The sequence below is a fragment of the Synechococcus sp. A15-127 genome (assembly GCF_014280215.1).
Lineage (GTDB): Bacteria > Cyanobacteriota > Cyanobacteriia > PCC-6307 > Cyanobiaceae > Parasynechococcus.
Window position 1 is genome coordinate 437,724 of sequence record NZ_CP047948.1, and the last position, 448,908, is coordinate 886,631.

Sequence of the window (448,908 nt, forward strand, 5' to 3'; positions counted from 1 at the left end):
TCGATATTTTTGTCCAGATATGTTACAAGCGAATCAAGGCATCGATGGTCCTCGATCTCAATCAGTGCTCTGAGAGTCGCCTCGTGCAGTTGAACATCCTCTGTCTCCAGTGTTTTGATGAGTTCTGGCGTGCAGATGGAGTCCTTGATCATTCCAAGCGATCGTGCCGCCTGGCGTCTCAATGGGTAGCCCCCTGCAGCTGTTCTATCTCGTTCGTCGTTCAGGCATTCCATCAATTTCGGTACGGCTTCCACCGATCTGTGCTTTCCCAGCCACCAAGCGGCCTGGTAGCGCACGCTCGCGTCTTCATGGTCGAGAGCATTGAGAGCAGATTTTGGAGAATTGATCGGAATCAAGGGTTGGGATCGCTTCAGAACCTGACTTGTATTGGAGTCTAAAAGTGTGCTCGCAGCAGTGCAGGGCTTTATTTCATGACTCAATGATGACTAATATGCAGTCCAAGAGGAATGGCTTAATCCCAATCTGCGCTCCAGGATGCTGATTTTTTAAATTGATATTCCCCTGCAATGGATCCCCAGCACCGCTCATTCGTCTTAGGATCATAGCCGCGATCTAATGTTGATAATGCGTCACCCTGCAGATGGAAGGAACTGACTAATATTGTATCCCTGCCGTCTCTGTGAACAATGCAGCGGCAGCCTTCTTCTAGTTCTCCGTGGTATCCATCGTCCCTTTCTGTTACCTGGTAGTGGCATTGCTCAAGGCAGATTAAGTCACTTTCGTTAATCTCTTGCCTCCGGGTGCGGTTAAATGTAGCCGCTGCAAAGCGGTGTGGGTCTCGAAATGTATGATTCCAAAGTTTGATAATTCCTGATTCGAGCTTTTCTGCCTTGATGACCCTGAGTCGGTAGGGATTTTTTGGGTCAATTGCATAGCTTTGATCTATCAATATTGAGCCAGGTTGAAGATGTTCGATTGGGCGATAGCGAATGAAGATATGGGCAAAAAATGGTGGATTATCGAGTGCTTGCTGCTGATTGCTGAACTCGCCGCAGAGCTGATCGAGAAAATGTTTAAGAGAAGGTTGCATGACATTCATTTGACTGACATAAAAAAAGTCCCCTCAAGGGGGACTTGATTGGTTGCGTCAAGCTTGATTGATCAAGTCAGAGCATTGATTGCATAATCGATATAGCTGTTGGCCTCAGTGGCTGCGTCGCCGGACAGGCCGTGGTTCGCTTTGATGTGCTTCAGAGCTTCAACATACCAGGATGGGGAGAGCTCGAAGGTGCGATTGATTTCGGCAAGGCCGGCAATCAGGTAGTCGTCCATGGGGCCGGTACCGCCTGCGACGAGGCAGTAGGTGACCATGCGCAGATAGTACCCGACGTCGCGGGAGCACTTGGCTTTGCCTTCGGATGTGGAGGCGTAGTTCGACCCATCCATCTGGGTGGTGAAGGGGAACTTGGTGTAGACGGCCTGAGCAGCGCCGTTCACCAGAGAATCAGCTTTCGACGTCAGTGCCTTGGCAGCTTCGAGGCTGGCCTTGGCGCGGGTGAAGCGACCGGAAGCGGCCTGAACTTCGGTGTTGCTCAGGAAGCGTCCCTGGGAATCGGCAGCTGCGACAGCTTCGGTGAGGGGGGTTTTCATGATGAAAAGAAGAAGCGGTTAGACGAAAAGGGCTGATGCCTGGATCAGGCCACAGATGCGGCTGCGCGGTCGAAGTAGGTGCCGATCTCGCTGCTCAGAGAGGCGCAGTCACCGGAGGTGATGCCGTTACTGTCGTTGACGATGGACAGAGCGGAGTCCTTCATCAGGTTCACGCCGGCTGCGACGGAAGCACCGGGAGTGCCGAGGGCGAGGTAGGTCTCACGCAGACCGTTCAGGCAGCGGTCTTCCATCACGGAAGCGTCACCGGTGAAGACGGAATAGGTGACATAGCGAAGGATGATCTCCATGTCGCGCAGGCAGGCAGCCATGCGACGGGAGGTATAAGCGTTGCCGCCTGGTGCGATCAGTGCAGGCTGCTGAGCGAACAGCTGGCGGGCTGCATCGGCAACGATTGTGGAGGCGTTGCTGGAGATGCGGTTGACGGCATCCAGACGCTTGTTGCTGTCAGAGACGACGGCGGCGAGAGCGTCAATCTCGCTGGTACTGATGAACTGTCCCCGGGCGTCGGCCTGGGCGACAACCTTGGTGAAGGCGTCGAACATTTGGAACTCCTCTTGGCAGCGTCTAAATGGGTGTCACAGACACCGGAGGGACATCGTAAGGAAAGTCCCGTCGGGGTCGGTGCGATTCTCGCCAAGTGCTCGGAGAGCTTACGAAGCCTGTTCATAATGCTTAACCCCTGTCGCCGGAAGGGATGTCTGATGGGTGTCCTTCGGCGATTCCTTCAGAGATCGAACAGAACTGTATGGATGTAGTTCTCAGTCCAGTCACTGCCGTGAAAGCGAGTCAGCATGCCGCGTGCGGGATCCTTTTCGGCGCGGTAATCCGTGTAACGGCGTTGTCCGGCGAGCAGATCATCCCGTCGTGCATCGGAAACAGGTTCGGCTTCAGCTGCAAGTTCGAGATACAACCTCAGATAGTCGTTGAAGGCAGGACGAACCACGGTCTCGATCAAATGTTCTCCCTCTTCTCCGAGAGGCAGCCGGGTCCAGAGAAAGCCTGGTGAGAAAAAAGGCTGCGCCTCCTCCGGGATCGGTCCCCCATCCGGGAGCTTCTCCCGCCAACGCTCGAAAATCGGCAACAGCCGATTCCAGACCGGACGGGTGTGCTGTTCATCTGATTTGTCTGCCGGCTGCAGGTCAAGTGCGAGCAAATGACCGGAAGGCAGGGTCACCAGATCACCTCCGAAAAACGGCAGGTCGAAGCGGGAGAGGGGATTGATTACGAAGTTGAGCACTGATGCTGCCGCCCCGGCATTCACACAAGCGGCTCGCACCTGCCGGAACTTCTCGGTTCGGCAAGCCCATGTGGCCGTGGTGACGGTCACCGGCTTGGATCGTGACCCGGTGATGTCCTGTTTCTGAAGAAATTCCTCGGCGATCGGATAGGGCTGGATGTTCAGTGGATGAAGGGCATTCACTGCATCATCGAGAAAGGGCTGCCAGGTCCAGCCAGGCAGGACGACTGGATCGGTGCTCGATGGGCGTTCGGGTGTCATCAGCGAGCGGAGGCGGGGAAGAGAAACTCGTGCAGGAAGCGATCCGACCAGTCCTTGCCGAAGTGACTGGTGAACAGTCCATGGGCTGGATCCCGGTCGGCGCTGTAGACGTCGTAATTCTCCTGAAGTTTCTGCACGTCTTCCGGTGATATTGAGGACGAGGCTGTGGAGGCTTCATCGTGCAGGTCCCAGTAGGCCTTCAGAAAGGAGCTGAAGGCGGGAGGCAAGGATGTTTCAGCCTGTTCGGAACCACCACGGCAGAACAGCAGCCAGGACGAAAAATATTGATTCGGATCAAAGGATCGCATCGTCTCTTCACTATTTAGATCAGGGAAGCGGGCACTCAGATCCTTCAGGCCATCAAAGTGACGGTCAAGGTAATCTTTGTCTTGGACCAGTGGCTGGAAGTCAAGAACTGCCACAAGCTTCTGACGAGCACCAAACCAGAGCAAATCAATTCCCATCAGGGGATGATCTAAGCTGTAATCGGGGTAGGCAACAGAGTTGAGAACTTGGAGACTTTCACCGGCGTCAAGTCGAGTGACGCGCCAGCGGCGAAAACCTGGAACCTTCCAGAGCCAACTTTGAATGGTACTGGTGCGCTTTTGAGATTGATTGCGTTCCAGGCCTGCCGGTATTTCAACGGATATTCCGCCGCGGGCTTTGATCGCAGTTTGTAATTCTTCAAGAAACGGATCAAACATGACAGTCAGGCTCCGTGGGATGAAGTATTGCTGGCCATCTGCTTGGCATGCTCAGCGATAGCCGTGATGTCAGCGTCAGTGGGACAGCGGAATTCAGTGCAGTAGGTGGTCATTGCGACACCATCCAAGCACTGAACTGAGCTCACCCTCATGCGGATCTGATCAGTGACGAACCAGCATCGTTCGATACCGATATTGGTGTCATATCGCGTGGTGATCGTCAGTACACCATCCTCGGCGAAGCTGTAGGTGCTTAGAACGGCTTGCTTTTCCACGTATCCCACATCTCTGAGGAGGAATCCCTTGCGATCGTTCCCATTGTCGGGTATGTCGATGACCACGGCAGCGTAGTCATCGTTCCTGACCCCTTTTTTGATATTGCTTTCCCACCAAAAGCGTGCTCCCCCTGTGCTGTTTGTTGTATTGATATTGAGAGCTTCGCAGATTCTGCTGACAGCAGGGTCGTCTGCCTTGAAAGGTTCGATCACAAGATTTGAATCTGCTGCTTCGTCATCTTGGTGATCCAGATGATGCACAGCGCGTCGATTCAACCAGGTTCCACGGCTTGACTCGAAGAAGTCCACCATAGTCATTGGGGGAGAGGATATTGGCGACATCATGATTAACGTGTAGAACTAAATAGGTCAGACGAGGTGCAAGGTCTTGAGTCTGGGAGTCAGGCTTGTGCCTGCTGGGCATTTCTTTGCGCTACAAGCTGAGACATGACTTCGTCGAGTCGTTGTAGCTCTGGATGCTCAGCAATTGTTGCGTCGATTTTTTTCTGGGACAGTCGAAGTTTCTTCCCGAGCCCGACCACGTCTTGAAAAAGTCTCTCTCGGTAGGCAGACAGTTCATCAATAGACTCCTGTAATTCCTCAAGACTTGGCAGATCAGAAGCGGATTGGTCCATAAAGCACTGGTCGATCATTTTTGGATTTTAAGCCTTCTAACTCCCAGTCCTGGCCTTGGCTGAGTTCCTCGACGCTTCGGAGGGGACCTGTCCGTTCGTGGAGCTCTCAAAGCTGCCTGTCAGGAAGGGGGGAATCGCTGCTTTACGCCCCAAGGTGACAAACCCTTGCGTGATCGCGACGGTTTTGGAAGCTTGCCTGGGACTGGGGTTTAGCTTGGCGATGCGCTTCTCCCTCCTTTGGGCTCTCAGGTCCTCGTGACTTGTTCCCCAGGCGGTTTCCGAAGCACCGCATCTCCAAAACTGTCTGGCCCCCAATGCTCGACGCATTTTCCCGCACAGTCGTCAGCGCTGACGCTAAAACTGCACCCGTGGGTGGTAGCGAGCTCGCTAGCCTCCGCTCATACGTGCGTGACGGCAACAAGCGTCTGGACGCTGTCAACGCCATCACCTCCAATGCTTACTGCATCGTCTCTGATGCAGTCACCGGCATGATCTGCGAAAACACTGGCCTCATCCAGGCCGGTGGCAATTGCTATCCCACCCGTCGCATGGCTGCCTGCCTTCGTGACGGCGAGATCGTGCTTCGCTACATCAGCTACGCACTCTTGGCTGGCGACGCTTCCGTTTTGGATGACCGTTGCCTCAATGGTCTGAAAGAGACTTACATCGCCCTGGGTGTTCCCACTCAGTCTGCTGCTCGTGCTGTGGCGATCATGAAGTCTGCAGCTACGGCTCTGATCGGTCAGACCAACTCGCCTGCAAGCGGTGGCGCCAAGTACCGCAAGATGGAAACCACCCAGGGTGACTGCTCTGCACTGGTGTCTGAAGCTGGCTCTTACTTTGATCGCGTGATCGGCGCAATCAGCTGATCGGCGACTGACTACGTCTTCTTCTTTCCTCCTCAGCACCCTTACCTAAGGATCTCAAATGAAATCCGTCGTCACGACTGTAGTGACCGCAGCTGATGCAGCCGGTCGCTTCCCTTCTCAAAACGACCTCGAGGCTGTTCAGGGCAACATTCAGCGTGCAGCTGCACGTCTGGAGGCCGCTGAAAAGCTGGCCGCTGGCCTGGACAACGTCACCCGTGAAGCCGGCGATGCCTGCTTCAATAAGTACGCCTACCTCAAGCAGCCTGGCGAAGCTGGTGACACCCAAGTGAAGATCGACAAGTGCTACCGCGATCTCGGTCACTACCTCCGACTGATCAACTACTGCCTCATCGTTGGCGGCACCGGCCCCCTCGATGAGTGGGGTATCGCCGGAGCAAGAGAGGTTTATCGCACTCTTGGGCTTCCAACCAACGCGTACATCGAAGCTCTCACCTACACTCGCGATCGTGCCTGCGCACCTCGCGACATGAGCGCTCAGGCTCTGAATGAATTCAAGAGCTACCTTGATTACACCATCAACGCTCTGTCCTGACTCAGTACCGGACATGATCTATTGGGGGGCATCTGCCCCCCTTTTTTGATGACTGTAATGTGTTGAGGTTTTGATCACGCTCGAGCTATGGCTCCATTAAGGTTGATAAGAAGGAGTTCTTTTCATGACTACATTCATTCTCTCGCATAATTTGCAGGTTCATTCTCAGGAAGTGCCAGCTTTCCTGCTTGAAGAGTTGGCAGCGGGAATTCAATCCAACGCCGCAACAATTACCTCTGCAAATGTGATCGATCACCCTCATTGGATTTTGTCTTTGACATCAGATTCATCGCCCAGCGATATGGCGAAGGATTTGGTTGTTGCTTGGAAAAAACTGAGATCTCAGCTTGGGCACGACTCAAACCATACAGTGTTGGCACTTGGCGGGCGTAAAGACTCCGAGGCAACTCCAGGAGCTCCATTGCAACAAGGTTTCTGGGGTGTGGATGTGGTCGAGACGCAGGATGAAAAGACTTTTCTTCAAGCTATCAACTGGGATGTCTTGAAGGCCAGCCGCCCTGCCGATGGTGTCTTTGAGATTTCTTCAAACTCCTGATCAAAATGCATTACGCCAATTTCAGTGCTTGTTGCGCTCTCTCTCCAAAGATTCAATCAGAACAATCCAACCGGATCTGATGATTCAGCCCAGATTTGATCTGGGCTGTGACTCCTTAATCATGATCTGCAGAAACTTCAAATTTGAGTGGTTGAATTGATGTCCAACCGATTTGGTGATTTATCATGAGTACTTTGGCTTTCATTCTCTGCGAATTGCTTTAGACGCCTGAAGCATCAGATTGTTCCTGTATTAATATTTGCAAGGCATATATTCGCTTAGGTTAAATATGAAGACCTAGGTTCAATACTATGCTTCGATAGATGGGCCGAGTAAATGGCTGGAAAGTTTCTCAATCAGTTTATAGGTACTTGTGTGTATTGTATGTACTGGAGCTGAACTCAAGGTGCCAGTACTAGCTTTTCGGGCTTTGATCAACACAGCATTGGGCGTCGGTCGGCATGTAGGATCAATTTAAGATTCTTCTCCTAGGATGTCAGGTCTATTTGACAATATTCATCTTGGTCTGGGTCAAGATGACGCTATTGAGATTTTGGAAAAGGATGCTCAAGATCTTGATAGCGGTAGTGACTATTATATGGCTGTTTCCCACTTGATTAACTTCCCTAGCCCTGCAGCGAACGACGCTTTGCTGAGCTTTCTTTGCAAGACATCAACTGAATCGTCTGTTCGTTTGGCACAACGAAAGGCTGTCGAAGTTCTTGCAAGATTGGGAGTTGATTCAGCCCAGTCGAAGATTGCCAGTTTTCTTGATAGTTCTGATATCTATATGGTCGAAAATGCTGCTTGGGCCCTGGCACGGTTGAACTGTCAGGATCAGTCTGTGCATCAGCGCTTGATTCAGTTGTTGGATGATCCCAATCAAAATCAAAGAGTTATTATTCAGAGTCTGTCTCAGCTCAGTGTCATCACGGCACTATCGAGAATCGCTTCATTGAAGGATCATGAACGGTCTTCTGTAAGAGGTGCGGCAATTGCGGCCACGATTAACTTGTCAGGAGATCGAACACGTCTTGGTGAGCTAAGTGATCATCTGTTTGATTCTAATCAGATGGATCGTCAGTCGGCAGTCCAGGATGTCATCGATGCTGGTGGGATTGAACTCTTACCTTCGTTACTCAAGGCACCCGTTTCACCAGCATTTCGGCTTAGAGCTGTGCGTGCTCTTGTAGAAAACTCGTTGGCAAAACAGCCAAAAAGTGAGGCTCTGTCAGCTGTTGACCAGGTTCTTCGGGATGATCCTAGGTCGATCACGGTGCTCCATCACTATGGTGATCCCCTCCCAACGAAGCTTTTAGTTGAAGGTCTCTTTCATCCTGATTTCAGTCGCTGTTATTTGGCGATGCAAGCCTTATTGGATCGCGATTCAGAAGATGTTTGGCACCATGTGTTGGCAAACTGGCAGGAGAAAGCTCACAACGACTATGGTGCACACTATTTCATGATGCATCTATTTGGTTTGATTAGAGACTGGAATGCTGAGGCACTTGCGTCAATTCATGACATTTTATTTGATGCTTTTCGAGATAGGCGACCGCAATTCAAAAAGTCTCCATCAGCTGCATTATTATCTTATGCCCGCTTATATCCTCATCAATGTGAGCATATTCTGAAGTCTGCCTTGTCGCATAACGGACATCCATTTTGGGATGTCCGTTATGCCGCTTTAATTGTGATTAAATCAACCTTTTTTAATGAGTCTTTTTCTCGATATCTTGGCCAAGTGCAGGATCTTGCTCATTCAGACCCTGAGATGTTGGTTCGTTGGAAAGCGCAATCGCTGCTGGAGAATGCACCCATGAGCTGACGACAAATGCTGTGCCTCCTGTATGAGAACCGATGCTAAAATCTAATATAAAAATTGATCGAGAATCGCAGTGAGCGACAACCAGCCAGTGCCTGCCATCAATTCTTTGTTTGAGGATCTGATGCACCCCAATCCCAGAATTCAGGAAGAAGCCTGTTTAATTCTTGCTGAACATTATCACGAAGAAGCAATGCCGAAATTATTGGATTTATTCTCTCACCATGACCCGAAGGTGTATAGAGCCGCTGTTAAAGGCATTGGTTTTTTTGGGAGTTCTGCCTTCAATCCTTTGATTGAACTTTATGGAACAACTGAGAATCAAACTGCAAGGCGTTGTTGCCCGAAGGCATTCGTGCAATTATTCAAGAACTTTCCTGATCAGCCTTTTCCTGATTCAGTGATGGAGATGCTGGAACAAGGGATTGATGATACAGATATGGTGGTCGTACAAGGTGCTTTGATGTGTCTCGGTCAGATTGGTAAGCAAGAATTTAAGTCTGAAGAGGCAATCAGACTTCTGGCAAGGTCTCTCAGCAGTGAAAATGTGGCTTTGATCTTTAGTGCATCTCAGGCTCTTGCCGATATCCCGAATCCTATGGCTGAAGATGCTTTACAGACACTTCAAGAAAACAACGATGATCCATTGATTCAGGAAGCAGCTCAGTCCGCATTGGCACGTCTTCAGAACCTATTAAATTCTAGGAGTTAATATCTTTTGCTTTATCCAGTTACTGTTTTTACTCCCTTATAATAGCCTCCAGCACGAAAATCAAAACGTTCTACTTTGTCCTCTTTGGCACATGTTGTCTGTGAATAATGTAGGAGTGTGCTAAATCCTTCGGGTACCATTTTTGGGCATAGTCTTCCCACATCATTGGCAAATGGGCAGAAATATACACCTGCCCATCGATTCAGGAAGCGACCCTTTATTTCATCTGAAAAGATAAATCCATGTTGATCTGCGAGTTTGAGGATTTCCTCGGGCTCAGCTTCTTGGAAAAGAGCTCGAAATGGTAAATCTTCTTCTAGAACTTTAAGAAAGCGTATGAATTCAGCACGTGACATGGAAAACCATTGGAATATCTGCATTTTATCAGCATGCATCCGCTTCTTGCCAGAATTACTCAAAACGCTTCTGTTTATGTTACAAGAGAGAGATTGGGTCGTTTGGGGCATCTTTTGGAAGCTTCAGTGCCCTTGTTGGCATTGGCTTTTGCGCCTGTCTTCTCACAAATCCCTACTTAGTATGTTGATGGCAACGTTGAATACTGCTTGAACTGTGTCATCTTCCTCTGTTGACTTTGCTGTTTCTATGCTTTCGACTGAATTGTATGCTTCTAATTTCATCAGTGCCATCGCAGCATTCTTTCGTACCTGATTGTCTTCGTCGATCAACTTTTTGCACAGCATATGTTCAACATCTTCTGCATCGCATGATTTTCCAATCAGTGTAACTGCTTCTGCTCTGACCTCCGGTGAGATGTCATCTAGTGCTTTGAATACTCTGATTTGCGCCCGAGGATCATCACTCTTTTGTATTTGATCTCCTAATGCTGAAATTGCAGCAACTCGAACTTCAGCCACGTTTGAATCTGCAGCCTCTAGCAATGCCTCGGGTGCTTTGGCACCGATGAAACTTAGCGCCAGGTTGATCAAGCCAACCTGAAATGGTGTGCAGTCTGGATTTTTCAGGATTCCTAGTAAGGAATCCATGGCGTCCGGTCCAATGGTTGCCATCGCTCCAGCAGAGGAGCCGAGTACCACTGGATCATCGTCTTCTAAAAAGGCTTCAAGCAGATAAGGTAAAGCGTCTTTGTTGCCGATTAAATTGAGCGTTTTAGCTGATGCTCTTCTGACAATGACATTTTGGTGTTGTCGAAGTGCTTTGCAAAGAATTGGTAGAGCTTCGTCTCCTACAGCGCTAAGACTCTTTGCAAAGGTCAGTCGTAGGGCGCCTCTCGCATCTCCGAGCCCGGCGACCATGCGCTCGAGTGACTCTGTATCTGATTGAGGGATTTCACCTTCACCTAACTGTGTGCTGAGCTCATCAGCAAGCTGCAGTGCTTCTTCTTCCGTGAGTTGGCTTCCGCTGATCGATGAGACATCGGTGAAATCCTGGAGCACTGCAAGCACTGTTGTCATCCTCCAATCAATCTAATCGACGATGTTCACCTGTTGTAAACGGGGGGCTTGCGTTCGAATCCTTACCCTTACGGACCGATTGATTTCAAGAAAAAAGCTCCCTTTCGATGAAAGGGAGCTGATTCGAACCAAAGATGGCTCAAGCTTGTTTCTGTTTGGAAACGTCAGCTCAGAAGTGGATTCCGAAAGGACGGAAGGCAACGTAGCCGGTCTGTTTCGGGGGCTGGTGTCCGGAATACTGCTGCTGCGGCAGTCTGGCAGCAGGTTTTGCGACCGCTTGGTAAGTGAAGGTGACAGGCCTCGATGCCTTGGCGGCTGCGGTAGCCAGAGGGTTCAAGGTTCTGCTGCGGCTGCCCTGCGCGTTATCACTTACGGCAACTTTAGTGCTGGCCAGCTCTCTCATCATGTTGAACGATGATGTCATCATCCCTGCATAAGAATCAGCTGTACGCCAGTTAGGGACGATGTCAGAGCCGAAGACTTCAGCATACTCAGCACAATCTGTCAGGCTGTCTATCAAAGCATCAAAGCCTTCTTCAGCTTGGAGTTTGATGCTTTTCTGAATTTCAGCTTGGTTTAGAGGAGCGCGGCCTAGCAGGTGCTTAAAGTTCAGTTCAATGCCACGCTGTGGAGCAACAGAATGGAAATAGTTCTGCTTGTAGAAGGGGGATTTGGCGAGTCCATTGACGAAGTCACGAACTGTGATTTCGCCATTCATCAGGCGAACTTCCAGTGATGTGCAGCGTTCGTTTTCGGTCGGAGGCAGATTCCCGTAAACCTGTCTGTAGGCAGCAATGATTGTGCGCTCCAGTGCTGCTGAATCGTTTGGATGGTACTCATCAAAGACTGAACCAAACGGACATTCGCTGTGCAGTCTTGGCCCAATACCAAGCCCCATCGTTGAGCAGGTGTTGCGCTTAAATTCAGCGATGGATCCAGCAACAGTGCGATGGACCGTGTTTTTGCCAGCTTTGCTGGCCATGGAATAGGAGGCAGGCTTGGTGCGGTTGGCTGCAGCCATGCCTTCCGGACTTGTTTGCGTACTTAGCATGATGAGAAATAGGGTTGAGTTTGATGATTTTATGCTCTCTCAAACATGCTGGCCAGATCATGAATTGAATTGGCTCTAGAAAGCGTGTTGGAGAGGGAGGTACAGTGACGCGTAATCAAAAAACGGTTGTTTCATGATTGATCACTGAATGTGAGCATTCAGCTCGTCAAGAAATGCAGTCACCAACGCATTAGGGCGGTTTATTGATATGGCTCTCAAGATTCAGCCAGTGATCGACCTCTTGTTATTTGACAGTAAATCAATTGGTTGGTTCTCGAATAATGATGGGTAAAAAAAAGGGGGAGGGCATTTGCCCACCCCCTCCATCAGATCGAGTACATCACTCAGCTTGAACTGAGAATCAGCCCAGGGAGTTGATGACGTAGTCGAGAAGCTGGTTGTAAGCGGTCAGAGCCTGAGCGCTCATGTCGCGAGGAGCACAACCGCGGGAGCGGATGTGTGAGAAACCAGCAACGTAGGTTCCAGCATCGATGCTGAGTGCTTTGTACACTTCCTTCTGACCGTTGATGGCCAGCTCATCGAGGGGGCCGGTACCGCCGGTGACCAGGCAGTAGTTGATCAGACGCAGGTAGTGAACGAAGTCACGCTTGCACTTCTCTTTGCCTTCAGTGGCGCACTTACGGGGCTGACGGCCTGTAGCTCCATTGGGGTACTGGCTGTAAACAGCGTCAACAGCTTCCTGAGCAACCTGATCGTAGTTGCCGGCCAGCTTTTCAGCAGCCTCGAGGCGAGCAGCAGCGCGTTGGATGGAGCCCTGGACGGACTCCATGTCGGATGCTGAGGGGAAACGGGAAGCGCTGTCGGCTGAGCCGACGACGGTGGTGATGACGGATTTCATGATTGAAAAGAGGGTTGTTCGAGATGTACAGAAATGAAATCTCTGGGTCAGCTGATAGCGCTGATCACCATGTCGAAGTAGCTGGCAGCTTCACCGGCCAGGTTGGTGCAGTCACCAGAAGTCAGAGCCATTTTCTTGGCCTGGCTGTTGGTGTTGGTGATCAGAGCACCTGCAGCAGCCTTCATGATGGCCACGGCGCGGGCAGCGGATCCGGTAGGAACGCCCAGGGCAGCGTAGGTTTCACGCAGGCCGTTCAGGCAGCGGTCCTGCAGAACTGAAGCGTCACCAGCCAGAAGGGCGTAGGAGACGTAACGGAGAACGATCTCACCATCGCGCAGGCAGGCAGCCATCTTGCGGTTGGTGTAGACGCCACCGTTGGGGGCGGTCAGACCAGTGTTCTCGCAGCAGATGCCGGCGACGGCGTCGGATACGATGCAGCTGGCGTTGGAAGAAATCGCGTTAACAGCGTCAAGGCGCTTGTTGCCATCAGCGATGAAGGACTTCAGGGAAGCGAGTTCGCCTCCACCGATGAAGGAGCCGCTGGAATCGGCCGAGACAGCAGCCCGGGAAAATGCGTCGAGCATGAGGTTGGGGAATACGTTGTTGGAGGAGATGCATTCCGCATCGAGATGGACATTAACCCTGCTCAACTGACAGATTTCCATGAGGAGCACGTCAGGACACACAAATTGACAAAAGGAAAATCAGCAACGCCCAACTTCAGTGGGCGTGGTTTTCAGTGAAGAATCTCCCTTTAATCATGACAACTGTTTAAGCACCTGTCGGCAGGTCCACTTCAGTGGTAGCCAATGAGCGGACACTGCAAGCTCCTCCAGGATTGGTCTCTGATCCGATAGTCCCAAGCTCAGGCATCCCCAGGCAGCCGCGATCCTGGATTTTGTGTACTGCGGAATCGTTTCGGCTAAGGCAAGGCGGATCAGCTCACTGCGTTCGTCAAGTTTCTCCAAGCTGACGACTGCTGTCAGGTAGTAGTGGGTGACGTAGTCACTCCATAACTTTTGTTTGATCTCATCAATCAAAACTATTTTTTCAGGCATACTCATGGCCATTAGGCTTGCAGCGCCGCCGTATTGACGGGCCTCGTCGCGGTGTTGAAGATTGTTTTCTATTTCAATGGCATCAACAGAGCAGATCCATTCCTGTCGGAGTTTTAGTTTTCGGGGGTCGTCTTGTAGAAGTTTCGTCAACAATGCTTGGTACTCGTCAGGTACATGGCATTTTTTCTCTGGGTCAACCAGTTGAAAAGCACTTCTGGCTCGTAGAGACATCGATACAGGTGCGGTCACGAGGACCTCAAGCCTGGTGACGTCACCAGCATCACCAAGATCAATCACAGCGGATCGGCGTCTCCCAGCTATGGGATCAATCAGCTGCGAGACGAGAGTATCCAGTCCGGAAGTCTGGCGGTGCACCTTGGCCAGATACGCTCTAGCTGCACCGGAGACCAGAGGGTTGGAGTCGTCCGCTAGGGGGCGGATTTTCGCTTCTGCACTGGCCACTTCCAGTCGACAGAAGGCCTGGACCACAGCCCTTTTCTGGATATCTTCTCCTTCGAGTGCCTTCAGCAGATTCTTGTGGTCGGTGTCTGTCAGCGGTGCGCCGATCCTGGTGATGGCATCGACGGCGTTGATCACGGCAGCTTCGTCAGTGCAGGACAACGCCTGAAACAGAGATGGCAAGGCTTTGGGGCTTTTTCTTCTGCCAAGCGCTTCGATCGCTTTTCGTCGGGTGATGCGATTAAACAGATGCTCTGGACTTAACTCCGAAGCCTTGATCAGGATGTCAAGTGACTCTTCGGAATCGCTAGCTCCCAGTCTTGTTGCAGCCATGTATTTGTCTACCGGACGATCCAACGTGTCTGGATCGGCAAGAATCACGGCTAAGGCGCGCTCCTCGGTCAAGCCCTCAACCAGATTGTCGAACCGCTCTGCCATGTTGTAAGTGCGAACAAGGAAATCGTTGGATCCTGATCATGACGATCTGATGAGCAGGCTCACCAGAATATTCGGGTTGGTTCTGAAGGATCTACGGTTGAAACTATGAAAAAATTTGCATTTTATTCTAGCATCATCCTGGTTTGGATGAATAGTTGCACCAGTTGCGGCAAGGCACGAGGCTTGGCTAATCGGCCCAGCTCAAATCCTGCATTTTTGTAACGAAGTGCAGTTGGTTCGCTGTTATACTCGTCCGTATTGGTCAAGCGCTTATGCCTGTTTCTCCTGAGCGTGAACAAGCCCTCCTGGAATTTGTCGAATCTGTCCAAGGTCGTTCGGATGTACAGACTGAGCTGAATAAGATCACAGAACTGGATCAGTTAAAAGAGATTGTTCATCAGATTGAGCCAAGTTTGAACGGATCTGCATTGATCCCTTATGAGCAGGCGACTAGTCCACCAAAGATAATTATTGATTCTGGCATCCTTGAGCAAAAGATTCCGTGGCGGTTGCTGAGGTGCCCTGGTGGCCCATTAGTGCTTCAAATGATTTGCGACAAGGTCAACTTTGCACTCTGGATCGAAAGTTGTTGAGCATGGCATCATCATCACTGTTGATTGATGAATTCATCCAGTCTGTTGTTTATGATCATGCGATTGCTACAGGATTGAAGTCGTGTGTGTCGGATCAACAGATTGTTGACTATGCGGCGTCCCAAGGATTTTTGTTCCCATTGAGCGAATGGGAGCAATATGTGTCATCAGATGCGGCCTCTCTGAGTGATTTTGAACTGGAAAAGATTCGAGCTGTGCCTGTTGAGCATTGGTCATGGGCGTTTAGAAAAACTTTGCAATGGCGTGCCATGTTGATGGATGGTGCTTGAGCCAGGGAATCCGTCTAAGATGGATAAGACGCTTCCCAGTCTGGGCCTCACATGACCGATTCGGCCTCTAACGCAAAGAAGGATTCAACTCTAGAATCATTTATTGCATTGGTTCGCCAAGATCCCGAACTGCAAGCTGAAATTAAAGCTGCTTTAAATCAGGATCAAGTCATTTCAATTGCTGCCTCTAGAGGTTATGAATTTGACTCCTTAACTATTTTAAGAAAATGGAGTAAGCATACGAATTTTTCTAAAGATACCTGGATGGGATGGTTTGAAGAATGAATTTCCTTCAATTCAAGAATTTATTTCTGAATATCTTGTAGCTTTACTTCCTTTTTTGGCCCAATACGTGACTAAGTTCTCGCCACCAGGTCGAGGAACACTCGCGGTAGCTTGTAAAATCTTAAATGAGCGCCTGGGACCCATGGGCCAATTGCCAATCGCTTTAACGGTTCTAATCTTGCCGCCGATGGCTTGAATACATAAATCAAATTTGTCTAGCTGAGTCTGATCTACAGTTTCAAAGATAAAATCACTCCCAACACATATCAAATGATGTGATCGTATCCAGGCCTTCATTTGTTTTTCGTGGTCTAGCATTCTTCAGGGCTTTGCTTGAAGCCATTCATTGGTAATTTCATCGGCAAAGCTTGAGGTTCTTTTGAAGCGCAGTAAGCCATGTTCAGATCCCCAGACTTGTTCGTTGGTTTCTGGATCAAATCCACGATCGCGACTAATCCAGTTGGTCTGATTGAACTCAACTTCACTGACTAAATACGTTAATTTTCCGTCCCGCGGAACCAGGCAATTTTTGCCTGGCTCAACATTGCCGATGTAGTGTCCAGGCTCTTTGGTCTGAAATTGCATTGCGCAGCCGCATCGTTTTTCAAACGAATCAATGCGGAGAGCATCTAGGAGTTCAGGATTTCGTCCGGCTCCAGCAACTCGGCGAGAATCGGCAAAGCCATAATTTTCCATCACGAACAGATCGTGAACCATGGTTAAACGATGAATTCCTTGCCGATATGGATCCCAGGGAGCATAGTCATAACATTGCTCGGAATAAAAGCCTGGACCTTGAAAGATATGCCATGGCAATGGTCGGAAATAAATGTTGATGCGTGCAAAATCTTTCGGGTTGTTCTGTGATTGATCGAAGTTGTCGTAAGAGCCCGCAAGGGTCTTTGCAAATTCGGTGAGGGCCAAATGATCACTCATACATTTATTCCTATGCTGATATTCTTCTGACTTCGGAGGCGAATGATGTCTGTAGGATTCCTGAGCCGCCAGATGTCTTTAGGACGGAAGATCTGCAGCGCACATTTTCAGAAGCAAACCAGATCCTTTCTTCTGCAATTGATTGCTCGTAATGCGTTGTGAGTAGAAACGTTCCGTCATCTAGGAAGTGATACGTGGATTCGGCAGGTTCTGACTCTGCGTATCCCACGCTCCTAATCAATGTTCCGGAGGAATCGTCTTTTTGTAATGGGATGATTAGGCATGAGCCTGAGGAGACTTGTGATGGATCGTCCGGCTCCCAGTCACTTTCGGCAGACCACTGCATTTTGAAGGGAGCAACAACATTGGAGTTGTTTGCGTGAGCTACATTTGAGCTTTCAAGGAGTCCCTGAATGTCTCTGTGGTTTTTATTGATTGATTCAATATTGATTTCGCTAAGGACGTCTTCAAATTGTTGAAAAGCGAGAGAATGTCCAGATCGCATTGAGCGCCATTGCCCCAGGCTTTGAGCAACAAATCGCTCAATTGTCATTCTGTCTAATGGTTGGATCGATAGTGCGATCATCCAGTGGCGGACGGTTGATTTGCATCATGTTAACCATGGAGTCGATCATCATCGACATGGCCATTGGTGTTGAAGCTACTGATTGCTGAAAATCAGTGGTCTGAGTCGGTTGTTCGCTCGATGTTGGGCGAAGAATTGGCATGAGGAAAACCGTTTTCAGATGTGAAATTGTTGAATGTGTCAGCGAGGGGGCATTTGGATGCCCCCTCGCCCATCATGACTGATTCGCTTGCTTAGACCGCGGAATCGGTGGGAAGGATTAAGCCTTCGCAATAGAAATGATCTTTCCCCCTTGGGCGAGAATGGTTCGTATGGTGGCCGACATGGAAGTTTGGCTAACCACCGATTTTTGGACAGCGCGTCGGTTGGCACCAATTTGACGGCTTGACGTCCAATTGATGGTCAAGGAGCTTGCGTTGCCAACACTCTTGCGTTCAAGAATGGTTGGTGAGTTGTCTGAGCAGAGGCTCTTCAGCAATTTGGAGTCACGTCGGGCGTTGTCATAACCTGAGTAGCCGGCATCCAATGCACTAGCTCTGGTGTAGTTCAGGGTGCGGCCTCCAATCATGCTTTGTGAGGCGCGATTGTAAGGAACCTGATCGACACCGAAAGCAGAGAGATACTCTTCGCTGTAGGTGTAGCTGGCAATCTCGACCTCAAATCCTTCGTCTTGAAGCAGGCGCACGTGACTCATCAGTTCAGCCTGATCATGAGGTGGTCGACCCAGAAGATGCTTGAAGTTTAGTTCAACGAATTTGTAAGGGCCGTTTGGCTCTAAAAACAGCCTCTTGTATGTTTCCGATTGGGCGAGAGCTGTGACAAATCCCTGGACAGTAAGATCGCCATTCATGAACAGTGCCTCCAGTGAGGTGTTCACATCGAGTTCCATCAGGTGTCTATTTCCAAAGACCTGACGGTACGCCTGGAGAATGACCTCAGCGGCATGACTGCTATCAACATTGGCTTGTGAGGCAAGAGTCGTGGGCTCAGTCATGGTGCTGGGGTTGAGTTGAAAATCTGTGGGAGCCGGAAGATTACCTGGCTCCCAATGTGGGACTTGATCTGCTCTTACATCACCTCGGTGATGGACACGATTTTGCCACCACGTGCATGGATGTACTTCATCTGGCTGGACATGTCTTTGCCGGAAACGAGATAAGTGCTGCCAGCAGTGCGCTGGCGAGAACGAGCCGTCTGGTTAGCGACGACAATCCGGAATCGCTTCTTGGTTGGATCAGGAGCACCGGATTGGGTCCCGGTGCGGTTGATCCGTGTTGTTGTCGCGCTCCAGCCAGCTGGAACAAGGCCCGTGGCCACGGAGGTGACGAGAGAGGAGCTACTTAAAACTGTGTCACTTGCTGCGTAACCTTCCGCAAGGCTGAGATGCCGATTGAAGGCCACCTGTGAGCGGCCGTTCTCAGTGAGGATCCTCGCGTAAGGAACTGTGTCCTCACCAAAGATGCTTTGGTACTCAACGCTGTCGACGTAGCTACAGATTTCAGCTTCATATCCACCTTCGGCGAGGATTCTGGTGTGTTCGCTGATTTCTGCTTGGGATTGGGGAGCTCTGCCCAGGAAATGCTTGAAGTTCAGCTCGATAAAGCGATAAGGAGCGTTGGTTTCGAAGAAGCGGCGCTTGTATTCAGCTGAAAGACCCACAGCCCTCACGAATTCTCGGGTGCTCAGATAGCCATCAATGAATTTGCTTTCCGCGGAGAGGGCCCGTTCGAACTCCATCAGATGAGGATTCCCCATCACCTGTTTGTATGCGGAGCGGATCAGCGCATTGAGTTGATCAGGGCTGTCTCCTGGGCAACGCTGGAATGTCTCCTGTTCACGCTGGCCAAGACCAAAGGTGACGTAAGCGTCGCCGCGCAGTGGAGCGGTGTCCCTCCCGCTTGTAATTCCAGGATCCTTGCTGCTGAAACGTCCTGTGGTGAAGCTTGCGGATGGACGAACCCCGACTGCCTGACTGGGGACACTGATGCGGGGAGCGATGCCGCTGGCCAGGCTGCGGGTCAGCGCCGGGCTTCCTCCACGGGCACTGTCACTGCCGGCGAAACTCCTCTGGAGAGCAGCCAGCATCGGGAAAGCAGCCGTCGAAAGGTCGGCCGGAGAACTCCAGGACCGGGCATAAGGAACCACATCGCTGCCGAACACCTCAAGGAATTCAGCGGAGTCGACGATGCTGTCGATGAGGGCGTCCTGTCCGTGTTCCGCCTGCAGAGTGATCATGGCGGAAACTTCAGCCTGACTTTCCGGAGCGCGGCCTAGCAGATGTTTAACGTTCAGTTCGACGCCCCGCTGCGGAGCAACACTGTTGAAAAAACGGCTCTTGTAGAAGCTGGACTTGGCCAGGCCGCGGACGAAATCGCGCACAGTTAAACGCCCGTCCCTGAGTTGAGCCTCCAGTTCTTTGCACCGCTCGAAATCCATCACGTGGGCATTACCGAAGACCTGTCGGTACGACGCTGCAATGACCGCATCGAGAGAGCCATCGTCCTCAGGGCTGTAGCACTCACTGGTGACGCGATGGGGGCAGTCCGCATGGCTACGGGGACCAACCCCGATGGCCATCTGATCGCATGACTGCTTCAGGAACTCCCCGATTGTCAGGGCAGGCTTCTGACGACCACGGCCTTTGCGTTGGAAGCTGACGGGAGAGTCCCACTTCGTCGTGGCACCGAAGCCGAGTGAGGGTTGATTGCTGGCCATTGTTCAGGTGAGGGTGAGGAGAGTGTCGGGGAAGTCGCGAGTAGTGATGGTGGGCTTCAGGTCACCGGCGTGATGCTGGCGATCTTCCCTCCTTCGCGGTGGATGCGTTTGAACTGCTCGGAGAGCTTGTCGAACGGCACGTAGAAGACTCGGTTGCCACGGGCGTAGCGGGAGATCCGACGCACGTTGTTGGCGCTGTATCCGGTGACCTCTACTCGGTAGGTGAGGCCCTGATCGCTGGCTCCAGCGCCAAGGCGAGTTGGAGCATCCTGCAGATTCCGGGCCGGACGGAAGCTCCATCCAGAGGCCTCTCTCGAGGAAGGGGGGACGACAGCGATGGGGCGATTTTGGTAGGCCGAGCCACCGAGCTTGCTGCTGATGCCTGCCAGGTCTCCTTTCAGACTGCTGCTGCTGTTGCCGCGAAGGAGCTGGAAGCTCCAGGTGAATTCCTGCAAGGTTCCGCAGCTCTCGGTCTTCCAGCCCCGCTGGAACGGAACCGTCCACTCACCGAAGGCATTTTGGTATTCGTCGCTGTCGAGGAAGCTGTCGATGTCCGAGTCGTATCCGGTGCTGTCAAGACGTTCGGAATGGCAACGCATCTCCTCGAAGTCGACCGGTGCACGGCCCAGCAGATGGCGGAAGGCAAGCTCGATGTAGCGATACCGCGCGCAGCTTTCAAAGAAGCGGCTGCGATACAGGTCGCTCTTGGCGATGCGACGAACCAGTTCACGGACGCTGATTTCTCCGAGTTTGAACTGGGATTCCGCGACGACTTGGCGCTCGCTGTCCATCACATAGGCATTGCCGAGCACCTGCTTGTAGACAGCCCGGATGATCTCTTCCTTCCTGGCGTCGTCATCGCAGGGGACCAGCTCAATTGGCGCCTCACTTTCATCAGAGAAGCGTTCGACCCCGAGCAGCGAGGCAGGACCGAAGGGCATGGATGTTCACGCGTTTTCGCCATGCAATCGTCCGTCAGAAGCGCTCAAGCGGAGCGGGTTCTTTATAAACCTCAATCAGTTGTGTTCAAATGTTGCGTGCCATGACGATATCGGCCGTCTGCCCAGGGCCGGACGCGTTTTCTTTCAAGGTCAAGATTGATTTCTGAGCGATTCCAGACTTGCTCTTGTGGTGGAACGGGTGATGGGGTTCCAGCAATCAAGTTCGTGCAACGGTCGGCTCAGGAGGGCGTCGAGCTGGGCTTCAAGGCCGCTGCAGGATGAGAAATCGGTCCCTCGGATGGATTCGATCGTGTCGAGAGCGGCTCCCTCGAGGTCAGCTCCGCGCAGATCAGCCATGTCCAGTTCACTATTGCCGAACCTGGTCCCTCGGCACATGGCGCCCCGCAAGGTTGCAGAGCGAAGGTCTGATCCTGCCAAGGAGACTCCGTCCAGCAGGGCTCCGCTCAGGTCTGCCCCGCTTAGGTAAGCACCCATCAGCACGCTGCCGCGCAGATCCATGCCGCGCAGATCTGTGCTGTTGAGATAAACGCCATTGAGCTTTGCGCCAGGCCCAACGGCTCCACTGCTGCGCAGATCAAAGTCCTCTGGCACTGACGTTGAACTGTCGTAGCGCGCTAAGCGGAGGTCCGCTTCGTCGAGTCGGCAGCGACTGAGATCAGTGCCTCTCAGGTCGCAGCGACAGAGTTGTGCCCCCCGGAGATCGAGTTCGCCCAGATTCAGACCGCTCCAGTTGGCTCCGCGAGCATCCATCGGCGTGGCACCGGAATGCTCGGGCAAGCGGTCTTCCGGAGCCGTCCAATCACGCAGATTGAGAGATCCGGATCTGGGTAGCGGCATCTCAGGTGCGCAACATCTCAAAGGCGATCGTAAGGATCACCCGGCCGACTTCGAAACCGCCGATGGCTGCGAGACCGAGCCAGAGCTTCAAAGCCCAGGCAGGAGGTTGGCCGTTGCTCCATGTTGACGAGATCATCGACGCATTGAGCTGAGCGCTGGACGTCGAGCAGCCTCTTTTGGCCAGGGCGTCACGCCAGTCCGAGCCGTAGCGCGGAAAGCGTTGATAGATCGGCATCTCTCCGATGGGCTGTCCGGGGATGACACGATTCCGCTGCCGGGGCAGCAGGTCATAACCAAAGGCTTGCAGATACTCGTCACTGTCAAGAAGGCCGTCCACAAAATCTGTGAAACCTTTCTCTGCGATGAGGATCGACCAAGCCATGCGCTCTCCCTCCCCATAGACGGGGCGTCCAAGAACGCGGCCTACCACCTGGTCGACCATGCGGTAGTTCGTACTGCATTGAAAGTACCCCTGCTGAAAACGCTCGGACAGCAGAAGGCCTCGAATGAAGTCGCGCATCGTGATGTTGCCACTGCGCAGCTGTGATTCCAGGGATGGATCGCGATCGGATTGCATCGCATGAAAGAAGATCTGCCTGTAGGCCTGCTCAATGAGCTCGTCGAGATCGCTTCTGATGTCTGCATCTCCGCTTCCAACGGATCCGGTCAGCGGCGGGCGAGTGGTGTCTCCATCGCCGTCCAGATTGGTGACCCGGCTGTTCTGGGTGCTGAGGGGGTAGGCGCGGAGGTCGATCACCATTCGCGGTTAGGTAGAAATACTTGGCAATATCCTCCTTTGAATGGCATTTGATCGGGCAGCGGCTTATCAGCTCTTAACTGCACTTTCATTGAGGTTTCTCATCAGATGATGGAAGCAGGCTGAGATTTGCTGCTGCTGATCAGGGTTGTGCGTCTCCTTCCGTGTCAGATGGTGCAGTTCCTCCAGCGCAATGGTCATGGCGTGGATAGGTACCCCCTTGAGGGCGTACAGCTTTCTGAGTGCCGCCATGCCTTCTGGGTCTGTAAACGCGCTTCGGCCTGAAGCGATGGAATAGATCAGAACCCGGAGGAAATGCCAGCAGTCTCTCCAGCAGGCTTCCGCGCGTTCTTCAGGATGCAAAGCCCCGCCGGGGGCCGTCAGTTGGGGTTGCTGCATCAGTAGATGTTGGCGTGCCTCTGTGACCAGTAGCTCCGCTCTGTCCTGAAGAGTCCTCGGAAGACGAGGGTCAACGCCAGAGAGTGTGCAGATTTGCAGGATCTCTTCGTCGTGGAGGCCTCGCCGCTGCTGATCGGCGGAAGCAAGACAGCGCCGAACTTCTGCCGGAAGCTCAGGGTCTTGCGCGAGACCCAGCACCCGCGCCTGTCGGATCAGTCGCTGCAATGTCGCATCGGGCGTTTGTTCATCCATAGGGCATTGCGGCGACCGGTGTCGCGGTCAGCCAGCCGTGGCGCTCGAGGTAGAACGCCCAGGTGATTCGTCCGCCAAGCCCTGGGCAATGTTGCTGGGCAGCAAGAACCAAATGGTGATCGACCGCGAGTTTTTCAAGCAGGCCGCCAGCCTCATCTGCCCCCTGCACCTGTGCGGCTCGTATGGCTGCACCGACCACCCAGGTCAATCGGGTGGCCTCGAGGTCAACCTCCCCCTTCTCACACGCCAGCAGCAGGTTGCAGGGTGTGCTGATGGTGACAAGGGTGTCCTGCCAGAGGCGGATGTCGTCACGTTTGAGATCGATCCGCAGTCGTCCGATGCCCCCATGGATCTCCAGTTCTCCTTCGGTCGACCGTTCAAGTAGGGGAAGCAGATCCGGATCCGAAAGGAGGTCCATCTGCTGACCGACAGTTCAACCATGTAAGCAGGGCTCAGTCGTCGAGACTGGCCATTAATAAGGTCTCCAGCTTCGTCTCCGTATCCTTTCTGAACTCAGCTGTGTTGAGTCGACCGAGGATCCAAATGGCAATGAGGACCACGCCTGCTTCGATCACGAAAACGAAGGCGAACGCGGGCAAGGGTTGATCAGCCCCACTGACCAGGCGACCAAGGTCAAGCAGCCCGCCTCCAATGACCTTGCCCAAGGCACGTGACATCGCCTGGGCCAGTCCCCAAACACCAACGAAAGTGCCGGCCAGCTGGGGCAGGGTGAGGTCCAGCATGAGTGATAAAGCGCTGTTGGTTCCGATCCCGGCAGAAAGACCGAAGAGAACCATCACAACGAGGAGGGTTCCAGTGTTTGCGATCAAGCCCGCTGCCACCAGCAGCAGAAGGGAGGCCAGAATCATCCAGCAGCCGGTGCGAGCGGATCGAAGCTTGCCGAAGGTCGGTGTGAACCAGAGACCTGCGATCAGCAACCCCGCGAGTGTCCCAGTCCCCCAGAAGGCATTCAGAAGCGTCGTTTTTGAGATCGGCATCCCGAAGACCTCGGCACCGTAGCTTTCGAGAATCGGATCTTGGAGAAAGAGGCCGAGGGTGAAGCAGAGCAGAAAGCCGAAGAAGATCAAAATCTGACGGCTCGAGCGGATCAGAGCCCATGACTGGCGCAGGGTGACGCCCTGTTTGCTTGCTTGGTTACCCGCTTCCATGCGTCTGGCCGGTTCGATGCCGATTGTTGCCAGCAGCACGATCGCGCCGATGATCAAGGCAACCCTGTTCATGAACGTCTGAAGAGCAGCCTTGAGAACCTCCGGGTCGCTGATGCCGTCGAGAGAGCGAGTGGTGATCGAGATCGCAATGGCTCCCGCGATGATCCCGATGGTGAGCATGCACCAGATGATTCCGACCGCGCGGGGGCGTTCCGACTCGTCCGTCAGATCGATCACCAGTGCCAGATAAGGAGTGGAGGCCGCTGAGATCGCCAGCCCGTAGAGGGCGAACAGACCGCAGAGACAGAGCGTCCATCCAGTGATGGCCATGGCTGCGCCGTTTTGAAGTGCGGAAGCGGTGGCGAAGATCACTGGGATCGAAAGGGTGGCCAGTCCACAGAAGCCGGCAGTTCCCATCCAGATGTATGGAGTGCGGTGGCGTCCCCTGAGCGGCCACCGATCGGACACCTGTCCGAACATCACCCTGGCGGGCGCCATCAGCTGTTCGAAGGCCAGTGCACCACCCACCAGCAGCGCCGGGAAGGCGAGCTCGGAGATCATTATTCGGTTCAACATCCCGGCAAATATCACGGCCAGACACCCGAGGCAGCCCTGAAACAGGCTCAAACGGGCCAGCTGAAGCGGACGCAAGCTGCACCCCTGATGAGTTCTTGGCCCAATCCTGCCTCCTGACGTTCCGGTCTGTGGACAGCTTCTGCAGCATCGATACCATCGGCGAAATATCCGACGAGGTGCGTTTCGGTGGCCCTTTCTTTCCAGCGGTCCGAGTTCGAGCAGCAGCTCTGTGCGCAGTTGCACAGCCTCAGTGAAGTGGCTGAAGCACTGGCAGACCGAGTGCTGGAGCTCGAAGCTCGCCTGACCGCTGTTGAGGGGCAGCAGGTTTCTTCGGAGGTTCGTGATCTGATTCCAGATCAAACCGCTGAATTGCTCTCGGCCAGTGAGGCCAAAGTGACGGAGTTGCGCAGTCGGCTGGCCCCGGCAGAGATCCTCTCGATTGCTCAGGTCCCGCAGGATTCGTTAGAGGAGCAGGAACAGGTCGAAGTTGATGACCAAGAATGTGATCCCTCTCCGGGCGAGAGCGACGAAACCACATACGTCGATGATCCGCAGATCGACCTGCTTTCTGCCTGATTAGCTCAGGTCGAGAAGACGAATCCTGAATGCTGCCACCTGACGAGCCATATCAGGCGAACTGATCACGAACGGATGATCGGCCATGGCCTCAAAAACAGCTTCCAGCCTTTGTTCCGCAGCCTCGTCATCCGTACTCCTCTGCGCCACAGACTTCCAGGTTCGATCGAACACCATCGCGAAACTGTCAGCGTTGTCAAAAACGCGATCAGTCGAGGAATCCGGCGTAATGGAGGACACGACAGATTCGGCATCGGTTGATGCCAGGACCCAGATTTGAACTGGGGACACGGCGATTTTCAGTCGCCTGCTCTACCAACTGAGCTATCCCGGCGCGTCGCCTGCGCGACAAAGTCATCTTAGATCACCGCCCGTGGCAGACGGTGTCCTTGATTCCGATGCAGCGGGGTGCGGGCCAGACAGATCACTCCCTTGACGAGCAAACCATTCTCCTGCAGTGCGTTTTGAGCTGCCAGTGCCGTCCCTCCAGTGGTCAGGATGTCGTCCACAAGCCAGAGAGTGTGTTCTGCAGAAGGCTGGCGGATCAGTCGGAAGCTCGCGCCTGGGTTGCTCAGACGTCTGAGTCGGTTCAACCTGTGCTGGCTTGTTCCGGCGAAACGGCGTTCCAGAAGATTGGCTGAGGCCACGCCTAGACCATCCACCAAGCGCTCTGGGAGAGGGTTCTGGCGCCGTTTTTTCCAGCTCGGGATCGGCACCAAGAGATCGCACGGCTGAAAGGTCAGCGTCAGTTTCAGCAATGCGATCAGGGACTTCAGGCGTTGGTTGTCAGGGGTCTCGCGCAGCCGGAGCAGAAGCGAGCGCAGACCTCCCTCGTAATGACCGAGCGCTCTCCAGGGCAGCGGGGTGTCACCCTGCAGGCCTCCCTTGGGAAGCCGGAGTTGCGTCTGACAGGAGTCGCATGGGATAGGCCCTCTGGAGTCGGAGACCGATCTTCGGCAGAGGGTGCAGTAGGGCTGTACAAGAAGACGTCGTGCCGAGAGAACCAGTGACTTCAGAACAGTCGGGAGGAATGCTGATCTGAGTGTTCCCCGATCTTGTTCAGTCTTCTGTCCGGGGCATGGCACGAAGCATCGCCACCAGGGTGCGATGGGCGTCCTCGCTGTCGCTGAGCGCGTGGTCGAACGGAATGTGGAGATCGCTCCCATCCACGTTGAGCAGCATCCCACTGGCCTGAACCTCGAGCATGCTGGCCTCAGAGGGAGAGTCGATGCCGCCGTAATGACGGGCATAGGCCAGAACAGCCTCGGCATGGTCGTCGTTCATGTGAGCGCAGATGCGTGCACTCACCTCAGGAGTGAGGGGGTCGGCCGACATGGTTCTTGCAATGGGGTGCAGGGGGGGGCTTTGAACGGTGTGGACGACCGCTCAGTGCAAACGCTGCCAGACCAAGGTTGCCAGATTCCATCCGCTGTAGCCCACATAGCCCGCTAAGGCGATGAAAAGCAGAACGGACAGCACTTCTTGCGGTTTGGTGGGCATGCGTTGAACTGAGCTCCTGGTTGAAGCGGGGGCATGGACGGGTGGGCCTGGAGCAGCTGTTGCTCAGACCCAGCTTTTCGAGTTCTTCGGGTTGAACATTCTCTTGAAGGCTCCTGAGGTGGGATCCTGAACTGCCTTGGAGTACACGAAGCCAGAAACATCGAAACCTTTTTTGGTGCTGATGTTGCGGGCATTGTTCAATGCCACGACCAGCTGACTACGCCTTTCAGTGATGGTGTCGGAGGCGGCGTTGCCTTGTGTGACTTGACTGTGATTGACAAACGTGGAGCAGTGGAATCCAGCTTCTGAGGTCCAGGCTCTTGAGTAGGGGACCGTATCTGTTCCAAAAACTTCCAGGTATTCACCGGAATGGGTGATTTTGTCGACCAAAGCGTCGTAACCCTGTTCGGCAATCAGGCTGATACAGGCACTCACCTCTGCCTGGCTAATGGGTGGACGTCCGAGCAGGTGCTTGAGATTCAGCTCGATTCCCCGAATCGGTGACGTTCTGAAAAAATAGCTCTGCTTGTAAAGATCAGATTTCGCAAGGCCTGCCACAAAATCACGAACTGAGATATCGCCATTGCGCAATCGAGACTCGAGCTCAACGCTGCGCTGGCTTTCGGTAGGCCCGAGATTGCCATAAACCTGTTTATAGGCAGATGAGATAGCGGTTTCGAGAGCTTCTGATCCAGTTGACGCGTACTGATCAGCCATCACCGCAAAGGGGCATTCCTGGTGATGGCGGGCGCCGATGCCGCTGCCGAGAGCTGCGCACTGGTTCTCTTTGTATTCCAGATTGGTGGAGGCAGCCTTGCCGGGCTGAGGCAACAGACGCCCCTGCTTGCTTTCTTGCCGGTAGCGATTGGTCACGCTGCCCTTGCGCTCCTTCGAGCCATTTGAGGCCGTGTACGAGATACGGCTCAGGCTGGTGAAATCACGCGTCGGTTTGATGACGACCATGAGTGATTCAAAAGGAGGATTCGTGCCGCCGACAATAGTGTGATTGCGTCAACGTCTTCATCAGGCTGAAAGGCTTGCAACAAAATTTTTGCCAGCAATCTGTCAGCTGGTTTCGAGCTCCCATTGCATTTTTGATCAGCGATACCGCTGCTGTGCAAGTTTTCTTAATGCTCCGACGCACCTTTTTGGGACACGGCTTGCAGCGCCAGCCTCGCGACTCCGGCAGCTGGAGGAGTCGAGCAGCTCACCACGGGAAGGCCAATCCGGCGTTCCCTGATGCGACGCCACTGGGGGTTGCGGGCACCGCCTCCAAGGCTCACCACCCGAGTCGGTGGATCCGCCCCGAGTTCTGTCAAGCGAGCCCAACCCTTCGCTTCAATCTCCGCCAACCCCTCCAGAAGCCCATGCAGGTAGAGCGCATCGCTGACCGGTCGTGGCTCCATCACCGGCTGTAGATCGGGGTCGTCCACGGGAAATCTCTCCCCCCGCCCTGGCAACGGCCGCAGCGTCAGGCCGCTGTCGCGCTCAGGGTCGATCTGGCGGCTCAGCTCTGCCAGCAGATCGTCGCTGAAGAAGCGACGCAGCACTCCACCGCCGGCATTGGAGGCGCCGCCGCACAACCATTGGCCTCCCACCCGATGCACGGTCACCCCTGCTCCTCGGATGGGAGCAGCCATGAAGCGTTTCATCACCAGGGTGGTGCCCAGCACAGTGATGCCGTCATCGGGGCCAGGATCGGCAGCCAGCACGGCTGCGTTCGAGTCCGTCGTGCCAGCTACCACCTGCAGCCCATGGGGCAGGCCCAGTTCATCGGCCCGACCGGCATCGATGATGCCGAGAACGGCTCCGCTGGCTCGAACCTCAGGGAGTGCTTGTGCCCATTCCTGGGCTGCAATTCCGGCTGGCCAGCTCTTGCTCTCCAGATCCCACCCCAGGCGCAGATTGTTGCCTTCCTCGCCCCATCGCCAGTCATTGAGCAGCCAGCCGTTGATCCAGTCGGCCTGATGACGCAGCAGAAGATTCGGACCGAACTGATCGATGAGATGCAGTGCCCTGGCCACACTGCCGCTGCTGCTTGACGCAGGTCCCCCCCGCGGCACCAGACAATGGACGCGTTGGCCATGTTCCGGGTATGCCCGGGCATAGCTGAGCGCTTCCGTCAGAGGTGCACCTTGGTGGTTGCAGGCCAGCAGCGTGCCCGATGTCCCATCCACTGCCAGAGCCCGCAGGCAGGGGCGAAGAGGGTCTGGAATGCTGTGCAGGAGAGATCTGCAGGCCTCAAGCCAGTCCTGCGGTCGGTGAATGCCCTCTGCGTAGCGGATGGCTTGCGTGTGCAGAAGTTCTCGGTCGGCATTCATCACCGCCATCCGCACACCGCTGGTTCCCAGGTCGATGCCCAGGACCAGTGGTGCATCCTGCATGGATTCAGACCAAGGCTTCCTGTTGGATGCGCTTGCCTTCCGCCTTCACAAGTTCCTCGCTCTTGGCTGTCACGTCCTCCCAGGGAGCCTGGAGGTCGTTGCGTCCGAAATGGCCATAGGCCGCAGTGTCTTGATAGAAACGGCCGCCCCGTTGCCGGGGAAGATTGCGCAGGCCGAAGGTCTCGATGATGGCGCCGGGGCGCAGATCGAAATGTTCCTGCACCAGGGCGGTGAGGGCATCGTTGGCCAGTGCGCTGGTGCCGAAGGATTCCACCAGGATCGACACGGGCTTGGCCACGCCGATGGCATAGCTCAGCTGCACTTCAGCCCGTTCGGCGAGCCCTGCGGCCACGAGGCACTTGGCCACATAGCGCGCGGCATAGGCGGCCGAACGGTCCACTTTGGTGGGGTCCTTGCCGGAGAAAGCACCACCGCCGTGGCGGGCATAGCCGCCGTAGGTGTCCACGATGATCTTGCGGCCGGTGAGGCCGGCATCGCCCTGGGGCCCTCCCACCACGAACTTGCCTGTGGGATTCACCAGATACTTGGTGGTCTCGCGGGAGGGCTTGAGGGCTAGATCGGCTGTCGCCGGCTCCACCACATGGGTCCAGAGGTCTTTGGTGATGCGCTCGCGGATGCCCTGCTCATCACTGATCCCGTCCACTTCAGCGGTGTGCTGAGTGGAGACCAGGATCGTGTCGATCGAGACGGGCTTGTCGTTTTCGTAGACGACGCTCACCTGGGTTTTGCCATCGGGAAGCAAATAACCCAGGGTTCCGTTGTGGCGCACTTCGGCCAGGCGACGGGCCAGACGGTGGGCCAGGCTGATCGGCAACGGCATCAGCTCGGGCGTCTCGTTGCAGGCGTAGCCGAACATGATTCCCTGGTCGCCGGCACCCACCAGATCCAGGGGATCACCGGCGTGGTCGTCGGCCTCGTTGACGCCCTGGGCGATGTCAGGGGACTGCTGGTCGAGAGCCACCAGCACCGCACAGCTGTTGGCATCGAAGCCACCGGCGCGGGCGCCGCTGTAACCGATCTCCTTGATCACATTGCGCACCAGGTGGATGAAATCCACCTGCGCTTTGGAGGTGACCTCACCGGTGATCATGCACAGTCCGGTGTTGACCACCGTTTCGCAGGCCACCCGGCTGGTGGGATCCTGAGCCAGCAGCGCGTCAAGAACCGCATCGCTCACCTGATCGCAGATCTTGTCGGGATGCCCCTCCGTGACGGATTCGGAGGTAAAGACGTAACGGCTCATGCTCACGGGAAGTGATGCAGGAGTTTACGGGTTGACTTCCAGCGCCAGCTCACGCCAGTGGTCCATCACGTGGTGGGCCGACGGCAGGTGGGGGTGGCTGCTCCAGCCGCCCCGATAGCCAACAACCACTCCCACGCCCGCGGCGACGGCCATCTGCAGATCGGTTTCCGCATCGCCGATCAAGGCACAGTTCGCCGGTTCCAGCCGGAGGCGCGCGCAGAGCTGAGCGACGGCCTCCGGGTCGGGTTTTCGTGGGGAATCATCCGCGCTCCAGTTCTGCTGGAACAGCGTGGTCAGCTTGTGATGGGCGAGGAACTGCTCAATGCCTGGGCGGGTGTCATTGCTGATCACCGCCGCTGGCACTGCGTGGTCTTCCAGCTGATGGAGGAAGGTTTCCGCACCCGGAAGCAGCGGTGATGGCGTCTGCGTTGTGCTGGCCGCCTGATCGTTCATGTCCACCTGATCAAAACTGGCCTTGGCCAGAGTCAGGGCGTCCGGCCAGCTGCTGCCCAGTAGACAGAAGACCGTGGCGGCGGAGACCAGATTGTCCTGACGGGCCGCCACCGCGATGGTTCCATCGGGACGCAGGCCTTCTGGAATGATCCCGAAGGCATGGCGCAAGCCGTCGCGCAGCTGCGCCTCCAGGGACTGCTCCGAAGAGCGCTCGCACCAGAGGCTTGCTGCGGTGTCGATGCGCTGTTGGGCCAGCGACAGCAGATGCGGTTCGCTGTGGGACAGGGTGCCGTCCTTGTCGAACAGCACCGCGTCGATCGTGCCGATGCAGGAGTTCCTGAGCAGGAGTCTCGGCATCGTTTCCGGCTTCAGACCAGCATCACACCCAGGGAATCGTCTCCTTCCTCAGCCTGTTCCAGCAGCATCTGCTTGTAGCGGGCCGCCATTTCCTCGGCTTTGTCGAACACCTTCTGGGGGTCGGTGAGCATGTCGCCTGGTTCGGGCTCGAGAGCCTTCGTGGACAACGAAATCCGGCCGCGCTCGGCATCCAGATCGATGATCATCACTTTCATCTGATCATTCACGTTCAGCACCGAGTGGGGGGTCTCGATGTGCTCGTGGCTGATCTCGGAAATGTGCAGCAGACCGCTGACACCACCGATGTCGATGAAGGCGCCGTAAGGCTTGATGCCGCGGACGGTACCCACCACCACTTCGCCCACTTCCAGGCGATTCATCTTCCGCTCCACCAGGGCGCGGCGATGGCTGAGCACCAGACGGTTGCGCTCCTCGTCCACCTCTAGGAACTTCAGGGGCAGGAAGTCGGCGACCAACTCCTCTTTGGGTTTACGGGTGCTGATATGGGATCCGGGGATGAAGCCTCTCAGCCCCTCCACCCGAACGAGGGCACCACCGCGGTTGGTGGCGAACACCTCGGAATAGATGGTGGCGTCTTCCTTCTGCAGCTGACGCACACGCTCCCAGGCGCGCTGGTATTCGATCCGGCGGATCGAGAGGGCCAGCTGACCGTCTTCGTTCTCCTCGCTCATGATGAAGAACTCTCTGATCTCACCGGGCTGCAGCACATCGCTGAGACCCTCGACCCGGTTGATCGACACCTCCTGCAGAGGCATGAAGGCAGCCGTCTTGGCGCCGATGTCGATCATGGCGCCCTTCGATTCCAGGGCGAAGACCGTGCCGTTGACGATGTCGCCAGGCTTGAAGTTGTAGTCGTACTTGCTCAGAAGAGCAGCGAATTCATCGATGGTGAATCCGGCATCATCCAGATTGCGGCTGCTGGCACGGCTGCTGGGGTCGTCAGCGGTCGGGACCTCTTCAGGGATGCTCAGATCCTCTTCGCTGAATTCGGCTTCCGCTGCATCCAGCGTGGCTGATACCGCGCCGGTGTCTTCATCGCTGGGCGGCGCATCGATGTTCTGGGCCTGTTCTTCGATCGGAGTCGCAGACATTGAGCAGTGGCGGTCTACCTCGGATGGGCAGTGCGAAGGATTCACACGGGCTGCCCGCCGACAACCTGTGGAGAATTAAGGACTCTACAGATCAGTGAACTCAGCTCACAGCTGCGAGATGTCCCTTGCTGTCGCTGTTCATGGTTTCAAGGGTGGAGACGAAATCGTCGATGCCGCGGAACTGCCGGTACACCGATGCAAAACGGATGTAGGCCACTTCACTCATCTCCTTGAGCTGAACCAGCACCATCTCTCCGATTTCCGCACTGGTCACCTCTCGGCCACTGCGCTGCTGGAGTGTCAGCTCGAGTTCCTCTACAAGGGATTCAAGCCGTGATGCGTCAACACCGGTCTTCTCGCAGGCACGGTTGAGACCATGCAGCAGTTTCCCGCGGCTGAAGATCTCGCGGGTTCCGTTGCGCTTGATCACCGAGATCGGCACGGTTTCTACCCGCTCATACGTGGTGAAGCGGAATTCGCAGTTCAGGCACTCGCGGCGCCGTCTGACACTGCGTCCGCCATCCGCCGCGCGTGACTCGAGCACCCGGCTGTCCGTGTTCTGGCAGGAGGGGCACTGCAAGTCGGAGCTGGTAGCAAAGTGCACCAACTGTAGACAGTGATTCGAAGCTTGAGAAGGGTGTGCTGGACACAGGTCTCAACAAAGGATGTTTCGGACTCTTTGGGCTGGAGTGAGACTGCGCCATACCCGGACTGATGACGAGATCGGAATGGGACGCTCAGCCCCAGAGTCCGGCCATAAAAAAACCCCGCCGAAGCGGGGTTCCCATGGGGTGGACTCACTTGCCGATCTTTGGAGGATCGCGGAAGGCGATCGCGAAGAACAGGGTTGCAATCGCAAGCGTGAGAATGAGGATGTAAGCGAAGCTTTCCATCTGAGGACTCCTTTAGAGGGCGATTATTTGAGAGGGGAGCCTGCTGGAGGCACATAGCCTTCAGGCAGCCGTCGTGTGGATTTGTCGCCCAGTTTGGCGAACAGACCGAATTCAACCTGGTCTCCAAGGTCAGGATCGATCCCGGCGAACACGTCTCTGTAGAGGGTCCGGGCTCCGTGCCAGATGTGGCCGAAGAAGAAGAGCAGCGCGAAGGTGGCGTGGCCGAAGGTGAACCAGCCGCGGGGTGAGCTGCGGAAGACGCCGTCAGAGTTGTAGGTGTCGCGATCGAAATCGAAACCTTCACCCAGCTGAGCCTTGCGCGCTAGGCGTTTCACGTCAGCGGGATCGCTGAACTTCTGGCCATCGAGGGCTCCACCGAACACCTGGGCCGTGACGCCCTGCTGCTCGAAGGAATATTTGGCTTCCGCCCGACGGTAAGGAATGTCGGCACGAACGATCCCTTGCTCGTCCTGCAGGACAACGGGGAAGTTCTCGAAGAAGTTGGGCAGGCGGCGAACTTCGAGTTCACGCCCCTCTTTGTCAGCAAAGACGATGTGACCCACCCAGGAAGTGGCCAGTCCATCGCCATTCACCATGGGGCCGACACGGAACAAACCACCTTTGGCAGGGCTGTTGCCGACGTAGTCGTAGAAAGCCAGTTTTTCAGGAATGGACTCATAGGCCTCCTGACGCGTTGCACCATCGTCCATGGCGGTCTGGACGCGACGGTTGATTTCAGTCTTGAAGTAACTCTGATCCCACTGATAGCGGGTGGGTCCGAACAGCTCAACAGGGGTCGCAGCTGACCCGTACCACATGGTTCCCGCCACGATGAAGGCGGCGAAGAACACTGCGGCGATCGCACTGGCGAGAACGGTCTCGATGTTGCCCATCCGCAGCGCTTTGTAGAGACGCTCGGGTGGACGGGTGGTGATGTGGAAGATGCCGGCGATGATGCCGACGATCCCGGCCGCGATGTGGTGAGCGACGATGCCGCCAGGGTTGAACGGATTAAAGCCCTCCGGACCCCAGGACGGTTGGACTGGTTCCAGGTGACCCGTTAGCGAGTAGGCATCGGTTACCCACATTCCCGGACCGAAGACCCCGGTCAGGTGGAAAGCACCGAAGCCGAAGCAGCCGAGACCGGCCAACAGCAGGTGAATGCCGAAGATCTTGGGGAGATCCAGGGCCGGTTCCCCGGTCCGGGGGTCCTGCCAGATCTCAAGATCCCAGAACGTCCAGTGCCAGATGGCGGCGAGCATCAGCAGTCCGCTGAAGATGATGTGCGCTGCTGCCACACCCTCGAAGCTCCAGAAGCCTGGATCCACGCCGGTTTCTCCGGTGATGCTCCAGCCACCCCAGCTGCCTGTGACGCCGAGACGGGACATGAAGGGCATCACGAACATGCCCTGACGCCACATGGGGTTCAGGACCGGATCGGACGGGTCGAAGATGGCGAGCTCGTAGAGAGCCATGGAGCCGGCCCAGCCGGCAACAAGGGCTGTATGCATGAGGTGCACTGCCAGAAGGCGGCCCGGGTCATTGATGACGACGGTGTGCACCCGATACCAGGGCAATCCCATGGGTCAGGTTCGGGGGGGACAGAGCTGCACGGTTAGCAGCTATTCCGGCCGATCGTAAGGGTTTCGTTCCGTCTGGCGGTTTTCCCCCCCTCCAGCTGAAACGAGCGGTGACATGAATGTTCGAGGCAGGTTGTTCACAAAACGCAACCCTCGAACCCATGATGGTCATCTTCTGCCCGCTCTTCCCATGCCGGTGATCCGATTTGTTCGAGAAGGTCGCGACGTGGAGTGCTTCCCGGAGGAGAACCTCCGCGACGTCGCTCTGCGGGAAGGGGTTGAGCTCTATGGGCTCAAGGGTCAGCTCGGCAACTGCGGCGGCTGCGGTCAGTGCATCACCTGCTTCGTCGCCGTTGTCGACGAGGATGGTGTGGAGGCTCTCTCGGAGCGGACCCCGGTGGAGGAGGCCAAGCTGCGTCGGCGCCCGCAGGAGTGGCGCCTGGCCTGTCAGGCCCTGGTGGATCGTTCCCTGCTGGTCTTGACCCGTCCTCAGGTCCGCCTGCCGGATGCGGAGGCCCGTCTGGCGGCGGCCCGGCAGGCTCCGTTGCCGGATGGTCCCACCGCGTGGCCGGTGCCACCGGAAGCCGAGCTGGAGGAGTCGGAGGACGGGACTCCTGCTAACGCCGATGAAGAGGGCTGAGACTGTGGCGTCCATGGCCGCTCGACGGTGATACGTTCGCCAGGATTCCAACTGCGGCTATGGAAACCAACGATCTCGGATTTGTCGCCAGCCTCCTGTTCATCCTGGTGCCGGCGATCTTCCTGATCATTCTGTATATCCAGACCAACAGTCAGGAGAGCTGAGGGGTTATCAGCGCTCCGGTTCCCGGACCAGCAACACCGGCGCTGGAGCGTGAACCCGGATGTAGTCGCTGACCGAACCGCCGAGAAGTTTGTCGAGATCCACCAGCCCCCGTGCCACGAGCGGGCGGCGGTCCTGCGAGGCGATCACCACGAGGTCAGCATTGGCTTCACCGGCCGCGGCGCAGACAGCCCGGCCGATGTCCTTGCCGAAACTGGTCATCGGGCGCAGCTCCACTCCGAAACCGCGGGCGCGTTGAACCGCAGCGTCGAGAATCTCATCGGCGCGGGTGCGTCCTCCGCGGGTCGGGGTCGATTCCTGACGGACCACATGAACACCCGTCAGCGTTCCTCCGGGGATCTCGCTGATCAGCTCGCAGGCGGTGCGCAGGGCGTCGTCCCCCACGCCGGTTCCATCGATCGTCACCATCACTCGGTTGACATGGCGGACGTAGAGGTCATCGCGCACGAGCAGCATCGGACGGGTCGAGAGTTGGAACACGTACTGACTCGTGCTGTTCGCGAGGATCGACTGAAGGCGTCCGAGCCCCCGGGATCCCATCACGATCAGGTCGCTGTCGATCTCCTCGGCAACCTTGAGCACAACCTGTTTGGTGTCCCCGTCGCGGACCAGGATCTTCACGCTGTCGGCCTGGAGACCCATCCGCTCGGTGGCCTTACCCAGGAGGCTCTCTGCCTCGGCGCGGTGGTCTTCCGCTTTCGCTTTGCTTTGCTCCGGAACCACATGGAGCAAGGTGGCCCGGGCCCTTTTCAGGCTCGGGACGTCCTGCAGCATGCGGACCATTTCTTCGACATGACCCTTCCCTGAGTCGGCGATCAGCAGATTCCTAAACACGTAGGTGAGGCAGCCTGTCTCGAAAGCCTATGGGGCGGGAAACAGGATGAGTCGTCAGCAGAGGCAGAGCGTTACGACGCGCCCCTGGCGTCTGCGCAAGCGGGTGCTTCCACAGCACACCGACCATGCCGGCGTGATGTGGCACGGCGCTTACGTGGCCTGGCTTGAGGAAGCCAGGGTGGAGGCCCTTTGCGCAGCGGGCCTCTCCTATGCCGTCATGTCAGATGAGGGCATTGAGATGCCGGTTGTGTCGTTGCGGATCGACTACCGCCAGGCGCTGAGGCACGGGGATGCGGTCGTCCTCGAGAGTCGCTGCGAGGCGAGGCGTGGTGTGCGCTGGCCCTGGACCACCCGCTTCCTGCTCGGTGAGACGGTGATGGCGGAGGCGGTCGTGGAGCTGGTGATGCTGCGGCGCAGTGAAGAGGGTGGAGTGGTGCTCAGGCGGGTGCCGCTGGAGGTGCAGGCGGTGATCGACCGCCTGCTGGGAGGAGGCCACGAGGAGCCACCGGTCTAATCTGGTACAGGTGTACTGGTTGGCGGGATGCGCGGTTGGTGGTGGGTCTGGAGTCAGTGTCCTGGTGTCGGAGCGGTGCGTTTGTCCCATCTGCGAGCTGTCGCCAGGGACCATGGCATCGGACCTGAGGCTCTCTGGAGCTGGCCTGAGCCGCGTCTGGCCGAAGCTCTCCCCTGGCCTCGACCGGTGTTGCAGGCGGTTGAGCGTTATCGCAGCCACCTTGGAAGGCACCCGGATCTCACGGTTCCCCGCGAGGTGCTGCTGCCCTGCGATGACGCCTGGCCCATGCGGCTCGATCGGATGGCTCAGCCGCCGAAGCTGCTGTTCCGACGCGGACGGCTGGACCTCCTGGAGTGCCTGACGTCGGGTCAAGCGGTTGCGGTGGTTGGCACGCGGTCGGCATCTCCGCATGGCATCCGGATGGCGGAGGACCTTGGCCATGCCCTGGCGCGCTCAGGTTGGCCTGTGATCAGCGGCCTTGCCGAAGGCATTGATGCCGCAGTGCATGGGGGCTGCCTTCAGGCGGATGGAGCTCCTGTGGCCGTGCTCGGGACCGGTCTCGATCGCGTGTATCCCCGTCATCACGATGCTCTGCAGAAGGCTGTGGCGGAGCAGGGGCTGCTGATCTCGGAACGCGTCTTCGGGGAGCCGGTCCAGCGGGGTCACTTCGCCCATCGAAATCGTCTGATCGTGGCCCTGGCCTCGGCGCTGGTGGTGGTGGAGTGCCCAGAGCGCAGCGGTGCGCTGATCTCTGCTCGGCAGGCTGAACAGCGCTCCTGCCCGGTTTGGGTGGTGCCAGGGGATGCCCTGCGCTGGTCGGCCAGGGGAAGCAACGCTCTGCTGCAGAACCAGGCGGCACCGCTGCTCTCGGCCGAAGCCCTCGTCAGGCATCTCGGGCCAGGGCCTTTGCTACGGCATGAGCCTGAGCCGCTTCCATCCCAGCTGAACCCGGAGAGGGCGGAGCAGATCGAACTGATGCAGGCCATGGCCTCCGGTGCCTCCCTGGAGGATCTGTCGAGCCGTCTGAGGCAATCTCCTGCCGCCCTGGCTCGCCGGCTTCTTGAGATGGAGCGGCTTGGCAGGGTCGTGTGTGAGTCTGGTTATCTCTGGCGTCCCTGCCGACGTTGACGGATCCCCGGAGCATCCCTGGCGCGGAGCTGATGGCCTGGAGACGGGCACAGCTGCAGCGCGGTGGTCGCGGTGTTGACCTCGACTGGCTTCTGGACCTCGGCGGCGGCCTGTCCTGGCGCGATCTGCAGCTGTTGATGGTCGATGCTGACCGCACCGTGATCCTCCAGAGTCCGCTCGAGATCCTTGAAGATCACTGGTTGCGTCACCTGCAGCATCAGGTGCCCCTGCAGCATCTGGTGGGCCTCTGCCCCTGGCGTGATGTGGTCCTTGAGGTCTCGGAGGCCGCTCTGATTCCGCGCCAGGAAACCGAGCTGCTGCTGGAGCTGGCGATGTCAAGGCCGCTGTCTGGTGCTCCTCGGCGGCTGGCCGATCTCGGCACAGGGTCAGGCGCCATCGCCGTCGGCCTCGGGCGCAGCTGGCCCGACGTTCCGGTGCATGCGGTGGAGATCAGTCCTGACGCCCTGCTTCTGGCGGAGCGGAATCTCAGAACGCATGGCGCCTGCGCTTGCTGGACGCTCCACTGCGGCAGCTGGTGGGAGCCGCTCAGGCCCTGGTGGGGTGCGTTCGATCTCGTGCTCAGCAATCCGCCCTACATCCCGTCGAACCTGATCCATGGTCTCGAGCCGGTCGTGCGGGACCATGAACCCCATCTCGCCCTCAGTGGCGGCGCCGATGGACTCGACAGCGTCCGTGCCGTTGTGAAGGATGCCCCCAGGGCTCTGTCGCCGGGGGGATGGCTTCTGATCGAACATCACCACGATCAGAGCGATGCCGTGGTGGCACTGATGCAGAGAGTCGGTCTGAGCGATGTGGACGCAGCCCCCGATCTGCAGGGTGTGATGCGCTTCGCGATGGGGCGAAGGCCGTTGTGAGCTCTTCCCTCATCGACATCCTCGAGGCTCCGGAACTGGCTCGACGGCTGTTGGCAGGCTCAGCCGCCGTGATCCCGACCGACACGCTCCCTGGCCTTGCCATCCAACCTGAGTGCGCTGATCGTCTCTGGTCGATCAAGCGGCGCCCCGCCGACAAGCCGCTGATCCTGATGGGATCCTCCGCTGACGAGCTGATCAGTCTCTGCGACGAATCCTGCAGGGACGAGGCCATGACGATGGCCCTGGATCACTGGCCGGGTGCAATCACCCTTGTTCTGCCCTCCACAGACCCCGTGGTGGGATGGCTCAATCCAGGAGGAGGCAGCCTCGGACTGCGGGTGCCGAACTCGTCCCTGACGCGTTCGCTGCTGAGCCGGAGCGGTCCGCTCGCAACCACCAGCGCCAACCGTTCAGGTGAGCCCTCCTGCGCATCAGCGGCCGAGGCTGCGGTCGTTTTTCCGGATCTCCCGCAGCTGGGGCCTCAGCCATGGCCTCGTTTGTCAGGCCAGGCGAGCACCGTGCTGGCCTGGGATGGTCCAGGCCGCTGGCGCCTCCTGCGCAGGGGCGCTGTGATGCCCACAGGTTGTCAAGACCGATGATTGCCCTGATCGGCCTCTGCCTGTTGTTCATGAGCCTGTTCCACTGGCTTTTTGAGCCATTGGAGAAGGTCGCCACCGCTCTGCTCGAAGTGCGAGGACTGGGCTGGATGGCCCTTCTGACGTTGATCTGGATTTTCGCCTCGCAACCCGCTGGCGGGTCTGAGCGCTAAATCCGAAAGCCGGCTGACGGATTTGAACCGACGGCCTTCGCTTTACAAAAGCGCTGCTCTACCACTGAGCTAAGCCGGCATCCCATGCATGGTAATCATCCAGAGCGCCAGCTCCAGCCTGTTGCGACATCCTGTCTTCGCGAGTGCTCGGCTGATGTGACATTCCACCGTGCGGTGGCTCAGCACCAGTCTGTCCGCGATGGCGCGGTTGCTGAGGCCCTCTGTGAGCAGAGCAGTCACGCGCTGCTCACTGGGGGTGAGGTGGTTGAGAGATCTCAAGTACGGGAGGACTCTGGGGAGAAGTGTTCCCCGCGCCTCTCACTTCAGGGACCGTCGGATCGGCAGATTGGCCACCAGCGCCGTGACGCGATCCTCGGTCTCCAGACTCACGTCTCCCTCCTCGACGTCGATTTCCACGTAACGGGCCACGACCTCGAGAATCTCCCGACGCATCTGCTCCAGCAGCTCGGGATTGAGGTCGCTCCGGTCGTGGGCCAGCACGAGCTGCAGTCGCTGCCGTGCGGATTCGGCGCTGGCGGGCTGACGGCGGAGCAATTTGTCGATCAGATCTTTGAGCGTCATCGGTTCAGAAGATCCTGGTCTGCATCAGCTGGCGCATCTTGGCGCGCAACCCTGAACGGGCTTCGGAGGGATCCATGAGAGGAACGTCTTCTCCCTGAAGGCGGCGGGCGATGTTCTTGAAGGCCTTCGCTGCAGGGGAATTGCTTCCAGTCAAGGTCAGCGGTTCTCCACGGTTCGTGCTGACGATCACCTGTTCGTCTTCGAACACCAGTCCGAGGAGCGGCAGAGCCAGGATGTCGGTGACATCGTCGGCGGAGAGCATCTCCTGGTTCGACATCATCTTCGGACGGACGCGGTTCAGGACAAGCTGAATCGGAGTGACTCCCTGACTGTTGAGCAGGCCGATCACCCGATCCGCATCACGGACGGCAGCGACCTCGGGTGTGGTGACCACCACGGCTTCCCGTGCTGCGGCCGAGGCGTTCTTGAAACCATCCTCGATTCCTGCCGGGCAATCGATGAGGATGTAGTCGAAGGAGGGCTCAAGCAGTGCCGTGATGGCTCGCATGTCCTTGGGTGTCAGCCACTCCAGCATCCGTGGATTACCGGCCGGAAGCAGCGCCAGATTGGGTTCCTGTTTGTGTTTGACCAGCGCCTGTTCCAACCGGCAGGACTCGGCCAGAACCTCCTGAGCTGTGTAGACGATGCGGTTTTCAAGGCCGAGGAGCAGGTCGAGATTCCGCAGGCCGAAGTCGGCATCCAGAACGACCGTGCGGACACCCTGGCGTGCGAGGGCGATTCCGAGATTCGCCGTTGTCGTCGTCTTGCCGACGCCGCCCTTGCCCGAGCAGATCAGGATCGTTCGTGTCGTCGACACCAGGGATTCGCTTGGGTCTCGCCAGGATAAACAGAGTGTTTGCACTGGCAACCCAATTGATCAGCGGCGAGGGAGCGTCTGAGCGGGTGCCGCCTCGATCACGATCTCACCGTCCTCCAGGCGGGCCTGCTCCACCAGACCCTCCTGCGGCAGATCCTCCGGTCCACGTGCCACCACGTCTCCGATGCGCAGCTGAAGTGGCCTCAGTTGCAGGGCGATGATCCGCGCTGAAGGATCGCCATCTCGTCCGGCATGGGCGATTCCGCGCAGACGTCCCCACACAAGGACGTGTCCAGCAGCACTGATCCGTGCACCAGGATTCACATCTCCGTAAAGCAGAACATCCCTGTCGCTCTGGAGATGGTCGCCGGATCGAAGGGTGCCGTGATGGAACAGCAGCCCTTCCCCTGTCGATGGAGATGGATCAGCTGTCGCGTCGTCTTCCACGAGGTGCGGCTGCAGCCGTGCATCGAGACCGAGGGCCGAAGCGCTGACGATGGTCTCCGGACATTGTCCGAGCAGGGTCCGGAGGGTGTAGCCGCGGGCAGCAGCGATGCCACTCAGCTGCTGAAGATCGCTGCAGGTCAGTAGCCAATCCCCGCAGTCAAGATCAATCGGCCCTGGCGAGGCGTCCTGCAGTCGGTCCTCCAGAGCATCCCGCCAGTGCTGATGGTGTCGGTCCGGCAGCTGCAGCATGGTCATCGACGCCGGGAGCCTGGTGTGCCCCATTCAACGGGAGACAGGCGACAGGTCGAAGGTTCGGCTTCAGAACCCCTCCCCATCCAGAGCGGCCTGCAGATCCTCCTGAATCTCCCGCGGATGGATCAACCAGGACGTTTCAGCAGGTGTCGACAGACTGGCCACCAGTGCGGATGCTTGCTCGAGAGCCTGAAGACGGCGTCCATTCCAGAGCCGCAGCCCGCCTCTGTAGGGGTGATATCCACGGATCTGCTGGTGACGAAGCCCACAGCAGGAGGCCGGATCCAGGCCGATGGATTCCGCCAGACGTCCGGCGATCGCCAAGGCTTTCAACTGGTCCTCGCTTCCGATGTGTTCCACCGCCATGGCCTTGAGCAGGCGTCGATCCAGAAAACGGCTGCAGAGTTCAGCCAGGGAGTCCGGTCCCTCCTGCTGCCATCTCTGCAGGTGATATCCGGTGCGGACGTCGTCGTTGGCAAGAAAACAGGGAAGGTCGAGGCCGTCGGGCTCCCAGAGCCATCGGGCCATGACGGCATCGGCCCAGACCTGATCGGGCCCCAGCTGCCTGGCGGTGCGCACCAGCCTCTCCAGCAGCCAGTTGCACACCACATTCAGGCGATGGTTGTAAACGCTCCGGTACATCAGATTGCGCACCACCAGGTAGTGCTCCACTGCCATGAGGCCCTTCGGATGCAGGGCCAGGTCGCCGTCCGGAGCGAGGATCAGGGCCGCCAGGATGCGATCGAGATCCAGCTGTCCGTAACGCGTTCCGGTGCTGTAGCTGTCCCGCAGCAGATAGTCCAGCCGGTCACAGTCCAGCTGACTGCTGACCAGTCTCTTGATCACGAGACGTTCCGCCACTCCCTTGGCAAGCAGGGCAGCGACGGCTGCCGCCGTTCCGGGGGCATGGTCTTCGAGGCAGCCGCGGATCACCGGGTCCTCCTCAATGATCCGGGCTGACCAGTCCTCATGATGCAGTCCGAACATCTCTTCACCGGTGTGGCTAAGGGGGCCATGGCCGATGTCGTGCAGAAGTGCTGCGGCGTACAGCAGCCCTCGATCACCCTCCAGCTCTGCGTTCTGGTTCAGCAGTTGGGTGAAGGCGCGCCTGGCCAGATGAAACACCCCGATGGAATGGGTGAAGCGGCTGGATTCCGCGCCGTGAAACGTGAGGAAGGCTGGCCCCAGCTGACGTACCCGGCGCAATCGCTGAAAAGGTGGGGTGTCAACCAGGGTCATCACCATCGCTTCCGCCGGGACATCCCCGTCGAGTCGGATGCCCCGGTGCAGGGGGTCGTGATAAGTGCGCTGCTTCATCCCGCGGGGACGTCCGCCGTTCTTTCAAGCAGAGCCTCCAGAGACTGTTGGGCCTCGTTCAGCCAGCGATCACCATCCCCTCCTGGATTCAGCGGTTCGGGTCCATCCAGCACCCGCTCAGGTTCGATGCCTGTGCCCTGGATGTCCCGTCCGTCCGGGGTCACGTAACCGGCCACGGTGACCGCCAGCCCACTGCCGTCACTGAGGTTGGTCAGGGTCTGGATCAGGCCCTTGCCGAAGGTTCGGCCGCCCAGCAGCGTCGAACGCCCGTTGTCCTGCAGTGCTCCCGCCAAGATCTCGCTCGCGCTCGCTGTCCCTCCATTGACCAGGGTGAGCATCGGACCGTCATAGAGGCTGTCGAATCCCGCCTGAATCGAGTCATTGATGCCCTCCCTGTTGCGGGTCTCCACGATGGTTCCGCCCGCCAGGAAGTCATCCGCCACAGCGAGGCCGGAACTCACCAGACCGCCTGAATTGTTGCGGAGGTCCAGCACCAGCCCTTCGATGTTTTTGTCCTGCAATTCAGCCAAGGCCTGACCGACCTGCTCGGGCACGCTTTCGGTGAATTGGGTGATGCGCAGGTAGCCGTAGGTGTGGGAATCGCTGCGGAGCCGCCGGGTGCGCACCGGACGCAGGTCAACGCTGCGTCGCTCCAGCGAAAGCTCATGTTCCCCATCCACCCCATCCGACAGCATCAGCAGAACCGTGGTCCCCACGTCGCCGCGCAGAGCGTTGGCCGTTCCTTCCAGTCCGAGATCAGCCACCGCCACACCGTTCACCGAGAGAATTTCGGCACCGCTGTTCACACCGGCGTCCGCGGCAGGGGAGCCGTCGAGCGCTGAGATCACCACAACTCTGGAACTGTCTGATCCCGGGCCGAGCTGGAGCCCCACACCACTGAGATTTCCAGTCGTGCTGTCCTTCAGAGCGGCGTAATCATCCGGGCGTAACAGCCGTGTGAAGGGATCCTCGAGGGGCGCGAGCATCGCCTCGATCGCCTGATAGGCGTCCTCGCTGCTGCTGATCGAACGCTCCAGGGCTTTCTGGCGCTGGCGTCTCCAGCGGATCTCATCCAGTCGCTCAGGGCTGAGATAGCCCTGATTCACAAGCCTCCAGCTCTCCACCACCAGCTGTTGGGCATCGCTGAGGGCCTGGGCAGATCCCAAGGGCTGCAGGACCAGTCCGCAGCACATCAGCAGCGCGATCAGGCTGCGTAGGCAGGCAGACGCTCTGCGCCGCAGCCGTTCTGAGTTTCCGTTAACAGTCGGATACATAGCGGTCCCTCCGGCGCCGTGGCTGAAGCGTGCTCAGTAGACTTTCGCAACTCGAGCCCGCTTGTGCATGGCGAACTCATCACCGGTTTACGACTGGTTCCAGGAACGTCTTGAAATTCAGGACATTGCCGACGACATCAGTTCCAAGTACGTGCCGCCGCACGTCAATATTTTCTATTGCCTGGGTGGCATCACCCTGGTCTGCTTCCTGATCCAGTTCGCGACCGGCTTCGCGATGACCTTCTATTACAAGCCGACCGTGGCTGAGGCCTACACCTCGGTTCAGTACCTGATGACGGATGTCAGCTTCGGCTGGCTGATCCGCTCAGTGCATCGCTGGAGTGCATCCATGATGGTGCTGATGCTGATCCTCCACGTTTTCCGGGTCTATCTGACCGGAGGCTTCAAGCGTCCCCGTGAGCTCACCTGGGTCACTGGTGTGACCATGGCCGTGATCACCGTTTCATTCGGCGTTACCGGTTACTCCCTCCCCTGGGATCAGGTTGGATACTGGGCCGTGAAGATCGTTTCCGGTGTTCCCGCTGCCATTCCTGTGGTCGGCGACTTCATGGTGGAACTTCTCCGGGGCGGTGAAAGCGTCGGCCAGTCCACCCTCACGCGCTTCTACAGCCTTCACACCTTTGTGATGCCGTGGTTGCTGGCTGTCTTCATGCTCATGCACTTCCTGATGATCCGGAAGCAGGGCATTTCTGGTCCGTTGTGATCGATTTCTCTACTCTTCAACCATCACCCGGAGTTTCTGATGCACATCCTCAAGAAGCCTGATCTCTCTGATCCCAAGATGCGGGCCAAGCTCGCCAAAGGCATGGGGCACAACTACTACGGAGAGCCAGCCTGGCCAAACGACCTCCTCTACATCTTCCCGGTCGTCATCCTCGGAACCATCGCCTGCGTTGTTGGGCTCGCTGTTCTTGATCCGGCCATGCTCGGAGACAAGGCCGACCCCTTCGCCACCCCTCTTGAAATTCTTCCCGAGTGGTACCTGTATCCGGTGTTCCAGATCCTGCGCGTTGTTCCCAACAAGCTTCTGGGCATCGCTCTGCAGACCCTGGTTCCCCTGGGACTGATGCTCATTCCCTTCATCGAGAGCTTCAACAAGTTCCAGAACCCCTTCCGCCGTCCCGTGGCCATGACGGTGTTCCTGTTCGGAACCGTCGCCACCATCTATCTGGGTATCGGAGCAGCGATGCCGATCGACAAATCTCTGACACTCGGCCTGTTCTGATCACCGATCGGAACCATCGCCTTAAGCCTCCGGGTCCGACCCGGAGGCTTTTTTATTGGAGACCGTTTTCCAGCTGCAGCATGAGCACATCGTCGGGGTTCACCCGCAGGAAGTGATGCAGCAGCAAAAAGCCCACGATGGTCCAGGTCTGATAAGTCCTGGACTGCTGCCCAACCCACGTGCCGGTAGGCCCATCGAAGTATTCGGCCCACTGCTGTTTGGGCAGCTGGTTCAGATGGCTCCAGTAGCACTCTTCCAGCATGGTCTTCATCTGACCCATCAGCAGCACGTCCGCATGCGGGTGAAGCCGCTCATGCAGCAGGATCGATGACCCGAAAAACCAGAGCAGGCTCGGCCAGTGCCCACCGTTGTGATAGCTCCAGGGCCAGTTCTTGGGGTCTGAACCGGTCTTGTTCTCCCACTCCACACCACCCATGGGGGGGTGGCAGATGCGCATCGGCATCTGAGCCATCAGATGCTGGCGGTTATGCAGCACGAGCCGGAACAAGGCCCGTTGCTGGGGCGCGGTGAGCAGTCCGAACAGGGAGGCCAGTGAATTCCCGAGGCTGTAGAAGCGGAAGTCCGGTCGGCCGGTGCGCATGTTGCCGATGAGATACCCGCCTCGGTTTTCCAGCCAGTCCTGCAGCCAGTCGGGAATCACCTGAGGCTGCACATTGAATTCGTTCTGATATTGATTGTCGCCGTACTGCTCCGTTGGGCGTCTCCTCAGAACCTGCATGGTTTTGCTGGTGACCCAGTAGTGCTTGAGCAGGTACTGGCGCAGATCGTGCATCCATCGGCGGCTCAGCCGGAGACGTTCCTCCAGCAGCGCATTGCTGTCGTGCTGCTGACAGAGTTCCATCAGTCCGATGCAGCTGCGCAGCGCTGCGAACAGCAGCACCTCTACTTCCAGCGGTGCTCCCCAGACATCCATGGGGCGATCAATCATGAAGGCGCAGTCCGGAACAAAGAGCACCGGTGTGCCTTCGAAGCTCGGATGGAGAACCAGGTCCAGCAGCAGTTGCAGCCCGCGCTGAACACGCTGACTGCGTCCGAATTCTGAATCGCCGCTGCGCTTGACGTAGAGCCAGCACAGAATCGGCCACCAGAGGCTGGCATCCACGGACGTGATCCGTCCGATCGATCGCTGGCCGTAATCGGCCACGAGATCACCCTCTTCTTCCACAAAACTGGTGGGGAAGACGCCGCGGGTCTGCACCGTCGTGCTCTGCAGATCCAGACAGACCGAGAGAAACTGCTTCACCACGGGGTATCTCCCCTGAAGCAGCAGGTAGATCATCACGGGAACGTTGTCCCGAAGGAAGATCTCTCCGTAGTTCAGCGCCTCGTCGTGACGCGGATGCTCCAGGGCTGCCACGCTCCCTGCGAGTTCCCCGCGGATCTGGATCAGGGTGCGCTCGAAATGCTCGCGGGCCTTCTGAACAACCTGATCTTCTTTCGAGCTCGGACGGAACCGTTGATTCTGCTGTGTGAAGCCGGTTGGCATCGCATCCCGTCATCCTTTTGGGAAGCTAGTCATGCCAACGGGTCTCGGCAGTGGAAGCGATTCTGCTGATCCCCGAGGGTCGCTGTTGTTGCCTGGGTGGGTGTTGTGGTGTTATGGTTTTGTCTTGCGCAGGAGCCGAGAGGCGAGTGCGCAAGCCTGCGGAGGAAGCGAGTGTTTCCGAGTGTCTGCAGGTGCTTACGAGGCCGGAAAGGGAGAGATCCCACGGTGTTGTAAGTTTCAGAAGCGGTCGCGAGACCGCGTTGATCAACACCCACCTTCTGAAAGGGAGGAGAGGATAGTTGATCGAACCTGGACAATTGAAAAGTTTAGGAACTGACGCTTTCATCGCGTTCAGATGAGTATTGAGCCGCAAGGTGAGATGAGCATTTGAATGAAGAAGCGATGAAGGTGTGAGGTCCCGTCAAAAGAACAAACGTGTTGCAGAGAAGCATTGTGCTTGCAATGGCGAGGTTTTCACGAGCCTTGCGGTTGCCGGTGTGCGCAATGTGGAGCAACAACCGGATCTGAGATCCTGGAAAGTCATTAATAGAGAAATCTAGAGATGCACTCTTAAGAACCCTTTCTGTGTCAGCGGGAAGGAGGCCTCAACTGTTGCCGGCAATTGCTGAGTAATGGGTGACGCAATCATGTTGAGCGATTCAGGTAAGCAATTATTTGAGTTGTAAGAGGACATGAACTACAACGGAGAGTTTGATCCTGGCTCAGGATGAACGCTGGCGGCGTGCTTAACACATGCAAGTCGAACGAACCTTCGGGTTAGTGGCGGACGGGTGAGTAACGCGTGAGAATCTGCCCTCAGGAGGGGGATAACAGCTGGAAACGGCTGCTAATACCCCATATGCCGCGAGGTGAAATGAATTTCGCCTGAGGATGAGCTCGCGTCTGATTAGCTAGTTGGTGTAGGTAAAGGCTCACCAAGGCATCGATCAGTAGCTGGTCTGAGAGGATGATCAGCCACACTGGGACTGAGACACGGCCCAGACTCCTACGGGAGGCAGCAGTGGGGAATTTTCCGCAATGGGCGAAAGCCTGACGGAGCAACGCCGCGTGAGGGATGAAGGCCTCTGGGCTGTAAACCTCTTTTATCAAGGAAGAAGATCTGACGGTACTTGATGAATAAGCCACGGCTAATTCCGTGCCAGCAGCCGCGGTAATACGGGAGTGGCAAGCGTTATCCGGAATTATTGGGCGTAAAGCGTCCGCAGGCGGCCCAGAAAGTCTGCTGTTAAAACGTGGAGCTTAACTCCATCATGGCAGTGGAAACTGTTGGGCTTGAGTGTGGTAGGGGCAGAGGGAATTCCCGGTGTAGCGGTGAAATGCGTAGATATCGGGAAGAACACCAGTGGCGAAGGCGCTCTGCTGGGCCATAACTGACGCTCATGGACGAAAGCCAGGGGAGCGAAAGGGATTAGATACCCCTGTAGTCCTGGCCGTAAACGATGAACACTAGGTGTCGGGGGAATCGACCCCCTCGGTGTCGTAGCCAACGCGTTAAGTGTTCCGCCTGGGGAGTACGCACGCAAGTGTGAAACTCAAAGGAATTGACGGGGGCCCGCACAAGCGGTGGAGTATGTGGTTTAATTCGATGCAACGCGAAGAACCTTACCAGGGTTTGACATCCTGCGAACCTCTTGGAAACGAGAGGGTGCCTTCGGGAACGCAGTGACAGGTGGTGCATGGCTGTCGTCAGCTCGTGTCGTGAGATGTTGGGTTAAGTCCCGCAACGAGCGCAACCCACGTCTTTAGTTGCCAGCATTTAGTTGGGCACTCTAGAGAGACCGCCGGTGATAAACCGGAGGAAGGTGTGGATGACGTCAAGTCATCATGCCCCTTACATCCTGGGCTACACACGTACTACAATGCTACGGACAAAGGGCAGCAAGTTCGCGAGGACAAGCAAATCCCATAAACCGTGGCTCAGTTCAGATCGTAGGCTGCAACTCGCCTACGTGAAGGAGGAATCGCTAGTAATCGCAGGTCAGCATACTGCGGTGAATACGTTCCCGGGCCTTGTACACACCGCCCGTCACACCATGGAAGTTGGCCACGCCCGAAGCCGTTACTCCAACCCTTGTGGAGGAGGACGTCGAAGGTGGGGCTGATGACTGGGGTGAAGTCGTAACAAGGTATCCGTACCGGAAGGTGCGGATGGATCACCTCCTAACAGGGAGACAAACAACGATTTTGATGCCTGAGTATTTTTATTCTTAGGCCGAAATCCTGTCACCTTAGGTCGATCGGTACCTCAGCGTTGAAGTAACTGGATCAGCAGCAATGTTGATTTGAGTTATGGAGATGATCAGTTCCTAAACTTTGTCTAGGTCACACCCCACAAGGGTTGAGTTTTTTTTCCTGGGCCATTAGCTCAGGTGGTTAGAGCGCACCCCTGATAAGGGTGAGGTCCCTGGTTCAAGTCCAGGATGGCCCATTCGGTGTTGGGGGTTTAGCTCAGTTGGTAGAGCGCCTGCTTTGCAAGCAGGATGTCAGGAGTTCGAGTCTCCTAACCTCCACTGACCGAACTCAATCTCCATTTTCCGTGTAACGGGAAATGACTCGAAATGCGAGGTGTGATTTGGATGATGTCCGCTGGATGACCCCAGCTTCCTGTCATTCCAAGGATGAGTGAGAACTCATGATTTGGTTGATAAGATGCTGGGCTCAATTCAAGTTATTGAGCAATCAATGATTTGATTTGGAGTCTGGCAGAACCTTGACAACTGCATAGGTGAAGTCTGGAAAAAACAAAGCATCTCATGGATGCATTGTTTTGAGTCTGAGTATCCGAAAGGATGCCTAGAACCAGAGCAATGAAAATTCTTTTGAGCAAGAGCCGAGACTCTAAAATGTTCTTCTTGTCGTGTCGAGCGACGAGGAGTTTGATTTTATTTTCAGTTTCAGTGAAAACTGAAGTTGAAAACAGAAGAATCCGTCTCAACAACGGTAAGCGTTTTAGAGGTTAATTGGTCAAGCTACAAAGGGCTCACGGTGGATACCTTGGCACACAGAGGCGATGAAGGACGTGGTTACCTGCGATAAGTCTCGGGGAGCTGGAAGCACGCTTTGATCCGGGAATTTCCGAATGGGGCAACCCCTAGTACGGCCAGCTGAATCCATAGGCTGGCGCGAGCCAACCCAGCGAACTGAAACATCTTAGTAGCTGGAGGAAAGGAAAGTAAAAACGACTCCCTCAGTAGCGGCGAGCGAACGGGGAAGAGCCTAAACCGATGCTTTCGAGCATCGGGGTTGTGGGACAGCAACGTGGATCAGGAATGTTAGGAGAAGTGTTTGAATGACACGCCACAGAGGGTGAAAGCCCCGTACCTGAAAACTGAACTGACCTAGCTGTATCCCGAGTAGCACGGAGCACGTGAAATTCCGTGTGAATCCGCGAGGACCACCTCGTAAGGCTAAGTACTCCTGTGTGACCGATAGCGAAACAGTACCGCGAGGGAAAGGTGAAAAGAACCCCGGGAGGGGAGTGAAATAGAACATGAAACCGTGAGCCTACAAGCAATGGGAGCCCTACTCATAGGGTGACCGTGTGCCTGTTGAAGAATGAGCCGGCGACTTATAGGCACTGGCGGGTTAAACCGGAAATGGTGGAGCCATAGCGAAAGCGAGTCTGAATAGGGCGTTTGTCAGTGTTTATAGACCCGAACCCGGGTGATCTAACCATGGCCAGGATGAAGCTTGGGTGATACCAAGTGGAGGTCCGAACCGACTGACGTTGAAAAGTCAGCGGATGAGCTGTGGTTAGGGGTGAAATGCCAATCGAACCCGGAGCTAGCTGGTTCTCCCCGAAATACGTTGAGGCGTAGCGTCTGATGCTCCAGCAGGGGGGTAAAGCCACCATTTCGGTGCGGGCTGCGAGAGCGGTACCAAATCGAGATGAACTCTGAATACCCTGTGTGTAGTCAGGCAGTCAGACTGTGGGGGATAAGCTCCATGGTCAAGAGGGAAACAGCCCAGACCGCCAGCTAAGGTCCCCAAATCAACACTAAGTGATAAAGGAGGTGGGATTGCATAGACAACCAGGAGGTTTGCCTAGAAGCAGCCATCCTCAAAGGAGTGCGTAATAGCTCACTGGTCGAGCGATCCTGCGCCGAAAATGAACGGGGCTAAGTGTTGTACCGAAGCTGCGGATTTATGGTAGGGGAGCGTTCTATGTGGGGCGAAGCGTTAGCGTGAGCGGACGTGGACTGCATAGAAGTGAGAATGTCGGCTTGAGTAGCGAAAACATGGGTGAGAATCCCATGCACCGAAACCCTAAGGGTTCCTCCGGCAGGCTCGTCCGCGGAGGGTTAGTCTGGACCTAAGGCGAGGCCGAAAGGCGTAGTCGATGGATAACAGGTCAACATTCCTGTACCGGTTATGTTTTGGGAAGAGGGACGGAGAAGGCTAGCCAAGCCAGATGTTGGTTACTGGTTCAAGCGTTCGAGGCGTTGAGGAGCGGAGAAAACGTTCCGAGCTGAGGCGTGAGTACGAGCTGCTACGGCAGCGAAGTTGGTGACGTCATGCTTCCAAGAAAAGCTCTATACCCGTTAAGGCATAACTGCCAGTACCCGAAACCGACACAGGTGGGGTGGTAGAGAATACCGAGGTGCGCGAGGTAACTCTCTCTAAGGAACTCGGCAAAATGGCCCCGTAACTTCGGGAGAAGGGGTGCCACCGCAAGGTGGTCGCAGTGAAGAGGCCCTGGCGACTGTTTACCAAAAACACAGGTCTCCGCTAAGTCGCAAGACGATGTATGGGGGCTGACGCCTGCCCAGTGCCGGAAGGTTAAGGAAGCCGGTCAGCGTAAGCGAAGCTGGCGACTGAAGCCCCGGTGAACGGCGGCCGTAACTATAACGGTCCTAAGGTAGCGAAATTCCTTGTCGGGTAAGTTCCGACCCGCACGAAAGGCGTAACGATCAGGGCGCTGTCTCGGAGAGAGGCTCGGCGAAATAGAATTGTCTGTGAAGATGCGGACTACGTACACCTGGACAGAAAGACCCTATGAAGCTTTACTGTAGCTTGGTATTGTGCCCGGGCTCTGAATGCGCAGGATAGGTGGGAGACGTTGATCTCATGCTTGTGGGTATGAGTTAGTCACTGGTGAGATACCACTCTTTCAGAGCTAGGGTTCTAACGTTCACCCGTTATCCGGGGAGCGGACAGTATCAGGTGGGCAGTTTGACTGGGGCGGTCGCCTCCTAAAAGGTAACGGAGGCGCGCAAAGGTTCCCTCAGGCTGGTTGGAAATCAGCTGACGAGTGCAAAAGCAGAAGGGAGCTTGACTGTGAGACCAACAAGTCGAACAGGGACGAAAGTCGGCTTTAGTGATCCGACGGTTCTGAGTGGAAGGGCCGTCGCTCAACGGATAAAAGTTACTCTAGGGATAACAGGCTGATCTCCCCCAAGAGTTCACATCGACGGGGAGGTTTGGCACCTCGATGTCGGCTCATCGCAACCTGGGGCTGAAGTCGGTCCCAAGGGTTGGGCTGTTCGCCCATTAAAGCGGTACGCGAGCTGGGTTCAGAACGTCGTGAGACAGTTCGGTCCATATCCGGTGTACGCGTAGGAACATTGAGAGGATTTCTCCCTAGTACGAGAGGACCGGGAGGAACGCACCTCTGGTGTACCAGTTATCGTGCCAACGGTAAACGCTGGGTAGCCATGTGCGGAGTGGATAACCGCTGAAAGCATCTAAGTGGGAAGCCCACCTCAAGATGAGTGTTCCCATGGGGTAACCCAGTAAGGTCACGGGCAGAACACCCGTTGATAGGCTCTACGTGGAAGTCCAGTAATGGATGCAGCGGAGGAGTACTAATAGACCGAGGGCTTGACCAACTTCTTGGTTCTTGCCTGAAAGACAGACTTTGTTTGATTCAGACGCGCAACGAAAGTTGCAGATCCTATGCAGTTCTCAGGGTTCAAAACCCATGAGAATGTTTAACTATCCTGGTGTCCATAGCGGTGTGGAACCACTCCGATCCATCTCGAACTCGGTTGTGAAACGCATCAGCGGCGACGATATTTGGGGGGTAGCCCCCTGAGAAAATAGCTCGATGCCAGGTAAAACATTTCATACGAAGAAACCACCTATTCTCGAGGTGGTTTTTTTGTGCCTACAAAAGTTAGCTCTGACAGTTGGGGCACCAGTGAGTGCTGCGTCCGGATAATTTGTCCCTGAGCAGGATGGTTCCGCAGATGCGGCAGGGTTTCCCGTTGCGTCGATACACCCAGGCCTGCCCGCCGTAGTTGCCGTTGACCCCTTCGAGATCTCTGAAATCACTGAAGGTCGTGCCTCCGGCGCCGATGCTTGCTTGCAGCACTTCCACAAGGCAGGTGCGCAGCTTGTCCAGTTGCGTCAGCGATAATTGCCCTGCCGGAGTATGCGGACGGATTCCAGCCGCAAACAGACTTTCATCCGCGTAAATATTGCCGATACCGGCCACCAGGCTTTGGTCGAGCAGGGCACTTTTAATCGATCGAGTGGATCCTTTCAGTCGACGCTTGAGATACGGTGCTGTGAAGCTTTCGGTGAATGGTTCGGGGCCTAATTGCTTCAGCCCTGTCATCACTGTTTCCAGATCCTGGCCATCAGGAACCCACCACATCTCGCCGAAGCTGCGCATATCCACGAAGCGCAATTCTTCATCCTGTTCATTCCAGATCCGCACACGGGTATGTGTGCACGGTTCGCTGGGTTGTGGGTGCCACTGGAATTGTCCGGTCATCCTCAGGTGCACGCCCCAGGTGCCGCGACCTGGCAGCAGTTCTGCCATCAGATATTTTCCGCGACGCGACCAGGTTCCGACTTCAGCGCCGCGAAGAGCGTCCCGGAACTCTGCTTCACCTCCGGGGCTGGCGATCGCTCTCGATCGGCAGACTTCGACATCCGCGATCACAAAGGATTGAAGACGGTCCGCCAGACCGCGGCGGACCGTCTCGACTTCAGGAAGCTCAGGCAAACGCCTCAGGCCGGCTCGAGCTCGGCTTCCGCGAAGTTGTTGGTGTTGACGCCGCCATCCGTGCCGTCCAGGCCTGTGTAGTTGACCTTCTCAAAACGCACCACCACGGGGTAGCGGATTCCGGAGGTATCGATGGACGCCACCGTACCGACTTCGTTGAACCAATAAGACTCGGGACGCTTGATGCGCACCTTGGCGCCGCGGGAGATCGCCATCGCAGGGCATGGAGGGATGCAACCGGGAGCGTATCGCCCGGTCAGGGGCGGAAACGCGCAGCGTCACAGAATGTCGTCCCCTCGTCTTGTCCGGTTCCGTTGACATCATCTGTTGTGCCTGAACAACCCGCTCTGCAGCTGGACCTCCCGGATCCAGAGCGAGATGACATCAGCACGCTTGAGTTCCTCGCTCAGCTTGAGCAGGCCTGGGCTGTCTGCGACCGGTTCGATCTGCAGACCGAGATCTGGCGTGGTCGAATCCTGGGGGCCGTGAGGGATCGCGAAAAACGCGGCGGGGAGGGGCGTGGCGCCGGATTTCTGCAGTGGTTGCGGGAGCGGGAGATCAGCAAGACCCGCGCCTACAGCCTGATTCAACTGGCCGAATCCGCTGACGATCTCGTCGGTGGGGGCATGCTCGAAGAAGGCAGCGTCAATCAGTTCTCGAAGCGGGCCTTCCTGGAGACGGCCCAGGCGGCTCCGGAAGTGCAGGTGATGATCTCCGAGGCCGCCAACGAGGGGCAGGAGATCACCCGCAAGCAGGTGCGGCGGCTGACAGATGAGTTCACGGCCGCCACCAGTCCGCTGCTGCCGGAGGAAATCCGCCAGAGAACCCAGGAGAACCTGCTGCCACCACGGGCGGTCGCCCCGTTGGTTCGTGAGCTGGCCAAGCTTCCGGAGCCTCAGCAGGAGGACCTGCGCAAGGTGTTGCGTGATGAACCGGAATTGGATCGCATCAAGGATGTGACCAGCACCGCTCGCTGGATCACCAAGGCCACGGAAGCCGGTGTGGCGGTGCGGGCGTTCCAGCAGGGTGAACTCGATCTTGAGAAGGCGATGCAGGAGGCACAGCGTCTCGATGCCCTCGGTCTGCTGGCAGATGCCGTTGGTCAGGCGCAGGCCCTCGAGGCCGCTGTTCTGAAGTTGCATACCTCCTGGAGGCGACTGGGGGGGTTGCAGGAGCGTCTCTGGGTGGAAAGCGGCAGCAGCACCCCTTACCTTCGGGATGTGCTCGACGCTTTGCAGTCCCTCAGCGGCTCCACCATGAGGGTCTCCCTTGGTGAGCTGGCTGGGGGAAAGCGGGTTCGGTTGCAGCTGGTGGAGGAGTCGCCGGATCAGCTGGAGCCACCGCCCCTGCCCTGACGCCACCGCTGGTGTCGGCCTAAGCTGGGTTCACTAGATCTGGTGTGGATTGGACCGTCTGGAACAGTCGCTCCAGGAACATTTCGGGTGGTCCAGCTTCCGGGCTGGGCAGCGCCCTGTTGTGGAAGCTGTTCTGGCGGGGCGAGACGCCCTGGCGGTGCTGCCCACCGGCGGCGGCAAATCGCTCTGCTATCAGCTGCCTGCTCTGGTGCGCGGTGGTCTCGTCGTGGTTATCTCTCCCCTCGTGGCCCTGATGGAGGATCAGGTGCTGCAGCTGCAGCGACGCGGCATCGCCGCAGCCTGTCTGCATGCGGGTCTGGCTCCCGATCGCCGCAGGAAGGCTCTGAGCGCACTGCGGGATGAATCGCTGCGTCTTCTCTACCTGGCACCTGAGCGCCTGCAAGGCGAGGCGACCCGGCAGATGCTCGAAACCCACTCCAGTGAGGGGCGATTGGTGGCACTCGCGGTGGATGAGGCGCATTGCATCAGCGCCTGGGGGCATGACTTCCGCCCGGACTACCGACGGCTCGGTCAGATCCGGAGTCTCTGTCCGGGAGTGCCGATGTTGGCTCTCAGCGCCACAGCAGCCCCCCGTGTGCGGGCGGACATCATCCGCTTGCTGGACCTGCGGAGTCCTTCGGTGCAGGTGAGCTCAGCGCGTCGCAGCAATCTTCGCTACGCCATGCGCCGACGCCCCCGTGACCCAATGCCGATGGTGCTGGAGGCTCTGAAGGCCTCCAGAGGGGCCACCCTGATCTACGCCCGTACCCGGCGGTCCGTGGAGCGCTGGGCCGAGCGGTTGCAGGAGCACGAGATCCCGGCCACGCCGTACCACGCCGGACTGGATCCTGAGGCGCGCCAGCTCGCTCTGACCCAGTTTCTCGACCAGGAGCGCCCCGTGCTGGTGGCCACTGTGGCGTTCGGCATGGGAGTGGATCGGGGCGATGTCGGTCTGGTTCTGCATCTCGATCTGCCTTCGACTCCGGAGGGATATCTGCAGGAGTCAGGTCGAGCCGGGCGTGATGGTCTGCCGGCCGACTGTCTCGTGCTGTTTTCACCGGGGGACAGGACCAGCCTCGGCTGGGCCATGCAGGCGGGTGCTCGGGGCGAGATATCAGCGGATGAGCGCAGCCGTTTCGATCTGGCCCAGCAGCAGCTGCGGAGGATGGAGGCGGTGGCCGAAGGGGAGATGTGTCGGGAGCAGGCTCTGTTGCTGACAGTGGGCGAACTCGTTCAACCCTGCGGCCGTTGTGATCGTTGCACCGCAACCCCGGATCGGCGCGACTGGTCAACTCAGGCGCAGACCCTGCTTGAGCATCTGGCGGAAAAGGACGGCACGGATCTGCGGCGCCTTGGGGAGCGGCTGGCCCTGGTTGAGCCCGGTCGCAACGAGCGTTGGACCTGGCTGGCCCGTCGTCTCGTTCAGGAGGAGCTCATCCGTGAGAGTGACGACGGCGTCCAGAGGCTGTACCTGAGGGACAGCGGACGTCGCTTCCTGGATGACCCCTGGCCGCTGGATTACGCGGCTTGAGCCGCGTCAGGCGCGGGCCTGACAGCGATCCTTGACGAGATCCTTCTCGAAGCTGCTGGAGGGGGCGGCCCAGGCTTTCCAGCTGCCATCAGCGCCTGTGGCGTTGATCTTCCCGGCGGAGCAGTTCACGGCCAGATAGAGGGCCTGTCCCTTGTCGTTGAGACTCGGCACGACCTGGCTGCCTCCCATCGGGCGCCAGTTGGCCCAGTCCACCTGCAGAGGGCCGTAGGTCCGCCACTCAGCCTGTTTGGCGATCACCGCATCAACCGGTTTCGATGCCTTGGCCGCTGGTCGTTTCGTTGCCGGTTTCTGAGCAACAGGCTTGGTGGCTGTCTTGACTGGAGCAGTGGCTGTGTTGACTGCAAAGGTTGTCGTCGGCTTGACGGCTGTTGATGGTTTGACTGCTGTCTGTGGCTTGGCGGTCTGGACCGTTGCCACCGGCGCCTTCAGGTAAAGACGCATGCCGACCGTCACCTGGTCGGGATTGTCCAGCTGGTTGAAGTTCACCAGGCTCGTCATCGGCAGGTTGTAGGCCCGGGCGATCTGGCTCAGGGTCTGGCCCTGCCCGACGGTGTGCTGGCTGGCACCGGGAACCACGTTGATCGGTTCCTTTTTCGGCTTGGCCACCGGGAGCACGGCGTTCGCCGGCAGCTTCAGCGTTTCACCAAGCTCCACATGATCGGCATTGCGGAGGCCGTTCAAGGCGATCAGATCGCGCGAACTGATCTGATACCGCACGGCGATCTCACCGAGCGTCTCCCCTTCACTCACCCGGTGACGCCCCGGACCGGCCGTGGCTGAGGCCGCGTGGCCGGGAACCTTCAGGCGACTGCCGATTTCGACGTGGTCGGGGTCCTTGATGCGGTTGAGCCGCATCAGGGAAGCCACGGAGACGTCGTAACGCGCCGCAATGTCGGACAGTGTCTCTCCGGAACGGACGGTCACCGTTGCAGCCGCCGCGGACAGTGGCAGAAGGGCCGTCAGGACAAGGGCGGCGAAAGAGGGCAGACGCATGCATTGACCTGAGCTGAGTCGAATGTACGGTTTTTTCCCGGATGCGCCAGTCCCCAGAGCCGCTGCTGCGGAAGGGATGTCAACCCATCATTCCCTTCAGCCGGCCAGACGTCTGAGCACGCTCAGGTCCAGCTTGTAGGGGGGATAGCGCACCTTGAAATCAAACCGGAAGGGGCGTCGCAGCACGGCTTTGCGATGGCTGAAGGTGTCGAAACCGCTCTGGCCGTGATAACTGCCCATGCCACTGCCACCGACGCCCCCGAAGGGCATGTCGGGGACCCCGGCCTGCATCACCACATCGTTGATGCACACGCCTCCCGAGCTTGTGGTGTTCAGCACATGCTGCTGCTGCTCATCACTGCCTCCGAAGACATACAGCGCTAGCGGTTTGGGGCCTCGTCGGATCTCGGCAAGGGTGCTGTTCAGGTCGCCGAGATCCAGAAGAGGCAGCAGCGGACCGAAGACCTCGTCAGCCATCAGCGGGTCCTGCCGGTTCTCCACGCGAATCACGGTTGGGGCGATGCGGCGCTCATCCCGGTTCACCTCGCCGCCCAGGAGGATCCGTCCAGCCGCCCGGGCTCCTTCCAGCAGGCTTTCCAGCCGCTGGAACTGGCGGTCATTGACGATGTGCCCCAGCTGATCGGAACGCAGCGGCGCCTCGCCGTACATCTCCTGGCGTGCCTCCGTCATCGCTGCCAGCAGCGGCTCCCGCAGGCCGTCCGCCACGAGCAGATGGTCAGGTGCGATGCAGGTCTGCCCGGCATTGAGCCCCTTGCCCCAGATCAGACGCCTGGCGCTCACCTCCAGATCAGCTCCCGGAAGCACGATCGCCGGGCTTTTGCCCCCCAGCTCCAGGGTCACGGGAGTGAGATTCGCGGCGGCCCCTGACAGGACCCGGCTTCCGATCGTGCCGCCGCCGGTGAAGAAGATGTGATCGAAGGGCATGGCCACCAAAGCGGCGGCGACGGCCCCATCCCCCTGTTCCACACGCACCACTTCAGGCTCGAAGTGAAGTGGAATCAGCCGGGCGATCAGGTCCGCCACGGCCGGGGCATGTTCGGAGGGTTTGAGAACGGCGGTGTTGCCGGCGGCAAGGGCGCTGATCAGCGGCTGAAGGGTCAGGGAGAAGGGGTAGTTCCAGGGACCGATGATCAGCACGCATCCGAGGGGCTCGGACACAACGGAGGCCTGGCCAGGTCGCTGGGCCAGCGGCACCGTCACCCGGCGGGGACGCATCCACTGGCGGAGCTTCCGTTCGGTCAGCTTCAGCTCCTGGAGCAGGGCGACCACTTCGAAGAACGCCTCCGTCGGAGGCTTGCCGAGATCGCTGGCCAGGGCGGTGATCACCTCCTGCTCATGGCTCATCACAAGGGATCGGAGCTGCTTCAGCTGCGTCTGTCTCCAGGCGATCGGCCGACTCCGGCCACACCCGACCAGGTCACGCATCGACTCCAGATGGGCAGAAGTCAGGGGCACAGGGCTGACGAACAGGCCAATCGGGTCTAGCAGTGGTTCAGCAGTGTCCGGGGGATGGACGCAGCCCAGCCCTGGTGGTCCGGCACCGTCATCTATCAACTGATCGTTCGGAGCTACGCCGATGGCAACGGCGATGGCATCGGAGATTTCAAGGGGTTGGCAAGCCGTTTGCCATACCTGCGATGGCTTGGCGTGAAGACGCTCTGGCTGACGCCGGTGTACCCCTCACCCCTGCGGGACGGCGGCTACGACATCACCGCCTTCAACGACATCCATCCGGATCTGGGTGATCTCGCCTCCTTCCATCGGTTCCTCACCGCTGCCCATGGTCAGGGCATGCAGGTGATCCTCGATCTGGTGCTGAATCACACCAGTGATCTCCATCCCTGGTTCCAGAGGGCGCGCTGGGCTGCGAAGGACAGCCCCGAGCGGAATGTCTATGTGTGGAGCGATGACCCGAGGCGCTACGCCGACGCCCCGGTTCTGTTCCGTCACTTCGAAGCCTCCAACTGGGAATGGGACCCGGTTGCCGAGCAGTACTACCTGCATCGCTTCCTCCGTCATCAGCCCGACCTCAACTACGCCAACCCCTGGGTGCAGGAGCGGATGCTGGAGGTGGTGGACTTCTGGCTGGAGCGGGGCGTTGACGGGTTCCGGCTGGATGCCGTGCCGTTCCTCTGCGAAGCGGAGGGCACCCGCTGCGAGGGGCTGCCGGAGACCCATGCCTTTCTTCAGCGTCTGCGCGAGCGGGTCGATTCCCATGGCCGCGAGATCCTTCTGCTCGGGGAGGCGATTCAGCCGGTGCAGGAGGCAGCTCCCTATCTGGCTGAGAACGAGCTGCACGGTGCCTTCAACTTCGCTCTCACGGCCCACCTGTTCGCGGCCGTGGCCAGCGGCAGTGTCCGCACCCTCGGGCAGTGTCTGCAGGAGGCGCAGGATGCCGTGGCGGGATGCCGATGGGCTCTGCCTTTGCGCAATCACGATGAGCTCTGGCTGGGGGATGGTCATCTGATCCCGGATGAGGTGATCCAGACCATCCGGGTCGGACTGCCGCAAGGGCAGGGGCACTGGTTGAACTGGGGTATCAATCGGCGCCTGGCGCCCCTGCTCAACGGCGACCCTCGATCGAACAGGCTTCTCCACGGGCTCCTCTACAGCATGCCGGGCATGCCGTGTCTCTATTACGGCGATGAGCTGGGGATGGGGGACTGGCCGGGATTGCGGGATCGAGACCCCAACCGCACTCCGATGGCCTGGACGCCCGCCCGCAACGGTGGCTTCTCCACGGCTCCCGATCCTCTGCTCGTGCTGCCCCCCATCACGGCCCCTGGTTACGACTACCGGGTGGTGAATGTGGAGGTGCAGAAGCAGTTGCCGGGATCACTGCTGAACTGGCACCGGCGGATGCTCACCTGCCGGCGGCTGCTTCCGGCCCTGCGCAGCGGTGGCTTCCGCCTGCTCTCCTGTGCTCATCCGGGCGTGATCGTCTATGTGCGATCCACCGAGGCGATGACCGTTCTGGTGGCCGGCAATGTCACGGCTGCAGGGGCATCGATCAGCCTCGACCTCTCCGACTGGGACGGGGAGCGCACCCGGGAGGTGATGTGGGGCTGCGAGTTCCCCGAGGCCTCCAGCAGCTGGTTCGTGTATCTGCCGGCCTACGGCTTCAACTGGTGGTTGATCGGTGAGGTGGATGCCGAGGTCGCCGCGGAGGTGGAGTCCGAGCCCTTCATGCCGCAGGGTTGATTCCGGCTCCATCGAGGGCCTGCTCGACCTGCGGCTTCAACCGCTGTGCCTCCGCCTGATCCACCATGGCCAGTCGGCAGCGCCGGCTCAGCACATCGTCGACATCGCGGGCGTGTTCATGGCGGATCGCATGGTGGATCTCTGCTGCGCAGAGCGGAATCACCTGGCTGAGCGGAACGCGATCGGCGGCGGGGGCGCTCTCGATCAGAGCCTTGGCGTTCAGGCCGTGACTTCCCTGCAGATGAGCGATCTGCTCGTTGCGCCCAGGGGCATCCTCGAGCAGGGCCTCCAGCTCCTGCCGCTGCTGTTCAAGCCCCTGTGCGGTGCCGTCGGCGGTCTCTGCCGCCCCGATCAGGGGCAGGGGCTGGGGTGGGGACAGCGGAGCTCCTAGCTGCTGTTCCACAGCCTCAAGCGTGTCGAGCGCCATCGGGCGGCATGTGGTCCACTTGCCGCCCATCACGCTCACCAGTCCGCAGGGCAGGGTCTCCACCTCGTGCTCCCGCACCACCCGGCTGCTGTCCAGTCCAGCCCCGGCGGGCTTCAGCAGAGGGCGGCCGCCCGCCCAGCGGCTCGTCACCGTTGCCGAGCTCCCAGGGAACCAGCGTCGGACGTAATCGAGCAGATACCCCTGCTCGGCATCGGTGGGATGGGTCGCCATCGCCTGAGGACAGGCTTCGTCGGTGGTCCCCACCAGGGTGCGCCCGAAGAAAGGAAGCATGAACAGAACCCGGCCGTCATCCGTGGATGGCACCAGCAGCCCCAGGCCTGCCGGGCAGAGTTGCTCCTTCAGCACGATGTGGCTGCCGCGGCTGGTGAGCATGCGGGGTGCGGCTGACACATCCGCCATCCGGCGGATGCCATCCGACCCGATGCCGGTGGCATTCACAATCACCCGCGCCCTCCACCGCTCCCGCACGCCGTCTCTGGACTCACTGACGGCACTGCAGAGACGGCCATCGCTTCCCTGCTCAAGCTCCACCACGCTGCAGTGGCTGCGCAACTCGGCTCCTCCCTGTGCGGCGGTCAGCGCCAGCAACAGGTTCAGACGCGCGTCATCGAACTGGCCGTCGCTGTAAGCGACGGCACCTTGACAGGCTTTCAGCCCTGGCAGGGTCCGCTCCAGCTGGCGACGCCCCAGGAGACGACTGGATCCGATGTTCTGGCGGCCGGCGAGCGCGTCGTACATCCCGAGACCGACGCGGTAATAGGCCTGCCCCCACAGGGTCCCGGTGGGAAGGGCCAGCTCGAGACGATGGGCCAGGAAGGGGGCTTCCCGCAGCCAGTGGCCACGTTCCAGCAGGGCTTCCCGCACCAGTCGGAGCTGCGCCAGATCGGCTGTCTTGAAGGCGAGCTCCAGATAGCGCACGCCTCCATGCAGCAGTTTCGTGCTGCGGCAGCTGGTGCCGCCACCGATGTCGCCTGCATCCAGAAGCGCCACGGACAGACCGCGGCGCACGGCTTCGTAGGCCACGCTGGCACCGCTTGCGCCGGCACCGATCACCAGCAGATCGAAGGTTGGGTCAGCCATGCCAGCCAAGGCTGCGGGTCACGGCGTCATTCCAGCGCCGTCGCCAGGCCGTGCGGGCGGATGTGTCGATCTGCGGCTCGAATCGATCGGCTCCTTCGCTGCGCTGTTGAGCAAGATCGTGCAGGTCCGTCACCACGCCGGCCTGAAGACCGGCGAACAGGGCGACTCCGCGGGCAGTGCTCTCCAGGCTGGCCGGCCGCCGCACCGTCAGTCCGGTGCTGTCCGCCTGGGCCTGCAGCAGCGGATCGGAGGCGGCGGCTCCCCCATCCACAGCCAGCTCCCCGAGGCTTTTGCCGAGGGCGTTCTCCGCCAGCTCCACCAGGGTCGCCACGGAGAGCGCGATGCCTTCCAGAGCGGCCCGGGCAATGTGGCCACGGCTGCTGTCGCGGGTCAGACCCACCATCAGGCCCCGGGCCTGCGGGTCCCAGTGCGGGGTCCCCCAGCCGGTGAATGCCGGCACAAGCATTACGCCGCCGGAATCGGGCACCTCCATGGCCAGGCGGTTCACCGCATCAGCGCTGTCGATGATCTGTAGGCCGTCCCGCAGCCACTGGACGACGGTGCCCGCATTGAACAGGCTCCCCTCGAGGCAGTACGTGGGTGTCCCGGCGGCGTCCGTCCAGCCCAGGGTGCTGAGCAGGCCGGCATCGGAACGACGGATGCGCTCGCCGGTGTTGATCACCAGGAAGGCTCCCGTGCCGTAGGTGCACTTGCCTTCCCCAGGTTCGAGGCAGAGCTGCCCCAGCGTGGCGGCCTGCTGATCCCCCAGCAGCGCCTGGATCGGTAGTCCTGCGAAGGGGAGTCCCTCGCGGATCTGTCCGAAGTCGCCGCGGCAGGGCAGCAGCTCCGGCAGCGAGGCCATCGGCAGGCCAGCGTGATCGCAGAACGGCTCGACCCAGCAGCGCTGCTCCAGGTCCATCAGCAGGGTTCGGCTTGCATTGCTCACGTCGGAGCCATGACGGCCGCCGCTGAGATTCCAGAGCAGCCAGGATTCAACGGTCCCGAAACAGAGGTCCCCGGCGGCAGCGGCAGCAGCGGCGTCCTCGTGGTGCGTCAGCATCCAGCGGATCTTGCTGGCGCTGAAGTATGGGTCGAGCAGCAGGCCGGTGCGGTGACACCATTCCTGCTCCAGTCCCTCCTGCTTCCACTGACGACAGAGGTCGGCGGTGCGCCCGTCCTGCCAGACCAGGGCAGGGCCGCAGGGGGCGCCGCTGCTGCGCCTCCAGAGCACGGTGGTTTCGCGCTGGTTGGTGATGCCGCAGGTGACCACAGCCTGCCGCTGCTCTTCGCTGAGGGCGTTGTGCAGATCGATCAGGGCCTGCCGCTGACTGTTCCAGATCGACTGCGGGTCCTGCTCCACCCAGCCATCCGCGGGGTAGTGAATCGGCAGAGGGGCGCTGGCACTGGCCACCAGCGCCCCTGACGCAGTGAACAGTGCAGCCCTGGAGCTGCTGGTGCCCTGATCCAGGGCCAACAGGAGAGGCTGATCCGCCATGGCCGTTCCGTTTCTCCCCTGCTAGCGAGGAGACCGCCGCCTGCAAAGGTTATGGGAGGTGCGGTCGCCTTCAACGATCCGCCCGAGTGGGTGTCGAATGCGGTGCTTTATCAGATCTTTCCTGACCGTTTCCGCCGCAGCGGCAGGGTTGTGGCCCAGCGCTCGCTTTCGCTCAAACCCTGGGGAAACGACCCTGCGGAACAGGGGTTTCAGGGGGGTGACCTCTACGGGGTGATCGAGGCGCTGGAGGAACTTCAGGGCATGGGTGTCACCTGTCTGTACCTGACGCCGATCTTCAGTTCGGCGGCGAATCATCGCTATCACGCGTACGACTACCTGACGGTTGATCCCTTGCTGGGGGGGGACGCTGCCCTCGATGCCCTGATCGCCGCCGTTCACCAGCGCGGCATGCGTCTGGTGCTGGACGGTGTCTTCAACCATTGCGGTCGGGGCTTCTGGGCTTTCCACCATCTGGTGGAAAACGGGCAGAACTCGCCCTATCGCGACTGGTTCCATGTGCACAGCTGGCCCGTGCGTCCCTATCCCGAAGAGGGCATGGACTGCGGTTACGACTGCTGGTGGGCCGTTCCGGATCTGCCGAAGTTCAACCACGCGGATCCCGGCGTCCGGGACCATCTGCTCGCCGTGGGACGGCACTGGATCGAGCGCGGCATCGACGGCTGGAGGCTGGATGTGCCGGCGGAGGTCCCGGCGGATTTCTGGGTCGAGTTCCGCCGTGTGGTGCGGGAGGTGAACCCGGACGCCTGGATTGTCGGTGAGATCTGGGGGGACGCCAGAGCCTGGCTGCAGGGAGAGCACTTCGATGGGGTGATGAACTACCGCCTCGGCTGGAGCACTCTCTGCTGGGTGGCGGGTGATCACCTGCGTCGGGACTACCGCAACCCCGAGTATCCGCTAGACCCCCTGAGCACAGAGCAGCTGATCGGGATCTGGGACACCACCGCAGGCTGGTATCGGCCAGAGGTCACCCGGGCTCAGATGAACCTGCTGGACAGCCACGATGTACCCAGAGCTCTCCACAGCCTCCAGGGCGATGTCGCAGCGTTGAAGCTTGCCCTGGTTCTCCTGTTCCTCCAGCCCGGAGCTCCCTGCGTCTATTACGGAACCGAGGCCGCCCTGGCGGGTGGGCCAGAACCCGGCTGTCGGGAAGGGTTCCCCTGGAACCGGCCCCGCTGTGAGGCGCTTCAGTCGCTGATCCGGGACTTGGCCGCACTGCGGACGCACCAGTCGGCCATCCGGGAGGGCTGTCTCATCTGGAGCAGTCTCGGCAGCGACGGTCTGCTCGGTCAGACAGACAGCCTGCAGGTGGTGATCAACCGCAGCCGCGAGCAGCACCTGCCCCTTTCCGATCACATCCGGAGCGGGACCATCATCTGGTCATCGAACGGCCTGAACGCCACCCCTGATGCCCTGGGCTGCCAATCAGCCGTGGTGGTGACGGGGAGTGAAAGCCCTTGACGAGACTTGAACTCGTGACCTCTCCCTTACCAAGGGAGTGCTCTACCGCTGAGCTACAAGGGCATGTGGAAGGTGGGCCGGGTTGGATTTGAACCAACGTAGGCAGAGCCAGCGGATTTACAGTCCGCCCCCATTAACCACTCGGGCACCGACCCGAACCACACCGCATGAACTTACCAGCCGGTGTGTCGCTCCCGACCGGATCGATACGATCACGTCAACAGTTCCGGGCTGAAGCCCCATGCATCTGCTGCTGCTGAACGGACCCAATCTGAATCTGCTGGGCCAGCGGGAGCCGGGAATTTATGGAAGCGGCACCCTGGCGTCGATCGAGGAGAACCTGCAGGCCGAAGCGCAGGCGGCCGACGTGACCTTGGACTGCTTTCAGAGCAATTTCGAGGGGGCCCTGGTGGAGAAGGTCCACCAGGCCATGGGGAGGAGCCAGGGCATCCTGATCAATGCCGGGGCCTACACCCACACCTCGATCGCTCTGCGGGATGCCCTGCTGGGGGTCGCGATCCCCTATGTGGAGCTGCATCTCAGCAACACCCATGCCCGGGAACCCTTTCGCCATCGCTCCCTGCTGGCCGATCGGGCCGTCGGTGTGGTGATGGGGTTCGGTTCCGGGAGCTACAGCCTGGCCTTGCAGGGGTTGCTGAATCATCTGCGCACCACCAGCTCATGACCGTCGCGATTCCGGACAAGAGCATTCAGTCGATTCGTTGGTTGGCGGCCCCCACGAGTTGGAGCTGGGTGGACCAGGCCAATGCCAGGCCGATGGAGGTGCTGATCGACCATGCCCACTGCGAGCGCAAGGCAGCGGGATCCGCTGTTCAAATGATGTTCCGCTATCTCTGCGAGCCAGGTCTCGGGGAGGTGCTCAGCCCTCTGGCGAGAGAGGAGCTGGAGCATTTCGAGCAGGTTCTGACCCTGATCAAATCCAGAGGTCGTTATCTGGAACCGTTGCCCTCGGCTGGGTATGGAGCTGCCTTGTCAGGCCATATCCGCCGCGGTGAACCCCAGCGGATGCTGGATTCATTTCTGGTGGCGGGTTTGATCGAAGCCCGATCCCATGAGCGCATGGCCCTGCTGGCAGAGCACAGCCCGGATCCTGAGCTGCGAGCGCTTTACGCAGATCTGCTGAACAGTGAGGCCCGTCATTTCGGGATCTACTGGACCCTGGCGGAGGCCCGCTGGTCACGCGAGCTGGTGATGGAACGTCTGGAGGTGTTGGCCGAAGCCGAATCACTTGCCCTGGAAGGCAGCCTTGCGAAGCCTGAAGAGGTGAGAATGCACTCCCCGGGTGTCACTCACCGGAGTTGATTCGAACGTTTGATTGAGAATTCAATGCGTCGGAGCGATGAATTCTTCGGCGCGTCGGAGCGCCTCACGGCGATCGGTCATGGGCGCGTTGATGCCGAAGGCCATCAGCCTTGCCCGTAGCCGTTCATTGGCACCCGCGACGATCGCGAGCCGACCGAGGGACTCAGCCTCTTTGACCATCCGTTCGATCGCCAGGGAGGCCGTCACCCCCATGCGCGGGACTTCACTGATGTCCAGGATCAACACCTTGTAGTTCCTGATCAGTCCCATCCGGGCGCTGATCCCCTTGGCGGCTCCGAAACTCATCGGTCCCCGCAGCCGGAACAGCATCAGAGCATCGCCGCAGCGACGGATGCCGTTTTTCTCCTGCTCAGAGAGGTCCGAGGGCAGTGTCGCCTCCCCGTCGTGGGGATTGTCCTCATCCATCCCAGCGAGCTGGGCCTGGGTGATGGAGTCGACGGTGAGCAGATTGGCGACGAACATCCCGACCAGCACCCCCCAGATCAGGTCCCAGAAGACAGTCATGAGCAGCACGCCGTGCATCAGAACCGCTGTTTTGGTGGACAGCCGGTGGGCCCGCAGCAGGAAGCCCCAATCGATGATGTCCAGTCCAACCTTGATCAGGATCCCTGCCAGCAGAGCGGTGGGAATCTCTGCCGCAAGCGACCCCGCCCCCAGCAGCACCAGCAGCAGGACAAGTGAGTGGGTCATCCCGGAGATCGGTGTCTCTCCGCCGGATTTGATGTTGATCACCGTGCGCATCGTGGCCCCTGCTCCAGGCAGCCCTGACAGGAAACCGGCTGCGGAGTTCGCGATCCCCTGGCCGATCAGCTCCCGGTTGGAGTCGTGATTGGTCTGGGTGATGTTGTCGGCCACCAGCGAGGTCAGCAGCGAGTCGATCGCCCCCAGCAGGGCCAGCACCAGGCCTGCCTTCACCAGTTCGGGAAGATGACGACTGAAATCAGGCATCACCGGACGCAGGCCACCATCGGGAATCGTCCCGATCCGCGTCAGAGGCTCGAGGTCCAGATCCCTTAGCCGGTCGTCGCTGAACAGGAGCAGCGACAGCGGCGTCACGACCAGCAGGGCCAGCAGAGGCGAAGGGATCCATGCCCTGATGCGTGCCGGCGTGAGAAACACCACGGCCAGCGTCATCAGCCCGACGGCGATGGCGGCGGGGTTCGGCGTCGGGTCAGACAGCAGGGTGCCGAGAGACTCCACGACTCCGCCGCGGGTGCTCACCCCGATGAAAGGCCCCAGCTGAAGCACAAGGATGATGGCGCCGATCCCCGACATGAAGCCGGACACCACGGAGTAGGGCACCAGCGTGATGTAGCGACCGAGGCGCAGAACGCCCAGAAGTGCCTCGAAGAGACCTCCGAGCACCACGGCAGCCATCACGAGCGGCAGCATTTCGCCGGCGGAGAGATCTCTGGAGACCCCCACCGCGGCAAGGCTTGACACCACACCTGCCACCGTGACGCTCATCGGCCCGGTGGGTCCGCTCACCTGAGCGGGTGTGCCGCCGAACAGGGCCGCGAGGAAGCCGGCGACGATGGCTCCGTACAGGCCGTAGATCGCTCCGCCCGGTCCGAGCGCTGCGTTACCGAAGGCAAGGGCCAGCGGCAGTGCGACCACGGCTGCGGTGACACCACCGAGCAGATCCCCCCGCAGATTGCGTCGATGCAGACCGTGGATCAGCGCCATCTCAGCGCAGTCCGGTCCAGGTGCTCAGGGCCTCGAGAGACTGGACGCCCTCGCGCCGTTGACCATCCGAGAGAACCCAGGTCGGATAAGCGCGGATCCCCGCTTCTCGGCAGGCTTCTGCCTGTGTGGGGAGGGTTTCAGGCTTGCGGCATTCCACGTAGGGCATCTCGGCACCGGCCTGCTTGCCGAACAGATTCATCTGGCGGAAGCAGGCAGGGCACGTCCAGGCCCCGAAGAAGCGGGCTCCGATGCCGCGCAGATGGTCGACGAGCTGCAGGGCCTGCGCGCTCGAATCGCGGAGGGGCTCACCGATGGTTCCGCTCCATTCCTTGGCGTCCAGCGGGGTGGTGCTGAAACTCAGCCCGAGCGCCATGCCGGCCAGCAGAGTCTTCACACGCGGCGTCATGCCATCGGACCTCAAGTTTTTAGAAGCTAGGTCGATCGTCGCCGTTCGGGCTTCCCTCCATCGTGAACCCGCACCGAACACCGGTCGCTTGGGACACTGTCAGGATTGTTGGGATGGTCGGGAGACAGGCGCACCGCCATGGCCGGCAGTGGATACAAGGATTACTTCCAGGTGCTCGGGGTCGAGCGCAGCGCTGACGCGGATGCGATCAAGCGCGCCTTCCGCAAGCTTGCGCGGCAGTACCACCCCGATGTGAATCCTGGAGACAAGTCAGCCGAAGCGCGGTTCAAGGAGATCAGCGAGGCGTATGAGGTGCTCTCGGATCCAGACAAGCGTCAGCGCTACGAGCAGTTCGGCCAGTACTGGAGCCAGGCCGGTGCCGGGGGCATGGGAGGCGGTGCCCCGGGTGCCGGATTCGATGTGGATTTCGGGCGCTACGGAAACTTTGACGATTTCATCAACGATCTGCTCGGTCGTTTCGGTGGCCCTGCCGGTGCAGCCGGATTTCCCCGGGGTGCTCAGGCGACGCGCTCGCCCATCAACCTGGACGCAGAGGCCAGTGTCTCCATCGGTTTTCTGGAGGCGTTCCGCGGCACGGAGCGGACACTCTCAGTCAATGATGAAAGGGTTCAGGTGCGCATTCCTGCAGGTGTCCGCACCGGATCGCGACTGCGGCTGAAGGGAAAGGGCAACCTCCAGCCGGGGACAGGACGCCGAGGTGATCTCTACCTGAATCTTTCCGTGGCGGATCATCCCGTCTGGCGTCTCGATGGAGATCAGCTGCGCGCAGACCTGCCCGTGAGCCTCGATGAACTCGCCCTCGGCGGCACGGTGCCGGTGATGACCCCGGATGGCGAAGCCAAGATGACGATCCCTCCCGGAACTCCTCCCGGCCGCAGCCTGCGGTTGCGTAACAAGGGATGGCCCGGCCGGAGCGGGCGGGGAGATCTCCTGTTTTCGCTGGTGCTGGAACTGCCGGGCCAGTGGTCGGATGAGGAGCGCCGTCTGCTCGAGCAGCTGCGCGTGCTTCGGTCGGAGGATCCACGGCGCAGCTGGCTGAAGTCCGCCAGCCTCTGAACACAGCCCCCCCAGCCCTACGATCGACGGCTGGTTCCCGGGTCAGATGGAGCTCACCTACCGCCCCCGACGTCTGCGTCGCACTCCCGCTCTTCGAGCCATGGTGCGAGAAACAAGTCTGTCGGCGGCTGATTTCATTTACCCCCTGTTCGTGCACGAAGGGGTAGGTGTTGAACCGATCGGCGCCATGCCGGGAGCGAACCGTTGGAGTTTGGAGCAGCTCAGCGGGGAGGTGCAACGGGCCTGGGATCTCGGCGTCCGCTGCGTTGTGCTGTTTCCGAAGGTGGCCGAGGGATTGAAGACCGAGGACGGGGCTGAGTGCTTCAACGAGAACGGTCTGATCCCACGGGCGATCCGTCAGCTCAAGGGAGATGTGCCGGAGATGGCGATCATGACCGATGTCGCCCTGGACCCCTATTCCTGCGACGGCCATGACGGCATCGTGAGCGAGCAGGGCATCGTGCTCAACGATGAGACGATCGAGCAGCTCTGTCAGCAGGCCGTGGTGCAGGCGGCAGCAGGCGCGGATCTGATCGGACCCAGCGACATGATGGACGGGCGCGTCGGAGCCATCCGGGAAGCTCTCGATGACGAGGGTTTCGATCAGGTGGGCATCATCAGTTACACCGCCAAATACTCGTCCGCGTATTACGGGCCCTTCCGGGAGGCGCTGGACTCTGCCCCAAGGGCTGCGGGCAGCAAACCGATCCCGAAGAACAAAGACACCTACCAGATGGATCCCGCCAATGCCCGGGAAGCGATCACGGAAGCCCAGCTCGACGAGCAGGAGGGCGCCGACATCATGATGGTGAAGCCGGGTCTGGCCTACCTCGACATCATTCATCGGCTGCGGCAGGAGTCGGAGCTGCCGATTGCCGCCTACAACGTCAGCGGCGAATACTCGATGGTCAAGGCCGCTGCCGAACGTGGCTGGATCGATGAACGGGCTGTGGTGCTGGAAACGCTGCTGAGCTTCAAGCGGGCCGGAGCTGATCTGATCCTCACGTACCACGCCTGCGATGCGGCCGGCTGGCTGAAGGGCGGCTGACCTGCCGACGGTTCGGTCACATCACTCTTCAGAATGACCCTTCAGTGAGCTTCCCCTGATGGCATCGGTGGATCGTCTCGGCCATGTGGCCATCCGCGTCCAGGACGTCACCCGTGCCGTGGCCTTTTACGAGGGGCTGGGCATGCGCCTTGTGTGGAAAGCGGACGACTGGTGTTATCTCGAGGCAGGGCCAGGGCGCGACGGGCTTGCCCTGCTGGGTCCGGATTACAAGGCTGCCGGCCCCCACTTCGCCTTCCACTTCCGTGACCGCGACGACGTGGATCAGATCCATCAACAGCTTCAGCAGTCCGGTGTGTTCGTGGGGTCTGTGCATGACCACCGCGATGGCACGGCTTCCTTCTACCTGAAGGATCCAGACGGCAACTGGCTGGAGATGCTTTATGAACCCCCCGGTGGCATTCCTTCCAACTGCAGCTGACCCCCCCGTCGAGCGGGATCGTGCTCTGCAGGAGACGCTCGGGCTCCTGGAGTGGCCGCGGGTGTGCGAGCACCTCTCCGTGTTCGCGTCCACGGCGATGGGACGCGTTGCTGCACGGTCTCTGCCGCTGCCGGCTGGCCTTGCCCAAAGTCGAACGGCTCTGAAGGAGACCGTGGAACTGGTGACCCTCGATGATCTGAGCGAGGGAGGGATCAGCTTCCGAGGCGTACGGGATCTGCGGCCGGTTGTGCTGCGTTGCAGCAAAGGCGGCACCGCATCCGGGGAGGAGCTGCTGGCGGTGGCGGAGACCCTGGCAACGGCACGACGGCTTCGGCGGCAGATCGATGAACCGGAGCTTCGACCGGCCTGCAGCGATCTGATCGCTGCGATGGTGACCCTGCCGGAGCTGGAGCAGCGGCTGAAGTTCGCTCTCGAGGAGGGGGGACGTGTGGCCGACCGTGCCAGCGCTCCCCTGGCGGGCCTGCGGCGGCAATGGGACGGTCTGCGGCAGGAGCGCCGCGACAAGTTGCAGGATCTGCTGCGGCGTCTCGGTCCGTTGCTGCAGGACACGGTGATCGCACAACGCCACGGGCGTCCTGTGCTGGCGGTCAAGGCCGGAGCGGTGGGACAGGTGCCAGGGCAGGTGCATGACAGTTCGGCCTCGGGCAGCACCCTGTTCGTGGAACCCCGTTCCGTGCTCGCCATCGGCAACCGGCTGGTGGACATCGAGGCCCGGATCCGTGAGGAGGAGCTGCGGGTCCTGGCTGAGCTGAGCGAGCGGGTGGCGGAGCAGGAGCAGCCGCTCAACGTTCTCAATGGAGTGCTGCTTCGGCTGGACCTGGCGCTGGCTCGAGGCCGTTACGGTCGCTGGCTGGGAGGATCGGTGCCCCAGCTGGAGGACCGGCCGGAGGCGCCGTTCCGGCTGGAGAATCTGCGCCACCCCCTGCTGGTTTGGCAGGAGAAGCATGACGAAGGCCCGGCTGTGGTGCCGATCTCGGTGGAGGTGTCTGAAGAGCTGCGGGTCGTTGCAATCACTGGTCCCAACACCGGCGGCAAGACCGTGACCCTGAAGAGCATCGGTCTGGCGGCCCTGATGGCCCGCGCGGGCATGCTGCTTCCCTGTTCCGGTCAGCCGTCGCTGCCGTGGTGCGCTCAGGTGCTGGCGGACATCGGTGATGAGCAGTCCTTGCAGCAGAGCCTCTCCACCTTCAGCGGCCATGTGAAGCGGATCGGTCGGATCCTGGACGCATTGCAGCAGGGGCCCGCCCCGGCTCTGGTGCTTCTCGATGAGGTGGGGGCAGGCACCGACCCCAGCGAGGGCACCGCCCTGGCGACGGCCTTGCTGAAGGCTCTCGCGGATCGGGCCCGGCTCACGATCGCCACCACCCACTTCGGTGAACTGAAGGCACTCAAGTACGGCGATGGCCGCTTTGAGAACGCCTCGGTGGCTTTCAACCCTGAGACGCTTTCACCCACCTATGAATTGCTGTGGGGCATCCCCGGGCGCAGCAATGCCCTGGCGATCGCAACCCGGCTGGGCCTGGACCGGCAGGTGCTGGATCAGGCCCAGGAGCTGCTCGCGCCAGCCGGAGATGGAGAGGTCAACAGTGTCATCCGCGGTCTTGAGGAGCAACGGCAACGCCAGCAGGCCGCGGCGGAGGACGCCGCGGCACTGCTGGCCCGCACCGAGCTGCTGCATGAGGAGTTGCTGCAGCGCTGGCAGCAGCAGAAACAGCAGTCAGCGGAGCGCCAGGAGCAGGGCCGGCAGCGTCTGGAGCGTTCGATCCGTGACGGTCAGAAGGAGGTGCGCACCCTGATCCGTCGGCTGAGGGACGGCCAGGCTGATGGTGAGACGGCCCGGCGGGCCGGCCAGCGCCTGCGCAAGCTGGAGGACCGTCATCGGCCTGAACCGGAGCGCCGGGCGCACGCTGGTTGGCGGCCCCAGGTGGGGGACCGCATCCGTCTGCTGGCTCTCGGGAAGGCTGCTGATGTGCTGGAGATGTCAGACGATGGCTTGCAGCTCACCGTGCGTTGCGGCGTGATGCGCAGCACCGTGGAGCTGGCGGCGGTGGAAAGTCTCGATGGCCGCAAGCCGGAGCCGCCGGAGGCGGTGGTGAAGGTGAAAGCCCGGACGCCTTCAGGAGGCGGCGGTCAGGTGCGCACGTCGCGCAATACGGTGGATGTCCGTGGGCTTCGGGTTCATGAAGCGGAGGCTGCCGTGGAGGAGCACCTGCGCTCGGCGTCCGGTGCCGTCTGGGTGATCCACGGGATCGGGACCGGGAAGCTGAAGCGCGGCCTGCGGGCCTGGCTGGACACGGTGCCCTACGTGGAACGCGTCACCGATGCGGATCAGGGCGATGGTGGACCGGGCTGCAGCGTGGTCTGGCTGCGCTGAGGGAGCCTTCAGAGACGGGGAAGCTGTGGCTCTTCGGGTGAGCTCCGGGCAGGCTCTGGTGGGCAGATGGCATCGCCTTCGGCGTCAAACAGCCGCCAGCCCTGGGGATCGGGATCCAGGTGCAGCCTTCCTCCCACGATCACCGCAAGGTCCGCCTCGGTGCGCACCGTCACCAGGTGACCGCCATGGAGCAGCTGACAGGTGATCAGCTGCTCGTTGCCCAGCACTTCGACATGACGGATCTCCGCCGGCAGGTTGCGATTGGTGGAGGGGGCGACCCTCCAGCCTTCCGGCCGCAGCCCTGCCGTGAGCACCTGCCCCTCCAGTGCAGGGAGTGCCTCGGCCATCGGCCCCTCCACCGGCAGTCGGCGATCCTCCAGCAGCAGGGTGGCTGCGGGTGCCACCGTTACCGGCAGCAGGGCCATCGGCGGGCTGCCGATGAACTGGGCGACGAACAGATTCGAGGGCCATCGGTACAACTCCATGGGAGTTCCCAGCTGCTGCAGGTATCCCTGATTCAGCACGGCGATGCGATGACCCATCGTCATCGCTTCGACCTGATCGTGAGTCACATACAGCGTCGTGGTACCCAGCTGTTTCTGCAGCTCGACGATGCGGGTCCGGGTGCTGTTGCGCAGCTTGGCATCGAGATTGCTGAGCGGCTCGTCCATCAGAAAGACCTTTGGTTGCCGGGCCATCGCACGTCCCAGAGCGACCCGCTGTTTCTGGCCACCGGAGAGTTCCTTCGGCAATCGATCCAGCAAGTCCGTCAGCTCCAGCGACTCAGCCACCTCCCCCACGCGCGTTTCGATGCGTCGCTCGCGGGGACTGGGCACCTGCAGGGAGGGCGGCAGGTGGCGAGCACTTCGGTGCAGCTGATCCTGCAGACGCAGCAGTGGCGGCAGAGAGTGGCTGCGTCGCAGCCCGAAGCTGAGGTTGTCCCGGACGCTCAGATGCGGATAGAGCGCGTAGCTCTGAAACACCATGGCCACATCCCGTTGGGCCGGCCGCACCCTGCTGACGGGTCGATCACCGATCAGGATCTCTCCGGCGGAGGGGAGTTCAAGTCCTGCCAGAAGACGAAGAAGCGTGCTTTTGCCGCAGCCAGAAGGTCCGACAAGCACGAGAAATTCACCGTCCTCGATCATCAGATCAAGGCTTCGGATCACGTCGACGGGACGGCCCCCTCGTCGGCCTGGGTAGCTCTTGCAGAGGGCTTCGAATCGGACGCCGGCCAAGCGTTGGGACTGCAGCCACCTGATCCTAGGGTTGTGGATTCGACCCACCCGGCGCCACCGTGCAGTTCATCGATCAGGCACGGCTCACGGCTCGAGGTGGCCGCGGCGGCGACGGGATCGCGGCCTTCCGACGCGAGAAGTATGTGCCGGCAGGTGGACCTTCCGGCGGCGATGGCGGTCACGGCGGACATGTCGTGCTGGAGGCCGACGCCAATCTCCAGACTCTGCTGGACTTCAAATACAAGCGTCTGTTCGCTGCCGACGACGGCCGGCGCGGTGGACCGAACAAGTGCACCGGGGCCTCAGGGCGTGAACTGGTGGTGAAGGTCCCGTGCGGGACGGAAGTGCGACATCTCACCACTGGAATCCTGCTCGGCGATCTGATCAACGCCGGTGAACGGCTGGTGGTCGCTTTCGGCGGGCGCGGAGGGCTGGGCAATGCTCATTACCTGAGCAACCGCAATCGCGCTCCCGAGAAATTCACCGAGGGTCGCGATGGAGAGGAGTGGCCGCTTCAGCTTGAGCTCAAACTGCTGGCCGAGGTCGGCATCATCGGCCTGCCGAATGCCGGCAAAAGCACCCTGATCGCGGTGGTGTCAGCCGCCCGCCCCAAAATCGCCGACTATCCATTCACCACCCTGGTCCCGAATCTCGGGGTCGTGCGACGACCGAGCGGTGATGGAACTGTCTTCGCTGACATCCCAGGACTCATCGCCGGTGCCGCGCAGGGAGCCGGGCTTGGCCACGACTTCCTGCGCCACATCGAGCGCACCCGATTGCTGATTCATCTGGTTGATGCTGGGGCAGACGATCCGATCGGCGATCTGCGGGTGGTGGAGAACGAGCTGGAGGCTTATGGCCATGGGCTCGTGGAACGACCCCGCATCCTGGTGCTGAACAAACAGGAACTTGTTTCGGACGATCAATTGGCTGAACTGGTCGGTGACCTCGAAGGGGCCAGCGGTCGTTCCGTTTTGTGCGTCTCAGCAGCGATGGGGAGCAATCTCGATGCTCTGCTGGCGCGCGTCTGGCGCGAACTGGGGATCTGAGGCTCCGTGTCGGCCGGCACATCTGAACTTGTGAGGCCGCTCACTCCTCGCCATAACGAAGTTGGCATCCAACAGCCGTGATGACTTTTTACACCTGCTTTGACGACAATGGCGAGATCATCGCCCGTTGTCAGACCCAACAAGAGATCGATGTACTGCGCCGCATGGGGCGCCCAATCGCTGAGGTGAAGGCCATGAAGAACGAAGAGTCTGTGGTCTGTAGCCTTACCGGCAGCCCTTCGGACTTCAACGAGGAGATCTGATTCGCAGATCTCCTCGTGGTTCGACCTGTCTGATCAGTCGTCGTAGACCCGGCACTCATCGGCGTCCGGATTGGCCTCGCAATGGAGCTCCAAGGACGTCGGGTCGTGGGAGTCCTCGGGGTGATGCTCCTTGTACTCCTCGAGCGAGTGGAGTTCATCTTCGAGGTGACGGACCTTGGCCTCATCGCCTGCGGCTTTGGCCGCTTCGATCTCGGACTTGTCCTTGTTGATGTGCTCGTCGATGGATTTCATGGAATCTCCCCGATGCCGCTCACCACATTACGACCCATCTCAGAGGTGAGTGAAGTCGTTTTCGTTTGCGGCAGTTCCCTGACATCGCCGCCCTGGCCCTGTGAGATCAGGGCCTCAGTTCGCTCAGCTCAAGCCAGCGTTCCTCCGCCTGTTCGATGCTGCTGATCAGTTCGGCGAGCTCGATGCTGAGCCTGGCCACCTCGGATCCCTCACAGGTCAGCTCCCGTTCCAGGGCCGCCCGCTTGGTCTCCAGTTCAGGGAGCTGCTGATCCAGCAACGCCAGTTCCTTCGATTCCTTGAAGCTGCGGCGACGGGGCTTCTCCTCGTCACCTTTGTCCCTGGAGTCTTTTCGGGATGAAGGAACTGCGGCACTGGTCTGCTGTCGCTCCTGCTGCCGCTGCTGGTCGAGGAATTCCGAGTAGTTGCCTTCGAAGCGCTGCAGCCGGCCGGCTTCGAAACAGAACAGACGGTCCACCGTGCGGTCGAGGAAATAGCGGTCGTGGGAGACCACGATCACGCAACCGCGGAAGTCTTCGAGAAAGTCCTCCAGAACGCTCAGCGTCTGCACATCCAGATCGTTGGTGGGCTCATCGAGCAGCAGCACATTCGGAGCCTGGATCAGCATCCGGCAAAGGGTCAGACGCCGCCGCTCGCCCCCGGAGAGTTTGGCCAGGGGGCTGTGCTGCTGCGCTGGTGGAAACAGAAACCGCTCCAGCAGCTGAGAGGCGGTGAGCTGCTCGCCTCCGAGGTCGATGCGGCTGGCAGCCTCCTCCACGAATTCGATCACCTTGCGCTCCATTCCCTTGCCCTTGGTGAATGCCTCGGTGTGCTGGTCCAGATAGCCGATGTGGACGGTTTCCCCAAGGCGCAGGGAGCCGTGGGTGGCACTGCGGCGCCCGGCGATCAAATCCAGCAGCGTGGATTTGCCGCTGCCGTTCGGGCCGATGATCCCCACCCGGTCCTCGGGGCTGAAGCTGTAGGTGAAGTCATCCAGAAGCCTCCGGCCTTCGGCACTGCTGTCGGTGGTGACCCCCAGTCCCTCGGCTTCGATCACCAGCTTGCCGATGCGTCGGCTGACGCTGGTCATCTCCAGTTTTCCCCGGGCCTGCACCGGTTGTTCTTCACGCATGGTTTCGATGCGCTGCAGGCGAGCCTTCTGCTTCGTGCTGCGTGCTTTCGGGCCCTGGCGCAGCCAGGCCAGCTCCCGCCTCAGCACCCCCTTGAACTTGGCTGCCGAGGCGGCTTCGGATGCCTCCTCTTCGGCCTTGTGCTGCAGATAGGTGCTGTAGTTGCCCTGGTAGGTGCGCGCCCGGCCCCGGGACACCTCCACCATCCGACGGGTGATGCGATCGAGCACGTAGCGATCGTGCGTGACCAGCACCAGGGCTCCTGGATAACGGTCCAACCAGCTCTGGAGCCACTCCACCGCTGTGGCGTCCAGGTGGTTGGTCGGTTCATCCAGAAGCAGCACGTCCGGGCTGGCCACCAGGGCTGAGGCCAGTCCGACCCGTTTGCGGTAGCCACCGGAGAGAGCTTCCACCGGCTTCTGCAGGTCGCTGATCCCAAGTTTCTGGAGCACTTCGCGGCATTGCTGCTCCAGGCTCCAGGCCTCTTCCTCATCCATCCGCTGGCTCAGGTCGCCCAGCTCCGCCAGCAGCGCTTGATTATCGGGATCCGCTGCCACGGCCTCACTGAGGGCGCTGAAACGAAGCAGCAGATCCCGTTTGGCACCACACCCCTGCAGCACCTGCTCCAGAACCGTGAGTCCGGGTGTGACGCGGCTGTCCTGACCCACCAGCTCCACCCGCAGCCGCGGTGAGCAACGCCGTTCCCCATCTCCGAGGGGTTCCTGGCCGGCCAGCACCTTCAGCAGCGTTGATTTGCCCGCTCCGTTCGGGCCGATCAGTCCGAGTCTCTCCCCCTCCCCGATGTGGAGATCCAGCTCAGCGAACAGGGTGCGGATGCCGAAATCCTTTCCGGCCCCCACCAGGCTGATCAGACTCACGAGGTCCCGGCAGGCAGCTGACCGTCCAGGTAAGCAAAGACGCTCTTGTCGCCGACATCCGCAGCGGCTTCGATGCCAAATTTCCGCAGAGCCAGCACGACCAGAAGCAGGCCGGCAACACCCACCAGCACCAGCCCGGATTCGTCGCTGAGCAGACCGACGAGACGGCCCAGCAACGCCAGGGGAAGCAGCAGCGTGAGGCCGATCGCCTCCGGTCTCTGGAAGCAGAAGAATTCCTTGAAGCCGATTCCGGCCAGGGCCGCGAAGAGTGGCCCGATGGCCAGGATCCAGAGCGGCCTGCCGGCCAGTGTGGCGAGGGCATCAGCAGGTCCCGCTGTGATCAGCAAGACCCCCCATCCGACACATCCCAGCAACCAGAACAGCTGGAGTGCGCGGTGCAACGGCCTCAGATAGATGTGAATCCACTTTAGTGCCAGACCGATCCCGGCGGTCAGGGGCAGCAGCCACAGCCAGGCCCAGGATCCGCCGAGGGCCCAACAATGCAGCACTCCTCCGCTCATCGCCAGGCCCGAGATCAGAAGGGCGATGCGGTAGCGCTGCACCTCCCGGCGATCCTGCTCGTTGATCGTGTACGGGCCGTAGACACCGTCGAACTGGGGGTCGGCCGTGCTCATGCCTCAGGGATGGTGCTGTTCACCAGTGTGCTCAGCTCCGGGCCGGCTGGAACGATGCCCCCGGGATTGAGAGGAAACAGGGCTCCGAAATAATCCTGACGCCAGGCCTTGGCATCGCAGGTTTCAGCCACTCCGGGCAGGTCGTGGAAGCGCCTGCGCCAGGCCCATAGATGCGGAAACTGCCAGAGGGGTCTCCGGCTGCAGCCGAAGAGAGGGGAATAGACCAGTTCCCAACGGATCAACGTCGGGAAGAGTCGGACATCTGCCAGGGTCAGGGTCTCGCCGCACAGCCACGGACCCCTCTCCGCCAGCGCCTGCTCCACCTGTTCCAGAGCCTCGAACAGCGCTGTTTCAGCACGGTCGTAAGCCTGCTGGCCCCGGGCGAAACCGCAGCGGTAGACACCGTCGTTCACCGCCGGCTGCAGCAGGGTCTGCCACCGCTGGATCATCTCCTGAAAATCAGGAGGATCGAGGTCCGGAGCATCCTCGGAGGCGGGCCATCGGTTCAGCAGCTCCACCAGCTGTGCACTTTCGTTTCCGAGGATGCGTGGTCCCTGGGGATCCACCAGCGCCGGCACCGTGGCCCGATGACTTGGTGGTGCCAAGCAGGCTCTGTAGAGGTCCAGCAGGCTGCTGCAGCCGAGCCAGGCCGGATCCAGTTGCCAGCGTCCGGCGCGGTGATCAGCCGTCGCCATGAGCACGGTCAGGCTGTCTCCCAGGCCCCTCAGGCGATGCACCAGCCAGGTGCGATGGGCCCATGGACAGCTGCGGCCGATGATCAGATGGGGCCGCTGCTGTTCTGAGCGGCCCCTCAGCTGCGCTTGGTCGGGTCGTTCTGCCTCGAGATGATCACTGATCGGGCGGCAGTAGTTCCCATCAGCATCAGCAGGACCCAGGCCTCCCATCAGCCGGCTCCATTGCCATCGCCACCCTGAGCGGGCGGCCATCACCACGATCGGAGGGATCGACATCGTCTGGATGTTTGCGGCCAGTCTGGGAGCCCATGCTTCAGTCGTGCAGCAGCGTGTGCCCCTGATGACGGCGTCGGACGTTCTTCTTGTGGCCGGGACCCATGGCAACGAGGTGAACGCGCCCTGGCTGCTGGACGCCTGGCAGAGGACGCCTGATCTGATTGATGACCATGGCCTCACGGTTCAGCCGCTGATCGGCAATCCCGATGCACGAGCGGCCAATCGCCGATACATCGACCGTGATCTCAACCGCAGCTTTCTGCCGGACCGCTTCGCCTCTGATGACGGCGAAGCGCTGGAGTTTGCCCGGGCCCGGTCCCTGGTGCAGCGGCATGGTCCACAGGGCACGCATCCCTGCCGGGTGGCCCTCGATCTGCACAGCACCACGGCGGCCATGGGCAGTTGTCTGGTGGTTTACGGCCGTCGGCCTGCTGATCTGGCTCTGGCGAGCCTCGTGCAGGGTGCGCTCGGACTACCTGTGTATCTGCATGAGGCTGATGATCGTCAGACCGGTTTCCTCGTGGAGTGCTGGCCCTGTGGTCTGGTGATCGAGGTGGGGCCGGTGCCGCAGTCGCTTCTGGATGTTCGGATCGTTGAACAGACCCGTCTGGCGGTGGAAACCTGCCTGGCCTCCCTGGCAGCAGCGCGCAGGGCGGCAGCGAGCTACCCACGACAGCTCGTGGTGCATCTCCATCGCTGCAGCCTGGATCTGCCGAGACGTGACGGGAATCAGATCTCAGGCCTGCTGCATGGTGATCGTCTCGGCCGGGACTGGCAGCCGCTGGCGTCAGAGGAGCCTCTGTTCGTTGAACTGTGTGGACAGGGTCTGCCGGCGATTCAGGGCTTCGAGGGCGAGGTGGACGATGTTCCCGTGTTCATCAATGAGGCCGCTTACGCCGAGAAGCGAATCGCTCTGTCGCTGACCCGGCGGGAGGTTTGGCCTGTGGAAGACGCCTGGCGGACGGCCCTCGAGCAGTTGCTGAAGAGCTGATGTCAGCGGGGAGGACCGTTGTAGATCTCTGCTTCCACCTGACGTCCGTCGGAAGAAATCTTCAGTTCGGTCTCCACGGTCGGAGGTGCGCCGGCCTCCTGCCAACCGGGAGCACCACCGTCGAACCGGAAGGTGTAGCCGTCGTCGGTGCTCACGATGCAGTCACCTCCACCGACGCTTGTCCCGTACATGCAGCGGGCCGCGCGGTAGCGGCTCAGTCCACCGTTGATGGCCTCGGCACGCATCCGAGCCACATTCACAGCTCTCTGCCGGGCATCGGAGACCTGGGCTCTGGCTTCCGGAACGGGGCCGAGGCCGAGGGGCAGGCTCGCTCCGATCAGAAGGAGTCCGAGGGATCGGCTGAAGAAACTCATGGATTGTCCGGTGGCACGACCGGAGGAGAGCTGTTCCCCTTTGGTAGCAGCGGTCCGTTGTAAGAGACGTCCAGAATCCGATCGCCGTCTGGTGAGACCAGAACTTCGGTTACCAGGGTCGGTTGCGGCGGAATCTGCTGTTGCCATCCGGGTTCACCGCCCCTGAAGCGGAAGAGGAATCCTTCATCCGTCGAGGAGATCAGGCAAGCCTCTCCCCGAAGAGCATGCATGCACTGATCGGATCGGTACAGACGTAATCCGCCGTTTAGTCGCTCGGCCCTCATCCGGGCCAGATTGGCCGCCTTGGTCTGGGCAAAGGGGTAATTGTTGGACTGGGCGATGGCCATCGACCCAGTCACAGCCAGTCCCAGGCTGACAAGCAGAGCAGGGAACGGACGCATCGGAGCACTTGCGATGTGACGTCACTCTGCTGCTGGAGCGGTGGGATGCATCCCCGCGGCTGGGACACAGGTGTTTCCGGATGCTCCTGTCCATCAACCGCAGGCCCAGACCCCCGTCCCCTCCTTGCTGCAACTGAGGTCACTGCGTTGACCATCGGCCCAGTACAACCTGAGCCTGTCGTCGTCGCTTCCGATGCGAAGCGTCAGCGATTGGAGCGGACCTGCCGGAGTCCTGGCGTCTTTCGGAGCGGCTCCCTTGCTCTGATCCCCGAGGCGTCTCTCCAGCTGATCCAGGCGAAGCTCCAGCCTCCTGAGGGCATCGTCGGAGCCAGCGCCTGTTCTGGACTGATCTGCGCCTGGTGTTGGAATCCATCCACGCTGACATCCGCCGAGCAGCAGAAGTCCGAAACAGAGGGCTGCAACAGACATCGGCCTGGAGACGCGAGAAACCATGGTCCGGAGAACGGTTGATCCAGGCTCTCAGCAGATTGCCGCTTGCACCAGACGTTCACTCCAATAAACCGTGGCTCCCTGGGCCTCGAGCTCATGGCGGCGATGCCGTGCCTGGGAAAGAGGAACGGTTTCCTCCAAGCGTTGCCCCGAATGGAGCCAGCGGATCAGAACCAAGACGCATCCCGAAGGGGGCAATCAAACCTTAAGGCTTTCTGGACCCCCTTGTCCTGGCCTGGGGTGCGCCGCCGGACGCCGCGCAATGTCCGCACATACACCGCAAACTTCTGTTACATTGGATGGAGGCAGGGCATCCCTGCCCTTCCTTAAACCGTCCCTTCGGGGGCACTTCTTTCCGTTCTCATGACCACCACCATCCAGCAGCGCTCCGGCGCTTCTAGTTGGCAGTCCTTCTGCGAGTGGGTCACCTCGACCAACAACCGTCTGTATGTCGGTTGGTTCGGTGTGCTGATGATCCCCACCCTGCTGGCTGCCACCATCTGTTTCGTCATCGCCTTCGTCGCCGCACCTCCGGTCGACATCGATGGCATCCGCGAGCCTGTCGCTGGCTCCCTGATCTACGGCAACAACATCATCTCCGGTGCTGTTGTTCCTTCTTCAAACGCCATCGGCCTGCACTTCTATCCCATCTGGGAAGCTGCTTCCCTCGATGAGTGGCTGTACAACGGCGGCCCCTTCCAGCTGGTTATTTTCCACTTCCTCATCGGCATCTTCGCCTACATGGGTCGCGAGTGGGAACTCTCCTACCGCCTGGGTATGCGCCCCTGGATCTGCGTTGCCTACAGCGCACCTGTCGCTGCAGCATCCGCTGTCTTCCTGGTCTACCCCTTCGGTCAGGGTTCTTTCTCTGACGCAATGCCCCTGGGCATCTCTGGAACCTTCAACTACATGTTGGTGTTCCAGGCCGAGCACAACATCCTGATGCACCCCTTCCACATGTTGGGCGTCGCAGGTGTCTTCGGCGGCAGCTTGTTCTCCGCCATGCACGGCTCCCTGGTGACCTCCTCCCTGGTGCGTGAAACCACCGAGAGCGAGTCCCAGAACTACGGCTATAAGTTTGGCCAAGAAGAAGAGACCTACAACATCGTGGCTGCCCACGGTTACTTCGGTCGCCTGATCTTCCAATACGCCTCCTTCAACAACAGCCGTAGCCTTCACTTCTTCCTGGCTGCCTGGCCTGTTGTCGGCATCTGGTTCACCGCCCTGGGCGTGTCAACCATGGCCTTCAACCTGAACGGCTTCAACTTCAACCAGTCCATCCTTGATGGTCAGGGCCGCGTCCTGAACACCTGGGCCGACGTGTTGAACCGTGCCGGCCTCGGCATGGAAGTGATGCACGAGCGCAATGCTCACAACTTCCCCCTCGACCTGGCTGCTGCTGAGTCCACTCCTGTGGCTCTGCAAGCACCTGCCATCGGTTGATCTGGAATCAACCTGTTCCTTCTGGAACAGCCAAAACGATTCAGATCAACTGAATCGGAAAGCCCTCACCGCAAGGTGGGGGCTTTTTGTTGTGGCAGCGTTGCAGAGCTCTGGTCAGATCAGTGGTGAACTCTTTTGATGCTCTTGTGTCGCGTTTGGGGTTGCAGCTCCATCCCGAGGGCGGGTGGTACCGGGAAGTGCAACGCAGTTCCATTCAGGTGACCAGGCCTGATGGCGAACAACGCAGTGCGATCACAACCGTGCTGTTCCTTCTTAATGCCGACGATGTGAGTCGCTGGCACTGCGTTCATGGTGGTGATGAGATCTGGACCTTCCTCGGAGGAGCTCCGCTCAGCCTGTTTCAGCATCCAGATGGTGCGAAGGCCACGGATGAAGACGTGCTCAGCGCTGATCAGCCCGTGGGGTGCGTTCCAGCCGGGGTCTGGATGGCGGCGCGAAGTCAAGGTGAGCACAGCCTGGTGAGCTGCTGTGTCGGTCCGGGGTTCAGCTTTGACGATTTCGAGATGCTGCGCGACCGGGTTCGCTCCCGTTGGCCGATGGGGATCGACGAGGCATTGCTCTGATGAGTGTTCGTTTTGCTACAAGAAAGGGGGTGTGATCTGAGCGTCTATGACTTGTGGTGACATCTTCCGCCTCATCATTGCCGTGTTCCTGCCTCCGCTCGGGGTGTTCACGCAGGTGGGCTTCAGTGGGCCGTTCTGGTTGAACCTCGTGCTGTTCGCGCTCGCGCTCGGTGGCTTTCTGGGGCTGCCACCGCTGTTCGGAATGGGAGCGATCGCCATCATTCATGCCTTCTGGGTGATCCTCACCAGAAAGTGAAGACTGCGTTGGAATGTTGAGCCTGAATGGTGCGGTTAGCTGGCGCTCATGCGGCCGGTGCACCAATAGGTGACCCGAGCCGGATTGCGCTCCAGGTAATCCGCCACCGCCTCCTCCGCGGACTGCTCCTGCGCCTGCAGCAGCAGGCCATCAAGGTCGCTGTCCGGCAGGTGGAACCGGCTGAGGAAGGCGGTCACCGACGGGGCGCGCAGATCCAGCCCCTGGCGTGCCACCGCATGGATGCGTTCCGTGCCGCCGAACACTCCGTCGGGATCCTTCAGAAAGCGCAGGTTGTAGCGGGCGAACATCCAGTGAGGAGTCCAGCTGGTGGCGATCATCCAGCGTTTCTCGTCGATGGCCTGGGCCAGCACCGCCGCCATCGCGGCACTGCTGGACGCCACCAGGTCCAGGTCATTGAGGTCGTAGCGCTTCAATGCCTCCAGCGATGCCTGATTGAGACCTGAACCTGGGTCGATGCCCTGAACGCGGTTGGCGAAGCGGGTCGCGAGGTCGGGATCCTTGAGCTGTTCGATGCTGTTCAGCACCGTCTCCGGAACGTAGTCCGGAACAATCCAACCGAGACGACCCGAATACATCGGCCCCAGATCGAGGACACGATCCCGGATGCGAGACCAGTAGTCCCGGTGCGTACCAGGCAGCCAGGCCATCAGCATCAGATCCAGATCTCCCCGTGCAACCGATTCGTACTGGATGCCGATGTCTGCCATCACGCGCTCCACAGGCACGTTCAGGCGTGAGTGAATCAGCTGTGCCGCCATCAGGCTCACCACCTCGGCATCGGCCCAGGGCGACCAGCCCAGCTTCAACGGCCTTGCGTTGTCCATCGACTGCTCCTGGCTCTGCAAGGAAGCGGTTGTGTTGACCGATCCGCTCTCCTCGCGGCCACGCCGGGCGATGTTGAACAGAGATGCGCCGGCAAGGCCGATGCCTGCCAGGAGAACGGAACGTCGTTGCCAGCGATGGTTGGCCTTCATCGAACCCTCCACAGATCACGGAAGCTGCGAAACCGGTCCGGCAGAGACGTTGACGGGGGTGTGGTGAAACTCTGAGTCAGCCGGTCGAGGATCACCGCCAGGATCACCACCGCCAGGCCTCCTTCAAAGCCAAGGCCGATGTTCAGCTGCTGGATGCCACGCAGCACCACGTCTCCCAGTCCACCGCCTCCGATCATCGAGGCGATCACCACCATCGAGAGCGCCAGCATGATCGTCTGGTTCACGCCGGTCATCACCGTGGGCAAGGCGCTCGGGAGCTGTACTTGGCGCAGCAGTTGAAGCTCGGAGCAGCCGAAGGACCGACCCGCTTCCATCAGATCCGCTGGAACCTGACGGATGCCCAGAACGGTGAGACGCACCACTGGGGGCATGGAGAAGATCAGCGTGGCAAGGATGGACGGCACGGCCCCTGTGCTGAACAGCATCACGGCGGGAATCAGGTAAACGAACGCCGGCATCGTCTGCATCAGATCCAGCACCGGCCGGGTGATTCGCCAAAGAATGGTCTGACGGGCAGCCAGCACGCCAAGCGGGAGTCCGATCAACAGCGCCAGCAGAGAGGACGCCAGAACAAGCGCCAGCGTGCTGATCATGGGATCCCAGAGCTCCATCACCAGAACCAGGTTCAGCCCCAGCAGCGTGAGCAGCGCGAATCCGGCACTCACCCGCCAGAGCCCGAGCGCAGCGATGAGGATCGCCAGTACCCAGGGGGCAGGGGCCGACAGGATCTGTTCACAGAGCTCAGCCATGCCAAGGATCAGGGCATTGACTGCATCAAACAGACCCTGGCCATGGTCCAGGAGCCAGCGCACGATCGCATCAGTGGCCATGCCGATCGTGCCGGCTTCGGTTGAACTCGCGAGCAGGGGGAGCATGGAATCGGTCATGGCGTGGCGATGGCACGCAGCAGCGTCTGCGGGGTGACGACACCGATCAAATGGTGGTCATCACCGACCACGGGGACGGGGCGATTCGCCCGGGCGACGGTAGGGATGGCATCCCGCACCAGGGTGGCGGCGTTCAGCATGGGAAGGCTGCGGTTTCCCAGATCAAGGACCATGCCATCGGGGGCCGGCTCTGCCAAGGCGCCGACACGGAGCACCGCCGAGGCGTCCACTGCCTTGAAGAAACGGCTCACGGCTTCCTCCTCCGGGTGGCGGAGCAGTTCCTCTGCGGTGCCGCACTGCAGCAGCCGCCCCTCCTGCATCAGGGCGATGCGATCGCCGATGCGAACGGCTTCATCCAGGTCATGGGAGATGAACACCACGGTGCGGCGATGTTCGCGCTGAAGATCGAGCAGCAGATCCTGCATGTCCCGTCGGATCAAGGGATCCAGGGCTGAGAATGCCTCGTCCATCAGCAGGATCGGTGGATCCAGAGCGAGTGCCCGGGCGAGCCCCACCCGTTGTCGCATCCCGCCGGACAGCTGGTCCGGTCGGCGATGGAGATCGTTGCCGAGCCCGACGCGTTCCAACGCCTGCTGAGCCCGTTCCTGGCGCTGACGCCTCGGCATTCCGGCCACCTCCAGTCCGAAGGCGGCGTTCTCCAGGGCACTTCGATGCGGAAACAGGGCGAAGGACTGGAAGACCATGGCCATGCTGCGTCGGCGAAGCATGAGCAGCTCCGAACCGCTCAGATCTCTGAGGCGCCGCCCGCTGACCAGGATCTCCCCTGCACTGGGTTGGATCAGGCCGTTCAGCATGCGCAGAAGCGTGGACTTGCCCGAGCCCGACAGCCCCATCACCACGAAGATCTCACCTTCGCCGATCGTCAGGGACACGTCCCGGACGGCGACCCGTGCCAGCGGGTCCTGCAGCAGAGTCTCTGGATCGGCATCACGCCGGCCGCCGAAGACTTTCCAAAGCTGTTCAATGCGGATCAGCTCATTCATTTTCGCTGATCAACGCAACCAAATGCTACGGGTGTGAGCAGGCAGAGCCTTGTTCTGCCTTGTTGTTGTTTCGATTGATTGAAATATTCTGAAAGTCCATCCGGCACAGTCGATTCCAGGCGCGGCTGCGCGGCATGAATGGCGACAGGTTTGCGCCATCACTGACAACTGAGGAGTTTGTGTATAGGGTTTAATCATCTGAGCAGTCGCTCTGTTCGGAGTCGGATCACTTCTTCCATTGTTCGTCACGTTTGAAATCGTGTTCTAAGGAAGTGGGTCTGGGTAAACATTCGGCCCATTTGGTATGACATCAACGAAGAACGAGTTCACTTCCGCTGAATCTGATCATCAACGTTTCGGTGATTCTCCGGAGTCCGTTCGTGAAACGGATCACTATCAGCAGGAGTACATCGAGGACTTCACCGACCGCTGGGACCGCCTGATCGACTGGAACGCACGGGCTGAGGCGGAGGGTGACTTCTTTATCCGTATTCTCAAGGAGCATGGCGCCCACTCGGTTCTGGATGTCGCCACCGGCACCGGCTTTCATTCGGTCCGCCTGCTGGAGGAAGGCTTTGATGTCGTCAGCGCCGATGGTAGCCCCAACATGCTGGCCAGGGCCTTCCGGAATGCCCGTAATCGCGATCAACTCCTGCGTACGGCCCAGGCTGACTGGCGCTTTCTGAACCGAGATATCCATGGTGCGTTCGATGCGGTGATCTGTCTGGGTAATTCCTTCACCCACCTGTTCAAGGAACGTGACAGGCGCAAGTCTCTCGCTGAGTACTACGCCGTGCTGAAGCACAACGGCCTTCTGATCCTTGATCACCGCAATTACGACCGGTTGCTTGAAGGCGGCTCTGCTGTACGCCAGGGCAAAGGCAACGTCTACTGCGGTCAGGACGTGGAGGTCGGCCCCGAGCATGTGGATGAGGGGCTCGCCCGATTCCGTTATGCCTTCGGTGATGGCAGCACTTATCACCTCAATATGTTCCCGCTGCGTTATGGCTATGTCAGACGTCTGATGTCGGAGGTCGGTTTCCAGAACATCACCAGCTTTGGTGACTATCAACGGAGTTATGAAAATCCCGACTTCTATATTCATGTGGCGGAGAAGGAATACCGCTTTGATGTTGATGCAACGATGCACTGAGATCGATGAGCAAGACTAGTGGCACCGCGGCGGATGATGTTGCGGCTCATTACTACGACAGCAGCGATGCAGACCAGTTCTACGAACTGGTCTGGGGAGGTGAGGACATTCACATCGGTCTCTATGAGACTCCTCTCCAGGAGATCGCGATTGCCAGCGAGCGCACAGTGCAGGCGCTTCTGGCACTGGCGACCGATCTGCCCTCAGGGGGGTGTGTGGTGGATCTTGGTTCCGGATACGGGGGGGCTTCCCGACGTCTGGCTCGCTGGAGTGAACGACCGGTCCATGCAATCAACATCTCCACGGTGGAAAATGATCGGCATCGCCGACTGAATGTTGAGGCTGGGCTGGCGAAACAGATCACAGTCCACGACGCATCCTTTGAGCAGGTGCCCGCGGCCGATGCCAGCGCGGATCTGGTTTGGAGTCAGGATGCAATCCTGCATGCCGGCGATCGGGCCCGGGTGTTGGCCGAGGTGTCCCGCCTGCTGAAGCCTGGTGGCTGTTTCGTGTTCACCGATCCGATGGCGGCCGATGGTGTGGAGATGGGGCTTCTTCAGCCGATTCTTGACCGAATTCACTTGCCGGATCTCGCTTCACCTGCTCGCTACAAGACCTGGGGAGAGGCGGTTGGTTTGACGCTGGAGGTGTGGGATGAACGCACTGAGATGCTGGTGCGTCACTACGACCGGGTCCGCCAGGACACGCGGTCCCGCCGCGCTGAACTGGAAGCCAAAATCAGTGCCGGATATCTGGACCGCATGGATGTGGGTCTTGGCCACTGGGTGGATGGTGGCCAGCAGGGTCGCCTCAGCTGGGGACTGATGCGCTTCCGGAAAGCGGGCTGATCAGGAGGGGAGGCCTGTTCACCCCATCAACGGGTTTCAGAGCGGCTCCGATGGGTGGTTTGTTCAGGATCGGAATCCAGCTCCAGAGCTCCCTGTTCAAGAACCTGCTTGGTCTGTTGCGGACTGAGCAGTGGTGATCCGGGTGCGGAAGCATCCGGTTGTTTGACCTCACGGCCCTCCACCACGGAAACATTGATGCGTTGGACCTGAACCTGGAATTTCAGGCCTTCCAGTCGAGATCCGATCCTCTCATTGATTGTGTCTTGAATGATCTGGACTTGTTTGTAACTGGGAAGATTGGGATTGGTGACCCGAACCACCACTTCTACGGTTGGAGATCGTCGCTTCTCCCAGAAGTTCGGCCAGTCAAAGGCAATGCTGTTCAAGGCCAGCGACTCGTTGGCTCCGAAAGTCAATGTTTTGCTCTGGAGATAATCGCGAATTGTCTCTTCGATTTTCTGTTGTGCAAATTCTGTGCGTTTGTCGTAAAGCTTGGCAACGAAGCGATTGCGCAGAGGAACTGTGATCACAACCATCAACACGAGGGAGCCAATGAATGGGATCTTTGTGCGCCGGCTGGTGAGTAGCTGACCCCGTAAATACGGCTCACGGATCGCCAGCACGGTCACCCCGCCGATCAGAATCCCGAGCAGGTTGGCGGCGAACAGCAAACCGGCACCTTCTGCGTTCTCCCATTCGCCACTCGCGATCATCAGACCCATCACGCAGATGGGCGGAACCAGTGCAACGGCGATCGCTGTGCCTGCCATTGAGCTCACTGTGCTGGGCTTCACCTTCGCGTAGGTCGCCATGGCTCCGGCGATCAGGGCGATGGCTAGATCGATCAGGTTGGGATTCACCCGGCCGCTGATTTCAGCCGGCATGGCCTCGGCGACCAGCAAGCCACGCGTACCCGCCCACAGGCCAAGCGCAATGGCCAGCATGGTGGTGCTGGCCACACCGATGCTCAGGGTGCGTGATGCCCTCAGCAACAGGCCCCAATTGCCAACGAGAATGGCAAACACACCGGTGCGAAGGGGGAGGATCCAGGGTGCAACCACCATGGCCCCGATCACAACGGCGGTGTTGTCAGAGAGCAATCCGAAGGTTGCAATCAGGCCGGCTCCAATGCTGAGCACCACATAGGGCTCATTCAGCTCGGCATCCTTGTCGTAGCTGCGGTGCAGCTGATCGAGGGGTTGCCCCTCCTTCAGACGGGGTTTTGGGGCAAAGATCCGGAACACTCCTGCCTCAACGGCGACCTCCAACGATCACCGGAGTTGAGCCACCTGTAGTGCCAGGCAGTGCCGGAACCACTTCCGTGCGGCCATCCCATTTGTCGAGAAACAGTTTGAACAGCACCTGATCGTCGAGGCTGCGGTTGAGCGTGTCGTATCGGATTGCCTCCTGTTCAGCGATCTTCACCTCGGTCTGGGCACGCAGAAGCTGCTGCTCGGCGATCTGTTTCTGCTCAATCGCTGCCCGATATTCCTCTGCGATCTGCAGACCGGTGAGATCAAGGCCACGCACTTCAACGTATTCGAACTTGTCCAGTTCCTGGGCCACTGTTCGCTCCACCAGAGCGGAGATGTCATTCCATTCCGTTGCGATGGTCACCAGTTCGTACTGGGAGAACACTGATTTCAGCGCTTTCAGCAGGGAGGGCTGAATGATGCGTGGATAGATTTCCCGATCATTGCCGGCGATGGTCCGGTAGATCCGCCCGGCTTCGTCAGGACGCACCGCATATTTCACTGTTGCCGTGGCCTCGATCACCTGCAGATCCTTGGTGAGCGTCGCGAATTCCTCCGGCCGCACCTGGGTTCGCACATCGAATGGATACACCGCCTGAAGGAAAGGGATCTTCAGGTTCAGGCCAGGCAGTCGAGAGCCACCGCTCACCTTTCCGAGGGTGGTCACCACGGCAACCTGTCCGGCCGGGACGATGAAGGTGGCCTGGCCCAGCAGCAGCAAGGCGCTCAGCAGGAGTGCCACCACCAGCACCAAACCATTGCCGGCGTCGTTGATCGGGCGAGGGGTCTGCATTCGGTTGCGATCCACTGTCCTGATGATGTCGGGTGGAACGCACCACTGCTGTCACGAGACGGGCCGTGGCGCTAAACCGACACCATCCGGGATCTTGGAATGGCTCCAGACCGTGCCCGTGTCGCAGCGCTTCTTCAACTGCTCATGACCGTCAGCGCCATGGTCATGGCTGTGGCGCTGGTGCGGATCGATCAACGTCTGTCCCGCAACGACCAGCTGCGTTCGCTCTGTGCTGCCTTCTGGGGAGCACCGGATTCAGGGGAGCGCGAATCTCATGCCTGGGCGGAGACCAAACGGCTCGTCGGGGTTGATCAGCTCGACATGCTGAGCTTCTGCCGCTTCTACGGTGAATAGCTAAAGCTGGCCGGAGTTCAGACGTTGTGCTCAAAGCCTTCCTTCGTCTCAGTCCTCTTCGGAGCTTGCATCGATCAGATCTGCCAGGCGCTTCCCTTCGCAGTGGCGACATTCCTGGTGATCCAGCTTGAAGAAATTCAGGGTCAGAACATTTCTGCAGGAGGTGCACTGCCGTGTCTCCGCCGGAGGAGTTGCGTAGGACATCAACGGTTGCGTCTCTTGGCCGATAACTGGCACTGTGCCACCTCCTGAACGATGTGGAACCGGCGGCTGCGGTCCAGAATGAACTCAACGTCGGCGGTCACTATGGCGAAGGAGGCGAGCCCCAGGGCCGGGCAGAAATCAAGGCGACGTCGATCCCGGTCTGTTCCCATTGAGCAGGTCTCTCCTGCTGTGCTCACGGCGACCAGGGACGTGGCATTCACCCTGGATCAGCTCGGACTCGACCCCGATGCCGAGGATGTGCTCAAGGCTGTTCTCGAAAGAGCCGAGCACTTGGAGGAGCAGGCCAGCGGAATCACCGTGATCGACGACTGATCCATGTCCATCAGACGGGTTTCCGCCTTTCGTTCATGAGGAGGAAGGCCTAATATGTTGTTGAGAGCGAATCGACAGATGTCGAGCAAGCGATCGGATTGGAATAAACCTTGATTGATCCATGCCAAAAACCAACAAGAACCATCGTTCACCACGTGGCCAACGTGCAGCCGGTTTCAACGATTCAAAGCACGCACACTCGGAACCATCCACGTCTGATTCCCAGACCACGACGGTGACCTGCCATCGTCAGCAACTGGTGTCCTGGGAGGACGTGATCGGACGTCGCTGATATCCGAGGGGGGTCAGACCAGGGACAGCCCGAAGTGCTGGACAATTCCCATAAAGCCAAGAACCATCACGGCTACAGCGATAAATGAAAGGCCAGTGGCCACTTCGTTGTGACGTTTTCTTTGTTCATAGCTGCGCATTGCTCTCCTGCTCCTTAATGCAATTTCAGAGAACTTAAGGGCGAGCTCTGAATAATTTCCTCAAGGAACATAAAACGAATCGTTTGAACACAGAGATTCACGCATTCCGTTCAGAAGCCGCCGGGTCGCATGATCAGTGGATGGCCGAGCGACCATTCAGCCAGCGTGGCGGCCACAACGGCCACCATGGCGATCCGGCCATTGGTGCGTTCAGCCCGTCTGAGGTAGGCGAGCCGTCGCTGCAATCGGGCCATGGCCAGATAGCGGGTTGTATTGGACGACCGCATGAAACCCACGCATGTTTACATATCTAAACATTTGGTTGCTGTCGGTTTTGTGATCAGGATGACGTTCTCGTCCAACGATCATGACTGGCTCGCGACATCGAGATTCCTGAAGCGGCAGGCGTGGTAGACGCGACTGAAGGAAGTCGCCATTCTGAGAAGGCGTTAAGGCTTCAGCCGAATCATGGCGATCCCCAATGCTTTGATTCCTTCGGACGAAAAGCGTTCTGTTAATAAGCCCAGGCTGATCTTTGCTGTTGTTGTGATTGGTTTGTTCGGCATTGCCACTGTAGGTTCGCTTGTCAGTGTTGTGCTTAAGCAGTTCACTCCTGCTTTGACCGATGAGGAAGTTGTTGTTGTTGGTTACCTTGCGGCATTCCAATGCCAGAAACAGAATGGACGAATCTCAGACGCTCAAGGCCGTAGCATCCTTCAAGATCTCATGAGTGAAAATGGCATGGACGCCACCGTTTTGCAGCGTCCGATTGTTGTGAAAACGGCTGACCTTTATGTGAGCAGTCTTGATCAGTCGTGCGGCGCTGGAGATCGTGATGAAAACATGGAAATTCGGCGACTCTCTGAACAGGTCAGAAAGAAGAATCGCTTCTCCTGATATACCAAGGTGTGTATTGCTGCCTTTCGCTTCACGGTGATCACCGCTCACGATCCTGGAAAGCTTTAATGACGATGGGCCATAATTCTGAAATGACTGCTTTGCTCTCAACTCAGTCATGACAATTGATGCTGGCTTTCCCCATGCTTGAGGTGGGAGCGTAATCCAGGGTGCTGGAGAGGCTGCCGATCAAGGGGAATTATTTTTTGTTGGAAATCAAATAAAGGTGAAGAGCTTTGCTCACTTCTGTTCTGGCTGGCTAAAATCAACCTTATTTCGGCCGGTTCGGTGAGCTTTAATTACGCACTCAATGGTGATGAGCTGACTGTTGAAGAAGGGACGATAGCGATTCCCGAGTTCGCATTCCGTCAGAACAATCTCTTCCTGACGGTGGTTCTGCCGACCACGCTTGAGACGATCGGTCGTTTTGCCTTTGACGAAACGAGCTTGACGGAAGTCAGTCTTCCTGATTCGCTGATCACAATTGAGCAGGGTGCATTTCGTCAGTCTGACCTGACAGAGCTGGTTGTACCGGATTCCGTCGTATCGATTGGCGCTTCCGCGTTTGACAATACCGATCTAGCCGCCGTCCGATTGCCAGAGTCGTTGACGTCGATTGGCGACTATGCCTTCTATAACACTCCTCTGACGCAAGTCATCATTCCCGAGTCTGTTCAAGCCTTGGGGCGTGGAGCATTTGCTGCGACCAATATTGAGTCTGTTGTTGTTCCAGCTTCCTTCGCGGGAAATTTGCCGACCAATGCCTTCAACCCTGGTACTGAAATCACCTTATCGGTGGAAGCTCCTGCGGAGGAGGTGAGAGAAGAGCCGACGATTGAACCATCCGCATCCGAGTCTCCAGGATCACCATCGAACGCTGCTTCTTCATCGAACACTGCTTCTTCGAGTTCATCAGCACCTTCGGTCAGAACTGCTTTGGAGAGCCTTGGAGCTGTGAATCAGGTGGTTGACTCAATTCAACGCGTGGTTGACAAGGTGATTCAAGTCGGCGACTCCGTGAAGCTTTCCAGCTCAGATGCAGAGATCATCGTCCCTGAGAAATTCTCCGATCTGATTTCCATTGATCATTCGTTGGCCAACAAAATTGCATTGAATGCTCCGTCATTTGTCAAGAACCTTGACGTTGAGATGCAGGTCCCCGGCTTGCAGTTGGATGCAAAAAAGATGGCCAAGTCAGATATCGTCTTTGCCTCAGGGCTTAATGCAGAGTTGGTCAGTGAAGTGCGCAAGATGAAGAAGGTAACGATTTCAATGTTTAAGGGGGATGATGTTGTTCGCTTTGTGGATGGGGCAATTTTGAAATCTTCTGTGTCGACTGGCCAAGGAGATGATCAGGTCATCCTGGGTCAAGATGTCACGGTCGGCAAAAACTCTAAGTTCAGGCTGGGGGAAGGAAGTGATCAAGTGGATATCAAGGGCGAGGTTAAAAAAATGAAAATCGATTTAGGCGATGATAGAAATGCTGACGTCGTCAGTTTGGAGGCAGAGGATTTGATTTCCAAGAAGCTGAAAATTTCCAATTTCAATCGTGATGATCGGTTGATTGTTGATGGTGATGTCTTTGGGTATTCGGATCTGCGTGATAATGATTTCGATCGAATCAAGATCAGTTTTACGGCGACGTCGGTCATTGGTAAAGTGATGGATTCTTTGGGGATCAGTGAATTGTCGGATATTTTATGAGACATATTGTTTCTTGATCAAGTCTCTCCATGATTTGTCTGTTCTTTGATCTGCTGTGACGGTTGAACGACACGAACTGCGTCTGTTTCTCAATCAGCCTGTTGTGATTGTTGGCCGTCTTAGTAAAAAAAATAGTATCAATGGCAATCACCGTAATGCCTGTTTACGCGCGATTGAGGTGCGCCCTTTGGTGAATGATACAGCGATTCAGGCTCTGGATGCTGAGCGCGTTCATCATGGTTGGCTGCAGCTCACTGGCATGGAATACAGCATGCCTGGTCTGGTACCCATGCTCTGTACGGCAGCGATGGTCAGCAGGTACACCAGAAGCAATGGCTCAACAGATCTTGGTTTTTCTCCATTTGATTCTGTCTGCCTTGACTTTGTGGTGCGACGGGCGGCTATGAAAAAGACAGATGCCCTCGCTAAACAGTTCATCGGCGACCAGTTAAACGACATCGAACAAGGTCGATCATTTTTTTGTTTGCAGGCAGATCCAGCCACGGTGTTGATGCAGCTTAAGCTCTGGCTGATTCGTGAATCTCAGCCGCCTCCCCATGGTGCAAGGCTCGCTGACATCCTGTCGATGATCGGAATACAAAATTGTAAGTCCACCGGATTTGTGGAAATCACAAGAAAAAATTCATCTGAGATATCTGGTTTTGGTTGATGCTCTGTGGTTGGTTCTTAGATCATGTCGACCACCCCTTGCATTTCATCTGTCATGAGCAATCCATCCACAAGAGGGTTAATGATGTCATCTTGGTCGAAGTCAAATCCACCGCTCTGAATCAGCTCGTTCATTGTTGTGTTGATGGTGTTGTTGTCCAGGCTGGCATCAGCTGACAGGGCACCATCGGTGAGAGCGTCGCCAGGGAATGTACCCATCAGATTGCGCAAGCCGATGACGGCATCATTCTGGAAGGTGATACTTCCACTATCGTCAAAGTCGAAATCAGTTACGACTTCGCGAAGATCATTGACATTGAGTTTGAAATTCTTCTGAATTGTTTCGCCACGCAAGTCTGTGCTCACCAAGCGAACATCATAGGAGTCTTTGAATTCAAAGTCTGGAGATTCTTTGATTTTTAATTGGTCCTCCTCCACTGTGAAGAAGGTGTTGTCTGTGTCTCCGATCCCACTGATCAGTTCGTAGGTGAAGGTATCTTGTTCATTTGGATCAGCCGTTGTCAGTGTGGCTATTACAGCTCCTGCGGCTATGTTCTCGTCAAAATTGGTGGCACTCAGCGTCAGATCAGTCGGTGATTCGTTCACGAAGACATCTGCCGGCTGAGATGCAATCACTAATGGGTCAGTGATGATTCCATCCGCGATGCCGTCGAAGTCGCCGCGTCCACCATCCTGGAGCCAAAGTTCAACAGCTTCAAACAGGCCATTGTTATCGGCATCGATGAACAACGCTCCGGTTCCACTGATTGGGTCGTAGTCGAACGATTCCCAGACGCCGTCCTCATTGGGCTTGAGAATACTGGGATTGGCAAGGCCCTCTCCTCCGAGCTCAAGCTCAACCATCTGAAGCTCGCCGAACCCGAGAGTCTCCAGATCAAAGGCAAGCTCTCCGAGGAACTCTGTGTCTTCGGCCAGATCACTGTCTACGGCATCAACAATAATGTCACGTAAATCATCAGCCAGGCTCTCGTCCACGGCGCCAAATCCAACATTCTTGAAGCTTTCACCGTTGCTGGGACCAGCCAGAATCAAAGCTTCGGAGGCTTTGCTCTTGCTTCCTCCACCGCCGGTGCTCAACGACGGCAAGGCCACGAGGTCGTCGGCCAGTGTCAGGACGCCATCCTCAGCTTCAGTCATGAACTGATCAAGGTTGACATCAATACTTGCTCCGCCAACGTTGACCTCCATGGCGGAATCGCTGCTGAACAGAAGCTCGAGAACCGAACGTGGATTCAACACTTCGGGTTTTCCGTTCTTGTCAAAGCGGATGGCTTCTGCGAGATCAGGATCTTCGACAACCACCGGTGCACCGCTGGCGGCTGCCTGAACGATCTGAGACACAGTTTCCTGCTGCTCGGCATCCTCTTCTGGAGCGAGCCAGGGAGAATCGTTCCAGTAGACCGAGATGCCCCGCTCAGCCTCCGCAAGGATGCTCAATTCTGGACTGTCTTTCAGCTCGTTCTCTGCGGTTGTGGCAGCAAGGTGAATTTGGCCCAGATGCACACTGCTGCTTCCTGGCCATGTCGCGGCGAGAGGATCACTCCAGGTCAGAACAAGCGTGTCGTCCTCGATGGACGCTCCTTCCCAACCAGTGGCGAACATATTGGTGAGATCTGCTCCGATAAGACGTTCGGTGAGTTCCGGATTTGAGATCCGAATCGTCAGTCCTGTCGAAGCCATCCCTGCCACGCCCGGGGTGTACACGAGATCGAAGCTGTCGTTGTCGATCCACTGACTCGAGAGTTCAGCCGTGATGCCATCGTTGTCTCTCAGAAGCAGACGTTGAGCGCTATCGGGGAGTGAGATCTTTTCTGAATCGCTGCTGAAGGAAAGAAGCAGTTCCTGATCACTGGTGACGAGCTCGTTGTCAGTTGTCTCGATGCTCAGCAGGGCCAGGCTGCTTCCGGCGTCCACGCTGACTGTTCCTTCTGTGCGGTTGAGTTGATCGATCGCGTCAGTTTGGTCTGCGGACGTCGTGATCTCCCACTGCAGTTCTGTATCGCTCTTGAGCGGTTGATCGAACTGCAAGAGAAGCTGGAAGTCATCACCTTCGGTGGTTTGACGTTCTTCCCAAGGGATTGATTGCAATGTGGCAACGTCCGCTTGGACCATCGGTGGCACCACCAAATTGATCTTTGCAGTGACTGGATCACGATTGGGTCCGTCCTGAACCTGTAGTTCCAGCCTGTGAAGGATGGCTGCCGCGACTGTTGCATCAACTTCAAGGACACCATCCTCAAGAGTGATTCCTGGAGGTGTGAGCTCTGGGTCGGGGAATTGGTATTGAAGACTATCGCCGTTGGCATCCATTACCCAGTTGTTGGCTTCAAGATCCCATTTCGTCGTTTGACCCGCCGCCGCCTGCAGTTGGAAGGGAAGATTCCAGATCGGCTCAATGTTTCGCTGCGTGATCTTGACATCGAAATGCAGGTCGATCGACTCAAGTTCAATATCCTCATCACTTCCGCTGGCACGGACCGTGAACAGGTGATTACCGATGCTGTCATGGGGAATTCCACCAATGGTGATCATTCCAGCTTCGCCATCGAAGGTGATGCCGTCAGGTGGCACACCTTCTCCTTGGAGTTCAAAGGAGAGGACATCACCATCGGGATCAGTGACCAGACTGTTCAGGCTGATGATCTGCTCTTGGCCCGTTGGGCGTTGACCCGTCTCCAAACGCAGGGTCATTTGATCCCGAGCAGTCTCGGTCAGAGCCGGTCGATCCGGAAGATTGTTAATGGTCACGCCCAAGTTGTGACGTTTCAGTGTTCGACCATTGCTGTAGGTGACCTCAAGATTGAAATTCCCTTGCAGGTTGTCTTCGGGTTTGATCGCCCAGGCCTCGAGTGTCGAGGCGCTTGCACTGTCATCCTCAATCACAGTGACACGATAGGGAGATGGTTCAAGAGCATCTGAATCTTCACTGTGATTCGCATCATGCATCTGCATATCAGAGATCCAAGTAGCTCCGCCATCTCCTACGCTATGCCCTGTAACACCTTGTTTGAAAGCATTCAGGTCGACCAAGCCTTCTGTGTAGTTGGATGCGTCGTATCCAAGCAGCTTCAATTGAAGTTCCAATTGCTCAGCTAGATACGTTGCCACCCTGTTTGTTTCTAGAGTAGCGAGAATTTCGTCAACCTTCTCTTCAAAGGAAGAGGTGCTTGATCCGTAATCGGAAAGATCAATCAGGAGAGCACCATGCCCTTCCTGGAAGCTGATGTGATCAACTTGCTTGAAGGGATCTGCTGATGCAGGATGTGCTGCCTCCCTGAAGAGAGAGGAGGTGCCGAAATGCAGTGTCTGCTCAAATAGATTCAAACTACCGTCAGGGATTTCAACACCAGTAACGTCATCCCCGTCAGTGATCTGGATGACTTCGTGGAGTTTCAGATTGATTGAGAAAGAGCTTTCCGCACCAGCATCAATTGGTAATTCGTCCATCAGTTTGTCTAGCTCTGCTGCGGTGTAAGTGTTCATGATCTGCTTCCCATCAATCACTTTGCGGCTCATGTCCCAGCGTTGGATCACCTCACCGGTTTCATTAGAAGTCAATGTCAGTGCAACCGGTCGATCGCCAGCTGCATCGATGACATTTTCCGGTAAATCTAGGCCGTTAATTGTGTTTTGCGAGTTGGGGTTTAGGTCGGGGCGGTAGTAAGCATGGTGAAACACTCGGCCTGTGCTTTCTTCTTCTTCTGCTGTAAGCAACCATCGGCTATTGGCAAGTACAAAGGAATTTTCTATGGTCTTATTTTCGATGTAGCCATCTTCATTTGTGGTTGTCGCGGTCGTGAATCGACCTGCTTCGGAAAACTCATTGCCGGTTACAGCGGGGTCAGCAGCGCCACCCATTCCATCCGGTACTCCTGGGTTGTCCTCTGGGAGGAAGCCATCTGGCACACCTGGATTGTCGTCTGGGAGGAAGCCATCAGGAACCCCGACAGAGTTGTCAGTGCCCATGTCATCGGGGACTCCAATCGTGGAGCCTGTATCCATGCCATCGGGGACTCCAATCGTGTTGGTGGTCCCCATCCCATCTGGTACCCCAGTCACGGTGTTGTCTGTGCCTGTTGTGAAGGCAGGGTCTAGCGCGATGGCTTCAATCTCGTTTTGTCCACCAGGTATTGGCCCATAAGCCATCAATGCATAGGGATTGCTATTGGAGCCATCCATTCCATCAGGAACACCTGGATTGTCTGTTGCATCAAACCCATCTGGGATTCCTGTATCGAAATCACCAACAGAAACGGTATTGTCTGAATTACTGGAGCTTTCAAGATCCAGATTGACATCATCTTCAGAAATCAGTGCATCAGATGAAAGTGTGATGTAGGCAGGAAGTGGTTCGCCTGCCTTGCCTGTCATCGTATCTCCAGCCTGTAGTAGCCCATCGGTCACAAGCACGATCTGACCCGTAAAAAGATTAATGGCAGTGGCCGGACTTTTTGTCGTATTGATTGTATTGACTTCATCCCGGCTTAATTGCCAGGCACCTCCTTCGTTGGAGTAACCTTCCCAGACAAACGTGTCACTTGTATCAAATAAGCTCCTTGACATCTCAAGTTCAATCCTAAGATCAGAACTTGGTGTTAGGCCATCGGGAAGTGTGAACACAGCTTCAGAGGTTGAATTTGTCGCTAATGGTCCTGAACGCTCAAAGTCAAGATCACCGAGATAGATATCGAGAAGCTGGTCATGGCGAAGCAATCGAACACGTGCTGAGCCAATTTCAGAACTCAGTAGAGGACGAGCACCATCTGGGACTTCAAGGTTTGCTTCTAAAGTGATTTGTTGCCCTTCAACTTCAAGATTAACGATGCTGAGCTCAGGCTGTATATCATCGTTGATCAATTGAAGCTCAACAACATTTTCGTTGGGCTTGATGGTTTCATCGGTTTCAATTGTTATATTGAATGCCTCAATATCTCTCTCTGAACGCGAGTCTTTATCTGGATAGGGATAGTTTTCGGCAAAAATTGTGTCACCACCATCAGGAGTGAGACTCGCTGTTACCTGATTGATCCCCTCTTTGTGCGTAATGCGAAGATAGTCATTGGTCGAGGAAGCTGCGATTGTGAACTGCAGATCTGCATACTCACTGGTGTTTTTTAAAGTATTGACAAGGCTTGCCAAGCTTGCCTTGTCTGAGGTTCTCGCCACCACTTTGGTTGCGCCATCACTGAGGGTGTAGGTTGTGGAGGCTTCTGGCGAGATAGAAAGAGTTTGAATTCCATTACTAACGATGGTTTGATCTCCACGTAAAGGGATGGTAATTGTGCTCCAGAGTTGTCCAGCATCCCATTTGGGGTCTTCACTGGGTTGGCCAATATCGAGGCCTGGCATATTTCCATCTAAATCACCTGGAAGTGTGATGGTTGCTGTCGATTCGGCATCCACTTCAAACTCTATTCTTTGCTCAGCAGTACTCTCTATCGGGAAGTTGAGCTCGACGACGGTTTTGTCGACACCAAAAGGAAGTACCAATTGATGGTCAGCTCCAATACCCGTGGTGTGGTTGAGATGCTCAATCACACTTTCTGTTGGCGAGCTCTCCACAATCAGTAAGCGACTCAGATCACTGTTTTCCGTTCCGAAGTAGGAGTAATTAATCTCATAAGATTGGAAGGTGCCTTGCTCTGGGATGTATGTCAATTCGGCTTCACTCTCACTCGTCAATATGCCGATAGCATTGCTATTTTCTTTGGCATCATGCTCGGTAAGGAATGCTGCATATCCGTCATACAATGTTTGTGTAGACGTTGAATCATCGTTTTCCTCATTGGTCGCCCACCTCAGCCATAGCGATATGCTGCCGTCGGGATTGATGAATGATGATGAACTGCTCTCGCTATTATTGTCACTATCGCTAGATGTATCTGTGCTTGACGTAGCATTGCCTTCAGTGATATACAGCTTCTCAATTTCAATCTCAAGAGTGGCTATTTGATCATCTCTGAGTTCGTCTGTATTAAAGCGAAGATATGTCACGTTCTCTCCTTCATATTCCATGTGTTCATCATGATCCCACTGGGCTTCTTCAAAGACCATTGGATCTATTAAGTCTCCATATCCAGCGCCGAATTCATAATTAAGTCCTGTTTTCAGGACGTCTCTGAGCCCTTGAAGTTGATCATTCACTGGATCTTCTGATCCAACCTCAAAGACCTCCCCGAGAACATGAATGAAGGTACCGTTGATTGGTGCATAAACTCTGTTGAATTCACTTTCATTGGTGATTGTGACATACAGATGATTGTTGCTTGCTGAACCACCCACAGGAGTTTGCTCACTTGCTCCAGTGCTAAAGATGTTTGCCTCAATATTGTCTGCATTGTTATCAGTAGTGTTGGTGTTATTTTCTTCGGACAATTCAGCACTAAGTTCTTCGAGTGTTTTACCATTGATCTTATTGATGCCGGAAGCGGTGACCTCAATCACCCGGTTAGCCTCTGACATATTGATGCCAAAATCTCCAGGCCCAGCAACGAAGACATCTGAGGCATTATTGAAATTTACATCAATGGTCCGTTTGTTGGGCTTATTCAGGATGTCATCAATGCTTATTGCTGTAGGCCTAATTGACGGCAATGACAGAATAAGTTCATTGAGTTTACTGGTGTCAAGAACATCAGCTTCGCTTGCATTGTCTACTCGAGTGATATTTGTAACACGGTAGTTGTCAGGGAGATTAGTTGTCGTTGGAATGATCAGATTCCGATCCGTGTTAATTACAAATGGCTTTTGTTGCTCTTCAATATCAATGACTTCGTCATCGTTACTTGAATTGATGAAATGCTGGTCGAGTGCAAGAGGCTCGACTGTTGTAACTTCAAAGATCGCACTTACGCTGCTGGCAATGCCTCCATCCGGATCTTGTCTAAGTGTCAATGATTTGTTTTCAAGCAGATCAGATTCGATGTTAAGGATTTGAAGGCTGTTGACAAAGCCAGCTGCTTGAGATCCGCTAAAAGTATATTTCAAGTAATTATTAGGCTGTATCTCGGCAGTGATTTTAAGATCATCCTCATTGAATAGATCGTTGAATATCTCATTCCATCCCGGGAGATTCAATGCAGATAGTGTTGCGCCATCTTCCAAGGAGAACCGACGTCCACTGACACCGTCGATGAGATCTGCATCTTGAGGAAGATAAAGCTCCCAGGTATCGGTTTCTTCATTGCTACTGAAGTTTTCATGCTGAGTGGATGGAATGAGATCTCCTCCATCTCTAAACCTGAGCTCGAGTGGCTGAATCAACTGGATATCAGGAACAGACGTATCTTCAAAGGTTTGGGTCCATTGCAACGACATCGGGGCGCGACCAACGGCTTCACGCGTTGGCATAAAAGCCAATGCTGAGAGTTGCTCGGCGCTTAACTCAGCAACAAGTAGATCGTTGTCGCTCTCTGCGGTGTGGAAAGATGTATTGAGGACTTCTGCACCATTTTCATAACGTAGTACGAAAGCACCCACTTCTACCAACCAATCGGGAACATAAAGCTTAATTGTCGGACTAATGTTTGAAAGAGCAATATCATTTGATTGAACCGTGAGATTACGGTCTTTTAGGAATAGTGGAACCAGATGACTACCCAGGTGCTGAAGGCTGTCTCCCTCTGTGAAGCTGACGCTCTCCAGTTGCAAACGCTCTGGACGAATGTCCTCAGCAGGAGGCTCTGGAACCTGCAGGTCAAACGATTCTGAAGTGGCTTGATGGCCTCCAGCATCAATCACTTGTGCCTGCAAGGATAGTGTTCCAGACGTTAGTTTTTCATAATTCACACCAGTTTGAAGTAATTGATCTTTTGACAGACGCATCTTTGTTTCCTCTTCCGATTCAAGAATGTCGGCTACAGAGAACCACTTCGACTTAGTCGTCGGTCTAGTCCATGTTGCACCTCCAATCAGTGTTCCTGTGAGGTCGGATAACGTTGTCCCATCTGCATCAACACGATTACCACTACCTTCGTCAAACGTATGGAATGCAACCAGGCCTGATTCATTTCCGTTCGATGGAGTTGTTTGCCTCTTGGCGATTTCCGCTTCAGATAGTGCTCTATTCCAAATCAGAGTGCTTTCCATCATTCCGTCAAAATATTGGTTGTTGCGATCAACACCAATTTTTATTTCGCTGGCTGTTGCTGTCTCAGTGGTGGATGTAGTTACATTTGGTATATCTGATGCTTTCTTGATGCCATCGACATAAATGATCCTCTCGCCTGTAGAAGTATCGTATGTAACGGCAATATGATGCCAATTACCGTCGGAGAGATTGAGATCGTCGCCATATGCCGGCAACTCTTGACCATTAAGAGTATGTCTAATGCCGTTGTTACTATTCATCTGCAGTGAGTTATCCTCACCATCGATTCCTAGTGTTCTCCAGCTGAGAATTCCTCGAGTTTCGGTTAGGTCTGGCCGTATCCACGCTTCAACGGTGAACGATGATGCACCTGTAGGGATATCGCTATTGTCTTCAATAGTTATGTGATCATCTTCGCCATCAAATTCAATGGCACTTTCAGTATGCACCCAGCGCCAATTGTGATGGTCTTCAATTGTCAGATCACTTTCAATATCTTCGCCTGATTGCATTGAGATCGACACTGTGAAAGTATCGAAATCGCCCTCTATTTTGGCTTCTTTAATCTCGGGTGCGATAGGTGCGGTGTTGCTATGGAGTGCATAATTCGGAATCAGATTCCCATAGACTTCTTGCTCATTCTTATCTCCCCACTCGGCTAGTAGATCGGCTCTACTGTCGCCAAGATCAGTGATCGAGAGCGAGTACTTTAAGGTCTGATCACCAGTGACTGATAACAGCGGCAGAGATGTTTGAAGGCGCCCCAGTTCATCGTTTAATTCGTGATAAGGATCATCTGGATTATTGAATTCAAAGCGCATAGCTCCGCTTCTAAGGTCTTCAAGGGTGAAGCTAAGATTCGAATATTGATCTTCGCTTTCGCCGGTGGTTGCATCAAGTTTCAGCTCGCCAATTTGCTCTCGAATGTTTCTGCCATTCAATCTAAGTGTAATCTTTTCTGTTAGCCCAGGTATCTGATTGGTGTCAAGTTTATATTTCTTTCTTAGGCTGAGTTCACTATCGAGGCTTACGTCATCTCCAGTCGCAAAACCAATTACTTCCTCTACTACATCATTGCCATTGATTTGGCTGAGAGTCCAATAAGCGCTACCATCTTCGCTGACGAATGTCCTGTCGATTGTTCTGAGCGAAACGTTGGTCGCAGATGTGTCTGTTGATGTGGTTGGTAAAATGGCCAAGAAATCATTCTGGATAATCTCTTCATTAGCCTCTACAACGTCACCAACGTCAACAATGAGTTCTGAGCCTGATGGGATTGTCAACGTCAGCTCAGGCTGATTTTGATCAACTGGTTGCAGTGTGACCTTTTTTGTGCCTAAAGCATCGTCTTGAATATTGGTAATTTTTCCTGCCGTTGGTGTTGTCTGACTGCCGTCGCTCCAACGCCCCATGCTTTGTCCAACAAACGGTTGTGCATTGCCTTCATCAGAGAGCTGCTGCACAAACAACCTTTGGCTGTTGCTGTCGTATCTGATCTCATCAGCGACGCCGTCATTATCAAGATCAATATTGACGGAATGATTATCGACATTCAAACTTGTCAGCAAGTCTCCAGTTGCCACAGTATCTTCAGTCGACTTCAAAAGTGTGAGGTGAGCTGGAATAATTTGTGTGATCGTTCTGTTACTGTCAATCGTTTCGGTGATGAAGATCATTTTTGATCCATCGCTTGAATCTTGAATATCTGTGATTTTTCCAGTGGCTTTGGCCTCTATGTGTTCTGTTTCCGATTTTGCGTATGCCAGGTCACCTACTGTGGCCTCGATTGAGGCTTCACCACTTGGTGTGAGAGTCGCGAATCCGTTCTGACTTCCACTCTCTTTATAGTTGAGCTTAATCAGATCTTCCGACGAATTGAGGGAGACATTAAATGCAAGTGATTTTGCTTCTTCTGATTCTGATAGCTTCTTAACCAGATGTGCAAGAAGTCCTTCTTCGGTCAGACCGTTTCCGGTGGGATCGATGGGATCAGTCTTAGCAGTGATGGTCAGTGATCCATCGCTTAAACTATATGTCTCCTCAGCTTGTGGTGACACAGAAAGGTAGAGAGTTTCCTGAATGTTTGTTTCTGAATTTTCAAATTGCGATCCTTGATAATGAGGAACCAATGGTTGAACGGTAAAGGCTGCCCCTTCACCCCAGCTAGATCCACGCATACCGGCGTCAATAGCCTGAATTGACCAGTAGTAGCGCTCACCGGCGATGGCAGAATTCAGTAACCCAGCATTATGGAATCCCTGATTTCCAGGGCTTGCAATTCTGCGTTTCCCTGATTCTGGATCTGCTAATGGTGACTGAATATCAAATATACCTGGTTCAGTACCTATCGCTAAGTTATATGTGTACGGAGCATCGTCATTCGTCAGATGACTGAAATTCCAGTTGAATTGAATCGCATTGTGTTCTGAATTCCAGCCTACATCTTCTGCCTTAGGAACATCAGGCTGTCGATTAACCATTCCTGCAAATTTGGGCTCGCCTGCCTCCGCATCCTCAATGCGTTCACTTGTCGTATTCCGGAATATTTGGAGATAGGGTAACTCTTCAGAACCTTGCGCCCCTGTGATCGCTAAATCAAGGTCTCCGTCGTTGTCGTAGTCGGCCCAACTTGTACTGCCCCTCTTGAGACCGGGAAGAGATATTGTAATGTCCGAGAAGTTATCGCCGCCACCAATTAGTGGATTGTTGAGCAATCGTGTGCTCAGCATCCCTGTTTCGCGAGATACACCACTCAAGAGTAAGTCTTGATCTCCGTCATTATCAACATCAGCCCAAGTTGCAGATCCTTCATTTAGGAGTGGGATATTCACACGACCGCTCTTAATGTTAATATCTGCATAGGCTGGTATTTGTGCTGATCCTACAAGTGACTTTCGTATTTCGATATTATTGATATCGATATTTTTTTCTAATTCTAGTTCGGGCATGATGCGCAAGATGGCATTGGCATCTGATAACTCTCGTGTCCATGGGAAGCTAAGCATATCTCGATCTGTGATTTCAAAGGGTTCGTCTTTTGTCGATAAATCACCATGTCGCAGCATATCCAGTTCAACATCCTGCAACCGGTTCAGAATACGAGTTTCATTCTCGTCAATAATCATCATTCGTAACCCGATTGGCGATTCTTTCGTTCCCAAACGTGCAGTGATGTCAACTTGATAGGTCTCACCAATTTGAGGTTCCCCACCTAGCAATTCTCGAAGATCAAAGTCTCGTTTTACAGCAGAGAGAAGTGTTTCCGTCGGGTTGCTTGGGACGACAGGAGACAGTGTGTCGAAGGCATTTAACGTCACAACTTCCACATAGCTATCCAAGATTGGATCGTTGTCTAGGAGATCAAATCCAATTTGATGAATCGGAACAACTAATTGCTCAGGCAGTGTGCTTGTGCTACCTAACTCTTCAAACACTGGATCTAATGAGATCCCTCCACCCTCAGGCCCTGATGTGTATAGATCAGAAACATTACCGCCGAGATTGACATCTCCAAATGCTGCGATCAATCCGTCTGTAAATAGTGAACCCTCAGTGGGATTGAGTGTAAATTCTAAATTGTCATCTGTAGAATTGGCGCTTTCGCCTACCGTTAACACCTCTACAGGTGTTTCCAATGGTGTTATGTTTAATGTTACCGTCGGCTCTATTTGATAAATTGTGTCGCTCAATTCAATGTAGCCACGGATATCAAGTAAGTTCTCCTCATTGAGTAATTCTAATTCTAGGCTCGTAACCGGTGTCACTAAGTTATCGATACCCCACGATTCATCAGCAATTGATTGATCAAGTGAAGAACTGAAGCCTAAATCAAGCGTTGCCAGTTCGGGTGGTGTTGTGATGGTTATCCGATACTTCTGATCATCCCAGCCACTAAATACTGTGTTTGCTCGTTTACCGTTTGGCTCAATTGTATAGTGATAGGTTAATCCATCAGTTGTGGTTTTGCTGCCATTATAGATAGCAGGATTCGTGCTTCCAAATTTGAATCGCTCTTCTAGAATAATTTCATCGCCCGAAAAGACATAGAAGTATTCATTATCCCATGAATCGATTCTCAAAAAGTCGAATTCGATGGTTTGTGCTCTGCCACCTTCAACAGTTCTTGCTGTCTGAGTGTCGTTTGTTGGTTCGATCGGTGTTAGATGAGGGCCGATATTTAATGGTATTTGTACACTTGTGGTTGGTTTTAATCTGCCCCCCGTACCTTCTCCACCAAAGCGGCCAAGAAATGCACCCCATTCGCTACTGCCTTCAGTTGTCACTTCCGCATTCTCGATGTCGGTCGGTTGTGAATTGAATCGTCTTGAGTAGATAGAATCCCCACCACCAACAGGTGGTTTCGTGTAAGAAAGATTGTCGATACCCCAGGATTCATCTGAAATCGGCTGGTCGAGTGTTGAACTGAATCCTAAATCGATAGTCTCCAATCCTTCTGGAGTTGTGATTGACACTCGGTACTTCTGATCTTTCCACGTACTGAATACAGTATTCGCCAGAGTTGAGTATGGCTCAATGGTATATGTGTAAGTAGACCCATCAATGACTTTACTTCCTGTCTTTGCATCTTTTGTCGTATTTGTTTGGAACTGTTCCGAAAGGATTTTCTCACTTCCAGTCCAAACATTGAATTTTTCATTATCCCACGAATCCATACGTAGGAAATCAAATTCAATTGTTTGAGCTTTTCCTCCCAACGCTATTTCTACACTAGTAGTTGGAGACTTATCGCCGTTTTCACCTTCATTTCCATAACGTCCTAGGAAGGCACCCCACGCATTATTATTCTCTGATTCAACTTTGGCATTGTCAAAGTCGGCCGGTAGAAAATTGAAGTTCCTTTTATATCCCTCTTCTATGACATAGTTCAGTGACTTCTCAATTAGGAGTGTTTCCGATACTGATGAGTCGTAGATGCTTGCAGTATCAAAAATTGTTTGTGTGGTGACATCCGAAGCGTCTGGGTTGTCTAGGGCTACAGGGATAATCAGTGGTGCAGGATCATTATTCTGATTGGCATAGTAAGCATCAACAGAGACATCTTGATCTGGCACGTATGTCCAAGTGAATATGTTTGATTCTTGATTGTATTTATCTGATTCTCCTTTGAACATCTTTGAAGGAACTGAGACTCGTGTTTCTGGCCAGTCCTGTGTAAATGTCACCTCTACTTCTTCTTTCGTCGTTTTATCTTTGTCATCTGTAATCTCTATCGTGAAAATATCGCTTCCGTAAAAATCTGCATTCGTTGGAGTGTAGGTAAAGCTTACTGACGCCGCCTGGGTGTTATTGCCATCGCGTTGAATGCTTCCTAGTTCAACAACACCATGGCTTGGTTGACGATTGTCAGCCAGCGTGATTGTTTTGGATGGATCGTTATCACCGGTGAGCCCATCGGTGTCACTTATTTGCAGTGTCGATGTGATTTTGCCAGGTTCAGACCCACTGCCTTGCGATGTTGTAAAACTGAGACCAGATGTGAAGATCGTAGGATCATTGCCCTCTGCAACAGTAAAGTTGTACACCTTGTCTGATGTTCCTCCCTTCGCATCTGTCGCTCTAATTGTAAAACTATCGCTTCCATGATAATCGGTGTTGGGTTCATATTGCCAGATTCCAGCTTTTTGATTCAACATCTGTACTGTTCCATTTGCCGCTTCAGTATTGATGGTGTATTCCAGAGCACCATCAACGTCTGTGGCATAAACAATGCCTGTTATAGTCGTATCTTCCTCGGCAGGCGTAAGTTCAGTAATTGTCCATCCAATTGCTTCGTCTTCTACTGCTTGAATGGTTAAGTTGACGGTCTGGATGGTGGCCACACCTAGTTCATCTATGATTGCGATATTGAATTTGTCCGTACCATTAAAATTGTCAAAAGGTACGTATGTATATTGTATCGTGTAAGTTGTTTCTTCGCTGACTGAACCGTCAGTAATTGTTGCTGTTCCATGAAGTGCTTGGTTGAGAATAACCACTTCTTTGAGTTTATCTATGTCGCTCAGCGTTAGTTTTCCCGTGAATGAACCAGCATCTTCATTTAGACTTGCGTTGGTATCTCCAGTTATTGTTGTGGCATCGTCTACTGGTTTGATCGTTATATTAATGGCGCGTGTTGTTGTGTTGCCCTCTTCATCTTGTATCTGAAGCGTAAAGTAGTCATCACCTGCAAAGTCGTCCTTGGGTGTATATGTCCACGACTTATCTGCGTTCACAACGGCAGTGCCATTCTTGCCGTTAGTTTGAATTGAATACGTGTTTTCACCGTTACTGCTATCGTCATCGCTGATACTGATGGTATTGGAGCTCGATGCCGAATCCTCATTGATTTCCAAGGATGTTGTGCCTGTTATTTGTGATGGAGTATCGACGGGGCTAATGAACACATTGATGGCTTGTATTGTTTCGGTGCCAACTAAGTCGGTAAATTTAACGAGGAAGAAATCATTGCCTCTCTTAAAATCAGTCGCAGGTGCATATGTCCATTTCCCTTTTGTGATCCCATCTTCAATTGTTTTCTCAATCTTAACGCTAGCCCCATTTTTGCTTCGCAATCCACCCAAATCCTTTCTTTGATCGATAATTTCAAATGTCCCTTCTGTTGCCCCTGTGTTTAGTGTTCCTGTGATGTCTTCCGGGCTTGTTGATATGTATGGCGCTGTTCCACTCACAACTCCATCGATGAGATCTACCGCCGCTGCGGTTTCTCCAAGATAGAGATTAATCGCTTGAACGGTTTCGAATTCTCTCTTGTCCTTTCGTTTTGCAAGGAAATAATCGTATCCATTAGTGCCATTTGGTGAGTATGTCCATACACCTGAAGTCGTCATTGTAATGGGGCGACCGTTATCGGATTCGTTGTCATTATTAACCAATCCATATGTTGTTAAAGTATTTTCGTTGTTGTCATCGGGGTCCTCTAAGATCAGTGTTCCTGTCTTTAATGTAGTTAGCTCACCGGCCCCTAAGGTTACATGGTGTCCGCTCGATGCGGTTGCTACTCCGTTTATGGGATAACGAATCAGATTAACCACTTGGCGTGTTTTTCCACCGAGATCATCTGTCACTTCGATGGTGAAGCTCAGATTGCCATCTGGCGATGTTGCAGTGGGCTTATACTCCCATGAAATTTTTGCTGTATTTGGACTATCCGAAGTTCCCTGGATAATGTCTTTCAGTTCTAAACCACTCAGTGCTGTATCTACCTGCGTAACGGTTAGCTCTGTAAGCCCATCCGTATCTTCAATTGTGATGTCTCCAGACATATCATCTTCTTCGCTATCTTTTATAAATATATCGCCAGATTGGAATGTGGATTTTGTATCGACATGGTAGAAACTTAAATTAAATTCTTGGCTCGTTCTGTTATTCGCTTCGTCTTCAACGATGAGCGTGAATTTATCGCTATTTGATGGAGTGTTGGGTGTATATGACCATGTATTGCCATTGGCTGATGCAGACCCACTGTTTGCTTTGCCGTCCTCGGAATAAATAAGGGTGGCCGTGTAATTATCGGAGGTGTTATCTGCATCTGTTGCTACATATGTTCCTGTAATCTCCTTGTAGCTATCAGTGCCAGTTTTTTTGGCTCCTTTTTCTGCGGATGCATAAATTCCTGAGACAACAAATGGTTTGTCATCGTCACTTGCGATGTTTACAGTGATAACTTGCTCTTGCGTAAAACCAGCATCGTCAGTAACAACCACAGTGAATTTATCATCTCCGTGGACATCTTCATTGGGTGTATAAGTCCACTCGGCGATCACGTTGCCACTATCGCTATCGCTGCTCTTCAGAGCGATGGAAGCGTTACCCTTTGCTGGCTCGTTTGTTGTCGTAGTCGCTATCGCTACGATATTTCCATTGGTGAGTCCATCAATGTCATTGAGAGTGATAACGCCTTTGATTTGATTGTCTTCTTTCCCTGTCGATGTGAGATCTCCAGAAATTTGAGTGGAGTCATTTTGAGCGATGACGTTAACAGTTATTGTTTCGTAAGAGATCCCTCCATTGTCATCTGTGATTGAGATTTCAAATGAGTCTTCTCCGCTGAAGTTTTCGTCCGGCTTATAAGACCACTCCAATGATGCTGGATTGCCTGGAATCGGATCGCCAAGTGTCACCTCGCCGTTGCTGGGTTCACTTGCTTGTTGGAAGATGGTGTAGCTTGCGCCGCTGCTATCTTTACCTGTTAATCCGTCTGGATCTGTCACCACAAGAGTTTCTTCGATGGGATCAACCGCATCTTCTTTGCCTGTTCCTGAGTTGCCCGATTCAACGTCTGGCAGGAAGCTACTTAGAGTGGCAGAACCCTGATCAGGTGTTAACTTGGCCTGATAAGTGGCTCCATCGATACTACGTAGATTTGAAATACTACCATTCTCTAATGTAACATCACCGAAGAGTCTATCAGTTTCTTTATCTATCGAGAAACCGTTTGTCTTCTCAGAAATTGTAAATGTGAGGTTGATGAATGGATCAGAGCTGGTTCCCCCCGATGCGACTTGTTCGGAGCTGATGTTGATTGTCGGTTGGGTTACATTATTCTTGACTTCAACAGTTATGTCTTGCAGCCTATTCCTCTGGCGAGATTCATCTGTTATCGGAGTATAAAGCGAGCTATTTGCAAACTTAAGATTATACGTTTCATCGGCTTGTATGCTTTCGTCAAGCTCTAAATTGATAACATGTGGATACTGTGGTTTGGGGAAGGTTATTGAATTGATATTTAGCGCTCTTGGCCCGTCTATGATCTCGAATGAATCTGGATCCGTTATGTCAGAGCCGGGTTCATAATCTGGATCTTGATAAAGTCTCTCGTTGAATACAACTAATATGTTGTTTCCCAGTGAATCTGTGTACACCCTTTCAATAGTTGGCTTTGTTTCGTCTTCATCAATATCAGATCTCGGAACATATATCTCATATGGATTCCAGTCTCTGTACACTGAATTCTGTGCTCGACTTATATTTGTCGAACCCGAAGCTGCGCTGGAGTTGCTGTTGTCTTGATTCAGTTTCTCGCTTTCTTCTATGCTTTCTTGGCGTGAAGTTACTGCCTTGTTTGTTAGTGAATCATTTTCAATGGCCAAGGCTAAGTCTTTATATGGCTGCCAGAGAATTAACTCACTATCAACTTTTGTTGCCTCAATGGTTTGACCACCATCATACGTAAATGTTGCATCACTGACTGATGGAGCGTCTTTTTTGTAGATCAGTCTGATGGCATCATTGGCAGCATTTGCTTCGATGACAAAGTCTAATGAAGGATAATTTTTATGATTCTGGATTGAGGTGACAATCTCATTGAGTATTTCTTCATCAGTAGACTCAGTACTTGTTGGCCTGTCTATTTCGATTGGGACCCCATCGCTTTCTAGCCTGTACTTTCTGCCTGCTTCTAGGCTGATAGTCAGTTCATGAACTCCATTCGGATGCTCGACCGGAACTAATCCACCATTTTCTTCGTCTGTATTTTTAAAGGACAGGAAGAAGTCTGTAGTCTCGTTTTTGCTAAAGTTAAGGGGAAGCGTTATGGCATTTATATCTAGGCCTTTGGCATTTAGTCCACGTATTGTGGTTGTGCCATAATCAATCAAGCCTTGTCCTTTATCAGCTGCCTCTTTCACATCCTCTTCGATGTTTGAAATTTTAAGCGGTATGTTGATTAGGTCTATTTCTTGAACGATGGTTGCAGTTGTAACTCCATCGATGACTTGATCCACTTTGGATAAATGTGCCGTCGCCAGATGTTCTTGCCCCTTGTAGATCTCAATTGAATAACTTTTATCATTAGAGGTAATAGTATCAAAAGGTGTGTTGTATTCCTCCCCAGCTAGAGTAATGGCATTGTGGATGCTCATCAGATCTGTTTCCTTCGCTTCAGTTTTGACGTCTGTAGGAATGCCTTTGATCGATAGATTTTTAGCCGTTTCTGTATCTAGATTGTTCAGTCCTGTTTGTAGTTTGCTTAGGTATTGATTCATCGCGTATGTATAGTCTTTGCCTTTTTCAGTCGCCTCTGCTCTCCAGAAGTGTGTCAACCATGCATTTTGCCCTTGATGTGGGCCTTCAAAATCGATACTTTCTCTGAGAAGTAATTCGAGCACTTCTCTTAAGTCTTCGCTAAGGGCCTCATTTGTATTAAGGTCTCCTGCCTTCAGATTGCTGATCAGTTGTTGGTCACCAGTTCCGCTGTTTCTGCCAAGAATATCATTGGCTGTATAGTATTGGTGGAGTTCAACAGCCTTGTTATTCGCTTCTATATTTCCAGCAAGACTGTCATCAAATTCGAGGAAGTAGAAATAGTCTTTGTCGTATCTAAATGTTAATGGGTTGTCGTTATAGTTTCCTCCTCCCATGAACTCCCATGAACTCTCTAGCTTTGCCAGACCCTCATCCATCACTGAACTTGAGCCTGTGTCCAGGTAAGAGGACTGGATGAAGGAATTACTTGTTGCGTTGGGATTTACGTACCAATATTTCGCTAGTTCTGCCCTTTCTCCCTGAGTTAACTCGTTATATTCTACGACTGCGTTCGTATTAGTAGACGCAACCAAATTACGATCTATCCTGTAAAAGCTGTAGGACAGGTCAAGGTCTGAGCTGGATGGAGCAATTTCAATCAGACCACTAACCGTTAAATAGTTCGCATCTGGATCTCCGTCCATCATTTCGTTTAATTTTGCAAGATGTGGATCAAGGCTGACGAGATCTCTGTTGAGATCAAACAGATTGCTGTATGAATCCCAGAAGATTAGTTGGTGCTCACTGCTGATGGTGCTGTAATCAGCTCCACTCCATGCTCGGTGTGCGGCTATATCCATTCCTTCGGCAAGTCGTAATGGCTTCTCAGGGAATGGATCGTTTGGATTGATGCCTAATCCTCGATCTGCGAATGATGCATCTCCGTCGGAGCTCTCGTAATGTCCGAATTGTAGTTTTGAGCCATTCATACCATGTGGTAACTCTTCCCTAAAGACGGCTGAACCAGAGGGAATAAATAATAACTTATTGTCAATTTCATTTGTGATCGCAACATCAAGTCGACCATCAAGATCAATGTCGCCCCAAGCCGCCTGTAAGACATGGCTTGAGGGTTCTTTTTCTAACGTACTCCACGTTGTCTTGATTTCGGTTTCCCAATTTTCTGGTGTGGCTACATAGAAATCGATACCATTTCTGTTTATCAATAGTTCAACAGTTTCTTCTCTCTTAAATTCTTCATTGGTTCGAATTCCAGCTATAATTAGATCAAGGAAGCCATCGTTGTTCCAATCCCCCCACTCTGCCGAATGCACTCTTTCAAAGGCTGGTAAATCAAACGAGCTTGTGAAATTGTGATCGCCATTATTATTGACTTCGTTGATCAATATTTGCGATTCCCCATTGCCCATTTCGTCGAAGCTGTAGACCAATAAATCGAGGTCCCCATCGTTATCGATGTCTCCCCACTTTGTGCTTCCCTCCCAGTTTCTTGTCACTCCTGTATATAACTCCCGATCCAGAACTGGGATTAGAAGATCATTCGAGCCCAAGATATCCATTGCTGTGATGGTGGTTCCTGTGCGCAGATTTGCAACGTCAATGACTTCAAACGGTTTGTTGGCTTGAGCCCATTCGAGGCGTACGGCGTGATCACCAGCATTTTGTTCATAGGTAGCCTGGATAGGTGATTCACCTTGTTGATAGCTGACATGAATTGGAGAGTCTCCCCCTTCGGTTAGGGTTGTTTCTTTCTCCTGAGGTTCATCATTTTTGTAGGTTAGTTCAATTCTTCCATTGGTGCTATTGCTCTGAATAGTGAAATCGAGTTCTTCGTAACCATCTGCTTGCTTCAGTGCGTTTACCAACTCGTTTAAATTTGTTTTATCTGAAGTTGTCGCTGAAATGCTACCATCTCCGTCTGTAAGTGTATATTTTGTTGCTGCCTTTGTTGTCACCGGGATGTAATAGACTTCCGGTACGTTCAGTGTTGTTTCTTGCTCGTGAGGTGCTTCATTTTTGTAGTTCAGTTCAATTCTTCCATTGGAGGTGTCGCTTTGGATTGTGTAATCGAGTAATTTGTATCCATCCGCTAGCTTCAGTGCGTTTATTAACTCGTTTAAATTTGTTTTATCTGAAGTTGTCGCACTAATGCTGTTAATCCCATCTGTGAGAATATATTCTGTTGAGGCTTTCGCTGTAACTGGGAGATAATGTACTTTGTTGTCGGCTGAATCTATCCAGCGTAGTTCTACATCTACGGCTCGCTCAGCTTTCAGCGCTAAGAGTTCATCTTCGCTAGTAATTTTTTCATTGTCGACAAACAACTCCCATGAGTCAGCTCTTCCGCTATCTGTCGTTACTCTGAATCGATAATCCCCTTGTTCATCAGGTACGATTTCACCTGTCCAGCGTGCGGACAGGCCAGATGTTGCTTCGCTAAGACTTCCATCGGGTAGATAGTAACCCCAATCAAAGTCAACATTTGAATCTACTCTGCTTAGGTATTTTACGTCAAATTTGTCTCCATAGTAGTAAGTAGCATTCAGACCGTATTGCCTGATTGCACTGATTGATCCCTGTCCTGTTCCATCTCCATAGAAATAGTCTTCTATGGTTAGATCATCTTGTGTGTTGAGGACGCCATCGGCATTGATATCAATGATGAGATCATTATTTCCTGATCTGCCGCTACCATTTCCGCGAGCCATCCCGATCGCGCCATCTTGTGGTCCATCGAGGCTGAGTGTGGAGTGGAGTTGGAGGCGGAGTTCATCCTCTGAACCAGTTAGACCCCCACTGTCACGAATAACAGTGCCTCCTTGTCCGTGGAGCAGCCATCCCACACTTTCATCGGCTGCAGCCCTTTTGTAGAGTACTTGGTCAGGAATAAAACCAAGTTCTTCATATTTTTCCCACTGAACCTCTCCTTGCCAACGCGTTGGATCTGCCCATAGACGGAATTTCTCCCAGCTAATTAATTCTCCATCATGTTCAATTGGTTGAAGGCTGTCTGGATCACCCCCCATGGCTTGAAAGGCTTCCTTCAGTGTCAGTGTCGGTGTTAGCAGGCTATAAAGATCATCTCCAGTTCCTCCTTCGAGAAGGTCGGCTCCACCACCACCTTCCAGCACGTCTGAACCTTCATCGCCATACAATCGGTCATCGCCGGTGCCACCGTGCAGCGTATCTTTTCCGCGTCCCCCAATCATTATGTCATTTCCACTTAATCCCCTCAGTACGTTGTTCTGACTATCTCCAATTATGGTGTCTCCATATTTACTTCCAGTGACATTTTCAACCTGGCTGATGACACTATTTACACTTTCGAGTACTGACTGACTACTTAAATTTTCTGGTTCTAGAATTGCAATTGCTTTTGCGAATCCATCCAACCAAACGATTAGATCGACCTGGTGACCAGCTTCTATACCTGTTTCAATCACATCCCCAATTACATTTTGATCGAAGAGTGTTTCTGTTAGGGATGCCCTAATTTCATCTGTTATTGGTGTTGAAACAGTTTCTGTTGACCCTGTTGCTTCTGCTGCTTTCACTGCACTATCTTCAGCTGCCAATCCTGCCATCAAGTTGGTTAATTGATCAGTTCCAGTTAGCAACAATCGTGCTGCATCGCGTGCAATACTTGCATCTGCCACTCTTGTACCAGGAAGGATGACCACTGTTGTTGCGAGACTGTCGCTTGCTTGACTTCCATCCAAGGCTCCAAAAGATTTCACATCCGTGATTTCTACTTTGAGTTTGCCAAGATCGATCAATCGTTCCGATTCTGCAAGTTGTGCCGCTTCAGCAACAGACATCGTTGCCCGTGGGGCAACTCCCATTCTCCGCAGCAATTGTTCAACTGCTTCTCGTGAGTCTGAGTCTAATTTTCTGACTTCAGTGCTTCTATCCAGAAGTTTTACTTCCCCCTCATCAATCGTTTCTTGAACTGCAAATTGGCCTTCAGCAGTTATTGACGCTTGACCACCTTCAGAGTCTTTGTCTTTATAAATGACCTCTAGTTGATCCTCTGTTTCATTGAGTTGTACCGTAAAGTCTAGTTTTCCATATCCGTCAGCATCTCGAATTAACTCGACAATATCATCAATAGAGGTGGCATCTTCTGCTGTAATTACTTCATCATCTGTTGCCTTGAGCGTGGCACGATCTTCTGGCTCAATACCTTTTTTGTAAACCAGTTTAATGGAATCACCATCATTATCTGCATAAATAGTGAATTCAAGATCTCCATACACGCTTTGGTCTTTCAACTTACTGACGAGTTCTTCTAGATCTGTGTGATCCGAGGTTGTTGTACTAATGCTCTGCTTGCCATCGCTTAATGTGTATGTTGTAGACGGCTTGGTTTCTACTGGTATGACATAGTCCTCACCTGTTTTGATTGTTATTTTGTTTTGCCCATCGCTGAGCTCATAGGTTGTTGATGCCTCTGGCATCACATTGATGTAGTGGTAGCTTCTCTCGGGTGTCAGTAGTAATGGGTTTGTTGCTGTGCGATCAAAAATCTCTGGAACAGGGATCTTACCATTTTCTCCAAAGATAGTTTCAACGAAGCTTCTAACATTTGTTGATGGGTCCAGTCGCAAGTATCCACTGCTTACAAGATCTTCTGCAATCTCTCGTAAATCACCACGCAACTCATCCAACGTGAGTTCTGGATTGATCAGAGTTGCATCTCCACCCTCTGCTGGAAGCACAATGACAGGCGACTCTTGCCAGCTGAGGTTCACAACAACTGCGGCTTGGTCCTCTGAATAACTTGCCGTGTCAAATCCAGCTCCGGCTTCCAGCCAGTCAGCTCCTGGGCCACCATCCAGTGTATCGTTGTTAAATCCACCGTATAACTCGTCTTCACCAGGACCTCCAGAAAGAATATTTTCACCCCTTAAGCCATGGAGTTTGTCATTTCCTTCCTGGCCTAGCAGTCGATCTGTATAGCTGTTGACATCACTACCATAAATCACATCTTTGCCTGTTCCACCATCAAGATAGACGACTGGTACTGGCGCCAGACGTGTACTTCCAAATAAGGTATCATTGCCATCTCCTCCAGTTAAAATTCCAAATCTTTCTGGTAATTCTGCAAATTCTGATGACAACCATTCACCGAGCAGTGACTTATCGAATGGCAAAGTGTATGCATCAGAGGGTTGTAAGTGATCATCTGTATCTGTTCCATGGTTGGTGACAATGAACCTTAGCTGTTGCCTGGATTCATCATCATTATCGACCATCCGGATCCGTCCTTCATTAAAGGACGTTTCAAAATGCAGGAGATCTTGATCAATTCCTTCAATAATTACAACCAGTTCTGGTTGTTTTACTCCTTCTACTGTTGAATTGATTCTCAGCAAGGATCCTCTTAGATCAAAATCTCTTAATTCTTGTATGACATAACTGTGGGATATGTCTCTGCCATACGAATCTTTGATGGGTTGACTTAAGTATCTTTCAGCTGCTAACTCATTACTTCCTTTGTCGGCTGCAATGATCAGATCACCGCTAGCAGCGTCTTTAGGATACAGAACCTGATCCCATACAAAACTTGCATCTTCGGGTTCATGCAACACAAGTGTGTCCATGAAAGGGTTGAAGTCTTTAATGACGACAACATTTGCGTTGTCATCACTATTCGCTGTTCCAAGATCCTCTCTATAGAAAAAGCCGTGTCGGTCACCGATACGGAATTCGTCTGATAGGACTGTTCCTTGCATGACATTGACTATGTCTGCATCTGTAAAGTTATTGACCTCAGAACTCCACTCAGCCAGGACTGGATCTGCTGTCAGTAGTTGACTCTTATAGGCAATTTTTGAAAAATCTTTGTCTTTAATGATTCTTGCCATCGCGGCATCAGCACTCGTACCAAGCGCCTCTAGATAGCTCTCTAGATTGTTGATGCCGTATGTTGCTAGAGTAGCTTCATTAATTCCTTCAAGCTGTTTTTCGCTGTAGTTTTGTATTTCATTCACCCCGCTACGCTTATGATCAATGGCGAATAATTCTAGCTCGTAAATTCCATCTATATCTTTTGAGTTTATATCTCCATCATTATTGCTATCTCCTCTGATTGCAGTGAGTTCACTGGCATCGAAGTTATAGTCAAATTCGGCCCACCTCGGATCATTGCTGTTGGGCACAAACAGAGCATTTTCAAAGGTGATATCTCCAGTGACTCGAACATTGCCATTGTGAGTTGGTTCTAGTCGGTTATTCCGATAAATCATTGTGATTGGATTACCACCACCTTGACCATCGGCTTGTGTATTTTCATCGGCTGGTAGTGCAAAGAAATCTTCGCCTGTTAGCAAGAGATCGATATCTCCATCACCATCAATATCCCCACTATCAATGGTTCCATTCGCTACACCATAGAGTTCGATACCTGTATCCTTATAAATTGGTGTCTCTCCATCGATGTTGGTGATGTTGTGATCATCAGCTGTACCTGCATATAGGTAGATATTTGTTTGTGGTACCGCCAGGTTCTGACCTGTAGCGTCTCTTCTTGTTGCCGTAGAGAATCCAGTTAAAACAAGATCATTTGCAATGACTTCTTCATTTTCATTCTGCTCACTAGTCGCGTTGTTTACTCCATCAGCGTCGAACAGATGAATGGCCCCTTTGTATACTCCTGTGGGAGACAATTCATTCGCTTCAATTCTGTTGTATCCGACTTCATCGAATTCTTGTTCGTCATTCCAAATCATCGGTGTTAACACTTTCCATTGGTTATCACTGATGTCATTGACTATCAGACCTAGCAACGGATCAGCCTTTTTGGGACTTGTTATTTCACCAGCATTGCCAGCTATAAAGAAGCCGAAATTATCAATGTTGTCAGCTGTTAGTGTATTTGAAGTTAGGCCTTTGCTTGTGTTGTTAACCCAGAGAGTGCTTACATCGCTCAATGCACTACTCGGTTGATTCCCTCTAGCTGTTGTTATTGCGCTTACTTTGTTAGAAAGGTCAATTGGTTTATTTATCCCATTGTTATCTATGTTTTCTCTTACTAGTTTTAGTAGCTGGGAGTCTTTATATGTGTCTGTGAATTTCAGATTGTCGATTCCCCACGACTCATCACTGATTGCTTGATTTAGTGTCGAACTAAAACCCAGATCAATCGTTTCCAATCCTTTTGGGATTGTGATTGATATATGATATTTTTGATCATACGAATCGCCGAATACGGTATTCGCAAGTGTTTCGTACGGGGTAATTTTATACTCGTAGGTTGCTCCATCGATTGTCGTGTTTCCCGATTTTTGCGCTGTTGCGCTGTTATGCACGAATTTCTCTGAAATTATTTTCGTATCACCAGACCATACATTGAATGTCTCCCCATCCCACGAATCGATTCGTAGAAAATCAAATTCGATTGTTTGGGATTTTCCTCCTAATTGAATCTTAGTACTTGTGGTTGGTGTCGTATTTCCGGCCGTTCCTTCATTACCATAGCGACCAAGGAAAGCCCCCCATGCACTACTCTCTCTAGTTTCAACTTTTGCGTTTTCAAAATCAGTTGGTTGACTATTGAAGTCAATAAAGTTATAAGTGTCGGCCAATGGTTCGCCTGACAGGATTATGTTAATACTTGAATCATGACCTTGCTTCCCTGAGTTTGTGTGCGTAATTAGGTGGTTGGCATCATCTATTATCTTTTCAGGCTTTATAGTCTGGCTACTTTCGTTTAGAACATCTTTCCACCGGTAATTGCCGAGAAGAATATCTATTTCTCCGGTATTGTGCTCTATAAATCTTGCATGGTCTCCATTGTGTGTTAAATCGTAGTTGTCATTTTTACCTGTTTTTGTTATTTTCTCTAGTTTAATCTCTTTGCGTTCGTTTTGTTGCTTGATATCACTTACTACCTTGTTCCCAGTGCCTGTGTGTGTCTGTGTTATTTCAAGGGTGTAAGACCACATCTTGATATTTCCATCTTGGTAACCAACCTGCAGAAGCTGTTGTTGGATTGCCCCATCCTTATCGCTAAGATTTTTCAGATGGAAGCTTGGCTTTTCTAATACTTCCAGTCCATTTTTGTACTGATCCTCTCTTGTCTGTCCAACCGTTGTTGGCGATGATGCCGATTCGACTCCCCGTTTGAGATCAGTAATTTCTCTCAGGCCTGTGCCAGCCTCGTCAAATCGTGCTTTCCCATCACCATCCAGGTCTTCTGACTTAGTCGTGTTTAAATACAACGCTGTTCCTGGGATCCTTTCGTTGACTGATACGAGTACCTGTCCTGTTGAGGCCTCGCTGACTGGCTCGCCTGCATAAAAGAGTTGTTCCAATAAATCCCATCCACCCGCATCGACGATCTCCCCTAAATTATCTATTTTTTCTGAGCCTGGGACGCTGCTTGTTAATGTCAGCGAATCAAATGGGATTGTTGGATATCCACCCTCTTCCAGCCTTAATCCCGCATAGTATCGATAACCTTTGGTGTGTGTTGTTCCACTTCCTACCTGCCATTCAAATGTGTCACCACTGCCATAGTCACTTGGAATGGTAATTGGTTGATAGTAGTGCCGCCATTCCAAGCCGCCGATCTCCACTGGTTTCAGTTCAGTTGCTTCTCCAAGACCTTTATCCGTATTAACATCATTCGATGTACCAACCGTTCTGGCAAAGAAGAAAGTATCTTCACCGTTATAAGTCTCACTTGTTGCATACCATCCGCTCATGACATACGTTTGTCCGCCAACTACTTCGCCCGCGAAGTCCAATTGAAACTTCGTTTGGTTGCCGTTCTGTTGCAACACGTATTTCGAGTTCGTTGGATTATTCATTTCGATTACCTGGTTTATTCCCGAATCAAGCTGCGCTAAATCCCAATCATCTTGATATAGATAGAGTCTGGATACACCTGCCTTTTCATAGTAGTCAATTTCAATATCATAATATTCGCCCTCTTTAAGATCGGGCACCGTAAATGTATCCCATGTTGGTGCGTGGTCATTCCATCGATTGACATAGGGCGTTCCATTCACACTGACTCTTACTCCATCATCACTGAGTACCCAGAATCGATTATTGCCGTCTACAAATGCTTTGACACGTCCACGCACCTTTACGGAGAAGTAATCTCCATCCCCGTTACGGTCTTTGTCGTAACTATCATTAATGTAGACATTCTTCAGATAGTCAGTCTTTCTTAGCCAGTTCCGATTTGTGCCTTCATATAGTTCGATTCGTGCACCCCTTCCTTCTTTTGTGTCAATCGTCGGTACACTGTTACCCTTTTCAGCTGCTAGTTCTAGTGTGCCTGCTGAGAAGTCTCCACCGATAATTAGATTTTCGCTTCGTTCACTCGACCCTGCCAGTGGTAGCTCAAGTTTTCCATCCTCATTCCAATCCATCCAGTAAACATTGTCATTATAGGTATACGCGTTTGATGTTGGTGACGGAATTGTATAGATAGGCGCTATCGCTGTTGATCCGTATGGGTATTCAAATGCATTAGTTTTGACAAGATCTTTGGGTTGTTCAGCACTAAGGATTAGCTCATTCTGGTATGCAGGAAGCACTCCACCTGGATCTCTGGCCTGGATTGCCGCCGCCCCAAATTGAGGGTTGATTCCTAGTCGATCATCGATCAAACTTTCCGCCTTGATTTCTGTTTCGTTATCTTCACTTGTTATCGTTGCATCCTTTGCGTTGATTGCTTGTGTTGCTTTTGCGTTGCTGGTCGCAACGATGCTTCCAATTTTTGTATCGGCTGATATGGTAAAGGGTAAGTTACTATAGTTAGCAGCATTTCTTAGCTTGGTTACTAATTCTTCTAATGAGTCGGATTCAGCCCTTACGATTACTTTTACTGGGTCGTCTTGGGATAGCGATCGATCGGATAACGTATACTCTGTGCCATTGACTGGTGTTATTTCTAGCTTATAGCTCATTGAGTCTAATGCTGCTCCCCAAAGCTTCAAATCACGATTGATTCGTTCCTCAACCGTTGTTCCCCCGGCGAGAATTAATTCAAGGCCATTATCTGGGTCGTTGTCGAGATCAAACCACGCACCACGCCCATGGTTCACACCAAGTAAGCCGTAATCTCTCCAATCCTTCCAAGTACCACTGGCTTTACCTTCATCGTTCAGTGTTTCGACGTACCGAATTGCTGCTTCGATTGATGCGATATCAGCTGCACCATTGGCATCTCTCGCCATTCCCTCCGGGATCGTGACTCTTTCTTCTGGTGAAAATGCAGCCTTCCCTGGTGCAACAACGAGTCGATCTGGTGGGACATTTTCTTCATCAATATTGTGTCTTCCGATGGCATCCTCTGACACGTTGATGAAGCGACTTAGGACCTGGTCTGTATCTCTATCAATAATCGACATCACACCAACTCGCCCGGTGTCTCCTGTACCTTCTGGCCACGCCGGCATCGGTTGATTGCCTGCATACGATGATGTCAATGCCTCCCAAGCAATTTGTTTGTTATCTGCTATGTCAGTTGGTACAGTGTTAGGGTCTTTCTTATTGCGAGCGACGTATTGTTTTACGATATTTATGACTTGTTCCTCGCCAAGATCAATGATGAGTTTATCTAGTAGTGCTTCTGGTGTAAATTTTTGCCACTTTAAATCAATGGATCCAAAGCTCAGTCCATCTGTTAGGGAGATGACATCAGTGCTAACTGCATTGATATTGACCTCGTAATCGATGCTGGAACTATAGGTTGTTTCGATATCTCCATTATCATTCTCTTTTTCTTCTTTGGTAACTACTTCCGTTGCCGTTAAGTCCAATGTGTACAGTTCTCCGTCCACTATTCCATTTTCAGTTGTGATTTCACTGACGACATTTCGAGTCGTTCCATCATGTTCACCCGCATAGAAGTTCCAGACGATGTCTGTACCTGTCCCAGGGGCCAGCTCATAAACAACACCATCGGTACTACGCCGGTTCAGTGTGAAGTGTTTGCCTGAGTGGATACCGGCATTGTCACCATCGGTCGCTTGTGCTTCCAATGTCAATACCACGCCTTCAAGTGCTTTCCTGAGATCACCTTTCCTGAGATCACCATCCGTTGAGATGGCCGTTGAGATGGCATCCCATGTCACCATGAGATCGGCCAGGACGGTATCTGTTTCTGTATCTTGCTTCAGTAACTCAACTTCGTTCTTTCCATCTGCATTGGTTATTGCATTGATTTCATCGACTTGTGTTAGAAGTTTGTTCAGATCATTCTTCAGATCCTCTGCATTCACTGGTCTGAGGCGATGCCCAACCAGAACATCAGAGTTGATACCACCCACGAGTCTGTCAAAACCCAGGCTCCGAATATCAGTTGGTAGATTGATCAATTTGAATACATACTCTTTTATTTCTTCAATTCGCTCACGTGTTGACAAGTTCGAGCTGGCTGCATATGGCATTGCTATGTCACCTACCAGATCTTTTATTTCGGGTATGGCTCCTTCTGTTACTTTGTCTGCATAATCACCCCCCTCACCGGCATAGAGAATATCTTCTCCAAGAGCACCAAAGGCAGTGTCACTTCCATACCCACCAGCCAGCACATCCCGTCCTGCATAGGTTTGCCCTGGGCTGGCCATCGTGAGCAGCATCGGATCATCGGAGTCGTCGCCTACCAATTTGTCGTTGCCATCTCCACCAGCTAAGAGGTCATCTCCGATAGCACCCCATAGTTCATCATTGCCTTTGCCACCTTCCAGTGCATCGTTTCCATCCAGGAACTGTTCCACCAGATTCATGGTGGCTGCGTATCCCTTCAGGATGTCATTTCCGGTACCGCCCAGCAGAACATCTGAGCCAACACCACCCTCTAGGAGATCTGGACCGTGTCCGCCGAGGAGCCAGTCATCTCCTTGTTCGCCTTGCAATCGGTCTTCATCTCCATAGACATCTGACGGATCATCAGCCAGCAGCCGCAACAATTCCCATTGTGCAGGAGTGATCCCACTCCAATCTGTCGTGCTATCACCGTCGTTTTCAGCACCCTTGTCCCTCGTTGTGATGGCAGATCCGAATGCCACCTCCAGTAGGCTCCGCATGTCGACGATTTTTCCAAGCCTGTCTTCGATCGGTACAGTTTCTTCAATGAGTGCGCTGATATCTTCTTCTCCCTCCAATTTCATAATTTCATTCTTGACCTCTTCCTTTTTGAAATATAGATTCAGTGTTTCTGGGTTCTCGGTATAATCGTTGATCAGATATTTCTGCACCTCAGGCAGCATGACGCTAAGCACAAAGTCATTGTATTGGTCGAAGGTGCTTTCCGAAGCTTTGAGATTGAAGCGATCTCCAAAGAGCCAGTCGCTTTCGATTCCACCCAGAATTTGATCTTTACCTGAACCTCCAATCAAAACGTCCTTTCCTTTATCACCGTAGAGCCGATCAGCACCTTCAGAACCGGATAGTTGATCATCTCCTTCTTCTCCATAGAGTTCATCATCTTCACTACCGCCTTCCAGCCTGTCGTCACCTGTTACACCCCACAGCACATCGACACCTGCACCACCAACGAGCAAATCATCTTCTGAGCCACCATCCAACTGATCGGCTCCTTCATCTCCAAACAATCGGTCTTCACCTTCGTGGCCTTTCAGAATGTCTGGGTCGTATCCACCAGTCAGAAGATCTCGACCCTCTGCACCCTCCAGTTCATCCTGACCTGCTCCACCATGCAGTGTGTCCAGACCAAACTGTCCTTTCAGCCAGTCGTTCCCGCCTTCCCCTTTGAGTACATCGTCACCATCGTTTCCCTCAAGTGTGTCGTTGTCGGCTCCCCCTTCAATCAGGTCATTCCCGGTACCGGCGATTAGTAAATCATTGCCTGTATCACCCTGCAAGGTGTCATTTCCACCTTCTCCGAGCAGATAGTCATCCTCACTGCCCCCTTGCATTAGGTCATGCCCTGACCCTCCGTACAGGCGGTCTTCATCCGCTTCACCCTGAAGTACATCATTGCCTGCTTCTCCAAGCAGACTGTCAGCTCCTGATCCACCAACCAAGAGATCATCGTCTTCACCACCTTGCATGGTGTCTTCACCCTCTTCACCCATGAGGTGATCAAGACCGGTTCCACCGATCAGCACATCTTCACCGGTTCCACCGTGAACGACGTCATCCCCACTGTCTCCGTACACCAAATCGCTATCGCCTCCGCCCTCGATCAGATCATCTCCTTCACCCCCATACACAGTGTCTTTGCCGTCGTCTCCCTTGATCTGATCGTCGCCAGCTTCTCCATAGATCAGATCGCGTCCTTCGCCAGCTGAGACGACGTCTTCACCTGCACCAGCAGCAATGGTGTCACTACCGTCACCTCCCGACAGTTTGTTGTCTCCTGCACTACCACCGATCAGGTCATTTCCGTCATCACCTGAGACCACATCAGCATCGAATCCAAGGATGGCGGTGCTGCTTCCTGCTCTCAGTTCTGAGATTGGAAGATCACTCCCTTTTGAGATGGAACCTGCAATCAGAACATCATCACCCTCACCACCATCGATCACATCGGCTCCGCCTTCGCCCAGCACCGTGTCGTTACCTGTGCCACTCTCGATCTGATCATCTCCTTTACCACCCGACAGATGATCGGCACCCTCATTGCCACTGATGTGATCGTCACCCAGATCACCCACAACCGTGTCATCTGAGCTGCCACCAGAGATGGTGTCATCTCCAAGCCCGCCATCGATCAGATCACGACCTGCATCTCCCGTCAGCTTGTCTTGACCGGCACCTCCCAGGATCGTGTCGCCATCGCCACCACCACTGATCTGGTCGTCTCCCTCATCGCCGGAGAGGAGATCCCTACCCGCTCCTCCAACGAGGCTGTCATCGCCTTCACCACCTTGCAGTTCATCTCCGCCTGAATGACCAACCAGGGAATCATTTCCAACATCTCCCAGCAGTTGATCATCAGCTGAGCCACCAACCAACGAATCTGATCCTTCCCCACCACTCAGTTCGAGGCGGATACTGGAGCCAGAGCCATCCACGTAATCATTACCTTCACCACTATCTCCTGTGATCAAGGTGATACCAGAAAATCCTTCTGATTGTCCACCTGGACCTCGTACATTCATATTTGATCCACCCTGCAGAGTGAAGACTTCGCCGTTGTCGTTCGGATCTAGATTTCTCTGATCCGCTCTCGCACCGATATTCAACAGAAGTGTTGAACCTCCATCTGGTGCACTTGCATAATATGGTTGTGGTGGTGCACCTCCTTCGATGTCGAGCCTGAACAATTCAAATTCAGGAGTTCTATAGAGTGCAAACTTCTTCGTGAAGAATAAGAGGTCAAGCTTCACACCAATTTCTGCCTGCAATGCCACTCTTAAGGAGGCATCAAAGATTGCCAGCGGGTTGTATGAGAAGTTGTCGAACAGTTCCTGGAATCGAACACGACCATCGTCATTGGGATCATTCAGCTCTATCTCCAGATCTCCGATGATTGCAGCATCTCCATAAATTCCGAGGGGTCCGATGGAAACGCTGACGCCACCGCCGACTTCCATGCGGATTTCTGCACCTGCCCCTTCATATTGAGGTCCATTCGGCGACAGTGAGAATCCAGGTTCTTCTGCTAATACATAGAATCCGTCTGCCAACGAGCTCAGCTCACCTGTTTCAATCAATCCCCCAAGCCCAGTTAAGTCATAACCGAGGATGGTTGGTCGAATGTATGGTGTCAGCTCTGCACCAACATTCAGGCTGACTGTCGGTGGAGAATAGATTGGTATGGACTTGTAGAAGTCCCAACTTGTTGTGAAGCCTTGTATTTGCAGCCGGATCAGGTCGAGTTCATAGCGACTGTCGGGATCTGATCCCATCATCAAATCCTTGAGCTTTGAAGCTGTATATCCGAAATCAAGGAACGGGAATGTTACAGCAGTTTTGCCAATATCTGGTTTTTGTGATTTGGTTTTTTCAACCGGTCCGCTACCTAGATTGATGGCTCCAAGAGCATCATTGACCGCATCATCTTGCGAGCCTTGTGCTTCATTGTTGGCCTTTTGATCTGTTCGCCGAGTGGATACCTTCGTGTCTGCTGCATATTGGAAATTAAACAAATCATCTTGTTTTGGCTTGATATTCCCGGTTGTCCACGTCTTGTCTTCAAGGAACAGTGTGGTTGGCACACTGATTTCACCTGAATCACTAATCGAGGCGACAGTATCCACAACGCTGTTGATCCCGTTGTAGAGATTGACCCACTTGGTCACCGATCCGTTAGGTGTGCCTTCTCGGCCAAGATCGATGATATTGTGAAGTCTGCCTGCTCCCAGTAGATTTAAGCCTGCAATTGAGAATTCGGTTTCCAGGATGTCTACAACTGGCTCCATAGGATCCAGAAAATAATCATTCAGGAAGTCTGAGATCTTTACAAATGGTCCACTGGCTGCTGCGAGTTGGTCACCCAGGCTGACGGTGATATCTCCTGGGCTTAGCAGGAATGGTGTCTGTTCAAATGACAGACCACCTGAACTTCCACCCGAGAAATGACCGCCATACAACATATCCCCATCGATCGAGATCACATCTCCCAGCGATGCACTGATCGTTGGATCAAGTTCAAAACCTCCAAGAAGATTGGCCTCAATATCCAGTTGGCTGATATCTGCCAGAGGGACTAATCCGCTGCCACCATCACCATCTTGTAGGTCCAGCTCAACGGTGACAAATCCACTTAAGAAAGGATCTTCTTCAGGTGCAATGATCGTTAGATCACTGCCAACTCGTTCTGGCGCACCCAATCCCAGTGTGTTTTCGTCTGAACTTGATGCAGCTAGTTCCAGGAAAGAAATTGACCCTTCTAAGGGCTGAGTACTTTCGAGATAGGCACCTGCAACAATTTCTGCATTTCCTTCTACTCCCCCCTTGATCTTTTCTCTCAGAAGCTTCATGTCTTCTGGCATGTCACTCATTGAGGACACACCTGCTTCTGTATCAATCAGAAATGCCGATTTAAGATCTGTCGGGTTGGCATCGAAGGCAAATCCGACGGATCCACCTGCAAAGAGATTCAGATCAAATCCACCTCCAAGATTTATCAGATCATCAGCCAGACTGATGTCAAAATTAAGCGGTGTTTTGTATTCAAATCCATCAAGGCTTAAATCAAAACGGTAGTAGTCAGGCATGTCTCCTGCCATGGTGCCCTGGTTGTTCGCAGCACTCATGTCTTTCAGGTATCCTTCCTTGAACTGATCTAGATTTGTTCCTCTCAGTCTTTCAAACCCATCCAGTCCTCGAGCATCTGTATTGCTTAGGTCATAAACAGTTTCTTCGCTTGTATCATTCTGCACGTTTTTAATTTTTTCTCGGAGCTTGGTTGCATCTGTTGGCTGCAGTGTTTGCAGAATAATCAAATGATCATGCTTGCTTTTGTCATCAGTTTTTCGCAATAAGACATACTCTTTGTCAAGCTCGGAATCGTTAAGGTCAATCTTCTGATACCCAGCGGGTAGTATCAGGATGTCATTTTGATTTTTTTCCTCACCATTCACGAAGGCTTTGCTTTCTTTCAATATGATGTGTGTGTATAAGTCCTCTTCGGCTTCGATGCCATCTTCGCCGAATTCTACTTCATACGTGATGGCGTAATCTGTCATGCTCGTGTATCGAGCACTTGTGTCCAAGGATATTTTTTTATCGACCGGTGCTTTTCCGTCTACGCAGAAGTAAGCTTCGAAATTGGGTCGCGGATCAAGATTGAGCGAGAGGAACTCAACACCTGAGAGGGCTTCGTTGAGTGTTGGAATCAGATTCCAAGGTTGTAGCTCTTCTCCTTTTTCTCTGACGCTGGCTATCGCTTCTTCTGCTGTATCAAAATGAACAGTGAACTCTTTAATGGTATCGCCTGCATCGGGGGCAAATAGGCGCATCACTGGATTGTCTGCTATTCCTTCTTCAATGCTCGTCTGCACATTGTCAATCGTTTCTTCGATCTTGGCGAGGATGAACAGAACCTGGGACAGGCCAAACCCACTGCAGTTCAGTAAATCGCCGATGTCATCCACTGCTTGAACACCATCTGCGTAGGCGTCTTCAAATGCCTTGAAGGTATTCATTATTTGTTGACCGGTCTGTTCGGCCATTTCGTAAAGTATTTCTGGTTGTTGTTCTGTTCTAAAATCAAAAGCTGTTTCGAAGGACAGATCAGAGAAACCACCCGCACCCTGCTGATCAATTCCTGCTGCAGCTCCCGCGGCAATCAGCGATGCGTTGGGATCATCTGGTGTTGCCGAGACGATGACTTCTCCAGTGTTCTTATTTTCAACGATGAATTCAAGATCTGATACGGAGAACCAGGCGCTTGCTTGCACCTCTGTTGCATCAAGATTTAATTTCGCAAATTTATCTTCATCAAGGACATCAGGGATGTCAAATCTCTCAAGGCCTGCTGGTTCTGGATCAAAGAAGAAGACATCACCAGGTGATGTTGCATCCAGATCCAATCCGAAGCCGAGTGCTGCGTTCACATCTACACCGACATCCCATGTCGACATCAGTTTAAAACTGTCGGCAAAATCTGGTTTTTCAAACTGAAATAACTTAATTGCCTCTTCGATAATGTCTGTGGTTTCACCTGCCGACCAATCCAGCGAATCACCAAAGTCGAGCAAAAATGTGTAGCGGATCGGATCATCAGATTCTGGATCTGGGCACTCCCCATCAAAGACGTCAACGCTTGGTACTTCGACCAACTTCAGAGTTACCTCACCCATTCCGATGTCATCCATTCCTTCGTTGAATGCGACGACCCATTCCTCTGGGGGAAGTACATAATCCGTGTATTTCCGCACCTCTGCGGCAATTGTGTTGAACCCCGTCTCCACGGATGCGAAGGAGAATTCAAATGCATCGGCAAATCCCTTAATTACCGGGTCACCACCAAGGCCTCCACTCAGTGTTTTGCCTAAGTCTTCAATTCGGTCTGCCAGACCTGTCAGCATGGCCAGCCAGTTCGCTGGTGAGAAGTTTCCATCATTGAGCCCGCACAATGCTTCATCAACAGCATCCTGTACGGCATTAATCGCATTTGATACGGTATCTGCAGTGGCACCTAATGGATTACCGGCTAATACGAAATCACCGATATCTGTAGCTTGGAAATTGAATGCTGCTGCGGCATTTGCGCCACCATTCACGACATCGATATTGGATAAAAGGTCTAGTCTTTGTTCTGTTTCCTGGCTGACAGAAGTGTCGTCGTTATACCAGTCCAACGCGATTGCCGCATCCATTCCCAGAGCATTTCGTACGTCAGGGAATTCGACATAGGCGTTTGTTCGTAGGGTTATTTTTGGATCTGCATCTACAGAGTTAAAGTCGCCTCTCACTTTGACTCCTTCAGGCAGACCTGCCTTGTACACTCCTGCTGCAGCATCCAGCGTGAGTTCCATCTCGATCGGTGTTGTTATGGCCACCTCTGTTATTGCCTCTTCAGTTTCTTTCTTTTCTATATCGACTACAAACAGATGTTCACTGCTGATATACTGCTCAAATGATACTGTGATGCTGTCGGGCCGATCTTCGTCTTTTTTCTCTTTACTTGTATAGATCGAGCCAAACTTCTTGTCTCCCAAGGGGAAACTTACTGAATTGTCTGTACTGTTATAAGCTACATCTTCATTGCTTATCAGGAAACGGTCTGGTCTTTGCAGGCGATCGACACCGGCTCCAAACTGCAGGAGTATTTCTGCCATACTCGCCGTGTAGTCTTCTCCGGTTGTGCTGTAGCTCCATAGGGAGTCATCATTTCCCTCCGGCCAATAGTCACCGATTGGACGCGCTGCACGTGGATCAAGATAGAAGAAACTACCCATCTCTGTGGCACCGGCGTCATAGCCGAAGATCATTCCCGCATTAAATTCAAGTCCGTACGACAGATCCGCCTCATATCCATCCGCCACATTGGCCAAGGCCTGGGCAATAGGGCTTGATGTGACAGCATCTGGTAGCAGATCGATGAATTGCTCCGCTTTGAGACTGAGAGAGTCTCCAAACGTGTATGACCCTCCAAGACCATTGGGATTTGTGATTAGCAGCGTATCTTCTCCTTGATCATCGATCATCGGAGTGAGTCGGTATCCCCCTGCCGATTTGTCGTAGAGTGCAAATCCTTTTCTGCTCTGTTCCCATTCAAGATATATTTCTTCTGAGTTGTGCACCTCGAGATTGTCTTTTTCCAGTACCATACTGCTGAGTGAGCTTCCATCTGTTTCGGACAGCGTCAGTTGATATCTGTTACTGCCTTCTGTGAGTTCACCGAAGCTTTTTTCAGGTAACGCAAGCACCCATTCATTATCTTCAGTGCCATCTTCATGATGGGTTGTTATTTCTTTGAAGTGAGATAAATCGAGTATGTGTTCTGTATTTCCGGTTGTGCTTAGTTCATACAGATAAATCTGTGCTTCGCTGCTGAACGGTGTGTGTGTGGATAGGACGACACCGGCATCAAGTTGTAAATCATCAAAATACGCTGAAGTGTCATTATGTATTTCTAGGTCTGTAGAGTCACTGTCATTACTTGTTTTTAATTGTATTTTTGCTTGGCTATTTGTGGTGCTCGGCGTGAATGTATACGCATACAGGCCTTCAACTTCTTTTCCCTCACTGGTGCGGAGTTCTTGTTCAAGATTCATTGCTTGGATATCCACAGCCTTGTGTGCATAGATATCACTATGACTGACTTTTAATTTAATGCTCTCCGCTCCATCGTTTGTCCCTGCAATGATGATTTGTTTCGCTTCTTCTGATCTGCCATTGAAGATTGCATACCCTTGGTGCTCTTCATTCCATTCGATATAGACTATATTTGTATCGATACCTGTGCCTTCTGCAGTTTGGATGTTGGCGCTTGTCAGGGCACTTCCATCAGCATTAGTGAGTGTGATCTTGAGTCTTTTATCCTCAGTCGGCGGTAAGCCAAATGTATTCAACGGCAATGTCAGTACGGACTGTTTATTTCCTTCATCTTCGATATCGACAAAATCTGACATCTGTATTGTTTCTTCCCTGTGTCCTTCTACATTCAGCCCGTCTTTTTCAACAGCGGCGAACTGGGCTTCCTGCTCTTTGCTCAGTAAAAATGTAGCGACAACATGATCTTCGCCATTCGATTCCAACAGAATATCCCCCTTGCTGAGTCTCATTGCACTGGGTACTCCGATTTCTTTATCGTTGCACTCAGCTTCCATGCTTTCAGGGCCTGCAAGTAGCCTGAGATGAATGTCGAGATCATTATCTCTGAATATTGTATTGACTTTTTGAATAAAACTTTCTGTCGTTAACCATTGGTCTCTGAACTCTGATAGTTCACTGCCTACAGCTGCAAATCCCTGGGCCAGCTTTTCTGCATCGTTAAGCCAATCGCTTGGCATCCAATCCGGCAGTTCTTCCGTTTGATCTTTCAAGACCGCCAGTTGATCCACCAACTGATCCGACATATCGTCCATCGTAGTGATAAATTGATCAAGAAAGCCAAACCAACCTCCGGCACACTCTGGCATCGTGAGTGAACTGAAGGAATCAATCAATTTCTGCACATCATCCACGAGTGCAAGGCCTGCTTCTTTGACTTCTTGTTGGATATCATTGCCTAGTTGTACAAGGTGTTTCTCAGTGAGATTCAGCCGAACACCACCTTCTAATTCTGTTTCTTTCAGTGCATCAGTCAGTTTTTTCGTGGCCTCTTCTTCATCGATTGCATCCACTCCCATGCCTATTCTTAAACTCATCGTTTCATAGGCTTCCTCCGGTGTCAGCTCAAAGACTCTTGTGCTTCCATCATTGTTTTTTAGTAGTGGAATACTGATGTTCAGTTGGCTGAGTTCAAACCCAGCTGCAATAGCAAGTTCTTGTTCTGATAAATTCACTTGGCTGTTATTATCCAATCGTTTTTCAAAGAAAGCCTCTTCTACGTTATTTTCGCTAATATCCGGCCAGTATCCATCAAGTCCTTCTGTTTTAGTATTGACTAGTTCGAATACTGATCCCGACTCATCGCAATACTCTTTAAGTGTCAAACTGCCTGCTGATTCCAAATTAAAGTCGAACGTTGCACTGATGTCAGCAAATAGTGTGGAGGCTATATCCACGAGCATGGCCCCGCCTTTGAGACCCCTCTCCTCGAGCATCTCCGCAAAGTCACCACCCTCCAGGCTTAATGTTTGTGTGAGGCTCAATTCATCGCTTGGGATCAAGGCGTATTGGTCAACTTCTCTTTCAACGCCACTAATCAGCTCAATTCCGCTGCTGTGTTCCATTCTCATCGGAACGGAGGCTGCGATCAACATACTGTTGATGTTTTTGACGAGTGCCTCTGGATTCATGACCGAATCCTGAAAACGCATCATCGCGTTGCTGATATCGTCTAGTTCCTCACTAATACTACTGATTAATTGAACTGGATTGCCGCTCAAATTGCTAGGCAATCGATCGAGCAGTTCTGCTCCCTTGTTGAATCGATTGGATACTTCATCAAGCAAGTTGGCAATTACTGGAATCAGTGTGCGCCAGCATCGTAGTTCCGCCGAATCAAGATCAAAGTCGAGGTCACTGACGAGATCGTTGACCTCATCGAGAAAGGCTTCACCTAGTTGTGCTCCAAAATCCTTCGCTACTTCGAATACCGGATTTAAATCCAGATCGAGGTCAAGATTCATTCCAGCATCTATTTCTAACTCATCGTTTTCGGTGCGATTCACGTCTATAGCGGTACCCAGAGTCAGTGAGAATGATTTCTCCGGGTCTTCCAGCGTTGACTTAATTTCTGCTCCCTCTTCGTCTGTTATATCTGTATTGAGTTCAAAGTTTGCCAGTTCGATGCCAAGTGACGCTGTGATTTCACTGTTTGTCGGTGATGTTTCATCACCCAGTGTCAGTCCTAACGTGTGTTGATCCCCAGAGCTTCCTTCCGGCCAATCGTTGATTTCTTCATCAAGGCCTCTCGGGTCGAAGCTAAATGCATTGGTTACTGGAGCAAAAAAGTCGTAGGCAAAGACGATTCTTCCATTGAGATCCATCTCAAGATCAATGGCTGCGTTGATGTCTGCACTGATGGCCTCAAATACAGAATCCAGCCCATCTGCCAAGGACTTGTGTCCAGATTTTGCGAGAGTTACAAGCTCATCTTTCGAGAACTCGTATCTTCCATTCAGTTCACTTCCTTCGTGATAACTTAATTCAAAGACATAGAGCGATGTCTCAGACGATGTTCCTGGTTTGATGATCAGGTCAACCTCTCCTTCACGGTGAAAACCTAGATCGATTGAAACCTCTGATATATCGTCTCCATTAATCGTACCCTCTGGATCTAGCCTGATACTTAAGCCTGGTTGGGTTGAATCAGCCAACTCATTTACAAGACTATTATTGCTATTTTCTGTTCTTGCCACTGTTTGATCGATTGCCGACTCGTTAATCACTCCAGTTTCTAGCAATATTTGCAACGCCGAATAAGCTCGCAATTTAGCGAGATCATGATTCGCAGCATCTTTCAGATTGTCTTCATTAACTGATGCATAATTGAGTAACTTCCAGATTTTATTATCTATTGATCCTTGGGCAGAGCCTCCGATTTCAGACATGCGATTTAGGATCTCTTCTTTAGTCGATTCGGTTAATGACTCTGCACTGGTTGATGCGACAATGGCAACTTGTCTTTGCCCATCTCCCAAGGAGGCAAATGGAAGTATTTCCGGCATTCGTCGACTGAGTTGAATTGGATTAATTTCAAAGCCATTCTCTATAAAATTGTCAAAAACTGAGGTGGTTAAAACTGCGTTGCTGTCTATTACCTCATTTAATTTGAAGGAGCTATCTTTCAGTTTCCATGTTCCAGTGTCATCTCCATTCTTCGTGCCTACAAAGACTTCTTCACTTTGGATTTCTGTATATCCATTTCCATCACCCCTATCAACCATTACCGTGGATGCAGGATTTGCATAGGAGATGGCAATTTGCTTTGGGATTATATTTGTCGTTTCTGGTTCAATGTCCAATGTACTTAGTTGGCTTTTCAAATGAATGTCGATAACGGGCTTACCTGTTTCTTCCTCAATAGCACGTGTGTTTAGATCAATGTTTCGCGTATACACAGTCTCTGATCCGATCTCATGTGTTTCTATACCGTTTTTCCAATCGATATTGACGATAATTTCCGTTGTTTCCTTGCTGCCATTTTTATTTTCTTGGTTGATGTCTAATAGTGTTAGCTGATAATTGAGTGTATTTTCCGTGTTCATTTCTATTTTTTTAACTACGATTCCTTCTTCCAGTTTTTTGCCATACTCGTGAAATGTTTCAAAGTATTCTTTCTTTGTCTCGGTGACATCTTGCCATAATGCTTCTGTATTATTTTCATCAGTCGCTACGTGATGGTCACTTCCAGTTTTACTTTGAACGCTCTGTTGTTCCAGGTGTTTTCTTGTTAGTGCTTGACCATTTTCGATACCTTCAGCATAAATGTATTGAAGACCCGTTGGTGGGTTGTTGCCCAGATAGTGAGCTTCTACGCCATTTTCTTTATCAACGATCACAGTGACTGTTTCAATTTTCTCCCCTTGTTCATCTACCTTCTCGATTTCGAGTTTGTAGTGGAGTGGCCGGCTTGTATTGACGGATAGAGTCTGAAGTTTCAAGCTATTCTCTTCAGTAGCTTTCTCTGAATATTCGAATCCTTTAATTAAGTCGGATTCAAAGAGCTCCTTTGTGGTTTCACTTGCTGCCCACTTGCCGTTTGCTTCTTCAAAATCAACTGGTAATGTGAGTACCCCATTTTGATCTTCGAATATGGTGTTTTCTTGTAGCGTTATCAAAAGAGATTTTTCTCCATTTTCATTGGATACCAGATCAACGCTTTCAGGAATGATTGTTTGCTCACCGATGACAACAACTATTTCGTTCTCAGAAATACTGCTTCGATTAAAATCTACATTTTTGCTAGCAAGGTCAAGTTTGTATGTCAGCCCAGTGATGTGCACCGCTTGCTCATTGATAAATGAGGTGATAGCTATACCATTGGTATCTCTTAATATATTTTCCTCTAGTTGTTGAATCTTGAAGCTTTGTTCTTCGGATGTCGTTGACCAATCTGCATCCTCACTTACTTGGAATTCTCCGGACTCTGCGAATGGCTGTTGATCATTGGTGCTGTCTGTTGCGAGTGTGCTGAAGTTCAGAATCTGTGGGCTCCCTATGTATTCTTGCGTTTCCGTTGGCCTTTTATCGCTCGACGGCTTCGCCAGTAAATTGAGGCTTATTCCCGTTTCATGTCTGTTCAGTTCATCATTGATGAGTTCAACAAATTCTTCAGAATCAAAGATTTCATTTTTTAATGCGGAGATCCCTTCTGCGGCGCTTTCTAGACCGCTGCTGAATTCTGTGTATGTTTTTTTTGCACTTTCTGGAACCCAGTCCGGCAGTTCCCCAATGCTTTCAGATGCCTCTGCAATATTACCGACTAAATCGCTGACCTCGTTGATCAAGTTCACCCATGATGCCAAGTTGGTACCAACATCAAAGGCGTCACTCAGCGCAGTGATTCGATCTTCAACTGCCTTGCCTATGTTTTCTACAATACTTGATGAGACATCTGTGTTTAACTTGATATAAACATCCGAGCTTGTTTCATAGGTCATTCCTTCCCCGATATCTTGTAAGGCGACCAACCCTTTTTCATACGATGGGTTTTCCTTGGTTGTCTGAAGATCCAAATTTGCACTTCCACCGACGACCAGTAGATTTTCGATATCGCTTTGGCTAATACCCAGCCATGTTGGAATCTCGGTTGTTCCACTGACGACATTCCCTTCAAACAGGACAGATAAGTCTTGAGAGTGGTTTCGATCCGGATTGATTCCATGTGTATCAATTTTGACGATATCACCTGAATTTTCGGCATCCAAATCTATTTCTAGCCGTATCCCGCCTTGCAGCTCTGCTTCAAGGTTGACTTCAATTTCTGGAAGATCATTTAGAACCTCTAAATCTATCCCTAGTGATGTACCTAGAAATTCTTTCAGCGGTAATTCAATTGTACTTTTTAGTTTTGCCCCGCCAAAATCAATGACCAGCTCACGTTTTGGATTGTCGAGTCCATTTGCTATTTCTATTAAAGTAGGTAGTGTTGAAGTTATGGTGACGCTACTTTCATCGCTTTCGTTTAGGCCAAGTGGCTCGTTAATTGTTTCATTCAGTATTGTTTGTAACTCATTTGCGACCTGCGAAGGCATTAACTCTACTGATTCAATTAGTTCTTGAAGTTCGCTCTCGAAATCAATGAAAGGACTGATGTAGTCTTCTGTGAGCGCCTCCAGCTCATTGTCATCAAGGAACTGAGCTAACGCACCTGCTGTGCTAATACTTGTTTCAATGCTTTCCTTGATTGTTTCTATCAGCCCTGCTACCCCCTCGAGCAATGAGCTCAACGGTTGACTTGACCAGTTTGCAGTTTCATATAGAGATGTGTATTTATTGTCTCCAATGAGATTTAGAACAGCCTCCTGATAGCTGCCGTTGTACTCGCTTTGTGCCAGTCCCATCGACTGCAGCGCTTCCCATTGTCCGTCGTCTAGTTCGTACAGGATCTGCCAAGACAGAAGATCATCAGTGCCGATGCTGTCCAGTTTTTTCCAGGCTTCTTCGCCCAAGGACAGGAATTTGGTGGCTTCCTCTGGGGCCAGCCCCTCAAACCATTCCGTCCAATTTTCGCTGCCCAGCAGATTCTCCAGCTTGATTATCGACATGTGGAGGTCAAGCGACAGTTCTCTAACTCTATTTATAGCTGTCTGCTTTTTTGTTTTCTTCTCACTTTTATGGGCTTCAGTCAAGGGTGGCTGACCACGCTTTTTATTTATTCACAGTTCTGTCCTTCCCCTGCCGAAAAGGCTCTTAGGGTTTCATGCTTTGCTTCTTGGCTTAATGCTTTGATCTGGTAAATTTGCTGCTAAATATTATTCCCCTATGCCAGCTTCTCTGGGTTAACTTTCATTCTTGCCTGGCCTAAAAGTTTATCATTGCCCGCTTTTCTGATCTAATTGTTTAATTTGTAGGTCTTACGCTTTGGTTCACTTTCAGGGAGTACTGACCTTTTCGCGTGAATATGATCCCAGTTTTTGTGTTTTCTCGTAGATAACTTCTTCCACGCTCTCTGTCAGGGAAGTCAAAGATCCAGCGTCGTCCCATCCAGACTTGCACGTTGCCGAATGCTTGTCTGAAATCACAGTCTCCTTTCTCCCCGGGTTTGTGTTCCTCCCAGGTCAACGTGCAGTACGCCTTGACGATCTCTGCTGCCGATCTCTCCGGTCCGATTCCGTTAAGAACGAGGGCCATGACTGTCGTCATGATTGATATTCTCATTTTTCGCATGTCTGATCTGCCTCAACCATCCTGGTTGCTTTTCCTTGCTAGCACGATTCCCCTGGCCTGTTTTTGCATCCATTACCGGTTTCTCTCTTGTCTATCTGCATTTGCATGTGTTCCTCTGAGCTTTCCCAGCCAGTGATGTCCAGCGTTTGGTCAGGTCAGGTAACAGGACTCTCTTCTTTGCTGCTCGTGCACGAGTTGTCTCCTGTTTCGTCTCGTTCTTGAGCCGGCTTTCCGGTTCAACCCTCGGCTTGCTTTCTTCAGGCTCGTCCTTCTGCATTTCCAGGATTATTTCTTCCACAGTGTTATTTCGTTGTGTTGCGTCGACCCTTCATTTCAGCGATTATTAAGCACGTTTCATGAATTTGAGTAAAGACGGTGTGTCAGGCTTGAAAAGCGTAATTCTCCGACATGCTGGAGCTACAGATTCCCTTTAGATTTTTCGGTGCGTTGCTCGTGGGCTCTGCCCTTCTCCCGATGGCTCAGAATTCGAAGGAGCTTGCTCTGCTTGGTGGAACGTTCTTGTTTGGTTTGGGTGCTCTGGAAGTCTGCTTGAGACTCGGTGGCCTCTAGCTCATCCATGGATCACACCTCCGTCGGTGCCACCTGAAGCGTTGACAGGCTTGATTCAGTTCTTGGCCTCAATCTTTTTTCTCAATAGTTGCATCTTTTGTCGTGACCATAGGTGGTGTTAAGTGCTCGGTTGAGTCGATTGCTTTTATGGTTTTTGTCAGTACCGCCAGACAGTCCATTCTCTTGGCTAAGACCTGTTTCGGCAATCAACCAAGAATGATGTGACTGGTTCATGCTGCCAGTGCTGCCGTTGAAGGAACGCATGATTCGTGTTCCTGGTGGTTGCGAGGTTAGGGCTGTATCGCAGCTTTTTGAGTTTTTCGATTTCAGTTAATTGTTGTAACAAATTCCGTAGTGACCTTTAGTAAATGTGATTCTCGACGTCAATACTTCTGTCTGATTGACCAAACTATCGGATTCCTCAGGTTTTATTTCTGTCGATTAACGGTGACTTTTCCATGGTTTAGCCTCGTCCAGCTTCAGATTCATCTGGAACAAGAGCCTTGAGGAATCAGTGGTAGATCCCCACCTTTGCTCTGCTCTGGCTACTCCTGTGTCAGTCGCCGCAGATCCATGCATCGCTATCAGGTTTTTTACAGCGAGCAGCCTGAGGGAAGGTCTGGAATTGAACCCGTCTTGGCGATGGATGCCTATGAGGCTTGTCAGGAGATGGAACGGAAACACCCTGGCGCTGTGCTGGCCTCCATCGATGGTGAGCTGACAGACGAGAGAACCGCACGGCGTCTGTTCGCGCAATGGCTCAGTTCCATCTGATGGCAGGCCTGCATCGCGTCAGCCCAAACCCTGTCGATTGCTTTGGTTTGATTGTTCTCACGCATAGTCGTCAGTTCATTTCACTTCGCACACCAGTTCATCCAGTGCATTGTTGATATGTTTCTACTCTGCATTGATGCTGGCTCGTTCTGTGATCGGAATTGCTGTTGGGTTCATCAGAATCTGTTCCAGTTCTTCATGCCGTTGAGTGAGTAAAACTTTCAAATACTCCATAAGGCCTCTTTCTGTTCACTCAGTCTCTAACTGCTGCTCTCGTCTTGCATCCCCCGTTCGGGGGGCTGATCCGTCGTGTTTGCTCCCCCAATCGGGTGATGGTTCAAGCAACGCCCCCTGATGGATTCGAACCATCGACCGACTGCTTAGAAGGCAGTTGCTCTATCCAGCTGAGCTAAGGGAGCTCTTCGTGTCATTGTGCCAGCCTGCTCATGGGGCGCACTCTGTTGTTCAGCCAGGCCTGAAGCCTCTAGGGTTAAGAACTGCAGGGCATGCACGGATGGCCGCACGTCGCCTCAGCGACAGCGAGAAGCAGGAGCTTGTCGCTCGTTATCGAGCCGGAGAAGCCACGTCAGTTCTGGCTGAGGCCTACGACTGCAGTGTCAACACCGTCAGCCGTACCGTCAGAAGTCTGCTGTCGCCGGCTGACTATGCGTCTCTCAAAGCAAGTCGCCAGAACAGTCAGCAAAGAACGTCACCGCCGCTGACCGATGCTGTTCCGGTGATCAGCTCCGAGGAAACGTCTGCACCGCACCAGCCTTCATCGGATGAGGATGTGGTCTCCAGTGAGGAGGACGGCAGCACGCTGGCTCTGGACGACGCCGATGACTTCAACGACGAGCCCGATTCCGAGGACGTTGATGAGGATGCTCAAGCTGATGATTCCGACCCGTTCCGGGAACTGGTGCCTTTGGCGAATGTCGGCGACCTTGGCGATCCTTCCCGGCTCGAGCCGAAGCCACTGACGTCCGGTTTGCTTCCAAGCAGTGTTTACATGCTTGTGGACAAGGTCGTCGAGCTGGATGCCCGACCCCTCAAGGAGTTCCCTGAGCTGGGCCCGCTGGCCGACACTGAGCTGGAGCGTCATGGACTCTGTCTGTTCTCAAGTCCGCGGACAGCCAAGCGTCAGTGTGGGCGCAGTCAACGCGTGATCAAGGTTCCGGATACAGCCGTCTTCGAGCGCACCAGCTCCTATCTTCTGGCGCGCGGCATCACCAGGCTTGTGATGGAGGGCAGCCTGATCGCCCTGGATGTCAACGCCTGATCCCTTCAGTCCCTGCGCTGTTCCGGCATAAGAACGGCACAGGCACACCCTCCACTGACAATCCCCACCACGAGAGACAGTCCAACGAGAAAACCACTCGGCAGCGGCACCGAACGGGTTGCTCCTAGCTGGATTTCCTGCCGGTCACGTCCGTTCTGGGCCCCCAGACACAGCACCACCAAAAGCAGCAGACCTGCTCCGAAGCTCAGCGACAGCAGGCGCAGGCGCAGCAGCAACTCTCTAATCATCAATGAACTCAGTCTGCCTGGGAGCTCTCTTGATGCAGCAGGGTGTACAGACGACGTTTGGGCAGTCCGGTTTCCGCGGCGAGCTGGCGTGCTGCCTCACTGGCGCTGGAGCCCGCCTGGATCTTGATCTGAAGGCGTTGCCGCAGCTCTGTGTCGTCCGGTTCCGGATCGACAGCAACCGGAGCTCCGCCCAGAACCACGGTGCATTCGCCTTGTGGAGTGGTCTGACGGAAGTGCGCCAGTGCAGCTCCCACGCTGGGGCCCACCTGTTGTTCATGGCGTTTGGTCAGCTCCCTGGCCACCTGCAGAGGCCGCTCCGCACCGCAGTGTTGTTCAAGTTCCTCCAGCAGGGTGAGCAATCGATGGGGTGCTTCGTAGATCACGCTGGTGCGTGTCTCGCCGGCGATCCGGGCCACGCGCTCGCGGCGTTCCCGGCCCTTGGCGGGCAGGAAGCCTTCGAAGCAGAACCGGTCGCTGGGCAGTCCACTGCTGACCAGAGCCGTTGTGGCGGCACAGGGCCCTGGAATGCAGATCACTTCATGTCCGCGCCGGCGTGCTTCCGCCACAAGCTCTTCCCCAGGGTCACTGATTCCGGGAAGTCCGGCGTCGCTGATCACCGCGAGACTCAGCGGTTCCGCCAGCAACTCCATCAGCTGTGGCAATCGTGTGCGGATGTTGTGCTGATGAAACGACAGACGGCGGCCGCGTGCCGCAAGACCGCTGAGGAGCTGACCGCTGTGGCGGGTGTCCTCGCAGGCGATCACGTCGACGGCAGCCAGGAGGTCGCGTGCCCGTGGTGAGAGGTCTCCGAGATGGCCGATCGGTGTACCCACCAGATAGAGCGTTCCGGCGGCCGGCTCCTGTCGCTGCATCACAATGGCCCCTCCCCATCTGATTCTGATGCCCAGCCCAGCTGTTCTTCCCGCCGGTGTCGACCTGGATGGTCTGCTGACGGAACTTCGGCGGCTCAGCTGGGGGTCGGCCGACATCCTCCGGGCCTATGCCCGTGGTGAACAGCCCCCCTATGGCTTCCCATCCGCTCTCAGCGTGGAGGACGGCGGCGAGGGACCGGTTTCTGCTGCAGACCTGGCGGTGAACCGTTGGCTGCTGGATGGCTTGGCCGAGTCCTTCCCGGATGTCGACTGGACGCTCCTCAGTGAGGAGACCGCCAAGGAGCAGCTCACGCAGGGGCAGCCTTTACCTGGTGAGTGGCTGTGGATCCTCGATCCACTTGATGGCACCAAGGATTTTCTGAAAGGCACCGGTGAATACGCCGTGCATCTGGCTCTGGTTCGCGGTCGGAGGCCGGTGCTCGGTGTGGTGCTGCTGCCGGAGGCCGATGAGCTCTGGATCGGTGTGGTGGGAGAGGGGGCCTGGTGTGAAGACCGTCAGGGTGGTCGCTCTCCCGTGCGCTTCAGTGAGCGCTCCGACCTGGCGGACCTGATCCTCGTGGCCAGTCGCAGCCATCGGGATGACCGCTTGGAGCAATTGATTGCCGCTCTGGAACTCGGCGGTTCGAAAGCCGTGGGAAGCGTCGGCTGCAAAGTGGCCACGATCCTGCGTGGGGAGACCGACCTCTATGTGTCGCTCTCCGGTCGCAGTGCCCCCAAGGACTGGGATATGGCGGCGCCGGAGGCCGTGCTGCTGGCGGCCGGTGGACGCTTTACCCATGCGGATCTGACCGATCTCACGTACAACACCGGCGACGTGCGTCAGGCCGGTTGTCTCATCGCCAGCCATGGGAAAGCCCACGTCGCGCTCGGTGAACGGGCGACGCGGGCCATGGCGGAGATTGATCCCGGCTTTGCGGTCTGATCAGACGAGGGGGGCCACCGGGGTCGGCACCGGCTCCGGCTCCCCTCCTTCACCGTTCTGGGGCACACCCCGGAGGGTGAGGTTGATGCGGCCACGGTTATCGATCTCGCGGACGCGCACGGTGACCTCGTCGCCCACCTTCACCACATCCTCCACCTTCTCGACACGCGCTTCCGAGAGTTGGGAGATGTGAATCATGCCTTCCTTGCCAGGAAGAATCTCCACGAAGGCCCCGATCGGAATGATGCGGGTGATCGAACCATGGAACACTTCGCCCTCGTTCACCTTGCGGGTCAGCCCTTCGATGATCTTCTGAGCCTCTTCAGCGGCTGCCCCGTCGTGGGAGGCGATGGTGACGATGCCGCTGTCCTCGATGTCGATCTTCGTGTTGGTGCGCTCGGTGATGCCTTTGATCGTGCGGCCGCCTGGGCCGATCACCGTGCCGATCAGTTCTGGATCGATGCGGAAGCTGAGCAGACGGGGAGCGTGAGGGGACAGTCCCTCTCTCGGAGTATCGATGGCCTCGAGCATCTTCTCGAGGATGTGCAGCCGGGCTGGACGTGCCTGGTTGACGGCTTCGGCGATGGTCTTCACGGCCAGACCCGTGATCTTCATGTCCATCTGCAGGGCGGTGATGCCCTTCTCGGTGCCGGCCACCTTGAAGTCCATGTCTCCGAGGAAATCCTCGATTCCCTGGATGTCCGTCAGGATCCGAACCTCGTCTCCCTCCTTGATCATGCCCATCGCGGCTCCACTGACGGGAGCCTTGAGAGGAACGCCGGCGTCCATCAGGGAGAGGGTGCTTCCGCAGACGGAACCCATGGAGGTGGAGCCGTTGGAGCTGAGCACCTCGCTCACCACACGCACCACGTAAGGGAAGGTGTCCTTCGCCGGTAACACGGGGATGATCGCGCGTTCCGCCAGGGCGCCGTGGCCGATTTCGCGTCGGCCGGGGGAACGCATCGGTCGGGTCTCACCGACGGAGTAAGGGGGGAAGTTGTAGTGATGCAGGTACAGCTTTTCGGTGTTGGGATGGAGGTCATCCATCTCCTGTGCATCACTGGGGGTGCCGAGAGTTGCAGTGGACAGCACCTGGGTGAGGCCACGCTGGAAGAGGCCTGATCCATGCACCCGCCGTGGCAGAACCCCTGCCATGGCGCTGATGGTGCGCACCTGATCGAGGGTCCGACCGTCCACGCGCTTGCCGTCCTTCAAGATCTGCTCCCGCATCAGGGCCTTGGTGAGCGCCTTGAAGCTGTTGGGGAGCAGTTTCGAGCTCGCGGCCACAGCCTTGCGGACGGCATCGTCTTCTTTCAACGCTGCGATCGCTTCCGTGACCTCTGCTTTCACGGCATCGAGCGCCTGATCCCGCTCCTCCTTGGTCTGCTCAAACTTCTTGAGCACCTCACTGATGGCTTTGGTGCACTGCTTCTTCAGGTAGGCGGGCACGGTCGTGTCCTCCTCCGGAGCCTCCGGTTTCACCTGTTCGATGCCGAGATCCTTCAGCAGGCTCTGCTGTGCCTTGATCAGTTCGCAGATCGCTTCGTAGCCGAAGTCGATCGCCTCGATCACATCCCCTTCCGGCAGCTGATTCGCTCCGGCTTCCACCATCACCACACCTTCGGGTGTTCCGGCAACGATGAGGTCGAGATCGCCACGTTCGATTTCCCGGTAGCTGGGGTTCAGCACGAAGTCATCCCCCAGCAGGCCGACGCGGACAGCCGCCATCGGACCGTTGAAGGGAATCCCGGCGAGCAGCGTCGCGATCGATGCGCCCGTCACGGCCAGCACATCGGCAGGAACACGTTCGTCCAGGGACAGGCAGGTGGCCACCACCTGGAGGTCGTCTCGCAGCCAGGATGGGAACAGCGGCCGCATCGGCCGGTCGATCAGTCGGGCGATCAGGGTGGCTCTTTCAGGGGGCCGACCTTCCCGGCGCATGTAGCTGCCTGGGATGCGCCCCGCTGCGTAGAGACGTTCCTCGTAGTCGCAGATGAGTGGAAGGAAGTCGATTCCTTCGCGGCCTGTGGAGCGTGTGGCGGTGACGAGTACGGCGGTGTCGCCGCACTCGACAAGAACTGATCCGCCTGCTTGCGGCGCGAATCGTCCGGTGGTCAGTCGTATCTCACGTCCGTCAAATGAGATCGACTGGGTTTGTCCTTGCACGACTGTTTATGTCCTCTTTCATGTCTCATCCTGACACTTCGTGGTTTCCACTCACAACAAAGGGGGATGCAGAGACTGCTCCCCCCTTTGTTGTGCTCTTCGAAGCGTTGATCCGTCGTGAGGATCTACCAGCTGGATTTGACGACACCGGGCAGTTCGCCTTTGTGGGCCCGCTCGCGCAGCTGGTTGCGGCACAGACCGAAGTCTCTGTAGACGCCGCGGGGCTTGCCGGTGGCCCAGCAACGGTTGCGGATGCGGTTGGGGGCACTGTTCCGCGGCAGGGCCTGGATCTTGCGATGAATTTCCAGGCGATCCATCGGATCAACAGCTGCGTTGAACGCCGCCATCAGCGCTGCACGCTTAGCGGCGTAGCGCTCGGCCATCTTCTTGCGCTTCACGTCGCGGGCGATCATCGACTTCTTGGCCATGCAGCTGACTGGTACAGACAGACGAATTTCGAATGTTACTAGGTCGCGGTTGACCTGATCAGCGAGCCATCAACTGCTGCACGGCAGGCAGCTGGCTTGTGTCCCGCACGATGAGGACAAGAGTCAGTCCCGTCAGCAGCAGAAAACCCGACTGCGCAAACGCCAGCTGGAGCCGTTCCGGCACCGGACGTCCCGCGACGGCTTCGATTCCCAGCATCAGCATCTGCCATCCATCCAGCAGGGGCACCGGAAAGGCATTCAGCACAGCGAGGTTGATGGAGATCAGGGCGGTGAACAGGGCCAGGCCGCCTCCCCCCTGTTCACTCAGCTGCGCTCCCATCTCGACGATCTTCACCGGTCCGCTGAGTTGCCCGGCCGTGGATTGGAAATTGGTGATCAGTCCGCCGAAGCCACGCACGGTCTGCTGAATCAGCTGCAGGAACTCCGACACGGTGTATCGGATCAGTTCGACAGGCCCGCTCACCGGACGACTGGCTGCGCTGAGATTCACCTGCAGTTGAGCTCCGATCCGCCCTTCACCCTGTTGCTCGTCAGGACGCAGGAGGATCACGTCACTGCTGTCCTGGCGTTCGCGGGTCAGTGAAAGGGTCTGCTGCGGAGCAGCCTTGATTTGCCGCACCATGGACTGGACTCCGTCCTGGCCGGCGGCAAGTCCCGCGTCATCGATGGAGAGGATGCGGTCTCCAGGACGCAGCCCCGCCGTGTCCGCCGCTCCCCCGGGCTGAACGTTCAACACCAGCACGCCCGGCTCGGGATCCGCGGGCAAACCGATCACAGCGAACTGGCCAAACAAGACCAGAAGTGCCAGCAGCAGGTTGGCCAGAATTCCAGCCGACACCACAAGGGCCTGCTGGGACAACGGACGGTTGCGTTTCAGATCCGGGTCATCAGCCGGAATGGAGCTGTTCTCATCCTCATCGGGAAAGGCGACGAAGCCGCCCAGCGGCAGCATGCGGATCGCATAGGTGACGCCGCGGCGCTGGCGCTTGATCAGGGCCGGGCCAAAACCGATCGAGAAGCCGCTGACACGCATTCCCAGCAGCGTGGCCGCCAGGAAGTGGCCGGCTTCATGCACTGCGATCAGCAGAGCCAGGACTGCCATCGCTGCAAACACATTCATTCAGCCGTCAACCCCGCATTCGGCTCATTCTGGCTGCAGTCGTTCGCGGCCGACGTAGGGAACAAGTGCTTCGGGCATCCGGATGCTGCCGTCCGGCTGCTGCCCGTTCTCCAGCAGGGCCGCCATCGTGCGACCGACCGCCAGTCCACTGCCGTTGAGGGTATGGACCAATTTGGTGTTCTTCCCTTCCTTGGTGCGGATGGAGGAGCGCCTGGCCTGGAAATCGCCGCAGACGCTGCAGCTGGAGATTTCCCGGTACGCGCCGGCTCCCGGCAGCCACACCTCCAGGTCGTAGGTCCTGCGGGCCGAGAAGCCGATGTCGCCGGTGCAGAGATCGAGCACCCGGTAAGGCAGTTCCAGAGCCTGCAGCACCGCCTCAGCATCGGCGGTGATCTGCTGGTGGGCCTCCTCGGAGTGGTCCGGATGCGCGAACCAGTACAGCTCAACCTTGTTGAACTGATGGAGACGGATCAGTCCACGGGTGTCACGGCCGTAGCTGCCAGCCTCGCGCCGGAAGCATGGGCTGTAGGCGGCATAGCGGAGGGGAAGCTGATCCGCCGGAATGATCTCATCGCGATGCAGGGAGGTCACAGGAACCTCGGCTGTGGGGGTCAGCCAGAGGTCATCGTCGGAGCAGCGGAAACAGTCTTCAGCGAATTTGGGCAGCTGACCTGAGCCCGTGAGGCTGGCGCTGTTCACCAGCACCGGAGGAAGCACCTCCCGGTAACCCTTGCTGGCGTGGAGATCCAGCATGAAGTTGATCAGGCCCCGCTCCAGCCTGGCTCCCTGACCCATCAGGGTGACGAAGCGGCTCTGGGCGATGCGCACCGAGCGCTCGGTGTCGAACAGGTTCAGACGTTCGGCGATCTGCCAGTGCTCCTCGAGGCCCTCCTCCTTTCGAGGCGTTCCCCATCGCCGCAGTTCAATGTTGTCGGATTCATCCCTGCCGTCGGGGCAGTCAGGAGAGGGAAGATTCGGATAGGTGAGCAGCTGCTCCTTCAGCTGAGAGGAGAGATGCTTTTCCTCCTCTTCCAGCACGGCCACCTTCTGCTTGATGGCGTTGCCCTGATGCCGCAGCTCAGCCACCTCGTCTCCTTTCGGGTCGGCGCCGCTCTTGATCTTCTGGCCGACCTCTTTGCCGATGCGGTTGCCCTCCGCTTGCAGACCGCTGCGTTCCACTTCAAGATTCCGCTGCTGCTGGGCGATCACCTGGAGTCGCGTCAGATCGACAGCCTTGCCGCGACGCCCCAGTTCATTGGCGATCTGTTCGGGATTGTCACGCACAAGGCGCTGGTCGAGCACGGGTCCTGCGGCGAGGGCGCGGGCAGCCTATGGCAGGGCGATCAGAGCACCTGGCCGACCATGACAGCGGCGACGGCGGAAAAGAGCGTGATGCCCAGAGCGGTGAGGGGGTTCTGACCCTGCGCCACGGCCACGGTTGTGATCACACCGGCACCGAGGCAGGCCACGGCGAGCTGTGAGGTGAGATCGTTCTGGCGCTCCAAGGTGCTGATGCAATTGCTTGGACCGTAGGGAGATGGCTTAACCCCGCCTTCATGAACCACCGCCTTCTTTACGCCACGTCAGGCTTCGTTACGTGTCGCAATGGAGGCGGGGCGGGCCCGGCCCCCTGAGGCCCATTGCTTCAGCGCTTCCAGTTGTTCGCTGGCGGTCCGGGAGAGAGGGACCAGCTGGGACGCGGCCCGGATCAGATCCGTCTCGCTCAGTTCACGAGCGTCGGCGAAGGCCAGATGCATCGCTTCAATCACCGTCTGCTCCAGTTCGGCACCTGAGAATCCATCACTGCGACTGACCACCGTGGCTAGTGGAAGACCCAGTCCCGGGCGCCGGCTCTCAAGATGCAGCTCCAGAATTCTCCGCCGCTCCTCGCTGCTGGGGAGGTTGAGCAGGAAGATCTCGTCGAAACGTCCCTTGCGCAGCAGTTCCGGAGGCAACTGCTCGACCCCGTTCGCCGTCGCCACGACAAAAACCGCTGATCGTTTCTCCGCCATCCAGGTCAGCACGCTGGCCAGCACTCGCTGGCTGGTGCCTCCGTCGCTGCGACCATCGCCACCGAATCCCTTGTCGATCTCATCGATCCAGAGCACGCAGGGGGCCATCGCCTCGGCCCGTTGAATGGTTTCCCTGGTGCGTGCCTCGCTGGCACCCACCAGACCGGCAAACAGTCGACCCACATCCAGACGCAGCAAAGGCATCGACCAGCTGCGGGCGATGGCCTTCGCCGTCATCGATTTGCCGGTCCCCTGGGGACCCACCAGCAGCACTCCCCTCGGCAGAGGCAGTCCGAAACGTCGGGCTTCTTCGGAGAAGGCGCGATGACGTTGCTGCAGCCAGACCTTCAGGGCTTCGAGGCCGCCGATCGCCTCCGTGCCGAGATCACTGCTGCAGAACTCCAGCACCTCACTGCGGGCGATCGTCTGACGCTTCTCTTCCAGCACTTCGGCAAGGTCCTCCGCTCCGAGCTGGCCGCGTCGGGCCAGGGCGCGAGCCGCCACCTGACGCACACGCATCTCGCTCAGACCGCTGCAGGCCCGGGTGAGTTCCTCAAGAGCCGGCGGTGCAAGCGGTTCACCGCTGCTGATGCTGATGCTGGTGATCAGCTGACGCAGATCCTCTCCGTCCGGAAGGGGAAGATCCAGCAGCGTCAAGGTCTCCTCAAGGTCCTGAGGAGGGGTCCATGCACCGCAGCACAGCACCAGGGTGTGGGGTGTACTGCGCAGGGAGCCGTTCAGGTTCCGCAGCATCCTTGCCACGCCGGGATCGTCGCAGAAGCGATGGAAGTCCTTGACCATCAGCAGGGTTGGACTGCTGGCCTCCAACTGCTGAAGCCACTGGAGAATCGCCATCGGCTGACGGCTGCCGAGTCCATCGGAATTCAGCACCCCGCTGAGTCCCTCGATGAAATCCCAGCAGGCGAGCCGCCGTTGCAGGCGTTGGGTCGCCTGGGCCAGCAGGTCCTGAACCCGGCCTTCCTCATGGCTGCGGATCCAGATCAAGGGCGTGCGGGCACGGATCAGCAGATCGAGCTGGTCGCTCCAGGCAGCGCTGCTCATCGGTTTCGAAGCTGGCGGAGAGCCTCCCAGCGGGGGTCCTGGACGGCCCCGTCATGGTCTTGATTCAGACCGGGAGCCCCAGGACAGTGATCCCCACAGCGGTTGACCACCGGTCTCTGCAGATGAAGCTGCTCGAACACCCATTGCTCAGGGTCAAAGTGACCCCGCGGGTCCAGGCATTCCACCAAACCCTCCATGCTGGCGACGTCTTCCGACGCCTCCAGCTCCTGCTCCGACGGTGGAGCATCACCGAGCCAGATCAGTTCGGAAGGGCTGCAGCTCAGGTGCTGATTGAACTGCCCCAGGCAGCGGTCACAGGTCAGGGTGACGATGGTGGCGAGTTCCGCGTCCACCGCCAGCACATTGCCGCGATGCTCTGCCGTCAGATGCCCTCGGACCGGTGTCAGAGATGGCATGGCCTCCAGATGTCCTTCCACGGGCCAGTTCCGGGGAGCTCCCAGAGCGCGGAGCTCCTGCAGGGCCACGGGCTCTAGCCCCTGGATCACTTGCCGCCCTTGGGTTCAAAAGGAAGCCGCGCATCGCTGCCAGCCGAGCCACCGGAGGTGGCGGTGACCGCAACGGTCTGCTGGGACATCTGCTGCTCGAGGATCTTCTGGAGATTGTCCGGCAGCGGTTCCTTGGCGAGGATGAAGGTCTGCAGTCCCTGGAAGATATTGGCGATCAGCATGTAGAGCAGAACACCGGCGGGAAGGGGGAAGAACAGGAACATCCCGGTGATCATCACCGGTGTGATCTTGTTGGCTGTTGACTGCTGAGGATTGGCGGGCATCCCCATGCCGGACAGCAGCTGTGACAGGAACAGCGTCACTCCGAATCCGCCCACGAGGATCGCGATATCCCAGTTGATCGCACCGTCGGCGTAGAAGCCGACCTGCCCGAGTGCCTTGATGAACAGGAACCCGCTGCGGGCGGCCAGGCCGGGAATCTTGGCTTCCACGGTGGCGTCCCCAGGGGTCAGCGCTGTCACGCTGCCATCACGGCTGATGCTCACCACGCCCTCCCCCTTGGTGACGCTCCAGCTCGGTAGGAAGCGTTCGGGGTTCTCGAGTCCCTTGAGGACATCGGAGAAGGGACGGCCGTCTTTGGTGTGGAGGTTGATGTCGGCGGAGTCTCCGACGCCGATCTTGGTGCCGCGGGGCAGGCTGGCGATCACCGGAACGTGATCCCTCTCGCCGATGAAGATCGAGTGGCTGGCGCTGTTGAAGGGCTTCGGTTCAACCGCGGCGATCTGTTCCGACGGCAGCACCTTGATGTTCACCGTGTAGGGAACGTCGGCAAAGGGTGATCCGCGCAGGGTGGCGAAGAGGGCGAACAGGATCGGCATCTGCACCAGCAGGGGCAGGCAGCCCGCCAGTGGACTGCCGAACTCCTTCATCACCTTGCCCAGTTCTTCCTGTTGCTTCTGGGGGTTATCGGCGTAGCGACTCTTGATGTCCGCCTGACGCTTCTGCATGACGGGCTGGGCGATCCGCATGCGTCTGGCACTGCGGATGGAGCCGGCGCTGAGCGGGTAAAGAGCGATGCGGATGACCAGCGTCAGAGCCACGATCGCCAGTCCGTAACTGGGGACCAATCCGTAGAAAAAATCCAGGATCGGGATCAGCAGGTTGTCGGAGATGTACCCGATCACGTTGAAGGTCCCGTGGGAGAAATCATTGTGATGCCAGTGTGCAGTACCACCGGATCAGGCGGCGAATCCCTCGACGGCCTGGCCGGCTTGTGGAGACGATCGGCGTTCGGCCATCCGCTCGAGGATGTAGGCCTCCGTCTCGCGGAAGTTGGGCATTGAGCGGAGTTCGAGACGGGAACCGTCACTGAGCACCAGCACCATGTCTCCCCAGGCACCCAAGACCCGGGGAACGCTGCGGACCTCCTTGATCTGGGAATACACAACCTGGGTCTTGTCTCGTCCCATCCAGCCGCCGCTGACGGAGACGCGCCGGTTGGTGATCCGGAAGCGCACCCACAGGGACCTGACCACCGCTCCGATGGTGAAGGGGAGGCCGATCAGGGTGATCCCCAGCAGCAGGTTGAAGATCAGATCTCCTCTGGCAGGTCCACCCTCGTAGTGGATCTGCTCATTGGTGGTGGTCATCCTTCCAGCCCGGCATCTCTCAGAAGACTGTCGCATTCTTTGAGCAGTTGCGACGGATCCACCTCCCCAGCCTCCGGACGCAGACTGAAGAGCAGCCACAGTCCGGCCAGGTCCTGCCGGGATTCCAGTCGCTGGCGCAGATGGTCATGCAGCCGACGTCTCAGCCGGTTGCGCTTCACGGCGCGTTTGCTCACCTTGCTGCTGATCACCAAGGCACATCGGCAGCTCACGTCGGGCTGACGACGGAGTTCAGGCCGGAGCAGACGCACCTCCGCCTGCACCACCCTCAGCACCAGCAATTGCCCGTGATGGCGACGACCGGTGCGGTGAAGGCGGTTGAAGCAGCGGTGTCCCCTGAGACGCATGGACGCGGGGAGTGCCATGGGCCCGACTGCGGGACAGGTGCGTCAGACCGCCAGTCGCGAACGCCCCCGTTTCCTGCGGGTGCGGATCACGCGACGGCCCGTGTGGGAACGCATGCGGACGCGGAAACCGGACACCCGCTTGCGTTTGCGGCTTGTTCCTCCCAGGGTGCGTTTGGTCATCTCAGTGGTCTGGCTTCCGGCCGATCAGAACTCGTAAACCTATCAGTCAGTCCATGTCGATCAGCCAGCTGCCGACGTAGCCGGACATGGGCACGTCGCCGGGGGCCTGAATCAGCGCGTTGAGCTGGTACATCCGCTTGCCTTCCGGGTTGAACAGCTTGATCCGCAAGGCGTAATCACCCTCCACCGGAATCGGCTTGTCCGGGAACACCTCGATGGCGGTCTGCTGCTTGTTGATCTCGATTGTGGCTGGAATCTCCTCGATGCATTTGGTGCGGTGCATCATTCCGCCCTTGCTCATGCGGCAGACCGCCATGCGTTCCGTCTTCAGCTTCGAGTCGAAGTAATCGGGAACGGTCACCGTCAGCTTGAGGATGGCGGTCTTTCGGTCCTTGGCCCGCAGGGTCAGATACCAGGTGGCGCGTTCGTCCGGCAGGGTTGAGGTCAGGTAGTAATACAGCTTCCGGTAGTCCCGGTCGGTGTCCCAGCGGAACTCCATCAGACCAGGCGTGCCCTGGGCTCGGACCGGCGCGGACTGAGGTGCGATCAATGCCGGAGCCAGCACGAGGCCGGCGATCGTCCCCGCCGGCAGCAGACGGAGAAACAGGTTGCGGAGCATGGCACCCACTCGAATGAAGGGATTCTCCTGAGACCCAAGCCAGGAAGGAGAGGTTCTGGGCCGGCGCCTGAGCTGTCAGTTGTGACTGGATCTGTCCGGCCGGAGCATCCGGGCACCTTCGAGGTAGGGGTGAATCGGCAGCTGCCCTTCCGGCAGCCACGCCAGAGCCAGAACGCGGATGCAACGTTCCAGATCCCCCCCGACGGCCATCTGCTGGCAGTCCAGAAGCGCCACCCGGTCCCAGCCGCAGCGACTGCGGGCGACGGCAGCGGGGAAGCAGGCGTTCAGATCTCCGGTGACGGAGAAGGTCACCGAAATAATTCGGTCCGCGCTGAGGTCGTTGCGATCGACCAGGGCATCGATCAGGTCGGCGACGGCCTTCTGGATCGCGTCTGAGCTGTTCTCGGGACAGGTGGTGGCTCCGCGCAGACCGATCAGCTGCAGGAGGGTGCCGCTCATGGTCGATACAGCCAGAGAACCTGACCGCTCCCCATGAGCTCGATGCAGAGACGGTTCTGAAGTTGCTGGATCAGCTGAGACCCCGGCAGGAGGCTGGTGAGTTTGCGGCGACTCTTGCCGAGTGTCACCGGACGCAGCTCCTCATCCAGCTCTGCCAGTCGGGCCGCGAGTCGACGGGCATGTTCCTCATCCCCGAGCTCATCGACCAGTCCGAGTTCCTTGGCCTGAGCACCGCTGAACACGCGACCATCGGCGAAGCCCTTGACGGCCTCACGGCTCATGCCGCGACCGTCCGCGACGACGCCGACGAACTGGTCGTAGCTGCTGTCGATGAGCTCCTGAAGCAGAGCCCGTTCCGCGTCGCTGAGCGGGCGGTCCGGAGAGAGGATGTCCTTGAACGGTCCGCTTTTCACCGTGTCGAAGCGGATTCCGATCCGCTCGAACACTCGCGAGAGATCGTTGCCACGCAGGATCACCCCGATGGAGCCGGTGATCGTGCCGGGGTTCGCGACGATCGTCTCGGCGGCCACCCCCACATACACACCGCCGGAGGCGGAGATGTTGCCGAAGCTGGCCACCACCTTGCAGCCCTTGTCCCGCAGCCTCATTAGGGCGGCGTGAATCTCCTGGCTGTCACCGACGGTGCCCCCTGGGCTGTCGATCCGCAGCAACAGGGCAGGGAATTCCCGCTCGCCGACCTCCCTCAGGGCCTTGAGCACCCGCAACCGGGTGGCGCCTGTGATGGGTCCGTCGAGAACGACTCGGGCCATCTTCCGGCGGGATTTACGACGCCACGGCCAGGCCATGTCTCACAGCTGCTTCCTTCCGGATCTTAAAAAGGCGTTCAACCCCCCATCCCGATGCCAACCTCCGCCCGCTGGCTGCTGATGGTGCTTCCATTCGCGTTATGGGGCACGGCGATGACGGCGATGGCCCCGCTGATCCCGACGGGCGGCCCCTGGCTCGTGGCCAGTCTCCGCCTGCTGCCTGCCGGAATCGCGGTGCTCCTGTGGGTGCGTATCTCGGGGCGCTCCCTGCGCATCGATGCGAGGGACCTGGGCTGGTTCGGCCTCTTCACCCTGGTGGATGCCTGCCTGTTTCAGGCCGTGCTGGTTCGCGGTCTGGAGCAGACCGGAGCGGGTCTCGGCTCGGTGCTGATCGACTCTCAGCCTCTGATGGTCGCGCTGCTCGCCAGGGCTCTGTTCGCCGAGTCGATCAATCCTGTGGGCTGGCTGGGGCTGGGCCTCGGCCTGGCCGGCGTTCTCTGTCTGGGGGTGCCTGCTGACCTGTTGCGTCACTGGTGGCTGCTGGCGGAGCGGCCCGCGATGCAGGACCTGCTGCAGGCCGGAGAGGCCTGGATGCTGCTGGCCGCTCTGGCGATGGCGTTTGGCACTGTGCTGATCCGCTTCGCTTCGCGTCACAGTGATCCGGTGGTCACCACCGGCTGGCACATGCTTCTGGGCAGCCTCCCGCTTCTGCTTCTTTCCTGTCTTGACCGTGGGTTAGCGCCCCCTGCCTGGAGCGGTTTCGACTGGACACGCATGGCCTTCGCCAGCCTCCTGGGCAGTGCCCTGGCCTACGGCCTGTTCTTCTGGTTCGCCAGCCGGCGGGATCTCACCGGTTTCAGCAGTCTTGGATTTCTCACACCGGTGTTCGCCCTGGCCACCGGTGGCTGGTTCCTGGGCGAGCGACTGGCTCCGCTGCAATGGTTCGGGGTGTTTCTGGTGCTGTTGTCCGTGCTCTGCGTCAGTCAGCGAAGACGCCTCTGGGAGCCTGCGGAGTCTCAAGCGGCATGAGCGAGCTTCCACTGGATCTGGTGCTGCTGAGCACCCCGATCGGCGCCCTTGGCAGCGGCCGCGGCGGCGGGGTGGAACTCACCCTCACCTCTCTGATGCAGGGGCTGGCCGAGCGGGGGCATCGTCTGACCCTGATCGCCGCTGACGGTTCCTGCCTGCCGGCTGGATGCGAAGCGGTTGATCTGGTCACGCTGCCGGGCGCGGATCAGCCCAGCTGGCAGCACGCCGCGGAGGATGCCCCTGTGGTGATCCCGAGAAGCGGCCTGCTGGCGTCGATGCTGGCTGAAGCCCTCAAACGCGCCCCTGCCGCCGATGCCGTTCTCAACTTCGGCTACGACTGGCTGCCTCTGTGGACCACGCCCTGGGTCTCCGTCCCCCTGTTTCATCTGATCAGCATGGGGGATGTCGCGGCTGTGATGCGCGACGCGATCGAGTCTCTGGCGCGGTGGGACCAGCGGCGTCTGGCCTTTCACACCCGCCGGCAGGCCGCTGATTTCCAGCTGCCGTCACCAGCGCGCGTGGTGGGAAATGGCTTTGACCTGGGTCGCTATGAGCTGCGGCTCGCGACGGACGGCCCCCTCGGATGGGCCGGCCGCATCGCTCCGGAGAAGGGGCTGGAAGATGCTGCGGCTGCGGCTGCTGCACTTGGAGAGCGCCTGTTGGTGTGGGGCCTGAGAGAGGATCCGTCCTATGCAGAGGCCGTGGAGGCCGGCGTCCCGGCCGGCACCATCGACTGGAGAGGGTTTCTGCCGACGCATGAGCTGCAGAGGGATCTGGGGCGTTGCCGGGCACTGATCAACACGCCGAAGTGGAATGAGGCCTACGGCAATGTCGTGGTTGAGGCCCTGGCCTGCGGGGTCCCGGTGGTCGCCTACGACCGGGGCGGGCCAGGGGAGCTGATCCGTTCCGGGGAGACCGGCTGGCTGGTGCCTCCTGACGATCGCCAGGCCCTTGTGGAGGCTCTCGATCGGGTGGGGCAGATCGATCGTCGCTGCTGCCGCTCCTGGGTGGAGGACAACGCCACCCGGGCGGTGTTCAGCGGTCGCGTGGAGCGCTGGATCAGGGATGGGCTCGTGGAGGATGCCAGCATCAGCGCGCAGCACTGAGGGGCCGGCGTTGGTGGTGGTGTCGGACGGACAGCGAAGACGGGTGCTGGGGCTGGTCATGGTCCTGGCTGTTCTGATCGCCTTTTGGCGACTCGGCAGCACGGGGCTGATGGATGAGACGCCGCCTCTCTTTGCGGCGGCCGGTCGGGCGATGGCTGACACCGGCGACTGGCTGACTCCCCGTGTCAACGGCTTGCCGCGGTACGACAAACCACCGCTTGTGTACTGGCTCATGGGGGGCTTCAACGCCCTGCCGGGCCGTGAAACGTGGGATCCGCTCGGCAGCTGGGCAGCCCGTCTGCCCTCCGCTCTGGCGACCGTGGCGATGATGCTCGGCCTGTCCGACACCCTGCTGCGCTGGCCTCAGCCAGGCACCAGCCGTCCTGGGAGGACGGCCGTTGCCGCAGCTCTCGCCTTCGCCCTCTCACCGCTGGTGCTCGTGTGGACCCGCACGGCGGTGAGTGATGCTCTGCTCTGTGCCCTGCTGGGCCTCAGCCTGCTTCTGCAGTGGCGCCGTTTCGCCTGCCCCGAGTCGGTTCGCTGGTGGCCCGCCTGGGTGGTTCTCGGCCTGGCGGTTCTCGCCAAGGGTCCCGTGGCCGTGGTCCTCACCGGTCTGACTCTGTTGATCTTCGCGGCGCTGCGGCGAGATCCGGTGACACCCTGGCAGCGCTTGCGTCCCCTGCAGGGACTGCTGATCACAGCCTCCGTCAGCCTGCCCTGGTATGCCGCCGAACTGCTGGTGGAAGGCCAGCCGTTCTGGGACAGCTTCTTCGGCTACCACAACCTCCAGCGCTTCACCTCGGTGGTGAATGACCATCTGCAGCCCTGGTGGTTCTTCGGTCCGGTGATGCTGGTGGCGGCTCTTCCCTTCACACCTCTGCTGCTGGTTGGTCTGGCTCAGGGGCTGCGCGGTCGCCCCGAGCCGCCGGATTCTCTTCAGCAGTTCAGCAGCGCCTGGCTCCTGGCCGTGCTTCTGCTGTTCACCACAGCGGCCACAAAGCTTCCCAGTTACTGGTTGCCTGCCACCCCGGCGGCTGCACTCCTGATCGCCTTGATCGCCGCCCGGCCGGGCTGGCCCGTTCGGGCGGCCTGGCTGAGCACGGCTGCTCTGGCTCTGCTGCTCGCCGCCGGCTTTTGGAGTTCACCGATCTGGGTTCCCCTGATCAGCGATCCGGAGATGCCCACCCTGGCTTCCGACCTGCTGGCCAGCGGTTTCGTGCTGAGGGCTGCGGGCTGGTTCACGGCTGCCGGCCTGATCGGAGTGCTGTTGCATCGACGCGACGCCCTGGTGGCTCTGCTCGGGATGCAGGGGGCCCTGGTGCTGTTCCACCTGACCGCTCTCGTTCCGACCGCTGAGCTGGCGGATCAGCTGCGTCAGCAGCCCGTGCGGCAGGCCGCCGCACGGATGAGCCAGTCCCGTAAAGAGCGTGAACCGCTGGCGATGGTGGGCGCAATGAAGCCGTCACTGCACTTCTACACCGGACGGGTGATCCTGTTTGAGGGACGCTCGGATGGGGCCCTGGTGAACCTGGCCGATCGACTCAGCCATGAGCGCCGGCGCGGTTGGCAGGGACATCCTCTGGGTTCACCGCAGGCTTCCGACACCCTGCTTTTGGTGATCGACCGTGGCACCGCGCGTCAGGAGCACTGGCGCGGTCTGAATCCGCAGCTGCTCGGCAGCTACGGCATCTATGAGGTCTGGCGTCTCGATCGGAGCCGCCTGTATCAGCGGGCTGCTGCCCTGATGCAGGAGGGGGTCGATGCCGACTGGCGCGATCCGAGGCCCGAGCGGTTCTGATCGTTTAAAGGGTCAGCCGTTCCCGGTGGCAGAAGCCACAACATCCCCAGAGTGAGATCTCCCCCTTGGGAGCCGGTCGGCCGCAGCGCGGGCAGCTCCCCATGCCGTGAACGTCGGCCCGACTGGGATGGCGGGCCCAGATGCTGGCCTCGCTGTCGCGATCGCGCGTCTTCGCCGGATGGTGCTGTTGGATGCGCAGGTCTTGGATGGTGTGGCCAGCGGCGCGCAGGGAGGCCAGAAGCTGAGAACGGCTGTACTGCAGGGCCTGACGCCACTGGGGATGGCTGGCACCGATGGTGAGGATGCCGCGTTGAAGACTGAGGGGCTGGCAGTGAGGGGCCAGATGAGCTCCGGCGATGCGGGGCCAGTCCTGCCAGAGCGCCGCCAGGCTGCCCTCGCGATGCCAGTCGCGTTTGAGATCCTCAAGGCAGTCCTGGAGAGGGGCTGCCGGAGTCGGCTGGGGCGCCTGCAGCAGCTCGAGCCCTCTCAGTCGACGGCGTTGAGAGTCAGGAGCCACGGCCATTGACTGACATTAGGAGGGTTTCTGCCGGATCTGGCTAACCTCAGCCCGGATCTGGATACCTCCATGGGCTTCTTCGACCGGCTGAGCCGACTGGTGCGCGCCAACGCCAACGCCGCCGTCAGCGGCCTGGAGGATCCAGCCAAGATCCTCGATCAATCCGTCGCCGACATGCAGTCGGACCTGGTGAAGCTGCGCCAGGCGGTGGCCATGGCGATCGCCAGCCAGAAGCGGCTGCGCAACCAGGCTGAACAGGCCGAGACGCAGTCGAAAACCTGGTACGAACGTGCCGAGCTGGCACTGAAGAAAGGTGAGGAGGACCTGGCCCGTGAGGCTCTGAGCCGTCGCAAGACCTTTCAGGAGACCGCCACATCCCTCAATGCCCAGATCCAGGCACAGGACGGACAGGTGGAGACCCTGAAGAAGAGCCTGGTGGCGCTGGAGGGAAAGATCGCTCAGGCCAAGACGAAGAAGGACATGCTCAAGGCCCGGGCCGAGGCGGCGAAGGCTCAGCAGCAGCTGCAGAGCGCCGTGGGCAATCTCGGCACCAACTCCGCTATGGCGGCATTCGAGCGGATGGAGGACAAGGTCGAGCAGATGGAGGCGACAGGTCAGGCAGCGGCCGAGCTCGCCGGGGCCGATCTGGAGAGTCAGTTCGCTGCTCTGGAAAGCGGGGATGATGTCGATGACGAACTGGCTGCACTGCGCCAGCAGCTGAAAGGCGGCCCCGAAGCGGTTGCCCTGCCTGCGGCCGAGAGCCAGCCCGCTGTTCAGCCGGTCAAGGTGGAGCAGGTCGACGCTGATCTCGAGGAGCTCAAGCGCTCCATCGACAAGCTCTGATCCGGCGTTCCTCCGGTCCCGGAACCTGCATAGGATTCAGATCTCTCCTGCCCTACGCCGTGTCCTCTGCAGTCGCCGATTTCACTGATGCAGCTTTCGAGGCTGACGTTCTCAGCGTCAGTGGCACGGTGCTGGTTGACTTCTGGGCTCCCTGGTGCGGACCCTGCCGGCTGATGGCGCCATTGATGGACTGGGCTGCCGAGACCTACAGCGACCGTCTGACCGTGGGCAAGCTTGAGGTGGATGGCAATCCCGGAATCCGCGACTCCTATCAGGTGCAGGGAATTCCCACGCTCATGCTGTTCCGCGACGGTCAGGTCATCGCCCGACACGAAGGGGCCATCGCCAAGCCACAGCTTCAGGCTTTCCTGGATGCCAACCTCTAGGCGCCTCGCGGCCCTTGGTAACGGCACCTTTGCCCGCTGTGATCGGCAGAAGCTGGTTCATCGCGCGCTCGCGGAGAGGGGTGAGGCGCTTCCACTGATCGACCTCTCGCTGGGATCCTCGGATCTGCCCCCTCCACAACCGGTGCTGGAGGCCATGGCGGCTGCTCTGCCGTCGCCTTCAAGTTCGGCTTACTGCCTGCAAGCCGGAACAGCGCCGTTTCGCTCAGCCGTCGCCGCGTGGTGCCACCGCCGTTTCGGCGTGACCGTTGATCCGGATTGTGAGGTTCAGCTGCTCATCGGTTCCCAGGAGGGAACGGCGCACCTGCCTCTTGCCGTGCTGGATCCCGGAGATGCAGCTCTGCTGCTGGATCCCTGCTACCCCTCCCACCGGGGAGGCCTGATCCTGGCCGATGCCGATATTCAAGCCCTCCCCCTCCGCGAGGCCGATGATTGGCGTCCCGATCTGGAGTCCCTCCCCGGCAGTGCCTGGGATCGCCTGCGGCTGTTCGTTCTCGGTTACCCCCACAATCCGACCGCCCGGGTTGGAGATCAGGATCTTCTCGATCAGGTGATGGCGAAGGGGGTGCGGCACCAGCTGGTGATCGCCCATGACAATCCCTACGTCGATCTGGCACTGGAGGGGGAGGCACCAAGCCTGCTGTGCAGTCCTGGCTGGCGTTCCTGGGGGATCGAATTCTTCTCGCTCTCCAAAGGCTGGGGGCTCGGGGGCTTCCGCCTCGCTTTCGCGGTCGGTGCCCCCCCCCTGATCGAGGCCCTGGGTCAGGTGAAGGCGGTGGTGGATTTCAATCAGTCCCTCGCGCTCCAGCGGGGCGGCATCACAGCGTTGACGCAATGTGCCGACTGGCCGCAGCGTTTGCGCACCACCTACCGCTCCCGACGAGACGGGGTTCTGGCTGCCCTGGCCGAACGGAAATGGGGTGTTCCCTGTCCTGAGATGGGCATGTACCTCTGGATGCCACTGCCCTCAAGGGCAGTGGAGCGCGGCTGGTGTGACGAACAGGTCGCCTCGGACCTGCTTCGTCGCAGTGGCGTGGCCCTGACGCCTGGATCCGGTTTCGGATCCCAGGGAAGCGGCTGGCTGCGCATGGCTCTGGTCAGGCCCGTCGAGGAGCTCCAGTTGGCCGTCGATCGCCTTGCGGAAGCCCTTGCCGCCCTGGCCTGAACCCTCCCGGGGATGTGGAGGAGCCCTGGCCCTCTACCGGCGCAGTGCCGCTGCCGATGCCCGGCCATGGCATCTTCGCTGGGTACCGGTCTGCAGCAGCACCGAGCCGCTGCTGGAGCGCTGGCTGCGGGACGCGCCTCAGCTGGACCACCCCCGGGCCGTGATCGCTGGTCGTCAGATCAGGGCCACAGGTCAGTGGGGACGCCCATGGATGTCCCCTCGGGGTGGGCTCTGGATCAGTGCTGCGTTGCCCTGGCAGGGCAGGCCACCCGCCAGCGCGATGCTGATCGGGCTCGCCGTCGCGACGGGCCTGGCAGAGCGTCTGGAGCGGCGCGGACTGGAGGTGGCGATCAAGTGGCCCAATGATCTTCTGGTCAATGGCCGCAAGCTCGCGGGTCTGCTTCCGCGTCTGGTTCAGCGCGGCTCGACTCTTCGCCTCGTGCGCATCGGTGTCGGTCTGAATGTGGAGAACCGGATCCCCTCCCACGCAGTGGCGCTGCGTCAGGTGTTGGGACCTGCCGGGGGCTCACCATGTCTCTGGTGCGCCGAGTTGCTGCAGGTCCTGGACCGGTGCATGGAGGACTCCGTTGATCTGCGCTGGTGTGTGCCGGAGGCTGAACGGAGGCTCTGGAGTGATCGGGTGCGCGATCCGGATGATGGCCTGATCTGGTCCATCTCCGGTCTGGCCCCCAACGGGGCGTTGCGCCTGCGACGCGGCGCACAGACCAGGGACTGGACCCGATGGTCCAGTGGTCCGGGATCACTTTCTTAAGTTGTGTTGTGGTGACCTGTAACGATTGGTGCTGCGCTGGTTCGCACTCGCCTGGTTGATCGCTCTGCCGGAGAGCCCGGATGTGATCAGCGCGCTACCCCTGACTCCACCGCAGGATCTGGAACAGCTCGAGCGGAATCGGGTGATCACCAGAGAGGAGCGGGACAGCCTTGAGACCGAGACGCTCACGGTTCCTGCGGATCTTCCCCCGGTTGCGGCGCCGAAGCTGGATGCCGCCTGCCGCGAAGGTGCCCTCTCCAGGAAGGAGTGCACATCAGGCTTGCTGCAGCCATCCCGATCCCGCCGGAGAACGGTGCGCGTTCGGATCAACGGACGCGAGGCGGCCAATGATGAGACAGCGTCAAGGACGGGTCGCTCGCAGCCCCCGAGCTCGACTCCGCTCACCGTCCCCGTCACGTCGCTGAACGCCGGCTCCAAGGCCTCGTTCCGCCTCGAATCGGTTTTCGCTGTGACCCCTCGCCCCTCGGCAGCCCAGGGCAATGGCGATCGCAGTCTCCTGTTTCCGGTGCTGGGTCAGGCCTTCTCCAGCAGTGGTTTCGGCTGGCGTCTGCACCCCGTGCTGGGCATCTGGCGCATGCATGCCGGTCGTGATTTCGCGGCACCGGAGGGGGCACCGGTAGTGGCAGCATTGAGCGGCTCAGTGCTCAGCAGCGGCCTGGCCGGCGGATACGGCATTGCAGTGGAACTGGAGCATTCCAATCCCCGTCGCCGGACCTTGTACGGCCATTTGTCTGAGATCTATGTCCTTCCCGGTCAGCGTGTGCGACAGGGGGAGGTGATCGGTCGTGTCGGCAGCACCGGTCTGAGCACCGGTCCCCATCTCCACTTCGAGTTGCGACAACCGTCCGGGAGCGGTTGGATCGCCGTGGATCCGACTCAGTTGGATGGCCTCCGGCCCTCCCTGGAGCCGGAAGCTCCCCGCAACGAAGACGCCGTTTCGACGTTGATGGCTCAAGTTCTGAAGACCCTGGAGCGGCCCGGCTCCGCTCTCAGGTCGTCTCGTCCCGCAGGATGAAGCCGACTCCGCGCACCGTGTGGATCAGCGTCGGTGCATCAGGCTGTTCGACCTTCTGGCGCAGGTAGCGGATGTAGACATCCAGGAGGTTGTCGTCGCCGAAGAAGTTCTCGCCCCAGACGCCACGCATGATCTCCTGCCGTTCCAGAACGGACCCGGCTCCGCGCATCAGGAAATTCAGCAGGTCGTATTCCTTGACCGAGAGGTGAATCGCCCGATCGCCTCGGGACACATCCCGGGTGCGCGTGTTCAAGGTGAGGTCGGAGACCTGGAGGGTTTCAGCGTTCTCGGGACTGCCGCTGGCACCGGAGAAGGTTTCCGCCCGTCGGTGCATGGCCCGCAGCCGGGCCATCAGTTCGTCAATGGAGAACGGTTTGATCAGGTGATCGTCGACGCCTGCATCAAGGGCCTTCACCCGATCCGTGATTTCATCGTGGCCCGTGAGCATCAGGATCGGGATTGTGACTCCCCCGGCGCGGATGCGCTGACAGATGTCGATTCCACTGAAATCGGGAAGATTCCAATCGAGAATGATCAGATCCGGGGTGGGATCGGTGCGGCTGCGGATCAACCCCCCGGCGCCATCCTGTTCCACGTCGACGTCATAGCCCTCCACATCGAGCTCGAGTCGCAGCAGATCGGTCAGTCGCTTTTCGTCGTCAACCACCAAGACACGCAGGCGGGTGACCGACTCGTGCGCCATGGAGTCCCCAAAACTTGCGGCCACCTTAGGCATGCTCATGGATGACGTCCTGCTTCCTCCGTCATGGTCGTTCCGGCCTGCAGCAGGTCCGGCAGCCGGAGAAACAGATCGGGCTTGAGGATGTACTCCTCCGCTCCGTTGTCCAGAGCGATCCTGCGTTTCTCCGCGTCATCCAGGGCTGTCACGATCACCACCCGTGGACAGCCGTCCTTGGACGGATTGATCCTGAGCCGTTGCAGACAGCTGAGGCCATCCATGCCCGGAAGCATTAGATCAAGCAGGATCAGATCGATGGGCTCATCTCCATAGGCCGCCAGGAAGTCTTCGGCATTGCTGAATCCGATCATCCGATGACCTTCATCGTGAATCTCGTCCTGCAGCAGTTGGCGGATATGAGGGTTGTCCTCCACCACAGCAATGCTTAGTTGTCGTGCCAACAGCTCGATTCCGGCCCCTTATCGATTCATTGTGATCCTTAGAGCGCTGAAGAGGAACTCAGCACCCTGCCGTCCTGGAAACGGGCCACCTGCTGGGCACGTGCCGCCACGTCATCTTCATGGGTCACCATCACGAGCGTGATTCCCTGACGGTGCAGCTCGTCGAAAAGATCCAGCACCTCGGCTGTGGTCTGGGAGTCCAGGGCTCCGGTCGGTTCATCGGCCAGCAGCAGGGCCGGACGATTGATGATCGCCCGGGCGATGGCGACCCGCTGTTGCTGCCCACCCGACAGTTGATTCGGTCGATTTTGCAAGCGTTGAGCGAGGCCGACCCGCTCGAGTGCTTCCTTGGCCCTCTCGCGACGTTCCTCCGCCGGCACTCCGGCGTAAATCATCGGCAGCATCACGTTGTCCATGGCGGTGGCCTGAGGCAGCAGATGGAACTGCTGGAACACGAATCCGAGGGAGCGGTTGCGCACATCCGCCAGTGCATCGTCATCGAGTTGCTCCACCGCCTGGCCGTTCAGCCGGTAACTGCCGCTGGTGGGACGATCCAGGCAGCCCAGGATGTTCATGGCGGTGCTCTTACCGGAGCCGCTGGCTCCCATCACGGCGAGATAGTCCCCGCGATGGACGGTGAGATCGAGCTGATCAAGGGCTCGAACGGTCAGGTCATCGGATCCATACACCTTGCTGACGTCGATCAGTTCGGCGACCGGTGACAACTCAGCCAAGACCCTTCTGACCGGCGAGGGCAATGGCGTTCTGAAGCATCGGGGTACCGCTGACGGCCGCGTTCGCCCACTGGAAGAGGGGGTTGGAGAGAATTCCGCCGACGGCAGTGACCACGACACAGCCGATCAGAGCGGTCCTCAACGGTTTCATCCCGAGCAGGGACCAGCGCACATCCGGGTAGGCCTGCACTGCCTCGGAGGCTTCCTGAGGCTCTTTTACCACCATCATCTTGATCACCGAGATGTAGTAGTAGATCGACACCACGGACGTGACCAGGCCGACTACCACCAGCAGGTACTGGTGATCGGCCCATCCTGCGAAGAACAGATAAATCTTTCCGAAGAAACCCAGCATCGGGGGGATGCCTCCCAGGGAGAGGAGACAGAGGCTCAACCCAAGGGTGATCAGAGGATCTTTCTGGTAAAGCCCGGCGTAGTCGGAGATCCGGTCGCTGCCTGTTCGGATCGAGAACAGGATGATGCAGGCGAAAGCGCCCAGATTCATAAACAGATAGGCCGCCATGTAGAGGACCATCGCTGCGAATCCGTCCTCAGTGCCGCAGACCATGCCGATCATGACGAAGCCGGCTTGGCCGATGGAGCTGTAAGCCAGCATCCGTTTCATCGAGGTCTGAGCCAGGGCGACGACATTGCCCAGGGTCATGCTCAGCACCGCCAGCACCGTGAACAGAAGCTTCCACTGACCGTCGAAGGCTCCGAAGCAGCCCACCAGGATTCTCAGGGCGAGGGCGAAGCCAGCGGCTTTCGATCCCACCGACAGAAAGGCCACCACCGGAGTCGGCGATCCCTCATACACGTCGGGTGTCCATTGATGGAAGGGAACCGCAGCGATCTTGAAGGCCACGGTCGCCAGGACGAACACGAGAGCCAGTGCGGCCAGCGGGGTCGCGCTGGTCTGGAGAGCAATGCCGATGGCCTCCAGGCTGGTGCTGCCGCTCAGGCCGTAGAGAAGCGAGGCGCCGTAAAGGAAGACGGCTGCAGCAGCGGAACCGACCAGGAGATATTTGAGAGCCGCTTCCGAACTGCGGGCATCCCGTTTCATGTATCCGGCCAGCAGATAGCTGGCGACGGACAGCGTTTCAAGAGAAACGAAAACGCTGACGAGATCAGTGGCTCCGCAGAGCAGCATCGCTCCGAGCGTGGCCGCCAGCAGAATCGCGGCATATTCTCCGACTGGCGTGCCGCTCTGCTCGGCGTAACGCCAGCTGATCAACAGAGACAGGAGTGTCGAGAGAGCGATCACGGCCCGGAAGGCCACGGCGAGGTTGTCCGCCAGGAAGGAACCGAGGAACGAGCTCTCAACCGGAGCGTTCCACTGGAAAGCGAGCAGCAGCAGGGCCGTTCCAAGGCCGGCATAACAGATCGGGGGCACCCACCGGGCCGCGGCCTTCTCTCCGGCCAGATCGACCAGCAATGTGGCGATCATCGCCAGCAGAACCGCCCCTTCCGGGAGAACGGCAGTGGCGTTCAACGACAGATTCAGCAGATCGCCCGGAGCGGCCATGGCCTGAGTGGCGAGCAGAAAGGCACCCATCTCGGGCATGGCGGGCCTGGAACCAGAGGGTTTCGGCGACTCTAGCGGCGCCACCGGGAGGCGTTCGTCATGCAGATCGGTGGGCGGTGCGATAAAGAAGGTGCACGGTTCAAGCCCTGTCTGTGGCGCACACCCTCGTCATCGTTGAGAGCCCCACGAAAGCCCGCACCATCCGCGGCTTTCTTCCGAAGGGGTTCAAAGTGGAGGCGTCCATGGGCCACGTGCGGGATCTGCCCAACAACGCCAGCGAGATCCCTGCATCCGCCAAAGGCCAGAAGTGGGCCAATCTCGGAGTGAACACGGAGTCGGACTTCGAGCCCCTCTACGTGGTGCCGAAGGACAAGAAAAAGGTCGTCAAGGAGCTCAAAGACGCGCTGAAGGGGGCCGAGCAGCTCCTGCTGGCCACTGACGAAGACCGCGAAGGCGAGAGCATCAGCTGGCACCTGCTCCAGCTGCTCGCTCCCAAGGTTCCCGTGAAACGCATGGTGTTTCACGAGATCACCAAGGAGGCGATCGGCAAGGCCCTCGACCAGACCAGGGATCTGGACATGGAGCTGGTGCATGCCCAGGAGACCCGGAGGATTCTCGATCGCCTCGTCGGCTACACCCTCTCTCCCCTGCTCTGGAAGAAGGTGGCCTGGGGACTGTCGGCCGGTCGTGTGCAGTCCGTGGCGGTGCGGTTGCTGGTGCAGCGGGAGCGGGCCCGCAGGGCCTTCCGCAGCGGCAGCTACTGGGATCTCAAAGCTCAGCTTGAGCAGGGGGGCAGCGGCTTTGAGGCGAAACTCACCCACCTCAGCGGCAAGAGAATCGCCACGGGGAACGACTTCGACGAGAGCACCGGTGGCCTCAAGGCCGGCTCCGATGTGCTTCTGCTGAGCGAGAAAGAGGCCCGCGCTCTGGCGGAGACGGTCCGCTCGAGTCCCTGGAGCGTGGATGCGGTCGAGGAGAAGCCCACGGTGCGCAAACCGGTGCCTCCGTTCACCACGAGCACGCTGCAGCAGGAGGCCAACCGCAAGCTGAGGCTCTCCGCACGCGAAACAATGCGCTGTGCCCAGGGGCTGTATGAGCGCGGTTTCATCACCTACATGCGCACCGACTCGGTGCATCTCTCGGATCAGGCGATCAGCGCTTCGCGAAGCTGTGTCGAGTCGCTCTACGGCAAGGAGTATCTGAGCAAGGGCCCGCGGCAGTTCAGCACCAAGGCCCGCAACGCGCAGGAGGCCCATGAGGCGATCCGTCCCTCGGGAGAAAGCTTCCGCACGCCGGGAGACACCGGTCTGGACGGGCGCGATCTGGCGGTGTACGAACTGATCTGGAAACGCACCGTGGCCAGCCAGATGGCGGAAGCCAGGCTCACGATGCTGTCGGTGGAGCTCAGTTCCGGAAAGGCCGGTTTCCGGGCCAGCGGCAAGCGCATCGACTTTCCCGGCTTCTTCCGCGCCTATGTGGAAGGCAGCGATGACCCCGATGCCGCGCTGGAAGGCCAGGAAGTGCTCCTGCCGGCCCTTGCGGTGGGGGATTCGCCAACACCGAAACAGGTGGAACCGCTGGGACACCAGACCCAGCCGCCCGCTCGGTTCAGCGAAGCATCCCTGGTGAAGATGCTGGAGAAGGAGGGAATCGGCCGACCTTCCACGTACGCCTCGATCATCGGCACGATCGTGGATCGCGGTTACGCCACGCTGCAGGGGAATGCCCTGACGCCGAGTTTCACGGCCTTTGCCGTGACCGCTCTGCTGGAAGAGCACTTCCCCGATCTGGTGGACACCAGCTTCACCGCCAGGATGGAGAACACCCTGGATGAGATCTCTCACGGCAAGGTTCAGTGGCTGCCGTACCTCGAGGGCTTCTACAAGGGCGATCAGGGACTGGAGACCCAGGTTCAGCAGCGGGAGGGAGACATCGATCCCGGTGCGTCCCGCACCGTGGACCTCGAGGGACTCTCCTGTGTGGTCCGCATCGGTCGCTTCGGGGCTTATCTGGAGTCCAAGCGCGTCAGTGAGGAGGGGGAGGAAGAGCTCATCAAGGCCACCCTGCCGCGGGAGATCACGCCGGCAGATCTGGATGAGGAACAGGCTGAACTGATCCTGAAACAGAAGGCTGATGGGCCGGAAGCGCTGGGTGAAGATCCGGAAACCGGCGATCTGGTTTACCTCCTCTTCGGTCAGTACGGCCCCTATGTGCAGCGCGGCCAGGTCAGCGACGACAACCCGAAGCCGAAGCGGGCATCCCTGCCGAAGGGCCAGAAGCCCGAGGATCTCAGCCTCGATGATGCGCTGGGTCTGCTGCGGCTCCCCAGGCTTCTGGGGGAGCATCCCGATGGCGGCAAGGTTCAGGCCGGTCTCGGTCGTTTCGGACCGTATGTGGTGTGGGACAAGGGCAAGGGTGAGAAGGACTACCGCTCCCTCAAGGGAGAGGACGATGTGCTGGCTGTGGGTCTCAGCCGGGCGATGGAGCTGCTGGCCATGCCGAAGCGTGGTCGGGGGGGGCGGACGGCCCTCAAGGACCTCGGCAAGCCCGATGGCAGCGAGGAGACCATCCAGGTGTATGACGGCCCCTACGGCCTGTACGTGAAGCAGGGCAAGGTGAATGCCTCCCTTCCGGAGGGCAAGGGAGCGGACGATGTGACCCTGGAGGAGGCGGTGGAGCTGCTGGCGGCCAAGGCGTCAGCGAAGAAGGGCACCCGCAAGACGGGGGCGGCCAAAGCGACGGCCAAGAAGCCGGCCGCGAAGAAACCGGCGGCCAAGAAGCCCCCCGCTACCACCAAGAGCGGTCGGCTGCGGGCCAGTGCTGTGCGGGTGATCAAACCGGGCGACAGCTGATGCTTCGCTGGCTCTTGCTGTTGCCTCTTGTGCTGTTGCAGGCCTGCGCCGGCAGTCCGTTAGCGGAACAGTTCGAGCGCAGCTTTGATCCTGAGGTGAACGGCGTCTCGCCGACTCCTCCTTCGCCCGTGTCGCGCGCGGTTGAACGCCCTTCGGATCAGGTCGAGGCCAAGGACCCGGCTCCTGCTGAGGACAACGAAGCAGACGATGCAGACAACGCTCAGGCCAGACAGCCGGATCCCCTGCCGGAGAGTCCAGTGACAGCCGCTGAGCAGATGAAGGATCCCGTTCCGGAGGTGGTCTCCGCCGCGCCGCCGCGTCTGTCACTGCCTTACCGGGTCACGATCCGGCTGGCGGGAGCCGATCCTTCCGCTCCCGCCGAGGCGGTCACCCGTGCCCTGCGGGATGCATCGGTGGCCTTCTCCGTCGAGAGGATCGAGGCCGTGGACGATCCGACGGTTCCCGGCGAAGGCCCATGAGCTCAGAACCGGCGCCGCTCAGCCGTCAGCAGGCCCTGCGCTTGGTGGAAGGGGCCTATCTCGCCGCCACCACGGGGCTGATCTGGCTGGCGCTCTACTACCTGCCGGTTGGTGGTGCGCTGTTCCGGCTGGCACTTCCGCTGCCCATCGCGTTGCTTCAGCTGCGGCGCGGGGGTCGATCCGGCCTCGAGGGAATGCTGCTGGCCGTGCTGCTGCTCACCGCTCTGATGGGACCTGTGCGGGGCCCTCTGCTTCTCTTCCCCTACGGCTCCCTGGCGTTGTGGCTCGGATGGTGCTGGTGTCGTGGTCTGAGCTGGTGGCTCAGCTGGTTTGTTGGGGTGGTGCTGGGCACGGCCGGCTTCCTGGTGCGTGTGATCGTCCTGTCGCTTCTGGTGGGGGAAAACCTCTGGGTGGTGATCACCCGAGCCGGCGCCTCGCTGCTCGACCGGCTGATCGCTGTGCTGCATCTGCCCATCACTCCGGATCTCTCAACCGTTCAGCTGATGGCCCTGGCACTGGTAGTCGTCCAGGAGGTGGTCTACGTGATCTCCCTGCATGCGCTGGCCTTCTGGATCTTCCCGAGGCTCCGCTCGCCGATCCCCGAACCACCCCGTCTCCTGCATGCGCTGGTGGCCCTTGACCCGCTCTGAAGCGTTCGGGTTACCACCTGGATGCCGGGTTCTGGGTGACTGTTGCCAGGCGGATCTCATTCATCACCATCTGCGGGTCTGGAGCGACCGGACCGGTCGGCTCGATCTGCTGCTGGTGCTGGCAGCGACATCCACGGCGGAACAGGACGGCATCTCCGCTGCTGGCGCCACCGCCGCTTCGCGGCGTCTGACGGCGGTCGCCGATGCCGAACTGTTGCTCGACGGACCGGCGGTCGCCCGCCGCTGGCCTCTGCCTCCCCTGCCCGCCGGTGTGTCGCCGGCCCTTCTGAGTCATGCGGTGCTCCCATGGGTCCCGCTGAACCCTTCGGTCGTGGCCCTGGGGCTTCCCGTGGAGCCGGATTTCCCTCATCTCCGCTTCGAGGGGGCTGCTGAAGGGCCAGCGAACTGTGTTTCCACCGGTCACGCCATGAGCGCTGATCGGGTGCAGCGGCTCTGGAGGCAGGGGAAGCGGCTGGGGCGCCGGTTGCGCCGTCCTCTGGTGCTGGCGGAATGCGTGCCGGGAGGCACGACCACGGCTCAGGCGGTGCTGACTGCCCTTGGGTTGCCGGTGAACGGACTGATCAGCGGCAGTGCGCGGCAACCGCCCCATGTCCTCAAGCGCCGGCTCGTCGCTGCCGGACTGGATCAGGCCGGCCTCGGGCCGGATCCGGCCGCGGAAGCCGTCGTCGCGGCGGTCGGTGATCCCTTCCAGGCGCTCACAGCTGGTCTGCTGGTGGGGGCGGCCGATGGCTCCCAGCCGCTTCTTCTGGCCGGCGGCAGCCAGATGGTGGCGGTGCTGGCGCTGGCCATGGCGGCGTCATCGGAGGATGGCCGTCAGCGACTGTCTGAGCGGGTGATGCTCGGCACCACGGCCTGGCTGGCAGAGGAACAGTCCCCGGGCGAAGACCGCCCGCCTCTCGATCGTCTGATCGATGCCCTGGCGGCACGGTTCCGGGTCGGCACGGTGGCCCTCTCCAGCGGTGTCCGCTTCCACAACAGCTGTCATCAGCAGTTGAGGGATTACGAGCACGGCTACGTCAAGGAGGGAGTCGGTGCGGGTGGTCTGCTGCTGCTGGCTCAGTTGCAGGGCATCAGCCCTGCGGATCTTCAGGGCAGCTGCGACCGGGCGATGCAAGCGCTGCTGGAGCCACCCGTAACGTCAGGGCCATGACACCTCACTTCACCGGCTCCACTGGTCTCAGCCGGCGGCGTCTGCTGCAGCTGTTCGGTGGTGCCGGTCTGGCGGCCCTGGCCGGTTGCGGGTCAACCTCTGCGGCACCGAGGTTGCTGGCCGCCAAGGACGGGATTCCACGACCGTGGCGCGAGGCCCTGCCATCGCCATGGCGGTTTCTCCCCACCTCCAGCATGGATCTCTGGGCCGATGCGGAGCTGGAGCAGCCGGATCTGCTGGCGCTCAGTGATGGCTGGCTGGACGGGATTCCAGCTGATCAGCTGCAGGCTCTCGGAGCGCCTCCGCTTCAGAGGAGGCTCGATGCCAAGGCCCGTGCGTTTCTGGCGTCCCTGCCGACCCAACGGGCCGCTCAGGTTCTGCCGGCGGGAGTCAGTCCCTGGGTGATGATCGCGCGTCGCCGAGAACCCTGGCTGGGGGCTGCCCGCCGCAGCTGGGATGTGCTGCTCGATCCGGCTCTCCAACAGCGCATCGTCTTGCCCGCCAGTCCCCGCTGGGTGATGAACCTCGCCGATCAGCTCGATGGGGATGATCCACTGCCGCGTCTGAGGCGGCAGCTGCTGACCCTGGATGACCGCCAGGCACTCAACTGGTTGCTCAAGGGGGAGGCACGGCTGGTGGTGCTGCCTCTGCAGCGCTGCATGCCTCTACTGAAACGGGATCCACGGCTTACGGCCGTGTTGCCGCAGTCCGGAGCGCCCCTGCACTGGACACTGCTGGTTCGTCCTGCCCAGACCAGGGAGCCGTTGCCGCGCGCCTGGGTTGAGCAGGCCTGGTCCGAGCCGATGGCGAGCAGCCTGCTGCGTCAAGGCTGGCGGCCGCCGCTGAGCCGACGGGAGCTCGAGCCGGCAGGACAGTCGATTCCAAGCCGCTGGAGACAGCTGGTGCTCCCGGATCCGGAGATCTGGTCCCGCTGCTGGTCTCTGCCGCCAGTCCCCGGGTCTGAGCGGAACCAATTGGTTCAGCGCTGGACGCAATCAGCCCCATAGGCGCCGCCGGGGAGAGGCCTTCAGTCGCCGGTGCGTGTCCTCCAGCAGATCCGGAATCGGCAGTTGATGGGGACAGCGCGGCAGACAGTCACCGCAGCGCTCGCAGGCGGAGGCGTCCAGTAATTCCCACCAGTGCCCGGCGCGGGCGATCAGGTTGTAACGCTCCTGACAGAAGCCGCTCAGGTCATGGCCGACCGCCAGGTTGCGCAATCGCAGAAGATCCGGAATCGGCACCTGCTGGGGGCAGGGCAGACAGGCGCGGCACTGGCCGCAGTGGTCGGCGCCGAGCCGCCGGAGTCTCTGGCTCTGCAGGCGCTCCAGCGCTGCCTTCTCGCTTGAGTCCAAGGGGCCGTCGGCCGCGGCGAGGGTGGCCGCCAGCTCCAGATCCCTTGCCGCTTCCGCTCCGATCGTGAGCGTTGAAACACCGGTCGCGAGCAGGAACCGGTAGGCCAGCGTCAGCGGTGGAATGGGCCGGCAGTCGTCGATCAGGGTCGGGCTCGGGGCCTGAAGCCTCCCCCCCTTGTCAGCCGGTGAGATCGCCATCACGCCGAGGCCGTGGTCGAGAGCCCACCGGGCCAAGGGGATCCGCGTTGGGTCGAGCAGGTGCAGATGCAGGCTGCAGAAGCGGAAACGTCCGGATTCGAGCGCGGCTTGGATCAGCGTCGTGTCGCCGTGGCTGCTGAAGCCGACCTGGCGTGCGAGGCCACGGTCCATGGCCCAGTCGAGCAGGGCATTGCCGTCCCCCTGGAGAGCCCACTCGAGATGCTCGGGACGGTTGATTCCATGCACCGCGAGGTTGTCGAGCTGGGGACGGTCGAGGCGCCGGAGCATCGCCTCCAGCTGCTGCTGCCCCTCCTGGAAGCTCAGGCCCGGCAGAAGTTTGCTGGTGATCACCCAGCCGCCTTCGGGCACGGTTCCGCTCCGCTTCATGGCTTCCCCCAGGAACCGTTCAGCGGGTCCGTAGGCCGGAGCGGTCTCCAGGTGATTGATTCCGGCTCTGACGGCTGCTTTCAGCACGGTCTCCATCTGTTCGATGGAGCCCAGAGCCCGCATCGTTCCGAGGGTGAACAGGCTGATGGCGCGACCGTCCCCGAAGCGCCGTCTCATTCCTCGGATGGTTCGTCAAGCTCCCCACGCTTTCTCAGATGGCGCACCAGAGCTGCTGGGCTGAGATCGTCCACGAACCGGTTGAAGGCACTCTGATCCTCGGCATCCGCCTCGGCGTCGACGGCGATCGATGCTTCCGCCACCACCTCCTCCAGCATCCAGATGCTGCTGCCCGTGCGGACGGCCAGGGCAATCGCATCACTTGGACGCGCATCCACTTGAAGTGGGTCGTCAGGGTCGTCGTCCAGCGTCTCCTCCTGACTGGGATCCTGGTCGGAGCGCAGTTTCAGCACGGCGTGGAAGGTGCTGTCCTCAATGGCATGGACGATCACACGTTCCAGCTCGAGGCCGCCCGCCGTCAGCAGTGATGCCATCAGGTCGTGGCTGAGGGGGCGCGGGGGCGCATCCCCCTGTAGACCCGCCATGATGTTGTGAGCCTGGGTCTGATCAATCCAGATCGGCACCTGACGGCGACCGCTCGGATCGCGAAGAAGCACGATCGGCGTCCTACTGGACGCATCAAGGGCGATACCGGCGACGCTCATCTCCACCATGGCGAAGTCCCCGGCTTGACCGATTATGGCCAAGGGATCCTGTTGGGCGAGCAGCAATGTTCACGGGGCTTGTTCAGGCGGTGGGTCGGATCCAGCGGCGTTCCGCTGCGGTGCTGATCGAGGGGTGCAGCGGGTTCGGTCCGCTGGAGATCGGCGACAGCGTGGCGGTTGACGGGGTCTGTCTCACCGTGGCGGAGCTCTCCGGTGATGGTTTCCGTGCTGATGTCAGCGAAGAGACACTGAGCCGCACCACTCTCGGAGCCAAGGCGGATCGGGGGGGAGCCGTGAATCTCGAGCCGGCGCTGCGCCTGACTGACCGTCTCGGGGGGCACATGGTCAGTGGTCATGTCGATGCCATCGGCACGGTGGCGTCCGTGGAGGCCTTGCCACAATCGTGGGAACTGGCCTTGCGCTGGCAGGATCCTCGCTTCGGACGCTATGTGTGCGAGAAGGCCAGCATCGCTGTGGATGGCATCAGTCTCACCGTGGCGGACTGCTCGGAGGATGGGGTGAACTTCACCCTGGCGGTGATTCCCCACACGTGGGGGGCCACGACACTGCGTCAGCTCGCGGTCGGAGACAGGGTGAACCTGGAGGCTGATCTGCTGGCGCGTTACGCCGAAAGGCTTCTGGCGGCCGGGCCGATGGTTGCAGAGAACAGAACCCGTTCGTCAGAGCCAGAGCTCGGTCGCTCCTGGCTTGACGATCACGGCTGGACCTGATCCGAGCTGTCCTGCTCGAGGTCAGCACCGTTCTGTTCAAGAGGCAGCAGCCAGATGGCACCGGAATCACGGTGCAACTCGATCTTGAATTCCTGGCCGGGTTCAAGCCCGAGACGCCGGGTGTAGGCGTGGCCGATCAGCAGATTGCCGTTGCCGTGAACTCGTGTGCGGAACTCGGCCTGGCGGCCTCGTGCTCCACCGGAATGACCGGAGCTCTTCGGCAGAGTCCAGCCCTGTTCTTCGGCTTTCGCTTCCACCAGTGCACGGCAGAAACTTTTCTGCAGAACACGTCCACTGGGACCGACGTAGCCGCATCCCAGCGCGATCTCTTTCTCTGGCCTATCGCTCAGAGATCTGGCCTTGTCGAGCAGTTCTTTGCCGACCAGCATTTGAAGCACTGATTCAATTGAATTCTGACGGTGCTTCTCAGCGCTGGCAAGGCATCAGAGCAGATACAGGATCACAAACAGAATCACCCAGATCCCGTCCACGAAGTGCCAGTACAGCTCAGCAGCCTCCAGGGGGAAATGATTTTCCGGGCTGATTCGTCCACCGTTCGCACGTGCTTGCCACCACACGATCAGAGTCATCAGCGCTCCAAGAGTCACGTGCAGGCCGTGAAATCCTGTTGCTGCAAAGAAGGTACTCGCGTAGAGGTTGTCGGTGAGGCCGAACGGAAGGGTGAAGTACTCCACCATCTGACTCACCAGGAAGGCCAAGCCCAGCCCGGCGGTGACCAGCAGCCAGCTTCGACAACGGGCCATGGCATTCAGGCGCAGGGCCTGCCCGGCTTTGTGGAACGTGGCACTGCTGACGAGCAGCAGAACCGTGTTGAGGATCGGCAGTGGGAGCTCCAGCTCGTAGATCGCTCCGCTCGGCAGGGGATTCACGGCCTTGAACGTGAGATAGGCCGCGAAGAACCCGGCGAAGGTCATGCCATCCGCCACCAGAAAGGTCGCCAGGCCGAACATCCGGTGGTCCGCATGCTCCTCATGGCCGTGGTCCGCCTGCTCGAGGCTGCTGTTTTCACTGGGGAGGGTGGTGGTCATTTGCCGCTGCTCCAGAGGTCACGGCCGGTTGTGGCGGCCAGGTCAAGTTGCTCGGCGGGGACTCCGTAGCCGTACGGCTCCTCCACCAGTGGTGCTTCCCCGATCCAGTTCTCGACCGGTGGCGGGGAACTGGTGAGCCACTCTGGGGTGAGAGCGTTCCAGGGGTTGTCTCCAGCAACGGGACCGGCGATGGCGCTGCGGATCACATTCCAGAGGAAGGGAAGGGTGCTGATGGCCATCAACAGCGCTCCCACCGAGCTGATCTGGTTGATCAGGGTGAATTGCGGGTCATATTCGGCGACACGACGCGGCATGCCGTTGAGTCCGAGCCAGTGCTGCGGTCCGAAGCAGAGATTGAAGCCGATGAAGGTCAGTGCGCAGTGCAGGCGCCCAAGATCTTCATTGAGCAGGCGTCCGGTGAATTTCGGATACCAGTGGTAAACGGAGGCAAAAATCACGAACACCGACCCACCGAAGACGATGTAGTGGAAGTGAGCAACCACGAAGTAGGTGTCGTGCACGTGGATGTCGAAAGGAACCTGGGCGAGGGCGACTCCGGTGATTCCGCCCAGCACGAAGTTCACGATGAAGCCGCAGGAGAAGAGCATGGCGCTGTTGAGATTGATCCTTCCCCCCCACAACGTTGCCAGCCAGTTGAAGAATTTGATGCCAGTGGGAACGGCGATGAAGGCGGTGGCGATTGTGAAAAAGAGGCGCATCCACGGTGGCGTGCCGCTCGTGAACATGTGGTGGGCCCAGACGACCAGCCCGAGGATCACAATCGCCATGATTGAGTACACCATCGTGACGTAGCCAAACAGAGGCTTTCTGGCGTGAACCGGCAGGATCTCACTTACGAGGCCGAAAGCCGGCAGGACCATGATGTAAACGGCGGGATGTGAATAGAACCAGAACAGATGCTGATAAACCACAACATTCCCCCCCAGCGTTGGATTGAAGAATCCCGTATGAGCAACGATGTCGAAGCTCAGGAGCACCAGAGTTCCAGCCAGCACAGGCGTTGAGAGGACGACCAGGATGCTGGTTCCAAGCATCGCCCAGCAGTACATCGGTAGCTGCATCAGTTTCAGGCCCGGTCGCCTCAGCTTCAGAATCGTGGCGATGAAGTTGATTCCTCCGAAGATTGAGCTGCCTCCCAGAAGCAGAACGCTGAGGATCCAGATGATCTGGCCTGTTGCCGGAGTTGTGATGCTCAGCGGGGGGTAGGCGGTCCAGCCCGACTGGGCTGCTCCGGTGAGGAAGTAACTGGTGATCAGCAACAGTCCGGCTGGAGGGATGAGCCAGAAGGCCACAGCATTCAGCCGAGGGAAGGCCATGTCACGGGCTCCCACATAGAAGGGAATCAGGTAGTTACCGAAGGCACCGTTCACCACAGGAACGATCCATAGAAAGATCATCACCGTCCCGTGCAAGGTCAGCACTTGGTTGTAGACATCCCGTGCCATGAAGTCGGAGACAGGGCTGGCCAGCTCGGTTCGGATGGCACCAGCGAGGGCTCCACCGACCAGATAGAAGAGGAATCCGCACACCAGATACTGCAGGCCGATCACCTTGTGGTCGACGCTGAAGCTCAGGTAGCGGAGCCAGCCGGTTGGCTGCAGCCGTGGGGGTGAGACGAGGGTGTCCGAAGGGGTTGCAACAGTCATGTCAAGCGTTGGCAACGGGGGTGGTGACGTCGGTCTCGGGTTTGGCATTGCTGCTGAACCACTCGTCCCAGGCATCGGCTTCTTCAACGACCACGGTGGAACGCATCCCTCCGTGGTACGGGCCGCACAGTTCTGCGCAGACGATCGGATAGCGGCCGGGGCGTGTTGCCGTGAAACTGAGCTGAGTCGGCTGGCCCGGGATCACGTCCTGCTTGAGGCGGAACTCCGGAACCCAGAAGGCATGGATGACATCCTTGGCTTCCATCCGCAGCGTTACCGGGCGACCCGCAGGCACGTGAAGTTCCCCGGAGATGATGTCTCCCTGCGGGTAGTGGAAGAGAAAGGCGAACTGCATCGCCGTCACGTCGATGGGAAGCGCGGCTGGTGCCGTCGCCGCGTCTTCGATGGAGCCGGAACTGATTCCACCCCAGATGCGCTCCTCGCCGGCTGCGGCACCGGATGTGGCCATGTGGTCGTGGGCGAGCGGGACCATGCCGCCCATCCGGTCGTAGATGTCGTAGCTGTACAGGCCGACGAAGAGAACGACGATGGCAGGAACTGCAGTCCAGAAGATTTCCAGCGGCAGGTTTCCTTCCATGGCAATGCCATCCCCCAGTTGTCCAGGGCGACGCCTGAAGCGAATCAGACTGAACACCAGAAGTCCGACGATCCCGATAAACAGGATGGCTCCAATCGTGAATAAAACCTGAAAAAGTTCGTCGTAGATCGGAGCGTTTGCGCTCGCATCAACGGGCAGGAGATTGAAGCTCTGTCCGATCCATAGCCCTGTGAGGACAAGGATCATGCCGATCACAAGAGTGACGATGGCGGAAGGGATCTGCACCCACGTAGACCCTGACTCCATTCAGCGTATGGAGGTGGACCGGTATCTCCATGGATGGATTGTTAAGCGTGGGTGAAAATTGTTCAATGGCACACGTGAACGAAAGGTTTAGGTCATTTCGTGTCAGCAAAAGTGGATCGATGAAGAGCTGCGATGTTGTAGTCGTCCACAAGACGTGACGCCCTTCAGCAGATCGCTACGGTCCGTATGTGTCCTCGGTGATTGTTTCGGATGGAGGTTCATCGGTGACTCTTTCCTGCATGTCTCCGATCCGTCGGCGTCTCGGATTTCTGGCGGCTCATCTCGTTGTCGCCCTTGTTGCTCTCGTCGTCATCGGTGGAGCAACGCGGGTGATGGAGGCAGGGCTGGCCTGTCCGGACTGGCCTCTGTGCTTCGGCACGCTCCTCCCCGGGCGCCAGATGAATCTCCAGGTTTTTCTGGAATGGTTCCATCGCCTTGACGCCTTCGTTGTCGGCGTCGCCCTGCTTGTGATGGCAGTCGTCGCCTTCCTGAGGAGGCGTCTTCTCCCGGGATGGCTCCCATCATTGGCGATGGTCCTGGTGCTCCTGGTGGCGCTCCAGGGTGGGCTCGGCGCGCTCACCGTGCTGGACCTGCTTCCGTCCGGCATCGTCACGGCTCACCTGGCGATGGCCCTCACCCTGGTGGCTTTGCTGAGCGGTCTCACCCAGAGACTTCTCCATCCAGGTGGCGAGGCTGCTCCCGTCTGGTGGACTCCGCTGGCTGGACTGGCCCTGCTGGCAGTGGTGGCGCAATCCCTGCTGGGGGCTCTGATGGCCACCTCCTGGGCCGCTCAGCGTTGCCTGGCCGCAGGGGACGGCTGTCGCTGGCTGATCCTCCACCGCAATGCCGCCGTACCCGCTGCCGGACTGGTGCTGTTGTTCGTGTTCTCAGCGCTTCTGGCCGGTGGCTGGAGCCGCCGGCAATGGCCCTACCTGATTCCTGTAGCGATTCTTGTCACCTGTCAGGTGGGTCTTGGAGTCGGGACGCTGCGGCTGGGCCTGTCCCAGCCGTTGGTCACCGTGGCCCATCAGCTTGTGGCTGCCCTGCTGGTGGCAGTGCTCGCCTCGCTTCTGGTGCGTCGTCCTGACGTGCCGTTCTCCCCCATGCCCGTCGTCCTCGACGAGTCCTCTCTGGAGCCCTGTCATGGCTAGTTCAGTGACCGCATCGACTCCCACTCGTGAGGAGGTGGTTCCGTCCAGGAAACGGATCAAGCTTCCGCCCTGGTTGGAGGTGGCCAAGCCCCGCCTGATTCCTCTGCTCCTCGCCACCACCCTCGGGGGGATGGCGCTCACCGAGGGCTGGCCGCTCTCCTCCCCCCGTCTCGTCTGCACCCTGGGAGGTGGCGCGCTGGCCGCCGCCGCCGCCGGCGTTCTCAACTGCCTCTGGGAGCAGGATCTGGATGGACGCATGAAGCGCACCAGCGGCCGGGCCTTGCCGTCGGGGAGGCTTTCGCCCACCAGCGCCTTCATCGGTGCCATCTCCTGCACCCTGGCGGCGGCGATGCTGCTGGTGAGCGGCGTCAACTGTCTGGCAGCCGGGCTGAGCCTGCTTGGTCTCTGCAGTTATGTGCTCCTGTACACCGCTCTGCTCAAGCCCCGCACGACCCAGAACATCGTGATTGGCGGCGTCGCTGGAGCCATCCCGCCTCTGGTGGGTGCGGCCGCGGCCACCGGCCACATCGGTCTGGGCGGCTGGTGGCTGTTCGCTCTGGTCATGGTCTGGACCCCAGCCCATTTCTGGGCTCTCGCTCTGCTGCTGAGAGAGGACTACAGAGCTGTCGGCATCCCCATGCTGCCTGTGGTGAAAGGTCCGGTGGTGACGGCTCGTGCCATTCGTCGTTACGGCTGGGCGACCGTGGTCCTCAGCAGCGCGGGGGCTCTGGTGCTGCCGACCGGTGGGATCTTCTACGGCCTGATGCTGCTGCCCTTCAACGGTCGACTGCTGCAGATGGTGCGGCGTCTGGCCCAGGACCCCGACAGCCTCTCCGGCGCCAAGGGGCTGTTCCGTTGGTCGATCCTCTATCTGTTCGGAATCTGTCTGCTGCTTGTTCTCAGCCGCACAGGTCTCGCCTCGGGATTCGATCAGCAGGTCCGGGCTCTGCTGCTGCAGATCCAGGCCGTGTGAGCTCTCCCTAGATTTAGCTCAGGGGTTGTGTCCAGTGCTCAGGTGGTGGAATGGCATTGATTGAACTGCGACAGCTTCACAAGGCTTACGGAGTTGTTCAGGCCCTCCGGGATTTCTCTCTGTCGGTGCCAGAAGCCTGCCTGTTCGGTCTGCTCGGACCCAACGGAGCCGGCAAGACCACGGCGATGCGGATTCTGGCCACCCTGCTGGGGCCCGATCGGGGGTCGGTGCAGGTGGCCGGTGTTGATGCCCTAGAGGATCCCCGGGCGGTCCGTCGTCTGCTCGGTTATGTGGCCCAGGAGGTGGCGATCGACAAGATCCTCACGGGCCGGGAACTGCTCCAGCTTCAGGGAGACCTGTATCACCTGGGTCGTTCGGATCGCAACCAGCGGATCGACGACCTGATCGACCGTCTGGCCATGGCGGAGTGGATTGATCGCCGATGCGGCACGTACTCCGGAGGGATGCGGCGGCGGCTTGATCTCGCCGCCGGTCTGCTGCATCGTCCGAGGCTGCTGGTGCTCGATGAGCCGACCGTCGGTCTCGACATCGAGAGCCGTTCGGCAATCTGGGAGCTGCTGCGCCAGCTGGTTGAGGCTGGAACCAGCGTGCTTCTGAGCAGCCACTATCTGGAGGAGGTGGAAGCTCTGGCGGATCGAATGGCCATCATCGATGCCGGAACGGTGATCGCCGAAGGCGTGCCGGAGGAGCTGAAGCGGCGCCTGGGAGGGGACCGCCTGACGCTGAGGGTTCGCGAGTTCAGCGATCCGCAGGAGGCTGACCGGGTGCGTGCCTTGCTGGAGCCCCTGGAGGGCGTGCGACAGGTGGTGGTGAATCGAGCACAGGGCTTCTCCCTGAATCTCGTGATCGAGGGCGAGCCGGTGGTGGAGCGTCTCCGGGATCGACTGGCTGGAGCGGGAGTTCCGGTGTTCGCGCTGGCCCAGAGCCGCCCCAGCCTGGATGACGTCTACCTTCAGGCAACAGGACGCACCCTGATGGATGCCGAGCTGGCCGTGGCCGGTCAGCGCGATGTCAAGCAGGAACGTCGAAAGTCCATGTGATGCGCTGATCGATGACCTCTCCCAGCCTGTCCATCAACAGCACCGCACCGGAACGGGGAGCGGTCTCCGAGCTTGTTCAGGAGACCTCTGCCCTCACGAAACGGCTGTTTCTTCAACTGGCGCGGCGCCCATCGACCCTGGTGGCCGGCGTGCTGCAGCCACTGATCTGGCTGATTCTGTTCGGAGCCCTTTTCGCCAACGCACCCGAGGGGCTGCTGCCCGGGGGCATGAGTTACGGCCGCTTTCTCGGAGCGGGAGTGATTGTGTTCACAGCGTTCAGCGGTGCCCTGAATGCCGGCTTGCCGGTGATGTTCGACCGTGAATTCGGCTTTCTTAATCGTCTGCTCGTCGCTCCCCTGCGCAGTCGCAGTTCGATCGTGCTGGCCTCCGTGCTGTACATCACAGTGCTGAGCCTGCTTCAGAGCCTGGCGATCATGATCACCGCCGCCCTGCTGGGGTACGGCTGGCCCGGTGGCGTCGGTCTGCTCTTGGTGGTTGCCACCCTGCTGCTGCTGGTGTTCGCGGTCACTGCCCTCAGTCTCGGGATGGCCTTTGCGCTGCCGGGTCACATCGAGCTGATCGCCGTGATCTTCGTGGCGAATCTTCCGCTGCTCTTCGCCAGCACGGCTCTGGCTCCGTTGTCCTTCATGCCGGCCTGGCTGGGCTGGCTTGCGGCCCTGAATCCCCTTACCTTCGCGATTGAGCCCATCCGTGCCGCATACAGCGGTTCGCTCGATCTCTCGGCTGTCCTCCTCGAGGCGCCCTACGGCGATGTCACCGGCTTCGCCTGTCTTCTCGTTCTGCTGGTGCTCACCGTCGGACTGTTCCTGCTGATCCGTCCACTGCTCAACCGCAAGCTCTCCTGAATCCGTGCCTTCTTCACCGTTCCAGCAGCCTTCAGCCCGTCAGCACGCCCTCTCCAGGCAGATGCTTGAAGCCGAAGAGCGGGGTGATGCCCGCCGTCTCTCTTTGCTGCAGGGGCAGTGGGTGCACCGCTTCGGCGTCGCGACACTGCCGGTCTCCACAGCAGCAGCGCCGGTTTCGGAGAGTCCGATGGCTTCCCTCACGCCGTTGAGCAGTGAACCGGATGGTTCCGTCGTTGCTGAGTCCTCCGCAGCGGCCGGCTTCCTGGAGATCACGGGCGGCACGAACGAGGAGCAGCCTGTTGTCGAGAAGCCTTCTGTCGTCGAGGAACAGCCGTTCGTCGCTGAACAGCCCGCCGAGCCCCAGCGGCCTGTTCCGGCACCGCCTTTCAGCACACCACGCTCCCTGCGCCGCTGGCTGCCCGGTGCTGAGTCAACCTTCCCCAAGGCTTCCTGAGACGTCATGTTGCCGTCCAATGAGGTGCTGGATCAGGGACTGATCGTTTCCGTTCAGGCCCCTCCGGGCTCTCCCATGCGTGACCCTGATGTCATCGCGGCCATGGCCGACACCTCACTCCGCAACGGAGCGGTCGGGGTTCGTCTTGAGAGCCCGGAACACATCGGAGCGGTTCGCCGTCGCTGCCCCGATGCCTTGATCATCGGATTGTGGAAATGCACGTTCCCTGACAGTTCCGTGTACATCACGCCGGGTTGGAGGGAAATCCAGACGGTCTGGTCTGCCGGTGCCGACGTGATCGCGATCGATGCCACGGCCCGACCCCGTCCTGAGAGGCAGGAGCTGGAGGATCTGATCCAACGGGCGAGGGTCGAGCTGCGTGCCCCCCTGATGGCTGATGTTGACAGCGTCGAAAACGGATTGCGTGCGGCCTCCCTCGGTTGCGACTGGGTCGGCACCACGCTCTTTGGCTACACGGAGGAGACATCCGGTCAGCAGCCCCCGGGGCTGTCTCTGTTGCCGGATCTGAGGCATCAGCTGAAAACCAGCGTGCGCCTCATCTGTGAAGGAGGAATTTCGTCCCCGGACGCCGCCCGCTCGGCTCTGAAGGCCGGAGCGGACAACGTCGTTGTGGGAACAGCGATCACGGGCGTGGATCTGCAGGTGGCCGCCTACTGCCGAGGCATGGCCGGCTGATCACATCATTCCGGGCATGCCCATGCCGCCCATTCCTCCCATGCCGGGCATGCCCATGCCGCCCATTCCTCCCATGCCGCCCATCGGATCTCCACCACCTTCAGGGGCCGCTGCCGGCGGTTCGGGCTTGTCGGCGATCACCACTTCCGTGGTGATCAGCAGGGAGGCGATGGAGACCGCATCCTGAAGGGCAAGACGCACCACCTTGGTGGCGTCGACGATTCCAGCGGCTCTGAGGTCCTCAAAATTGCCGGTCAGCGCGTTGAAGCCCTGGCCGCTCTTCCGCATGGCTGAGATCACCACGTCGCCATTTCGACCCGCGTTCGTGGCGATCTGGTGAACGGGAGCCGCCAGGGCTCGCTGCACGATTTCAACGCCAGTCCGCTCATCGCCATCGAGATGCGCCACTAGCGCATCGAGCCCCTGGGCCAGCTGCAGCAGGGTGCTGCCTCCGCCGGCGACGATGCCCTCCTCCACTGCGGCCCTGGTCGCGTTCAGTGCATCTTCAATGCGCAGCTTGCGGTTTTTGAGTTCCGTCTCAGTGGGGGCACCCACTTTGATCACGGCGACACCGCCCGCCAGTTTGGCGATCCGCTCATTCAGCTTCTCGCGGTCGTAATCGGAGTCGGTGGCTTCCAGCTCGCGCTTGATCGAGGCGACCCGGGCCGACACCGCCTGCTTGTGATCCTCGCTGGCGACGATCGTGGTGTTCTCCTTGCTGATCGTGATCCGGCGGGCTCGGCCGAGATCAGCCAGGGTGACCTTGTCCAGCGTCATCGCCTTGTCCTCGCTGATCACCGTGGCTCCCGTGAGCACGGCGATGTCGGCCAGGGCCGCTTTACGGCGCTCGCCGAAGGATGGGGCGCGCACCGCAGCCACCTGCAGAACGCCGCGGTTCTTGTTCACCACCAGCGTGGCGAGAGCCTCTCCCTCCACCTCTTCGGCAAGGATCAACAGCGGGGAACCGCTCTTCTGGACCAGCTCGAGCGCAGGCACCAGGTCAGCGATGGCGCTGATCTTGCGGTCGGTCAGCAGCAGCAGCGGGTTTTCGAACTCACACAGCTGACGATCGCCGTCGTTGACGAAATACGGGGAGCTGTAGCCCCGGTCGAAGGCCATGCCCTCGGTCACCTCCAGCTCTGTGGCCAGGGATTTCGATTCCTCAACGGTGATCACCCCATCCACGCTCACACGGTCCATGGCTTCCGCCACCATCTGACCGACCTCGTCATCACCCCCGGAACTCACCGTGGCGACCTGACGGATGGCGTCGGCTTCAACGGTCTGGCTGCGTTGGCTGAGACCCTCCACCACCTGGGCACAGGCTTTCTCCATGCCGCGGCGCAGTTCCACGGGACTGGCTCCGGCGGCGGTGTTGCGCAGGCCTTCCCGCACCATGGCCTGGGCGAGCACGGTGGCTGTGGTGGTGCCGTCACCGGCCTTGTCCTTGGTCTTGGAAGCCACCTGTTGGATCAGTTTCGCTCCGAGGTTCTCGAAGGGATCCTCCAGTTCGATCTCCTTGGCGATGGTGTCACCGTCATTGACGATGTCAGGGGCGCCGAAGGATTTCTCGAGCACCACATTGCGGCCGCGGGGGCCGATGGTGACGCGGACGGCGTCGGCAAGAGCATCGACACCCCGCTCAAGAGCGCTGCGGGACTCGTCGGAGAAGGAAAGGAGTTTCGCCATGGTCACTGGACAGCCGCAAATTAATGTCCCACAGCGACGGAGGCCAGGTGCAGGGGGTGCGCGGTGGGGAAAGCCGAATGTCTGCCGTGGCGGGCATGCCTGCTCAGCACAGGCTGATTAACGTCCGGATATGGCTGATTCCGGTGCCTTCTTTTTTGTGCTGATGGCCGGGTTGGCGGGGTCCATGGCCCTCGTCTACGTGCCTCTGCGGATCTTCCTGACCGCGACAGCCCGCAGCCGCCGATTGCGCCTGTTGCAGCGGATCCGCCGACTGCGTGAAGAACTGGCTCAGCCGCTGGAGTCGTGATCGTCAGGCCATCACCATGCCGCCATCCACCTGGAGCACCTGGCCGGTGATGTAAGCCGAGGCGGGGTCTGTGGCCAGGAAACGCACGGCTCCAGCCACCTGCTCCTGGGTGCCGAAGGTGCCGAGGGGAATGTCCCGGAGGATGGCATCGGCATCGAGATCCTTGGTCATGTCCGTGGCGATGAATCCCGGCGCCACGGCATTCACGGTGATGCCGCGGCTGGCCAACTCCTTGGCGGTGCTCCGGGTCAGGCCCACTACCCCGGCCTTGGCTGCGGCGTAGTTCGCCTGGCCGGCGTTGCCCATCAGGCCCACCACGGAGGTGATGTTGATGATCCGTCCGCTCTTCTGCTTGAGCATCGGTCGAGCCACAGCTCGGCTGCAGAGAAACACGCCCGTGAGATTCAGATCGATCACTGCCTGCCATTCGGACGTTTTCATCCGCATCAGCAGCCCATCCCTGGTGATGCCGGCGTTGTTCACCAACACATCAAGACGACCGCTGCGCTCAAGGACCGTCTTGATCAGACCGTCCACGTCCTCCTCCATCGCCACGTTCGCCTGGAGCGCGTAGGCCTTGCCTCCTGATGCGGTGATCAGCTCCACCACCTCCTCGGCCGCGGCGGCTGAGCTCGAGTAGTTGACCACCACCTCCATGCCGGATTCCGCAAGAGCGAGGGCGATGGCCCGACCGATCCCGCGGCCGCCGCCGGTCACCAGGGCGGTCTGGCCGGTGAGGGCTGTGGAGGAGGTCATGAAGGGGCCTGAGCTCGGAGGATCGTAGGGATCGGTGTGATTGCCTCCTCAGCCAGCCATGGTTTCGATGCTGTCGACCGCCTCTCCCAGCAGCTCCTGAAAGCACTTGAGCTGAGGTCTGCTGCCCAGAACGATCAGCAGCTGTCCGGGGGCCAGCTTTGTTTCCCCGCGGGGATTGGCGATCAGATCGTTCCCTTCCCGGATTGCCAGCACAAGGGCGCCGCTGCGCCGTCCCAGTTCCAGCTCCTGCAGAGAGCGGCCGTGCACGTTGAGCAGATGCAGCGGGTCGCTGCTGAGCTGAAATTCCTCGATCTCGTAGTTGGAGCCGACCAGAAGCTCCATGAAATTGATCGCCAGCGGTCGCAGGGCCGAAGCCGCCATCACTCGTCCTCCGGCGATATACGGGCTCACCACCACAGTGGCGCCGGCCAGTCGCAGTTTGGCGGCCGCTTCATCGCTGTTGGCTCGGGCGATCAGACGGCAGGACGGTTGCAGGTCACGGGCACTGAGCACCACGTAGAGGTTCGATGCATCTCCGGGCAGCGCAGCCACCAGGCTGCGGCATTGCTCCAGCCCAGCCTCAAGCAGGGATTCATCGAGCGTCGCATCGGCCAGAAGCACCTTCAGACCTCGTGATTCAGCGATCTGGCTTCGCTCGGGATCCGTTTCGATCACCACGAGGGGGATGTCATCGCGCTGCAGCTGAGCGGCGATCTCCTGACCGATGCGTCCGTAACCGCAGAGAATGACGTGATTCCGCATGCTCTGAAGCAGGCGCTGGAAGCGGAACTCCCGAAGTTGTCGGAAGTAACCCGATTCTGTCAGCCCCAGCACGCGCTGGATGAACAGCTGGACCACCAACAGACCGCCGATCACAATCAGCACGGTCACAAGCCGGCCCTGTGAGGAGAGGGGATGCACCTCGCCGTAGCCGATGGTGCTGATGGTGATCAGCACCATCCAGAGACAGTCCCCCCAGTCCCAGCCTTCGGTGATGCGGTAACCGATGGATCCGGCAAGAATCACGCTGCTCAGGGCGGTCAGGGGACCCCGCCATGGAGCTGTGATCGCCTGGAACTGGCTCTGCCCCCGGATCCTCCGCCTTTGGCGAGCCATCAGCTTGTGTCAGAAACCCAGGGCGGTGAGCACGTCGTCTTCACCGATCGTTGTCAGGGAGCCTTCACCGCCGAGGCATCTGATCTCGGCCCGTTCGGGAAGATCTCCGGTCTGACCGCCAAGGGCGACCAGCGGAACGTTGCTGTAAGCCGCCAACAGCTGAGTGAGCGGACAACTGCTGAGCACCACGTCCGCGCAGGCCACGGCGGCGGCTCGCTCGCCAAGCTTCAGCTCCGGAGAAAGGCTTCGGCTCCGCAGGGTCGCCAGGCGGGTGCTGACCGCCTCAGGCAGTGCGCCCCATCGTTGGTCGGGCCAGTCGTTGGATGCTCCCGAGGGTGCCATCAGCAGCAGTGGTCCGTCTCCAGCAGGGAGCTCGGCACGGGCGTTATCCAGGGCCTTGGACGGCAGGCTCAGACGGAAACCGTCAGCCTCAAGGGAACATCCAAGCGCTTCCACGAACGGAGCGATCCTCTGAGCCGCCCAGCCCTGCCCCAGCGCAATGAGATCGGTGGAGGCAAAGCCTGACAGGGCCACTCGGGTCGGGATGTGGCTCATCGACAGCATCAGATTGACCGACTGACCTTCCGCGAAGTTGAGGCAGGCCTGGAAGTCCGGTTCGCGGACGCAGCCGAGAAGGTTCGTCCAGTCGGCCAGTGATGGGTTGGATTCGAAGCTGAAGGGAATCAGCTTTTCGAAACCCGGCATCAGCTCCCATGCCGCCCGGCATTTGGGATCACAGGCCACCTGAACCATCGCTCCCAGTGCTTCGGCGACAGCCGCAAGAGCGGGCAGACGCTCCAGCTGGGCCAGAACCGGGCCAGGGCTGAGGGCAAGGACTCGCATCGAACCGCTGCGGAGAGCGTCTGGGCTGATTGTATGGAGACCGTTTCAGCCTGCTGGGGGCAGGAGTCGCTTGTGCATCTGTTGATGGCCGCAGCGGGGAGTGGTCGCCGCATGGGGGCGGATCGCAACAAGCTGCTGCTGCCGCTGGCGGGACGCCCCGTGATCGCCTGGACCCTGGACGCGGCGATGGCGGCCGATCGGATCCGTTGGATCGGCATCGTCGGTCAGGAGATCGATCGCGACGAGATCCTCGCCTTGGTGAAGGGTGCGCCCAAGCCTGTGGTTTGGATCCAGGGGGGCAGCACGCGTCAGGACTCGGTGCTGCGAGGTCTGGCGGGACTGCCTCCCGGGGCCGAGCACGTTCTGATTCATGACGGAGCCCGCTGCCTTGCGGAGCCTGCGCTCTTCGATCGGTGCGCCGAGCGGGTCGAGGCGGGGATGGCGTTGATCGCTGCCACACCGGTGACGGACACGATCAAGCGGGTGGATGCCGAAGGTTGCATCAGGGAGACGCCGGACCGTTCCGAACTGTGGGCTGCCCAGACGCCCCAGGGGTTTCAGGTTCAGCAGCTGCAGCAGGGCCATGACCGGGCCAGGGAGCAGGGCTGGAACGTCACGGACGATGCCTCCCTCTACGAACGCCTCGGCTGGCCTGTGCAGGTGCTGGATGCGGGCCCCTCGAACATCAAGGTGACGACGCCCTTCGACCTGACGGTGGCTGAGGCGGTGCTCCAGCTCAGGAGAGCAGGCTGAGCTGACCCTTGTCTCCGTCGAGGCGTGCCTGACGGCCGAGGGGGAGAGCCGCGTTGCCGGGCTGGTGTCCGACCGGCAGATCCATCACCCTGGGGATGTTCAGATCCGCTGTGCGCTCCTCCAGCACCTGACTCACCGTGAAGTTCAGCTGATCAGGGCGATCGTCCTCGCAGTCGCTGAAGCTTCCGAAACCGAGGCCCGCCAGTCGATGCAGGGCACCGCAAAGCCGCCAGTGAGTGAGCATGCGATCGATGCGGTAGGGCGCCTCACCCACGTCCTCGAGGATCAGGATCGCTCCATCGAGATCGGGGATCCATGGCGATCCCAGCAGATGGCTGGCCACGGTGAGATTGGCCACCAGCAACGGACCGCTGGCGATTCCTCCTCCGAGCCCTCGTCCCTGCAGATCCTGCAGAGCTTCTCCGAACAGCAGCTGCCGCAGCCGCTGCTGGCTCCACTCCGGTTCCGAGGACAGGGTGGTGAGCAGGGGGCCGTGAATCCCTCCATCGAAACCGGCGGCGAGCCGACCCCACAGCAGTGCGGTGACATCGGAGAACCCCAGCAGCCAGCCTGGTTGCCAGGGGATAGGCCACTCCAGCAGACGGGCAGCCCCCCATCCACCCCTGGCACAGGCCAGCAGGCTGACCGGAGTCTCCGGGAGCAGATCATCGAGCCGCTGCTCATCCCGCCCGGCCAGATATCCCCAGTGACGTTCAACAACGGAGTGAGGTCGGCAGCGCAGCCCCCAGCTCTCCAGCAGGCTCACTCCCTGATGCAGGCGCTCGGCATCTGCGAGGGCAGAACTGGCGGCCACCACCGCCATGGCATCACCGGGCCGCAGGGGTGCTGCTGTCTGCTCTGCCATCAGGCGAAGGCCCTGCCGAGCATCAGAGCGATGAGCAGGAGCGATCCGAGCTGGACCTGGCGACTGAAGTGACGACCGAACACCGCCATGCCTGTCTGGCCCTGCTCAAGCGGCGTGCAACTGGCCTGCATCAGCCAACTGGCGATGGCCCAGAGTGGCCAGAAGATCCAGCCGATGCCGCTCGCAGCGGCGGCGATGGCCAGCAGGATGCAGGTGATCCCGTAACAGACACGAACCGCAGGCACCGCGGAGCCACCCAGAGTGAGAGCGCTGCTGCGCAGGCCAAGCCTGGCGTCGTCCCGTCGGTCCGCCATCGCATAAACGGTGTCGAAGCCGAAGGTCCAGAGCATGGTGGCGAGCCAGCACCCGAGCAGGGCGGCATCCGCGGTCAGCTCCGCTTCAGCCGCTGCCCAGGGAATCAGAACGGCGAAGCCCCAGCAGAGCGCGAGGACGGCCTGAGGAAAGGGGAACCAGCGCTTGGCTGAGGGGTAGAGAAGGATCGGTGGCAATGCCGCAACAGCAAGGGCAAGACAGAGCAGCAGGCTCGCCTGCGGCAGGCTGAGCACCACCAGAAGGCTGAGGATCAGCATGCCGATCAACAGTGCGGCAGCAGTGCTGACCCTCATGGCTCCACGGGCCAGCGGGCGGCTGCTGGTGCGCTCCACCTCGCCGTCGAAGCGGCGGTCCCAGAGATCGTTGGCGATGCAGCCGGCTCCGCTCACCGCCAGGCCGCCGACCACGATGCGCAGAACCAGAGATGCCGATGGCGGTGCAGACGGCATCAGCCAGAGGGCCCAGCCCGCCGGCACCAGCAGAATCAGTCTCCCTGTGGGCTTGTTCCAACGCAGAAGCTGAAGCCAGGGCAACGTGCCGGGAGGGTGACTGATCACAGGGTCACAGATTTATAAAACCCTAGTCAGGGTCTGTCTGCATCAGCCATGGGTGGCAGAGTGGTTCGACTTCGGGTCGGGGCTGCCGATGCTGGGTGCTGAGTCCACTCCGTCTGCGTCGTCCGCCTCTTCGTCCACCCAGCAGCTGGGGGCCAGCAGCGCGGAGGGCCTGTCCGGTCAGCGGCAGAGAATCGCCGCCATCGATATCGGCACCAATTCCACCCATCTGCTGGTGGCATCGGTGGACACGACCCTGCGGACGTTCAGCATCGTTCAGGCTGAGAAATCCACCACTCGGCTGGGGGAGCGGGATCCGGAAAGCGGCGAACTGACCGCTGAGGCGATGCAGCGCGGTGTTGAGACCCTGCGTCGTTTCCGAGACCTGGCGGCCAGCCATGCGGTGGAGCAAGTGGTCACTGCTGCCACCAGTGCAGTCCGGGAAGCACCCAACGGCAGGGATTTCCTGCAGCGCATCCAGGACGTTCTCGGCCTCGAGGTTGATCTGGTGAGTGGGCCGGAAGAGGCGCGCCTGATCTATCTGGGCGTGCTCTCAGGCATGTCGTTCGGCGATCGTCCGCATCTGCTGCTCGACATCGGCGGCGGCTCCACAGAATTGATCCTCGCGGATGGACGTGATGCCCGCGCGCTCACCAGCACCCGGGTGGGGGCCGTCCGATTGCAGCGGGATTTCGTCAAGGACGATCCGATTCCACCCCAGCGACGCGCGTTCCTCCAGGCGTTCATTCAGGGATCCCTCGAGCCGGCGGTGGACAAGGTGCACCGGCGGATCAAACCGGGCGAGATTCCGGTGCTGGTCGCCACCAGCGGCACGGCCATGGCGATCGGTGCGCTGGCCGCCAGTGAGGACGATCGACCGCCTCTGAAGCTGCACGGGTACCGGGTGTCCCGTCAGCGCCTCGATCGTGTTGTCGAGAAGCTGGTGGCGATGACGCCTGAACAGCGCAGGGAGCTCTCCCCGATCAACGATCGCCGCGCCGAGATCATCGTTCCTGGTGCGCTGATCCTGCAGACCACCATGCAGATGCTCGGGGTGGACGAGCTCGCGCTGAGCGAGCGGGCCCTCCGTGAAGGATTGATCGTCGACTGGATGCTGCGTCACGGTCTGCTCGAGGACCGTTTCAGCTTTCAGAGCAGCATCCGTCAACGCACGGTGATCCATCAGGTGCAGCGCTTCGCTGTGAATCAGCGCCGCGCTGAGCGCGTCGCTCTTCATGCCCTCAGCCTCTACGACAACACCCATGGCGTGATGCACCATGACGATGGTCAGGGACGCGAGTTGCTCTGGGCTGCCGCGATGCTGCATTCCTGTGGGCAGCACATCAATCTCAGTGCTTATCACAAGCACTCCTGGTATCTGATCCGCCACGGTGAGCTGCTGGGTTACTCCGAAGCGGAACACCTGATGGTGGCGGCGATCGCCCGGTATCACCGCCGCAGCCTTCCCAAGAAGCGTCATGAGTCCTGGCAGGCCATCACCACACGGGAGCATCGCCGGCTGGTTTCGGAGATGGCACTGCTGCTGCGACTCGCCGCAGCACTGGACCGACGTCCGGAACCCGTCGTGGGATCGCTGCGCGTCTCAGCTGCTCCGGGAGAACTTCAGCTTGAGCTGATTCCCGAGCGCCTGAACCAGAATCTCAGTCTCGAGCAGTGGAGCCTCGAAAGCTGTGCTGATGTGGTGTGGGAAGCGTCGGGGATGAAGCTGATGATCAGAGTTCAGGGCTAAGGCGATACCAGCGCACAGCATCGATCGGGCCGAGGGCAGCCGCTTCGCCGCTAGGTCGTTTCACCATCACCAGATCGGGCCTGCCCGCGTAGATCTCCACGCTTTCCGGGGCGTCGACCGTGCGGTCGTTCACCAGAGTGCCCTGGAACTCGAGGTTTCCGTTGCGACGCAGCGCGATCCAGCTGGGTTCGCGACTGCTGATCGTGAGAGATGAAGCGAGGGGTTCCGAAGGGGCTGCGCTGACGGGTTCCGCTTCGGGAACAGACTGCTTCGGTGCTGGAGTGGCCATCGGCTCCTCCGTCATTTCAGCCGGTTTCTGCACCGGGGGCATGGACGTTCTGGTGCGCAGAAGCATGGCCCCACCACCGCCGGCTGCGATGACCAGGACGATCGGCAGCATGAAGCTCCAGCGACCCCTGGCGGGAGAGGCCGTTGTCGAGGGCGGTGCGGTGATGTTGATGGTGGTGCGCGTTGCAGTGCTGCTGATCGTCCCCAGCTGCTCCGCCAGGGCATCCGCGTCAAGTTTGAGATGACCGGCGATCCGTCGCACCATCGCTTTGATGAACACCGGTTCCGGGAGTCCCTGTAAGTCTCCGAGCTCCAGGGAACGGAGCTGCTCCACACCGAGATGAAGAGTGCCTGCCAGTTGTTCCGCGCTCAGTCCCAGCGCCTCCCTGCGCTCCTGGATGGTCCGTCCGACGTCGACGAGGCCGCCTGGGGTAGTGCCCCCGGAATCAGTATCTCTGTGATCACTGACAGCCACGAAAAAGGCGAATCAGAAGGATTGGATATGAACGTAATGCCTTTTGGATGATTTGACTGTCAAAATGATGATCAGTATCTGATTCCGATCAAATGTTTGGAAGGAAGTGTTCATTCAGATGGGCGATACTGGATTCGAACCAGTGACCCCTTCCGTGTGAAGGAAGTGCGCTACCACTGTGCTAATCGCCCGCACGACCCGATCTTAAACCACAGGGTTCTGTTGGTTCGGGCGGAAGAGATGATCGTGATCCGGCGAATAGAGCCTGGATCTCCGTTCGCTGCCGCTGAGTGCGGGGCTGACGATGTAGAGGGTCGTTCTGATCAGTGACCGGGCCTGACTGACCTCTGCCATGGTCGAGAGCGGAACGACGTCGATCCATTCATCAGGCCAGCTGATCCGGTGTCCGATGCAGACGGGGGTGTCGGCTGGATAGTGACGCAGCAGGATCTCCTGAACCTCGTCAACGTGTCGGGCACTCAGATAAAGGCAGAGGCTGGCCCCCAGAGCAGCGAGTCTGTTGAGATCCTCCCGCTCAGGAACCCCTGTTCGGCCACCGGCACGTCCCAGAACGATGGTCTGCACCAGTCCTGGGACGGTGAGCTCCTGGCCGAGCCGGGCAGCGGCAGCCTGGTAGGCGCTGAGCCCGGGAACGACCTCCACGGCCACCTCCGCATCGGAGAGCGCGGCGATCTGCTCATGAATAGCGCTGTACAGCGACGTGTCCCCGTCATGCAGGCGAACCACCTGATGGCCTTGCCGGTGCCGTTCGATCAGCACAGGGATCACCTCCTCCAGAGTGAGTGTGCTGGTGCGGATCCGCTCGCAGTGCTCCGGCGCCAGGGCAGCAATGGCCGGGCAGACGAGGGAATCAGTCCAGACCAGAACGTCGGCTCGTTTGAGCCGCTCGGCGGCGCGGAGCGTCAGCAGATCCGGGGCTCCAGGACCTCCTCCGATGAAACAGACCGGTGATCTCAGCATCCCTTCATCATCCATTGGAGCCGGAGGGTCCCGTCTGGGATGGCTCCCGATGGGATGGACCGCGGGAATACAGCCAGGCCAGACCGATGCCTCCGGCCACCATCAGCAGGCCGCTCATCAACTGGGCGATCCGCAGGCCGCCCTCACAGGCCGGTGGCAGGGCTCCGATGCAGAGCGGGTCGATGCGAAGTCCTTCGATCCAGACGCGACCCAGGCTGTATCCCACCAGGTAGACACAACTCAGTGCTCCGGCGGGCAGGCGGATGCTGCCTCGGCTCCCCAGGCGGAACAACACGATAAGCACGAGGAACAGCACCAGGTTCCAGATCGACTCGTAGAGAAAGGTGGGGTGGAAGAACTCCGAATCGGCATAGACCGCCGGCCGATTCGCAAAGGGAATGAACAGCTTCCAGGGAAGGTCTGTGGGCACTCCGAAGGCCTCGGAGTTGAAGAAGTTGCCCCATCGGCCGATCGCCTGGCCGAGGGCGACGGAGGGAACTAGGACATCCAGAACATCCCAGAAGGGCTGACGTCTCCAGCGGCAGAACAGGATCAGCGTCAGGGTCCCGGCCAGGAGCGCTCCATGGATGGCGATCCCCCCTTCCCAGATGGCCAGGGCCTTGGTCCACTGGTCGGCGTAGTTACGCCACTCGAAGGCGACGTAGTAGATGCGTGCTCCGATCACCGACGTGAGCACGAGCAGTGGAAGCAGGTCACTGATCAGCCCGTTTTCGAGCTGCCGGGATCTGGCCAGTTGACTGGAGAGGTTGAGGCCGATCAGCACCGCTAGAGCGATCAGCAGGCCATACCAGCGGAGGGTGAGGGGCCCCAGCTGGATCAGCTCAGGCCCCGGTGAGGTGAACATCGCCTCAGATGCCTTCAGCAGCCTGAACCTTCTCGATCTGACGCTTCTTCAGCACCAGCATGATCTGAGCCAGAGCGACCGCTGCGAAGAAGGCCAACAGGCCGTAGATCCGGACAGGGTTCTGAAGGACCACCTCGGCATCCACCTGGCCGAAGCCGCCGACGTTGGGATCATCGGTGAGTGCTGCTCCGGCCTCAACGCTGTCGCCGACATTCACCAGCAGCGCGGGACCGACGGGAACGGTCTCAGCTACCGAGGCACCATCGGCACCGGTGATGGTCACCACACTGGAACCGTTGTCGCCGGCCTCGATGCCGGCGACGGTGCCTGTTGCTGGAGCGGTGTAGATGGCGTTGTTGCTCTTCTCACCGGTGGGATACACCTGGCCGCGGCCGCGGTTGCCACCCACGTGAATCTGGTACTTACCGAAGTGAATGCTGCTGTCGGTGGAGGGATCGGGGGAGAGCACCGGGAAAACGATCTCCTGATGCTGATCACCCGGAATGGGCCCCACTAGGAGAATGTTGGGCTGATCGTCGCTGTACTGGCTGAAGTAGACGCCTTCGGTCTCCTCGCGGATCTCGTCGGTCCAGCGGTCCTGAGGGGCGAGGGTGAAGCCGTCGGGAAGCATCACCACGGCACCGACCTGGAGCGGAACTTGGCTGCCGTCTGCTCCGATCTCCTGAATGCCTTCCTCATAGGGGATTTTGACGCTGGCCTTGAACACGCTGTCGGGGAGAACCGACTGGGGAACTTCCGCCTGGGTCAGCTTCTGAGCGAGGTGGCAGTTGGCGCAGACAATCTTGCCGGTGGCTTCACGGGGACTGTCGTAGTTCTGCTGAGCCCAGAAGGGATAGGCCCAGCTGGCGGCCGGTGCGATCAGAAGAGCCAGGCCGAGAACCAGCGATCCGATCAGGAGGGAGAGGTGGCGACGCATGGAACGGTGTGGGAGGGGGTTCGGGCGAAGGGGGAGGAAGGTCAGGCCCACCAGGGCTTGTCGCCCGTGCGGAAGTCGGTCTCGGTCCACTGGCTGACAAAGACGTTGTCGTTCTCGACGCTGACGTTCGCCAGGGCGAGGGACAGGGGGGCTGGACCGCGGACCACCTTTCCGGTGGCGTCGTACTGACTGCCGTGGCAGGGGCACATGAACTTGTTCGCGCCACTGTTCCAGGGCACCACGCAGCCCAGATGGGTGCAGATCGCGTTGATGCCGTAGCTGCCGATGGCGTCCTCACCCTCCACGATCAGATAAGTGGGATCGCCTTTGAGGCCCTGAACGAGGCTGCGGTCTCCCTCGGGGTGAGACGCCAGCCAGCCGCTGGCGCTGACGTCGTTCCCGAGTTCATCTTTGGCACTCGTGCCACCGCCGCTGCCGGCGGCTTTGGGCGGGATGAAGTAGTTGGCCACGGGGTACAGAGCCCCGAGAGCGACGCCTGTGACGGATCCAAAGGTCAGCAGATTCATGAACTGCCGACGACCCATTCCGGGCACATCGCTCGAGGAAAGTTGGGTCATGGCGGACGGTCATCCAGCACAGAATGGCGATCATTATGGACGCTTAAGTGCCTGTCACGCTTTGCAACGACTGGCCTTTGCCCCGCCCCGGCGACCCCCGATCTGTGCTTGTGAATCCGTACGAATCAGCCGACAGTCCTCTCGGGGTGGAGGAGCTGATCAGCTGTCTCCGCCAGCGCTGGAAAGCGACTTACGACCTTCAGCTGGTGGTGCGCAGGCAGCGTCTCTACCTGCAGGTGATGTGGGCCTATCTGGAGCAGCAGTCCTTTCCGATGGACGAATCCGCTTATCGGGAGCACATCGCCGAAGTTCTGGATGTTGTGAATCGTCTTGGTCTGGCCACGGAAGTGCGCCGATGGCTGTGGGATACCCGTGACAAACCTCGTCTCGGCAAGGCCCTCAGCCTGCATCTGGAGGTGGAGGGACCCGAGGCCCGCAATCTGCTCAGGGAGTTTCTGGTCTGAGGGATTCCGCCAGGGCCACGAGGGCGACTCCCACCAGAAACAGTGCGGTGATGGCGCCGGCCAGCAACAGCATCGTGATGGGATCCGTGGAGGGAGTGAGCACGGCTCCTGCCAGCGCTGCGCTGAGCACCACCCATCGCCAGGCTCCGAGCATCGCTCGCCAGCGCACGAGCCCGAGCACACCGAGAAGCAGCTGCAGCACGGGCAGCTGAAAGGCCAGACCCGTGGCCAGCATCAGCAGCAGCACGAAGTCGAGATAGCGCTCGATCGACCAGAGCGGTTCGACCACATCGGCGCCGTAACTCACCAGGAAGCGCAGCGCCGCCGGGACGAGGGCCCACCAGGCGAAGGCAAGGCCTGCGACGAACAACACCGCCGAGCCTGCCACCGCGGGAGCGATCAGCCGCTGCTCACGTCGGGTCAGGCCCGGCAGCACGAAGGCAAGGCCCTGATACAGCACGTAGGGAAGGGCCAGGGTCAGGCCGGCATAGCCCGCCACCTTGAGGGAGACGAACAGGAACTCGCCCGGGGCGAGTTGCAGGAAGTGAATGCCTCTGGCCGGTGCCTCAAGCATGCGCACGAGCGGTTTCACCGCCACCAGGCAGAGGCCGGCTCCCACGACAACGGCCAGAAGACTGCGCAGGACCCGCTGACGCAGCTCTTCGAGGTGGTCCACCAGCGGCATTTCCACCTCGTCCGGCAGATCGCCGGCGTTGGTCCCCCCACCGATCCGGATCGGTGGAGGAGGTTTCAGGCGTGGACCGTCGGGACTCTCGGGCAAGGATGGGGGGCGGGAAAAGGTCTGAACATCAGACGCCTGTTGAAGCAAGGCTAGAAGCCGCGCTGTCATGAAGATGCTGTTCGGCCCGATGCGGCTCACCCCAGCGGATTTCGCCGCCGCGATGACGCACCGTGCCTGGGCCGGCTCCCGGGATGCGTTGCAGCTGCATGGTCGGCACCATCACAACCGCAACCCGGCTGTTGCCGCGCGCACGACTGAAGTGAGCGGCCAGATCCGTGGCGAGTGTCAGATCGTCGTCCTCGGGCAGACCGCTGGAGGCCTTCAGGACCACATGGCTTCCCGGGCACTCCTGGGTATGGAACCAAAGGTCACCACTGCGCGCCTGGCGCAGACTGATCCAGTCATTCTGGCGGTGGTTTCGCCCCACCTGAATCAACAGGCCTCCAGGTGAAACCAGCTCCAGCGGCTGCGGCGTGCTCTGACGCTGCTGGCGTCGTTCCTGCTGGCGGCCTCCGGGATTGAGCAGCTCCTCCAGTTCGCTGCGCAACTCCTGCAGCGCTGTCAACCGTGGCGCGACCTCCTGCCAATGGGCGATCTGCAGGTCTTCGATGAAGGCCTCACTGCCGTTGATCAGATCCAGCCGTCGCCGGTGGTGGGTGAGACGTTCCTCCAGAACGGCCACCGATCGGCGCAGCTTGCGGGCACGCCGATACAGCTTCTGAGCCTGCTCCACCTGCTCCCGGCTGGGGGTTGGCAGGCAGAGCAGTGCATCGGCCTGCTGCTGCAGGTCGTCGCTTCCCGCCGTGGCTGCCCGCCGTTGCAACTGGTCCTCCAGGGCGAGCTCCTCCTTGCGGCGCCACCGCTCGAGGCGCTGGCGCACTTCATCACTTCTCCGGCTGAGGGCTCGCTGGTCCAGCTGCTCCCGGTACCAGCGTCCAAGCACCAGGGCCAGGCCGGGCTCCCCGCTGTCCTGGCCTGTTCCCCACACCCGATACCGGCCGTCCTCCTGCAGCTGCAACCGAAAGGATTCCTGCTCCAGAGCCTTCAGCCAGCACTGCCAGGAGCGGTGCAACTCCCGCCACTGATCCGGATCCAGATCCTGCACGCCGGAATCCGCCAGGCTTCCCACCAGCTGTCGAATCAGGGGTGGACTGATGCCCTGATAACTCTGCTGAAGGGCTTTGCGGAGCGGGACCGGCAGCAGTTGCAGACGCTCCCGCCAGCGCTCGTCGGATTCCTGCGGATCCGGAGGCTGACCCTGAAGCGGTGGTGGTGGTGCGTATCCGTCGCCGGTCCCGATCGGGCGTACCCGTGACTGGTGATCGCGCACCTGTCTGCCCAGAGTGATGACCTGTCGCTGGTCATCAAGCAGCAGCAGATTGCTGTGGCGACCCATCAGCTCAAGCACCAGCACCCGCTGCACCCGTTCCCCAGGGCGTGGCGCCAGACGGAACTCCACAACCCGCTCGAAACCAGGCTGGTGCAGCTCCACGAGGGCCAGTTGGCGCAGGCTGTGCTGCAGCTGCTGGGCCAGCGTGCTGCCAGCCCCCTGTCTTGCCGGAGGGGGGATCTGGATCAGATGCGGAGCCTCCGCCAGCCAGCTCAGCTCGACCCAGGTCATGCCACTGAGGCTGCGGAAGCCGAGCTGCAGGCGAGCGGCATCAGGCTGCTGCGCCTTTTCGAAACGGCTTGGCACGAGTTGTCGGCGCAGATCCCACAGCACGGCCCTGAGGCTGGTGAGATCCATCAGCTGCAGGCTCGTTGCCGCCATCAGCTGGCATTCAGAGGTCTTCCTACTCTGCTGGCCGACGCAGATGCAGGGCATGAGCGGCAGCCGTGGCGGCCTCACCGTGATCACCGGTCCCAGTGGAGTTGGGAAGGGGACTCTGGTCAGCCGTCTTCTGGAACGTCACCCCTCGGTGTGGTTGTCGGTTTCCGCCACTACCCGTGCTCCCCGTGAGGGGGAACAGGACGGCGTCAACTACTTCTTCCACACCAGGGATCAATTCGATGCCCTTGTCACCCAGGGGGGACTGCTGGAATGGGCTGAATTCGCCGGCAACTGTTACGGCACCCCTCGCGCTCCTGTCGAGGAGCAGCTGGCGAGTGGCCGGGCGGTGCTGCTGGAGATCGAACTGGAGGGAGCCCGTCAGGTGCGGCGCAGTTTCCCCAGCGGGTTTCAGATCTTTCTGGCGCCGCCAAGCTTCTCGGAACTGGAACGTCGCATCCGTGGCCGCGGCACGGATGCAGAGGATGCCATTCGTCGTCGGCTGGCCAGAGCTGAGCAGGAGCTGAAGGCTCAGGATGAGTTCGATGCAGTGGTGATCAATGACGCTCTCGACACGGCTCTTGCCGAGCTGGAGCGACTGATGCAGCTTTGCTGAAACCAGTGGATACAGTCGCCCCAAACTCCTCTTTAACCAGCAGAGATTTGCTTGTTGTGTTGGAATGATTTTTGGACAAAAAAAGGACCCCGTAGGGTCCAAGCAGATGACAAACTTTCGAAATCTTCAGGGGTGAAACAGAAGATCCGGGAAGAAGCGGTTCCATTCGATCAGAATGCCCGCTGTTGCTGTGAACCAGATGGCTGCGACAACTGGAGCGGCTGTAAGAAATTTGTTCATTCTTGGGAAAGGCGTGTTTGAGGTCTTTTGGATCAACGAGGTGAAACGGTCACCTTGCTGTCGTCTTCCAGCAGCTTGCCGCTGGTGAATTCAGCAAAAGCAGCTGCTGGCCAAGTGGCTGCTGCCAGGAGGCTTTTGATGGCAATGCTGCGATCGATGAAGATTTCGTAGTTGGCTGCATTCTTTCCTCGGGTGGCTTTGAGGTACTCACGACCAGCCCAACCGATGCAACCGGCGACATACAGGAACATGATGCCGGGGAAGACGAAGTCACCGGCATGGCTCCAACGTCCATCAACGATCAGATGGGGAAGTCCATCGTCACCACAAGATGCCTTGCTGTACATCTCGAAGCGAGCTTTGGCCTGATCTGTGGTGGCTGCAGCGGCTCGTTGCTGAAAACGGGCACTTTCTGAGCAGGGAGTGAGGCCAGCCACATCCGCCTTGGCGACGGGGGCGAAGCCAAACACCAGGAGTGCTGAGAGCACGACGGCGAAGAGACGACGCATCGGAACGATTCCTCTGAACGGTGCCCAGAAAGGGCAGGATGTCACTTGCGGACAGTAGGGGAGGGCCCTGACCACCATGACCTCGGTGCTGGCCCTCGAAACAAGTTGTGACGAGTCGGCCGCGGCGATCGTCACGCGGAGCGAGAACGGCTTTGTGGAGGTCCGTTCCTCTCGGATCGCCTCCCAGGTCGAGGAGCACGCGCAATGGGGTGGTGTCGTCCCTGAGATTGCATCGCGCCGCCACGTGGAAGCTTTGCCGCAGCTGATTGAAGCCGTTGTCTCCGACAGCGGGATCGGCTTCGCTCAGCTCGATGCGGTGGCCGCGACGGTCACGCCCGGCCTGGCCGGAGCGCTGATGGTGGCTTCCGTCACCGGCCGCACCCTTGCGGCCCTACACGATCGACCCTTTCTCGCCATCCATCACCTCGAGGGGCATCTGGCATCCGTGCAGCTGAGTGAGCTGGCTCCGCGTCCCCCTTATCTGGTGTTGCTTGTCAGCGGAGGCCACACCGAGCTGATCCAGGTCGATCAGACTGGTGCCATGGACCGTCTGGCCCGCAGCCATGACGATGCGGCCGGTGAGGCCTTCGATAAGGTCGCCCGCCTGCTCGGGCTCGGATACCCCGGAGGACCTGCAATCCAGGAGCTGGCCACCGACGGTGACGCCTCCCGCTTCGCTCTGCCGAAGGGTCGTATTTCGCTTCCGGGAGGCGGGTTTCACCCCTACGACTTCTCCTTCAGCGGTCTGAAGACGGCGATGCTGCGCAGCGTGGAGACGCTTCGGGCATCGGGGGAACCTCTGCCGCTCGCCGATCTCGCCGCCAGCTTCGAGGCCGTGGTCGCTGATGTGCTGGTGGAACGCAGCCTGCGCTGTGCCCGGGATCACGGGCTTCAACGTCTTGTGATGGTCGGAGGGGTTGCCGCCAACCGTCGGCTTCGCCTGAAGATGCAGGAAAGGGCAAAGGCCGTCGGGGTTTCGGTCTCCATCGCTCCGCTGGCCTACTGCACCGACAACGCGGCGATGATCGGAGCCGCTGCGCTGGAGCGTCTGTCCAGGGGCCGTCGGTTCAGTTCTCCTGAGACCGGCGTTTCGGCCCGCTGGCCACTGCAGCGCGCCGATGAGCTCTACGGAGACGTGCCGGCTTTCTGAAGAATCCCCTTAAGGTGGCGAAAACGTTCCATCCCCATGGCGGAACAGACCGGCAACGCGACGCAGGAACCTGTCGGTTCCGATGAACTGAACGCCTGGCGCCGAGGTTTCACACCTCAGGCGGAGATCTGGAACGGTCGCCTCGCGATGATCGGTCTCTCGGCAGGCATCGCCGTGCTGCTTCTGGTGCGCCTGTTCTGAGCCTGATGGTTCAGCTGCGCCCTCGGAGGGCCTGAGACAGTTCGTTCGGCCTGAGGCTCACGGCAACCGCCTGTTCAGCCTCCACCCGTCCTGCCTCGACCAGAACCTGCAGCGATTGATTGGTGGTCACCATTCCGTCGAACCCGCTTCGCTCCATGATTTCTTCGACTTCATCGAGAGCGCCCCGCTGGATGTAGTCCTTGCAGGCGTCTGTGTTGATCAGGATGTCGTGGTAGGCCGCACGCTTGCCATCTGTGCTGCGGATCAGCCCCTGGGCAATCACCCCGAGCAACGACTCGGAGAGAGACCGACGAATGCTGTCCTGCTCTTCGGGCGGGAACATGCCCAGCACCCGTTCCACCGTCTTGACCGCCGAATTGGTGTGCAGAGTGCCGAACACCAGGTGACCGGTCTGGGAAGCCTCCAGAGCCGTGGAGAGCGTTTCCCGGTCGCGGATCTCGCCGACCAGGATCACGTCAGGGTCCTCCCTCAGCGCGGCCCGCAGGGCGTTGTGGAACTTCAGGGTGTGCAATCCCACCTCCCGATGTCGGATCAGTGATCTCCGGCTTTCGTGCACGAATTCCACGGGGTCCTCAATCGTGAGGATGTGACGGGTTTCGTTGCGATTGATCCAGTCGATCATCGCTGCCAGGGTCGTGCTCTTGCCGGACCCGGTGGGGCCGGTCACCAGGATCAGCCCCTTTGGACGCCCCGCCAGCTCCTGCAGGATCGCCGGCAGGTTCAGCTGCTCCATGGTGAGGATCGTCTGGGGGATCAGCCGCAGCACCATCGCCGGTCCCCGCAGTGAATCCAGCAGGTTGATCCTGACCCTCACGAACGGAAAGGCATGGGAGCCGTCGAATTCCTTCTCCCGGAAAAAGGCATCGATCTGCTGCGGTGAGAGGATCTCCCCCAGCCAGCGTTGAAACACGCTCTGATCGGTGACCGGCCAGTCTGTCTGCTGCATCTCGCCACGAGCCCGGTACCGGGGAGATTCCCCGACACCGAGATGCACATCGGAATGACCTTCCTCATGGGCCACTCGCACGATCGCTTCCAGGCTGGGGGATGCGTCCGTGGCTGCCGCCGGTGCGCTCGAGGTGACCGCAGGCCGCGGCGGGAAGCTGGGAGGAAAGACGGGCTGAGCCACGGCAACACCGTTCCGGTGTCTCAAGGATGCCGACAAACGCCCGTAAGATCCGCACGAACCGTCGACCGTCATGGCTGATCAGCCTCGGGTCACGATCGTTCTGGGCACCCGCCCGGAGGCGATCAAGCTGGCACCCGTGATCCGCACATTTCAGGCCTGCGAGGCTCTGCGAACCCGGGTTGTGCTCACCGGTCAGCATCGCGAGATGGTGACGCAGGTGATGGATCTGTTCGGTCTCAAGGCAGATCGTGATCTGGATCTGATGACCCCCCGTCAGACGCTCACCCATGTGACCTGTGCTGCCTTGAACGGCCTGCGGGATGACTTCCAGGCCTACCCGCCTCAGTTGGTGCTGGTGCAGGGGGATACAACGACGGCCTTCGCTGCCGGACTGGCGGCCTTCTACGAGCAGATCCCTGTCGGTCACGTGGAAGCCGGCCTGCGCACCGACAACCTGCTCGACCCGTTCCCGGAGGAGGCGAACCGTCGACTGATCTCCCAGATCGCCAGCCTGCATTTCGCCCCGACGCCCAAGGCTGAGCTGAATCTGCAGGCCTCGGGTGTCGTGGGGCGCGTCAGTGTCACCGGGAACACGGTCATCGATGCACTGCTGCTGATGGCGGAATCGGCCCCCGATGTCTGTTTCGACGGGCTCGACTGGCAGACCCAGCGCGTGATCCTCGCCACGGTTCATCGACGGGAGAACTGGGGCGATCGCCTCAGGGACATCGCCAGCGGGATGCTTCAGGTGCTTGATCGCCATCCCGACACCGCCCTGCTGCTACCGCTTCATCGCAATCCGACCGTGCGGGAACCACTGCGGGAGATGCTCGGGGATCATCCCCGCGTGGTGCTGACCGAGCCGTTGGATTACGACCGACTGGTGGCGGCCATGAGGGGCTGCACGCTGCTGCTCACTGACTCCGGAGGCCTACAGGAGGAAGCACCTGCTCTTGGTAAGCCGGTTCTGGTGCTGCGCCGGACCACGGAACGCCCCGAGGCTGTGGAAGCGGGTACGGCCCGCTTGGTTGGAACCGAGCCCTCCGCCATCCTGGAAGAGGCCTCCCGTCTCCTTGACGATGCCGATGCCTACGGAGCGATGTCGCGGGCGGTCAATCCCTTCGGGGACGGCCAGGCCAGCGTCAAAATCCTGTCTCTCTGCCGCGAGCACCTCGGCGTCTGAGGCGTTCATCAGCGACGACGGTCACTACAGATGGTGGCTTCGCAGGCGCTGGGAGCAGGGGGATGGCCTGTTGCTGTTCATCGGCCTGAATCCCTCGCGGGCAGATGGCCGCCGCGATGACCCCACCCTGCGGCGACTGATCGGTTTCGCCCGGGGGTGGGGCTACCGGGAGCTTCTGGTGCTCAACCTTTTCGCTCGGATCTCTCCATCCCCGGCGGCTCTGCGCCGCGTCCAGGATCCTGTCGGGGCCAGGAATGATGCCGTGCTGGAGCAGTGGTGTTCAGGCTGGACGCAGCGGCCTGAATGGGATCTTTGGTGCGGTTGGGGGGCCGGTGGATGTTGGCAGCACCGGGATCAGGCCCTGTGTTCCCTGTTGCTGCCCTGCATGGCGGAACGGCAGCGATGTCATCCGACGGCGTCGGGCCCGTTGACCATCGCTCTGACCCGGGGCGGTCATCCCCGCCATCCCCTCTATTCACCGTCTCAGGCTGTGCTCAAGCCGTTCGCTTGGGCAGAGGCCCAGATCATCCGTCATCCTGAGACCACCTCCGCGGTCCGACGACCTCGCTGATGCCCCGCAAACCCCGCCGCTACGCCGTGCATCTCCACCTGGTCGGCGGGCAGACCGAACGGGTCCACTTCCCCAAACTCGAGACCTTTCAGGAGTGGTATCAGGGCATCGTGAACGCGAGTGGTCAGGCCGGTTTCGTCAACGTTCCCATCAGTGATCTGGAGGGCGAGTATCTGGTGGTTCGTCCGGAAGCAGTGATCGGCGTCCGTGTTGAACCTCAGTTCTCCTCGGTCGATGACGCCTGAACGGCTTGGGCTGCTCTGGGGAGTGACCGTCTTCGCCGGAGCCGGGGCAAGGCTGCTGGCGGCTGTGTCCAAACTTCCTGGAGTGGTGCTGCTTCTGCTCTCCGGACTGCTGATCGGACGTTCCGGCCTCGGACTGGTGGAGCCGCTGGATCTGGGTTCCGGTCTGGGGACCGTGGTGGGCTTGCTGGTGAGCCTGGTGCTCTTCGATGGTGGACTCAACCTGCGTTTCCCTGGCGAGACGATCAAGACCACGGTGCAGCGGATCGCTGTTCTGCGCCTGCTGATCTCTCTGGGAGCGGGGCTCATGGCAGCCCACTGGCTGGCCGGATTGAACTGGTCAGTGGCTGCCGTGTTCAGTGCCATCGTTCTGGCCACAGGGCCGACGGTGGTGACGCCTCTGGTGCGTCAGATGCGTCTGGCCTCACCGCTCGGGGACATTCTCGAGGCAGAGGGTCTCGTCCTGGAGCCGATCGGAGCGGTGCTGGCGCTGCTGCTGCTGGAGCTGGTGCTGGGGGATCTGCACGGCTGGCGGGAGCTGGTGGTCGGTCTGCTGCTGCGCCTCGGCGGCGGGGTGCTGATCGGTGCCGGTGTCGGCTGGCTGCTCTCGGAGATGCTGCGCCGGCTGAAACCCGATCAGGCGTCCGGTCTGCCGTTGCAGCTCACGCTGGGGATGCTGTTTCTGATGTATGGCGTCAGTGAATGGTTGCTGCCGGAATCCGCTCTGCCGGCCTCCGTCGCTGCAGGCATCGTCGTGGGCCGACGGCCAGCCACGAACACTGCGGATCTGGATGTTCTGATCCAGGAGCTGGCCCAGCTGGCGATCACGATGCTGTTTCCCTTGCTGGCCGCAGACGTCTCCTGGGCGGAGTTGAGTCCTCTCGGCTGGGGGGGAATCAGCTGTGTCCTGGCCCTGATGCTGGTGGTGCGTCCGATCTCCGTGGGGGTGGCCACTGCCGGACTCCCTCTGAACGGTCGTCAGAGATTCTTCCTGGGCTGGCTTGCACCACGGGGCATCGTCACCGCGTCGGTGGCCTCCCTGTTCTCGATCCGCCTGGAACAGGCCGGGATCCTTGGGGCTGGCCGACTTCAGGGCCTTGTGTTCCTGACCATCCTGATGACGGTGGGTCTGCAGGGCTTGACGGCCCAGCCGCTTGCCCGGGCCCTTGGACTGATCGAGCCGGAGCCGGATGAACCCGTGGTCTCAGCTGAGACAGCGTTCAAGTCTGGGCAGGTCCTCGCCGATCCTGGCCAGTAGCGACCAGGTCGTGAGCAGATCAGGCCCCTGCAGACGACCGAGCAGCGCGGCACGCAGGGATTTCATGATCACGCCCTTCTTCACGCCTGCGGCCTTGGCGGCGTCTCCGAGCAGGATCTGCCCCCGGGCCGGGTCATCCCCGTTCCAGGAGGAGGCGTGCAAAGCGTCCGCCAGGGCCTTGATCGCCGCTGCGGCCCCCTCCACCTCCAGCTGTTTCTCCGCATCAGCCTCCAGGTCAGGGCGTTCGAAGAAGGGGCGGGCCTGATCGACACCGTCCTCGATCAGGGTCAGCGAAGGTCCCAGCAGGGTGCAGAGGTCAAGCCCCCAGTCGGCTGATGCGGGCAGCTGCCACCCGCGCTGCTCCCAGAGAGGCCTGAGGCAGCTGAGCAGCAGTTCGCTGCTCAGGCCATGCAGCACCTGGGCATTGAGCCAGTTGAGCTTGTCCCAGTCAAAGCGCGCGCCCGCCTTGTTGACCCGCTCGAAGCTGAACACTTCAGCAGCCTCCGGCAGGGTGAAGCGTTCCTCCATCCCTTCGGGCACGGACCAGCCCAGCAGGGTCATGTAGTTGGCGATCGCTTCAGGGGTGTAGCCCATCGCGCGGAAGTCGTTGATCGATGTCACGCCGTCCCGCTTGGACAGCTTCCGGCCCTCCGCGTTGAGGATCAGCGGCGCGTGGGCGAAGGCCGGAACTGCCAGTCCCAGAGCCTGATAGAGCAGCAGCTGTTTGGCGGTGTTGGCGATGTGGTCTTCACCACGGATCACATGGGTGATGGCCATGGCGGCGTCATCGACAACCACGACAAGGTTGTAGAGAGGGTCGCCGATCTGATCCGCAGCAGCTCTGCGGGCGATCACCATGTCGCCGCCGAGGTCGGCTCCGCGCCAGCTCATCGGTCCTCGCACCAGATCCGTCCAGCGGATCTCCGCGGAGTCATCAATGCGAAAGCGGATGACGGCTTCCCGACCCTCAAGTTGGAAGGCCTTTTCCTGTTCCGGCGTGAGGTGCCGGTGACGATTGTCATACCGCGGCGCTTGGTTGGCGGCCTTCTGGGCGTCCCGCATGGCCTCCAGCTCCTGCTCGCTGGCGTAACAGCGATAGGCGAGCCCCTGCTCGAGCAGGATCCGGATGGCGTCGCGATGCTGCTCCACCCGTTCGCTTTGGATCACGGGCTCCTCGTCCCAGTCGATGCCAAGCCACTGGAGGCCTTCGAGAATGTTCTGGGTGAATTCGGGTTTGGAGCGCTCCTTGTCGGTGTCCTCGATGCGAAGCAGGAAGCTGCCCTTCTGATTTCTGGCAAAAAGCCAGTTGAAAACCGCAGTTCTTGCCGTGCCGATGTGAAGCGTGCCCGTGGGGCTGGGGGCCAGACGAACGCGCACCATGGCGACACAGGATGGTGAGAACGGGACCGACGGGATTCGAACCCGCAACTTCCGCCGTGACAGGGCGGTGCTCTAACCGGTTGAACTACGGTCCCAGATCGGCCTCGGAACCGGAGCTCGCCCGGCGAAACCTGAACTGTGTCGCCTGCGCGACATCAGCAGTATCGACTGTCGGCATGCCCTCCGTCAACACGTTTCAGCACGCGAACGGAGTGTGTCAGCGAAGCCATGTCGACGCCGTTGCAACAGAAAAATCCCGATGGCACGGCCATCGGGATCATGGGTGTAAACGTTGTCGAGCAGACCTCAGGGCCTGAATCCAGCGGGCTCGATGAGGCGCACCTGGTTTCCACGGGCCGTGAATTCCCGACCCTGGTCGCTTTGCACGACCACACGACCACCTGACTTGACGCGGATGACGCGGGCACGGACCCAGCCGAGGGCGGCTGACTCGAGCACCTTCACAACATCACCTGGTTGAAGATCCAACTCCATGCTCAGAACCGGGAAACTGCACTGGGGGTCATCGGACGCGCCGTGGAGGACTCGAACCCCCGACATCAGGTTTTGGAGACCTGCGTTCTACCAACTGAACTAACGGCGCAAGGCGATGAACCCCCTGACCATCATCAATGTGATGGCGACTGGATTGAACGAGGTCGAAACCTCAGCGATCGAAGCGCTGCTTCACGCGGGTGGCCTTGCCCACCCGTTCCCGCAGATAGAAAAGCTTCGCCCTGCGTACTTTACCGCGCCGCTCAACTTTGATCGAGGCCACCTGGGGGCTGTGCAGCATGAAGACCCTTTCCACACCGATGCCCTGGAAGATCCTGCGCACGGTGATCGTTTCATTCATGCCGCCATGGCGCTTGGAGATCACCACCCCTTCGTAGGGCTGCACCCGCTCCTTGTTGCCCTCGCTGATGCGCACGCCCACCCGCACCGTGTCACCCACGTAGATGTCGGGAAGTTCCGCCTTCAGCTGGTCTGCCTCGAAACCCCGGATCAGCTCTTCCGGGCTGAGTCTGCGGGCTGGTGCCGCACTGGCTTCCGCCGGCGCCTCGGTGGTCACCGCCTCTCCCGAGGTCTCCGTGCTCTCGTCCGCCACCGTCGTGTCCTTCGGATCGGCTGCCATCCCAGCTCCGCGTTGAATCGCCAAACCATCAGTGTACCTTCCGGCGCCATTGCCCGATCAGCATTCCTGCTCCGGTGACCAGCATCCAGAGCAGACCGATGGCGTTGAGGAGGACCACCACCGGCTCCAGCGTCGCCCCGAGCCATTCACCTTCATGCAGAGCCATCAGCCAGTGCACCTGGTCGCGGCTGGCGCCGAACCAGTCCCGGGCCAGTCGATAGCTGACCCCGGAGCACACGGTGATCAGCAGGGGCAGCACCACAAGGGGGGCGATGCGCCGATGCAGTTCGCGCACGCGCACAAGCAGGCTCATGACTGTCACCGCTTCATTCGCTGTTGATAGCGTGACGGATATGGAGTTGGGTGATGAACCTGTTCGCCGAATTGCTCAGCACCACGCAGACCTCCCGTGCCACCGCCACCGGTCCACGCATCCAGAAACGCCGGGGTGTGGAGATCAAATCGGCCCGTGAAGTGAAGATCATGCGCCAGGCCAGCAACATCGTGGCCACCGTGCTCCGCGAAGTGATGGCAATGGTGGAACCCGGCCAGACCACTGGCGATCTCGACGCCTTCGCCGAACGCCGCATCCGCGAGATGGGAGCCACCCCCAGCTTCAAGGGCTACCACGGGTTCCCCGCAAGCATCTGCGCCAGCATCAACAACGAAGTGGTGCATGGCATCCCCAGCCCCAAGAGGGTGATTCACAAGGGTGATCTGCTGAAGGTCGACACGGGTGCTTATTTCGAGGGTTATCACGGCGACAGCTGCGTCACGATCTGCGTCGGGGATGCCTCTCCCGAGGCTCAGACCCTCAGTCGCGTCGCGCGGGAGTCTCTGATGGCCGGTCTCGGCCAGATCAAGGCCGGCAACACCCTCCTCGATATCGCAGGTGCCGTCGAAGACCACGTGCGGGCCAACGGTTTCAGCGTGGTGGAGGACTACACCGGCCACGGGGTCGGCAGGAATCTGCATGAAGAGCCTTCGGTGTTCAATTTCCGCACCGATGAACTGCCGAACCTCACCCTGCGGCCTGGCATGACCCTCGCGGTCGAGCCGATCCTCAACGCGGGCAGCAAGGTCTGCCGCACGCTCCGGGACCGCTGGACCGTGGTCACCCGTGACGGGTCGCTTTCCGCCCAGTGGGAGCACACGGTCCTCGTGACCAGTGATGGCTGCGAGATCCTCACGGACCGTGGCGACTGAGCGAACGGCAGTACAACCATCGCCCGAGTTCCGTCAGCGGCATCAGCACATAGGTCAACGGGTTCGGTGTGACGATCACCAGCCGTAGACCGAGGCCGACCTGCATCAGCATCTGGCGCGCCACGAACTCCGCTGACATCACGCCGATCGGGTTCAGCTCCGATCGGAACGGACCTAGCACCAGCTTGCGGATCACCAGATGCTCCCGCAGGTTCGGGTCGAGATTGGCGCCGCGCAGGGTCACCAGCTGACCGATCAGGCGCTTGCTCAGCTCATAGGCGGGGCTCACCGCCGGCTGGATTTCAGCCTCCGAGGTGTTCACCCACACTTCGCGGCGGTTCCCCCCTGCCGATGCCTTCGCGCAGGCTTCGAACCGCTGCATCAGTCTCCAGGCACTGAGGGCATTGACCTCGATCGCCCGGTTCAAGGTCTCCGGGTCCTGTGCGCCCTGCGGATTGACGCCGTGATTGATGACAAGGATGTCCAGTGCAGCCAGGCAGTCATCGAGTGCCTTCTCCTCCCCGCACCGCCACACCACCCACTCGAAGTCAGGAGCTGATGCGGAGGATGAGCGCTCAGGACTGTGGGTGAGGCCGACCACATGGGCCCCACGGGCCTGGAGTTCCAGCCCCAGAGCTTGTCCAAGCCTGCCTCGGGCCCCGGTGATGCCGATGCGGCGTCCGCTCCAGCGCGTCTCGGATCGCAGGGTCTGGGCCATGGCATCAGCTTGGGGCATCCTTGGCTCATCAGTACGCAGATGGCGCCGCGATTGTCTGATGCCGCCCTGCTGGCACTGTTTGCTCCTTACTGCGGAGGCCTCTCCAGGGAACAGGACTTGCAGGAGGCCCTTCAGGTGCTGGCGGGTCGCCGTCTGGACGGCCTTCGTCCCGTTCACGGGGGGCGTGGTCATCGCTTCCGGTTGAGCTGGAGCGCCGTGCATGCGCCGCTGGAGATCGCGCACTGTGAACTGGCGTTCCCCGATCAGCCCGACATCACGTACCGCTTCGAGCTGCTCACCCATCAGCTCGTGGACTGGCTGATGGATCGTTCCGATTCCGGGGGGGCAGGCTCGGATCTGCCCGACAGCTTCTGGAGATGGTTGCTGACGGGTGCTGATCCTTCCGCAGCTGACGCCTAGATTCGATGCGGAAGGCGGATCGGCATCAGTTCATGGGAACGACTCTGTTGATCGGATCCTGTGAACCCTTCAGCGGCAAATCGGCCCTGGTGTTGGGCATCGCCCAGCAGCTGATTCAGTCCGGACTTCCGATCCGTTTTGGCAAGCCCCTGGCCACCAGCCTCGACTGGGACCCTGACAAGGGACCTCTGCCTCAGCCCCTGATCGACGATGACGTGCGTTTCGTCGGCGACACCCTGGGGCTGTCCTCCGATCGACTGATCTCCTCGCTCCATCTGCTGTCACCGACGACGGCCACCCTCCGTCTCGGTCAGGGTCAGCTGGACCCTGGCGAAGGATTCGACCAACTGCGTCAACAGGTCGCGAGCGATCCAGGCCTGACCCTGCTGGAGTGCGCCGGGTCCCTGCAGGAAGGTCTGCTCTACGGACTGAGCCTGCCGCAGCTGGCCGAGGGTCTCGAAGCCAAGGTGGTGCTGGTGCATCTCTGGCAGGACAGCCGCAGCGTGGAGCCCTTGCTGGCGGCGAAACAGATCCTCGGCGACCGCCTGGTGGGAGTTGTGCTCAACGCCGTCACCCCTGATGAGGTGGAAAGCCTCGAGCGGCAGGTGGTGCCGGCTCTGGCGAATCTTGGCCTGGTGGTTTTTGGAGTCATGCCCCGCTCGCCGCTGCTGCGCAGCGTCACCGTCGGAGAACTGGTGCGACGTCTGGAGGCGCGGGTGATCTGCTGCGCCGATCGTCAGGAGCTGCTGGTGGAGACGCTGAGCATCGGCGCGATGAATGTGAATTCCGCCATGGAGTTCTTCCGGAGGCGCCGCAACATGGCGGTGGTGACCGGGGCTGACCGCACGGATATCCAGCTGGCGGCTCTCGAGGCCTCGACCCAGTGTCTGATTCTCACCGGTGCTGGAGAACCGTTGCCACAGCTGATCAGCCGGGCAGAAGAACTGGATGTTCCGCTGCTGAAGGTTGAGCACGACACGCTGGCGACGGTCGAGGTGATCGAGCAGGCCTTCGGCCATGTGCGGCTGCATGAAGCGGTGAAAGCCACCTATGCCTTCCGGCTCGTCGAGGAGCACTGCCGCCTGGATCGTCTGTTCGCAGCACTGAACCTGCAGGCAGCAACGGTTTGAACGTTGCTAGTTTCCGATGAGGACCAGTGGGATGTCCTTGGGTCAGTCTCTAGATCTTCCTTCTCTTGATCGGGTGGACACCCTGGCTCAGGAGCTGGCGCTGCTGCAGGACAAGGGAAAGCGCCGCATCGCTGTGCTCGGCAGCCGCCATGTTCCGGTGGTTGCCATCCATCTGATCGAGCTTGTGGCGCGCTCCCTCGTTCAGGAGGGGCATTCGCTGATCACGTCTGGCTCGCAGGGGGTCAATGCGGCCGTCATCCGTGGCGTTCTGGAGATCGAACCGTCCCAGCTCACGGTTCTGCTTCCCCAGAGCCTGGATCGTCAGCCGGTCGAAATCCGTGATCTGCTGGATCGGGTGCTGCACTTGGTCGAGAAGCCCGAGCAGGATGATCTGCCGTTGCCGATGGCCAGCAGCCTCTGCAATCAGGAGATCATCAATCGCTGCGATCAGCTGATCTGTCTGGCCTTTCACGACAGTGAAACCCTTCTTGCCAGCTGTCGCACCGCCGAGGACATGGGCAAGGTGGTGAGTCTGCTTTATTTCGACTGATCAGTTGCTGATCAGTGCTTTCAGTCCCTCGCTGTAGAGAAGCCCGCTGCAGATGAGTCCGCTGGCCCAGCAGAGTCCACGCAGGGGCGGAACATTGCCGACATAAGCAGCGATGTAGGCCACCCGAAGCGCTGGGTGGGCGAATGCGGCAACGATGGCAGCAGCGGGAAGCGCTCCGCTCTGGAGGGAGCCGATCAGAGCCAGCAGTGCAGCCGGCGCATGCAGGGTGAACGCTTCAAAGCTGTTCTGATGAGCCCAGCTGGCCCGCTTCCCCCAGTCCGGGAAGCGTTCGAACATGGCGCGGGGAGCCGCCATGTCCTGGATCTCGAAGTTGGCAGCTGAGCGGGCAGCGCCCAGGGGAATCAGGCTGGCCAGCACCGTCCCTCCTGCGAGCACCAGGGACCAGGCGTAGGGCGCGGCATCCGTGGCGGTGAACAACTGCAGCAGCGACATGGGGAGCGGTCCCGTAACAGGAGGGTTTCTAAGCTGAAGAGTCGAGCAAACGCGAGCCATGGCCAGCACCTACTCCTTTGATGTGGTGTCCGATTTCGACCGGCAGGAGCTGGTGAACACCCTTGATCAGGTGCGTCGGGATGTGGGAACCCGCTACGACCTCAAGGATTCCAAGACCGAGATCGACCTGGAGGAGACCGAACTGGTGATCACCACCGCCAGTGATATGACGCTTCAGGCGGTGGAGGACGTGCTTCGCGCCAAGGCGACCAAGCGCAATCTTTCGCTGAAGATCTTCGACTTTCAGGACCCGGAGAGCGTCGGTGGCAATCGGGTCAAGCAGGTGGTGAAGCTTCGCAAGGGACTCAGCCAGGAGATCGCCAAGAAGCTGAGCAAGATCGTGCGCGATGAGCTGAAGAAGGTCACTGTGGCGATTCAGGGGGAAAGCGTTCGCATCACCGGCAAGAGCAAGGACGACCTCCAGGTGGCGATCCAGCTGGTGAAGAGCAAAGAGGATGAACTGGATGTCCCTCTGCAGTTCGAGAACTACCGCTGATCCCGATCACCTCGACGGGGTCTCAACGGCCGGCATCGCACCGCAGTGACGGCCGACGGATGGCATCCAGGCCAGCTCCAGCTTGGTTTCCTCATGCTCATCAAGGCTCCTGCCGATGGTCATGGCGGTTCGGCAGGCATCCCTTTGGTTCCCCTGCTGCTCCAGAACAGCAGCCATGGCCATGAAGTCCTGCCACGTGTCCGGGCCCAGCGTTGGCCCTGCTTTGACGGTGGGGATGATCAGAAACGTTCCCACCAACAGCAGGACGGCTCGCCGTCTTGATCTCAGATTGACTTGTGCCATGCTCCGGCCATGAGGCGGCTCACCTGGAATGAGTTTGATCAGGCTGTGCTCGTTCTGAGCAAGCGTTTTCAGGGACACCCTTTCACCGGTGTGCATGGGATTCCACGGGGTGGACTGTGTCTTGCGGTCGCCCTCAGTCACGCGCTGGAACTCCCGATGCTGTCCACCCCGGATGCGGCATGTCTGGTAGTGGATGAGGTCTATGAGACGGGGAAGACCCTGGCGGCGATGCGGCAGGAGCTGCCCGATGCAGGCTTCGCGGTCTGGGTCAGCAAGCAGCCACCGCAGTGGTGGGAGGCGGTGGAAGTCACGGATCGCGATGACTGGCTGGTGTTCCCTTGGGAGAACGCCGAGCGTGCCGGAGTGGACGAACAGGCCTACCGGCAGGCTCGTGGACTGGTGTGATGGCGGCAAAGACCATCTACCTCGCCTCGCCGTATGGATTCTCCGAACAGTGGAAGAGACTGCTGTTGCCGGAATTCATCCAGGCGCTTGAAGCCCTTGGGCTGGAGGTCTGGGAGCCCTTCGCCCGCAACGGTCAGGTGGATCTGGCGGAACCCGGCTGGGCCTATCGCGTGGCCCAGCGTGATGTTCAGGACGTGCGGGATGCCGATGCGCTGTTCGCCATCGTGAACGGAACGCCTCCCGATGAGGGGGTGATGGTGGAACTGGGCGTCGCAATCGCTCTCGGCAAGCCCATCTTTCTGTTCCGCGACGACTTCCGCCGCTGCACGGACTCCGAGCAGTACCCTCTCAATCTGATGCTGTTCGCCGGGCTGCCGGAGCAGGACTGGCAGACCCATGTTCACGAGAGCCTGATGTCCATCGGCGATCCCTCCAAAGCCCTTGCACGCTGGGCCCGAAACGACGGATCTCTTTCAACGGTCGCTGTCAGCTGAGACGGAATCCCTGAGGGATCAACGCTGCAAGGCGGCGGCTTCCGACGCCGTCGATGTGGATCTCGGCATCGCTGGGCAGCAGTTCCAGCATCACCTGCCGACAGGCTCCGCAGGGCATGCGCAGGGCTGCGGTGTCCGCCTGATCATCCGTTTCGTCGCTGGCATCGATGCAGCTCACAGCAAGGGATGTGGGCCGCTTCCCCTGGGCAAGAGCGCTCGTCAGAGCCACCCGTTCGGCGCAGATGCTCAACCCGTAGCTGGCGTTCTCCACGTTGCAGCCATCGACGACGCTGCCGTCAGCACAGAGAACCGCCGCACCCACCCGGAAATTGGAGTACGGGCAATGGGCCCGCTGTGCTGCAGAGCGGGCGCGGATCAGCAGCTGTTCAGGATCGGTCAAGGCAGCGACCTGATGCTGTTTCATCCAGACGGGTGAAGGGTGTGTGCTGGCCGATCGCCACCAGCGTGGATCTGTTGCGGAGGCTGAACCGCAGATCCGACCCGATGCTCAGATCGCCTTCCACGACGGCTTTGGCATCACGGGGCTGCTGGTTGACGGCGGTGGCGACAGGGCCGATCAGGGCCTGGAATGACCAGCGGTAGCTGACGGTTCCGTCCTCTGCAACGACCCCATCCGGTGCGAGCAGGTCGTCGGCCAGCACAGAGAGCCTGCTGTCAATCACGTAGCGGGGTGAAACGTGAACAGCTCCCTCCCGATGCACCTCAAAGGTCTGGCCCTGCACCACACGCATCCCTGGGATGGGTCCGGGCGACCATCGGCTCTGGACGGCCTCGATGGTGCAGACAAGCGGGGGAATCGCAGGAGTCGCCGCCAGAAGCATCGGAAGCGGTCAGGCAACAGCCGCGAAGCTCTCGCGGAATGCATTCAGGGTTGCGTCGATGTCTGCGTCGGAGTGGGCCAGGGATGTGAAGCCCGCTTCAAAGGCGCTGGGTGCCAGATAGACCCCGCGCTCGAGCATGGCGCGATGCAGCCTGCCGAATCGTTCGGAGTCGGTGGCCTTGGCTTCCTCGAAATTGCGGACAGGGCCTTCACAGAGGAAGAATCCGAACATGGCGCTGACGCTTCCGCCAGTGATCGGCAGCCCTGCCTCGGCGGCGGCGGCTTTGATGCCGTTGATCAGGGTCTCCGTGGTGGCCGCGAGCTTCTCATAGGTGCCTGGCTGGCGCAGCAGTTCGAGGGTCTTGATGCCCGCGGTCATCGCCAGAGGATTTCCGCTCAGCGTGCCGGCCTGATACATCGGCCCGGCCGGAGCGACCATCGCCATGATGTCGGCCCGGCCTCCGTAGGCACCGACGGGAAGGCCGCCGCCGATCACCTTGCCCATGGTGGTGAGGTCCGGCGTGACGCCGAAGTGGGCCTGCGCTCCTCCATAGCTGATCCGGAACCCGGTCATGACCTCGTCGAACACCAACAGGGCGCCATGCTCCTTGGTGAGCTCCCGCAGTCCTTCCAGGAAGCCTGGCTCCGGCTGGATGAATCCGGCGTTGCCGACGATCGGCTCGAGGATTACTCCGGAGATGGCGTCAGGGTTCTCGGCGAACAGCTGTTTGACCGCCTCCAGATCGTTGTAAGGGGCAGTGAGGGTGTTGGCCGTGGTGCTGCGCGGCACCCCGGGGGAATCCGGCAGTCCGAGGGTCGCCACCCCCGAGCCCGCTTTCACCAGGAACATGTCCGCGTGGCCGTGGTAGCACCCTTCGAACTTGATCACCTTGTCCCGGCCTGTAAAGGCCCGCATCAGGCGGAGCACCGCCATGCAGGCTTCGGTGCCGCTGTTCACGAAGCGGACCATCTCCACGCTGGGGACGGCGTCGATCACCATCTCGGCGAGGGTGTTTTCCAGGGCGCAGGGAGCCCCGAAGCTGGTTCCCTTCTCGATCGCTTCCTGCAGGGCACTGATCACCTCGGGGTGGGCATGCCCGCAGATCGCCGGTCCCCAGCTGCCGATGTAGTCGATGTACTTGTTGCCATCCACGTCCCACGCATAGGGGCCCTTGACGCGATCGAACACGATCGGCTGTCCGCCCACGGACTTGAACGCACGCACCGGCGAGCTGACTCCACCGGGCATCAGGCCCTGGGCTTCGCCGAAGATGGCCTGGGAGCGGCTGGTGTTCAACAGGGAAGTTGTCACGGGAACCGACGCCAAAAGGCTGATGCAAACCGTGCAACATCCTGACCCAGGAACGTCCGGATGCGTCTGGAGTGTGTCTTGATCGCGGCCGCGGCACCCGGAAGCTGTTTAGCTTGAGCCAAGCGCAGGTTGAGGTGTGCCCCACGACTGGACAGCGCTGGAGAGGGATCTCCGCCGTCATCTGCCGTCGCGAGCCGTGTTGGCAAAGCGTCAGGACCTGCTCAGCTACGACTGTGACGGTTTGACACTTGAACGCCATCGGCCCCCCCTGGCAGTGCTCCCGGAGACCACCGAACAGGTGTCTCACGTGCTGCGGTTGTGCCGGGATCACCAGGTCCCTTTCGTGGCCCGCGGCAGTGGAACCGGTCTCTCAGGAGGCGCTCTGGTCGATCAGCAGGCCCTGCTGGTGGTGACCAGCCGCATGCGCAGGATTCTTGATCTCGATCTGGAGAACCAGCGCATCACCGTTCAACCCGGCGTGATCAACAGCTGGGTGACCCGTGCGGTTGCGGGGGATGGGTTCTACTACGCGCCCGATCCGTCCAGTCAGGTGGTCTGCAGCATCGGTGGCAACGTCGCGGAGAATTCCGGAGGCGTCAACTGCCTGAAGTACGGGGTCACCAGCAACCACGTCCTCTCTCTGGAGGTGGTGCTTCCCGATGGAACGGTGACGCAGCTCGGCAATGGACTGGCGGAATCAGCTGAGCTGGATCTGAGAGGGGCATTCATCGGCAGCGAGGGCACCCTCGGGATCGCGACGGCGATCACGCTGCGTCTTCTGCGGGCGCCGGAGTGCGTGAACGTGCTCCTGGCGGACTTCGAGACGATGGAGGCTGCCGGCGAGGCGGTGCGGGCCGTCACCGCGGAAGGACTGCTTCCGGCGGGGATGGAGATCATGGACAACGTCACGATCAACGCCGTGGACGATTTCTTCGGCTACGACGAGTACCCCCGCGATGCGGCCGCGGTGCTCCTGATCGAGCTGGATGGCCAGGTGGCGGAAGTGCAGGCCTCAGCGGAGCGGGCTGAGCAGTTGTGTCGTCATGCCGGGGCCCGCGGCCTGCGCCTTGCTCAGGACCCCACGGAGTGCGCGGTGCTCTGGAAGGGGCGCAAGTCGGCCTTCTCCGCCGTGGGAAAGATCACTCCCACCTATTACGTCCAGGATGGCGTGGTTCCTCGCAGCAGCCTGCCGTCCGTGCTGGCCGCCATCGAACGCCTGAGCCAGGATCACGAACTTCCCGTCGCCAATGTCTTTCACGCCGGCGACGGCAACCTCCACCCCCTCATTCTCTACGACGCCGGAGAGCCGGAGGCGGAGTCGCGGGTGAAGCAGCTGGGCGCCGCCATCCTGAAGGAATGTCTGGCAGTGGGTGGCAGCATCAGCGGCGAGCACGGGATCGGGGCTGACAAGCGGTGCTACCTCGACTGGATGTTCGAGCCCGACGATCTCCAGACCATGGCTCTGCTGCGCAGCGCCTTCGATCCGGACGGACGGGCCAATCCGGGCAAGGTCCTTCCGACCCCGAGGACCTGCGGCGAGTCCGCGAAGCGATCGGTGACGCTTCCCACCGGGGTTGAGGTCTTCTGATTCCCCTGCTGTCCGTTCAGATCAGCAGGTCGTCTTCATCCGCCTCATCGGCGGGTGGCCAGTCGAGATCGACGGACACGGGTGCATGATCACTGGGCTGCTCGTTGCCCCGCTCCTGTTTGTGGATGACGCAGCTGCGTGCCAGTTCCAGCAGTTCATCACACAGATAAATGTGGTCGATGCGCCAGCCGCGGTCCCGGTCCCAGGCCCCGGTGCGGTAGTCCCACCAGCTCCAGTGGCCGCTGTCGGGTTCGAAGACCCGGAAGACATCCTGCAGCCGGTCACCGAGAGCGGCCTTCAGTGCCTCGCGCTCGGCTGAACTGGCCATGATCCCCCCGGTCAGTCGGTCGGGGTCATGAATATCGCGGGCCTCCATCGCGATGTTGAAGTCCCCCACCATGCACAGGGGCTCTCCGCGTTCCGCCTGCGCGTCCAGATACCGACGCAGGCAGGCCAGCCAGCTCAGTTTGTAGGGGTACTTCTCTGATTTGAGCCCTGAACCGTTGGGCACATAGAGGTTCAGCACCCGGACACCGTCAAGCCTGGCGCTGATCACCCGCTTCTGTTCGCTCAGGGTTCTGGCGTCTGAATCATCGGGAAGCTCGCCGATGAATCCGCAGCGGACGTCCTCAAGCGCCTCGCGACTCACCATGGCCACACCGTTGTAGGCCTTCTGACCATGGATGCTCACCCGCCACCCCGCCGCTTCAAAGGCCTTGAGGGGAAACTGCGGATCATCCACCTTGGTTTCCTGCAGGCAGAGCAGATCGGGCTGGTTGGTCTCCAGCCAGCTCAGCACCTGGGCAAGCCGGGTGCGCACGGAATTGACATTCCAGGAGGCGATCTGCACGGCGCTGTGGCGTCTGGTCGAGACGCTTAGCATTCAACGATCGTTATCTGCAGGGATGATCCTCCGGTTCACTTCCGTCGCTCTGGTGTTGCTCGCCCAGGTTCCTGCGGTTCAGGCCCAAGTGGAAACCCAGTACCAGAACAGGGAGGAGCGTGAGATCTACGGAAACGGCGCTCAGGGTTCCGAAAGCGGTTCGATCCTCGATGCCACCAACCCCATGGATCTGATCAACCGCATCCGACAGGCAGGTTCTCTCGACGACGCCACACCTCCTGCCGACGCCATCGATGCCGCGCTCAAGGCGCTGGAACTGCAGCCTGCGGAAGAGAAGCAGGTCGCCCAGCCCTGATCCGCAGGGCACTCAATCCCCAGGATGAGGCCAGTGTGTCGATGAGCTCATCGGTGTCACTCTCGTTGCCTCGTCTCTGGCGTGCCTTCTCAAGCAGATCACTCACCTCCTCCGCCTTCCCCTGTTCCTGGCGCAGCATGGCCAGAGCCAGAAGCGGCCGGGCATCCGTCGGTGACTCCTCAGCCAGCTGTTGATAAAGCCCGGCAGCGGCGTTGGCCTGCCCACTCCGCCGCTGTAGGTCCGCGAGGAGCATTCCCATGTCCCCACGTCGCCCTGGCCCAAGGTTCTGGAAGCGTTGTATGAGCAACTGAAGCGCCTGGGTCGTGCGTCCGTCCTGGATCTCCACGAGAACGCGCAGTTTCAGCACTTCCGGATGATCGGGGTGCAGCCGCAGCAGTTGATCGAGGTCCGTTCGGGCTCCACGGCTGTCGCCGTTCAGCCGACGCAGGTCCGCCATCAGCAGAGCCAGTCCCAGGGAGCCCGGTTCCTTCTCCAGGAGTGGGTGCAGCACCTGCTGCGCCTCCTGAAGTCGGCCCAGGGCCAGAAGTCTCTCCAGAAGCTGGCGCTGACCCTCGTCATCGAGTTGCTCATCCCCGAGCTTCTGCATCAGATCGCTGACCTGCCGGTCCACCACCAGACGGCTGCCGCGGGCTGCGGTCTGCGGAGCGAATGATGCGGCCGTGAGCCAGCCCACCAGGCCGGCTCCCAGGAGAGCTCCCGCCAGCAGGATCAGGCGGAGCGGGCGGGGCATCACAGCGCTGTCTGTCAGAGGAAGTCTGAAGAGGCTTCAGGGTGCTGGCTACAGTCGACCTGCGGGTTTTGCCGCCGCCCCAATCAATTTCATGCGCAACCACCCGATTCCCCCGGTCACCGAACCGCTGCAGTACCGGGCGATCGGTTTGGTCCGCGGGACTTACACCCCGAAAGAGCCCGAGCAACTGACGCGAGGAGCCTTGCTCGACAGCAACGGCGTCGAACTGGAGACAGTGGTGCTCGGACGGGTGCTGACTCTGATGCGTCGGCATCTGGCCATGGATCAGTCCCATCTCTGGGTGGTCTACCCACGCTGCAGGGAGAACGATCAACTGCACCTGCAGATCGCCGGGATCTGGGAACCCAGCACCCTCGACCCGGATCAGAGTGATGCCGATGACACCCTGCCGGAAGGGGATGACTACTTCTCAATCCGAGGTGAACTGATCTTCACTAAACCCGAAACGGGTGAGCTTGTGGTGAAGGTGCGTCAGCAACCCCGTGCGGATGGAACCCGCCCGCTTCCCTTCAAACTTCAGATGAAGGGAGAACTCCCCCTGGAGCATCTGCGTCATTTCGTCAGTCTGGATATCCGCCGGCAGGGGCAGGAGCTGCATCTCGAGCGTCATGAGGTGATCGCACCGATGCCCACGCGGGGTGGCAAGACCAAGGGGGGGCGCGGCCAGGGGGGGCGGCGCGGTGCGGCGTCACCCCGGAGCACCCGGGCCCGCGGCTGATGGCGGAGGGCCAGGGATCCACGGGCACCCTCAGGGCCGCCATCGTCGTCGCAGCCATCACGGGGCTCGGTGCCTTCGGCCCGGTGATGGGAATCTCCCCGGCCTGGATTGTCGTGGTGGTCGGAGGAGGTCTGGTGGCTCTCAGTGTCGATGCCGCCAGCTGGCAGGGGATGGGTGGTCATCTCCTTGCTGAAGCGATGCCCGGTGGTGAGGGGCGTCTGCGCCGCATCGCCGTTCATGAGGCGGGTCATCTGCTCATCGCCGAAGCGGAGGAGCTTCCGGTACAGCGGGTGATGGTGGGAACCCTGGCGTGTCTGCGCGCGGGGCTGCGCAGCAGTGGAGCCACGGAGTTCACCGTTCCGGAGAGTGTGCGGATGCCGCTGGAGGATCTACGACGCTGGAGCAGGGTTCTTCAGGCCGGCATCGCCGCTGAGACCGTGATCTACGGCTCGGCTCGTGGTGGTGCTGATGACAGGGCCCTGCTGGGCCGCCTCTGGGGGCTCTCGGGGCACGACGTCGCGACGGCGCAGCGGGAGCAGCGTCGAGCCCGCCGGGAAATCGAGCAGCAGCTGCGCCAGGACCGTTCCCAGCTCGAGGATCGCGTCGGAACGCTTCTGGCGGAGGCTCCGAGGCTCGGACGATGAACGGCCCCCCGCCCTTCCATGGTCGTCCTCTTCACATCGACTGTCCGACAGGGGTGGCCGGGGACATGTTGCTGGCGGCCTTGCTCGATCTTGGCGTTCCTGAGGCGGTGATCGAGACGGCTCTGGCCGATCTGGGCCTCGCCGGTCTCTACCAGCTCCGGAGCGAGGAGAGTTGCAGTTCCGGCCTGCGGGGTCTCCGCATCACGGTGAAGGCTCTCGAGCCGGAGCCCCCCCATCGTCAGTGGGCGGACATCCGTCAGCGGATCGAGGCAGCACCGCTGACTCCCGCTCTGCAGCAACGCGTGTTGGCGGTGTTCGAGGCTCTGGCGGAGGCGGAGGCCGCAGTGCATGGCACCAGCCCCGAATCGGTGCACTTCCATGAAGTGGGTGCCATGGATGCGCTGGTGGACGTGGTGGGGGTCTGTGCCGCTATGGAGCATCTGGCGCCCCTGCGTGTCACCTGCACGGCACCTCCTGCAGGACACGGCAGCGTGAAGTCAGCCCATGGGCAGCTGCCTGTTCCTGTGCCGGCGGTGCTGGAGCTGGCCCGGCGCCGGCAGATCCCGCTGCGTCATGACGGTGATCTGCCGGCCGGAGAGCTCACCACACCCACCGGTCTGGCGCTGCTGTCGGTGCTGGTGGATCACTTCTCGCCCCCGCAGCGGCTCACACCAGGGGAGATCGGCATCGGTCTCGGCCATCGTGAACTGGATCGTCCCAACCTGCTGCGGCTCATCCAGCTGAAGCCCCAGATCCCTGAGCAGGAGCCTGCATCCTCTGGAACCGATGGCTCTGATCCTGTCCCGCGATGGCAGCCGCTGGTGGTGCAGGAAGCCTGGATCGATGATGCGACACCGGAGGACCTGGCTCTGCTGCTGGCGGCGCTGCAGCGGGGAGGTGCCGTCGATGCGGCCTCGACGCCGCTCCAGATGAAGAAGGGGCGCACCGGTCAGTCAGTCACGGCTCTGGTGCTTCCGGATCGGGCTGCCGCCCTGCGTGAGATCTGGTTCGGCAGCAGCCCCACGATCGGTCTGCGGGAACGGGATCAGGGGCGCTGGCTGCTGCCCCGGCGAAACGGCATCCTTCATACGCCCTGGGGAGCGCTCCGGGCCAAGCAGGTCCGACGTCCGGACGGCAGTTGCACGGTCAAGCCGGAGGTAGATGATCTGCAGCGGCTCAGTCAGGACAGCGGACAGACCATCGCCGCCCTGAGGGCCTCCCACGCTGGCTGGGCGTTCAGCAGTGATCAGCCCTGGTCCTGGACATGAGCTGGCTTCGCAAGCCCAGTCTCTGGATCACCCTGGCCAGCCTTGGGTTCATGGCTGTGGCGCTGCATCAGCAGTCCGGACAGCTGATGGACCAGAGCCTTGATGGCCGGGGTTGGGCTTGGTTGCTGCTCGGAATGGGCCTGACCTGGGCCAGCATCCTGTTCAACGGTCTGGCCTGGTGCGTGCTGGTGGCCTGGCTCGGTCATCCGCCGGATGATGTCGCTCTGGTTCCGCTGTTCGTCCGCAGCAACCTTCTCAAGTACCTGCCAGGTGGCATCTGGCATCTGCTGGAGCGGGTCCGGGTGCTGCGCGGCTCCATCGGGGCGGGCCCCGCCCTGGCGACGGTGATCCTGGATCCGCTGCTCATCGTGGTGGCGTCGCTGCTGCTTCTGTCTCTCGGGGGCTGGCAGGGAGGTCTGCTGCTGCTGGCGCCGCTGCCGGCCCTGCTGATGCTGCCGCGCTGGCGGGAGCCGCTGCTGCAGAGACTGGAACGTCGCAAGGCGGAGCAACTGCAGAGCTCTGCCGGTGGAGACCTTGCCGAGCATGCATCAGGAAGCGGGCGCGGCGACTACCCCTGGGCGCCGCTGGCTGCTCAGCTGGGATTCGTGCTCACCCGGTTCGCCGGTTTTCTCTGCTGCGTTCAAGCATTTCAAATGCAGCAACCCTCCCTGCCTGTCTGGCTTGCGGCCTTCGCTCTGGCCTATGCCGTGGGTCTGGTGGTGCCTGGGGCACCTGGAGGACTTGGCGTGTTCGAAGCCACGCTGCTGCTGCGTCTCGGCAGCACCGTGCCGGAAGCTCCACTCCTGGCCGCCGTGCTCAGCTACCGGGTGATCTCCACACTGGCGGATGTCGTCGCAGCGCTGTCGGTTGCCGCCGACAGCGCCATGCTGCGACGTTTGAAGGCCCATCCCTGATCATCGCCATGGATGCCGCGCCTCCGCTGCCGCTCCCCTGTCCGCTGCAGGCCGGCTGGGAGCTGGTGCGGACGATCGAGCTGCCCAGGACCCTGGCTGATGGTCGGCCCCTGGGTGGGTTCTCAGCGGCGGCCTACCAGCGGAAGCAGGATCGCCTCTGGTTGCTCAGCGATGCACCCATCGGGTATCTGGTGCCCTGGGGTGGACTCGCTCAGGTGCTCCAGGGCCACCGGGACCCGCTGCGACCCGGCCGCAGAGTGCTGCTGAAGGGAGGCGATGGCCAGCCTCTGACCGAGGACTTCGATGGAGAGGGGCTGGTGGTCCAGGGCCGGCAGGCCTGGATCGCCAGTGAGGGGCGCCGTTCCTTGGAACGTCCGCCCCGGTTGATCCAAATTGACCTCGGCAGCGGCCGGCTGCAGCAGGAGCTGCCGATGCCGAAGGCCTGGCGGCCCACCACTGGGCAGGGCCTTGGCTCCAACAAAGGCCCGGAATCACTGACGGCCCTCGGCCCCGGGGATCTTCTGCTGGCGGCGGAGGCGCCTTTGCTGCAGCACCAACCCGGAGATGGAATCAGCCTGATGCGCCGCCGTTCCGGTGACGCGATTCGCTCCGCAGGGGCGCTTGATTCGGGTGCCTACGGCCGCCATGACGGACTGACGGAACTGCTCGCCCTGCCACTTCGGCAGCAGTTGCTGGGACTGCGGCGGGGGTTTGAGATGCCGGATCAATGGTCGGCCTGGCTTCAGCTGTTCGCCTTTCCCGATCCGCAGGGTCCTCCGTTGAAGCCGATCATCGGCTGGAACCTGCTGGAGGCTGGCCTGCCTCCAGACAACTGGGAATCCATGGCGGTGGGCCCCACGCTGTCGGATGGACGACAGACGCTGGTGTTGGCCAGTGATGACAACTTCAATCCGCTTCAGTCAAGCTGGATTGCGGTGCTGACTCCCCGCCGCAACGCTGCTTGCACCGATTGAGGCTTGACCGATGCGCCGTCGTTCCGTGCTCTCCCTGCTCGGCCTCGGCGGAGCCGGTGTGTTGACCGCCAAGGGACTGTCGGGCTGCATGGTGCAAGGGGGCAACAGCAGTGCGGCCAAAGGATTTCCGTTTCATCCGGTGCGGGTGCCCTTGCCGGTGGACAGTGATGGGCTCAACGCCTTGGATCAGCGGGCCACCTACCGGGAGCTGGCGGTGGAGGACCGGCTGACGGTCCCGGAGGGATTTCGGTCCCAGCTGCTGGCGGCATGGGGCGATCCACTCGGCGACAGCCGCTTCGGGTTCAACAACGATCACCTCGGCTTTGTCCAGCACGGTCCGGACCGGGCATCGATGACGGTGAACTTCGAATACATCAGCGCCGTGCCCTGGGTGCAGGGCTTCGAGGAGGTGGTGGGTAAGCCTCTGCCCTTCGCTGACCTCGTGTCTGTTCTGCAGCCCAGCGATGGCGTCATCGATTGCGGTGAACTGCCGGCCGGCGACCGACGTCTGCAGCAGATCCGTGCGGTCGCGGATGAAGCGATGACCGATCTCGGGATCGGGGTGATGACCCTGCAGCGGGATGGTCAGGGTCAGTGGCAACGGGCGCAGGGCGCCCAGGATCGCCGTATCACGGGGATCAGTGGTCTTGAGGACCCCAAGCAGCAGCTGCTCAGCACCGGTCCAGCTACCGCGGTGTTCACGGCCAGCAAACGGCAGGGCTACGACGATGGCCTGGGCGACAGGATCGTCGGCACCTTCGCCAACTGCGGCGGAGGCATCACCCCCTGGGGAACGGTGCTCAGTGCTGAGGAGAATTTTCAATCCCAGGTGCCGGAACCGGTTTATGCCGATGGCAGTGCGGCCGCACCATCACAGCGTCCCTTGGTCTGCCGGAAAGGAAAACTGGGTGGGCTGGGCAATGTCTACGGACTAGCGGGCAACAAGTATGGCTGGATGGTGGAGGTGGATCCGACCTCGGCTGGCCGGGCAGCGGTGAAGCACACGGCCCTCGGCCGCTTCCGCCACGAAGCCGTGGCGGTTCGGGCTGAAGCCGGCAAGCCGCTGCAGGTGTATTCGGGCTGTGATCGCCGCGGCGGGCATCTCTATCGCTTCGTCAGCACTGACCGTGTCGAAACGGTCCAGGACAAGAGGAATTCACGGTTGTTCGAGGCCGGCGAGCTTCATGTGGCGCGCTTCCGTGCCGATGGCAGTGGTGAATGGCTGGCGGTGACACCGGAGGCCGAGGTGAATCCTTTCCGTCCCAGCCGTTTCAGCGATGCGGATCTCGGCTGTCCTGTGGAGCTGCCCCACAGCGATCGCAGTCAGGCGGGAGCGGAACTCTTCCGGGAGGATGCGGCTGTCGAGGACTACTGCCGCCGTTTCGCCACCCTGTCGGATCTGTACCGGGGTGAGGGAGAGGCGCTGCAGGGGGCGATTCTGGTGGATGCCCACCTGGCGGCCAGTGCGATCGGGGCGACCCCCACGGCCCGTCCGGAGGACACCAAGATCGATCCGATCAGTGGAGATCTGCTGATCGCTTTCACCTCCGGATCCCCCGGATCGACAGGGGGGGCTGACCCTGCCGTGTTCCAGGGACCCGACGGACAGAGCAGCTGGCCCAACGGATGGGTGATGCGCCTGAGTGAGTCCGGCCAGAACCGCTTCACCTGGCGCATGGCTGTGACCGGTGGAACCCCCTGGGCCGGCGGTCTCGGTTTCACCAATCCCGACAATGTCGCGCTCGACAGCAAGGGAAACCTCTGGATCGTCACCGACCGTTCGATGAAGTCGTCAGCGGGTGATGTGTTCGGCAACAACAGCTGCTGGTTCGTTCCCCGCAAGGGCAGCCAGGAGGAACAGGCGGCCTGCTTTGCCACGGGACCGATGGAGTGCGAGGTGACGGGGGTGTGCCTCGATCAGGCCGAGTCGTCGCTGTTTCTGGCGGTTCAGCATCCCGGTGAGGTGAACGGCAGCCGGGCTCAGGTGGATGAGGAGGTTCAGGCCCACGAGCTGCAGGATCGTGATGGTGGCGTTTTCCAGCAACTGCGCACAGTGCCGCTGGGGTCCAACTGGCCGGCTCAGGCTCCGGGCCGGCCCCCCCGTCCGGGCGTCGTGGCGATCCGCCGCCTCAGCGGTCAGCCTTTGCTGGAGGTCTGATCGAGGCTGGGCACCAGGGCCATCGATGCCACCAGCCCCAGCACCAGGATCATCAGTGCCGGCAGCAGCGCTTCCGCCAACCGCTCGTCACTGGCGTACTGATAGACACGCACGGAGAGCGTGTCGAAATCAAAGGGCCGCAGAGCGAAGGTCAGCGGCAGCTCCTTCACGGTGTCCACGAACACCAGCAGCAGTCCCACCGTCAGGGGACCCCGCAGGAGCGGCAGATGCACCCGACGCAGCACCTGCTGCCAGTTGAACCCCATCCCGGTGGCCGCTTCATCGAGACTGGGGCTGATGCGTTCCAGGGCGGCATCCAGGCCGCCTTTGGCCACGGCTAGGAAACGGTCGCTGTAGCCCCAGAGCAGCAGGACCAGCGGGGCCAGCTGCCAGGGGCCGCCGGTGAGCAGCAGAGCCAGTGCCAGCACGGTGCCGGGCACGGCGTAGCCCATGCCGGCCAGGAAGGTGAGGCTCTGCAGCCAGCGGGCTTCACTCCAGCGCTTGGCGATCGCCAACAGCAGGGCCGTGACCACAGCCAGGACGGCGGCGGCCAGCGCCAGCAACAGGCTGCGGAGACTGAGCTGCCAGAGGTCGGCCTCCAGGTTGCCTGCCAGCTGTTCCAGATTCGTGGCGGCCCAGATCAGCGGAGTCCCCAGGCTCAGCAAAGGCGGAATCAGACTCAGCAGCTGGGCCACGAGTGCCCGAGGCCCCTGCAATGTCCAGGCTGTGGCATCCCCTCCGGCCACACCGTCACTCCAGCGGCGGCTGCGACGCCGAAGCCGCCGTTCGCACACCACCAGAGTCAGCACGATCACCAGGGTGATCAGGGCCAGGGTGATGGCACCGGTTGGATCACTTTCGGCCTGCCAGGCCTCCAGGATGCCGGCCGACAGGCTGGGGATGCCGAGGAGTTGAACAGCTCCCAGCTCGTTGACGATCTCCATGCCCATCAGGGCAACACCGGCTCCGATCGCCGGAAGCGCGATCGGTAGCGCGACCCGCCGAAAGGCGGCCCATGGACCGATCCCGAGGCTGCGGCAGGCCTCCAGCTGCCGTCTGCCGCTCATCGCGAAACTTTCTGTGCTCAGCAGAAACACGTAGGGATACGTGGACAGAGCCATGACGGCGATGCCCCAGGCCAGGCCGTGGATGCGCCAGCCCTGGCGGCTGCCCAGATCCACCAGCGTCGCTGACAGCAGATAGGCCGGGGTGGCCAGGGGGATCAGCTGGGCGATGCGCAGCCAGCGACGGCCGGGAAATCGGCAGTTGATCAGCAGCCAGCCGTTGGCGGTGCCGATCAAGGTTCCGGCGATGGCACTGCCCAGCAGCAAGCTCAGCGTGCCGCGGATCTGGAGGCCACCATCCGGGCCAAGGCTGCCGAGACCGTCGCGGATTCCCTGCAGTCCCTCCACGATGAGGGTCAGCACGGGCCAGATCGCCAGCAGAGCAAGCCCGGCAGCCGTGAGTCCCAGCAGCCGACGACTCATTGCCAGCGGTTGGCAGCCATCAGCTCGACGGCTTTGGCATTCAGCTCACCGAGCCGCTGCGCCGACACCTTGCTGGAAAGGGCCAAGTCAGCGTCGCCCTTGTCACCAGCCTGCATGCGGCCGAGGTAGTAGCTGTTGGCCAGAGCGACGCCGTAGTCGCCCTGAGCGACGGCCCCGACCATGGGCGTGTCACTGCTGAACACCGGCTGAGCCACGTTGGCCATCATTCCCTGAATCCATTGCGTCATCTCCTGCTCCCCGGCGGTGTCCAGCATGAATGCCACCAGCGACTGGTGGTAGACGCTGCGACGGTTTCGCAGGGAGAGCCTGCCCTTGAGAGCTGGAGCTGCCAGGTCTTCATAGCGGCTCACTTCGTTGGCCTTCACCTTCTCGGCATTGAACATCGGGGCCCGCAGCCGGCGCGTGAAACCGAACCAGCGGTTCTTGCTGTCGCAGGCGATCAGCAGGATCCCGATGGACACGGCCAGAGAGGCCTGTGCCGCCACTTTGCAAAAGCGGCACTTATTGAGAATGAAATGCATTCGCGGCATTGCTCTTTGCGAACGTAACGCAATAGCGATGCCCCGCTCTGCGGTCTCTCCGTTCAGCTGTTGTTCGACAAAAAAATCCCTCGCCGAAGGCGAGGGAAGGGTGGTGAGGTGAATCGTGATGATTGCTTTGAAGAATCAGCGACGCTGGTCGCGAACCGGGATCGGAATCAGAACAGGTTCACGCAGGCCACCACCGCTGTTGTCATCGTCGGAATCGGCCAGCAGCCAGAGCAGAAGACTTGTCACCAGCAGAAGGGCAACCAGGGTGATGGGCTCTGCCATGGGGGTGTTCTCCATCACGCCACATTAGTCAGTTCAGCCCGTTTCCGCTCGATCCGGCGGAGGGGTTACCGGCGGCTTCCTCATCCACGCAGGCCTGGAGCTGTTGCCGCAGGGTGTCGTGATCGATGTCGCGTCCGATCAGCACAAGCTGGTTCTTGCGTTCGCCGGTCCAGTCGGTGTCGTCAATCGAAAAGCGCTTTCCTGCGAGATGGAACACGTGACGTCGTTCGCTTTCGTTGAACCAGAGAATGCCCTTGGCGCGGAACACCTCAGCTGGCAGCTGATTGTCCAGAAAGTTCTGGAACCTTCGCAGGGCGAAAGGCCCATCACTCTGGAACGACAGCGACGTGAAACCGTCGACGGCGAGGTGATCCGAGTGGCTGTGGGCGTGGTCGTGATGGTCGTGGCTGTGGTCGTGATGGTCGTGGCTGTGGTCGTGATGGTCGTGGCTGTGGTCGTGATGCTCGTGGCTGTGGTCGTGATGCTCGTGGCTGTGGTCGTGATGCTCGTCTTGCGTCGAAACCTTGTCCGACTCGAACAGACCGACGCTGAGCAGCAGAGGCAGTGGCACGTCTCCCTGGGTGGACCGCAGGATGCGGGCATCGTTCTTCACCTCCCGGAGCTGCTGTTCAACGGTCTGCAACCGCTCCTCCCCCACGAGGTCACACTTGTTCAGCATCAGGATGTCCCCGTAGACCACCTGGGCCCGCCCGACCTGGGTATCGAGAACGCTCTGGTCGAAGTTCTCCGCATCGATCAGCGTGATGATCGAGTCCAGTCGCGTCTGGTCGCGCAACTCGCTGCCGAGGAAGGTCATCGCCACCGGCAGAGGATCGGCCAGACCAGTTGTCTCCACAACGATGTAGTCCAAGGCCTCTGGACGTTCAAGCACCCGCTCCACCGTCTGCATCAACTCGTCGTTGATCGAGCAGCAGATGCAGCCGTTGCTCAACTCCACCAGCTCCTCTCCTGTGGAGACGATGAGTTCGTTATCGATGCCGATCTCACCGAATTCATTCACCAGCACAGCGGTCTTCACGCCCTGCTGATTGCTGAGAATGTGGTTGAGCAGAGTGGTTTTTCCGGCACCGAGGAAGCCCGTGAGAATCGTCACCGGGACCCCAACCGGGGCTGATGCTGCAGTCATGAGATCTGCCCTGTTGAGCTCATGCTGGCAGCAGAGCGTCGATGGCTGCCGAAAGCTCGGCGTCCATCGTGCTCAGGCCCCCCAGATCGTGGGTGGAGAGTTCGATCTTCACTCGGTTGTAAACGTTGCTCCAGTCGGGGTGGTGCTGACGGGATTCGGCCAGCAGTGCCACGCGGGTGATGAAACCGAAGGCTTCCACAAAGTCGCTGAACACAATGCTGCGGCGCATGGCGGTGTCGCCCACCTCCCAGGCGGGACGCTCCTGTTGAAGCTGCTGGCGTTGTTCAGGCGTGAGCAGGGTCGGCATGCCGAGAGGGGATTCCTGGTGAGTTCATTCTCCTGCCAGGTCGTGCAGTCGGTCCACCAGCAGATCCACCTCCGTGTTGACGCCACCGTCGCCGGCCCAGGCCTCCGGGTCATGTCGGGCCTGGATCGCTTCGTTGAGCCGCGTGCTGTTGCGACGGGCCAGCAGTGAGGTCGTGTCGCTGGAGCGGGAAGGCTGCTGCACTTCAGGTTTCAGGGTGCCGATGAGGTGGCAGGCAATGCGGCGCTGATGGGGAGCTCGGCGGTGCTCCCAGAGGTAGACCGCCTGCCAGGTGCCGAGCAGCAACCGTCCGTTCTCCACGCTGAGACTGAGGGCCTGACAGGTGAGAGCTGTCCGGATGTGCGCTGGCATGTCGTCCGGCCCTTCATCGTCGTGGAGGTAAGCCCTGGACTCCGGAACCATGTCGTCCATCCAGGCGGCGAGGTCCTTGAGAACCCGGGGGTCAGCGTTCTCGTTGATGGTGAGACTGGCACTCGTGTGCAGGCAGGTGAGGTTCAGCACCCCTCGGGCGATGCCACTGGTGGCGATCCAGCGGCTCAGGGCCGGATCGATCCGGGAAAAGCCACGACCGTTGGTGCTGAAGTCCAGCGTTTGCAGTGCCTGATGGCTCAGGGGAGTGATTCCAGACGTCATGACGGAATGGACATGATCTGTTCAGCGTGGCGCTGCTCGCGATCAAGCGCCTGCCTGCTGCAGGCTGTTGCAGCTCTGCACCCCGTCCATGTCCGCATCCACGCCAGCGGATCTCACACTTCTCTTCGATGGCGGCTGTCCTCTCTGTCTTCGCGAGGTTCACTTTCTGCGTCGTCGTGACCGCGATGGACGCATGGCTTTCGTCGACATCGATGCGTCGGATTACGACCCGGACCTTCATCAAGGAGTCAGTTATCGCGAGGCCATGGGCCGCATCCATGCGATCACGGGCGATGGAACCATCCTTCGGGATGTGGCGGTGTTCCGCGAGGCCTATCGGCTGATCGGCCTGGGCTGGATCTATGCCCCCACTCGCTGGCCGTTGATCGGGACCCTGGCGGATTGGGCCTATCGCGTCTGGGCTGCACGGCGTCTGCAGGTCACTGGGCGTCAGAGTCTGGAGGTGCTGTGTGCAGATCGCTGTCAGCCCTTGGGAGTCGATCAGGCTGGTTAGGGTCGAAACAGTTGTGGATCTCCCGTGGCGTCAACGGCCTGGCAGCGCCTGGGTGACCATCTCAGAAAAACCCAGCTGCTCGGATCGATCCAGTCGGCGCTCTACTGGGATCAGAACACCCGCATGCCGAGGGGGGGGGCAACCTGGCGCGGTGAGCAGCTCACGCTTCTGGCCAGCGAGCTGCATGCCCTTCAGAGCTCAGAGGCTTATGCAGATCTGCTGGCCGATGCGCGCTCGGAATGGCCCGGTTCCGACGATGTCCACGGCAGTGGCGGGCATGGCCGGAATCTCGATCTTCTCGAAGAGGATCTGAGACGGCAGCAAGCGCTGGATCCTTCCCTCGTGGCCTCCCTGGCCACAGCGAAGGCAGATGGTTACGCCCGTTGGCAGGTGGCACGCCAGCGCTCGGACTTCAGCTTGTTCAGTGGAGCGCTTCAAACCCTGATCGATCTGCGTCAGGAGCAGGCGCGTCAGCTGGCGGAGGCTCGTTCCTGCTGGGAAACGCTGGCACAACCCTTTGAGCCCGATCTGAGCCTTGACCGGCTGCAGCAGCTGTTTGCACCTCTGCGGGAGCGACTCCCGTCACTGATCGACAGTCTGGATCGGGAGCAGCGCCCGTCCACCGCTGGCTGGGACCTGCCGGAGCAAGCTCAGCAGCGGCTCTGCGAGGAATTGCTGCAGGAGTGGGGACGAGATCCCTCGATCACCTGTCTGGCCCGTTCTCCCCATCCGTTCTCGATCACCCTCGGCCCATCCGACTACCGCATCACCACCCGGGTGGTGAGCGGTCAACCGCTTTCGTGTTTTCTGGCAACGGCTCATGAATGGGGACACTCGCTGTATGAGCAGGGTCTTCCGAATCAGAGTCATCAATGGTTCTCCTGGCCTCTCGGCCAGGCGACATCCATGGCTGTGCACGAAAGCCAGTCCCTGTTCTGGGAAAACCGGGTCGCTCGCAGTCGATCCTTCGCGGAACGGTGGTGGACGCGTTTCGCCGACGTGGGAGCGCCTCTGACCTGTGGTGAAGATCTCTGGCGCTCGATGAATCCACTCGCTCCCGGGCTGAATCGGGTGGAAGCGGATGAACTCAGCTACGGCTTGCACATCCTGATCAGAACCGATCTTGAGATCGCTCTTCTTGAGCAGGGTCTGGAGGTGGCTGACCTGCCGGCTGAATGGAACCGCCGTTACACCGAGCTGCTTGGTGTCACTCCCGCCAATGACGCTGAAGGTTGTCTACAGGATGTCCACTGGAGTGAAGGGCTGTTCGGTTACTTCCCCTCCTACCTCCTGGGTCACCTGATCAGTGCCCAGCTGGGCGAGGCGATGACCGCTGAGATCGGAGCGCCGGAGGATCATGTGGCCCGTGGTGATGTGCGCCCTCTTCTGAGTTGGCTGCGTCAGCATGTTCATCTCGTCGGCAGAGCCGTCAATGCTGAGGATCTGGTGGAGCAGGTCAGTGGTGCACCCCTGAGCAGCGCTCCCTTCCTTCGTTATCTCGAGGGCAAGCTGAGCACCCTGGCAGACAGGGGGGCGACTGCCCTGTTCTGATCGTCCAGGGGCTTGCCGGCGGTCCCCCGTAGGATCCCGGCGCTGTTGACCGCCGTTCATGGCCAACCTCGATCAGGCTCCCAGCCGCAGCATGCCCAACCTGCTGCACGTGCTGCCGGCCTTCGCTGACGAATCCGAGCTCCGCCTTAACACGATCGTGGAGCTCAACTCCAACACGATCAACAAATACGAGCTGATCACAGAGACCGGGCATCTGAAGCTGGATCGCGTCGGCTACTCCTCACTGGCTTACCCCTTTGCCTACGGCTGCATACCCCGCACCTGGGACGAGGACGGTGACCCGCTCGACATCGAGATCGTCAGTGTCACGGAGCCCCTTGTCCCTGGTTCGATCGTTGAAGCCCGCATCATCGGGGTGATGACCTTTGATGACGGCGGCGAAGTCGATGACAAGGTGATTGCCGTCCTGGCCGATGACAAGCGGATGGACCACATCAAAAGCTTCGAGGATCTCGGTGAGCACTGGAAGAAGGAGACCACCTACTACTGGGAGCACTACAAGGATCTGAAGAAGCCCGGCACGTGCACAGTGAACGGATTCTTCGGAACCGAGAAAGCCGTTGAGATCATCAAGTCCTGCGAAGCCCGCTACCTGCAGGAGATCGCACCGAAACTGGTCGATTGATCCGGAGGAGCGAGGGCGGGGCTGTCCCCGCCCCTCATCTCTGATACATGTTTACCAGAACGGCACGTTCTGCATCGGGTTGCTGAGGCAGCCCGCGATGGGCTCCTCTCTGAGAGGAGATCACCATATCGCCGGCTTTTGCAAACATCGGCAGGGCTTCGCAGCCTCCGAGTTGGCTGTATTCGTACAGCCCGATTTCATTCTCCAGGTTGAAACGACGGCTCCGCTTCCAGCTGCTTCGATCCCTGTGGGACCTCTTCACATAGCAATAGGGGCCTTCAGCAAGGCTGTTGACCTCGGTCAGGAAGAGAAAGGACTTGTACTTGAGGGAACGTCCATCGCAGTGAAAGCTTCGGGTGTCCTGGACGCCGCGGTTGATGTAGAGGTTGCGGCACTTCACGTGCAGGGGTGTGAGACTTGAGGTCATCACCAGGCGGCGGATGATCGGTTCCTGGAGGCTCATGGCCACCAGATCCTTGATCTCGTCCGACAACCGCTCGGGATGAAAGATATCGATCATGCCGGCGTCGCTGCCGCTGCGTCCGTCGGCACGCTTGATGCGGTGATTGATCACCGCGCGATCGGCATCCACGAATGTGTTGTATCCCTTGAGCACCCGCTGATCCGGCAGATTCAGATAGGCGATGTCATCCAGACCCGATGTCTCGTGGTTGGTGATGGCGTCGAGCAGCTGATTGATCTGGCCTTGAAAGCGTTCGAGCTGGTCCGGGTTCAGCACCTCGGAGATCAGGATGATGCCCTGGCGACGAAGGGTCCAGGCTGCCTTGAGAAACAGGCGCCTGCTTCGGCAGATGCCATCGAACGGAAAACAGATCGCTTTGGTTTCGCGTTGGCGGTCCTCGCCGCTCAGCAGGCTCGGCAGTGTCGGCTGCGCGGCCTGGTTCGGGAGAGCTGACTCTGCGTGGGCCAGGGCGGACGTCCTCTGCCGGAACGGACCTGGGAAGGGTACAGCTTTCTGCAAAGAGCATCGGACGCCCAGCACTGTCTCAGATTGAGACGAAGAGACCCTTAAGAGTTGCCGTGCCGCTCAAGAAATGGCTGGCTACCTCGCCAGAGATGCATAACTTGAGACCAGTAAGACTCATGAGTCCTGCGGATGCGTCTCCCTCTGCTTCTCTCCGGGGTCGCTCTGGCGTCCATCGCAGCGCTCCCTGTCTCCGCGGCCGCAGCTGAGCTGGCCATGCGCCGATCGTCCTCCTCATCCCGGGTTGTTCTCGATCTCAGCCGGCGTGAAATCCGTGTGGTCAGCGGAGCCCGCAGGCTCGGCCCCTGGCCGGTGGCCATCGGTGATCCCTCGACGCCCACCCCACTGGGTGAATTCGCCATCCTCAACAAAAAAGTCAATCCGGTTTATGTGACGCACAAAAATGGACAGCGTCGTGAGTTGGTGGGTCCGTCCAGCCCGATCGGGGATCGTTATCTGGCGTTCCATCGCAACGGCCGGGGAGAGTTTGGAATCCATGGCACCCCTTGGCCTCACTGGGTCAGGACCCGTGCTGCGGTCAGCCTGGGCTGTGTTCGCATGCTCAACGACCACGTGCGTCAGCTGTTTGAGGTCGTTGATGTCGGGACGACCGTGGAGATCAGAAACTGATCAGGCTTCCGGCCGCACGGCTTCAAAGATCTCCTGAAGAATCTCACCGGCTCCCTGCTGCTTGAGAGTGTTGGCGAGGGCCAGGCCGATCGGCTCAGGATCAGCGGCAGGCCCGCTGGCCTGATCCCGAATCAGACGCAGTCCATCCAGGCTGGCCACCATGCCGGTCAGGACGAGCTGATCGCCTTCGAACCTGGTGTTGACTCCGATGGGCACCTGACAGCCCCCCTCCAGTTCCCGCAGGAAAGCTCGTTCCGCAAGGCATCGCTGGGATGTGGGGGCATGCTCCAGCACCTTGATGATCTCCAGAACTTCCGGCTGGCCTTCCACGCATTCGATGCCGAGAGCTCCCTGGCCGACGGCATGAAGAGAGATGTCTCCAGGAATGAGTTGATGAATGCGGTCGGCGAAACCAAGGCGACCCAGTCCTGCAGCGGCCAGGATCAGGCAGTCGTATCCACCGCTGTCCAGCTTCTCGAGACGGGTGATCACATTGCCGCGGACGTCTTTGAATTCCAGGTGTGGGTAGTGATGGCGCAGCTGGGCCAGGCGCCGCAGAGAACTGGTGCCGACGACGGCCCCTTCCGGAAGGGTCTCGAGGGTGTGATCGGCATTTTTGGCGTTCACCACCAAGGCATCGGCGGGGTCCTCCCGCTCGGTGATGCAACCGAGCATCAGGCCTTCCGGAAGATTCGTGGGGAGGTCCTTGAGGGAATGGACCGCGATGTCAGCACGCCCCACAAGCATCTGGGCCTCCAGCTCCTTGGTGAACAGACCCTTGTCACCGATCTTGGCCAGGGCGACGTCCAGGATCTTGTCTCCCTGGGTCGCCATCGCTTCGACGCTGACGGTGAGCTGGGGATGGGCCTTCTCAAGTTCGGCCTTCACCCAGTTGGTCTGCACCATGGCCAGCTGGCTGCGTCGGGAGGCGATGCGCAGTTCGGTGAGGGCCATGGACAGGGCGAATCAGCCCGTCAGACTACGCAGGCAGGGTCACGACTTTCCCGAATGTGAAGGTGGGGCGACCCATCAGGTGGCGACGAAGGGATCTGAAAACTGCGTAACATTCCCCAAAGCACATTCGGTCATGCCGGGACCAGTGGTGAGCGGAGTACGTCAATCGGCTTCCCTGAATCAAAAACTGATTGATGAAGCGGATTCGGAGACCCATCTCAGCCTGATGTCGGAAGGAAGTATCCGCTTGTTGCTGCTCACAAGTGGCGATCTGCTCATAGCGCGTCTTCGCAACACCACCGATCGTGATGGAGATCCCGCTTACCAATTGATCAGGCCACGACGGGTCTGCCTTGCGGATCCAGGACAGTCGTTGCCCTGGCGACTTGAAGCGTTTCTTGAGGGGCTGACGCCTCAACGCAATGTCGTTCTGTTCAAGACAGCCCTGGCGTCTGTGCTGGAGCCTGATTCCCGGCTCGTCCAGATCTATGCAGAGATGACCGATCAGGAATGTCCGCTGGAAGAAACCCCTGTCGAGCGCCTGAAACGGGCGTTTCAGGAGTTCACAGAGAGTTTCGACGCAGACCAGCAGGAGCCTGTCTGAGCCAAGCGTTTCACAGTCTGATTGGAGCCTCAAAAAAAACCCCGACGTCTCGCCGGGGCGTGATCTCTTCCGTGTGAGGAGGGCGTCTCAATTCCCTCTCAACCCTTATAAGGGGTTGCCCTGCTGAATGGAAGGGAAGATGTACTTACGTGCTTTTCAGCCTGCTGCTGCGTAGTCGGCTTCCTTTTTGGCGACGAATTCGTCATCGCTCATCACAGGGTTGATTTCGATCTGAACCTTGAAATGCTTGATCTAGGGAGCGGTGTGTTGCCAGACTTTGCTGATGTGGTCTGCGCACACGTTCGCCGTGCCCCAGCCGCCTTGAGGATCACAGACGCGATATTTCACCTCAAATCCGTCGAAACGGTCGGCAGGACTACCGCTTCGGATGTAATCGGCGAAGGCGACTCCGGCGGCCCAGCTGTCTTCCTGGGAGGCGAAGTTCCAGTTCAGTTGGTAGTGGTGCACGTTCTGATTGCCATGGCGATCAGATCCTGCTCCCCAAATCAGATCGAATGCGTTGGTGACGCAACGCTGCGCTGTACTGTCCACAACCCAGCTGGCACGATTTGTTGTCAGGCTGCAGAATGAAGTTGATCAGGGTTGATCTGCGAGCTCGAGAGTTGGAGTCGCAGCGTTTTCGATCAGTTGGTATCACGCCATATCTGGTGGTTGATCCTCTGGACAGGTACCAGATGTGATGTATGGTTGTGTTATTCCCGCTTGTTTCTCATGTTGACCGGCGCTGATCTTCTCACCAAGGTCAAGGAACTTGGTGATGTGTCCAAGACTGACCTGGCCACGGCCTGTGGTTATGTCTCCAAGAAAAAGGACGGCTCCGACCGCGTGAATTTCACGGCGTTTTACGAGGCTCTGCTCAATGCCAAGGGAATTGACCTGGGCGGTGGTTCCGCTGGTATCGGCAAGGGTGGACGCAAGCTCTCCTACATCGCCACTGTTCAAGGCAATGGCAACCTTCTGATTGGCAAGGCCTACACGGCCATGCTCGAGCTCAATCCCGGAGATGAGTTTGAGATCAAACTGGGTCGCAAGCAGATCCGTCTGATCCCCGTTGGTGGTACCGATGAAGAGGAGACCACCGACGAGTGAGTCTCGTCTGATGGCTTACCACTTCAGTCAGCCACAAAAAAAGACCGCCAAATGGCGGTCTTTTTTTGTGGCAACGAATCCGTGTCAATCGGATCGTTTCACTTGATGTATTCCTTGAGAACGCCGTTGCGGTTGGGGTGGCGCAGCTTTCTGAGGGCTTTTGCCTCGATCTGACGGATCCGTTCGCGGGTCACATCGAAGATCTGTCCGATCTCCTCCAGGGTCTTCATGCGGCCGTCATCCAGGCCGTAGCGCAGACGCAGCACATCACGCTCTCTTGGGCTGAGGGTGGCGAGCACACCTTCGAGATCTTCGCGAAGAAGATTCTTGGCCACGTCCTGCTCTGGATTCTCGATGTCGGCTTCAATGAAATCGCCGAGGCGGGAATCCTCCTCCTTTCCGATCGGTGTTTCCAGGGAAATCGGCAGCTGAGCGCTCTTGGCGATGAAACGCAGCTTCTCGATGGTCATCTCCATCGATTCGGCGATCTCCTCTTCTGTCGGTTTGCGACCGAATTCCTGGGACAGCACCTTGGTGGTTTTCTTGATCCGGGAAATCGTCTCGTAAAGGTGAACGGGAAGACGGATGGTGCGGCTCTGGTCCGCGATGGCGCGGGTGATCGCCTGTCGGATCCACCAGGTGGCGTATGTGGAGAACTTGTAGCCCTTCTCGTGATCGAACTTCTCAGCCGCACGGATCAGGCCGAGGCTGCCTTCCTGAATCAGATCCTGGAAGCTCAGGCCTCTGTTCATGTACTTCTTGGCGATCGACACCACCAGGCGCAGGTTCGACTGCACCATCTTTTCCTTGGCCCGACGCCCCAGCATCAGCCGGCGTCGGAAGCGGATCAAGGGCATTTCAACCAGAGCAGCCCATTCCTTGGTGTCGGGATGCTTGCCGTTGTCGCTTTCGAACTGTGCTGCCAACTCCTCGAGATGGAGCAAGTCGGCAATCTTGCGCGCCAGTTCAATCTCCTCGTCCGGCCGCAGCAGACGGATCCGGCCGATCTCCTGCAGGTAAACCCGGATGGAGTCTTCGGTGTAGACCCCCTTCGGGCCGATCTTGATGCTGGCGAGGGCCTTGGCTTTGGCCTCCTTTTCCGCAGCAGCGGCCTTCGCTTTCTCCTCGGGAGAAACTGTGGCTACCGCTTCTTTCGAGGCGGCGTCCTTGGCTTTGGCTGTTGCTGCGCTGGCTTTGGCGCCGGTTTTGCTCTTGGCGACCGAACTCCGGGCCGGCTTCGCTTTGGCTGCCGCAGCTTTCGTGGCCGCTGGTTTCTTTGTCGCAGTCTTGGAGGCTGCCTTCTTCACGGAGGTTGACGTCTTGGCGGCCTTGTCGGTCGTGGCCTGATCGGCTGCCGCCAGCAGCTCATCGGCGGCGGCGCTCAGATCCTTGCTACTGGATTTTGACCGGCTGGTCCGTGCTTTCGCGGGTGCTTTTTTCGTCTCCGCCTTGCTGGCGGATGTCACCTCCTTCAGCTCTCCATTGGCATTGGCCAACAGAACGATGTCCGGTTGAGCTGTCTTGGTGGCGGAAGGGCTCATAGCGATGAACAGAAGGCGGAAAAGGTGCTGCGGACTGCTGGGCCGGAACACGCGCCATGGCGTGTCGGAACAGGCAAAACCTCTTGGAACTTGAACAGCGTTCAAAAGCTGCTCAGGAACCGGTTCTTTGAGTGCTGGAGGGGGCGTTCCGGTAAACGGGGCGTCCGAAGGGCGACATCCTGACTTGCCCGGGGTGGTCTCAGACCGGCTGGAGCTGCAGGAAGGTTGTCCTGGCTTCAGACTGCGTGTCTTCCCGCTGGGTCAAGGGCAGGTGTTGGTCAAAACGCACCAACTCATTCATGTTAATGAAGATTTCCGATCCGTGCAACATCCTGTCAGCTGACGGTCAGCCGGTCGACGTTTGGCTGGAGGCCGGTCGCGAGGGCCGTGTCTTCACCTATCGGGCTGATCCTGACTTGCGTCTGCAGCCGGGCGATCTGGTGAGAGTCCCGCTGCGCAATCGGACGATGCACGGGCTGGTGGTGGGATGCCCCGTCCAGGCGATACCTGCAGACAGGCAGGCTGTGCTTCAGCCGGTTGAGGCTCTGCTGCAGCGCGCGGCTGTTCCCACCGACTGGAGGCAATGGCTCGATGGCGTCGCTGAGCGATGTCACCTCAGTGCGTTCCGGATGCTCAAGGCTGCTCTCCCCGCGGGGTGGCTCGGCCAGGCCCGGGCCTCGGCCGTTCGCTCCGGTCGTCGACTGTGGTGGCTGCAGAGAACGACGGCTCAGCCGCTGCCGGATCTCACCCAACGACAGCAGGATCTGCTCGCGTATCTGGATCGTCAGGGCGGAGGGTCGTGGCAGCGGGGTGTCGAGGCGGCCGGATTCAGTGGCGCTGTTGTGGCAGCGCTCGTCCGCAAAGGCTGCATCGAACGCGAACAGCGTCAGCCATCAGCCGACGCAGAGCTGTCGTCCCCCCCACACCTCGAGTCCCCCCGAGTTCTCACCGAGGAACAGCAGGCGGTGGTGGTGGCGTACCAGGCACTGGCTCCAGGCAAGGGATTGCTGCTCTGGGGCATCACGGGCTCAGGAAAGACCGAGGTGTATCTGCAGCTCGCCGCTGCAGAGCTGGCGGCGGGTCGGCATGTTCTGCTGCTCACACCGGAGATCGGACTGATCCCACAGCTCGTAGATCGCTGTCGCCGGCGCTTCGGAGCCCGGGTCCTCGAGTATCACAGCGGCTGCCGGGACCGTGAACGCCTGCGGGCCTGGCAGCGCTGTCTTCAGCCGGACCAGTCCTTGGTGGTGGTGGGAACCCGTTCCGCGATGTTCATGCCCCTGGATCCTCTCGGACTCGTGGTGCTGGATGAGGAGCACGACAGCTCCTACAAGCAGGACTCCCCAATGCCCTGTTACCACGCCCGTGATCTCGCCATGGACCGGGTTTCGCGCTGCGGGGGGCGTGTGGTGCTGGGCAGTGCCACACCATCGCTGGACAGCTGGGTGCAGCTGAGCCCCGACGGGCCTCTCACCCTGGCCTGTCTACGGCGCCGTATTTCCGAGCAGCCCCTGCCTCCGGTGCATGTGGTCGACATGCGGCACGAACTGGCGGAAGGACATCGCCGCCTGATCAGCCGGCCTCTGATGGAACGGCTCCAGCAACTGCCGGAGCGGGGCGAGCAAGCCGTTGTGCTGGTGCCGCGCCGTGGTTACAGCCCGTTTCTCGGTTGTCGCAGCTGCGGTGAAGTGGTGCAGTGCCCCCACTGCGATGTGGCGCTCACCGTGCATCGTGGCCATGGAGGACGTCAGTGGCTTCGCTGTCACTGGTGCGATCACCGGGCTGAGATCGAAACCCGCTGCACCCACTGCGGTTCGACAGCGTTCAAGCCCTTCGGTGCTGGGACCCAGCGGGTGCTCGAGCTGCTAGCAGAGGAGCTGGAGGATCTGCGGTTGCTGCGCTTCGATCGTGATTCCACCGGTGGTCGCGATGGACACCGCCGTCTTCTGGACCGCTTCGCGGCCGGGGAGGCAGATGTGCTGATCGGAACTCAGATGCTGGCCAAGGGGATGGATCTCCCCCGGGTCACCCTGGCCGCAGTGCTCGCGGCCGACGGCCTGCTGCACCGCCCCGATCTACGGGCGGGCGAGCAGGCGTTGCAGCTGCTGCTCCAGCTGGCGGGGCGTGCCGGTCGTGGCGAGCGCCCGGGGCAGGTGCTGGTGCAGACCTATTCACCGGAGCATCCGGTGATCCGTCATCTGGTGGATGGGCGTTACGAGGATTTTCTGGCCCAGGAAATCCAGCTGCGCCGCGAAGCTGGACTGGTGCCTTTCAGTCGCGCCTGTCTGTTGCGTCTGTCCGGAGAGTCGGCCACGGCCACGGCCACGGCCGCGACGGTGCTTGCGGAGCGCATTCGGCCTCTCTGTTCCTCCCAGGGTTGGTGGCTGGTGGGTCCGGCTCCGGCGCCTGTGGCACGGGTGGCCGGTCGCAGTCGCTGGCAGCTGTTGATGCACGGGCCGGCGGGATCACCGTTGCCTTTGCCTTCCGGTGAAGCGCTATGGGAGGGACTGCCACAGGGAGTGGCCCTGGCGGTTGATCCGGATCCTCTGGATCTCTGATCAGGACGGCAGTTCAGGGAAGCCGAATCCCAGATTCCGGCGGATTCCCTGCAGGAGCAGGCTCAGCAACAGCAGCAAGGCGACAGCGATGCTGCCCAGACCCAGTCCGCTCCAGCTCCAGTTGTGACGTTCAGCGGTCATGCGCTCACCGCCGTGGAGCCTGTGCAGGGTGCTGCCCTCGTTCATGTTCACCAGGATCTCCAGATCAGGGATCTCCGGAAGGGTCGACAGATCCAGATCCAGGACCAGGGTCTGCTGCACGCCAACAATCCAGTTGCGCTCCCGCAGCGTCAGGCTTGGTGATGGCAACTCCAGCCCGGCGGATTCCGCGGCGAGCTGAACCATCCGCTCCAGCTCTGAGCTCACGATCCGCATGGGTTGAGCAGCGGAGACGATGCGCTGCGCGCCAGGTCCAGGGTGACTCACCTGAAGCTGGGGCAGGTCGTCATGCAGCTTCTCCTCGAAACGGCTCTGCCAGGGCAGCAGCCGACCATTGCCACTCTGCACCTGCCAGCTCAGGGCGATCCGATCCGGCCCTGGGATGGTGAGGTCCGCCTCGATGCGGATGCAGCCGCTGAGCAGAAGGGTCAGCCCGAGAAGCACGGCTGTCACCAGCGCGGCGAAGCCGAGGGCCGGTGCCTGGGTCGGTCCTGTCGGTGGCGGCGGTGGTGGGGGTGGGCGGCGCTTGCGTCGCCGAACGGTCGAGGAGGCGCGGCTGCCGGTGGCAGACATCTCCAGCTGGGGAAGTCGCATGGACCAGCTTTCCGGTCTGGTGAGTGCCGGGGCCTCCAGAATCGTCAGCAACTGCTTGGCCTGCTGACGGAGTTCAGGGTCGCCGCGGCGAGTCAGCAGGCGGCAGGTGGCGATGGCCTCGCTGTCGTTGCCCTGACCCATCCAGGCGGTGACCATCAGCAGCCTGACCCGGGCTCCATGGGCATCCGGAAGCGGATGGGACTCCGCCACAGGAGCCAGCAGCTCCAGGCATTGGCCGTAATCGCCACGTTCCAGTGCTGCTTCGGCGGCACGCAGATCCAGCGGTTCGGTCGGGGAGCTCACCGGTCAGCCGCGTCCCACCACCATCGTGCCGATGCCGGCATCGGTGAAAACCTCCAGCAGCAGAGCATGAGCGACGCGGCCGTCGATGATGTGCGCCGCCGCGACACCCTGGGCGAGAGCTCGGATGCAGCACTCCGTTTTGGGCGTCATGCCGCCGGCCACCACACCGTCATGGATCAGCTGGCGCGCCTCCGACAGCCGCAGTTGGCGGATCAGGGACGCCGGATCCGACCGATCCCGCAGGATGCCTGGTGTGTCAGTGAGCAGCACCAGCTTCTCGGCCTCCAGGGCTGCGGCAACCTCTCCCGCCACCGTGTCCGCATTGATGTTGTGGGCCTTGCCGTCTTCAGGAGTGGCGGCGACGCTGGAGATCACCGGGACGTAGCCGCGCTCCAGCAGGGGCTCGAGCACATCGGGGTTGACGCGGGCCACGTCACCCACCAGCCCGTGGCTGCCATCCCCCCAGGGCCTCGCTTCCACGAGACCGCCGTCGCTGCCGCTCAGGCCGACTGCGCGGGCACCGAGCCGGTTGAGACCATTGACGATCTGCTTGTTGACGCGCCCGACCAGCACCATCTCCACCACATCCATGGTGTCGGCATCGGTGACACGAAGGCCGTCACGGAATTCCGCTGGGATCTCCAGGCGCTTCAGCCATTGATTGATTTCGGGCCCACCACCGTGGACCACCACCGGCTGGACTCCCACGCAGGCCAGCAGCGCCAGATCCCTGAACACGGCATCGCGCAACTCGGCGTGGGCCATGGCGGCGCCCCCGTACTTCACCACGATCCGTCGGCCAGCGAAATGCTGGATGTACGGCAGGGCCTCGCTCAGGACGGACACCCTCAGGGCGTCATCCCCGGACTGCTTGGAATCAGCCATCGACAACCGGTAGCAGACGCAGATCGAGGCGGTCGTTGTCGAGAGGGGTCAGCTCGGCATGCAGCCCCTTCGAAAAGAAGCGACTGAGACGGTCCTGGCGTGACTGCCAGCGCTCAAGTGGTATCGCACCGAGCTGGAAGCGAAGTCGCAGTCCGTAGCCCCCTTCTTCGTTCAGTTCCTCGATCTCTTCGAGTTGCGGTGGGTTGTCCTCATCCCAAAGCTTGAGAGCCTCAAGGGATGACTCGAGATGGGCTTTCTGTCCATATCGCCATCGGGTCACATCCGACAGCAGCTTCGTCAGCTCCGGGGCCGCCTGCTCGCGTTCGTTCTTCAGCGCGGCCTTGGGAGTGACCCGGCGGGCCGGCGGCAGCTCTGAGGACTTCAAAGCAAGCCCCCCGAGCAGGATCGGAATGCCGTAGAAAATCGTGGGCAGGCTCAGGTTGGCGTTACCTGTGCCGTAGGCGACGGCGCCGACCACCGTGAGCACGCCTCCGGCCACCGTGACCAGGCTGCCTGGGGAGAGGAGGTCTTTCATGGACAGGCCTGAGTGTTCGTCATTGTGACGTCCCGCCCATCAGGATGGAGAGGTCACCGCTGTGGACGATCGTGAGTGAGACCCCGTCCCCGGATCTCCGGGAACTGCTGCAGCTTCTGGATGCTGATCGGGCCCTGCTCCTGCAGCAGATCGACAGCGGTCGCTGGCCTGATCTACGGCTGGATCTGGCTGCCCTGGAACGGGAACTCGGTCAGATGCTCACCCGAGCCAGTGAACTGCAGGAGGAGAACGGAGGTCGGTGAGATCAGAAGGGGATCTCGTCGGTGTCCGGCACCAGAGGAGCGGAATTCCAGCTGGTCGTTTCAGGTTCGGGCTGTTTCGCTCTGACGGGTGCGGCAGGTGCCTCACGGCTGGCCGGAGCCGTCTCGGGAGCAGGGCCTGGCGTCTGGCCGCCGACGGGATGCAGGCGCGCGAGTGTGAATTCCGCCCGTTTCTCCTTCATGCCGTCCTGTCTGGGGACGGTGTTCATCCTCAGCCGACCTTCCAGCACAAGGCGCTGGCCCACCTGCACACGGTTCTGAAGATCCTGGGCGAGGTTGCCCCAGCCCACGACCTTGAGTTCACCCGGGGGATCATCGGCACGCAGCGGATCGAACCGAACGGCCATTTCGGCAATCGGTGTCTGGTTGTCCTGGGTGTAGCGAACCGTCGGTGCTTCGATCACCTCCACTTCGAGCACGCAGTGGTTCATGGCCCTGTTCAGCGATGAGAGCCATCCTGATGCACAGCTGCGGGAATCGCCAGGATCAGCTCTGGCTTCTTGCCGGAACCGGGGAGGGGCCGCGTCTCGCGGCTGCGCTGATCAAGCGGGGCTGGCGGGTGCAGGTCAGCGTTGTGACGCCATCGGCGGCACGGGCTTACGCATCGCTGGGGTTGGAGTCGCTCGCCGTCGGTGCCCTCCAGGGGGAAGCTGCGATCGCCGCTTTCGTGGGGGAGCGGGGTCCGTTCCGATGGGTGGTGGATGCCACCCATCCCTTCGCCACGCAGATCAGCGCTGATCTGGAGCAGGTCTGCGGCGGTCTTGGGCAGCCGCTGCTGCGGCTGGAGCGTCCGCTTGAGACCGGAGGCTCTGCCACGGTCCTGCAAGGGATCGATGATCTGAGCGGTCTCACTCTGCAGGGGCGTCGGCTGATGCTGGCCATCGGCGGACGCCATCTGGCCGCGGCTGCTCGGCTTGCACGGATCAGTGGAGCGGAGGTCTTCGCCAGGACCCTGCCCTCGGCCGCTGGACTCCGGGGTGCCCTGGCAGCGGATCTGCCCCAGGGGCATCTGGCTGTGTTGAGACCGCTTCAGGGGGAACCAGCCGGATGCATCGAGCAGGCGCTTTGCCGGCACTGGGCGATCACCGATGTGCTCTGCCGTCAATCCGGCGGGGTCACGGAGCGGCTCTGGCGCCGGATCGCCCTTGAGCAGGGGTTGCAGCTGTGGCTGCTGCGGCGACCGCCCACGGCTGCTCAGGTGGAGACTGTTCCCAGTGAGTCGGCTCTGCTGGAGCGCATCGCCCATGGCTGATCCATCAGCGATCTGGCTGGTACTCACCACCGAGGCGGATGCCGATCGGGCCGGGACACTGGCGGAGGCGCTGCTGAAACGCCGACTGGTGGCCTGCGTCAGTCTCACGCCGATCCATTCCCTGTTCCACTGGCAGGGGGAGCTGACGCGCGACAACGAAGTGCAGCTTCTGCTCAAGACCAGCGAGGCCTGTCTTGAGCCGCTGCGTCACGCTCTGACGGAGCTGCACAGCTACGACACCCCGGAATGGGTCAGCTGGCAGGTGGAGACATCGCCCGCCTATGGCGCCTGGGCACGGGATGTGGTCAGTTCAGATGCGCTGCCGCCAGCTGTTTCAGAGACACCTGAGAGCGGGCCCCCAGCTGGGTGACGATCTGCCCGGCGCAGAGGGCTCCCAGCTGACCGCAGCGCTCCAGCGACTCCCCCTGGGTGTAAGCGTGCAGGAAACCGCCGGCATAGAGATCGCCGGCTCCGGTGGTGTCGAGCAGATCTCCCAGTCCGAAGATGCCGATGTCCCAGCGCTGGTCACCGCTCATCACCACCGAACCGTCTGCTCCGCGGGTGATGGCGACGGTCGAGCAGCAGCTGCGCACCCGGTCCAGGGCACCAGCGAGATCGGCGGTCTCATAGAGCGACAGGATCTCCGTCTCATTGGCGAACAGCACATCCACATGACCGTTCACCAGCTCCAGGAAACTGTCGCGATGGCGATCGACGCAGAAGCCGTCGGAGAGTGAGAGAGCCACCTGACCACCCGCTTCGCGGCAGGCTTCTGCTGCTGCGATGAAAGCGCGTTTGGCGGCAGGGCTGTCCCAGAGATAACCCTCGAGGTAGAGCACCTTGGTCTCACGCACCATCGACAGATCCAGATCGTCCGGCTCCAGCTGGGTTGAGGCGCCGAGGAAGGTGCACATCGTGCGCTCCGCATCCGGAGTCACGTAGATCAGACAGCGAGCCGTCGTGGCGCCGCTGGTGGCTGATGGGGTGTCGAAACGGGTGCCAACAGCACGGATGTCGTGGCTGAAGATCGTTCCGAGTTGGTCGTCGCGGACGCGGCCGATGAATCCGGCCCGCCCTCCCAGCTGAGCGATCCCCACCATGGTGTTGGCAACGGAGCCACCGGAGGTCTCGAGTCCTGGGCCACTCGCTTTGTAGAGCGCCTCCGCCTGCTGCTCATCGATCAGGGCCATGCCGCCTTTCTGCAGGCCATGGGCGTTCAGGAAGCTGTCGTCGGTCTGAACCAGCACGTCAACGATGGCGTTGCCGATTCCCACCACGTCAAGGCTGCAGGAGCTGGGGAAGCGGGCGTCGGGAGCCATGGAGAAGCGGTTGAAGGCCCGCAGTATGGCCTCCCGTCGTGATCAGGCGCTGAGCAGAGCCCGCTTCGGACCATGGATCGGATCCTCCACCACGATGGTTTGGTCACGGCTGGCGCCGAGGGAGACGATGGCGATCGGCACCTCCATCAGATCCGCGAGGAAGCGCAGATAGGCCATTGCTGCCTCGGGCAGATCCTCAAGTTTGCGGCAGTCCTCGGTGGAGCACTGCCATCCAGGCAAGGTCTCGAAGATGGGCTGGCAACGGGCGAAGTCGTCGGAGCTGCTGGGGAAGTGATCGATCCGTTCGCCATCCAGCTCGTAGGCCACGCAGACCTGAATCGCATCCAGTTCATCCAGCACATCCAGCTTGGTGACGGCGAGGCAATCAAGACCGTTCACCTGAACGGCATAGCGACCGATCACCCCGTCGAACCAGCCGCACCGCCGGCGCCGGCCGGTGGTGGTTCCGAATTCACCACCGCGTTCCGTCAGCTGGTCGTTCAGGCTGCCGCTCAGTTCGGTCGGGAAAGGCCCTTCCCCGACTCGGGTGGTGTACGCCTTGGCAACACCGATGACCCTGTCGATCAGGGTGGGTCCCACCCCAGCACCAATGCAGGCACCTCCGGAGACCGGGTTCGAGGAGGTGACGTAGGGATAGGTGCCGTGATCAAGGTCCAGGAGGGTTCCCTGGGCACCCTCGAAGAGAATGTTCTTGCGTTCGCGGGCGGCCTTGTGGATGGCGCGGGTGCAGTCGACCACATGGGGGGACAATCTGCGGCCGTAGTCGAGGTACTCGCTGATCACAGCGTCGGCATCCAGGGGCTCCACCGCGTAGATCGTCTCGAGGAGCTGATTCTTCTCCTGCAACGGCCCTTCCAGACGCTCCCTGAGCCGCTGTTCGTCCAGAAGATCGATCACCCTGATCCCGCTGCGCTGGGACTTGTCGGCATAGGTGGGGCCGATGCCGCGCCCGGTGGTGCCGATCCGACGGGCACCGCGCTGCTTCTCCATCGCCTGATCCAGCAGGCGGTGATAGGGCATCGTCACGTGAGCTGTCGAGGCCAGTTGCAGCCCAGAGATGTCGATATCGTTCTCCTTCAGCATCTCGAGTTCGCCGAGCATCACTCTCGGGTCGACCACGGTCCCTGAGCCGATCAGGCAGATGGTGTCTGGATAGAGAATCCCGGAAGGGATCAGATGCAGCTTGAGAACGCGCTCATCAACAACGATCGTGTGGCCTGCGTTGACGCCGCCCTGATAGCGAACGACGACATCAGCGGACCGGCTCAGAAGATCGGTGATCTTGCCTTTCCCCTCGTCACCCCACTGAGCTCCGATGACGACAACGTTGGCCAAGGACACTGCGGCCCGAAGCCGCGAATCTGCACAATCTGGGAGTCTCTCAGATGTGGTGTCCGGCCGTCAAAGAGGTGAAGCCTGAAGGATCAGCTGCCGCGGACGGCGGAACGTTCTGCCTTGGTGAGTTCCTTGGCGATGCGGTCGTGCAGGTCCTCCGGGAGGGGACGGTTGGCGTAGCCCGCATAGTGACCGGCCAGTGAGTTGAGAGCGGTCTGCATGGTGGTGAAGGAGGTCAAGCCATTCACCCTGGACTTCGGCCTGTAGCGCGACATGTAGTCGTTGATCAGTGCTCGGGCCTCGACTTCGGCCTCGGCATGTCCTTCGGCATCTTGCGGCAGATCGATCACCTCGAGCAGGCTGCGGGAGACCGCGACGGTGTCCTCGACGTAGTCACCGCTGAGACGGGTTTCTGCATCTCCGCTGCAGGCGCTTAGAAGCAGGCAGAGAGACAATCCGAGGGCGATGGTCACTCGGGAGAGAGGCTTCAGCAGACGTGCCAGGGCGGAGAGCATCGATCCGTTGTGAATGGGTGGGACTTTAAGGGCGAATGGCGCTGATCAGAGCACTGAGGGCTTCGCTGTGGTGAAGCTTGCTCACCTGCCGTCCACGGCGCTGAACCAGTTCCACCAATCCGTCCGCCGCATCGCGTCCCACCACGATTCGCCAGGGGATTCCGATCAGATCCGCATCCTTGAATTTCACACCTGCCCGCTCGCGGCGGTCATCCAGAAGTGCGTCGACACCTGCTTCCAGGAGGCTGTCGTAGAGCTGCGTGCCAAGGGCGGCCTGGCCCTCATCCTGGATGTTGGCCACCACCACGATCGCCTCGAAGGGTGCTATCGCTTCCGGCCAGCAGATGCCGGCCTCGTCGTGATGCTGTTCGACGGCGGCCTGGGCAAGGCGGGAGATCCCGATGCCGTAACACCCCATCCAGAAGGGTTCCTCCTGCCCAGCCTCGTTTGTGAAACGGCTCTCCAGCGCTGTGGAGTACTTGCGTCCGAGCTGAAAGATGTGCCCGACTTCGATGCCCCGCCTTGCCTCCAGTCGTGCCTCGGGGCTGTGCACACAGGCTTCGCCCGCTCTGGCGGTGCGCAGGTCGACGGCCGCTGGTGTGCCTCCCAGCTCAGCCCAGGTGCAATGGCTGCGATGCATGTCCGGCTGATTGGCTCCGCAGCAGAAGCTGTCCAGGGTCGTGGCCGTTGCGTCGGCAAGGCGCAGGAAGCGCGTTCTCCAGCTCGAGGCCGGGGACAGCAGCGCATCGTCCAGATCCGGACCGATCGATCCGAAGGGGATCCCGCTCAAGCCCTGGCGGCTGATGTCCTCCGTTGTGATGCTCCGGCAGTCCAGCACTCCTGAACCCAGTTCAACGGTCAGGGCGTTGATGAGTTTCACGTCATTGAGCTCCTGATCACCCCGGAGGCTCAGCAGAACGGGTTGCTCCTCTCCGTCCTCGAGCCTCGCCACCATCAGCAGCACTTTGACCATCTGTGAGGGGTGCCAGCCCTGCGTCTCGCAGACGGCCGCGATGCTGGTCTGGCCTGGGGTTTTCACCAGTGCCATCTCAGCCGTCTGAAGCGGTACTGCCGGGGACGGCAGCGAGACCGCCTTCTCCTGGTTGGCGGAATACAACCCGTCGTCGCTGATCAGAATCAGATCTTCACCGGCATCCGCCGTCACCATGAACTCCTGGGACGCGGCTCCTCCGATCGCGCCACTGTCGGCATCTACGGGAACGGCCTCAAGACCGCAGCGCTCGAAGATCCGTCGGTAGGCCTGATCCATGCGCTCGTAGGTGGCCCGAAGATCCGCCTCATCCGCATGGAAGGAGTACGCGTCTTTCATGATGAATTCGCGTCCGCGCATGAGCCCGAAGCGAGGGCGGATCTCGTCCCGGAACTTGGTCTGGATCTGATACAGGTTCACCGGCAGCTGTCGGTAGGACCGGAGCAGATCGCCGGCAAGGCTCGTGATCACCTCTTCGTGGGTGGGACCCAGTCCCAGCTGGCGACCCTGGCGGTCCTCGAGGTGAAACATGATCCCCTCGCCGGCGGTGTAGCCCTGCCAGCGCCCGCTGCGTTGCCACAGTTCAGCCGGATGCAGCTGCGGGAGCAGCGATTCCAGAGCACCAGCTCTGTTCATCTCCTCCCGGACGATGGCTGTGATCCGCTGCAGGACCCTCCACATCAGAGGCAGATACGCATAAATGCCGGATCCGACACGCCGGATGTAGCCCGCCCGAAGAAGCAGTTGGTGAGATGTGATCTCCGCTTCGGAGGGAACATCCCTGAGCGTCACCAACATCAGGCCGGAGACGCGCATGATCGATCCCTGAAGTCGGCGAAAAGTTATCACCGATCCGAACAGGTGCCGATCACTTAAGTGTCCGTCTCGCTTGAAAACCCGTGTGCGACATGAGTCTCGGCTGCTACGGTCGCACCATTCCAGGCTGTCCAAGGGTTATCTCATGTTTCCTCGGTCGGTTGAATCTGTTGCGTCGCAAATTCAACAATCGGTTGAAATCGTCGGGGATGTTGCAGCAACTGCGGCGCAGAGTGATGCTCTCGTCGGCATCGATGATGTTCAGAAATCACTGAACCGTTCCAGGGCTTCTGTTTACCGGTACACCAACACCGACCCACGGAACCTGAATCCCCCCTTCAATCCCCGCAAGCTCAATCCTGAATACCGCAGTGATCAGAAGGATCCGCTGCTGTTTCATCCCAACGAGGTGGCGCGTTTCGCCAAGGATGTTTTGCGGATCAAGGAGGTCACTGTCGAGGTTCTGAACTCACCCTCCACCGCGACACAGCAGATGCTCGGTTCCATCCTCGAGGAGCTCAAGGGAATCCGATCCCACCTTGAGGGCCTGTCGCAGCCGCCATCCGATCTCGATGCCAGGCGCGATCGTCAGGATCGGCCTGCTGCATGAGCCTGGGGTCGGTGACAGAATGACGACATTCACCCTGTGACGAGATGAGGGTTTGGCTCCGGCCAACCCAACGACATGGCCACTGATCCGGCATTCCATCACCAGGACGATTCGTCCTCGACTTCAGAGAGCGAAGACCCTTTCAGTCCGGGCCCCCCTGTCACGGCCCTGATCGGCCTGATCATCGCTCTCTCTAGTGTCGGCGCCCCTCTCGCTGCAGTCATCACCGATCGTTCCTCCGGATGGTCTGGGTTGACGCCCACCGCCCAGCAACGCGATGGATCTCCGCCCCCTTCCCCCTTCTCCCTCACCAGGGCTGGTCAATCTGCTGGTGGAGATCCCGGCTGGTAGCCGCAACAAATACGAATATTCCGCTGAAGCAGGGGTGATGGCACTCGACCGTGTGCTGCATTCCTCGGTCCGTTACCCCTTCGATTACGGCTTCATCCCCAACACGCTCGCCGAGGACGGCTCACCTCTGGATGCCATGGTGATCATGGCGGAGCCCACGTTTGCAGGATGCCTGATCAAGGCTCGTCCGATCGGCCTCTTGGATCTCCATGACCGGGGGGCGTACGACGCCAAGCTGCTCTGCGTGCCTGAGGCGGATCCACGTCAGCGGACCATCCGAAGCATCCGGCAGATCGCGCCATCCCAGCTTGAGGATGTCTCGGAATTCTTCCGCACTTATAAGAATTTTGAGGGCCGAGTCGTCACGATCGACGGCTGGCGGGACGTCGATGCGGTTCAACCGCTGCTCGACGCCTGCATCGCTGCGGCGAGATGCTTGTAGGTTGGTGCGCACCTGAGACTTCGTACGACCCGTGCCCACCATCCGTTTTGAGCAGGAAAGCCAGCAGGTTGGGTGCATTGAAGGGGCGAATCTCCGCAAGGCGGCTCTCGATGCCGGCATCAATCCCTACAACGGCCTCAACAACCTCAACAACTGCAGCGGTGTCGGTCAGTGCGGCACCTGCGTGATGGAAGTTGTCGAGGGTGCCTCGAATCTGTCCCCGCGCAGCGATGTCGAGGAGGTGTACCTGGCGGATCGTCCGGCCAATTTCCGCCTCAGCTGCCGCACCACCGTCAATGGGGACGTCACCGTCCGCACCCGCCCATCCGATGGGGTGGGTCGCGGCTCCAACAGCCTGATCGGCGCTGTCAAATCCCTGTTCGGGCGCTGATCTTGTCCGACCGCCTCCGGGTCTGGAGCTACAACCGCTGCAGCACCTGCCGTCGTGCTTTGGCCTGGTTGCAGGACCGTGGCCAGGATCATGATCTCTTCGACATCACGTCGGACCCTCCTCTGGCAGCTGATCTGGCTCACGCCATGGACCAATTGGGCCGCAAGGCTCTGTTCAACACGAGTGGCCAGAGTTACCGCGCTCTCGGGGCTGCAGCAGTCAAGGCCATGAGCGATGCGGAGGCCCTCGAAGCTCTGTCCAGCGATGGGAAGCTGATCAAGAGACCGTTCGTGATCTGTCCTGACGGGACCGTGCTGGTGGGCTTCAAGCCTGAGGTCTGGTCGAAGACTCTGTCCGGTTGAAGTTCAGACCATCCAGTTCGCTGATCAATGCATCGACGCCGCCCTGATCGCGCAGCTGACTGAAGCTGGAGCGTTTGAGATCCTCCAGCAGTGAAGCGAGCAGGTCCTGGCTGCGCTCCAGGATGGGTCCCTGATCGAGGACCCTGGCCAGTTCCTCCCAGAAGCGATCCAGGGTTTGTGTGCTGAGGGAATCGAGCACGGGATCCTTTTGTCCGATGCGTCCCCCGGCTCCTCTGGAGACATCGATCAGTGAGTCGACCAGACCACCGGCCAGCTGAAGGCTCAGTTCGCTTTCCGCGCGCTGCAGGGCCGGCAGACCTCTGAGGGCCTCCGGCCGGACCGAGCGCTCCATGCTCCGCTGCAGCAGGTGGCTCAGCAGAGCCACCAGCTGGGGGCGCAGATTCGGGCCCACCTGTGTGAGCAGAAGTGGCAGCCAGAGTCGTGCCAGCTCCGCGAGTTCCCGTTGTTCGTTCACATCGGTTGACTGGTAGCTGCAGAAGCTGCGGACCCGTTGAGGGAGCTGCGGAGAGCGGATCACCTGCTGAGCGGCATCCACCACCCGCACGGTGATCACCTCGAACAGCTCCAGCGCCAGCAGGGCCACGACGCCCCGACTGATCACCGCTCGCAGCGGTTCCAGTTGAATCAATCCCGCCCTCGACAGGCGTTCGGTGACGGGCACCACCCGCAGCAGGCGTGCGAAGGGAAGCAGCAGCGGCAGGTCGATCCATCGCCGCAGCAGGGCGTCACGCCAGCGAATCGCCGGGTAACGCCGTTTCAGCCGCAGGGTCCGGAGCAGGATGTCGAACAGGAACAGCAGCCGGAACGGGGTGTCGATCCGCCAGCTCAGATCCGTGGGTTGACCGTTGGCATCAATGCTGCGCCAGGTGTTGACCTGCACCAGCGGCAGGATCTTGACGGTCCAGAACTGCCGCTCGACAGCCCAGTCCGACTGGCTCAGGTGTCGGTCGCTGAGCAAGAAATCCGCTGACTGCTGAGCGGAATCCACCCCGGCGCGGGTGCGGAGCTGGGATTTGATCTTTTCCAGGGCGCCGGCATTGCCCGAATTCAGGAACGGATTCGTGGTGATCATCTCCGTGGTCAGCCGCGCCTGTTCCTGAAACAGACGCTTCACCTCCGGGTCTGCGGTTCCCCGCTCCACGGCGAGCCTGTCCAGGTCCTGGAAATGCCTCACGTAGGCCTGGGTGTCCCGATGGGGTTCGATGCCCTTGATCGGGTCGTAGAACGGCGTGATGTCCGGCAGCCAGGGCAACGGCACCGCCAGCGGCACGGAGGGCAGCGGATAGAGGTTGCGCTGCAGCCAGAAGTTGCGCAGCGGCAGATAGGTGGCGTCGAAAATCACCCAGGCAAGATTCGCTGCAGCCAACAACGCGAGCGCCTGGTCCCAGCGCCGCCAGGCTCTGGCGCGGTGGTGGAGCTTGAACCCTTGCCAGCGGGGGCGAACCATGGGGGTACGAAGTGCGGCCCGTGAAGTGGGCTCGTCACACTCCTTCTATCGTGGTGCAGATTCACAGAGAAGTGATCCGTTGGCAGGCGATCAGAAGCAGGAGCGTCGATCGAACTCCAACGAAGGCGACAGGGCTCATCAACAAGGCACGAAAACCCACCCTTTTTGGGATTTCTGGGCACCGGTGCTGTTCACTCTGGCGTTGTATCTGGGGATCCGACAGATGGTGGTGGAGGCTCGCTACATCCCGTCCGGTTCGATGCTTCCCGGACTGCAGATCCAGGACCGGCTTCTGGTGGAGAAGCTGACCTTCCGGACCCGGCCCCCCAGACGGGGAGAGATCGTCGTGTTCAACTCTCCCTATGCATTCGACCCCGCTCTGCGGTCTCCCCAGAGGCCCTCTCCGCTCCGCTGCATTCTGGTGAACCTGCCTCTGGTGAGCTTCATTCCCGGACTGGCGAACCCCGCCTGTGATGCCTACATCAAACGGGTGGTCGCCGTGGCCGGCGACCGTGTTGTGGTCAGCCCCAGTGGTGAGGTCATCCTGAACGGGGAGCCGCTCGAAGAGCCCTATGTCCAGCGTTTCTGTGCGGTCAACGAACAGGGGATGAGTCCCTGTCGCACCATCGACACCACCGTGCCGGACGCGTCGGTGCTCGTGCTGGGAGACAACCGGCAAAACAGCTGGGACGGGCGCTTCTGGCCCGGTGGCCCATTCCTGCCGGAAAACGAGATTCTCGGCAGAGCCGTGATCCGGTTCTGGCCTCTCAACCGATTGGGGGGACTCAGCGACTGAGCCCGCAGGCGGTGACCCTGCCACGCATCTCACGATTCAGCAGAGCCAGGTTCGCGGCCATCGGAGCCGCAGCATCATCCTGGCGGACCTGCCAGGTCTGTTCAGGGTCGAACAGCAGCCAGCGTCGGCTTCCGATAGCGAGCGCTTCGGGAGGCTGATCGATCAGAGCGGAGGGACCGAAGCTGAGCCCCTGCCAGAGTTGTTCGAGGCTGAAATCGCCGTTGCGAACCAAGGCATCCCAGAGTGCCGGAAGCACCAGGTGATGCCCGCTCAGCCCTGGGGGACGCTGATCCGGCGGGAGCAGCATGTCCTCCGCATCCATCGGAACGGCATGCACCGAGACGGCTCGGATGAGCTGCTCGCTCAAGGCCTGCTGCAGCGCTTCGCGGTCGGCGGCGCCTCCCAGCGATGGGTGCACCCGCCAGCTGGCATCCCCTCCGGGAAGATCCCCGCGATCCGCCAGCAGGTGCCACCAGCAGACGCTGGTGAGAGGGGGCAGCGCATCAGCGCGGAGGGACTCCACGGCAGCCGCCGTGGACACGTTCATCAGACGCAGCTGCCGTTCCGGGTGCCGCTGATGCAGGGCCAACAGCTGTCTCAGGGGCAGGGTCTCGCTGGTTTCCGGATCCGGTGCCCAACCTGCCCGCAGGGTCTCAACGCCTTCCCGCACCATGCCATCCCCCTGCAGGGCGGGATCACGGGGAGCGACCAGCACCGGTGCCGATCCCATCTCTCCCAGCAGCAACCCACGTTCCAACAGCGCCAGAGGAATCAGCGCATCGTCATCAGCAAGACCGATGGCCCCCAGATCAAGCAGATCACCATGGGACGCGAGTTCGGTTCCGGCACCGCCCCGGCTGAAGCCACCCCAGAGATGGATGGTCACCTCCCGCGGGTCATGGTCGCGGAAACCGATCAACCGTTCCGGCGAATCGCGCCAGGTCGGGCTCCGCGGCAGCAGCGCCACCTGGCCGTACCCGGCTGCGGCAGCACAGCGGCGCAGGCTGTCGAGGGTTTCCGCACGGCCGCTGAATGGAGACTCCAGCACGGAGTGGGGATCCACCAGGCATGGGGCGATCAGCTGGCCGGAGGCCTCCGTGGCGGTCACGCCCAGCTGGTTGGCTCTCTCCCGAGCCGCCTGATCAAATCCCTGGATGACGCCGGATTCCAGCAGAACGGCCCCGTCCCGGACCGGCCGATCCGGACCTTGCAGGATCCGGATCGGATCCAGCAACAGGGTGTCGTTCATGGCATCAGAGCGCGCCTGCCGCGGTCCGGTCGAGCACACTCCCGAAGTGGGAGGTGAGATTGAGACAGGTCACCACTGCAGGCTGGCCCGGATCCGTTGCGATGTCGACCACCGTCACACCGCCATTGCCCTGCTTCACCGCCCAGATGTCCGCCGGCGTCAGGCCGAGCAGATCACAGAGGATGGTTTTGTTGACGGCGTCATGGGCCACCACCAGAGCGGTGTCCTCCGCCTCCAGGGAGGTTGCGATCTCCCCCCAGCTGCGGACCGAGCGGGCCCAGACATCCTGAATCGTTTCGCCGTCAGGCATCTGAACCGTTTCCGGAGTTTGTTTCCAGGTGTCGAGCAGGTCCGACCAGTCGGCTCGGATCTCGGACTCGAGCTTGCCCTCCCACTGGCCGTGGCCGATTTCCACGAGCCCGTCGGTCTGGGTGAGGGCGACGCCGGGATGGGCTTCCAGAATGATTTCAGCCGTTTCGGTCGGCCGCGACAGGGTGCTGCTCCAGGCCCGGTCGATCCTGACGGTTCTGAGAAAGTCTCGGGCTGCAGCTGCCTGGCTGCGTCCGTGCTCATTCAGAGGGATGTCGATCTGCCCCTGGAAACGTCCTTCCTTGTTCCAGTCCGTCTCCCCATGACGCACAAGGATGAGCCGGGCCCCCTTGCCCTTGGCAGGAAGCGGAGAGAGATGGGTGGTGCTGTTCAGGCACTCGATCTGCACCTGAGGGCGAGACTCTCCAGCCATGAGGTTGAAGACCGAGAGCGAGGTGTTGTCCACTCTCAGCCGGCGGAATCCGTTCTCAGGCTCCCCCAGCAGGGTGAGCATCAGACAGCGAAGGATGGCGTTATGGGCAACGACCAGCACCGTGGCGTCGGTCTCGAGTGGATGTCGCTTCAGCAGCCCTGCCACGAAGTGCTCGGCCTGCTGCATCAAGTCAGGGAGGGGGCGGTAGCGGCGACCATCCCTCCGCTCCAGTTCCAGTTCGAGCGGCCGTCGCTTCCAGGTGGCGTAAGCCTCCGGATACCGCTCGGTCAGCTCATCGATGGCCATCCCCGACCAGGGTTCCAGATCCACCTCCAGCAGACCGTCGTCGAACACCGGCTCCGGTGCTGTGCCACCGCGGGCCTCCAGCAGGGACGCAGTGGTGGATGCTGCCCGGCGCAGGCGTGAGCTGTAGACGGCATCAAAAGGAACCTCCGAGAGCGATTCCCCCAGTGCCCTGGCCTGTTCATGACCCTCTTCGGTGAGGTTGGAGAGGTCATCACGCCCCTGAATGCGGCGCTCCTGGTTGAAACTGCTCAGACCGTGGCGGACGAGGAGAAGGCGGAGGGGCACCGTGCTGCAACAAAGCGCGGCCATCGTATGGGGCAAGCCCCGCCGGAGGACAATCGGGTGTAGTCGAGCCGACGTGGTGTCGTCCAGTTCTCCCCGCCCGGTTGAGCCCCGCTGGAAAACACTCCTGGCCATTCTCTCCCTGGTGCTGGCCACAGCGATCTGGGTCACCGGGCTGATCGACAGCCTCAGTCGGCCATCGGTTGCGCCGGTCCTGACTCTTCAGCAGCAGGAGCTCAGTGTGCTGGCGGAGCCAGCCGTGCCTTCGGCGTTGCGCCCGGTGTTGATGGGGGAGGCGCCAAGGCAGGTTCTGCTCCAGGCCTTGCGGGACAGTCCAGAGAGTCGGCGCAGCTCACGCCAGACGCAGTTGCTGAAACTGCTGCAGGGTTCCGAGGATGCGGACATCGCAGCTGCGCGGGCATCGGATGATCCGCTCCTTCAGCTGCTGGCCTGCGAAGCCGAGCCAGATGCATCAGAGGCGCTCTGCCTGGATCAGCAGATCGCTTCTGGAGCGGCTCTGCGGCTGACCCTCAGCGCCACGCTGCCACTGGTCATGGTGCTCCTGGGGAGCCTGCTGCTGCTCCAGCAGGGATGGAGTCTGTTGCGGGGACAACAGCAGCCTTCGCCCTCTCTTGAGGGGCCTGAGCTGACGCTGATCGACATGATCCTTCTTGTCGCCGGCGGGTTTGTCGTCATCAGTGCCGTGGCCATGCCGCTGCTGGCTCTGCCGCTGGTCGGAGCCCTCACCTCGGCTCTGGCCAGTCCCCGTCGGGAAGCCGTCGGAGTGGTGATCAACTACAGCCTGATGGCCCTGCCGAGTCTGTTGATCCTGCGGCGTCAGCTCCGTGCCCTGGATCCGCAACGCAGTCCATCCGGAGGCTGGCTGCAATGGGGGCTGCATCCTCCTGCCTCGGCTCTTCGCCTGGCTGCCTCCGGATGGTTGATGGTGACTCCGGTGGTGACCCTGGCCGGTTGGCTGGTGGTGAAGCTGGTCGGAGATCCCGGTGGCAGCAATCCATTGCTGGAACTGGTCCTCGGCAGTCGTGATCCTCTGGCGCTGCTTCTGCTGCTGCTGACGGCCGTGGTGCTGGCGCCGCTTTTCGAGGAGGTGATTTTCCGCGGGACGCTGCTTCCCGTTCTGGCAAGCCGGGTTGGATCCGGTACCGCTGTGCTGCTCAGCGCGCTGGTGTTTGCGCTTGCTCATCTGAGCATCGGTGAACTGGCTCCGCTGACGGTTCTCGGAATCGGTCTCGGTCTGCTGCGCCTTCGAGGCGGACGCCTGCTCCCCTGCGTGCTGATGCACGCTCTCTGGAACGGCATCACCTTCCTGAATCTCCTGCTTCTCTGAGTCTTGCGGCCGGCCTCTGCGGGTGGTTCACTGGCCTATTCGACTGTGCCCACGGTGGTTGCCGCTCCGGAACAGCGACAGACCTCCAGGGCTCTCGAGCTGATTCACGGGTCTCTGTCATCAGGACGGGTGTCGCGTCGATCGCCGGTTCTCGGCGGTCTTCATCGCCTCGCGGATGGAACTCTGCTCGGCGTGATCACGGCCGCGGCAGTGCTGTCAGGCCTGACTCTGCACTGGCAGCATCGCTGGACGCTTTCCTTTCAACGGTTGGAGGGAACCCGCTCGTTGTCCCATCGGCTGACGGAATCCACGGCGCAGCTGGAACAGCATCTCCTGAGACGCACGGCCCGTCCCTCCAGCCTCGTTCCCACCAAGGTGGCCAATCTGGTGTATCTGAAACGTCCGGAATCGTCGGTCGCCAAACCCGAGAGTCAACAACTTCTGCCTGTCTTGGATGATCTGATCGACCAGCGGATCCGCGCCGGCTACTGATGGATGCAACGTCCCAGGCTTCCGCGACGCCCTCCAGGTCCCGGCGTCGAGGCCGTTCCCGGGTGGTCCCGCTTGAGAAGGTGCCGTCCAGACGTCTCTGGATGGTGTTTCTGCTGCTCAGTGCCGGTCTGGTCGGCCTGGCCGGACGGATGGCCTGGCTGCAACTGGTGCAGACCGATGCTCTTGAATCCCGTGCCCGCCGCCTGCAGACCCAGCGCACCCAGCCGCTCGGTCAGCGCCGTCCGATCGTCGATCGCACCGGCCGTCTGGTGGCCATGGATGAGAAGCGATTCCGTCTATGGGCTCACCCGCGTTACTTCAACCTCCCCGGAGATGACCCGAACCACATCCGTCCCGCTGCGGATGTGGCGGAGCTGTTGTCGTCCATGATCGCTGTTCCGGCCAGTCGCCTTGAGGCCGAGATGGCTCAGCGACCCTCGGGTATCCGGCTTGCTGAAGGCCTGGATCCCGAGACGGCTGCACGGATCCGATCCTTGGGCATCAGCGGTCTGGACCTTGAGGCTTATCCGCAGCGGATCTATCCACAGGGCTCGTTGTTCGCCAACGTGGTCGGGTTTCTCAACGACGAGCGCGTCCCCCAGGCAGGGCTCGAGCAGAGCCGTGATGAGGAGCTGATGCGTCATGAGCAGGCCCGCAGCATGCGGCGGGGTGCTGACGGAACACCCCTCCCCGACGATCTGGCTCCGGGTGTGTTCTACGGAGATGATCTGCGCCTGCAGCTCACCCTTGATAGCCGTCTTCAGGAACTGGCCGTCAAGGCTCTGTCGGAGCAGGTGGCGAAGTGGAAGGCGCAGAAAGGGGCAGCCATCGTCATGGATGTCGCCAACGGAGAGCTGCTGGTGCTCGCCTCCACACCCACGTACGACCCCAATCGCTACTGGAGCTTTGATCCCGGTCGATTCCGGGAATGGTCTGTCCAGGATCTCTACGAGCCCGGCTCGACCTTCAAACCGATCAATCTGGCGCTCGCTCTTCAGGAAGGTGCCATTAGGCCGGACGAGCGGGTGCATGACGTGGGTCAGTTGAAGATCGGTGGCTGGCCGATCAACAACCACGACAAGCGAGCCAACGGCCTGGTGGATTTCGCCACCTTGCTGCAGGTGTCCAGCAACGTCGGAATGGTGCAGGCCATGCGCCGACTCGATGACGGTGTCTACTGGGATTGGATGAACCGTCTCGGAATCGACCGGAGACCGGATACCGATCTGCCGGGAGCGGTGGCCGGACAGCTGAAGACGAAGAAGCAGTTCATAACGCATCCGATCGAACCGGCGACCAGCGCCTTCGGACAGGGGTTTTCCCTGACGCCGCTCAAGCTGACCCAGCTGCATGGGGTGCTGGCCAACGGCGGTCGTCTGGTCAGTCCCCACATCACCCGGGGCTTCCGCTCCGGTGAGGCCCTCGCCCCGGCTGCCTCGCCGGGGGGGCAGCAACTGCTGAAGCCTGAGATCACCCGTACGGTTCTGAGCTGGATGGAATCGGTGGTGGACAAGGGCAGCGGCAAGGGGGTGAAGACCCCCGGCTATCGGATCGGCGGCAAGACCGGAACAGCGCAGAAAGCTCTCAACGGCGTTTATCTGCCTGGAGCGAAGATCTGCAGCTTTGTGGCCACCCTGCCGATCGAGTCCCCTCGTTACGTCGTTCTGGTGTTGATCGACGAACCCCAGGGGGACAATGCCTACGGCTCAACCGTGGCCGTTCCCGTGGCCAAGCAGATCATTGATGCACTGCTGGTTGTGGAGAAAATCACACCTTCAAAACCTGCAGAATTGAACAAGACCGTCAACGGCTGACGGCTTAGAAAACGCCGCTACGTTACGAACAGAAGAGCCTTTTTCCACAATGGCCAGCTTGCTTGAGCAGCTCTCCGCGATGACGGTCGTGGTGGCAGATACAGGAGATCTGGAGGCGATCCGTAAATTCACTCCCCGCGACGCCACCACCAACCCATCCCTCATTCTCGCTGCCGCCCAGATACCCGCTTATCAGAATCTGATCGATGAGGCGCTGCGCTCATCCCGCAAGCTGATCGGAGATAATGCCCCCGTCGAGGATGTGGTGCATGAGGCTCTCGACGAGATCAGCGTCATCTTCGGCAAAGAGATTCTCAAGATCGTTCCCGGCCGCGTGTCCACCGAGGTGGATGCCCGCCTGAGTTACGACACGGATGCCACGGTTGAAAAGGGCCGCAAGCTGATCCGCCTGTACAACGATGCTGGTATCAGCAACGAGCGCGTTCTGATCAAGATCGCCTCCACCTGGGAGGGCATCAAGGCTGCTGAAGTCCTTGAGAAAGACGGCATCCACTGCAATCTCACTCTGCTGTTCGGCTTCGGTCAGGCCGTGGCCTGCGCCGAGGCGGGTGTCACCCTGATCTCCCCGTTTGTCGGTCGCATCCTCGACTGGTTCAAGGCCGACACCGGTCGTGATTCCTATCCGGGCCCGGAAGATCCTGGTGTCATCTCAGTGACCCGCATTTTCAACTACTTCAAGACCTACGGCTATGAGACCGAGGTGATGGGAGCCAGTTTCCGGAATCTCGATGAGATCACGGAACTTGCCGGATGCGATCTGCTCACCATTTCTCCCAAGCTGCTGGATCAACTGCGTGAGAGCGACGCGGCACTGACCCGCAAACTTGATGGATCCAATCCTGTGAGCGCCGAAGAGCAGATCCATGTGGATCGTGAGCGTTTCGACGCGATGATGAAGGACGATCGAATGGCGTCGGACAAACTGGGCGAAGGCATCAAAGGCTTCAGCAAGGCCATCGAGACGCTTGAGCATCAGCTCGCCCATCGCCTCGCTGAACTGGAGGGAGGCAAGGCCTTCGGTCATGCCGTTCAGGAGATCTTCATGCTCAACGACATGAACGGCGACGGCAGCATCACCCGGGACGAGTGGCTCGGCAGTGATGCCGTCTTTGATGCACTGGATCAGGATCACGATGGTCTGATCTCCCAGGAGGATGTGCGTCAGGGTTTCGGTGCTGCGCTTTCCTTGACCGCCGCCTGAGCCATGGCAGGGAAGCAGGGAGGGGCATTACCTCTCCTTCATCTGTGATCACCAAACTTCGTTGGTGACGATGACTTCCATGCACGCCCTCGACACCATGCTTGCGCTCGCCAGCAAAGGCGAGGTGATCACCCTCAAGGCCGGTGAGGTGTTGTTCTCCACTGGAGACACAGGATCCACCATGTATGGCCTGTTGGAGGGATGTGTCCGTCTCACCTGGATCGGCGAAAGCGGCACCCAGGGCCATGAAGACATTCCCACCGGTCACGTGTTCGGCGCGGGCGCGCTGGTGATGAGGGATCACCAGCGTCTGGGTACGGCGACCGCGACCTCTGATTGCCGCCTCATCGAAATGAACCGTGAGAAGTTCCTTTTCGCGGTTCAGGAGGCCCCGATGTTTGCCATCGAACTGCTGGCGTCCATCGATGAGCGTCTGCGCGACATCAAGCTGAGCGACAACTGATCGGGAAAGAACGCAAGATCCGGCCCTTTTTGAAAGAGTGGATGTGCTAAGGGCGCATTCTTGTGGGTCGAATCCGTCTCGCTCTCCGCCTGGGGTTGTTCCAGCTCAGTCTTGGAATCCTCGGCGTCCTGATCCTGGGACTGCTGAACCGTTTGTTGATTCAAGACATCCAGCTGCCGGCGGTGCTGGCGGCGTTGGCCGTCGGTGGTCAGCAGCTGATGGGGTTCACCCGCGTCTGGTTCGGCCACCGCTCCGATCGCATCCCCCCAAGCCGGCTGCGGCGTACACCCTTCATCGTGATCAGCTCGTTGGCGATTGCTCTGTTGTTCGGTGTGGCTTGCCAGCTTGTGCTGCGGTTGGCGACCAGCATGGAGACCTCCGGCGGTGATCTCAATGCGCTGCTGATTGGCCTGTTGATCCTTGTCTTCGTGGCGATTGGCACGGCGATTGCCGCTGGTGGAACAGCGTTTTCGGCCTTGATCGCTGATCGCACCACAGAAGCCGAGCGGCCGCAGGTGCTGTCGGTGGTGTGGGGGATGCGTCTTCTGGGGGTGTTGCTGGGCAGTGTTCTGGTGAATCAGGTGTTCGGCAGTGCATGTGCGGCCGATGCCAGCCGCACCGCTGTTCTGGCCGGGCTGCAGCGTCTGTCGGTGGTGACGCCCTTCGTGCTGCTGGGGCTGGGGGTGGCGTCGGTGTTCGGCGTGGAACGCCGCACCACAGACTTGATAGCGCCTGTGGGGTCAGCAACCCCCGATGTTCCCCAGAGGTTGGCTTTGCCCCAAATGCTCTTGAAACTTCGGTCCATCCCTCAGGCCGGTCGTTTCCTTGGGGTGCTGTGCCTGTTCACCTTCAGCATGTTCCTCAACGATGTGGTGCTGGAGCCCTACGGCGCCGCCGTCTTTGGCATGAGTGTCTGTGCCACCACATCGCTGAATGTGTTGATTGCCCTGGGTTTCTTTGGTGGCTTGGGGCTCAGTGGCTTCTGGTTGATTGAGCGCGTCGGCAACATCCGCACGGCCCGGGTGGGGGCGGTGCTGGCAGCACTGGCCTTGATGCTGATGCTGTGGGCCGGGGCTGATCAGTCGATCCCCCTGTTGCGGGCTGCCGTTGGCTTGTTTGGACTGTCGCTTGGGGTGTGCATGAATGCCTGCCTCACCTTGATGTTCAGTTTTGTGGAACCCGGGCGCACGGGCTTTCTCCTGGGCCTCTGGGGAGCGGGCTATGCCTATTCCTGCGGTCTGGCCACGATCAGTGGAGGCGGGCTGCTCACCTTGTTCCAAGCCTGGAATGGCGGGGATCTTTTTGGAGCCTATGGCGGGGTGTTTGCCCTGCAGATGGTCTGTTTCCTTGGAGCCGCGTTGATGACGCGCCGTTTGGATGTGGTGGGCTTTCGCGAAAAGGTGAAAATTCGATTCAGCGAAGTGATGGAGATGGCGGTGGATTGAACCTTGGATGGAGCGCCGGATCCACTAGAACCGGGATCCTTGGATTGCAGTGAATGCCACCGCTGCAGATCGTCTGGTTCAAGCGTGATCTGCGCATCGTTGATCACCGCCCCTTGCTGGCTGCTGCGGAGCGGGGTCCGGTGCTTCCGCTCTACATCGTTGAGCCGGAGCTGTGGCAGCAGCCCGATGCCTCCGAACGCCAGTGGCTCTTTTGCAGGGAGGCGCTGCTGGAGTTGCGCCGTGCCCTCGCCAATCTGGGGCAGCCGTTGGTGGTGCGCACAGGCGATGTGGTGCAGGTGCTGGAGCGGGCTCGGCGACAGCTCGGTATCGATGGCCTCTGGAGCCATGAGGAAACAGGCAACGGCTGGACCTATCAGCGCGACAAACGGGTGGGGCTGTGGCTCCGACAGAACGGAATTGAGTGGACCGAAATTCCCCAGTTCGGGGTGACGCGCCGGATGCGCACCCGCAATGGCTGGGCCAAGCGCTGGGAGGCTCAGATGACGGAGCCCTTAATGTCTCCGCCTGCAGGGCTCCCCGTCTTGAAGGGTGTGGATCCCGGGGTGATCCCGGAGCGGCCCTGCCCCGAACTGCTGCTTGATCACTGTCCGCAGCGGCAGACCGGTGGGCGGTCGATCGGCCTGGGGGAATTGCGCGACTTTCTGCAACACCGTGCACCGCGCTATCAACGGGCCATGTCGAGCCCCAATACGGCGTTTACCGGGTGTTCACGTCTGTCGGCCTATCTCACCTGGGGATGCCTGTCGATGCGGGAGGTCCTGCAGACCAGCCGCAACCACAGTGGTCGCGGCGTCAGCAGCTTTGAATCGCGGCTCCACTGGCACTGCCATTTCATCCAGAAGCTGGAGGATCAGCCGACGATTGAATTCAGCGACTTTCACCCCTTCATGCGCGGCATTCGTCATGCCGACAGCGATCGACTGACGGCCTGGAGCGAAGGCCGCACCGGCGTACCGTTCGTGGATGCCTGCATGCGGGCGCTGCAGGCCCATGGCTGGATCAACTTCCGCATGCGAGCCATGCTGATGTCTTTCGCCAGCTACCACCTCTGGCTCCCCTGGCAGGAGAGCGGCATGCATCTGGCCCGTCAGTTCGTCGACTACGAACCCGGCATCCACTGGAGTCAGTGCCAGATGCAATCAGGAAGCACCTCGATCAACACGATCCGCATCTACAACCCGATCAAGCAGGGGCGGGACCATGACGCCGATGGTGTGTTCATCAGGCGGTGGTGCCCGGAACTCGCTGATGTCCCGAGCGACCATATCCATGAGCCATGGACATTCCTGGCAGGCCATCCTGCGCCGATCGTAGATTGCACGGCGGCAGCTCGTGAGGCGAAAGAGCGGATCTGGGCGATCCGTCGTTCTGCCGGGTTCGATCGGCACGCTGAGGTCATTCAAAGCAGACACGGATCCCGTAAGGCAGGCCTGAACCCGCAGAGAACCACGCGTCGTCGACGTCGTCGTCTTGCGGAGGATGCCTCGATGCAGCAGCTCACCCTGGAGCTCTAAATCGATTCCAAGGTCGAGAGTTCTGATGTGATGGACTGACCAGGGAACGTTCCTGCCGTGAAACGCATAAACAGCTCGACATCCGTGATGTCCAGGCTGCCGGGATTGGTGTTGGTCACGCTGACGTTGTAGACGTCGGTCATGTCGTAATCGCCGTTGTCCACACTTGCATCGATGTGATCGATCATGTCGCTGGATGTGGTGCGGCTGCCGACATAGGAGGCAAGTTCACTCATGATTGGATCCTGGGAGACCCGACCGGTGATGAATCGGCGTGCCAGAGCCAGGCCATCGGTGAGCGACGTCAGCTGATCATCAGCGTCGATATCTTTCGGTCCCAGCGATACGAGGCTGTCATCCGATAGATCGGAATCGTCCGTCTGCTGGTCATCTGTTGTGCTTCCAGACTCGCCCCCGGAGGACTCGCCAACGACCGCATCAAAGTCGACATTTCGACTGACGAGAGCCAGGCCACCAGGGCTGGTGATCTCACCGTTCACCAGGCCGTCATCATCACCACGGGCACCATCACGGACATACAGGGCCAAAACATCCGCACCGCGCTGGCTTGGATCGGTGTCCTCCAGCAATGCTCCGGTTCCCGTCACCTCGTCGTAGGTGTAGATGAAGGGATCAGCATTGGCTGGTCTGCGGTACCAGACCAGACTCTGAGAACCCTCCTCCAGTTGGGCACGGATTTCATCACTGAGATCAATTTCGATTCGCTGCAAGCCCAGATCAAGAATGTCTTCATCATCAAGATCGCTTTCCACGGCAATCGACTGGTCAGGCTCCTGCATCACCAGTGATTGACGTTTAGCCAGGAAGCCCGAGAGAGTACCCCGTCCTCGACCAACCCGAAGATCAACAGGTTTGGAAATTGGCTTGAGATCATCAACCTCATCAGCTGTTGCATCAGCAAGAGAGGCAATCTCCTTGGCGCCGAATTCACGACTTGAATTCACTTGACGCAATTCTCCAGACTGATTGGCGGCAAGTTCCGCTTTGTTGGTTTCATTCACTTTGCCTGAAATGTTTTCCGGCGTCTGTTTCTTCATCAAGATCGGTGTCGATCCAGTTTCTCCACTGCCTGTTTTCAACGTTGATTTGATGATCAGAGGATTGCCGGAAAGTTCCTCGCCTTTTTCACCAAGATCTTTCTCAAGCTTTGCCTTTGTTGATTTCAATTCGTCGTCGGTTGCTTCCGGCAAGGCTGCAAGATCGGCGAGGTCATCTTTCGTGATCTTGACAAGATCCTTCAGGTTTGAGGCATCGCCAAAATAGGATTCGAAGATGTCGGAGTGGGAAGCGATATTCTTCGTGGCCTCCAGAAGAGCGTTCTCCAACGTGTCATGAGACTTGATCAGGAGTGAGTAGGAGGTGGGTTGATGGTTGTGGCTATGGAGATTGGCAATGAAGTTGTAAACCTTGTTCTGTTCGAATCTGTCATCACTCGAAAGGTCGATCACAACTGTTTCGTCAGATGGAGTGAATACCCCGGTCTCCGCATCCTCTGTTCCCCAGTTCCAGCTTCCTTCATGCCAGCCAAGATCTTGATGGTCCACAAGAAGACTGACATCGCTGAGCTGGCTGAAGTCAGTTGCACGAATCGTATAAATTTCACCACCAGTCAATTTCATCGACCAATAATCTTCTGTGTCTAAAGAATTGAGCTTCCCTTGTGAGGCCATTCCATTGATCGCCAATGACCCACTTGGATCGTTGGAGGTGTCTTGGTCGATTTCCAGCGTCGTGGTTGTATCGAGTATGTATTCAACATCAATATCTCCCGAATTGCCTGAAGAGAAGTATTCGATTGTGTAGAGGCCCTTGGGGAGATATTGCTCGCTTTTGCCGTCATAACTGTTCCCCCACCACTGACCGTTGAGGTCAAATATTTCAAACCAAACTTCACTCGAAACATTGTCATAATCAAGAATTGCAAGAGTGAATATTCCATCGGAGTTAATCGCAATTGTTTCGTCGGCATATTGATCGCTCAGGTTCAGAGTGTTGTTCTTGATGGAGAAGGATTCTTCATCATTGCCGCCGATTTGAATAGCATCAAGAGCATCGGAATCAAAGGCTGTTGTTTCGATTGTGAGTTGATACGGTTGCTGGATCTCTTCGTCGAGACTTGCATGTTCAATGATCAAGCGGTAATCACCTTCGGGAAGAGTGAAAACAACATTTCGTTCATCATTGCTTGGAGAATCTTTCCATGAATCCAGTGCAGAATTATGTGATCCACCGATGTAGTTGGTGAAGCGAGGTGTAATGTTCTCGACAAAGAAATCCAGGTTGGCGTCGCCTTCATCGTCCAGCGTCCGTCCGCCTTGATCAGTCAAACTGAAACTGACGTTGGAGATCTCTTCGAGATGGAAGTTGTAATGGTCAGCGATCTGGAAGTCAGAGTGCTTTGACGAAAGGGAACCATTATCATTCATATAACTATTGCTGCTCGAGAGGTCGTTGCCAGTTTGTTTGAAGACAACATTGACACTGTCAATGTTGTTAAACCAAGTGTCTGGATTGTTGATGTCAAATTCTACAGAAAAATTGTTAATGGCAAGATTTCTGATCGAGGTTGCATTACCTAATCCATCGGTTAAGGCTGTGCCGAGGTAGCTGAGAGAAACCTCATCATTTACTTGAACAGAGGATTCCAGTTGTAATTCAAGATCTCCCCACTCGTTCATCCGAATGCTGTTGGCACTGATGGATCGTCGGTCGTCGTTGACGCCGGCTGTGATCAGGAAATTGATGGGGTTGGGAAGGTTGGTTGTCGTGAGACTTTTCCCATTGACATGAACTTCAGCAGGGTCATCCAGACCCATGTAGAGACGATTGCCGTGAACATCGGCCCAGCGTACAGAAGGCCCCTCTTCGTCTGGAGAAATATTCTCGATGGGATGCCAATGAAAACTATGGCTTGTCGCACCATTGACATTTGTGAATGGCTCGCTGGTTGAAGAGCCATCGGCAAATGTTGAAATAATGGGGTCGTATGTAACATCAATATTCACTCCCGACGGAACCTTATTCGACAGGTCAAAGATTAATTTTTTGCCTTTAACTTCGATCGTGCTTTCAGCAAATTGAAGCTGAGTCTGCTCTCCACTTTGAGGATTCCAGGACCAGAATTGGAAGTCGCTTATTTCTGGAATAACTGCTTTTGTAGAGTCGTCAGTAAGATCAGCCTTGGAGTGAAACGATAAGGTTGCTTTCTTGCCTTCAACAAAACTTTCGTCTGGATTTAGGGAAATCCACTCGTCAAGATCGTAACCAAACTGCTCATATCGGGCCCAGTTATCGATTTTGAGTGGTTCCTTGAGAACGATGGATTCTCCTTCCGCATCGCGTAAGCCATGACCTTCTTGTAATGCAAAAGTGATCGTCGATTTTGGCTTGATCGTCAAACCACTGTCATCTTTCAAGCGAAGTTTGAGACGATGTCCCCACTGGATTTCTGTGGAATAAGCTGAGGGATCGACGAGCTTGTCGTCAATTCTCAGGATGATGTCTCCTCCTTTATAATTAGACTTGCTATCATCATTTGTGATTTCAGCAATCCTGTAAAGACCTTGGTATTCAATGTAAATTGATTTGTTGCTGTCATAATCTTCCCCTGACGGATCAGTGTAGCCCCATTCAAAAGTAGGTTTGATGGAACCTACATTCATGACCCACTCTTCTTCATATGTTTGCCATGATTTGTGGTAGCGGTCTTCTGCTTCTCGGAATCGTTCTTCGTTGCTTGGATCGTGAAGAGTCCAAGCCCATAGATCAATCTGGGGCTTGCTTCCTCCTTGTGGCGCAGTGAAATCTAGATTGGCAGAGACAAGATTACGATGATCATTTCTGACTTGATTTCTGTTCGTTATTTCGAAGATATCGTCTGAGAAGATGGTTTCATTGGTATTGGCCGAGGTCCCAACATTACGAAGCACCTCCAGGATCAGATCCAGGAAGTCGTTGGCTTCGAGAAATTCATCATCGCTATCAATTTCGATGCCAGCATAGACTTTGGGCTGATAGTTAAGCTCGTCGATGATTCCATCGCGAACTTGATAAAGTTCATCGAAGAAAATATCTTCGCGCTGCTGCTGACTGAGTTGTCCCTCGCCTGATTGATAGTGAAGATCAAAAATAATCGCATAGTCCCTCCACTCACTCCAGTCATGTGGACCGTCAGAATGCGGGACTTCCAGGTTGAATCGCAGGACAACGTCATCGCCAATATCAAAATAATCACCTTCTAAATTAATTAGTCTTGGACTGATTCTTTGTTGATCCCAAGCGACAAAGGGATTTCCTTCAATCCAAATTTGTGGATGATAGTCTGACCAAAAAGCTTGAACAGGTTCTTCGCTGACTGATAGGCGATTCAGATTGTCACCATAACGGTCAACTTTCAGGACACTAACCTGATCACTATCCCAAGAGTCCCATTCTCGAAGGCTCATGCTGAAGCCATCAGGATCAGAGTCAATAAATTGCCCAAAGTTGTAACTGTCTTCTTCTCCAAACCAGATGGCGTTATAAATCTGCTCAGTATCTCCATCCGGTGTTGTGAGCTTCAGGTCTACTGTGAATTCATTCAGGCCGCCTCCTGAGTCATCAGCGGGATGCAAGCGTAAGCCAGGGTTTTCAATCTGGTCGGTTGTCGAAGCGTTGTCATTCATGATGTGAGCCTCAAAGAAGCTCCAGTCATCATCCATTTGTCCAGGGTTCAGGAAGGCATCTGCAGGTAGAACCAACCACTCCGAATCCTCCTCATTGTGACCCCGTGCTGAATCCCAGTTGTCATTACCACTGACAACCCATTCTTTTCTCACAAGGGTGCTGTGTTCGGTGGCGTCAACTGTTCCTGCTACATCCCATGGCCCTCGATCGTCAAAATTGCCAAGCCAGTCAATGACCGTGTAAGACGTCTGATCCCCACGAACCAGTGCAAAGCTGTCGTCACCATCTCCTAGATATTCGAACAAGTGATCAGCTTGATCAAGGATTCCAGGTTCTGCACCGGGGTCTGCAATCAAGTAAACATCTCCAGACTCAATCGTTGCACCTTCGGGAAATTCGTTCCAGAATTCATAGACCCCCCATGTGGTTGTGTTGTTAGATATAGTTGGGAATGCATAATTATCGAGCTCCATCCTGGATGAAGTGGGATTAAAAATCTCGATATATTTGTTGGACCCATGGCCTGTTGTGTATTCTGAGAAGAACAGGCTGGATGCTGTTTCTGAGTTGTCGTCTTGGGGGAATACGTCATCAAAACTGATCTTGTATGTGGCTCCTTCTTGAGAGGATCCGTTGTCACTCGTGAAGATAAACTCATTGGCGGAAAACGTCATGCCCTCGATATTTTTGAAGTCTCCACTGATGAAACCTGAATTGATATTCTCTCCAGATTCAAGATCAAGAAGTTGAATATATGCCAATCCCTGATTATTTTTCTCTCCATTAATGACGGCAGATTTTCCATGTAATGCTGCAAGATATTGAATATCAGATCCATCCCGCGTCACTGTTGCCAGATCTCTTAAATCATTGATGCCGGTCTCGATGATCCGCAGCTCAGAGCCAAGAACCCCGTCTCTGAAATCATATTCATAGACATCTCCTGATTTTTGCTCGCCGACAAGAATGGAATCAAATTCTGAGAGGAATACCAGTGACTCGTGTTGATTGTCAGACTCTTCAGATGTGTCAGGAATTGTTTCGATTCGGACTATGTCTGGCACCCCATTGGTTTCGATGATGTCGCCATTTTCATTGAGACTGAGACTAAAAATCTTGGATGGTCTGTTGTTGTCAAGATCACCCTCATCCAGAATGTAAAGCGTTGATGAATTGAGGTCATAGGTAATGGCTTCGCCGTCGATTGAAACAGACTCTCCCTTGGAACTATTTGGTAGGGTGAAATAGACGGGTGAATGCTTGCCATCTCGGTTGATTCTTAATAGCTGCAATGTGCTCTCTGAATTGAATTCAGCACTGTCATCTCCGTCTTGATGTGCCGAGACGAAGCCATCTGAAATGATGTATAAGAAGGAATTACTGTCTTCGGTTACTACAGATGTAATGCCACTGGCTTCAAAGCCGTAAGGCAAATTAAAATCTGGTTCAATATACAAAGCATCTGCAAGCAATTTGTCTCTATATTGTTGTCCTGAGTGATACCCTGGTCCTGCATCGATTGATATGGGTGCTGTGAAATAAGATTCAAAATTATTGGCTGTAGTCGTTGTCGTCAGGTAGGTGGCAGAACTTTCAGACAACCACTGCTTCTCTTCTGCCAGCAGAGACTGGAGTAGCTCTTCGATTGAATTCAGATTTTCGATCTGATCCAGTTTGATTGTTTCTGACGGAATTTGATTTGGACCGATCTGTAGAGAAACGCTCAGGCCATTGTCGGTGTTGAAAATTGATTCAAAAAGCTCTTTGTCGAAGAAAAGGTGAAGAGATGATTCTCCCTCAATCTTTTCGATGGGAATATCTTCACTGATCAGATCATCATAAGAAATTCGTAAATCCCAGTTAGAGGGTATCTCTTCGAGGCCAAGATCTTGCGATGTGGATGGATTCAATTCCAGTCTCAACTGGTTGTAGCTGGCTTTTGCTGTTGCCAGGTCGAGGGCGGTCCAATGATAAAAATGATCATTCGCCTGAGCCGCAGGATTTCGGGCTTCAAATTTGAGATCTTCTGCAACTGCTTCACTCAGGCTGATCAATTCTGTTGTTGATGCATCCCAATCAATCGTGAGATAGTTCTCAACCTCTGCTTCGGCAAGCCGCAGACCGTCTGGGTTGGAAAAACGGAAATTATCGGAGCGATTTTCAAGATCTGAATCATCAATGGTAATGCTCTCACCAGTTCTCGTATCGATGAGCCCAAAAGATGTTGTCTTATTCTTCGTGTTGATGGTGAGCTCTGAAACCTGATAGGGCCTCCACTCGTCGATTGAGTATGGCAGTGCATCATGCCAATTAAAATCAATCAACATCCCTTCTGAGATTTCAAGCGACGTACCATTGAGGACGACCTTATTCATATCGACATCGAGATATCCTTCTGAATCTTCTCTTCCTGGGAGAGTGTATTCGTTGCCGTTCACCCTGACATCGAGCTGATAGGCATCGTCATTCCAATGATCTGAAAGAGCGCGAGTTTCGTATACAAGCGGACCGATTTCCAGTGTTTCGGTACTTGATTCTTCAAATTCAAACAGAATCTTCGATCCTTCCGGGATATCGCTACTAAAAAAGCTCAGCGCCATTTCATGCTCTCTCTGCCAATCTCCCTCTGCTTCGTTGAAGTAGGCGTTGGCATCTCTCATTGTAGTTACATTATCCTCCAATACCAAATCATTGGCATCGACAAGTGAAACATTTCCCTTGAAATTACCATTTTCATCAAAGTGTGCGCTCATATCCTCTGACTTGAAGACGATTTCTACAGCTGCCAACTCCGTTGTATCACGATCAGCTTCTCGTTGACGTTTGAGTTTTTCGTACTCATTCCAATTCAGCTCCATCCTCTCATTAACGACCGACTCTGCAATCTTCAGGCCAATGCCTCCTGGATTGACGCCATTGTTCCAACTCCACCGCTCGAAAATATTGGCGTCAAACATTTGTACATTCCAGTTGTCTTCGGAATCGATTAATTTAAAACTTGTAGTGTTGCTGGAGTTGTCGATTGTCAGATTATCTACACGGTATGGGTGATATGAGCGAATATATTGAGGCAATACTTCGTGCCAGTTGAAATCCATAAGGCTTCCATTGACAATATCATGATTTACGCCAATAAGAACGACTTGATTGTTGTCAAGATCTAGCCAACCTTCCTGTTCTTCATTGCCGGGAACATTTAATCTCCATTCTTCAGCAGCGCTGCGAATTCCTAATTGAAATGCGTTCTCAGAACCGTGATCTGTCTCCGTAAAGGAATTAAGATGCAAAGGTAGTTCAAGTGGGTTGTCCCAGTATTGATTGGCATCGAGAATAAGTTTGTCTCCATCAGAGATCTCTGACCCCAGAAAAATCTCAAGGCGCTCATGGGTATTTTCCCATGAATCATCTGAGTAATTTTCATCATTGCGGTAGAAAAAGTCTGATTGGATTAATCCAGCAATCTCATCATCGATCAGTTGCCCAGATGAATCCACAAGACTGATTGTGCCATCAAATACGCCAAACTCGTCGATGATGTGGGATAAATTTTTTGCCCTGAAATTAATCTCAAGTGCTGAAATGCTAGAGACTTCCTGTTTATCTGACCACTCATTCTGCTGCTTTTGGTAGGCGTCTTGGTCAAATTCAAGATACTCTTCTTCGATGGCCTTCCACATCCGTAGGCCATCATTGCTATCAGCAGATTGGTACTGTGCAATAGAGTCAAGAATATTATTGCTTGCAAAGCTCACTGCCATCGATTGCTGACTATCAAATAATTTGAATGATGTCTGCTGAAGATCAGGGTTGATTTTGAGATCGTTAACCTGATAACCCTTGTAGGCCTGCACACTTTCCGGCAGGGTCTCGTGCCAGTCAAATCCAATTAAGTCACCTTCAATCAGTTCATGATCAATACCAGTCAAGACGATTCGATGCGTACCAAAATCTAAATGTCCCTCTTGCTTTTCAGCTCCTTCAATGGAATGAATTGTTTCTTTGAATTTGATATTTAGTTGGAAGTAATCATCGTTTCCGCTACGATCAATTTCTGTTCTGCTGCTTTTGTGGAATGGTAGTAGGAGCTGTTGATTCCAGTGATCACCACCATCAATCACAAGGATATCTCCATCCTCTGCTGAGAAAGGAAGCATGACATGCAAACGTTCGTGCTCCTTGTCCCAATCACTTTGATGATTGTCTGTCCATGAGCTGTAGTTGATCAGTGCCGGAAGGTCTTCTGCACGGATGTTATTTTTTTCACGCACCTCAAGGTCACTATTTTGTAATGTGATGCTGCCAGTGAAGCGTCCGTTCGTTACCAAGCCTTCTGCGAATTTTCCATCAAAGACAACCTCCACAATCGTGGCATTGTTCGTCTCTGCATCGGCTTGTATTTTTTGTCCTTCAATCTCGTAATATGCTCCAGCCGGATCTAGCTGGATCACCTCTTTCTGCTTCGCCTTCCAAAGTCGCAAGCCACTGTCACGATCGCCTGAATTATAGTTTTTGATTGTTTGGCTGATAGCATCATCACTAAAATCAACGACCTCGCCTGCCTCTTGATCAAATAAGTCAAAGCTGGTTATGTTCGTGTCGTCTTCTGTTTCCAAATTGATGATCTGATAAGGCTTGTACTCATCCAGTCCCTGCGGGAGAGTGCTGTGCCAGTCGAACCCGATCAGGTCGTCATTTTGAAAATAATTCTCGATGCCCTCCAAGACAATTTTTTGATCTTCCAGGTCAATGAAGCCTTCTTGCTCTTCTTCTCCTTTGATAGTTAATATCTCCTGATTTACTTTGATTCCCAACTGGATATAATCATTTCTCGTCGAGTAGTCAACTTCGGTCCTCAGCTCGCTGGACAGTGGAAGATTCAGGTCCTTTTCCCATTCATCACCACCATTGATTCTTAGAGTGTCACCAGCCTGCGCCTTTTCAGGCATATAGATGTAAAGACGTTCATTCTCCTGCTCCCAGCTGCTCAGGTTGTCGTCGGTGAATCCGTGCGGATTAACGACTGCTTTAAGGTTTTCGGATTTGATTGCTCCTTCAGGATCCAACAGTGAAATGCTTCCTGTGAAACCACCGTTGCTCACCAAGTTGCCGAAGTCTTTGGCTTTGAAAACGACTTCAATCAAGCTGGTCTTTTCATAGGCATCATCTTCTGCTGCTGCATCAGTGGACTGATAGGTGACTCCGTTGTGATCTAGTGCGATGTAATGACGCTCCTTTGCTCTCCATATGCGAAGACCCTGATCAGAGTCGCCATTCATATAATCTTCGATTTGCTGTTCAGGATCATCACTTTCAAACTCAACCGATTCTTGGTGCTTTGGATCAATCAGGCTGATGGTTGTTTCATTCGTGACGTTATTCGTCGTCAATTGCTCGATTTGATAAGCGTAATAAGACTCAATGCTCCATGGGAGAGTTTCATGCCAGTCAAATCCCAGCAGATCGCCCACATTCAGTTCGTGGTCAACTCCGCTGATGATGATCGTATCCTGATCAAAATCTAAGTAACCTTCTTCTGCCTCATAACCTTTGATCTCATGTCTTTGCTTATTGATTTTCGCACCCAGTTGGAAATAATCATTTCTGAATGAGTTGTCTACTTCAGCTGTTGTTTCTTCGTAGAGTGGTAGTGTCAGGGATTGATTCCATGCATTTTCCGCCCCAATCACTAATGAATCACCATCTGTTGCTTCGATTGGTATAAAAAGATGAAGGCGGGTGTAGTTGGTTTCCCATTCGTCTTTTGTCTCGTTAATCCATGCATCAGGATGAAGCATGGCCTGAATATTTTCGGCTTTAGTGAGGCCATCATCACCAATCAATCGGATGGAGCCATTAAATTTGCCGTTGTCGATTACGTCATCCAGATTGGGTGCTTCAAAGACCACTTCAAGATGGCTGGTTGGGTCCTGCGCAGTTTCAGGAAACTGATCCCCATTCTTCTCATAGATCACAGCTTCATGATCAACCCTCAGGTTGTCCCTCAGTTCTGCTCGCCACATTCGTAGACCGCTGTCTCCTTCGTCGGCTTCGTGTTGGTTAATCTTTTGCTGCAGTCTTGTATCGGAAAATAGTAAATCTTCTGATGTCTCGCTATCAACTAATCTGAACGTTGTGCGATTGTAATCGCTATTTATACTCAATGAGTCAACACTATAAGCATGGTGACTTCTGATGCTTTCGGGAAGTGTTTCATGCCAGTAGAAGCCAATCAGATCACCATTTTCTAGAATGTGGTCTGTCCCCTCGAGCACGATTTGCTGTTGGTTAAAGTCAATGAGGCCTTCCTCCTCTTCGTCTCCATCGATTTCATATCGATTCTTTCCCGATAGTATTCCTAGTTGAAAGTACTGATTGTCATTAGAGTGATCAACTTCAGTAGATGTCTCCATGTATAGCGGCAACTGCATCGAATAGGTCCAGTCGTTGACGCCATCAATCACGAGAACATCTCCATCCTCTGCCTTGCCAGGGAGAAGGACATGCAGGCTTTCGTATGATTGCTCCCATTCGCCGTTATCTCCGCGTAACGCCTCAGGTGAGATCATTCCTGTCAGGTCGGTCTGCTTTGCATTGCCATTTTTATCCAGGAGTGAGATATCACCCCGGAAGATTCCATCCTCTACCAGATCGCCCAGATCTTGTCCTTCAAATGTGACTTCGAGCACGCTTGTTTTGACATCAGAAATGTCACTGCTGAAGAACGTGTCGAGTGACGTTGACGTGTAAGTCGTCTGTGGATCGACTGTGTTCGCCAGATCGATGAAGCTATTGTAGTAATTGTCAAGGATTTCCGAGGTGGCACCATTCTGTTCAAGATTCGAAAGCCACCAATGGAGATCGTCAACATCGCGTTCCCCTATCCATCCAAAGTCTGTTCCTCGTCCATCAAGACCTGGTTTGAAGAAAAGTCTGAAGTTGTCGAGGCTGTAGGTTGCAATGTCGCTTGCTTGATTGGCTAGATCAACAAATGCCTGTTCGTAGTTTTCAACAATCGTTTCGTCAATTTCGTTGTTGCGAAGATGCTCAAGCCACCATAGTGAATCCTTTCCACTCCCCTGGGTGTTGAGCCATCCCAGTTTGGTTCCTTTGCCGTCAAGTCCTGGAGAGAAAAATTGCTCGTAGTTTTCGTTGTTGAAGGTTCTATCCGTCTGTGCGTTGTTGGCAGTGTCTGTTAGTGCATTTCTGTAGGTGTCGACAATCTCACTGCTGACACCATTGTTTTCGAGATGCTCGACCCACCACAGTGTGTGTTCAAGTTCGCCACTTGCATTGATCCAGCTGAAGTCTGTACCTTTCCCGTCAAGTCCAGGGTTAAAGAATTGTCGAAAATCTTCGGTTGAGTATGATCGATTGAGGTCTGAGAGGTTGGCGAGATCAACATAGGCAGATGTATAAGCATCAATGACATCCTGCTCAACTTCGTTGTCTTCAAGGTAGTTGATCCACCAGACAATTTCGTTGAGATCACGATTGGTGCTGCTGATGTATTCAAAATCGTTCCCTCTGCCATCGAGTCCTGGCCTGAAGAAGGATTGATAGTTCTCCGATGAGTAATCAGAGCTGTTGGTGGCATTGTTGGCCACATCGGCAAGGCTTGATTTGTATTGCTCGATGATGTCTTCTGTGACTAAGCCGTTGCCAAGGTTGTTTTCGAGATCGTTAATGATATGTAGACGGTCTTTGGCATCATTGCTCCACAACCAATCGAAATCGGTTCCCTGGCCATCGAGCCCTGGCTGGAAGAATGTTTCGTAGTTTGTGCTGTCATAGTCTATTGATTCAGATGCTTTATTGGCGACGTCGACAAATGCCCCGATGTAGCTATTGAGAATGTCTGATTCGACTCCGATGTTTCGAAGCTGATTGATCCACCATAGTTTGTCTTGCAGCGAGGTGTGGTGGATATGTTCAAATGCCGGAAGATTGTTGACGTATTCTTTTTGAATGTCGCCACTGAAATATGCTTCGAAAATGGTTCCATAGGCTTCCAGTGAGTGAATGGTTGAGCCCATGTGATTTGAAGCACTTACACTTAATTTTATTATAAGCAATTTTGTTTCAACGGCACCACTCGCAACGGCTTTGCGTGATGCCTCAAGATTGGCGCCTGTTGGAATTGTGTTCGACAGTCCTGTTGTTGGGCTTTGCAAGCTTTGTTAAAAAGCTTGCTTTGCTTCACATCGGCTCAGCGGCGATCCAGGAGTAGTCGTCGAATCACGCGTTGGGCGATGTCGCCGTACCCCATTTCGCCGGAGAGGATCTGGGCGATCCGTCTCGGCGCTGTTGGCCGTTTGATGCCCAGTTGGTAACCAACACCCGGGAACCGGTAGAAGACCTGGGCAATCCTCCGGCCCCAGGCCATGGATTCTCCCCAGCGCACGCGCATCGCCTGGCTGTAGCCCTTCAGGTTCTGTTGTTCCCCCTTCAGCCATCCGTCCAAGTGACGGGCCGCTTCGCATCCGCTCATCAGGGCTGGGCGCAGGCCTTCGGCCAGGAAGGGATCGCACAGCGAAGCCGCATCTCCCACAACCACCACGCCATCACCATCGAGGCGGTGGTGCCCGTTCCACACCCGAAGCTGCCCTCTCTGGCGGATGCCGGCATCCTGTTCGAATCCCAGATCAGGCAGCAGTCGGCTGAGCACGGCATCGGGGTCGGCCTCCTGTCTTCCCACAAAGCTGCCGACACCGATGTTGACTCCGCCTGCCAGAGGGAAGGCCCAGGCAAATCCCTGCTTCACGAGACCGAATTCAAAACGGGTCGAGCCGTTTTGCAGCGTTCCCTGGCCTTCCAGCCTCACCGACATGGTGCTCGCTGTCTGCACCTGACGGGCTCCGAGACCCAGTTGCTGTGGCCATGGCGATCCTGATCCGTCGGCGATCACCAGAGCCCGGCTGCGCCAGCTGCGCCCGTCGTTCGCTTCGACCTCCCAGGTGTCCTCCGCTTTCCTCACCTCACTGACGTTCACCGTCAGAGACCGTTCTCCACCGGATCGGATGGCCTGCTCCGCCAGCAGCTCATCCAGCCATTCCCGTCGCACGATCCAGAAGGGTGCCTCTCCGGGAAGCTCGGCGACGACTGGATCCTCCAGGCACCAGCTGAAATCGACCCGTCGGATGACCTGCTCCACGGCAGGTTCCAGGGAGAAAGGGAACCATTGCTGAACAGCAGCAGCCATGCCGCCGCCGCAGGGCTTAATGCGTCGATGCGCATCCTTCTCAAGGATGAGGACGTCGTGCCCGGCTGCGGCCAGATGGGCTGCAGCGGCTCCACCGGCTGCACCGGACCCGATGATCAGGACATCACGGATCCGCCTGTCGGATCGGCTCACACCTTGAGAATGTCGGCTTCCTTCTCAGCCAGGTGCTTTTCCAGCTCGGCGATGAACTTGTCCAGGGTTTTCTGAACGCTCTCCTGCTCATCACGGCTCTGGTCTTCAGAGAAGTCGCCTTCCTTCTCCTGCTTCTTGATCTTGTCGATCGCGTCGCGTCGCAGGTTGCGCAGTGCCACCTTGCCTTCCTCGGCGTATTTGGAGGCCAGCTTGCAGAATTCCTTGCGACGCTCCTCGGTCAACGGCGGCACGTTGATGCGAATGATCTTGCCGTCGTTGTTGGGAGTGAAACCCAGTTCACTCATGGCGATCGCCTTCTCGATCGACGCAAGAGCACTGAGGTCGAAAGGCTGGATCTGAATGGTCTGGGAGTCTGGTGTGGTCAGGGTTGCCAGGGACTTCAGCGGCGTTTCGGCGCCGTAGTACTCGACACTCACCCGATCCAGCAGCGAGGAGTTGGCACGCCCTGTGCGGATGGTGTTGAAGTTGCGCTGGGTGGCTTCCACCGACTTGCGCATGCTGGCTTCGAGGTCCTTGGTCGACATGTCTGAAGGATTGGGTTCTGACGGATTCAGGCAGGATTGCCGATGCGGGATCCGATCGGCTCACCGGCGACAGCTCTGCCGATGTTGCCAGGTTCGAAGAGGTTGAACACAACGATCGGAATGTTGTTGTCCTTGCACAAGGCGATGGCGGTGCTGTCCATCACGGCCAGTTCCCCGCTGAGCACCTGTTGGAAGGTGAGGTGCTCATGCTTGACCGCATCGGCGTGCTTGGCCGGATCTTTGTCGTAGACCCCGTCCACCTTGGTGGCCTTGAACACCACGTCGGCGTTGATCTCGGCGGCCCGGAGGGCTGCCGTCGTATCGGTGGTGAAAAAGGGGTTTCCGCAGCCGGCGCCGAACACCACCACCCGGCCTTTCTCCAGATGTCGCATCGCCTTGCGGCGGATGTAAGGCTCGGCGACTTCCTGCATGGCGATTGCCGTCTGCACCCGTGTGGGTACACCAGCCCGCTCCAGTCCGTCCTGCAGCGTGATGGCGTTCATCACCGTGGCCAGCATGCCCACGTAGTCGGCCGTGGCCCGCTCCATGCCGGCTGCCGAACCCTTGAGGCCACGGAAGATGTTCCCTCCTCCGACGACGATCGCCAGCTCGGTTCCTCCGGCCACCACCTGCGCCACATCGGAAGCGATCGACTGAACGATGGCGGGGTCAATGCCGTATCCCTGAGATCCCATCAGGGCTTCGCCGCTGAGTTTCAGCAGGACGCGTGCGTAGGCCATCAACGGTCCAGATCCCGCTGACAGTAGCAAGTACTGGCCAAACGCTCCGTCCGTCGCTTGCATGGATGAGCCGAGAGCAGGTGATGGCCGAAACCGAAGCCAGCCACAGCGGAGTGATGGCCCGCCTCACCCTGTCGGCTCTGGAGCGTGCCAGCCGAGATCCCTCCTGCTGGCGGGATCCGATCGTTCACCGTGCACTGCTTGTGAGCGGTCTTTCTGTGCTCACAGAAGCCACCCGGCGCCTGAACGAGGATCTTGACTCCGCTGCCTGAGCGGATCAGTACTCGATGCCGGCCTGTGCCTTCACGCCCTGTTCCCGGAACGGGTGATGCACAAGCGTCATTTCTGTGACCAGATCGGCCCGTTCGATCAGTTGCTCGGGGGCTCCGCGGCCCGTCAGCGCCACATGGGTGAGTTCGGGACGTTCGTCCAGTCCCGCCAGCACGGTCTGAACGCTGATGTAGCCCAGTTTCAGAGCCACGTTGATCTCGTCGAGTACCACAAGCTTGATGGCGGCATCGCGCAGGTAACCCAGAGCCGTTTGCCAGGCCTCCCCCACCAGTTGCTGGTCCCGTTCGCGGTTCTGGGTCTCCCAGGTGAAGCCCTCCCCAAGGGCATGCCAGCAGACCTGATCGCCGAAGGCCCGCAGCGCGCGGGCTTCCCCGGGTTCCCAGCCTCCTTTGATGAACTGCACCACCGCCACGCGCTCGCTGTGGCCGAGAGTCCGCAGCACCAGCCCAAGGGCTGCACTGGTCTTGCCCTTGCCATGACCGGTGAACACCAGCACCAGCCCCTTTTCCCTGTTGCGTTCCTCCACGCGCTGGCGCTGCACCTGCTGGCGCCGCTCCATGCGTTTGCGATACCCGGCGTCATCGGTTTCCGGAGCCAAGTGGCCTCCCATGCCCAGTTCGGAGGCTTTGCTGTCCAGGTCGGATTGGGTCATCAGGTTTCAGGTAGAGGGCCGCTGGGCCGTGATCCGTTGCAGGGCGTTCCCTGCCAGAAGCTCCTGCTTCACACCGGTGAAGCCGAGTTGCCGCAGCTGGCAAGGCAGGTCGTCCTCCAGCATGGCGGTGGCGGTGTCGGTTTCGAACAGAGCGCAGAACAGCTGTTGCGGTAACCGCAGCCACGGCCCTGCCGGATGCAGATCCACCAGCACCAACCAGCCGCCGGGTTGCAGCAGCTGCAGGCTGCTGCTCAGCACCCGTTCCCGATCGGGCCGGGGGAATTCGTGCAAAGCCACGCTCAGTTGAAGCGCTGCGAACTGGCCGTCCGGCAGAGGAGGATCCTCCGCCAGGCCTTCCACACGCGTCATCGCCGGGTGGCGTTCGGCAGCAAGGTCCAGTGCACGGGGGGAGATGTCTAGCCCGGTCACCGCAAATCCAGCCGCCAGCCAGGGGGCGGCCGCTTCGCCGCTGCCGCAGCAGAGATCCAGCACGGCAGCGCCGGTTGGAAGCCGATCCCGAAGCACCTCCAGCCCCAGGCTTCGCAGGCGTTCCACGCCTCCCACGCTCAGCGACGACACGGCCGTGACCGTGTCGTAGATCCAACGGTGGCGGTAGGCCAGGGGCCGCAGAAAAGAGCTCATCAGATGATCAAGCGTGTTGCCGGGCCAGGGCCGCATCCACCGCCTGCTGCTGGTCGCGTCGGGTGATCCAGTGGTGATAGGTGCGGGTGTGAATGGCGACAGAATGTCCCATCATCCTGGCGGCGACGGTGTCCGGCAGGCCGATGTGGATCGTGCGCACGGCCCAGGCATGCCGCAGGTCGTAAGGGGTGATCGGCAGCTGATAACGGCGGAACTGTTCGCTCACACGGCGGCCCACCTGCTGGAGCGTTGTGCGCCGCAGATCCGTGCAGATCGCGGGCAGTGCGTCAGAGGTGTCACCCAGCTGTCGCAGCCCAAAGCGTTCCACCCAGTCCGGCTGAAAGGGCCACACCTGGTGTTCGCCGGTCTTTGTGGTGGGCAGCACCCGGATCACCTGATCGCCCCCCTCTGCCAGCGGGCTGAGGTCACAGAAAAACACTTCATGGTTCCGCAGGCCGTAGGTGGCCATCAGTCCGTAGGCCAGCCGCCAGCGTGGGTTTGGGATGCGCAGGACCCCCTCGAGGATCTGAGCGTCCATGGGTAACCGCCGGAACCGGGCCTGATGCAGGCCATACCCGGCAGCCTCCTGGCGCCAGTCCTGGGGCAGATCGATCATCAGATGGGCTGCCAGGGCGGCCAGTGCCGTGGCGCATTGCTGTCGACTGCGGCTGCCATCCCCGTAGCTGGAGAGGGTTTCCGTGAGTCGCTGAGCCGTGATTTCTCCGTCGCCACAGAGGGGCAGCAGCCGTCTCAGATAGGGGCGATAGGCGCTGGTCCAAGTGGTTCGGCTTCCCGCCGGAGATCGGCGGCGTCGCGGATCGGCGAAGAAGGCCCGTTCGAAGTCCTCGATGGCGTCGCCGGCTGTTCGACGCGAGCTGCCATCCACTGAACTGGAGCGCCAGTCATCCCATCGGAACTGCCCCCGATCCAGTTGTCGCTGAACGATCAGCAGGGTCTGCTCGGCCACCACCAGTCCTTGACGGTCAGCGCTGAGCCCGAGGCTGATGCGCTGGATTCTGCTGTCACCGGGATCGTGACGATCCGGCAAGGGACCTCTCAGGTTCAGACGTTGTCCCCGTTGCTCCAGTCGCAGGCGCGTCCCCTGATGCGCCAGACGCTGATTGAGCTCCTCCAGCGCGCAGCGCAGATCCATCGCAGCAACATCGGCGACCCACCATGACGTTCACGCGGGCTACTCTCAACCCCCATGATTCCTCTATTGACCGAATGTCTCGCGTCGGCGTTGTCCTGCTGAACCTCGGGGGCCCGGAGCGGATTCAGGATGTCGGTCCCTTTCTCTACAACCTGTTCGCTGACCCGGAGATCATCCGGCTGCCGAGCCCGGCGTTGCAGAAGCCACTGGCTTGGTTGATCAGCACCCTGCGCAGCGGCAAATCCCAGAAGGCTTACCGCTCCATCGGCGGAGGCTCTCCACTGCGTCGGATCACCGAGCAGCAGGCCCGCGAACTGCAGAGTCTTCTGCGTCAGCGCGGCATCGATGCCACGAGTTATGTAGCCATGCGCTACTGGCATCCCTTCACCGAGTCGGCGGTGGCCGACATCAAGGCGGACGGGATGGATCAGGTGGTGGTGCTGCCCCTGTATCCCCACTTCTCGATCAGCACCAGCGGGTCGAGTTTCCGGGAACTGCAGCGGCTGCGACAGGACGACAACGCCTTCAGGAAGCTGCCGATCCGTTGCATCCGCAGCTGGTTCGATCATCCCGGCTATGTGCAGGCGATGGCCGAGCTGATCGCTGAGGAGGTTCGCAACAGTGACGACCCCCAGCAGGCCCATGTCTTCTTCAGTGCCCATGGGGTTCCGAAGAGTTACGTCGAAGAGGCCGGCGACCCGTACCAGCAGGAGATCGAGGCCTGCACTGCTCTGATCATGTCCAGGTTGGGGGAGCTCATGGGCCATCCCAATCCCCACACGCTCGCTTATCAGAGCCGTGTCGGCCCTGTGGAGTGGCTCAAGCCCTACACCGAGGAGGCGCTGGAGGAGCTCGGCGAAGCCAAGGTGAATGACCTGGTGGTCGTTCCCATCAGCTTTGTCAGCGAGCACATCGAAACGCTTGAGGAGATCGACATTGAGTACCGGGAACTGGCCACGGAAGCCGGTGTGGTCAATTTCCGGAGGGTGAGGGCTCTCGACACCTACCCCCCCTTCATCGAGGGCCTGGCGGATCTGGTCACCACCAGCCTCGACGGACCGGAGGTCAGTCTTGATGCCGCTGCTGAGCTGCCCACCAAGGTGAAGCTTTATCCCCAGGAGAAGTGGGAGTGGGGTTGGAACAACAGTTCCGAAGTCTGGAACGGACGCCTGGCGATGCTGGGCTTCTCGGCCTTTCTGCTGGAGCTGATCAGCGGTCAAGGCCCCCTGCATGCCCTAGGCCTGCTGTGAGGCCCTGATTCACCCGTCGGCCCTTAATCTGGAGGGTCAACCGCGCCGGTGACTCCGTGACCCTCACGTCCGCCTCCACGGCTGTTGACGGAACCGCATCCAACGCTCTGGCTCGTCGGACCACTGGGGCGGAAGCGTTGATGGACGCCCTGCGCCGGCACGGGGTCGACACGATCTTCGGCTATCCGGGCGGAGCCATCCTCCCCATTTACGACGCTCTGCACATCGCCGAGAGCGAGGGATGGGTCCGGCACATCCTGGTGCGCCATGAGCAGGCGGGAACCCATGCGGCCGATGCCTACGCACGGGCGACCGGAAAAGTCGGTGTCTGTTTCGGTACCTCAGGCCCCGGTGCGACCAACCTCGTCACGGGTATCGCCACGGCCCAGATGGATTCCGTGCCGATGGTGGTGATCACCGGTCAGGTGCCCCGCCCGGCCATCGGCACGGATGCCTTTCAAGAAACCGATATCTTCGGGATCACGCTCCCGATCGTGAAGCACTCCTGGGTGGTGCGTGATCCTGCGGATCTTGGCGCGATCGTCGCCCAGGCTTTTCTGATCGCTGCCAGCGGCCGTCCAGGCCCGGTGCTGATCGATGTGCCCAAGGATGTGGGCCAGGAGCAGTTCGACTACGTGCCGGTCGAACCCGGGTCCGTCGTGCCGCCAGGCTTTCGCCAGCCCCTGCCACCGGAGGATGACGCCATCCGTGCCGCGCTTGGTCTGATCCGGGATGCTCAGCGCCCTTTGCTGTACGTCGGCGGCGGGGCGATCTCGGCGGCGGCTCACGAGAGTCTCAAGGTGCTGGCGGATCGGTTCCAGCTGCCGGTCACCACCACGCTGATGGGCAAGGGAGCCTTCGATGAGAACGACCCGCTTTCCGTCGGCATGCTCGGCATGCACGGCACGGCCTACGCCAACTTCGCCGTCACCGAATGCGACCTGCTGATCGCGGTCGGAGCCCGTTTCGATGACCGGGTCACCGGCAAGCTCGACACCTTCGCGCCCCGGGCCCGGGTGGTGCACTTCGAGATCGATCCTGCGGAAGTCGGCAAGAACCGGCAGGCCGAGGTGGCGGTGCTCGGAGATCTGGGCCTGAGTCTGGCGCGTCTGGTGGAACTGAGCCTTCAGCATCCCGCCGAGCCCCGTACCACCGCATGGCTCGCCCGCATCGCCTCCTGGAAGGAGCGCTATCCCCTCACCATCCCTCCGGCAGAGGGTGAGATCTATCCGCAGGAGGTGCTGCTGAAGGTGCGTGACCTGGCTCCACAGGCCATTGTCACCACCGACGTGGGTCAGCACCAGATGTGGGCTGCTCAATACCTCCGCAACGGACCGCGGGGCTGGATCAGCAGTGCCGGTCTCGGCACCATGGGATTCGGCATGCCGGCGGCGATGGGAGCCCAGGTGGCCTGTCCCGACCAGCAGGTGATCTGCATCGCCGGCGATGCCAGCATCCTGATGAACATTCAGGAGCTGGGAACCCTCGCGGCCTACGGCCTGCCGGTGAAGGTGGTGATCGTGAACAACCACTGGCAGGGGATGGTGCGCCAGTGGCAGGAGAGTTTCTACGGGGAGCGGTATTCGGCATCGGACATGCTCAACGGCATGCCTGACTTCATTGCCCTCGCGCGTTCCTTCGGGGTTGATGGCGTGAAGATCACCAGTCGTGATCAGCTGCATGGTGAGCTGCAGCAGGCTCTGAACACACCCGCACCGATGCTGATCGACGTGCACGTGCGGCGAGGTGAGAACTGTTATCCGATGGTTCCCCCCGGCAAGAGCAACGCTCAGATGGTCGGCCTGCCCGCCCATCCGGAACTGGCCATGGACACAACCCGGAACTGCCCTGCCTGTGGAGCCACCACAGCCCACGAGCACCTGTTCTGTCCCCAGTGCGGGGCTTCGCTGTGATCCGTCCTGTCCTGATCATCCTTGTTCTCTTGGTGATCGCCGTTTCCCCAGCGTCGGCTGCTGAAGTCCTGCAGGTCCGCACGCCGTCCCTGCTTCAGGTCGGCGACCGCAACCGCACCTACACGGTGGAACTGCCTTGTCTCACGGTTCCGGAAGGGGGCGACGCTGCCGCGGTGTCCTGGTTGCGGGAGAGGCTGCCCCGGCGTCGCAGGGTCAATCTGCGCCCGGTGGGATCACGGGACGGACACCTGCTGGCTCGGGTGACGCCGATTGGGGAAACCGTGGACCTCAGCACCGGGTTGGTGAATGCCGGTCTTGCCCAGTCGAGTTGTCCGGGGGATCCAGCCTGAGATGGCCGACAATCGCGTTGCCCGGGGCATTGTTCTGGTCCCCTGTCTGCTTCTGGGCGGTGCCTTCCTAGCAACGGCTGTTTGGGGGCAAGGGGTGGCGGCGGAGAACCGCCCCCTGGCCGCTGCTCTCGGGCTGGGGCTGTTGCTGGCGGGTGTCCTGGCCCAGTGGCGTGTCTCTGAGGCACCGCAGACACCCCCGGACGCGGCCGACGACTCTCATTAGCGTGACGATGCTGCGACTGAGCGAACTGCGTCTGCCGCTGGAGCATGGTTCGAATGATCTGCAGGAGGCGGTGCTGCGCCGTCTGCGGATTCCACCGGATCAGTTGCTGGACCAGAGGCTGGTCAAGCGCAGCATCGATGCCCGGCGTCGGGATCGCATCCAGGTGATCTACAGCTTGGATGTCGCGGTCCGCAGTGAAGCGGCGGTGCTGCGACGTCACAGAGGCAACCCGCGCATCCGCACCGCGCCTGACACCCGATACCGCATGGTGGCAAAGGCCCCGCCGGCCTTTCCTGTCAGTCCCGAGCAGCGACCGGTGGTCGTGGGAGCGGGCCCCTGCGGTTATTTCGCAGCCTTGCTGCTGGCGCAGATGGGATTCCGGCCGCTCCTGCTCGAGCGGGGACAACCGGTCAAGCAGCGCACCCTCCAGACCTTCGGCTTCTGGCGTGGGCGGCTGGCGTTCGATCCGGAATCCAATGCCCAGTTCGGCGAGGGGGGAGCCGGCACCTTCTCCGACGGCAAGCTCTACAGCCAGGTGAGCGACCCGGAGCATTACGGCCGCAAGGTGCTGGAGGAACTGGTGGCCAGCGGCGCCAGCGATGAGATCCTCACGCTGCACCGGCCGCACATCGGCACCTTCAAGCTGGCCACGGTGGTGCGGGGATTGCGGGCACGGATCGAGGCCCTTGGGGGTGAAGTGCGCTTCGCCAGCCGTGTCGATCAGTTGCTGCTGGAGTCCGGTGACACGGAGAAACCTCAGCAGCTGGCTGGCGTCCGTCTGGCGGACGGACGCCGGATTCCCTGCCGGCACCTGGTGCTGGCACCCGGCCATTCGGCCCGGGACTGTTTCGCGATGCTGGACGGTGTTGGTGTGCAACTGGAGCGGAAGCCCTTCTCGGTGGGCCTGCGCATCGAGCACCCTCAACCGCTGATCGATCAGGCCCGCTGGGGGGAGATGGCTGGTCACCCCAAGCTCGGGGCCGCCGAATACAAACTGGTGCATCACGCCGGCAACGGCCGTTGCGTCTACAGCTTCTGCATGTGCCCCGGCGGTTTCGTGGTGGGCGCCACCTCCGAGGCCGGCCGTGTGGTGACGAATGGCATGAGTCAGCATTCGCGAAACGAGCGCAATGCCAACAGCGGTCTCGTGGTGAATCTGGAGCCTGAAGACCTCGAGCCGTATTCCCGCAAACCCGGCGACCCCCTTGCCGGGGTGGCTCTGCAGAGAGATCTCGAGGAACGGGCCTTCCGCCTCGGAGGAGGCAGTTATGCCGCTCCAGCCCAGCGTCTGGAGGATTTCCTGGCGAGGCGGGCCTCCGGCAGCCTCGGGAGCATCACCGCGTCGTATCAACCCGGCGTCACGCCCTCGGATCTCAGCACCGTTCTGCCGGAGCCGATCATCGAGGCCCTCAGGGAAGCTCTGCCGGCATTTGCGAAGCGTCTGCCGGGCTACGACCACCCCGATGCGGTGCTCACCGGCGTGGAGACCCGCACCTCCTCCCCAGTGCGCATTCCGCGCGATGGGCGGCTGGAGTCGCTCAACACCCGCGGGCTGGTTCCTGCTGGAGAGGGGGCCGGATATGCGGGCGGCATCCTCTCGGCAGGCATTGACGGCATCCGCGCTGCCGAGGCCGTGGCCCGTCAGCTGGTGGGGGAGGCGTCTCCCGATGCGGCCTGAGCGACGATGCCGCTCCACTGCACCGCCTTCACCTGATCGCGACGCCAGGAATGGAACAACTCGGGTTCCCCGACGGTGCAGAGCGGGCAGAGGGCGATCCGCTCGGTTGTGATCCCTTCGTTCTGGAGCTGAAGCCGGGCGGCCCGTCGGATGTCCAGACGGTGACGTCCGGCCTCGGCGTCCTGCTGAACTGCGCCGTCCCGCTGCAGAACCTCCTGATCGGAGCTTGGGTCTCCGGGCTCTGCTGACAGGGCGAGTCCGACGGCATCCACCACCTCCTGCCCCACCTGATAGCGGGCGCCGCTCACGGCAGGACCCAGCGCCACCAACAGATCACGTCGTTGGGCCCCGCGCTGTTCCAGCCGCAGGATCGCCTCCGGCAGAATCCGCGTGGCCACGCCCCGCCAGCCGGCATGACAGGCGGCGGCATGACCTGTGGTGGGATCGGCGATCAGCGCCGGGGTGCAGTCGGCACCGCAGACCCAGAGACTCTGGCCGCCACGGTCACTCACCAGTCCATCCGCATCCGGCCAGGGGGCCTGGATGGCATCACTCGCGTCCAGGACGATTCCGCTGTGAATCTGCTGCGGCCGGTGCACACTCACGCCGGCACTGAGATAACCAGCCAGTTCATCCGGTCCGCGGCCCTGCCAGCGGCGGGTGAAGAATCCGTGTTCGAACCCCTGATCCGACAGCAGATCCGACTGCAGGTAGTACCCGCCGTAGCAACCGATCCAGGTCCAGGACGGGAGGGTGTTGAATTCGCTGTCGGGGCGCGCGAAGGGATCGCGTTCTGACATGTCAGCGCTGTCTAGCTGATGGTGATGTCCCGCATCATCCAGAAGCCGGCGAACGATTGCTCCTCCGGACTGCTCTGGATGGCGATGAACTGCAGCCCGTGCATGTGTTCGCTGGATTCGCGAAGGGCCGTCTCGATCGCATCGGCGGCTCCGGATTCCAGCTCGCTGACCAGCCAGCGATCGTCCTGACCGGCCTCCAGCAGCAGCTGCCGCTCCTCCACGAGCAGTCGCACCGGTTCGAGTCCTCCAAGCCATCCAGCCATCGCAAGAGCGCGGCTGCGGCTGAACAAGCGCAATCCCGGCACCGGTGCCTCGGAGGAGAGGTCCGGCGGCATTGGAATCAGGCCGCTGAACCCCATGGGCCATTCGCCTGCCTCCTGCAGCAGCCCGCCAGGGAGTGCCGCCCAGGACCATGCATCCCCCTGCACTTCCTCCGGGAGGGGGACCGGTGGGGTCGGAACCGGGGCGGGGGGCGGAGCCAGCGGTCCGGCCATGAATCCCTCGAGGCTGGGGTAGACCTCCCGCTGCCGCTGCTGCAGCCAGTCCAGCAGCGCATAGGTGCGTCGACTCGGGATCACCTCAAGGCTGAGTTCGGCAGCGGCCCGCTGCACCATCGTGCGCATGGAGCTGCGCCAGCAGCGCAGACGCTGGGGGGCACTCCAGCCGGCGTCCTCGGCGGCAGCACCCGCTTCCTGCAGGGCCTGGGTGAGCCAGAGGGAATTCACCTCACCGGAGGGACAGCACTTGATGAACCGGAACGGAGCGATCGGGTCCGACAGGGTCGGTGTGGAGGTGATCAACAGCTCCCAGCGCTTGCGTCCGTCAGGCTCCAGGATCGGCCTGGAGTAGAAGTCCAGCTCCCAGTCGGCAGACGTCATCCAGCGTCCTGTTCCTGTTTCTTCAGCATGTTCTGGGCGCGGGAGGCGCGATCGGCCGCTTCCGCCATCACTTTGTCCTTCTCCACAAGCAGTTCACCCGGAGGCCCTTCCAGCAGGGCGGTGTTCAGACCGATGCGGCCGCGGCCGGGGTCCAATTCCGTGATCATCGCCTTCACGCGATCGCCCTGGTCAAAGACCTCCCGGATCGAGCGCAGGCTGCCGTTGGTGATCATCGATTGGTGCAGCAGGCCACTGATGCCCCCCAGGTCGATGAACAGACCGTACGGCTTCACCGATGCCACCTGACCTTCCACCAGCTGGCCCACCTCCAGTTCGGAGAAGCGGGCCGCAACGGCAGCGCGCTTCTCCGAGAGCACGAGTTTGCGGGTCTCCGAGTTCACCTCAAGGAATGCCACGCCGAGGGTCTTGCCGACCAGCTCCTGATGGTTCTCCCCGTCCTGAAGCTGCGAGCGGGGGATGAATCCGCGCAGACCCTCGAGATCGCAGGTGACACCACCGCGGTTGAACCCGTTGACGATCACCTGGACGACCTTGCCCTGCTTCTCCATCTCCTTGACGCGCTCCCAGCTCTTGCGCAGAGCCAGGGCCCGGCAGCTGATGGTGACCATTCCGTCGGCGTTCTGTTCCCTGGTGACGAGCACCTCCACCTCGAGCCCCTTGGGAAAGCGTTCCCGGAAGTTGGTGATCACCCCGAGCCCGGCTTCGCTCTTGGGCATGAAACCGGGGGCCTTGCCGCCGATGTCGACGTAGACACCGTCGCTCTCCAGCCCGATCACCTTTCCGGTGATCACTTCGCCGGTCGTGCCCACCGGTGCGTTCTCGTCGAGAGCGGCGAGGAAGGCTTCCTCATCGAAGTCGAAGTCATCAACGCTGCGCGGGGTATTGCGTTCCTCCTGCGGCTTCTTGCGCTCCTGATCGGGGGCTCCCAGCAGGTCGGCCATGGTCATGCCTTCCATGTCGCCCAGATCGAAGCGATCCTCATCCGCCTCGCCTGGGATCGCTTTGCTCTGCTCCGGCCTCCGCCGCTCCTGATCCCGCGGAGGCGGACTGGCCAGACCGGCGGCCTCCTCCAGCTTCCGTGCCTTCTCTGCGGCCGCTTCCGCGGCGGCCCGTGCTTCCGCGGCTTCCCTCTGGAGCTGCTCCTGCCGCCGGTTGATCTGCATCACCTGCGGTGGTTTGCGATTGGGGTCTGCGGCCGGCTTCGGTGCACTCGGTCTGTTGGGCTGCGGACTGCCGGCTTCGGCCATGGACCCGAAGGTTCGTCAAACAACCATTCTGACAGCCAATCTGGGATTGAACTGCGTCTCCGGATGACGATGCCGCCTCGGGACTGCCGATTCGATCACCTCAGCTGGCCGGCCGCGGCTGCAGCCATGCAGCAACCGGGAGCCACCGTGGTCTGGCCTTTGGGTGCCTTTGAACAGCACGGACCGCAGCTGCCGCTGGCCACCGATGCCCTGTTCGCTGAGCGGATTCTCGATGCGGTGCTGCTGGGTCTGGATCCTCTGCTTCCCATCTGGCGGTTGCCGGTCCAGGCGATCGGATTCTCCCCGGAGCATGCGTCGTTCCCCGGCACCTTGAGCCTGCCGGCGGACCTGCTGATCGCGCTTGTGGATCGGGTGGGTGAACAGCTGGCGGACCAGGGCGTGAGGCGTCTGGTTCTGTTCAACGCCCACGGCGGCCAGATCGCGCTGCTTCAGGTGGCAGCTCGTCAGCTACGGGTCCGCTGTCCCCAGATGGCGGTGCTGCCCTGTTTCCTCTGGAGCGGTGTCGACGGGTTGTCTGGATTGATTTCCGAGGCTGAACTGGAGCAGGGTCTTCACGCTGCCGAGGCCGAGACCAGCCTGATGCTCCGGCTGGCGCCGGAATTGGTGGGGCCTGAGCGTCCCGTGGATGGTCTGGCGCCAGCCGCCCCGGGGGACTGGAGCCTGGAAGGGGCAGCTCCGTGTGCATGGTTGGCCCGTGATCTCAGTGCCAGCGGCGTCATTGGCGACAGCCGATCGGCCTCTGTGGAGTTGGGTGTCCGCCTCGAGGAACGCCTCGTTGAGCACTGGCTGAAGCAGTTCAAGGCCCTGCTGGCAAGCGATTGGCCGCCTCTGAACGCCGCTTCAACCGGGGTGTCCGGGTCGTGAACTGAGAACGGCTTTGTCTCCAGAACCGGGGGCACTGGTTATTGTCTGTTCTACCGAATCTGGTCTGAAGCGTTTTATGACGACCCTCAATGCACCTGAGGCATCTGTGATGGAGGGTCAGGATGCACTGCCGGACTTCACCACAGAGGCCTACAAGGACGCGTACAGCCGGATCAACGCGATCGTGATCGAGGGAGAGCAGGAAGCTCACGACAATTACATTTCGCTAGGCACCCTGATCCCCGATCAGGCTGAGGAGCTGGCCCGCCTGGCCCGCATGGAGATGAAGCACATGAAGGGCTTCACATCCTGTGGACGCAACCTGGGTGTGCAAGCGGACATGGAGTTCGCCCGCAAGTTCTTCGAACCCCTGCACGGCAACTTCCAGAGTGCCCTGAAGGAGGGCAAGGTTGTCACCTGCCTGCTGATCCAGGCCCTGCTGATCGAAGCTTTTGCGATCTCCGCTTACCACATCTATATCCCCGTGGCGGATCCCTTCGCCCGCAAGATCACCGAAGGTGTGGTGAAGGATGAGTACACCCACCTCAACTACGGCCAGGAATGGTTGAAAGCCAATTTTGAGGCCAGCAAAGAGGAATTGTTCGAAGCCAACAAGGCCAATCTGCCGCTGATCCGCTCGATGCTGGAGGACGTGGCAGCTGATGCCGCGGTCCTGCACATGGAAAAAGAGGATCTGATCGAGGACTTCCTGATCGCCTACAACGAAGCCCTCAGTGAGATCGGTTTCAGCTCAAGGGATATTGCCCGTATGGCCGCTGCAGCCCTCTCGCTCTGAATCTCTTACCGGCGTCCTTCTCCGGTTTCTCCACAGGCACCTTTCCCCTGATTGGGTGCGCCGTGGGAGCATGGACGGTCGGGACAGCTCAACTCTGAACATTTAGGGCGCTGCATGTTTGGTCTGATCGGACACTCGACGAGTTTTGACGCTGCCCGTCGCAAAGCGATGGAACTCGGCTTCGATCACATCGCGGAGGGTGATCTCGACGTCTGGTGCAGCGCCCCACCTCAACTGGTGGAGCATGTTCAGGTCACCAGTCCCGTCGGCACCACCATCGAGGGTGCCTACATCGACTCCTGCTTCGTGCCCGAGATGCTCAGCCGTTTCAAGACGGCGCGTCGCAAGGTGCTCAACGCGATGGAGCTGGCTCAGAAGAAGGACATCGCCATCACTGCTCTCGGCGGGTTCACGTCCATCATTTTCGAGAACTTCAACCTGCTGCAGAACCAGACCGTTCGCAGCACAACCCTCGACTGGCGTCGGTTCACCACAGGAAACACGCACACGGCCTGGGTGATTTGCCGTCAGGTGGAGAACAACGCCCCTTCGCTCGGGATCGACCTGAGCACAGCCAAGGTCGCGGTGGTGGGAGCCACCGGCGATATCGGCAGTGCCGTCTGCCGCTGGCTGTCCGCAAGAACGGGAGTCGGCGAGCTGCTGCTGGTGGCCCGTCAGCAGCAACCGCTCATGGATCTCCAGAGGGAGCTCGGCGGCGGTCGCATCCTCACGCTGGAGGAAGCTCTGCCGGAAGCCGATGTGGTCGTCTGGGTGGCGAGCATGCCGCGCACGCTTCAGATCGATCAGGACAGCCTGCGCAGCCCCTGTCTGATGATTGATGGGGGGTATCCCAAGAATCTGGATGCGAAGGTCGCCGGCGGAGGCATCCACGTTCTCAAGGGAGGCATCGTCGAGTTCTGTCGTGACATCGGCTGGACGATGATGGAAATCGCCGAAATGGAGAAACCGCAGCGACAGATGTTCGCCTGTTTCGCTGAGGCGATGCTGCTTGAGTTCGAGCGCTGCCACACCAACTTCAGCTGGGGACGTAACAACATCACCCTGGAGAAGATGGATTTCATCGGAGCAGCGTCTGTCCGTCACGGCTTTTCCACCCTCAATCTCCAGTCCAGGCTTCAGGCCGCAGCCGCCTGACGTCGCCGCCCACTCACTTTCCTGACCATGCCGCGCCGACCCCTGCTTGAGTTCGAGAAGCCCCTGGTGGAGCTGGAGCAGCAGATCGAGCAGATCCGTCAGCTGGCCCGTGATTCGGAGGTCGATGTCAGTCAGCAGCTGCATCAGTTGGAGACGCTCGCTGCGAAACGCCGCCAGGAGATCTTCCAATCGCTGTCGCCTTCTCAGAAGATTCAGGTGGCCAGGCACCCTCACCGGCCCAGCACTCTGGACTTCATCCAGATGTTCTGTGACGACTGGGTCGAACTTCACGGCGACCGTCGAGGCAATGACGATCAGGCCCTTGTGGGTGGCCTGGGTCGACTCGGCGATCGGCCCGTCGTTCTGATCGGCCACCAGAAGGGTCGAGACACCAAGGAAAATGTCGCCCGCAATTTCGGGATGGCCACCCCGGGGGGATACCGCAAGGCTCTGCGCCTGATGGACCATGCCGACCGGTTCCGTCTGCCGGTGATCACCTTCATCGACACTCCTGGCGCCTACGCGGGCCTGCAGGCCGAGGAACAGGGGCAAGGCGAGGCGATTGCTGTGAATCTGCGTGAAATGTTCCGACTGCGGGTCCCCGTGATCGCCACCGTCATCGGCGAAGGCGGCTCCGGTGGTGCGCTGGGGATCGGCGTGGCCGACCGCCTGCTCATGTTCGAGCACAGCGTCTATACCGTTGCCAGCCCCGAAGCCTGTGCCTCGATCCTCTGGCGGGATGCAGCCAAGGCGCCTGACGCTGCGGAGGCGCTGCGGATCACAGGACCTGATCTGCTGAAGCTGGGCCTGGTGGATGAGGTGCTTCCCGAGCCTGCCGGTGGCAACAACTGGGCGCCTCTGGAGGCAGGCCAGACGCTTCGATCAGCCATCGATCGCCATCTGGATGAGCTGCTGACCCTCTCCGAAGCCGATCTGAGGGCGCACAGATACAGCAAATTTCGAGCAATGGGGCAATTTTTTGAAGGAACGTCACACGAATCGCGTTTTGCCGCTTAAGGTGTGTCGGTTTGCTAACCCGACTTGCCTACGGCCCTGATCACTGGAGCAAGTCGTGGAATCGGCCGCCGAGCAGCTGAGCTTCTCGCCCACAAGGGTTGGGATCTCATGCTCACTGCTCGCAGCGGCGATCAGCTTGAAGATCTGCGCGCGGCTCTCAGCCAATCAGGCTGTTCCGTGGTGGCTGAAGCGGTCGATCTGACCGATCCAGCTGCCATCGCACCTGCGATGAGCAACCTTCTGAGCCAGGGCGATGCACCATCGGTGCTGGTGAACAATGCCGGGGCTGCCTACACGGGCGACCTTCTGGCCATGACTCTCGAGCGCTGGCAGTGGCTGCTGCAGCTCAATCTCACCAGTGTCGTGCAGGTCTGCGCAGCCGTGGTTCCGGCCATGCGCGCGCAGGGAGGACTGGTGATCAACGTCAGCAGCCATGCCGCGCACAACGCCTTTCCCCAATGGGGGGCCTACTCGGTCACCAAGGCTGCGCTGGTGCGTTTCACCCGCTGTCTGGCGGAAGAGGAACGCTGTCATGGCATTCGCGCCTGCACCCTCACCCTCGGTGCGGTGAATTCATCCCTGTGGGATGCAGAAACCGTACAAAGCGATTTCGATCGTCGTGCCATGCTCAGCATCGATCAGGCTGCCCAAGCCCTGCTGCATCTGGCCGAGCAACCGACCAACCAGGTTATCGAAGACCTCACCCTGATGCCGGCCATCGGCGCCTTCTGAAGACCCCATGACTTCCACCGTCCCTTTCGTCTCCAACGGCACTGCCCAGAACGGCAACGGCAATGGCAACGGACTTGCCAGATCCACGACCAACGGCATCAGCAACATTCTCAAGCCGGCTGTTTCAGCCTGCATTCGTGAACGTCTCCAGGAGCGAGGTGTCTCGTTCCTGGCCAATGACAACATCGCAGCCCACCTCGAGCCCGGTGAGCTGGCTGAGCTCCAGATTGAAGTGGCAGACAAGGTTCGCGATCTGCTGCGCAGTCTGGTGATCGACATCGACAACGATCACAACACCCATGAGACGGCTGAGCGTGTCGCGAAGATGTACCTCCATGAGGTGTTCAAGGGCCGTTATCACAAGCAGCCGAAGGTCGCCAGCTTCCCGAATGTGAAGCAGCTCGACGAGATCTACACCGTGGGTCCGATCACGGTGCGATCCGCCTGTTCCCATCACCTGGTCCCGATCATGGGCAACTGCTGGATCGGCATCAAGCCCGGTGCCCGGGTGATCGGCCTGTCCAAGTTCACAAGGGTGGCCGACTGGGTCTTTTCCCGCCCTCACATTCAGGAAGAGGCCGTGATGATCCTGGCCGATGAAATCGAGAAGCTGTGTGAGCCCCAGGGCTTGGGCATCATCATCAAGGCTCAGCACTACTGCATGAAGTGGCGCGGTGTGAAGGAGCCTCAGACCAGCATGGTGAACTCTGTGGTCCGCGGTGACTTCCGCCACGATCCGAGCCTGAAGCAGGAATTCTTCGAGCTCGTGCGTCAGCAGGAAGCTCTGCTGAGCTCCTGATCACCGGGCGCGGTCAACTGCCGATCGGTCCGATCACATTGCTGCTGTGGCGCATCACCGCCCCACCGTTCGGACGCATGGCCACCACGGCCATCACGTTCCCATTCGTGCGCCTGAGCCAATCCGGTAGCTGCGGGAATCCACTTCCCCCACCAGTTGCCAGTTCCTCTGGCCCGGCAGCTGGCGATACCAATGCACCTGAACCGCATCGAACTGATCGGGGTCGAAGTCCAGTTCTGCCGTCAGACGAGCCCCGACCCTGGCGGAACCAGTCAGGTCGAACTGTCGCAATCCTTCGATGGTCTGCTCCACCATCCCCTCCGCGATGGTGTCTGTGGTGATCTGCTGCTTCAGCACTTTGATCTGCTTCTGCGGAGTCATCGTGAGACCCGGCACACACTGCAGCGTTGCTCCAAGCCTGCAACCCACCAGAACCCCCTGACCCTGCCCGGAGCTCTGGGTGAGAAGGGTCGCTGCCAGCGATGCGCCCAGCATGAAGACAGGAGACAAGCGGGCCATCGTGAAACCGTGCGTTCTTGAAAACTAACGGCGTTGCTCCCGCACGACCTTCACAAGGGCTTCGACCCGGCTGAGATCCTTGCGGCCAGGGGCCGTTTCCAGACGGCTCGAGGCATCGAGTCCATGAGGATGAACCCGGTTCAGCAGGTCGGGTACCCACTCGGCACTGATGCCGCCGGCCAGCCACCAGGGCAGCGGCAGCTCGGTATCTGCCAGCCAGTCCAGGGGCAACCGATGACCGGTGCCTCCCAGCTGACCCGGACTCCAGGCATCGAGCAGCAGGGCATCGACATGGTCGAGGTACGGGTTCAGCTTCTGCAGATCAGCGAAAGACCGCAGCCGCAGTGCCTTCCACCACTGCACTCGCGGGTAACGCTGTTTCAGAGACTGGCAGCGTTCCGGGGATTCGTCTCCATGGAGCTGCACCACGCTGGGGGCTCCTTCACCGGCCAGGGCCTCGGCAAGGCTGGCATCATCCGGCTCGGCCACCACCCAGACGCGCTGCACACCGGCTGCCTTGCGGGCCAGGGCTTCGAACAGATGGCGTCGAGCCGTGGCCTCAACGAAGCGGGGCGTTTCAGCGACGCCGATCACGCCGATCGCATCCACCCCCATGGCAGCGATGGCCAGGGCCTGGTCTGTCTCCGTGAGCCCGCAGATCTTGAGGGCCGGTTGTGGCGTCTGCTGCTCAGGCAAAAGTCGTGCTGTTCACTCTCTTTAGGATCGGGGACATCCGTCGCCGCGGCGACACCCTGGGAAGGCCGTTTTGGGAGAGGGCTGGCAACTTCTGAAAATCCGAGGGATTCCCCTGTTCATTCAGCCCAGCTGGCTTGTGTCCGTGGTGCTGTTCACCATGATCTTCCAGTCGCGTTTCGCTGCCACAGTCACGCCTGCCGTGGCAGCAGGCACCAGCTGGGGGCTTGGTCTGCTCACGGCTCTTCTGCTGTTTCTCTCCGTTCTGTTGCATGAGCTCGGCCATGCCCTGATGGCGCTGCGGGAGGGGGTGAAGGTCCGCAGCATCACGCTTTTCCACCTCGGCGGCATCGCTCGGATCGAACGTGACTGCGACACGGCGATGGGAAGTCTGCGCATCGCTGCCGCCGGCCCGCTGGTGAGTCTGATCCTGGCCCTGGGGCTGTTGCTCTCCGCACCGTCCCTGGATGGAGGCCGTCCGCTGCTGGCGATGGTGCTGACCCAGCTGGGCGCTCTCAACCTGATGCTTGGCCTGTTCAATCTTCTGCCCGGCCTGCCGCTGGACGGCGGTCAGATCCTCAAGGCTCTCGTCTGGAAGTTCAGCGGCAGTCAGAAACGCGGAATGCAGGTGGCCTCCGCTTCCGGGCGAGCGCTTTCGACGCTTCTGATCGTGATGGGCGTGCTGCTGCTCGTGCGCGGGGGCGGTTTTTCGGGTGTGTTCCTGATGCTGATCGGCTGGTTCGGTCTCGGTGCCAACCGGGGCCAGGCCCAGATGCTGGTGCTTCAGAAGGTGCTTCAGGATCTCAAGGTGTCGGATGCAGCCGGCCGTCGTTTTCGGGTGCTGGAGTCGGATCAGAGCCTGCGCCAGCTCAGCAGCATGCGTCTGCGGGAGTCCGAAGGCGGCCGCGGGGATGACTGGGTGCTGATCTGCCGCGGCGGTCGCTGGATCGGATGGGTGGATGATCAGCCGCTGCGGGACCTGCCGGTGCAGCAGTGGGACCGTCAGCGCCTGGAGGACCATCTGCGCCCTCTGGAGGAGCTCCCTTCCATTCACGATCGCGAGCCGCTCTGGCAAGCGATCGAGGCCCTGGAGCAATCCAGTCAGGGGCGTCTTCTGGTGTTCGGTCCCGCTGGTCTTCCCTCGGGCACGATCGACCGCATGGATGTGGGCGAAGCGGTGCTTCAGAAACTGGGGGTGCGGCTGCCGCCACCGATCCTGGAGGAGGCCCGCAAGCAGAACGGCTACCCCATGGGCCTGGCGATGCTGCCTCAGGTGGTGGAGTCGATGCAGGCTGCCGAGACGGAGACCCGCCGCTCCAGCTCCTGACGCTCCACCGTCGTGAGTGGTTGCTCGCTCCAGCCCAGCTCCGGCCACTGCCTTTGCAGGGCTCGGAACAGATGCTGCTCCAGTCCTCGCCGTGGGATGGCCGCCTCCGCCGGAGCCGGAGTGGTTTCCCGGAACACCGCATGCCATAGCTCCACCGGAGGGTCGAGCAGGATCTCGCCGTGCTGCAGCAGACGGCCCTTCTGCCAGCGCTGGGCACTGCCGATGCGCTTGATGCCGCGGCCATCCACCAGATCGGCCACGGTGGAGCGCGCGAAGCAGTTCGCGTCCTCCCCCGTGGCAACTTCGTCACCGAAGCGCAGCTCATCCCCCAGCGACCGGAAACCTTCGATCAGCCAGTGGCAGGCCTCCCGATAGGCCTGACGGCGCTGGCGGGGAGCTCCGGGCCATATCAAGGCATAGGTGAGTCCTCCGGCATGGAGAACCGCCTGGCCTCCACTGGGGCGCCTCACGATCGAGAGATGACCTTCCGCGGCCAGGTCACGCCAGTGATCCGGCCATTGCCGCTGGTGACGGCCCAGGGAGAGCCATGCCCCTGACCAGCGGTAGAACCGCAGCACCGGCGCCGGGTCCGTCTGTTCCAGCAGCATCTGATCGAGGGCCATCTGCCAGGGACCGTCGGCGCAAAGCATCGGCAGCAGGCGCCCCCGTGGAGCATCGCTCGTCATGCTGGTGATCATGTTCTCGCTGAAGCCGTGCTGCCCTGGTGGGACTATCCCCTGCTCATCGCTCTGGGACTGTTCGCCGGAGGGCTGGCCGGTCTGCTGGGAATCGGCGGCGGTCTGATCTTCGCGCCCCTGCTGCTCTGGCTGGATCTGCCGCCCCATCAGGCCCTGGCCACCAGCAGTTTCGCCATCGTGCCCACGGCTCTGGCCGGCACCATCACGCACCTGAGAGGCGACAGCCTGCCCTGGCGATCCGGTCTGTCCATTGGTCTGGCGGCCTTCGGTTCAGCCCTGGTGTTCGGAGGACTGGCCGGCTGGGCATCGGGCTGGGTGCTGCTGGCCATGCAGACCGTGATGTACGTCGTGCTGGCGTTCACCGTGCGACCGCGGCCTGAACAGGAAACGGAGGAGGTCGACCTCGATGCCAAGGCGCTAAAGCTCGCCGGAACCGGCAGCATCGCCGGCTGGACCGCCGGAATGCTGGGGCTGGGGGGAGGACTGGTAATGGTGCCGCTGATGAACGGTCCGTTCGGGGTTCCGATCCACCAGGCGGTGCGTCTCAGCACCGTGGCGGTGTTCTGCTCCGCCTCGGCCGCGTCGCTGCAGTTTCTGCATGAGGGGCGTGGGGTGCCGGTGATGGGACTGCTCCTGGGGGGGGTGGCGGCGATCGCCGCCCGCTGGACCGCGAGCCGCCTGGATCAATTCGATGCGCTGCTGCTGGTGCGGCTGCTGCGGGGTCTTGCGATCGTGCTGGCGATCGACAGCTGTCGGCGGGCCCTGCATCTGGTGCTCAGCTGACGGTTCCGTCCAGCAGAGTCCAGAAGCCGGCATCCAGCTCGTAGCCGAGGGAGGCGGCCATCTGGGACAGGTTGCCCCGCATCGATCGTCCCAGGTTCTGGCTGCAGAGATCGTCCAGCTGCATCAGACGATGGGTGATCCAGAGCTCCAGGGCTTCGGGCTCGAAGCGCAGTCCATCGGTGCGGCTGAACCGGTGGGGGACCACCATGGCCACGTGACGGACCAGGCTGCCTTGATCCCGCTCCAGCACCAACGGCAGCCAGGGGTGGCGGGCGTCAGCCCTCAGCGCCCACAGCCGCGGTTCGGGGCATTCCGCCAGCTCTCTCGGGTCGTCGGCCTGGCGAGGCCAGTCGAAGCTCAGCTCCAGGGTCGCCCCCTGGGTGAGCACCTCCCCCAGAGATCTGGCTGCCCACGGTTGCAGTGGCGTGAGATCGAGACGACGGATCGCATCGGCATCGATCTGGACAGATTCCATGGTGAGGTGTGACAGGCCTTTGCGAATGATGGCGTGCAGCCGTCTCTCTGAAGAACAATGGGACGGTTTCCCCGGACTGCACCCATGGCCAGCGCCCTGACCTCGCCAGAGATCTTCATCGCCCTTGTGGTGGCTGCCCACGCTGCGGTGCTCGCTTTGCGCCTCTCCATCAGCCTGTACGAGGCCTGATCCCCGTTCTGTTGCGGTGGGGCTTGGCAGCAATGGTTCGCTGCGTTACAAACGAACAGCTGACCCTGTCAGTTGGCTTCGTCAACTGCTCCACCACCAGCCAGTCGTCCGGTTGATGCCGCAACGCTGGCGTCTGTCATCCAGCGTCAGAACGACCGCCGAGAGCTGCAATGCAGTGTTCTGGCGCTTGCGGTGAAGCTCGGATTCGTTCTGCTGGGCTGCGTCAGCCTGGTTCGTCTGTCGATGGCGTATCAGGAGAGGCTGGAACGGCACGGCGAAATCAATGCTGTGGTGACCGTTGAAACCGCCAAGCTGGAATCGCTGCAGCAACGCTTCGACCGTCTGTTCAGCATCGGCGGTGAAGAGCGCCTGATCGGTGAACATGACCAGTGGATCGCCCCCAACCGTCTGCGTGTGATCTGGCGCTGAGAATCCTGTCGCCTTTGGCTGGACATGCGCTCAACACTGCAGACTGATCGCTTCTGAGGGGCAGCAGCGATGGGAACTCCTGGCACCGTTCTGATCACCGGCACCACCTCTGGGGTCGGTCTCAACGCCACCAAGGCCCTCGTGGAACGGGGCTGGACGGTGATCACCGCCAACCGCAGTCCCCAGAGAGCGGCTGGTGCTGCCGATGAAATGGAGATACCCAAGGACCGTCTACAGCATGTGCTGATGGATCTGGGTGATCTGAACAGCGTCCGTTCGGCGATGGAGAAGCTCCCCGGAGGAGTGGATGCGCTGGTCTGCAATGCCGCGGTGTACAAGCCGAAGCTGAAGCAGCCGGAGCGTTCTCCGCAGGGTTATGAGATCTCGATGGCCACCAATCACTTCGGCCATTTCCTGTTGGTTCAGTTGCTGTTGGATCGGATCAGGGCGTCGAGCCACCCGTCCAGGCGCGTCGTGATCCTCGGCACGGTGACGGCCAACTCCAAGGAGCTAGGTGGCAAGATCCCGATCCCCGCACCCGCGGATCTCGGTGATCTCTCCGGTTTTGAGGCGGGCTTCCTGGAGCCGATCAGCATGGCCAGCGGCAAACCGTTCAAGCCAGGCAAGGCCTACAAGGACAGCAAGCTCTGCAACATGATCACCACTCAGGAGCTGCATCGGCGCCTGCACGGGGAGACGGGCATCACCTTCACGTCGCTGTATCCGGGCTGTGTTGCCGATACGCCGCTGTTCCGCAACACCCCGAAGGCCTTTCAGACGATCTTCCCTTGGTTTCAGAAGAACATCACCGGCGGCTACGTGTCCCAGGCCTTGGCGGGTGAGCGGGTGGCCCAGGTGGTGGCGGATCCGGATTTCGCAGAGTCCGGTGTGCACTGGAGCTGGGGTAACCGTCAGAGCAAGGACGGTCAGCAGTTCAGTCAGGAACTGTCTGACAAGGCCACCGATCCCGACACGGCGCGGCGCGTCTGGGATCTGTCGCTGCAGCTGGTCGGGCTCTGATCCCGCCGGTTGATCAGTCGAAGCCCAGCAGGTCGAAGATCTCTCGATCTTTCAGGGATATGGCTTCCAGGGGTTCCACGTTCTCCAGCATGTTCTGGGCCAGGCGCAGGTACTCCCGGCGCACCGCCTGCACCGCTTCGTCGTCATCGTCCATTTCGAAGATGGTGCACTTCTTCAGCCGTGAGCGGCGGATGGCATCCACATCCTTGAAGTGGGCCATCGTGCGCAGGCCGGTGCGGGCATTGAACTTGTCGATCTGATCGGTGTCTGCGGAGCGATTGGCGACGACACCGCCCAGCCGCACTTTGTAGTTCTTGGCCTTGGCCTGGATCGCCTGCACGATCCGGTTCATCGCGAAGATCGAATCGAAGTCGTTCGCCGTCACGATCAGGCAGTAATTGGCGTGCTGCAGCGGTGCCGCGAATCCGCCGCACACCACATCGCCGAGCACATCGAAGATCACCACATCGGTGTCTTCCAGCAGGTGGTGCTCCTTGAGCAGCTTCACTGTCTGGCCGGTGACGTAGCCACCGCATCCGGTGCCCGCCGGAGGGCCGCCGCTCTCCACGCACTGAACGCCGTTGAAGCCGGTGAACACGAAGTCCTCCGGACGCAGCTCCTCGCTGTGGAAGTCCACCTCCTCGAGAATGTCGATCACCGTCGGCACCATCTTGTGGGTGAGGGTGAACGTGCTGTCGTGCTTCGGATCGCAACCGATCTGCAGCACCCGTTTGCCCAGCTTCGAGAAAGCGGCTGAAAGATTGGAGGACGTGGTGGATTTGCCGATGCCTCCCTTGCCGTAGACAGCGATCACCAGGGTTTCCTCCTGGATGTTCATCGAGGGGTCCTGATGGACCTGCACACTGCCTTCGCCGTCAGACGGCCGCGTCAGGGTCGTGGTCATTCAGCGACCTTCACAAGAGGAGTTGGTTTCATTCAACAGCAGCGGATGTATGCCGGCAGGTTTTCACCAAGAAACGAAAGATCTGCACCGCTTGCTGCCAAGGGTCTGCGGATTTTCTTCGGCTTGATTGAAAAGAAATGAGTGCAAATGCTCATGCCTTGTAGTGGGCTTTTGCGTCATAGAGAGTTTCGCTGCTGATCTCCCGGCAGCCAGCCTGCCGGGCATAGGCCTCGGCGTTGCGTTTCACCTTTCCACGCACAAAGAAGGGGATCTTGCGCAGTTCCGCTTCGCCATCGGCGGTCCAAGCAAGGGCGTCGTCCTCGAGCTCAGGCACATCGCTGAGCTCCGCCTCGGTGGAGCCACCGGCAGCACCGGAGCCACCGGCATGGCCCAGATGGCTCTGGTGACCGTCCACGAATTCGAAATCGTGGCGGAACATGCCGATCAGGTGCTCCTCCAGTCCCATCATCAGCGGATGCACCCAGGCGTCGAAGATCACGTTCGCCCCCTCCCAAGCCATCTGGGGGCTGTTGCGGGCCGGCACATCCTGCACGTGCATCGGGGTGCTGATCACCGCGCAGGGGATGCCAAGCCGCTTGGCGCTGTGCCGTTCCATCTGGGTGCCCAGCACCAGCTCGGGAGCCGCTTCTGCCATGGCGGCCTCCACGGCCAGGTAGTCGTCGCTGATCAGGGCCTCCAGCCCCATGGCCTTGGCAGCAGCCCTCACCGGCCGTGCCATCTCGCGGCTGTAGGTGCCGAGACCCACCACCTCGAAGCCCAGCTCCTCCCGGCAGATCCGTGCTGCCGCCAGGGCATGGGTGCCGTCTCCGAAGATGAACACCCGTTTGCCTGTGAGGTAGGTGGAGTCGACCGATTCGGAATACCAGGGCAGGCGGGAGCGCTGATGCCCCTCGCGGGTGTCGGGCGGATCCATGCCCAGCAGCCCATGCAGTTCGCTGAGGAAGTCGTGGGTGGCGCCGATGCCGATCGGCACCGTGCGTGTGAACGGCATGCCGAAGTTGCGCTCCAGCCAGATGCAGCTGGATTCGGCCACCTCGGGGTACAGACACACGTTCAGATCCGCTGCGGGAAGCCGTGACAGGTCGTCCACCCCCGCTCCCAGCGGCGCCACCACACCCACATCGATGCCGTGCAGCGTCAGCAGCCGCTGCACTTCCAGCACATCATCGCGGCAGCGGAAGCCCAGCAGCGAGGGGCCCAGCAGGTTCACCCTTGGGCGACGGCCCTCCTGCTTCCAGGCCAGAGGGTTGTGACTGGCCTGCTCCGGCACCTGCGACTTCAGCAGGCTGCGCACCAGCTGATACAAGGTCTCCGCCGCACCCCAGTTTTCCTTCTTGCTGTAGGCGGGCAGTTCCAGGGTGACCACGGGCATCTCGAGTCCCATGCCCTGGGCCAGAGCCCCGGGCTGGTCCTGGATCAGTTCGGCGGTGCAGCTCTCGCCCACCAGCAGGGCATCGGGCTGGAAGCGATCCACCGCCTCGCGCACGTGCCGCTTCACCAGTTCCGCCGTGTCACCGCCCAGGTCGCGGGCCTGGAAGGTGGTGTAGGTCACCGGCGGCCGCTGGCCTCTGCGCTCGATCATCGTGAAGAGCAGGTCGGCGTAGGTGTCCCCCTGTGGGGCATGCAGCACGTAATGCACCCCCCGCATCGAGGCGGCGATGCGCATGGCGCCGACATGAGGGGGGCCTTCGTAGGTCCAGAGCGTGAGTTGCATGGCGTCAGGCGTGAACGGGTTCGACGGCGAGGGAGGGATTCAGGCCGGGCTGAATCAGATGACGGCGGCGCAGGGGACGCGAGAACAGTTCGGCGAGATCGCCGGCCTGATCGATGCCGTGGATCGGGCTGAACACGAGTTCGATCGACCATTTGGTGGCGATGCCCTCGGCTTCCAGGGGATTGGCCAGGCCCATGCCGCAGACCACCAGATCGGGAGAGCTGTCACGCACCCGATCCAGCTGCAGTTCGACGTGCTGACCCTCCATCACCGGCGTGCCTTCCGGCAGCAGGGCCAGCTCCTCAGCCATCTGCTCGCGGTTGAGATAAGGGGTGCCAACCTCCACCAGTTCCATGCCGCATTCCCGCTGCAGGAACCGTGCGAGGGGCAGCTCCAGCTGGGATTCCGGCAGCAGGAAGATGCGCTTTCCGCTCAGCACCTTCCGATGGGGTTCCAGGGCGATCCGGGCGCGCTCCATCAGGGGGGCCAGCACCTCGGCCTGTCGCTCGGCGGGCACCTGGAAGGCGTTGGCACCGGCCTCCATCCAGCGGCGGCTCCCCTCTGCGCCCAGTGGGAAGGGGGCGGTGAGCACCGTTGCTCCGCGATCGCGGAGCAATCGAGCGGTTTCGGTGAGGAAGGGCTGGGTGAGCAGCACGGTGGTGCCGGGTCCGACCGGTGGCAGATCCGTGGACTGGCGAGGCGGCAGGCTGCAGATCGTTTCGATGCCCAGGCGTCCGAACAGGTGGATCAGCCTGTCCTCCACGGCATCGGCGAGGGTGCCCACCAGCAGCAGCTGGCGCTCTTCGCTGGCGGGAAGCAGCGGCACCAGTGCGGCGAGAGCCCCGTCCTCCCCCTGCGTGAAGGTGGTTTCAATGCCGCTTCCGGAGTAGTTCACCACCCGAACCCGGCCGTGCATCTCCTCGTTGAGCCGTTCAGCAGCACGGGCCAGATCCAGCTTGATCACCTCGCTTGGGCAGGAGCCCACCAGAAACAGCGTGCGGATTTCGGGCCGGCGTTCCAGCAGTTCATGGCAGACCCGGTCCAGCTCCTCATGGGCGTCCGCCAGTCCGGCCAGATCCCTTTCTCCGAGGATTGCTGTGCCGAAGCGCGGTTCGGCGAAGATCATTACCCCTGCCGCGCTCTGGATCAGATGAGCGCAGGTGCGTGATCCGACCACCAGGAAAAAGGCATCCGGCATGCGCCGGTGCAGCCACACGATCGAGGTGAGTCCGCAGAACACCTCCCTAGGTCCGGTTTCCTTCAGCAGCGTGGGCCCGGCCATCGGCCGCTCCTTGGCAAGGGGGTGTCTTCAACTTGCAAGACGAAGGGCCCTATGCACCAGGTCTGGCGCAATCTCTTAGGGATCCGTTCGGGATTGATCAGCGTCCGGATCAATCCGCCATGGTCTTCAAAGCCGCTCTTCAGAGCCGGCGGCGGAAGCCATCGGTGCGATAGCCGCCCTGACGCTCATCCTGGTCCAGTCGGCTGAGACGCCAGACGTTACGGGTGATCCGGCGTGCCACGAGACCACCGCGCTCGACGCGTTCGCTCCCGGGGCGTGCGCCCAGCAGCAGGCTGACCTCAGCGGTGCTCAGGGGGGCTCCGGTGTCGATGGCCAGGGCGGTGAGTTCCAGGCGCAGGCGCAGCTGGCGGCTGCGCTCGAGATTCTCGTTGCGGGGAGTCTCCAGCCACGGCAGATCCACCTGCCCATCCTCAGCGAGGCGCTGCATCAGGCCGAAACTCACCATGCCGAGGGCCTGATCGGCGGGGATGTCGACGGTGTTCACCGGGGATTGCTCAGGAAGCGCCACAGATCAGACCGAAACTGAGCGGACGGTATCGGCTCTCCATTGCGGCGCAAGGCTTCAGGCCGTCCAGCTGCTCTGAGGGCCTGGACTCGAAATCGTCCGTTACAGTCCCCGCCATGAATCGTTTCGCCAGTTTCGAGGGACGCGAGAGGCGTCGTGGCGGAAGTGCTCTCGTCACCGGTACCGAGGTGCATTCATCGTCTGCCGGTGCCAGCTGTGTGATCACCACGGACAGCGAAGCGCCGCGGTTGATGAGCAGTCAGGTGCAGTCGATCGAGCTGCGCACCTACGTGTTCATCGATTCGTTGCAGCCTCAGCTGGCTGCCTACATGGGCTCCGTCAGCCAGGGATTTCTGCCGATTCCAGGGGACGCCTGTCTTTGGATGGAGGTCTCCCCGGGCATGGCAGTGCACCGGGTCACCGATATCGCCTTGAAGGCCAGCAATGTCCGCCTCGGCCAGATGGTGGTCGAGAGGGCCTTTGGCTCGATGGCCCTCTATCACCGTGATCAGAGCACCGTGCTGCACTCCGGTGATGTGGTGCTCGAGGCGATCGGCAGTTCGATTGAACAGCGCCGCGCTGCCGAGGTGAGCTGGACGGAGGTGATCCGCGCGATCACTCCCGACCATGCTGTGCTCATCAACCGACTGAATCGCCGCGGTTCGATGATCGAGGCCGGGATGAGCATGTTCATCCTCGAGACCGAACCTGCCGGCTACGTGCTGATCGCTGCCAACGAAGCCGAGAAGTCGTCGAACATCACCGTGGTGGACGTGAAGGCCGTTGGTGCCTTCGGACGACTCACCCTGGCCGGCAAGGAGGGAGATGTGGAGGAGGCGGCGGCCGCTGCGATGCGAACCATTGAGATGATCAACCGCACTTCCGTCAACCCCTGAACGTCAGATCAGCTGCAGGAAGCGGCGCAGGTCAGGCGCCAGGGCCCTGGCCGCCTTGCCGCGACTGCCCAGACGGATCAGCTGTGCGTCGTTGAACTCGCCATAGGTGCACCCCGCTTCCCGAACCCAGAGCAGGGATTCGTAGCTCCCTCCGGGGTAGGCGGGAGCCTTCAGAAGCTCGCCCCAGCACACCCCTTCGGCGGAGGCCACGCAGTGGCCTTCAGGATCGCTGAGAACCATCGTGCTGCGGAAACAGGCGCTTCTGTAGGGGGTGCCGCCCAGATCATTCAGCAGCTTGGTGATCTTGGCGTCGTTGCCCTCGGCGTAGCGAGCGGAATACAGCCCCGGGGCACAACCCAAAGCATCGACTTCAAGGCCGGAATCGTCGGCCAGAGCCCAGCCGTCGGTCGCCAGGGCGGCAGCCGTGGCCTTCAGACTGGCATTCTCCCTGTAGGTGGAACCTGTCTCTTCGACCTGAAGAGCTTCAGGCTGACGCTGAACGATCAGCGGAAGCGGTCCGAGCATGGCTTCGATCTCGGACACCTTCACGGAATTGCCGCTGGCGATGGTCAGCAGTGGACGCAAAAGATCAGCTGAATCGACTCCCATTGTGAGGGCCGATCGGCGGATCTCAACGGTTAGGGGGTAGGGGATTTCCGTGCACTCCGGCGGAACGGCATGGGTTGAACATTCCACCCCTCGGCCAAAGGCTTCGGGACCGTTCCGGTCGAAAAACTATCCGCAAGACGGAGCTTCGACAATCGTGTGTCTGCAGGCCAGCACAGGATTTCCCACAGCAGTTCGGAACGGTGGGCGGCCTACTGATAAGCCCTGCTAATGATGTTCACTATGGACAGTGATTGAGAGATGTCGGCGAATCGCTTGACGGGAAGCGCCTCCACGAAGCAGTCTTCGCGGCGAACATTCCACCCTTTTCTCCGGTAGGCAATGGCTAACGAAACCATGGGCATCGCCCTCGGCATGATCGAGACCCGCGGTCTGGTCCCCGCCATCGAGGCAGCTGATGCCATGACCAAGGCCGCCGAAGTGCGACTGATCGGTCGCGAGTTCGTCGGTGGCGGTTACGTCACCGTTCTGGTCCGCGGCGAGACCGGCGCTGTCAACGCCGCTGTCCGCGCTGGCGCTGATGCCTGTGAGCGCGTCGGCGACGGCCTTGTGGCTGCCCACATCATTGCCCGCCCCCACCGCGAAGTGGAGCCTGCTCTGGGCAACGGCAACTTCCTCGGTCAGAAGGACTGAGATCTTCCGCTGAGCCTCTGACGAGGCACGCGAACGTCTCACCCCCCTCACCGACCTAACGGAGTTAACCCATGAGCAAGAAGTACGACGCTGGGGTCAAGGAGTACAGGGACACTTACTGGACTCCTGATTACGTTCCCCTCGACACCGACCTGCTGGCCTGCTTCAAATGCACCGGCCAGGAAGGCGTTCCCAAGGAGGAAGTGGCCGCTGCTGTGGCTGCTGAATCCTCCACCGGCACCTGGTCCACTGTGTGGTCCGAGCTCCTCACCGATCTCGACTTCTACAAAGGCCGCTGCTACCGCATCGAGGACGTCCCTGGTGACAAGGAGTCCTTCTACGCCTTCATCGCCTACCCCCTCGATCTGTTCGAGGAAGGCTCCATCACCAACGTTCTGACCTCACTGGTCGGCAACGTGTTCGGCTTCAAGGCCCTGCGCCACCTGCGTCTCGAAGACCTGCGCTTCCCGCTGGCCTTCATCAAGACCTGCTACGGCCCGCCGAACGGCATCCAGGTCGAGCGCGACCGGATGAACAAGTACGGCCGTCCTCTGCTGGGTTGCACCATCAAGCCGAAGCTCGGCCTGAGCGGTAAGAACTACGGCCGTGTCGTCTATGAGTGCCTTCGCGGCGGTCTGGACTTCACCAAGGACGACGAGAACATCAACTCCCAGCCTTTCCAGCGTTGGCAGAACCGCTTCGAATTCGTTGCGGAAGCCATCAAGCTGTCCGAGCAGGAGACCGGCGAGAAGAAGGGTCACTACCTCAACGTGACCGCCAACACTCCCGAAGAGATGTACGAGCGCGCTGAGTTCGCCAAGGAACTCGGCATGCCGATCATCATGCACGACTTCATCACCGGCGGCTTCACAGCCAACACCGGCCTATCGAAGTGGTGCCGCAAGAACGGCATGTTGCTGCACATCCACCGCGCCATGCACGCGGTGATCGACCGTCATCCCAAGCACGGCATTCACTTCCGCGTCCTCGCCAAGTGTCTGCGTCTGTCCGGTGGTGACCAGCTCCACACCGGCACCGTGGTCGGCAAGCTTGAGGGTGACCGTCAGACCACCCTCGGTTACATCGACCAGCTGCGCGAATCCTTCGTGCCCGAAGACCGCAGCCGCGGCAACTTCTTCGATCAGGACTGGGGTTCGATGCCTGGCGTGTTCGCCGTTGCTTCCGGCGGTATTCACGTCTGGCACATGCCAGCACTGGTCGCCATTTTCGGTGACGACTCCGTGTTGCAGTTCGGTGGTGGTACCCACGGTCACCCCTGGGGCTCCGCTGCAGGTGCTGCTGCCAACCGTGTGGCCCTCGAGGCCTGCGTCAAGGCACGCAATGCCGGTCGCGAGATCGAGAAGGAAAGCCGGGACATCCTCATGGAAGCCGGTAAGCACAGCCCTGAGCTGGCGATCGCCCTCGAGACCTGGAAGGAGATCAAGTTCGAGTTCGACACCGTCGACAAGCTCGACGTTCAGAGCTGATCGTCTCAACGGCCGGTTGACCTAACCGGCCCACCTTTTTTTCTTACCCCCAGGTTCCCCATGCCTTTCCAGAGCACAGTGGGTGACTATCAAACAGTCGCCACCCTGGAGACCTTCGGCTTTCTTCCGCCGATGACCCAGGACGAGATCTTTGACCAGATCGCCTACATCATTGCCCAGGGCTGGAGCCCGCTCATCGAGCACGTCCACCCCAGCAATTCCATGGCCTCCTATTGGTCCTATTGGAAGCTCCCCTTCTTCGGTGAGAAGGACCTCAACGTTGTCGTGAGTGAGCTCGAGGCCTGCCATCGCGCTTACCCCGATCACCACGTGCGCATCGTCGGTTACGACGCCTACACCCAGAGCCAGGGTTCCTGCTTCGTGGTCTTCGAAGGCCGCTGATCCCTCGAACCAATGGTTCCGAGCCCTGATCCTTCAGGGCTCAAGTATTTCCCGGAGGGTTGATCCCCTCCATTCATCGACCACATCCTCGGGCGGACATGGCAAGACTCTCCAGTCGCGAACTCGCACTCGAACGCCGCAAGGCGCTCACCACCACCGGTAAGAAGGCTCCTGCCGCAGCCCGGTCCGGTGACAGCCGGGTGCGCACTGCCGCTGATGCCCGTCCGACCCGAACCCGGGCCAATGCCCCTGTTGAACCCGTCGTCCCTGCTGCCGCAGCTCCGCAGCAGGCGAAGGTGTTCACAACGTCGGCACCGTCGCGCGCCATTCAGGTGAAGCCTCAGCGCCACCCGAGCCGCGATCTGGTTCTGGCCCGTCGTGAGGCCCTCTCCCGCCGTGGCAAGACCGCCGACACCAGCCGCGATCGCAACCGCGCCGATGTGGCGCGTCAGACCACGTCCGCTGCACCTGCAGCTGTCCCTGCTGAAACCACGAAGAGCTGTGGCTGCGGTGGCAAGCGTGCCTCTGAAAAGGCTCCCCTGAGTGCAGCGGCCCCCAAGTTTTCTGCCCGTTCGGAGCGCCGTTCTGCTGCCCCCAAGCGCCGGGCCATCGAGAACCCGAGCCGTGCCCTGGTGCTTGCCCGCCGCGACGCCATGTCCAAGCACGGCAAGACAGCCGGGAAGCAGCCCACCAGTGCAGCCGCTGTCGCCAGGCAGGCCAATCCTGATCTCACCAGCCGCGAGCTGGCCCAGCAGGTTCGTGAGCTGCGGGCCAAGGCCGGTTCCCGCAACAAGCAGGGTGCCGCTGTGAGCCGCCCCACAGGCCCCAACCGCCATGGCGCCAAGCAGGCCGCCGCCGCTGATGCCCATTGGAAGGTGGGAGAAAGCACCACCAGCTCCGGTCAGACGGTCACCGGCACCCAGGCCAACCGTTCGGTGAAGACCACCGGAAACGAAGCCAGCACCTGCCGCTCGATCACCGGAACGGAATATCTCGGAGCCGAGGTGTTCCAGGCCTTCTGCCAATCCGCTCCCGAGCCAACCACTCCGGCCAAGGTTCGTGTCACTGCCACCAGCCACGGCAACCGGGTCACCGGTAATGAGGTGGGTCGTTCCGAAAAGGTCACCGGTGACGAGCCCGGCACCTGCAAGAACGTGACCGGCACCGAATACATCTCCTCCAATCAGGCTGTCTCCTACTGCGGCGGCGGCAACACATCCCCCCGCAAGGTGGGCCACAGCCTCACCGAGCAGGGCCGTCCTGTCAGCGGTGTGATGGTGGGACGCTCCGCAAGCGTCACCGGCGATGAAGCCGGTGCCAATCGCAATCTCACCGGCGATCAGTACCTCGGTTCCGATCCCCTGCCCGAAGGTCGCCCCGCCACGAAGGTCGGCCTGTCTGGCACCCTCTCCGGCACCGGCGTCACCGGCACCATGGTCGGCCGCTCCTCCCAGGTGACCGGTGATGAGTTCGGGTCCTGTCACAGGGTCACCGGCGATCAGTACATCAGTGCTGAACAGGTGAACAGCTTCTGTGGCAGACAGCCCGAACCCGAGGCCTCCAAGGTCGGCTTCAGTGTCACCAACCGCAACCTTGTGGTGAGCGGCACCCGCACCGGCCGATCCGAGAAGGTCACCGGCGACGAGCCCGGCACCTGCAAAGCGGTGACGGGAACCCCTTATGCGGGGCTGGAAGAGGCTGGTCAGAACTGCGGCACGCCGGCTGTTCAGGCCATCCGTGAACGCACCCCGGTCCGTCCCGGCACCCCGGCGGCTCCGATGACCGGGCTGCAGCCTGGAATCGGCGGCGTGATGACAGGTGCAGAGCGCGGAGCCTGTGAAGCCGTCACCGGCACGCCTTATGTGGGTGCAGATCAGTTGTCCGCCGCCTGCGGCAGCGAGGCTCCGGCTGGGAGTGACTCCCACGGCCAGGCACCCGAGGGTGCGGCCTGGACCCGCTTCAGTGTGACGTCACCGGCCCGTGCCGCTCAGCAGCAGCGCGATGCCCAGGGCGGAGTCACCGGCACGGCCTATGAGCAGGGCAACCGCATCACCGGCCCCTTTGACATGGCCGGTGGCAAGGTCACCGGAACGGAGCAGTTCCGCTTCGACAACCGCGAGTTCCAAAACCGTCAGCAGCAACGTCAGTTCCAGCCAACTGTTGCCGTTGTCAGTGAACCGGCTGAACAGCCAGCCTCCCGCGTCACCGGTGAGGGGTCGTCCAGGAAAGTCACTGGTGATGACTGGGATCGTGGTGAGCACGTCACTGGTACCGAAGGCGCTTCCGCCCGTCGCCGCAACCCCACTCGTCCGGGCCCGATGAGTGCGTTGTCTCCGTACGAACGCAAGCGCAATGAAGAGAACGAGTGGCCTGTCAGCCGGGTCACCGGCTCCAGCGGCAACACCGACAAGGGTTCCCTGATCACCGTCTCCGGCGGCGCACGGGGCTGATCTGCTGATGGTTCGCTCCATGCCTTCCCGCGGCGGGCGACCTCAGGCCCCCACGGCTCCCACGCGCCGGCAACTGCAGAACAACAGTCCTGCAGCCGGCGCTTCTGTTCCACCCATGGAGTCGGCTTCAGACTCCACCAAGACCCGGGATGCTGCTCTGCAGCGTCGGCGAGCACTGACCATGGCCGGCAAAGCGGCGAAGCTGGTCCAGGGTTCCATCGGTGGTGGTCGGGTTCGCACGGCTGTTGATCAGCAGCGTCGGACCCCAAAGCAGCAGGCTGTGTCCCAGCAACCGGGCTGGGTTCGCCGAGAGAAGAGCCAGACCACTGTGGTTCCCTTCAACCTGAGCCGCTCCTCCCTGCCGCTCACCCATCGCCAGCACCCGCTCACCGATTCGGCCGGCAATGCACGACTGCAGGCGTACGAGCTGGAGGTGAAGGGGCGTTTTGATCGCATTGTTCCCCTGCTCAAGCGGGTCTCGGCCCTGCAGCACCAACACGATTTCATCGAGCAGGCTCAGCGCCTCACCAGGACCGAACTGGGCTTTGATCTGCCTCAGCACATCCTTGAACGGGCCTGGGTGCGTCCCCTCGACATGCGGGCGCTGTTCGCCTGGTGTGTCTTTGAAAGCCATCGGCTGTTCAGTGATCGTTTCTTTCAGGACGATCCACTTGATGGGGCCAGCGGCAGTGCCTCCTCAAGGGAGTTCGAGCAGTTTCTGCTCGACTGCGGCATTCATCTGCTCGACGTGACGCCCTGCGCCGATGGCCGCCTGGCCCACACGGTGGCCTACGCGTTGCGCATCCCCTTCAGCGCCGTGCGTCGACGCTCCCATGCCGGAGCCATGTTCGATGTGGAGAACACGGTGAACCGCTGGGTGAAGACCGAGCATCGCCGCTACCGAGAGGGGATGCCCAACCCCGCCAGTGAACCGACCCGTTATCTGAAGGTCGTCACCTATCACTTCAGCTCCCTGGATCCCGAGCATCAGGGTTGTGCCGCCCATGGAAGCAACGATGAGCTGGCGGCATCAGCCGGGTATCAGCGCCTGCTCGATTTCCGGGAAGCCGTGGAGAACAGCTTCTGCTGCGGTGCTTCGGTGGATCTCCTGCTGATCGGCCTGGACACCGACACCGACGCAATCCGCGTTCACCCTCCCAGCCGGGACAGTGAAATGGTTCTGGATCAGTGGCTGTGTGCCCGTGATCTGCATGCCGCCACCGCCTCGATGAGCGCGGATCAGGCCATGGTGCAGATCGCGGAGGCGGTCGAATCCGCAGCCCCGGGTCCGATGGATCCCGGCATGGTCACCTTCCTCACGCGTCTGATCGCCAACAACTGCTCCCAGATCGACTACGTGCAGGATCTGCACGGAGCTCCCTATCCGGACGCCGGTCATGCCGAGCGTTTCATCGGTGTCGGAATCGGTTTCAAGGAGGTTCACCTGCGCAACCTCACCTACTTCGCCCATCTCGACACCGTCGAGGAGGGAGCTCCCGATTTGGATGTGGGGGTCAAGATCTTCCGTGGTCTGAACGTCTCCCGTGATCTGCCGATCCCCGTCGTGATCCGCTTCGACTATTCGGGTCGCGTTCCCGGCGCCCGTCAGCGGGCGATCGCCGACTGCACCCGGGTGAATCAGGCCATCGCCAGCCGTTACAGCGAGCTGGTCGATCAGGGCCTGCTGCACACTTGCCTCACCGTTCGTGATCGCAACCAGACGGCTCCGGCCGAGGTCGTCGGTTCCACCCTCGCCCCCCCGCTCCAGGAGGCTCACTGATCATGCTCATCGTCAAGGTCATCAAGCCGCTCGTCTCCACCAACCGCATCCCGGACTTCGAGCACAAGCATCTGCAGGTGGTTCAGGACGGCAGTACCAAAAAAGTGGCCGTTGATGCCGTGGGTGCCAAACCGGGCGACTGGGTGATCTGCGTCAGCAGCTCCGCCGCCCGCGAAGCCGCCGGCAGCAAGTCTTATCCCAGTGATCTCACCATCGTGGGGATCATCGATCACTGGGAACCGGATCCGCCGAAGACCCCCGCACCGGCGCCGGCACCCGGCAGCACCCCTGCCGGAGGACCCACCAGCTGATGGAAATCATGCAGGTGATGGGAACTCTCGTGTGCACATTCCGTGTGGCAGGGCTGGATCACATGCACCTGCGCGTCCTGCGCAACGCCAAGGGCAAGAAGCTCGTGGCGGTGGACCCCGTGGGTGCTCGCGAGGGCAACTGGGTGTTCACTGCCAGCGGCTCAGCCGCCCGGCATGCGTGCCCCGACAACAAGGTGCTCACCGATCTGACGATCGGTGGAATCATCGACCACTGGACGCCGGACGGATAGGGACTCTCCCCGCTCCTCCGCCTCCGTTCCGCCTCCAACACCCTTTTCATGGCCACTCCTACCCCGACTCCCCGCCGCCGCACCACCCGCAGTTCCGCTGCAGCCAAGAGTGCCGCCAGCAAGACCGTGGACGTCACTCCCGTTGTCAGCACTCCGGCGGCTGCTGCTCCCAGTCCCACCAGCACCCCGGCCGCGAGCGCACCGGCCACCACCACCCCCCGTCGCGCGAGTGCGCGCACTCCATCCGCCGCTGGCGGCAGCGGCAGCAAACGCGGTGCCACGTCGCTGTCCGCAAACCAGGCCGCGGATGCCCCGATCTCAGGGATTGCACTGGGGATGATCGAAACCCGCGGGGTGGTGCCGGCGATCGAGGCAGCTGATGCCATGACCAAGGCCGCCGAAGTCACGCTGATCTGTCGGGAATTCGTCGGCGGTGGTTACGTCACCGTGATGGTGCGGGGTGAAACCGGTGCTGTGAACGCCGCCGTGCGTGCCGGAGCCGATGCTTGCGAGCGGGTCGGCGACGGTCTGGTCGCTGCCCACATCATTGCCCGTCCCCATCAGGAGGTGGAGCCTGCCCTGGTCAGCAGTGGCGCCCTGCGCCGCAGTTGAGCCTGAAGTGTCTGCCGATGTCCGTTCACAAAGAGCGCTCGACCGCTTGGCAGCCGCTTAGATTCCTCGGCCAATGCCGACAAGCCCGATCCCCTTTCCGCTTGCCGTTTTGACTTCGGAGCTGTCCTTACCCGTCCAGGTTGCCTGGCTGATTCCGCTTTACGGATTTGCCGGCATGCTTGTGTCGCTTCCCTGGGCAGCGGGTTTATTCCAGCGTCAGGCTCACCGACCGGCGGCCTACCTGAACATCCTTCTGACCCTGCTGGCCTTCGTGCACGGCAGCCTGCTCCTGCAGGAGGTCTTCCAGTCCGGTCCGGTCGATCTGGCCTATCCCTGGCTGACGCTGGCCGACCTGGAGCTCGACATCAGTTTCAGCCTCACGCTCACCAATCTGGTGGCCCTGGAACTGATCACCGGTCTCAGCCTGCTTTCCCAGGTTTATTCCCTGGGATATATGGACAAGGAATGGGCCCTGGCCCGCTTCTTCGCTCTGCTCGGTTTCTTTGAAGGGGCCATGAGCGGGGTGGTGCTGAGTGATTCGCTCTTCCAGAGCTATTTCCTGCTGGAGATGCTCACCCTTTCCACGTATCTATTGGTGGGGTTCTGGTATGCCCAGCCCCTGGTGATTACCGCCGCCCGCGACGCTTTTCTCACCAAGCGCGTCGGTGATGTGCTGCTGCTGATGGGCGTGGTGGCGCTCTGCAGCTTCTCCGGTGCGATGGGTTTCGGTGATCTCTACATCTGGGCATCCCGTGACACCCTCTCCCCTCTGGCAGCGACGCTGCTGGGTCTTGGCCTGATCGCCGGTCCCACCGGCAAGTGCGCTCAGTTCCCGATGCACCTCTGGTTGGATGAGGCGATGGAGGGGCCGAATCCCGCCTCGATCCTGCGCAACTCCGTGGTGGTGACCTGCGGGGCGATCGTGCTGCTCAAGGTGATGCCGATCCTTCAGCATTCGCCGGTGGCCCTGGTGGTGCTGTTGGTGATCGGCAGCATCAGTGCCATCGGTGGGTCCCTGGTGGCCATCGCCCAGGTGGACATCAAGCGCACGCTGTCGTATTCGACCACCGCTCATCTGGGCCTGGTGTTCATTGCCATTGCCCTGCAGATCCCGGTTCTGGCGCTGCTGCTGCTGTTTTCTCATGCCGTCTCCAAAGCGCTGCTTTCGATGAGCATCGGTGGCGTGATCGCGTCCACCAACTGCCAGGACATCACGGAACTGGGAGGTCTTGCCAGCCGCATGCCGGCCACCACCACCGCCTATCTGGTGGGAAGTGCTGGCCTGGTCGGCTTTCTTCCCCTGGGTGGCTTCCTGGCGCTGGCCCAGTCGATCGAGCTGCTCAGCGTGCGCTCGGTGCCGTTCATGGCCGTGTTTCTGCTCACCAACGCCCTGACAGCACTCGGACTGGTGCGGGTGTTCCGCCACGTCTTCCTAGGTGACTCCCTGATCAAGTCCCGCCGGGCGGCCGAGGTGAACTGGCAGATGGCCCTGCCGATGGTCGCTCTCACGGTGATCGTGCTGCTGACGCCGGTGCTGCTGGTGCGTCTGGAATCGCTCGATGGTCTGCTGGCGTTTCCGCTCTGGGCTGCAGCCCTTGTGGTGGGAAGCGGTCTGGTGGGGCTGGTGGCCGGAGCTCTGCTGCCGTTGAGCAAGGCCTGGTCGCGATCGCTCAACCCCGCACTGCGCTGGTTCCAGGATCTGCTGGCCTATGACTTCTACACCGAGGAGTTTTACCGGCTCACGATCGTCAATGTGGTGGCAGGCATCTCGCGTCTGGCCTCCTGGTTTGACCGCACGGTGGTGGATGGGGTGCTTCACGGTGTGGCGAGGCTGTCTCTGCAGAGCGCTGAGAGCCTCAAGCTCAGTGTCAGCGGACAGGGCCAGTCCTATGTGCTCACGGTGCTGGTCGCCATCGTTCTCTTCCTCACTTCGGTGAGCTGGTTCCTCGCCTGACGCCGTCGCCATGCTGCTCTCTCTGCTGCTGCTGATCCCCTTCCTCGGTGCCCTGGCACTGATCCTCTGGCCGGCGGATCCCCCGCCCGAGCGTCTGCGGATCGCCACCGTGGTGATCCTGGCCCTGCAGTGCCTGGTGAGCTTTGGCCTCCTGATTCCCTTCGATGCCTCGGAGGCCGGGCTGCAGATGGTGGAGCAGGCCCGCTGGGTGCATTCCATCGGCCTCGACTACGCCCTGGCTGTGGATGGTCTGTCGCTGCCGCTCGTGCTGATGAACGGCGTGCTGTGCCTGGTGGCGGCGGTGGCCTCCCGCTCGATTGAGAACCGTCCCCGCATCTATTTCGCCCTGCTTCTGATCATCAGTGGTGCCGTGAATGGTGCCTTCCTGGCCCAGAACCTGCTGCTGTTCTTCCTCTTCTATGAGCTTGAACTGATCCCTCTCTGGCTGTTGATCGCCATCTGGGGTGGAGCGAACCGTGCCTACGCCGCCACCAAGTTCCTGATCGTCACCGCCGTGTCGGGGGTGCTGATCCTGGGGGCGTTCCTGGGCCTGGCCCTGGTCACCGGCACCATGGACTTCAGCCTGCGGCCGATCCTGGCCGGCGATCTGGGCATGACGGCCCAGCTGCTGCTGATGGGAGCGTTGCTGATCGGCTTCGGCATCAAGATTCCGCTCTTTCCGTTCCACACCTGGCTGCCCGATGCCCACACGGAGGCCTCCACGCCGGTGTCCGTGCTGCTGGCGGGAGTGCTGCTGAAACTGGGAACCTACGGATTGCTGCGCTTCTGCCTGGGTCTGTTCCCGGAGGCCTGGCAGGTGGCGGCCCCCTGGCTGGCGGCCTGGGCTGCGATCTCGGTGCTGTACGGGTCGCTGGCGGCGATCGCCCAGACCGACATGAAGCGGATGGTGGCCTACAGCTCAGTGGGCCACATGGGGTATGTGCTTCTGGCTGCGGCAGCGGCCACACCCCTGGGGTTGATGGGAGCTCTGTTCCAGATGGTCAGCCATGGCTTGATCTCCGGCGTGCTGTTCCTGCTGGTGGGGGTGGTCTATGCCCGCACCGGCACCCGCGATCTCAATGTGCTGCGCGGTCTGCTCAATCCCCAGCGCGGCCTGCCGCTCACCGGTTCGCTGATGATCATCGGTGTGATGGCCAGCGCCGGCATCCCTGGCATGGCGGGCTTCATCTCTGAATTTCTGATCTTCCGCGGCAGCCTTCAGCCCTTCCCCGTTGCCACCTTGCTGTCGATGGTGGGCTCTGGACTCACGGCGGTGTATTTCCTGCTGCTGGTGAACCGTGCCTTCTTCGGACGTCTGGCGATCGCCCCCGGAGAGGTGAGCAATCCCCGTATTCTCGATCCGGTGGCCCTGCGTGAGCAGGTGCCGGCGATCGCACTCAGCTTCGGTGTCCTCGTGCTGGGTCTCGCTCCGGAGCTGCTGGCGAACCTCAGTGAAGCGGCCACCACCGGCCTCAGTCAGCTCAGTGGAGGACTGTCATGACCACCACCGCACCTTTGCCCGTCTCCGCTCCAACGCTTCCGGATCAGGAGGAACTGATCCGGCGTCTGCTCAGCGACACTCCCCTGCTCAAGGACACGCCCGATCACCTGCTGCAGGTGGTGAACGTTCTCGAGAGCTACGGGATCGTGCTGGATGCTTACAGCAAGAACCTGGTCGACCAGGGGCACAAGCAGCTGCTCAATCCCTTCCCAGTGTTCCGCTTCTTCCATGAGGGTTTCAACCTCAAGCGGCTCTGGGATCATCTGCTGGGGGACCGGATCAATTTCGAGTACGCCGAGTACTGCCAGAAGGCGATGTTCTGGCACGGAACCGGAGGATTGGATGCCTACCTCGACAGTGGCGCCTTCCAGGATGCCTGCGATCGGATCATTGCGGCCAAGACCCGCCGTGACCCTCTGCTGGCTTTCACCAACAGCCTCTACCGGGGGTTCGCTCCGGAATCGATCCGTTCGCTCACCACGATCTACTGCCTCGGATTGTTCTGGCGGGTGATGAGCGATCTGTTCGTCGATCTGGCCCGTCGCTACCGCATCGGTGAGGTGGCCTGCGTCAACGACGTGGTGCATCACATCCGCGACGGCCTTGTGGCCGCAGCAGGCAGTCCGATCACTTACAAAGTGACCGTGGCCGGTGAGGAGTTCTGGGTGCTGCCTCCCGAGGCGGGCCTCACCTTCCTGGTGGATGTGGCCGTGCCTTACGTGGAGGCAGTGTTCTTCCGAGGCATGCCGTTCCTAGGCACGGTCTCCTACAACGCCCAGGCTCGCCAGATCTCGCCGGACATCAGCGATTTCAAGTACGGCGCTCTCTACGCCGATCCGATTCCGAGCATGGGGGCCGGCATCCCGCCCAGCCTCTGCATGCAGGACATGTACCGGCATCTGCCGGAGGAGCTGAGCCGCTGGTACGACCATCACGGTCGGGCTCAGGTGGACGTGCACGTGCAGATCTGCATCAGTTTCCAGAAATCGATGTTCTGCGTCACCAACGGGGCGATCGCCGGCACCATGCCTCACCCGTTGGATTCCCAGGATCCCGAGCAGCAGGCGGCCAATCGCGCCTATGCCGAGGCCTGGTCGGGTCGCTTGATGGGGTGCCAGCGGGTGGCGCTTCTCTAGCCCCTGAAGATCAGCCCGACTTCAGGGGTGTGATTGATCCTTGCCTTACGTCAAGATCATCTGATTCAAGAAGAATGGCGGATATTTTGACAATCAACATTTTGAATCCCCCACTCTTTTGACTTGATCACAAAACACTTGATATCTCTCATGATTGACTTTGGCTTGATGTAAAGGTGCTCTCCGATGGCCTTGTAGGTCCACCCCTGTTTTCGAAGTGCAATTGCAATGTTCAGGCGCTTAAAGCGCCAACCTTGGACGGGCCCCAGTCTGTGTGAGACCCCGCGATTGGAAGTCATTATGATGATGAGATGATCTCATCCAGCTTTTAGCTTCCCAAGCACGGTGAGCTGACATAAGAGCTCTGACGTGTTGACAATATATGCATTTAGAATTTCAAATGATTGCATTGCCAGGCTCTTTGATGACATCTAATTTGATCGCTGCGGATGTTTCATTTGTGGCCGAATGAATGAGCAAATCTTACACCATGATTTCTCTGAATGTTATTGTAACTTTGATTTTTACCTGTAAATGACTTCATTCAGGGTTGAGTTGCATACTCCAGGTGGGGTGAGGAGCTTTGAGTGCCCTGATGACGAATACATTCTTGATGCAGCAGAGCAGGCTGGTATTGATATGGTCTATTCATGTAGAGCAGGGGCATGTAGTTCCTGTGTCGCGAAGCTCATTGGGGGTACACTTGATCAATCTGATCAAAGTTTTCTCGACGACGAGCAGATGGAATTAGGATATTCGTTGTTATGCGTTTCTTATGCAACATCTGATTTGGTTTTAAGGACAGACTGTGAGGACGAGCTGTGGTAAGCAGTTTTCGTTAACCATAAGCTTCTATCCCGTGTAAAAAATGATAGCAATAATGCCTGTGATGATGCGTCTGTTTGCGAATTTCGTTTGATCGGCGTTGACGAAGGATTTGCCTTGGTGAGCGATGGCTCCTAGCTCGATTGTGATGTGTATTTGCCTCATAGATGAGCTTGATACTGCTCTTCGTTGCATATGATGTATCCTCCCGAAAGTTTGAAACATGACGGAAAAGTAGTGTTAACTGGATATTGGATTAACGAGTGGCGACCTTTACTCTTTAATAGCCCAATCTTTTTCTTATGCAGTCTTATGGAAATCCATCCGTCACCTACGACTGGTGGGCGGGAAACTCAGGTGTAGCCAAGCGTTCCGGTTCTTTTATTGCTGCACACGCTGCCCATGCAGGGTTAATTATGTTTTGGGCTGGAGCTTTCACACTATTTGAGCTGGCTCGTTACAACGTCAATCTACCGATGGGAGATCAAGGACTGATTCTTCTCCCTCATCTAGCAGGTCTTGGTTTCGGTCTTAATGAGGCTGGCATAATTTCAGATACCGAGCCCTACATTGCGATTGCGGCTTTTCATCTTGTTTCATCCGCAGTTCTTGGGGCCGCTGGAATTTGGCACACACTTCGTGCTCCCAAAGATCTCTCCAAAGCGGAGGGGCGTGCACAAAAATTTCACTTTGAATGGGATGACCCGAAGAAACTGACCTTTATTCTTGGTCATCACTTGATTTTTCTTGGCCTCGGTGTCATCGCTTTCGTCGAGTGGGCGAAGCGCCACGGTATCTATGACACGGCGATAGGTGCAGTGCGAAAGGTGGAGCCCAATATTGACCTGGGAATGGTTTGGGGGTATCAGACTAATTTCTTAAGCATAAATAGCTTGGAAGATGTCATGGGTGGCCATGCAGTGCTCGCATTTATCCTCACAATTGGCGGTGTTTGGCATATTATCTCGTCACCCTTTGGTGTTTTTAAAAAGGTTCTGATTTATTCTGGCGAAGCTATCCTCTCGTATTCGCTCGCCGGGATTGCACTCATGGGTTTTGTTACGAGTATTTGGTGTGCCCAGAACACGACGATCTATCCAGTGGAATTTTATGGTGAAGCGCTTAAACTCAACTTTGCATTTTCACCTTATTTCAGTGACACTCAATCTGTGATTGATGGCGGTAATACAGCGCGTGCATGGCTCGCAAATACTCATTTCTATCTTGCATTCTTCTTCCTGCAGGGGCATTTTTGGCACGCATTGCGCAGTATGGGCTTTAACTTCAAAAGTGTGTCCCAGGCACTTGAGTCGATGGACACAGCTAAAATCAGCTGATCAAAATTTCTTCAATAGATTTCATTTAATAAAAAGCCCCTCTACAGAGGGGCTTTTTTTTGTCTAGCGACGCTTGATTAATCTTTAGGCTTTAAACTCAAGAAGTAAATGGCTGATTCTTGGAGTCTTGATGATTGATCTCTCTCAGCCAAGCTTTGTAGACTGGCTTTAGGCATTGCTTTAATCTCTTGGTACCAATGAGCCCAGGTTTGTTGTCGGTTCATTATTTCGAGCAGTGTAGGATGCTTGTAAGGTGCCACTATTTCGGACGCGCGGCCTCTCGGGTCGCTTTCGATCAGAGGCCAATGCCAATATTGATACTTTGAATCCGTCGTTTGTTCCTATCCGAGTTTTCTGCTAGAAAAATATAATTTCTGCCATGCCTGGTGATTATTTGTAGGCACGGATCAATCATTTTGTTGAGTCTGTCTTGAACAGCTAACTAGGCTTTCTCCAGCTCATCTTATTTGGATGACATTTTGGAAAATCCACTCAGCGCTTTTGATTGCATTGAGTGTTCAAGGAGCCTCCGCTCAAACAAATGTGTTGGATCGTCCGTCACCGTGGCTGTCCTCACTTCAACAAGGTGGTTATGTCTTGTATCTCCGTCACACCGAGACCAAAAAGGATTGGGCTGATCAAGCATCTCCTAACCTTGATTTGAATGACTGTGCAACCCAGCGGCAATTAAGTGAACGAGGTGTCTCTCAAGCTGTTCAAATAGGATATGCTATTGAGACACTTGGAATCCCGGTCAAGACTGTTCTTTCCAGCGATTACTGTCGCGCCAAGGATACAGCTCATCACGCTTTTAGGCGATATACAACAGACAGTCGACTAAATTTTCTTCCCTGTGAGGAGTGCTCTGATCTTCAATCTGCCACCTATGCGTTGAGAGTTCGACCTCTTTTGTCGACTATTCCACAAGCTGGAAGCAACACCGTGTTGGTGGGACACGATGATCCTTTTGAAGCCGCTACAGGAATCTACCCAGAACCAATGGGTGTCACTTATATTATTCAGCCTCTAGGCTCAGGAAAGTTTGAAGTGAAAGCATTTATCAATCCTGACGATTGGCAGCAATTGAATCTTAAATAGGCAAGTCTTTTTTCTTCTTTCTTTTTATGTCTCGCGTTGTCTCCATTTATCTTCAGTCAGTGACTTTTGGCATTATCCCGGCGAGGTCTCTGACGCAGCTAACTCAGCTTGAATCCAGTAGTGATCAGGCCGAGCGGTCGCTGATCAGTCATCTCAGAGCACAGGTTTCCAAGGGCGTGATCCGGCTTGTTCAAGAGTCAACCTCGGCTCAGGATATCGTTTGATTGGTAACTTTTGACTCACTCACAATGCTCTTGTCGTTGCTTCCAATCGATATCTGTGGGTAAGAATTATGTGAGCATGGACTTGGCTGATGCAACCCTCAAGTGTCCTTTGGTTGGATGCTCAACCAAGCTTGTATTGCTTCAATCGCAGATTAGCTCGTTTGCTCAGCGAGTCTCGCACTGTCAGGCAGTGGTCTTTCCAGCATGACTTGGATGAATCCTGCTCTGTGGAGACAATTCATCATTTACTTGTCGAAAGCCTGAACGACTTGGATGAACCTCCGCATTTGATTGCTCATGGTCTGAGTGGTTCCATTGCATGCTTGTTTGCCCAGCGCTATCCAAGCCTGATCCGTTCACTGACAGTCCTTTCCGTTGATACTCTGAGTTGTAATCATTGGACCAATCACTACTTGGCAATGAGATCTCAATTGCCTTGTTCTAGAGCTCAAATTTTGTCACATCTTTCGTCTGCACTTATAAAAACTGATCATGTCCATGTGAATTCTGCTCTTTCTCAGCTGCTCGAGAAGTGTCTGGATTCAGACTTTATATCTGGCTCTGTTGTTGGACAGCAATCCATTGATTCTTTGACACCACCAGATGTTCCTATGTTGATTCTGAATGGTGAGTACGACTTTGTGGTTGATTCTGGTTCTCTGCACCGCTGGAGATCAGTTCTGAAACCGGGTGATTATGTTGAGTTGATTTCGCAAGGTCGCCACTTCTTTCAATTCTCGCATGCGGCTCTGGTTGTCGAGAAAATTAATGCCTTTCTCGACTTGATAGCGACCAACGAATTTCCAGACACGATTTCCTCCCTCTCCCCAGTTTCTTCGACATTACAGTCATGACGACTGATTTTATTGATGCTGATGTTCTCATCATTGGCGGTGGGCCTGCAGGTTGCAGTTGTGCCCTTTACACAGCACGATCTGCTTTGAAAACTTGTATTCTCGATAAGAATGATGCTATTGGGGCCCTGGCAATTACTCATAAAATTGCCAATTACCCTGGTGTTAGTTCAGAGGTTTCTGGTGCTGCTCTGCTCGAGATCATGCGCGAGCAGGCCGCACATTACGGTGCCGAATATTATCGGGCTCAGGTTTTTGGTGTCGATTTAAGTTCTGAAAGTAAAATTGTATATACACCTGAAGGTACGTTCCGTGGAAAAACCTTGGTTCTTGCTACGGGTGCTATGGGGCGTACATCAACATTGCCTGGAGAAGACACCTATCTTGGCCGTGGTGTCAGCTACTGTGCAACCTGCGACGGCGCCTTTTATCGGAACCAGGATGTTGTCGTGTATGGATCAAATCAGGAAGCGGTCGATGAAGCTCTGGTTTTAACCAAGTTTGCTTCAACAGTGCATTGGGTGACGAATACTAAGCCCGCACAGACAACAAAAGGTGTCGATCAGCTCACAGCTCATTCAAATGTTCGTCACTGGTCTCGAACGCGTCTTGTCGCTATCGACGGAAATGAAGAAGGAGTGACTAACGTCACCCTGAAGGGTTCAACACCGAACGATGTCGAAATTCTCCATGTGAATGGTGCTTTTGTCTATTCGACAGGAACATTGCCGATCGTTGATTATCTTCAAAATCAGATTAGTTTGACTGATGAAGGTGGAGTCAAGGTCGATGAGACGATGATGACCAGTGTGGATGGGGTCTGGGCAATTGGTGATATTCGCAATACCCCCTTCAAACAGGCTGTGGTTGCTTGTTCTGATGGATGTATTGCTGCAATGGACATTGATAAATATTTAAATCAACGCAAGCAGATCCGTGTGGATTGGGTGCACCGATAAAAGAAAGGCGTGAGCCAATTCTTTTATCGGCTTAGCAACTTGATCAGGCCTCGCTGTTGATCTGTTGGACCCATTGGTTAAGACGTTGATCGGTCAGTTCTGACTCATTGTCTTCATCAATCGGCAGGCCGCAGAATTTTCCGTCAATCACGCTTTTTGAGTCGTCGTAAGTGTAGCCACTTGTTGGCACTTTGCCGATCATTTTGGCGCCTGATTGTAGAAATGCTGTGTACAATTCTTCCATGGCGTCACAGAAGAAGTCTGAGTAACCAGAGGAGTCGCCTAGCCCGAGGATGGCAACAGATTTACCAGCAAAGTCCTGATTTGGGATGTCCTGAGCCAAATCATCCCAGGCCGTACCCGATCGAGCTTCATCAGCCCCCGTGTTCCATGTTGGAATGCAGCAAATTAATGATTCAGCATTCACTAACTCATCAATGGAGCCGATGTTGTCAACATCTTTTGCCTCGGTTCCCGGGAGCAGCTCTTTGAGTCGATCAGCGATGTCTTCGGTTTTTCCTGTTGAGGTTGCAAAGAAGATGGTGAAAGCCATGTGGCCTGATACACGCTATTTCATTTTGGCTGGCTGATGTTGGACTCCTTATGACGATTGATCAGGCCTGTTGTTGTCTCTGATTGACTCGAGGTGTCTTTTTTGTGCGCTGGCTAGGGTCGCTTGATACGGTTGCGGGTTAAATTTTATGCATTCAGCTGTTCGTTGGGCCAGTCATCGAGCTGTGGTTTCTGAGATGAACGCCGCTTGTATGCCGCTGTTGTTGTTCAAATTCTGAAAGGGCATTGTCTAAGCCCACTTCCCGTATTCGGTTGAGCCAGCAGTATCGTTCAGCTTCGTTAGTTTCGATGTGGTCGATGAACGTTTCGAGAAGCTTCGGGTGGGCAAGCATCATGTCTCGATGACGCACGAATGCTTCTCGACTGTGATCGTGTAAGTGATCAATGGAGGCTCTGATGTGACGGCCTCCCGTATCAATTCATTGGCAGTACCGCAGAAGATGCCTGAAGGCGCTCCTTTACTGTCGGGGTTGGAACAGGTATCGCCATGGCTGAATGGCAGGAACGCAAGCGGCCGGTCTGCCTAGAGCGTCGTTTCGAGTTCGACAGCTACAGCGCCACCCGTGATTTCCTGGATCGGCTCGGGGAGCACAGCGAGGCTGCCCAGCGTTTCCCGGACATCAGCTTCGGGCGGACCTACGTGAACATCACCCTGCGGCCTGGTGATGAGGGCGATGACCCGCAGTTGAGTGAATCCGACCGGGCTTTCGCGGCCCAGATCGATGGTCTCCTCGATTGATCTGGCGGCGGCCTACGCCGACTCCGGAGTCGCTGAGGTGCTCGAACAGCTTGATCGGGAGCTGATCGGCCTGACGCCGGTGAAAACACGCATCCGCGAGATCGCCGCCCTGCTGCTGGTGGACCAGGCACGCCAGCAGCTGGAGCTGCCCAGCACGGCGCCGAGCCTGCACATGTCCTTCACCGGACGCCCTGGTACCGGCAAGACCACCGTGGCGCAGCGGATGTCGCAGATCCTCCACCGCCTCGGCTATCTGCGAAAAGGTCATGTGGTCACCGCCACTCGCGATGATCTGGTGGGCCAGTACGTGGGGCACACCGCCCCCAAGACCAAGGAGATGCTCAAGCGCGCCCAGGGGGGCGTGCTGTTCATCGATGAGGCGTATTACCTCTACAAGCCGGACAACGAGCGCGATTACGGCGCCGAGGCGATCGAGATCCTGCTGCAGGAGATGGAGAGCCGCCGCAGTGATGTGGTGGTGATCTTCGCGGGCTACAAGGACCGGATGGAGACCTTCTACAGCTCCAACCCCGGACTCTCCTCCCGGGTGGCCCACCACCTTGATTTCCCCGACTACAGCGACAGCGAACTTCTGGCGATCGCCGGATTGCTGTTGGAGGCCCAGCACTACCGCTTCAGCGCGGAGGCCAGTGAGGCGTTTGTGGAGTACGTCGCCCGTCGGCGGCAGCTGCCGTTTTTCGCCAACGCCCGCTCGATCAGGAATGCGATCGACCGGGCCCGGCTGCGGCAGGCCAACCGTCTGTTCGCCCGGATGGGAGAAGCCCTCACCAGGGACGATCTGATCACGCTCGAGGCTGCTGATATCCGGGCGAGCCGGGTGTTTCAGGGAGAGGTGGAGGGCCACCATCCCGAGGTGAGCGGTGCGTGATCAGCCAGGCCACGGCAACCCCGAGCAGAACGGCCGTGGCTCCATGGCCTTGCAGCAGCGCCACGCCGAGCACGAGGGCCACCAGCGGTGAGCGCAGCACGGTGGCATACAAGCCTCCGGTGACGCCGCCGCACCAGCTGCCGAGGGAACCGATGCCTGGACTGAGTTCATGCAGTCCGGAGCCGACGGCACAGGCGATCAGGAACACAGGGAAAAAGATGCCGCCTCGCCAGCCCGTTTCCAGACAGAGGCCCAGCATTCCCAGCTTGATCAGGCCGGAGAGGATCAGCACCACTGCTTCGCTGGTGTTCAAGCCCTCCAGCAACGGTTTCAGCTGATCTTCCCCAGCGAAGGGCACCAGCGGCAGCCAGTGCATCCAGACGCCGAGCAGCAGTCCGGTCACAACTGGCCACCAGGGCCAGTGGGCCAACAACTGCCGCTGCTCCAGCCAGGTGCGCCAGTTCAGCAGCAGCCAGCCGAGGCCCCATCCCAGAACGCCGGCCAGCAGGCCGGCGCCCAGGCTGCCCAGGTCTTCCCCGATGTTGCTGGGCCAGCTGTAGGGCAGTTGGCGCAGCGATCCGCCACTGACCTCATCCATGCCATGGAAGGCGGCGAAACCGGCGACTCCCCCGAGGGAGCCTGGGATCCAGCGATCGATCAACGACCGTTGCCCGGATCCGCCGGCGCTGGATTTCGGCGTTCCGTCATGGACCACAGCCCCCCCCAGCAAGGGCAATCCGAACATGCCGAGGCTGCCCGCCACTGTGGCCAGCTGGAGGTCCTGGTCCCGTCCCTTCCAGATGTGTTGGCTGATCAACGTGGCCAGCCGGGTCATCAACGCCTCCGGCCCCACGCTGCCGCCACCCACCAGGCTCAGACTCGCGCCCAGAATCGCGTGTCCGTCCCTGCGTCGGGGTGCGGTTTCCGGGTTGCGCAGCTCTTGGATGGTTTCAGGCAGTTCCGGCAGCAGGGTTGCCGGGCCGCGGCGATGGAGCAGTGCAAGCGCCACGCCGACGCCGCCGCAAACTCCCATCGACCAGAGCAGCGGGATCTGGCGTTCCAGACCCTCTTCCACCGGATCACCCCAGAGCATCCGGGTCAGCCAGGCGATCACGCCCATGGTCAGGGCGACGGCCGCACCGCTGATCGCACCGGTGAGCAGAGCCATCAGGCGCAGTCGGTTTCGCGTCACCAGTGGGGATCGGTGGCGAACTCCACCGTGAGTTTCCCGGATTTTGAAGGCGGAACCGTGCTGATGCAGGCACGCACCACGTTGCCGTTCACTTCGATCTCACAGGCTCCGCAACTGCCGCCGAGACACCCCGTGGGAATGCTGACGCCGGCGGTCGCGGCAGACGGCAGCCAGTCACTGCCCACGAGCACGTCACTGAGGTGTCCGTTCGGCCACGTGATGGTGATGCGTCGGTCCGTCATCGAAGCCAGTCCTGTCTGGGAGTGGACCGGGATCACCCAATCAGTTCAAAAACTAAACCGTCACGGCTTCAGGGGTCATGCTGATCGGTTGGAGCGGAGCGATCGCTCAGCTTTCCTTTGACGCAAGGGAAGCTGAGCTTTGGTGGTGATCGCCTCCGAGGTAGATGTAGATGTCGCTCCATCACTCGGATCGGTTCCCGGATGTGAACCGTGTTCAGCATCCTTGAGGCGTTGGTTTCTGATGTGCTTCCTGATCAATCCTGAGGTCGTCGATGTCTCGTTGATCGGTGCTCATTGAGAGCTGAGCATTGAGAACCGCTCAGTCGAGCCCCTTCCCCTTTGTGCAGTGACCAACTGAACAAAAGAAGGCTGTTTTGGGGCCGTCGATCCCGTCCAAGGTCGACGACGGGAGTCTCTCTGTGTTGGCATCAATCAGGCGTGAGCAAAGCCATGGATCTCTGTGATGAATGCGTTGTTCGATGCCCTCGTTTGGTGATCAGGTCGCTGAAGATTTCAATTGGTCGGCTTGTTCATGGAGTCATCCTTCTGCTGCCAGCAGAGGCGTCAGGTCCACATGCTGTTCGAAGGCATCGGCGAGTCGGTCGAGCAGCTGGTCACGGTGGTCGCCGTGGTGGGGCCGATCCGTGGCCAGGGGCTCCAGTTGCCTGCGCTGGCGCAGTTGATTCAGCCAGTGACGTCGCCAGGGTCCGTTGTCGAGCAGTCCATGCAGATAGCTGCCGGTGATGCTTCCACCGCCACTGGTGGGCATCCACCAGCCCAGGCCGGCCTCGTCTGTCAGGGGCGCGAGTGAATCGGGGGCGCGGGTGCTGCCGTGATGCAGCTCGAAGCCGCTGATCGGGATCGGTTCCGGCCAGAGAGCCTGCACCTGGCGTTGGCGCAGGGCCTTCTCGCCTCCGAAACGCGTGACCAACGGCAGCAGCCCCAGTCCGGCCCAGGGCCCAGCACCCTCGCCCCCCTCCAATCCTTCGGGGTCGTCGAGCTGCTCTCCCAGCAACTGCATGCCGCCGCAAATGGCCAGCACCGATCCGCCCCGGGCGGCGTAGTCCGCCAGCTGCCGTTCCAGATCGCTGCTGCGCATGGCCTGCAGATCCCGCAGCGTCTGTTTGCTGCCGGGAAGAATCACTGCGTCCGGCGTGCCTAGCGCTTCTCCGGGCGCAACCCAGCGCAGCCGCACGCTGCTCTCCGCCTCCAGCGGATCCAAATCGGAGAAGTTGCTGATCGAGGGCAGTTTCAGCACGGCGATCTCCAGATCGACAGGGCCCCGTGTCGGCCGCCGCTCCAGCAGGTCGAGTGAGTCTTCAGGGGGAAACAGATCGTTCAGCCAGGGCATCACCCCAACAACCGGAATGCCGGTGTGCTGCTCCAGCCAGCTGCGCCCTTGATCGAACAGTTCCCGCCGGCCTCGGAAGCGATTGATGAGGATGCCTCGGATCAGGGGCCGTTCCACCGGACGCAGCAGGGCCAGGGTGCCCACGATCTGCGCGAACACACCGCCGCGTTCGATGTCGGCCACCAGCAGACAGTGAGCGCGCAGATACTGGGCCAGGCGCAGGTTGGTGAGATCGCGCCGCTGAAGGTTCACCTCCACTGGACTGCCGGCCCCCTCCAGCACCAGCCGTCCCTGTGGCCATCGCTGCTGCAGCTCCGTCAGTCCGCTGCGGATCGCCTGCCAGCCGGGACGGAACCAGTCGCGGTAGTAATGCTCGGCGCGGGCGATGCCGACACTGCGGCCACCGTGGATCACCTCGCTGGTGCTGTCGCCTCGCGGCTTGAGCAGCACCGGGTTCATGGCGCAGCAGGGTTCCAGTTCCGCGGCCCAGGCCTGCATCGCCTGGGAGTAGGCCATCTCGCCGCCATCGGCGTCGACCCAGGCGTTGTTGCTCATGTTCTGCCCCTTGAAAGGCAGTGGCTGTTCACCGCGGCGCCGCAGCACCCGGCAGAGCGCGGCGGTCATCAGAGATTTGCCTGCCCCGCTGGAGGTGCCGAGCACCATCAGCGGTCGGGGAGAGCCGCTGCTCATGCCAGGGGCCAGCGCCGGCGCAGCGCCTGACGCAGCCGCTCACCGATGGGGATGGCCCGATTGAGCTGATCGGGCTGTTCGTCGAGCAGCTGACGACCGAGCGGTGTCAGCCGGAACCGGCTGGTCAGTCCCTGGCCATCCACCTCGCGGCGCAGCACACCGACGGTGATCAGCCAGCGCAGATCGTCTTCCAGAGCCTCGGCGCTGCGTGGCCAGCGCTCAGTCTTGGCATAGCGGGACCGCTCATTCCAGATCGCGGCGGCATCCAGACCGTCCATCTGCAGATCCCTGTACAGCTCAGCGCTGAACGGCAGGCAGCCCATCGAACGCATCGCCCGGGCATGGCTGCGTTGATCCAGCAGGTCGGTGGGAGGGTTGATGGCAGGGATCCCCGTCGCTGGCAGCCTACGGAGCAGCAACGATCATCCGTTTTCATGCTGCTGCTCGCCTCGGCATCGCCGGCCCGCCGCCGACTGCTCGAGCAGGCGGGCATTCCCCATCGCGTTCAGGTGAGCGGGGTTGATGAGAACGGCATCCAGCATCCGGACCCATCGCAGCTTGTGCAGCAGCTGGCGCAGGCCAAGGCCAGCGCTGTGCGGGATCAGCTGGATCCTGCGGCGTCGATCACAGCTGTGCTCGGCTGCGACTCGCTTCTGGTGTTCGACGGGGAGGTGTTCGGCAAGCCGGCGGATGCGGAGGAGGCGACGGTTCGCTGGCGACGGATGGCCGGAGCTCGTGGTGAGCTGCTTACCGGTCACTGCCTGCTGCCCTGTCCCGCTGGATCGGGGCCTGCACGGCTGGCCTGCATCGCCACCGGGGTGCTGTTCGCACCGCTCAGCGAGGAGGAGATCGCCGCCTATGTGGCCAGTGGGGAACCGCTGCAATGCGCCGGTGGTTTCGCGCTGGAAGGCCGCGGCGGCCTGTGCATCGCCGCTCTGGACGGCTGCTACTCGAACGTGATCGGCCTCAGCCTGCCCTGGCTGCGCAGCGTTCTCGGCACCGGCATGACCAAAATGAGCTCTGAAATGTGCGGCTGAACTCTTGTCCGCCCTGGCGCGACGGTTGCATTCCTGGCTGGTGCCGCTGTTGCTGTCGGCCCTGTTGCTTCCCTGGCTGAGCGGAGGCTGGTCACCGGCGGGTGGCACCACGCTGATGGATCTGGTGCCCCTCGGTGGTCCGAAGCCGTCGCCGGTGGCTGACACCAATGCCAACACCACCTTCGAGGGCAAGTTCGAGCTGGCCAAGGTTCGGATTCAGGGAATCCCGGTGATTTCGGTGGCCAGCCCGGTGACCATCGATGGCCGGCCGGTGATTCATGCCTCCAGCCGGGCCAGCGTGATCGAAGGCAACCTGCGGGCTCTGTACGACCCCAACCAGATCTGCAGCTTCAGTGAGCGGGTGAGTGAATGGCTCATGGATCAGGTGCTGCGCGGTGATTCCCGGGTCTGTGCTGCGTTTCAGCGCTATGGCCTGGAACGCTCCGGCGCGCCGATCAGCCTTGAGGTGGTGCGCGAGAGCAATGGGCTATATCAACTGGCGGCGCGGCTGCCCGGGCGGCTGAATCCGTTTCCGCTGCTCACCGTCACCAAGGCCGATGCTGAGATCAACGGCGCCCGGGAACTGGCGCTGGCTCAGGTGTGGCGTCGTCGGCTGGAAGATCGCATCAATTTTGCCCGGAAGGTGTCAGCGCCGGACCGTCTTGTTCGGCGCTGGCGTCTACTCCTGGTGCTGGAACTGCTGCTGGCTGGCCTCACCGCCGCCACGGTGTTCCTCTGGAACCGCATGCGCCAACGCATCGCTCGGCTGCAGCGGGAACTGCGGGAGCAGCGCAGAGCCAACCATCGGGTGGAGCTGCGTCTGCACGCGGAGCAGGCGCTGGCGATCGCGGTGCTGCTGCTGCTGATCTGTGAGGCGGTGCTGATGCTGGGGCTCGGTGTGATGGCCATTCCTGGTCAGGTGCCTCTCGGGATCGAACTGCTGTTGCAGCCCTCCTATGCCCTGGGCAAATTTCTGGTGGTCACGGCGGTGACGCTGCTATTGCGCGGTCTCACCACCTTTCTGCTCAGCCAGTGGGCGTTGGATGTGGATGTGGCCCAGCACGAGCTGGCCCGCCGCCAGCAGCGCTACCGCAGTCTCGTGCGGGTCTGCCACCGGCTGATCAATGTGCTGGGGGTTCTGGTGGTGGGTCTGTGGATCCTGCTGGATATTCCCGGTGTTCGTTCCACCTCCGTGTCGTTGGTGCTGGCCGGCGGCGCCTTGCTCGGCGCCCTGGCCCTGGTGTTTCAGGGCCTGTTGCGCGATTTCACCGCCGGACTGGTGATGCTTCTGGAAGATCGCTATGCGATCGGCGACTGGATCGAAGTGGACGATCACGAGGGTGAGGTGATCGATGTGGGGCTGTTCAGCACCCAGGTGCGCTGCCTGGATCAACGGGTGCACATCCTCAACAACGCCCTGATTCAGCAACTGCGCAACCACACGAAGTTGCGCTCAGGAAGTCTGGTGACGTTGCTGATCTCCCATCGCCAGCAGGACCTGGAGACCGTCTTCCAGGTGCTGTCTGAGGAGATCGATGCGTTCAGGAGGGATCCGATCTGGTCAGCGCGCCTGATCGGGGAACCGGTGCTGCGGGGCGTCAAGCGCAGCACTGCCCTTGGGGTGCACATGCAGGTGCTGCTGATCACCCGGGTTGGCGAGCAGTGGGCCACCGAGCGGGAATTCCAGCGCCGGGCGCTGCAGGCGCTGCATCGCCGCGGGGTTCAGATCGCTGATGGTCTGGAACTCATGCCGTCACTCCCGCCGGCTGATGCGCGCTGAGCTGCTCAGGGTGCTGGTCAGCCTTGTGTTGGCTGCGCTGATGGTGTTCGGCTTCACGCGGTTGATCGCGGTTGAACTCGAGCAGGCGCATGCACTGCTCTATGCGGCCTTGGTGCTGGGTCTCTACGCCCTGCTGGGAGCCCTGCGTTATTCCTGGCGCTTGAACCGGTTCCTACGGCTGAATGAACTCTCCGAGGCGGAGTATCAGTGGCGTCGTCACGGTCGACGCCGAAAAGAAGCGGTCACGTCCAAGGGGGCGCGCCGCTGAATCGGAGCTGCGAACGACTCAGGACCCCCCCGCCGCCCCATTTGCCATTAAGAACTGAGGACCAGCCTCCGCCATCAGTGCGATGGCTTCGAGTGAATCATCAAGGGCATCCAGCTGCTGCTGCTCGTTGATCAGGTCGGAGTTAGTGGTGCCGGCAGGTACGGGGGGTTCCCGTAAATCAGCTGTTGCTGCATCACCCGGATAGGTCCCCAGCCCATCGCGAAGAATCCGCTGGGCATCCTGCAGATCCAGCACGCTGTTGTTATTGCGATCCAGTGATCCACTGGTGATGGCGTCTTTGATGAAGCCCTTGGCCGCATCCGTTGTGTTGCGTAAGCCGTTCGGATTGATCAGTTGGTCATGGAGATTGCGGTTGTAGGAACCAGGGTGTGATTCGGTTTCGGCAGCAATTTCGATCGCCTGGCCAGCGGAGCTGATCAGCAGCCCATCGCTGAGCGGGTGGAAGGATCCATCACCATCCACATCTGTGGGAAGAGAATCATCGTAGTGATCATCGTCGTGGTCGTCATCATCGTCATGGGTATGACCATCCTGCTCTGATCGTTCAAAGGAATTGATCTCAACGGGTTGTTCAATGGCATTCCCGTCGGCATCGGTCGAGCGCAGACGAATGGAATAAGACGTTTGATCGCTGTTCTCCGGTGTTTCCAGAAGCAGCAGCTGATTGCCTTGAATCTCAAAGAGACTGTTGTCTGTATCACCGTCGCCGGAGATCAAGGCGTAGGCATGAGTGTCCTCCGCCTGAGTGTCTTCCCCTGTTGCGAAAACAGGGAACTCACCATTGCCGTTCCCCCAAAGCGCTTGCAGGGAGTTCATGTCTGAATCGGTGTACCAAATATTGGGCTTCTCCTGGTCGTAAAGGCCTTCTTCGTAGGCCATGACTGTTTCGATGTTCGTCGGGAAAAACATATCGCCAGATCCTTTGGAGCCACCGGATGCTTCCATCGGGTGAGCGAGGCCAAGGGCATGGCCGATTTCATGAAGCAGGGTGTGATAGTCAAACAAGCCATCCTCAGAGATGGTCATCGAGACATCCATGTATGGAATCTCGACACCCGTTAAAGTCCCATCTCCATCTGTTGTGTAGGAGTAGGTGTAGCCGCCATAGCTCCAGCCATCGGTGTCTTCTTTATGCCGGCCGATGATCCGCAGTGTTAGGTCTTGAGGTGTATCAACCAGAGCGAATTCAACGTCGAGCAGAGTATTGAGTTGATTGATCGCCGTTTGAACGTCGTTCTGATTCTCTTCAGTAATCGGTTTGGCTGTGATGGATTCTGTGCCGCCCCACAATTCTGTGCTCACACCCGCAACATCAACCCAAACGTTGATCTTGCCTTCGTTGGAGGTGTAGAAATTAAAGGCGTCTCTGTTTTCTTTTGATGGCAGAAGATAGGGTTCCCATTCGTCAGGGGTGTCGCCAAGGTTGAGAGTGATCGGATCGCTTGAAAGATCACTTTTGACAGTTTCCTTGAAGCCATGGCCGTCAAGGTAGTTGGTGGTGATCTTGAGCTGAGCGTTTTGATGCCATGGCTGCAGCCGAAGGTTCTGGGTCGCCCCGATTTGCTGCCACTGTTCACCATCGTCATAACTGGCTTCCCATTTGTATTGCTTGTCCTTCGTTCGAGGGGCTCGCCAACTCCCCGGCAGGCTGCTCTGCGAGTAGTCGCTGTATCCATCCGGATCATCGTTCTTGATGTCACTCTTCAGGATCAATCCTGTAGACAGGGTGCCAACCGACGTTCTCGCTTCATGATCTGAGTACACGTCGGGAGCAACAAGATCAAAAGGAAATTCCGGCTCTCGCGTCAGGATGATGCTTTGGACGGGGTTTGGATCGATGCTGATGTTTAGATCGCCTGTGTCATAACCGGATTTGTTACTTTCCTCGCCCCAGATTGACTGAAGGGCTTCGATGTCAATGTCTTGGTAAAACGTTTGCGTGTACCCCGTGTCTTGAGGGTATCCGTAGGCCATCAAGCTGGATTCTGTTGTTGGCAGCTGGTTGTCACCAAAGCTGTCACCATCGCTGTCATTCGTGATGGATTCCAGTCCCAGTCGTTGCCCCAGAAGTTGCAGGAACGGCACGCTGTGTGCCCAGGATTCCGCTGCTTTGGCGTGGTCTGAGTCGGCATACCACCAGTTGCTGTAGAGAACGATGTCGTTTGCCGTCCATTCAATGGTGTCATGGACGTACTGGTATCCCGCGCTGCTGCCACCCCAGCCATTCTGTTGGGCATGTTCAGCGAATAAAATGGAGAGATCGCTGTCGTCTCTGTTGTCGACAACGGTGAAATCAAGTTCGAGTAGTGGATCCAGTGTGCTCAGAGTCTCCTGGATGAAGGCCACTCCTTCCTCGGCGATCGGTGTGGCTGTGAGACTGTCTTGATCGAAAGGGAACTCGGTCGTTACGGCAGATTGGTCGATATATACGTTTAAATTTCCATAGCGATTGCCAAAGGATTGCAGGTCTTTGATGAAGGTGTCTGAGCCCAGCAGGTGAGGGTCGGCTGTGAGTCCTTCGATCGCCTCATTCACCTCAATAGCATCGGAAATATTGCTGGTGACACGTTCCGTGAATCCATGGCCGTCCTGATAGGTGAGTTTGAGTCTGATCTCATAATTTTCGTGCCATTTTCCGATCGATAGTTCCGAGCCGTATCCGAGGGGCGTCCAGGTCTGTCCCCCATCAAGGCTGCCTTGCCAGTTGTGGTTCGTGATCTCGTTCAGGCCATCTGGATCGTCTTGTTCAACAATCACACTGAGCGTCTCACCGATGGCTGGCGACTGAAGAATGGAGAACGCGAGATCTCCCGTGTCGTACTGCTCCGAATTGTCTTCAACACCCCAGATGGCCTGAAGAGCTTCGATGTCGATGGCTTGAAAGTCTGTCTGGGTGAAGCCGCCCTCCGGGCGGCCCCAGGCCATGAGGGTCTCTTCGGTGGTGGGATCGCTATCGTCTCCACCAAAGGTGTCTCCATCGTTCGCATTGTTCACATATTCCAGTCCAAGTGCTCCGCCGAGATTGTGCAGGAATGGAACGCTGTGCTCCCAGGTGTCTGATGCTGCTGCCTGGTCGCTGCTTGCATACCACCAGTCGGCGTCAAGCACGATGATGTTTTCTGTCCACTGGATGTCATCACCAATGGAGCTGTATCCGATGGTTCGATAAGCCCATGAGCTGGAGGGGCTGTTCGCGAAATGGATCTTCAGGTCGCTGTCTGCTTTGTTGTCTACAAGTTCAAAATCGAGATTCAGATCTGTATCAAGAGATTCAAGGGTGGTTTTGATGAAATCCAGGCCCTGCTGATTGAAGGCCTTCGCCTCTAAATCATGGTCTTCGAAGGGAAAATTGTCTTCCTCACCAAGCTCGTCAATGAAGACTTTCATCACGCCATAGCGATCACCAAACATCTTCAGGACTCCCTGCCAGGAGTCCGAAGAAAGCAGATGCTCGGTCGTGAGTGACATAACTTGAGCGTGAAGGATTAAGAGTCCAGAGACTGGATGCGGGTCGGACACCAGTCATGTCAAGGCTACTCAGGTGCTTCTCTGTGTCAAGGAAACGTTGATTTCGATGGTTGTATCAGTTTTGTCCTGCAGATTTATAAAAAACTGTTCACTTTTTGGCGCGATTTGTGCCGTTCACTTATCTCAAGCGTGAGTCATTCGCTATGACAATTCGCTCAGCTGACGGAGCGAGGCCGCTCATAGGCACGCTGAACCGTGCGGTTCAAGGTGCGTAGTTCCGAGAGTTCGTCTCGCCATTGCTGCGCCCATAGATCCTGACTGCGCTCATAAATCGCCATCAATTCACCCACGGCCTGGTCGTTGTAGTCGACCCGCAGATCCAACAGCGGGAAGGCGGCATCACCGCTGATCTGCAGGGCTGCTGATGTGGAGGAAACAGCGCGTCGATCACCACCTGCCGCTTCTCCGGCCTGGAGGGCGTGCATCAGGCGACGACCGAGCTTCCAGGATGGATCACTGGTCTGGAATGCCACGTCCATGGCGAGCAGGACGCTCTCACCTACCAGGAAATTTCCAGCCACTGAACAGTCCTGCCCGTGGCGATGGCCGGCCCACTCTCCGCAGTCTGGCCCCGTCCAGCAGGCGGTTCGCCCCTGGTGATCGATCAGATGAAATTGACGACGGTCGCGATGCTGGTCGTCGACCAGCAACGTCTCCAGCACGCGGTTTGCATCGGCACACTGCTCGAGTCGTTCCAGACCGCAGATCCCCAGATATGGATTGGTGTGGGCCTGCGTCGCCACAGCCCCCACCCCGGAGCGGATATGGGGCACGGTGGAACCAACCGCCAGATGGCAGGTGGCCACGGCAACACCAAAGCGGCCGTTGCTGCCATCACGGGCAACGATCGAAAAGGTCACAGCATCTGATCCAGCCTCAGAAGTGCTTTCAGCAGCACCGCTGTCCCTGAGCTGCACTGCTCCGCACTGGTGAATTCAGCCGCTGAATGGCTCAGGCCACCGCGACTGGGCACAAAGATCATTCCCATCGGCCAGCGGCGACCGAGTTCCTGGGCGTCGTGACTGGCCCGACTGGGCAGGTGGCTGTAGTTGAAACCCAGCTCGGCAGCCGATACAGCAACGGCCTCGATCACAAGAGCATCGGCCGGTGTTGGAGCCACCTCGAACTGAGGCTCGATGGCAATCGAGCACTGCCGCCGCTCGCCGATCGTCTCGAGGTTCTGCATCAATCCATCCACAAGCTCCTCCAGCACCTGAGGGCTGAGATCGCGGAGGTCGACTGTCATCTCCACAGATCCAGGCACCACATTGGCGGCATTCGGCCAGACCTGTAGGCGCCCCACCGTGGCCACCGGGTCACCGGGATGGCGGATCGCCAGGGTTTCGATGGCCAGAACCACCTCAGCCGCGGTCACCAGAGCGTCCTGCCGGAGATCCATGGGGGTGGTGCCGGCATGGTTGGCTTGGCCGGTGATCCGGATGCTGAAGCGTCGCTGCCCCACCACACCGTCGACCACGCCGATGGCATCACCACGGGATTCGAGCACTGAGCCCTGCTCCACATGCAGTTCCAGAAAGGCAGCGATCGACGCGTCGTCACGACGGGCAGAGGCCAGAGAAGGCCAGTGGCCGCCGATGCGTTCGAGATTGACGGCGATCGACTCACCATTGCTGGTGGTGTAATCGGCCGGATCGAAGCTGGCCGTTCCCGCCATTCCCTTGCAGCCCACCATGGTGGACTCCTCATCGGCGAAGGCAATCACCTCCAGGGGGTGACGAAGCCGACGGCCGCTGGCTTTCAGGGTGCGCACCACGTCCAGCCCGGCCAGCACACCGAGGGCTCCATCGAAGTGTCCACCCGTCGGCACCGTGTCGATGTGTGATCCCGTCACCAGCGCGGGGAGGCCTGGTTCCTCTCCGTCCCAACGTCCGATGAGATTGCCTGCGGCGTCCACGCGAATGCTCAGACCCGCTTCCTCCATCCATCGGGCAACGCGTTGACGGCCCTCGCAATCAGCTTTGGTGAAGCCACGCCGGCAGACGCTGCCGTCGTCCTGGGCACCCAATAAGGCCAGTTGCTCGATGGACCACTGCAACCAATCAGCATCGGATCGGAGCGGATCGACGAACTCCGATTGCTCAGCGGACTGAAGACGCTCTGTTGCCGTGAGCAAAAACCGAACCTCTGTTCAAAGAGTTCGATCGTTGCTTGTTTCGGCCGATCCGCCCGTAGCGTCCGCGACGATTTAATCCTGATCGAAGAATTGACAGGAGCGGCTCAGGCCGGAATGGGTGTCCGCCAGCCGAGGCGATCGGCTTCCTGACGGGCCAGCTCAGGCAGATCGCTGGCCACGAACATCCGATGCAGCATCTGCACGCCCAGCAGATGGTTGATCACAGCATCCATCTGCACCCGCTCGGCATCTGTTGTGCTCGGGTCCTCATGACGATCAAACAGGGCTCGGACTCCCGTCTTGCTCAGCAGGCCCGCCGTCTCGATGGCGGCGTCGCTGAGGTAGTTATCGGCCAGCCGTTTCATCTGCTGCCATTTCTCCGGTTCGGTGTGCGCCGGCGGTGCCATGAAGGCAAATTTCTCGCGCTTGTAGAGCACCTCAGGCAGCAGACCGGCCATCGCCTCGCGCAGCACGTATTTCTCGGTCTTGCCCTTGATGCGCAACTCCGGTGGCACCTGCACCGCAGCTTCGGCGAGATGGTGATCCAGAAAAGCCGGCCGCGCCTCCATCGAATGAGCCATGTCGACCCGATCCCCTCCCCAGGTGAGAATCTGGCCCTCCAGCATGGTTTTGATCCAGACGTACTGGGCCTTGTCCAGAGCGTGTCGTCCCTCGAGTTGTTCCGGGTCGAGTTGATCGGCGATCGCCTGACCCGGTGAGTAGCCATCGAGGGCTTGCCGATGTTCATCGGCCAGCAAATCCGGAACGAGGGGAGCGCAGGCCAGCCAGGGTTGCAGACAGCTGGGCGTGAAGCCCACCACGGCATCCAGCGCTGGATCATCAACCTGGTCGGCGGCCAGCATGGCGCCCTGCACGAGGGCATTGGAGTCCTGCAGCAGGCTTTCCCAGCTCGCCCGTTCGTCATCGGCCAGGTCATCAAGACCATGCAGGAACATGTCCCGTCGGAACGCCGGATAGCCGCCGAACAACTCGTCCGAGCCTTCACCGGTCATCACCACCTTGTAGTCGACGTTGTTGACGTGGCGACTCATCAAGAACTTCGCCACCGCAAGGGTGTTGTAGATCGTGCGCTCGGTGTGCCACAGCGTCTGTTCCATGTGTCCGTACAACTCCTGGCCGGACAGGCGCATCACGTCCTGCTGGGCACCGGTGGCCTGAGCCATCTGCTCGGCAATCGGCGATTCGTCGTATCGGGCATCGTCGAATCCGATGGTGAATGCCTTCACCGGGCTCTGACTCACCGCCGCCGCCAGCCCCAGGATCGAACAGCTGTCGATGCCACCGGAGAGGTAACAGCCCACCGGAACGTCCGCCACCATCCGCAGCTCGACCGCCTCCAACAGCGCCGAGCGCACCGAAGCGATGTGGTGGGCTTCGTCCAGGCTGCGATCACGATCCGCCTGACGTGGGAAATTCACATCCCAGTAAGCCCATTCAGAGACCTCAAGTCGCCCCGCCGTCCTCTGCACCTTGAGCACATGCCCGGGTTTGACCTGATGAACACCGGCAAACGCGGTGGTGCCGGGCACCATCGTCTGCATCAGCTGGTGGAAGAGGCCATCGGAGGTGAAGCGACGTTCCACCGCCGGGTGTGCGAACAGCACCTTCAATTCAGAGCCGAACACGAGGCCGTCCGGGGTCATCGCCCAGTACTGAGGCTTGACCCCGAAGCGATCGCGCACCAGATAAAGGCAGTCCTCCCGGCGATCAAACAACGCGAAGGCGAATTCACCCCGCAGCATCGGCAGCGTCTGCTCCAACCCCTGCTGCTGATAGAGCCGCAGCAGGATCTCGGAATCACTTTTGCTGCTGAAACGAATCCCTTGAGCCGTGAGATCGGCACGGATGCGCTGGAAGTCATAGAACTCCCCGTTGTGCGCCATCAGCACCTGGTGGTCTTCGCTCAGGAAGGGCTGCCGGCCCCGTGACTCGTTGAGATCGATGATCGACAAGCGGGCATGGCAGAAGCCGACTCCAACCCCTTCGATGGATTCGATGCCGAAGCCATCAGGGCCGCGATGGGCCTGAATCGCCGCCATGTTGACCAGAAGCTGAGGGTCGACACGCCGTTCCTGGCTGACACTGAAGACCCCTCCGATTCCGCACATAGCTCCGCCTCAGACCACATCGATGACGCGTTCCGCCCGATTCACCATGCAGGTGAGCAGGGCCATGCGCAGGAACACAGCGCCGCGGGCCTGGCTGAAATACCAGTTGTGGGGTGTGTTGTCCAGGCAGGTACTCAATTCAGCCCCCCGTGCCAGGGGATGCAGCACGATCGCTTCCGGTTTGAAAGGCAGATCACGGGTGAGACGGAACACTTCACCATGCCGCTCGTAACTGTCTCCGACCCAGGCGATGGCGTTGATGTAGATCACATCCAGATCAGGTATCTCCTGGGGCAGGGATGTGGTGGTTTTGATTGATAGACCCATGGTCTCCAGTTCCTCCCGCTGGCCTGGATCAAACAGGGGGTGATCAAGGTCGGGGGCATGAATGACAACGACCTCCTCGAAGGCCTGGGGGAACTTGGCAAGGATCCGCAGCAGTGAACGCACCGTTCGCATCCGCGACGGCACACCGATGATCCCGATGCGGATCCGATCCTCAGGAGGCACCGTCGGCAGAGCAAGCGAGGGACGCCATTTGAAGATCGTGTAGAGGTCCGCCATCGCCTGGGTTGGATGCTCATCGATGCCATTGCCGGCATTGATGATCGGGATGCGCAGGGTGGAGCTCATCGCGTAAATCGCCTCGGCGTGTCCGTCCCTCAGCACCACGCAGTCGCCGTAGTTGTTGAACATATGGGCCACATCCTCAAGGGATTCCCCTTTGGCAATCCCAGTGGTGCTTCGATCCGTGATGTTGATCGAATCGCCGCCGAGGCGATGCCAGGCACTGTCGAATGACAAGCGGGTTCTGGTGCTGGGCTCGTAGAAGGCGTTAATCAGGATCTTTCCCGTCAGCGGCGTGTTGTGACGGCAGTAGCGGTCGGGATTGCTTTCGAACTTGGCCGCCAGGCGCAACAGCTGCAGCAGCGTTTCGGGGCGGAACGCCTGAATCGACACCACATGCTGGTTGATCAGCTCCAGCAGGGGCTCTCCGTCTTCCGCGATCGCGGCAAGCAGCTCCTGCGGCTGGGTTCGGCCGAAGACATCCGGTCCCATGGGCCGGAAGCGAATCGGATCCAACAGGTCATTCGCTGAAGCTGTCCTTGTGTATGCCATAGAGGAAAAGCATTCACACCCCGCTTGCCAGACCGAGTGCGTTCTGCATGCATCACATCATCAATAGGTAACTAAAGTCACAATCTCTCGCCACATCACCGCAGAGTTCTTAACGAGAGCGTTCAAAAATAGTGCAAGGGATTACATAAAACCGTCATTCTGTTCGTGGTGAACGTTCACCAAACGCGTCCATTCCGCCATTCCACCCACCAAATGGCAAGCAGAACAATCACGGACGCGCTGAGCGCCACTTGACTGCCGACAAGGATCACCTGGAACCAGCTCGGGCCGATCAAGCTGGCCATCGCGGCTGTGGGGATGGTCATGTCTCCTCCTGAAGCAGGGTGAAATCAAATCGTTCCGGCCGCAGGCGACTGCCGATCAGCATCACGAGTGCCGACACAGCCGCCGAAAACACCGCAGCGCAGTACGGCGCAATCAGCACATAGGCGAGCAGGCCTACAACGCTGCCGGCGAGCATGCTTGCAATGGCAGCCGAGCGGTTGGCCGAGCGCCAGTACAAGCCGCAAGCCACAGGCCAGACCGTGGAGGCCACCAGGGCACCGGTGAAGAACAACACCGACGCCAAAGAATCCAGCCGCGGCCAGGACAGCGCCAGGGTGACGACCGCCAACCCCACCACCATCAGCCGCGCAGCCTGCTTGAGCTGCAGGTCACTGGCCTGGGGCCGCAACAGGCGGAAGTACACATCCTCCGCCAGAAGATCGGCGGTGGAGGCCAACAGGGAATCCAGGGTGGAGGTGAGCGACGCAAACACCACCACAAACACCAGAGCAGCGCCTCCGGCCCCGAGCAGATCAGCTGCCATCACTGGGAACACCATGTTCACCTGCTCGAGAGGCAATGCACGGGCCAGAGCCACCAGGCCGATGGAGCCCGTCACCATCGGAACGCTCATCCAGGCGATCCCCCCCAGCACGAAGGAGGTCATCACCACCGAGCGCCGGCTGGCGAACACCCGGGACCACCAGATGTTGTTGTGAAACACCTCGCCCATGGAGAAGAGGGCGGAATTCCAGGCGATCAACAGGCCTGCCGGCAGCAGCAGATCAAGCCGATCGGGATGCTGGGCCAGCAAGGAAGCATGCACCTCGGGCATCGGGAATTCCCGGAAGGCGAGCACTGCCACCACCGCCAGCAGCACCATGATCAAGAGCGATTGGATGAAATCGGTGCCGATTACGGCCCGCATCCCGCCGAACAAGGTGTAAAGGGTGGCGACACCAATCACCACCACCATTCCCACGTGGTAATCGAAGCCTGAAAGGGCCTGCAGCAGCAGTCCGGCCCCCATCGCCTGGGTCATCAGAAAACCCAGGGTGTAAATAGCGGTGATCACCATGAACACCCACCACGCCAGGCGCCCGTAACGCAACCGGATGAAATCGCCGCTGGTGCGCCCGTTGGGCATCAGCTGCTTGATCCGCGAGGCCAGGGGGGCAAACAGGATCAATCCAAGCCCTGCCAGGGCATAGCTGAACATGCCCCAGAGCCCGGTTTTGTACCCGAACTCAGGTGCCAGCAGGGTGGTGTTGCCGGTGACCCAGGAGGCCATCAACGTGGCGGTGCTCAGGGCCAAGCCGATGTTGCGGCCGGCCAGCATGTAGTCGTCTGCATCGCTCTGCCCCCGTCGACCCCAGGCAATCCCCAGCGCGACCCACAACACGGAAAACAGAACGACCAGAGCCCAGGCAATGCCTGGAGCCAGAAAAGGGGCGGCATCAGCGGACATCGGTTGGCTCCCGATGACGCCAGTAGAGGTGGCCCCGCACGATCATCACAACGGTGGCCGCGGTCACCGCCGCCCCCAAGGTGAAGATCATGCGTGCCCAAAGCAGATCATCCACAGAAGACATCGCGATGGCTTTGCTGTCCATAGCAAGGAGTGCACCAAATCACAGGTGATTCGCGCTGTCCTTCACTCAGTCAACGGGGACGGCGGCCTTGACGGAAACAAGCTGAGAAGAATCCTCATCCCAAAGGATCAAGGAAAAACACTCCCAAAGTTGATGCAGTTGCAGACGTGTGACGTTGTTAAAATTGTTTTGGTTCTCTTCATGGCAAGTGCGCAAGCGATAGTTCGGAATTCTTTCTGATAAATGGTGAACGTGATGGTAGGCGATGTCCGCGGTAAACCAGTTGAGTGCAGGAGGCATGATCAGGAATGATGAGCCCTCGATAGCGCCTTTGAAATAACTCCAGCCTTCTTCGCCGCTCGCGTAGGATCCAGGAAAATTATGTTGAACAAAGAAAACAGCGATCATAATGGCTGCGCTTACGCTCATGATTGAGGCGTATAAAATCCAAAAATGCCAATATCCAATCGCGCTTCCAATCCACCACCAGGCAAGTGCAACGCAAATGCTGTTGGCAATCGTGTCGTAAACTTCCTCTTTTGTGTAGAAGAAGCTGGACTTGTGATTTTTAATGTAAAGCCATAGATTGAATCCTTGTCCGGTCGAAATCATGCGGGGTGCATCCGCAAAAGCTTTGGCGATCAGCTCGATAAAGCCGAAAAACAGTGCCGCTCTTGGTTTAACGACAAGATAGTAAAATCCTCCTGGGAGTAATGTCAGAGGGTGGCGTAAAAGTCGGTAGGTGAATTGGGCGCTTTTGTTTTTTGTCTCGTACTCGCGAAGCGTCGTTAGAGCAGACGGGCCTCGGTATCGATTCCAATTGCCATTGTGTTTATGGTGAAATGCATGGCCTCTTGACCAGGGGTGATGAGGCATGGCATGGACGATGCTCAAAATGAAGGCTGCAATTCGGTTGGCAGCTTTCGATCTGAATAAACTGTGATGACCACAGTCGTGCATCAGCGAGAAACTTCTGCTTAGAAAAAGGACGATCAGAGCAAACAGAATTGGTGTGAAAATGACCGAGGCTGTTGTCAGGTGATTGGTGAGAGTGCCAATGGCAATGCAGCATAAAATCAACGGGATGACGGTGCTGGCGATTTGCCAAATAGCAATTCCGTCGTCGCTTTCCATGTAAGGCTTGATCGTTAAATCAATGCGCCTCAGTGGTCTTGAAGACAGGCTTGAGGTGGCGGCACTGGTCAAGAGAGTGAGCTCTGATGGTTTATTGGTCTTGAGATGATCTGTTCGGCACGCTTGTTTGAAGCGTTTGGGCCGAACGCTTGAGTTTGTGTTTGATCTTAATCGATTGATCCATGATTTGCTTGGGCAATCCCGCGCTGCCTAAAAGGTTAAGAGCTCTTCTCTTGCCTGCTCGGAGATGATGCTGTGAAAATGTCCTGGAAAAACACGTCAATTAAAGAAAAAACTCCTGCCCACCGTTGGTCCATGGGGGCAGGAGTTTGAGAGAGCTTTCAACGAAACCAAGGTCGTGGCCCAAGGCTGAAAATCAGACCTTTCTGGAGTAGTACTCCACCACCAGAAGTTCGTTGATTTCGAGAGCGACCCATTCGCGCTCGCACTTGCCAACCATCTTGGCTGTGAGCTTGGTCTTGTCCAGCTCCATGTGAGGCGGAATGTTGGCCAGGCCTGGGAATTCCAGATTGCCTTCGGCCAGTTTCTTGCTGCCCTTGCGTTCGCGGATCGCGATCACATCACCGGTTTTGCACTGGTAACTGGCGATGTCGGTGACGCGGCCGTTCACGGTCACGTGGCCGTGGTTCACCAGCTGCCGGGCACCGGGAACGGTGGGGCCGAAGCCGAGACGGAAACAGACGTTGTCGAGCCTGTTCTCCAGAAGCTTGAGCAGGTTGGTTCCGGTGGAACCTTCCTGGGCACGGGCTTTCTTCACGTAACGCACCAGCTGGCGTTCGGAGACCCCGTAGTTGAAGCGGAGTTTCTGCTTTTCTTCGAGTCGGATTGCGTATTCAGAGCGCTTGCGACGGGCTTGGCCGTGCTGACCGGGGGGATAGGACCGCTTTGCGGACTTCCGGGTGAGACCGGGAAGGTCTCCCAAGCGCCGCGTGATCCTCAGACGAGGGCCGCGGTATCGAGACATAGATCGATGGAATGGGAAGGTGTGAACCGTTCGTGCGTCTCGGCGGGCATGCTGGAACCAGTGACGGGTCCGTGCCCACGCTCATGCACGAATCAACCACTCTATCCGGCAGCCCTCTCAGCACTGTCATCGCGGCGTTCAATCAAGCGCTGGCCTGGGTGTTGCTCGCCTTGATCGGCTTCTACAGGCGTTTCATCTCGCCGCTCACCGGCCCTCGCTGCCGCTTCATCCCCACCTGCAGCGCTTACGGACTGGAGGCGATTCAGAAGCACGGACCGTGGCGCGGCAGCTGGCTCACGATCAAACGTCTGCTGCGTTGCACTCCGCTCACGCCCTGCGGCTGCGATCCGGTGCCCGACTGATGTCTTCGCTGGTTCTCTACAGCCGCCGGGGGTGTTGCCTCTGCGAAGGACTGGAGGCGCGGCTGCGGAACCTGGATCTGGCTGCGCTGGATCTGGAGCTGCAGGTGATCGACATCGATGCCGATGCGGTGTCGCCGGCGCTGAAGGCCCGCTACGACCTAGAGGTGCCGGTGCTGGCGCTCGCTGATCAAGAGCTGCCACGGGTGTCGCCGCGGTTGGACGGCGAGGGCCTGTTCAACTGGTTGCAACGCCGTCTGTCCAACCCGGACGGCCCGCCTTAGAACGTGCCCAGAGCATTCCGCGTCAGGGGGTTTTGGATGGGCCAGACGCTGCACGCCCTGCTGCGCCAGATCGCTTGGCAGATCCCTGAGGGATTGCCGGATCCGCCGCTTCAGCAGATCACCTGCGATTCCCGGGCGGTGCAGGACGGAACCCTGTTCCTGGGGCTGCCTGGAGAGCGTGTGGACGGGGGGCGGTTCTGGCGTCAGGCTCTCGAGGCGGGAGCTGCGGCGGCGGTGATCGGCCCTTCAGCGGCGGCGGTGCTGCCGCCAGCGGCCCATGAGCCGGTGGTGGTGGTGGGCGAGCCGGTGGCCCGTCAGCTGGGAGAACTGGCAGCGGCGTTCTGGGAGCAGCCCAGCTCGCGACTGGCTCTGATCGGTGTCACCGGCACCAATGGCAAAACCACCACCACCCATCTGATCGAGCATCTGGCGACGGCCATCGGAACCCCCACGGCCCTGTTCGGCACGTTGGTGAATCGCTGGCCTGGCCACAGCATCACGGCCACCCACACCACCGGTTTCGCCGATCGTCTGCAGGGGCAGTTGGCATCCGCCGCCAGCGCCGGGGCTCAGCTTGGGGCGATGGAGGTCAGTTCCCATGCCCTGGCTCAGCAGCGGGTGGCCGGTTGCCGTTTCGCCGCTGCGGTGTTCACCAACCTCACCCAGGACCATCTCGACTATCACCCCTCGATGCAGGCTTATTTCGAGGCGAAGGCGGCCCTGTTCGCCGATCCCCTGCTGGAGCCAGGAGCGGCCCGCGCGGTGGTGAACAGCGACGATCCCTGGGGGCTGCAGCTGGCGGAACGGCTTGGAGATCGCTGCTGGCGCAGTTCCCTCAGCGAGCCCGGGGCGGAGCTGCGCATGAGCGATCTGGTGATGACGGCTCGTGGGGTGCGCGGCCGGTTGATCACCCCGCTGGGGGAGGGGCCGTTCGTCTCGCCGCTGCTGGGGCGTTTCAATCTGATGAACCTGCTGCAGGCGGTGGGTGTGCTGGTGCAGTGCCAGTTGCCGCTGATGCCCTTGCTGGAGGCGATCGAAGGATTCCGCGGCGTGCCGGGGCGCATGGAGCGGGTGGTGCTGCCCGGTGCCGATGCGCACGCTCTGCCCACGGTGCTGGTCGATTACGCCCATACCCCCGATGGTCTGGAGAATGCCCTGGCGGCTTCGCGTCCCTTCAGCCGCGGTCGGTTGATCTGCGTGTTCGGCTGTGGTGGCGACCGGGATCGCGGCAAGCGTCCTCAGATGGCGTCCATCGCAGCACGGTTGGCGGATCGGGTGGTGGTCACCTCCGACAACCCGCGCACCGAAGACCCGCAACGGATCCTGGAGGATGTGGTGGCGGGGATCCCGGCCGGTACCGACAGCCTGGTGGAGGGCGATCGGGCAGCGGCGATCGCGGCGGCGATTGCGGCGGCAGCACCGGAGGATCTGGTGCTGGTGGCGGGCAAAGGCCATGAGGATTACCAGATCCTCGGCACCGACAAGGTGCACTTCGATGATCGCGAGGAGGCCGAGAACGCTCTTCGGGCCAGGCTGCACCGTTCAGAATCAGACCAGACTGGCGCTGTGTGATCTGGAATGGAAGGCCTGAACCGAGCTGAACTGTTCAAGGACGCTCAGTTTCTGCAGACGCCGGAGGGTCTGCTGGGCGGAACCGTGGTGCTGTTTCTGTTCTGGTTGCTGCTGCGTCTGCTCGAGCGCTGGGGCACATCCTCGTGGTCTCCGGTGATCCGCGCGGTGCGACGTCCGCTGGTGTTTGGGTTCGGGTTGGCGTTGTTCGTCGGCTGGATCTTCGGTCTGCTCGCCCACAATCTGTCTGCTCTCACGGAGCGCGATGTGGCGCGATTGACCACCTCGATCGTGCTGATCGTGATTGGCCGTGCTCTCATCGTCGGCGGCCTGAAGTTTCTCCATTCCGCCACATTCAATCGCTGGCTGATGCGGGAGATTGAGAACGAGCGGGAGCGGGCGATGATGCTATCGCTGCTCGATCGTATTTACAGCATTGTGATTGTTCTGATCACATTTGCAGCGATCATGGTGGCCTTCGGTGTATCTCCTACAGCTGTGGGGGCGGTTCTCGGCGGTGCGGGCATCGGGATCGGCTTTGGCACGCAGCAGATCTCCCAGAACTTTCTCTCCGGTCTGATGTTGTTCTTCAACCGTCCTTTTGCAGAAGGAGACTGGATCAAGGTGTCGAGCTTCGAAGGCACGGTGGAGCGGATTGGCTGGTACCACACACGCATTTGTACGTTTGATCAACGTCCCCTGTTCATTCCCAACGCATTGTTTGCTACAACGCCGATTGAGAATCCAGGGCGGATGTATCACCGTCGGATCTGTGAAGAAATCAGTCTGCGCTATGAAGATCTCGGTTGTGTTTCTCAGATCGTCAGTGATGTGAAGCAGATGCTGCAACAACATCCTGCGATCGATCAGAGCAAGACCATTCTGGTGAATTTCAATCAGTGGGGCAGCTCATCGATCAACGTGATGATCTATGCCTTCACCAAGACCACGGATTGGTCTCTGTGGCTGGATCAGCAACAGGATGTGTTTCTGAAGGTGGCCGATATCGTGAAGGCGGCAGGAGCTGATTTCGCCTTCCCTTCCACCACGCTGTACGCCTCCCCCGGCGTTCTATCGCTGCAGGCCGCCGCGCCTCGCCCTGACACAGAGCAATGAAATCCGCACAATATCGTCACGATATTGTGCTTAGCGCGGCGATCAGTCGGTCGATCTCCTCGTTGCTGGTGCTGATGTGGGTGCAGGCCCGCAGGCAGCTCGGGTCGGCGAGGTCTCGGATCCAGATGCCGTCACGCCCCAGTTGCTGCACCAGGTCTGCCGGCGCGGGAGCGTTGCTGATCTGAAAGCTCACCAGTCCGCTCGCCGGCGGCTGATTGAGCAGTGGGCTCACCGCCGCCAGTGCGGACAACCCTTGCCATAGATCGCTGCTGAGGGTCTGGATCCGCTGCCAGCGCGCCTCCGCATTGCCGTGCTGCTCCATCAGGTCGAGGGAGCTGCGCAGACCTGCCATCAGCGGGACGCAGCTGGTGGCCACCTCGAAGCGGCGACTGTCGTGGTGAAACGGATCCGCGCTGCTGAGGTCTGCTTTGCTCTCGTCCCGCAGGCTGCGCCATCCGATCAGCGTGGGTTGCCCCTGCTCCAGCACCCGTTGCGAGAGGGCCACGCCCCCCAGTCCTTCCGGGCCGCAGGCCCACTTGTGGCCGGTGAAGGCGTAGATGTCTGCCCTGGCGGCAGCCTCGGCCACGGGGATCTGCCCGAAGCTCTGGGCGGCGTCCACCAGCAGGTAGGGCTTCCGGGGGTGCTGGTGAAGCCGTTCCGCCACAGCGGCGATCGGCATGATCTGTCCGGTGTTCCAGAGCAGATGGCTGAGCACCACCAGGCGGGTGCGGGGGGTGAGCGACTGCTCCAGGGCTTCGGCCAATCCCGCATCGGTGGAGGGTTGGTCGCCGCGCAGGTGCTTCACCGGCAGGCTGTCGATCGACAGACCCTGGCGGCGGGCCAGCTCCACGCAGGCCGCCACCACCCCCGGGTGCTCGCAGTCGCTGATCAGCAGGCGATCGTCGGAATCAAACGGCAGCCCCCAGAGCGGCAGTACGCAACCGCTGGTGACGTTTTCACTCAGGGCCAGCCGATGGGGAGGAACACCGCAGAGCTCTGCCAGCCGGCGGCGGGTGCTGTTGACTTCGGCGGCGATGAACGGCCACACATCCGTGGTGAAGGGACCCAGCTCCTGGATGCGTTTCCAGCTGGCGGTGATGGCCTCCAGTGATGGGGTCGGCAGCGGGCCCTGACCGCCGTAGTTGAAGTAAACCTTATTCGCTAGTGCTGGACAGAGATCCCTTAGTGTCACTACAGTTGCGTTGGTAAAGCCGTTGGTAAAGCGTGCCCTTCCGGAAGCTCCCTAACTACATCACCAAGGGCCGGGCCTCGTATGTGTTGCAGCGTGGAGTGCCGAAGGACTGCCGCATCAAGGTTGGCAAGAACAAGTGGACAGAGCCAGGCGGCAACACCCTCAACGAGGCAAGGGCGAAGGTGCCTTCATTCCTTGCTCGAACAGACGCTGAGATAGCCGAGGCAAGGGGCGAGCTTCAGATCACCAATCAAGAGAGGGTGCTGAGGCAGGGCAACGACCCGGAGCTGAACGCTCTGGACCTAGCTGAGCTGGCTAACCCACGGGTAGGGATGTACCTAGATGACGGCTCAGCGAACCCTGAGTTCGAGTCGATGCTGGCGATGGCTGAGGCCCTCAAAGCAGGCAAAGCCCGCACGCTTCTCTCAACAGAAGGGCTGCTGCAGGCAAGGCGTCTAGGCCGAGAGCCGGCTCCTCGCACGTTTGAGGGATGGGTAAAAGCGTTGAACGCCTTCATGGCCTACACCGGCAAGTCCAAGCCCTTCGAGTGCTCCAGAGCTGACGCTGTGGCCTACAAGGACACTCTGCTCACCCGGATGAGCCGTAGCTCGGCAAAGACACAGCTCGCCTACCTGGCAGGACTGTGGTCGACGCTGGTGGAGAAGCAGGGAACTGGTGAGCACATCTTCAAGGGCCTACCCGGCACCCTCGACGAAACCACCAAGGCCAAAGCACTCAGGGCAGCACAGGCAAAGAGGAACAGATCGTTTGAACCCTCAAGCCCATGGAATACGTGGACCGGCTCCACCTATGTCCCTGTGTTCCAGCTGCTGTACTTCACCGGGTGTCGATTGGCTGAGGTGGCAGCACTCAGAGCTGAGGACATTTACGACGACTACATCAGCGTTGAATGGCAGGAAGAGCGCAGCTTGAAGACAGCTAACTCAGTCCGAGACATCCCATTGCATCCGTCGCTGGTGCCGGTGGTGTCATCACTACGTGAGGGCAGGGGTCACGTATGGCCGCAGCTAATGACGATCACCAAGACTGCTGGCGTTGAGGTAATCCGATGGGGTCACAACGTGGCCAAGCCGTGCAAGAAGGTGACCGGGGTTCGACCGAAGGACTTCAGGGATCGATTCGTAACAGCACTAAGGGACCAAGACTTCAACGACACCAACATCAGAAGGTTGAGTGGGCACAGCTCTATCGATGTCCACAGCAGCCATGGCGGCAAGAACTGGGATAAATACGTGCAAATGATCAACAGTTTGAATTGATTAAACGGCTCCTGCTAAATAACAACAACTAGAGCTATGACTAAAGAGATGTTTCCTCCTTCTCGTAAGGATCGGATCCTTGATGCGCACCCATGGATGAGTGCCGAACAGTGCCATGCGCTGCTGGCTCACAACTACCAGCGCTTCACAGATGTCTATCGGTTCAGCGATACCGATGGACTCATGGATAACTTCACCGACATCATGTGCAACTCAGACGAGGACACAGTCAAGAACAAGTTGTCCGTCGCCCTGGAGTTCTGCGTGATCAGCAACACCCACTAAGGATCAGGAATCCAGCAGCTATGGAGGCAAGAACTGGGAGAGATCTGTGGCAATGATCAATGCAATTAAGTGAGTGATGTGAATGCTTAAGTCTTCTGTTTGCAGGTGCTGTGCAGGTATAAATCAATCAATCTTAAATGCAATTATGACCAACGCACATCACAACCAAATAGAATTGATCTTCTTCGATCTGCACACAGCTGGTTAGCCGGACATCTCAGCTTCTGAGCGTTGGCCGCGTCAGCGAAGGGGCAACCAATCAGAGGGTTTCGAGAGCCAGAAACTGCTGATCGGCCTCAAGCATGTCCTCATCGTTCTCGAAAGCCCAGCCTCCATAGAGAAGATGAAGAATCCGCCCCACTTCAAGATCCCGATCAGCAACGTCCTGCCAGAGGCGTCGGCTCAGTTCCGAATCAGCCAACACGAACTGCGCTTTCGCCAGCTCACGTGTGATGGCGAAGTAGCTCTGCCTGTCATTGCGGGTGCGGCATTCAGTTGCAGCACGCACTGACATCAGCAGTGGCTGTCTGTCGCGAGACTGCTTTTGGATCGGCATGGTTGTTCTCCAGTGGTCCGCGATGAGGAAGGCCGCCCCTCCCGGTGGAAAGACGACCTAACTCGCTCGCTTGTGCATCTTGAAACCCTTGATGGGGTCTGGGGTTGAGAGGACAGCCCACCTACGACAGGAATGGGGTGGCCTCTCGTATGACTCGCTTCCGACACCCCTGCCATGACGGAGATAGGGGTCATGCCGTATGCCATTGCTGGCGTCGGGCGAAGTGTCGGGCCTTTCAAGCTCCTGGGGCCAAGGTTCCAGGTGATGGACGTTCTGACTCAGTGGTGAGCGCCCCCCGGCAGTGATGGGGCCGAGATTGAGGGCAAGCCCATGGATGGTGAGAAAACGCGTGGAGCAGATGCTCGAAAGGTCAGGCGACTTCTAGAGCCTGCTCGGTTGGACCGTCGTCTTGCATGAACGCCTCCGATCTCGATGAACTCACTTTCGTCAGCGGACACGCACAAGGCAATCAGCCTTAACGCTCATTGCCCTTGAAGCCAAAACCGCCGAGATTGGCGACAACGTGTCTCGCGTCATTTGGCCCTGGTCCATCAAGGGGGCGGTGACCTTCATTGGAATTCTTCCCACAGCTTTTGCCATCGGCATCCTGAATGCGCTTGCTGAGGTTAATTTTCCAACTCATGCATCTTTCAACAGGGCAGGTCAGATGGTTTTAGGTCAGGATGAAGTCTCTTCTTGTTGCAAAAAAGATGGGATCTGTAAACCTTGACGCTGCCATTAAATTCGCACTAGAAATAGGAAAGATTGAATCAAAAGATGAAGTCGATATTGCAAAAAGTACTGCTGGCATTGATGCATTTATTTTAAGAAATGTGCAGGGCGTAACGATTGCCAGCATCTCCAAGCGTCTGCTTAAAGAAAAATCAGAAAATGCAGCAGCGGCGAAAGCAAAAGATGAATTCAATGCACAGAGCCAATAGCATTATCTGCTTTCAGGGAGTGGGTTGAAGACGTCAGCTGAAGCCTGGAATCGAGTAGCGCTCCACCCCGTCGATGCCACGTCTTGGCCCAACTGCTCTTGCGTCACCTCTTCCCCAGATGCATTCAGTGGTTCCAGCGGCCCCGCCTGAAAGCTCCCAGGTGACACTGCTTTGGCTGTAGCCGCTCTTCACGTAGAAGTTCCAGCAGTCATAGAGCAGGTCCAGTCACTCCTAGATAACTACTGTGTGATCGCTTGTAAGTCAGACGAGCATCAAGTAAGGAACACCCTGGCCCTGGCACAGAAGCACATAGGGGTCATTCACACCCAACGGGACTGGACTTTCCCGAGGCGTTAGTCCCCTCAGCTATCCAACAGATCCATCAGCAGCTTCAGCTTCTGCAGCTTTTCCGCCTTGATACCACCCAACACGTCGATGTCCTGTGCCGCATCCTTGAGCAGGTCATCGTCTGGGTTGTCCTTGAGGGCAGCCTGCACAACCTGACTGCTGCTGGTGATGATGACCTCCTTCGGTGTTGACGGCTCCGGCAGGGTGACCCCTTCCTCCTTGAGCCTCTTTCTCTGTGCCTTGATGGCGCCTTCCACAGCAACCCGGAACCACTGAGAGATGGTGCGCCGGTCATGCCGTGCCATCTGCTCTGCGCCCTTGTAGAGGGACATGGGGAGGTTCATCGCCACACGCTTGGTTTGGGTGGGGTTGACGGGCTCGTCATTGGATGCTGATCGGCTACTTCGTGTTCTGAGCGTTGGTAAAGGCGTTGGTAAAGCCTCAGGCGGCCACAAAGTTGATCCTAGTCGTGCCAATGCTTCTGGGTTGTCTAGAGATACGTCTTGCTTTGTTCAAATAGGTCTTGTTCTGCAGGGCAGGGCACAGCTGTTTCCAGGTCAGAGAGCTGTCTGCGGTCGGGTTGGAGCTCGTGTCACCCATGGCCGAGGGTCCTGCGCGCCTCCACCGTATGGAGGGCTGCGCGCTGATCGGTGAAACGGAGCCTTTGGCTACAGATCAGCGTCAGGCACTGTTGTTGTTGTTACTTACGCCTTTATTCAGTAGCGATAAGTTAATTGGAGTTGATGAATGGTCGTGTCACTGACATCCCGCTACAGAGCACTGATTGACCAGGCGAATCAGGCAAAGGATCGCCAGACCTGTTTCTACTATCTCAAGCAGGCTGAGAAGTTGTTGCAGACTCAGTCTCCAGACCAGTACGGCATTCAGCCTGTCGCTTCGATGGTGTCGCGTTCACGGATTCAGCAGGCTGCCTGAGCTCGGAACAGCAAAATTGCTCAATCAAGCATTTCGGTAGTCGTCTTGTCTGAAAGATGGTGGCTGTTCAGATAGATCATCTATCAGTTGCCTGTCAGCTGGTATGAACCGCAACCAAACCATCCTGAAACTGGTTGATCAATCAGTTCCGCGTGTCACCCCGAAGCCTGTGCTGAAGCCGAGGCCCACGTTGCCGAAGCAATCACGGTTCGAATCGCCGGCATGGGAGGAATTCCGGGTCAATTACTCCGGTCTGGACTGATCCCGGCAATGTTTAGGCGGACGTGGTCGTGTTGTCGATGGGGGAATGAAGCGGTGTCGTTGTGTTGATATGGATCGAAATCCAGAGTTCTCTTTTCCTGCATTGATGTGCTGAAGCAAGTGTTCACGGTGCTGATGGGGGGCATGTTCGCCTCGATCATGCTTCGCTGTTTCCAGGAAGACTGGAACCTGCGTCGGCATCGCAGGTTGCGTCAGTCCTCCGTTCAGTCTGCGGGCAGCAGAGAGCCGGTGCTCTGAACACCGCGTTGTTGTCGATCTCTGGTCGATGATGCGTGCATGACGTCAACCGACTGGCTCTGGATCCTGCATCCGGCCCTGGCCGTGGTCGTGATCTATCCCCTGCTCGGGATGGTGGTGCGGCTTGCCTGGTCGATCCGGCGGGAACGGTCTGCAGGTGCAGGCCCGCAGCACGGTGACCTCGGCCGCTGGCTGGCGACAGCGGTGGTGCTGCTGGTGCTCACGGCCCTGACGGTGGTGATCGTCACCAAGGAGCCTCCGGACCGCTTCGCCGGCGGTCCCGCGCGGGCAGCGGAGTTGCTGCTGATGCTGCTCGGAACACTGGGCAGTCTGTCGGCTCTCTGGCGCTGCCGTCCGGCGGCAGGACGGCTGGGCCTCGCGCTGCTCAGCTGGGCAGGGGTGTTGCTGCTCGGCGCTCAGCCGGAGGTCTGGCGGCTGTCGGATGACCCCCTCTCGCTCGCGTTCTGGCAATCCCACTACTGGGCCGGTGTGGCGCTCACCGGGCTGATGCTCTTCTCCCTGGGGGCATGGCCTGAGATCCAGCGCCAGCGAAGGCTGCGGCGCCTGCATGTGAGCGCTTCCGTGCTGGCGGCGCTGCTGTTCTGTCTGCAGGGCATCACCGGCACCCGTGACCTGCTGGAGATTCCGCTCAGCTGGCAGAAACCGGCGGTCTATGCCTGCGATTTCACGGCGAAAACCTGTCCGCCCCCGGCTCAGGCTGCTTCGTAGACCCACACCCGGCGTCCATCCAACAAGCTGCGCTGGCGGCGCTGGTAGACGCCGGGCACCTCCTCCCAGGCATCCAGTGCCGGCCAGAGCTGCGCTGGAATCGCGTAGACCTCGCCGCACACCCGGCCGTTTCCGGCGCGCAGCATCGGGTAGCCATCACGCTCTATCAGCTCGGCAGCCTCCAGCTCCCCATTGGGATTGCGTGTGGACCCGTCCAGCAGGTGGTGGGCGCTGCCGCCGGCCCTGAGGCTGCCGTAGACGAACAGGGTTTCGAAATCAGAGGTGTGGGGGCTCAGAGCACCTGCACCACTTCGCTCACTTCGGGAATCGCCTCGCGCATCTTGCGCTCGATGCCCATCTTCAACGTCATGGTGCTGCTGGGGCAGCTGCCGCAGGCTCCCTGCAGCCGCACCTTCACGATCGGGCCATCCAGCTCCACCACCTCAACGTTGCCGCCGTCGGCCATCAGGAAGGGCCGCAGCTCATCGAGCACCTTCTCCACGTTCTCGTGGGTGAGGGCCATGGTTTCGGTGCTCATCGGTCGCAGCAGAGATCAGCTCGATCAGCCTACGTAGCGGCCCCATAGGGTGACGAGAGCGGTTTTCACCCCCGGCTCCGGTGCAGCACGACGGTTCCCTTCTCACGGCCGACCGCTACGACGCGGTGCTCGTCGGGGCCGGCATCATGAGCGCCACCCTGGCGGCGCTGCTGCATCAGCTGGATCCGGGGCTGCGGCTGCTGATGGTGGAGCGGCTGGAGGCCCCGGCCCTGGAGAGCAGTGGGGCCGGGAACAACGCTGGCACCGGCCATGCCGCCAACTGTGAGCTGAACTACACCCCCCTGCAGGCGGACGGCACGGTCGCCACGGCCAAGGCGGTGGCGATCAATGCCGCCTTCGAGCGCAGCCTGGAGTTTTGGGGGTCGCTGAGTGAGCGTGGCCAGCTGAACGCGCAGACGTTCCTGCATCAGGCGGCTCACATCAGTGCGGTGTGGACCGAGGAGAACATCGCCTTCCTGCGGCAGCGCTTCAGCCAGCTGCGGGAGCTGCCGGCGTTCGCGGCGATGCGCTGGAGCGAGGAGCCCGCCGAACTAATGGAGTGGATGCCGCTGGTGATGGCGGGCCGGGACCTGAAGCAACCGCTGGCGGCCACGCGGATCGAACGGGGCACCGATGTGGACTTCGGCGCCCTCACTCGGGCCTACCTGCTGCCGCTGCAGGCCAGTGGCGCCCTCACCGTTCAGTACGGCTGCGAGGTGCGGGATCTGAAGCGCCTGCGCAAAAGCGACATGACCGAGGCCGACTGGCAGCTGATCCTCAAGGGGCCCTCCGGTCGCCGCGAGGTTCGGGCTCCCTTCGTGTTCCTCGGTGCCGGTGGCGGCGCCCTGCCGCTGCTGCAGCGCTCCGGCATCCCGGAGGCGGCGGATTTCGCCGGTTTTCCCGTGAGTGGGCTGTGGCTGGTGTGCGGCGACGGGCAGCTGGCGGACAAGCAGCTGGCGAAGGTGTACGGCAAGGCGGCGGTGGGCGCGCCACCGATGTCGGTGCCCCATCTCGACACCCGCTGGATCGACGGCCGCCGTTCGCTGCTGTTCGGGCCGTTCGCCGGCTTCAGCAGCAAGTTCCTGAAGCAGGGCTCGCTGCTGGATCTGCCGGGATCCGTGCGGGCCACCAACCTGCTGCCGATGCTGCAGGTGGGAGCCACCAACATCGATCTGGTGCGGTACCTGATCAATCAGCTGCGCCAGAGCCGGGAGCAGCGCCATGAGGCGCTGCAGCAGTTCATGCCCACGGCCCGGGCGCAGGACTGGACCCTTTCCGTGGCCGGCCAGCGGGTGCAGATCATCAAGCGCAGCAAGCAGGGCGGCCGGCTGCAGCTGGGCACCGAGGTGGTGGCCGCCAGCGATGGGTCGCTGGCGGCTTTGCTGGGGGCCTCCCCCGGCGCCAGCACGGCGGTGACGATCATGCTGGAGGTGCTGGAGCGCTGCTTCCCGCAGCGGCTGGCCTCAGAGCACTGGCAGCAACGGCTGCAGGCGCTGTTGCCCAGCTACGGCGAGGATCCGATCGCCGACCCGGCCGTGCTGCAGAGCATGCGGCAGCGCAGCAACAGCCTGCTGGATCTGAAGGCCTAGGGGCCCGCAGCGGCCTCACTGGCCCAGATTCACCATCACCACGCCGGCGGTGATCAGGCCGATGCCGATCAGCTGGGCCGGACTGAGCAGCTGGCTGTAGGCGAAGCGGCCCACCAGCACGATCGCGACGGTGCCGATGCCGCTCCACAGGGCATAGGTGAGTCCCAGGGGAATGCTGAGCACCACCTTGGAGAGCAGGGCCATGGCAATGGCGTAGGCGGAGAACACCAGCAGCGTGGGCAGAGGCCGCGTCATGCCCTGGGAGAGGCGCAGGCAGGAGGTACCGATCACCTCAGCGCTGATCGCCAGCATCAGCAGGGTCCAGGGATTGCTGATCTGGAAGGTCATGCTGTGCGCCTGCGCTAGCACTCAGTGTGCACAGATCAGCACAGCTTGCTGCAAGACAGATCGCAAGATCAGTCAATCAAGAGACTGTCGAGTTGTCTAATAAATAAGAATAGTTGGCCTCATCAAGCGCTAATTTCTGATACGTAGCAAATTTTGCTACACCTAGTAATAAATGATCTTTTGGTTGCAGGAGATGATGAAAATTTTTGGTTTCTCATTAGTATTTTTTAAATTCTTACGGCATAACCTTGGCTTTGTTGCGACTTGGTGGCTGGAAAGAGCAACTAATATTGGTAGCTATATTCTTCTCTGCATGCCTCCAAGTCGAGGCTCAAATCGTCGACCAAGCGACGGAGGTTGAGGATACTCTCAGGATCTTTACGGTTGGCGAGGAGTACGACGATCAAGAATTTGAGGTGCCGGCAAGTAATACGGTGATTGATCGAGAAGAAATGGATAGAAGGGGTGTCATCAATCTCAGGGATCTCTTTGAACTCACTCCTGGTGTTGAAGTTCGTCGAAACCCGCGTTATGGAATTGAAGACATCAATATCAGAGGCATTGACGGGAATCGAATTCTGTATGAACTGAATGGTGTACGCATGCCTGAGCGTTTTGAATTAGGTCCATTTCGGCAGACACGTGGGCAATGGTTTGATTTATTCAACCTGGATCGTGTGGATGTTCAAGAAGGTCCTGCACCCCTCTTAAAAGGTGACGGCGCCATCGGGGGAGTCGTCTCATTTTCCACTCTTACACCGGATGATTTTCTTGAGGATCAAGACTTCGCTGCGGAACTGCTTTTCACAACAAATACGCAAAATAGTGCTTTTGCTGAGGCTGCTCGAATTGGATTTGAAGCTGATCAGGGACTAAAAGGATTAATCAGTCTGAGTCGGATTGACTCGAAAGAGCCTCGTGTGATGGCAGAAGCTGATTTAATCAATAAGCAATTGAATGATGGCACATCAATTAATGGACATTTTGACATTCCAATCGGAGATGATGTTAAGTTGAGTTTAATGGGGTTTTATTCGAAGCAGACGAGTGATACATTGACTTCTGATGGGAATCTGCCGCAGGGGTGGTTTGGATATTACTCAAAATATATTAACGAACAAATTACAAACCAACTATGGCAGGTTTTGGTGAAACTCGAAGTCGATCAAGAGGCGTCAAATCCATGGACTTCAGGGACGACTGCGACGATTTACTTCCAAGATGCGACTCAAGAGGATGATCTCAATGAGAAAAGAATCACAAATGATGAGAAATTCTACCGTAGCTCTGTAAACCAATCAGTCAATCAAATTGGTGGTTTAACTCTCCGTAGAAAACATGAAATTGATGCATCGACATATCGACACGATTTGCATTATGGCCTTGATTTTTCACGTGCCTACAACTCCAGGCGTCGTGATCGGATTCAGCGCAATCTGATCGATGGAACATCCACCCGTGAACTTCCTTTGGGTACGTTCCCATTAAAGGACTACCCAGATAGTGTCACGACGCGTGGAGGAATTTTTATAGAGGACACGATGATCTGGCAAGACTTTAAATTTGTCGCCGGAATCCGCTATGAAGCTGTCAATTTAGATACTTGGTCTGATGATGTTTTTGAGAAGACTGGCGCTGTTGCTTCGGGGACTATCAATGCAGCACCAACCTGGCGACTTGCGTTGATGTGGAATGTTGATGATGCAAATGTCTTATGGTTTAATTACAACCGTGCGTTTAGGACGCCACTCTACAATGAGATTAATAGTGGATTTACGAATACATCAGTTGCGTATGGCAAGTACAAGACGATAAGCAATCCAAATTTGAAGCCCGAATATGTTGACGGTTTTGAATTGGGATGGAGGGGAAAGTATTCCCATTTTAATTATGGAGTGACTGGTTATTATAATTTTTACGATAATTTTATTGAGACTTTTGGCTTTGTTGGCTATGACTGCCTGGTGGATATTCGTCCTTGCCCACCAGAGGCTTCATTGGGACTTTATCAGTCAAACAATATTACCAAAGCAAGGATCTATGGGTATGAAATTAATCTTTCTGCATCGAGTCTCGAGGATGGCTATGGCTTCTACATGAGTTCGGGTTTGAATTACACCATTGGTGACGATGCCGATACGGGTTTGGCATTGGAAAGTATCGATCCATGGAAAGGGGTTGTCGCTATTGGATATCGCAACCCGATGGATCGTTGGTCAACAGCTTTCACAGCAGCAATCTATGGGAGGGCTCGCGTTCCCTCAGATAGCTTTATCTTCGTACCACCTAGCTTTGCAAGGTTTAACTGGACTGGGAATGTGAAAATCACAGAGGAGCTTGTTTTGGATCTGGGCGTTAATAACGTTTTTAATTATAAGCAGTTCTCCTATGCTGATACAAAATATATTGCCGACAACTCTCCTGTTATCGATGCATATTCGCTGCCAGAGCGCTCATATCGATTGGGGTTGAGCTATAAGTTCTAGAACAGATTTAACCTTCATCAATCAACATCGATTTGGCATCTTTTTGGTGTCTGTTGTCTTGATGCTTTTGACTCCCCTTGATTAAAAAACTATAGGTCACTGGTACCCGAGCACCGCCTCTGATCCTCGCAAATCTTGAGCGTTGCGCTGCTCTTATTGCAGCTTGATCAATGGCATTGTTGCCACTTGAGACTTTGAGCTCAACACCAGCAACCCTGCCGTTGCTTTTGATTTGAACAACAAGTTTAAGGTCTCCCTCCAATCGACTTCTGACGGCCTGCTGCGGATATTTTGGCTTGGGGCAGTGCAGACATTTCACATATTTCATAGGCATTGGATTGGTAGCGATGTTGTCATTCTGCGCAGTTGCTGGTTGAGTATTCCCCTCAGCAGGCTTATCCTCTCGTGGTTGTTTGGTGGCCATGTCGTTATTTAGATTGGAGATCTTATGCGGTTCTTTTTGTGATTCAGGAGATTGCTTTGGAAGCTTGTGAATTCTTTTCGCTTGCCATTGCTTTGGCGCTGTTTGTTTTGTATTGACAGGGTGACTAATGTTCTTCTTCTGAATATGACTTGTTGAACGAATAGGCTGCTTGATTGATTTTTGTTGCATACGAGCAGGGCTTTGAATTAGGGAAATTGTGATACTAGGTTTCTCGAGAGCCAAGCTCTTTCTATGAGTGATGTCTCCTGAGAGCAGCCGATCAACAATCCAGAAATGTGTTACCAGTGATGCCGACAGGGCCGCTAAGAGTCTGATCTGGTCTTTATGGATAGTTCCGATCACTGGATGTCTGACTGTTGAGCTGAGGAATCATCGTGATCATTAGAGTCGATGGCGAGGCCCAATGAATCTAATTTTGTCTGCTTTAACCTACTCAAAATACTGACGACGATTTGATAAGAAAGGCTTGAGTCAGCATCGATGATTGCACCATTATTAATCTTAGATATTGATATGGTGTTAATGTGTTCAGCAATACGATTTAGAGGGACAGCCTTTCCATCGATTGCAATCTGCTTGTCTTTGTTGATGGTAATTTTAATTGCTTTTTCATTGGTTACCGTCTCAGAAGACGCTTTTGGACGGTTGATTGCAATTTGCCTGGATTGAGTTAGCAGCATGCTGGCGAGAATGAAGAATATGAGGATTGCAAATAAAACATCAATCATAGGCAAGATATTGATGTTGATATCTTCTTCAACACTGTCTTGATGTGTGAGCAGAATTTTGCCTCTTTTCATGCCTCTACTTTTTCAAATTTAAATAGGATTAATGAAGCAAATTCTTGCATTTTTGCGCGCTCCGCTCTCTTGAGGTTTCTGAATATGTTGGTGAATATGAGTGTGACAATAGCGATGACAAGCCCTATGGCCGTTGACATCAGCGCTTCGCTGATTCCAGACATGACAAGCGCAGAATTTTTCAGTGTCTCTCCCAGTGTTATCGCCGAGAAAGTTTTAATGAGACCAAGTACTGTGCCAAGCAGTCCAAGTAGTGGTGCTATTGTGGTTATTGTTGTTAGCAATGTGTCGTATTTCTGTAATTCAAATGTGATGCGATGAATGGCTACGCTCGCAGACCGTTCAAGCTGTTCGGATGTGTCAGGAAAGCCGGAGATACTTGACTCCATCATTTTTATGATTGGCCTGTAATTATTTTGTTTGATCAGCAGATTGCAGCGTGAGTCGTCATTCAAATAAGACTGCTCAATTTGTTTGAGGATGCGATGCTCGCCCTTCAGGATGCTCGCCCAATAAATAGAACGTTCAAAAATAATTGATAATGATACGACTGAACATGCTAAAAGTGGAAATCCGACGACGCCGGTTTTCTCTAATAAGGACAAGGATGTCATCAAGATTGTGACTTGGTCTGTTGATGGTTGCAGTTATTTGGCCTGATTGTGGATTCTCTTTACAGTAAGTCCATGGTGTTTGCAGTCATCATGTCCACGACCGAAGAGGTTGAATCAAGGCTGTCATTTTCACCTCGAAAGCTCACACTTACTTTGTCTGGTGTTTCATCCTTGAGGTCTTCATACGTAAACGTGTCGTCGCCAATAATTAATTTGTCTTTTGTGTGAAAATTCGTGAGTGTTATCTTCTTGGAAATATTATCTTTTGAATCGAGAATGACTTTGTCGCGTTTCTTGTCATCGCCAAGGTCAATTGTAGTTTTTTTGATCTTTCCATCGATCATAATGGCGTCTTTCCCCTTGCCCAAGGCAATGGTTCCCTTCTTGATGCCACCGGAGATCTGGATGGAGTCTTTCCCTTCTCCTAGCTCGAACGATACATCTTTTATTACACGTACATCTTCCCCAATGGTAATTTCATCGTTCCCTTTATTTGTTGAAATATCACTGTTTTTGATAACGCCATTTTCAATGTTGATCTTGTGATTTCCTGCGTGCATTACGATTTTAGAGCCGGCAATCTTTTTGGCTTTGCTGACGAATTCGATATCTAAGCCCTCTTTGAACTCAAATTTTGAATCCAAGATATCCTTTCCATCGACTTGAAAGGATTCAACGTTAACTTCTAGCTCTATCCCTGAGACGTCTGCATCGGCATTCAGAATGCTCTTTTTATTATTGCTGTTATCGAGCCTGATTTTATCGGCATGAGAAATAGGAACATGGAGGTTGAGCTTTGGCCCTTTGACGATGACATTTTCGCTGGATTGGGTGATTGTCGAGCCATCACTCTCATCCATCAGAAGTGATCGCTTCAATGCGGTGCTGGCGCTTTGAATGACGTCGCTCGTTTCAGGTTGAGTGGACGGAGACTTCGATTGAGAATTGGGTTGGGCTTCTGCTCTGGCTTCCGTCAGAATCCATCCTTGGCTTGTGTTTCCAGCACTACTATCGATGCTGAAGTGCTTGGCTGTGTTGTAGAAAGCAGGGTGGGTCAGATTGGGCCAATCGTCTGGATTCAGCAGGATCCAGTCGGAGCCTTCCAATGCATCTGCTTCATGACTTTGGTGGGTCGTCGTGTTGTAGAGAACCAGATCCTTGAGAGACTGATTCGATGTCTCGTCAGATCCTCCCTGTTGATTCCCTTCGTTTGTATCTGTTCCTCGACCTGCGGTCAGAATCCATCCTTGGTCCGTGCTTCCCGCACTGCTATCGATGGCGAAATGCTTGGTTGTGTTGTAGTAGGCAGGGTGGGTGTAGTCAGGAAATCGCTCTGGGTCGAGCAGCGTCCATCCTGACCCGTCAAGATTGCTGGTTGAAACTGATTCGTGAGTCGTTGTGTTGTATAAGACAGTGTTTTGGGTGGTTTGACTGTCACCATCAGAGTCTGTGTCGTCGCCAGTGCAGTACTCGTATCCATCAACAGCTACATGGCCAGGAGGGAGACAGCCTTGACTATCAGAGTCAGCATTATTGTTGGAATCATCAGAGCCTTGATCGGATCCTGCACAGTATTCATACCCTTCAACTGGGGGATGACCGGCGGGAAGACAGTTTTGCTCTGCCATTGTTTGAATAGATTTTTTTCAAGGCTGGCTACGGATAAGGATTGTGTCGACAACATACGACTTATCTGCGTGTGATGATTGTTACCTTCGTGGCGTGAGGGGAGTCTGCGGCTTGGGGTGTTGTTTTGCCAGGCCTATTGATTGCATTAATCGATGGCGCTCTTTTGTGATCGCTGTGTGATTAATCTGGTGATTGCCAGGCCAAAGATTCCAAGGATTGCAAAGCCTAAGATAACTTTTCCCCCTTCTAAGATGCCTGCTCCCAGAGCAACAAGCGGCGGATCGCTGATGACGACACTGAGAATCAGGGCCGGTGCAAACCGACGCCAGGGTGTACCGCTCAGCCCAATGGCATAACTGACGAAGTCAAACAGGCCTGTCATCAGCAATCCTGTCATCATGAACAGATTGTCTTCTAATTGGTTTTTGTTGAAGGATTCCACCCGTTCCATAGCCTGTTCTCCGATCAATTTTTTGACTGGCTTGCGGCCATAGGATCTGGCTATGAAAAATGCTGCCTGGCAGAACAACAGGTCTGCAATCACGACCGTTGCAACACCTGTTTTGAACCCAAGCAATGTTCCTGCGAGCAACAGGTAGGCAGTGCTTGGAAGAATTGGCAAAATAATGCTGACGCCTCGAAGCAGTGCAATGCCTAGTGGCGCGAAGACACCGAGAGATTTGATTTGTTCTCTTAGAGGCTCCAGACCGTATTGATTGAGGCCGTACAGGATCAAGGCTGCCAGCATGGCACCGCCCATCCATTTGAGAATGGTCATTAGACGCTCTGTTTGTTGCTTCCTCAATCCCAAGATCTTTCTGCGACACAGAAAATTAGCTCATTGCTTTTGAGGCCGATGTGTCTTTTTTTTGCATGATCGCGTCTTTTTGACGCGTCAAGAATTCTTCAGTCAGTGGTCTTGGAGTGATCGTGCTCAGGTTATGCGTCTGATTTTGGAGCCTTTGAGATGTGGATTGGCTCCTTCATTGCATGTCATTCCGCATGGTTTTTTGATTCCTTGGCGTTGTCTGGTCGCCCTCTCCCGTCTTTGCATGACTGCTCGAGTCGACTCCCTAGGATTGGATCAGTGGTTACTGACCCCAGGACGGGTACTCGCCGACGCATGACAGACGCCCCCGTCTCACGGATCCGCAACTTCTGCATCATTGCCCACATCGATCACGGCAAGTCGACCCTGGCCGACCGGTTGCTGCAGGACACGGGCACGGTGGCCAACAGGGACATGCAGGAGCAGTTCCTCGACAACATGGATCTGGAGCGGGAGCGGGGCATCACGATCAAGCTCCAAGCCGCCCGCATGAATTACACGACGGCGGATGGGGAGGAGTACGTCCTCAACCTGATCGACACCCCCGGCCATGTGGACTTCTCCTACGAGGTGAGCCGCAGCCTGCAGGCCTGCGAAGGCGCCCTGCTGGTGGTGGATGCCAGCCAGGGGGTGGAGGCCCAGACCCTGGCCAACGTCTACCTGGCGCTGGACAACGATCTTGAGATCATCCCGGTGCTCAACAAGATCGACCTGCCCGGAGCCGATCCCGATCGGATCAAGGAAGAGATCGAGGCGATCATCGGCCTGGATTGCAGCAATGCCATTCCCTGTTCCGCCAAGACCGGCCTCGGGGTGCCCGAGATCCTGCAGGCGGTGGTGGATCGGGTGCCGCCGCCGAAGGATGCGGTGGAGGAGCCCACCAAGGCGTTGATCTTCGACTCCTACTACGACCCCTACCGCGGGGTGATCGTCTACTTCCGGGTGATGAGCGGCCGCATCAGCTGCAAAGACAAGGTGCTGCTGATGGCCAGCCAGAAGACCTATGAACTCGACGAGATCGGGATCATGGCGCCGGATCAGAAGAAGGTGGATGAGCTGCATGCCGGTGAGGTGGGCTACCTGGCGGCGTCGATCAAGGCGGTCGCCGATGCCCGCGTTGGCGACACGATCACCTTGGTTAATGCGCCGGCGGATGAGGCCTTACCCGGATACACCGAGGCCAAGCCGATGGTGTTCTGCGGTCTGTTTCCCACCGAGGCCGATCAGTACCCGGATCTGCGCGATGCCCTCGACAAGCTGCAGCTTTCCGATGCGGCGTTGAAGTACGAGCCGGAAACCAGCAGTGCCATGGGCTTCGGCTTCCGCTGCGGCTTCCTTGGGCTGCTGCATATGGAGATCGTGCAGGAACGGCTCGAGCGTGAGTACGACCTCGATCTGATCGTCACCGCACCGTCGGTGATCTACAAGGTGAACCTGATCGACGGCAGCGAGGTGATGATCGACAACCCGGCGACGCTGCCGGATCCACAGAAGCGGGAATCGATCGAAGAGCCCTACGTGAAGATGGAGATCTATGCGCCGAACGAGTACAACGGTGCGCTGATGGGTCTGTGCCAGGAACGGCGCGGCGAGTACATCGACATGAAGTACATCACCACCGATCGGGTGACGTTGATCTACGAGTTACCGCTGGCGGAGGTGGTGACCGACTTCTTCGATCAGATGAAGACGCGCACCCAGGGCTACGCCTCGATGGAATACAGCCTGATCGGCTACCGCAAGAACCAGTTGGTGCGCCTGGATGTGCTGATCAACGGCGATCGGGCCGATGCCCTCACCACGATCGTTCATCAGGACAAGGCTTACAACGTGGGCAAGGCGCTGGTGGAGAAGCTCAAGGAACTGATCCCCCGCCAGCAGTTCAAGATTCCGATCCAGGCCTCGATCGGCAGCCGCATCATTGCCTCCACCAGCATCAGTGCCATCCGCAAGGACGTGCTGGCCAAGTGCTACGGCGGTGACATCTCCCGCAAGAAGAAACTGCTGAAGAAGCAGGCCAAGGGCAAGAAGCGGATGAAGGCCATGGGCAAGGTGGATGTGCCGCAGGAGGCCTTCATGGCGGTGCTGAAGCTGAATGAAGGGGGTGGGTGACGACTTCACGCCACTGACGGCCAGGTAAGGCTTGTTACTCGATCCTGAGGGCAGTGATCGAATGTTGTAGTTGGCTTCGAGGAATCGCAGCTATCAATATTAGTATTGTGACCATTGTTTCTTATTTCCGACTATTATTGCTTGCGTGCTTGTGTGTAATTGCCGTTTGTGGATTCAGCAAGCTTCTCCATCCAACCTGAGTGGAGCATGATCGAGGCTGCATTGACGATTAAAGCCTCGTGGCCATCCGCAATTCTTTCATCATTGATAGTCTCAAAATAATCCGCCGCGGAGTCGAAATCATCGTCTACCTCTGCGATGCGTGAGCCATAGACAATAAAATCGGATGTCGGTAGCCCGTCCGAGAGAAAATAGAGAGTATCAGCTGAACGATCTCTGAACGCACGTAAGAGTGCTTCCCATGGATTTGTTCCGCCCCATGTGCTTGGCTTGATGTAATCCCCGTCCTCGTCCATGTCAAAGCTAGAAATAAATTCTAGGGCAGATTCTCGATTTTCTCCTATCGTGACTAGACCATCTTTTGATCTGCTCCATTGTCGGTTGTTGTAGTATGAATTGCCATTATTGGATTTAGAGCTGAAAATTTCGACGCTTACTTTGGTGTTAGAGGGTAGACTTTCGATGATCTTTGTCATCTCTTCTTTAAGTCGTTCCATCCGCGTCTGATTGCACACGTAGGAATTGACATTGTATGAAGGACTGAAAGGATAGTTGGTTGTGACACGTGCTGGATCACCTTCTGGAGTCTGGAACTCTCGTGTTGATGTGCCGGGAATGAGTTTTCCTCGATCATCTCTGCTCCAGTCCATACAGGCTCCCATGGAACCTGAGCCATCAACCAGAAATCGCACGCGATCGCTGGTAATGGGTTGTCCACCGGTCACCCAGTTGGATGTCAGCCCTGAGCTCTGATCATCAGGATTGATTAAACGTTTATCCGCACGGGCATAGGCAGTGAGCTGCAGCGGTTGGCGGCCTGCTCGATCAGCAGCACTGGAAACGGCGAGCTGACTGGTTTCGATGCATTGTTGGTCTTCCGTTTCAGTTGGACAGTCCATCGGGCCTACAAATTGAATCAACTTGCGACGGTTGTCCGTTTGAAAGCGAAGTGCTGGCATTAGGTAACCCTGCTCTGGAGACTTGTTATCGGAAAGAATTTCAAAACCATAATTACCATCCCCGAGTGCGCTCAGATAAAGCAGAATGTCATCGCGGTTGACGTCCTCAGTCTTAAGTTCTTCGTTTCCGATTTTTGCCCCAAAATCTGTCGGTAATGTGCTGGCGCATTCACCATCTGCATTGAAAGAAAGGCATGGCATGGCTGCGATACCATTCAGCACTGTCGCCACATAAGGAACGGCTGATGTTCTGTAGTTGCCGTCCAAGTCCAGCTGACTGCCGCACCTTTGAATTGAGAATGTGCTGCTACTACTTCCTTTTCCAAGTCCATAGAAGACATGATGATAGGCACCATCATCATTCATTTTTAGAGCGTAAAGGGGGATAAATCTTGCGCGTTGTTCGGGTGTAAGCTTATTTGTAGTGCTTGGTAGACCATTGGCAATTGCTTGGCAGATTTGAACTTTATCGTTTAATCTAGAAAGCCTTGTATAGTCTAACTCTGGGTCTTGTGGTTCACCATTTACCAGGGTATGAAGGCTGCGTTCTATTTCTGATCGCATCAATCTGAGTCCGTTCAGCGTGTTCTGACGTTGGGAGGCTTTTTCTTCGCTTGTTTTCATCAGCGACTGTGTTGATTGCACGCCCACCGCTGCAGCTGTGATGATGAGCGTTCCAGCTGCAAGTGCTATCAGGGTTTCATGGAGACCAAATCCTTGCTCCCTTTTGCGTATGGTCCTCAAGCTGGTGTTTTGCTTAGGCAGGCGTTTCATGTGCTTTTCTGCCGATTGTTATGCTGTCTTTCACTCAATATGGCAAAAGTGATGGCATTACATCAGAGAGAAAAGTGATGGTTGCCTGAAAGATGTCTGTAAGACTTAGCCTGCTTCTGTACATGTGCCATTGATCCATGTTCCTGAGTAAACCTGGCCGTTTCCTGTGATTTCAACACATCGGGTGAGGAGCCTGCTTTCTCCTCGCTTGTTAACTGCCCACGATGCAGCGGCATCTTTCGACTGAATGAGGATGGTGAGATCATGAGGACTGGCGGTTGTTCCAGCTGGGGTAAATGTAAAGACACCTGTTGTGGCAGAAACAAGCACATCGCTCCTTTCATTGGCTCCCTCGATATTGACCACACGCAGGGCTTGTGAATTGAGGCTTGGATCTGTGGTGGTACGGCAGCTTTCGAGATGATCGGTTGTTTTTCGGCTGCCATCGTCATTCTGTAATTCTAAAAAATCAGTTGGTTTCATAAATGTGTTGACTTTGAAATCTGGATGGATTGAGAAGTTGATTTCGCAGCCCACTTTATAAGCGCTTACCCTGGCCTTAAGATTGAAAAAACCTGTTTCGATATTGTTAGTGTAACGGTCAACTTTACCTTGGGCGATCCCTCTCTGAAAATCAGGTAAGGCAGCTGTGGTGGTAATGCCAACGATGGTTGCAGCAACAATCATCTCCAGTAGACTAAATCCTCCATCATTGGTATGAATCGTCTGCTTTTGAATTGAGGCGAGATTTTTTAATAAGCGGGGCATCGGCTTTGAAAATTAGGGTTCAGTTCGAGGCGACGATATTCCTCGGTAATATTGTCTTCGGGGGGCTCAAAGAGATAAATAACTTCGACAATATCCTTATCATTGACTGGCGTGAATGTGATTGATTTGATGTTTGAATTAGATGGGAGGCTGATTTCTGGAAAATAACGTGTTGATCCGATCTGGCCATTTTCTTGCAACACTGTTGCAAGATATTCTGCTGGCTTTAAACATGCTGATGCTTGATCTGCTGTAGGTATACGCTCATAAGTGAGGAGAGAATCTGCTTGTTGAATCAGTTGAATATGAGTTTCGATATCAGCTTCAATTTTCCGCCTATCGGCATAATTGCTACTGCCCGCCAAGGCGGAGGTGCCCATTCGCGCAACTGCAGTCATCGTCATGATCACCAGTACTCCAGCAATGAGAGTTTCCAGCAGCGTGAAGCCACGCTGACGATCGTCTCGTCTGAATCTTTGTGGATAGCGCTTCAGAGTACTCACTGAATTCACCAAATGATGCCGTTAGGGTTGCTGAGATGCTTGATCTAACTCTCTAACCATTTTCAACGGATGCTTAGGACTTGATATGAGCTTCGCTTCAGTGTTCCCTGAGAATTGGCTAAGTGAAGAAAGTGGTTTTGAGTCTTTTTTGTTACCAGCGCTTGAAGATATCGAGACCACTGCCTCGGATACCGCGCACAACTCTTCGCCCCAGACCTGCACGGTCACTCCAATTCCAAAGGCTCTTTCCTTGCAAAACATAGGCTTCTATTTTGCCTTCATTGTTTGTTCCCTCTGTTGTGAGATTGAGTTTCCCATCTGGGCAAATAGCACTTACCCAAATGATGCCATTAATGTTTGCATTTTTAGGGCGTACTCGTCCACTCTGCATTGAAAACCATGCAGCAGGTAAGCTATTCCCTTCAAATTCGAAGTCGTTCTTAGTCTGATCATTGATACTACATCCAAGAGTTGGCGATTTATTTTCTGAAGTAATCACGAGGTTTTGTGGTTTGTTGTTGCAGTCCTTAATGTTGATTGCGTTGACGCCACAAAGTTTTCCGGATCCTTTCAGGCTGTATTGGTAGTTGTTGACCAAATCTGACCTTCGGTTGCCCGTTGTGATGTAAGGATGAATCACGACAGGGCGACCATTGTTTTCAATATAAACTTCAGTGTTGTTGAGATTGAGGTGCTCGATATAAAGGTGGCAAACATTTGAGTTTGTATTTTCAGGGCAGATGTCGTTTCGGCTGATCCTAATGGTATTTAGTGATGTATCTGAGGTGCTGTTGCTCGTTGTCGAGAAGGGGCGCCATCGCCAGTTGTTGTCGGCTAAGTCGCAGTCAACGGCGTTGACTCGTGTACATTCTCCGATTTCTTTTCGCTTTGTATTTGCATTTATTCTCCATTGCGTAATGATATCTCCCGGCTTATTGTCAGACCTATAGATTTTACCCTCCCAGTTCCACCTCCATCCCTTCATGTATTGAGAGGACTGACATTCTTCTTCGGGCAGGATTATGTCAGATTTGCATATTCCAGTTTGAATGTAAGTTTTTCTCCTGCTCCTCCTTTTCTTGAATGTCGTGTATCTTAGGGTGGTGTCTTGGCTTTGACCTTGATCACTCAGTTGCTTGAGTGTGGGTATTTGCTGATCATTGCTGTTTGGACCAGTTCTTGTGCAGACGATCGATTGAACCGTATTATTGTTGTCGTCTTTGCAGGTTAATCTTTCTGCGCTGTCGTCAAAGCTCCAGATCCTCTGTGCCTTGCGACCATTGACAATAACTTGATCGGTTGTTTTATCACCACTGTATATTGTTGAGTTAGGTATGTATGTCACGGCTCCTCCATCAGTGCTGATGTTGCGTAATATTGGCCAAACTGACTGTGGTTGGCCGACTTCATTGGATGAAATCCCTTTTGTGTCAGTGCATAGGGATGTGTCATAGGCCTGCACGAAATGGGTTGCAATGCCAGGGCCGAGCAGCTTGATTGGATTGGTGGAGGATGAGTTTATTGTGTAGCCTGCAAGGACAGCCCAGTCTTCCGGGCGAGTAACCTTGGATTCAACTTGAAGAGATCGGGTTAGTCGGGCACGTGCAAGAACTGTTGCTTCGGAAGTTCCTTCGCTTTGTGTCGTTCGAACAACACGGCCTTCAACTTCAAAGATCGCCTTACCTGCATTTTGAGTGTATTGATTAAGGCGATACATTGTGCTGATGGTTCCCTTGGTGTCGCCTCTCAATGTGTTTCTAGAAGCATCACCGCCTAGTGGATAGAAGTCTGAACTGCGTGGCCATTCTGTCTCTTTCCCGCGGGTATCATCAATCAGAGGCACGGTTCTGATGATCTTGGTGTCAAGTGCACTCCGATTGGCACAGAACTCACCTTTATCGTAGATATTTTCCCATGACCAGGATCCTGGCTCATTGTTGACCTCAAACAAGAAGCCTCGATATTCTTCCGTACTTCCTCTGTTGAGCGTTGCAAGGATTCTATTGAAACCATTATTGGCAGCTGCCTCAGCCATTTGCTGATAACTCTCTGAAGCTGATAGCTTTCGAGCTGTCAATTGTCTGATCAGTAATCCTGTCGCAGCTGTGATCAGCAGTGCTCCAGTCAGCAGCGCGATTAACATCGCCATACCTTGTTCCCCAGGTGGGGGGGCGAATTTCAGTGACTGATGTGTGACTTTTTTGATTTGTGTCATGGGTTAGGGCTAGGGGTGCTCTTCTTGCATGTCAGATCACTGGTGGCTGCTGCAGTTGCAAGTCCGTTGCGACCTCCGAGTCGGATGTCACTGGCTCCGTTGGAGAGGTCTATGCAGGAAATGACGTTGTATCTCGCTACCGCACCTGTTCCTATCGGTGTTGCTGTGAATTCAAAATAATCATCACCGGTTCCGGAGCTACGGTTGATAGTGAAATCACGGTTTGGTGTTGAAATATTTGATGTAAGTTTGCCGCTTGTTGTTGGCCCGTTGGATGTCATCACAGCACTGATCTCACTGAGATGTTCCCAGGTGGTTGGGGCTTCTCCAAATTCATCCTTATAGGTTGCTGCAGATACGGCGAGTTGCGAAAGTAAGCTGGCAGCTTCACTCTGTCTTGCACGGTGAAGATTGTTGAGTAACGGTGGTGTGGCAATCGAGCTCAGAACGCCCATGATGGCAACAGAGATCAGCATTTCAGTTAACGTGAAACCTTGCTGATGTTTCGCAATCTTCTTGATCACTCCCTTGTCGCACGAGAATTAATACTCCAATGTTATTCAGTGGTTTTGCTTCTCGTCTGGGGAATGGATTGTGGTTGCCTGAGTCAGGCCTGAGGATTCTCTGCTATTCCTGCTTTTGAGACACTCTTGGTTAAAGGACTCTGTGCCCTTTTGCTCAAAGGTTGGAAGTTGGCTTGTTCAGTAGATGACCTTCGAAATCTCCTGGCTACGTTGTGCGCGTTAGTGGACTGAAAAGGTGAGCAAACCGCGCCAGAGATCGTTGCTGTTCAGTGCTACCAGGTCTCTAGGTTCGAATCGGGTGCGGCATCTTGCTTCCCGGGTCTCCGAGATTTCTCGCAGCAACTGGGCTTTAGGGGTGTTTCTTTTCGCGCCCTTCCTATCGATCATCTCAGCTCCATTTTTCTTGATCGGCTTTGATCGCTTTGGCGTGCAGTGGCATGTGTTGCTGTTGAGCTGCTTGGTCGCGGCGGTTCTGGTCGTACCGCAGACGGGGTTCGTGCCTTTTCTTCGGAAGCTGCTTGCCTTTCGTGCTGTTGCCTTTGCAGTGGCAGCTTTTCTGATCTGGCTTGTCTGCATGGGACTCGTCCATGGATTTGTGGCGCAGCTTGAAAGCCTCTCTTCAGCCTTGATGCTGCTCCTGATGTTGCCGGTTGCTGTTTACGCTGTTGCTGAGAATGAGCATCGCGATTGGTTGATCGGTGCGGCTGTTGTTGTGATGTCTGTGATTGTTGTTTTGGAGAATGCCTTTTTGACGCACTATCTGATCAATGGCAAGGGTTTTAATTTGGTCTACCTTAATATGCTTGGTCCTCCGAAACTTTTTTTCAATGTGCGGGATGGAAACTTTTTGGCCTTGGTCCAGTTTCAGGCGCTCATCTGCTGGATTCTCACTTTTTTTCAGAGGGGTTGGAATCAGTGGAATCAACGCTTCGGCCTTTTCTTATTCAGCGTGGCCTCTTTTGTTGCTTTTTATAATGCTTGGCTGACAGCTGGTCGGGGTTTTCTTTTGTCCTTGGGCTTTTCTTTGCTGTTGTTGGCAACATTCGCTTATCGCCGTGGTGATCAACTCCTAGGCCAGCTGACGTTGGCTTCATTCTTGTCTGGTGGTCTGGCCTGGCTCACCAATATGGGCTTGCGACTGGCGTTTGCTTCAGTGTCTGTTTCTGGTCGTGCACGCGATGCTGCGTTGATTGAGCGGGCCGATGGTGGCAGATTTGAGATCTGGGGAACTTGGTTGAACTCAGGGCTTACGCAGTCTCCGCTCTGGGGCCATGGGCTTGGCTACCTGCCGGAGACTGGTACCAACGGGAACCACACGCCTCATAATCTTCTGATTCAGCTGGTGGCTGATGCGGGCTTGTCGGGTGTGCTGATGGCTGCCTTGCTCTCGATTGTCGCGTTCCTTGCGTGCAGGCAAATAAGGACCGAGTTGTTGCTCTTGATGGCATTACCTACGTTTCCAGTCTTGTGCTACTTGCAGTTTGGTTCGGTTTTGTTTTGGCCTGCAGGTGTGTGGTCCTTCTTTATCTTGATTTTGTGCATTTTGGTTTTGATCTGCTTTCAGGTGGAGTTTCCTTTTTGCGATTTTGATGGTGCTGATCAGGCTGAACCTATTCCTTCGTTTTTCAGCGGCCGCGTAACAGCCTTTAGCGTTTTGTTTATTTTGTGCTTGTTGGTGACAGCGCTGAGTGGTGCAAAATATTTGTTCTTTGATTTGTAGTGGCTATTTTGGCGTGCGAAAAGCCCCCTTGGTGGGGGCTTTTGAATAGTTTGTTATGTCAGCTTGATGAGACAAGGGTGATTGAGCCATCGCTTCCCAATGTCGCGACTGCAGGGGTTGCGCGTTGGGGATTGGTTCCATCGCCATCCGTTGCGGTGAAATTAACTGATGAAGTTCCAGCTGCTGGGCAATCCTGTATGCTACTCCCAGTCAAGTCTGTTAATGCTAGTACAATCTTGTTAGAGCTAGGCGCATTGTAACTGTCCTGATCATTGGTGACTTGTAGTGCTGCGCAAGATTTGGCCGCTGCCATTGCAGAGGCGTTCAAGCTACTGATTACACCTTTTTTCTGCTGATTCAGGAAGGCGGGAAGTGCAACGCTGGAGAGGATTCCAAGGATGATGACGACAATCAGCAGCTCCACCAGGGTGAAGCCTTTTTCGAGTTTGTTGCGTGATTTCTTGCGCTTGAGCAGAGCAAGTTGCAGTTTGCTGTTCAAGGTGGTCATGAGTTTTAGTGAGGTGGTTTTGCACGTTTCGTGCTGACCTCTTCACCATGCCCGCAGCGGATGGTCGTTTCTGGGTGGAGCCGCTAAAGCTTCCCTAAGAGGCCTCTTAGGTTTGTTCTCAGACAGTTCTGCGTTTCGCCCACTGCCTTCGTTGAGGGTGTGGTTGCAATCCACTTCTCTTCTGGCGGTGGTCGCGGGTTACAGCCTCTTGTTTGTGGTGAGCAGCAACCTGCGTCAGGAGCGGCGGCTGCAGGCTTATCAGCAACAAGCCAACGCGTTGATTGAACAACAGCGTCTGATCTCACCATCAGGGACCGGGCTCTCCACCCTTGATATGCAGTTGTCGTTGATGGACAGCGGCAGGGAGTCAGCTCCTCAGCTGCAGTTGGAAGCGGACGGCTCCGCCTGGATGGTCAGTCGTCAGTGGCTCAACAGGCCTGGTCGTTCGCCCCTTGTGGAGGTGCGCCAGAACATCACGCCCCAGTGGCGGCAGGATCGTACGGATCAGTTGCTGTTGGTGGCGGCGGCCGGTGGATCGATGTTGTTCACGGCGCTGTTGCTGCGCTTGGTGTTGCAGCGGGGCTTGATGGTTCCTCTTTCTGCACTGCGTGAACAACTCAACCGGCTGGAAGCGGATTCGTTGAATCAGGCGCCGATCGCGTTGAGCCGCCAGCCTCGCGAACTGCAGCCGATCGCCGAAGCCTTCCATGATTTGCAGTCACGCCTGGCCAAGGCGTGGGAGCAGGAGCGCTTCTTTGTGGATGGGGTGGCCCATGAACTGCGCACGCCGATCAGTGTGATCTCCGGCCATGCCCAGCAGTTGAGCGACCAGCCGTTGCCGCCATCGCTGCAGCCGCCGCTCGCCCTGATCGAAGCAGAAGCCAAGCGCATGGGGCAGTTGTTGCGGGTGTTGCTGGAACTGGCGCGCAACGACAGCGGTCGCCTCACACTGGCGATGCAACAGCTCGATCCGGAGGATCTGCTGCTGGTGGCCTACGAACGTCTGCTGCCGTTGGCGCCGGATCGGTTGCAACTGGCGGCTCCTTCACCAACGGCGCTGATGCCGATTGATGCCGACCCCGATCGACTGCAGCAATGTCTGGCGGCCTTGGTGGAGAACGCCATCGCCTACGCCTCGGGGCCCATTCAGCTGTTCGCCTCAGCGGAACCGGATCGGGTGGTGCTGCATGTGCAGGATCAGGGGCCTGGAATCTCTGATCAGGAGAAAACCAAGGTGCTGGAGCGCTTCACCCGCGGCAGCACCGCCACGGGCACCCGCGGCAGTGGCCTGGGTTTATCGCTGGTGCAGCAGTTGATCGGCCTGATGGGAGCCGATCTGCTGATTGCTGATGCACCGGGAGGTGGCGCTGATGTGCAGCTTCGGTTTCAGCGGCTGGAGACGACTGCTGGAGTCGCCGTCGCTGCAGGCTCGCCGTAGGGGGGGATGGCCGCCACGGTGAGCAACACCACGGCCGGCAGCACCAGGCCCACAAGCATGGAGGTGATCAGGTCGCGCATCGCGCTGGTTGGTCTTGTTTCACCCTTAGCCATCGTCAACCCCCTTGGCTGGTGAATTGGCTTGGATCTCGATGATGATTCGCTGACGATCAGTCGCTTGCGTCGCCGTCCCGCGCCATGAAGCCAACTCCACGGATGGTGTGCAGCAGCTGCGGCTGCCCCGGCTCTTCGATTTTGCGGCGCAGATAGCCCATGTACACATCCAGAGTGTTGGGGTCTCCCACAAAAGGGTTTCCCCACACCCCTTCGAGAATCGCCTGGCGGCTGTGCACGCACTCCGGTTCCTGCACCAGGAAGCAGAGCAGCTCGAACTCCCGCTGAGACAGGTTCACCTCCCGCTCACCGCGGCGCACGCTGCGGCTGAACAGATCAATGCTCAGATCACCGAGGGTCAGATCGGCCGGCCGGCGGGCATCGGCCTCATAGCGGCGACGGCGCAGCTGGGCGCGCACCCGGGCGATCAGCTCCTGCAGCTCGAACGGTTTGGTTAGGTAGTCATCAGCGCCGGCATCCAGCGCCGCGATCCGCTCCTCCAGGGAATCGCGGGCGGTGAGCATCAGCACCGGGGTGTTCAGTGCCGTGCGGCGCATCCGCCGCAGCACCTCCACCCCCTCCAGATCCGGCAGGGTCCAGTCCAGCAGCACCAGTTCGAACTCCCGCTGGCGCAGATGCAGCAGCGCCTGCTGCCCGTCTGCGGCTGGCGTGCACTGGTGCCCCGCCTGCTGCAGCGTGTCGATCAGCAGCTTCAGCAGCTCCGGATCGTCATCGACGATCAGCAACCGATCGGGTTGGTCGTTCAGGGGAGCCGCCATGGCGCGCAGGGTAGAGCTGCCACCGGGGAATGCTCTGAGCCGTTGACGTTCACCGCTGTCATGGCGCTGCCCACCCTTTTTTGTACTGCTCGCCCGCCCTGTTGCCGTGGCTTTGTGCTGCCGTTGGCTCTCAGCGGCTCCGCCCTGCTGCTGCTCTCCAGCCTGTCGCTGCAGACCTTGGCGATGCACCAGCTGCAGCGCAGCCGCCACCGCCTCGAGCGGGTCTCCCGAGCTGATGCCTTCCTCTCGGCTGCCATGCAGTTCGCCCAGCGCAGCGGCGCCGCTCAGGCCTGCCTCTTGCAGTGGCCCTCCCAGCAGTGGGATCAGTCGTTGTTCTGCCCCGGCGCTGATCCCCGTCTGCTGCAGGCCGGCAGTGCCGAGGGGCTGCAGTGGAGCCTGGAGGCCTGGCAGCCGCAGGGCCATCGCGGCCAGCTCACCCTGCGCTTGCCGCAGCGGGGTGTCGCAACGCTCCCGTTGTCGATCACGTCAGCAGGCGCGCAGCTGCAGGAGGCCGTCTGATGACCCTCAGCGAAGTGCTTGTGTCCGCTGTGATCCTGGCGATCAGCACCCACACCTCCCTGCACAGCTGGTCGCGGATCACGGCCACCACGCAGCGCCAGACCGCTCTGGAGCGGGCCCTGCTGCAGGCCGATCAGCAGCTGCTGGCGGCACGTCGGTTGCTGCGCCGCAGCCCTGCGGCTGGCTGTGCGCTCTCCCCGGCGCATCTCGACCAGCAGCTCGCTCCACTGCTGCAGCAGACCCCGGGGATTCAGCGCAGCTGGCAGCAGGATCCGCTCGCCGGTGGCCTCTGGCTGCGGGTGGCTGTGGAGGCCGGCGCTGATCAACTCCGGCTGCAGCGGCGTCTGTTGGTCACCGCCGCAGGGCTTGGGCTCTGTTCGCCGGTAGAGGCATGAATCGAGGCTTCACGCTGGTGGAACTGCTGGTGACCATTGCGGTGCTGGGCCTGTTGGCTGGTACGGCCGTGGCGGGATCCGGCCGCGATCAGGCGCACTTGGAGCTGGAGGTGGCCCTGCGGCGGCTGCGGATCGGCTTGGATCGGGGGCGCCTGGCGGCGGAGCGGCAGCAGCAGCCCTGCGGGCTTCACCTCAGTTCTGCCGGTTGGCAGGCGCCTGCAGATGCCGCGCTTCCGGCCTGCCCAGCGGTCACCCCTCTTGCCGAGACCGGAGCGTCCGCCATCAGCCTGCGCAGCAACCTGCCGCCCCTGGTGCGTTTCACCGCCAATGGCCTGCTGCTCGATGGCGGTGTGGTGGTGCTGGCCCATCCCCGCCTGCCGCAGCGCCCCTGCCTGGTGATCGGGCTGCCGCTCGGCATCACCCGCAGCGGCACTTATCAGGCACCACTTGAGGAGCGCCTGAGTGCGACCCATTGCCGCCCGGACGATGCGGCCTGAGCCTTCTGCCCCTGGATTCACCCTGGTGGAACTGCTGCTGGCCGGCGCCCTCGGGGTGCTGGTGTGCGGCGTGGCACTGCAGCTGCTGATCGGTGATGCCGCCCGCAGTGGTGCCCTGGCTGAAACGCTGCGGCTGCGGCGTCTGCAGGGCCGCACCCTGGCGCTGCTGCAGGGAGATCTGGCCCAGGCCGGTTCCTGGCAGGTGGCTCCCGTTGTTGATCCGGCCTGGCCCTGCTCGATCGGCACACGGCAACCTCTGATCGCCATCACCCCGCAGAACGGCACCGATCCGATGGTGTACAGCCTCGGAACGGCCCCCTCCGGCCTCTGGCGCGGCCGCGTGCTGATGCGCTGCGGGCCGGCCTTCGATCTGCAGGGGCAACCGAGCAGTCATGGGTCCTATCTGAACCGGGTGGTGCTGGATCGCGTCGAGGCCTTCCGGATCGAGCAGGATCCGCAGCTGCCGCTTCTGCAGCTGGAACTGGAGCAACGCGGTCCTGGTCGTGATCAGCTGGTGCGGTCTTCTGCGGTGGGTTGAGGTTCCAGCAGGAAGAAGGTCACCACGCTCAGCTCCGACACCGCCAGCAGCACGTGATCGAGCCAGCCGAACTCCACCCCCATGCCCATGGCGGTGATCCAGCTGTTCACCACCACCAGCACCACAGCGAACACCGCCAGCACCACCGCCGGCAGTTTCATGAGTTGCTGCCGGTCTCCCCACAGCGTCGTCAGCAGCGGAATCAGCAGCACGGTGGAGATGCCGTGCAGGATCCGCATCGAGAGATCGCTGTGCATGTGAGGGGTGATCGCCGCCCAGAGATTCACCGGAATCAACAGGGAGCAGAACACCAGATAGCTGATCATCGCGGCAGTTGAACGGTGAAACGACTGCCTTCGCCGAGGCGGCTGCAGACGCTGATGCTGCCGCCCATTCCTTCCACCAGCAGCTTCACAACGGACAGTCCCAAGCCTGATCCGGTGCGTTCTGGGGCATTGCTGGCCCTGTGGAAGCGATCGAAGACCCTCTCCAGCTCGTCCTCCGGGATGCCGATGCCCTGATCGATCACATCGATGGCATGGGAGTTCGGCTCCTCGCGCATCACCAGCCGGATCGGTCGATCCGGCGGCGAGTATTTGTCGGCGTTCTCGACCAGATCCAGCAGCACCTGACGCAGACGGCCCGGATCGGCCTGGGCGATGGCGTCCCGTTGCTCCACAGTCGCTGGCAGTTCCAGATGCAGCGGCCGCTGCAGGGTGCTGCGGGCCAGATCGGCCACCTGTTCCAGCTGGTCCGCCAGCCGCACCGGTTCGCTCTGGATGCTCAATTTGCCGGAGTCACCCCTGGAGAGGTCCAGCAGGTCGTCCATCAGCCTGCGCATGCGGATGCTTTCCTCCTCGGCGGTGCGCAGTCCACGCACCTGGGCCTCTGTGAGGTTGTCGCCCCGCTTCACCGTGCGGTTCAGGTAGCCCTGCACGATCGTCAGCGGCGTGCGCAGTTCATGGCTCACGGCGCTCACGAACTGCCGCTGCTGGCTCCACGACTGCGCCAGCCGCTCCAGCAGGGCGTTGTAGGTGCGGCCCAGCTGCATCACCTCCACCGGACCACGCTCCAGGGGCAGCCGTGCCGAGGCCAGCGTTTCGGCGGTCATCTGAGCGGTGGCGGCATTGAGCTGTTCCAGGGGCTGCACGATCCGTCGCACCAGGCTGCTGACTGCCATCAGGGTGATCACCAGGCAGCCGCTCCAGATCAGGATCATCAGGGCCAGATAGTCGTTCATAGCCCGCTGGTTCGTGCTCACCTCCTGACTGATCCACAGGCGCGCTCCGTTTGGGAAGCGTTGCACCAACTCGCTCAGATACAGCTGTTCGCCGAGTCGGATCAGTTCCTGGCGTCCCACCACCCGGTCCGGGTTGGCGGCCATCGACGACTGGATCGCCTCATCGGAGATCTCCAGGTGATCGCTCTGGGGCAGCACCAGGGAGTCGTCGGGGTTCTCCACCCAGAGACTGGTGCGCATGCTCGAGTGCAGCAGCAGTTCCTGCTGCACGAAGGCGCGGTCGTCGGTGCCCCCTTTGCGCATGCAGGCCTGGATGGCCACGGCGCTGCGCCGCAGCTCCTGGGCGTTGTTCAGAATCAGATTGCGCTGGCCGATCCATAAACCCACCGACGACGCCCCGGTGAAGCCGAGAAACACCGCCAGATAGGTGGCCAGCTGAAGTTGACCCTGGAGACTGCCGAGCAGCTTGGTGCGCCAGGAAGGGGAGAGGGCCATGGCGGCATTCTCCTGGCATTCGGGAGACAATGCAGCGAGCCGCGGCGGGTTCGCCCCCTTGAGCATCAGTCTTTCCACACGCATGGCCCGCTGGGGCCTGGTGATCGTGGCCATCTACGCCCTGGTGGCGCTGCTGACGCCGTTGCTGATTTCGTTCGGGGTGCTGCCGGATGTGAACACCGGCCTCAGCAACCCGATCTATGACCCTCCCACCTGGAGCCACTGGTGCGGCACCGATCGCCTCGGCCGTGATGTCTGCGTGCGCACCATGGCGGGCAGTGGCGTCGCTCTGCAGGTGGTGCTGCTGGCGGTCGGTGTGGCCCTGCTGGTCGGTGTGCCGCTGGGCATGGTGAGCGGATACCTCGGGGGTGCCGTCGACCGGGTGCTGGTGCTGCTGATGGACACCCTCTACACCCTGCCGGTGCTCCTGCTCTCGGTGGTGCTCGCGTTCCTGCTGGGCAAGGGCATCCCCAATGCCGCCGCCGCCCTCTGCGTGGTGTACGTGCCGCAGTACTTCCGGGTGGTGCGCAACCAGACGGCGCAGGTGAAGAGCGAGCTGTTCATCGAGGCGGCGAAGTCGCTGGGGGCCGGCCCCCTCTGGATCCTGCGCCGTTATCTGTTCCGCAACGTGATCACCTCGGTGCCGGTGCTGCTCACCCTCAACGCCGCCGATGCCGTGCTGGTGCTGGGGGGTCTGGGATTTCTTGGCCTTGGCCTGCCGGAGACCGTGCCCGAGTGGGGCGGTGATCTGAACCTCGCCCTGGCGGCCGTGCCCACCGGCGTCTGGTGGACCGCGCTCTATCCCGGCCTCGCGATGTTCATCCTGGTGCTAGGCCTCTCCTTCCTTGGTGAGGGGATCGAAGCCTGGGTCAGCGGCGGTGACGGCCGGCCGGCGTCAGACTGAATTGACTGACGACGACACTGCTCGTGCCCTGGTGGACCAGCTTCAGCCTGATCGGCGTGGCCAGCCTGCTGTGGGTGTCGGGCCGCCGCAATCCCGATGACGTGATCGGCCTGCTGGAGAAGCTGCTGGCCATCGTCTTCGGGATCGTGGTGGTGCTGGTGAGCCGCAACTATCTGCTGGAGGCCATGGGATTAATCGTGGCCTTGCTGCTGGTTCCAGGCGATCGCCGGCGCAGCCTGATCTCGCCCCCCGAGGATGACCTCGGGGGGGGCGATCGGTACTGAGTGCACCCGGTTGCCGCAGCCGTCAGCGGCCGGGGCTGTTCTTCACCTCCCGGATGGAGATCCGGCAGGAGCTCGGGAAGATGGCATGGGCCGCCTCGACGGCATGGCCGAGATCGACGGACTGGAGAATCTCCTCACCCCATTCCTCGCCGCAGTGATAGGTCACCGCGTACTGGTGCAGAGTCGGGTCGTCCATGGCGTCCGCGTCGCTGACGTTGTTATGGCCCAGCGTTCGCTGGGATACAACACTTCGCCGCTGTTCAGCAGCGCAGCTTCACGTTGCGGGGCAGCTCCTCCAGCAGTTCCCCCTCCTCACTGAGGGCTGGGTAGGGGCGACCTTCCCGTTGGCACCAGTCCGCCACCTGCGGATAGGACCACTCGAACAGCAGTTGCCGGTAGTGCTCCGGCGTCAGTCCTTCTCCCTGGGTCGGCGCCAGACCGGCCGCCTGGCGCTGGCGCAGCGCCTCGAACAGCAGGGTCGCTGTGGCCACCGAGACGTTCAGGGACTGCACCATGCCTCGCATCGGAATGAACAGGGCTTCATCCATGCCGTCGCGGGCGGCATCCGTCAGTCCCCACTTCTCAGCCCCCAGCACGAAGGCGGTGGGGCCGGTGAAGTCGCAGTCGCGGTAGTCGCGGGCATCGACCCCGAGGTGGGTTCCGTACAGCCGGAACCCGCGGTCCTTCAGCTGGCGGATCGCTGTGCCGATGTCGGGGTGATCATGCAGGGCGACCCATTTCTGGCTGCCCTGAGCGGTGCTGTTGAACGTGCGGGGTCGTCCCTGCAGGCTCACCGCATGGGCCTCGAGAGCCCCCACCGCGTCGCAGCTGCGCAGGATGGCGGAGAGGTTGTGGGGTTTCTCCACATGCTCGAGCAGCACCGTCAGGTCCGCCATGCGCTGGTTCAGAACGGTTTTCAGCCGCTCGAATCGTCGCGGCAGCAGGGGCATGGGCGATCGCAACTCCTTGAAGTTGAGGGTATGGGATGCCCTGGTTCCGCCTCAGGCCTCAGGCCTCAGAACCAGCCGGCCGCGTCGATCGCGTCCTGCTGAGCCGCGCTGCTGAGGCTCACGATGCTGGAGGGCTGCGAGCGCGATTCCGCCATCCGATCACTTGGCAGGGTCTGCCCTGGGAAGGTGCCGAGGGAATCGCGCAACACGGTTTTGGCGTCCTGGATGTCGAGCATGCCGTTGCTGTTGCTGTCCAGTGCCGCGTCCCCGATCCTCTGCTTGATCTGCTCGCGAATGTCGGACGAGCGCGTGTGTCGTCCGGCGGGATTGATCACGGCATCGATCAAGCGCGGATTGAACCGTGCAGGCTTTTCGATCAGGCCGGCAGCCATCTCAACGGCCATGGACGAGGCCGCAATCAGCAGGCCATCCCGGAAGGGATGCACCCGATCATCGCCATCGAGATCGGAGGGGTCAGTTGGCCTGCTGCCGATGGGCGTGTAGAAGACTCCGAGGCCATCAAATCTCAGCGCCTCACTGCTGCCATCGCCGGCAGCATCAGCCAGTTTCTTGGTGCCGTAGAGCGGCGAGGAGCCATCAACCGAAAACGGCTGGGGGATGGTGCTCCAGTCGATGGCGAATCCGCCCATGGGAGCCATCCACGTGTCCCGGGTTACGGGATGGATGAAGGATTCCAGGGCCTGGGTGTACATCCCGTCCGGTCGACGGTTGTCGTTCATCCAGCTCGGCATGTCTTGCGGTGACGTCCAGCCAGGGGTTGAACGATGGATCAACCGTTCCCCATCGCGTGAGACGTCCGCCAGGAAAGACCAGATGAGCTGATCCAGGTTCTTTCCATCCACCGAAAGGTCAAACCAGTCGTGACCACCACCGTGGATCACATAACTCTGAACCGGTGTTTCGCCCGTTTCCAACGCATAATCTGCTCTCTCGATGGTCAGACCGGATCTCTGCTCGAGGTTCACCGTTTCAGCCAGATCAGCCTCATTCACGTCAGACCAGTAGGCCAGCATGTCGTCCACTGATGCCAGATGGCCATCGACGCCGTCCATGCTTCGCTCGGTGTCTTCCGTGCCGTTGAAATGAATCAGGGCCACGGGATGTCCGTCCGAATCTGACCGTGCCAGGTCCTCCGACATCAGGCCGGAAACCGGAGCAATGGCAGCAAATCGTTCGTCCAGGTGGTGGGCCAGGCCGTAGGCCATCCCGGCTCCATTGGAATAGCCAGTGGCGTAAACACGATCGTTGTCCACGGCATACCGCTCGGATAAGTCGTCGATCAAGCTGCTGATGAAGCCAAGGTCATCGCTGCTGCTTTTGTTGTCTGCCGATGCCGGATGAGGATTCCAATGGGGGCCGCCGCTCTCCAGCTCTGAGCCCTGCGGATAAACAACGATGACCCCGTCTTTCTCTGCGATTCGGCGCCAGTCGGAGGTCAGAAGTTGCCCCTCAGCATTGCCTCCGAAACCGTGGAAATTGAACACCAGAGGCGCTCTGGTGTCACGTTGATAACTCGTCGGTACGTAGAGCAGGTATTCACGCTCCGCTCCTGCATGGATGAGCGTTTCCCGTGTCAGTTGCTCGTCCTGCTCGACAACCTTCTGATCGGCCTTGTTGCCGTCAGCACCATCGTCTTTGTCTTTCTCGCCCCAATCACCGTCCTTGTCCCAGGCCCACCAGGCCCAGTCATCATCCTTTTCGCCCCAGTCTTTGTCGTCGGCCATCTGTACCTCTTACTCCTCAGCTGCTGCTGCGGCAAGATCCGATGTGCTTCAACGAACCTCGGCAGCGCCTCTGTCCCGTCCAAGAGGAAAGACCGCGACCGCTGGTGTGAGACGGTCGCGCTCAGGAGCCAAGATCCCTCAACCCCTGGAGGCTTTTTAACCGAATTTTTACCAGCCGTACTGTGATAACGATCACTCCTCAAGCTGTTTTCCCTGCTCCGATGTGCGCTGTCCCGGCCTCCAGGGCCCAAGCCAGAGCTGGGTTCGATCGAAGGGTGTGGGAGCAGGTCAGCCGCATTCCCTGCGGACAGCTGGCGACCTATGGCCAGATCGCTGATCTGATCGGTGCTTACGGCTGTGCCCGACAGGTGGGCTGGGCCCTGCGGCGTCTGAAGTTGCCGTCGGAGGTGCCCTGGCATCGGGTGGTGAATGCTCAGGGGCGCATCGCCATGAGCCTCAGTCGCGAGGGCAGCGACTGGATCCAGCGGGAGCTGCTGATCGCCGAGGGCATTCCTGTGGATGCGGAGGGGCGTCTGCCGCTGCGTCAGTTCCTCTGGCGACCGGGCGCTATGTCTGGTGAATGACGAGAGCGGTGTTTGAGCCAGTCCACAACCACCGGTCTTCCGTCGCGACGCCTGGCCTGGGAGGTGCTGCAGGCGGTGGCGGCGGGAGCCTATGCCGATGTCGCCCTGGAGCGGGCGCTGCGGGATCGGCCTCTTCAGGGGCCTGACCGCGGCCTGGCCACCGAGCTGGCCTATGGCGCCATCCGTCAACGGCGTCGGCTGGACGGCTGGCTCGATCGGGTCGGACGGGTGCCGGCGCAGAAGCAGCCCCCCAAGCTGCGCTGGCTGCTGCACGTGGGGCTGTATCAGCTGTTCTGGATGGAACGGGTTCCCGACTCCGCGGCCGTGAACACCTGCGTCGAGCTGGCGAAAACCCATGGGTTGGCACGGCTGGCGCCGGTGGTGAACGGAATGCTGCGGGCCGCCCTGCGGGCGCGCGATCAGGGCGAGAGCCCGTCCTGCTCCGGGGATGCGGCGGTGCAGTTGGCCTTCGAGCATTCACTCCCCGATTGGTTGGCAGAGCTCCTGCTGCAGTGGCGCGATCAGGAGGGGGCAACGGCGGTGGCCGCCGCCTGCAATCAGGTGCCGCCCCTGGATCTGCGGGTCAACCGTCTGCGGGCGACGCCGGCGGGCGTGGCGGAAGCGCTCGCGGAGGCCGGCCATGCCACGGCACCGATCCCCGGTTGTCCCGATGGACTCACCCTGCTCGGCTCCAGTGGTGATCTGCGCCGTTGGCCCGGATACGACGACGGCCATTGGTGCGTGCAGGACAGGGCGGCTCAGTGGGTGGCCCCGCTGTTAGAGGCACAACCCGGTGAGCGCATCCTCGATGCCTGTGCAGCGCCGGGCGGCAAGGCCACCCATCTGGCTGAGCTGATTGGTGACCAGGGAGAAATCTGGGCAGTGGATCGTTCGCCGGGACGCCTGAAGCGGGTGGTGGCCAATGCGGCGCGGCTGGGGGTGGGGTCTATCCACGCCCTCGCCGCGGATGCCGCAACCTTGCTGAAGGATCGTCCTCAATGGGGGGAATCATTTCAGCGGATTCTTATTGATGCTCCTTGCTCGGGATTGGGAACGTTGGCCCGTCATCCAGATGCCCGCTGGCGGGTCACGCCGGAATCAATTCGTACGCTGCTCCCCCAGCAACAAGCTCTCCTTGATGGTCTGGTGCCTCTACTTGCTCCGTCAGGCATGCTCGTGTATTCCACATGCACAATTCATCCTGATGAGAATCAGGCTCAGGCGCAGCTGTTTCTAAATCGACATACCAATCTTCACTTGATCAAGCAGAGCCAGCGTTGGCCAGATCAGGTCGGTGGGGGTGACGGATTTTATTGCGCCGTGTTTCGGCGTGGCTGTGATTCGGCTTGACGAACCAACGTTTCAATCGCGTCTCCAGCGACGTCCTTGCCGATCTAGCCCCTCTTGGTCTTGGGTGCGATCTCGCCACAAATAAGGAACTGTGCGATTCGGGCGACGAGGAGGTGCCACTGGGCTGAGGGCTGGTGCGTCCCCATCACTTAGTGCAGGAGGGGGGGCGTCGTTCTGCGGCTTGTTGTTCTTTTTTGCTGGTTGTGATTTTTTCTGAGGCGGCTTTGCGATCGTTTTGGGGTCGACAGCAAGACGCATTTTTCGATTCAGTTTTGGTTTACTTGGGAAAGCTCTTACAGGGATTTCATCTTTGATCTGAAGCATGAATTGTTTCCAAGCCCAAGCAGCTTCACCACTTGTGCTTTTGGTGGGTCGATCGTCGTCGTATCCAAACCAAACTCCAGTCGTGAGCTGTGGAATCGAGCCAATGAACCAGAGGTCTCGGGTGTTCTCTGAAGTGCCTGTTTTGCCGGCGACTTGGCGATCATCGAGCTTGGCAGCAATTCCTGTCCCGCCAGTCACGACACGTTGCAACATCCAATTCATGGTGTCTGCGACTTCGCTGTCAACGGCTCGCTGCCCACGCGCGCCATCCAGTCTTCGACTCCAGAACACCTCATTGTTTGGTCCTCTTATCTCTTCAAGCGGACTGGGTTTGAAATATGTGCCTCGATTAGCCATTCCCGCATAGGCTGCCGTCATGTCAAGAATCGTTTGTTCATAGGCGCCAATAGCCATTGGATAGTACTTGCCCAGGGGGCGATCTATTCCGATGTTGAACTTGTTGGCGGTCTCGATCACAGCATCAAAGCCAACGATGTCCTGAAGTTGAACAGCTACAGTGTTGAGGGAGTTTTTCAGTGCGTCGGCAAGGCTGATATTGCCGTAATATTTTTCGCCAAAGTTTTTGGGGCAATATCCATTCCAGCAGCGCTTTGAGTCGAATACCTTGGTTTCAGCTTTTAAGCCTCGATCAATAGCAGCTGCATAGGGAAATAGCTTGAATGTTGAGCCTGGGGATCTCAGTGCAAGAATGGTTCGATTGAATTGGCTGGTGGAGAAGTCTTTCCCTCCGACCATGACTCTCACAAGGCCATTGCCAGGATCGATCGATACCATCGCGCCTTCGGTGTCGAACGGGGCATTCGCTCGAATAACCTCTTGCCCTTTTTTCTGCCAGTCCAGATTCAAGCTGGTGCGAACCTTAATGCCACCGATTTCGATTTGATCGGCGGTTAACACCTTCGGAAGCTCCTGAGCGATCCAAGTGGTGAAGAAAGGTGCCGAGCTGTTGAAGTATTTCGGCGTTGCTGGTTTTAAGTCAAGCGGTGAGTTCCTCGCGCGCGTGGCTGATTGCTTGGTGATGAACCCCGCTTGGACCATGCGCTCGAGCACGACAGAGCGACGGCTCAGTGCCAGATCGGGATTCAAAAGGGGTGAGTAAATCGAGGGGGCTGGTGGAAGACCAGCGATCAAAGCTGCTTCCTGAAGATTGAGTTCTGCGGGCGTTTTGGAGAAATAGACCCAGGCCGCATCGGCCACTCCGTATGCACCGGAGCCCAGATAAACGTAGTTGAGATACTGCTCAAGGATGTTTTGTTTGCTGAGCTGCCTTTCAAGCTTCATTGCCAAAGCCGCTTCTTTCAGTTTCCGGGTGATCGTCTGGTCCTGGCTGAGAAACACGGTTCGTGCCAGCTGTTGCGTGATGGTGCTGGCACCTTCACGCACCGAGCCCTGTCGGACATTGGTGACCACGGCGCGGGCAATTCCCCATAGATCAACGCCGGAATGGCCGTAGAAGCGGCGGTCTTCAGCGGCGATGAAGGCTTGTTCCACGAGCTTGGGCATCTGCCCCGGTTGCAGCTTCTCTCGTGTCGCTGGCCCCAGTTTCTGGATCACCTGACCGTTGCTGGCCAGCAGTGTGATCGTGCCGGGACGGTTGAAGTTGGCGATGCCTCGGGCGTCGGGCAGGGTGGCGTCCGCCAGATTGGTCAGGACGCGCGTGAACACTGCCGCGCCTGCGCCGATCGCTGCTGCAGTGGCGCCGATCAGGACCCAACGCAGATGGGAACGATTCACATCACCTGGGTGAGGGGACTGTGGCCGATGGCCAGAGCGGTCACCAACATGCCGAGCACGAGAAAGGGTTGCGCGCTGGCCTGGTACTTCACATCGAACGCCACGGGATCGCGCAGCAGCCAGATGTCCTGGAAGGTGATCTGGGGCACGATCAGCAGCACGAGAAGAACGGCAGCGAAATGCTGGCCGATGGCGATCAGCACGGCAACCATCGCCAACTGAAACAAGTCGATCATGCCGGCGCTGATCCAGCTCGCTCGCTCGATCCCGAACACCACGGGGAGTGATTGAAGCCCCAGTTCACGGTCGCCTTCCACGCTTTTGAAGTCGTTCACCACAGCGATGCCGAGTCCGGCGAGGCTGTAGGCCAGGGTCAGCAGCGCTGTGCTCCAGGTGAGGGTCCCGAACAGGGCCTGCCCTGCCCACCAGGGCAGGGCGATGTAGCTGGCACCAAGTGCGTAGTTCCCCAGCCAGCCATTCTGTTTGAGCTTCAGCGGCGGTGCTGAGTAGATGAAGCTCACCAGAGAACCGCCGAGGGCGAGCAGCAGCAGCACCGGGGTGGTGTGACCGGCCCAAAGATCGAGACCCCACGACACAGCCAGACCGGCGAGCAGCAGCACCCAGATCTGCACCTTCACCTGTCCGAGGGAGATGGCGCCGGACGGGATCGGTCGATAGGGCTCGTTGATCGCGTCGATCTCGCGGTCGTAATAGTCGTTGATCGTTTGTGTGTAACCCGCCAACAGCGGACCACTCATCAACATGCAGGCGAAGGATGCCAATACATGATCGGGTTTCCATTGGAAGTTGCCGCTGGCCGCGGCACCGCAAACGACTCCCCAGATCAGTGGAATCCAGGTGACCGGTTTCATGAGCTGCAGGCGCAGCTTCCAGATATTGCTGGTGCCGGAGGCACCTTTCATTCCGAGCAGCTGGCGGGCGTCGCTCACGGGGCGTGGCCTCAGGCGGGGGCGATTTCGTCTTCGAAGAACCAGCAGGTGGTGCCGTCGCTCAGCTCAACCACCACGCCGATGCCCTTTCCATCCACGGTGCGGAAGTCCTTCACGGTGCCGCTGGGGTTGGTCTTGAGCAGAGTCACCAGGGACTGAGGGATGCGATCGCGCACGCGGGTGACACGAATGTTCGATCCGATGGTGATCGCAGCAGCCTGGGACATGGCCTGCAAGGCTATGGAAGTGGCGCAACACTAACAGTCGCTTTTGCGCCGGATCGATGGTCGCTCTGCGTCTGATTCCCTGTCTGGATGTCGCCCGCGGTCGTGTGGTGAAAGGGGTGAATTTCGTCGGCCTGAGGGACGCCGGAGATCCTGTGGAGCTCGCCTGCCGCTACAGCGGTGCCGGGGCTGATGAACTGGTGTTTCTCGACATCGCCGCCAGCCATGAAGGTCGCGCCACGCTGGTGGATCTGGTGCGCCGCACGGCTGAAGCCGTGACGATTCCGTTCACGGTGGGCGGCGGTATCTCCACGGTGGAGGGCATCACCGAGCTGCTGCGGGCCGGGGCAGACAAGGTGAGCCTCAACTCCTCGGCCGTTCGCCGCCCGGAGCTGGTGCGTGAGGGTGCGGAGCGCTTCGGCTGTCAATGCATCGTGGTGGCCATCGATGCCCGGCGACGGGACGCGGGTGGCTGGGACGTCTATGTGAAGGGCGGCCGTGAAAACACGGGCCTGGATGCGGTGGCGTGGGCTCAGCGGGTGGCTGAGCTCGGTGCGGGCGAGATCCTGCTCACCTCAATGGATGGGGATGGCACCCAGGCGGGCTATGACCTGCCACTGACCCGTGCCGTGGCCCAGGCCGTGCCGGTGCCGGTGATCGCCTCAGGAGGAGCCGGCTGCATCGATCACATCGCCCAGGCCCTCGATCACGGGCCTTCCGGCGGCCAGGCTTCTGCAGCCTTGCTGGCCTCGCTGCTGCATGACGGAGTCCTGACCGTGGAGCAGATCAAACGGGATCTGTTGGCCCGAGGACTGGGGATCAGGCCCTAGCTTTCAGGTGTCATCTCGCTTCGGTGATGCCCGTAGCGCACCCACTGCTGAACTCCACCTGGTCAGGACCTGTCGGTGTTCTGACGGTGAGCGTGATCATCGCTCTGGTGACCTGGGCGTTGAAACTGATGCAGTCGGCTGCGGATCAGCAGGAGTTCTCCCTGATGCTGGCTGGCTGCATGGTGTGTTCAGCGGCTGTGGGTCTCGCCACGGTTCTGGTGATGACTCTCACAGGCATGCCGCTTTGAAACCGGGGGATCCCGCTGCGGTGGAGCAGCTCTTCGATGAGGTGGCGCCGCGTTACGACCAGCTCAATGACCTGCTGAGCTTCGGGCTTCATCGCCTCTGGAAACGTCAGTTGCTGCACTGGCTTCGGCCTGCTTCCGGTGAGATCTGGCTCGATCTGTGCAGCGGAACAGGCGATCTGGCTCTGGAACTGGCCCGTTGTGTCCGGCCGGGTGGTCGGGTGACCGCTCTAGATGCTTCAGCAGCGCCGCTGGCGCTGGCGGCTGGCCGTGCCCGCCGTCAGCCCTGGTTGAGCCTGGACCTGCTGCAGGGGGATGCTCTGGATACCGGGCTCCCCGAGGCGTCGTTTGATGGAGTTGTGATGGCCTACGGCTTGCGCAATCTCGCTGATCCGGCTCGCGGGCTGGTGGAGATCCGACGGCTGCTGAAGCCTGGGGGCCGCGCCGGGATTCTCGATTTCAATCGCGTGGATTCCACGGGAGTGGCCGGGCGGTTTCAGCGCTTCTACCTGCGTCGTCTGGTGGTCCCGGCAGCGGCAGCGGTCGGCCTGGAACAGCATTACTCCTATCTGGAGGCCAGTCTGAAGACCTTCCCGGATGGACCGTCCCAGGAGACCCTCGCCATGGAGGCCGGCTTTCAGGAGGCGGTTCATCGCCCCCTGGTGGCCCAGCAGATGGGAGCACTGCTGCTGAAGGCCTGAGGGTGTGAACGTTTGGGTGTGTCGCTTGCGACGGAATGGCCTCGCGTCGTAGAAAGTGAAGAGAAGATTAAGGATTGGGCCCCTTGGCGTTTCCTCTCCCCACCCTGCTTCCCACGATTGAGGAGCTGCTCCAGGAGGTGCAGTGGCTGGATGGCTTGATTCTGATCACCGATTCACAGCGGGCCACCTTCGTGTCGTTTTCGCAGGTGGATCCCCTGTTGCGTCGGCTGCGTCAGCGCCCCAAGGGACCGGAAGTGGCTGAGAAGCTCTGCATGTCGCTGCTCGAATCCCACGGAAAGGGGGCGGCGAAGCCTGTGCTGGTGTTCCAGGGGGATGGCAGCTTCTGGCTGGGGGTGATGGGGCCTGCCGGCGCCAATCCCCATCGGCATCACGCCATTGCCCACCTGCATCGCTGCTTGGCGTTGAAGGACTGAGCCGGAAGGGTTGAACAGGCGATCGAGCCGACGCAGTGATGGCCGTCTCCCCACGCATTCGTCTTGAAATCGCTATAAGTTACCTTTCTTAATATTTCTCCATGACTGCCTTGGTCGATGAGACCCGGGGTGCCGATCTTGATCGGTCGAGCTTGACATCCGCCACCTCGGATGATCTTTCTGGTCGTGCGTATTACTACTACTCATCTCGCCCTTACGGTTCGAGTCAGACCTCGGATTCCGAATCGGAAACAACTGCATCGGAGGACGCTGAGTCGTCTGACGAGGCTGATGACGACACCATCAAGATCTACGTCAACTCAGGATCATTCCGGGCTCCATACTTCTCCTTCTTCACCGATTCAAGTCGATCGGTTTCGTTCGGAACGAACGAGCTCGATGTCAGTAAAACCTACGAGTTCATCGGGGCTAATTCCACCCACCCCTTCTACATCGGTGATAGCGGCTACCGGCAGGGGAGTTCGACAGCGCTGGTTCTGGATGGGGATGGATCAGCCTCCGATGGAATCGGTCGTGACCAGTCGTTCACGCTCAGTTTCGCCGCTGATATTGATCTGTCGTTGATCGACAACATCGATTATTTCTGTACGGCTCATTCCTCGATGATCGGATCCTTCCAGTTGGTGGGAGAGCCTCTGGGTCGTCAGGATGCCAATGACGAAGAGGCCGAGATCGTTGTCCCAACGATCTCGATTTCAACCGATGACACCAGTCTGACGTCGGGCGAGACAGCCCGGATCACGTTCATTCTCTCGGAAGGCTCAACGGATTTCACTGCTGATGACCTGACCGTTTCCGGGGGTGTTGTTTCGGATCTCGAGGCCATCAGTGCCACTGAGTACACGGCTGTGTTCACCCCGGAGGTGGAGAGCACCGACAACGGCACGGTGACTGTTGCTGCAGGCAGTTTCTCCAATTCCGCTGGCACGACGAACAACAGCAGTGCATCCCTCTCCATGCGTGTGGATACACGGGATCAGGTCTCCCCTGCCCTCGAGATCAGCGCGGACGATGAGGAGCTGACGGTGGGCGAAACGGCGACGATCCGGTTCACGTTGTCGGAGGCATCGAGCGATTTCACGGCGGAGGATGTGGAGGTGAGCGGCGGCGAGCTGAGCGGTTTCAGCGGCAGCGGAACGGACTACAGCGCCAGCTTCACGCCGGCGGAGAACAGCACGGATGAGGGTGTGATCACGGTGGTGCGCGGCGCTTTCCGTGATGCGGCCGGGAACATCAATGGGGAGCGGACGTCGATCAGCCTGGAGGTGAACACGGTGCCTCCGGACACCACAGCGCCTGCCCTTGAGATCAGCGCGGACGATGAGGAGCTGACGGTGGGCGAAACGGCGACGATCCGGTTCACGTTGTCGGAGGCATCGAGCGATTTCACGGCGGAGGACGTGGAGGTGAGCGGCGGCGAGCTGAGCGGTTTCAGCGGCAGCGGAACGGACTACAGCGCCAGCTTCACGCCGGCGGAGAACAGCACGGATGAGGGTGTGATCACGGTGTTGCGCGGCGCTTTCCGTGATGCGGCCGGGAACATCAATGCGGAGCGGACGTCGATCAGCCTGGAGGTGAACACGGTGCCTCCGGACACCACAGCCCCTGTCCTCGAGATCATCGCGGACGATGAGGAGCTGACGGTGGGCGAAACGGCGACGATCCGGTTCACGTTGTCGGAGGCATCGAGCGATTTCACGGCGGAGGACGTGGAGGTGAGCGGCGGCGAACTGAGCGGTTTCAGCGGCAGCGGAGCGGACTACAGCGCCAGCTTCACGCCGGCGGAGAACAGCATGGATGAGGGTGTGATCACGGTGTTGCGCGGCGCCTTTCGTGATGCGGCCGGGAACATCAATGCGGAGCGGACGTCGATCAGCCTGAAGGTGAACACGGTGCCTCCGGACACCACAGCGCCTGCCCTCGAGATCAGCGCGGACGATGAGGAGCTGACGGTGGGCGAAACGGCGACGATCCGGTTCACATTGTCGGAGGCATCGAGCGATTTCACGGCGGAGGACGTGGAGGTGAGCGGCGGCGAGCTGAGCGGTTTCAGCGGCAGCGGAACGGACTACAGCGCCAGCTTCACGCCGGCGGAGAACAGCACGGATGAGGGTGTGATCACGGTGGTGCGCGGCGCTTTCCGTGATGCGGCCGGGAACATCAATGGGGAGCGGACGTCGATCAGCCTGGAGGTGAACACGGTGCCGCCGGTTTCTGTGTCAACGCCACAAAGTGAACTGCCTGTCGAGCTGTTCGTCAGTGCCGGATCATTTGCTGAGCCGTATTACACCTTCTACACCGATGCCGAGGGCAACGAACCTCTGGTGGATTCTGCATTGGATGTTGATTCAACGTATCTGTTCAGACGTCTGGACGATGTGTCGTCTCATCCCTTCTATGTCAGTAATCAGGGTCACAATCAAACCAGTTCTTCGGCACTGATTCTTCAAGGTGATGGCAGCGCCGAACGCGGTATCAAGGGAACAGACTCTTTTCAGATCAGTTTTTCGGAAGACATCGATCTCGATGTTGTTGGGACCGTTGACTATTACTGCTCGAGTCATCCTTCGATGATCAGCAGCTTCCGCTTGTTTCGGGGCTCCGATGAGAACCTGGAGTCAGCATCAGATGCCGAAACTGACGACGCTGACGCACCTCTGGGGTTCGCCTTCGCCAGTCAGGATGTGTCGGCCTCCAGCGAGGCAGAGGCCGACAGTGAATCAACGGCTGATGTTGCCCTCACAACAGTTGATGTGCTGACAGGCGATGTCAACAACAACGGCAGTCATGATGTCAGCGATGCGATCTCAGTCTTGAGGAACATCGTTGGTCTGGAGACTGATCTCTCCGAATTCCCGGGGGTTGATCCCGTGACGTTGATGGATATCGATGGCAGTGGTTCCGTTGATGTCGGTGATGCGGTGGGCATCCTTCGAGCCATTGTCGGCCTCGAGTCGTTGACCTCGCTCGTGCAGGTCTCACTTCAGGCGTCAGCTGATTTGAGCAACGCCTTGCTGCTGGACCCGCAAGGGTTGCAGGGAGACCCGCTCGCACCCGATCCCTTGGCTCTGCTGCTCTGAATCCGGCGTCTCCATCACTGGAATCGCCGCGTTCTTCGCTCCAAGGCATCACAGATTGAGCAGGCAGTTCTCAACTTCCACCCAGCTGTCACAGACAGGTTTGAACTTGCGCAGGATCAGATTGTGCAGCCGCTCATTGGTCGGGTGTGAAATGAAGCAGCCGCGCCGGACCGGCCAGCAGAGTTCACCCTCTCGGGTCTCGTTGCTGTGTTGAAAATGGGCGGCCCGCATCACATCACAGAGCAGAGCGAGTGGGGCGCCTGTTTGTTCCCAGCCGGGGTCGATCCAGAGCTTTCCGTAGCGGAGCAGGTCGATGCCGGCGGTGTGCGTGATCAGCCATCCGATGATCTGGCCACGGTCGCCGCGCAACAACCGACTGAACCGATGTTCCGGTTCCCAGGAGTAGCTGTTGTCTGCAGGATCCCAGGGGGCTCCGATCGGCTCGGATCCGCTGCGCTGCAGACGCTGCTTCAGCTCCGATGTGAGTTTCCGCGGGTAGGGCTCGATGTGCCATTGCGCACGACGGCTCATCCGTGCCACGGACTGTTCAAGCCGGATCAGCAGTGGCTCGACGCGGCAGCGGTCGGAGAGGGTGACCACCACTTTTCCGGGAGAGTTCGTCCATCCGTCTCGTCGGGGGGTGAGTTTGTGCAGTGCCGCTGTGCAGGGGCGCTCCAGCGGGATGGAGAGATGCAGCCTGCTGATGCCGTCCTGAGTGGCTGCGCTGCGAATGTGCAGCAGCAGTCGGCTGGCCACCCCCTTCCGGCGTTCGTCTGGCGTCACGACCAGGCTTACGACCGAAAGGATGGTTCCGGACTCTGAAGCGATCCGTTTCGCCAGCAACAGTCCACAGGGGCGGTTGTGGACGTCTTTGGCCCCCCAGGCCTGCCACTTGACTCCGATCTCAGCGATGCGGGGGCGCAGGATCGCTGAACAGAGGTGGCTGAAGCTGCGGCTGACCTGATCAGCTGTCAGCTGCTCCAGGTGGTGATCATGGGAATCTCTCAAGGCGGAGATGGTGGATCCGGGCGGCGAGCGGCAGATCAACCTTTCGGCAGAATCCTCAGGCAGGCGCGCGGTTGACAGTGCACTTCCAGGACATCATCAGCACCCTCAACCGCTTCTGGGCAGACCAGGGCTGCCTGTTGCTGCAGCCCTACGACACGGAAAAGGGGGCGGGCACCATGAGTCCGCACACGGTGCTGAGGGCCATCGGTCCTGAACCCTGGGCCGTGGCCTACCCGGAGCCCTGCCGACGTCCCACCGATGGTCGTTACGGCGACAACCCCAACCGCGCCCAGCACTATTTCCAATACCAGGTGCTGATCAAGCCATCTCCCGATGGCATTCAGGAGACTTACCTCGCCTCGCTGGAAGCTCTTGGCATTCAGGTGGCTGATCACGACATCCGTTTCGTCGAAGACAACTGGGAGTCGCCCACCCTCGGCGCCTGGGGTGTGGGCTGGGAGGTGTGGCTCGATGGCATGGAGGTCACCCAGTTCACCTATTTCCAGCAATGCGGCGGCATCGACTGCAAACCGGTGTCGATCGAAATCACCTACGGCCTCGAGCGGCTGGCCATGTATCTGCAGGACGTGGAAAGCATCTGGGATCTGAGCTGGAATGCTTCGCGCAGCTATGGCGACATCTGGCTGCCCTTCGAAAAAGGTCAGTGCCAATTCAATTTCGAGGGGTCTGACCCTGAACGGCTCAAGCAGCTCTTCGCGATCTATGAGGCCGAAGCCTCTGATCTGATCGAGCAGCAGCTGCCCGCACCGGCATTGGACTTCGTGCTCAAGTGCAGCCACACCTTCAACCTGCTTGAGGCCCGCGGCGTGATCTCGGTGACCGAACGCACGGCCACCATCGGTCGGATCCGCAACCTGGCACGCAAGGTGGCGGAAGCCTGGTTGGCGGAACGGGAAGCTCTGGGGTTCCCTCTGCTGAGCGGCGTCAAAGCGTCCGAGACGATGCCTGTGGCCGGAGCGAGTTGAGAATTTGCTTCAGCTCCGAGGGGCTCCTCTGATGAGAGCTGCCCAGAAATAATTCCGACAGGGCTCGTTGATCGCGGCTGGGTTCGCTGCGTTCCACCTGGAAGTGCGACCGCAACGCAAGCATTTCCTGATACGTCTGGACCTTCCAGGCAAAGTTCTGATAACGGATCACCCGCTGCACCGGCATCGGCAAGATCAGAGTTGGTATTCCAAGCAGGCAGGCATGGAAAAAATGGCTGCTCACCCCCGTGCTGAGCACATAACGGTGCGATCGGAGCAGGTGCAGATGCCGCCAGATGAACAGAGGATCGCAGTGGGAGCCGGCCCCCACTACCTGGAATCCCTCGGCAAGAAAAGGTTCGTATTCGCCCAGATCCCAGTCTCGCCAGTATGCGCAGATGCGGATCGGATGAAAGCGATCGGGTAGCCCACGGAGGTTTCGGATCAGCTGATCGTCATCCAGCTTCAGTTGGGTGACCCCTGTGGAGTGGCAGCGGAAGAACAGCGATCCTGCAGGCGGCTGTTCTGCTGGCTCGAGGCATTGGATGGCGTACAGGCTGGCGAGCCCGATCGGGATCACCCGCTTCCCTCCCGCGTTGCGGAAGGCCTCGAGGCAGGCATCCGAGCTGGCCAGAACAGTCGGAATCGCATCGATCCGTTCCTGCTCTGGAGCCTGACGCCGGCCATCGATCAGGGGGTAGTTGTGTCCGTGGGGAACGATGGCGTGAATCGATTCCTCCGGCGCGATACCGGCAAAACGCCTGAGGCAGGGCCCGAAGCCGTAGTTGTCGTTCGGTGGATAGACGCGATCGCGATGAGCCGGCCTCCGACTTTGAAACAGCCCCTCCAGATCCGCCTGGTCCGCCCAGGTCTGCGCCAGGGAGATCGGAGGTCCTGGAGTGGTCTCGGGCATCAGCGGCCTTGAGGGGGGAACTCTTGCCCCAGCCTGGCGAATTCTCCTGACCCGTTCATGGCCTGTCTGCAGCATCGCGCTGATGCTGTTTTTGCTGCTTCTGCTGCGCGGTCTGATCTGGGGAGCTCCGCAACCCGGTGGACAGGATCCCTCCGCGGTGATCCGCAGCGGCTCGCGTGAACCCCGGGTCCTCGTCGGGCGGGTGCTGGCGGATGCGCGGCAGTTCGATCCAGGCTGCTCCGTGCTGCTTCAGGTGCAGCGGCTCGATGGCCAGCGCCGGCACGGTCGCACCGAGCTGCAGTGGCGGCAGTGCGGGGTTCTTCTTCAGCAGGGTTGGCGCGTGCGTGCCGTCGGAGACTTGACGCCACCTGCCCCGGGGGCTCATCCCTTCCTCCCGGGAGCAGCGGAGCGGCTGGCATCCCGTGGCAGCTGGAGTCAGCTCAGGGTGTCTGAGCTGGAGGTGCTCGAGCGTCCGTGGACGCCACTGGCGGATGCCCGTCGCTCGATCGCGCAGCAGATGCAGCGGCTGGCTGGCCTTGAACGGGGCGGACTGCTGGCGGCCCTTGTGTTGGGGGGGGCTCAGGTGCAGCTGCCGGACTCCCTGCGTCAGTCCTTTCGGGTGGCGGGCCTCTCCCATGCCCTTGCGGCCTCTGGATTTCACCTGTCCGTCCTGCTCGGGGCAGCACTATCGATCGGTCGGTTGTTGCCGCGATTGGGTCGACTCGCTGTTGCGGCACTGGCACTGGCGGGCTTCTTGCTGCTGGCCGGTCCTCAACCTTCGGTGGTCCGGGCGGTGCTGATGGGGGGCATCGCTCTGATGATCCGGGAATCCGGCGAACGCAGCCGCGGCTTCGGGGTGCTGTTGCTGACGCTCAACGGGATGCTGCTGCTGCATCCGGCCTGGGCCCGATCGCTCGGCTTTCAGCTCAGTGCAGCGGCCACGGCCGGTCTGATGCTCACGGCGCCTCGACTGGAACAGGCTCTGGTGCGGCGGCTGCCGCGGCGATGCCGCTGGCTGGCGCCGGCGCTGTCCGTTCCCCTGGCGGCGATGGCCTGGACGCTGCCGTTGCAGTTGCTGCATTTCGGCTCGACCCCGCTGTATGCCCTGCCGGCCAATCTGCTGGCGGCACCATTGCTGGCTCCGCTGACGCTCTCCGCCATCGCCCTGGCCCTGGGAGGATTGGTGCTTCCACCCGGCCTTCTGACGTTGCTGTGCTGGCCGGTCCAGCAGCTTGCCGGAGCGCTGATCGTGCTGGTGAGCTGGATCAGCAACTGGCCGGCTGCTCAGGTGCTCACCGGTCGGCCGCAGCTCTGGCTGGTGCTGCTGCTGGCCGCTGCTTTGCTGCCTTGGTTGATGCCGGCCCCGAAGCGGGTCCGACTGGCTGCAGTGCTGCTGTTGCCAGTCGTTGTTGGTTTGCACGCCGGCATGCAGCTGGCGGATGGGCTGGTCTCTGTCCATCGCCATGGCCGGCACTGGCTGCTGGCCCGCCACCGCGGACGAGCTGCGCTGGTGGTCAGCCATGCAGACAAGTCCAGCTGCCGCATGGCCCGCCGCCTCATGGATGGTTACGGCCACCAACGGCTGGACTGGCTGCTGCTGCTGGATCCGGTTCCCTCCGCTGGGGTCAGCTGCTGGCAGGGCCTGGCCCGGCATGTTTCAGCGATGCAGCAAGGCCAGCCAGCTCTGGCTCCGGGGCAACGGCTCATCAGTTCAGGGCTGTCGGTGGAGCTGCTTGCGCATCGCGGTGAGCCACTGCTGCTTCGGATCGGCCGTCAGCGCTGGCAGGTGTTGCTCCGCCCTCAGTCCCTCTGGTCGCTGCACAACGCTGACGTCCTGAGCAGCGGCATCACCGGCACCTGGCTGGGATTCCGCCCTTCATCTCAGCAACGCCGCTGGCTGATGGCCCATGGAGGCAGCCTGAGGGTCGCCGACTAAAGTTTGAAGGCGCAGATGGCGTGTGGAGAGGTGGCAGAGTCCGGTTGATTGCGCACGACTCGAAATCGTGTAGGGGTCACACCCTCGTGGGTTCGAATCCCACCCTCTCCGTTCTGAGTAAGTCCCGTTAGGACTCTGAAAGTCCCAAACCCTTTGCGGTGAGGGACTTTTTTACTGCTTGGTGGTCATGGTTCGTCCCGTGAAAAACCAAGCTGTTCCGCAGTTGTGTTGTTGGCAATAGGGGGTTGTGTTGTCGGATTTTTGAGATGCCCCCTCATGGGTTTGCCGGGTAAGTCGTGGGCAAAAACCGTGAAGTTATTTGTGTCTTTCGTGCTCTTTGCTTTGCTCGCGCCAAGCATGATGATCTCTGCTCTTCTAGGCGTGAAACCCTATTGCTACATGCTTTTGGAAGGTCAGAAGGTTTCTTTTGGTGTCCATCCTGACGCACTCATTACTGAGAAATACTCACTGCAAGATGGCACAGCGGTCCATGTGATTGTTGGCGAGGTGGAGCAAGATAAGTTGTTTGCTCTACAGAAAATCCTTGATGAGGAAGATTGATTCGTCTATGGATTTCAGAGGTCCGGCATTTTTTCGTAAGCAATAAGCATTTTCCTAATAATTGCAAGGATAAGACCTCATGATTGGTCAGGACTCTTGTGAGAGTTCCCCCTGAAAAATGGAACTGGCGTTGAGTTGAGTCCCATCAGGGCGTTTTGACTCTTGCTCTGCTCTTGTCAATCTCTCCACCAAGTTCAGGGTGTCGTTTGGGGATAAGTCGCCATCATCGCCCCACTTCAGACTTGAAAGGTCAGGTGGGCACATGATGTGTGGAATGCGTGTTGCTGAAACTTAAGGGCGCTGAGATGACTGTTGTGCCAATGCTCCCCGAAGATTCATGGAAGAAATCCTGAATTGAGTGCCTTCTCGATACCGAACTGGTTGAGGTGGTTTCATCCACGCATGATCCGACCACCAAGACATCGGTCAGAGATGGTCCAGAACCCTGCCGCTGCTTTCAGGAGGTCTCTGTTTCTCCTGAAGGCACCAGGTGCCTCGGGGGTGTTCCAATGCCAGAGGTCAGCAGCCAGCCCCACGAACAAAACTCTGTTCGTCTCTGAAGGTCGTGGTATTCGTCGGTGAGGGTTCCAGTGCTGGTCATCCTTGAAGAGCACTGAGGTTCCATCACCCTTGCCGTACTGGTCATGGAAAGACCACCAGACACTTCCGTATCCGTTGGATTGACCTGTCTGGAAGGTCCCTAGGGTTTTGCTGCCTTGAAGCACCTCTCCTTTCAGGGAGACCGCAGTGCGTTCAGTCAGCAGAACTTTGACTGAAGGAACTTCTTCACTGGTTAGTTCACAGACAAAGGGAAGCGGAACTGCTGCTGCTGGGAGTGACGTTAGAAGGAGAGAGATTAAAAATTTCATTCTCTAAGAGCCCTGAGTTTTTCCAGTAGAGCTCGGTTGAGTCGGTTGTCGCATGAAGTCGCCGTCTGAGGGTAGATAGTTCCTTTTGTTCCTGCCTGGCGCTCTCATGTCTTCAGGTGTGAGCGCTGGACTCCGGAGAAGTTTGGCAACCCCTAAGCGCAAATGCTTAGGGGTGGTGCCACGCAAGTCTTGTCGCATGAGAGCGGTTTTCCAGGAGGTCGAGCACTTCTGGGTTTTTCTTGAAAATCGCTCACGGCAATCCACAGCATTCGCTGCATGTCGGCGATGGTGGTGATCGCTTGGCGTCGTCTCGCTAAGCGACATCTTCAGTGCCCGAAGGAGCGATAGGGATACCGCTCCTTTTTTTGTGCCCTGCTGAACTCTCCCCATTTGCTCCCTAGTCGTGTCGTTTTTCCAGGAGGAGCGTGATGGTGTCGAGTCATGAGAAGGGATGTCCCTGGGACTGGGGAATCCATGGGTTTTTCATTGAGGCCCCCAGCAGGGCGGTTATCCCATCAGCACTGGGTCTTCAAGGCACATTCAGGGTCCATAACGTTCTCGAAGTCAACACTCATCCATGAGCGAAGAGAACGCCAGCAGCGAAACCTCCAATCAGTGCGGCGGCAAGAAGAAGGCGATGCTCGCCTATGGCGTCATCCAAATCTCCGCCACCGTTGTTTCCGCCATCTCCCTGGCGGCAATTGCTTTAGGTCTCTGCGCTGTGAAGCAAGAGAGCAAGGCCTTCAACGGTTGCGTTCAAGAGGTCATCGCTGAGGGCAAAACGAACGCTCAGGCAGTCCGCTTCTGCAATGGCGGAAAGCTGAGGAAGTAGTTCCGCTCCTGCCCTGGTGCCCTGAGCCGACTTAGAGGGAATGAGATCAGAGACCCATTTAGTCGGCAAAACCAGGTCTCAGCGACCTTCAGGGGGGGGGCGTTAATCCCCCCCCTTTTCATCGGAAGGTTCAGTTGGTCTCAGTGATTGCCGCTGTGGCAGCGCCCTGGTCTGACATCTCTTTCAGTGACTCAGCAGCGCAGAGGGTGGACAAGGCAATGGCAACCAAGGCGGCGCTGTTGATGACCTTGAGGACGACTGGAAGATGGGTGTTGACCATCTCGCGGATGTTTGCCATGGAAATAGTTCGCAGTGAACATGTTCATAGTGTGACCTTTGTCAACCAGGCGAAGGTTCCAGCTCGCGGATAGGACCTGGCCTCTCTGTGGATGGACCAAGCCGACCTGAATCACGTGCTTGCTGCGCTCTTCCCGGACGCCGTAGAGCAGTTGTGGAGGGTGCTTCTGCAGAGGTCTGAGGGGCAACCGAATCAGGAGCGGTCGTCACGACCTGTTCTGACGGTTCTCCTACTCCTCAGTTCGGTTCGTCCGGAGGAAGGTGAATGGGGCGAGTCATCGAGGACGTAGGACCCCTGAGGACTAGGAACTCTCAGGGGTTTTTTCTTGTCCAAGGAGGTCCCTTCAGAAGTGGTCCCTTCAGAAGTGTTGGGAATTATCCATCTCAGTTGGAGAGTTCGTCCGAAGTGGTCTCCAGTCGTCCTGTCTGGAACTGAACGGAAAGATCATCCTCTCCGTTTCGATCAAGAATGAAACAGCAGCACCAGTCCCTGCTGCACCTGGTGGAATTCACGCTCTTCGCGGCTGAGGTCGAGTCCCACCTTGAGGCCTTCCTGCATCGCATCCTCGAACGGTGGGGTGAGAGGGGGATTGGCATCGATCCACAGGGCAGCGATGCCCACAGCAGTGGCGTGCCACCGGAACCGGCCCGTCGTGCCGATGTCCGGTTCGTTCAGGGCCTCCTCCAGGAGTGTGTTGATCGGCAGGGTTGAGCTGGGCATGACCACCAGCATCGAGACCTCATCCAGCCTCGGCAACGGGCTGAGAGACTTCGTATCGATCGGGTCCGAACACGATGCCGCCGGCTCCAGATGCCCTGCCCCGGCGCATTGCCCTGGTTCACGAGTGGTTCACGCCTCGTTCCCGTGGAGGAGCTGAGCTGGTGGTTCAGGCCATCGATGCTCTGCTCACGGCAGCGGATCGCCAGCCCCAGCTCGCTGCGCTGGTGGATGGCGAGAGCCGACGCCCCGGCAGCTGGCTCGAGCGCCGCTCCGTGCTCACCTCTCCGATCCAGCGGCTGCCCTGGGGCATCAGCCATGTGCAGCAGTACCTGCCGCTGCTGCCGCTGGCGATCGAGCAGATCGATCTCGGCGCTGCCGATCTGGTGATCAGCAGCAGCCATCTGGTGGCCAAGGGGGTGCTCACCGCTCCCGATCAGCTGCATATCAGCTATGTGCATACCCCGGTCCGCTACGCCTGGGACCAGATGCATGCCTATCTGCAGTGCTCTGCCCTGGCCAGGCGCGGTCTCGGCCCCCTGATCCGCTGGCAGCTGCATGCCCTGCGCCAATGGGATCAGCTCAGCGCCCAGCGGGTGGATCACCTCATCGCCAATTCTCGTTTCACCGCTCGCCGGATCCGCAAGTTCTGGGGGCGGCAGGCCGAGGTGATCCATCCACCCGTCGATGTGGGCCGATTTCGCTGGGATGCCCCCCGTGATGATGTCTACCTCTGTCTCTGTCGCCTGGTGCCCTACAAGCGGGTCGATCTGGTGGTGGAGGCCTTCAACCGTCTGAAGCTGCCCCTCGTGGTGGTCGGTGATGGTCCGGAGCGGGCACGGTTGCAGGCCCTGGCTGGTCCCACGGTGACCCTGTTGGGACGCCAGTCCCCTCAGCAGGTGGAAGCGCTGATGGCCCGCTGCCGGGCCTATGTGTATGCGGGGCTCGAGGATTTCGGCATCGCACCGGTGGAGGCGATGGCGTCCGGTGCACCGGTGATCGCTCTGGGTCGGGGCGGCCTGCTGGATACGGTGCGTTGCGCGTCCGCCGGCATGCCCAAGGCCACAGGGGTCCTGTTCCCCGATCAGACGCTGGAATCTCTGCAGCAGGCTGTGCAGTGGTTTGAGGAGCAGCGGCTCTGGCGTCAGCTGGATGCCGAGGTGATCCGGCGCTGGGCGGAACGGTTCGGGCCGGATGCTTTCGCTGCCCGGTTCGAGGCGGCGTTGCAACGGGCCTGGGCGGCGCATCGCCGAAGCTGTGACGTTGCCGCGAGTGACCCTGCAAAGGTGCCAGGCCTGCTCTCGTGACGTTGAGTGTGGCGAGACGCACTCTGAGCCTTGCCGACGGCCACGAGGCCTTCCTTGCGTCAGACCGCTCGTCTGGCTTTCGGTCGTGGTTCGTATCGGCCTCACCTGGCGATGACCACAGCCCCACCGGTCGCTGTGCCGACCGGTCTGCTGATCCGCCAGCAGAGTCGTACCGGCCGAGGCCTCAAGCGCGGCGGCGACATTGTTTTTTCCCTGGCGGTGCTTGGTCTTGGTGCTCCGGTGCTGCTCCTGCTGGCGGCTCTGGTGAAGCTGAGCTCACCCGGGCCTGTGTTCTACGTGCAGCGGCGGGTCGGTCGCGATTACAGCCGTTTCGGTTGCATCAAGTTCCGCACCATGCGAGCCGATGCCGACGCTGTTCTGGCGCGTGTTCTGGATGAGGATCCTGGCCTGAGGAGTGAGTTCGAGCGCGATTTCAAACTCCGGCGCGATCCCCGCATCACCCGGGTCGGCCAGTTCCTGCGTCGTTCGAGCCTTGATGAACTGCCCCAGTTCCTCAACGTGCTGTGGGGGGAGATGAGTGTGGTGGGACCAAGGCCGATCGTTGATCGGGAGCTCACCCGCTACGGCGACTACATGGATGAAGTGGCGGCGGTCCGCCCCGGTCTCACCGGTCTGTGGCAGGTGAGCGGACGCAACAACCTCAGCTACAAGAAGCGGGTGAAGTTGGATCTGGCCTATGCCCGCGGTCGTTCCTTCAGCCTGGATCTGGCGATCATCCTGCGCACGTTCGGCGTGCTGCTTCTGCCCATGGATCGCGGCGCTTACTGACCTGCCACCAGCAGGGCGACCAGCAGAAGCAGGAGAAGCCACAGGCTTTCCAGCCGACTGGTCAGCACCAGAATCAGATTGACGGCGTTGCGGTCAGCTTGTGGCAGATCCGCTGCCAGCACCGGTTTGTCGATCCATCGCTCTCCGTAACGGTTGCGTCCACCGAGCTGAACGCCGGCGCAGTGGGCGTAGATCGCTTCGGAGCGGCCCGCGTTGGGGGAGGGATCGGGAGCCCCATCTCGCTCGGCGGCGCGCACCAGGGCCGGCAGCTCCCGCCAGGGCTGGCTCACCAGCGGCAGCGTGATCATCACCAGCCGGCAGGGCAGCCAGGTGAGCAGGTCATCGAGCCTGGCTCCGGCGGTTCCGAGCCAGCGCAGGCGTCCGCGCCGATAGCCGAGCATCGAGTCGAGGGTGCTGCTCGCTTTGAAGGCCCAGGCCAGGGCCAGCGGTCCCGGCAGCTGCGGTGAGAGCGCTTGAAGCACCAGGCCGATGATCATCCAGAACAGCGGTGCGAACAGGCCGTCCACGGCATTTTCCGAGGCACTCTCGGCGGCCGCTCTCAAAATCTCCGGCTCCCCCAGCTGCTGCACATCGCGGCCGACGATCCAGCTCAGCCGTTCGCGTGCCGCCGTCAGATCCCCTTGCGGCTGATCCGGCAGAGCACTGAGGATGGCGGCCACGCTGTCGTGCAGGCTGCGGGCCGCCAGGGCGCTGGCCAGGCCGAGCACCAGCAGGGCTGTGCCAAACGGAGCAGCCCTGGCGAGCTGCTCCACCAGCCAGCCGCAGCTCCCGGCTCCGAGAACCAGCACAGCAGTGATCAGGCCACCGCCGAGGCGGAGGGCCTCAGGCCGGTCACCGCTCAGGCGCTCGACCCACAACCGCAGGCGGCTGATCAGCTTCCCCATCAGCACCACCGGGTGGGGGCACCAAAGCGGATCTCCGATCAGGGCATCCAGTCCGGCGGCAGCCAGGACCGCTGCGGCACCGGACTGGAACAGCAAGGGATCAGGCGTCCTTCAGCCAGCTGAACATCGAGCGAAGACCCTTGCCGACGCTTTCGATCGGCAACGCGGCGTCGCGATCCCGGATGCGCTTCATCTCGGGCTTGCCGGCATCGCACTCAGCCACGAACTTCCTGGCGAAGGTGCCGTCCTGGATGTCAGCCAGCACACGCTTCATCTCCGCCTTGGTGTCTGCGGTGATCAGGCGTGGGCCGCTCACGTAGTCGCCGTATTCAGCGGTGTTGGAGATGGAATCGCGCATGGCGGTGAGGCCGCCTTTCACCATCAGATCCACGATCAGCTTCACCTCGTGCAGGCACTCGAAGTAGGCCAGTTCGGGTTGATAGCCCGCTTCCACCAGAGTCTCGAACCCGGCCTTCACCAGCTCGGAGAGCCCGCCGCAGAGCACGGCCTGTTCACCGAACAGATCCGTTTCGGTCTCTTCCTTGAAGTTGGTCTCCAGGATGCCGGCACGGGTGCCGCCTATCCCCTTGGCGTAAGCCATCGCCAGAGCGCGGGCGTTGCCGGAGGCATCCTGTTCGATCGCAAACAGGGCCGGAACGCCCTGGCCGTTCTGGTACTCCCAGCGCACGGTGTGGCCGGGCCCCTTCGGAGCGATCATCACCACATCCACATCGGCCGGCGGCTTGATCAGCTCGAAACGGATGTTGAAGCCGTGGGCAAAGCTCAACACCTTGCCGGCGCTCAGGTTCGGCGCGATTTCCTTGTCGTAGACGTCCTTCTGGAATTCATCGGGCAACAGCACCATGATCCAGTCCGCTTTGGCAGCGGCATCGGCAACGCTCAGCACCTCGAGACCGTCAGCCTTGGCTTTCTCGGCGGAGCGGCTGCCGTCATAGAGGCCCACCACCACGTTGACACCGCTGTCCTTCAGGTTGAGGGCGTGGGCATGGCCCTGGGAGCCATAACCGATGATTGCCACGGTCTTGCCGTTCAGCAGACCGAGATCGGCATCGGAGTCATAGAAGAGCTGGGCCATCCGGAGCGCGCTTGCGAGGCGGTGCAAGCAGCGAGCTTACGCTTCGCTGGGATGGGTGATGACCCGATCGATCAGCCCGTAGTCCTTGGCTTCCTCGGCGCTGAGGAAGTAGTCGCGGTCGGTGTCCTTTTCCACCTTGTCGAAGTCCTGGCCGCTCATGTCTGCCAGGGAGCGGTTGAGCATCTCCTTCATGCGCAGGATTTCGCGAGCTTCGATCTCGATGTCGCTGGCCTGACGGCGGCTGGTGCCGCCAAGAGGCTGGTGGATCATGATCCGGCTGTGGGGCAGGGCCACCCGCTTGCCCTTGGTGCCGGCTGCCAGCAGAAAGGCGCCCATGGAGGCGGCGAGGCCGACACAGATGGTCACCACATCGCTCTTCACGTACTTGATGGTGTCGTAGATGGCCAGACCGGCCGTCACGGATCCACCGGGGGAGTTGATGTAGAGATAGATCGGCTTGGTGCTGTCCTCGGAATCGAGATACAGCATCTGGGCCACAAGGCTGTTGGCGATGCCGTCATTCACCTCGGAGCCCAGGAAGAGGATGCGCTCCACTCCCAGACGGGTGTAGATGTCGACCCAGCGCTCCATCTGGCTGCCGGGCAGGCGGTAGGGAACGCTGGGGGTACCGATCGGCATGGGTCAGGACGTGAGAGGACGAAAAAGGTGGAAATCTGGGATCAGTTGGCGCTGTTGCTGGGCAACTCCTTGCGGCTGCTGAGCACCCGGTCGATCAGGCCGTACTCCATGGCCTGCTCCGGAGTGAGGTAGCTCATACGGTCGGAGTCCTTGCTCAGTTCCTCGACGCTGCGGCCGGTGTTGCTGGAGAGGATTTCCAACATGGCCCGCTTGTTGTGGAGCACTTCCTTGGCGCGGATCTGGATGTCGGTGGCCTGGCCCTGGGCCCCACTGCGGGGCTGGTGCAGCACGATCGACGAGTGAGGAAGAGCGGCGCGCTGACCTTTCGTGCCCGCTGAAAGGATCACAGCAGCCGTTCCCATCGCCTGACCGATGCAGATGGTGTGCACCGGGGGCTTCACGTAGCGGAGCGTGTCGCAGATGGCGAAGGCCTCGGTCTCGAAGCCGATCGCATCGCCTGAATACCAGCTGGTTCCGGTGGAGTTGATATAGAAGTAAATCGGCTTGTCAGGGTTGTCGAACTCCAAATAGAGCAGCTGGGCGATGATCAATTCCGTGACATCGATGCCCATCTGACGTTTGGCATCGTCATCGGAAAACAGCGGCAGTCCGAGGTAGACGATCCGCTCCTTGAGCAGCAGTGAAGGCAGATCGGGAGGAGGAGTCCTCATTACGGAGCTGTCGCCGTAATAGGGGGCTGAGGTGGTCATCTACCGCGCACCATCGCTTTGTGGCAGGAGCCTAGCGGGGGCTTTCAGGCTTGCGCTCGCTGGTGCGGGGCGGTTTGCCCTGCCCCTTGGATTTGGTCTGCGCTTTGGCTTTCGCTTCGGTCTCCAGCCGAGCGAACACCATCCGGCCGGTGGGAGTCTGCAGAGCTCCGGTGACCACCACCGGCTTCCTCTGGCCGATCAGGGGGCGGGCGTCATTGACCACCACCATCGTGCCGTCGTCGAGGTAGCCGACCCCCTGGCTCTCCTCCTTGCCTTCACGAACGATCTTGAGATTGAGCTCGTCGCCGGGCTGCACTTCTGGCCTCAGTGCAATCACCAGCTCGCTCAGATTCATCACCTTGAGTGCTTTCACCGAGGCCACCTGGGCCAGGTTGAAATCGGCGGTGACCAGCGTTCCGCCCGTGTCATCCGCCAGCTGCAGCAGGCGGTCGTCCGTGCCCTTCCCGTCGTAACGGGTGCTGTTGATCACGAGGCGACGGCCGTAGGTCTCGCGCAGATCCTTGAGCAGCTTCAGGCCCCGCCGCCCCTTGGCACGTTTTTCGACGTTGGTGGAATCGGAGAGCTGCTGCATCTCATCAATCACCGACTCCGCCACGATCACCTGCCCTTCCAGCAGCCCGCAGGCGAGCATCCCGCGGATGCGGCCATCGATGATCACACTGGTGTCCAGAATCTTGGCAGTGGCCGGGGTCAGCACACCGTCGGCCACCAGCAGGGCTTCACTGCTGGCTGGATTGAGCAGGCGCAGCAGCGTGCGGCCGTGCACTTCGGCCAGGTTGCTGCCCAGGATCCCGAAGAACACATTGCTCACCACCGCCAGCAGCGGTTTCAGCAGAACCACCCCACCGGAAAAGGGAAGGAGCAGCACCGGCAGCAGCAGCAGGTTGGCGACGAGCAGGCCCAGAATCAAGCCGATGGCGCGGCTCACCAGCAGGTCGGTGGGCATGGTGCGCACCTGCTGCATCAGGCGCAGCCGCAACCGTTTGAACACCAGCCCAGCGAGAAGCCCCACGCCTCCGCCGGAACCCGTGAGGATCAACCGCAGCTGTTCCGCATCGGTGGCGGGATTCACCAGTTCCGCGGGCAGAAGATGCACCCCCATCCAGCCAGCAGCACCACCGGAGCCGACGAACAGCATCAGGATGAGCAGATCAACCATGGGCTCAGGTCGTGGCAGCTCAATCCGAATGTGCGCAGCATGCCCTATCCCCCTCCTCCCCGCAGCGCCTACCTCCACATTCCCTTCTGCCATCGACGTTGTTACTACTGCGATTTCGCTGTGGTGCCGCTGGGGGATCGGGCCCACGCGGACGGGGGACCGGGAAGCGCCTCCATCCGCGATTACCTGTCCCTGCTGCATCGCGAGATCGCAGCTGCACCATGGGGTCCGCCCCTTGCGACGGTGTACATCGGCGGCGGCACCCCATCGCTGCTGACGGCCGCTCAGATCCAGGCTCTGCTTGAGGCGCTGCAGGTCCGTTTCGGTCTTCAGCAGGGTGCGGAAATCACCCTCGAGATGGATCCCGCCAGCTTTGATCGGCAACAGCTGGATGCGGTGCTCAGGACCGGGGTCAACCGCATCAGCCTTGGTGGCCAGAGCTTTGACGATGACGTTCTCGCCGGGCTCGGTCGTCGTCACCGGCGCGCTGATCTGCTGGAGGCCTGCCGCTGGATGCGGGAGGCGCTGAGGCAGGGCGCGCTGAGGTCCTGGAGTCTTGATCTGATCCAGAACCTGCCAGGACAGACCCGCCTCGCCTGGGAGCAGCAGTTGGCGCAGGCCATCGCCATGGATTCTCCCCATGTCTCGGTGTATGACCTGTCGGTGGAGCCAGGCACGGTGTTTGAGCGCCGTCAGCAGCGGGGTGAGCTGGATCTGCCGGAGGAGGAGCTGGCGGCGGAGCTGATGGCGCTCACCAGTGATCACCTCGGAGCTGCCGGGCTCGGTCGCTACGAGATTTCCAACCATGCCCGCCCCGGCCACGCCTCCCGCCACAACAGGGTGTACTGGAGTGGTGCCGGCTGGTGGGGATTCGGCATGGGCGCCACCTCAGCCCCGTGGGGAGAGCGCCAGGCCAGGCCCAGAACCCGGGACGCCTATCGCGTCTGGCTGGAGCAGGAAGCCGCTGCATCAGCCTCAGGTCCGGGAGACTTTGTCCCTGGAGACTCAGTGCCGTGGCGAGGCACTGGCATGCCCCTGGATGATCTGCTGCTGGTGGGCCTGCGACGCAGAGAGGGGGTGGATCTGCAGGCTCTTGGATGCCCAGTGCCCGACCAACTGCTGAAGCGTTGGCAGCCGTTCATCGCCGAAGGGTTGCTGGTGGGTGAGGCCGGACGCTGGCGGTTGTCCGATCCGGAGGGGATGGCTCTCAGCAATCGGGTTCTGGTGGAGGTTCTGCTGTGGTGGGAGTCGCTGTCTGACGTTGATCGAGCACCCAGCGCTCCAGAGCCTCCGCGCACAGCTGCCGTCCTGGCAGCAGAGCGGGGCTGAAGGGGGGCTGCTGAGCCGTGAGCCCCAGCAGATCAGCGCTCACTCGCACCTGTCCGTCGCAATCGGCCCCGGCACCGATGCCGATTACCGGAATCGCGAGCTGACGGCGCACCTGCCCGGCCAGCTGGTCCGGCACATGCTCGAGCACCAGAGCGAAGCATCCGGTGCTCTCGAGCTCAATGGCCTGGCTCATCAGTCGCTGCTGCGCCGGAGCATCCACCGCCTGACGCCGCAGGCCGAGACGATGCACCGCTTGCGGCGTCAGCCCCAGATGCCCCATCACCGGGATGCCCATGCGCACCAGCCGATCAATCACTCTCACCACCTCCGGTTCGGCGCCTTCCAGCTTCACGGCCGCGGCGCTGGATTCCTTCAGCAGCCTCCCGGCAGCGGCCACCGCTGCGTCCTCACCGCACTGATAGCTGAGAAACGGCAAGTCGGAGATGAGCAGGGGCTGCTGGGCCGGCATCGCCTGAAAGCCGCGCTCCACGGCCTGCGTGTGGTGCACCATCTGCTCGAGGGTGACCGGCAGGGTGGTGTCATGCCCGAGAGCCACCATTCCCAGCGAGTCACCCACCAGCACGGCATCGGCCCCGGCGAGCTCCACCAGGGCCGCAGACAGGCTGTCCCATGCAGTGAGAATCGTGATCGGTCGGCCGTCTTGCTTGAAGCGGATCAGATCGGCTGGACGCATGGAGTGGGCTTAGCCCTTGGTGGCTCCTTGCTAGCATCAAGCCGACTCGGACCCATGCGGCTCGGACGCCTAAATCTGGTCAGGACCGGAAGGTAGCAGCCACACGGGATGCTCAGGGCAGGCGTGGAATCCGGGTCACCCCTCTTCAGCTGTCGCTTTGATGCTGGCGCTGACGCAGGAATTCGGGAATACGGGCGCCGTTGTCATCGATCTCGCGGCGGTCACCGCGCTGAGCCTGAGCCGTCAGGGGGCGGCTTGCAGATCGCTCGCTGCGGTAGTGCTGACCGTTCTCGAAGCCCGTGGCGATCACGGTGACGTGGATCTCTCCCTCCAGGGCTTCATCCACCACAGCACCGACGATGATGTTCGCCTCGGGATCGACGACGTCATAGATCACTTCCGAGGCCGTGGTCATGTCCTCAAGGGTCATGTCCCGGCCTCCGCTGATGTTGATCACGCAGCCCTTGGCCCCGTCAATCCGTTCCGTCTCCAGCAGAGGGCTGCTGATGGCGGCCTGGGCGGCTTCCACCGCGCGGGAGCGACCGGAGCCGATGCCGATTCCCAGCAGGGCGGTGCCGGCCTCGGTCATCACCGAACGCACATCGGCGAAGTCGACATTGACCAGGCCGGGGCAAGTGATGATGTCGCTGATGCCCTTCACACCCATGCGCAGCACGTCATCGGCACTGCGGAAGGCTTCCTGAAGCGGTGCGCTGCCGATGGCATCACGCAGGCGGTCGTTGGGGATCACGATCAGGGTGTCCACATGCTCTGCAAGCCGGGTGATCCCTTCATCGGCCTGACGCATGCGCCTGCGGCCCTCGAAACCGAAAGGTTTGGTGACGATGCCCACCGTGAGGGCTCCGACCTCACGAGCGACCTCGGCCACCACTGGGGCCGCTCCGGTTCCGGTTCCTCCACCCATGCCGGCGGCGATGAACACCAGATCGGCCCCCTGCAGTGCTTCGTGCAGGTCGGTGCGGGACTCTTCGGCGGCCTTCTGACCGATGGTGGGGTTGCCTCCGGCGCCCAGGCCGCGGGTAAGGGTCTGTCCCAGTTGCAGACGTGTCTGAGCCTGGGACTGAATCAGTGCCTGGGCGTCTGTGTTGAGAACGCGATAAGCGACACCTTCAAGATCGCTGAGGATCATGCGGTTGACGGCGTTGCTGCCACCGCCACCAACACCAATCACCTCGATGCGGGCGGACTGACTGGGTTGAATGCCGGCGGCATGCTGGGATGACGCACCGCTGACGATCTCCATCTTTTCGACCGATCCGTTCAGGTTTGGCTGCATTATGTCCCTGCGGCTCTGAACCGGGAAAGTTTGGATACGTTCCGTCCGGTGGAAAGGAACGGCAACACTTCGTCAGCGTTTCAAGCTTCTGGCGCGACTTTCTCAGCGGGCTCGGGCTTTTTGGCGGGCCGCTCCAGTTCCGGTCGATCCGGATTGCTCAGATCAATGGAACCTTGTTCTTGATCGAGCAGATGGGGGGGCATCGTGCTGTTCAGTTGGACGATCGCGTCGATCTGCTGCACCAGTCGGTCGCTGTCGCGCCCCAGATCGATCAGGCCGAGGCTTCGGGTGCGGAGGCTGATGGCGCCATCGGGGTGGAGGACGATGGTCTGAAGACTGTCGCTGATCCGGCCGCGCTGCTCGAGAAGCTTGGCCAGCACAGCCCGTTTATCAGCGCTCCAGCCCTCAACGGTGATGGCCGTCGTCGGGGCCGGGCTGGGAGCTTTGGTGTTCGTCTGGATCCAGTGCCCTTCCCCGTCGACCATCCCCGTTTCCATGCCGCCGGCCAGGCGTCGGGTCGCCCGGGCAACGGGGATCTGACCCACCAGCTGCACGTCGAGTCGCGCTGGCAGCAGTCGCCGGTCCACCTGGGCGGATTGCACCGGGAGCTCCTGTCGCAGTTGTGATTCCAGGGTCTTGAGGTTGATCTCCAGAAGCGGTTGCGGAAACGAAAACCCTCCGACTTTGGCGACCAGAGCCGGTGAGATCCCTGTGTCGCCGCGCACGATCAACTGATTGGTGCCTTCCAGGGTCCAGCCATGGCGCAGCAGAATCCAGCCCAGCCCTGTGCTGAGCAGCAGAAGCACCAGCACGCGCCAGATCTGGATCAACAGCTGCGCGCGCTGCTGACGCCGCAGAGCACGCCTGCGTTCCAGCTGCGGTGTCAGGGTCACTGGCTTGCGCTGTCGCTTCGCAGGCGCCTGCTTCGTCACAGATCGCACCGGGCCCGTGCCATCAGCTGATCGCCCCAGCGACGGGCGCGGTCCGCATCAGCGAAGGGCACGTCCATCTGTTTGTCCTTGCCGACCAGGCGCAGGCGGCAGCGCCCCTGGGATTCGTCTGTCAGGGGGGCATCTCCTGAGGCCAGAGCCATCAGTTCCACCAGCTCCAGCCGGCAGACATCGAACTGCCCCTGATCCTGGAAACGTCCGGCTTCAAAGCTGCTCCAGATCAGATGGCCATCCTTCAGCCGCGCGCCGCCGCAGCCGTCCAGCTTCGCCAGCTCGGCACCCTCCGCCCAGTCGCGGAAGAGGTTCTGACGCCGGCGTTCCAGCCAGCCGAGGGCTGCGAGCAGCACGAAGGCTGCCAGCAGGGGTAACCAGAGCAGGCCGTGGCTCATGGATCAGGCGGGGGTCGACCGTAGGCGTTGCTTCATTCTCCAGCTGTTTCCACCAGTTCGTGCACCAGTTGATCGAGTGTTAAGCCGCTTGCTGCCCAAAGCATCGGGTACATGCTCTGGCTGGTGAATCCAGGAAGGGTGTTGATCTCATTGATCCAGATCGTTCCGGCCGCTTCGTCGTAGAAGAAATCCACACGGGCCATGCCCAGGACCCCGACCGCTTCGCAGGCCTGAAGAGCCTGCTGGCGGATCCGATCAGCGACGCCGTCTGGAAGCGGCGCCGGAATCAGTGTGGAGCTCAGTCCAGCGGTGTACTTGGTCTCGTAGTCGTACCAGTCGGCTTCGAAACGAATCTCTCCGACAACGGAGGCCCTCAGGTCGTTCCGCCCCAGCACTGCGCACTCCAGTTCCCGTGCCGTGACCCCCTGCTCCACCACGAGGCGCGGATCCAGGAGGGAAGCCTTGTGGAGGCCCTCAACCAGTTCCGCCCGGTTGCGCACCTTGCTGATCCCGACCGATGAACCCAGGTTGGCTGGCTTGACAAAGCAGGGATAGCCGAGCTCTTCGATGCGCTTCAGAAGCGGGTTGAACGTGGTGTCGTCCTTCAGTTCGCTGGCCTGAACGCAGACGTAGGGCACCTGTGAGAGTCCGGCGGCCGCGAAGGCGGCCTTCATCGCCTGCTTGTCCATGCTCACGGCGGATCCGAGCACACCGGCTCCCACAAAGGGTTGGCGCATCAGGCGGAACAGCCCCTGCACGGTTCCGTCCTCGCCGTTGGGGCCGTGCAGCACGGGGTACCAGACGTCGACGGCATCACAGTCCTGCGGCAGTCCCCGGAATCCTGCGGGCGGCAGGGGGTGGGGGAGCTGCTCGTCGGTGGCGGCTTCGCCCCTCTCCAGCACCGCGGCAGCGATCCCGGGTCCCCACCAGCGGCCTTCGCGGTCGATGTAGAGGACCGTCACGGCGTAACGCTCCGGATTGCTGCCGCTCGTCAATCCAGCCAGCACCGTGCTGGCTGAACGGATGGAAACCTCATGCTCACCGGAGACACCACCGAACACGAGGCCGACATGCTTGCGCTGGCTGGTCATTTCGACGCGCTGTGCGGTCTGAGGCGCGCCAAAGGTATCAGCGTTGTTCCGCCACCGGCAGGGGGGTGGCGCTCAGTGAGAACGAACGCACCGCGTCGATCGTCACCCTCACGAGATCACCGGGATTCCAGATGTGGCCATCCGGCCCTGTTGCGCTGAAGAACGTGAGCCGGTTGGTGCGGGTGCGCCCCATCAGCTGATGGGGATCCTTCGGGTTGATCCCTTCCGCCAGCACCTCCTCGATGCGGCCGGTGTAGCGGGCATTGCGGGTTCGCGCTGTGCGCTCCACCAGGGCATTCAGTTCCCGCAGTCGCTCCACCTTCACCGCTTCCGGCAGCTGGTTGTCCCAGTTCGCCGCTGGAGTGTTGGGACGTGGTGAATAGGCCGCGGTGTTCACCTGATCGAACCCGATCGATTCCACCAGCTCCAGAGTGCGTCGGTACTGGGCATCGGTCTCACCGGGGAAGGCGACGATCACATCGGCGCTCAGGGCGGCATCGGGCATCCGTTCGCGGATGCGGTCGATGATGCGCCGGTAGCGCTCCACGGTGTAGCCGCGGGCCATCGCCCTCAGCAAGTCGTTGTCGCCGCTCTGGAAGGGGATGTGGAAGTGCTCGCAGAGCCTGGGGAGATCAGCGCAGGCGTCGATCAACCGTTCGGTGAAATACCGCGGATGGCTGGTGGCGAAGCGGATCCGTTCGATCCCTTCCACGTCATGAACCTGATGCAGCAGGTCGGTGAGCGTGTGCTGGCGGCGCCCCTCCGGCGTGATGCCCGGCAGGTCACGGCCGTAGGCGTCGATGTTCTGACCCAGCAGGGTGATCTCCTTGTACCCCTGGGCTGCCAGACCCTCCATCTCCAGCTTGATCGCTTCCGGAAGGCGCGACTGTTCCTTCCCGCGCACAGAGGGCACCACGCAGTAGGTGCAGCGTTCATTGCAGCCGTAGATCACGTTCACCCACCCGCAGATGCGGCTGTCACGCCGTGCAGTGGTGATGTCCTCGAGAATGTGGTGCTCCTCCGTGGCCACCACCTGCTGACCGCTGTCCACCTGCTGGAGCAGGGTCTCCAGGCGGTTCGCATGCTGGGGACCCATCACCAGATCAAGCTCCGGAACCCGTCGCAGCAGCGATTCCCCTTCCTGCTGTGCCACGCAGCCGGCCACCACCAGCGTGAGGTTCGGATTGGTCCGTTTCCGTCGAGCCTGTCGACCGAGGTAGCTGTAAACCTTCTGCTCGGCGTTGTCCCGGATGGTGCAGGTGTTGTAGAGCACCAGATCCGCCTCCAGTTCAGCGCTGGCTTCTCGGTAGCCCATCGCTTCGAGGATGCCGGCCATGCGCTCGGAATCCGCCTTGTTCATCTGGCAGCCGAAGGTGGTGATCCAGTAGCTGCCGCGCGGATCCGTGCCGATGCTGGTGCGGTCTGGAGCGGAGACGACCAAGGCGGGGGAGGAGAGAGGAATGACTGCCCTCAGTTTTAGTCACGACGGTGTTGTGTCAGTTTGGTGACTGGACACAGGCCGGCATGGGTTGGGGCCTCAGGCGTTTCTCCCTCACCAAGGCGGTGCCTCTGGCCATCAGCCGCGGGACCACCTCGGCTGTGCAGCGTCTGGAGCTGAGCATCAGCCGGGATGGCATCACAGGTCGCGGCGAGACCGGTGGATTCGAGACCGGCCACCGGGGCTTCTCCACAGACGCCGTGGAGCTCGAGCTGCAGACGCTGCTGCCACGGCTTGAGGGTTTGGATCCCTCTGTGCCGCAGGGTTTCGAGCCGCTGCTGGCGGACCTCACGCCACCGGCACGATGTGCCCTCGATCTCGCGCTCTGGGACTGGCGAGGCCGCCGTTTGCAGGCTCCGGTCTGGCAGCTCTGGGGACTGGATGGGGCCCGTTCGGTGGCCACAAGCGTCACGCTTGGCCTCGCTGCGTCGGAGCAGGTGCTGCAGCGGTTGCAGCGTTGGCGTGAGCTGATGCCGGTCACCCGGGTGAAGCTCAAGCTGGGGAGCCCTGACGGGCTGGAGCACGACCGTGCACTGCTCTCGGCGGTGGCGGATGCCATGGCCGGCGATGACCGTCGTCCTGCGGCGGAGCTCCAGGTGGATGCCAACGGTGGCTGGACCCTGGACCAGGCCCGCAGGATGCTGCCGCTTCTGCAGGAGCGGGGGGTCGTGCTGCTGGAGCAGCCGCTTGCTCCTCATCTGGATCCGGAGCGCGATTCTGCCGGTTTCGCGGCTCTTCATCCCGAATGCCCGATGTCGCTCGTGGCGGATGAAAGTTGCTGGGGGCTCGAGGATCTGCTGCGTCTTGCCCCCCACGTGGATGGGGTCAACCTGAAGTTGCTCAAGAGCGGTGGCCTCAGTCAGGCCTGGTTGATGGCGCGGGTGGCGCAACAGCTCGGCCTCGATCTGATGGTGGGCTGCTACTCCGACAGCCGGCTGCTGAATGGTGCGGCTGCTCAGTTGCTGCCGTTGATCCGCTGGCCGGATCTCGACAGCCATCTCAATCTCATCGATGACCCGTTCGACGGGCTGCCGCTGGAGGGAGACCGTCTGATGCCGTCCCGGCATCCAGGGCTGGGCATCAAGCGACGGGAGGGCTCCTGATGCTTGCGGCGGAGGACAGGGTCGTGCTGCTGCAGCACGGTGGGCTGGACAGTCTCACCGGCAAGACTGGGCTGGCTATGTTGCGCCATCGCTTCGGCCCGATCGTGGCTGTGATCGATCCCGTTCATGCCGGGGGGTCCCTGGAGGGAATCAGCGGGATTCGTCGGGATGTGCCGATCGTCGCCTCGCTCGAGGAGGCGCTGCCGTTCGTGCCCGAGGTGGCAGTGGTCGGCCTGGCTCCTTCCGGAGGGCGTCTTCCGGATCCGGTCCGCCGGGATGCCCTGGCGGCATTGCGATCCGGCCTGAGTCTGGCCAGTGGCCTGCACACGCGTCTCGGGCAGGACCCGGAGCTGTGCTCGGCGCGGCAGCCCGGGCGCTGGATCTGGGATCTGCGTTGTGAACCGGAACATTTGCGGGTGGGGCAGGCGCGGGCGGCGGCTCTGTCCTGCCAGCGATTGCTGGCGCTTGGCACGGACATGGCAGTCGGCAAGATGAGTGCCTGCCTGGCGCTGGTTGAGGCGGCAGGGCGTCGGCATCTCCCATGTCGTTTCGTGGGCACCGGCCAGGCCGGAATCTTGATCGCCGGCGGCGGGGTCCCCCTTGATGCGGTCCGCGTCGATTACGCCGCCGGCGCCGTCGAAGCGGCGGTTCTGGAGGCAGCCGAGGCGCTTCCCGCCGACGGTCTTGTGCTGGTCGAGGGTCAGGGATCCCTGTGTCATCCAGGATCCACGGCAACGCTTCCGTTGCTGCGCGGCAGTCAGCCGACGGATCTGCTGCTGGTCCACCGGGCCGATCAGACCAGCATCGAGCGGCTGCCGCAGATTCCTCTGCCGGCGCTGCAGGAGCTGGTCAACCTCAGTGAGGCCCTCGCCGCCCTGGGCCGACCCCGTGCGGTTGGTGCGCCTCCGAGGGTGCGGGCCGTTGCGCTCAACACGTCACGTCTGGGGGAGCAGGATGCGCGATCAGCTGTTGCGTCGGTCTCCGATCAGCTCGGACTTCCCTGCACTGATCCGATCCGCTGGGGCGGAGAAAGGCTTCTGGACGCTGTTCTTAACAGCTGCGGTGAATGAAAAGGGCGAGCGAGGGGATTCGAACCCCCGAATAGCGGCGCCACAAGCCGCTGCCTTAACCACTTGGCGACGCCCGCCGCGTCGGTGAGAATCTACCAATCCGTGTCGCAGCCAACCCGGTGCAGCCCTCTCAGTCCTCCCGGCGGCTGCCCCTCGCGGCGATCATCGCCGTCGTCATCGGGGCTGGAGGAGCCCTCGCTCTGGCTGGAACGAATCCCTCAAGGTCGGAGTACGAGGCCCACGCCGGCCGGCAGCTCGTGACCCTGGCCACGCAAGAGCTGTGTGAGAACAGCGGTCTGCCGATGGTGCTGCGGTTGTGGATCCGGGACTGTCCCGGGCTGGTGGCCTCACAGCAGCCCACCCTTGCGGCGCTGGCGGGCCGTTTCACCACCCGACGCAATCTGCTCGTGGCCAGCATCTACACCACGCGGGTGGGCGGCCAGGAGCTGTTGCCCGGTCTGACGCTGCCGGGCGTCGAGGTGGTCACCCTTGCCGGTGCCGGTCGCTTTCTCACCCTTCACACGCAAACCAGCGACGGTGGGGCTGAGTGACGGCCGACCCGACGCCATGGCTCGATGCCTGGGTTCCGCGCAGCCTCCTGCAGCTCCCGGCCGCTAAACCCGTTCCAAGCGCCACTGCCGAGGGCCTCACACCGGTGCGGCTGCGCTGGCGGGACGGACGGCTGCTGCTGCCTGAGCCCCTCCCGCAGCAGCAGGCTCCCCCATGCCGGCTGGTGCTGCCTCGGCTGGTGGATCCTCACGTTCATCTGGACAAGGCCTTCACCTGGTCCGCACATCCCAATCTCTCGGGCACCTACAGCGGTGCCCTAGCGGCCAATCTGGAGGAGCATCAGCAGCGGACGCAGACGGCTGTTCTCGAGCGGGCGGAACGGGCCCTGCAGCTGGGCTGTTCCAGGGGCCTGCGGGCGGTCCGCAGCCACATCGACAGCCTCGGCCCTGGAGCGGAGGCGAGCTGGCAGGCCCTCCTGGAGCTGCGGGATCGCTGGCGGGATCGGCTGACCCTGCAGCTGGTGGCCTTGGTGCCCATCGATCACTGGAGCACTCCGGACGGCGCGACGCTTGCTCGTCGCGTGGCGGCGGCCGGAGGCCTGCTCGGCGGGGTCCTGGTGCCTCCCTGCCGGGGAGCGACGGTGCGCCAGTCCCTGCGGGGGATGCTTCGCCTGGCGCAGCAGCTCGGTTGCGGGATCGACCTGCACATCGATGAGGCCGACCGAGCCCCCGCCGCTGGACTGCGGCAGCTGCTGCACGTGCTGGAGCGTGAGCGGCCGCCGCTGCCGATCACTTGCAGTCATGCCAGCAGCCTCGGCCTGCTTGCAGACAGGCCCCTGCAGCGGATCTGCCGGCGCATGGCCGCCTCCGATCTGCGGGTGGCGGCCCTGCCGCTGACCAACGGCTGGCTGCTGGCCCGTCGCCCCGGCTGCACCCCGGTGCTTCGCCCGCTGGCCCCCATCCATCAGTTGCAGCGGGCCGGCGTCTGCGTCGCTGTGGGTGGCGACAACGTCGCTGACCCCTGGTTCCCTGCCGGTGGCTTCGACCCGATCGCCTTGATGGCCTCCAGCCTGCCGTTGGCGCAACTGGCCCCCTGGCAGCGGCTCGGGCTGGCGCCCTTCACCACGGCGGCCGCAGCGTTGATGGATCTTGCCTGGGACGGCGTGATTCGTGAGGGTGCCCCAGCTGATCTGATGCTGCTGGAGGCCTCCAACTGGTCCGAGGCGTTGATGAGCCCCCCGGAAAGACAGATCCTGATCGCGGGCCATTGGTGGCGGCCGCCCACCCGTTAGACCACAACAGCCCGGCCCTGCTGTGATGAGAGATGCCGCCGCCATTGCCGCCGTCCGGCAAGTTCTGGAGCTGGATCCGGCCATGGATCTCCAGACGGACCCGACGGAGCTGGCACGTCTGTCCCGCGATGCCTACGACTATTCACCCGTGCTGAAGGAGCGTCTGGCTGCCTGCCGGGCGCAGCTGGTGGTCTGTCCTGCCGATGTTGATGCGGTGGAGAGGCTGGCGGCTGTCTGTGCGCAGCATGGGGTTCCGCTCACCGTGCGCGGAGCAGGCACCGGCAATTACGGCCAGTGCGTGCCGCTGGAGGGGGGCGTGGTGATGCTGAGTGGTGGCCTGCGGGCGATCCGGGAACTGGATCCGCTCACCGGGGTGGTGACGGTGGAACCCGGCTGCCCGATGCGGGAGCTGGATCAGCAGCTGCGCCGCGCCGGTCGCCAGCTGCGGCTGCTGCCCAGCACCTGGCGCAGCGCTTCCATCGGCGGATTCATCGCCGGTGGCTCCGGTGGCATCGGCTCGATCCGCTGGGGATTTCTGCGTGATCCCGGTCATCTGCTGGGCCTGGAGGGGGTCTCCATGGAGGTCCGTCCACGGCGTTTCACGCTGTCGGGAGAGCAGGCGGAAGCCCTGAACCATGCCTATGGCACCAATGGCATCATCACGGCCCTGAAGCTGGCCACCGCCCCGGCAGTGGACTGGCACCAGCTCAGCCTCGACTGTGCTGATTGGAACGATGCCGTCGCTCTGCTGCAGACCTGCTGCCGATCCGCGGTCAGCCTGCATCTCGCCACCCTGCTGGAACGGCCGGTGCTGCAGCAACTCCCCGACTGGAGCGGCCCCGGTGGCGAGCATCACCGGGTGCTACTGCTGGTCTCACCGGATGGGATCAGCAGCGTGACGCGTCTGGCCCGCAGCTTCGGTGCTGCCGTGCATGACCTGGGTCCCGAGGAGCTCGGTGGCGGCCGTGGCCTGCGGGAGCTGAGCTGGAATCACACCACCCTGCACATGCGTGCCAGCGATCCGGGTTGGACCTATCTGCAGATGCTGCTGCCGCAGCCGGAGGCTGCGGCGATGGATGCCTTGCGGGCCAGCTGGGGAGAGAACCTTCTCTGGCATCTCGAGGCGGTGCGGCAGCAGGGCACAACCCGACTGGCGGCGTTGCCGCTGGTGCGCTGGCAGGGGGCGGAGCGTTTGAATCAGCTGATGGAGGATTGCCGCGGCGTCGGCGCGGTGCTGTTCAACCCCCACGTGATGACCGTGGAGGATGGGGGCCTGGGGGTCGTGGATGCCGATCAGGTGGCTGCCAAGCAGCGCTTCGATCCGGCGGGGCTGCTCAATCCAGGCAAGCTGCGCGGTTGGCAGGAGCGGAGTTGATTCAGCAGCCAGGCTGTTTCAGCAGCCAGGCTGTTTCAGCAGCCAAGGCTGTCCAGGGTTGCGACGCCGGTGGCTGGATTGATGCCGTCGGCCTCGCGACAGAGCCGTCGTTGGTCGTCGCGATCCAGCAGGGCATCGCTGAAGTCAGCGCCGTCGATCTGAGCACCGCTGAAGCTGCTTCCGGAGGCGATGATTCCGCTCAGAACCGCGTCCCGCAGATCGGCGCCCGAAAAATCGGCGCGGTCCATCAGGGCATCGGAGAGATCGGCGCCCCGGAAGTCGGCCTCGGCGAAAGCCCCCTGGGTGAGGATCGCTCCGTGCAGGTTCGCTCCACTGAAATCCGCGCGTCGGCCCACGGCCCCAGCGAATGAGGTGTTGGCCAGGTTCTGACCATGGAAATCGCCGCTGTCCTGGTTGGTGAGGGTGAAGTCCACGGTTTCCTGGAACAGCGCCCGGTCCTGCAGTCCCACCCCCGCTGACGTGTCCAGGCCATGGGCCGCTGGTGTGAGCACCATCAGCAGCGTCAGCATCAGGGGTAGCAGCAGCTGTCGCATCGGGGGGCTGGTCGCAGGCATCACTCTGCCGTCACCACCGCCCTGGCGAACAGATCCCCAAGCAGATAAAGCGATCCAGCCACGACCGGCATCGGGCGGGGCCACGCTCCGCGCTCTTGGATCTCGAGCAGGGCGGCCTCACCACTGTCGGCCTCCAGCAGTTGGTTGTGCCATTGGGGACACTGATCCACCAGCCTGCTGCGGGTCCAGCTGTGATGCTCCGGCACCGGCACGATCCAGGCCCGGTCAGAGGGCTGTAGCAGGTGCTCCAGCATCGCCGGGGCCTGCTTGTGGGCCTGCATCGCCAGGATCCAGCAGACTCCGGCGTCTTCACCGGGCCAGCGGCCACGCTCCAGGGCCAGCTGGGCGGCAGCGGGTGGGTTGTGGGCTCCATCCAGCAGCAACGGATGGTTCTGCCAGCGGGCGCTCTGCAGGCGTCCTGGCCAGCGTGCCTCCACGAAGCCGCGGCGGATGGCGTTCTCGTCCACCGTCCACCCCAGCGGTGCAAGAGCTTGCAGGGCTGTGCGGGCAACCGCGGCATTGTGGCGCTGCATCACCCCGGCGAGGCCCAGCTGCCAGTCGTCCGGCAGGGGCGCAACCCAGTGGAGATCGGCTCCCTGCTGCCGACAGGTCTCCTCGATCACGGCGGTCACCGCCGGCGGCTGTGCGGCGCTGATCACGGTGGCGCCCGGCGTGATCACGGCCGCCTTTTCCCGGGCGATCAGCGTGAGCGTCTCCCCGAGATGTTCACAGTGGTCGAGACCGATGGCGGCGAGGGCGATCACCGGACGACAGCGATGAGCTGTGGTGGCATCCAGGCGCCCGCCGAGTCCCACCTCGAGCACCAGCAGCTCCACCTGCTCACGATGGAAATGGCTGAGGGCGACCGCCAGCAGTTGTTCGAAGGGCGTCAGCCGATGGCGATCACTGATGGGCCGCAGGGCGATCAGCGCGTCTCTCAGACAGTCGAGGGCGATCGGTCTGCCGTCGACGCGGATTCGTTCGCACCAGCTGATCAGATGGGGAGAGGTGGTGAGTCCGCAGCGGATCTCAGCCCGGTGAAGGGCTGAGGCGAGAAAGCTGGCGATCGACCCCTTGCCGTTTGTTCCGGCGACCTGAATCGCCGGGACCTCCTGGCAGGGGGAGCGCAGCGCTTCCAGAGCCGCCTGCATGCGATCCAGCTGCAGATCCATGCCGCGCAGATCGAAGCGGGGAATCAGATCCGACAGGTCAGTCGCGGTCATCGCCCCAAGGCTTCCCTCAGCCGGCCACGCGCAGCGTGGTCTCCAGTCGCTCAAGCAGCTGACGGACTTCGCGGGCACTGATCACCAGGGGTGGCACCATGCGCAGCACCGATGGACCTGCTGCCACCAGCAGCAATCGCTGATCGATCGCCGCCTTGGCGAGCTGAGGGGCGGTGATGCCGCTGTCCTGACGGATCACCAGTCCCTGGATCAGGCCCCAGCCCCGCACACCCGAGAGCAGGTGGGGGTGTTGGACCACCAGAGCTTCCAGTCCCTCCCGCAGCTGTCGGCCGCGCTGCTCCACCTGCAGCAGCAGGCCGCGGCGTTCGATCTCGCGGGCCACCGTCAGGCCTGCCTGGCAGGCGAAAGGATTACCTCCGAAAGTGCTGGCGTGATCCCCGGGCGCGAAAACATCGGCCTGGCCGCGCACCAGCAGGGCCCCGATGGCATGCCCGCCACCAAGTCCCTTGGCGAGGGTGAACGCATCGGGTTCGATGCCCAGGTGTTCGTAGCCCCACCAACGGCCGCTCCGACCCATGCCCACCTGCACCTCATCGAGGATCAGAAGGATGTCGCGGGCTCTGCACAGCTCCTGCAGCTTCTGGAAATAGACCCGATCTCCAGGGTTCACGCCCCCTTCGCCCTGCAGCGGTTCAATCAGCACGGCAGCGACCGACGGTCCGGCCGCTTCATGGCGGTTCAGGCAGCTCTCGAAGGCTTCAAGGTCGTTGTACGGGACGTAATCGAACCCATCAACGACCGGTTCAAACCCTTGGTGGTATTTCGGTTGCCCCGTGGCCGTCACAGCCGCCAGGGTGCGGCCGTGGAAGCTGGCCGTCGCCGTCAGGATCACCGGACGCTCGATGCCTCGTCGGGTGTGGCCATGTTTGCGAGCCAGCTTGATGGCGGCCTCATTGGCTTCCGCGCCGGAATTGCAGAAGAAAACGCTGTCGGCGCAGCTGTGGTCGACGAGCCAGGTGGCCAGCTCCTCTTGTTCCGGGATCCGATACAGGTTTGAAACATGCTGCAGCTGACGCAGCTGACGCCCCAGGTTGCGACGCATGACCGGATCGCTGTGGCCGAGGCTGCAGGTGGCGATGCCGGCTACGGCATCCAGGTAGCGCGTCCCACTGTCATCCCACACCCAGCATCCGGATCCACGCACCAGCGTGAGCGGAAACCGGCTGTAGGTGTTCATCACAGCCGATGAATGGGAGCCGGGGGACTTGAACCCCCAAGACCAGTGGCCGGCTGATTTTGAGTCAGCTGCGTCTACCAATTCCGCCAGGCTCCCCTGAGAGGAATTGTATGGACTGACTCAGCCTTGATCGATCAAGTCAGGAGGCCTGGCGTGAAATGACAGCTCCAACCCCGTTGAGTTTGGCTTCGATGTCGTCGTATCCGCGGTCCAGATGCTGAAGTCCGCTGACCTTGCTGGTGCCATCGGCCGCGAGGCCGGCCAGCACCATGGCTGCTGACGCTCTCAGATCGCTTCCCTTCACGGGAGCCGCACTCAACCTGAACACCCCCTCAACGATCGCGGTGTTGCCGTCCACCCGGATCGAGGCTCCCATCCGCTGCAGTTCCCCCACGTGTTGCATGCGGTTCTCGTAGATCCGCTCGGTGATCACGCTCGTTCCGCGAGCCGTCGTCATCAGGGCCATGAAGGGTGCCTGAAGATCGGTCGGGAAGCCGGGGAAGGGCTGTGTGGTGATGTCGACGGCCGTGATCTCCTTCGGCGTGATCGTGATCCCTGTGGCGTCGATGTCCAGATTGCAGCCGCAGTCGCGAAGTTTCTGGAGAACAGCGTTTAGGTGGTCGGGAACCACAGGCTCGACCCGCAGCCTGGAACGGGTGATGGCGGCAGCCATCAGAAAGGTGCCGGCCTCGATGCGGTCAGGGATCACCGGATAATCCAGGCAGCCGTGCAGCGACTCCACACCCTCCACCGTGATCACGGGGCTACCGGCGCCGCTGACTTTGGCGCCCATGCGATTGAGCAGGTTGGCCAGGTCCTGGACTTCAGGCTCTTGGGCCACGTTCTCGATCGTGCTGATGCCCTCGGCCAGCACTGCGGCCATGAGGATGGTTTCTGTGGCGCCGACGCTTGGGCAGTCCAGGATGATCGAAGCGCCCTTGAGGCGTTTGTTCGGGCCAGGCACGTTGGCGTGAATGATCCCGTGCTCAACCCGGATCACGGCACCAAGAGCTTTCAGCCCCCGGATGTGCTCCACCACAGGACGGGCTCCGATGCGACAGCCTCCAGGCAGGGGCACCTTGGCTTGTCCGAGGCGGCCCAGCAGGGGGCCGATGCTGAAGAAGCTGGCCCGGAGGCTGTTGACCAGTTCATAGGGGGGTTTGGAACTGGACAGAACGGCTGCGTTGAGTCGGACGCGATCGGCCTGACGCTCCACCTTCACCCCGAGGGACGCGAGGATGTCACTCATCCCGCCGATATCCGTCAGGTCCGGGACATTGCACAGCTCAAGCGTGTCGGCGGTCAGAAGGCTGGCCGTCATCAGCACAAGGGCGGAATTCTTGGCTCCGCTGACCCGGATGGTTCCCCCTAAGGAATGTCCACCTGTAACAGTGAGATGCGGCTTGAGAATCTCTTGAGACACGATTGCCGCAGCCGTCATTTCTATTAATTTCTTGATTACGGGCGCATTTTTGCAAGCACTCTTGAGACCGTCTAGACGGCCGGAGTTGAAACTGGTTGTTGCCTTCGCGCCTGTCGCTCGGGAGCCCTGATCGCCGATGCCGTATGGTCGTCCTGTCGCCTGAGCGACAAACGCCAGCGGATGTGGCGGAATTGGTAGACGCGCTAGTTTCAGGTACTAGTGGTGGCAACATCGTGGGAGTTCAAGTCTCCCCATCCGCACTAGCTTGTCGGTTACGAGGCACCTACCGACTTCATGATTGTTCTGAAGATCTCCAACGCATCCGAGGTCGTCGCTTCCAAGGTGGGTCGTTTCCTGGAACGCCTGACTCCCGATTCCATCGACAACGCCGCAGTCGAGGATCAGGTGATACAGAAGCTGGTTGAGAATCTCGCTGCCGAAGGTCTCAAAGGCGAGATCGCTGCGATCAATGGGCTCGACCTCAGCGGCGACGATCTCTCGGTTCATAAAGGTCTGAAAGTGCGGAAGCACAGCAACTTCTGACCAGGACCACGGTCATTCCATCCACCGAGTCCGGGGCATCCGTTTCCCTGATCAGCAGCCGCCGGAATCCGCTCGTGAAACGGCTCCGGAGCCTGACCACGCGTCAGGGGCGAGAGCAGCAGGGTCTGCTGTTGCTGGAAGGGACTCATCTGTTGCAGGAACTGCTTCGTCTTGGCCGAAGTCCGCTGGAGATCGTGGCCACGGAACGCTGGTGGGGGATCCACGCCGATCTGGAACAGCGCCTCGATCCCACCGTCCAGCGCCAGTGCGTCACGCAATCCGTCCTGCAGGCAGCCCTCACCACCGTGACTCCCGACGGGGTGGCCTGTCTGGCACCGCTCTCCATGCTCCCCCGGCCTCCCTCCGCCCCGGATCTGATGCTGGTGCTGGATCGGGTCCAGGATCCAGGCAATCTCGGAACGCTCCTGCGCACGGCGCTCGCCGCTGATGTACAGCTGGCATGGCTCGGCTCAGGTGTTGACCCCCTCAGCCCGAAGGTGCTGAGGGCTTCCGCAGGGGCTCTGCTGCAAATCCCTCACCATCGTTTCGGGCCCGATGAACAGGCTGCGCTGGATCAGCTCGAAGCACGGCTGATGCAGCTGGCCGTGGCCGGCATTCAGGTGGTGGCCACGCTGGTGCCGGATGCGGCAGGCACCTGTCGCCCCATCCCTTACTGGCAACTGGATTGGACCCGTCCAACGGCGTTGGTGCTGGGAACGGAAGGAGCAGGCCTGCATCCAAGGCTTCAGGCCTGCTGCACCCATGCCGTCACCCTTCCCCACAGCGATCGGGTGGAGTCTCTGAATGTCGCCGCCGCCGCTGTCCCCCTGCTCCTGGAGCGCCGAAGGGCGACAATGACCGCCACAACATCGCAGCAGTCCGGGTGAGCGACGCCAGTTTCGATTTCGACGTCATCGTCATCGGCGCCGGCTACGGCGGTTTCGATGCTGCGAAGCATGCTGCGGAGCATGGCCTCAAGACCGCGATTATCGAATCGCGTGACATGGGTGGCACCTGCGTGAACCGGGGGTGTGTGCCCTCCAAGGCATTGCTGGCGGCCAGCGGCAAGGTGCGTGAGCTGGCCGATGATCAGCACCTGGCAAGTTTCGGCATCCACGCCGCGCCAGTGCGCTTTGAGCGGCAGAAGATCGCTGACCATGCCAATCAGCTGGTGCAGACGATCCGCACCAACCTCACCAAGTCGCTGGAACGGGTGGGCGTCACGATCCTGCGCGGTCATGGTCGCCTGGAAGGATCCCAGCGGGTCGGTCTGCGCGAGCCGAGCGGCGTGGATCGGATGCTGCGAGCTCGCGACGTGATCCTGGCCACCGGCTCGGACCCCTTTGTCCCGCCCGGTATCGAGACCGATGGCCGCACGGTGTTCACCAGTGATGAGGCGATCAATCTGGAGTGGCTGCCGCGCTGGATCGCCATCATCGGCAGCGGCTACATCGGCCTGGAGTTCGCCGATGTGTACACCGCCCTCGGTTGCGAAGTGACGATGATCGAGGCTCTGGATCGGGTGATGCCCACCTTTGATCCGGACATCGCCAAGATCGCCGGTCGCCATCTGATCGATGGCCGCGACATCGATGCCCGATCCGGGGTCCTTGCGAGCAAGGTGACGCCGGGTTGTCCGGTGCGGATCGAACTGGCGGATTTCTCCAGTCGGGAGTTTGTGGAGACTCTTGAGGTGGATGCGGTTCTGGTGGCGACCGGGCGGGTGCCGAGCAGCAAAGGGCTCAACCTCGAGTCTCTCGGCGTCGAGACCAACCGTGGTTTCGTGCCGATCGACGACGGAATGCGGGTGCTGGTGAACGATCAACCGGTGCCCCATCTCTGGGCTGTCGGCGACGTGACCGGCAAATTGATGCTGGCGCACACGGCGGCTGCTCAGGGCACGGTCGCCGTTGACAACATCCTCGGCCACAGCCGCCAGATCGATTACCGCAGCATTCCGGCGGCCACCTTCACCCATCCTGAGATCAGCTCGGTCGGCCTCACCGAAGCGGACGCCAAGGAGCTTGCGGCGAAGGAAGGCTTTCAGCTCGGAGCGGTGCGCAGCTACTTCAAGGCCAATTCCAAGGCTCTGGCTGAGCTGGAGAGTGATGGCCTGATGAAGCTTCTGTTCAACAAGGCCAGCGGCGAGGTGCTGGGGGCTCACATCTACGGTCTACACGCCGCCGATCTGATTCAGGAAGTGGCCAATGCCGTGGCCCGTCGCCAGAGCGTGCGTCAGCTGTCCACCGAAGTGCACACCCACCCAACGCTCAGCGAGGTGGTGGAAGTGGCCTACAAGCAGGCCGCAGGTCAGCTCGTCTCCTGAATCGATCACCCTTTACCTGAACCATGGAGATCCGTCGTCGTCCCCCCAATCCGAAGGTGCGCGTGGCGCATCTGGAATACGCCGTTCCGCACGATGAGCAGGAACCCAGGCACATCCTGGAGAAAATCGTCTGGGCCAAGGACCGTGAGGTCGATGCGGCGCGTGAGCGGGTCCCCCTGGAGAACCTCAAGCGTCAGATCGACGAGCTGCCTCCCACGCGCGACTTCATCGCTGCCCTGCGTTCCGCTCCGGTGCTGCCGGCCGTCATCGCTGAGGTGAAGAAGGCCAGTCCAAGCAAGGGAGTGATCAGGGAAAACTTCGACCCCGTGGCCATCGCCCGGGCCTACGCAGCCGGAGGTGCCAGCTGTCTTTCCGTGCTCACCGATAAGACCTTCTTCCAGGGCGGCTTTGATGTGCTGGTGGAGGTGCGACAGGCGGTGGATCTGCCCCTGCTTTGCAAGGAGTTCGTTCTCAGCCCTTACCAGTTGTTCCAGGCCCGTGCGGCTGGCGCCGATGCCGTGCTGCTGATCGCCGCGATTCTCACGGACCAGGATCTCCGCTATCTGCGGAAAGCCGCCGCCAGTCTTGGCCTGGACGTTCTGGTGGAGGTTCACGATGCCGGTGAGCTGGAGAGGGTGCTGACCCTCGGTGAATTCCCGCTGATCGGAATCAACAACAGGGATCTCACCAGCTTCGAGACGGATCTGACGACCACCGAGCGACTGACCGAAGACTTTCGACCTCGTCTTCAGCAGCAGCAGGCTCTGCTGGTGAGTGAATCCGGCCTCTTCAGCCGCTCTGATCTCGATCGGGTCCAGGCAGCCGGTGCAGGAGCCGTGCTGGTGGGGGAGGCGTTGATGCGTCAGCAGGACGTGCAGATGGCTCTGACCACGCTGATCGGTGGCTAGATCCGACCGGTCCTGCAGAATCAACGTCTTCGGAGCAGTGCAGTGCTGATCAGCGTCCTCACCGGTTTCGCCGCCGGTGCTGTTCACGTGGTCGGTGGAGCCGACCACCTCGTGGCCATGGCTCCGTTCTCCCTGCGGAAGCCCCTGCCGGCCTTGCGGGCCGGTCTGGCCTGGGGGGCCGGCCACTCCGTCGGAGTGGTGGTAATGGCGCTGATCGCGATCGGAATCAAGGATCTGGCCCATGTGAAGGCGATGTCTGCCTGGGCGGAGTTCCTGGTGGGCGTGGCTCTGCTGGTGGTCGGTGGCATGGCGGTGCGAACCGCCTTCGGTCTGGAACTGCACAGCCATGAACACCACCACGAAGGTGACGAAATCCACCAGCACCTGCACCTGCATGTGCGGGGTCAGAGCAACCACCGCCGGCATGCCCATGCCGCGTCAGGACTGGGGCTTCTGCACGGTCTGGCGGGGGCCAGTCATCTGCTGGCTGTGATTCCGGCTCTGGCCCTTCCACCTCTCGGTGCCGCGACCTATCTGCTGTCGTATCTCTGCGGCTCGATGGCAGCGATGCTCGCCGTTGTGGCTGTGGTCTCCTTCCTCACCCTGCGCAGCGGCGCCAGGCTTCTGCCCCTCCTGGTCGGAGGCACCGGTGCACTCTCCATCCTTACGGGTGTCTTCTGGTTGCACCGCACGTCAGCGGCGATGTTCTGAAGGTGGCGTTCCGAGCGGCGTCGCTCAGCGCACCACAGACGTCACCTCGCCGATCAGCAGCCGAGAGGGGACAACTCCGAACTGGCGGCTGTCCGTGCTTGCCACAGAGTTGTCACCGAGCAGGACAAGACCCCCGTCCTGGACGTCCGCTAACCGCTTGATGATCCGGGTCGCGGGTCGATCAGGATGGCGTGCCACAACGATCGCGCCGAGGGCTGGAAGCGTCGCCCTGGCCTGCCTCGGCGTGATCAGAACCAGGTCACCGGGAACCAGGGTCGGTGCCATGGAAAAGCCGTCGACACGCATGTGACGACGGCGAAACAAAAACAGGGCAAGCAGATCGCTGAGAGCTGCTTGCGGAGGAGGCTGGCCGATCTGAGGCTGAATGGGCTCAGGAGGCTGTGACCCAGGCATCGCTGCGGCCCTTGGACTGCCAGAACATGCCGTGGATTTTCTCCACAGCTGCCATCAGTTCCTCGGCTTTGGCCTGATCGATGTTCACCTTGCAGGCGCTGCAGAGCTTGGCTGCCTTCCAGAAGGTGTCGTGCAGGTCAGGGAAGGTGGCCAGGTGGTCGGGCTTGAAATAGTCCGTCCAGAGAATCAGCAGCTCCTTCTTGGTCTTCTGGGCCTCCTCTTCCTTAATGGCCACGTAACGACCGAAGGTGTTGTTGAACGCGGCCAGGGCGGCGGCGTCGCCGGCAGAGGGTGCCTCCAGGCCCTTCAACTTCTTGGTCATAGACAGCACCGCTTCGGCTGCCACACGGGCAGAGGCGGGGTCGTAAACACCACAGGGGCCGTCGCAGTGAGCCTCGACAACAGGGGCGGGAAGGGCACTGACGAGGGCGGTTAGTGCCGAGCGCAGCATCGGATAAGAGTGGATTTGACTTGACCAAAGCCTAACTGCCACTCACTTCCTCACGTCGAGCAGCTCGACCTCGAAGATCAGCGTCGCGTTGGGGGGAATCACGCCTCCGGCGCCGCGGTTTCCATAGGCAAGATCAGGCGGAATCACGAGTTTGCGCTTGCCGCCAACCTTCATCCCGGCCACGCCTTCATCCCAGCCCTTGATCACCCTGCCGGCTCCCAGAGGAAAGCTGAAGGGGCCGCGCCCGTAGCTGCTGTCGAACTCTTTGCCGCTCTCCAGCGTGCCGCGGTAGTTGACGACCACTGTCTGTCCGGGAGCCGCCTCTGCGCCGCTCCCGATCTCCAGTTCGGTGATGCTCAGTCCGCTGGTGGTCAGGCGGGTGTCGGGGCTCTCCAGGGGACCACCCAGAGCGGAAGCGTCGGCGAGGGTGTCGTCGGGTGCCATGGCGAAAAGCGTCGGGTTGGGGTCGTCCGGATCGAGTTCGAAGCCTGGGCTGGTTCTGGCTTTGGCCGTGCTGGGCCCGGAACTGATCTCAGACGAAACAGCAGCGTTGACGGTTGCGTTGACGGTCGAGGGCGCCACCAGCTGGCTGACAAGGGCCAGCAGCAGACAGAGAACGCAGACGGTGGAACTGATCAGGATGTCGCGCACTGGAACCGGTTCGGACCGACTGATTCTGCCCTCTGGTTCATTCCACCCGGTTCAGCTGACGCAGCTGCTGTTCGAGTCGATCGATGCGACCTCGCAGTTCATCGAGTTCCTTCTGGCTTGCCACACCGATGTCCTGGAGGAGGTTGTCGCGGTTGCGCTCCAGTTTGCGTTCCGCCTGCTCCTCCAATTCCGGTGTCTCCCCCCGCAGCGCCTTCATGACGTCGTCCACGAGGGCTGAGGCCTGGTTCGGATCCAGTCGTCCGCTGCTGACCCAGGCCTGGCTGACCCCGCGCAGCCGATCAGCCACCAGGCTGGTGGTGCCGAGGCCACGGAGCAGCAGTTGCTGGAGCGGATTGGCAGCGTCCATCCGAGGGCGGTGAGACTCCAGGACAGGATGCCTCTGACCGGACAACCGTGACCATGGGAGATCACCGATCCCAGCCCTGGCTGCAGGCGCTCTCCGGTGGAGTTCTGGCCGGCCTGGCTCCGGCCGGTCTGGGTCCCCTGCTGATGATCCCAGGCCTGGCGCTGCTCTGGTCCATCGCGGAGCGTCCTCGCCTGGCGGCCCTCTGGGGTGCTGTGGCGGTTCTGATCAGCCATCGCTGGCTGCTGTCCCTGCACCCGCTCACCTGGATGGGGGTGCCGTCTCTGCTCAGTCTTCCCGTTGCCGTGGCGATCTGGATGGTCTGTGCTGCCTCTGCGGCGGTGCTGGTGGGCCTCTGGTCGCTGCTGGCGCGCTGGTCCGGAACGCCGGTGCTGCTGCTCGCAGCGGTCTGGGGGGTCGCTGAGGTGATGCTGGCCGCTGGTCCACTGTTCTGGATCGGGGTCGGTGGCAGCACCCTGCCTTTGGATCGTCCTCTGGCGGGCCTCTCCCGTTGGATCGGAGCCGGCGGACTGGCGACCCTCCAGCTGCTCTGGGGATGGGCAGCCTGCCGCCTGTGGCGCCGGAGTCCGGGACGGCGGCGTCTGGCTGTGATCACCATCGCCAGCGTGCTGCTGGCCCATGGCCTCGGGGGCCTGCTGCTGAGGGGTGCCGCCACGGGCCAACCGGCGTCGGCGCCGGAGCTCCTGCGGATGGCGGCCTGGCAGCCGGCCATCCCCACCCGAGAGAAGTTCACGCCGGAGCGCCGGCAGCAGTTCCCATCAGCACTGCAGAGGGCTCTGGCGGAGGCCGATGAGCTCGGTGCCGGACTGCTGGTGGCACCGGAAGGCACGCTCCCGGTTGGTTGGACGCTCCCCGATGCCGCTCCACTGCCGTTGCTGAGTGGTGGCTTCCGCTGGGAGTTGGGCCAGCAGCGCAGCAGCCTGCTGCTGCTGGAGCCAGGGGGGGGCGAACCCCTCCCCCTGCTCGACAAGCATCGGCTTGTTCCGCTGGGGGAATGGCTTCCACCGCTGCCACTGGGGCTCACCGCCGGACTCTCCGCGGTGGGCGGCCTGCATCCGGGAACACCATCCCGTGCCCTGGCGGGTTTTCAGCCGGCTGGAGCGGCAGCGATCTGCTACGAGATCAGCGACGGTCGGGCGCTGGCGGCAGCCTCCGCGGAAGGGGCGCACTGGCTGCTGGCAGTCGCCAATCTCGATCCCTATCCACCATTGCTGCAGCGCCAGTTCACGGCTCTCGGGCAGCTGCGGGCCCTTGAGAATGACCGGGATCTCCTGAGTGTTGCGAACACCGGTCCCACCGTTCTGATCAGGGCGGATGGCCGGGTCCATCCGTTATTGCCTCCGCTTCAGGAAGGGGTGGCCCTGGCGGAGCTGCGGCCGCGTGCGTCAACGACCCTCTACGCCCGCTGGAGGGATGTGGTGCTGCTGCCGCTGTTGGTGGTCGGCATGCTGCGGCTGCTGGCATCACGCTGAATCAGTCCTCCGCCCAGCACCACGTCGCCGTCGTAGAAGACAGCGGCCTGGCCTGGGGTGATCGAGAACTGCGCCTCGTTGAACTCCACGGTGCAGCGATACGGACGGCCCCTGGCGTGGTCCGCCTCGGTGGCTTCAAGCGTAGAGATCCGGGCCTGCACCGGCTCGCTGCGGTAGCGCACCTGAACCTCCACGTTGAGGGGGGCTGTCGGGGGATCGATCGACACCCAGTTCACCGCCCCGACCGGGCAGGAGCCACAACCGGCTTCCGCCCTGGGCGCCACCACGACGCGATTCATGGCCGGATCGAGTCGGATCACATGCAGGGGTTCAGACCAGGCAACTCCGAGGCCCTTGCGCTGGCCGATCGTGAAATGTTCGATCCCGTCGTGCTGGCCCACCACCGTGCCGTCGGCGAGAACGATCTCTCCGTCCCTTGGTGGCAGGTAGGCATCGAGGAAAGCCCGCATGGAGCCGTGATGCTCCGCCAGGCAGAGGTCCTGACTTTCCGGCTTGTCAGCGGTGCGCAGTCCGAAGCGTGCCGCTTCCAGCCGTGTATCCGGCTTGGTCAGTTCCCCGAGCGGAAAGACGATGCGCCCGAGCAGCTCCTGATCGAGGTCGTAGAGGAAGTAGCTCTGGTCCTTGTGAGAGTCGAGGCCGCGCAGCAGCTGGTGGCGTCCGCTCTCGCCACCGTGGCGGATTCGGGCGTAGTGCCCGGTGGCGATGCGCGGCAGCCCCCGTTCCTCGCGGGCCCACGCGAGCATCGGTCCGAATTTCACCGAGCGGTTGCACTGGGAGCAGGGCAGTGGCGTGATGCCGTCCCGGTAGCCGTCGACGAGGCGTCCGACGATTTCCCGCTGAAATGTGTCGCGGCTGTCCACGACATGGTGTGGAATCCCGAGCTGGCTGCAGATGCCGGCGGCATCGACCAGCCCTTCGGCGCAGCACGATCCCTTGCCACTCATCAACCAGAGCGTCAGACCCTCAACGGTCCAACCGGCCTCCACCAGAAGAGCTGCAGTCAGTGAGCTGTCCACTCCTCCGGAGAGTCCGACGGCGACACGGTGATCACCCGGCCACTGCCGCAGACGCTCCAGGGCTGCCTGACCGGCAGGAGTGGAGCTGAGACCGGAGGACATCGGCGCGATTGGGCGTGATTCCAGTCTGAACTGCCACCGGCAAGCCATCCATCCGGGGTGGTCATGAATTGCCTGCAGGTGAAAACAGTGAATGTCAGCAAAACCAGATGTCAGGCGGGCGCGGTTCTGGACTGAGCTGCTTCACGTGAGACGCCAGCATTGCCAACGTTTTTTGGTTGGTACGAATCGAATATTTTTTACAATGTTCGTTGTCAAAGATTTTGAATGTTTCGATTTGCTGGCCCGAATCTGAAAGGTTGCTGAAATCACCGCGCCATTTGCTCTGCCCATAAGAAAGTCATTCCCATCACATCTCTGACGAGGGACATGGTTTCTACCGCCCCAAGGCCTGCAGAGACGCAGCGCCGTCGCAGCAGCGATCCGGTCAGTTGGTACCTGGCGACTATCGGTCGGATTCCTCTGCTCACCCCGGCTGAGGAGATCGAACTGGGCAACCAGGTTCAGAAAATGATGGAGCTCACGGAAGACGGTTCGAAGTCTTTCGACGAAAGCGCTCTGACCACTCAGCAGCGCCGAATGATTCGCATCGGTCGGCGGGCGAAGGAAAGAATGATGAAAGCCAATCTTCGGCTTGTTGTCAGCGTCGCGAAAAAATACCAAGGCAAAGGTCTTGAACTGCTTGACCTGATTCAGGAAGGATCTCTAGGTCTTGAGCGAGCGGTTGAGAAATTTGACCCCACCCGTGGGTACAAATTTTCCACCTATGCCTTCTGGTGGATCCGTCAGAGCATGACGCGCGCCATCGCCTGTCAGTCCAGAACGATCCGTCTGCCTGTCCACCTCAGCGAGCGCCTCACCGCCATTCGCAAGGTCAGCCTTGATCTGGCTCACAAACTCGGCGCGATGCCCAACCGGGTCGAGATCGCGGAAGCGATGGACATCCCTCTCGATGAGCTCGATTCCTTGCTTCGCCAGGCGCTCACCACCAGCAGCCTTGATGCCCCGGTGAACGGAGAGGAAGGTCGCAGCTTCCTCGGTGATCTGATCGCCGACTCCTCACTCGATGAGCCCCTGGACATCGTTGAGCAGCGGATTCACCACGAACAGCTGGGTCGCTGGCTCAGCCATCTCAGTGATCAGGAACAGCATGTTCTGAGACTTCGTTTCGGTCTCGAGGGCAATGAGCGCCACACGCTCGCAGAGATTGGCCGCTTGATGGAAGTGTCACGGGAGCGGGTGCGTCAGGTGGAACTGAAAGCACTCCGCAAACTCCGCAATCTCACCCGACGCCTGCCCAGCGGCATCTGATCAAGGTGGAGAACGTCTGGGCGGGGTTTTCAGTCCTCAGCCCAGATGTAACGGGTCAGTTCCGAGGGATCGGGCTCCGGAGCCGAGAGGGCGAAGTCCACACAGTCTTCGACCACGGCATCGATTTCTTTCTCGATCGCTCGCAGTTCATCGCTCTGGACCAGCCCAGCGCCGCTGAGGTCACGTTCCAGCGCTTTAAGCGGATCACGCTCGGCCCAGAACTGTTTCTCCTGCTCCGAACGCAGCTCGTCGGGGTCAGCAAGGGAGTGGCCGCGGAATCGGTAGGTGAGGCACTCGAGCAGAGTCGGTCCCTCGCCTGCTCGGGCTCGTTCGATGGCTCGCTGAGCTGCCGCTCGAACGGCCAGCACATCCATGCCGTCCACCTCTTCTCCAGCCATGCCGAAGGCTCCGGCCTTGCGCCAGATCTCAGGGTCACTGGTGGCCCGGTCATGAGCCATGCCGATCGCCCACTTGTTGTTCTCAACGACGAAAAGGATCGGCAGCTTCCAAAGCTGGGCCATGTTCAGGCATTCAAAGAACTGGCCGTTGTTGCAGGTGCCGTCACCGAAAAATGCTGCGGTGACCGCGTTGCTTGAGGAGTCACCGAGGGCGTCGCGCCGGTAGCGACTGGTGAAGGCCGATCCGAGGGCAACCGGAATGCCTTCGGCGATGAAGGCGAAGCCTCCGAGCAGATGATGTTCCTTGGAGAACAGGTGCATCGAGCCTCCCCGGCCCTTGCTGCAACCCGTTTCCTTCCCGAACAGTTCACTCATCACCTGCCGTGCCGGCACTCCGGCGCTCAAGGCATGGACGTGATCCCGGTAGGTGCTGCAGAACCAGTCGTGCTGACGCTTCATCGCACCGATGACGCCGGTGCTGACAGCTTCCTGACCGTTGTAGAGATGCACGAACCCGAACATCTTGCCCCGGTAGTACATCTCGGCGCACTTGTCTTCGAAACGCCGACCGAGGGTCATGTCTCGATAAAGCTCAAGGCCGGTCTCACGGTCGACGCTGGCTCGCTGAGCCGTGACCAGTGAGGAGAGACGCTCAGCATGAGGACCGGCGGCCGCTGAGGTGATCGGAGCGGACTCGACCGCGAGGTCCTGACCCATGCCCTTCAAGACAACAGAGACCAACTGTAAGGGCCAACGGATGAGAAATAGGCAAAATCCCAGACACTGACTAAAGTTCGCAGCTATTGCGTGCGCTGGTGGTGGACCTGCCCATCGATCATTTCCGACTGCTGGGCGTCAGTCCTTCCTCGGATGCTCAGGCCATTCTTCGCAAGCTTCAGAGTCGTTGCGATCACCCGCCGGATCAGGGATTCACCCACGAGGTGCTGCAGCAGCGTCAGGTCCTGCTGCAGCGATCCGCGGACCTGCTGACGGATCAGGAGCGACGGGAGGAGTACGAAGCAGCGTTGCTGCAGCTCAGTGAGACGCACCCGGATGGAACCGTCGGTCTCGATCTGGCCTCCAGCAGTGAGGTGGCGGGACTGATCCTGCTGTGGGAGGCCCGGGCCTCCCATGAAGCCTTCCAGTTGGCGCGTCAGGGGCTGCAACCACCGCAGGCACCAGCGCTTGGCAGTGGGCGTGAAGCCGACCTCACCCTGCTGGCAGCTCTCGCCTGTTGTGATGCGGCGGCGGAAGACCGGGAGTTGCGCCGTTATGAGGTGGCCGCCGGGTTGCTGCAGGAGGGGATTGAGCTCCAGCAGCGGATGGGCAAGCTTCCTGATCAACAGGCCAAGCTCGAGCAGGCACTTCAGGCCCTGCATCCTTATCGGGTTCTTGACCTGCTCAGTCGTGATCTCAGCGATCAGCAGGCCCATCTGCGAGGTCTCGCTCTGCTCAATCAGCTGGTCAGCGAGCGCGGCGGTCTCGAGGGGGAAGCTGCGGACGCCGGCACGGCGCAGCTGGCACAGTCGGATTTCGAGACCTTCTTCCAGCAGATCCGCCGCTTTCTGACGGTTCAGGAGCAGATTGATCTGTTCGGCAGCTGGTACGAACAGGGCTCCGAGGAGGCGGGATGTCTGGTGGTGTTCGCGTTGACGGCCGCAGGCTTCACCCGCCGCAAGCCCGAGCTGTTGGAGCAGGCCCGGGAACAGCTGGTGTTGCTGAAAACACCGGATCTCGATCCCATGCCGCTGCATGGCTGCATCGATCTGCTTCTGGGTGATGTGGCGGAGGCAGCTCTGCGCTTCGGCAGTTTGCGCGACCCCGACCTGAAGGACTGGTTCGCAGACCATCCCGGCGATGAGCTCGCTGCTCAATGCGATTACTGCCGCGTCTGGCTGGAGCGGGACGTCCTTCCCGGTTACCGCGATGTCGAACCGGCCGGGGTTGACCTGGATGCCTGGTTCGCCGATCGCGATGTGCAGGCGTATGTGGACCGATTGGATCGCCAGGCCGCCCGTCAGGAGGAGAGTCCCACCGGCTCCGGAATGCCTGACTGGCTGCCGCTGCTTGATCGTCCTGTCTCCGAGTTTCCGGAG

General features: G+C 59.2%; 431 protein-coding genes, 14 tRNA genes, 3 rRNA genes, 1 other RNA gene and 1 pseudogene (2 of these 450 running past the window's edge). 208 read left to right on the top strand and 242 right to left on the bottom strand.

Annotated features, from left to right (window positions below; translation table 11 throughout):
* The 8 genes from SynA15127_RS02295 to SynA15127_RS02330 form a co-directional block, all read right to left on the bottom strand.
* Positions 1-356: the 5' portion of a HEAT repeat domain-containing protein gene (locus SynA15127_RS02295; RefSeq protein WP_186484846.1), read on the bottom strand. It extends 1,066 nt beyond the left edge of the window; only the first 356 of its 1,422 coding nucleotides appear in the window; the start codon lies at positions 354-356; the stop codon falls past the left edge of the window.
* A gap of 116 nt (positions 357-472) precedes the next feature.
* The gene (locus SynA15127_RS02300) at positions 473-1,051 is read right to left on the bottom strand and encodes a chromophore lyase CpcT/CpeT (protein WP_186484847.1); all 579 of its coding nucleotides are present in this window, start codon (positions 1,049-1,051) and stop codon (positions 473-475) included.
* A 71-nt stretch (positions 1,052-1,122) separates the two neighbouring features.
* Positions 1,123-1,611: a phycocyanin subunit alpha gene (gene cpcA, locus SynA15127_RS02305; protein WP_186484848.1), complete on the bottom strand. Its 489-nt coding sequence runs from the start codon at positions 1,609-1,611 to the stop codon at positions 1,123-1,125.
* A gap of 44 nt (positions 1,612-1,655) precedes the next feature.
* On the bottom strand, positions 1,656-2,174 hold the full coding sequence (locus SynA15127_RS02310) for a phycocyanin subunit beta (RefSeq protein WP_186484849.1): 519 nt from the start codon (positions 2,172-2,174) through the stop codon (positions 1,656-1,658).
* Between the two features lie 182 nt (positions 2,175-2,356).
* Positions 2,357-3,130 (bottom strand): phycoerythrobilin:ferredoxin oxidoreductase, encoded by a 774-nt coding sequence (locus SynA15127_RS02315; RefSeq protein ID WP_186484850.1) that lies wholly within the window; start codon positions 3,128-3,130, stop codon positions 2,357-2,359.
* Complete coding sequence (locus SynA15127_RS02320) at positions 3,130-3,834, bottom strand: 15,16-dihydrobiliverdin:ferredoxin oxidoreductase (RefSeq protein ID WP_186484851.1); 705 nt, start codon at positions 3,832-3,834, stop codon at positions 3,130-3,132. The genes SynA15127_RS02315 and SynA15127_RS02320 overlap by 1 nt, the downstream gene beginning before the upstream one ends.
* Before the next feature lie 5 nt (positions 3,835-3,839).
* Entirely contained in the window at positions 3,840-4,451 is a 612-nt protein-coding gene (locus tag SynA15127_RS02325; RefSeq protein WP_186484852.1) for a phycobiliprotein lyase, read from the bottom strand.
* A 59-nt stretch (positions 4,452-4,510) separates the two neighbouring features.
* Positions 4,511-4,744, bottom strand: coding sequence for a hypothetical protein (locus SynA15127_RS02330; RefSeq protein WP_186485532.1), 234 nt, complete (start codon positions 4,742-4,744; stop codon positions 4,511-4,513).
* A 314-nt stretch (positions 4,745-5,058) separates the two neighbouring features.
* Here SynA15127_RS02330 and cpeB point away from each other — a divergent pair, with 314 nt between their 5' ends.
* From cpeB to SynA15127_RS02355, 5 genes are all read left to right on the top strand, one after another.
* On the top strand, positions 5,059-5,613 hold the full coding sequence (gene cpeB / locus SynA15127_RS02335) for a class 1 C-phycoerythrin subunit beta (protein ID WP_186484853.1): 555 nt from the start codon (positions 5,059-5,061) through the stop codon (positions 5,611-5,613).
* Between the two features lie 58 nt (positions 5,614-5,671).
* The gene (gene cpeA, locus SynA15127_RS02340; protein ID WP_186484854.1) at positions 5,672-6,166 is read left to right on the top strand and encodes a class 1 C-phycoerythrin subunit alpha; all 495 of its coding nucleotides are present in this window, start codon (positions 5,672-5,674) and stop codon (positions 6,164-6,166) included.
* A 124-nt stretch (positions 6,167-6,290) separates the two neighbouring features.
* Positions 6,291-6,722 (top strand): DUF2656 family protein, encoded by a 432-nt coding sequence (locus SynA15127_RS02345; protein ID WP_186484855.1) that lies wholly within the window; start codon positions 6,291-6,293, stop codon positions 6,720-6,722.
* 493 nt (positions 6,723-7,215) lie between these two features.
* A complete protein-coding gene (locus SynA15127_RS02350; protein ID WP_186484856.1) occupies positions 7,216-8,550 on the top strand; it encodes a HEAT repeat domain-containing protein in 1,335 nt (444 codons plus the stop codon).
* Positions 8,551-8,620: 70 nt separating this feature from the next.
* Entirely contained in the window at positions 8,621-9,259 is a 639-nt protein-coding gene (locus tag SynA15127_RS02355; RefSeq protein ID WP_186484857.1) for a HEAT repeat domain-containing protein, read from the top strand.
* Positions 9,260-9,270: 11 nt separating this feature from the next.
* On the opposite strand, the gene SynA15127_RS02360 is transcribed toward SynA15127_RS02355, so the two are convergent.
* The 6 genes from SynA15127_RS02360 to SynA15127_RS02385 all read right to left on the bottom strand — a co-directional run bounded on the left by SynA15127_RS02360 (position 9,271) and on the right by SynA15127_RS02385 (position 14,557).
* Positions 9,271-9,726, bottom strand: coding sequence for a Nif11-like leader peptide family natural product precursor (locus SynA15127_RS02360; protein WP_255475544.1), 456 nt, complete (start codon positions 9,724-9,726; stop codon positions 9,271-9,273).
* Positions 9,727-9,777: 51 nt separating this feature from the next.
* A complete protein-coding gene (locus tag SynA15127_RS02365; protein WP_255475545.1) occupies positions 9,778-10,692 on the bottom strand; it encodes a HEAT repeat domain-containing protein in 915 nt (304 codons plus the stop codon).
* 169 nt (positions 10,693-10,861) lie between these two features.
* Entirely contained in the window at positions 10,862-11,743 is an 882-nt protein-coding gene (locus SynA15127_RS02370; RefSeq protein WP_186484858.1) for a phycobilisome rod-core linker polypeptide, read from the bottom strand.
* A 361-nt stretch (positions 11,744-12,104) separates the two neighbouring features.
* Positions 12,105-12,602 carry a class 2 C-phycoerythrin subunit alpha gene (gene mpeA, locus SynA15127_RS02375; protein ID WP_186484859.1) on the bottom strand — a complete coding sequence of 166 codons (498 nt, stop codon included), beginning with the start codon at positions 12,600-12,602 and terminating at the stop codon, positions 12,105-12,107.
* 47 nt (positions 12,603-12,649) lie between these two features.
* On the bottom strand, positions 12,650-13,186 hold the full coding sequence (locus tag SynA15127_RS02380; protein WP_186485535.1) for a bleomycin hydrolase: 537 nt from the start codon (positions 13,184-13,186) through the stop codon (positions 12,650-12,652).
* 174 nt (positions 13,187-13,360) lie between these two features.
* The gene (locus tag SynA15127_RS02385; RefSeq protein ID WP_186484860.1) at positions 13,361-14,557 is read right to left on the bottom strand and encodes a HEAT repeat domain-containing protein; all 1,197 of its coding nucleotides are present in this window, start codon (positions 14,555-14,557) and stop codon (positions 13,361-13,363) included.
* A gap of 272 nt (positions 14,558-14,829) precedes the next feature.
* Here SynA15127_RS02385 and SynA15127_RS02390 point away from each other — a divergent pair, with 272 nt between their 5' ends.
* From SynA15127_RS02390 to SynA15127_RS02400, 3 genes are read left to right on the top strand one after another with little or no spacing between them, the layout of a single operon-like run.
* The gene (locus SynA15127_RS02390; protein WP_186484861.1) at positions 14,830-15,150 is read left to right on the top strand and encodes a hypothetical protein; all 321 of its coding nucleotides are present in this window, start codon (positions 14,830-14,832) and stop codon (positions 15,148-15,150) included.
* 2 nt (positions 15,151-15,152) lie between these two features.
* A complete protein-coding gene (locus SynA15127_RS02395; RefSeq protein ID WP_186484862.1) occupies positions 15,153-15,440 on the top strand; it encodes a Nif11-like leader peptide family RiPP precursor in 288 nt (95 codons plus the stop codon).
* Between the two features lie 51 nt (positions 15,441-15,491).
* Positions 15,492-15,725, top strand: coding sequence for a Nif11-like leader peptide family natural product precursor (locus tag SynA15127_RS02400; protein WP_186484863.1), 234 nt, complete (start codon positions 15,492-15,494; stop codon positions 15,723-15,725).
* Between the two features lie 12 nt (positions 15,726-15,737).
* Here the strand turns inward: SynA15127_RS02400 and SynA15127_RS13465 are convergent, their stop codons facing one another.
* The 11 genes from SynA15127_RS13465 to SynA15127_RS02450 all read right to left on the bottom strand — a co-directional run bounded on the left by SynA15127_RS13465 (position 15,738) and on the right by SynA15127_RS02450 (position 24,914).
* The gene (locus SynA15127_RS13465; protein ID WP_255475546.1) at positions 15,738-16,043 is read right to left on the bottom strand and encodes a CpeR family transcriptional regulator; all 306 of its coding nucleotides are present in this window, start codon (positions 16,041-16,043) and stop codon (positions 15,738-15,740) included.
* 3 nt (positions 16,044-16,046) lie between these two features.
* On the bottom strand, positions 16,047-16,661 hold the full coding sequence (locus SynA15127_RS02405) for a chromophore lyase CpcT/CpeT (RefSeq protein WP_186484864.1): 615 nt from the start codon (positions 16,659-16,661) through the stop codon (positions 16,047-16,049).
* A 10-nt stretch (positions 16,662-16,671) separates the two neighbouring features.
* The gene (locus SynA15127_RS02410; RefSeq protein WP_186485536.1) at positions 16,672-17,214 is read right to left on the bottom strand and encodes a phycobiliprotein lyase; all 543 of its coding nucleotides are present in this window, start codon (positions 17,212-17,214) and stop codon (positions 16,672-16,674) included.
* Positions 17,215-17,506: 292 nt separating this feature from the next.
* Positions 17,507-18,241, bottom strand: coding sequence for a phycobilisome rod-core linker polypeptide (locus SynA15127_RS02415; RefSeq protein WP_186484865.1), 735 nt, complete (start codon positions 18,239-18,241; stop codon positions 17,507-17,509).
* A 74-nt stretch (positions 18,242-18,315) separates the two neighbouring features.
* Positions 18,316-19,962 carry a phycobilisome rod-core linker polypeptide gene (locus SynA15127_RS02420; RefSeq protein WP_186484866.1) on the bottom strand — a complete coding sequence of 549 codons (1,647 nt, stop codon included), beginning with the start codon at positions 19,960-19,962 and terminating at the stop codon, positions 18,316-18,318.
* Between the two features lie 56 nt (positions 19,963-20,018).
* Positions 20,019-20,903 carry a phycobilisome linker polypeptide gene (locus SynA15127_RS02425; protein ID WP_186484867.1) on the bottom strand — a complete coding sequence of 295 codons (885 nt, stop codon included), beginning with the start codon at positions 20,901-20,903 and terminating at the stop codon, positions 20,019-20,021.
* Positions 20,904-21,053: 150 nt separating this feature from the next.
* On the bottom strand, positions 21,054-21,761 hold the full coding sequence (locus SynA15127_RS02430; RefSeq protein WP_186484868.1) for a pentapeptide repeat-containing protein: 708 nt from the start codon (positions 21,759-21,761) through the stop codon (positions 21,054-21,056).
* 1 nt (position 21,762) lies between these two features.
* Positions 21,763-22,521 carry a phycobilisome rod-core linker polypeptide gene (locus SynA15127_RS02435; protein ID WP_186484869.1) on the bottom strand — a complete coding sequence of 253 codons (759 nt, stop codon included), beginning with the start codon at positions 22,519-22,521 and terminating at the stop codon, positions 21,763-21,765.
* Positions 22,522-22,587: 66 nt separating this feature from the next.
* Positions 22,588-23,169: a phycobilisome polypeptide gene (locus SynA15127_RS02440; protein ID WP_186484870.1), complete on the bottom strand. Its 582-nt coding sequence runs from the start codon at positions 23,167-23,169 to the stop codon at positions 22,588-22,590.
* Positions 23,162-23,587, bottom strand: a complete 426-nt coding sequence (locus SynA15127_RS02445; RefSeq protein WP_186484871.1) for a hypothetical protein — start codon at positions 23,585-23,587, stop codon at positions 23,162-23,164. Before SynA15127_RS02445 ends, SynA15127_RS02440 begins: the two co-directional genes overlap by 8 nt.
* 34 nt (positions 23,588-23,621) lie before the next feature.
* Complete coding sequence (locus SynA15127_RS02450) at positions 23,622-24,914, bottom strand: BCD family MFS transporter (RefSeq protein ID WP_186484872.1); 1,293 nt, start codon at positions 24,912-24,914, stop codon at positions 23,622-23,624.
* 255 nt (positions 24,915-25,169) lie between these two features.
* On the opposite strand from SynA15127_RS02450, the gene SynA15127_RS02455 reads away from it, so the two are divergent.
* Positions 25,170-25,490 (top strand): hypothetical protein, encoded by a 321-nt coding sequence (locus tag SynA15127_RS02455; protein ID WP_255475547.1) that lies wholly within the window; start codon positions 25,170-25,172, stop codon positions 25,488-25,490.
* Here the strand turns inward: SynA15127_RS02455 and SynA15127_RS02460 are convergent, their stop codons facing one another.
* The 12 genes from SynA15127_RS02460 to psbB all read right to left on the bottom strand — a co-directional run bounded on the left by SynA15127_RS02460 (position 25,491) and on the right by psbB (position 35,036).
* Positions 25,491-25,781 (bottom strand): hypothetical protein, encoded by a 291-nt coding sequence (locus tag SynA15127_RS02460; RefSeq protein WP_370594011.1) that lies wholly within the window; start codon positions 25,779-25,781, stop codon positions 25,491-25,493.
* Positions 25,752-25,824 (bottom strand) — tRNA-Phe (locus SynA15127_RS02465). Before SynA15127_RS02465 ends, SynA15127_RS02460 begins: the two co-directional genes overlap by 30 nt.
* 25 nt (positions 25,825-25,849) lie before the next feature.
* The gene (locus SynA15127_RS02470; RefSeq protein ID WP_186484874.1) at positions 25,850-26,575 is read right to left on the bottom strand and encodes a ComF family protein; all 726 of its coding nucleotides are present in this window, start codon (positions 26,573-26,575) and stop codon (positions 25,850-25,852) included.
* The gene (locus SynA15127_RS02475) at positions 26,550-26,825 is read right to left on the bottom strand and encodes a DUF2470 domain-containing protein (protein ID WP_186484875.1); all 276 of its coding nucleotides are present in this window, start codon (positions 26,823-26,825) and stop codon (positions 26,550-26,552) included. Before SynA15127_RS02475 ends, SynA15127_RS02470 begins: the two co-directional genes overlap by 26 nt.
* Positions 26,826-27,053: 228 nt before the next feature.
* Entirely contained in the window at positions 27,054-27,953 is a 900-nt protein-coding gene (locus SynA15127_RS02480; protein WP_186484876.1) for a phycobilisome rod-core linker polypeptide, read from the bottom strand.
* Positions 27,954-28,117: 164 nt separating this feature from the next.
* Positions 28,118-29,374: an FGGY-family carbohydrate kinase gene (locus SynA15127_RS02485; protein WP_186484877.1), complete on the bottom strand. Its 1,257-nt coding sequence runs from the start codon at positions 29,372-29,374 to the stop codon at positions 28,118-28,120.
* Between the two features lie 4 nt (positions 29,375-29,378).
* On the bottom strand, positions 29,379-30,638 hold the full coding sequence (gene metK, locus SynA15127_RS02490) for a methionine adenosyltransferase (protein ID WP_186484878.1): 1,260 nt from the start codon (positions 30,636-30,638) through the stop codon (positions 29,379-29,381).
* Positions 30,639-30,662: 24 nt separating this feature from the next.
* Positions 30,663-31,448, bottom strand: coding sequence for an HAD family hydrolase (locus SynA15127_RS02495; RefSeq protein WP_186484879.1), 786 nt, complete (start codon positions 31,446-31,448; stop codon positions 30,663-30,665).
* Between the two features lie 11 nt (positions 31,449-31,459).
* Positions 31,460-32,560 carry a 30S ribosomal protein S1 gene (locus SynA15127_RS02500; protein WP_186484880.1) on the bottom strand — a complete coding sequence of 367 codons (1,101 nt, stop codon included), beginning with the start codon at positions 32,558-32,560 and terminating at the stop codon, positions 31,460-31,462.
* Between the two features lie 100 nt (positions 32,561-32,660).
* Complete coding sequence (nrdR, locus tag SynA15127_RS02505; protein WP_186485538.1) at positions 32,661-33,140, bottom strand: transcriptional regulator NrdR; 480 nt, start codon at positions 33,138-33,140, stop codon at positions 32,661-32,663.
* 217 nt (positions 33,141-33,357) lie between these two features.
* The gene (locus SynA15127_RS02510) at positions 33,358-33,453 is read right to left on the bottom strand and encodes a photosystem II reaction center protein T (protein WP_006042122.1); all 96 of its coding nucleotides are present in this window, start codon (positions 33,451-33,453) and stop codon (positions 33,358-33,360) included.
* A 23-nt stretch (positions 33,454-33,476) separates the two neighbouring features.
* Positions 33,477-35,036, bottom strand: a complete 1,560-nt coding sequence (psbB, locus tag SynA15127_RS02515) for a photosystem II chlorophyll-binding protein CP47 (protein WP_186484881.1) — start codon at positions 35,034-35,036, stop codon at positions 33,477-33,479.
* A gap of 187 nt (positions 35,037-35,223) precedes the next feature.
* Here psbB and SynA15127_RS02520 point away from each other — a divergent pair, with 187 nt between their 5' ends.
* Both SynA15127_RS02520 and psbM read left to right on the top strand, forming a co-directional pair.
* Positions 35,224-35,673: a 2Fe-2S iron-sulfur cluster-binding protein gene (locus tag SynA15127_RS02520; protein WP_186484882.1), complete on the top strand. Its 450-nt coding sequence runs from the start codon at positions 35,224-35,226 to the stop codon at positions 35,671-35,673.
* A 59-nt stretch (positions 35,674-35,732) separates the two neighbouring features.
* On the top strand, positions 35,733-35,837 hold the full coding sequence (psbM, locus tag SynA15127_RS02525) for a photosystem II reaction center protein PsbM (RefSeq protein WP_186484883.1): 105 nt from the start codon (positions 35,733-35,735) through the stop codon (positions 35,835-35,837).
* 7 nt (positions 35,838-35,844) lie between these two features.
* On the opposite strand, the gene SynA15127_RS02530 is transcribed toward psbM, so the two are convergent.
* The gene (locus SynA15127_RS02530; protein WP_186484884.1) at positions 35,845-36,690 is read right to left on the bottom strand and encodes a universal stress protein; all 846 of its coding nucleotides are present in this window, start codon (positions 36,688-36,690) and stop codon (positions 35,845-35,847) included.
* 46 nt (positions 36,691-36,736) lie between these two features.
* Here SynA15127_RS02530 and SynA15127_RS02535 point away from each other — a divergent pair, with 46 nt between their 5' ends.
* From SynA15127_RS02535 to SynA15127_RS02555, 5 genes are read left to right on the top strand one after another with little or no spacing between them, the layout of a single operon-like run.
* Positions 36,737-37,204: an acyl-CoA thioesterase gene (locus tag SynA15127_RS02535; protein ID WP_186484885.1), complete on the top strand. Its 468-nt coding sequence runs from the start codon at positions 36,737-36,739 to the stop codon at positions 37,202-37,204.
* A gap of 27 nt (positions 37,205-37,231) precedes the next feature.
* On the top strand, positions 37,232-38,332 hold the full coding sequence (gene dprA / locus SynA15127_RS02540) for a DNA-processing protein DprA (protein WP_186484886.1): 1,101 nt from the start codon (positions 37,232-37,234) through the stop codon (positions 38,330-38,332).
* Positions 38,329-39,207 (top strand): peptide chain release factor N(5)-glutamine methyltransferase, encoded by an 879-nt coding sequence (gene prmC, locus SynA15127_RS02545; protein ID WP_255475548.1) that lies wholly within the window; start codon positions 38,329-38,331, stop codon positions 39,205-39,207. Before dprA ends, prmC begins: the two co-directional genes overlap by 4 nt.
* A complete protein-coding gene (locus SynA15127_RS02550; protein WP_186484887.1) occupies positions 39,204-39,806 on the top strand; it encodes an L-threonylcarbamoyladenylate synthase in 603 nt (200 codons plus the stop codon). The genes prmC and SynA15127_RS02550 overlap by 4 nt, the downstream gene beginning before the upstream one ends.
* The gene (locus SynA15127_RS02555) at positions 39,803-39,976 is read left to right on the top strand and encodes a hypothetical protein (protein WP_186484888.1); all 174 of its coding nucleotides are present in this window, start codon (positions 39,803-39,805) and stop codon (positions 39,974-39,976) included. Before SynA15127_RS02550 ends, SynA15127_RS02555 begins: the two co-directional genes overlap by 4 nt.
* 7 nt (positions 39,977-39,983) lie before the next feature.
* On the opposite strand, the gene SynA15127_RS02560 is transcribed toward SynA15127_RS02555, so the two are convergent.
* The 7 genes from SynA15127_RS02560 to ctpZ form a co-directional block, all read right to left on the bottom strand.
* Positions 39,984-40,055 (bottom strand) — tRNA-Thr (locus SynA15127_RS02560).
* Positions 40,046-40,255 carry a response regulator transcription factor gene (locus tag SynA15127_RS02565; protein WP_186484889.1) on the bottom strand — a complete coding sequence of 70 codons (210 nt, stop codon included), beginning with the start codon at positions 40,253-40,255 and terminating at the stop codon, positions 40,046-40,048. The genes SynA15127_RS02560 and SynA15127_RS02565 overlap by 10 nt, the downstream gene beginning before the upstream one ends.
* A 39-nt stretch (positions 40,256-40,294) precedes the next feature.
* Positions 40,295-40,558 carry a cell division topological specificity factor MinE gene (gene minE / locus SynA15127_RS02570; RefSeq protein WP_043695142.1) on the bottom strand — a complete coding sequence of 88 codons (264 nt, stop codon included), beginning with the start codon at positions 40,556-40,558 and terminating at the stop codon, positions 40,295-40,297.
* Positions 40,559-40,562: 4 nt separating this feature from the next.
* Complete coding sequence (minD, locus tag SynA15127_RS02575) at positions 40,563-41,375, bottom strand: septum site-determining protein MinD (protein ID WP_043695145.1); 813 nt, start codon at positions 41,373-41,375, stop codon at positions 40,563-40,565.
* A gap of 60 nt (positions 41,376-41,435) precedes the next feature.
* Positions 41,436-42,077 carry a septum site-determining protein MinC gene (gene minC / locus SynA15127_RS02580; RefSeq protein ID WP_186484890.1) on the bottom strand — a complete coding sequence of 214 codons (642 nt, stop codon included), beginning with the start codon at positions 42,075-42,077 and terminating at the stop codon, positions 41,436-41,438.
* Positions 42,078-42,140: 63 nt separating this feature from the next.
* Positions 42,141-43,391 carry an HD domain-containing protein gene (locus SynA15127_RS02585; RefSeq protein ID WP_186484891.1) on the bottom strand — a complete coding sequence of 417 codons (1,251 nt, stop codon included), beginning with the start codon at positions 43,389-43,391 and terminating at the stop codon, positions 42,141-42,143.
* Positions 43,388-44,665 carry a carboxyl-terminal processing protease CtpZ gene (gene ctpZ / locus SynA15127_RS02590; protein ID WP_186484892.1) on the bottom strand — a complete coding sequence of 426 codons (1,278 nt, stop codon included), beginning with the start codon at positions 44,663-44,665 and terminating at the stop codon, positions 43,388-43,390. The genes SynA15127_RS02585 and ctpZ overlap by 4 nt, the downstream gene beginning before the upstream one ends.
* A gap of 67 nt (positions 44,666-44,732) precedes the next feature.
* Here ctpZ and petB point away from each other — a divergent pair, with 67 nt between their 5' ends.
* Both petB and petD read left to right on the top strand, forming a co-directional pair.
* A complete protein-coding gene (petB, locus tag SynA15127_RS02595; RefSeq protein WP_007100534.1) occupies positions 44,733-45,389 on the top strand; it encodes a cytochrome b6 in 657 nt (218 codons plus the stop codon).
* 39 nt (positions 45,390-45,428) lie between these two features.
* Positions 45,429-45,911, top strand: a complete 483-nt coding sequence (gene petD, locus SynA15127_RS02600; RefSeq protein ID WP_186484893.1) for a cytochrome b6-f complex subunit IV — start codon at positions 45,429-45,431, stop codon at positions 45,909-45,911.
* A 52-nt stretch (positions 45,912-45,963) separates the two neighbouring features.
* On the opposite strand, the gene SynA15127_RS02605 is transcribed toward petD, so the two are convergent.
* Complete coding sequence (locus SynA15127_RS02605) at positions 45,964-47,418, bottom strand: glycoside hydrolase 100 family protein (RefSeq protein WP_186484894.1); 1,455 nt, start codon at positions 47,416-47,418, stop codon at positions 45,964-45,966.
* Positions 47,419-48,117: 699 nt separating this feature from the next.
* Here SynA15127_RS02605 and SynA15127_RS02610 point away from each other — a divergent pair.
* From SynA15127_RS02610 to rrf, 5 genes are all read left to right on the top strand, one after another.
* A 16S ribosomal RNA gene (locus SynA15127_RS02610) occupies positions 48,118-49,603 on the top strand.
* A gap of 190 nt (positions 49,604-49,793) precedes the next feature.
* Positions 49,794-49,867: transfer RNA gene (locus SynA15127_RS02615), tRNA-Ile, on the top strand.
* Positions 49,868-49,876: 9 nt separating this feature from the next.
* Positions 49,877-49,949: transfer RNA gene (locus SynA15127_RS02620), tRNA-Ala, on the top strand.
* Positions 49,950-50,401: 452 nt separating this feature from the next.
* Positions 50,402-53,267: ribosomal RNA gene (locus tag SynA15127_RS02625) — 23S ribosomal RNA — on the top strand.
* A 110-nt stretch (positions 53,268-53,377) separates the two neighbouring features.
* A 5S ribosomal RNA gene (rrf, locus tag SynA15127_RS02630) occupies positions 53,378-53,494 on the top strand.
* Together the 16S, 23S and 5S rRNA genes with 2 tRNA genes alongside form the textbook arrangement of a ribosomal RNA operon.
* A 60-nt stretch (positions 53,495-53,554) precedes the next feature.
* Here the strand turns inward: rrf and SynA15127_RS02635 are convergent.
* Both SynA15127_RS02635 and SynA15127_RS02640 read right to left on the bottom strand, forming a co-directional pair.
* Positions 53,555-54,391, bottom strand: coding sequence for a DNA-formamidopyrimidine glycosylase (locus SynA15127_RS02635; RefSeq protein WP_186484895.1), 837 nt, complete (start codon positions 54,389-54,391; stop codon positions 53,555-53,557).
* A 5-nt stretch (positions 54,392-54,396) separates the two neighbouring features.
* Positions 54,397-54,606 (bottom strand): photosystem I reaction center subunit IV, encoded by a 210-nt coding sequence (locus tag SynA15127_RS02640; protein ID WP_186484896.1) that lies wholly within the window; start codon positions 54,604-54,606, stop codon positions 54,397-54,399.
* A 99-nt stretch (positions 54,607-54,705) separates the two neighbouring features.
* Between SynA15127_RS02640 and SynA15127_RS02645 the strand changes: the two genes are divergently transcribed.
* Positions 54,706-55,746: a hypothetical protein gene (locus SynA15127_RS02645; RefSeq protein ID WP_043695169.1), complete on the top strand. Its 1,041-nt coding sequence runs from the start codon at positions 54,706-54,708 to the stop codon at positions 55,744-55,746.
* A 49-nt stretch (positions 55,747-55,795) separates the two neighbouring features.
* A complete protein-coding gene (locus SynA15127_RS02650; RefSeq protein ID WP_186484897.1) occupies positions 55,796-57,277 on the top strand; it encodes an ATP-dependent DNA helicase RecQ in 1,482 nt (493 codons plus the stop codon).
* Between the two features lie 6 nt (positions 57,278-57,283).
* Here the strand turns inward: SynA15127_RS02650 and SynA15127_RS02655 are convergent, their stop codons facing one another.
* On the bottom strand, positions 57,284-58,291 hold the full coding sequence (locus SynA15127_RS02655) for a LysM peptidoglycan-binding domain-containing protein (RefSeq protein WP_186484898.1): 1,008 nt from the start codon (positions 58,289-58,291) through the stop codon (positions 57,284-57,286).
* 96 nt (positions 58,292-58,387) lie between these two features.
* A complete protein-coding gene (locus tag SynA15127_RS02660; RefSeq protein WP_186484899.1) occupies positions 58,388-59,737 on the bottom strand; it encodes an aldehyde dehydrogenase family protein in 1,350 nt (449 codons plus the stop codon).
* An 84-nt stretch (positions 59,738-59,821) separates the two neighbouring features.
* On the opposite strand from SynA15127_RS02660, the gene SynA15127_RS02665 reads away from it, so the two are divergent.
* On the top strand, positions 59,822-61,513 hold the full coding sequence (locus SynA15127_RS02665) for an alpha-amylase family protein (protein ID WP_043695180.1): 1,692 nt from the start codon (positions 59,822-59,824) through the stop codon (positions 61,511-61,513).
* Here SynA15127_RS02665 and SynA15127_RS02670 read toward each other — a convergent pair.
* Both SynA15127_RS02670 and glpK read right to left on the bottom strand, forming a co-directional pair.
* The gene (locus SynA15127_RS02670; protein WP_186484900.1) at positions 61,497-63,041 is read right to left on the bottom strand and encodes a glycerol-3-phosphate dehydrogenase/oxidase; all 1,545 of its coding nucleotides are present in this window, start codon (positions 63,039-63,041) and stop codon (positions 61,497-61,499) included. The two genes, SynA15127_RS02665 and SynA15127_RS02670, sit on opposite strands and share 17 nt — an antisense overlap.
* Positions 63,034-64,536, bottom strand: coding sequence for a glycerol kinase GlpK (glpK, locus tag SynA15127_RS02675; RefSeq protein ID WP_186484901.1), 1,503 nt, complete (start codon positions 64,534-64,536; stop codon positions 63,034-63,036). Before glpK ends, SynA15127_RS02670 begins: the two co-directional genes overlap by 8 nt.
* Before the next feature lie 51 nt (positions 64,537-64,587).
* Between glpK and SynA15127_RS02680 the strand changes: the two genes are divergently transcribed.
* Entirely contained in the window at positions 64,588-66,015 is a 1,428-nt protein-coding gene (locus tag SynA15127_RS02680; RefSeq protein ID WP_186484902.1) for a glycoside hydrolase family 13 protein, read from the top strand.
* Here SynA15127_RS02680 and SynA15127_RS02685 read toward each other — a convergent pair.
* Positions 66,007-66,078 (bottom strand) — tRNA-Thr (locus SynA15127_RS02685). The genes SynA15127_RS02680 and SynA15127_RS02685 overlap by 9 nt on opposite strands.
* 10 nt (positions 66,079-66,088) lie before the next feature.
* Positions 66,089-66,170, bottom strand: a tRNA-Tyr gene (locus SynA15127_RS02690).
* Positions 66,171-66,256: 86 nt separating this feature from the next.
* Here SynA15127_RS02690 and aroQ point away from each other — a divergent pair.
* Both aroQ and SynA15127_RS02700 read left to right on the top strand, forming a co-directional pair.
* On the top strand, positions 66,257-66,700 hold the full coding sequence (gene aroQ, locus SynA15127_RS02695; RefSeq protein WP_186484903.1) for a type II 3-dehydroquinate dehydratase: 444 nt from the start codon (positions 66,257-66,259) through the stop codon (positions 66,698-66,700).
* Positions 66,697-67,338, top strand: coding sequence for a tRNA-(ms[2]io[6]A)-hydroxylase (locus tag SynA15127_RS02700; protein WP_186484904.1), 642 nt, complete (start codon positions 66,697-66,699; stop codon positions 67,336-67,338). The genes aroQ and SynA15127_RS02700 overlap by 4 nt, the downstream gene beginning before the upstream one ends.
* Before the next feature lie 21 nt (positions 67,339-67,359).
* Here the strand turns inward: SynA15127_RS02700 and SynA15127_RS02705 are convergent, their stop codons facing one another.
* Together SynA15127_RS02705 and SynA15127_RS02710 are read right to left on the bottom strand one after the other, a co-directional pair.
* Positions 67,360-69,045 carry a SulP family inorganic anion transporter gene (locus SynA15127_RS02705; protein ID WP_186484905.1) on the bottom strand — a complete coding sequence of 562 codons (1,686 nt, stop codon included), beginning with the start codon at positions 69,043-69,045 and terminating at the stop codon, positions 67,360-67,362.
* Between the two features lies 1 nt (position 69,046).
* On the bottom strand, positions 69,047-69,451 hold the full coding sequence (locus SynA15127_RS02710; protein ID WP_255475549.1) for a vitamin K epoxide reductase: 405 nt from the start codon (positions 69,449-69,451) through the stop codon (positions 69,047-69,049).
* Between the two features lie 138 nt (positions 69,452-69,589).
* Between SynA15127_RS02710 and SynA15127_RS02715 the strand changes: the two genes are divergently transcribed.
* The 4 genes from SynA15127_RS02715 to SynA15127_RS02730 are packed head-to-tail and all read left to right on the top strand — an operon-like array spanning position 69,590 to position 74,410.
* Positions 69,590-70,528: a DnaJ C-terminal domain-containing protein gene (locus SynA15127_RS02715; RefSeq protein ID WP_186485540.1), complete on the top strand. Its 939-nt coding sequence runs from the start codon at positions 69,590-69,592 to the stop codon at positions 70,526-70,528.
* A 46-nt stretch (positions 70,529-70,574) separates the two neighbouring features.
* The gene (gene hemB, locus SynA15127_RS02720; protein ID WP_186484906.1) at positions 70,575-71,576 is read left to right on the top strand and encodes a porphobilinogen synthase; all 1,002 of its coding nucleotides are present in this window, start codon (positions 70,575-70,577) and stop codon (positions 71,574-71,576) included.
* A 58-nt stretch (positions 71,577-71,634) separates the two neighbouring features.
* Entirely contained in the window at positions 71,635-72,015 is a 381-nt protein-coding gene (locus SynA15127_RS02725; RefSeq protein ID WP_043695205.1) for a VOC family protein, read from the top strand.
* A complete protein-coding gene (locus SynA15127_RS02730; protein WP_186484907.1) occupies positions 71,978-74,410 on the top strand; it encodes an endonuclease MutS2 in 2,433 nt (810 codons plus the stop codon). Before SynA15127_RS02725 ends, SynA15127_RS02730 begins: the two co-directional genes overlap by 38 nt.
* A gap of 8 nt (positions 74,411-74,418) precedes the next feature.
* Here the strand turns inward: SynA15127_RS02730 and SynA15127_RS02735 are convergent, their stop codons facing one another.
* Positions 74,419-75,648: an ABC transporter ATP-binding protein gene (locus tag SynA15127_RS02735; protein WP_186484908.1), complete on the bottom strand. Its 1,230-nt coding sequence runs from the start codon at positions 75,646-75,648 to the stop codon at positions 74,419-74,421.
* A 59-nt stretch (positions 75,649-75,707) separates the two neighbouring features.
* Between SynA15127_RS02735 and cgtA the strand changes: the two genes are divergently transcribed.
* Positions 75,708-76,697, top strand: coding sequence for an Obg family GTPase CgtA (gene cgtA / locus SynA15127_RS02740; protein ID WP_186484909.1), 990 nt, complete (start codon positions 75,708-75,710; stop codon positions 76,695-76,697).
* Positions 76,698-76,777: 80 nt separating this feature from the next.
* Entirely contained in the window at positions 76,778-76,960 is a 183-nt protein-coding gene (locus SynA15127_RS02745) for a hypothetical protein (protein ID WP_186484910.1), read from the top strand.
* Positions 76,961-76,993: 33 nt separating this feature from the next.
* Here the strand turns inward: SynA15127_RS02745 and SynA15127_RS02750 are convergent, their stop codons facing one another.
* The 4 genes from SynA15127_RS02750 to SynA15127_RS02765 form a co-directional block, all read right to left on the bottom strand.
* Entirely contained in the window at positions 76,994-77,212 is a 219-nt protein-coding gene (locus tag SynA15127_RS02750; RefSeq protein ID WP_043695220.1) for a Calvin cycle protein CP12, read from the bottom strand.
* Positions 77,213-77,318: 106 nt separating this feature from the next.
* The gene (locus SynA15127_RS02755) at positions 77,319-79,217 is read right to left on the bottom strand and encodes an ABC-F family ATP-binding cassette domain-containing protein (protein WP_186484911.1); all 1,899 of its coding nucleotides are present in this window, start codon (positions 79,215-79,217) and stop codon (positions 77,319-77,321) included.
* Positions 79,214-79,852 carry a DUF2301 domain-containing membrane protein gene (locus tag SynA15127_RS02760; protein WP_186484912.1) on the bottom strand — a complete coding sequence of 213 codons (639 nt, stop codon included), beginning with the start codon at positions 79,850-79,852 and terminating at the stop codon, positions 79,214-79,216. Before SynA15127_RS02760 ends, SynA15127_RS02755 begins: the two co-directional genes overlap by 4 nt.
* Positions 79,849-80,823: a glutathione S-transferase C-terminal domain-containing protein gene (locus SynA15127_RS02765; protein ID WP_186484913.1), complete on the bottom strand. Its 975-nt coding sequence runs from the start codon at positions 80,821-80,823 to the stop codon at positions 79,849-79,851. The genes SynA15127_RS02760 and SynA15127_RS02765 overlap by 4 nt, the downstream gene beginning before the upstream one ends.
* Positions 80,824-80,887: 64 nt before the next feature.
* Here SynA15127_RS02765 and SynA15127_RS02770 point away from each other — a divergent pair, with 64 nt between their 5' ends.
* On the top strand, positions 80,888-81,814 hold the full coding sequence (locus tag SynA15127_RS02770) for an aspartoacylase (protein ID WP_186485541.1): 927 nt from the start codon (positions 80,888-80,890) through the stop codon (positions 81,812-81,814).
* Positions 81,815-81,816: 2 nt separating this feature from the next.
* Here the strand turns inward: SynA15127_RS02770 and SynA15127_RS02775 are convergent, their stop codons facing one another.
* The 3 genes from SynA15127_RS02775 to SynA15127_RS02785 form a co-directional block, all read right to left on the bottom strand.
* Positions 81,817-82,188 (bottom strand): hypothetical protein, encoded by a 372-nt coding sequence (locus SynA15127_RS02775; RefSeq protein ID WP_186484914.1) that lies wholly within the window; start codon positions 82,186-82,188, stop codon positions 81,817-81,819.
* On the bottom strand, positions 82,185-82,589 hold the full coding sequence (locus SynA15127_RS02780) for a hypothetical protein (protein WP_186484915.1): 405 nt from the start codon (positions 82,587-82,589) through the stop codon (positions 82,185-82,187). Before SynA15127_RS02780 ends, SynA15127_RS02775 begins: the two co-directional genes overlap by 4 nt.
* Before the next feature lie 93 nt (positions 82,590-82,682).
* Positions 82,683-83,018 (bottom strand): hypothetical protein, encoded by a 336-nt coding sequence (locus SynA15127_RS02785; RefSeq protein ID WP_186484916.1) that lies wholly within the window; start codon positions 83,016-83,018, stop codon positions 82,683-82,685.
* A gap of 384 nt (positions 83,019-83,402) precedes the next feature.
* Between SynA15127_RS02785 and psbA the strand changes: the two genes are divergently transcribed.
* From psbA to SynA15127_RS02800, 3 genes are all read left to right on the top strand, one after another.
* Positions 83,403-84,482: a photosystem II q(b) protein gene (gene psbA, locus SynA15127_RS02790; RefSeq protein ID WP_186484761.1), complete on the top strand. Its 1,080-nt coding sequence runs from the start codon at positions 83,403-83,405 to the stop codon at positions 84,480-84,482.
* A 125-nt stretch (positions 84,483-84,607) separates the two neighbouring features.
* Positions 84,608-85,066 (top strand): cupin domain-containing protein, encoded by a 459-nt coding sequence (locus SynA15127_RS02795; RefSeq protein ID WP_186484917.1) that lies wholly within the window; start codon positions 84,608-84,610, stop codon positions 85,064-85,066.
* Positions 85,067-85,112: 46 nt separating this feature from the next.
* The gene (locus SynA15127_RS02800) at positions 85,113-85,322 is read left to right on the top strand and encodes a YqaE/Pmp3 family membrane protein (RefSeq protein WP_043695249.1); all 210 of its coding nucleotides are present in this window, start codon (positions 85,113-85,115) and stop codon (positions 85,320-85,322) included.
* Positions 85,323-85,357: 35 nt separating this feature from the next.
* Here SynA15127_RS02800 and SynA15127_RS02805 read toward each other — a convergent pair whose 3' ends face one another.
* The 3 genes from SynA15127_RS02805 to SynA15127_RS02815 are packed head-to-tail and all read right to left on the bottom strand — an operon-like array spanning position 85,358 to position 88,229.
* Positions 85,358-86,317, bottom strand: coding sequence for a glycine betaine ABC transporter substrate-binding protein (locus SynA15127_RS02805; RefSeq protein ID WP_186484918.1), 960 nt, complete (start codon positions 86,315-86,317; stop codon positions 85,358-85,360).
* A complete protein-coding gene (locus SynA15127_RS02810) occupies positions 86,314-87,225 on the bottom strand; it encodes a proline/glycine betaine ABC transporter permease (RefSeq protein ID WP_186484919.1) in 912 nt (303 codons plus the stop codon). Before SynA15127_RS02810 ends, SynA15127_RS02805 begins: the two co-directional genes overlap by 4 nt.
* Entirely contained in the window at positions 87,222-88,229 is a 1,008-nt protein-coding gene (locus tag SynA15127_RS02815) for a betaine/proline/choline family ABC transporter ATP-binding protein (RefSeq protein WP_186484920.1), read from the bottom strand. Before SynA15127_RS02815 ends, SynA15127_RS02810 begins: the two co-directional genes overlap by 4 nt.
* A gap of 304 nt (positions 88,230-88,533) precedes the next feature.
* Here SynA15127_RS02815 and SynA15127_RS02820 point away from each other — a divergent pair, with 304 nt between their 5' ends.
* Positions 88,534-89,382, top strand: a complete 849-nt coding sequence (locus tag SynA15127_RS02820) for a class I SAM-dependent methyltransferase (RefSeq protein WP_186484921.1) — start codon at positions 88,534-88,536, stop codon at positions 89,380-89,382.
* 5 nt (positions 89,383-89,387) lie between these two features.
* A complete protein-coding gene (gene bsmB / locus SynA15127_RS02825; protein ID WP_186484922.1) occupies positions 89,388-90,230 on the top strand; it encodes a dimethylglycine N-methyltransferase in 843 nt (280 codons plus the stop codon).
* Between the two features lie 26 nt (positions 90,231-90,256).
* Here the strand turns inward: bsmB and SynA15127_RS02830 are convergent, their stop codons facing one another.
* Positions 90,257-91,498 (bottom strand): DUF389 domain-containing protein, encoded by a 1,242-nt coding sequence (locus SynA15127_RS02830; RefSeq protein WP_186484923.1) that lies wholly within the window; start codon positions 91,496-91,498, stop codon positions 90,257-90,259.
* Positions 91,482-92,276 carry a prohibitin family protein gene (locus SynA15127_RS02835; RefSeq protein ID WP_186484924.1) on the bottom strand — a complete coding sequence of 265 codons (795 nt, stop codon included), beginning with the start codon at positions 92,274-92,276 and terminating at the stop codon, positions 91,482-91,484. Before SynA15127_RS02835 ends, SynA15127_RS02830 begins: the two co-directional genes overlap by 17 nt.
* Before the next feature lie 99 nt (positions 92,277-92,375).
* Between SynA15127_RS02835 and SynA15127_RS02840 the strand changes: the two genes are divergently transcribed.
* A complete protein-coding gene (locus SynA15127_RS02840) occupies positions 92,376-92,630 on the top strand; it encodes a hypothetical protein (protein WP_186484925.1) in 255 nt (84 codons plus the stop codon).
* Between the two features lie 48 nt (positions 92,631-92,678).
* Here SynA15127_RS02840 and SynA15127_RS02845 read toward each other — a convergent pair whose 3' ends face one another.
* Together SynA15127_RS02845 and SynA15127_RS13470 are read right to left on the bottom strand one after the other, a co-directional pair.
* Complete coding sequence (locus SynA15127_RS02845) at positions 92,679-92,834, bottom strand: hypothetical protein (protein ID WP_186484926.1); 156 nt, start codon at positions 92,832-92,834, stop codon at positions 92,679-92,681.
* Positions 92,834-93,055 (bottom strand): hypothetical protein, encoded by a 222-nt coding sequence (locus tag SynA15127_RS13470; RefSeq protein WP_255475550.1) that lies wholly within the window; start codon positions 93,053-93,055, stop codon positions 92,834-92,836. Before SynA15127_RS13470 ends, SynA15127_RS02845 begins: the two co-directional genes overlap by 1 nt.
* On the opposite strand from SynA15127_RS13470, the gene SynA15127_RS13475 reads away from it, so the two are divergent.
* Positions 93,045-93,167, top strand: coding sequence for a hypothetical protein (locus SynA15127_RS13475; RefSeq protein ID WP_255475551.1), 123 nt, complete (start codon positions 93,045-93,047; stop codon positions 93,165-93,167). The two genes, SynA15127_RS13470 and SynA15127_RS13475, sit on opposite strands and share 11 nt — an antisense overlap.
* Before the next feature lie 541 nt (positions 93,168-93,708).
* Here the strand turns inward: SynA15127_RS13475 and SynA15127_RS02855 are convergent.
* Positions 93,709-93,885 carry a chlorophyll a/b-binding protein gene (locus tag SynA15127_RS02855; protein WP_186484927.1) on the bottom strand — a complete coding sequence of 59 codons (177 nt, stop codon included), beginning with the start codon at positions 93,883-93,885 and terminating at the stop codon, positions 93,709-93,711.
* A 181-nt stretch (positions 93,886-94,066) separates the two neighbouring features.
* On the opposite strand from SynA15127_RS02855, the gene SynA15127_RS02860 reads away from it, so the two are divergent.
* From SynA15127_RS02860 to SynA15127_RS02870, 3 genes are all read left to right on the top strand, one after another.
* Positions 94,067-94,495, top strand: coding sequence for a hypothetical protein (locus SynA15127_RS02860; RefSeq protein WP_186484928.1), 429 nt, complete (start codon positions 94,067-94,069; stop codon positions 94,493-94,495).
* A 288-nt stretch (positions 94,496-94,783) separates the two neighbouring features.
* Positions 94,784-96,199 (top strand): leucine-rich repeat domain-containing protein, encoded by a 1,416-nt coding sequence (locus SynA15127_RS02865; RefSeq protein WP_186484929.1) that lies wholly within the window; start codon positions 94,784-94,786, stop codon positions 96,197-96,199.
* 55 nt (positions 96,200-96,254) lie between these two features.
* A complete protein-coding gene (locus SynA15127_RS02870; RefSeq protein ID WP_186484930.1) occupies positions 96,255-96,869 on the top strand; it encodes a hypothetical protein in 615 nt (204 codons plus the stop codon).
* A gap of 17 nt (positions 96,870-96,886) precedes the next feature.
* Here the strand turns inward: SynA15127_RS02870 and SynA15127_RS02875 are convergent, their stop codons facing one another.
* Both SynA15127_RS02875 and SynA15127_RS02880 read right to left on the bottom strand, forming a co-directional pair.
* Positions 96,887-140,827 (bottom strand): tandem-95 repeat protein, encoded by a 43,941-nt coding sequence (locus tag SynA15127_RS02875; RefSeq protein ID WP_186484931.1) that lies wholly within the window; start codon positions 140,825-140,827, stop codon positions 96,887-96,889.
* A gap of 1,189 nt (positions 140,828-142,016) precedes the next feature.
* Complete coding sequence (locus tag SynA15127_RS02880) at positions 142,017-142,199, bottom strand: hypothetical protein (RefSeq protein ID WP_186484932.1); 183 nt, start codon at positions 142,197-142,199, stop codon at positions 142,017-142,019.
* A gap of 309 nt (positions 142,200-142,508) precedes the next feature.
* Between SynA15127_RS02880 and SynA15127_RS02885 the strand changes: the two genes are divergently transcribed.
* Entirely contained in the window at positions 142,509-142,709 is a 201-nt protein-coding gene (locus SynA15127_RS02885; protein WP_186484933.1) for a hypothetical protein, read from the top strand.
* Positions 142,710-143,054: 345 nt separating this feature from the next.
* Here SynA15127_RS02885 and SynA15127_RS02890 read toward each other — a convergent pair.
* A tRNA-Arg gene (locus tag SynA15127_RS02890) sits at positions 143,055-143,128 on the bottom strand.
* 95 nt (positions 143,129-143,223) lie between these two features.
* Between SynA15127_RS02890 and SynA15127_RS02895 the strand changes: the two genes are divergently transcribed.
* Positions 143,224-143,988 (top strand): helix-turn-helix domain-containing protein, encoded by a 765-nt coding sequence (locus SynA15127_RS02895; RefSeq protein WP_186484934.1) that lies wholly within the window; start codon positions 143,224-143,226, stop codon positions 143,986-143,988.
* Positions 143,989-143,993: 5 nt separating this feature from the next.
* Here the strand turns inward: SynA15127_RS02895 and SynA15127_RS02900 are convergent, their stop codons facing one another.
* Positions 143,994-144,224, bottom strand: a complete 231-nt coding sequence (locus SynA15127_RS02900) for a hypothetical protein (RefSeq protein WP_043695306.1) — start codon at positions 144,222-144,224, stop codon at positions 143,994-143,996.
* 20 nt (positions 144,225-144,244) lie between these two features.
* A complete protein-coding gene (gene rsmI / locus SynA15127_RS02905; protein WP_186484935.1) occupies positions 144,245-145,108 on the bottom strand; it encodes a 16S rRNA (cytidine(1402)-2'-O)-methyltransferase in 864 nt (287 codons plus the stop codon).
* A 28-nt stretch (positions 145,109-145,136) separates the two neighbouring features.
* On the opposite strand from rsmI, the gene SynA15127_RS02910 reads away from it, so the two are divergent.
* On the top strand, positions 145,137-146,051 hold the full coding sequence (locus SynA15127_RS02910; RefSeq protein ID WP_370594012.1) for a 3'(2'),5'-bisphosphate nucleotidase CysQ: 915 nt from the start codon (positions 145,137-145,139) through the stop codon (positions 146,049-146,051).
* Here SynA15127_RS02910 and SynA15127_RS02915 read toward each other — a convergent pair whose 3' ends face one another.
* The 14 genes from SynA15127_RS02915 to sppA form a co-directional block, all read right to left on the bottom strand.
* Positions 146,052-148,217 carry a polyribonucleotide nucleotidyltransferase gene (locus tag SynA15127_RS02915; RefSeq protein WP_186484936.1) on the bottom strand — a complete coding sequence of 722 codons (2,166 nt, stop codon included), beginning with the start codon at positions 148,215-148,217 and terminating at the stop codon, positions 146,052-146,054. It abuts the gene before it with no gap.
* Positions 148,218-148,342: 125 nt separating this feature from the next.
* Positions 148,343-148,645: a 30S ribosomal protein S14 gene (gene rpsN, locus SynA15127_RS02920; protein WP_043695312.1), complete on the bottom strand. Its 303-nt coding sequence runs from the start codon at positions 148,643-148,645 to the stop codon at positions 148,343-148,345.
* Between the two features lie 58 nt (positions 148,646-148,703).
* Positions 148,704-149,786, bottom strand: coding sequence for an RIP metalloprotease RseP (gene rseP, locus SynA15127_RS02925; protein WP_186484937.1), 1,083 nt, complete (start codon positions 149,784-149,786; stop codon positions 148,704-148,706).
* A gap of 24 nt (positions 149,787-149,810) precedes the next feature.
* Positions 149,811-151,088 carry a serine--tRNA ligase gene (serS, locus tag SynA15127_RS02930; protein ID WP_186484938.1) on the bottom strand — a complete coding sequence of 426 codons (1,278 nt, stop codon included), beginning with the start codon at positions 151,086-151,088 and terminating at the stop codon, positions 149,811-149,813.
* A 41-nt stretch (positions 151,089-151,129) separates the two neighbouring features.
* Positions 151,130-151,291 carry a hypothetical protein gene (locus SynA15127_RS02935; protein ID WP_173402149.1) on the bottom strand — a complete coding sequence of 54 codons (162 nt, stop codon included), beginning with the start codon at positions 151,289-151,291 and terminating at the stop codon, positions 151,130-151,132.
* Positions 151,292-151,369: 78 nt separating this feature from the next.
* Positions 151,370-152,860, bottom strand: coding sequence for an AAA family ATPase (locus SynA15127_RS02940; RefSeq protein WP_186484939.1), 1,491 nt, complete (start codon positions 152,858-152,860; stop codon positions 151,370-151,372).
* A complete protein-coding gene (locus tag SynA15127_RS02945; protein WP_186484940.1) occupies positions 152,857-153,366 on the bottom strand; it encodes a DUF177 domain-containing protein in 510 nt (169 codons plus the stop codon). Before SynA15127_RS02945 ends, SynA15127_RS02940 begins: the two co-directional genes overlap by 4 nt.
* A complete protein-coding gene (gene yidC, locus SynA15127_RS02950) occupies positions 153,363-154,511 on the bottom strand; it encodes a membrane protein insertase YidC (RefSeq protein ID WP_186484941.1) in 1,149 nt (382 codons plus the stop codon). Before yidC ends, SynA15127_RS02945 begins: the two co-directional genes overlap by 4 nt.
* A 54-nt stretch (positions 154,512-154,565) precedes the next feature.
* Entirely contained in the window at positions 154,566-154,976 is a 411-nt protein-coding gene (locus tag SynA15127_RS02955; RefSeq protein ID WP_186484942.1) for a PH domain-containing protein, read from the bottom strand.
* A complete protein-coding gene (gene rnpA, locus SynA15127_RS02960) occupies positions 154,973-155,359 on the bottom strand; it encodes a ribonuclease P protein component (protein ID WP_043695333.1) in 387 nt (128 codons plus the stop codon). Before rnpA ends, SynA15127_RS02955 begins: the two co-directional genes overlap by 4 nt.
* Positions 155,360-155,383: 24 nt before the next feature.
* The gene (rpmH, locus tag SynA15127_RS02965) at positions 155,384-155,521 is read right to left on the bottom strand and encodes a 50S ribosomal protein L34 (protein WP_011128745.1); all 138 of its coding nucleotides are present in this window, start codon (positions 155,519-155,521) and stop codon (positions 155,384-155,386) included.
* A gap of 46 nt (positions 155,522-155,567) precedes the next feature.
* Complete coding sequence (locus tag SynA15127_RS02970) at positions 155,568-156,140, bottom strand: DUF2808 domain-containing protein (RefSeq protein ID WP_043695339.1); 573 nt, start codon at positions 156,138-156,140, stop codon at positions 155,568-155,570.
* A gap of 75 nt (positions 156,141-156,215) precedes the next feature.
* Entirely contained in the window at positions 156,216-156,599 is a 384-nt protein-coding gene (gene aroH / locus SynA15127_RS02975) for a chorismate mutase (protein ID WP_186484943.1), read from the bottom strand.
* Positions 156,596-157,405, bottom strand: coding sequence for a signal peptide peptidase SppA (gene sppA, locus SynA15127_RS02980; protein WP_186484944.1), 810 nt, complete (start codon positions 157,403-157,405; stop codon positions 156,596-156,598). The genes aroH and sppA overlap by 4 nt, the downstream gene beginning before the upstream one ends.
* Before the next feature lie 54 nt (positions 157,406-157,459).
* Here sppA and SynA15127_RS02985 point away from each other — a divergent pair, with 54 nt between their 5' ends.
* From SynA15127_RS02985 to SynA15127_RS02995, 3 genes are read left to right on the top strand one after another with little or no spacing between them, the layout of a single operon-like run.
* Positions 157,460-158,395, top strand: a complete 936-nt coding sequence (locus tag SynA15127_RS02985; protein ID WP_186484945.1) for a DMT family transporter — start codon at positions 157,460-157,462, stop codon at positions 158,393-158,395.
* Positions 158,392-159,501 carry a glycosyltransferase gene (locus SynA15127_RS02990; protein ID WP_186484946.1) on the top strand — a complete coding sequence of 370 codons (1,110 nt, stop codon included), beginning with the start codon at positions 158,392-158,394 and terminating at the stop codon, positions 159,499-159,501. Before SynA15127_RS02985 ends, SynA15127_RS02990 begins: the two co-directional genes overlap by 4 nt.
* The gene (locus SynA15127_RS02995; RefSeq protein WP_186484947.1) at positions 159,476-161,299 is read left to right on the top strand and encodes a glycosyltransferase family 39 protein; all 1,824 of its coding nucleotides are present in this window, start codon (positions 159,476-159,478) and stop codon (positions 161,297-161,299) included. Before SynA15127_RS02990 ends, SynA15127_RS02995 begins: the two co-directional genes overlap by 26 nt.
* 4 nt (positions 161,300-161,303) lie before the next feature.
* Here SynA15127_RS02995 and SynA15127_RS03000 read toward each other — a convergent pair whose 3' ends face one another.
* Entirely contained in the window at positions 161,304-161,822 is a 519-nt protein-coding gene (locus SynA15127_RS03000) for a DUF721 domain-containing protein (protein WP_186484948.1), read from the bottom strand.
* Positions 161,823-161,885: 63 nt separating this feature from the next.
* Here SynA15127_RS03000 and SynA15127_RS03005 point away from each other — a divergent pair, with 63 nt between their 5' ends.
* From SynA15127_RS03005 to SynA15127_RS03025, 5 genes are read left to right on the top strand one after another with little or no spacing between them, the layout of a single operon-like run.
* A complete protein-coding gene (locus SynA15127_RS03005; protein ID WP_186484949.1) occupies positions 161,886-162,659 on the top strand; it encodes a PspA/IM30 family protein in 774 nt (257 codons plus the stop codon).
* A 59-nt stretch (positions 162,660-162,718) separates the two neighbouring features.
* Positions 162,719-163,045, top strand: coding sequence for a thioredoxin (gene trxA, locus SynA15127_RS03010; protein WP_186484950.1), 327 nt, complete (start codon positions 162,719-162,721; stop codon positions 163,043-163,045).
* Positions 163,032-164,228: an aminotransferase class I/II-fold pyridoxal phosphate-dependent enzyme gene (locus tag SynA15127_RS03015; protein ID WP_186484951.1), complete on the top strand. Its 1,197-nt coding sequence runs from the start codon at positions 163,032-163,034 to the stop codon at positions 164,226-164,228. Before trxA ends, SynA15127_RS03015 begins: the two co-directional genes overlap by 14 nt.
* Entirely contained in the window at positions 164,212-165,000 is a 789-nt protein-coding gene (locus SynA15127_RS03020) for a biotin--[acetyl-CoA-carboxylase] ligase (RefSeq protein ID WP_255475552.1), read from the top strand. The genes SynA15127_RS03015 and SynA15127_RS03020 overlap by 17 nt, the downstream gene beginning before the upstream one ends.
* 25 nt (positions 165,001-165,025) lie before the next feature.
* Complete coding sequence (locus SynA15127_RS03025) at positions 165,026-166,036, top strand: M23 family metallopeptidase (RefSeq protein WP_186484952.1); 1,011 nt, start codon at positions 165,026-165,028, stop codon at positions 166,034-166,036.
* Here SynA15127_RS03025 and SynA15127_RS03030 read toward each other — a convergent pair.
* Genes SynA15127_RS03030 through SynA15127_RS03045 form a run of 4 tightly spaced genes read right to left on the bottom strand, consistent with a single transcriptional unit; the run spans position 166,011 to position 169,474 of the window.
* Positions 166,011-166,739 carry a response regulator transcription factor gene (locus SynA15127_RS03030; RefSeq protein WP_186484953.1) on the bottom strand — a complete coding sequence of 243 codons (729 nt, stop codon included), beginning with the start codon at positions 166,737-166,739 and terminating at the stop codon, positions 166,011-166,013. The two genes, SynA15127_RS03025 and SynA15127_RS03030, sit on opposite strands and share 26 nt — an antisense overlap.
* A gap of 35 nt (positions 166,740-166,774) precedes the next feature.
* Positions 166,775-167,176 carry a PleD family two-component system response regulator gene (locus tag SynA15127_RS03035; RefSeq protein ID WP_255475553.1) on the bottom strand — a complete coding sequence of 134 codons (402 nt, stop codon included), beginning with the start codon at positions 167,174-167,176 and terminating at the stop codon, positions 166,775-166,777.
* 38 nt (positions 167,177-167,214) lie between these two features.
* A complete protein-coding gene (locus SynA15127_RS03040) occupies positions 167,215-167,910 on the bottom strand; it encodes an ABC transporter ATP-binding protein (RefSeq protein ID WP_186484954.1) in 696 nt (231 codons plus the stop codon).
* A complete protein-coding gene (locus SynA15127_RS03045) occupies positions 167,903-169,474 on the bottom strand; it encodes an NAD(P)H-quinone oxidoreductase subunit N (RefSeq protein WP_186484955.1) in 1,572 nt (523 codons plus the stop codon). The genes SynA15127_RS03040 and SynA15127_RS03045 overlap by 8 nt, the downstream gene beginning before the upstream one ends.
* Positions 169,475-169,587: 113 nt before the next feature.
* On the opposite strand from SynA15127_RS03045, the gene topA reads away from it, so the two are divergent.
* From topA to SynA15127_RS03070, 5 genes are read left to right on the top strand one after another with little or no spacing between them, the layout of a single operon-like run.
* Complete coding sequence (gene topA / locus SynA15127_RS03050; RefSeq protein WP_186484956.1) at positions 169,588-172,287, top strand: type I DNA topoisomerase; 2,700 nt, start codon at positions 169,588-169,590, stop codon at positions 172,285-172,287.
* Complete coding sequence (locus SynA15127_RS03055; protein WP_186484957.1) at positions 172,287-172,766, top strand: hypothetical protein; 480 nt, start codon at positions 172,287-172,289, stop codon at positions 172,764-172,766. The genes topA and SynA15127_RS03055 overlap by 1 nt, the downstream gene beginning before the upstream one ends.
* Positions 172,763-173,416 carry a DUF2232 domain-containing protein gene (locus SynA15127_RS03060; RefSeq protein ID WP_186484958.1) on the top strand — a complete coding sequence of 218 codons (654 nt, stop codon included), beginning with the start codon at positions 172,763-172,765 and terminating at the stop codon, positions 173,414-173,416. The genes SynA15127_RS03055 and SynA15127_RS03060 overlap by 4 nt, the downstream gene beginning before the upstream one ends.
* Positions 173,388-174,587, top strand: a complete 1,200-nt coding sequence (locus SynA15127_RS03065; RefSeq protein ID WP_186484959.1) for a nicotinate-nucleotide--dimethylbenzimidazole phosphoribosyltransferase — start codon at positions 173,388-173,390, stop codon at positions 174,585-174,587. The genes SynA15127_RS03060 and SynA15127_RS03065 overlap by 29 nt, the downstream gene beginning before the upstream one ends.
* Complete coding sequence (locus SynA15127_RS03070) at positions 174,584-175,594, top strand: ABC transporter substrate-binding protein (RefSeq protein WP_186484960.1); 1,011 nt, start codon at positions 174,584-174,586, stop codon at positions 175,592-175,594. Before SynA15127_RS03065 ends, SynA15127_RS03070 begins: the two co-directional genes overlap by 4 nt.
* Here the strand turns inward: SynA15127_RS03070 and SynA15127_RS03075 are convergent.
* Both SynA15127_RS03075 and SynA15127_RS03080 read right to left on the bottom strand, forming a co-directional pair.
* Positions 175,583-176,701, bottom strand: coding sequence for an aldo/keto reductase (locus tag SynA15127_RS03075; RefSeq protein WP_186484961.1), 1,119 nt, complete (start codon positions 176,699-176,701; stop codon positions 175,583-175,585). The two genes, SynA15127_RS03070 and SynA15127_RS03075, sit on opposite strands and share 12 nt — an antisense overlap.
* Positions 176,698-177,255, bottom strand: coding sequence for a bifunctional nuclease family protein (locus tag SynA15127_RS03080; protein WP_186485544.1), 558 nt, complete (start codon positions 177,253-177,255; stop codon positions 176,698-176,700). The genes SynA15127_RS03075 and SynA15127_RS03080 overlap by 4 nt, the downstream gene beginning before the upstream one ends.
* A gap of 56 nt (positions 177,256-177,311) precedes the next feature.
* Between SynA15127_RS03080 and SynA15127_RS03085 the strand changes: the two genes are divergently transcribed.
* Complete coding sequence (locus tag SynA15127_RS03085; RefSeq protein WP_186484962.1) at positions 177,312-177,977, top strand: riboflavin synthase; 666 nt, start codon at positions 177,312-177,314, stop codon at positions 177,975-177,977.
* On the opposite strand, the gene SynA15127_RS03090 is transcribed toward SynA15127_RS03085, so the two are convergent.
* Genes SynA15127_RS03090 through SynA15127_RS03105 form a run of 4 tightly spaced genes read right to left on the bottom strand, consistent with a single transcriptional unit; the run spans position 177,962 to position 181,537 of the window.
* Entirely contained in the window at positions 177,962-178,366 is a 405-nt protein-coding gene (locus tag SynA15127_RS03090) for an AbrB family transcriptional regulator (protein WP_186484963.1), read from the bottom strand. The genes SynA15127_RS03085 and SynA15127_RS03090 overlap by 16 nt on opposite strands.
* Positions 178,367-178,420: 54 nt before the next feature.
* Entirely contained in the window at positions 178,421-179,026 is a 606-nt protein-coding gene (locus tag SynA15127_RS03095) for a cytochrome c oxidase subunit 3 (RefSeq protein ID WP_043695392.1), read from the bottom strand.
* Positions 179,023-180,693 (bottom strand): cytochrome c oxidase subunit I, encoded by a 1,671-nt coding sequence (gene ctaD, locus SynA15127_RS03100; protein WP_043695395.1) that lies wholly within the window; start codon positions 180,691-180,693, stop codon positions 179,023-179,025. The genes SynA15127_RS03095 and ctaD overlap by 4 nt, the downstream gene beginning before the upstream one ends.
* A 1-nt stretch (position 180,694) precedes the next feature.
* A complete protein-coding gene (locus SynA15127_RS03105; RefSeq protein ID WP_043695399.1) occupies positions 180,695-181,537 on the bottom strand; it encodes a cytochrome c oxidase subunit II in 843 nt (280 codons plus the stop codon).
* A 260-nt stretch (positions 181,538-181,797) separates the two neighbouring features.
* Between SynA15127_RS03105 and SynA15127_RS03110 the strand changes: the two genes are divergently transcribed.
* The 6 genes from SynA15127_RS03110 to SynA15127_RS03135 are packed head-to-tail and all read left to right on the top strand — an operon-like array spanning position 181,798 to position 186,759.
* Complete coding sequence (locus SynA15127_RS03110; protein WP_186484964.1) at positions 181,798-182,709, top strand: heme A synthase; 912 nt, start codon at positions 181,798-181,800, stop codon at positions 182,707-182,709.
* The gene (locus SynA15127_RS03115; RefSeq protein ID WP_186484965.1) at positions 182,702-183,682 is read left to right on the top strand and encodes a heme o synthase; all 981 of its coding nucleotides are present in this window, start codon (positions 182,702-182,704) and stop codon (positions 183,680-183,682) included. Before SynA15127_RS03110 ends, SynA15127_RS03115 begins: the two co-directional genes overlap by 8 nt.
* A 50-nt stretch (positions 183,683-183,732) precedes the next feature.
* Complete coding sequence (locus SynA15127_RS03120; protein ID WP_186484966.1) at positions 183,733-184,743, top strand: ATP-binding cassette domain-containing protein; 1,011 nt, start codon at positions 183,733-183,735, stop codon at positions 184,741-184,743.
* An 11-nt stretch (positions 184,744-184,754) separates the two neighbouring features.
* The gene (locus SynA15127_RS03125) at positions 184,755-185,609 is read left to right on the top strand and encodes an ABC transporter permease (protein WP_186484967.1); all 855 of its coding nucleotides are present in this window, start codon (positions 184,755-184,757) and stop codon (positions 185,607-185,609) included.
* Between the two features lie 4 nt (positions 185,610-185,613).
* Positions 185,614-186,063 (top strand): hypothetical protein, encoded by a 450-nt coding sequence (locus tag SynA15127_RS03130; RefSeq protein ID WP_186484968.1) that lies wholly within the window; start codon positions 185,614-185,616, stop codon positions 186,061-186,063.
* A gap of 6 nt (positions 186,064-186,069) precedes the next feature.
* Complete coding sequence (locus tag SynA15127_RS03135) at positions 186,070-186,759, top strand: N-acetylmannosamine-6-phosphate 2-epimerase (protein WP_186484969.1); 690 nt, start codon at positions 186,070-186,072, stop codon at positions 186,757-186,759.
* On the opposite strand, the gene groL is transcribed toward SynA15127_RS03135, so the two are convergent.
* On the bottom strand, positions 186,760-188,448 hold the full coding sequence (gene groL / locus SynA15127_RS03140) for a chaperonin GroEL (RefSeq protein WP_186484970.1): 1,689 nt from the start codon (positions 188,446-188,448) through the stop codon (positions 186,760-186,762).
* A gap of 130 nt (positions 188,449-188,578) precedes the next feature.
* Here groL and SynA15127_RS03145 point away from each other — a divergent pair, with 130 nt between their 5' ends.
* The gene (locus tag SynA15127_RS03145) at positions 188,579-188,755 is read left to right on the top strand and encodes a hypothetical protein (protein WP_156957186.1); all 177 of its coding nucleotides are present in this window, start codon (positions 188,579-188,581) and stop codon (positions 188,753-188,755) included.
* A 3-nt stretch (positions 188,756-188,758) separates the two neighbouring features.
* Here the strand turns inward: SynA15127_RS03145 and fabG are convergent, their stop codons facing one another.
* Genes fabG through SynA15127_RS03160 form a run of 3 tightly spaced genes read right to left on the bottom strand, consistent with a single transcriptional unit; the run spans position 188,759 to position 191,470 of the window.
* Complete coding sequence (gene fabG, locus SynA15127_RS03150) at positions 188,759-189,511, bottom strand: 3-oxoacyl-[acyl-carrier-protein] reductase (protein WP_186484971.1); 753 nt, start codon at positions 189,509-189,511, stop codon at positions 188,759-188,761.
* A 48-nt stretch (positions 189,512-189,559) separates the two neighbouring features.
* Positions 189,560-190,627: a TrkA family potassium uptake protein gene (locus SynA15127_RS03155; RefSeq protein WP_043695427.1), complete on the bottom strand. Its 1,068-nt coding sequence runs from the start codon at positions 190,625-190,627 to the stop codon at positions 189,560-189,562.
* Between the two features lie 9 nt (positions 190,628-190,636).
* On the bottom strand, positions 190,637-191,470 hold the full coding sequence (locus SynA15127_RS03160; protein WP_186484972.1) for a glycosyltransferase family 9 protein: 834 nt from the start codon (positions 191,468-191,470) through the stop codon (positions 190,637-190,639).
* A gap of 72 nt (positions 191,471-191,542) precedes the next feature.
* On the opposite strand from SynA15127_RS03160, the gene ispD reads away from it, so the two are divergent.
* A complete protein-coding gene (gene ispD, locus SynA15127_RS03165; protein WP_186485545.1) occupies positions 191,543-192,223 on the top strand; it encodes a 2-C-methyl-D-erythritol 4-phosphate cytidylyltransferase in 681 nt (226 codons plus the stop codon).
* Here ispD and SynA15127_RS03170 read toward each other — a convergent pair.
* Both SynA15127_RS03170 and SynA15127_RS03175 read right to left on the bottom strand, forming a co-directional pair.
* A complete protein-coding gene (locus SynA15127_RS03170) occupies positions 192,207-193,088 on the bottom strand; it encodes an LD-carboxypeptidase (protein WP_186484973.1) in 882 nt (293 codons plus the stop codon). The two genes, ispD and SynA15127_RS03170, sit on opposite strands and share 17 nt — an antisense overlap.
* The gene (locus SynA15127_RS03175) at positions 193,088-193,978 is read right to left on the bottom strand and encodes a 4-hydroxybenzoate polyprenyltransferase (RefSeq protein ID WP_255475555.1); all 891 of its coding nucleotides are present in this window, start codon (positions 193,976-193,978) and stop codon (positions 193,088-193,090) included. Before SynA15127_RS03175 ends, SynA15127_RS03170 begins: the two co-directional genes overlap by 1 nt.
* Positions 193,979-194,066: 88 nt before the next feature.
* Between SynA15127_RS03175 and SynA15127_RS03180 the strand changes: the two genes are divergently transcribed.
* Entirely contained in the window at positions 194,067-195,725 is a 1,659-nt protein-coding gene (locus SynA15127_RS03180; protein ID WP_186485547.1) for a Ppx/GppA phosphatase family protein, read from the top strand.
* Here SynA15127_RS03180 and SynA15127_RS03185 read toward each other — a convergent pair.
* The 6 genes from SynA15127_RS03185 to petC all read right to left on the bottom strand — a co-directional run bounded on the left by SynA15127_RS03185 (position 195,709) and on the right by petC (position 199,849).
* Positions 195,709-196,488, bottom strand: a complete 780-nt coding sequence (locus SynA15127_RS03185) for a RodZ family helix-turn-helix domain-containing protein (RefSeq protein WP_186484974.1) — start codon at positions 196,486-196,488, stop codon at positions 195,709-195,711. The two genes, SynA15127_RS03180 and SynA15127_RS03185, sit on opposite strands and share 17 nt — an antisense overlap.
* Positions 196,489-196,607: 119 nt before the next feature.
* A tRNA-Val gene (locus tag SynA15127_RS03190) sits at positions 196,608-196,679 on the bottom strand.
* Between the two features lie 13 nt (positions 196,680-196,692).
* Positions 196,693-197,469 carry a precorrin-4 C(11)-methyltransferase gene (gene cobM, locus SynA15127_RS03195; RefSeq protein ID WP_186484975.1) on the bottom strand — a complete coding sequence of 259 codons (777 nt, stop codon included), beginning with the start codon at positions 197,467-197,469 and terminating at the stop codon, positions 196,693-196,695.
* A gap of 7 nt (positions 197,470-197,476) precedes the next feature.
* Positions 197,477-198,334, bottom strand: coding sequence for a prolipoprotein diacylglyceryl transferase (lgt, locus tag SynA15127_RS03200; protein WP_186484976.1), 858 nt, complete (start codon positions 198,332-198,334; stop codon positions 197,477-197,479).
* 4 nt (positions 198,335-198,338) lie between these two features.
* Positions 198,339-199,271, bottom strand: a complete 933-nt coding sequence (gene petA, locus SynA15127_RS03205; protein ID WP_186484977.1) for a cytochrome f — start codon at positions 199,269-199,271, stop codon at positions 198,339-198,341.
* A 41-nt stretch (positions 199,272-199,312) separates the two neighbouring features.
* Entirely contained in the window at positions 199,313-199,849 is a 537-nt protein-coding gene (gene petC, locus SynA15127_RS03210) for a cytochrome b6-f complex iron-sulfur subunit (RefSeq protein ID WP_043695450.1), read from the bottom strand.
* Between the two features lie 47 nt (positions 199,850-199,896).
* Between petC and SynA15127_RS03215 the strand changes: the two genes are divergently transcribed.
* Entirely contained in the window at positions 199,897-200,313 is a 417-nt protein-coding gene (locus tag SynA15127_RS03215) for a DUF3067 family protein (protein ID WP_186484978.1), read from the top strand.
* Here SynA15127_RS03215 and tatC read toward each other — a convergent pair.
* Together tatC and SynA15127_RS03225 are read right to left on the bottom strand one after the other, a co-directional pair.
* Positions 200,294-200,998, bottom strand: a complete 705-nt coding sequence (gene tatC / locus SynA15127_RS03220; RefSeq protein WP_255475632.1) for a twin-arginine translocase subunit TatC — start codon at positions 200,996-200,998, stop codon at positions 200,294-200,296. The genes SynA15127_RS03215 and tatC overlap by 20 nt on opposite strands.
* 124 nt (positions 200,999-201,122) lie before the next feature.
* Entirely contained in the window at positions 201,123-202,826 is a 1,704-nt protein-coding gene (locus tag SynA15127_RS03225) for an NFACT family protein (protein ID WP_186484980.1), read from the bottom strand.
* A gap of 52 nt (positions 202,827-202,878) precedes the next feature.
* Between SynA15127_RS03225 and gmk the strand changes: the two genes are divergently transcribed.
* Positions 202,879-203,439, top strand: a complete 561-nt coding sequence (gmk, locus tag SynA15127_RS03230; protein WP_186484981.1) for a guanylate kinase — start codon at positions 202,879-202,881, stop codon at positions 203,437-203,439.
* 126 nt (positions 203,440-203,565) lie between these two features.
* Here the strand turns inward: gmk and psaJ are convergent, their stop codons facing one another.
* Positions 203,566-203,679, bottom strand: a complete 114-nt coding sequence (gene psaJ, locus SynA15127_RS03235; RefSeq protein WP_186484982.1) for a photosystem I reaction center subunit IX — start codon at positions 203,677-203,679, stop codon at positions 203,566-203,568.
* 32 nt (positions 203,680-203,711) lie between these two features.
* Complete coding sequence (locus tag SynA15127_RS03240; protein ID WP_186484983.1) at positions 203,712-204,188, bottom strand: Photosystem I reaction center subunit III; 477 nt, start codon at positions 204,186-204,188, stop codon at positions 203,712-203,714.
* 76 nt (positions 204,189-204,264) lie between these two features.
* Between SynA15127_RS03240 and tsaD the strand changes: the two genes are divergently transcribed.
* Both tsaD and SynA15127_RS03250 read left to right on the top strand, forming a co-directional pair.
* On the top strand, positions 204,265-205,338 hold the full coding sequence (gene tsaD / locus SynA15127_RS03245; RefSeq protein WP_186484984.1) for a tRNA (adenosine(37)-N6)-threonylcarbamoyltransferase complex transferase subunit TsaD: 1,074 nt from the start codon (positions 204,265-204,267) through the stop codon (positions 205,336-205,338).
* A 36-nt stretch (positions 205,339-205,374) separates the two neighbouring features.
* Positions 205,375-205,539 (top strand): chlorophyll a/b-binding protein, encoded by a 165-nt coding sequence (locus SynA15127_RS03250; RefSeq protein WP_186484985.1) that lies wholly within the window; start codon positions 205,375-205,377, stop codon positions 205,537-205,539.
* Positions 205,540-205,549: 10 nt separating this feature from the next.
* On the opposite strand, the gene SynA15127_RS03255 is transcribed toward SynA15127_RS03250, so the two are convergent.
* A complete protein-coding gene (locus tag SynA15127_RS03255; RefSeq protein WP_255475633.1) occupies positions 205,550-206,689 on the bottom strand; it encodes a type IV pilus twitching motility protein PilT in 1,140 nt (379 codons plus the stop codon).
* Positions 206,690-206,759: 70 nt separating this feature from the next.
* Between SynA15127_RS03255 and wecB the strand changes: the two genes are divergently transcribed.
* Genes wecB through SynA15127_RS03275 form a run of 4 tightly spaced genes read left to right on the top strand, consistent with a single transcriptional unit; the run spans position 206,760 to position 209,943 of the window.
* Positions 206,760-207,872 carry a non-hydrolyzing UDP-N-acetylglucosamine 2-epimerase gene (gene wecB, locus SynA15127_RS03260; protein ID WP_186484987.1) on the top strand — a complete coding sequence of 371 codons (1,113 nt, stop codon included), beginning with the start codon at positions 206,760-206,762 and terminating at the stop codon, positions 207,870-207,872.
* Entirely contained in the window at positions 207,775-208,443 is a 669-nt protein-coding gene (locus SynA15127_RS03265) for a DUF1643 domain-containing protein (protein ID WP_186485548.1), read from the top strand. Before wecB ends, SynA15127_RS03265 begins: the two co-directional genes overlap by 98 nt.
* Positions 208,443-208,688 carry a hypothetical protein gene (locus SynA15127_RS03270; protein WP_043695479.1) on the top strand — a complete coding sequence of 82 codons (246 nt, stop codon included), beginning with the start codon at positions 208,443-208,445 and terminating at the stop codon, positions 208,686-208,688. Before SynA15127_RS03265 ends, SynA15127_RS03270 begins: the two co-directional genes overlap by 1 nt.
* The gene (locus SynA15127_RS03275) at positions 208,678-209,943 is read left to right on the top strand and encodes a sodium:proton antiporter (protein WP_186484988.1); all 1,266 of its coding nucleotides are present in this window, start codon (positions 208,678-208,680) and stop codon (positions 209,941-209,943) included. Before SynA15127_RS03270 ends, SynA15127_RS03275 begins: the two co-directional genes overlap by 11 nt.
* Here SynA15127_RS03275 and gltX read toward each other — a convergent pair.
* The 6 genes from gltX to SynA15127_RS03305 all read right to left on the bottom strand — a co-directional run bounded on the left by gltX (position 209,890) and on the right by SynA15127_RS03305 (position 212,771).
* Positions 209,890-211,323, bottom strand: coding sequence for a glutamate--tRNA ligase (gltX, locus tag SynA15127_RS03280; RefSeq protein ID WP_186484989.1), 1,434 nt, complete (start codon positions 211,321-211,323; stop codon positions 209,890-209,892). The genes SynA15127_RS03275 and gltX overlap by 54 nt on opposite strands.
* Before the next feature lie 21 nt (positions 211,324-211,344).
* Positions 211,345-211,418: transfer RNA gene (locus SynA15127_RS03285), tRNA-Asp, on the bottom strand.
* Between the two features lie 211 nt (positions 211,419-211,629).
* On the bottom strand, positions 211,630-211,818 hold the full coding sequence (locus tag SynA15127_RS03290) for a hyperconserved protein Hcp (RefSeq protein WP_006043540.1): 189 nt from the start codon (positions 211,816-211,818) through the stop codon (positions 211,630-211,632).
* A gap of 36 nt (positions 211,819-211,854) precedes the next feature.
* Positions 211,855-211,927: transfer RNA gene (locus SynA15127_RS03295), tRNA-Trp, on the bottom strand.
* Between the two features lie 63 nt (positions 211,928-211,990).
* On the bottom strand, positions 211,991-212,458 hold the full coding sequence (gene rplS, locus SynA15127_RS03300) for a 50S ribosomal protein L19 (RefSeq protein ID WP_186485549.1): 468 nt from the start codon (positions 212,456-212,458) through the stop codon (positions 211,991-211,993).
* Positions 212,459-212,486: 28 nt separating this feature from the next.
* Positions 212,487-212,771, bottom strand: a complete 285-nt coding sequence (locus SynA15127_RS03305; RefSeq protein WP_043695490.1) for a hypothetical protein — start codon at positions 212,769-212,771, stop codon at positions 212,487-212,489.
* A gap of 53 nt (positions 212,772-212,824) precedes the next feature.
* On the opposite strand from SynA15127_RS03305, the gene map reads away from it, so the two are divergent.
* A complete protein-coding gene (gene map / locus SynA15127_RS03310) occupies positions 212,825-213,664 on the top strand; it encodes a type I methionyl aminopeptidase (protein ID WP_186484990.1) in 840 nt (279 codons plus the stop codon).
* Here map and SynA15127_RS03315 read toward each other — a convergent pair.
* The gene (locus SynA15127_RS03315) at positions 213,645-214,400 is read right to left on the bottom strand and encodes an SDR family oxidoreductase (protein ID WP_186484991.1); all 756 of its coding nucleotides are present in this window, start codon (positions 214,398-214,400) and stop codon (positions 213,645-213,647) included. The genes map and SynA15127_RS03315 overlap by 20 nt on opposite strands.
* Before the next feature lie 21 nt (positions 214,401-214,421).
* Here SynA15127_RS03315 and ebsA point away from each other — a divergent pair, with 21 nt between their 5' ends.
* From ebsA to SynA15127_RS03330, 3 genes are read left to right on the top strand one after another with little or no spacing between them, the layout of a single operon-like run.
* Positions 214,422-214,802 (top strand): type IV pilus biogenesis protein EbsA, encoded by a 381-nt coding sequence (gene ebsA / locus SynA15127_RS03320; protein ID WP_186484992.1) that lies wholly within the window; start codon positions 214,422-214,424, stop codon positions 214,800-214,802.
* Between the two features lie 32 nt (positions 214,803-214,834).
* Positions 214,835-215,932 (top strand): phosphotransacetylase family protein, encoded by a 1,098-nt coding sequence (locus tag SynA15127_RS03325; protein ID WP_186485550.1) that lies wholly within the window; start codon positions 214,835-214,837, stop codon positions 215,930-215,932.
* A gap of 31 nt (positions 215,933-215,963) precedes the next feature.
* Positions 215,964-216,482, top strand: a complete 519-nt coding sequence (locus SynA15127_RS03330) for a DNA recombination-mediator protein A (RefSeq protein ID WP_186484993.1) — start codon at positions 215,964-215,966, stop codon at positions 216,480-216,482.
* Here the strand turns inward: SynA15127_RS03330 and SynA15127_RS03335 are convergent, their stop codons facing one another.
* On the bottom strand, positions 216,483-216,935 hold the full coding sequence (locus SynA15127_RS03335) for an MAPEG family protein (protein WP_186484994.1): 453 nt from the start codon (positions 216,933-216,935) through the stop codon (positions 216,483-216,485).
* Positions 216,936-216,993: 58 nt separating this feature from the next.
* On the opposite strand from SynA15127_RS03335, the gene SynA15127_RS03340 reads away from it, so the two are divergent.
* The gene (locus tag SynA15127_RS03340; protein WP_043695511.1) at positions 216,994-217,491 is read left to right on the top strand and encodes a YajQ family cyclic di-GMP-binding protein; all 498 of its coding nucleotides are present in this window, start codon (positions 216,994-216,996) and stop codon (positions 217,489-217,491) included.
* Positions 217,492-217,497: 6 nt separating this feature from the next.
* Here SynA15127_RS03340 and SynA15127_RS03345 read toward each other — a convergent pair whose 3' ends face one another.
* Positions 217,498-217,794: a hypothetical protein gene (locus tag SynA15127_RS03345; protein WP_186484995.1), complete on the bottom strand. Its 297-nt coding sequence runs from the start codon at positions 217,792-217,794 to the stop codon at positions 217,498-217,500.
* 9 nt (positions 217,795-217,803) lie between these two features.
* Here SynA15127_RS03345 and SynA15127_RS03350 point away from each other — a divergent pair, with 9 nt between their 5' ends.
* A complete protein-coding gene (locus SynA15127_RS03350) occupies positions 217,804-218,199 on the top strand; it encodes a phosphoribosyltransferase (RefSeq protein WP_186484996.1) in 396 nt (131 codons plus the stop codon).
* The gene (locus tag SynA15127_RS03355; protein ID WP_186484997.1) at positions 218,199-218,693 is read left to right on the top strand and encodes a nucleoside 2-deoxyribosyltransferase; all 495 of its coding nucleotides are present in this window, start codon (positions 218,199-218,201) and stop codon (positions 218,691-218,693) included. Before SynA15127_RS03350 ends, SynA15127_RS03355 begins: the two co-directional genes overlap by 1 nt.
* Here the strand turns inward: SynA15127_RS03355 and SynA15127_RS03360 are convergent.
* The 3 genes from SynA15127_RS03360 to hemL are packed head-to-tail and all read right to left on the bottom strand — an operon-like array spanning position 218,686 to position 220,846.
* Positions 218,686-219,093: a cytidine deaminase gene (locus tag SynA15127_RS03360; RefSeq protein WP_253912760.1), complete on the bottom strand. Its 408-nt coding sequence runs from the start codon at positions 219,091-219,093 to the stop codon at positions 218,686-218,688. The genes SynA15127_RS03355 and SynA15127_RS03360 overlap by 8 nt on opposite strands.
* Positions 219,080-219,535 (bottom strand): hypothetical protein, encoded by a 456-nt coding sequence (locus tag SynA15127_RS03365; protein WP_186484998.1) that lies wholly within the window; start codon positions 219,533-219,535, stop codon positions 219,080-219,082. Before SynA15127_RS03365 ends, SynA15127_RS03360 begins: the two co-directional genes overlap by 14 nt.
* Positions 219,536-219,544: 9 nt before the next feature.
* Entirely contained in the window at positions 219,545-220,846 is a 1,302-nt protein-coding gene (gene hemL / locus SynA15127_RS03370; protein WP_255475557.1) for a glutamate-1-semialdehyde 2,1-aminomutase, read from the bottom strand.
* Positions 220,847-220,982: 136 nt separating this feature from the next.
* On the opposite strand from hemL, the gene SynA15127_RS03375 reads away from it, so the two are divergent.
* Positions 220,983-222,434, top strand: coding sequence for an FAD-linked oxidase C-terminal domain-containing protein (locus SynA15127_RS03375; protein WP_186484999.1), 1,452 nt, complete (start codon positions 220,983-220,985; stop codon positions 222,432-222,434).
* 16 nt (positions 222,435-222,450) lie between these two features.
* On the opposite strand, the gene xth is transcribed toward SynA15127_RS03375, so the two are convergent.
* Positions 222,451-223,284 (bottom strand): exodeoxyribonuclease III, encoded by an 834-nt coding sequence (xth, locus tag SynA15127_RS03380; protein ID WP_186485000.1) that lies wholly within the window; start codon positions 223,282-223,284, stop codon positions 222,451-222,453.
* Positions 223,285-223,339: 55 nt separating this feature from the next.
* On the opposite strand from xth, the gene SynA15127_RS03385 reads away from it, so the two are divergent.
* Positions 223,340-223,633 (top strand): hypothetical protein, encoded by a 294-nt coding sequence (locus SynA15127_RS03385; RefSeq protein WP_186485001.1) that lies wholly within the window; start codon positions 223,340-223,342, stop codon positions 223,631-223,633.
* Here SynA15127_RS03385 and SynA15127_RS03390 read toward each other — a convergent pair.
* Complete coding sequence (locus SynA15127_RS03390; protein WP_186485002.1) at positions 223,581-224,384, bottom strand: lipopolysaccharide assembly protein LapB; 804 nt, start codon at positions 224,382-224,384, stop codon at positions 223,581-223,583. The two genes, SynA15127_RS03385 and SynA15127_RS03390, sit on opposite strands and share 53 nt — an antisense overlap.
* Positions 224,385-224,475: 91 nt before the next feature.
* Between SynA15127_RS03390 and SynA15127_RS03395 the strand changes: the two genes are divergently transcribed.
* The 6 genes from SynA15127_RS03395 to SynA15127_RS03420 are packed head-to-tail and all read left to right on the top strand — an operon-like array spanning position 224,476 to position 231,081.
* Entirely contained in the window at positions 224,476-225,123 is a 648-nt protein-coding gene (locus tag SynA15127_RS03395) for a hypothetical protein (protein WP_186485003.1), read from the top strand.
* Positions 225,123-225,767 (top strand): hypothetical protein, encoded by a 645-nt coding sequence (locus SynA15127_RS03400; protein WP_043695544.1) that lies wholly within the window; start codon positions 225,123-225,125, stop codon positions 225,765-225,767. Before SynA15127_RS03395 ends, SynA15127_RS03400 begins: the two co-directional genes overlap by 1 nt.
* Positions 225,764-227,035, top strand: coding sequence for a nickel pincer cofactor biosynthesis protein LarC (larC, locus tag SynA15127_RS03405; RefSeq protein ID WP_186485004.1), 1,272 nt, complete (start codon positions 225,764-225,766; stop codon positions 227,033-227,035). Before SynA15127_RS03400 ends, larC begins: the two co-directional genes overlap by 4 nt.
* Entirely contained in the window at positions 227,032-227,949 is a 918-nt protein-coding gene (locus tag SynA15127_RS03410) for a lysylphosphatidylglycerol synthase domain-containing protein (protein ID WP_186485005.1), read from the top strand. Before larC ends, SynA15127_RS03410 begins: the two co-directional genes overlap by 4 nt.
* Positions 227,950-227,957: 8 nt before the next feature.
* Positions 227,958-228,923 (top strand): esterase-like activity of phytase family protein, encoded by a 966-nt coding sequence (locus SynA15127_RS03415; protein WP_186485006.1) that lies wholly within the window; start codon positions 227,958-227,960, stop codon positions 228,921-228,923.
* Positions 228,924-228,933: 10 nt separating this feature from the next.
* Positions 228,934-231,081, top strand: a complete 2,148-nt coding sequence (locus tag SynA15127_RS03420) for a PhoX family phosphatase (RefSeq protein ID WP_186485007.1) — start codon at positions 228,934-228,936, stop codon at positions 231,079-231,081.
* Here SynA15127_RS03420 and SynA15127_RS03425 read toward each other — a convergent pair.
* The 6 genes from SynA15127_RS03425 to SynA15127_RS03450 form a co-directional block, all read right to left on the bottom strand.
* The gene (locus SynA15127_RS03425; RefSeq protein ID WP_186485008.1) at positions 231,060-232,568 is read right to left on the bottom strand and encodes an iron ABC transporter permease; all 1,509 of its coding nucleotides are present in this window, start codon (positions 232,566-232,568) and stop codon (positions 231,060-231,062) included. The genes SynA15127_RS03420 and SynA15127_RS03425 overlap by 22 nt on opposite strands.
* Entirely contained in the window at positions 232,565-233,074 is a 510-nt protein-coding gene (locus tag SynA15127_RS03430; protein ID WP_255475558.1) for an ABC transporter substrate-binding protein, read from the bottom strand. The genes SynA15127_RS03425 and SynA15127_RS03430 overlap by 4 nt, the downstream gene beginning before the upstream one ends.
* Positions 233,075-233,254: 180 nt before the next feature.
* A complete protein-coding gene (locus tag SynA15127_RS03435) occupies positions 233,255-233,416 on the bottom strand; it encodes a hypothetical protein (protein ID WP_173402151.1) in 162 nt (53 codons plus the stop codon).
* 13 nt (positions 233,417-233,429) lie between these two features.
* Positions 233,430-234,548, bottom strand: coding sequence for a GTP-binding protein (locus SynA15127_RS03440; RefSeq protein WP_186485010.1), 1,119 nt, complete (start codon positions 234,546-234,548; stop codon positions 233,430-233,432).
* Between the two features lie 19 nt (positions 234,549-234,567).
* Positions 234,568-234,855 (bottom strand): 4a-hydroxytetrahydrobiopterin dehydratase, encoded by a 288-nt coding sequence (locus SynA15127_RS03445; protein ID WP_186485011.1) that lies wholly within the window; start codon positions 234,853-234,855, stop codon positions 234,568-234,570.
* Positions 234,856-234,879: 24 nt separating this feature from the next.
* Complete coding sequence (locus SynA15127_RS03450; protein WP_186485012.1) at positions 234,880-235,506, bottom strand: secondary thiamine-phosphate synthase enzyme YjbQ; 627 nt, start codon at positions 235,504-235,506, stop codon at positions 234,880-234,882.
* A gap of 88 nt (positions 235,507-235,594) precedes the next feature.
* Here SynA15127_RS03450 and SynA15127_RS03455 point away from each other — a divergent pair, with 88 nt between their 5' ends.
* From SynA15127_RS03455 to SynA15127_RS03465, 3 genes are read left to right on the top strand one after another with little or no spacing between them, the layout of a single operon-like run.
* Complete coding sequence (locus SynA15127_RS03455) at positions 235,595-236,020, top strand: thiol-disulfide oxidoreductase DCC family protein (protein WP_186485013.1); 426 nt, start codon at positions 235,595-235,597, stop codon at positions 236,018-236,020.
* A gap of 24 nt (positions 236,021-236,044) precedes the next feature.
* Positions 236,045-237,571 (top strand): carboxypeptidase M32, encoded by a 1,527-nt coding sequence (locus tag SynA15127_RS03460; protein ID WP_186485014.1) that lies wholly within the window; start codon positions 236,045-236,047, stop codon positions 237,569-237,571.
* Between the two features lie 58 nt (positions 237,572-237,629).
* Positions 237,630-238,217: an inorganic diphosphatase gene (locus tag SynA15127_RS03465; RefSeq protein WP_186485015.1), complete on the top strand. Its 588-nt coding sequence runs from the start codon at positions 237,630-237,632 to the stop codon at positions 238,215-238,217.
* A gap of 34 nt (positions 238,218-238,251) precedes the next feature.
* On the opposite strand, the gene SynA15127_RS03470 is transcribed toward SynA15127_RS03465, so the two are convergent.
* Positions 238,252-239,199 carry a phytanoyl-CoA dioxygenase family protein gene (locus SynA15127_RS03470; RefSeq protein WP_255475559.1) on the bottom strand — a complete coding sequence of 316 codons (948 nt, stop codon included), beginning with the start codon at positions 239,197-239,199 and terminating at the stop codon, positions 238,252-238,254.
* A gap of 135 nt (positions 239,200-239,334) precedes the next feature.
* Between SynA15127_RS03470 and SynA15127_RS03475 the strand changes: the two genes are divergently transcribed.
* Positions 239,335-239,832, top strand: coding sequence for a L,D-transpeptidase (locus SynA15127_RS03475; protein ID WP_255475560.1), 498 nt, complete (start codon positions 239,335-239,337; stop codon positions 239,830-239,832).
* Here the strand turns inward: SynA15127_RS03475 and hemC are convergent, their stop codons facing one another.
* Positions 239,833-240,786, bottom strand: coding sequence for a hydroxymethylbilane synthase (gene hemC, locus SynA15127_RS03480; protein ID WP_186485016.1), 954 nt, complete (start codon positions 240,784-240,786; stop codon positions 239,833-239,835).
* 226 nt (positions 240,787-241,012) lie between these two features.
* Between hemC and SynA15127_RS03485 the strand changes: the two genes are divergently transcribed.
* Positions 241,013-241,390, top strand: a complete 378-nt coding sequence (locus SynA15127_RS03485) for a DUF6561 domain-containing protein (RefSeq protein WP_370594013.1) — start codon at positions 241,013-241,015, stop codon at positions 241,388-241,390.
* Positions 241,391-241,642: 252 nt separating this feature from the next.
* On the opposite strand, the gene SynA15127_RS03490 is transcribed toward SynA15127_RS03485, so the two are convergent.
* On the bottom strand, positions 241,643-241,858 hold the full coding sequence (locus SynA15127_RS03490) for a DUF3303 domain-containing protein (protein ID WP_255475561.1): 216 nt from the start codon (positions 241,856-241,858) through the stop codon (positions 241,643-241,645).
* Between the two features lie 264 nt (positions 241,859-242,122).
* Here SynA15127_RS03490 and SynA15127_RS03495 point away from each other — a divergent pair, with 264 nt between their 5' ends.
* Complete coding sequence (locus tag SynA15127_RS03495) at positions 242,123-242,500, top strand: AbrB family transcriptional regulator (protein WP_043695592.1); 378 nt, start codon at positions 242,123-242,125, stop codon at positions 242,498-242,500.
* Between the two features lie 98 nt (positions 242,501-242,598).
* On the opposite strand, the gene rpoD is transcribed toward SynA15127_RS03495, so the two are convergent.
* The gene (gene rpoD, locus SynA15127_RS03500; RefSeq protein ID WP_186485018.1) at positions 242,599-244,041 is read right to left on the bottom strand and encodes an RNA polymerase sigma factor RpoD; all 1,443 of its coding nucleotides are present in this window, start codon (positions 244,039-244,041) and stop codon (positions 242,599-242,601) included.
* 305 nt (positions 244,042-244,346) lie between these two features.
* On the opposite strand from rpoD, the gene priA reads away from it, so the two are divergent.
* Positions 244,347-246,599: a primosomal protein N' gene (priA, locus tag SynA15127_RS03505; RefSeq protein ID WP_186485019.1), complete on the top strand. Its 2,253-nt coding sequence runs from the start codon at positions 244,347-244,349 to the stop codon at positions 246,597-246,599.
* Here priA and SynA15127_RS03510 read toward each other — a convergent pair whose 3' ends face one another.
* From SynA15127_RS03510 to SynA15127_RS03520, 3 genes are read right to left on the bottom strand one after another with little or no spacing between them, the layout of a single operon-like run.
* Entirely contained in the window at positions 246,600-247,655 is a 1,056-nt protein-coding gene (locus tag SynA15127_RS03510) for a DUF3153 domain-containing protein (protein WP_186485020.1), read from the bottom strand.
* A 3-nt stretch (positions 247,656-247,658) separates the two neighbouring features.
* Positions 247,659-248,540, bottom strand: a complete 882-nt coding sequence (argB, locus tag SynA15127_RS03515) for an acetylglutamate kinase (RefSeq protein WP_186485021.1) — start codon at positions 248,538-248,540, stop codon at positions 247,659-247,661.
* Positions 248,533-249,075, bottom strand: coding sequence for a DUF2854 domain-containing protein (locus tag SynA15127_RS03520; RefSeq protein WP_186485022.1), 543 nt, complete (start codon positions 249,073-249,075; stop codon positions 248,533-248,535). Before SynA15127_RS03520 ends, argB begins: the two co-directional genes overlap by 8 nt.
* A gap of 68 nt (positions 249,076-249,143) precedes the next feature.
* Here SynA15127_RS03520 and SynA15127_RS03525 point away from each other — a divergent pair, with 68 nt between their 5' ends.
* Positions 249,144-249,338 carry a hypothetical protein gene (locus tag SynA15127_RS03525; protein WP_043697443.1) on the top strand — a complete coding sequence of 65 codons (195 nt, stop codon included), beginning with the start codon at positions 249,144-249,146 and terminating at the stop codon, positions 249,336-249,338.
* 2 nt (positions 249,339-249,340) lie between these two features.
* Here SynA15127_RS03525 and SynA15127_RS03530 read toward each other — a convergent pair whose 3' ends face one another.
* Complete coding sequence (locus SynA15127_RS03530; RefSeq protein WP_186485024.1) at positions 249,341-249,787, bottom strand: single-stranded DNA-binding protein; 447 nt, start codon at positions 249,785-249,787, stop codon at positions 249,341-249,343.
* A gap of 14 nt (positions 249,788-249,801) precedes the next feature.
* Here SynA15127_RS03530 and SynA15127_RS03535 point away from each other — a divergent pair, with 14 nt between their 5' ends.
* Entirely contained in the window at positions 249,802-250,608 is an 807-nt protein-coding gene (locus tag SynA15127_RS03535) for a precorrin-6A/cobalt-precorrin-6A reductase (RefSeq protein WP_255475562.1), read from the top strand.
* Positions 250,601-250,978, top strand: coding sequence for a divalent-cation tolerance protein CutA (cutA, locus tag SynA15127_RS03540; RefSeq protein ID WP_186485025.1), 378 nt, complete (start codon positions 250,601-250,603; stop codon positions 250,976-250,978). Before SynA15127_RS03535 ends, cutA begins: the two co-directional genes overlap by 8 nt.
* Here cutA and SynA15127_RS03545 read toward each other — a convergent pair.
* The 4 genes from SynA15127_RS03545 to SynA15127_RS03560 all read right to left on the bottom strand — a co-directional run bounded on the left by SynA15127_RS03545 (position 250,914) and on the right by SynA15127_RS03560 (position 255,605).
* Positions 250,914-251,927, bottom strand: a complete 1,014-nt coding sequence (locus SynA15127_RS03545; RefSeq protein ID WP_186485026.1) for an adenosine kinase — start codon at positions 251,925-251,927, stop codon at positions 250,914-250,916. The two genes, cutA and SynA15127_RS03545, sit on opposite strands and share 65 nt — an antisense overlap.
* A 42-nt stretch (positions 251,928-251,969) precedes the next feature.
* Entirely contained in the window at positions 251,970-253,289 is a 1,320-nt protein-coding gene (locus SynA15127_RS03550) for an adenylosuccinate synthase (RefSeq protein WP_186485027.1), read from the bottom strand.
* A gap of 83 nt (positions 253,290-253,372) precedes the next feature.
* Positions 253,373-253,798: a photosystem II protein Psb27 gene (gene psb27 / locus SynA15127_RS03555; protein WP_186485028.1), complete on the bottom strand. Its 426-nt coding sequence runs from the start codon at positions 253,796-253,798 to the stop codon at positions 253,373-253,375.
* Between the two features lie 25 nt (positions 253,799-253,823).
* Positions 253,824-255,605 (bottom strand): proline--tRNA ligase, encoded by a 1,782-nt coding sequence (locus SynA15127_RS03560; RefSeq protein WP_186485029.1) that lies wholly within the window; start codon positions 255,603-255,605, stop codon positions 253,824-253,826.
* Between the two features lie 145 nt (positions 255,606-255,750).
* Here SynA15127_RS03560 and SynA15127_RS03565 point away from each other — a divergent pair, with 145 nt between their 5' ends.
* From SynA15127_RS03565 to SynA15127_RS03580, 4 genes are all read left to right on the top strand, one after another.
* Positions 255,751-256,215: a hypothetical protein gene (locus SynA15127_RS03565; protein ID WP_043695630.1), complete on the top strand. Its 465-nt coding sequence runs from the start codon at positions 255,751-255,753 to the stop codon at positions 256,213-256,215.
* 277 nt (positions 256,216-256,492) lie between these two features.
* The gene (locus SynA15127_RS03570) at positions 256,493-257,008 is read left to right on the top strand and encodes an inorganic diphosphatase (RefSeq protein ID WP_043695633.1); all 516 of its coding nucleotides are present in this window, start codon (positions 256,493-256,495) and stop codon (positions 257,006-257,008) included.
* Positions 257,009-257,039: 31 nt separating this feature from the next.
* Positions 257,040-257,399 (top strand): 2Fe-2S iron-sulfur cluster-binding protein, encoded by a 360-nt coding sequence (locus SynA15127_RS03575; RefSeq protein ID WP_186485030.1) that lies wholly within the window; start codon positions 257,040-257,042, stop codon positions 257,397-257,399.
* 2 nt (positions 257,400-257,401) lie between these two features.
* Positions 257,402-257,761, top strand: a complete 360-nt coding sequence (locus SynA15127_RS03580) for an arsenate reductase family protein (protein ID WP_186485031.1) — start codon at positions 257,402-257,404, stop codon at positions 257,759-257,761.
* Here SynA15127_RS03580 and SynA15127_RS03585 read toward each other — a convergent pair.
* Positions 257,724-259,229, bottom strand: a complete 1,506-nt coding sequence (locus SynA15127_RS03585; RefSeq protein ID WP_186485032.1) for a hypothetical protein — start codon at positions 259,227-259,229, stop codon at positions 257,724-257,726. The genes SynA15127_RS03580 and SynA15127_RS03585 overlap by 38 nt on opposite strands.
* On the opposite strand from SynA15127_RS03585, the gene lepB reads away from it, so the two are divergent.
* Entirely contained in the window at positions 259,228-260,025 is a 798-nt protein-coding gene (lepB, locus tag SynA15127_RS03590; protein WP_186485033.1) for a signal peptidase I, read from the top strand. The genes SynA15127_RS03585 and lepB overlap by 2 nt on opposite strands.
* Here the strand turns inward: lepB and SynA15127_RS03595 are convergent.
* Positions 260,015-261,274: a dihydroorotase gene (locus tag SynA15127_RS03595; RefSeq protein WP_186485034.1), complete on the bottom strand. Its 1,260-nt coding sequence runs from the start codon at positions 261,272-261,274 to the stop codon at positions 260,015-260,017. The genes lepB and SynA15127_RS03595 overlap by 11 nt on opposite strands.
* A 4-nt stretch (positions 261,275-261,278) precedes the next feature.
* On the bottom strand, positions 261,279-262,607 hold the full coding sequence (locus tag SynA15127_RS03600; protein ID WP_186485035.1) for a histidine phosphatase family protein: 1,329 nt from the start codon (positions 262,605-262,607) through the stop codon (positions 261,279-261,281).
* 76 nt (positions 262,608-262,683) lie between these two features.
* On the opposite strand from SynA15127_RS03600, the gene SynA15127_RS03605 reads away from it, so the two are divergent.
* The 7 genes from SynA15127_RS03605 (at position 262,684) to SynA15127_RS03635 (ending at position 270,923) form a co-directional block, all read left to right on the top strand.
* Positions 262,684-263,952 carry a CPBP family intramembrane glutamic endopeptidase gene (locus SynA15127_RS03605; RefSeq protein ID WP_255475563.1) on the top strand — a complete coding sequence of 423 codons (1,269 nt, stop codon included), beginning with the start codon at positions 262,684-262,686 and terminating at the stop codon, positions 263,950-263,952.
* 3 nt (positions 263,953-263,955) lie between these two features.
* Entirely contained in the window at positions 263,956-264,444 is a 489-nt protein-coding gene (locus SynA15127_RS03610) for a hypothetical protein (protein WP_370594014.1), read from the top strand.
* Positions 264,444-266,258 (top strand): penicillin-binding protein 2, encoded by a 1,815-nt coding sequence (locus tag SynA15127_RS03615; protein WP_186485037.1) that lies wholly within the window; start codon positions 264,444-264,446, stop codon positions 266,256-266,258. The genes SynA15127_RS03610 and SynA15127_RS03615 overlap by 1 nt, the downstream gene beginning before the upstream one ends.
* A 49-nt stretch (positions 266,259-266,307) precedes the next feature.
* Positions 266,308-267,480 (top strand): transaldolase, encoded by a 1,173-nt coding sequence (locus SynA15127_RS03620; RefSeq protein WP_186485038.1) that lies wholly within the window; start codon positions 266,308-266,310, stop codon positions 267,478-267,480.
* A gap of 79 nt (positions 267,481-267,559) precedes the next feature.
* On the top strand, positions 267,560-267,943 hold the full coding sequence (locus SynA15127_RS03625) for a Crp/Fnr family transcriptional regulator (RefSeq protein ID WP_186485556.1): 384 nt from the start codon (positions 267,560-267,562) through the stop codon (positions 267,941-267,943).
* Positions 267,944-268,005: 62 nt separating this feature from the next.
* Positions 268,006-269,388 (top strand): MFS transporter, encoded by a 1,383-nt coding sequence (locus tag SynA15127_RS03630; protein WP_186485039.1) that lies wholly within the window; start codon positions 268,006-268,008, stop codon positions 269,386-269,388.
* A 53-nt stretch (positions 269,389-269,441) separates the two neighbouring features.
* Positions 269,442-270,923 carry a deoxyribodipyrimidine photo-lyase gene (locus SynA15127_RS03635; protein ID WP_186485040.1) on the top strand — a complete coding sequence of 494 codons (1,482 nt, stop codon included), beginning with the start codon at positions 269,442-269,444 and terminating at the stop codon, positions 270,921-270,923.
* On the opposite strand, the gene SynA15127_RS03640 is transcribed toward SynA15127_RS03635, so the two are convergent.
* Genes SynA15127_RS03640 through pyrH form a run of 4 tightly spaced genes read right to left on the bottom strand, consistent with a single transcriptional unit; the run spans position 270,920 to position 286,246 of the window.
* Entirely contained in the window at positions 270,920-283,780 is a 12,861-nt protein-coding gene (locus tag SynA15127_RS03640; protein ID WP_186485041.1) for a hypothetical protein, read from the bottom strand. The genes SynA15127_RS03635 and SynA15127_RS03640 overlap by 4 nt on opposite strands.
* Before the next feature lie 35 nt (positions 283,781-283,815).
* A complete protein-coding gene (locus tag SynA15127_RS03645) occupies positions 283,816-284,961 on the bottom strand; it encodes an NAD(P)/FAD-dependent oxidoreductase (RefSeq protein ID WP_255475564.1) in 1,146 nt (381 codons plus the stop codon).
* Positions 284,958-285,506, bottom strand: coding sequence for a ribosome recycling factor (gene frr / locus SynA15127_RS03650; protein ID WP_186485042.1), 549 nt, complete (start codon positions 285,504-285,506; stop codon positions 284,958-284,960). Before frr ends, SynA15127_RS03645 begins: the two co-directional genes overlap by 4 nt.
* Before the next feature lie 26 nt (positions 285,507-285,532).
* Complete coding sequence (gene pyrH / locus SynA15127_RS03655) at positions 285,533-286,246, bottom strand: UMP kinase (RefSeq protein WP_043695670.1); 714 nt, start codon at positions 286,244-286,246, stop codon at positions 285,533-285,535.
* A gap of 83 nt (positions 286,247-286,329) precedes the next feature.
* Here pyrH and SynA15127_RS03660 point away from each other — a divergent pair, with 83 nt between their 5' ends.
* On the top strand, positions 286,330-286,518 hold the full coding sequence (locus SynA15127_RS03660; RefSeq protein ID WP_043695673.1) for a hypothetical protein: 189 nt from the start codon (positions 286,330-286,332) through the stop codon (positions 286,516-286,518).
* A gap of 5 nt (positions 286,519-286,523) precedes the next feature.
* Here the strand turns inward: SynA15127_RS03660 and cobO are convergent, their stop codons facing one another.
* From cobO to SynA15127_RS03675, 3 genes are read right to left on the bottom strand one after another with little or no spacing between them, the layout of a single operon-like run.
* Positions 286,524-287,189 (bottom strand): cob(I)yrinic acid a,c-diamide adenosyltransferase, encoded by a 666-nt coding sequence (gene cobO / locus SynA15127_RS03665; protein ID WP_186485043.1) that lies wholly within the window; start codon positions 287,187-287,189, stop codon positions 286,524-286,526.
* 6 nt (positions 287,190-287,195) lie between these two features.
* Complete coding sequence (locus SynA15127_RS03670; RefSeq protein ID WP_186485044.1) at positions 287,196-287,831, bottom strand: class I SAM-dependent methyltransferase; 636 nt, start codon at positions 287,829-287,831, stop codon at positions 287,196-287,198.
* A gap of 7 nt (positions 287,832-287,838) precedes the next feature.
* Positions 287,839-288,984: a site-specific integrase gene (locus tag SynA15127_RS03675; RefSeq protein WP_186485045.1), complete on the bottom strand. Its 1,146-nt coding sequence runs from the start codon at positions 288,982-288,984 to the stop codon at positions 287,839-287,841.
* A gap of 74 nt (positions 288,985-289,058) precedes the next feature.
* Here SynA15127_RS03675 and hemH point away from each other — a divergent pair, with 74 nt between their 5' ends.
* From hemH to SynA15127_RS03700, 5 genes are read left to right on the top strand one after another with little or no spacing between them, the layout of a single operon-like run.
* Positions 289,059-290,234, top strand: coding sequence for a ferrochelatase (gene hemH, locus SynA15127_RS03680; protein WP_186485046.1), 1,176 nt, complete (start codon positions 289,059-289,061; stop codon positions 290,232-290,234).
* Between the two features lie 56 nt (positions 290,235-290,290).
* Positions 290,291-292,147 (top strand): biosynthetic-type acetolactate synthase large subunit, encoded by a 1,857-nt coding sequence (gene ilvB / locus SynA15127_RS03685; protein ID WP_186485047.1) that lies wholly within the window; start codon positions 290,291-290,293, stop codon positions 292,145-292,147.
* Entirely contained in the window at positions 292,144-292,497 is a 354-nt protein-coding gene (locus tag SynA15127_RS03690; protein WP_186485048.1) for a nuclease, read from the top strand. The genes ilvB and SynA15127_RS03690 overlap by 4 nt, the downstream gene beginning before the upstream one ends.
* A gap of 1 nt (position 292,498) precedes the next feature.
* Complete coding sequence (locus SynA15127_RS03695; RefSeq protein ID WP_186485049.1) at positions 292,499-292,720, top strand: GIVxVP protein; 222 nt, start codon at positions 292,499-292,501, stop codon at positions 292,718-292,720.
* 7 nt (positions 292,721-292,727) lie between these two features.
* Positions 292,728-294,398 (top strand): NAD(P)/FAD-dependent oxidoreductase, encoded by a 1,671-nt coding sequence (locus tag SynA15127_RS03700; RefSeq protein ID WP_186485558.1) that lies wholly within the window; start codon positions 292,728-292,730, stop codon positions 294,396-294,398.
* On the opposite strand, the gene pgeF is transcribed toward SynA15127_RS03700, so the two are convergent.
* Genes pgeF through SynA15127_RS03715 form a run of 3 tightly spaced genes read right to left on the bottom strand, consistent with a single transcriptional unit; the run spans position 294,362 to position 297,344 of the window.
* Entirely contained in the window at positions 294,362-295,198 is an 837-nt protein-coding gene (gene pgeF, locus SynA15127_RS03705; RefSeq protein WP_186485050.1) for a peptidoglycan editing factor PgeF, read from the bottom strand. The genes SynA15127_RS03700 and pgeF overlap by 37 nt on opposite strands.
* Positions 295,199-295,209: 11 nt before the next feature.
* On the bottom strand, positions 295,210-296,076 hold the full coding sequence (locus tag SynA15127_RS03710) for a Tab2 family RNA-binding protein (protein ID WP_186485051.1): 867 nt from the start codon (positions 296,074-296,076) through the stop codon (positions 295,210-295,212).
* Positions 296,073-297,344: a S1 RNA-binding domain-containing protein gene (locus SynA15127_RS03715; protein ID WP_186485052.1), complete on the bottom strand. Its 1,272-nt coding sequence runs from the start codon at positions 297,342-297,344 to the stop codon at positions 296,073-296,075. The genes SynA15127_RS03710 and SynA15127_RS03715 overlap by 4 nt, the downstream gene beginning before the upstream one ends.
* 63 nt (positions 297,345-297,407) lie before the next feature.
* Here SynA15127_RS03715 and SynA15127_RS03720 point away from each other — a divergent pair, with 63 nt between their 5' ends.
* The 6 genes from SynA15127_RS03720 (at position 297,408) to folE (ending at position 302,728) form a co-directional block, all read left to right on the top strand.
* Positions 297,408-298,229, top strand: a complete 822-nt coding sequence (locus SynA15127_RS03720) for a creatininase family protein (RefSeq protein WP_370594015.1) — start codon at positions 297,408-297,410, stop codon at positions 298,227-298,229.
* A 76-nt stretch (positions 298,230-298,305) separates the two neighbouring features.
* Positions 298,306-299,025: an aldehyde oxygenase (deformylating) gene (locus tag SynA15127_RS03725; RefSeq protein ID WP_186485053.1), complete on the top strand. Its 720-nt coding sequence runs from the start codon at positions 298,306-298,308 to the stop codon at positions 299,023-299,025.
* A gap of 114 nt (positions 299,026-299,139) precedes the next feature.
* A complete protein-coding gene (locus tag SynA15127_RS03730; protein ID WP_186485054.1) occupies positions 299,140-300,180 on the top strand; it encodes a long-chain acyl-[acyl-carrier-protein] reductase in 1,041 nt (346 codons plus the stop codon).
* A gap of 27 nt (positions 300,181-300,207) precedes the next feature.
* Positions 300,208-301,197 carry an acetyl-CoA carboxylase carboxyltransferase subunit alpha gene (locus SynA15127_RS03735; protein ID WP_186485055.1) on the top strand — a complete coding sequence of 330 codons (990 nt, stop codon included), beginning with the start codon at positions 300,208-300,210 and terminating at the stop codon, positions 301,195-301,197.
* Between the two features lie 24 nt (positions 301,198-301,221).
* On the top strand, positions 301,222-301,929 hold the full coding sequence (locus tag SynA15127_RS03740) for an SDR family oxidoreductase (RefSeq protein WP_186485056.1): 708 nt from the start codon (positions 301,222-301,224) through the stop codon (positions 301,927-301,929).
* Positions 301,930-301,936: 7 nt separating this feature from the next.
* Complete coding sequence (gene folE / locus SynA15127_RS03745; RefSeq protein WP_186485057.1) at positions 301,937-302,728, top strand: GTP cyclohydrolase I; 792 nt, start codon at positions 301,937-301,939, stop codon at positions 302,726-302,728.
* Positions 302,729-302,821: 93 nt separating this feature from the next.
* Here the strand turns inward: folE and SynA15127_RS03750 are convergent, their stop codons facing one another.
* Positions 302,822-303,223 (bottom strand): hypothetical protein, encoded by a 402-nt coding sequence (locus SynA15127_RS03750; protein ID WP_186485058.1) that lies wholly within the window; start codon positions 303,221-303,223, stop codon positions 302,822-302,824.
* A gap of 48 nt (positions 303,224-303,271) precedes the next feature.
* Positions 303,272-303,943, bottom strand: coding sequence for a phosphoribosylanthranilate isomerase (locus SynA15127_RS03755; RefSeq protein WP_186485059.1), 672 nt, complete (start codon positions 303,941-303,943; stop codon positions 303,272-303,274).
* A 70-nt stretch (positions 303,944-304,013) separates the two neighbouring features.
* Between SynA15127_RS03755 and SynA15127_RS03760 the strand changes: the two genes are divergently transcribed.
* Positions 304,014-305,267 (top strand): site-2 protease family protein, encoded by a 1,254-nt coding sequence (locus tag SynA15127_RS03760; protein ID WP_186485060.1) that lies wholly within the window; start codon positions 304,014-304,016, stop codon positions 305,265-305,267.
* On the opposite strand, the gene SynA15127_RS03765 is transcribed toward SynA15127_RS03760, so the two are convergent.
* The gene (locus tag SynA15127_RS03765) at positions 305,210-305,953 is read right to left on the bottom strand and encodes a lipoate--protein ligase family protein (protein ID WP_255475565.1); all 744 of its coding nucleotides are present in this window, start codon (positions 305,951-305,953) and stop codon (positions 305,210-305,212) included. The genes SynA15127_RS03760 and SynA15127_RS03765 overlap by 58 nt on opposite strands.
* Before the next feature lie 27 nt (positions 305,954-305,980).
* On the opposite strand from SynA15127_RS03765, the gene SynA15127_RS03770 reads away from it, so the two are divergent.
* Complete coding sequence (locus SynA15127_RS03770; RefSeq protein ID WP_186485062.1) at positions 305,981-306,748, top strand: sulfite exporter TauE/SafE family protein; 768 nt, start codon at positions 305,981-305,983, stop codon at positions 306,746-306,748.
* Here the strand turns inward: SynA15127_RS03770 and SynA15127_RS03775 are convergent.
* Positions 306,741-307,223 carry a CRR6 family NdhI maturation factor gene (locus tag SynA15127_RS03775; protein ID WP_186485063.1) on the bottom strand — a complete coding sequence of 161 codons (483 nt, stop codon included), beginning with the start codon at positions 307,221-307,223 and terminating at the stop codon, positions 306,741-306,743. The two genes, SynA15127_RS03770 and SynA15127_RS03775, sit on opposite strands and share 8 nt — an antisense overlap.
* 84 nt (positions 307,224-307,307) lie before the next feature.
* Between SynA15127_RS03775 and psaM the strand changes: the two genes are divergently transcribed.
* The 3 genes from psaM to SynA15127_RS03790 all read left to right on the top strand — a co-directional run bounded on the left by psaM (position 307,308) and on the right by SynA15127_RS03790 (position 308,861).
* Entirely contained in the window at positions 307,308-307,412 is a 105-nt protein-coding gene (psaM, locus tag SynA15127_RS03780) for a photosystem I reaction center subunit XII (RefSeq protein ID WP_071839743.1), read from the top strand.
* A 72-nt stretch (positions 307,413-307,484) separates the two neighbouring features.
* On the top strand, positions 307,485-307,841 hold the full coding sequence (locus tag SynA15127_RS03785; protein ID WP_255475566.1) for a hypothetical protein: 357 nt from the start codon (positions 307,485-307,487) through the stop codon (positions 307,839-307,841).
* Positions 307,842-307,910: 69 nt separating this feature from the next.
* Entirely contained in the window at positions 307,911-308,861 is a 951-nt protein-coding gene (locus SynA15127_RS03790) for a protochlorophyllide reductase (protein WP_186485064.1), read from the top strand.
* A gap of 13 nt (positions 308,862-308,874) precedes the next feature.
* On the opposite strand, the gene bchL is transcribed toward SynA15127_RS03790, so the two are convergent.
* The 4 genes from bchL to SynA15127_RS03810 all read right to left on the bottom strand — a co-directional run bounded on the left by bchL (position 308,875) and on the right by SynA15127_RS03810 (position 313,248).
* Entirely contained in the window at positions 308,875-309,765 is an 891-nt protein-coding gene (gene bchL, locus SynA15127_RS03795) for a ferredoxin:protochlorophyllide reductase (ATP-dependent) iron-sulfur ATP-binding protein (RefSeq protein WP_186485065.1), read from the bottom strand.
* Positions 309,766-309,916: 151 nt separating this feature from the next.
* On the bottom strand, positions 309,917-311,500 hold the full coding sequence (locus SynA15127_RS03800) for a ferredoxin:protochlorophyllide reductase (ATP-dependent) subunit B (RefSeq protein WP_186485066.1): 1,584 nt from the start codon (positions 311,498-311,500) through the stop codon (positions 309,917-309,919).
* A 4-nt stretch (positions 311,501-311,504) separates the two neighbouring features.
* On the bottom strand, positions 311,505-312,782 hold the full coding sequence (locus SynA15127_RS03805) for a ferredoxin:protochlorophyllide reductase (ATP-dependent) subunit N (RefSeq protein WP_186485067.1): 1,278 nt from the start codon (positions 312,780-312,782) through the stop codon (positions 311,505-311,507).
* 139 nt (positions 312,783-312,921) lie between these two features.
* Complete coding sequence (locus SynA15127_RS03810; RefSeq protein ID WP_370594036.1) at positions 312,922-313,248, bottom strand: hypothetical protein; 327 nt, start codon at positions 313,246-313,248, stop codon at positions 312,922-312,924.
* 176 nt (positions 313,249-313,424) lie between these two features.
* Between SynA15127_RS03810 and SynA15127_RS03815 the strand changes: the two genes are divergently transcribed.
* Complete coding sequence (locus tag SynA15127_RS03815) at positions 313,425-314,204, top strand: BMC domain-containing protein (protein ID WP_186485069.1); 780 nt, start codon at positions 313,425-313,427, stop codon at positions 314,202-314,204.
* A 3-nt stretch (positions 314,205-314,207) separates the two neighbouring features.
* Here the strand turns inward: SynA15127_RS03815 and SynA15127_RS03820 are convergent, their stop codons facing one another.
* On the bottom strand, positions 314,208-314,813 hold the full coding sequence (locus SynA15127_RS03820) for a non-canonical purine NTP pyrophosphatase (RefSeq protein WP_186485070.1): 606 nt from the start codon (positions 314,811-314,813) through the stop codon (positions 314,208-314,210).
* Positions 314,814-315,152: 339 nt separating this feature from the next.
* Between SynA15127_RS03820 and SynA15127_RS03825 the strand changes: the two genes are divergently transcribed.
* The 16 genes from SynA15127_RS03825 to SynA15127_RS03900 all read left to right on the top strand — a co-directional run bounded on the left by SynA15127_RS03825 (position 315,153) and on the right by SynA15127_RS03900 (position 332,645).
* A complete protein-coding gene (locus SynA15127_RS03825; RefSeq protein ID WP_006169870.1) occupies positions 315,153-315,464 on the top strand; it encodes a BMC domain-containing protein in 312 nt (103 codons plus the stop codon).
* A 71-nt stretch (positions 315,465-315,535) separates the two neighbouring features.
* Positions 315,536-316,951 (top strand): form I ribulose bisphosphate carboxylase large subunit, encoded by a 1,416-nt coding sequence (locus SynA15127_RS03830; RefSeq protein ID WP_186485071.1) that lies wholly within the window; start codon positions 315,536-315,538, stop codon positions 316,949-316,951.
* Positions 316,952-317,011: 60 nt separating this feature from the next.
* A complete protein-coding gene (locus tag SynA15127_RS03835) occupies positions 317,012-317,353 on the top strand; it encodes a ribulose bisphosphate carboxylase small subunit (RefSeq protein WP_043695797.1) in 342 nt (113 codons plus the stop codon).
* A gap of 98 nt (positions 317,354-317,451) precedes the next feature.
* Positions 317,452-319,803: a CsoS2 family carboxysome shell protein gene (locus SynA15127_RS03840; protein WP_186485072.1), complete on the top strand. Its 2,352-nt coding sequence runs from the start codon at positions 317,452-317,454 to the stop codon at positions 319,801-319,803.
* A 7-nt stretch (positions 319,804-319,810) separates the two neighbouring features.
* Entirely contained in the window at positions 319,811-321,583 is a 1,773-nt protein-coding gene (locus tag SynA15127_RS03845) for a carboxysome shell carbonic anhydrase (protein ID WP_186485073.1), read from the top strand.
* Between the two features lie 2 nt (positions 321,584-321,585).
* Positions 321,586-321,894: a carboxysome peptide A gene (locus SynA15127_RS03850; protein WP_186485074.1), complete on the top strand. Its 309-nt coding sequence runs from the start codon at positions 321,586-321,588 to the stop codon at positions 321,892-321,894.
* The gene (locus SynA15127_RS03855) at positions 321,894-322,145 is read left to right on the top strand and encodes a carboxysome peptide B (RefSeq protein ID WP_043695809.1); all 252 of its coding nucleotides are present in this window, start codon (positions 321,894-321,896) and stop codon (positions 322,143-322,145) included. The genes SynA15127_RS03850 and SynA15127_RS03855 overlap by 1 nt, the downstream gene beginning before the upstream one ends.
* Before the next feature lie 48 nt (positions 322,146-322,193).
* Entirely contained in the window at positions 322,194-322,757 is a 564-nt protein-coding gene (locus SynA15127_RS13625) for a BMC domain-containing protein (RefSeq protein ID WP_304623140.1), read from the top strand.
* 109 nt (positions 322,758-322,866) lie between these two features.
* The gene (locus SynA15127_RS03865; protein ID WP_186485561.1) at positions 322,867-324,711 is read left to right on the top strand and encodes an NAD(P)H-quinone oxidoreductase subunit F; all 1,845 of its coding nucleotides are present in this window, start codon (positions 322,867-322,869) and stop codon (positions 324,709-324,711) included.
* Between the two features lie 10 nt (positions 324,712-324,721).
* Positions 324,722-326,212 carry an NADH-quinone oxidoreductase subunit M gene (locus SynA15127_RS03870; RefSeq protein ID WP_186485075.1) on the top strand — a complete coding sequence of 497 codons (1,491 nt, stop codon included), beginning with the start codon at positions 324,722-324,724 and terminating at the stop codon, positions 326,210-326,212.
* A complete protein-coding gene (locus SynA15127_RS03875) occupies positions 326,209-327,348 on the top strand; it encodes a CO2 hydration protein (protein ID WP_186485076.1) in 1,140 nt (379 codons plus the stop codon). Before SynA15127_RS03870 ends, SynA15127_RS03875 begins: the two co-directional genes overlap by 4 nt.
* A gap of 534 nt (positions 327,349-327,882) precedes the next feature.
* Positions 327,883-328,176, top strand: coding sequence for a 2Fe-2S iron-sulfur cluster-binding protein (locus SynA15127_RS03880; protein ID WP_186485077.1), 294 nt, complete (start codon positions 327,883-327,885; stop codon positions 328,174-328,176).
* 299 nt (positions 328,177-328,475) lie between these two features.
* On the top strand, positions 328,476-329,510 hold the full coding sequence (locus tag SynA15127_RS03885) for a chlorophyll a/b binding light-harvesting protein (RefSeq protein WP_186485078.1): 1,035 nt from the start codon (positions 328,476-328,478) through the stop codon (positions 329,508-329,510).
* 471 nt (positions 329,511-329,981) lie between these two features.
* Positions 329,982-330,608 (top strand): histidine phosphatase family protein, encoded by a 627-nt coding sequence (locus SynA15127_RS03890; protein WP_186485079.1) that lies wholly within the window; start codon positions 329,982-329,984, stop codon positions 330,606-330,608.
* Positions 330,609-330,921: 313 nt separating this feature from the next.
* Positions 330,922-331,686: an alpha/beta fold hydrolase gene (locus tag SynA15127_RS03895; RefSeq protein WP_186485080.1), complete on the top strand. Its 765-nt coding sequence runs from the start codon at positions 330,922-330,924 to the stop codon at positions 331,684-331,686.
* Positions 331,683-332,645, top strand: coding sequence for an NAD(P)/FAD-dependent oxidoreductase (locus SynA15127_RS03900; RefSeq protein ID WP_186485081.1), 963 nt, complete (start codon positions 331,683-331,685; stop codon positions 332,643-332,645). Before SynA15127_RS03895 ends, SynA15127_RS03900 begins: the two co-directional genes overlap by 4 nt.
* A 43-nt stretch (positions 332,646-332,688) precedes the next feature.
* On the opposite strand, the gene fldA is transcribed toward SynA15127_RS03900, so the two are convergent.
* Complete coding sequence (gene fldA / locus SynA15127_RS03905) at positions 332,689-333,198, bottom strand: flavodoxin FldA (RefSeq protein ID WP_186485082.1); 510 nt, start codon at positions 333,196-333,198, stop codon at positions 332,689-332,691.
* A gap of 507 nt (positions 333,199-333,705) precedes the next feature.
* On the opposite strand from fldA, the gene SynA15127_RS03910 reads away from it, so the two are divergent.
* Positions 333,706-333,957: a 4a-hydroxytetrahydrobiopterin dehydratase gene (locus SynA15127_RS03910; RefSeq protein ID WP_186485083.1), complete on the top strand. Its 252-nt coding sequence runs from the start codon at positions 333,706-333,708 to the stop codon at positions 333,955-333,957.
* A complete protein-coding gene (gene cbbX, locus SynA15127_RS03915) occupies positions 333,941-334,846 on the top strand; it encodes a CbbX protein (RefSeq protein WP_186485084.1) in 906 nt (301 codons plus the stop codon). The genes SynA15127_RS03910 and cbbX overlap by 17 nt, the downstream gene beginning before the upstream one ends.
* On the opposite strand, the gene SynA15127_RS03920 is transcribed toward cbbX, so the two are convergent.
* The 4 genes from SynA15127_RS03920 to SynA15127_RS03935 form a co-directional block, all read right to left on the bottom strand.
* Complete coding sequence (locus tag SynA15127_RS03920; protein ID WP_186485085.1) at positions 334,761-336,038, bottom strand: chloride channel protein; 1,278 nt, start codon at positions 336,036-336,038, stop codon at positions 334,761-334,763. The two genes, cbbX and SynA15127_RS03920, sit on opposite strands and share 86 nt — an antisense overlap.
* Entirely contained in the window at positions 336,035-336,280 is a 246-nt protein-coding gene (locus SynA15127_RS03925; RefSeq protein ID WP_186485562.1) for a 2Fe-2S iron-sulfur cluster-binding protein, read from the bottom strand. Before SynA15127_RS03925 ends, SynA15127_RS03920 begins: the two co-directional genes overlap by 4 nt.
* Before the next feature lie 538 nt (positions 336,281-336,818).
* Positions 336,819-338,321: a cobyric acid synthase gene (locus SynA15127_RS03930; RefSeq protein WP_186485086.1), complete on the bottom strand. Its 1,503-nt coding sequence runs from the start codon at positions 338,319-338,321 to the stop codon at positions 336,819-336,821.
* Positions 338,318-338,740, bottom strand: a complete 423-nt coding sequence (locus SynA15127_RS03935) for an Npun_F0494 family protein (RefSeq protein ID WP_186485087.1) — start codon at positions 338,738-338,740, stop codon at positions 338,318-338,320. The genes SynA15127_RS03930 and SynA15127_RS03935 overlap by 4 nt, the downstream gene beginning before the upstream one ends.
* 15 nt (positions 338,741-338,755) lie before the next feature.
* Here SynA15127_RS03935 and SynA15127_RS03940 point away from each other — a divergent pair, with 15 nt between their 5' ends.
* From SynA15127_RS03940 to SynA15127_RS03950, 3 genes are read left to right on the top strand one after another with little or no spacing between them, the layout of a single operon-like run.
* Positions 338,756-339,358, top strand: a complete 603-nt coding sequence (locus tag SynA15127_RS03940; protein ID WP_186485088.1) for a nucleoside triphosphate pyrophosphatase — start codon at positions 338,756-338,758, stop codon at positions 339,356-339,358.
* A gap of 4 nt (positions 339,359-339,362) precedes the next feature.
* Entirely contained in the window at positions 339,363-341,138 is a 1,776-nt protein-coding gene (locus SynA15127_RS03945) for a mechanosensitive ion channel family protein (RefSeq protein WP_186485089.1), read from the top strand.
* On the top strand, positions 341,128-341,406 hold the full coding sequence (locus SynA15127_RS03950; RefSeq protein WP_186485090.1) for a hypothetical protein: 279 nt from the start codon (positions 341,128-341,130) through the stop codon (positions 341,404-341,406). The genes SynA15127_RS03945 and SynA15127_RS03950 overlap by 11 nt, the downstream gene beginning before the upstream one ends.
* Positions 341,407-341,424: 18 nt before the next feature.
* On the opposite strand, the gene SynA15127_RS03955 is transcribed toward SynA15127_RS03950, so the two are convergent.
* The 10 genes from SynA15127_RS03955 to rpsD form a co-directional block, all read right to left on the bottom strand.
* On the bottom strand, positions 341,425-344,895 hold the full coding sequence (locus tag SynA15127_RS03955) for a hypothetical protein (protein ID WP_186485091.1): 3,471 nt from the start codon (positions 344,893-344,895) through the stop codon (positions 341,425-341,427).
* Positions 344,896-345,110: 215 nt separating this feature from the next.
* Complete coding sequence (locus tag SynA15127_RS03960; RefSeq protein WP_186485092.1) at positions 345,111-345,815, bottom strand: DUF1028 domain-containing protein; 705 nt, start codon at positions 345,813-345,815, stop codon at positions 345,111-345,113.
* Positions 345,812-347,011 (bottom strand): Zn-dependent hydrolase, encoded by a 1,200-nt coding sequence (locus SynA15127_RS03965; RefSeq protein WP_186485093.1) that lies wholly within the window; start codon positions 347,009-347,011, stop codon positions 345,812-345,814. Before SynA15127_RS03965 ends, SynA15127_RS03960 begins: the two co-directional genes overlap by 4 nt.
* Before the next feature lie 182 nt (positions 347,012-347,193).
* Positions 347,194-349,218 carry an asparagine synthase (glutamine-hydrolyzing) gene (gene asnB / locus SynA15127_RS03970; protein WP_186485094.1) on the bottom strand — a complete coding sequence of 675 codons (2,025 nt, stop codon included), beginning with the start codon at positions 349,216-349,218 and terminating at the stop codon, positions 347,194-347,196.
* Positions 349,219-349,227: 9 nt separating this feature from the next.
* Positions 349,228-350,277 carry an aspartate carbamoyltransferase gene (locus SynA15127_RS03975; protein WP_370594037.1) on the bottom strand — a complete coding sequence of 350 codons (1,050 nt, stop codon included), beginning with the start codon at positions 350,275-350,277 and terminating at the stop codon, positions 349,228-349,230.
* A 236-nt stretch (positions 350,278-350,513) separates the two neighbouring features.
* Entirely contained in the window at positions 350,514-350,663 is a 150-nt protein-coding gene (locus SynA15127_RS03980) for a hypothetical protein (RefSeq protein WP_186485770.1), read from the bottom strand.
* On the bottom strand, positions 350,660-352,090 hold the full coding sequence (locus tag SynA15127_RS03985; protein WP_186485096.1) for a sodium:solute symporter family protein: 1,431 nt from the start codon (positions 352,088-352,090) through the stop codon (positions 350,660-350,662). The genes SynA15127_RS03980 and SynA15127_RS03985 overlap by 4 nt, the downstream gene beginning before the upstream one ends.
* On the bottom strand, positions 352,080-352,235 hold the full coding sequence (locus SynA15127_RS03990) for a hypothetical protein (RefSeq protein ID WP_156957194.1): 156 nt from the start codon (positions 352,233-352,235) through the stop codon (positions 352,080-352,082). Before SynA15127_RS03990 ends, SynA15127_RS03985 begins: the two co-directional genes overlap by 11 nt.
* A gap of 45 nt (positions 352,236-352,280) precedes the next feature.
* On the bottom strand, positions 352,281-353,420 hold the full coding sequence (locus tag SynA15127_RS03995) for a fatty acid desaturase (protein ID WP_255475567.1): 1,140 nt from the start codon (positions 353,418-353,420) through the stop codon (positions 352,281-352,283).
* A 304-nt stretch (positions 353,421-353,724) separates the two neighbouring features.
* Positions 353,725-354,333 (bottom strand): 30S ribosomal protein S4, encoded by a 609-nt coding sequence (gene rpsD, locus SynA15127_RS04000; protein WP_186485097.1) that lies wholly within the window; start codon positions 354,331-354,333, stop codon positions 353,725-353,727.
* Between the two features lie 83 nt (positions 354,334-354,416).
* On the opposite strand from rpsD, the gene yidD reads away from it, so the two are divergent.
* The 4 genes from yidD to SynA15127_RS04020 are packed head-to-tail and all read left to right on the top strand — an operon-like array spanning position 354,417 to position 357,661.
* Positions 354,417-354,695 carry a membrane protein insertion efficiency factor YidD gene (yidD, locus tag SynA15127_RS04005; protein WP_186485098.1) on the top strand — a complete coding sequence of 93 codons (279 nt, stop codon included), beginning with the start codon at positions 354,417-354,419 and terminating at the stop codon, positions 354,693-354,695.
* A complete protein-coding gene (locus tag SynA15127_RS04010; RefSeq protein ID WP_186485564.1) occupies positions 354,695-354,976 on the top strand; it encodes a glutaredoxin family protein in 282 nt (93 codons plus the stop codon). Before yidD ends, SynA15127_RS04010 begins: the two co-directional genes overlap by 1 nt.
* 36 nt (positions 354,977-355,012) lie before the next feature.
* The gene (locus SynA15127_RS04015) at positions 355,013-356,548 is read left to right on the top strand and encodes a UDP-N-acetylmuramoyl-L-alanyl-D-glutamate--2,6-diaminopimelate ligase (protein ID WP_186485099.1); all 1,536 of its coding nucleotides are present in this window, start codon (positions 355,013-355,015) and stop codon (positions 356,546-356,548) included.
* Between the two features lie 6 nt (positions 356,549-356,554).
* Positions 356,555-357,661 (top strand): mechanosensitive ion channel family protein, encoded by a 1,107-nt coding sequence (locus SynA15127_RS04020; RefSeq protein ID WP_186485100.1) that lies wholly within the window; start codon positions 356,555-356,557, stop codon positions 357,659-357,661.
* A 16-nt stretch (positions 357,662-357,677) separates the two neighbouring features.
* Here SynA15127_RS04020 and SynA15127_RS04025 read toward each other — a convergent pair whose 3' ends face one another.
* Complete coding sequence (locus tag SynA15127_RS04025) at positions 357,678-358,853, bottom strand: aminotransferase class V-fold PLP-dependent enzyme (RefSeq protein ID WP_186485101.1); 1,176 nt, start codon at positions 358,851-358,853, stop codon at positions 357,678-357,680.
* A 98-nt stretch (positions 358,854-358,951) separates the two neighbouring features.
* Between SynA15127_RS04025 and SynA15127_RS04030 the strand changes: the two genes are divergently transcribed.
* Positions 358,952-360,133, top strand: a complete 1,182-nt coding sequence (locus SynA15127_RS04030; RefSeq protein ID WP_255475568.1) for an integrase — start codon at positions 358,952-358,954, stop codon at positions 360,131-360,133.
* A gap of 96 nt (positions 360,134-360,229) precedes the next feature.
* Positions 360,230-360,418: a hypothetical protein gene (locus tag SynA15127_RS04035; RefSeq protein WP_186485102.1), complete on the top strand. Its 189-nt coding sequence runs from the start codon at positions 360,230-360,232 to the stop codon at positions 360,416-360,418.
* Positions 360,419-360,677: 259 nt separating this feature from the next.
* Here SynA15127_RS04035 and SynA15127_RS04040 read toward each other — a convergent pair whose 3' ends face one another.
* On the bottom strand, positions 360,678-360,932 hold the full coding sequence (locus tag SynA15127_RS04040; RefSeq protein ID WP_255475569.1) for a hypothetical protein: 255 nt from the start codon (positions 360,930-360,932) through the stop codon (positions 360,678-360,680).
* A gap of 725 nt (positions 360,933-361,657) precedes the next feature.
* On the opposite strand from SynA15127_RS04040, the gene SynA15127_RS04045 reads away from it, so the two are divergent.
* On the top strand, positions 361,658-361,915 hold the full coding sequence (locus SynA15127_RS04045) for a hypothetical protein (protein ID WP_186485104.1): 258 nt from the start codon (positions 361,658-361,660) through the stop codon (positions 361,913-361,915).
* Between the two features lie 362 nt (positions 361,916-362,277).
* Here SynA15127_RS04045 and SynA15127_RS04050 read toward each other — a convergent pair whose 3' ends face one another.
* Positions 362,278-362,595 carry a hypothetical protein gene (locus SynA15127_RS04050; RefSeq protein WP_186485105.1) on the bottom strand — a complete coding sequence of 106 codons (318 nt, stop codon included), beginning with the start codon at positions 362,593-362,595 and terminating at the stop codon, positions 362,278-362,280.
* 421 nt (positions 362,596-363,016) lie between these two features.
* Between SynA15127_RS04050 and SynA15127_RS04055 the strand changes: the two genes are divergently transcribed.
* The 4 genes from SynA15127_RS04055 to SynA15127_RS04070 all read left to right on the top strand — a co-directional run bounded on the left by SynA15127_RS04055 (position 363,017) and on the right by SynA15127_RS04070 (position 364,447).
* The gene (locus tag SynA15127_RS04055; RefSeq protein WP_186485106.1) at positions 363,017-363,199 is read left to right on the top strand and encodes a hypothetical protein; all 183 of its coding nucleotides are present in this window, start codon (positions 363,017-363,019) and stop codon (positions 363,197-363,199) included.
* A 103-nt stretch (positions 363,200-363,302) separates the two neighbouring features.
* Positions 363,303-363,461, top strand: a complete 159-nt coding sequence (locus SynA15127_RS04060; RefSeq protein WP_186485107.1) for a hypothetical protein — start codon at positions 363,303-363,305, stop codon at positions 363,459-363,461.
* A gap of 107 nt (positions 363,462-363,568) precedes the next feature.
* Positions 363,569-363,718 (top strand): hypothetical protein, encoded by a 150-nt coding sequence (locus SynA15127_RS04065; RefSeq protein WP_156957195.1) that lies wholly within the window; start codon positions 363,569-363,571, stop codon positions 363,716-363,718.
* Positions 363,719-363,757: 39 nt separating this feature from the next.
* A complete protein-coding gene (locus SynA15127_RS04070; protein WP_186485108.1) occupies positions 363,758-364,447 on the top strand; it encodes a DUF4079 domain-containing protein in 690 nt (229 codons plus the stop codon).
* Here SynA15127_RS04070 and SynA15127_RS13660 read toward each other — a convergent pair.
* Positions 364,432-364,842, bottom strand: a complete 411-nt coding sequence (locus SynA15127_RS13660) for a gamma-glutamylcyclotransferase family protein (protein WP_186485566.1) — start codon at positions 364,840-364,842, stop codon at positions 364,432-364,434. The two genes, SynA15127_RS04070 and SynA15127_RS13660, sit on opposite strands and share 16 nt — an antisense overlap.
* On the bottom strand, positions 364,740-364,985 hold the full coding sequence (locus SynA15127_RS04080; protein WP_043695876.1) for a NifU family protein: 246 nt from the start codon (positions 364,983-364,985) through the stop codon (positions 364,740-364,742). Before SynA15127_RS04080 ends, SynA15127_RS13660 begins: the two co-directional genes overlap by 103 nt.
* A gap of 80 nt (positions 364,986-365,065) precedes the next feature.
* Between SynA15127_RS04080 and SynA15127_RS04085 the strand changes: the two genes are divergently transcribed.
* The gene (locus SynA15127_RS04085; protein WP_186485109.1) at positions 365,066-366,574 is read left to right on the top strand and encodes a malate:quinone oxidoreductase; all 1,509 of its coding nucleotides are present in this window, start codon (positions 365,066-365,068) and stop codon (positions 366,572-366,574) included.
* 15 nt (positions 366,575-366,589) lie between these two features.
* On the opposite strand, the gene SynA15127_RS04090 is transcribed toward SynA15127_RS04085, so the two are convergent.
* On the bottom strand, positions 366,590-366,922 hold the full coding sequence (locus SynA15127_RS04090; protein ID WP_186485110.1) for a multidrug efflux SMR transporter: 333 nt from the start codon (positions 366,920-366,922) through the stop codon (positions 366,590-366,592).
* Positions 366,923-367,170: 248 nt separating this feature from the next.
* Between SynA15127_RS04090 and SynA15127_RS04095 the strand changes: the two genes are divergently transcribed.
* Positions 367,171-369,408: a TonB-dependent receptor domain-containing protein gene (locus SynA15127_RS04095; RefSeq protein ID WP_186485111.1), complete on the top strand. Its 2,238-nt coding sequence runs from the start codon at positions 367,171-367,173 to the stop codon at positions 369,406-369,408.
* A 7-nt stretch (positions 369,409-369,415) separates the two neighbouring features.
* On the opposite strand, the gene SynA15127_RS04100 is transcribed toward SynA15127_RS04095, so the two are convergent.
* The 5 genes from SynA15127_RS04100 to SynA15127_RS04120 form a co-directional block, all read right to left on the bottom strand.
* Positions 369,416-370,195: an energy transducer TonB gene (locus tag SynA15127_RS04100; RefSeq protein WP_186485112.1), complete on the bottom strand. Its 780-nt coding sequence runs from the start codon at positions 370,193-370,195 to the stop codon at positions 369,416-369,418.
* Positions 370,192-370,653 (bottom strand): biopolymer transporter ExbD, encoded by a 462-nt coding sequence (locus tag SynA15127_RS04105; RefSeq protein WP_186485113.1) that lies wholly within the window; start codon positions 370,651-370,653, stop codon positions 370,192-370,194. The genes SynA15127_RS04100 and SynA15127_RS04105 overlap by 4 nt, the downstream gene beginning before the upstream one ends.
* Positions 370,650-371,267, bottom strand: a complete 618-nt coding sequence (locus SynA15127_RS04110; RefSeq protein WP_186485114.1) for a MotA/TolQ/ExbB proton channel family protein — start codon at positions 371,265-371,267, stop codon at positions 370,650-370,652. Before SynA15127_RS04110 ends, SynA15127_RS04105 begins: the two co-directional genes overlap by 4 nt.
* 59 nt (positions 371,268-371,326) lie before the next feature.
* Positions 371,327-372,895, bottom strand: coding sequence for a hypothetical protein (locus tag SynA15127_RS04115; RefSeq protein WP_186485115.1), 1,569 nt, complete (start codon positions 372,893-372,895; stop codon positions 371,327-371,329).
* Between the two features lie 146 nt (positions 372,896-373,041).
* Positions 373,042-373,674, bottom strand: coding sequence for a TVP38/TMEM64 family protein (locus SynA15127_RS04120; RefSeq protein WP_186485116.1), 633 nt, complete (start codon positions 373,672-373,674; stop codon positions 373,042-373,044).
* A 345-nt stretch (positions 373,675-374,019) separates the two neighbouring features.
* Between SynA15127_RS04120 and lepA the strand changes: the two genes are divergently transcribed.
* Entirely contained in the window at positions 374,020-375,837 is a 1,818-nt protein-coding gene (lepA, locus tag SynA15127_RS04125) for a translation elongation factor 4 (protein ID WP_186485117.1), read from the top strand.
* A gap of 134 nt (positions 375,838-375,971) precedes the next feature.
* Here lepA and SynA15127_RS04130 read toward each other — a convergent pair whose 3' ends face one another.
* From SynA15127_RS04130 to SynA15127_RS04150, 5 genes are all read right to left on the bottom strand, one after another.
* Positions 375,972-377,750 (bottom strand): hypothetical protein, encoded by a 1,779-nt coding sequence (locus tag SynA15127_RS04130; RefSeq protein WP_186485118.1) that lies wholly within the window; start codon positions 377,748-377,750, stop codon positions 375,972-375,974.
* 105 nt (positions 377,751-377,855) lie between these two features.
* Complete coding sequence (locus tag SynA15127_RS04135) at positions 377,856-378,518, bottom strand: Tfp pilus assembly protein FimT/FimU (RefSeq protein ID WP_186485119.1); 663 nt, start codon at positions 378,516-378,518, stop codon at positions 377,856-377,858.
* Positions 378,503-379,021, bottom strand: coding sequence for a prepilin-type N-terminal cleavage/methylation domain-containing protein (locus tag SynA15127_RS04140; protein WP_186485120.1), 519 nt, complete (start codon positions 379,019-379,021; stop codon positions 378,503-378,505). The genes SynA15127_RS04135 and SynA15127_RS04140 overlap by 16 nt, the downstream gene beginning before the upstream one ends.
* 151 nt (positions 379,022-379,172) lie before the next feature.
* Positions 379,173-381,170 carry a hypothetical protein gene (locus SynA15127_RS04145; RefSeq protein WP_186485121.1) on the bottom strand — a complete coding sequence of 666 codons (1,998 nt, stop codon included), beginning with the start codon at positions 381,168-381,170 and terminating at the stop codon, positions 379,173-379,175.
* A 62-nt stretch (positions 381,171-381,232) separates the two neighbouring features.
* Positions 381,233-381,760: a type II secretion system protein gene (locus tag SynA15127_RS04150; RefSeq protein WP_186485122.1), complete on the bottom strand. Its 528-nt coding sequence runs from the start codon at positions 381,758-381,760 to the stop codon at positions 381,233-381,235.
* 235 nt (positions 381,761-381,995) lie between these two features.
* Between SynA15127_RS04150 and SynA15127_RS04155 the strand changes: the two genes are divergently transcribed.
* Positions 381,996-383,480 carry a hypothetical protein gene (locus SynA15127_RS04155; RefSeq protein ID WP_186485123.1) on the top strand — a complete coding sequence of 495 codons (1,485 nt, stop codon included), beginning with the start codon at positions 381,996-381,998 and terminating at the stop codon, positions 383,478-383,480.
* 58 nt (positions 383,481-383,538) lie between these two features.
* On the opposite strand, the gene SynA15127_RS04160 is transcribed toward SynA15127_RS04155, so the two are convergent.
* A complete protein-coding gene (locus tag SynA15127_RS04160) occupies positions 383,539-383,988 on the bottom strand; it encodes a type IV pilin protein (protein ID WP_186485124.1) in 450 nt (149 codons plus the stop codon).
* A 163-nt stretch (positions 383,989-384,151) separates the two neighbouring features.
* Between SynA15127_RS04160 and SynA15127_RS04165 the strand changes: the two genes are divergently transcribed.
* Positions 384,152-385,426, top strand: coding sequence for a sensor histidine kinase KdpD (locus tag SynA15127_RS04165; RefSeq protein ID WP_186485125.1), 1,275 nt, complete (start codon positions 384,152-384,154; stop codon positions 385,424-385,426).
* On the opposite strand, the gene SynA15127_RS13485 is transcribed toward SynA15127_RS04165, so the two are convergent.
* Positions 385,375-385,506 (bottom strand): hypothetical protein, encoded by a 132-nt coding sequence (locus SynA15127_RS13485; protein ID WP_255475570.1) that lies wholly within the window; start codon positions 385,504-385,506, stop codon positions 385,375-385,377. The two genes, SynA15127_RS04165 and SynA15127_RS13485, sit on opposite strands and share 52 nt — an antisense overlap.
* Positions 385,507-385,595: 89 nt before the next feature.
* Positions 385,596-386,318, bottom strand: coding sequence for a response regulator transcription factor (locus tag SynA15127_RS04170; protein WP_186485126.1), 723 nt, complete (start codon positions 386,316-386,318; stop codon positions 385,596-385,598).
* Positions 386,319-386,360: 42 nt separating this feature from the next.
* Between SynA15127_RS04170 and SynA15127_RS04175 the strand changes: the two genes are divergently transcribed.
* The 4 genes from SynA15127_RS04175 to SynA15127_RS04190 are packed head-to-tail and all read left to right on the top strand — an operon-like array spanning position 386,361 to position 388,267.
* Complete coding sequence (locus SynA15127_RS04175) at positions 386,361-386,837, top strand: hypothetical protein (protein WP_186485127.1); 477 nt, start codon at positions 386,361-386,363, stop codon at positions 386,835-386,837.
* Positions 386,837-387,232, top strand: coding sequence for a hypothetical protein (locus SynA15127_RS04180; RefSeq protein ID WP_186485128.1), 396 nt, complete (start codon positions 386,837-386,839; stop codon positions 387,230-387,232). The genes SynA15127_RS04175 and SynA15127_RS04180 overlap by 1 nt, the downstream gene beginning before the upstream one ends.
* Positions 387,229-387,729: a Tfp pilus assembly protein FimT/FimU gene (locus SynA15127_RS04185; protein WP_186485129.1), complete on the top strand. Its 501-nt coding sequence runs from the start codon at positions 387,229-387,231 to the stop codon at positions 387,727-387,729. Before SynA15127_RS04180 ends, SynA15127_RS04185 begins: the two co-directional genes overlap by 4 nt.
* Complete coding sequence (locus SynA15127_RS04190) at positions 387,719-388,267, top strand: prepilin-type cleavage/methylation domain-containing protein (protein WP_186485130.1); 549 nt, start codon at positions 387,719-387,721, stop codon at positions 388,265-388,267. Before SynA15127_RS04185 ends, SynA15127_RS04190 begins: the two co-directional genes overlap by 11 nt.
* Here the strand turns inward: SynA15127_RS04190 and SynA15127_RS04195 are convergent.
* Together SynA15127_RS04195 and SynA15127_RS04200 are read right to left on the bottom strand one after the other, a co-directional pair.
* Positions 388,237-388,593 (bottom strand): hypothetical protein, encoded by a 357-nt coding sequence (locus tag SynA15127_RS04195; RefSeq protein WP_186485131.1) that lies wholly within the window; start codon positions 388,591-388,593, stop codon positions 388,237-388,239. The genes SynA15127_RS04190 and SynA15127_RS04195 overlap by 31 nt on opposite strands.
* Positions 388,590-390,116 (bottom strand): HAMP domain-containing sensor histidine kinase, encoded by a 1,527-nt coding sequence (locus SynA15127_RS04200; protein ID WP_255475571.1) that lies wholly within the window; start codon positions 390,114-390,116, stop codon positions 388,590-388,592. The genes SynA15127_RS04195 and SynA15127_RS04200 overlap by 4 nt, the downstream gene beginning before the upstream one ends.
* On the opposite strand from SynA15127_RS04200, the gene SynA15127_RS04205 reads away from it, so the two are divergent.
* Together SynA15127_RS04205 and SynA15127_RS04210 are read left to right on the top strand one after the other, a co-directional pair.
* Positions 390,085-390,906, top strand: coding sequence for an ABC transporter permease (locus tag SynA15127_RS04205; RefSeq protein WP_186485132.1), 822 nt, complete (start codon positions 390,085-390,087; stop codon positions 390,904-390,906). The genes SynA15127_RS04200 and SynA15127_RS04205 overlap by 32 nt on opposite strands.
* Positions 390,907-390,929: 23 nt before the next feature.
* A complete protein-coding gene (locus SynA15127_RS04210) occupies positions 390,930-391,190 on the top strand; it encodes a hypothetical protein (protein ID WP_186485133.1) in 261 nt (86 codons plus the stop codon).
* Positions 391,191-391,212: 22 nt separating this feature from the next.
* Here the strand turns inward: SynA15127_RS04210 and SynA15127_RS04215 are convergent, their stop codons facing one another.
* From SynA15127_RS04215 to SynA15127_RS04225, 3 genes are all read right to left on the bottom strand, one after another.
* Positions 391,213-391,386, bottom strand: coding sequence for a hypothetical protein (locus SynA15127_RS04215; protein ID WP_173402154.1), 174 nt, complete (start codon positions 391,384-391,386; stop codon positions 391,213-391,215).
* 64 nt (positions 391,387-391,450) lie between these two features.
* Complete coding sequence (gene trmH / locus SynA15127_RS04220) at positions 391,451-392,140, bottom strand: tRNA (guanosine(18)-2'-O)-methyltransferase TrmH (protein ID WP_186485134.1); 690 nt, start codon at positions 392,138-392,140, stop codon at positions 391,451-391,453.
* Between the two features lie 65 nt (positions 392,141-392,205).
* Positions 392,206-393,885, bottom strand: a complete 1,680-nt coding sequence (locus SynA15127_RS04225) for a PHB depolymerase family esterase (RefSeq protein WP_186485135.1) — start codon at positions 393,883-393,885, stop codon at positions 392,206-392,208.
* A gap of 221 nt (positions 393,886-394,106) precedes the next feature.
* Between SynA15127_RS04225 and SynA15127_RS04230 the strand changes: the two genes are divergently transcribed.
* Positions 394,107-394,469: an MGMT family protein gene (locus tag SynA15127_RS04230; protein WP_186485136.1), complete on the top strand. Its 363-nt coding sequence runs from the start codon at positions 394,107-394,109 to the stop codon at positions 394,467-394,469.
* 12 nt (positions 394,470-394,481) lie between these two features.
* Positions 394,482-395,819 carry a 16S rRNA (cytosine(967)-C(5))-methyltransferase gene (locus SynA15127_RS04235; protein WP_186485137.1) on the top strand — a complete coding sequence of 446 codons (1,338 nt, stop codon included), beginning with the start codon at positions 394,482-394,484 and terminating at the stop codon, positions 395,817-395,819.
* Positions 395,820-395,831: 12 nt separating this feature from the next.
* On the opposite strand, the gene SynA15127_RS04240 is transcribed toward SynA15127_RS04235, so the two are convergent.
* Genes SynA15127_RS04240 through SynA15127_RS04250 form a run of 3 tightly spaced genes read right to left on the bottom strand, consistent with a single transcriptional unit; the run spans position 395,832 to position 399,075 of the window.
* On the bottom strand, positions 395,832-397,898 hold the full coding sequence (locus tag SynA15127_RS04240) for a PBP1A family penicillin-binding protein (protein WP_186485138.1): 2,067 nt from the start codon (positions 397,896-397,898) through the stop codon (positions 395,832-395,834).
* Positions 397,895-398,848, bottom strand: a complete 954-nt coding sequence (gene chlG, locus SynA15127_RS04245; protein WP_186485139.1) for a chlorophyll synthase ChlG — start codon at positions 398,846-398,848, stop codon at positions 397,895-397,897. Before chlG ends, SynA15127_RS04240 begins: the two co-directional genes overlap by 4 nt.
* Positions 398,849-398,859: 11 nt before the next feature.
* Positions 398,860-399,075, bottom strand: a complete 216-nt coding sequence (locus tag SynA15127_RS04250) for a DUF2862 domain-containing protein (protein ID WP_043697518.1) — start codon at positions 399,073-399,075, stop codon at positions 398,860-398,862.
* Positions 399,076-399,131: 56 nt separating this feature from the next.
* On the opposite strand from SynA15127_RS04250, the gene hisF reads away from it, so the two are divergent.
* The 5 genes from hisF (at position 399,132) to SynA15127_RS04275 (ending at position 404,383) form a co-directional block, all read left to right on the top strand.
* Complete coding sequence (hisF, locus tag SynA15127_RS04255) at positions 399,132-399,902, top strand: imidazole glycerol phosphate synthase subunit HisF (RefSeq protein WP_186485140.1); 771 nt, start codon at positions 399,132-399,134, stop codon at positions 399,900-399,902.
* Positions 399,903-399,988: 86 nt separating this feature from the next.
* Positions 399,989-400,150, top strand: coding sequence for a hypothetical protein (locus tag SynA15127_RS04260; RefSeq protein ID WP_255475572.1), 162 nt, complete (start codon positions 399,989-399,991; stop codon positions 400,148-400,150).
* Positions 400,147-400,848: a bifunctional demethylmenaquinone methyltransferase/2-methoxy-6-polyprenyl-1,4-benzoquinol methylase UbiE gene (ubiE, locus tag SynA15127_RS04265; protein ID WP_186485141.1), complete on the top strand. Its 702-nt coding sequence runs from the start codon at positions 400,147-400,149 to the stop codon at positions 400,846-400,848. Before SynA15127_RS04260 ends, ubiE begins: the two co-directional genes overlap by 4 nt.
* A gap of 83 nt (positions 400,849-400,931) precedes the next feature.
* A complete protein-coding gene (locus SynA15127_RS04270; protein WP_186485142.1) occupies positions 400,932-401,282 on the top strand; it encodes a hypothetical protein in 351 nt (116 codons plus the stop codon).
* A 152-nt stretch (positions 401,283-401,434) separates the two neighbouring features.
* Positions 401,435-404,383, top strand: coding sequence for an Ig-like domain-containing protein (locus SynA15127_RS04275; RefSeq protein WP_186485143.1), 2,949 nt, complete (start codon positions 401,435-401,437; stop codon positions 404,381-404,383).
* Between the two features lie 48 nt (positions 404,384-404,431).
* On the opposite strand, the gene SynA15127_RS04280 is transcribed toward SynA15127_RS04275, so the two are convergent.
* Positions 404,432-405,391: a GNAT family N-acetyltransferase gene (locus tag SynA15127_RS04280; protein ID WP_186485144.1), complete on the bottom strand. Its 960-nt coding sequence runs from the start codon at positions 405,389-405,391 to the stop codon at positions 404,432-404,434.
* 77 nt (positions 405,392-405,468) lie between these two features.
* Here SynA15127_RS04280 and glyQ point away from each other — a divergent pair, with 77 nt between their 5' ends.
* On the top strand, positions 405,469-406,377 hold the full coding sequence (glyQ, locus tag SynA15127_RS04285; RefSeq protein WP_186485568.1) for a glycine--tRNA ligase subunit alpha: 909 nt from the start codon (positions 405,469-405,471) through the stop codon (positions 406,375-406,377).
* Here glyQ and SynA15127_RS04290 read toward each other — a convergent pair.
* Positions 406,337-407,290 (bottom strand): hypothetical protein, encoded by a 954-nt coding sequence (locus SynA15127_RS04290; protein WP_186485145.1) that lies wholly within the window; start codon positions 407,288-407,290, stop codon positions 406,337-406,339. The genes glyQ and SynA15127_RS04290 overlap by 41 nt on opposite strands.
* On the opposite strand from SynA15127_RS04290, the gene SynA15127_RS04295 reads away from it, so the two are divergent.
* The 4 genes from SynA15127_RS04295 (at position 407,277) to SynA15127_RS04310 (ending at position 411,488) form a co-directional block, all read left to right on the top strand.
* On the top strand, positions 407,277-409,226 hold the full coding sequence (locus tag SynA15127_RS04295) for a ComEC/Rec2 family competence protein (protein ID WP_255475573.1): 1,950 nt from the start codon (positions 407,277-407,279) through the stop codon (positions 409,224-409,226). The two genes, SynA15127_RS04290 and SynA15127_RS04295, sit on opposite strands and share 14 nt — an antisense overlap.
* Positions 409,227-409,250: 24 nt before the next feature.
* Positions 409,251-409,337 (top strand) — tRNA-Ser (locus tag SynA15127_RS04300).
* A 165-nt stretch (positions 409,338-409,502) separates the two neighbouring features.
* The gene (locus SynA15127_RS04305; protein WP_186485146.1) at positions 409,503-409,787 is read left to right on the top strand and encodes a hypothetical protein; all 285 of its coding nucleotides are present in this window, start codon (positions 409,503-409,505) and stop codon (positions 409,785-409,787) included.
* Positions 409,788-411,233: 1,446 nt separating this feature from the next.
* Positions 411,234-411,488 carry a hypothetical protein gene (locus tag SynA15127_RS04310; protein ID WP_186485147.1) on the top strand — a complete coding sequence of 85 codons (255 nt, stop codon included), beginning with the start codon at positions 411,234-411,236 and terminating at the stop codon, positions 411,486-411,488.
* A 130-nt stretch (positions 411,489-411,618) separates the two neighbouring features.
* Here the strand turns inward: SynA15127_RS04310 and SynA15127_RS04315 are convergent, their stop codons facing one another.
* The gene (locus SynA15127_RS04315) at positions 411,619-411,786 is read right to left on the bottom strand and encodes a hypothetical protein (protein ID WP_186485148.1); all 168 of its coding nucleotides are present in this window, start codon (positions 411,784-411,786) and stop codon (positions 411,619-411,621) included.
* 462 nt (positions 411,787-412,248) lie between these two features.
* On the bottom strand, positions 412,249-412,518 hold the full coding sequence (locus tag SynA15127_RS04320; protein WP_186485569.1) for a hypothetical protein: 270 nt from the start codon (positions 412,516-412,518) through the stop codon (positions 412,249-412,251).
* Positions 412,519-412,580: 62 nt separating this feature from the next.
* On the opposite strand from SynA15127_RS04320, the gene SynA15127_RS04325 reads away from it, so the two are divergent.
* Entirely contained in the window at positions 412,581-413,810 is a 1,230-nt protein-coding gene (locus tag SynA15127_RS04325; RefSeq protein ID WP_186485149.1) for a glycosyltransferase, read from the top strand.
* 30 nt (positions 413,811-413,840) lie between these two features.
* Positions 413,841-414,599 carry a sugar transferase gene (locus SynA15127_RS04330; RefSeq protein WP_186485150.1) on the top strand — a complete coding sequence of 253 codons (759 nt, stop codon included), beginning with the start codon at positions 413,841-413,843 and terminating at the stop codon, positions 414,597-414,599.
* Here the strand turns inward: SynA15127_RS04330 and cbiB are convergent.
* From cbiB to SynA15127_RS04355, 5 genes are read right to left on the bottom strand one after another with little or no spacing between them, the layout of a single operon-like run.
* Positions 414,593-415,600, bottom strand: a complete 1,008-nt coding sequence (cbiB, locus tag SynA15127_RS04335; RefSeq protein WP_255475574.1) for an adenosylcobinamide-phosphate synthase CbiB — start codon at positions 415,598-415,600, stop codon at positions 414,593-414,595. The genes SynA15127_RS04330 and cbiB overlap by 7 nt on opposite strands.
* A gap of 4 nt (positions 415,601-415,604) precedes the next feature.
* Positions 415,605-416,600 carry a ketol-acid reductoisomerase gene (ilvC, locus tag SynA15127_RS04340; RefSeq protein ID WP_043696093.1) on the bottom strand — a complete coding sequence of 332 codons (996 nt, stop codon included), beginning with the start codon at positions 416,598-416,600 and terminating at the stop codon, positions 415,605-415,607.
* A gap of 36 nt (positions 416,601-416,636) precedes the next feature.
* Entirely contained in the window at positions 416,637-417,239 is a 603-nt protein-coding gene (locus tag SynA15127_RS04345) for an ATP-dependent Clp protease proteolytic subunit (RefSeq protein ID WP_043696097.1), read from the bottom strand.
* A gap of 41 nt (positions 417,240-417,280) precedes the next feature.
* Positions 417,281-417,949: an ATP-dependent Clp protease proteolytic subunit gene (locus tag SynA15127_RS04350; RefSeq protein WP_186485151.1), complete on the bottom strand. Its 669-nt coding sequence runs from the start codon at positions 417,947-417,949 to the stop codon at positions 417,281-417,283.
* 31 nt (positions 417,950-417,980) lie between these two features.
* Entirely contained in the window at positions 417,981-419,129 is a 1,149-nt protein-coding gene (locus SynA15127_RS04355; RefSeq protein ID WP_186485152.1) for a PIN/TRAM domain-containing protein, read from the bottom strand.
* 39 nt (positions 419,130-419,168) lie between these two features.
* On the opposite strand from SynA15127_RS04355, the pseudogene hemW reads away from it, so the two are divergent.
* Positions 419,169-420,434, top strand: a pseudogene (gene hemW, locus SynA15127_RS04360) (radical SAM family heme chaperone HemW); the annotation flags it as partial.
* Here the strand turns inward: hemW and panB are convergent.
* Positions 420,337-421,152: a 3-methyl-2-oxobutanoate hydroxymethyltransferase gene (gene panB / locus SynA15127_RS04365; RefSeq protein ID WP_186485153.1), complete on the bottom strand. Its 816-nt coding sequence runs from the start codon at positions 421,150-421,152 to the stop codon at positions 420,337-420,339. The pseudogene hemW and the gene panB overlap by 98 nt on opposite strands.
* Positions 421,153-421,195: 43 nt before the next feature.
* Between panB and ffs the strand changes: the two genes are divergently transcribed.
* Positions 421,196-421,292, top strand: an RNA gene (gene ffs / locus SynA15127_RS04370) — signal recognition particle sRNA small type.
* A gap of 5 nt (positions 421,293-421,297) precedes the next feature.
* Here ffs and ftsZ read toward each other — a convergent pair.
* The 5 genes from ftsZ to miaB all read right to left on the bottom strand — a co-directional run bounded on the left by ftsZ (position 421,298) and on the right by miaB (position 426,320).
* Complete coding sequence (gene ftsZ, locus SynA15127_RS04375) at positions 421,298-422,416, bottom strand: cell division protein FtsZ (RefSeq protein WP_255475575.1); 1,119 nt, start codon at positions 422,414-422,416, stop codon at positions 421,298-421,300.
* A gap of 113 nt (positions 422,417-422,529) precedes the next feature.
* Positions 422,530-423,390: a cell division protein FtsQ/DivIB gene (locus SynA15127_RS04380; RefSeq protein WP_255475576.1), complete on the bottom strand. Its 861-nt coding sequence runs from the start codon at positions 423,388-423,390 to the stop codon at positions 422,530-422,532.
* A complete protein-coding gene (locus SynA15127_RS04385; RefSeq protein WP_043696115.1) occupies positions 423,378-423,788 on the bottom strand; it encodes a hypothetical protein in 411 nt (136 codons plus the stop codon). The genes SynA15127_RS04380 and SynA15127_RS04385 overlap by 13 nt, the downstream gene beginning before the upstream one ends.
* Positions 423,789-423,820: 32 nt before the next feature.
* Positions 423,821-424,879 (bottom strand): D-alanine--D-alanine ligase family protein, encoded by a 1,059-nt coding sequence (locus SynA15127_RS04390; RefSeq protein ID WP_186485154.1) that lies wholly within the window; start codon positions 424,877-424,879, stop codon positions 423,821-423,823.
* 37 nt (positions 424,880-424,916) lie between these two features.
* Positions 424,917-426,320 carry a tRNA (N6-isopentenyl adenosine(37)-C2)-methylthiotransferase MiaB gene (gene miaB, locus SynA15127_RS04395; protein ID WP_186485155.1) on the bottom strand — a complete coding sequence of 468 codons (1,404 nt, stop codon included), beginning with the start codon at positions 426,318-426,320 and terminating at the stop codon, positions 424,917-424,919.
* Between the two features lie 83 nt (positions 426,321-426,403).
* On the opposite strand from miaB, the gene SynA15127_RS04400 reads away from it, so the two are divergent.
* Together SynA15127_RS04400 and SynA15127_RS04405 are read left to right on the top strand one after the other, a co-directional pair.
* Positions 426,404-427,480, top strand: coding sequence for a dipeptide epimerase (locus tag SynA15127_RS04400; RefSeq protein ID WP_186485156.1), 1,077 nt, complete (start codon positions 426,404-426,406; stop codon positions 427,478-427,480).
* The gene (locus SynA15127_RS04405; RefSeq protein WP_186485157.1) at positions 427,480-428,550 is read left to right on the top strand and encodes a DUF1611 domain-containing protein; all 1,071 of its coding nucleotides are present in this window, start codon (positions 427,480-427,482) and stop codon (positions 428,548-428,550) included. Before SynA15127_RS04400 ends, SynA15127_RS04405 begins: the two co-directional genes overlap by 1 nt.
* 4 nt (positions 428,551-428,554) lie before the next feature.
* On the opposite strand, the gene SynA15127_RS04410 is transcribed toward SynA15127_RS04405, so the two are convergent.
* Positions 428,555-428,627: transfer RNA gene (locus tag SynA15127_RS04410), tRNA-His, on the bottom strand.
* 42 nt (positions 428,628-428,669) lie between these two features.
* Between SynA15127_RS04410 and SynA15127_RS04415 the strand changes: the two genes are divergently transcribed.
* Genes SynA15127_RS04415 through SynA15127_RS04425 form a run of 3 tightly spaced genes read left to right on the top strand, consistent with a single transcriptional unit; the run spans position 428,670 to position 431,726 of the window.
* A complete protein-coding gene (locus tag SynA15127_RS04415; RefSeq protein WP_255475577.1) occupies positions 428,670-429,101 on the top strand; it encodes a DUF4359 domain-containing protein in 432 nt (143 codons plus the stop codon).
* Complete coding sequence (locus tag SynA15127_RS04420) at positions 429,098-430,351, top strand: amidohydrolase family protein (protein ID WP_186485158.1); 1,254 nt, start codon at positions 429,098-429,100, stop codon at positions 430,349-430,351. Before SynA15127_RS04415 ends, SynA15127_RS04420 begins: the two co-directional genes overlap by 4 nt.
* Before the next feature lie 25 nt (positions 430,352-430,376).
* The gene (locus SynA15127_RS04425; RefSeq protein ID WP_186485159.1) at positions 430,377-431,726 is read left to right on the top strand and encodes an FAD-binding oxidoreductase; all 1,350 of its coding nucleotides are present in this window, start codon (positions 430,377-430,379) and stop codon (positions 431,724-431,726) included.
* Between the two features lie 35 nt (positions 431,727-431,761).
* Here the strand turns inward: SynA15127_RS04425 and SynA15127_RS04430 are convergent, their stop codons facing one another.
* The 5 genes from SynA15127_RS04430 to murA all read right to left on the bottom strand — a co-directional run bounded on the left by SynA15127_RS04430 (position 431,762) and on the right by murA (position 436,163).
* Positions 431,762-432,256, bottom strand: a complete 495-nt coding sequence (locus SynA15127_RS04430) for a pentapeptide repeat-containing protein (protein ID WP_253912880.1) — start codon at positions 432,254-432,256, stop codon at positions 431,762-431,764.
* Positions 432,257-432,300: 44 nt separating this feature from the next.
* Positions 432,301-433,524, bottom strand: coding sequence for a folylpolyglutamate synthase/dihydrofolate synthase family protein (locus SynA15127_RS04435; protein ID WP_186485160.1), 1,224 nt, complete (start codon positions 433,522-433,524; stop codon positions 432,301-432,303).
* A 16-nt stretch (positions 433,525-433,540) separates the two neighbouring features.
* Entirely contained in the window at positions 433,541-434,722 is a 1,182-nt protein-coding gene (locus tag SynA15127_RS04440; RefSeq protein ID WP_186485161.1) for an aspartate aminotransferase family protein, read from the bottom strand.
* Between the two features lie 13 nt (positions 434,723-434,735).
* Positions 434,736-434,818, bottom strand: a tRNA-Leu gene (locus SynA15127_RS04445).
* 43 nt (positions 434,819-434,861) lie between these two features.
* Positions 434,862-436,163 (bottom strand): UDP-N-acetylglucosamine 1-carboxyvinyltransferase, encoded by a 1,302-nt coding sequence (gene murA / locus SynA15127_RS04450; protein WP_186485162.1) that lies wholly within the window; start codon positions 436,161-436,163, stop codon positions 434,862-434,864.
* Positions 436,164-436,321: 158 nt separating this feature from the next.
* Here murA and SynA15127_RS04455 point away from each other — a divergent pair.
* The 6 genes from SynA15127_RS04455 to SynA15127_RS04480 all read left to right on the top strand — a co-directional run bounded on the left by SynA15127_RS04455 (position 436,322) and on the right by SynA15127_RS04480 (position 440,633).
* Positions 436,322-436,405, top strand: a tRNA-Leu gene (locus SynA15127_RS04455).
* Between the two features lie 34 nt (positions 436,406-436,439).
* Positions 436,440-436,688, top strand: coding sequence for a hypothetical protein (locus SynA15127_RS04460; RefSeq protein ID WP_186485163.1), 249 nt, complete (start codon positions 436,440-436,442; stop codon positions 436,686-436,688).
* 74 nt (positions 436,689-436,762) lie between these two features.
* Positions 436,763-437,575, top strand: coding sequence for a TrmH family RNA methyltransferase (locus SynA15127_RS04465; protein ID WP_370594016.1), 813 nt, complete (start codon positions 436,763-436,765; stop codon positions 437,573-437,575).
* Positions 437,572-439,014, top strand: coding sequence for a dihydrolipoyl dehydrogenase (lpdA, locus tag SynA15127_RS04470; protein ID WP_186485164.1), 1,443 nt, complete (start codon positions 437,572-437,574; stop codon positions 439,012-439,014). The genes SynA15127_RS04465 and lpdA overlap by 4 nt, the downstream gene beginning before the upstream one ends.
* A 23-nt stretch (positions 439,015-439,037) precedes the next feature.
* Positions 439,038-439,922, top strand: a complete 885-nt coding sequence (trpC, locus tag SynA15127_RS04475; protein ID WP_186485165.1) for an indole-3-glycerol phosphate synthase TrpC — start codon at positions 439,038-439,040, stop codon at positions 439,920-439,922.
* 42 nt (positions 439,923-439,964) lie between these two features.
* Positions 439,965-440,633, top strand: coding sequence for a hydantoin utilization protein A (locus SynA15127_RS04480; RefSeq protein WP_186485166.1), 669 nt, complete (start codon positions 439,965-439,967; stop codon positions 440,631-440,633).
* A 24-nt stretch (positions 440,634-440,657) separates the two neighbouring features.
* On the opposite strand, the gene sodX is transcribed toward SynA15127_RS04480, so the two are convergent.
* The 4 genes from sodX to SynA15127_RS04500 are packed head-to-tail and all read right to left on the bottom strand — an operon-like array spanning position 440,658 to position 442,516.
* Positions 440,658-441,047, bottom strand: a complete 390-nt coding sequence (gene sodX / locus SynA15127_RS04485) for a nickel-type superoxide dismutase maturation protease (RefSeq protein ID WP_222930460.1) — start codon at positions 441,045-441,047, stop codon at positions 440,658-440,660.
* Positions 441,025-441,498: a superoxide dismutase, Ni gene (gene sodN, locus SynA15127_RS04490; protein WP_186485167.1), complete on the bottom strand. Its 474-nt coding sequence runs from the start codon at positions 441,496-441,498 to the stop codon at positions 441,025-441,027. The genes sodX and sodN overlap by 23 nt, the downstream gene beginning before the upstream one ends.
* Before the next feature lie 42 nt (positions 441,499-441,540).
* On the bottom strand, positions 441,541-442,149 hold the full coding sequence (locus tag SynA15127_RS04495) for an FKBP-type peptidyl-prolyl cis-trans isomerase (protein WP_186485168.1): 609 nt from the start codon (positions 442,147-442,149) through the stop codon (positions 441,541-441,543).
* A 37-nt stretch (positions 442,150-442,186) separates the two neighbouring features.
* On the bottom strand, positions 442,187-442,516 hold the full coding sequence (locus SynA15127_RS04500; protein ID WP_043696164.1) for a phasin family protein: 330 nt from the start codon (positions 442,514-442,516) through the stop codon (positions 442,187-442,189).
* Positions 442,517-442,569: 53 nt separating this feature from the next.
* On the opposite strand from SynA15127_RS04500, the gene SynA15127_RS04505 reads away from it, so the two are divergent.
* The gene (locus SynA15127_RS04505; RefSeq protein ID WP_186485169.1) at positions 442,570-444,006 is read left to right on the top strand and encodes an apolipoprotein N-acyltransferase; all 1,437 of its coding nucleotides are present in this window, start codon (positions 442,570-442,572) and stop codon (positions 444,004-444,006) included.
* On the opposite strand, the gene mnmA is transcribed toward SynA15127_RS04505, so the two are convergent.
* Positions 443,931-445,145: a tRNA 2-thiouridine(34) synthase MnmA gene (gene mnmA / locus SynA15127_RS04510; protein WP_186485170.1), complete on the bottom strand. Its 1,215-nt coding sequence runs from the start codon at positions 445,143-445,145 to the stop codon at positions 443,931-443,933. The two genes, SynA15127_RS04505 and mnmA, sit on opposite strands and share 76 nt — an antisense overlap.
* Positions 445,146-445,472: 327 nt before the next feature.
* Between mnmA and SynA15127_RS04515 the strand changes: the two genes are divergently transcribed.
* Entirely contained in the window at positions 445,473-446,414 is a 942-nt protein-coding gene (locus tag SynA15127_RS04515) for an RpoD/SigA family RNA polymerase sigma factor (RefSeq protein ID WP_186485171.1), read from the top strand.
* Between the two features lie 29 nt (positions 446,415-446,443).
* On the opposite strand, the gene pdhA is transcribed toward SynA15127_RS04515, so the two are convergent.
* On the bottom strand, positions 446,444-447,529 hold the full coding sequence (gene pdhA / locus SynA15127_RS04520) for a pyruvate dehydrogenase (acetyl-transferring) E1 component subunit alpha (protein ID WP_186485172.1): 1,086 nt from the start codon (positions 447,527-447,529) through the stop codon (positions 446,444-446,446).
* Between the two features lie 101 nt (positions 447,530-447,630).
* Here pdhA and SynA15127_RS04525 point away from each other — a divergent pair, with 101 nt between their 5' ends.
* A protein-coding gene (locus SynA15127_RS04525) for an IMS domain-containing protein (protein WP_186485173.1) crosses the window boundary here: on the top strand, positions 447,631-448,908 show its 5' portion. 666 nt of this gene lie beyond the right edge of the window; the window shows 1,278 of its 1,944 coding nt (coding positions 1-1,278); its start codon is at positions 447,631-447,633; the stop codon falls past the right edge of the window.

What these genes read in the sequence shown, in the direction of transcription:
- SynA15127_RS02300 (WP_186484847.1), bottom strand. Translation starts at nt 1,051, where the DNA reads ATGCAACCTTCTCTTAAACATTTTCTCGATCAGCTCTGCGGCGAGTTC.
- cpcA (WP_186484848.1), bottom strand. Translation starts at nt 1,611, where the DNA reads ATGAAAACCCCCCTCACCGAAGCTGTCGCAGCTGCCGATTCCCAGGGA.
- SynA15127_RS02310 (WP_186484849.1), bottom strand. Translation starts at nt 2,174, where the DNA reads ATGTTCGACGCCTTCACCAAGGTTGTCGCCCAGGCCGACGCCCGGGGA.
- SynA15127_RS02315 (WP_186484850.1), bottom strand. Translation starts at nt 3,130, where the DNA reads ATGACACCCGAACGCCCATCGAGCACCGATCCAGTCGTCCTGCCTGGC.
- SynA15127_RS02320 (WP_186484851.1), bottom strand. Translation starts at nt 3,834, where the DNA reads ATGTTTGATCCGTTTCTTGAAGAATTACAAACTGCGATCAAAGCCCGC.
- SynA15127_RS02325 (WP_186484852.1), bottom strand. Translation starts at nt 4,451, where the DNA reads ATGTCGCCAATATCCTCTCCCCCAATGACTATGGTGGACTTCTTCGAG.
- SynA15127_RS02330 (WP_186485532.1), bottom strand. Translation starts at nt 4,744, where the DNA reads ATGGACCAATCCGCTTCTGATCTGCCAAGTCTTGAGGAATTACAGGAG.
- cpeB (WP_186484853.1), top strand. Translation starts at nt 5,059, where the DNA reads ATGCTCGACGCATTTTCCCGCACAGTCGTCAGCGCTGACGCTAAAACT.
- cpeA (WP_186484854.1), top strand. Translation starts at nt 5,672, where the DNA reads ATGAAATCCGTCGTCACGACTGTAGTGACCGCAGCTGATGCAGCCGGT.
- SynA15127_RS02345 (WP_186484855.1), top strand. Translation starts at nt 6,291, where the DNA reads ATGACTACATTCATTCTCTCGCATAATTTGCAGGTTCATTCTCAGGAA.
- SynA15127_RS02350 (WP_186484856.1), top strand. Translation starts at nt 7,216, where the DNA reads ATGTCAGGTCTATTTGACAATATTCATCTTGGTCTGGGTCAAGATGAC.
- SynA15127_RS02360 (WP_255475544.1), bottom strand. Translation starts at nt 9,726, where the DNA reads ATGCCCCAAACGACCCAATCTCTCTCTTGTAACATAAACAGAAGCGTT.
- SynA15127_RS02365 (WP_255475545.1), bottom strand. Translation starts at nt 10,692, where the DNA reads ATGACAACAGTGCTTGCAGTGCTCCAGGATTTCACCGATGTCTCATCG.
- SynA15127_RS02370 (WP_186484858.1), bottom strand. Translation starts at nt 11,743, where the DNA reads ATGCTAAGTACGCAAACAAGTCCGGAAGGCATGGCTGCAGCCAACCGC.
- mpeA (WP_186484859.1), bottom strand. Translation starts at nt 12,602, where the DNA reads ATGAAATCCGTCATCACCACCGTCGTCGGCTCAGCCGACAGCGCTTCC.
- SynA15127_RS02380 (WP_186485535.1), bottom strand. Translation starts at nt 13,186, where the DNA reads ATGCTCGACGCATTTTCCCGGGCTGCTGTCTCGGCCGATTCCAGCGGC.
- SynA15127_RS02385 (WP_186484860.1), bottom strand. Translation starts at nt 14,557, where the DNA reads ATGGCAGAGCGGTTCGACAATCTGGTTGAGGGCTTGACCGAGGAGCGC.
- SynA15127_RS02390 (WP_186484861.1), top strand. Translation starts at nt 14,830, where the DNA reads ATGCCTGTTTCTCCTGAGCGTGAACAAGCCCTCCTGGAATTTGTCGAA.
- SynA15127_RS02395 (WP_186484862.1), top strand. Translation starts at nt 15,153, where the DNA reads ATGGCATCATCATCACTGTTGATTGATGAATTCATCCAGTCTGTTGTT.
- SynA15127_RS02400 (WP_186484863.1), top strand. Translation starts at nt 15,492, where the DNA reads ATGACCGATTCGGCCTCTAACGCAAAGAAGGATTCAACTCTAGAATCA.
- SynA15127_RS13465 (WP_255475546.1), bottom strand. Translation starts at nt 16,043, where the DNA reads ATGCTAGACCACGAAAAACAAATGAAGGCCTGGATACGATCACATCAT.
- SynA15127_RS02405 (WP_186484864.1), bottom strand. Translation starts at nt 16,661, where the DNA reads ATGAGTGATCATTTGGCCCTCACCGAATTTGCAAAGACCCTTGCGGGC.
- SynA15127_RS02410 (WP_186485536.1), bottom strand. Translation starts at nt 17,214, where the DNA reads ATGACAATTGAGCGATTTGTTGCTCAAAGCCTGGGGCAATGGCGCTCA.
- SynA15127_RS02415 (WP_186484865.1), bottom strand. Translation starts at nt 18,241, where the DNA reads ATGACTGAGCCCACGACTCTTGCCTCACAAGCCAATGTTGATAGCAGT.
- SynA15127_RS02420 (WP_186484866.1), bottom strand. Translation starts at nt 19,962, where the DNA reads ATGGCCAGCAATCAACCCTCACTCGGCTTCGGTGCCACGACGAAGTGG.
- SynA15127_RS02425 (WP_186484867.1), bottom strand. Translation starts at nt 20,903, where the DNA reads ATGCCCTTCGGTCCTGCCTCGCTGCTCGGGGTCGAACGCTTCTCTGAT.
- SynA15127_RS02430 (WP_186484868.1), bottom strand. Translation starts at nt 21,761, where the DNA reads ATGCCGCTACCCAGATCCGGATCTCTCAATCTGCGTGATTGGACGGCT.
- SynA15127_RS02435 (WP_186484869.1), bottom strand. Translation starts at nt 22,521, where the DNA reads ATGGTGATCGACCTCCGCGCCTACCCCCTCAGCACCCAGAACAGCCGG.
- SynA15127_RS02440 (WP_186484870.1), bottom strand. Translation starts at nt 23,169, where the DNA reads ATGGATGAACAAACGCCCGATGCGACATTGCAGCGACTGATCCGACAG.
- SynA15127_RS02445 (WP_186484871.1), bottom strand. Translation starts at nt 23,587, where the DNA reads ATGGACCTCCTTTCGGATCCGGATCTGCTTCCCCTACTTGAACGGTCG.
- SynA15127_RS02450 (WP_186484872.1), bottom strand. Translation starts at nt 24,914, where the DNA reads ATGTTGAACCGAATAATGATCTCCGAGCTCGCCTTCCCGGCGCTGCTG.
- SynA15127_RS02475 (WP_186484875.1), bottom strand. Translation starts at nt 26,825, where the DNA reads ATGTCGGCCGACCCCCTCACTCCTGAGGTGAGTGCACGCATCTGCGCT.
- SynA15127_RS02480 (WP_186484876.1), bottom strand. Translation starts at nt 27,953, where the DNA reads ATGGTCGTCATCAAACCGACGCGTGATTTCACCAGCCTGAGCCGTATC.
- SynA15127_RS02485 (WP_186484877.1), bottom strand. Translation starts at nt 29,374, where the DNA reads ATGCAGGATGCACCACTGGTCCTGGGCATCGACCTGGGAACCAGCGGT.
- metK (WP_186484878.1), bottom strand. Translation starts at nt 30,638, where the DNA reads ATGAGCCGTTACGTCTTTACCTCCGAATCCGTCACGGAGGGGCATCCC.
- SynA15127_RS02495 (WP_186484879.1), bottom strand. Translation starts at nt 31,448, where the DNA reads ATGCCGAGACTCCTGCTCAGGAACTCCTGCATCGGCACGATCGACGCG.
- SynA15127_RS02500 (WP_186484880.1), bottom strand. Translation starts at nt 32,560, where the DNA reads ATGTCTGCGACTCCGATCGAAGAACAGGCCCAGAACATCGATGCGCCG.
- SynA15127_RS02510 (WP_006042122.1), bottom strand. Translation starts at nt 33,453, where the DNA reads ATGGAAAGCTTCGCTTACATCCTCATTCTCACGCTTGCGATTGCAACC.
- psbB (WP_186484881.1), bottom strand. Translation starts at nt 35,036, where the DNA reads ATGGGATTGCCCTGGTATCGGGTGCACACCGTCGTCATCAATGACCCG.
- SynA15127_RS02520 (WP_186484882.1), top strand. Translation starts at nt 35,224, where the DNA reads ATGCCGGTGATCCGATTTGTTCGAGAAGGTCGCGACGTGGAGTGCTTC.
- psbM (WP_186484883.1), top strand. Translation starts at nt 35,733, where the DNA reads ATGGAAACCAACGATCTCGGATTTGTCGCCAGCCTCCTGTTCATCCTG.
- SynA15127_RS02535 (WP_186484885.1), top strand. Translation starts at nt 36,737, where the DNA reads ATGAGTCGTCAGCAGAGGCAGAGCGTTACGACGCGCCCCTGGCGTCTG.
- dprA (WP_186484886.1), top strand. Translation starts at nt 37,232, where the DNA reads ATGCGCGGTTGGTGGTGGGTCTGGAGTCAGTGTCCTGGTGTCGGAGCG.
- SynA15127_RS02555 (WP_186484888.1), top strand. Translation starts at nt 39,803, where the DNA reads ATGATTGCCCTGATCGGCCTCTGCCTGTTGTTCATGAGCCTGTTCCAC.
- minE (WP_043695142.1), bottom strand. Translation starts at nt 40,558, where the DNA reads ATGACGCTCAAAGATCTGATCGACAAATTGCTCCGCCGTCAGCCCGCC.
- minC (WP_186484890.1), bottom strand. Translation starts at nt 42,077, where the DNA reads ATGACCATGCTGCAGCTGCCGGACCGACACCATCAGCACTGGCGGGAT.
- SynA15127_RS02585 (WP_186484891.1), bottom strand. Translation starts at nt 43,391, where the DNA reads ATGAAGCAGCGCACTTATCACGACCCCCTGCACCGGGGCATCCGACTC.
- ctpZ (WP_186484892.1), bottom strand. Translation starts at nt 44,665, where the DNA reads ATGTATCCGACTGTTAACGGAAACTCAGAACGGCTGCGGCGCAGAGCG.
- petB (WP_007100534.1), top strand. Translation starts at nt 44,733, where the DNA reads ATGGCGAACTCATCACCGGTTTACGACTGGTTCCAGGAACGTCTTGAA.
- petD (WP_186484893.1), top strand. Translation starts at nt 45,429, where the DNA reads ATGCACATCCTCAAGAAGCCTGATCTCTCTGATCCCAAGATGCGGGCC.
- SynA15127_RS02605 (WP_186484894.1), bottom strand. Translation starts at nt 47,418, where the DNA reads ATGCCAACCGGCTTCACACAGCAGAATCAACGGTTCCGTCCGAGCTCG.
- SynA15127_RS02640 (WP_186484896.1), bottom strand. Translation starts at nt 54,606, where the DNA reads ATGGCGATCTCCCGCGGCGCCAAGGTGCGCATCAAGCGTCCCGAGTCT.
- SynA15127_RS02655 (WP_186484898.1), bottom strand. Translation starts at nt 58,291, where the DNA reads ATGCGTCTGCCCTCTTTCGCCGCCCTTGTCCTGACGGCCCTTCTGCCA.
- SynA15127_RS02660 (WP_186484899.1), bottom strand. Translation starts at nt 59,737, where the DNA reads ATGCGTGACCTGGTCGGGTGTGGCCGGAGTCGGCCGATCGCCTGGAGA.
- SynA15127_RS02665 (WP_043695180.1), top strand. Translation starts at nt 59,822, where the DNA reads ATGGACGCAGCCCAGCCCTGGTGGTCCGGCACCGTCATCTATCAACTG.
- SynA15127_RS02670 (WP_186484900.1), bottom strand. Translation starts at nt 63,041, where the DNA reads ATGGCTGACCCAACCTTCGATCTGCTGGTGATCGGTGCCGGCGCAAGC.
- glpK (WP_186484901.1), bottom strand. Translation starts at nt 64,536, where the DNA reads ATGGCGGATCAGCCTCTCCTGTTGGCCCTGGATCAGGGCACCAGCAGC.
- SynA15127_RS02680 (WP_186484902.1), top strand. Translation starts at nt 64,588, where the DNA reads ATGGGAGGTGCGGTCGCCTTCAACGATCCGCCCGAGTGGGTGTCGAAT.
- aroQ (WP_186484903.1), top strand. Translation starts at nt 66,257, where the DNA reads ATGCATCTGCTGCTGCTGAACGGACCCAATCTGAATCTGCTGGGCCAG.
- SynA15127_RS02700 (WP_186484904.1), top strand. Translation starts at nt 66,697, where the DNA reads ATGACCGTCGCGATTCCGGACAAGAGCATTCAGTCGATTCGTTGGTTG.
- SynA15127_RS02705 (WP_186484905.1), bottom strand. Translation starts at nt 69,045, where the DNA reads ATGGCGCTGATCCACGGTCTGCATCGACGCAATCTGCGGGGGGATCTG.
- SynA15127_RS02710 (WP_255475549.1), bottom strand. Translation starts at nt 69,451, where the DNA reads ATGACGCCGCGTGTGAAGACTCTGCTGGCCGGCATGGCGCTCGGGCTG.
- SynA15127_RS02715 (WP_186485540.1), top strand. Translation starts at nt 69,590, where the DNA reads ATGGCCGGCAGTGGATACAAGGATTACTTCCAGGTGCTCGGGGTCGAG.
- hemB (WP_186484906.1), top strand. Translation starts at nt 70,575, where the DNA reads ATGGAGCTCACCTACCGCCCCCGACGTCTGCGTCGCACTCCCGCTCTT.
- SynA15127_RS02725 (WP_043695205.1), top strand. Translation starts at nt 71,635, where the DNA reads ATGGCATCGGTGGATCGTCTCGGCCATGTGGCCATCCGCGTCCAGGAC.
- SynA15127_RS02730 (WP_186484907.1), top strand. Translation starts at nt 71,978, where the DNA reads ATGAACCCCCCGGTGGCATTCCTTCCAACTGCAGCTGACCCCCCCGTC.
- SynA15127_RS02745 (WP_186484910.1), top strand. Translation starts at nt 76,778, where the DNA reads ATGACTTTTTACACCTGCTTTGACGACAATGGCGAGATCATCGCCCGT.
- SynA15127_RS02750 (WP_043695220.1), bottom strand. Translation starts at nt 77,212, where the DNA reads ATGAAATCCATCGACGAGCACATCAACAAGGACAAGTCCGAGATCGAA.
- SynA15127_RS02760 (WP_186484912.1), bottom strand. Translation starts at nt 79,852, where the DNA reads ATGAGCACGGCCGACCCCCAGTTCGACGGTGTCTACGGCCCGTACACG.
- SynA15127_RS02765 (WP_186484913.1), bottom strand. Translation starts at nt 80,823, where the DNA reads ATGTCGATCCCTCCGATCGTGGTGATGGCCGCCCGCTCAGGGTGGCGA.
- SynA15127_RS02770 (WP_186485541.1), top strand. Translation starts at nt 80,888, where the DNA reads ATGACGGCGTCGGACGTTCTTCTTGTGGCCGGGACCCATGGCAACGAG.
- SynA15127_RS02775 (WP_186484914.1), bottom strand. Translation starts at nt 82,188, where the DNA reads ATGAGTTTCTTCAGCCGATCCCTCGGACTCCTTCTGATCGGAGCGAGC.
- SynA15127_RS02780 (WP_186484915.1), bottom strand. Translation starts at nt 82,589, where the DNA reads ATGCGTCCGTTCCCTGCTCTGCTTGTCAGCCTGGGACTGGCTGTGACT.
- SynA15127_RS02785 (WP_186484916.1), bottom strand. Translation starts at nt 83,018, where the DNA reads ATGTCTGTTGCAGCCCTCTGTTTCGGACTTCTGCTGCTCGGCGGATGT.
- psbA (WP_186484761.1), top strand. Translation starts at nt 83,403, where the DNA reads ATGACCACCACCATCCAGCAGCGCTCCGGCGCTTCTAGTTGGCAGTCC.
- SynA15127_RS02800 (WP_043695249.1), top strand. Translation starts at nt 85,113, where the DNA reads ATGACTTGTGGTGACATCTTCCGCCTCATCATTGCCGTGTTCCTGCCT.
- SynA15127_RS02805 (WP_186484918.1), bottom strand. Translation starts at nt 86,317, where the DNA reads ATGAAGGCCAACCATCGCTGGCAACGACGTTCCGTTCTCCTGGCAGGC.
- SynA15127_RS02810 (WP_186484919.1), bottom strand. Translation starts at nt 87,225, where the DNA reads ATGACCGATTCCATGCTCCCCCTGCTCGCGAGTTCAACCGAAGCCGGC.
- SynA15127_RS02815 (WP_186484920.1), bottom strand. Translation starts at nt 88,229, where the DNA reads ATGAATGAGCTGATCCGCATTGAACAGCTTTGGAAAGTCTTCGGCGGC.
- SynA15127_RS02820 (WP_186484921.1), top strand. Translation starts at nt 88,534, where the DNA reads ATGACATCAACGAAGAACGAGTTCACTTCCGCTGAATCTGATCATCAA.
- bsmB (WP_186484922.1), top strand. Translation starts at nt 89,388, where the DNA reads ATGAGCAAGACTAGTGGCACCGCGGCGGATGATGTTGCGGCTCATTAC.
- SynA15127_RS02835 (WP_186484924.1), bottom strand. Translation starts at nt 92,276, where the DNA reads ATGCAGACCCCTCGCCCGATCAACGACGCCGGCAATGGTTTGGTGCTG.
- SynA15127_RS02840 (WP_186484925.1), top strand. Translation starts at nt 92,376, where the DNA reads ATGGCTCCAGACCGTGCCCGTGTCGCAGCGCTTCTTCAACTGCTCATG.
- SynA15127_RS02845 (WP_186484926.1), bottom strand. Translation starts at nt 92,834, where the DNA reads ATGTCCTACGCAACTCCTCCGGCGGAGACACGGCAGTGCACCTCCTGC.
- SynA15127_RS02855 (WP_186484927.1), bottom strand. Translation starts at nt 93,885, where the DNA reads ATGCGGTCGTCCAATACAACCCGCTATCTGGCCATGGCCCGATTGCAG.
- SynA15127_RS02860 (WP_186484928.1), top strand. Translation starts at nt 94,067, where the DNA reads ATGGCGATCCCCAATGCTTTGATTCCTTCGGACGAAAAGCGTTCTGTT.
- SynA15127_RS02880 (WP_186484932.1), bottom strand. Translation starts at nt 142,199, where the DNA reads ATGCGTTCCTTCAACGGCAGCACTGGCAGCATGAACCAGTCACATCAT.
- SynA15127_RS02885 (WP_186484933.1), top strand. Translation starts at nt 142,509, where the DNA reads ATGCATCGCTATCAGGTTTTTTACAGCGAGCAGCCTGAGGGAAGGTCT.
- SynA15127_RS02895 (WP_186484934.1), top strand. Translation starts at nt 143,224, where the DNA reads ATGGCCGCACGTCGCCTCAGCGACAGCGAGAAGCAGGAGCTTGTCGCT.
- rsmI (WP_186484935.1), bottom strand. Translation starts at nt 145,108, where the DNA reads ATGCAGCGACAGGAGCCGGCCGCCGGAACGCTCTATCTGGTGGGTACA.
- SynA15127_RS02910 (WP_370594012.1), top strand. Translation starts at nt 145,137, where the DNA reads ATGCCCAGCCCAGCTGTTCTTCCCGCCGGTGTCGACCTGGATGGTCTG.
- rpsN (WP_043695312.1), bottom strand. Translation starts at nt 148,645, where the DNA reads ATGGCCAAGAAGTCGATGATCGCCCGCGACGTGAAGCGCAAGAAGATG.
- rseP (WP_186484937.1), bottom strand. Translation starts at nt 149,786, where the DNA reads ATGAATGTGTTTGCAGCGATGGCAGTCCTGGCTCTGCTGATCGCAGTG.
- SynA15127_RS02940 (WP_186484939.1), bottom strand. Translation starts at nt 152,860, where the DNA reads ATGAGCAGCGCTGCCTGGAGCGACCAGCTCGATCTGCTGATCCGTGCC.
- SynA15127_RS02955 (WP_186484942.1), bottom strand. Translation starts at nt 154,976, where the DNA reads ATGACCACCACCAATGAGCAGATCCACTACGAGGGTGGACCTGCCAGA.
- rnpA (WP_043695333.1), bottom strand. Translation starts at nt 155,359, where the DNA reads ATGGCACTCCCCGCGTCCATGCGTCTCAGGGGACACCGCTGCTTCAAC.
- rpmH (WP_011128745.1), bottom strand. Translation starts at nt 155,521, where the DNA reads ATGACCAAACGCACCCTGGGAGGAACAAGCCGCAAACGCAAGCGGGTG.
- SynA15127_RS02970 (WP_043695339.1), bottom strand. Translation starts at nt 156,140, where the DNA reads ATGCTCCGCAACCTGTTTCTCCGTCTGCTGCCGGCGGGGACGATCGCC.
- aroH (WP_186484943.1), bottom strand. Translation starts at nt 156,599, where the DNA reads ATGAGCGGCACCCTCCTGCAGCTGATCGGTCTGCGCGGAGCCACCACC.
- sppA (WP_186484944.1), bottom strand. Translation starts at nt 157,405, where the DNA reads ATGGCCTGGCCGTGGCGTCGTAAATCCCGCCGGAAGATGGCCCGAGTC.
- SynA15127_RS02985 (WP_186484945.1), top strand. Translation starts at nt 157,460, where the DNA reads ATGCCAACCTCCGCCCGCTGGCTGCTGATGGTGCTTCCATTCGCGTTA.
- SynA15127_RS02990 (WP_186484946.1), top strand. Translation starts at nt 158,392, where the DNA reads ATGAGCGAGCTTCCACTGGATCTGGTGCTGCTGAGCACCCCGATCGGC.
- SynA15127_RS02995 (WP_186484947.1), top strand. Translation starts at nt 159,476, where the DNA reads ATGCCAGCATCAGCGCGCAGCACTGAGGGGCCGGCGTTGGTGGTGGTG.
- SynA15127_RS03000 (WP_186484948.1), bottom strand. Translation starts at nt 161,822, where the DNA reads ATGGCCGTGGCTCCTGACTCTCAACGCCGTCGACTGAGAGGGCTCGAG.
- SynA15127_RS03005 (WP_186484949.1), top strand. Translation starts at nt 161,886, where the DNA reads ATGGGCTTCTTCGACCGGCTGAGCCGACTGGTGCGCGCCAACGCCAAC.
- SynA15127_RS03015 (WP_186484951.1), top strand. Translation starts at nt 163,032, where the DNA reads ATGCCAACCTCTAGGCGCCTCGCGGCCCTTGGTAACGGCACCTTTGCC.
- SynA15127_RS03030 (WP_186484953.1), bottom strand. Translation starts at nt 166,739, where the DNA reads ATGGCGCACGAGTCGGTCACCCGCCTGCGTGTCTTGGTGGTTGACGAC.
- SynA15127_RS03045 (WP_186484955.1), bottom strand. Translation starts at nt 169,474, where the DNA reads ATGCCCGAGATGGGTGCCTTTCTGCTCGCCACTCAGGCCATGGCCGCT.
- SynA15127_RS03055 (WP_186484957.1), top strand. Translation starts at nt 172,287, where the DNA reads ATGCTTCGCTGGCTCTTGCTGTTGCCTCTTGTGCTGTTGCAGGCCTGC.
- SynA15127_RS03060 (WP_186484958.1), top strand. Translation starts at nt 172,763, where the DNA reads ATGAGCTCAGAACCGGCGCCGCTCAGCCGTCAGCAGGCCCTGCGCTTG.
- SynA15127_RS03065 (WP_186484959.1), top strand. Translation starts at nt 173,388, where the DNA reads ATGCGCTGGTGGCCCTTGACCCGCTCTGAAGCGTTCGGGTTACCACCT.
- SynA15127_RS03070 (WP_186484960.1), top strand. Translation starts at nt 174,584, where the DNA reads ATGACACCTCACTTCACCGGCTCCACTGGTCTCAGCCGGCGGCGTCTG.
- SynA15127_RS03075 (WP_186484961.1), bottom strand. Translation starts at nt 176,701, where the DNA reads ATGAGACGGCGCTTCGGGGACGGTCGCGCCATCAGCCTGTTCACCCTC.
- SynA15127_RS03080 (WP_186485544.1), bottom strand. Translation starts at nt 177,255, where the DNA reads ATGGTGGAGATGAGCGTCGCCGGTATCGCCCTTGATGCGTCCAGTAGG.
- SynA15127_RS03085 (WP_186484962.1), top strand. Translation starts at nt 177,312, where the DNA reads ATGTTCACGGGGCTTGTTCAGGCGGTGGGTCGGATCCAGCGGCGTTCC.
- SynA15127_RS03090 (WP_186484963.1), bottom strand. Translation starts at nt 178,366, where the DNA reads ATGCTGGTCGGCAAAGAACTGCTCGACAAGGCCAGATCTCTGAGCGAT.
- SynA15127_RS03095 (WP_043695392.1), bottom strand. Translation starts at nt 179,026, where the DNA reads ATGACCACCACCCTCCCCAGTGAAAACAGCAGCCTCGAGCAGGCGGAC.
- ctaD (WP_043695395.1), bottom strand. Translation starts at nt 180,693, where the DNA reads ATGACTGTTGCAACCCCTTCGGACACCCTCGTCTCACCCCCACGGCTG.
- SynA15127_RS03110 (WP_186484964.1), top strand. Translation starts at nt 181,798, where the DNA reads ATGTCTCCGATCCGTCGGCGTCTCGGATTTCTGGCGGCTCATCTCGTT.
- SynA15127_RS03115 (WP_186484965.1), top strand. Translation starts at nt 182,702, where the DNA reads ATGGCTAGTTCAGTGACCGCATCGACTCCCACTCGTGAGGAGGTGGTT.
- SynA15127_RS03120 (WP_186484966.1), top strand. Translation starts at nt 183,733, where the DNA reads ATGGCATTGATTGAACTGCGACAGCTTCACAAGGCTTACGGAGTTGTT.
- SynA15127_RS03125 (WP_186484967.1), top strand. Translation starts at nt 184,755, where the DNA reads ATGACCTCTCCCAGCCTGTCCATCAACAGCACCGCACCGGAACGGGGA.
- SynA15127_RS03135 (WP_186484969.1), top strand. Translation starts at nt 186,070, where the DNA reads ATGTTGCCGTCCAATGAGGTGCTGGATCAGGGACTGATCGTTTCCGTT.
- groL (WP_186484970.1), bottom strand. Translation starts at nt 188,448, where the DNA reads ATGGCGAAACTCCTTTCCTTCTCCGACGAGTCCCGCAGCGCTCTTGAG.
- SynA15127_RS03145 (WP_156957186.1), top strand. Translation starts at nt 188,579, where the DNA reads ATGGCTGATTCCGGTGCCTTCTTTTTTGTGCTGATGGCCGGGTTGGCG.
- fabG (WP_186484971.1), bottom strand. Translation starts at nt 189,511, where the DNA reads ATGACCTCCTCCACAGCCCTCACCGGCCAGACCGCCCTGGTGACCGGC.
- SynA15127_RS03155 (WP_043695427.1), bottom strand. Translation starts at nt 190,627, where the DNA reads ATGGCTCGCCAAAGGCGGAGGATCCGGGGGCAGAGCCAGTTCCAGGCG.
- SynA15127_RS03160 (WP_186484972.1), bottom strand. Translation starts at nt 191,470, where the DNA reads ATGCGAGTCCTTGCCCTCAGCCCTGGCCCGGTTCTGGCCCAGCTGGAG.
- SynA15127_RS03170 (WP_186484973.1), bottom strand. Translation starts at nt 193,088, where the DNA reads ATGGCAGAGCAGACAGCAGCACCCCTGCGGCCCGGTGATGCCATGGCG.
- SynA15127_RS03180 (WP_186485547.1), top strand. Translation starts at nt 194,067, where the DNA reads ATGCTGGGTGCTGAGTCCACTCCGTCTGCGTCGTCCGCCTCTTCGTCC.
- cobM (WP_186484975.1), bottom strand. Translation starts at nt 197,469, where the DNA reads ATGCTGAGATCACCGGTCTGTTTCATCGGAGGAGGTCCTGGAGCCCCG.
- lgt (WP_186484976.1), bottom strand. Translation starts at nt 198,334, where the DNA reads ATGTTCACCTCACCGGGGCCTGAGCTGATCCAGCTGGGGCCCCTCACC.
- petA (WP_186484977.1), bottom strand. Translation starts at nt 199,271, where the DNA reads ATGCGTCGCCACCTCTCCCTCCTGATCGGATCGCTGGTTCTCGGCCTG.
- petC (WP_043695450.1), bottom strand. Translation starts at nt 199,849, where the DNA reads ATGACCCAACTTTCCTCGAGCGATGTGCCCGGAATGGGTCGTCGGCAG.
- tatC (WP_255475632.1), bottom strand. Translation starts at nt 200,998, where the DNA reads ATGCCGCTGGTGGACCACCTCGAAGAGCTGCGTCAGCGGGTCCTGCGC.
- SynA15127_RS03225 (WP_186484980.1), bottom strand. Translation starts at nt 202,826, where the DNA reads ATGGCGGCAACGAGCCTGCAGCTGATGGATCTCACCAGCCTCAGGGCC.
- gmk (WP_186484981.1), top strand. Translation starts at nt 202,879, where the DNA reads ATGAGCGGCAGCCGTGGCGGCCTCACCGTGATCACCGGTCCCAGTGGA.
- psaJ (WP_186484982.1), bottom strand. Translation starts at nt 203,679, where the DNA reads ATGAACAAATTTCTTACAGCCGCTCCAGTTGTCGCAGCCATCTGGTTC.
- SynA15127_RS03240 (WP_186484983.1), bottom strand. Translation starts at nt 204,188, where the DNA reads ATGCGTCGTCTCTTCGCCGTCGTGCTCTCAGCACTCCTGGTGTTTGGC.
- tsaD (WP_186484984.1), top strand. Translation starts at nt 204,265, where the DNA reads ATGACCTCGGTGCTGGCCCTCGAAACAAGTTGTGACGAGTCGGCCGCG.
- SynA15127_RS03250 (WP_186484985.1), top strand. Translation starts at nt 205,375, where the DNA reads ATGGCGGAACAGACCGGCAACGCGACGCAGGAACCTGTCGGTTCCGAT.
- wecB (WP_186484987.1), top strand. Translation starts at nt 206,760, where the DNA reads ATGGCTGATCAGCCTCGGGTCACGATCGTTCTGGGCACCCGCCCGGAG.
- SynA15127_RS03265 (WP_186485548.1), top strand. Translation starts at nt 207,775, where the DNA reads ATGCCTACGGAGCGATGTCGCGGGCGGTCAATCCCTTCGGGGACGGCC.
- SynA15127_RS03270 (WP_043695479.1), top strand. Translation starts at nt 208,443, where the DNA reads ATGCCCCGCAAACCCCGCCGCTACGCCGTGCATCTCCACCTGGTCGGC.
- SynA15127_RS03275 (WP_186484988.1), top strand. Translation starts at nt 208,678, where the DNA reads ATGACGCCTGAACGGCTTGGGCTGCTCTGGGGAGTGACCGTCTTCGCC.
- gltX (WP_186484989.1), bottom strand. Translation starts at nt 211,323, where the DNA reads ATGGTGCGCGTTCGTCTGGCCCCCAGCCCCACGGGCACGCTTCACATC.
- SynA15127_RS03290 (WP_006043540.1), bottom strand. Translation starts at nt 211,818, where the DNA reads ATGGAGTTGGATCTTCAACCAGGTGATGTTGTGAAGGTGCTCGAGTCA.
- rplS (WP_186485549.1), bottom strand. Translation starts at nt 212,458, where the DNA reads ATGGCAGCCGATCCGAAGGACACGACGGTGGCGGACGAGAGCACGGAG.
- SynA15127_RS03305 (WP_043695490.1), bottom strand. Translation starts at nt 212,771, where the DNA reads ATGAGCCTGCTTGTGCGCGTGCGCGAACTGCATCGGCGCATCGCCCCC.
- map (WP_186484990.1), top strand. Translation starts at nt 212,825, where the DNA reads ATGAACCTGTTCGCCGAATTGCTCAGCACCACGCAGACCTCCCGTGCC.
- SynA15127_RS03315 (WP_186484991.1), bottom strand. Translation starts at nt 214,400, where the DNA reads ATGCCCCAAGCTGATGCCATGGCCCAGACCCTGCGATCCGAGACGCGC.
- ebsA (WP_186484992.1), top strand. Translation starts at nt 214,422, where the DNA reads ATGGCGCCGCGATTGTCTGATGCCGCCCTGCTGGCACTGTTTGCTCCT.
- SynA15127_RS03325 (WP_186485550.1), top strand. Translation starts at nt 214,835, where the DNA reads ATGGGAACGACTCTGTTGATCGGATCCTGTGAACCCTTCAGCGGCAAA.
- SynA15127_RS03330 (WP_186484993.1), top strand. Translation starts at nt 215,964, where the DNA reads ATGTCCTTGGGTCAGTCTCTAGATCTTCCTTCTCTTGATCGGGTGGAC.
- SynA15127_RS03335 (WP_186484994.1), bottom strand. Translation starts at nt 216,935, where the DNA reads ATGTCGCTGCTGCAGTTGTTCACCGCCACGGATGCCGCGCCCTACGCC.
- SynA15127_RS03340 (WP_043695511.1), top strand. Translation starts at nt 216,994, where the DNA reads ATGGCCAGCACCTACTCCTTTGATGTGGTGTCCGATTTCGACCGGCAG.
- SynA15127_RS03345 (WP_186484995.1), bottom strand. Translation starts at nt 217,794, where the DNA reads ATGGCACAAGTCAATCTGAGATCAAGACGGCGAGCCGTCCTGCTGTTG.
- SynA15127_RS03350 (WP_186484996.1), top strand. Translation starts at nt 217,804, where the DNA reads ATGAGGCGGCTCACCTGGAATGAGTTTGATCAGGCTGTGCTCGTTCTG.
- SynA15127_RS03355 (WP_186484997.1), top strand. Translation starts at nt 218,199, where the DNA reads ATGGCGGCAAAGACCATCTACCTCGCCTCGCCGTATGGATTCTCCGAA.
- SynA15127_RS03365 (WP_186484998.1), bottom strand. Translation starts at nt 219,535, where the DNA reads ATGCTTCTGGCGGCGACTCCTGCGATTCCCCCGCTTGTCTGCACCATC.
- SynA15127_RS03385 (WP_186485001.1), top strand. Translation starts at nt 223,340, where the DNA reads ATGATCCTCCGGTTCACTTCCGTCGCTCTGGTGTTGCTCGCCCAGGTT.
- SynA15127_RS03390 (WP_186485002.1), bottom strand. Translation starts at nt 224,384, where the DNA reads ATGCCCCGCCCGCTCCGCCTGATCCTGCTGGCGGGAGCTCTCCTGGGA.
- SynA15127_RS03395 (WP_186485003.1), top strand. Translation starts at nt 224,476, where the DNA reads ATGCGCAACCACCCGATTCCCCCGGTCACCGAACCGCTGCAGTACCGG.
- SynA15127_RS03400 (WP_043695544.1), top strand. Translation starts at nt 225,123, where the DNA reads ATGGCGGAGGGCCAGGGATCCACGGGCACCCTCAGGGCCGCCATCGTC.
- larC (WP_186485004.1), top strand. Translation starts at nt 225,764, where the DNA reads ATGAACGGCCCCCCGCCCTTCCATGGTCGTCCTCTTCACATCGACTGT.
- SynA15127_RS03410 (WP_186485005.1), top strand. Translation starts at nt 227,032, where the DNA reads ATGAGCTGGCTTCGCAAGCCCAGTCTCTGGATCACCCTGGCCAGCCTT.
- SynA15127_RS03415 (WP_186485006.1), top strand. Translation starts at nt 227,958, where the DNA reads ATGGATGCCGCGCCTCCGCTGCCGCTCCCCTGTCCGCTGCAGGCCGGC.
- SynA15127_RS03420 (WP_186485007.1), top strand. Translation starts at nt 228,934, where the DNA reads ATGCGCCGTCGTTCCGTGCTCTCCCTGCTCGGCCTCGGCGGAGCCGGT.
- SynA15127_RS03425 (WP_186485008.1), bottom strand. Translation starts at nt 232,568, where the DNA reads ATGAGTCGTCGGCTGCTGGGACTCACGGCTGCCGGGCTTGCTCTGCTG.
- SynA15127_RS03435 (WP_173402151.1), bottom strand. Translation starts at nt 233,416, where the DNA reads ATGGAGAACACCCCCATGGCAGAGCCCATCACCCTGGTTGCCCTTCTG.
- SynA15127_RS03440 (WP_186485010.1), bottom strand. Translation starts at nt 234,548, where the DNA reads ATGACTGCAGCATCAGCCCCGGTTGGGGTCCCGGTGACGATTCTCACG.
- SynA15127_RS03445 (WP_186485011.1), bottom strand. Translation starts at nt 234,855, where the DNA reads ATGCCGACCCTGCTCACGCCTGAACAACGCCAGCAGCTTCAACAGGAG.
- SynA15127_RS03450 (WP_186485012.1), bottom strand. Translation starts at nt 235,506, where the DNA reads ATGACGTCTGGAATCACTCCCCTGAGCCATCAGGCACTGCAAACGCTG.
- SynA15127_RS03455 (WP_186485013.1), top strand. Translation starts at nt 235,595, where the DNA reads ATGTCCGCATCCACGCCAGCGGATCTCACACTTCTCTTCGATGGCGGC.
- SynA15127_RS03465 (WP_186485015.1), top strand. Translation starts at nt 237,630, where the DNA reads ATGGCCAACCTCGATCAGGCTCCCAGCCGCAGCATGCCCAACCTGCTG.
- SynA15127_RS03475 (WP_255475560.1), top strand. Translation starts at nt 239,335, where the DNA reads ATGCGTCTCCCTCTGCTTCTCTCCGGGGTCGCTCTGGCGTCCATCGCA.
- hemC (WP_186485016.1), bottom strand. Translation starts at nt 240,786, where the DNA reads ATGGCCCTCACCGAACTGCGCATCGCCTCCCGACGCAGCCAGCTGGCC.
- SynA15127_RS03485 (WP_370594013.1), top strand. Translation starts at nt 241,013, where the DNA reads ATGTCGGAAGGAAGTATCCGCTTGTTGCTGCTCACAAGTGGCGATCTG.
- SynA15127_RS03495 (WP_043695592.1), top strand. Translation starts at nt 242,123, where the DNA reads ATGTTGACCGGCGCTGATCTTCTCACCAAGGTCAAGGAACTTGGTGAT.
- rpoD (WP_186485018.1), bottom strand. Translation starts at nt 244,041, where the DNA reads ATGAGCCCTTCCGCCACCAAGACAGCTCAACCGGACATCGTTCTGTTG.
- priA (WP_186485019.1), top strand. Translation starts at nt 244,347, where the DNA reads ATGAAGATTTCCGATCCGTGCAACATCCTGTCAGCTGACGGTCAGCCG.
- argB (WP_186485021.1), bottom strand. Translation starts at nt 248,540, where the DNA reads ATGGCTGATTCCAAGCAGTCCGGGGATGACGCCCTGAGGGTGTCCGTC.
- SynA15127_RS03520 (WP_186485022.1), bottom strand. Translation starts at nt 249,075, where the DNA reads ATGAAAGACCTCCTCTCCCCAGGCAGCCTGGTCACGGTGGCCGGAGGC.
- SynA15127_RS03530 (WP_186485024.1), bottom strand. Translation starts at nt 249,787, where the DNA reads ATGAACCACTGCGTGCTCGAAGTGGAGGTGATCGAAGCACCGACGGTT.
- SynA15127_RS03535 (WP_255475562.1), top strand. Translation starts at nt 249,802, where the DNA reads ATGAGAGCCATCCTGATGCACAGCTGCGGGAATCGCCAGGATCAGCTC.
- cutA (WP_186485025.1), top strand. Translation starts at nt 250,601, where the DNA reads ATGGCTGATCCATCAGCGATCTGGCTGGTACTCACCACCGAGGCGGAT.
- SynA15127_RS03545 (WP_186485026.1), bottom strand. Translation starts at nt 251,927, where the DNA reads ATGGCTCCCGACGCCCGCTTCCCCAGCTCCTGCAGCCTTGACGTGGTG.
- psb27 (WP_186485028.1), bottom strand. Translation starts at nt 253,798, where the DNA reads ATGCTCTCCGCCCTGGCACGTCTGCTGAAGCCTCTCTCCCGAGTGACC.
- SynA15127_RS03560 (WP_186485029.1), bottom strand. Translation starts at nt 255,605, where the DNA reads ATGCGCGTCTCCGGCCTGATGTTGGTGACGCTCAGGGATGTTCCCTCC.
- SynA15127_RS03565 (WP_043695630.1), top strand. Translation starts at nt 255,751, where the DNA reads ATGTTTCCTCGGTCGGTTGAATCTGTTGCGTCGCAAATTCAACAATCG.
- SynA15127_RS03570 (WP_043695633.1), top strand. Translation starts at nt 256,493, where the DNA reads ATGGATCTCCGCCCCCTTCCCCCTTCTCCCTCACCAGGGCTGGTCAAT.
- lepB (WP_186485033.1), top strand. Translation starts at nt 259,228, where the DNA reads ATGGGGGTACGAAGTGCGGCCCGTGAAGTGGGCTCGTCACACTCCTTC.
- SynA15127_RS03585 (WP_186485032.1), bottom strand. Translation starts at nt 259,229, where the DNA reads ATGGTTCGCCCCCGCTGGCAAGGGTTCAAGCTCCACCACCGCGCCAGA.
- SynA15127_RS03595 (WP_186485034.1), bottom strand. Translation starts at nt 261,274, where the DNA reads ATGAACGACACCCTGTTGCTGGATCCGATCCGGATCCTGCAAGGTCCG.
- SynA15127_RS03615 (WP_186485037.1), top strand. Translation starts at nt 264,444, where the DNA reads ATGGATGCAACGTCCCAGGCTTCCGCGACGCCCTCCAGGTCCCGGCGT.
- SynA15127_RS03620 (WP_186485038.1), top strand. Translation starts at nt 266,308, where the DNA reads ATGGCCAGCTTGCTTGAGCAGCTCTCCGCGATGACGGTCGTGGTGGCA.
- SynA15127_RS03625 (WP_186485556.1), top strand. Translation starts at nt 267,560, where the DNA reads ATGCACGCCCTCGACACCATGCTTGCGCTCGCCAGCAAAGGCGAGGTG.
- SynA15127_RS03635 (WP_186485040.1), top strand. Translation starts at nt 269,442, where the DNA reads ATGCCACCGCTGCAGATCGTCTGGTTCAAGCGTGATCTGCGCATCGTT.
- frr (WP_186485042.1), bottom strand. Translation starts at nt 285,506, where the DNA reads ATGTCGACCAAGGACCTCGAAGCCAGCATGCGCAAGTCGGTGGAAGCC.
- pyrH (WP_043695670.1), bottom strand. Translation starts at nt 286,246, where the DNA reads ATGGCCTACGCACGCGTCCTGCTGAAACTCAGCGGCGAAGCCCTGATG.
- SynA15127_RS03660 (WP_043695673.1), top strand. Translation starts at nt 286,330, where the DNA reads ATGGCCGAAACCGAAGCCAGCCACAGCGGAGTGATGGCCCGCCTCACC.
- cobO (WP_186485043.1), bottom strand. Translation starts at nt 287,189, where the DNA reads ATGACCCAATCCGACCTGGACAGCAAAGCCTCCGAACTGGGCATGGGA.
- SynA15127_RS03670 (WP_186485044.1), bottom strand. Translation starts at nt 287,831, where the DNA reads ATGAGCTCTTTTCTGCGGCCCCTGGCCTACCGCCACCGTTGGATCTAC.
- SynA15127_RS03675 (WP_186485045.1), bottom strand. Translation starts at nt 288,984, where the DNA reads ATGGATCTGCGCTGCGCGCTGGAGGAGCTCAATCAGCGTCTGGCGCAT.
- hemH (WP_186485046.1), top strand. Translation starts at nt 289,059, where the DNA reads ATGTCTCGCGTCGGCGTTGTCCTGCTGAACCTCGGGGGCCCGGAGCGG.
- SynA15127_RS03695 (WP_186485049.1), top strand. Translation starts at nt 292,499, where the DNA reads ATGGCCGACAATCGCGTTGCCCGGGGCATTGTTCTGGTCCCCTGTCTG.
- SynA15127_RS03700 (WP_186485558.1), top strand. Translation starts at nt 292,728, where the DNA reads ATGCTGCGACTGAGCGAACTGCGTCTGCCGCTGGAGCATGGTTCGAAT.
- pgeF (WP_186485050.1), bottom strand. Translation starts at nt 295,198, where the DNA reads ATGTCAGAACGCGATCCCTTCGCGCGCCCCGACAGCGAATTCAACACC.
- SynA15127_RS03710 (WP_186485051.1), bottom strand. Translation starts at nt 296,076, where the DNA reads ATGACGTCTGCCGACTGGGAGCTGGACTTCTACTCCAGGCCGATCCTG.
- SynA15127_RS03715 (WP_186485052.1), bottom strand. Translation starts at nt 297,344, where the DNA reads ATGGCCGAAGCCGGCAGTCCGCAGCCCAACAGACCGAGTGCACCGAAG.
- SynA15127_RS03720 (WP_370594015.1), top strand. Translation starts at nt 297,408, where the DNA reads ATGACGATGCCGCCTCGGGACTGCCGATTCGATCACCTCAGCTGGCCG.
- SynA15127_RS03725 (WP_186485053.1), top strand. Translation starts at nt 298,306, where the DNA reads ATGACGACCCTCAATGCACCTGAGGCATCTGTGATGGAGGGTCAGGAT.
- SynA15127_RS03730 (WP_186485054.1), top strand. Translation starts at nt 299,140, where the DNA reads ATGTTTGGTCTGATCGGACACTCGACGAGTTTTGACGCTGCCCGTCGC.
- SynA15127_RS03735 (WP_186485055.1), top strand. Translation starts at nt 300,208, where the DNA reads ATGCCGCGCCGACCCCTGCTTGAGTTCGAGAAGCCCCTGGTGGAGCTG.
- folE (WP_186485057.1), top strand. Translation starts at nt 301,937, where the DNA reads ATGACTTCCACCGTCCCTTTCGTCTCCAACGGCACTGCCCAGAACGGC.
- SynA15127_RS03750 (WP_186485058.1), bottom strand. Translation starts at nt 303,223, where the DNA reads ATGCTGGGCGCATCGCTGGCAGCGACCCTTCTCACCCAGAGCTCCGGG.
- SynA15127_RS03765 (WP_255475565.1), bottom strand. Translation starts at nt 305,953, where the DNA reads ATGACGAGCGATGCTCCACGGGGGCGCCTGCTGCCGATGCTTTGCGCC.
- SynA15127_RS03775 (WP_186485063.1), bottom strand. Translation starts at nt 307,223, where the DNA reads ATGGAATCTGTCCAGATCGATGCCGATGCGATCCGTCGTCTCGATCTC.
- psaM (WP_071839743.1), top strand. Translation starts at nt 307,308, where the DNA reads ATGGCCAGCGCCCTGACCTCGCCAGAGATCTTCATCGCCCTTGTGGTG.
- SynA15127_RS03790 (WP_186485064.1), top strand. Translation starts at nt 307,911, where the DNA reads ATGGGAACTCCTGGCACCGTTCTGATCACCGGCACCACCTCTGGGGTC.
- bchL (WP_186485065.1), bottom strand. Translation starts at nt 309,765, where the DNA reads ATGACCACGACCCTGACGCGGCCGTCTGACGGCGAAGGCAGTGTGCAG.
- SynA15127_RS03800 (WP_186485066.1), bottom strand. Translation starts at nt 311,500, where the DNA reads ATGCAACTCACGCTCTGGACCTACGAAGGCCCCCCTCATGTCGGCGCC.
- SynA15127_RS03805 (WP_186485067.1), bottom strand. Translation starts at nt 312,782, where the DNA reads ATGGCCGGGCCCACGCTGCTGAAGGAAACCGGACCTAGGGAGGTGTTC.
- SynA15127_RS03810 (WP_370594036.1), bottom strand. Translation starts at nt 313,248, where the DNA reads ATGGTGAGTTTCGGCCTGATGCAGCGCCTCGCTGAGGATGGGCAGGTG.
- SynA15127_RS03815 (WP_186485069.1), top strand. Translation starts at nt 313,425, where the DNA reads ATGAATCGTTTCGCCAGTTTCGAGGGACGCGAGAGGCGTCGTGGCGGA.
- SynA15127_RS03820 (WP_186485070.1), bottom strand. Translation starts at nt 314,813, where the DNA reads ATGGGAGTCGATTCAGCTGATCTTTTGCGTCCACTGCTGACCATCGCC.
- SynA15127_RS03825 (WP_006169870.1), top strand. Translation starts at nt 315,153, where the DNA reads ATGGCTAACGAAACCATGGGCATCGCCCTCGGCATGATCGAGACCCGC.
- SynA15127_RS03830 (WP_186485071.1), top strand. Translation starts at nt 315,536, where the DNA reads ATGAGCAAGAAGTACGACGCTGGGGTCAAGGAGTACAGGGACACTTAC.
- SynA15127_RS03835 (WP_043695797.1), top strand. Translation starts at nt 317,012, where the DNA reads ATGCCTTTCCAGAGCACAGTGGGTGACTATCAAACAGTCGCCACCCTG.
- SynA15127_RS03840 (WP_186485072.1), top strand. Translation starts at nt 317,452, where the DNA reads ATGGCAAGACTCTCCAGTCGCGAACTCGCACTCGAACGCCGCAAGGCG.
- SynA15127_RS03845 (WP_186485073.1), top strand. Translation starts at nt 319,811, where the DNA reads ATGGTTCGCTCCATGCCTTCCCGCGGCGGGCGACCTCAGGCCCCCACG.
- SynA15127_RS03850 (WP_186485074.1), top strand. Translation starts at nt 321,586, where the DNA reads ATGCTCATCGTCAAGGTCATCAAGCCGCTCGTCTCCACCAACCGCATC.
- SynA15127_RS03855 (WP_043695809.1), top strand. Translation starts at nt 321,894, where the DNA reads ATGGAAATCATGCAGGTGATGGGAACTCTCGTGTGCACATTCCGTGTG.
- SynA15127_RS13625 (WP_304623140.1), top strand. Translation starts at nt 322,194, where the DNA reads ATGGCCACTCCTACCCCGACTCCCCGCCGCCGCACCACCCGCAGTTCC.
- SynA15127_RS03870 (WP_186485075.1), top strand. Translation starts at nt 324,722, where the DNA reads ATGCTGCTCTCTCTGCTGCTGCTGATCCCCTTCCTCGGTGCCCTGGCA.
- SynA15127_RS03875 (WP_186485076.1), top strand. Translation starts at nt 326,209, where the DNA reads ATGACCACCACCGCACCTTTGCCCGTCTCCGCTCCAACGCTTCCGGAT.
- SynA15127_RS03880 (WP_186485077.1), top strand. Translation starts at nt 327,883, where the DNA reads ATGACTTCATTCAGGGTTGAGTTGCATACTCCAGGTGGGGTGAGGAGC.
- SynA15127_RS03885 (WP_186485078.1), top strand. Translation starts at nt 328,476, where the DNA reads ATGCAGTCTTATGGAAATCCATCCGTCACCTACGACTGGTGGGCGGGA.
- SynA15127_RS03890 (WP_186485079.1), top strand. Translation starts at nt 329,982, where the DNA reads ATGACATTTTGGAAAATCCACTCAGCGCTTTTGATTGCATTGAGTGTT.
- SynA15127_RS03895 (WP_186485080.1), top strand. Translation starts at nt 330,922, where the DNA reads ATGCAACCCTCAAGTGTCCTTTGGTTGGATGCTCAACCAAGCTTGTAT.
- SynA15127_RS03900 (WP_186485081.1), top strand. Translation starts at nt 331,683, where the DNA reads ATGACGACTGATTTTATTGATGCTGATGTTCTCATCATTGGCGGTGGG.
- fldA (WP_186485082.1), bottom strand. Translation starts at nt 333,198, where the DNA reads ATGGCTTTCACCATCTTCTTTGCAACCTCAACAGGAAAAACCGAAGAC.
- SynA15127_RS03910 (WP_186485083.1), top strand. Translation starts at nt 333,706, where the DNA reads ATGGCTGAATGGCAGGAACGCAAGCGGCCGGTCTGCCTAGAGCGTCGT.
- cbbX (WP_186485084.1), top strand. Translation starts at nt 333,941, where the DNA reads ATGGTCTCCTCGATTGATCTGGCGGCGGCCTACGCCGACTCCGGAGTC.
- SynA15127_RS03925 (WP_186485562.1), bottom strand. Translation starts at nt 336,280, where the DNA reads ATGACGGACCGACGCATCACCATCACGTGGCCGAACGGACACCTCAGT.
- SynA15127_RS03930 (WP_186485086.1), bottom strand. Translation starts at nt 338,321, where the DNA reads ATGAGCAGCGGCTCTCCCCGACCGCTGATGGTGCTCGGCACCTCCAGC.
- SynA15127_RS03940 (WP_186485088.1), top strand. Translation starts at nt 338,756, where the DNA reads ATGCTGCTGCTCGCCTCGGCATCGCCGGCCCGCCGCCGACTGCTCGAG.
- SynA15127_RS03950 (WP_186485090.1), top strand. Translation starts at nt 341,128, where the DNA reads ATGCGCGCTGAGCTGCTCAGGGTGCTGGTCAGCCTTGTGTTGGCTGCG.
- SynA15127_RS03955 (WP_186485091.1), bottom strand. Translation starts at nt 344,895, where the DNA reads ATGTCACTCACGACCGAGCATCTGCTTTCTTCGGACTCCTGGCAGGGA.
- asnB (WP_186485094.1), bottom strand. Translation starts at nt 349,218, where the DNA reads ATGTGCGGAATCGGAGGGGTCTTCAGTGTCAGCCAGGAACGGCGTGTC.
- SynA15127_RS03975 (WP_370594037.1), bottom strand. Translation starts at nt 350,277, where the DNA reads ATGGGACCGGATGTCTTCGGCCGAACCCAGCCGCAGGAGCTGCTTGCC.
- SynA15127_RS03980 (WP_186485770.1), bottom strand. Translation starts at nt 350,663, where the DNA reads ATGACCATCCCCACAGCCGCGATGGCCAGCTTGATCGGCCCGAGCTGG.
- SynA15127_RS03985 (WP_186485096.1), bottom strand. Translation starts at nt 352,090, where the DNA reads ATGTCCGCTGATGCCGCCCCTTTTCTGGCTCCAGGCATTGCCTGGGCT.
- SynA15127_RS03990 (WP_156957194.1), bottom strand. Translation starts at nt 352,235, where the DNA reads ATGGACAGCAAAGCCATCGCGATGTCTTCTGTGGATGATCTGCTTTGG.
- rpsD (WP_186485097.1), bottom strand. Translation starts at nt 354,333, where the DNA reads ATGTCTCGATACCGCGGCCCTCGTCTGAGGATCACGCGGCGCTTGGGA.
- yidD (WP_186485098.1), top strand. Translation starts at nt 354,417, where the DNA reads ATGCACGAATCAACCACTCTATCCGGCAGCCCTCTCAGCACTGTCATC.
- SynA15127_RS04010 (WP_186485564.1), top strand. Translation starts at nt 354,695, where the DNA reads ATGTCTTCGCTGGTTCTCTACAGCCGCCGGGGGTGTTGCCTCTGCGAA.
- SynA15127_RS04015 (WP_186485099.1), top strand. Translation starts at nt 355,013, where the DNA reads ATGGGCCAGACGCTGCACGCCCTGCTGCGCCAGATCGCTTGGCAGATC.
- SynA15127_RS04020 (WP_186485100.1), top strand. Translation starts at nt 356,555, where the DNA reads ATGGAAGGCCTGAACCGAGCTGAACTGTTCAAGGACGCTCAGTTTCTG.
- SynA15127_RS04035 (WP_186485102.1), top strand. Translation starts at nt 360,230, where the DNA reads ATGAGTGCCGAACAGTGCCATGCGCTGCTGGCTCACAACTACCAGCGC.
- SynA15127_RS04040 (WP_255475569.1), bottom strand. Translation starts at nt 360,932, where the DNA reads ATGTCAGTGCGTGCTGCAACTGAATGCCGCACCCGCAATGACAGGCAG.
- SynA15127_RS04045 (WP_186485104.1), top strand. Translation starts at nt 361,658, where the DNA reads ATGAAGTCTCTTCTTGTTGCAAAAAAGATGGGATCTGTAAACCTTGAC.
- SynA15127_RS04050 (WP_186485105.1), bottom strand. Translation starts at nt 362,595, where the DNA reads ATGTCCCTCTACAAGGGCGCAGAGCAGATGGCACGGCATGACCGGCGC.
- SynA15127_RS04060 (WP_186485107.1), top strand. Translation starts at nt 363,303, where the DNA reads ATGAACCGCAACCAAACCATCCTGAAACTGGTTGATCAATCAGTTCCG.
- SynA15127_RS04070 (WP_186485108.1), top strand. Translation starts at nt 363,758, where the DNA reads ATGACGTCAACCGACTGGCTCTGGATCCTGCATCCGGCCCTGGCCGTG.
- SynA15127_RS04080 (WP_043695876.1), bottom strand. Translation starts at nt 364,985, where the DNA reads ATGAGCACCGAAACCATGGCCCTCACCCACGAGAACGTGGAGAAGGTG.
- SynA15127_RS04090 (WP_186485110.1), bottom strand. Translation starts at nt 366,922, where the DNA reads ATGACCTTCCAGATCAGCAATCCCTGGACCCTGCTGATGCTGGCGATC.
- SynA15127_RS04105 (WP_186485113.1), bottom strand. Translation starts at nt 370,653, where the DNA reads ATGAAAAGAGGCAAAATTCTGCTCACACATCAAGACAGTGTTGAAGAA.
- SynA15127_RS04110 (WP_186485114.1), bottom strand. Translation starts at nt 371,267, where the DNA reads ATGACATCCTTGTCCTTATTAGAGAAAACCGGCGTCGTCGGATTTCCA.
- SynA15127_RS04115 (WP_186485115.1), bottom strand. Translation starts at nt 372,895, where the DNA reads ATGGCAGAGCAAAACTGTCTTCCCGCCGGTCATCCCCCAGTTGAAGGG.
- SynA15127_RS04120 (WP_186485116.1), bottom strand. Translation starts at nt 373,674, where the DNA reads ATGACCATTCTCAAATGGATGGGCGGTGCCATGCTGGCAGCCTTGATC.
- lepA (WP_186485117.1), top strand. Translation starts at nt 374,020, where the DNA reads ATGACAGACGCCCCCGTCTCACGGATCCGCAACTTCTGCATCATTGCC.
- SynA15127_RS04130 (WP_186485118.1), bottom strand. Translation starts at nt 377,750, where the DNA reads ATGAAACGCCTGCCTAAGCAAAACACCAGCTTGAGGACCATACGCAAA.
- SynA15127_RS04135 (WP_186485119.1), bottom strand. Translation starts at nt 378,518, where the DNA reads ATGCCCCGCTTATTAAAAAATCTCGCCTCAATTCAAAAGCAGACGATT.
- SynA15127_RS04145 (WP_186485121.1), bottom strand. Translation starts at nt 381,170, where the DNA reads ATGGCGATGTTAATCGCGCTGCTGACTGGAGCACTGCTGATCACAGCT.
- SynA15127_RS04160 (WP_186485124.1), bottom strand. Translation starts at nt 383,988, where the DNA reads ATGACCACCTTGAACAGCAAACTGCAACTTGCTCTGCTCAAGCGCAAG.
- SynA15127_RS13485 (WP_255475570.1), bottom strand. Translation starts at nt 385,506, where the DNA reads ATGCGCGACCTGATCACCTCCATGCTTGTGGGCCTGGTGCTGCCGGCC.
- SynA15127_RS04170 (WP_186485126.1), bottom strand. Translation starts at nt 386,318, where the DNA reads ATGGCGGCTCCCCTGAACGACCAACCCGATCGGTTGCTGATCGTCGAT.
- SynA15127_RS04180 (WP_186485128.1), top strand. Translation starts at nt 386,837, where the DNA reads ATGACCCTCAGCGAAGTGCTTGTGTCCGCTGTGATCCTGGCGATCAGC.
- SynA15127_RS04185 (WP_186485129.1), top strand. Translation starts at nt 387,229, where the DNA reads ATGAATCGAGGCTTCACGCTGGTGGAACTGCTGGTGACCATTGCGGTG.
- SynA15127_RS04190 (WP_186485130.1), top strand. Translation starts at nt 387,719, where the DNA reads ATGCGGCCTGAGCCTTCTGCCCCTGGATTCACCCTGGTGGAACTGCTG.
- SynA15127_RS04195 (WP_186485131.1), bottom strand. Translation starts at nt 388,593, where the DNA reads ATGATCAGCTATCTGGTGTTCTGCTCCCTGTTGATTCCGGTGAATCTC.
- SynA15127_RS04205 (WP_186485132.1), top strand. Translation starts at nt 390,085, where the DNA reads ATGGCCCGCTGGGGCCTGGTGATCGTGGCCATCTACGCCCTGGTGGCG.
- SynA15127_RS04200 (WP_255475571.1), bottom strand. Translation starts at nt 390,116, where the DNA reads ATGGCCACGATCACCAGGCCCCAGCGGGCCATGCGTGTGGAAAGACTG.
- SynA15127_RS04215 (WP_173402154.1), bottom strand. Translation starts at nt 391,386, where the DNA reads ATGGACGACCCGACTCTGCACCAGTACGCGGTGACCTATCACTGCGGC.
- trmH (WP_186485134.1), bottom strand. Translation starts at nt 392,140, where the DNA reads ATGCCCCTGCTGCCGCGACGATTCGAGCGGCTGAAAACCGTTCTGAAC.
- SynA15127_RS04225 (WP_186485135.1), bottom strand. Translation starts at nt 393,885, where the DNA reads ATGGCCGACGACAAAGACTGGGGCGAAAAGGATGATGACTGGGCCTGG.
- SynA15127_RS04230 (WP_186485136.1), top strand. Translation starts at nt 394,107, where the DNA reads ATGTGCGCTGTCCCGGCCTCCAGGGCCCAAGCCAGAGCTGGGTTCGAT.
- SynA15127_RS04250 (WP_043697518.1), bottom strand. Translation starts at nt 399,075, where the DNA reads ATGTCCCAGGCTGCTGCGATCACCATCGGATCGAACATTCGTGTCACC.
- hisF (WP_186485140.1), top strand. Translation starts at nt 399,132, where the DNA reads ATGGTCGCTCTGCGTCTGATTCCCTGTCTGGATGTCGCCCGCGGTCGT.
- SynA15127_RS04290 (WP_186485145.1), bottom strand. Translation starts at nt 407,290, where the DNA reads ATGCCCGAGACCACTCCAGGACCTCCGATCTCCCTGGCGCAGACCTGG.
- SynA15127_RS04305 (WP_186485146.1), top strand. Translation starts at nt 409,503, where the DNA reads ATGGGTTTGCCGGGTAAGTCGTGGGCAAAAACCGTGAAGTTATTTGTG.
- SynA15127_RS04310 (WP_186485147.1), top strand. Translation starts at nt 411,234, where the DNA reads ATGAGCGAAGAGAACGCCAGCAGCGAAACCTCCAATCAGTGCGGCGGC.
- SynA15127_RS04315 (WP_186485148.1), bottom strand. Translation starts at nt 411,786, where the DNA reads ATGGCAAACATCCGCGAGATGGTCAACACCCATCTTCCAGTCGTCCTC.
- SynA15127_RS04320 (WP_186485569.1), bottom strand. Translation starts at nt 412,518, where the DNA reads ATGCTGGTGGTCATGCCCAGCTCAACCCTGCCGATCAACACACTCCTG.
- SynA15127_RS04325 (WP_186485149.1), top strand. Translation starts at nt 412,581, where the DNA reads ATGCCGCCGGCTCCAGATGCCCTGCCCCGGCGCATTGCCCTGGTTCAC.
- ilvC (WP_043696093.1), bottom strand. Translation starts at nt 416,600, where the DNA reads ATGGCCCAGCTCTTCTATGACTCCGATGCCGATCTCGGTCTGCTGAAC.
- SynA15127_RS04345 (WP_043696097.1), bottom strand. Translation starts at nt 417,239, where the DNA reads ATGCCGATCGGTACCCCCAGCGTTCCCTACCGCCTGCCCGGCAGCCAG.
- SynA15127_RS04350 (WP_186485151.1), bottom strand. Translation starts at nt 417,949, where the DNA reads ATGACCACCTCAGCCCCCTATTACGGCGACAGCTCCGTAATGAGGACT.
- SynA15127_RS04355 (WP_186485152.1), bottom strand. Translation starts at nt 419,129, where the DNA reads ATGGTTGATCTGCTCATCCTGATGCTGTTCGTCGGCTCCGGTGGTGCT.
- panB (WP_186485153.1), bottom strand. Translation starts at nt 421,152, where the DNA reads ATGCGTCCAGCCGATCTGATCCGCTTCAAGCAAGACGGCCGACCGATC.
- ftsZ (WP_255475575.1), bottom strand. Translation starts at nt 422,416, where the DNA reads ATGGAGATCGTCAGCGGTGCGTCATCCCAGCATGCCGCCGGCATTCAA.
- SynA15127_RS04385 (WP_043696115.1), bottom strand. Translation starts at nt 423,788, where the DNA reads ATGAGCCACGGCCTGCTCTGGTTACCCCTGCTGGCAGCCTTCGTGCTG.
- SynA15127_RS04390 (WP_186485154.1), bottom strand. Translation starts at nt 424,879, where the DNA reads ATGACCAGCCAGCGCAAGCATGTCGGCCTCGTGTTCGGTGGTGTCTCC.
- SynA15127_RS04400 (WP_186485156.1), top strand. Translation starts at nt 426,404, where the DNA reads ATGGGTTGGGGCCTCAGGCGTTTCTCCCTCACCAAGGCGGTGCCTCTG.
- SynA15127_RS04405 (WP_186485157.1), top strand. Translation starts at nt 427,480, where the DNA reads ATGCTTGCGGCGGAGGACAGGGTCGTGCTGCTGCAGCACGGTGGGCTG.
- SynA15127_RS04425 (WP_186485159.1), top strand. Translation starts at nt 430,377, where the DNA reads ATGAGAGATGCCGCCGCCATTGCCGCCGTCCGGCAAGTTCTGGAGCTG.
- SynA15127_RS04430 (WP_253912880.1), bottom strand. Translation starts at nt 432,256, where the DNA reads ATGCTGACGCTGCTGATGGTGCTCACACCAGCGGCCCATGGCCTGGAC.
- SynA15127_RS04435 (WP_186485160.1), bottom strand. Translation starts at nt 433,524, where the DNA reads ATGACCGCGACTGACCTGTCGGATCTGATTCCCCGCTTCGATCTGCGC.
- SynA15127_RS04440 (WP_186485161.1), bottom strand. Translation starts at nt 434,722, where the DNA reads ATGAACACCTACAGCCGGTTTCCGCTCACGCTGGTGCGTGGATCCGGA.
- murA (WP_186485162.1), bottom strand. Translation starts at nt 436,163, where the DNA reads ATGACGGCTGCGGCAATCGTGTCTCAAGAGATTCTCAAGCCGCATCTC.
- SynA15127_RS04460 (WP_186485163.1), top strand. Translation starts at nt 436,440, where the DNA reads ATGATTGTTCTGAAGATCTCCAACGCATCCGAGGTCGTCGCTTCCAAG.
- trpC (WP_186485165.1), top strand. Translation starts at nt 439,038, where the DNA reads ATGGAGATCCGTCGTCGTCCCCCCAATCCGAAGGTGCGCGTGGCGCAT.
- sodX (WP_222930460.1), bottom strand. Translation starts at nt 441,047, where the DNA reads ATGCCTGGGTCACAGCCTCCTGAGCCCATTCAGCCTCAGATCGGCCAG.
- sodN (WP_186485167.1), bottom strand. Translation starts at nt 441,498, where the DNA reads ATGCTGCGCTCGGCACTAACCGCCCTCGTCAGTGCCCTTCCCGCCCCT.
- SynA15127_RS04500 (WP_043696164.1), bottom strand. Translation starts at nt 442,516, where the DNA reads ATGGACGCTGCCAATCCGCTCCAGCAACTGCTGCTCCGTGGCCTCGGC.
- SynA15127_RS04505 (WP_186485169.1), top strand. Translation starts at nt 442,570, where the DNA reads ATGGGAGATCACCGATCCCAGCCCTGGCTGCAGGCGCTCTCCGGTGGA.
- mnmA (WP_186485170.1), bottom strand. Translation starts at nt 445,145, where the DNA reads ATGTCCTCCGGTCTCAGCTCCACTCCTGCCGGTCAGGCAGCCCTGGAG.
- SynA15127_RS04515 (WP_186485171.1), top strand. Translation starts at nt 445,473, where the DNA reads ATGGTTTCTACCGCCCCAAGGCCTGCAGAGACGCAGCGCCGTCGCAGC.
- pdhA (WP_186485172.1), bottom strand. Translation starts at nt 447,529, where the DNA reads ATGGGTCAGGACCTCGCGGTCGAGTCCGCTCCGATCACCTCAGCGGCC.